The sequence below is a fragment of the Arthrobacter rhamnosi genome (assembly GCF_054510855.1).
The window spans coordinates 55,937-482,806 of sequence record NZ_JBTNDT010000002.1 but is presented as its reverse complement, the minus strand read 5'-3'; the positions used below and the strand labels follow the sequence as shown (position 1 = coordinate 482,806).

401 protein-coding genes, 6 tRNA genes, 3 pseudogenes and 5 riboswitches (1 of these 415 running past the window's edge) are annotated in these 426,870 nt (G+C 68.1%); of the genes and pseudogenes, 206 read left to right on the top strand and 204 right to left on the bottom strand.

Features of this window, described 5'->3' with window-relative positions; translation table 11 throughout:
* Positions 1-244: 244 nt before the first annotated feature.
* The 6 genes from ACX80I_RS06635 (at position 245) to ACX80I_RS06610 (ending at position 3,580) form a co-directional block, all read left to right on the top strand.
* Positions 245-646: a VOC family protein gene (locus ACX80I_RS06635; protein ID WP_459344323.1), complete on the top strand. Its 402-nt coding sequence runs from the start codon at positions 245-247 to the stop codon at positions 644-646.
* Entirely contained in the window at positions 643-1,122 is a 480-nt protein-coding gene (locus ACX80I_RS06630; RefSeq protein WP_459344322.1) for a mycothiol transferase, read from the top strand. The genes ACX80I_RS06635 and ACX80I_RS06630 overlap by 4 nt, the downstream gene beginning before the upstream one ends.
* A 62-nt stretch (positions 1,123-1,184) precedes the next feature.
* Positions 1,185-1,541 carry a YciI family protein gene (locus ACX80I_RS06625; RefSeq protein ID WP_459344321.1) on the top strand — a complete coding sequence of 119 codons (357 nt, stop codon included), beginning with the start codon at positions 1,185-1,187 and terminating at the stop codon, positions 1,539-1,541.
* Positions 1,542-1,942: 401 nt separating this feature from the next.
* Positions 1,943-2,707 carry a hypothetical protein gene (locus ACX80I_RS06620; RefSeq protein ID WP_459344320.1) on the top strand — a complete coding sequence of 255 codons (765 nt, stop codon included), beginning with the start codon at positions 1,943-1,945 and terminating at the stop codon, positions 2,705-2,707.
* Positions 2,708-2,998: 291 nt separating this feature from the next.
* Positions 2,999-3,310 carry a hypothetical protein gene (locus tag ACX80I_RS06615; RefSeq protein ID WP_459344319.1) on the top strand — a complete coding sequence of 104 codons (312 nt, stop codon included), beginning with the start codon at positions 2,999-3,001 and terminating at the stop codon, positions 3,308-3,310.
* 24 nt (positions 3,311-3,334) lie between these two features.
* The gene (locus ACX80I_RS06610; RefSeq protein ID WP_459344318.1) at positions 3,335-3,580 is read left to right on the top strand and encodes a hypothetical protein; all 246 of its coding nucleotides are present in this window, start codon (positions 3,335-3,337) and stop codon (positions 3,578-3,580) included.
* A gap of 68 nt (positions 3,581-3,648) precedes the next feature.
* On the opposite strand, the gene ACX80I_RS06605 is transcribed toward ACX80I_RS06610, so the two are convergent.
* The 5 genes from ACX80I_RS06605 to ACX80I_RS06585 form a co-directional block, all read right to left on the bottom strand.
* Positions 3,649-4,842 (bottom strand): PP2C family protein-serine/threonine phosphatase, encoded by a 1,194-nt coding sequence (locus ACX80I_RS06605; protein ID WP_459344317.1) that lies wholly within the window; start codon positions 4,840-4,842, stop codon positions 3,649-3,651.
* Between the two features lie 46 nt (positions 4,843-4,888).
* Positions 4,889-6,988 (bottom strand): putative bifunctional diguanylate cyclase/phosphodiesterase, encoded by a 2,100-nt coding sequence (locus ACX80I_RS06600; RefSeq protein ID WP_459344316.1) that lies wholly within the window; start codon positions 6,986-6,988, stop codon positions 4,889-4,891.
* 154 nt (positions 6,989-7,142) lie between these two features.
* Positions 7,143-7,676 (bottom strand): GAF domain-containing protein, encoded by a 534-nt coding sequence (locus ACX80I_RS06595; RefSeq protein WP_459344315.1) that lies wholly within the window; start codon positions 7,674-7,676, stop codon positions 7,143-7,145.
* Entirely contained in the window at positions 7,676-8,749 is a 1,074-nt protein-coding gene (locus ACX80I_RS06590) for a hypothetical protein (protein ID WP_459344314.1), read from the bottom strand. The genes ACX80I_RS06595 and ACX80I_RS06590 overlap by 1 nt, the downstream gene beginning before the upstream one ends.
* Positions 8,750-8,925: 176 nt before the next feature.
* Positions 8,926-9,453 (bottom strand): WxL domain-containing protein, encoded by a 528-nt coding sequence (locus tag ACX80I_RS06585; protein ID WP_459344313.1) that lies wholly within the window; start codon positions 9,451-9,453, stop codon positions 8,926-8,928.
* A 657-nt stretch (positions 9,454-10,110) separates the two neighbouring features.
* Positions 10,111-10,185: riboswitch (cyclic di-GMP riboswitch) on the top strand.
* A gap of 17 nt (positions 10,186-10,202) precedes the next feature.
* Between ACX80I_RS06585 and ACX80I_RS06580 the strand changes: the two genes are divergently transcribed.
* Positions 10,203-11,087: a response regulator transcription factor gene (locus ACX80I_RS06580; RefSeq protein ID WP_459344312.1), complete on the top strand. Its 885-nt coding sequence runs from the start codon at positions 10,203-10,205 to the stop codon at positions 11,085-11,087.
* Here ACX80I_RS06580 and ACX80I_RS06575 read toward each other — a convergent pair.
* Together ACX80I_RS06575 and ACX80I_RS06570 are read right to left on the bottom strand one after the other, a co-directional pair.
* Positions 11,084-11,407: a hypothetical protein gene (locus ACX80I_RS06575; protein WP_459344311.1), complete on the bottom strand. Its 324-nt coding sequence runs from the start codon at positions 11,405-11,407 to the stop codon at positions 11,084-11,086. The genes ACX80I_RS06580 and ACX80I_RS06575 overlap by 4 nt on opposite strands.
* A 269-nt stretch (positions 11,408-11,676) precedes the next feature.
* Complete coding sequence (locus tag ACX80I_RS06570; protein ID WP_459344310.1) at positions 11,677-13,338, bottom strand: sensor histidine kinase; 1,662 nt, start codon at positions 13,336-13,338, stop codon at positions 11,677-11,679.
* A gap of 1,048 nt (positions 13,339-14,386) precedes the next feature.
* Between ACX80I_RS06570 and ACX80I_RS06565 the strand changes: the two genes are divergently transcribed.
* On the top strand, positions 14,387-14,806 hold the full coding sequence (locus tag ACX80I_RS06565; RefSeq protein ID WP_459344309.1) for a hypothetical protein: 420 nt from the start codon (positions 14,387-14,389) through the stop codon (positions 14,804-14,806).
* 217 nt (positions 14,807-15,023) lie between these two features.
* Here the strand turns inward: ACX80I_RS06565 and ACX80I_RS06560 are convergent, their stop codons facing one another.
* Positions 15,024-15,596 carry a recombinase family protein gene (locus tag ACX80I_RS06560; protein WP_459344344.1) on the bottom strand — a complete coding sequence of 191 codons (573 nt, stop codon included), beginning with the start codon at positions 15,594-15,596 and terminating at the stop codon, positions 15,024-15,026.
* A gap of 368 nt (positions 15,597-15,964) precedes the next feature.
* Here ACX80I_RS06560 and ACX80I_RS06555 point away from each other — a divergent pair, with 368 nt between their 5' ends.
* Positions 15,965-16,921: a manganese catalase family protein gene (locus tag ACX80I_RS06555; RefSeq protein WP_459344308.1), complete on the top strand. Its 957-nt coding sequence runs from the start codon at positions 15,965-15,967 to the stop codon at positions 16,919-16,921.
* 234 nt (positions 16,922-17,155) lie between these two features.
* Positions 17,156-18,142: a hypothetical protein gene (locus ACX80I_RS06550; RefSeq protein ID WP_459344307.1), complete on the top strand. Its 987-nt coding sequence runs from the start codon at positions 17,156-17,158 to the stop codon at positions 18,140-18,142.
* Here ACX80I_RS06550 and ACX80I_RS06545 read toward each other — a convergent pair.
* Positions 18,139-18,720 (bottom strand): helicase associated domain-containing protein, encoded by a 582-nt coding sequence (locus ACX80I_RS06545; RefSeq protein WP_459344343.1) that lies wholly within the window; start codon positions 18,718-18,720, stop codon positions 18,139-18,141. The two genes, ACX80I_RS06550 and ACX80I_RS06545, sit on opposite strands and share 4 nt — an antisense overlap.
* Before the next feature lie 178 nt (positions 18,721-18,898).
* On the opposite strand from ACX80I_RS06545, the gene ACX80I_RS06540 reads away from it, so the two are divergent.
* A complete protein-coding gene (locus tag ACX80I_RS06540; RefSeq protein ID WP_459344306.1) occupies positions 18,899-19,339 on the top strand; it encodes a hypothetical protein in 441 nt (146 codons plus the stop codon).
* Positions 19,340-19,380: 41 nt separating this feature from the next.
* On the opposite strand, the gene ACX80I_RS06535 is transcribed toward ACX80I_RS06540, so the two are convergent.
* The gene (locus ACX80I_RS06535) at positions 19,381-20,415 is read right to left on the bottom strand and encodes a LacI family DNA-binding transcriptional regulator (RefSeq protein ID WP_459344305.1); all 1,035 of its coding nucleotides are present in this window, start codon (positions 20,413-20,415) and stop codon (positions 19,381-19,383) included.
* A gap of 95 nt (positions 20,416-20,510) precedes the next feature.
* Here ACX80I_RS06535 and ACX80I_RS06530 point away from each other — a divergent pair, with 95 nt between their 5' ends.
* From ACX80I_RS06530 to ACX80I_RS06500, 7 genes are all read left to right on the top strand, one after another.
* Positions 20,511-21,449: a carbohydrate ABC transporter permease gene (locus ACX80I_RS06530; protein ID WP_459344304.1), complete on the top strand. Its 939-nt coding sequence runs from the start codon at positions 20,511-20,513 to the stop codon at positions 21,447-21,449.
* 2 nt (positions 21,450-21,451) lie between these two features.
* Positions 21,452-22,396 carry a carbohydrate ABC transporter permease gene (locus ACX80I_RS06525; protein WP_459344303.1) on the top strand — a complete coding sequence of 315 codons (945 nt, stop codon included), beginning with the start codon at positions 21,452-21,454 and terminating at the stop codon, positions 22,394-22,396.
* Positions 22,397-22,434: 38 nt separating this feature from the next.
* The gene (locus tag ACX80I_RS06520; protein ID WP_459344302.1) at positions 22,435-23,787 is read left to right on the top strand and encodes an ABC transporter substrate-binding protein; all 1,353 of its coding nucleotides are present in this window, start codon (positions 22,435-22,437) and stop codon (positions 23,785-23,787) included.
* A 175-nt stretch (positions 23,788-23,962) separates the two neighbouring features.
* Positions 23,963-25,999, top strand: a complete 2,037-nt coding sequence (locus tag ACX80I_RS06515) for a beta-galactosidase (protein ID WP_459344301.1) — start codon at positions 23,963-23,965, stop codon at positions 25,997-25,999.
* Positions 26,000-26,041: 42 nt separating this feature from the next.
* Positions 26,042-29,227 carry a glycoside hydrolase gene (locus ACX80I_RS06510; RefSeq protein WP_459344300.1) on the top strand — a complete coding sequence of 1,062 codons (3,186 nt, stop codon included), beginning with the start codon at positions 26,042-26,044 and terminating at the stop codon, positions 29,225-29,227.
* Positions 29,228-29,550: 323 nt separating this feature from the next.
* Positions 29,551-29,727, top strand: coding sequence for a helix-turn-helix domain-containing protein (locus ACX80I_RS06505; RefSeq protein WP_225437255.1), 177 nt, complete (start codon positions 29,551-29,553; stop codon positions 29,725-29,727).
* Between the two features lie 334 nt (positions 29,728-30,061).
* Entirely contained in the window at positions 30,062-31,675 is a 1,614-nt protein-coding gene (locus tag ACX80I_RS06500; RefSeq protein ID WP_459344299.1) for a phospholipase D family protein, read from the top strand.
* Positions 31,676-31,825: 150 nt separating this feature from the next.
* Here the strand turns inward: ACX80I_RS06500 and ACX80I_RS06495 are convergent, their stop codons facing one another.
* The gene (locus ACX80I_RS06495) at positions 31,826-32,530 is read right to left on the bottom strand and encodes a TetR/AcrR family transcriptional regulator (RefSeq protein WP_459344298.1); all 705 of its coding nucleotides are present in this window, start codon (positions 32,528-32,530) and stop codon (positions 31,826-31,828) included.
* A gap of 211 nt (positions 32,531-32,741) precedes the next feature.
* On the opposite strand from ACX80I_RS06495, the gene ACX80I_RS06490 reads away from it, so the two are divergent.
* The 7 genes from ACX80I_RS06490 (at position 32,742) to ACX80I_RS06460 (ending at position 42,125) form a co-directional block, all read left to right on the top strand.
* Positions 32,742-34,238, top strand: coding sequence for an amino acid permease (locus ACX80I_RS06490; RefSeq protein WP_459344297.1), 1,497 nt, complete (start codon positions 32,742-32,744; stop codon positions 34,236-34,238).
* 60 nt (positions 34,239-34,298) lie between these two features.
* Complete coding sequence (locus tag ACX80I_RS06485) at positions 34,299-35,174, top strand: urea amidolyase associated protein UAAP1 (protein WP_459344296.1); 876 nt, start codon at positions 34,299-34,301, stop codon at positions 35,172-35,174.
* A complete protein-coding gene (locus tag ACX80I_RS06480) occupies positions 35,171-35,836 on the top strand; it encodes an urea amidolyase associated protein UAAP2 (protein ID WP_459344295.1) in 666 nt (221 codons plus the stop codon). Before ACX80I_RS06485 ends, ACX80I_RS06480 begins: the two co-directional genes overlap by 4 nt.
* The gene (uca, locus tag ACX80I_RS06475; RefSeq protein ID WP_459344294.1) at positions 35,833-39,564 is read left to right on the top strand and encodes an urea carboxylase; all 3,732 of its coding nucleotides are present in this window, start codon (positions 35,833-35,835) and stop codon (positions 39,562-39,564) included. The genes ACX80I_RS06480 and uca overlap by 4 nt, the downstream gene beginning before the upstream one ends.
* The gene (atzF, locus tag ACX80I_RS06470) at positions 39,561-41,411 is read left to right on the top strand and encodes an allophanate hydrolase (RefSeq protein ID WP_459344293.1); all 1,851 of its coding nucleotides are present in this window, start codon (positions 39,561-39,563) and stop codon (positions 41,409-41,411) included. Before uca ends, atzF begins: the two co-directional genes overlap by 4 nt.
* Positions 41,412-41,413: 2 nt before the next feature.
* Positions 41,414-41,599, top strand: coding sequence for a hypothetical protein (locus ACX80I_RS06465; protein WP_459344292.1), 186 nt, complete (start codon positions 41,414-41,416; stop codon positions 41,597-41,599).
* Between the two features lie 127 nt (positions 41,600-41,726).
* The gene (locus tag ACX80I_RS06460) at positions 41,727-42,125 is read left to right on the top strand and encodes a VOC family protein (protein WP_459344291.1); all 399 of its coding nucleotides are present in this window, start codon (positions 41,727-41,729) and stop codon (positions 42,123-42,125) included.
* A 97-nt stretch (positions 42,126-42,222) separates the two neighbouring features.
* Here the strand turns inward: ACX80I_RS06460 and ACX80I_RS06455 are convergent, their stop codons facing one another.
* Positions 42,223-43,035, bottom strand: coding sequence for a YsnF/AvaK domain-containing protein (locus ACX80I_RS06455; protein WP_459344290.1), 813 nt, complete (start codon positions 43,033-43,035; stop codon positions 42,223-42,225).
* Positions 43,036-43,176: 141 nt separating this feature from the next.
* Between ACX80I_RS06455 and ACX80I_RS06450 the strand changes: the two genes are divergently transcribed.
* Positions 43,177-44,373, top strand: coding sequence for a low temperature requirement protein A (locus ACX80I_RS06450; protein WP_459344289.1), 1,197 nt, complete (start codon positions 43,177-43,179; stop codon positions 44,371-44,373).
* Between the two features lie 84 nt (positions 44,374-44,457).
* Here the strand turns inward: ACX80I_RS06450 and ACX80I_RS06445 are convergent, their stop codons facing one another.
* The 3 genes from ACX80I_RS06445 to ACX80I_RS06435 all read right to left on the bottom strand — a co-directional run bounded on the left by ACX80I_RS06445 (position 44,458) and on the right by ACX80I_RS06435 (position 46,509).
* Positions 44,458-45,384, bottom strand: coding sequence for an AEC family transporter (locus ACX80I_RS06445; protein WP_459344288.1), 927 nt, complete (start codon positions 45,382-45,384; stop codon positions 44,458-44,460).
* A gap of 28 nt (positions 45,385-45,412) precedes the next feature.
* Entirely contained in the window at positions 45,413-46,054 is a 642-nt protein-coding gene (locus tag ACX80I_RS06440; protein ID WP_459344287.1) for an alpha/beta hydrolase, read from the bottom strand.
* Positions 46,055-46,203: 149 nt separating this feature from the next.
* A complete protein-coding gene (locus tag ACX80I_RS06435; RefSeq protein WP_087072246.1) occupies positions 46,204-46,509 on the bottom strand; it encodes a DUF4193 domain-containing protein in 306 nt (101 codons plus the stop codon).
* A gap of 372 nt (positions 46,510-46,881) precedes the next feature.
* Between ACX80I_RS06435 and ACX80I_RS06430 the strand changes: the two genes are divergently transcribed.
* Entirely contained in the window at positions 46,882-47,745 is an 864-nt protein-coding gene (locus tag ACX80I_RS06430; protein ID WP_459344286.1) for a DNA-3-methyladenine glycosylase family protein, read from the top strand.
* On the opposite strand, the gene ACX80I_RS06425 is transcribed toward ACX80I_RS06430, so the two are convergent.
* On the bottom strand, positions 47,742-48,941 hold the full coding sequence (locus ACX80I_RS06425; protein ID WP_459344285.1) for a PucR family transcriptional regulator: 1,200 nt from the start codon (positions 48,939-48,941) through the stop codon (positions 47,742-47,744). The genes ACX80I_RS06430 and ACX80I_RS06425 overlap by 4 nt on opposite strands.
* A gap of 98 nt (positions 48,942-49,039) precedes the next feature.
* On the opposite strand from ACX80I_RS06425, the gene ACX80I_RS06420 reads away from it, so the two are divergent.
* Together ACX80I_RS06420 and ACX80I_RS06415 are read left to right on the top strand one after the other, a co-directional pair.
* Positions 49,040-50,149, top strand: a complete 1,110-nt coding sequence (locus ACX80I_RS06420; protein ID WP_459344284.1) for a ferredoxin reductase — start codon at positions 49,040-49,042, stop codon at positions 50,147-50,149.
* Positions 50,150-50,169: 20 nt separating this feature from the next.
* Positions 50,170-51,309, top strand: coding sequence for a fatty acid desaturase family protein (locus tag ACX80I_RS06415; protein ID WP_459344283.1), 1,140 nt, complete (start codon positions 50,170-50,172; stop codon positions 51,307-51,309).
* Positions 51,310-51,419: 110 nt separating this feature from the next.
* Here the strand turns inward: ACX80I_RS06415 and ACX80I_RS06410 are convergent, their stop codons facing one another.
* Positions 51,420-51,917 (bottom strand): SRPBCC family protein, encoded by a 498-nt coding sequence (locus ACX80I_RS06410; protein WP_459344282.1) that lies wholly within the window; start codon positions 51,915-51,917, stop codon positions 51,420-51,422.
* Positions 51,918-51,929: 12 nt separating this feature from the next.
* The gene (locus ACX80I_RS06405; protein ID WP_459344281.1) at positions 51,930-52,262 is read right to left on the bottom strand and encodes an ArsR/SmtB family transcription factor; all 333 of its coding nucleotides are present in this window, start codon (positions 52,260-52,262) and stop codon (positions 51,930-51,932) included.
* A gap of 69 nt (positions 52,263-52,331) precedes the next feature.
* Positions 52,332-52,439: riboswitch (TPP riboswitch) on the top strand.
* Here ACX80I_RS06405 and ACX80I_RS06400 point away from each other — a divergent pair.
* The 4 genes from ACX80I_RS06400 to ACX80I_RS06385 all read left to right on the top strand — a co-directional run bounded on the left by ACX80I_RS06400 (position 52,434) and on the right by ACX80I_RS06385 (position 57,541).
* Entirely contained in the window at positions 52,434-53,726 is a 1,293-nt protein-coding gene (locus ACX80I_RS06400) for an MFS transporter (RefSeq protein ID WP_459344280.1), read from the top strand. (Overlaps the previous riboswitch by 6 nt.)
* 149 nt (positions 53,727-53,875) lie before the next feature.
* The gene (gene pta, locus ACX80I_RS06395) at positions 53,876-55,954 is read left to right on the top strand and encodes a phosphate acetyltransferase (RefSeq protein WP_459344279.1); all 2,079 of its coding nucleotides are present in this window, start codon (positions 53,876-53,878) and stop codon (positions 55,952-55,954) included.
* A 55-nt stretch (positions 55,955-56,009) separates the two neighbouring features.
* Positions 56,010-57,125 carry an acetate/propionate family kinase gene (locus ACX80I_RS06390; RefSeq protein ID WP_459344278.1) on the top strand — a complete coding sequence of 372 codons (1,116 nt, stop codon included), beginning with the start codon at positions 56,010-56,012 and terminating at the stop codon, positions 57,123-57,125.
* Positions 57,126-57,202: 77 nt separating this feature from the next.
* Positions 57,203-57,541, top strand: a complete 339-nt coding sequence (locus ACX80I_RS06385) for a YnfA family protein (protein WP_459344277.1) — start codon at positions 57,203-57,205, stop codon at positions 57,539-57,541.
* A gap of 46 nt (positions 57,542-57,587) precedes the next feature.
* Here ACX80I_RS06385 and ACX80I_RS06380 read toward each other — a convergent pair whose 3' ends face one another.
* Both ACX80I_RS06380 and ACX80I_RS06375 read right to left on the bottom strand, forming a co-directional pair.
* On the bottom strand, positions 57,588-57,899 hold the full coding sequence (locus tag ACX80I_RS06380; protein WP_301224338.1) for an AzlD domain-containing protein: 312 nt from the start codon (positions 57,897-57,899) through the stop codon (positions 57,588-57,590).
* Positions 57,896-58,636, bottom strand: coding sequence for an AzlC family ABC transporter permease (locus tag ACX80I_RS06375; RefSeq protein ID WP_459344276.1), 741 nt, complete (start codon positions 58,634-58,636; stop codon positions 57,896-57,898). The genes ACX80I_RS06380 and ACX80I_RS06375 overlap by 4 nt, the downstream gene beginning before the upstream one ends.
* A 98-nt stretch (positions 58,637-58,734) precedes the next feature.
* Here ACX80I_RS06375 and ACX80I_RS06370 point away from each other — a divergent pair, with 98 nt between their 5' ends.
* The gene (locus tag ACX80I_RS06370) at positions 58,735-59,925 is read left to right on the top strand and encodes a zinc-dependent alcohol dehydrogenase (RefSeq protein WP_459344275.1); all 1,191 of its coding nucleotides are present in this window, start codon (positions 58,735-58,737) and stop codon (positions 59,923-59,925) included.
* A gap of 34 nt (positions 59,926-59,959) precedes the next feature.
* Here ACX80I_RS06370 and ACX80I_RS06365 read toward each other — a convergent pair whose 3' ends face one another.
* Positions 59,960-61,792 (bottom strand): glycoside hydrolase family 15 protein, encoded by a 1,833-nt coding sequence (locus tag ACX80I_RS06365; protein ID WP_459344274.1) that lies wholly within the window; start codon positions 61,790-61,792, stop codon positions 59,960-59,962.
* A 20-nt stretch (positions 61,793-61,812) separates the two neighbouring features.
* A complete protein-coding gene (locus ACX80I_RS06360; protein WP_459344273.1) occupies positions 61,813-62,685 on the bottom strand; it encodes a glycerophosphodiester phosphodiesterase in 873 nt (290 codons plus the stop codon).
* 109 nt (positions 62,686-62,794) lie between these two features.
* On the opposite strand from ACX80I_RS06360, the gene ACX80I_RS06355 reads away from it, so the two are divergent.
* Entirely contained in the window at positions 62,795-64,054 is a 1,260-nt protein-coding gene (locus tag ACX80I_RS06355; RefSeq protein WP_459344272.1) for a DUF445 domain-containing protein, read from the top strand.
* Here ACX80I_RS06355 and ACX80I_RS06350 read toward each other — a convergent pair.
* On the bottom strand, positions 64,051-64,806 hold the full coding sequence (locus tag ACX80I_RS06350; protein ID WP_459344271.1) for a hypothetical protein: 756 nt from the start codon (positions 64,804-64,806) through the stop codon (positions 64,051-64,053). The genes ACX80I_RS06355 and ACX80I_RS06350 overlap by 4 nt on opposite strands.
* A gap of 231 nt (positions 64,807-65,037) precedes the next feature.
* Positions 65,038-65,307 (bottom strand): GlsB/YeaQ/YmgE family stress response membrane protein, encoded by a 270-nt coding sequence (locus tag ACX80I_RS06345; RefSeq protein WP_459313184.1) that lies wholly within the window; start codon positions 65,305-65,307, stop codon positions 65,038-65,040.
* Positions 65,308-65,969: 662 nt separating this feature from the next.
* Between ACX80I_RS06345 and ACX80I_RS06340 the strand changes: the two genes are divergently transcribed.
* Genes ACX80I_RS06340 through ACX80I_RS06325 form a run of 4 tightly spaced genes read left to right on the top strand, consistent with a single transcriptional unit; the run spans position 65,970 to position 70,190 of the window.
* The gene (locus tag ACX80I_RS06340) at positions 65,970-66,737 is read left to right on the top strand and encodes a DeoR/GlpR family DNA-binding transcription regulator (protein WP_459344270.1); all 768 of its coding nucleotides are present in this window, start codon (positions 65,970-65,972) and stop codon (positions 66,735-66,737) included.
* Positions 66,734-67,756 carry a 1-phosphofructokinase family hexose kinase gene (locus tag ACX80I_RS06335; protein WP_459344269.1) on the top strand — a complete coding sequence of 341 codons (1,023 nt, stop codon included), beginning with the start codon at positions 66,734-66,736 and terminating at the stop codon, positions 67,754-67,756. Before ACX80I_RS06340 ends, ACX80I_RS06335 begins: the two co-directional genes overlap by 4 nt.
* Positions 67,756-69,858, top strand: a complete 2,103-nt coding sequence (locus tag ACX80I_RS06330; RefSeq protein ID WP_459344268.1) for a PTS fructose transporter subunit IIABC — start codon at positions 67,756-67,758, stop codon at positions 69,856-69,858. The genes ACX80I_RS06335 and ACX80I_RS06330 overlap by 1 nt, the downstream gene beginning before the upstream one ends.
* Before the next feature lie 53 nt (positions 69,859-69,911).
* Positions 69,912-70,190, top strand: coding sequence for an HPr family phosphocarrier protein (locus ACX80I_RS06325; protein ID WP_459344267.1), 279 nt, complete (start codon positions 69,912-69,914; stop codon positions 70,188-70,190).
* Positions 70,191-70,458: 268 nt separating this feature from the next.
* Here the strand turns inward: ACX80I_RS06325 and ACX80I_RS06320 are convergent, their stop codons facing one another.
* The 5 genes from ACX80I_RS06320 to ACX80I_RS06300 form a co-directional block, all read right to left on the bottom strand.
* Positions 70,459-71,172 (bottom strand): hypothetical protein, encoded by a 714-nt coding sequence (locus tag ACX80I_RS06320; protein WP_459344266.1) that lies wholly within the window; start codon positions 71,170-71,172, stop codon positions 70,459-70,461.
* Between the two features lie 5 nt (positions 71,173-71,177).
* A complete protein-coding gene (locus ACX80I_RS06315; protein WP_459344265.1) occupies positions 71,178-71,915 on the bottom strand; it encodes a hypothetical protein in 738 nt (245 codons plus the stop codon).
* Between the two features lie 143 nt (positions 71,916-72,058).
* Positions 72,059-72,280: a hypothetical protein gene (locus tag ACX80I_RS06310; protein WP_459344264.1), complete on the bottom strand. Its 222-nt coding sequence runs from the start codon at positions 72,278-72,280 to the stop codon at positions 72,059-72,061.
* 253 nt (positions 72,281-72,533) lie between these two features.
* The gene (locus ACX80I_RS06305) at positions 72,534-73,805 is read right to left on the bottom strand and encodes an endonuclease/exonuclease/phosphatase family protein (protein WP_459344263.1); all 1,272 of its coding nucleotides are present in this window, start codon (positions 73,803-73,805) and stop codon (positions 72,534-72,536) included.
* A 118-nt stretch (positions 73,806-73,923) separates the two neighbouring features.
* Positions 73,924-74,550, bottom strand: coding sequence for a hypothetical protein (locus ACX80I_RS06300; RefSeq protein ID WP_459344262.1), 627 nt, complete (start codon positions 74,548-74,550; stop codon positions 73,924-73,926).
* A gap of 184 nt (positions 74,551-74,734) precedes the next feature.
* Here ACX80I_RS06300 and ACX80I_RS06295 point away from each other — a divergent pair.
* Positions 74,735-75,489 (top strand): annotated as a pseudogene (locus tag ACX80I_RS06295) (ZIP family metal transporter).
* Positions 75,490-75,533: 44 nt separating this feature from the next.
* Here ACX80I_RS06295 and ACX80I_RS06290 read toward each other — a convergent pair.
* Positions 75,534-75,607, bottom strand: a tRNA-Lys gene (locus ACX80I_RS06290).
* Positions 75,608-75,749: 142 nt separating this feature from the next.
* On the opposite strand from ACX80I_RS06290, the gene ACX80I_RS06285 reads away from it, so the two are divergent.
* The 3 genes from ACX80I_RS06285 to ACX80I_RS06275 all read left to right on the top strand — a co-directional run bounded on the left by ACX80I_RS06285 (position 75,750) and on the right by ACX80I_RS06275 (position 78,240).
* Complete coding sequence (locus ACX80I_RS06285; protein ID WP_459344261.1) at positions 75,750-76,397, top strand: hypothetical protein; 648 nt, start codon at positions 75,750-75,752, stop codon at positions 76,395-76,397.
* 214 nt (positions 76,398-76,611) lie between these two features.
* Positions 76,612-77,229, top strand: a complete 618-nt coding sequence (locus ACX80I_RS06280; protein ID WP_459344260.1) for a DUF47 domain-containing protein — start codon at positions 76,612-76,614, stop codon at positions 77,227-77,229.
* Entirely contained in the window at positions 77,230-78,240 is a 1,011-nt protein-coding gene (locus ACX80I_RS06275) for an inorganic phosphate transporter (protein WP_459344259.1), read from the top strand.
* Positions 78,241-78,440: 200 nt separating this feature from the next.
* On the opposite strand, the gene pstB is transcribed toward ACX80I_RS06275, so the two are convergent.
* From pstB to pstS (ACX80I_RS06255), 4 genes are all read right to left on the bottom strand, one after another.
* The gene (gene pstB, locus ACX80I_RS06270; protein WP_459344258.1) at positions 78,441-79,220 is read right to left on the bottom strand and encodes a phosphate ABC transporter ATP-binding protein PstB; all 780 of its coding nucleotides are present in this window, start codon (positions 79,218-79,220) and stop codon (positions 78,441-78,443) included.
* 30 nt (positions 79,221-79,250) lie between these two features.
* Complete coding sequence (gene pstA / locus ACX80I_RS06265) at positions 79,251-80,357, bottom strand: phosphate ABC transporter permease PstA (protein ID WP_459344257.1); 1,107 nt, start codon at positions 80,355-80,357, stop codon at positions 79,251-79,253.
* Positions 80,358-81,311 (bottom strand): phosphate ABC transporter permease subunit PstC, encoded by a 954-nt coding sequence (pstC, locus tag ACX80I_RS06260; protein WP_459344256.1) that lies wholly within the window; start codon positions 81,309-81,311, stop codon positions 80,358-80,360. It lies immediately after the preceding gene.
* A 144-nt stretch (positions 81,312-81,455) separates the two neighbouring features.
* Positions 81,456-82,574 carry a phosphate ABC transporter substrate-binding protein PstS gene (gene pstS / locus ACX80I_RS06255; protein ID WP_459344255.1) on the bottom strand — a complete coding sequence of 373 codons (1,119 nt, stop codon included), beginning with the start codon at positions 82,572-82,574 and terminating at the stop codon, positions 81,456-81,458.
* Between the two features lie 223 nt (positions 82,575-82,797).
* Between pstS (ACX80I_RS06255) and ACX80I_RS06250 the strand changes: the two genes are divergently transcribed.
* From ACX80I_RS06250 to disA, 3 genes are all read left to right on the top strand, one after another.
* Positions 82,798-83,925 (top strand): FUSC family protein, encoded by a 1,128-nt coding sequence (locus ACX80I_RS06250; RefSeq protein ID WP_459344254.1) that lies wholly within the window; start codon positions 82,798-82,800, stop codon positions 83,923-83,925.
* A 44-nt stretch (positions 83,926-83,969) separates the two neighbouring features.
* Positions 83,970-85,355, top strand: a complete 1,386-nt coding sequence (radA, locus tag ACX80I_RS06245) for a DNA repair protein RadA (RefSeq protein WP_459344253.1) — start codon at positions 83,970-83,972, stop codon at positions 85,353-85,355.
* 195 nt (positions 85,356-85,550) lie between these two features.
* Positions 85,551-86,627 carry a DNA integrity scanning diadenylate cyclase DisA gene (gene disA / locus ACX80I_RS06240; RefSeq protein ID WP_459313151.1) on the top strand — a complete coding sequence of 359 codons (1,077 nt, stop codon included), beginning with the start codon at positions 85,551-85,553 and terminating at the stop codon, positions 86,625-86,627.
* Positions 86,628-86,727: 100 nt separating this feature from the next.
* Here disA and ACX80I_RS06235 read toward each other — a convergent pair whose 3' ends face one another.
* Complete coding sequence (locus ACX80I_RS06235) at positions 86,728-87,456, bottom strand: hypothetical protein (protein ID WP_459344252.1); 729 nt, start codon at positions 87,454-87,456, stop codon at positions 86,728-86,730.
* Between the two features lie 202 nt (positions 87,457-87,658).
* Between ACX80I_RS06235 and ACX80I_RS06230 the strand changes: the two genes are divergently transcribed.
* On the top strand, positions 87,659-88,582 hold the full coding sequence (locus ACX80I_RS06230; RefSeq protein WP_459344342.1) for an iron-sulfur binding domain-containing protein: 924 nt from the start codon (positions 87,659-87,661) through the stop codon (positions 88,580-88,582).
* Positions 88,583-88,592: 10 nt separating this feature from the next.
* Here the strand turns inward: ACX80I_RS06230 and dhaM are convergent, their stop codons facing one another.
* The 24 genes from dhaM to dacB all read right to left on the bottom strand — a co-directional run bounded on the left by dhaM (position 88,593) and on the right by dacB (position 112,761).
* Positions 88,593-89,333 carry a dihydroxyacetone kinase phosphoryl donor subunit DhaM gene (gene dhaM, locus ACX80I_RS06225; protein ID WP_459344251.1) on the bottom strand — a complete coding sequence of 247 codons (741 nt, stop codon included), beginning with the start codon at positions 89,331-89,333 and terminating at the stop codon, positions 88,593-88,595.
* Positions 89,330-89,980, bottom strand: coding sequence for a dihydroxyacetone kinase subunit DhaL (gene dhaL / locus ACX80I_RS06220; RefSeq protein WP_459344341.1), 651 nt, complete (start codon positions 89,978-89,980; stop codon positions 89,330-89,332). The genes dhaM and dhaL overlap by 4 nt, the downstream gene beginning before the upstream one ends.
* Before the next feature lie 2 nt (positions 89,981-89,982).
* On the bottom strand, positions 89,983-90,984 hold the full coding sequence (dhaK, locus tag ACX80I_RS06215; protein ID WP_459344250.1) for a dihydroxyacetone kinase subunit DhaK: 1,002 nt from the start codon (positions 90,982-90,984) through the stop codon (positions 89,983-89,985).
* Between the two features lie 287 nt (positions 90,985-91,271).
* Positions 91,272-91,448 carry a CsbD family protein gene (locus ACX80I_RS06210; protein ID WP_459344249.1) on the bottom strand — a complete coding sequence of 59 codons (177 nt, stop codon included), beginning with the start codon at positions 91,446-91,448 and terminating at the stop codon, positions 91,272-91,274.
* Positions 91,449-91,579: 131 nt separating this feature from the next.
* A complete protein-coding gene (locus tag ACX80I_RS06205; protein ID WP_459344248.1) occupies positions 91,580-92,089 on the bottom strand; it encodes an amino-acid N-acetyltransferase in 510 nt (169 codons plus the stop codon).
* Between the two features lie 35 nt (positions 92,090-92,124).
* Complete coding sequence (locus tag ACX80I_RS06200; protein ID WP_459344247.1) at positions 92,125-94,149, bottom strand: S9 family peptidase; 2,025 nt, start codon at positions 94,147-94,149, stop codon at positions 92,125-92,127.
* A 148-nt stretch (positions 94,150-94,297) separates the two neighbouring features.
* On the bottom strand, positions 94,298-96,805 hold the full coding sequence (locus tag ACX80I_RS06195; RefSeq protein ID WP_459344246.1) for an ATP-dependent Clp protease ATP-binding subunit: 2,508 nt from the start codon (positions 96,803-96,805) through the stop codon (positions 94,298-94,300).
* Between the two features lie 123 nt (positions 96,806-96,928).
* On the bottom strand, positions 96,929-97,258 hold the full coding sequence (locus ACX80I_RS06190; RefSeq protein WP_459344245.1) for a histone-like nucleoid-structuring protein Lsr2: 330 nt from the start codon (positions 97,256-97,258) through the stop codon (positions 96,929-96,931).
* Between the two features lie 85 nt (positions 97,259-97,343).
* Complete coding sequence (locus tag ACX80I_RS06185) at positions 97,344-97,505, bottom strand: hypothetical protein (protein ID WP_363321910.1); 162 nt, start codon at positions 97,503-97,505, stop codon at positions 97,344-97,346.
* Positions 97,506-97,543: 38 nt separating this feature from the next.
* Positions 97,544-99,046, bottom strand: coding sequence for a lysine--tRNA ligase (gene lysS, locus ACX80I_RS06180; RefSeq protein WP_459344244.1), 1,503 nt, complete (start codon positions 99,044-99,046; stop codon positions 97,544-97,546).
* Between the two features lie 58 nt (positions 99,047-99,104).
* The gene (panC, locus tag ACX80I_RS06175; protein WP_459344243.1) at positions 99,105-100,046 is read right to left on the bottom strand and encodes a pantoate--beta-alanine ligase; all 942 of its coding nucleotides are present in this window, start codon (positions 100,044-100,046) and stop codon (positions 99,105-99,107) included.
* Positions 100,047-100,128: 82 nt separating this feature from the next.
* Complete coding sequence (locus tag ACX80I_RS06170) at positions 100,129-101,079, bottom strand: Rossmann-like and DUF2520 domain-containing protein (RefSeq protein ID WP_459344242.1); 951 nt, start codon at positions 101,077-101,079, stop codon at positions 100,129-100,131.
* A complete protein-coding gene (locus ACX80I_RS06165; RefSeq protein ID WP_459344241.1) occupies positions 101,066-102,664 on the bottom strand; it encodes a PH domain-containing protein in 1,599 nt (532 codons plus the stop codon). Before ACX80I_RS06165 ends, ACX80I_RS06170 begins: the two co-directional genes overlap by 14 nt.
* Positions 102,661-103,176, bottom strand: coding sequence for a PH domain-containing protein (locus ACX80I_RS06160; protein WP_459344240.1), 516 nt, complete (start codon positions 103,174-103,176; stop codon positions 102,661-102,663). Before ACX80I_RS06160 ends, ACX80I_RS06165 begins: the two co-directional genes overlap by 4 nt.
* Positions 103,169-103,654 (bottom strand): DUF3180 domain-containing protein, encoded by a 486-nt coding sequence (locus ACX80I_RS06155; RefSeq protein ID WP_459344239.1) that lies wholly within the window; start codon positions 103,652-103,654, stop codon positions 103,169-103,171. Before ACX80I_RS06155 ends, ACX80I_RS06160 begins: the two co-directional genes overlap by 8 nt.
* Positions 103,655-103,660: 6 nt before the next feature.
* On the bottom strand, positions 103,661-104,089 hold the full coding sequence (gene folK / locus ACX80I_RS06150; RefSeq protein ID WP_459344340.1) for a 2-amino-4-hydroxy-6-hydroxymethyldihydropteridine diphosphokinase: 429 nt from the start codon (positions 104,087-104,089) through the stop codon (positions 103,661-103,663).
* 59 nt (positions 104,090-104,148) lie between these two features.
* Positions 104,149-104,556, bottom strand: a complete 408-nt coding sequence (gene folB / locus ACX80I_RS06145) for a dihydroneopterin aldolase (RefSeq protein WP_459344238.1) — start codon at positions 104,554-104,556, stop codon at positions 104,149-104,151.
* Positions 104,553-105,464, bottom strand: coding sequence for a dihydropteroate synthase (gene folP / locus ACX80I_RS06140; protein ID WP_459344237.1), 912 nt, complete (start codon positions 105,462-105,464; stop codon positions 104,553-104,555). Before folP ends, folB begins: the two co-directional genes overlap by 4 nt.
* A gap of 9 nt (positions 105,465-105,473) precedes the next feature.
* Positions 105,474-106,091 (bottom strand): GTP cyclohydrolase I FolE, encoded by a 618-nt coding sequence (gene folE, locus ACX80I_RS06135; protein WP_459344236.1) that lies wholly within the window; start codon positions 106,089-106,091, stop codon positions 105,474-105,476.
* Positions 106,092-106,159: 68 nt separating this feature from the next.
* The gene (gene ftsH / locus ACX80I_RS06130) at positions 106,160-108,217 is read right to left on the bottom strand and encodes an ATP-dependent zinc metalloprotease FtsH (protein WP_459344235.1); all 2,058 of its coding nucleotides are present in this window, start codon (positions 108,215-108,217) and stop codon (positions 106,160-106,162) included.
* 177 nt (positions 108,218-108,394) lie between these two features.
* Entirely contained in the window at positions 108,395-108,946 is a 552-nt protein-coding gene (hpt, locus tag ACX80I_RS06125) for a hypoxanthine phosphoribosyltransferase (RefSeq protein ID WP_087072299.1), read from the bottom strand.
* 3 nt (positions 108,947-108,949) lie between these two features.
* On the bottom strand, positions 108,950-110,122 hold the full coding sequence (tilS, locus tag ACX80I_RS06120) for a tRNA lysidine(34) synthetase TilS (protein ID WP_459344234.1): 1,173 nt from the start codon (positions 110,120-110,122) through the stop codon (positions 108,950-108,952).
* Complete coding sequence (locus ACX80I_RS06115; RefSeq protein WP_459344233.1) at positions 110,115-111,245, bottom strand: Rv3626c family coenzyme F420 biosynthesis-associated protein; 1,131 nt, start codon at positions 111,243-111,245, stop codon at positions 110,115-110,117. Before ACX80I_RS06115 ends, tilS begins: the two co-directional genes overlap by 8 nt.
* A gap of 79 nt (positions 111,246-111,324) precedes the next feature.
* On the bottom strand, positions 111,325-112,761 hold the full coding sequence (gene dacB, locus ACX80I_RS06110) for a D-alanyl-D-alanine carboxypeptidase/D-alanyl-D-alanine endopeptidase (protein ID WP_459344232.1): 1,437 nt from the start codon (positions 112,759-112,761) through the stop codon (positions 111,325-111,327).
* Positions 112,762-112,929: 168 nt separating this feature from the next.
* Here dacB and ACX80I_RS06105 point away from each other — a divergent pair, with 168 nt between their 5' ends.
* Positions 112,930-113,496, top strand: coding sequence for an inorganic diphosphatase (locus ACX80I_RS06105; RefSeq protein ID WP_459344231.1), 567 nt, complete (start codon positions 112,930-112,932; stop codon positions 113,494-113,496).
* Between the two features lie 213 nt (positions 113,497-113,709).
* On the top strand, positions 113,710-114,339 hold the full coding sequence (locus ACX80I_RS06100; RefSeq protein WP_459344230.1) for a hypothetical protein: 630 nt from the start codon (positions 113,710-113,712) through the stop codon (positions 114,337-114,339).
* Positions 114,340-114,356: 17 nt separating this feature from the next.
* Here the strand turns inward: ACX80I_RS06100 and ACX80I_RS06095 are convergent, their stop codons facing one another.
* Both ACX80I_RS06095 and serS read right to left on the bottom strand, forming a co-directional pair.
* A complete protein-coding gene (locus ACX80I_RS06095; protein ID WP_459344229.1) occupies positions 114,357-115,193 on the bottom strand; it encodes an HAD family hydrolase in 837 nt (278 codons plus the stop codon).
* 45 nt (positions 115,194-115,238) lie between these two features.
* Positions 115,239-116,519 (bottom strand): serine--tRNA ligase, encoded by a 1,281-nt coding sequence (serS, locus tag ACX80I_RS06090; protein ID WP_459344228.1) that lies wholly within the window; start codon positions 116,517-116,519, stop codon positions 115,239-115,241.
* A 68-nt stretch (positions 116,520-116,587) separates the two neighbouring features.
* On the opposite strand from serS, the gene ACX80I_RS06085 reads away from it, so the two are divergent.
* Entirely contained in the window at positions 116,588-117,736 is a 1,149-nt protein-coding gene (locus tag ACX80I_RS06085) for a diacylglycerol/lipid kinase family protein (RefSeq protein ID WP_459344227.1), read from the top strand.
* Positions 117,737-117,783: 47 nt separating this feature from the next.
* Here ACX80I_RS06085 and ACX80I_RS06080 read toward each other — a convergent pair whose 3' ends face one another.
* The 4 genes from ACX80I_RS06080 to ACX80I_RS06065 all read right to left on the bottom strand — a co-directional run bounded on the left by ACX80I_RS06080 (position 117,784) and on the right by ACX80I_RS06065 (position 120,528).
* Positions 117,784-118,131 carry a hypothetical protein gene (locus ACX80I_RS06080; protein ID WP_459344226.1) on the bottom strand — a complete coding sequence of 116 codons (348 nt, stop codon included), beginning with the start codon at positions 118,129-118,131 and terminating at the stop codon, positions 117,784-117,786.
* Positions 118,132-118,218: 87 nt separating this feature from the next.
* Positions 118,219-119,193 carry a DNA topoisomerase IB gene (locus ACX80I_RS06075; protein WP_459344225.1) on the bottom strand — a complete coding sequence of 325 codons (975 nt, stop codon included), beginning with the start codon at positions 119,191-119,193 and terminating at the stop codon, positions 118,219-118,221.
* A gap of 73 nt (positions 119,194-119,266) precedes the next feature.
* Positions 119,267-120,205: a prephenate dehydratase gene (gene pheA / locus ACX80I_RS06070; protein ID WP_459344224.1), complete on the bottom strand. Its 939-nt coding sequence runs from the start codon at positions 120,203-120,205 to the stop codon at positions 119,267-119,269.
* A complete protein-coding gene (locus tag ACX80I_RS06065) occupies positions 120,202-120,528 on the bottom strand; it encodes a rhodanese-like domain-containing protein (protein ID WP_301224394.1) in 327 nt (108 codons plus the stop codon). Before ACX80I_RS06065 ends, pheA begins: the two co-directional genes overlap by 4 nt.
* A 147-nt stretch (positions 120,529-120,675) precedes the next feature.
* Here ACX80I_RS06065 and ACX80I_RS06060 point away from each other — a divergent pair, with 147 nt between their 5' ends.
* Positions 120,676-122,070, top strand: coding sequence for an amidase (locus ACX80I_RS06060; RefSeq protein WP_459344223.1), 1,395 nt, complete (start codon positions 120,676-120,678; stop codon positions 122,068-122,070).
* Between the two features lie 130 nt (positions 122,071-122,200).
* Positions 122,201-123,724, top strand: coding sequence for a long-chain-fatty-acid--CoA ligase (locus ACX80I_RS06055; RefSeq protein ID WP_459344222.1), 1,524 nt, complete (start codon positions 122,201-122,203; stop codon positions 123,722-123,724).
* On the opposite strand, the gene ACX80I_RS06050 is transcribed toward ACX80I_RS06055, so the two are convergent.
* Complete coding sequence (locus tag ACX80I_RS06050) at positions 123,714-124,940, bottom strand: glycerate kinase (RefSeq protein ID WP_459344221.1); 1,227 nt, start codon at positions 124,938-124,940, stop codon at positions 123,714-123,716. The two genes, ACX80I_RS06055 and ACX80I_RS06050, sit on opposite strands and share 11 nt — an antisense overlap.
* Positions 124,941-125,015: 75 nt before the next feature.
* Positions 125,016-125,183 (bottom strand): hypothetical protein, encoded by a 168-nt coding sequence (locus tag ACX80I_RS06045; RefSeq protein WP_459344220.1) that lies wholly within the window; start codon positions 125,181-125,183, stop codon positions 125,016-125,018.
* A gap of 168 nt (positions 125,184-125,351) precedes the next feature.
* Here ACX80I_RS06045 and pgm point away from each other — a divergent pair, with 168 nt between their 5' ends.
* Entirely contained in the window at positions 125,352-126,983 is a 1,632-nt protein-coding gene (gene pgm / locus ACX80I_RS06040; RefSeq protein WP_459344219.1) for a phosphoglucomutase (alpha-D-glucose-1,6-bisphosphate-dependent), read from the top strand.
* A 6-nt stretch (positions 126,984-126,989) separates the two neighbouring features.
* Here pgm and ACX80I_RS06035 read toward each other — a convergent pair whose 3' ends face one another.
* A complete protein-coding gene (locus tag ACX80I_RS06035) occupies positions 126,990-128,360 on the bottom strand; it encodes an aldehyde dehydrogenase family protein (RefSeq protein WP_459344218.1) in 1,371 nt (456 codons plus the stop codon).
* Positions 128,357-129,211, bottom strand: coding sequence for an SDR family NAD(P)-dependent oxidoreductase (locus ACX80I_RS06030; protein WP_459344217.1), 855 nt, complete (start codon positions 129,209-129,211; stop codon positions 128,357-128,359). Before ACX80I_RS06030 ends, ACX80I_RS06035 begins: the two co-directional genes overlap by 4 nt.
* A 99-nt stretch (positions 129,212-129,310) precedes the next feature.
* On the opposite strand from ACX80I_RS06030, the gene ACX80I_RS06025 reads away from it, so the two are divergent.
* From ACX80I_RS06025 to ACX80I_RS06015, 3 genes are all read left to right on the top strand, one after another.
* Positions 129,311-130,639: a uracil-xanthine permease family protein gene (locus tag ACX80I_RS06025; protein ID WP_459344216.1), complete on the top strand. Its 1,329-nt coding sequence runs from the start codon at positions 129,311-129,313 to the stop codon at positions 130,637-130,639.
* Positions 130,640-130,704: 65 nt separating this feature from the next.
* Positions 130,705-131,703 carry a hypothetical protein gene (locus ACX80I_RS06020; RefSeq protein ID WP_459344215.1) on the top strand — a complete coding sequence of 333 codons (999 nt, stop codon included), beginning with the start codon at positions 130,705-130,707 and terminating at the stop codon, positions 131,701-131,703.
* 153 nt (positions 131,704-131,856) lie between these two features.
* Positions 131,857-133,299, top strand: a complete 1,443-nt coding sequence (locus ACX80I_RS06015) for a glycoside hydrolase family 43 protein (protein WP_459344214.1) — start codon at positions 131,857-131,859, stop codon at positions 133,297-133,299.
* 198 nt (positions 133,300-133,497) lie between these two features.
* On the opposite strand, the gene ACX80I_RS06010 is transcribed toward ACX80I_RS06015, so the two are convergent.
* The 4 genes from ACX80I_RS06010 to ACX80I_RS05995 all read right to left on the bottom strand — a co-directional run bounded on the left by ACX80I_RS06010 (position 133,498) and on the right by ACX80I_RS05995 (position 136,700).
* Positions 133,498-134,328, bottom strand: coding sequence for a glycerophosphodiester phosphodiesterase family protein (locus tag ACX80I_RS06010; RefSeq protein ID WP_459344213.1), 831 nt, complete (start codon positions 134,326-134,328; stop codon positions 133,498-133,500).
* The gene (locus tag ACX80I_RS06005; protein WP_459344339.1) at positions 134,306-135,115 is read right to left on the bottom strand and encodes an HAD family hydrolase; all 810 of its coding nucleotides are present in this window, start codon (positions 135,113-135,115) and stop codon (positions 134,306-134,308) included. Before ACX80I_RS06005 ends, ACX80I_RS06010 begins: the two co-directional genes overlap by 23 nt.
* A gap of 84 nt (positions 135,116-135,199) precedes the next feature.
* A complete protein-coding gene (locus ACX80I_RS06000) occupies positions 135,200-135,724 on the bottom strand; it encodes a YbhB/YbcL family Raf kinase inhibitor-like protein (RefSeq protein ID WP_459344212.1) in 525 nt (174 codons plus the stop codon).
* A gap of 55 nt (positions 135,725-135,779) precedes the next feature.
* Complete coding sequence (locus tag ACX80I_RS05995) at positions 135,780-136,700, bottom strand: carbohydrate kinase family protein (RefSeq protein WP_459344211.1); 921 nt, start codon at positions 136,698-136,700, stop codon at positions 135,780-135,782.
* Between the two features lie 178 nt (positions 136,701-136,878).
* On the opposite strand from ACX80I_RS05995, the gene ftsW reads away from it, so the two are divergent.
* Positions 136,879-138,105, top strand: a complete 1,227-nt coding sequence (ftsW, locus tag ACX80I_RS05990; RefSeq protein WP_459344210.1) for a putative lipid II flippase FtsW — start codon at positions 136,879-136,881, stop codon at positions 138,103-138,105.
* Between the two features lie 69 nt (positions 138,106-138,174).
* Here ftsW and ACX80I_RS05985 read toward each other — a convergent pair whose 3' ends face one another.
* From ACX80I_RS05985 to ACX80I_RS05975, 3 genes are all read right to left on the bottom strand, one after another.
* Positions 138,175-138,714, bottom strand: coding sequence for an aminotransferase class I/II-fold pyridoxal phosphate-dependent enzyme (locus ACX80I_RS05985; RefSeq protein ID WP_459344209.1), 540 nt, complete (start codon positions 138,712-138,714; stop codon positions 138,175-138,177).
* Positions 138,677-139,315: an aminotransferase class I/II-fold pyridoxal phosphate-dependent enzyme gene (locus ACX80I_RS05980; protein WP_459344208.1), complete on the bottom strand. Its 639-nt coding sequence runs from the start codon at positions 139,313-139,315 to the stop codon at positions 138,677-138,679. The genes ACX80I_RS05985 and ACX80I_RS05980 overlap by 38 nt, the downstream gene beginning before the upstream one ends.
* A 153-nt stretch (positions 139,316-139,468) precedes the next feature.
* Positions 139,469-139,951, bottom strand: a complete 483-nt coding sequence (locus ACX80I_RS05975; protein WP_459344207.1) for a PGPGW domain-containing protein — start codon at positions 139,949-139,951, stop codon at positions 139,469-139,471.
* A gap of 159 nt (positions 139,952-140,110) precedes the next feature.
* Between ACX80I_RS05975 and ACX80I_RS05970 the strand changes: the two genes are divergently transcribed.
* Genes ACX80I_RS05970 through ACX80I_RS05960 form a run of 3 tightly spaced genes read left to right on the top strand, consistent with a single transcriptional unit; the run spans position 140,111 to position 142,521 of the window.
* Positions 140,111-141,091 (top strand): ring-cleaving dioxygenase, encoded by a 981-nt coding sequence (locus ACX80I_RS05970; RefSeq protein WP_459344206.1) that lies wholly within the window; start codon positions 140,111-140,113, stop codon positions 141,089-141,091.
* 1 nt (position 141,092) lies between these two features.
* The gene (locus ACX80I_RS05965) at positions 141,093-141,731 is read left to right on the top strand and encodes an alpha/beta hydrolase (RefSeq protein WP_459344205.1); all 639 of its coding nucleotides are present in this window, start codon (positions 141,093-141,095) and stop codon (positions 141,729-141,731) included.
* Entirely contained in the window at positions 141,724-142,521 is a 798-nt protein-coding gene (locus tag ACX80I_RS05960; protein WP_459344204.1) for an isocitrate lyase/PEP mutase family protein, read from the top strand. The genes ACX80I_RS05965 and ACX80I_RS05960 overlap by 8 nt, the downstream gene beginning before the upstream one ends.
* A 31-nt stretch (positions 142,522-142,552) precedes the next feature.
* Here the strand turns inward: ACX80I_RS05960 and ACX80I_RS05955 are convergent, their stop codons facing one another.
* Entirely contained in the window at positions 142,553-143,485 is a 933-nt protein-coding gene (locus ACX80I_RS05955) for an alpha/beta hydrolase (protein WP_459344203.1), read from the bottom strand.
* Between the two features lie 64 nt (positions 143,486-143,549).
* Here ACX80I_RS05955 and ACX80I_RS05950 point away from each other — a divergent pair, with 64 nt between their 5' ends.
* On the top strand, positions 143,550-144,659 hold the full coding sequence (locus tag ACX80I_RS05950) for a GTP pyrophosphokinase (RefSeq protein ID WP_459344202.1): 1,110 nt from the start codon (positions 143,550-143,552) through the stop codon (positions 144,657-144,659).
* Positions 144,660-144,803: 144 nt separating this feature from the next.
* Complete coding sequence (nhaA, locus tag ACX80I_RS05945) at positions 144,804-146,168, top strand: Na+/H+ antiporter NhaA (protein WP_459344201.1); 1,365 nt, start codon at positions 144,804-144,806, stop codon at positions 146,166-146,168.
* A gap of 58 nt (positions 146,169-146,226) precedes the next feature.
* On the opposite strand, the gene ACX80I_RS05940 is transcribed toward nhaA, so the two are convergent.
* The 3 genes from ACX80I_RS05940 to ACX80I_RS05930 are packed head-to-tail and all read right to left on the bottom strand — an operon-like array spanning position 146,227 to position 150,423.
* On the bottom strand, positions 146,227-147,744 hold the full coding sequence (locus ACX80I_RS05940; RefSeq protein WP_459344200.1) for a carboxyl transferase domain-containing protein: 1,518 nt from the start codon (positions 147,742-147,744) through the stop codon (positions 146,227-146,229).
* Positions 147,741-149,003, bottom strand: coding sequence for a CaiB/BaiF CoA transferase family protein (locus ACX80I_RS05935; protein ID WP_459344199.1), 1,263 nt, complete (start codon positions 149,001-149,003; stop codon positions 147,741-147,743). Before ACX80I_RS05935 ends, ACX80I_RS05940 begins: the two co-directional genes overlap by 4 nt.
* 55 nt (positions 149,004-149,058) lie before the next feature.
* Positions 149,059-150,423, bottom strand: coding sequence for an SLC13 family permease (locus tag ACX80I_RS05930; protein WP_459344198.1), 1,365 nt, complete (start codon positions 150,421-150,423; stop codon positions 149,059-149,061).
* 144 nt (positions 150,424-150,567) lie between these two features.
* Between ACX80I_RS05930 and ACX80I_RS05925 the strand changes: the two genes are divergently transcribed.
* Both ACX80I_RS05925 and ACX80I_RS05920 read left to right on the top strand, forming a co-directional pair.
* Positions 150,568-151,269 (top strand): FadR/GntR family transcriptional regulator, encoded by a 702-nt coding sequence (locus tag ACX80I_RS05925; protein ID WP_459344197.1) that lies wholly within the window; start codon positions 150,568-150,570, stop codon positions 151,267-151,269.
* Between the two features lie 88 nt (positions 151,270-151,357).
* Positions 151,358-151,741 (top strand): MmcQ/YjbR family DNA-binding protein, encoded by a 384-nt coding sequence (locus ACX80I_RS05920; protein ID WP_459344196.1) that lies wholly within the window; start codon positions 151,358-151,360, stop codon positions 151,739-151,741.
* Positions 151,742-151,772: 31 nt separating this feature from the next.
* Here ACX80I_RS05920 and ACX80I_RS05915 read toward each other — a convergent pair whose 3' ends face one another.
* From ACX80I_RS05915 to ACX80I_RS05905, 3 genes are all read right to left on the bottom strand, one after another.
* The gene (locus ACX80I_RS05915; RefSeq protein WP_459344195.1) at positions 151,773-154,157 is read right to left on the bottom strand and encodes a phosphoketolase family protein; all 2,385 of its coding nucleotides are present in this window, start codon (positions 154,155-154,157) and stop codon (positions 151,773-151,775) included.
* Positions 154,158-154,191: 34 nt separating this feature from the next.
* A complete protein-coding gene (locus ACX80I_RS05910; RefSeq protein WP_459344194.1) occupies positions 154,192-156,801 on the bottom strand; it encodes an ATP-dependent DNA ligase in 2,610 nt (869 codons plus the stop codon).
* Positions 156,802-156,881: 80 nt separating this feature from the next.
* A complete protein-coding gene (locus ACX80I_RS05905) occupies positions 156,882-157,376 on the bottom strand; it encodes an SRPBCC domain-containing protein (RefSeq protein ID WP_459344193.1) in 495 nt (164 codons plus the stop codon).
* A 69-nt stretch (positions 157,377-157,445) separates the two neighbouring features.
* Here ACX80I_RS05905 and ku point away from each other — a divergent pair, with 69 nt between their 5' ends.
* The gene (gene ku / locus ACX80I_RS05900) at positions 157,446-158,285 is read left to right on the top strand and encodes a non-homologous end joining protein Ku (RefSeq protein ID WP_459344192.1); all 840 of its coding nucleotides are present in this window, start codon (positions 157,446-157,448) and stop codon (positions 158,283-158,285) included.
* On the top strand, positions 158,282-158,530 hold the full coding sequence (locus ACX80I_RS05895) for a hypothetical protein (protein WP_459344191.1): 249 nt from the start codon (positions 158,282-158,284) through the stop codon (positions 158,528-158,530). The genes ku and ACX80I_RS05895 overlap by 4 nt, the downstream gene beginning before the upstream one ends.
* A gap of 68 nt (positions 158,531-158,598) precedes the next feature.
* Here ACX80I_RS05895 and ACX80I_RS05890 read toward each other — a convergent pair whose 3' ends face one another.
* From ACX80I_RS05890 to ACX80I_RS05875, 4 genes are all read right to left on the bottom strand, one after another.
* Positions 158,599-159,297, bottom strand: coding sequence for a potassium channel family protein (locus ACX80I_RS05890; protein WP_459344190.1), 699 nt, complete (start codon positions 159,295-159,297; stop codon positions 158,599-158,601).
* Positions 159,290-160,675 carry a TrkH family potassium uptake protein gene (locus ACX80I_RS05885; RefSeq protein WP_459344189.1) on the bottom strand — a complete coding sequence of 462 codons (1,386 nt, stop codon included), beginning with the start codon at positions 160,673-160,675 and terminating at the stop codon, positions 159,290-159,292. The genes ACX80I_RS05890 and ACX80I_RS05885 overlap by 8 nt, the downstream gene beginning before the upstream one ends.
* 160 nt (positions 160,676-160,835) lie before the next feature.
* Entirely contained in the window at positions 160,836-161,498 is a 663-nt protein-coding gene (locus tag ACX80I_RS05880) for a haloacid dehalogenase type II (protein WP_459344188.1), read from the bottom strand.
* The gene (locus tag ACX80I_RS05875; RefSeq protein WP_459344187.1) at positions 161,498-161,749 is read right to left on the bottom strand and encodes a DUF2630 family protein; all 252 of its coding nucleotides are present in this window, start codon (positions 161,747-161,749) and stop codon (positions 161,498-161,500) included. Before ACX80I_RS05875 ends, ACX80I_RS05880 begins: the two co-directional genes overlap by 1 nt.
* Positions 161,750-161,946: 197 nt before the next feature.
* Between ACX80I_RS05875 and ACX80I_RS05870 the strand changes: the two genes are divergently transcribed.
* The 5 genes from ACX80I_RS05870 (at position 161,947) to pstS (ACX80I_RS05850) (ending at position 165,136) form a co-directional block, all read left to right on the top strand.
* Positions 161,947-162,020: transfer RNA gene (locus tag ACX80I_RS05870), tRNA-Val, on the top strand.
* A 211-nt stretch (positions 162,021-162,231) separates the two neighbouring features.
* Positions 162,232-162,696 (top strand): Hsp20/alpha crystallin family protein, encoded by a 465-nt coding sequence (locus tag ACX80I_RS05865; RefSeq protein ID WP_459344338.1) that lies wholly within the window; start codon positions 162,232-162,234, stop codon positions 162,694-162,696.
* 134 nt (positions 162,697-162,830) lie between these two features.
* Positions 162,831-163,628: an SDR family oxidoreductase gene (locus ACX80I_RS05860; protein WP_459344186.1), complete on the top strand. Its 798-nt coding sequence runs from the start codon at positions 162,831-162,833 to the stop codon at positions 163,626-163,628.
* A gap of 100 nt (positions 163,629-163,728) precedes the next feature.
* A complete protein-coding gene (locus ACX80I_RS05855; protein ID WP_459344185.1) occupies positions 163,729-163,950 on the top strand; it encodes a hypothetical protein in 222 nt (73 codons plus the stop codon).
* A gap of 73 nt (positions 163,951-164,023) precedes the next feature.
* Positions 164,024-165,136: a phosphate ABC transporter substrate-binding protein PstS gene (gene pstS / locus ACX80I_RS05850; RefSeq protein ID WP_459344184.1), complete on the top strand. Its 1,113-nt coding sequence runs from the start codon at positions 164,024-164,026 to the stop codon at positions 165,134-165,136.
* A 53-nt stretch (positions 165,137-165,189) separates the two neighbouring features.
* Here pstS (ACX80I_RS05850) and ACX80I_RS05845 read toward each other — a convergent pair whose 3' ends face one another.
* Positions 165,190-165,738, bottom strand: a complete 549-nt coding sequence (locus ACX80I_RS05845; protein WP_459344183.1) for an SRPBCC family protein — start codon at positions 165,736-165,738, stop codon at positions 165,190-165,192.
* Positions 165,739-165,942: 204 nt separating this feature from the next.
* Here ACX80I_RS05845 and ACX80I_RS05840 point away from each other — a divergent pair, with 204 nt between their 5' ends.
* From ACX80I_RS05840 to budC, 3 genes are all read left to right on the top strand, one after another.
* The gene (locus tag ACX80I_RS05840) at positions 165,943-166,437 is read left to right on the top strand and encodes a Dps family protein (protein ID WP_459344182.1); all 495 of its coding nucleotides are present in this window, start codon (positions 165,943-165,945) and stop codon (positions 166,435-166,437) included.
* 225 nt (positions 166,438-166,662) lie between these two features.
* Complete coding sequence (locus ACX80I_RS05835) at positions 166,663-167,397, top strand: GAF and ANTAR domain-containing protein (protein WP_459344181.1); 735 nt, start codon at positions 166,663-166,665, stop codon at positions 167,395-167,397.
* Positions 167,398-167,521: 124 nt separating this feature from the next.
* Positions 167,522-168,289 carry a meso-2,3-butanediol dehydrogenase gene (budC, locus tag ACX80I_RS05830; RefSeq protein WP_459344180.1) on the top strand — a complete coding sequence of 256 codons (768 nt, stop codon included), beginning with the start codon at positions 167,522-167,524 and terminating at the stop codon, positions 168,287-168,289.
* Between the two features lie 76 nt (positions 168,290-168,365).
* Here budC and ACX80I_RS05825 read toward each other — a convergent pair.
* Together ACX80I_RS05825 and ACX80I_RS05820 are read right to left on the bottom strand one after the other, a co-directional pair.
* Positions 168,366-170,043 (bottom strand): annotated as a pseudogene (locus ACX80I_RS05825) (FAD-binding dehydrogenase).
* Positions 170,044-170,071: 28 nt separating this feature from the next.
* Complete coding sequence (locus ACX80I_RS05820; RefSeq protein WP_459344179.1) at positions 170,072-170,773, bottom strand: LysR family transcriptional regulator substrate-binding protein; 702 nt, start codon at positions 170,771-170,773, stop codon at positions 170,072-170,074.
* A 70-nt stretch (positions 170,774-170,843) separates the two neighbouring features.
* Between ACX80I_RS05820 and ACX80I_RS05815 the strand changes: the two genes are divergently transcribed.
* The 4 genes from ACX80I_RS05815 (at position 170,844) to ACX80I_RS05800 (ending at position 177,279) form a co-directional block, all read left to right on the top strand.
* A complete protein-coding gene (locus tag ACX80I_RS05815) occupies positions 170,844-171,236 on the top strand; it encodes a DUF5997 family protein (RefSeq protein ID WP_459344178.1) in 393 nt (130 codons plus the stop codon).
* A 151-nt stretch (positions 171,237-171,387) separates the two neighbouring features.
* Positions 171,388-172,203, top strand: a complete 816-nt coding sequence (gene imuA' / locus ACX80I_RS05810) for a DnaE2-dependent mutagenesis accessory factor ImuA' (protein ID WP_459344177.1) — start codon at positions 171,388-171,390, stop codon at positions 172,201-172,203.
* Positions 172,200-173,786, top strand: a complete 1,587-nt coding sequence (locus ACX80I_RS05805) for a DNA polymerase Y family protein (protein WP_459344176.1) — start codon at positions 172,200-172,202, stop codon at positions 173,784-173,786. The genes imuA' and ACX80I_RS05805 overlap by 4 nt, the downstream gene beginning before the upstream one ends.
* A 70-nt stretch (positions 173,787-173,856) precedes the next feature.
* Entirely contained in the window at positions 173,857-177,279 is a 3,423-nt protein-coding gene (locus ACX80I_RS05800) for an error-prone DNA polymerase (protein WP_459344175.1), read from the top strand.
* 119 nt (positions 177,280-177,398) lie between these two features.
* Here the strand turns inward: ACX80I_RS05800 and ACX80I_RS05795 are convergent.
* Positions 177,399-177,481 (bottom strand) — tRNA-Leu (locus tag ACX80I_RS05795).
* Positions 177,482-177,797: 316 nt separating this feature from the next.
* Between ACX80I_RS05795 and ACX80I_RS05790 the strand changes: the two genes are divergently transcribed.
* Genes ACX80I_RS05790 through pknB form a run of 7 tightly spaced genes read left to right on the top strand, consistent with a single transcriptional unit; the run spans position 177,798 to position 187,359 of the window.
* Positions 177,798-178,535 carry an FHA domain-containing protein gene (locus ACX80I_RS05790; protein WP_459344174.1) on the top strand — a complete coding sequence of 246 codons (738 nt, stop codon included), beginning with the start codon at positions 177,798-177,800 and terminating at the stop codon, positions 178,533-178,535.
* Positions 178,532-179,011 carry an FHA domain-containing protein FhaB/FipA gene (locus ACX80I_RS05785; protein WP_459344173.1) on the top strand — a complete coding sequence of 160 codons (480 nt, stop codon included), beginning with the start codon at positions 178,532-178,534 and terminating at the stop codon, positions 179,009-179,011. The genes ACX80I_RS05790 and ACX80I_RS05785 overlap by 4 nt, the downstream gene beginning before the upstream one ends.
* A gap of 44 nt (positions 179,012-179,055) precedes the next feature.
* Positions 179,056-180,702 (top strand): PP2C family protein-serine/threonine phosphatase, encoded by a 1,647-nt coding sequence (locus ACX80I_RS05780; RefSeq protein WP_459344337.1) that lies wholly within the window; start codon positions 179,056-179,058, stop codon positions 180,700-180,702.
* Positions 180,695-182,119: an FtsW/RodA/SpoVE family cell cycle protein gene (locus ACX80I_RS05775; RefSeq protein WP_459344172.1), complete on the top strand. Its 1,425-nt coding sequence runs from the start codon at positions 180,695-180,697 to the stop codon at positions 182,117-182,119. Before ACX80I_RS05780 ends, ACX80I_RS05775 begins: the two co-directional genes overlap by 8 nt.
* The gene (locus ACX80I_RS05770) at positions 182,116-183,558 is read left to right on the top strand and encodes a peptidoglycan D,D-transpeptidase FtsI family protein (RefSeq protein WP_459344171.1); all 1,443 of its coding nucleotides are present in this window, start codon (positions 182,116-182,118) and stop codon (positions 183,556-183,558) included. The genes ACX80I_RS05775 and ACX80I_RS05770 overlap by 4 nt, the downstream gene beginning before the upstream one ends.
* On the top strand, positions 183,555-185,351 hold the full coding sequence (locus ACX80I_RS05765; protein WP_459344170.1) for a protein kinase domain-containing protein: 1,797 nt from the start codon (positions 183,555-183,557) through the stop codon (positions 185,349-185,351). The genes ACX80I_RS05770 and ACX80I_RS05765 overlap by 4 nt, the downstream gene beginning before the upstream one ends.
* A gap of 37 nt (positions 185,352-185,388) precedes the next feature.
* Entirely contained in the window at positions 185,389-187,359 is a 1,971-nt protein-coding gene (pknB, locus tag ACX80I_RS05760) for a Stk1 family PASTA domain-containing Ser/Thr kinase (protein ID WP_459344169.1), read from the top strand.
* On the opposite strand, the gene ACX80I_RS05755 is transcribed toward pknB, so the two are convergent.
* Genes ACX80I_RS05755 through ACX80I_RS05745 form a run of 3 tightly spaced genes read right to left on the bottom strand, consistent with a single transcriptional unit; the run spans position 187,356 to position 188,950 of the window.
* Positions 187,356-188,000, bottom strand: a complete 645-nt coding sequence (locus ACX80I_RS05755) for an aminodeoxychorismate/anthranilate synthase component II (RefSeq protein ID WP_459344168.1) — start codon at positions 187,998-188,000, stop codon at positions 187,356-187,358. The genes pknB and ACX80I_RS05755 overlap by 4 nt on opposite strands.
* A gap of 3 nt (positions 188,001-188,003) precedes the next feature.
* Positions 188,004-188,165 (bottom strand): hypothetical protein, encoded by a 162-nt coding sequence (locus ACX80I_RS05750; protein ID WP_459344167.1) that lies wholly within the window; start codon positions 188,163-188,165, stop codon positions 188,004-188,006.
* 5 nt (positions 188,166-188,170) lie between these two features.
* Positions 188,171-188,950, bottom strand: a complete 780-nt coding sequence (locus ACX80I_RS05745; protein WP_459344336.1) for a class E sortase — start codon at positions 188,948-188,950, stop codon at positions 188,171-188,173.
* A gap of 222 nt (positions 188,951-189,172) precedes the next feature.
* Between ACX80I_RS05745 and ACX80I_RS05740 the strand changes: the two genes are divergently transcribed.
* Positions 189,173-189,421, top strand: a complete 249-nt coding sequence (locus ACX80I_RS05740) for a cell division protein CrgA (RefSeq protein ID WP_087072395.1) — start codon at positions 189,173-189,175, stop codon at positions 189,419-189,421.
* Between the two features lie 242 nt (positions 189,422-189,663).
* Here ACX80I_RS05740 and ACX80I_RS05735 read toward each other — a convergent pair whose 3' ends face one another.
* A complete protein-coding gene (locus ACX80I_RS05735) occupies positions 189,664-190,536 on the bottom strand; it encodes a rhomboid family intramembrane serine protease (RefSeq protein WP_459344166.1) in 873 nt (290 codons plus the stop codon).
* A 4-nt stretch (positions 190,537-190,540) separates the two neighbouring features.
* Positions 190,541-191,083 (bottom strand): peptidylprolyl isomerase, encoded by a 543-nt coding sequence (locus tag ACX80I_RS05730; protein WP_459344165.1) that lies wholly within the window; start codon positions 191,081-191,083, stop codon positions 190,541-190,543.
* Between the two features lie 163 nt (positions 191,084-191,246).
* On the opposite strand from ACX80I_RS05730, the gene ACX80I_RS05725 reads away from it, so the two are divergent.
* Positions 191,247-192,155 (top strand): hypothetical protein, encoded by a 909-nt coding sequence (locus ACX80I_RS05725; protein ID WP_459344164.1) that lies wholly within the window; start codon positions 191,247-191,249, stop codon positions 192,153-192,155.
* An 80-nt stretch (positions 192,156-192,235) separates the two neighbouring features.
* Here ACX80I_RS05725 and ACX80I_RS05720 read toward each other — a convergent pair whose 3' ends face one another.
* From ACX80I_RS05720 to dnaA, 12 genes and pseudogenes are all read right to left on the bottom strand, one after another.
* Positions 192,236-193,153, bottom strand: a complete 918-nt coding sequence (locus ACX80I_RS05720) for a DMT family transporter (RefSeq protein ID WP_459344163.1) — start codon at positions 193,151-193,153, stop codon at positions 192,236-192,238.
* Positions 193,154-193,252: 99 nt separating this feature from the next.
* A tRNA-Ala gene (locus tag ACX80I_RS05715) sits at positions 193,253-193,325 on the bottom strand.
* 45 nt (positions 193,326-193,370) lie between these two features.
* Positions 193,371-193,487: a DLW-39 family protein gene (locus tag ACX80I_RS05710; protein ID WP_459344162.1), complete on the bottom strand. Its 117-nt coding sequence runs from the start codon at positions 193,485-193,487 to the stop codon at positions 193,371-193,373.
* A gap of 37 nt (positions 193,488-193,524) precedes the next feature.
* Positions 193,525-193,598, bottom strand: a tRNA-Ile gene (locus ACX80I_RS05705).
* Between the two features lie 86 nt (positions 193,599-193,684).
* Positions 193,685-194,152, bottom strand: coding sequence for a DUF3566 domain-containing protein (locus ACX80I_RS05700; RefSeq protein ID WP_459344161.1), 468 nt, complete (start codon positions 194,150-194,152; stop codon positions 193,685-193,687).
* 65 nt (positions 194,153-194,217) lie between these two features.
* Complete coding sequence (gene gyrA / locus ACX80I_RS05695; RefSeq protein ID WP_459344160.1) at positions 194,218-196,887, bottom strand: DNA gyrase subunit A; 2,670 nt, start codon at positions 196,885-196,887, stop codon at positions 194,218-194,220.
* Between the two features lie 176 nt (positions 196,888-197,063).
* Complete coding sequence (gene gyrB / locus ACX80I_RS05690; protein ID WP_459344159.1) at positions 197,064-199,091, bottom strand: DNA topoisomerase (ATP-hydrolyzing) subunit B; 2,028 nt, start codon at positions 199,089-199,091, stop codon at positions 197,064-197,066.
* Between the two features lie 235 nt (positions 199,092-199,326).
* Positions 199,327-199,833 (bottom strand): DciA family protein, encoded by a 507-nt coding sequence (locus ACX80I_RS05685; RefSeq protein WP_459344335.1) that lies wholly within the window; start codon positions 199,831-199,833, stop codon positions 199,327-199,329.
* Positions 199,834-199,984: 151 nt separating this feature from the next.
* The gene (recF, locus tag ACX80I_RS05680; protein ID WP_459344158.1) at positions 199,985-201,265 is read right to left on the bottom strand and encodes a DNA replication/repair protein RecF; all 1,281 of its coding nucleotides are present in this window, start codon (positions 201,263-201,265) and stop codon (positions 199,985-199,987) included.
* Positions 201,266-201,275: 10 nt separating this feature from the next.
* Positions 201,276-202,184, bottom strand: a pseudogene (gnd, locus tag ACX80I_RS05675) (phosphogluconate dehydrogenase (NAD(+)-dependent, decarboxylating)); the annotation flags it as partial.
* Between the two features lie 47 nt (positions 202,185-202,231).
* Positions 202,232-203,356, bottom strand: a complete 1,125-nt coding sequence (gene dnaN, locus ACX80I_RS05670) for a DNA polymerase III subunit beta (RefSeq protein ID WP_459344157.1) — start codon at positions 203,354-203,356, stop codon at positions 202,232-202,234.
* A gap of 464 nt (positions 203,357-203,820) precedes the next feature.
* On the bottom strand, positions 203,821-205,233 hold the full coding sequence (gene dnaA / locus ACX80I_RS05665; protein WP_301224491.1) for a chromosomal replication initiator protein DnaA: 1,413 nt from the start codon (positions 205,231-205,233) through the stop codon (positions 203,821-203,823).
* A 462-nt stretch (positions 205,234-205,695) separates the two neighbouring features.
* Between dnaA and rpmH the strand changes: the two genes are divergently transcribed.
* From rpmH to ACX80I_RS05625, 8 genes are all read left to right on the top strand, one after another.
* Positions 205,696-205,833 (top strand): 50S ribosomal protein L34, encoded by a 138-nt coding sequence (gene rpmH, locus ACX80I_RS05660; RefSeq protein WP_022892375.1) that lies wholly within the window; start codon positions 205,696-205,698, stop codon positions 205,831-205,833.
* A 91-nt stretch (positions 205,834-205,924) separates the two neighbouring features.
* Positions 205,925-206,296 carry a ribonuclease P protein component gene (rnpA, locus tag ACX80I_RS05655; protein WP_459344334.1) on the top strand — a complete coding sequence of 124 codons (372 nt, stop codon included), beginning with the start codon at positions 205,925-205,927 and terminating at the stop codon, positions 206,294-206,296.
* 32 nt (positions 206,297-206,328) lie between these two features.
* Complete coding sequence (gene yidD / locus ACX80I_RS05650) at positions 206,329-206,643, top strand: membrane protein insertion efficiency factor YidD (protein WP_459344333.1); 315 nt, start codon at positions 206,329-206,331, stop codon at positions 206,641-206,643.
* Positions 206,644-206,657: 14 nt separating this feature from the next.
* Positions 206,658-207,620 (top strand): membrane protein insertase YidC, encoded by a 963-nt coding sequence (yidC, locus tag ACX80I_RS05645; RefSeq protein WP_459344156.1) that lies wholly within the window; start codon positions 206,658-206,660, stop codon positions 207,618-207,620.
* On the top strand, positions 207,617-208,225 hold the full coding sequence (locus tag ACX80I_RS05640; protein WP_459344155.1) for a Jag family protein: 609 nt from the start codon (positions 207,617-207,619) through the stop codon (positions 208,223-208,225). Before yidC ends, ACX80I_RS05640 begins: the two co-directional genes overlap by 4 nt.
* A complete protein-coding gene (gene rsmG / locus ACX80I_RS05635; protein ID WP_459344154.1) occupies positions 208,218-208,889 on the top strand; it encodes a 16S rRNA (guanine(527)-N(7))-methyltransferase RsmG in 672 nt (223 codons plus the stop codon). The genes ACX80I_RS05640 and rsmG overlap by 8 nt, the downstream gene beginning before the upstream one ends.
* 257 nt (positions 208,890-209,146) lie before the next feature.
* On the top strand, positions 209,147-210,079 hold the full coding sequence (locus tag ACX80I_RS05630; protein WP_459344153.1) for a ParA family protein: 933 nt from the start codon (positions 209,147-209,149) through the stop codon (positions 210,077-210,079).
* A gap of 76 nt (positions 210,080-210,155) precedes the next feature.
* Positions 210,156-211,601: a ParB/RepB/Spo0J family partition protein gene (locus tag ACX80I_RS05625; protein WP_459344152.1), complete on the top strand. Its 1,446-nt coding sequence runs from the start codon at positions 210,156-210,158 to the stop codon at positions 211,599-211,601.
* Between the two features lie 1,979 nt (positions 211,602-213,580).
* On the opposite strand, the gene trxA is transcribed toward ACX80I_RS05625, so the two are convergent.
* From trxA to ACX80I_RS05600, 5 genes are all read right to left on the bottom strand, one after another.
* Positions 213,581-213,907 carry a thioredoxin gene (trxA, locus tag ACX80I_RS05620; protein ID WP_301224501.1) on the bottom strand — a complete coding sequence of 109 codons (327 nt, stop codon included), beginning with the start codon at positions 213,905-213,907 and terminating at the stop codon, positions 213,581-213,583.
* 25 nt (positions 213,908-213,932) lie between these two features.
* Complete coding sequence (trxB, locus tag ACX80I_RS05615; RefSeq protein ID WP_459344332.1) at positions 213,933-214,967, bottom strand: thioredoxin-disulfide reductase; 1,035 nt, start codon at positions 214,965-214,967, stop codon at positions 213,933-213,935.
* Positions 214,968-215,152: 185 nt separating this feature from the next.
* Positions 215,153-216,805 (bottom strand): ABC transporter substrate-binding protein, encoded by a 1,653-nt coding sequence (locus ACX80I_RS05610; protein WP_459344151.1) that lies wholly within the window; start codon positions 216,803-216,805, stop codon positions 215,153-215,155.
* 74 nt (positions 216,806-216,879) lie between these two features.
* Positions 216,880-218,499 carry a murein biosynthesis integral membrane protein MurJ gene (murJ, locus tag ACX80I_RS05605; RefSeq protein WP_459344150.1) on the bottom strand — a complete coding sequence of 540 codons (1,620 nt, stop codon included), beginning with the start codon at positions 218,497-218,499 and terminating at the stop codon, positions 216,880-216,882.
* Positions 218,500-218,655: 156 nt separating this feature from the next.
* Positions 218,656-219,135, bottom strand: coding sequence for an NUDIX hydrolase (locus ACX80I_RS05600; RefSeq protein ID WP_225437263.1), 480 nt, complete (start codon positions 219,133-219,135; stop codon positions 218,656-218,658).
* Between the two features lie 182 nt (positions 219,136-219,317).
* Between ACX80I_RS05600 and ACX80I_RS05595 the strand changes: the two genes are divergently transcribed.
* The 5 genes from ACX80I_RS05595 (at position 219,318) to ACX80I_RS05575 (ending at position 225,254) form a co-directional block, all read left to right on the top strand.
* Positions 219,318-220,760, top strand: coding sequence for a CCA tRNA nucleotidyltransferase (locus ACX80I_RS05595; RefSeq protein ID WP_459344149.1), 1,443 nt, complete (start codon positions 219,318-219,320; stop codon positions 220,758-220,760).
* Entirely contained in the window at positions 220,757-221,407 is a 651-nt protein-coding gene (locus ACX80I_RS05590) for a histidine phosphatase family protein (RefSeq protein WP_459344148.1), read from the top strand. The genes ACX80I_RS05595 and ACX80I_RS05590 overlap by 4 nt, the downstream gene beginning before the upstream one ends.
* 105 nt (positions 221,408-221,512) lie before the next feature.
* Positions 221,513-222,760 carry a D-inositol-3-phosphate glycosyltransferase gene (mshA, locus tag ACX80I_RS05585; protein WP_459344147.1) on the top strand — a complete coding sequence of 416 codons (1,248 nt, stop codon included), beginning with the start codon at positions 221,513-221,515 and terminating at the stop codon, positions 222,758-222,760.
* A 32-nt stretch (positions 222,761-222,792) separates the two neighbouring features.
* A complete protein-coding gene (locus tag ACX80I_RS05580; protein WP_459344146.1) occupies positions 222,793-223,593 on the top strand; it encodes a phosphatase in 801 nt (266 codons plus the stop codon).
* On the top strand, positions 223,590-225,254 hold the full coding sequence (locus ACX80I_RS05575; RefSeq protein ID WP_459344145.1) for a formate--tetrahydrofolate ligase: 1,665 nt from the start codon (positions 223,590-223,592) through the stop codon (positions 225,252-225,254). Before ACX80I_RS05580 ends, ACX80I_RS05575 begins: the two co-directional genes overlap by 4 nt.
* A 90-nt stretch (positions 225,255-225,344) precedes the next feature.
* Here the strand turns inward: ACX80I_RS05575 and ACX80I_RS05570 are convergent, their stop codons facing one another.
* Entirely contained in the window at positions 225,345-226,430 is a 1,086-nt protein-coding gene (locus ACX80I_RS05570) for an inositol-3-phosphate synthase (protein ID WP_459344144.1), read from the bottom strand.
* Between the two features lie 199 nt (positions 226,431-226,629).
* Between ACX80I_RS05570 and ACX80I_RS05565 the strand changes: the two genes are divergently transcribed.
* From ACX80I_RS05565 to efeB, 6 genes are all read left to right on the top strand, one after another.
* The gene (locus ACX80I_RS05565) at positions 226,630-228,213 is read left to right on the top strand and encodes a glycosyltransferase family 87 protein (protein WP_459344143.1); all 1,584 of its coding nucleotides are present in this window, start codon (positions 226,630-226,632) and stop codon (positions 228,211-228,213) included.
* The gene (locus tag ACX80I_RS05560; RefSeq protein ID WP_459344142.1) at positions 228,210-229,307 is read left to right on the top strand and encodes a lipid II:glycine glycyltransferase FemX; all 1,098 of its coding nucleotides are present in this window, start codon (positions 228,210-228,212) and stop codon (positions 229,305-229,307) included. Before ACX80I_RS05565 ends, ACX80I_RS05560 begins: the two co-directional genes overlap by 4 nt.
* Positions 229,308-229,344: 37 nt before the next feature.
* Entirely contained in the window at positions 229,345-230,784 is a 1,440-nt protein-coding gene (locus tag ACX80I_RS05555) for a phytoene desaturase family protein (RefSeq protein WP_459344141.1), read from the top strand.
* Positions 230,785-230,876: 92 nt separating this feature from the next.
* The gene (gene efeU, locus ACX80I_RS05550; RefSeq protein WP_459344140.1) at positions 230,877-231,728 is read left to right on the top strand and encodes an iron uptake transporter permease EfeU; all 852 of its coding nucleotides are present in this window, start codon (positions 230,877-230,879) and stop codon (positions 231,726-231,728) included.
* Complete coding sequence (gene efeO, locus ACX80I_RS05545) at positions 231,725-232,927, top strand: iron uptake system protein EfeO (RefSeq protein ID WP_459344139.1); 1,203 nt, start codon at positions 231,725-231,727, stop codon at positions 232,925-232,927. Before efeU ends, efeO begins: the two co-directional genes overlap by 4 nt.
* A gap of 5 nt (positions 232,928-232,932) precedes the next feature.
* The gene (gene efeB / locus ACX80I_RS05540) at positions 232,933-234,210 is read left to right on the top strand and encodes an iron uptake transporter deferrochelatase/peroxidase subunit (RefSeq protein ID WP_459344138.1); all 1,278 of its coding nucleotides are present in this window, start codon (positions 232,933-232,935) and stop codon (positions 234,208-234,210) included.
* A 74-nt stretch (positions 234,211-234,284) separates the two neighbouring features.
* Here the strand turns inward: efeB and ACX80I_RS05535 are convergent, their stop codons facing one another.
* On the bottom strand, positions 234,285-234,848 hold the full coding sequence (locus ACX80I_RS05535) for a TetR/AcrR family transcriptional regulator (RefSeq protein WP_459344137.1): 564 nt from the start codon (positions 234,846-234,848) through the stop codon (positions 234,285-234,287).
* An 89-nt stretch (positions 234,849-234,937) separates the two neighbouring features.
* Between ACX80I_RS05535 and ACX80I_RS05530 the strand changes: the two genes are divergently transcribed.
* Both ACX80I_RS05530 and ACX80I_RS05525 read left to right on the top strand, forming a co-directional pair.
* Entirely contained in the window at positions 234,938-236,419 is a 1,482-nt protein-coding gene (locus ACX80I_RS05530; protein ID WP_459344136.1) for an MFS transporter, read from the top strand.
* 216 nt (positions 236,420-236,635) lie between these two features.
* Positions 236,636-237,433, top strand: coding sequence for a response regulator transcription factor (locus tag ACX80I_RS05525; protein ID WP_459344135.1), 798 nt, complete (start codon positions 236,636-236,638; stop codon positions 237,431-237,433).
* Here the strand turns inward: ACX80I_RS05525 and ACX80I_RS05520 are convergent.
* The 4 genes from ACX80I_RS05520 to ACX80I_RS05505 all read right to left on the bottom strand — a co-directional run bounded on the left by ACX80I_RS05520 (position 237,403) and on the right by ACX80I_RS05505 (position 241,217).
* The gene (locus ACX80I_RS05520; RefSeq protein ID WP_459344134.1) at positions 237,403-237,819 is read right to left on the bottom strand and encodes a hypothetical protein; all 417 of its coding nucleotides are present in this window, start codon (positions 237,817-237,819) and stop codon (positions 237,403-237,405) included. The two genes, ACX80I_RS05525 and ACX80I_RS05520, sit on opposite strands and share 31 nt — an antisense overlap.
* A 253-nt stretch (positions 237,820-238,072) precedes the next feature.
* Positions 238,073-239,017, bottom strand: a complete 945-nt coding sequence (locus ACX80I_RS05515; protein ID WP_459344133.1) for an SMP-30/gluconolactonase/LRE family protein — start codon at positions 239,015-239,017, stop codon at positions 238,073-238,075.
* Between the two features lie 9 nt (positions 239,018-239,026).
* A complete protein-coding gene (locus ACX80I_RS05510; protein WP_459344132.1) occupies positions 239,027-240,058 on the bottom strand; it encodes an LLM class flavin-dependent oxidoreductase in 1,032 nt (343 codons plus the stop codon).
* A 112-nt stretch (positions 240,059-240,170) separates the two neighbouring features.
* Positions 240,171-241,217 (bottom strand): SGNH/GDSL hydrolase family protein, encoded by a 1,047-nt coding sequence (locus tag ACX80I_RS05505; protein ID WP_459344131.1) that lies wholly within the window; start codon positions 241,215-241,217, stop codon positions 240,171-240,173.
* A gap of 214 nt (positions 241,218-241,431) precedes the next feature.
* A riboswitch (glycine riboswitch) is annotated at positions 241,432-241,533 on the top strand.
* Between the two features lie 154 nt (positions 241,534-241,687).
* Here ACX80I_RS05505 and gcvP point away from each other — a divergent pair.
* Genes gcvP through ACX80I_RS05485 form a run of 4 tightly spaced genes read left to right on the top strand, consistent with a single transcriptional unit; the run spans position 241,688 to position 247,912 of the window.
* Positions 241,688-244,582, top strand: a complete 2,895-nt coding sequence (gene gcvP / locus ACX80I_RS05500) for an aminomethyl-transferring glycine dehydrogenase (RefSeq protein WP_459344130.1) — start codon at positions 241,688-241,690, stop codon at positions 244,580-244,582.
* 10 nt (positions 244,583-244,592) lie between these two features.
* Positions 244,593-245,726, top strand: coding sequence for a glycine cleavage system aminomethyltransferase GcvT (gene gcvT, locus ACX80I_RS05495; RefSeq protein ID WP_459344129.1), 1,134 nt, complete (start codon positions 244,593-244,595; stop codon positions 245,724-245,726).
* Positions 245,723-247,096 (top strand): L-serine ammonia-lyase, encoded by a 1,374-nt coding sequence (locus ACX80I_RS05490; protein WP_459344128.1) that lies wholly within the window; start codon positions 245,723-245,725, stop codon positions 247,094-247,096. Before gcvT ends, ACX80I_RS05490 begins: the two co-directional genes overlap by 4 nt.
* A 33-nt stretch (positions 247,097-247,129) precedes the next feature.
* Positions 247,130-247,912: a methylenetetrahydrofolate reductase gene (locus ACX80I_RS05485; RefSeq protein WP_459344127.1), complete on the top strand. Its 783-nt coding sequence runs from the start codon at positions 247,130-247,132 to the stop codon at positions 247,910-247,912.
* 31 nt (positions 247,913-247,943) lie between these two features.
* On the opposite strand, the gene ACX80I_RS05480 is transcribed toward ACX80I_RS05485, so the two are convergent.
* The 3 genes from ACX80I_RS05480 to ACX80I_RS05470 form a co-directional block, all read right to left on the bottom strand.
* Positions 247,944-248,675: a GAF and ANTAR domain-containing protein gene (locus ACX80I_RS05480; protein ID WP_459344126.1), complete on the bottom strand. Its 732-nt coding sequence runs from the start codon at positions 248,673-248,675 to the stop codon at positions 247,944-247,946.
* A 126-nt stretch (positions 248,676-248,801) separates the two neighbouring features.
* Positions 248,802-249,245 (bottom strand): MarR family winged helix-turn-helix transcriptional regulator, encoded by a 444-nt coding sequence (locus ACX80I_RS05475; RefSeq protein ID WP_459344125.1) that lies wholly within the window; start codon positions 249,243-249,245, stop codon positions 248,802-248,804.
* Between the two features lie 130 nt (positions 249,246-249,375).
* Positions 249,376-250,194 carry an alpha/beta fold hydrolase gene (locus ACX80I_RS05470; RefSeq protein ID WP_459344124.1) on the bottom strand — a complete coding sequence of 273 codons (819 nt, stop codon included), beginning with the start codon at positions 250,192-250,194 and terminating at the stop codon, positions 249,376-249,378.
* A gap of 102 nt (positions 250,195-250,296) precedes the next feature.
* Between ACX80I_RS05470 and ACX80I_RS05465 the strand changes: the two genes are divergently transcribed.
* From ACX80I_RS05465 to ACX80I_RS05450, 4 genes are all read left to right on the top strand, one after another.
* A complete protein-coding gene (locus tag ACX80I_RS05465; protein ID WP_459344123.1) occupies positions 250,297-251,037 on the top strand; it encodes a response regulator in 741 nt (246 codons plus the stop codon).
* 52 nt (positions 251,038-251,089) lie between these two features.
* Complete coding sequence (locus ACX80I_RS05460; RefSeq protein ID WP_459344122.1) at positions 251,090-252,772, top strand: ABC-F family ATP-binding cassette domain-containing protein; 1,683 nt, start codon at positions 251,090-251,092, stop codon at positions 252,770-252,772.
* A gap of 100 nt (positions 252,773-252,872) precedes the next feature.
* The gene (locus ACX80I_RS05455; protein ID WP_459344121.1) at positions 252,873-253,985 is read left to right on the top strand and encodes a hypothetical protein; all 1,113 of its coding nucleotides are present in this window, start codon (positions 252,873-252,875) and stop codon (positions 253,983-253,985) included.
* Between the two features lie 146 nt (positions 253,986-254,131).
* Positions 254,132-255,265, top strand: a complete 1,134-nt coding sequence (locus tag ACX80I_RS05450) for a tyramine oxidase subunit B (protein WP_459344120.1) — start codon at positions 254,132-254,134, stop codon at positions 255,263-255,265.
* Positions 255,266-255,370: 105 nt separating this feature from the next.
* On the opposite strand, the gene ACX80I_RS05445 is transcribed toward ACX80I_RS05450, so the two are convergent.
* The 7 genes from ACX80I_RS05445 to ACX80I_RS05415 all read right to left on the bottom strand — a co-directional run bounded on the left by ACX80I_RS05445 (position 255,371) and on the right by ACX80I_RS05415 (position 260,826).
* Positions 255,371-256,414, bottom strand: a complete 1,044-nt coding sequence (locus tag ACX80I_RS05445; RefSeq protein WP_459344119.1) for an LLM class flavin-dependent oxidoreductase — start codon at positions 256,412-256,414, stop codon at positions 255,371-255,373.
* A 41-nt stretch (positions 256,415-256,455) separates the two neighbouring features.
* Positions 256,456-256,662, bottom strand: coding sequence for a tautomerase family protein (locus ACX80I_RS05440; RefSeq protein ID WP_459344118.1), 207 nt, complete (start codon positions 256,660-256,662; stop codon positions 256,456-256,458).
* 11 nt (positions 256,663-256,673) lie between these two features.
* Positions 256,674-258,155, bottom strand: coding sequence for an aldehyde dehydrogenase (locus ACX80I_RS05435; RefSeq protein WP_459344117.1), 1,482 nt, complete (start codon positions 258,153-258,155; stop codon positions 256,674-256,676).
* Complete coding sequence (locus ACX80I_RS05430) at positions 258,148-258,903, bottom strand: alpha/beta fold hydrolase (protein WP_459344116.1); 756 nt, start codon at positions 258,901-258,903, stop codon at positions 258,148-258,150. The genes ACX80I_RS05435 and ACX80I_RS05430 overlap by 8 nt, the downstream gene beginning before the upstream one ends.
* Positions 258,900-259,451 (bottom strand): amino acid synthesis family protein, encoded by a 552-nt coding sequence (locus ACX80I_RS05425; RefSeq protein ID WP_459344115.1) that lies wholly within the window; start codon positions 259,449-259,451, stop codon positions 258,900-258,902. The genes ACX80I_RS05430 and ACX80I_RS05425 overlap by 4 nt, the downstream gene beginning before the upstream one ends.
* Positions 259,448-260,071: an amino acid synthesis family protein gene (locus tag ACX80I_RS05420; protein WP_459344114.1), complete on the bottom strand. Its 624-nt coding sequence runs from the start codon at positions 260,069-260,071 to the stop codon at positions 259,448-259,450. Before ACX80I_RS05420 ends, ACX80I_RS05425 begins: the two co-directional genes overlap by 4 nt.
* Before the next feature lie 98 nt (positions 260,072-260,169).
* A complete protein-coding gene (locus ACX80I_RS05415) occupies positions 260,170-260,826 on the bottom strand; it encodes a GntR family transcriptional regulator (protein ID WP_459344113.1) in 657 nt (218 codons plus the stop codon).
* A gap of 180 nt (positions 260,827-261,006) precedes the next feature.
* Between ACX80I_RS05415 and ACX80I_RS05410 the strand changes: the two genes are divergently transcribed.
* The 4 genes from ACX80I_RS05410 to ACX80I_RS05395 all read left to right on the top strand — a co-directional run bounded on the left by ACX80I_RS05410 (position 261,007) and on the right by ACX80I_RS05395 (position 265,807).
* On the top strand, positions 261,007-261,951 hold the full coding sequence (locus ACX80I_RS05410; RefSeq protein ID WP_459344112.1) for a flavin reductase: 945 nt from the start codon (positions 261,007-261,009) through the stop codon (positions 261,949-261,951).
* A 126-nt stretch (positions 261,952-262,077) separates the two neighbouring features.
* On the top strand, positions 262,078-263,607 hold the full coding sequence (locus tag ACX80I_RS05405) for a BCCT family transporter (RefSeq protein WP_459344111.1): 1,530 nt from the start codon (positions 262,078-262,080) through the stop codon (positions 263,605-263,607).
* A 116-nt stretch (positions 263,608-263,723) separates the two neighbouring features.
* Entirely contained in the window at positions 263,724-265,229 is a 1,506-nt protein-coding gene (locus ACX80I_RS05400; protein ID WP_459344110.1) for an NAD-dependent succinate-semialdehyde dehydrogenase, read from the top strand.
* Between the two features lie 65 nt (positions 265,230-265,294).
* Positions 265,295-265,807 (top strand): riboflavin kinase, encoded by a 513-nt coding sequence (locus ACX80I_RS05395; RefSeq protein ID WP_459344109.1) that lies wholly within the window; start codon positions 265,295-265,297, stop codon positions 265,805-265,807.
* A gap of 91 nt (positions 265,808-265,898) precedes the next feature.
* Here the strand turns inward: ACX80I_RS05395 and ACX80I_RS05390 are convergent, their stop codons facing one another.
* From ACX80I_RS05390 to glnT, 7 genes are read right to left on the bottom strand one after another with little or no spacing between them, the layout of a single operon-like run.
* The gene (locus tag ACX80I_RS05390) at positions 265,899-266,486 is read right to left on the bottom strand and encodes a helix-turn-helix domain-containing protein (protein WP_459344108.1); all 588 of its coding nucleotides are present in this window, start codon (positions 266,484-266,486) and stop codon (positions 265,899-265,901) included.
* A gap of 49 nt (positions 266,487-266,535) precedes the next feature.
* Positions 266,536-267,825: an allantoate amidohydrolase gene (locus tag ACX80I_RS05385; protein WP_459344107.1), complete on the bottom strand. Its 1,290-nt coding sequence runs from the start codon at positions 267,823-267,825 to the stop codon at positions 266,536-266,538.
* Entirely contained in the window at positions 267,812-268,942 is a 1,131-nt protein-coding gene (locus ACX80I_RS05380; protein WP_459344106.1) for an FAD-dependent oxidoreductase, read from the bottom strand. Before ACX80I_RS05380 ends, ACX80I_RS05385 begins: the two co-directional genes overlap by 14 nt.
* Positions 268,943-268,951: 9 nt before the next feature.
* Positions 268,952-270,328, bottom strand: coding sequence for an FMN-binding glutamate synthase family protein (locus ACX80I_RS05375; protein ID WP_459344105.1), 1,377 nt, complete (start codon positions 270,326-270,328; stop codon positions 268,952-268,954).
* A 13-nt stretch (positions 270,329-270,341) separates the two neighbouring features.
* Positions 270,342-271,064, bottom strand: a complete 723-nt coding sequence (locus ACX80I_RS05370) for a GltB/FmdC/FwdC-like GXGXG domain-containing protein (RefSeq protein WP_459344104.1) — start codon at positions 271,062-271,064, stop codon at positions 270,342-270,344.
* Positions 271,052-271,960, bottom strand: a complete 909-nt coding sequence (locus ACX80I_RS05365) for a class II glutamine amidotransferase domain-containing protein (protein ID WP_459344103.1) — start codon at positions 271,958-271,960, stop codon at positions 271,052-271,054. The genes ACX80I_RS05370 and ACX80I_RS05365 overlap by 13 nt, the downstream gene beginning before the upstream one ends.
* A 43-nt stretch (positions 271,961-272,003) precedes the next feature.
* On the bottom strand, positions 272,004-273,377 hold the full coding sequence (gene glnT / locus ACX80I_RS05360) for a type III glutamate--ammonia ligase (protein WP_459344102.1): 1,374 nt from the start codon (positions 273,375-273,377) through the stop codon (positions 272,004-272,006).
* A 110-nt stretch (positions 273,378-273,487) separates the two neighbouring features.
* On the opposite strand from glnT, the gene ACX80I_RS05355 reads away from it, so the two are divergent.
* The 8 genes from ACX80I_RS05355 (at position 273,488) to ACX80I_RS05320 (ending at position 281,282) form a co-directional block, all read left to right on the top strand.
* A complete protein-coding gene (locus ACX80I_RS05355; RefSeq protein ID WP_459344101.1) occupies positions 273,488-274,090 on the top strand; it encodes a HutD/Ves family protein in 603 nt (200 codons plus the stop codon).
* Between the two features lie 102 nt (positions 274,091-274,192).
* Positions 274,193-275,383 carry an MFS transporter gene (locus tag ACX80I_RS05350; RefSeq protein ID WP_459344331.1) on the top strand — a complete coding sequence of 397 codons (1,191 nt, stop codon included), beginning with the start codon at positions 274,193-274,195 and terminating at the stop codon, positions 275,381-275,383.
* A gap of 32 nt (positions 275,384-275,415) precedes the next feature.
* The gene (locus ACX80I_RS05345; protein ID WP_459344100.1) at positions 275,416-276,402 is read left to right on the top strand and encodes an efflux ABC transporter ATPase subunit, DrrA-related; all 987 of its coding nucleotides are present in this window, start codon (positions 275,416-275,418) and stop codon (positions 276,400-276,402) included.
* A gap of 89 nt (positions 276,403-276,491) precedes the next feature.
* Positions 276,492-277,277: an ABC transporter permease gene (locus tag ACX80I_RS05340; RefSeq protein WP_459344330.1), complete on the top strand. Its 786-nt coding sequence runs from the start codon at positions 276,492-276,494 to the stop codon at positions 277,275-277,277.
* A gap of 137 nt (positions 277,278-277,414) precedes the next feature.
* Positions 277,415-278,362, top strand: a complete 948-nt coding sequence (locus ACX80I_RS05335; protein ID WP_459344099.1) for an ABC transporter ATP-binding protein — start codon at positions 277,415-277,417, stop codon at positions 278,360-278,362.
* Between the two features lie 2 nt (positions 278,363-278,364).
* The gene (locus tag ACX80I_RS05330; RefSeq protein ID WP_459344098.1) at positions 278,365-279,279 is read left to right on the top strand and encodes an ABC transporter permease; all 915 of its coding nucleotides are present in this window, start codon (positions 278,365-278,367) and stop codon (positions 279,277-279,279) included.
* On the top strand, positions 279,272-280,633 hold the full coding sequence (locus ACX80I_RS05325) for a sensor histidine kinase (protein ID WP_459344097.1): 1,362 nt from the start codon (positions 279,272-279,274) through the stop codon (positions 280,631-280,633). Before ACX80I_RS05330 ends, ACX80I_RS05325 begins: the two co-directional genes overlap by 8 nt.
* The gene (locus tag ACX80I_RS05320) at positions 280,581-281,282 is read left to right on the top strand and encodes a response regulator (protein ID WP_459344329.1); all 702 of its coding nucleotides are present in this window, start codon (positions 280,581-280,583) and stop codon (positions 281,280-281,282) included. Before ACX80I_RS05325 ends, ACX80I_RS05320 begins: the two co-directional genes overlap by 53 nt.
* 198 nt (positions 281,283-281,480) lie before the next feature.
* Here the strand turns inward: ACX80I_RS05320 and ACX80I_RS05315 are convergent, their stop codons facing one another.
* Positions 281,481-283,814 carry a coiled-coil domain-containing protein gene (locus tag ACX80I_RS05315; RefSeq protein ID WP_459344096.1) on the bottom strand — a complete coding sequence of 778 codons (2,334 nt, stop codon included), beginning with the start codon at positions 283,812-283,814 and terminating at the stop codon, positions 281,481-281,483.
* A gap of 240 nt (positions 283,815-284,054) precedes the next feature.
* On the opposite strand from ACX80I_RS05315, the gene ACX80I_RS05310 reads away from it, so the two are divergent.
* The 6 genes from ACX80I_RS05310 (at position 284,055) to dnaB (ending at position 289,322) form a co-directional block, all read left to right on the top strand.
* Positions 284,055-285,332, top strand: a complete 1,278-nt coding sequence (locus tag ACX80I_RS05310; protein ID WP_459344095.1) for a M18 family aminopeptidase — start codon at positions 284,055-284,057, stop codon at positions 285,330-285,332.
* 177 nt (positions 285,333-285,509) lie between these two features.
* Positions 285,510-285,815 (top strand): 30S ribosomal protein S6, encoded by a 306-nt coding sequence (rpsF, locus tag ACX80I_RS05305; RefSeq protein ID WP_043442549.1) that lies wholly within the window; start codon positions 285,510-285,512, stop codon positions 285,813-285,815.
* Positions 285,816-285,875: 60 nt separating this feature from the next.
* A complete protein-coding gene (locus tag ACX80I_RS05300) occupies positions 285,876-286,433 on the top strand; it encodes a single-stranded DNA-binding protein (RefSeq protein ID WP_087071873.1) in 558 nt (185 codons plus the stop codon).
* A gap of 106 nt (positions 286,434-286,539) precedes the next feature.
* Entirely contained in the window at positions 286,540-286,779 is a 240-nt protein-coding gene (gene rpsR, locus ACX80I_RS05295) for a 30S ribosomal protein S18 (protein ID WP_005273147.1), read from the top strand.
* Positions 286,780-286,796: 17 nt separating this feature from the next.
* On the top strand, positions 286,797-287,246 hold the full coding sequence (gene rplI / locus ACX80I_RS05290) for a 50S ribosomal protein L9 (RefSeq protein ID WP_087071874.1): 450 nt from the start codon (positions 286,797-286,799) through the stop codon (positions 287,244-287,246).
* A 699-nt stretch (positions 287,247-287,945) separates the two neighbouring features.
* Positions 287,946-289,322: a replicative DNA helicase gene (dnaB, locus tag ACX80I_RS05285; RefSeq protein ID WP_087071875.1), complete on the top strand. Its 1,377-nt coding sequence runs from the start codon at positions 287,946-287,948 to the stop codon at positions 289,320-289,322.
* On the opposite strand, the gene ACX80I_RS05280 is transcribed toward dnaB, so the two are convergent.
* Together ACX80I_RS05280 and ACX80I_RS05275 are read right to left on the bottom strand one after the other, a co-directional pair.
* The gene (locus ACX80I_RS05280; protein WP_087071876.1) at positions 289,319-289,741 is read right to left on the bottom strand and encodes a MarR family winged helix-turn-helix transcriptional regulator; all 423 of its coding nucleotides are present in this window, start codon (positions 289,739-289,741) and stop codon (positions 289,319-289,321) included. The two genes, dnaB and ACX80I_RS05280, sit on opposite strands and share 4 nt — an antisense overlap.
* Before the next feature lie 225 nt (positions 289,742-289,966).
* Complete coding sequence (locus ACX80I_RS05275) at positions 289,967-290,875, bottom strand: DUF2382 domain-containing protein (protein WP_459344094.1); 909 nt, start codon at positions 290,873-290,875, stop codon at positions 289,967-289,969.
* 333 nt (positions 290,876-291,208) lie between these two features.
* On the opposite strand from ACX80I_RS05275, the gene ACX80I_RS05270 reads away from it, so the two are divergent.
* Entirely contained in the window at positions 291,209-291,592 is a 384-nt protein-coding gene (locus ACX80I_RS05270; protein ID WP_459344093.1) for a hypothetical protein, read from the top strand.
* Positions 291,579-292,163, top strand: coding sequence for a cysteine hydrolase family protein (locus tag ACX80I_RS05265; protein ID WP_459344092.1), 585 nt, complete (start codon positions 291,579-291,581; stop codon positions 292,161-292,163). Before ACX80I_RS05270 ends, ACX80I_RS05265 begins: the two co-directional genes overlap by 14 nt.
* Before the next feature lie 93 nt (positions 292,164-292,256).
* On the opposite strand, the gene ACX80I_RS05260 is transcribed toward ACX80I_RS05265, so the two are convergent.
* From ACX80I_RS05260 to ACX80I_RS05250, 3 genes are read right to left on the bottom strand one after another with little or no spacing between them, the layout of a single operon-like run.
* Positions 292,257-292,952, bottom strand: coding sequence for a DUF3618 domain-containing protein (locus ACX80I_RS05260; RefSeq protein ID WP_459344091.1), 696 nt, complete (start codon positions 292,950-292,952; stop codon positions 292,257-292,259).
* Positions 292,949-293,401 carry a phage holin family protein gene (locus ACX80I_RS05255; protein ID WP_459344090.1) on the bottom strand — a complete coding sequence of 151 codons (453 nt, stop codon included), beginning with the start codon at positions 293,399-293,401 and terminating at the stop codon, positions 292,949-292,951. Before ACX80I_RS05255 ends, ACX80I_RS05260 begins: the two co-directional genes overlap by 4 nt.
* Complete coding sequence (locus tag ACX80I_RS05250) at positions 293,401-294,231, bottom strand: hypothetical protein (RefSeq protein ID WP_459344089.1); 831 nt, start codon at positions 294,229-294,231, stop codon at positions 293,401-293,403. The genes ACX80I_RS05255 and ACX80I_RS05250 overlap by 1 nt, the downstream gene beginning before the upstream one ends.
* Before the next feature lie 281 nt (positions 294,232-294,512).
* On the opposite strand from ACX80I_RS05250, the gene ACX80I_RS05245 reads away from it, so the two are divergent.
* The 6 genes from ACX80I_RS05245 (at position 294,513) to ACX80I_RS05220 (ending at position 299,814) form a co-directional block, all read left to right on the top strand.
* Positions 294,513-295,394, top strand: a complete 882-nt coding sequence (locus tag ACX80I_RS05245) for a manganese catalase (protein WP_459344088.1) — start codon at positions 294,513-294,515, stop codon at positions 295,392-295,394.
* 31 nt (positions 295,395-295,425) lie between these two features.
* A complete protein-coding gene (locus ACX80I_RS05240; RefSeq protein WP_459344087.1) occupies positions 295,426-295,887 on the top strand; it encodes a DUF4383 domain-containing protein in 462 nt (153 codons plus the stop codon).
* A 250-nt stretch (positions 295,888-296,137) separates the two neighbouring features.
* The gene (locus tag ACX80I_RS05235; protein ID WP_459344086.1) at positions 296,138-297,172 is read left to right on the top strand and encodes an iron-containing redox enzyme family protein; all 1,035 of its coding nucleotides are present in this window, start codon (positions 296,138-296,140) and stop codon (positions 297,170-297,172) included.
* Positions 297,169-297,420, top strand: a complete 252-nt coding sequence (locus ACX80I_RS05230; protein ID WP_459344085.1) for a CDGSH iron-sulfur domain-containing protein — start codon at positions 297,169-297,171, stop codon at positions 297,418-297,420. Before ACX80I_RS05235 ends, ACX80I_RS05230 begins: the two co-directional genes overlap by 4 nt.
* 83 nt (positions 297,421-297,503) lie before the next feature.
* Positions 297,504-298,262, top strand: coding sequence for a LamB/YcsF family protein (locus tag ACX80I_RS05225; RefSeq protein ID WP_459344084.1), 759 nt, complete (start codon positions 297,504-297,506; stop codon positions 298,260-298,262).
* Positions 298,249-299,814, top strand: coding sequence for a 5-oxoprolinase subunit B/C family protein (locus ACX80I_RS05220; protein ID WP_459344083.1), 1,566 nt, complete (start codon positions 298,249-298,251; stop codon positions 299,812-299,814). Before ACX80I_RS05225 ends, ACX80I_RS05220 begins: the two co-directional genes overlap by 14 nt.
* A gap of 112 nt (positions 299,815-299,926) precedes the next feature.
* Here the strand turns inward: ACX80I_RS05220 and ACX80I_RS05215 are convergent, their stop codons facing one another.
* Positions 299,927-301,261, bottom strand: a complete 1,335-nt coding sequence (locus tag ACX80I_RS05215) for an MFS transporter (protein ID WP_459344082.1) — start codon at positions 301,259-301,261, stop codon at positions 299,927-299,929.
* On the bottom strand, positions 301,258-301,749 hold the full coding sequence (locus ACX80I_RS05210) for a winged helix-turn-helix transcriptional regulator (protein WP_459344081.1): 492 nt from the start codon (positions 301,747-301,749) through the stop codon (positions 301,258-301,260). Before ACX80I_RS05210 ends, ACX80I_RS05215 begins: the two co-directional genes overlap by 4 nt.
* 185 nt (positions 301,750-301,934) lie before the next feature.
* On the opposite strand from ACX80I_RS05210, the gene ACX80I_RS05205 reads away from it, so the two are divergent.
* Positions 301,935-302,309 (top strand): GNAT family N-acetyltransferase, encoded by a 375-nt coding sequence (locus ACX80I_RS05205; RefSeq protein WP_459344080.1) that lies wholly within the window; start codon positions 301,935-301,937, stop codon positions 302,307-302,309.
* Between the two features lie 246 nt (positions 302,310-302,555).
* Here ACX80I_RS05205 and ACX80I_RS05200 read toward each other — a convergent pair whose 3' ends face one another.
* The 3 genes from ACX80I_RS05200 to ACX80I_RS05190 all read right to left on the bottom strand — a co-directional run bounded on the left by ACX80I_RS05200 (position 302,556) and on the right by ACX80I_RS05190 (position 305,415).
* The gene (locus ACX80I_RS05200) at positions 302,556-303,842 is read right to left on the bottom strand and encodes an ammonium transporter (protein WP_459344079.1); all 1,287 of its coding nucleotides are present in this window, start codon (positions 303,840-303,842) and stop codon (positions 302,556-302,558) included.
* A 173-nt stretch (positions 303,843-304,015) separates the two neighbouring features.
* On the bottom strand, positions 304,016-304,303 hold the full coding sequence (locus tag ACX80I_RS05195) for a MoaD/ThiS family protein (protein WP_459344078.1): 288 nt from the start codon (positions 304,301-304,303) through the stop codon (positions 304,016-304,018).
* A 17-nt stretch (positions 304,304-304,320) separates the two neighbouring features.
* Positions 304,321-305,415, bottom strand: coding sequence for a WD40/YVTN/BNR-like repeat-containing protein (locus tag ACX80I_RS05190; RefSeq protein WP_459344077.1), 1,095 nt, complete (start codon positions 305,413-305,415; stop codon positions 304,321-304,323).
* A gap of 198 nt (positions 305,416-305,613) precedes the next feature.
* Here ACX80I_RS05190 and ACX80I_RS05185 point away from each other — a divergent pair, with 198 nt between their 5' ends.
* Positions 305,614-306,048 carry a hypothetical protein gene (locus ACX80I_RS05185; protein WP_459344076.1) on the top strand — a complete coding sequence of 145 codons (435 nt, stop codon included), beginning with the start codon at positions 305,614-305,616 and terminating at the stop codon, positions 306,046-306,048.
* 141 nt (positions 306,049-306,189) lie between these two features.
* Here ACX80I_RS05185 and ACX80I_RS05180 read toward each other — a convergent pair whose 3' ends face one another.
* Together ACX80I_RS05180 and ACX80I_RS05175 are read right to left on the bottom strand one after the other, a co-directional pair.
* Positions 306,190-306,522, bottom strand: a complete 333-nt coding sequence (locus ACX80I_RS05180) for a histone-like nucleoid-structuring protein Lsr2 (protein ID WP_087071895.1) — start codon at positions 306,520-306,522, stop codon at positions 306,190-306,192.
* Positions 306,523-306,710: 188 nt separating this feature from the next.
* The gene (locus ACX80I_RS05175; RefSeq protein WP_459344075.1) at positions 306,711-307,742 is read right to left on the bottom strand and encodes a sigma-70 family RNA polymerase sigma factor; all 1,032 of its coding nucleotides are present in this window, start codon (positions 307,740-307,742) and stop codon (positions 306,711-306,713) included.
* Between the two features lie 130 nt (positions 307,743-307,872).
* On the opposite strand from ACX80I_RS05175, the gene ACX80I_RS05170 reads away from it, so the two are divergent.
* Both ACX80I_RS05170 and ACX80I_RS05165 read left to right on the top strand, forming a co-directional pair.
* Complete coding sequence (locus ACX80I_RS05170) at positions 307,873-308,430, top strand: dihydrofolate reductase family protein (protein WP_459344074.1); 558 nt, start codon at positions 307,873-307,875, stop codon at positions 308,428-308,430.
* Positions 308,431-308,447: 17 nt separating this feature from the next.
* Complete coding sequence (locus ACX80I_RS05165) at positions 308,448-309,335, top strand: DUF4031 domain-containing protein (protein WP_459344073.1); 888 nt, start codon at positions 308,448-308,450, stop codon at positions 309,333-309,335.
* Between the two features lie 47 nt (positions 309,336-309,382).
* Here the strand turns inward: ACX80I_RS05165 and ACX80I_RS05160 are convergent, their stop codons facing one another.
* The 5 genes from ACX80I_RS05160 to ACX80I_RS05140 form a co-directional block, all read right to left on the bottom strand.
* Entirely contained in the window at positions 309,383-310,564 is a 1,182-nt protein-coding gene (locus ACX80I_RS05160; RefSeq protein WP_459344072.1) for an L-talarate/galactarate dehydratase, read from the bottom strand.
* Between the two features lie 38 nt (positions 310,565-310,602).
* Entirely contained in the window at positions 310,603-311,871 is a 1,269-nt protein-coding gene (locus ACX80I_RS05155; RefSeq protein WP_459344328.1) for an enolase C-terminal domain-like protein, read from the bottom strand.
* 59 nt (positions 311,872-311,930) lie between these two features.
* Entirely contained in the window at positions 311,931-313,541 is a 1,611-nt protein-coding gene (locus ACX80I_RS05150) for an aldehyde dehydrogenase (NADP(+)) (protein WP_459344071.1), read from the bottom strand.
* A gap of 10 nt (positions 313,542-313,551) precedes the next feature.
* Positions 313,552-314,466, bottom strand: coding sequence for a 5-dehydro-4-deoxyglucarate dehydratase (gene kdgD, locus ACX80I_RS05145; protein ID WP_459344070.1), 915 nt, complete (start codon positions 314,464-314,466; stop codon positions 313,552-313,554).
* Positions 314,467-314,602: 136 nt separating this feature from the next.
* The gene (locus ACX80I_RS05140) at positions 314,603-315,487 is read right to left on the bottom strand and encodes a LysR family transcriptional regulator (protein ID WP_459344069.1); all 885 of its coding nucleotides are present in this window, start codon (positions 315,485-315,487) and stop codon (positions 314,603-314,605) included.
* A gap of 135 nt (positions 315,488-315,622) precedes the next feature.
* Here ACX80I_RS05140 and ACX80I_RS05135 point away from each other — a divergent pair, with 135 nt between their 5' ends.
* The 6 genes from ACX80I_RS05135 (at position 315,623) to ACX80I_RS05110 (ending at position 320,769) form a co-directional block, all read left to right on the top strand.
* A complete protein-coding gene (locus tag ACX80I_RS05135) occupies positions 315,623-316,639 on the top strand; it encodes a Bug family tripartite tricarboxylate transporter substrate binding protein (protein ID WP_459344068.1) in 1,017 nt (338 codons plus the stop codon).
* Positions 316,636-317,229 carry a tripartite tricarboxylate transporter TctB family protein gene (locus tag ACX80I_RS05130; RefSeq protein WP_459344067.1) on the top strand — a complete coding sequence of 198 codons (594 nt, stop codon included), beginning with the start codon at positions 316,636-316,638 and terminating at the stop codon, positions 317,227-317,229. Before ACX80I_RS05135 ends, ACX80I_RS05130 begins: the two co-directional genes overlap by 4 nt.
* A 9-nt stretch (positions 317,230-317,238) precedes the next feature.
* On the top strand, positions 317,239-318,765 hold the full coding sequence (locus ACX80I_RS05125) for a tripartite tricarboxylate transporter permease (RefSeq protein WP_459344066.1): 1,527 nt from the start codon (positions 317,239-317,241) through the stop codon (positions 318,763-318,765).
* Positions 318,762-319,169, top strand: coding sequence for a universal stress protein (locus ACX80I_RS05120; protein WP_459344065.1), 408 nt, complete (start codon positions 318,762-318,764; stop codon positions 319,167-319,169). The genes ACX80I_RS05125 and ACX80I_RS05120 overlap by 4 nt, the downstream gene beginning before the upstream one ends.
* Positions 319,170-319,456: 287 nt before the next feature.
* A complete protein-coding gene (locus ACX80I_RS05115; RefSeq protein ID WP_459344064.1) occupies positions 319,457-320,137 on the top strand; it encodes a hypothetical protein in 681 nt (226 codons plus the stop codon).
* 224 nt (positions 320,138-320,361) lie between these two features.
* Complete coding sequence (locus ACX80I_RS05110) at positions 320,362-320,769, top strand: hypothetical protein (protein WP_459344063.1); 408 nt, start codon at positions 320,362-320,364, stop codon at positions 320,767-320,769.
* Positions 320,770-320,820: 51 nt separating this feature from the next.
* On the opposite strand, the gene ACX80I_RS05105 is transcribed toward ACX80I_RS05110, so the two are convergent.
* Positions 320,821-321,630, bottom strand: coding sequence for a putative protein N(5)-glutamine methyltransferase (locus ACX80I_RS05105; protein ID WP_459344062.1), 810 nt, complete (start codon positions 321,628-321,630; stop codon positions 320,821-320,823).
* A 226-nt stretch (positions 321,631-321,856) separates the two neighbouring features.
* On the opposite strand from ACX80I_RS05105, the gene ACX80I_RS05100 reads away from it, so the two are divergent.
* The 3 genes from ACX80I_RS05100 to ACX80I_RS05090 all read left to right on the top strand — a co-directional run bounded on the left by ACX80I_RS05100 (position 321,857) and on the right by ACX80I_RS05090 (position 324,518).
* Complete coding sequence (locus tag ACX80I_RS05100) at positions 321,857-322,621, top strand: metallophosphoesterase family protein (RefSeq protein WP_459344061.1); 765 nt, start codon at positions 321,857-321,859, stop codon at positions 322,619-322,621.
* A gap of 392 nt (positions 322,622-323,013) precedes the next feature.
* A complete protein-coding gene (locus tag ACX80I_RS05095) occupies positions 323,014-323,697 on the top strand; it encodes an ANTAR domain-containing protein (RefSeq protein WP_459344060.1) in 684 nt (227 codons plus the stop codon).
* A gap of 26 nt (positions 323,698-323,723) precedes the next feature.
* Positions 323,724-324,518 (top strand): GAF domain-containing protein, encoded by a 795-nt coding sequence (locus tag ACX80I_RS05090; protein WP_459344059.1) that lies wholly within the window; start codon positions 323,724-323,726, stop codon positions 324,516-324,518.
* A gap of 8 nt (positions 324,519-324,526) precedes the next feature.
* Here ACX80I_RS05090 and ACX80I_RS05085 read toward each other — a convergent pair whose 3' ends face one another.
* Together ACX80I_RS05085 and ACX80I_RS05080 are read right to left on the bottom strand one after the other, a co-directional pair.
* Positions 324,527-325,651, bottom strand: a complete 1,125-nt coding sequence (locus ACX80I_RS05085) for a S1C family serine protease (protein ID WP_459344058.1) — start codon at positions 325,649-325,651, stop codon at positions 324,527-324,529.
* 199 nt (positions 325,652-325,850) lie between these two features.
* Positions 325,851-326,207, bottom strand: coding sequence for a hypothetical protein (locus ACX80I_RS05080; RefSeq protein ID WP_459344057.1), 357 nt, complete (start codon positions 326,205-326,207; stop codon positions 325,851-325,853).
* Between the two features lie 77 nt (positions 326,208-326,284).
* Here ACX80I_RS05080 and ACX80I_RS05075 point away from each other — a divergent pair, with 77 nt between their 5' ends.
* The 10 genes from ACX80I_RS05075 to ACX80I_RS05030 all read left to right on the top strand — a co-directional run bounded on the left by ACX80I_RS05075 (position 326,285) and on the right by ACX80I_RS05030 (position 338,885).
* Positions 326,285-327,646, top strand: a complete 1,362-nt coding sequence (locus ACX80I_RS05075) for an MATE family efflux transporter (RefSeq protein WP_459344056.1) — start codon at positions 326,285-326,287, stop codon at positions 327,644-327,646.
* Positions 327,647-327,773: 127 nt separating this feature from the next.
* Complete coding sequence (locus ACX80I_RS05070) at positions 327,774-328,439, top strand: DNA alkylation repair protein (protein ID WP_459344055.1); 666 nt, start codon at positions 327,774-327,776, stop codon at positions 328,437-328,439.
* Positions 328,440-328,553: 114 nt separating this feature from the next.
* A complete protein-coding gene (locus ACX80I_RS05065; protein WP_459344054.1) occupies positions 328,554-329,576 on the top strand; it encodes an extracellular solute-binding protein in 1,023 nt (340 codons plus the stop codon).
* Positions 329,573-331,255, top strand: coding sequence for an ABC transporter permease (locus ACX80I_RS05060; RefSeq protein ID WP_459344053.1), 1,683 nt, complete (start codon positions 329,573-329,575; stop codon positions 331,253-331,255). Before ACX80I_RS05065 ends, ACX80I_RS05060 begins: the two co-directional genes overlap by 4 nt.
* Positions 331,252-332,448 (top strand): ABC transporter ATP-binding protein, encoded by a 1,197-nt coding sequence (locus ACX80I_RS05055; RefSeq protein ID WP_459344052.1) that lies wholly within the window; start codon positions 331,252-331,254, stop codon positions 332,446-332,448. The genes ACX80I_RS05060 and ACX80I_RS05055 overlap by 4 nt, the downstream gene beginning before the upstream one ends.
* Entirely contained in the window at positions 332,445-335,039 is a 2,595-nt protein-coding gene (locus ACX80I_RS05050) for an AMP-binding protein (protein WP_459344051.1), read from the top strand. The genes ACX80I_RS05055 and ACX80I_RS05050 overlap by 4 nt, the downstream gene beginning before the upstream one ends.
* Complete coding sequence (locus ACX80I_RS05045) at positions 335,039-335,644, top strand: hypothetical protein (RefSeq protein ID WP_459344050.1); 606 nt, start codon at positions 335,039-335,041, stop codon at positions 335,642-335,644. The genes ACX80I_RS05050 and ACX80I_RS05045 overlap by 1 nt, the downstream gene beginning before the upstream one ends.
* Before the next feature lie 46 nt (positions 335,645-335,690).
* Positions 335,691-336,089: a hypothetical protein gene (locus tag ACX80I_RS05040; protein ID WP_459344049.1), complete on the top strand. Its 399-nt coding sequence runs from the start codon at positions 335,691-335,693 to the stop codon at positions 336,087-336,089.
* A 38-nt stretch (positions 336,090-336,127) separates the two neighbouring features.
* Complete coding sequence (locus ACX80I_RS05035) at positions 336,128-337,714, top strand: AAA family ATPase (RefSeq protein ID WP_459344048.1); 1,587 nt, start codon at positions 336,128-336,130, stop codon at positions 337,712-337,714.
* A gap of 112 nt (positions 337,715-337,826) precedes the next feature.
* Positions 337,827-338,885: a class I SAM-dependent methyltransferase gene (locus ACX80I_RS05030; protein WP_459344047.1), complete on the top strand. Its 1,059-nt coding sequence runs from the start codon at positions 337,827-337,829 to the stop codon at positions 338,883-338,885.
* Between the two features lie 219 nt (positions 338,886-339,104).
* Here ACX80I_RS05030 and mmsB read toward each other — a convergent pair whose 3' ends face one another.
* From mmsB to ACX80I_RS05010, 4 genes are all read right to left on the bottom strand, one after another.
* Positions 339,105-340,313, bottom strand: a complete 1,209-nt coding sequence (gene mmsB / locus ACX80I_RS05025) for a multiple monosaccharide ABC transporter permease (protein ID WP_459344046.1) — start codon at positions 340,311-340,313, stop codon at positions 339,105-339,107.
* Positions 340,310-341,857: a multiple monosaccharide ABC transporter ATP-binding protein gene (mmsA, locus tag ACX80I_RS05020; RefSeq protein WP_459344045.1), complete on the bottom strand. Its 1,548-nt coding sequence runs from the start codon at positions 341,855-341,857 to the stop codon at positions 340,310-340,312. Before mmsA ends, mmsB begins: the two co-directional genes overlap by 4 nt.
* Positions 341,858-341,922: 65 nt before the next feature.
* A complete protein-coding gene (chvE, locus tag ACX80I_RS05015) occupies positions 341,923-343,047 on the bottom strand; it encodes a multiple monosaccharide ABC transporter substrate-binding protein (protein WP_459344044.1) in 1,125 nt (374 codons plus the stop codon).
* 228 nt (positions 343,048-343,275) lie between these two features.
* Entirely contained in the window at positions 343,276-343,821 is a 546-nt protein-coding gene (locus ACX80I_RS05010; protein ID WP_459344043.1) for a CGNR zinc finger domain-containing protein, read from the bottom strand.
* An 87-nt stretch (positions 343,822-343,908) separates the two neighbouring features.
* On the opposite strand from ACX80I_RS05010, the gene ACX80I_RS05005 reads away from it, so the two are divergent.
* On the top strand, positions 343,909-344,880 hold the full coding sequence (locus ACX80I_RS05005) for an EamA family transporter (protein WP_459344042.1): 972 nt from the start codon (positions 343,909-343,911) through the stop codon (positions 344,878-344,880).
* 34 nt (positions 344,881-344,914) lie between these two features.
* Here ACX80I_RS05005 and ACX80I_RS05000 read toward each other — a convergent pair whose 3' ends face one another.
* Complete coding sequence (locus ACX80I_RS05000) at positions 344,915-345,568, bottom strand: isochorismatase family protein (protein WP_459344041.1); 654 nt, start codon at positions 345,566-345,568, stop codon at positions 344,915-344,917.
* A 203-nt stretch (positions 345,569-345,771) separates the two neighbouring features.
* Here ACX80I_RS05000 and ACX80I_RS04995 point away from each other — a divergent pair, with 203 nt between their 5' ends.
* Both ACX80I_RS04995 and ACX80I_RS04990 read left to right on the top strand, forming a co-directional pair.
* The gene (locus tag ACX80I_RS04995; protein ID WP_459344040.1) at positions 345,772-346,740 is read left to right on the top strand and encodes a GlxA family transcriptional regulator; all 969 of its coding nucleotides are present in this window, start codon (positions 345,772-345,774) and stop codon (positions 346,738-346,740) included.
* 161 nt (positions 346,741-346,901) lie between these two features.
* Positions 346,902-347,399 carry a DUF4396 domain-containing protein gene (locus tag ACX80I_RS04990; RefSeq protein ID WP_459344039.1) on the top strand — a complete coding sequence of 166 codons (498 nt, stop codon included), beginning with the start codon at positions 346,902-346,904 and terminating at the stop codon, positions 347,397-347,399.
* 85 nt (positions 347,400-347,484) lie between these two features.
* Here the strand turns inward: ACX80I_RS04990 and ACX80I_RS04985 are convergent, their stop codons facing one another.
* A complete protein-coding gene (locus ACX80I_RS04985; RefSeq protein ID WP_459344038.1) occupies positions 347,485-348,141 on the bottom strand; it encodes a dihydrofolate reductase family protein in 657 nt (218 codons plus the stop codon).
* A gap of 109 nt (positions 348,142-348,250) precedes the next feature.
* Here ACX80I_RS04985 and ACX80I_RS04980 point away from each other — a divergent pair, with 109 nt between their 5' ends.
* Positions 348,251-348,997: a DUF72 domain-containing protein gene (locus tag ACX80I_RS04980; protein WP_459344037.1), complete on the top strand. Its 747-nt coding sequence runs from the start codon at positions 348,251-348,253 to the stop codon at positions 348,995-348,997.
* Positions 348,998-349,040: 43 nt separating this feature from the next.
* Here ACX80I_RS04980 and ACX80I_RS04975 read toward each other — a convergent pair whose 3' ends face one another.
* Positions 349,041-349,748: a FadR/GntR family transcriptional regulator gene (locus tag ACX80I_RS04975; protein WP_459344036.1), complete on the bottom strand. Its 708-nt coding sequence runs from the start codon at positions 349,746-349,748 to the stop codon at positions 349,041-349,043.
* A gap of 111 nt (positions 349,749-349,859) precedes the next feature.
* Here ACX80I_RS04975 and ACX80I_RS04970 point away from each other — a divergent pair, with 111 nt between their 5' ends.
* The 4 genes from ACX80I_RS04970 to ACX80I_RS04955 are packed head-to-tail and all read left to right on the top strand — an operon-like array spanning position 349,860 to position 354,675.
* Positions 349,860-351,242 carry a GntP family permease gene (locus ACX80I_RS04970; RefSeq protein ID WP_459344035.1) on the top strand — a complete coding sequence of 461 codons (1,383 nt, stop codon included), beginning with the start codon at positions 349,860-349,862 and terminating at the stop codon, positions 351,240-351,242.
* Positions 351,242-352,012, top strand: coding sequence for an SDR family oxidoreductase (locus tag ACX80I_RS04965; RefSeq protein WP_459344034.1), 771 nt, complete (start codon positions 351,242-351,244; stop codon positions 352,010-352,012). Before ACX80I_RS04970 ends, ACX80I_RS04965 begins: the two co-directional genes overlap by 1 nt.
* A gap of 51 nt (positions 352,013-352,063) precedes the next feature.
* Positions 352,064-353,083, top strand: coding sequence for an L-idonate 5-dehydrogenase (locus ACX80I_RS04960; protein WP_459344033.1), 1,020 nt, complete (start codon positions 352,064-352,066; stop codon positions 353,081-353,083).
* On the top strand, positions 353,080-354,675 hold the full coding sequence (locus tag ACX80I_RS04955; RefSeq protein WP_459344032.1) for a gluconokinase: 1,596 nt from the start codon (positions 353,080-353,082) through the stop codon (positions 354,673-354,675). The genes ACX80I_RS04960 and ACX80I_RS04955 overlap by 4 nt, the downstream gene beginning before the upstream one ends.
* A 23-nt stretch (positions 354,676-354,698) precedes the next feature.
* On the opposite strand, the gene ACX80I_RS04950 is transcribed toward ACX80I_RS04955, so the two are convergent.
* Genes ACX80I_RS04950 through ACX80I_RS04940 form a run of 3 tightly spaced genes read right to left on the bottom strand, consistent with a single transcriptional unit; the run spans position 354,699 to position 357,542 of the window.
* Positions 354,699-356,948 carry a heavy metal translocating P-type ATPase gene (locus ACX80I_RS04950; protein ID WP_459344031.1) on the bottom strand — a complete coding sequence of 750 codons (2,250 nt, stop codon included), beginning with the start codon at positions 356,946-356,948 and terminating at the stop codon, positions 354,699-354,701.
* Position 356,949: 1 nt separating this feature from the next.
* Positions 356,950-357,174, bottom strand: a complete 225-nt coding sequence (locus ACX80I_RS04945; protein WP_301224859.1) for a heavy-metal-associated domain-containing protein — start codon at positions 357,172-357,174, stop codon at positions 356,950-356,952.
* A 47-nt stretch (positions 357,175-357,221) separates the two neighbouring features.
* Positions 357,222-357,542, bottom strand: coding sequence for a metal-sensitive transcriptional regulator (locus tag ACX80I_RS04940; protein WP_459344030.1), 321 nt, complete (start codon positions 357,540-357,542; stop codon positions 357,222-357,224).
* Between the two features lie 150 nt (positions 357,543-357,692).
* Here ACX80I_RS04940 and ACX80I_RS04935 point away from each other — a divergent pair, with 150 nt between their 5' ends.
* The 5 genes from ACX80I_RS04935 (at position 357,693) to ACX80I_RS04915 (ending at position 361,920) form a co-directional block, all read left to right on the top strand.
* Positions 357,693-358,355 carry a DUF305 domain-containing protein gene (locus ACX80I_RS04935; protein ID WP_459344029.1) on the top strand — a complete coding sequence of 221 codons (663 nt, stop codon included), beginning with the start codon at positions 357,693-357,695 and terminating at the stop codon, positions 358,353-358,355.
* A gap of 116 nt (positions 358,356-358,471) precedes the next feature.
* Positions 358,472-359,125, top strand: a complete 654-nt coding sequence (locus tag ACX80I_RS04930; protein ID WP_459344028.1) for a thioredoxin-like domain-containing protein — start codon at positions 358,472-358,474, stop codon at positions 359,123-359,125.
* A gap of 192 nt (positions 359,126-359,317) precedes the next feature.
* Complete coding sequence (locus ACX80I_RS04925; protein ID WP_459344027.1) at positions 359,318-360,058, top strand: ANTAR domain-containing protein; 741 nt, start codon at positions 359,318-359,320, stop codon at positions 360,056-360,058.
* 8 nt (positions 360,059-360,066) lie between these two features.
* The gene (locus tag ACX80I_RS04920; RefSeq protein WP_459344327.1) at positions 360,067-361,176 is read left to right on the top strand and encodes an alanine racemase; all 1,110 of its coding nucleotides are present in this window, start codon (positions 360,067-360,069) and stop codon (positions 361,174-361,176) included.
* A gap of 18 nt (positions 361,177-361,194) precedes the next feature.
* Entirely contained in the window at positions 361,195-361,920 is a 726-nt protein-coding gene (locus ACX80I_RS04915; protein ID WP_459344026.1) for a Type 1 glutamine amidotransferase-like domain-containing protein, read from the top strand.
* 43 nt (positions 361,921-361,963) lie between these two features.
* Here ACX80I_RS04915 and ACX80I_RS04910 read toward each other — a convergent pair whose 3' ends face one another.
* From ACX80I_RS04910 to ACX80I_RS04900, 3 genes are all read right to left on the bottom strand, one after another.
* The gene (locus ACX80I_RS04910; protein ID WP_459344025.1) at positions 361,964-362,773 is read right to left on the bottom strand and encodes a glycoside hydrolase family 25 domain-containing protein; all 810 of its coding nucleotides are present in this window, start codon (positions 362,771-362,773) and stop codon (positions 361,964-361,966) included.
* Between the two features lie 65 nt (positions 362,774-362,838).
* Positions 362,839-363,723 (bottom strand): pentapeptide repeat-containing protein, encoded by an 885-nt coding sequence (locus ACX80I_RS04905; RefSeq protein WP_459344024.1) that lies wholly within the window; start codon positions 363,721-363,723, stop codon positions 362,839-362,841.
* A 220-nt stretch (positions 363,724-363,943) separates the two neighbouring features.
* Entirely contained in the window at positions 363,944-364,573 is a 630-nt protein-coding gene (locus ACX80I_RS04900) for a polysaccharide deacetylase family protein (protein WP_459344023.1), read from the bottom strand.
* A 459-nt stretch (positions 364,574-365,032) separates the two neighbouring features.
* On the opposite strand from ACX80I_RS04900, the gene ACX80I_RS04895 reads away from it, so the two are divergent.
* On the top strand, positions 365,033-365,497 hold the full coding sequence (locus tag ACX80I_RS04895) for a GNAT family N-acetyltransferase (RefSeq protein WP_459344022.1): 465 nt from the start codon (positions 365,033-365,035) through the stop codon (positions 365,495-365,497).
* Positions 365,498-365,559: 62 nt separating this feature from the next.
* Here ACX80I_RS04895 and ACX80I_RS04890 read toward each other — a convergent pair whose 3' ends face one another.
* Both ACX80I_RS04890 and ACX80I_RS04885 read right to left on the bottom strand, forming a co-directional pair.
* Positions 365,560-366,129, bottom strand: a complete 570-nt coding sequence (locus tag ACX80I_RS04890; RefSeq protein WP_459344021.1) for a GNAT family N-acetyltransferase — start codon at positions 366,127-366,129, stop codon at positions 365,560-365,562.
* Between the two features lie 129 nt (positions 366,130-366,258).
* Entirely contained in the window at positions 366,259-367,872 is a 1,614-nt protein-coding gene (locus tag ACX80I_RS04885) for a peptide chain release factor 3 (RefSeq protein WP_459344020.1), read from the bottom strand.
* A 127-nt stretch (positions 367,873-367,999) separates the two neighbouring features.
* On the opposite strand from ACX80I_RS04885, the gene ACX80I_RS04880 reads away from it, so the two are divergent.
* The 4 genes from ACX80I_RS04880 to ACX80I_RS04865 all read left to right on the top strand — a co-directional run bounded on the left by ACX80I_RS04880 (position 368,000) and on the right by ACX80I_RS04865 (position 372,328).
* Positions 368,000-369,256, top strand: a complete 1,257-nt coding sequence (locus ACX80I_RS04880; protein ID WP_459344019.1) for a GAF domain-containing sensor histidine kinase — start codon at positions 368,000-368,002, stop codon at positions 369,254-369,256.
* Between the two features lie 114 nt (positions 369,257-369,370).
* A riboswitch (SAM riboswitch) is annotated at positions 369,371-369,484 on the top strand.
* Positions 369,485-369,682: 198 nt separating this feature from the next.
* A complete protein-coding gene (locus ACX80I_RS04875; protein WP_459344018.1) occupies positions 369,683-370,567 on the top strand; it encodes a MetQ/NlpA family ABC transporter substrate-binding protein in 885 nt (294 codons plus the stop codon).
* A gap of 73 nt (positions 370,568-370,640) precedes the next feature.
* Positions 370,641-371,669 carry a methionine ABC transporter ATP-binding protein gene (locus ACX80I_RS04870; protein ID WP_459344017.1) on the top strand — a complete coding sequence of 343 codons (1,029 nt, stop codon included), beginning with the start codon at positions 370,641-370,643 and terminating at the stop codon, positions 371,667-371,669.
* On the top strand, positions 371,669-372,328 hold the full coding sequence (locus ACX80I_RS04865; protein ID WP_087071641.1) for a methionine ABC transporter permease: 660 nt from the start codon (positions 371,669-371,671) through the stop codon (positions 372,326-372,328). Before ACX80I_RS04870 ends, ACX80I_RS04865 begins: the two co-directional genes overlap by 1 nt.
* Positions 372,329-372,426: 98 nt before the next feature.
* Here ACX80I_RS04865 and ACX80I_RS04860 read toward each other — a convergent pair whose 3' ends face one another.
* On the bottom strand, positions 372,427-373,134 hold the full coding sequence (locus ACX80I_RS04860) for a hypothetical protein (RefSeq protein ID WP_459344016.1): 708 nt from the start codon (positions 373,132-373,134) through the stop codon (positions 372,427-372,429).
* 79 nt (positions 373,135-373,213) lie between these two features.
* Between ACX80I_RS04860 and ACX80I_RS04855 the strand changes: the two genes are divergently transcribed.
* A complete protein-coding gene (locus tag ACX80I_RS04855; protein WP_459344015.1) occupies positions 373,214-373,720 on the top strand; it encodes a MarR family winged helix-turn-helix transcriptional regulator in 507 nt (168 codons plus the stop codon).
* A 41-nt stretch (positions 373,721-373,761) separates the two neighbouring features.
* Here the strand turns inward: ACX80I_RS04855 and ACX80I_RS04850 are convergent, their stop codons facing one another.
* Genes ACX80I_RS04850 through ACX80I_RS04835 form a run of 4 tightly spaced genes read right to left on the bottom strand, consistent with a single transcriptional unit; the run spans position 373,762 to position 377,956 of the window.
* Positions 373,762-374,856, bottom strand: a complete 1,095-nt coding sequence (locus tag ACX80I_RS04850; protein WP_459344014.1) for a heme-dependent oxidative N-demethylase family protein — start codon at positions 374,854-374,856, stop codon at positions 373,762-373,764.
* A 10-nt stretch (positions 374,857-374,866) separates the two neighbouring features.
* Entirely contained in the window at positions 374,867-375,838 is a 972-nt protein-coding gene (locus tag ACX80I_RS04845) for a PDR/VanB family oxidoreductase (protein ID WP_459344013.1), read from the bottom strand.
* Entirely contained in the window at positions 375,835-376,440 is a 606-nt protein-coding gene (locus ACX80I_RS04840; protein ID WP_459344012.1) for a dimethylamine monooxygenase subunit DmmA family protein, read from the bottom strand. Before ACX80I_RS04840 ends, ACX80I_RS04845 begins: the two co-directional genes overlap by 4 nt.
* Positions 376,441-376,447: 7 nt before the next feature.
* Positions 376,448-377,956 carry an APC family permease gene (locus ACX80I_RS04835; RefSeq protein ID WP_459344011.1) on the bottom strand — a complete coding sequence of 503 codons (1,509 nt, stop codon included), beginning with the start codon at positions 377,954-377,956 and terminating at the stop codon, positions 376,448-376,450.
* 264 nt (positions 377,957-378,220) lie between these two features.
* On the opposite strand from ACX80I_RS04835, the gene ACX80I_RS04830 reads away from it, so the two are divergent.
* Complete coding sequence (locus ACX80I_RS04830; protein WP_459344010.1) at positions 378,221-378,982, top strand: FadR/GntR family transcriptional regulator; 762 nt, start codon at positions 378,221-378,223, stop codon at positions 378,980-378,982.
* The gene (locus ACX80I_RS04825) at positions 378,979-379,677 is read left to right on the top strand and encodes a cache domain-containing protein (protein WP_459344009.1); all 699 of its coding nucleotides are present in this window, start codon (positions 378,979-378,981) and stop codon (positions 379,675-379,677) included. Before ACX80I_RS04830 ends, ACX80I_RS04825 begins: the two co-directional genes overlap by 4 nt.
* Before the next feature lie 287 nt (positions 379,678-379,964).
* Here the strand turns inward: ACX80I_RS04825 and ACX80I_RS04820 are convergent, their stop codons facing one another.
* From ACX80I_RS04820 to ACX80I_RS04795, 6 genes are all read right to left on the bottom strand, one after another.
* The gene (locus ACX80I_RS04820) at positions 379,965-380,903 is read right to left on the bottom strand and encodes an aldo/keto reductase (protein WP_459344326.1); all 939 of its coding nucleotides are present in this window, start codon (positions 380,901-380,903) and stop codon (positions 379,965-379,967) included.
* Positions 380,904-380,941: 38 nt separating this feature from the next.
* The gene (locus ACX80I_RS04815) at positions 380,942-382,174 is read right to left on the bottom strand and encodes a Gfo/Idh/MocA family protein (RefSeq protein ID WP_459344008.1); all 1,233 of its coding nucleotides are present in this window, start codon (positions 382,172-382,174) and stop codon (positions 380,942-380,944) included.
* 40 nt (positions 382,175-382,214) lie between these two features.
* Positions 382,215-383,261: a zinc-binding dehydrogenase gene (locus ACX80I_RS04810; RefSeq protein ID WP_459344007.1), complete on the bottom strand. Its 1,047-nt coding sequence runs from the start codon at positions 383,259-383,261 to the stop codon at positions 382,215-382,217.
* 76 nt (positions 383,262-383,337) lie between these two features.
* The gene (locus ACX80I_RS04805; RefSeq protein WP_459344006.1) at positions 383,338-384,081 is read right to left on the bottom strand and encodes a ThuA domain-containing protein; all 744 of its coding nucleotides are present in this window, start codon (positions 384,079-384,081) and stop codon (positions 383,338-383,340) included.
* On the bottom strand, positions 384,078-385,364 hold the full coding sequence (locus tag ACX80I_RS04800; RefSeq protein WP_459344005.1) for an MGH1-like glycoside hydrolase domain-containing protein: 1,287 nt from the start codon (positions 385,362-385,364) through the stop codon (positions 384,078-384,080). The genes ACX80I_RS04805 and ACX80I_RS04800 overlap by 4 nt, the downstream gene beginning before the upstream one ends.
* The gene (locus tag ACX80I_RS04795) at positions 385,361-386,161 is read right to left on the bottom strand and encodes a sugar phosphate isomerase/epimerase family protein (protein ID WP_459344004.1); all 801 of its coding nucleotides are present in this window, start codon (positions 386,159-386,161) and stop codon (positions 385,361-385,363) included. The genes ACX80I_RS04800 and ACX80I_RS04795 overlap by 4 nt, the downstream gene beginning before the upstream one ends.
* Before the next feature lie 330 nt (positions 386,162-386,491).
* Between ACX80I_RS04795 and ACX80I_RS04790 the strand changes: the two genes are divergently transcribed.
* The 5 genes from ACX80I_RS04790 (at position 386,492) to ACX80I_RS04770 (ending at position 392,382) form a co-directional block, all read left to right on the top strand.
* Positions 386,492-387,895 carry an ABC transporter substrate-binding protein gene (locus tag ACX80I_RS04790; RefSeq protein WP_459344003.1) on the top strand — a complete coding sequence of 468 codons (1,404 nt, stop codon included), beginning with the start codon at positions 386,492-386,494 and terminating at the stop codon, positions 387,893-387,895.
* Positions 387,896-387,956: 61 nt separating this feature from the next.
* Positions 387,957-388,916 (top strand): carbohydrate ABC transporter permease, encoded by a 960-nt coding sequence (locus tag ACX80I_RS04785; RefSeq protein WP_459344002.1) that lies wholly within the window; start codon positions 387,957-387,959, stop codon positions 388,914-388,916.
* Positions 388,913-389,839, top strand: coding sequence for a carbohydrate ABC transporter permease (locus tag ACX80I_RS04780; protein WP_459344001.1), 927 nt, complete (start codon positions 388,913-388,915; stop codon positions 389,837-389,839). Before ACX80I_RS04785 ends, ACX80I_RS04780 begins: the two co-directional genes overlap by 4 nt.
* 2 nt (positions 389,840-389,841) lie before the next feature.
* A complete protein-coding gene (locus tag ACX80I_RS04775; RefSeq protein WP_459344000.1) occupies positions 389,842-391,020 on the top strand; it encodes an ROK family protein in 1,179 nt (392 codons plus the stop codon).
* A gap of 42 nt (positions 391,021-391,062) precedes the next feature.
* Positions 391,063-392,382 (top strand): ADP-ribosylglycohydrolase family protein, encoded by a 1,320-nt coding sequence (locus ACX80I_RS04770; protein WP_459343999.1) that lies wholly within the window; start codon positions 391,063-391,065, stop codon positions 392,380-392,382.
* On the opposite strand, the gene ACX80I_RS04765 is transcribed toward ACX80I_RS04770, so the two are convergent.
* Both ACX80I_RS04765 and ACX80I_RS04760 read right to left on the bottom strand, forming a co-directional pair.
* A complete protein-coding gene (locus ACX80I_RS04765) occupies positions 392,310-392,822 on the bottom strand; it encodes a GAF domain-containing protein (protein WP_459343998.1) in 513 nt (170 codons plus the stop codon). The two genes, ACX80I_RS04770 and ACX80I_RS04765, sit on opposite strands and share 73 nt — an antisense overlap.
* Before the next feature lie 171 nt (positions 392,823-392,993).
* Positions 392,994-393,449: a MarR family winged helix-turn-helix transcriptional regulator gene (locus ACX80I_RS04760; protein WP_459343997.1), complete on the bottom strand. Its 456-nt coding sequence runs from the start codon at positions 393,447-393,449 to the stop codon at positions 392,994-392,996.
* Positions 393,450-393,788: 339 nt separating this feature from the next.
* On the opposite strand from ACX80I_RS04760, the gene ACX80I_RS04755 reads away from it, so the two are divergent.
* The 3 genes from ACX80I_RS04755 (at position 393,789) to ACX80I_RS04745 (ending at position 397,539) form a co-directional block, all read left to right on the top strand.
* A complete protein-coding gene (locus tag ACX80I_RS04755; protein WP_459343996.1) occupies positions 393,789-395,408 on the top strand; it encodes an amidase family protein in 1,620 nt (539 codons plus the stop codon).
* A 229-nt stretch (positions 395,409-395,637) separates the two neighbouring features.
* Positions 395,638-397,038: an acetamidase/formamidase family protein gene (locus ACX80I_RS04750; protein ID WP_459343995.1), complete on the top strand. Its 1,401-nt coding sequence runs from the start codon at positions 395,638-395,640 to the stop codon at positions 397,036-397,038.
* Between the two features lie 225 nt (positions 397,039-397,263).
* Positions 397,264-397,539 (top strand): hypothetical protein, encoded by a 276-nt coding sequence (locus ACX80I_RS04745; protein WP_087075677.1) that lies wholly within the window; start codon positions 397,264-397,266, stop codon positions 397,537-397,539.
* A gap of 57 nt (positions 397,540-397,596) precedes the next feature.
* On the opposite strand, the gene ACX80I_RS04740 is transcribed toward ACX80I_RS04745, so the two are convergent.
* From ACX80I_RS04740 to ACX80I_RS04730, 3 genes are all read right to left on the bottom strand, one after another.
* Positions 397,597-398,829, bottom strand: coding sequence for a saccharopine dehydrogenase family protein (locus ACX80I_RS04740; protein WP_459343994.1), 1,233 nt, complete (start codon positions 398,827-398,829; stop codon positions 397,597-397,599).
* Between the two features lie 95 nt (positions 398,830-398,924).
* A complete protein-coding gene (locus ACX80I_RS04735) occupies positions 398,925-399,221 on the bottom strand; it encodes a winged helix-turn-helix transcriptional regulator (RefSeq protein WP_459343993.1) in 297 nt (98 codons plus the stop codon).
* Positions 399,218-399,622: a VOC family protein gene (locus tag ACX80I_RS04730; RefSeq protein WP_459343992.1), complete on the bottom strand. Its 405-nt coding sequence runs from the start codon at positions 399,620-399,622 to the stop codon at positions 399,218-399,220. The genes ACX80I_RS04735 and ACX80I_RS04730 overlap by 4 nt, the downstream gene beginning before the upstream one ends.
* A gap of 64 nt (positions 399,623-399,686) precedes the next feature.
* Between ACX80I_RS04730 and ACX80I_RS04725 the strand changes: the two genes are divergently transcribed.
* The gene (locus tag ACX80I_RS04725) at positions 399,687-400,004 is read left to right on the top strand and encodes a type 2 periplasmic-binding domain-containing protein (RefSeq protein WP_459343991.1); all 318 of its coding nucleotides are present in this window, start codon (positions 399,687-399,689) and stop codon (positions 400,002-400,004) included.
* A gap of 70 nt (positions 400,005-400,074) precedes the next feature.
* Here ACX80I_RS04725 and ACX80I_RS04720 read toward each other — a convergent pair whose 3' ends face one another.
* The gene (locus tag ACX80I_RS04720; RefSeq protein ID WP_459343990.1) at positions 400,075-400,425 is read right to left on the bottom strand and encodes a histone-like nucleoid-structuring protein Lsr2; all 351 of its coding nucleotides are present in this window, start codon (positions 400,423-400,425) and stop codon (positions 400,075-400,077) included.
* A 189-nt stretch (positions 400,426-400,614) separates the two neighbouring features.
* On the opposite strand from ACX80I_RS04720, the gene ACX80I_RS04715 reads away from it, so the two are divergent.
* Positions 400,615-401,652 (top strand): ANTAR domain-containing protein, encoded by a 1,038-nt coding sequence (locus ACX80I_RS04715; RefSeq protein WP_459343989.1) that lies wholly within the window; start codon positions 400,615-400,617, stop codon positions 401,650-401,652.
* 171 nt (positions 401,653-401,823) lie between these two features.
* On the opposite strand, the gene ACX80I_RS04710 is transcribed toward ACX80I_RS04715, so the two are convergent.
* Positions 401,824-402,117 (bottom strand): DUF4287 domain-containing protein, encoded by a 294-nt coding sequence (locus ACX80I_RS04710; protein ID WP_459343988.1) that lies wholly within the window; start codon positions 402,115-402,117, stop codon positions 401,824-401,826.
* Between the two features lie 223 nt (positions 402,118-402,340).
* Here ACX80I_RS04710 and ACX80I_RS04705 point away from each other — a divergent pair.
* Positions 402,341-402,414: transfer RNA gene (locus ACX80I_RS04705), tRNA-Met, on the top strand.
* 156 nt (positions 402,415-402,570) lie between these two features.
* On the opposite strand, the gene ACX80I_RS04700 is transcribed toward ACX80I_RS04705, so the two are convergent.
* The 5 genes from ACX80I_RS04700 to aztB form a co-directional block, all read right to left on the bottom strand.
* Positions 402,571-403,461, bottom strand: a complete 891-nt coding sequence (locus ACX80I_RS04700) for a S1 family peptidase (protein ID WP_459343987.1) — start codon at positions 403,459-403,461, stop codon at positions 402,571-402,573.
* A 758-nt stretch (positions 403,462-404,219) separates the two neighbouring features.
* Positions 404,220-405,476 (bottom strand): zinc metallochaperone AztD, encoded by a 1,257-nt coding sequence (aztD, locus tag ACX80I_RS04695; protein ID WP_459343986.1) that lies wholly within the window; start codon positions 405,474-405,476, stop codon positions 404,220-404,222.
* A gap of 25 nt (positions 405,477-405,501) precedes the next feature.
* A complete protein-coding gene (aztC, locus tag ACX80I_RS04690) occupies positions 405,502-406,419 on the bottom strand; it encodes a zinc ABC transporter substrate-binding protein AztC (RefSeq protein WP_459343985.1) in 918 nt (305 codons plus the stop codon).
* Positions 406,416-407,693: an ABC transporter gene (locus tag ACX80I_RS04685; RefSeq protein WP_459343984.1), complete on the bottom strand. Its 1,278-nt coding sequence runs from the start codon at positions 407,691-407,693 to the stop codon at positions 406,416-406,418. Before ACX80I_RS04685 ends, aztC begins: the two co-directional genes overlap by 4 nt.
* The gene (gene aztB, locus ACX80I_RS04680) at positions 407,680-408,615 is read right to left on the bottom strand and encodes a zinc ABC transporter permease AztB (protein WP_459343983.1); all 936 of its coding nucleotides are present in this window, start codon (positions 408,613-408,615) and stop codon (positions 407,680-407,682) included. Before aztB ends, ACX80I_RS04685 begins: the two co-directional genes overlap by 14 nt.
* A gap of 152 nt (positions 408,616-408,767) precedes the next feature.
* On the opposite strand from aztB, the gene aztA reads away from it, so the two are divergent.
* Complete coding sequence (gene aztA, locus ACX80I_RS04675) at positions 408,768-409,535, top strand: zinc ABC transporter ATP-binding protein AztA (RefSeq protein ID WP_459343982.1); 768 nt, start codon at positions 408,768-408,770, stop codon at positions 409,533-409,535.
* A gap of 68 nt (positions 409,536-409,603) precedes the next feature.
* Here aztA and ACX80I_RS04670 read toward each other — a convergent pair whose 3' ends face one another.
* Positions 409,604-409,783, bottom strand: coding sequence for a VOC family protein (locus ACX80I_RS04670; protein ID WP_459344325.1), 180 nt, complete (start codon positions 409,781-409,783; stop codon positions 409,604-409,606).
* Positions 409,784-410,087: 304 nt separating this feature from the next.
* On the opposite strand from ACX80I_RS04670, the gene ACX80I_RS04665 reads away from it, so the two are divergent.
* Both ACX80I_RS04665 and ACX80I_RS04660 read left to right on the top strand, forming a co-directional pair.
* Positions 410,088-410,513: an ester cyclase gene (locus ACX80I_RS04665; RefSeq protein ID WP_459343981.1), complete on the top strand. Its 426-nt coding sequence runs from the start codon at positions 410,088-410,090 to the stop codon at positions 410,511-410,513.
* Between the two features lie 626 nt (positions 410,514-411,139).
* Entirely contained in the window at positions 411,140-411,571 is a 432-nt protein-coding gene (locus ACX80I_RS04660) for an SRPBCC domain-containing protein (RefSeq protein ID WP_459343980.1), read from the top strand.
* 641 nt (positions 411,572-412,212) lie between these two features.
* On the opposite strand, the gene ACX80I_RS04655 is transcribed toward ACX80I_RS04660, so the two are convergent.
* Positions 412,213-413,091 (bottom strand): universal stress protein, encoded by an 879-nt coding sequence (locus ACX80I_RS04655; RefSeq protein ID WP_459343979.1) that lies wholly within the window; start codon positions 413,089-413,091, stop codon positions 412,213-412,215.
* Between the two features lie 316 nt (positions 413,092-413,407).
* Here ACX80I_RS04655 and ACX80I_RS04650 point away from each other — a divergent pair, with 316 nt between their 5' ends.
* On the top strand, positions 413,408-413,872 hold the full coding sequence (locus ACX80I_RS04650) for an SRPBCC family protein (protein ID WP_459343978.1): 465 nt from the start codon (positions 413,408-413,410) through the stop codon (positions 413,870-413,872).
* Between the two features lie 178 nt (positions 413,873-414,050).
* Here ACX80I_RS04650 and ACX80I_RS04645 read toward each other — a convergent pair whose 3' ends face one another.
* On the bottom strand, positions 414,051-414,929 hold the full coding sequence (locus ACX80I_RS04645) for an oxidoreductase (RefSeq protein ID WP_459343977.1): 879 nt from the start codon (positions 414,927-414,929) through the stop codon (positions 414,051-414,053).
* A 61-nt stretch (positions 414,930-414,990) separates the two neighbouring features.
* On the opposite strand from ACX80I_RS04645, the gene ACX80I_RS04640 reads away from it, so the two are divergent.
* Positions 414,991-415,572, top strand: a complete 582-nt coding sequence (locus ACX80I_RS04640; RefSeq protein WP_459343976.1) for a TetR/AcrR family transcriptional regulator — start codon at positions 414,991-414,993, stop codon at positions 415,570-415,572.
* A gap of 215 nt (positions 415,573-415,787) precedes the next feature.
* Here the strand turns inward: ACX80I_RS04640 and ACX80I_RS04635 are convergent, their stop codons facing one another.
* Both ACX80I_RS04635 and ACX80I_RS04630 read right to left on the bottom strand, forming a co-directional pair.
* Positions 415,788-416,582 carry a DUF2382 domain-containing protein gene (locus ACX80I_RS04635; RefSeq protein ID WP_459343975.1) on the bottom strand — a complete coding sequence of 265 codons (795 nt, stop codon included), beginning with the start codon at positions 416,580-416,582 and terminating at the stop codon, positions 415,788-415,790.
* Between the two features lie 181 nt (positions 416,583-416,763).
* Positions 416,764-417,258 carry a MarR family winged helix-turn-helix transcriptional regulator gene (locus ACX80I_RS04630; protein WP_459343974.1) on the bottom strand — a complete coding sequence of 165 codons (495 nt, stop codon included), beginning with the start codon at positions 417,256-417,258 and terminating at the stop codon, positions 416,764-416,766.
* Between the two features lie 103 nt (positions 417,259-417,361).
* Here ACX80I_RS04630 and ACX80I_RS04625 point away from each other — a divergent pair, with 103 nt between their 5' ends.
* Both ACX80I_RS04625 and ACX80I_RS04620 read left to right on the top strand, forming a co-directional pair.
* Positions 417,362-418,294 (top strand): NADP-dependent oxidoreductase, encoded by a 933-nt coding sequence (locus ACX80I_RS04625; RefSeq protein WP_459343973.1) that lies wholly within the window; start codon positions 417,362-417,364, stop codon positions 418,292-418,294.
* 151 nt (positions 418,295-418,445) lie between these two features.
* Positions 418,446-419,015: a dihydrofolate reductase family protein gene (locus ACX80I_RS04620; RefSeq protein WP_459343972.1), complete on the top strand. Its 570-nt coding sequence runs from the start codon at positions 418,446-418,448 to the stop codon at positions 419,013-419,015.
* Between the two features lie 740 nt (positions 419,016-419,755).
* On the opposite strand, the gene ACX80I_RS04615 is transcribed toward ACX80I_RS04620, so the two are convergent.
* Complete coding sequence (locus ACX80I_RS04615) at positions 419,756-420,181, bottom strand: ArsR/SmtB family transcription factor (RefSeq protein WP_459343971.1); 426 nt, start codon at positions 420,179-420,181, stop codon at positions 419,756-419,758.
* Positions 420,182-420,339: 158 nt separating this feature from the next.
* The gene (locus ACX80I_RS04610) at positions 420,340-421,704 is read right to left on the bottom strand and encodes an MFS transporter (protein WP_459343970.1); all 1,365 of its coding nucleotides are present in this window, start codon (positions 421,702-421,704) and stop codon (positions 420,340-420,342) included.
* A gap of 253 nt (positions 421,705-421,957) precedes the next feature.
* Positions 421,958-422,069: riboswitch (SAM riboswitch) on the top strand.
* Between the two features lie 96 nt (positions 422,070-422,165).
* Here ACX80I_RS04610 and ACX80I_RS04605 point away from each other — a divergent pair.
* Together ACX80I_RS04605 and metE are read left to right on the top strand one after the other, a co-directional pair.
* Positions 422,166-423,077, top strand: coding sequence for a methylenetetrahydrofolate reductase (locus ACX80I_RS04605; protein WP_459343969.1), 912 nt, complete (start codon positions 422,166-422,168; stop codon positions 423,075-423,077).
* A gap of 52 nt (positions 423,078-423,129) precedes the next feature.
* The gene (gene metE / locus ACX80I_RS04600) at positions 423,130-425,505 is read left to right on the top strand and encodes a 5-methyltetrahydropteroyltriglutamate--homocysteine S-methyltransferase (RefSeq protein ID WP_459343968.1); all 2,376 of its coding nucleotides are present in this window, start codon (positions 423,130-423,132) and stop codon (positions 425,503-425,505) included.
* A 182-nt stretch (positions 425,506-425,687) separates the two neighbouring features.
* On the opposite strand, the gene ACX80I_RS04595 is transcribed toward metE, so the two are convergent.
* On the bottom strand, positions 425,688-426,206 hold the full coding sequence (locus ACX80I_RS04595) for a GNAT family N-acetyltransferase (protein ID WP_459343967.1): 519 nt from the start codon (positions 426,204-426,206) through the stop codon (positions 425,688-425,690).
* A gap of 35 nt (positions 426,207-426,241) precedes the next feature.
* A protein-coding gene (locus tag ACX80I_RS04590; protein WP_459343966.1) for an FAD/NAD(P)-binding protein crosses the window boundary here: on the bottom strand, positions 426,242-426,870 show its 3' portion. 1,366 nt of this gene lie beyond the right edge of the window; only the last 629 of its 1,995 coding nucleotides appear in the window; the start codon falls outside the window, past its right edge; the stop codon is at positions 426,242-426,244.

Sequence of the window (426,870 nt, the reverse complement as noted above, 5' to 3'; positions counted from 1 at the left end):
TGGGACACGAGGACCTCCGGTCGCGAAGTGTGGGAACTAGACAGCTCCACTAAGCCCGGAGGTCCTCCTCTTATCAAGCCCCAAGCGTCAACAACGTCCCGGCCCAGTACAACTAGCGCCGCATCACTCCACACATCTACCGCCATCATTGATGACCGATGAATCTGCCATCGCAGGATCGTCTAGAAGGTAGTGGAGGGCCATTCGGTCTGCTGCACCCAGTCCAATGTCAGGAGTAGTCATCATGGCCGCACCCCTCGTTTACATCAGCTTCCCTGGCACCACGAGGGAGGCACTCGGGTTCTATGCCGATGTTTTCGGAGGCGAGTTGTCTCTGAGCTCCTACGAGGATCACGGGAGGACTGACGGTCCACCTGATGCCATCGCTCATGGGGTCCTTCAAGGTGTCGTCTCCCTCGCAGGTTCTGACACGCCGGAAGGAGAACCATCGGTGTGGTGCGAGGGCCTGCTGCTCTCCCTGCTGGGCACCGCTGAGCCGGCAGTGCTGCATGAGTGGTTCGACAAGCTCTGTATCGGCGGTACGGCGATCGATCCCCTGGTGCAACGGCCTTGGGACGGCACGGACGGCCAGGTCACTGACCGCTATGGGCTTCGCTGGCTCATCGGCTACGAGTCCACGCCATGAGGGATGCCCAATTGCTCGCCCAGCTGGCAGCCGAGCGCGCCCACGCACTGCGCGCCGTCAAAGGGCTGACGGAACAGCAGATGAGCACATCGCTCGTCCCCTCGGGCTGGACCGTAACGGGCTTGCTAAATCATCTCGCGTTCGATGACGAGATGTTCTGGATCTCTGCCGTCCTCGGCGCAAACCCGGCGGCAATCAACGACCTCCATGACGGGTGGAACTCCCCGCCCATGACCGGCCTAGATGCCGTCAGCATCTACCGGGAGCAGCTCACCCGCAGCGACACAGTACTCGCTGAGGGTGATCTGGCTGCCCCTCCCCGCTGGTGGCCCCCGGCCAGCGAGTTCGGCCAACCTCCCATGGCGGACGGGCGCGAGGTCGTGTTCCGCGTGCTTACGGAGACCTCGATCCACGCCGGGCACCTCGACATCGTGCGTGAACTCATCGACGGACATCAGAACCTCGTCGTCAACTAACAGATACCTGCACCTACGCCTGTAGTACCAGAAGTAAACAAACCCACCGAAAGGCTCATCTGATGCCCGACTTCGCCATCCTCATCTACGCGGACGAATCCCTCCATGCCCTCGAAGCAGCTGAAGCTGACCTGGAGGAGAACGACCAGCACGCACGAGACCTTCAAGCTGCAGGCTCAATGTCTCTCGCCTACGCCCTGACACCCAGGGCCAGCGCTGTCTCAATCCGACACGACAGCACGACGGCGGGCCCCTTTGTCCAGGCCGATCAGTTCGTCACAGGCTTCTACGTCATCGAAGCACCTGACCTCGATGCCGCCATCGCGATCGCCCGCCTAAACCCGGCAGTACGCACAAGCACCGGCGGAGTCGAAGTACGCCCCGTCCACAGCGGGGGAATCACCACCACCAACCTATAGGGCGGTACGCCGAGCACTCCTGGTTTGGGCAATGGACGGAACGGTCAATAATTGACAACCGCCATTGTGTAAAGCATCTTTGCTAGGACAAGGATGTTTCACATGAAGGGGCGAGGTGCAGAACAAGATCCGTGATCTTTGCGCCGAAACCAGCATGTCACAGCGTAAGCAGATTACTCCGTGGAGCGAAGGATGCTCCGGTGTGATGGTTCCCTTTGCAACTTCATAAGCTTTAGCTTCTGGAAGGAGGCGGGCATCAGCTTGACTACCTTTGACACCCCCTTGCGAGAAGTGCGATGGGGTAGACCGGGAGGAAAACAAGTGGCTGCTCGACCGGAGTTCTATTCCGGTAAGTAAATAAGCGGCGTATCCTCCAAGCAGACTCCAATGGAGGAGGGAAGATGACGATTGATCGTACCGGCAGCACGTCAACTCAAAGTAACTCAGAGCGTCGAAGGCCGCTGGTTCGGGTACTGGGTTGGACACTGACCACTGTCATCTTGCTAGCCCTTCTTTGGATCGTTTACCTACTGCTCAAACCCCTGCTAGCTGGGCTCGTCAGTCCGGGCCAGAAGCCCCCGACCGTACTGCTATTGGGAATCGCTTTCGCAGTAGGCACGCTTATCCTTCTCGCCGCACTCGTCGCCTTCGCCTTTGTGGGACGTGAAATTGATGGTGATGGCGATGACGTAAGAGGAGCGCTAAGTCTTCCGCACGGAAGCATCAGCGCCGTTCTCGCGCTCATCATCCTTGTCGTGTTCTCCCTGTCATCAATCCACGTCTTCAGTGAGATTCGCGCCGGAGAGGATGGGGGAATTCAAAGCCGCGGTGTCACACATGAAGCGCTTACCGCACTTCCTGATGACCGCATCCTCGCGGTTGTAGCCGAACCGATTGTGGAGGGTCAGCCTCCAACCTACGTCGTTACCCTGTCCAATCCACATGAGAACAGCACCGACTTCGCCAGCGAACTGATGACCATTTTCTCGACTCTACTAATCGCCATCGTCGGGTTCTACTTCGGTCAAGGAGCAACCGCGGCAGGTGTTCGGGAGGCGACAAAGACAGCACGATCACCAGGCGGTCAAAAAGGAGCACTGTCACGCGGAAAAGCCAAGACTGGCGAAGAGGCAGATGACTCACCCCCGGCAGATCAGGTGCAATAGATAGTGTTCAGCGCGAACAGATCATCCATCACGCTGATGTCCATCAGGACGAGCAACCCACGACACCTGCATCGACAGAAACCTAGCGGTTAATCAGCCGGCCGAGGGGGACCGAATCGCCGAGTCCTAGTACCAGATCCTGCCCTTGACTCGATTCTACTCGTACTGAGGATTGTTGGGGGTTCTGTGACGTCAAAGGTGTTGGGTCTCCGAGCGCAGACGCTCCAGCACCTTGCGTTTGTGATCTGTGGTCCCCAAAGGATTTAGTCTCATATCGCTTATGCTCGTGCAATGCGCGCCCTCGCCTCAGCAATCTCCTGCATTCTGCTCGTTCCCCTCGCGGCCGGATGCAGTTCTGAGCGCATGTCGCTCAGTGCATCATGCGCCGAGTACCGAACCCTTACTGTGGAACCCATAGAAACGATTCCTGAGGCAGACGCCAAAATTTATGCAAACCTCACCGATGCACTCCCACGAATGCACAAAGCGGTCGCAGCGCAGCTCGAAGTAGCGGTTGAGGCATGGGGCCCAGATAAGCTTTCCGACGCCTCGGTGGACAAGACAACGCCGGCGCTCCTGCGGCTGGCCGAGCTCTGCCGATGAATGCTGTCCGTAAACTCTTTGAATATGATTTCGTCCGAGCGTGTAGATCGAAGGATCCGCGCGGCGCCTGCCGCAGCCCTGGCGCTGCTCACGAAAGCACTCGACCTCGCTTCCGCGCCGCTGCTCGGGGACGAACTGCTGCCGGCCTCGGCCGAAGAGGAACGCGCCCACACGCTCCGGCATGCCCGACCGGCGAACATGATCGTGCATCCGTCGCTGGTAGCAAGACTCGGCAACACCGAATTCGCACCACATTCCGCGGGCCGTTAGCCAAGACGGGACCCATCGGTCAGCATTTTCAGCTTTATTGAGCGGCCGAACCCCGTCTACCCGGCTTGTTACGGTACGCCGTTAGGGTTTCTGCTGAGGATGAGGATGGTGACGTCATCATTGGGGGATTCGTTGCGCTTCAGCAGCCGGTCGAGTTGGGCGCGGGGATTGGTGCTTCTCGAGAGGTGATGGAGCTCTGCGGCGAGTTCCTCCAGGTCCTCGTCGAGCAGATCCAGGACACCGTCACTGGGCACGATCAGGGCCTCGCCGGGCTCAAGAGTCAGGGTATGGGTATGCCATTGCATCCCCGGCATAACTCCAAGGGGAACGCTCGTGGTGGGGAGCCTCCTGGCAGGTCCTTCTGGTGTCACATGGTGCGCTAGTCCGTGGCCTGCATCGGAGTAGCGCACAACCCCTGTAGAAGGGTCCAGCTCGGCGTGAAAGGCGGTGGCAAAGGAGTCTGTGCGTGCAAGGTCGGACAGCATTTCCTCTGACACCGCTTCCAGTGAGCCCGCGGGGTCGAGGCCCGCAGTCGCGCGAAGGCCCGCCCGGATGGTGGCGGCAAGTATGGCCGGTCCTGTTCCTTTGCCCATCACGTCGGCAAGGGTGAACCGGAACACCCCGTCGATCAGGTTCCAGTCGTAGAAATCTCCTGAGAGCTCACCGGCAGGACGGCAAGCGGCGGTGATGGTGTACCCGGGCAGCGATGGGACGGTGTCGGGTAGGTGTGCTTGCTGTACTTTGGCACCATGCCTGAGGTCCGTGCGGACGTTGATCTCACGCTGGACGATCGCTGCGAGGTCCTGCAGTACCCGTTGCTGTTCGTCATCGAAGGCATGGGGTTGCTGATCGATGATGCATAAGGCACCGATATTGTGTCCACCCGGGCCCTGCAGGGGCTGCCCGGCATAGAAACGTATGGTTTCGCCCAGCACTGCGGGGTTCTGGCTGAACCTGTCATCCTTCGCGGCGTCCTCCACGACGAGTGTGTCCGGGGTAAGGATGGTGTGGGTGCAGAAGGACTCGGCTCTCGGCACGTTCACGTCGAGGTCCCCGGCAGCGGACTTAAGGAACTGCCGGTCCTCCGCGACGAGGGACACCGCGGCACCGCTGACACCGAAGAGTTGCTGAGCCAACCGGGTGATCCGGTCGAACCCTTCCTCAGCTGGCGTGTCGAGCAGCTCGGTGTCCGCCAGTGACCGGAGCCGTTCGGGTTCGTCGGAGGGCAGACTGTAGGACGGGATACGGGGAAGCTCGAGCATTGGATCCTTTACGAGGGGGTATGTGCTGTCTGTTGTTCCGGTCACACTAAGCGCTGACTGACCCGAGGGGCGTTGCATGGCCTGAACCTTGGGTGCGGATTCCCTGAGTGAACCAGTCGATCAGGAAACGGCTGGAGGCGGGGTGCATTCCCTGCGGTGAGTGCTGGAGGGCGTGCCAGGACTCCACCTCGGTGCCAGCTTCGGCACCACCGATGAAGCGGGTGAGCGGGCAGCGTGCCAGGTCCAGCGGGTGGGGCGCGGCCAAACGGGCGAACTGCCAGTGGTAGGCGAGGGCGCCGAGCAAAGTCTGGATGGGGGACCTGTGCAATTGGAAGTCGAGGGAATCGGCCCAGGGCCTGCAATCTTCCGCTGCCAGGGGTCGGGAGAAATAGTAGCCCTGGCCCAAGGGGGCACCGAGGATCATGGCTGCTTCGGTGAGGCTCTCGTCTTCAAGTCCTTCGATCACGACCGTCATGCCCAAATCCCGGCCCATCTGGATGAGGGTCGCCATGACGCTGAGTGTCTCCAGGGGTTTATCGGAGACGTGCGTGAATAATCCGCGGTCGAGCTTGATCGCACTGAACGGGAATGATGCCAGACGTTGCAGGCTGCTGTACCCGGATCCAAGATCGTCCATCGCGAGGCGGACACCGAGGCCGGCGAGCTTCTGCAGCGCGATCCGTTGCTCCTCCAGCTCCATGAGGTGGGACTCCAGCAGTTCCAGTCCCAGCCCACCTGGTTCGATGTTGTGGGTGCAAAGCAGCCCCTCCACCAGCGCGGGGAGTGTTTGATCGTGCAGGATCTCCGGGGGGAGGTTTACTGCCACGTTAGGGCGGGCACCTCCCCCATCCCAGGCGGCGATCAACCCCAGTGCTTCGTCCAGGACACGGGCGAACAGGATACGTAGGTCACCAGCACTAAGCCGTTGCAGGAAATCGGCAGGGTATGCGGTTCCTCTATCGGGCAGATGTAGTCGCGCCAGGGCCTCGAACTGGGTGATCGACCCGTCCCGAAGGTCCACGATGGGCTGGAAGTGAACCAAAATGTCTCCGCTGCGTACCGCGTGCCGATAGATCTCCGCGCCGGTCTCCTTGAAACCGTGACGATCAGAACGGAGCGCGGGGATCCCTTTGTTGCCGAAGTATCCAGCGTGAGAATGGGCGTGAGTGTGCGCACGGGCACGGGCATGGATCGCGGTCTCCCACCAGGGGTGTCCGTCACTGGTGCGTTTCTTGACCTCGTAGAGGGCTTCATCGGCGCTGCGCAGGAGCGTGCGGCTGTCGGTACCGTCCTGCGGCACTAGGGCTATGCCCAGACTCATCCCGATACGGACGTCCTGACCGTCTAGGATGAAGGGCGCTTCGACGGCCTCATGAAGTCGATCGAGAAGGCGGGAAAGATTTTCGTGCGCAGTGTCCCGCGGAATGTGCCGCAGGATCAGGAGAAATTCATCCCCGCCCATCCGGGCCAGCAGGTCGCCCTCGCGTAAGCGTGAGAGGACCCGGGACGCCCACTGCTGCAGCACCGCATCCCCTGCGGCGTGGCCAAGGGTGTTATTAACAATGCGGAAGTCATCCAGGTCGATCAGGCCGACCGCTACCGTCGTATGTAGGTCGAGCGCCTGTCGGACGACGTCCCCCACAGCACGTTCGGCTGCCGCCCGGTTGGGAAGTCCTGTCACATGATCGTGGAGAGCCTGAGCCTCCAGTTGCTTCAGCAGGGCGACGTCGTTGCTGATATCGCGCTGGACACTGACGAAGTGGGAGACTGCGGCTCCGTTTCCCAGCCGCATGGGGATGATCTTCAGGGCAGTCCAGAATGCTGAGCCGTCTTTGCGGTAATTCAGGATTCGCCCCTCGAATATTTCCCCTGACGCCATCAGGTCCCGCATCCGACGTACGGTGGCACTGTCGGTGCCAGGGCCCTGCAAGATACGACAGTTCCGCCCGTACAGATCAGCAGGTTCGTATCCAGTCATGGCTGTGAAGGAACCAGAAACATGGAGGATTGATTGCGCGGCGTCCGTGATCAGTGCGATGTCCGAGGCCGCTATGTGAGCCCCTGCGAGCACTGTAGCGAATCCCGCATCCCTACTTGCACCTTCATATGGGTCCTCGCGGGAGGTTCCTACCGTCAACAAGGTCATGTTTTCCTTCCATGGAACTGGACCGATGGGTACCAGACCCGCCGCGACTCCGAGCCTATAAGCGCTTTTTCTACCAGCTATGCAAGGACGAGCTTCTTCGTAGGCGGCTTGCCCTCATGCGTTCGCTCGACACCAGCTAAGGCTGCGGAACCCTTCATGGGATCGGTTTGGCATTGAGTTCGAGTTCTGCCTCGACTGCCAGTGCCCGCAACACGCGTTGATCACCTATCCCGAAAGGTCGAGGCTGCTGATCAATGGCGCACAGTGTTCCTACGAGCCAGCCACCCGGCCCGCGCAACGGGCATCCCGCATAGAAGCGGATCTTCGGGTTCCCCACAACCAGCGGGTTGGTGCTGAATCGGGGATCCTTGAGCGTATCCGGAACGATGAGCAGTTCCTCACTCTGGATCGTCACGTTGCAGAACGCATGCTGCCGGTCCACCGTCCGGGCCAGCGGCCCGACGAAGGACCGCAGGAATTGGTGGTCCTCGGTGATCAAAGCGATGCTGGCGGCGCTGACACCGAAGGCTTCCTGGGTGCGCCGGACAATCAGGTCGAACCGCTCTTCATCACCCGTTTCCAGCAGTCCTGAGCGGTCAAGCGACAACAGTCGTTGCCGCTCCATCTCGCGACGGACCAGCGAACCTGGACCCGGACCCACATCTGTGATTCCGGCTTGATACGGCATCACGGCACGCTGGGCGTCGCTCGGTGCTGGTGGCGCCGGCGGCGCAGGATCAACCCTGCGACAAGCAGACCAATAACTAGGATCCCGGCGATGGCCGCGATGATCAGCCCCGCGGTGTTTCCGGTAGTGGCGGGAACGGCGGCCTTACCGGGGCCGGCTTGGGGGAAAGTGACCGTGGCAGAGGCTTCGTGTTCCACTAGACCGCTCTTGAGGGTGAGCCCTGCCGTCCACGGCCCATTGGGAAGTTCCGTGGGGAGGGAGAATGTGACGTTCTGGCTGTCGCCGGGGACAATGGTGGTCGGCGCCTGGACGCTGAACGGGCCCGCTGAAAGCCCCCCGGGACCATTGCTCAGTGTGAGGTCGCCGGTGATATCCAAGGCCCGCCCCCCGGTGTTCGTGACCAGGGCGCTGAGCTCGGGGTTTCCGTTCTGGTTTCGGGACGGCGTGAGTGAAGCGACTGTGAAGTCAGCTGGTGCCCCGTTGCCGGGCCCGACGGAAAGATAAATTCTGATTCCTGCCCTGTTGGCCTGGACGACGCCTCCATCCTGGGTGGTGCTGCGCATTTCGGCCCACACGGCACCGTATTGTTCCCCTTCCGGGGCCTCTGCTGGTACGTCGATGGTGACCATGACGTCGGCGGATTTTCCGGCCTCGAGGGCGACTTCCGGTTCGGCCAGGGTCGTCCAGGTACTGAGCTCATTGCGTACCGAGGAGTCCTCGCCGATGAAGACTCCGGAGTCGATACGCGCCGCACCGGAGTACAGGTGGATCGTCGCGGCGGTATCAGTGGTGTTCTCGACGCGGACCCTGCGGCTGATTTCACTGCCGGGAGCGAGCCGGTCAACGATGTAGGTCCGTGCCCTGGGATCGTTCTGGGTACTGGCGGGGATGTCGAGCAATCGGATACCGAAAGCAGCCCCAGCAGGAGCAGTACTAGCGGGGGTGGGATCGGTGCTGGAAGCGGTATCCGGGGTGGTGATTGCAGGAGGACCCGCCAGGGTCGACGCCGTACCCGGTGCCGCCGGGAGGAGCACCAGCAGGATCATCACGGACACAGTAAGAAGGAAACGCACTACAAGCCTTGTCATAAGAGGAAGGGGTACGACCCGGGGAGGCACCTGCAAACGTCGAGAAAACACGTGAATGCAGGTGCCCCACCTCGGGCTGCTCTTGCTGTTCTGGCTACATCGGTTCCAGTAAATTCCCCGGGCTTACCCGGATAAACCGGACCTACCCGGAGTTGCCGGAACTACAGGACCGAGTGGGTCAGGGTCGCCGTGTAGACGTCGGCCAGTGCGTCGGAGGGGGCGCTCACCTGCAGCGTGGCGTTCCACGCAGCGGTGTTGTTGCCATTGACGCCAGTAGCCGACTGAACAACTCCCGGAACGGAGAGGCTCGCCTGGGTAGTGGCTGTAACGGTGGAGGTTCCGGCCTTAACCGCCACACCCGGTGTGTAGCTCGCACCAGAGGCGGGGATGGTGTCGCCGGTGACCTGGCCGGTGAAGTCGCTCAGACCAACCTGGACACTCCACCCCTCGACGCCCGCGCGATCATCGGTGACAGTAACACCATCGACGGCTGCAGTGACGCTCTGGCCGGGCGTAAGCCCGGTCAGAGCCACAACGGCACCCGGCGCGGAAATAGCGATTGAGCCGGCAGGCACCTCAACGGTGGCGGTCGTCGTAGCAGTGTCGGCGGCCGACGCCGGAAGGGCCAGGGACCCGACGAGGACGGCGGATGCTCCTACAGCGAGGCAGAGACGGGAAACGTTACGCATGGGGTGAGACCTTTGCTGTGAGTGGACGATCAGGAAATGCCGGAGGAAAAAACACGGTCCGTTCGCAGCGAATGTGAGACACGATGCGGCTGGAGCGGACTCCTGCCGGCTCCTCAAAACCTAGCCACACGCCTCCCGCTTTTCACTCTAAACGCGCAGAACCTTCCCAAAACTTTCCACTTGATGTGACTAAAAACATCGACTCTCAAATTGATCTACACTAATATTCGAAAACACCCCGAATGGCTAAGTAAACTAGATTCATATTCTTATTACTTCTCTCATCACCACCGAAGGGGACACGGAGTGTCACTGTCATGGATCCTGGCGGTCGGCCCGGTTGGGATGAGGTGAGTGGCACCTCGCGCGGTGCTGCCACTCGATTTGTCATGGTCACGCTGTGGGCCGTCATGCTCAGCATCTGCGCAGTCAGGCTGGACAGATGTCATGATCTTCTCGGTGCTCAAAAACTTTCCTCATTACCAATCAGGTTCATCTTCACATTCGACAACCTCGCCCGCTCCCCTTCCAGAGGCTTCGGTCACTCCGCTTACGGAGGTGATGCCTCAGTCACGGACGGCGCTACGGATCCGTGAAGGGGGCCTGGCTGTCATTTGGTGCGTCCTGATAAAGTCCTTGGGTAGATGGGTTGTTGCTCATTGATAAGGGCAAACCCGGTGTGAGCCGGGGACGCAAAGCCACGGGACCCACGCGGTTAGCCGGGCTACCGGACAACGAAGGTCTCACGAATGCTCATCGACAACGAGCTGCCCTCCACGCAGGCAACAGCTGTGGTCATTGAAGATGACCTGGATATCCGCAATATCGTGTGCGCTACGCTGCAGCAGGCCGGTTTTGACGTCCAGTCAGCAGCCACAGGGCGCGCCGGCGTCGACATAGTGCGGGATACCACCCCGACAATTGTCACCCTCGATGTGGGTCTTCCCGATATTGACGGCTACGAAGTCCTCCGGCGTATTCGCGATGTCAGCGACTGCTACGTCATCATGCTCACCGCCCGAACCGGTGAATCAGACACCCTCACAGCATTGCAGGGGGGAGCGGATGACTACCTCACCAAGCCCTTCCGCCCACGCGAACTCAGGGCCCGCATCGATACGATGAGGCGCCGGCCCCGCACCGGGACAACCACCTCATTAACCCCTCAAGCCGTCGCCCCCAGCACGCCGGCACCCGCGCTCAAACCTGAACCTGCAACCGGGCCTGCACCTGTGTCTGTCTTTGCGACGAGGACGCAGGCAGTACTACGCCGCGGGGAGCTGGTCCTTGATGGTGAAGCCCGGACTGTGCAAGTCGCCGATCAGGAAGTACCGTTGACCAAGAGCGAGTTCGATTTGCTGTACGAAATGCTGCGCAGCAAGGGGGCGGTCCGGACCAAATTCACGTTGGTGGGCGTGCTCCGGGGTGATGAACATCGGAGCCCCTCCTATGTCAGCGACGCTGACCAACGAACGGTAGAAGTCCATATGGGGAACCTGCGCCGGAAGCTCTCTCACCATCTCGGAGATACTGACCTGATCACGACGGTCCGGGGAGTCGGGTACCGCATTACTCCCCTACCGCGTACCAATGCTGAAACGTCAGGTTCGCCTGCTTCCGCGGATATCTCCTAGCGGATGTAGGTGTCCAGAAGCTCCGTCCTGGTCTCCAATCCACATTGTCGGAGACCGGTAAGGGCCTCAGTGGCGGAAGCCATGTCATTGACTTCGATGAGTCCCTCGAGTTGGGCAGCCAGGTGTGCGAGCCGGGACGCGCCCACCATGATCGAGGTGACTTTCACGCTCAACACAGCCTCCTGCGCCCGCTCCTGATCACGCTGGTGGACAGAATCAGACAAGCGCTGATACTTCCCGTCCCAGGACTGGTTGAAATTCCTGGCAAATTCATGCACCGCTGCCGGACCGTTGAAATCCTCCTCAAGCTCGTACAGCACTCGCTTATCCACCAGCGGTTCCCGCCCCCCGCATGCCGGGAAGGACACAGAGCTAAACAGGGTGGTGATCAGCGGCGGGGTGCTACCTGCATGAGCAGGGTCGGGGTCATTGTTCGCGGAGGAATCATGAGGGGAAGACACTCACAAATGCTATGCGAATCCCCCAATGGACGCTTTTCTTACACACAAGCCTGACTAAACCCTGCGCTTGCCGGTGTTCCTGCGCTACGGGAAAACTGAAGCCGCAGATTATTCGGCGGAGGCGTATTTCACACGCCTACGAAAACACCCCCGGAAGCGGTAGCACGATTCTCGTTCACCTGGCGCGTTGTTCCGAGCCCTCGGTCGATGTCAGGGGAGGGAACATTGACCATAAACGTTGTACCCCGCCCGACCTCACTTCTACAAACGATCTTCCCGCCGTGTCCTTCGACGATCGCCCTGGTGATCGAGAGCCCAAGCCCTGTCCCGGGGATTGTCGAGTCCCGAGCGGATTCCGTCCGAAAAAACCTATCGAATACCCTGGCCGCGTCCTGGGGCGACATCCCCATGCCGGTGTCTTCGACAACCAGTTCGAGCTGTCCGTCCTTCGTGCGCGCTTTCACCACCACCACACCACCATCGGGACTGTATTTGATGGCGTTGGTGAGCAGGTTGTCGAGTACCTGACCCATCCGCAACGGGTCCGCGTGCACCCATAACGGTGCCGGCACCTCGGTCCTGATTGCAATACCGGCAGCGGCGGCCCGAGATGACACCGAGCTAATGACCGAATCCACCAAACCCGCGATGTCCGTTTCCCGGGGATGAACCGTCATCGCAGCCGAGTTCGACAGCAACAGGTCAGACACCAGTTCCGTAAGACGATCCGCGGCCCGGGATGCGGTATCGACGTAATGGGAGGCTGCCTGCAGATCAGTTGCGTCCTGCGCGAGTTCCAGGTTCCCCACGATGGAGGTCAGGGGTGACCGGAGCTCGTGGGACACCGTGGCGATGACCTCATCTTTCGCGGCCACCGTCTCCACCAGACTGGTGACGTCGGTGTAGGCGATAACAGCTCCAGCAGAAGTCCCGGGTCCGGCACTGATGCTGCGCGCAGCCGTGGACAACGCCCGAGCGGTTCTCCCATTACCGACCCAGACATGATAATCCGCGAACGTCTCCCCCCGCATGGCCCGGGCCATAGGGGTCCTATCTTCGGGCAGCAGGAACGTTCGGTCCTGGCCGTACAACACCAAGCCGGGGTTGCCGGTTCCATCCTGATCAGTACCCGAAGCGGAGCGCGCGAAAACGTCCTGCTGACGGTTAGAAAGAATGACCCGGCCGGTGGCATCGACAGCCGTGACACCGACGTTGATAGTGTCCAGGATGGTCTTGAGGAGGTTTTCGTTTTCCTTGCTCGAATCGAGCAGTCGCTGCAGCTCCTCGTCCTTGCGCTCCAATTTCCGCTGTTGAAGGAATAGTGTCGCGGTCACGAACCGCACCGTGAATGCCACCGCAAACAGCATTAGCGCCACCAGCACCGTCGTGGTCACCTTCGTTGCCGTGGCTTGCGCCGATCCGACCAGTAAGGGAACAGCCCCCATCACCAAGGGGATGAGGAAACTGCCGGCCACGGCGGACTTCGGGAACCGCCCGGAAGCGGCCAGCCAGATCACTGGGAAAATCATCAAGACACTAAGCCCGGGCAGGAACTCGACAGCACCGGTGCGCGAAAGAATCACTGCGAACACGTCCCCGATAGGGATGCTCAGGGTTGCAACCGCCGGAAGACGCTCCCAGGGAATAAGCCAGCACAAGAGGAACAACACCGCGTGGACCACCAGCGAGAGCTGGAAAAGCGGTTCTCTCAACAACCCCGGCCACGCAACAGGAGCAGACAGGGCCACACACCCGATGATCACCGTCAACGGCAACTGGACCAACGCCATCCGAGTCCTCAGACTCAGATCCTCGAAAAACGGGACCCCGGCGGACTCCGCCTCCCTAAACATCGAATAGGTGGAGCGCGTGATGGGCGTGCTGCCATGAAGCTTCGTGCAAGGTAGAGACCATGAACCCATTATCACCGCCGCAACCCGTATCGACCGCAAGTAGACCGCAAGTAGACACGGGCGGGCACCACCAGCACGCCGCCAGTAGCACCACGCCCAAACCCAAGCCATCGGTGGACATGCCGACCCGGTAGTACAACCAAGGCCCTGTCCACATCAGTGACAACCCGCCAGCCACGGGTGCTGGGGGTAATACCGTTGAACTGTCAGGGCTTTCCTTCAACCGCTCCTGCTACTTCTGCCAAGTCTCGCTGCCCTGCATCCTCAGCAGGGGCGCCGTTTCGCTATGAAGCAGCCGGTTGCAAGACTCCCCTCTTCTTCGACAGTCAGGTTGCCCACGCCCACCGGCCCATCGCATAAGACCGACCCGTACCCCCGTCACCAGTGGCCTCGGCTGGTCACGGCTACCGTTCACTGGTCATGGAAGCGCCCCGCGACGACCTCTGCGCCCTGAAGAGCAGGTCCCGTCGGCCTGCCGTCTGCATAGTCCCGCCCCAGAACTGTTCACGCCCTGCAATCCCAGACGCCCGGAGAGAAGCAACGCTCTGTTCATCAGTTAGTCGACACGTTAGGGAAAGTTGCGTGGCCGAGTTGATGTGAAGGGACTGAATGGTGTGATCCGGAGGATCAGGGCGCACACTGGAGTACTCGGCCGCTGCCGGACGCGGCAAGTGCAATTCAGGCGGAGACATTGCCGGAACGTGAAGGTGGCGATGGGTTCCCCTTTCCCAGTCAAGAAGCCGGCTGCTTAAGGGGGACACCCAGGACGCCTAGCCCCACTCCCCACGAACACTATGCTCCCTGTCCTAAGAACCTAAAGCTTTCCAGGACGTCGGTTGCGAGACGGTTCCCGGGGCAATGATCCGTAGGATGAAACGCTCGTGATGCGTTATTCGCGTTACCCGATTCGAACAGGAAATCCGTCATGCCGACACTGACTGCCACCCGATCCAGCATGGCCCGCGCCCTGTCCATGACTGCCGTACTGCTGGTCCTGACCGGTTGCTCATTCACCAATCCACAACCCGATGCACAGCAACCCGCCACAGAATCACCGATAAGCTCGGCCCCCTCCGGCGCGCCAGCCACAAACGCGGCCGTCAACACCGCCGACGAGGCATGTGCTCGCATCCTCGACATGGTGCGCACAGCACCCGAACAGCTAGGCACAGACCCGCTGGGACTGCTGGTCGAAATCGATGAGATCGCCAGAACAGCCCCACCGGAGCTGGCCAGCCAGATCACCGAACTCCGCGATGCCGTCGAGAGCTTCCGGCAGGGCGATGAATCACTGATCAGCGTGATACGCAAAGCCCGGCAACTGCAGGAACGCTGCTCGACATGACATCCAAGCAGGCTACTCCAGGGCGATAAACGCAACCCGGTATAGCCGCTCCTACCCGGCGCCAAAAACGGCCGTGCAGCAAATACCCCAGGTCCGTCATTCAGGGAACTGATCCACCGCAGGGCATCAGACTGAGGGCGAACACACCGGAACCACGTTCCCACTCGTAGCGGTGGTCATGGATAGAACACTTCTCCACATAGCGGCCCCGCTCCCATCAAACCGTGTCGTTGGTGCCCACGCTCAGATAGCGGTACACCGTCGCCCGACTGGCCCCGATGATCTTCCCAATGTCCGCTGGGGCAAGACCCTGCGCTTTGAGGTCCCTGGCACGCCTGACCTTTGCATTGTCGGTAGTCACTTCACGTCGCCCAGCCTTACGCCCATGCTCGGCGGCCGCGGCCATGCCAGCCCTGGTCCGCTCGGCGAGCTGGTCACGCTCGAGCTGTGCGAAGGCGGACATCACGGTGAGCATGGCACGGCCCATGGGACCTGTCGTACTGATGCCTTCGGTGACGCTACGGAAATGCACCCCCCTGCGCTCAAGGTCATCGATCAGGGCCAGCAGGTTGCGGGTGTTACGACCTAGCCGGTCCAGCTTCCACACCACAACCTCATCACCGCTTCGAAGATGGTCGAGCAGCTTGTCCAGCTCAGGCCGGCTAGCTTTCGTTCCGCTCACCCCATGGTCAGTAAAGATCCGGTCACATCCCGCGGCAGTCAGCGCCGCGTGCTGCAGATCCGCGTTCTGCTCCAGCGTGCTGACTCTGGCATACCCGACACTTCCCACTCTTACGCTCCCACCGCTCAACAAAGGCTCATCCCCACTTTGATAAGAATAGATAATGTGAGACACATTGCTGAGACCCATCGACGGTTCCAAATCTCCCGCCAACTCTGAAGACGGCCAACCCGGTCAGAAGCTTCCTCGATCGTCCAGTCAACGGATCCTTTACCGAGACGCGTCACCCTCAGTTCAAACAGTCCGACTCAGCCGATTTGAGCGCAAGTGGTACCAAAATTTCGGGAAGCACGACGACTAGCAGCGTAGGAAGTTCGGCAGCAACTGATCGCTGCACTCTTGTGGTGCTAAGGCGAGCAGTGACAGGGTGAAGGTAAGGCGGCTTACCTCTTTGCCGTTCGTTATCAGGAGGTTCCATGTTCTTCCACGTCCAGCAGCTCATCAACGAAATCATCCCCGACGAGCCGGATCCCGCCGCCGCCAACGCCCTGCAGGAGGGTCTGGGCGGACAGTTCGGCGAGATGCGCACCATGATGCAGTACCTGTTCCAGAGCATGAACTTCCGCGGCGCCGCCGCGAAACCGTACCGGGACCTGATTCAGGGCATCGGCACGGAGGAGATCAGCCACGTCGAGCTGATCGGTACCACTATCTCCCGTCTTCTCGATGGCTCACCCCGCTACCAGGGCAAGCTCGACGATCCGCTCGACACACCTGGCGCCGGAGGAGCGGTCCCGCTCAACCTGGCCCTGTCCCAGAGCAATATCCACCACTACCTCGTCGGCGCGCAGGGCGCCATGCCCGTGGACTCGGCGGGCAACCCGTGGAGCGGCAGCTACGTCTACAACTCCGGCAACTTGCCCCTGGACCTCCTGTACAACCTGATGCTCGAGGCGACCGGCCGACTGCAGAAGTGCCGCATGTACGAGATGACGGACAACAAGACGGCCCGCTCCACGATCTCCTACCTGATCGTCCGCGACCAGGCCCACGAGAACGGTTACGCCAAGGCTCTCGAGACCCTCGGTGTGAACTGGAAGTCGCTGCTGCCGATCCCGAAGACCAACGCCGAGCAGTTCCCCGAAGTCAAGAAGCTCCTGGACCTCGGACTGCAGAGCAAGCAGTACACCTTCGACCTCAAGGGACAGTCGGAGGCCGGGAAGATCTACCAGGGCCTGTCGCCCTCGAATGACGGGACGACCCTCGACGCCAGTGAGCAGGCCCCTGAGGGTGTGCCGTCGGAGATCGCGCCGGAACGGTTGGAGGAGTTCGCTCCTGGGCTGGACCCCGATCTGCTCGAGCTCATCCAGGCCACGGCCGACATGGAGATGGCAGACATCGACGCGACGTTCGGTCCCATGACCAAGAAGTAGGCCGACACGTACTTCGTAAGCAGCTGAACTGCGAATGAGGGAGCCAGCCCTAAGAAGGCTGGCCCCCTCATTCAGCGCGTAACGTGTTCTGGCTGGCGGTTGCTGACCTAGGCAAGTTAAGCCAAACGCAGATGGTCTTGCGCAGAACCAGAACACCGGCAATCCCGATAAGGCTTCCTTTGCTTGGACGCCTTGCGGGCTCTGCGTGGGCGAGACAAGCGCTACATTCGGTAAGTGTCCCTCTTCGCGTTTCCTGTGGTCGTGGCGGTTCTGCTGTCTGTCGTGATCCCCATGATCGTCGGAGCGGCTGTCCGCCGAAGCGACCGGAACGGTTGCGGGACGGCTCGCCCGAACCCAGACACGGGGGCACTGTTCATAGTGACGAATCGTCGCTGGCAGTCTGTCCTGTTTCGTGTGCTCGGCATCGCCTTCCTGGTCATTGGTGGTTTATTCACGCTCGTTTCGAGCGTGGAATCCGAGACTATGGACGGACCGGGTCCCCTCATCAGTGCGGCCGCAATCATGGTCGCCGGATCGCTCTTCGTCGTCCTCGCCATGGGAATCCGCCGGTTCCGAGTCGACGCGTTCGACAAGCACCTGACGGTCCGTCCCTGGTTCCGAGCGCCGCGGGTCGTCGCATTGACTGACATCGGGTCAACCGGTCCGTCACTCAACCAGTTCGGCGGAATCGCCGTGAAAGACGCGAACGGCAGGACGCTCTTCACTGCGACCAAGATCAGCATCGGCTACGACAACATCGTCGCGTATCTGCAGGAGCGCTTCTCCCCGCAGCAGACCCCCAACCCTGCGGCGCCCAGCGACGTCGAGCCCTGGCAGGGCGCAACCCTTCGAGCCGAGTGGATCCAGCTTCCCCGCGGGCGCAAGGGCACCTTGGAGTCGGGCGTTCTCCTCAGTGCTGGAGAAGTGGCCGGGCGCATGTATACGAGCGAGCTCATCCACCTGCTCAATCACCGGGTCGGCATTGTAGAGTCCACCACCTTGGATCCCCTCGTCTTCCTGTGCTGGCCCGACGCAGCGTCACCGTCGTCGGTTGTCTGGGAGTCCACAAAGAACCTACCGGCCGACTCACTGGCCCTCCTCGCCGACCCCATGGACAGCGGCCCCGCCGCCGTGCTCACCGGAACCGAACTCACCCACTTCTCAGAATGGATCAAGACTCTCCCCCGCAAGCCCGGCCCAAAAACACCCGCCCCCTCCTAAGAATGTGGCTCAACTACTAGAGGAGTCAGCTTCATCGCTGCGACTCCCGATCCGCCGTCAAACCTGCGTGAGCGTCCAGGTAACGAACCCGCTGTTGAGAGCACTCGGAGCCGGGTTGGTGAGCGCGGGGAGGCCGTTGCTGGTCCAGATCTGCCGCCCTCGGAGGGTGTATTGAATCGTAGGTGCACGCCCTTCCTGGTACCGACCCACTCCCCCAACCTGTCCAGCGCGTCGATCCTGCCCGGGGCGAGGGTGCCGGTGTCGTACTGCCGGCGCTGGGCTTCGATCCACCGGTACAGCACCCGCGCCTTCGGACTGTCATTCTGCGCCGGCAGGGCACCACCGCGCTCACGCATGTACGCAGCGACGTCGTCGTAGTGCTCCCACCACGCCTGCTCCCAGGTCCTCACATAGCGCCGCGTGTTTCTGGCGGGTGCGGGTTGGTCGTGGATCCGCCAGCACCGATCAAACAACCCCGGATGCCGGCTGTTCTGCTTGTCGACGGCGCGGTGGACGCGGCGGACATCAACCCTGCACCACACTGCGATCACCGAGGCCGGCACACCCCGGGAGTACATGAGCAACCATTCCTGCTTGTTCTCACACACACCCGCCGGGTACTCCCCCACCGGCAGGATCAGGTCATCAGACTTCACAGAACCTCACCACACCTCACCGGAGGAGAAGTCCATCGGACCTCCTGGAATCTCGGCACGCGTCACCACTTCAGCCGGCCCAGTGTGCGTTGAAGGCGGCGTGGCCGACCCAGGGCGGGACGGCGCACGATTAGTGACCGATGCGGCGGTGCAGATCGGCTTGGCCGACCCACTGGTCAAGATCAAGCGCACGGGACGGCCGTGGTTGGTGACACCGCTTCAAGACCCCGAATACCCTGAACACATGCGCCATCCCCCGCGCCCTGCCAAGCACGGCGCCAGGCTCGTGCTCTACATCGTAGCCACCGTGCTTGCCGGCGCCGCACAGCTGGTGGCGGGATACTTCTATCTGGTCAGCGGTCTCGCCGCCCCACTGTGGGCCGTGGGATTGTTCCTCGCATGGTGGCTGATCCTCACCTATGTCGGCGTGAAGCTGGCATCACACCAGTCCTACCGGGTGCTTCTTGTACCTGTCACGGCGATGGTCACCTGGTTCGGCGCGATGTGGGTCGGCGGCACATTCCTGGGCTGGATCGCCTGAGCGGGAGTGGATGCGCGGACCCGGTTACCCTGTCGACGCGCTCAGCCCTTCACTGCCGCCGTGCTCTCCCGCACCACCAGGCGCGTCGGCACCAGTTCCCGCCCCGGCTCTGTCGAATTCTCCCGCATCTGCTTCAGCACCTTGTCCACGCAGCGCCGGCCCACCTCCGCGAAGTCCTGGTGCACCGTGGTCAGCGGCGGGCTGAAGGAGGTGCTGTCCGGGATGTCGTCGAAGCCCACGATCGAGACGTCCTGCGGCACCCGGATGCCCTTCTCATGGAATGCCCGGAGCACCCCCAGCGCCATCTGGTCGTTCGCCACGAACACCGCGGTGCAGTCGGAGGAAGCAAGGGACAGCCCGGCGAGATACCCCGAGTCGGCCGACCAGTCGCCGCGCAGCAGCGGCGGCTCGGCGCAGCCCCGCGCCGCAAGGGTCTGGCGCCACGCATTGACGCGCCGCTCCGACGCGAAGGACGCCGACGGGCCCGCCACATGCCACACCGTCGGATGCCCCAGATCCAGCAGGTGCTCCACGGCCTTCCGCGCGCCGTCGGCCTGGTCCGTGTCGATCACGCTGTAGCCGTCGCTCGCATCGGAGTCCACCACCACGGCGTGGACACCCGGCGGCAGGGACACAGTGGCGGCGTCGAGCAGGTGGACCTCCATGATCACGATGATCGCGTCCACTGCCAGCTCGTTCAGCCGTGAAAACGCACCCCGCACGCCGGCCTGCGTCGGCGCGGAGACGGGGATCAGCGTGATGGCGTAATCCTCCTCCGCGGCGCGGGCCGCGATGGCCTCGAGCGTGCGGACGTTGCCGGTCGTGGAGAGAGTGAAGAGGATGACGCCGAGGGTCCGAAAGCTCCCCCGCTTCAGGGCGCGCGCAGCACTGTTGGGCCGATAGCCGAGCTCGTCCATCGCGGCGATGACCTGCTGCCGCGTCGACTCGATGACCCCCGGGCTGCCGTTGGACACCCGCGACACCGTCTGCGCCGAGACGCCGGCCAGCCGGGCGACGTCGGACATGGAGACGCGCCGATCCTCACGCAGGAGGTGTTGACGCGATGGAGGAGACATGTGACCATCGTAACAACAATGTTTACGTAAACATTCCCGCGCTCGCCCTGCTATGTTTACGCAAACATCACCGACAGAGTCAGAAGGAACCACCCATGACGACGGCGTCACCCCCACCGGCCACGCTCGGCACCCTGCCGAAGCCTGCCAAGCGAGCGCAGAAGCGCCCCCAAAAGCGCTCCTGGTCCGGCTGGCTCTTCATCGGTCCGTTCATGGCGGTCTTCGCGCTCGTCTTCCTGGCACCGATCGCCTACTCGATCTTCCTCAGCTTCTTCCGCAACCAGCTCGTGGGCGGCAATGGCTTCGTGGGCTTCGCCAACTACTCCCAGGCCCTGCAGGACCCCCAGTTCTGGGCCTCACTCCTCCGCGTGACGCTGTTCCTCGCGGTGCAGGTGCCGGTGATGCTGCTGATCGCCCTGCTGGTGGCCCTGGCCCTGGACAGCGGCCGGCTGTACGGGAAGTCCTTCTTCCGCATCTCGATCTTCCTGCCGTACGCGGTGCCCGCCGTCGTCGCCAGCCTCATGTGGGGCTTCATGTACGGCACGCGGTTCGGGCTGGTGGGCAACATCAACAACGCCCTCGGCACCAACCTGCCGAACCCGCTCTCCCCCGAGCTGATCCTCGCCTCGATCGGCAACATCGTCACGTGGGAGTTCATCGGCTACAACATGCTCATCTTCTACTCCGCGCTCCGCGTGATCCCGAAGTCCCTCTACGAGGCCGCGGAGATCGACGGCGCCAGCCAGTTCCGCCTCGTCACCGCCATCAAGCTCCCCGCCATCCGCGGAGCCCTCGTGGTGGCCGGCATCTTCTCCGTGATCGGCAGCTTCCAGCTCTTCAACGAGCCCGCGATCCTGCAGAGCCTCGCGCCGAACTCCATCTCCACGTACTTCACCCCGAACCTGTACGCCTACTCGCTGAGCTTCTCCGGCCAGCAGTACAACTACTCCGCCACCGTGGCCATCATCATGGGCATCATCACCATGGTCATCGCCTACGCCGTGCAGCTGCGCGGCATGCGGAAGGAAAGCTGACCATGAGCGTCGCCGTCGAACCCACCCGCACGGACAAGCACAGGACCAAGCAGAAAACGAAGCCCGGCTACGTGCGCCTGAAGAGCACGCGCCGCGGCGTCGACAATCCGAAGCGCAGCGTCCTCCTGACCGTCCTCACCGGGATCGTGCTGATCTACAGCCTCATCCCGCTGGTCTGGCTGTTCATCAACTCGTCCAAGACCCAGGCCGATCTCTTCACCTCGTTCGGCCTCTGGTTCAGCGGCGACTTCGCCCTCTTCGGCAACATCGGTGACACCCTCGCCTACGACGACGGCATCTTCGGCCGCTGGTTCCTCAACACGGTGCTGTACGTGGTGCTCGGGGCCGGCGGGGCGACGTTCCTCGCCGTCCTCGGCGGGTACGCCCTCGCGAAGTTCTCCTTCCCGGGCAAGAAGGCCGTGTTCGCCGTCGTCATCGGTGCCGTGGCCGTCCCCGGCACCGCCCTGGCGGTCCCCACCTTCCTCATGTTCAGCGAGATGGGCCTCACCAACACCCCATGGTCGGTGATCATCCCGTCCCTGATCTCGCCGTTCGGCCTGTACTTGATGTGGACCTTTGCCTCCGAGGCCATCCCCACCGAGCTGCTGGAATCGGCCCGCATGGACGGCGCCGGCGAGTTCCGCACGTTCTTCCAGATCTGCCTGCCACTCCTGGGCCCGGGCATCGTCACGGTGCTGCTGTTCACCATGGTCGCCACGTGGAACAACTACTTCCTGCCGCTGATCATGCTCAAGGACCCCGCCTGGTACCCGCTGACCCTGGGCCTGAACGCCTGGAACGCGCAGGCCTCGACGGCCGGCGGCGAGGCCATCTTCAACCTCGTCATCACCGGCTCCCTACTCACCATCCTCCCGCTGATCGCGGCGTTCCTGCTGCTGCAGCGCTACTGGCAGTCCGGCCTCAGCGCCGGTGCCGTCAAAGAGTAAAGCCCCTTCCGAAAAACGATGAAGTGAAAAGGAACCCCATGAAGAGCAAAATCTCCCCGGCGGTGCTGCGCGGTTCGGCACTGGCCCTCGCGGCAGCCCTCGCCCTCACCGCCTGCGGTGGCGGCGGCGGGAACGACGCCGGCGGTGCGGCACCCGCAGAGGTCAGCGCCGATGACGTCCAGGCAGCCCTCGAGAAGGGTGGCGACCTCACCGTCTGGGCCTGGGAGCCCACGCTGGAGAAGGTCGTCGAGGACTTCGAGGCCGAGTATCCGAACGTGGACATCGACCTCGTGAACGCGGGCACCGGCAACGACCAGTACACGGCGCTGCAGAACGCGATCGCCGCCGGCTCGGGCGTGCCCGACGTCGCGCAGGTCGAGTACTACGCGCTCCCCCAGTTCGCCCTCGCCGAGTCCGTGCAGGACCTCAGCGGGTACGGCGCCGGCGACCTGCAGGACACTTTCAGCCCCGGCCCGTGGAGCTCCGTCCAGGCGGGCGAGGGCATCTACGGCCTGCCCATGGACTCCGGGCCCATGGCCCTGTTCTACAACACCGAGGTCTTCGAGAAGTACGGCGTCGAGGTCCCCACCACCTGGGATGAGTACATCGAGGCGGCCCGGACGCTCCACAAGGCGGACCCCAAGGTGTACATCGCCAATGACACGGGCGACGCCGGCTTCGCCACCAGCCTCATCTGGCAGGCCGGCGGCAAGCCCTACATGGTGGACGGCACCGACGTGAAGATCGACTTCTCCGACGAGGGCTCCACCAAGTTCGCGGAGACCTGGCAGCAGCTCCTCGACGAGGACCTCCTGGCACCCATCAGCTCCTGGAGCGACGAGTGGTACCAGGGCCTCGGCAACGGCACCATCGCCACCCTGTCCACCGGCGCCTGGATGCCTGGCAACTTCACCTCCGGCGTCCCCACGGCAGCCGGCAAGTGGCGTGCGGCACCGCTTCCCCAGTGGGAAGAGGGCGGCACGGCGAGCGCCGAGAACGGCGGCAGCTCGCTGACCATCCCGACCGCCAGCGAGCAGGGCGCCCTCGCGTACGCCTTCCTCGACTACGCCAACGTGGGCGACGGCGTCCAGACCCGGATCGACGGCGGCGCGTTCCCCGCGACGTCGGCGGCCCTCGAATCGGACGAGTTCCTGAACTCCGAGTTCGAGTACTTCGGCGGCCAGAAGGCCAACGAGATCTTCGCCGAGTCCGCTCGGAACGTCCCCGAAGGCTGGTCCTACCTGCCCTTCCAGGTCTACGCCAACAGCATCTTCAACGACACCGTGGGCCAGGCCTACGTCTCGGACACCCCGCTCAAGGACGGGCTGAAGAGCTGGCAGGACGCGAGCATCAAGTACGGCACCGAGCAGGGCTTCACCGTCTCGGAGTAGCACCAGACCCGGACCGGGCGGGAGCTCGCGCGCATCCGCCCGGTCCGTTCCACCTGATCGATCCCAGCTGTACCCGCCGTCGTCGTCCCTCGCCCGGATACGGGAAGGGCACGACGACGGCGGGCGGCGCGACCGCGCCCGAACGCCTCGAGAATCACCGCCAAGGAGCTCCACCGTGTCGACACCCACTCCCCACCGCTGGCTGCGCTGGCCGTCCGAGCCGAACCGCAGGCGCATGGCCTTCGGCGCCGACTACAACCCCGAGCAGTGGCCGCGCGAGACGTGGGACGAGGACGTGCGCCTCATGCGTGAGGCCGGCGTCAACGTGGTGTCGCTGGCGATCTTCTCCTGGGCGCGCCTGCAGCCCGAGCGGGACGAGTGGAACTTCGCGTGGCTCGATGAGGTCATCGACCTCCTGCATGCGAACGGCATCGCCGTCGACCTCGCCACCGCGACCGCCTCCCCGCCGCCGTGGCTCGCTACCGAACATCCCGAGATCCTCCCCGTCACGCAGGACGGCGGCACCCTCTGGCCCGGCGCCCGCCAGCACTGGCGTCCCACCAGCCCTGTCTTCCGCGAGCACGCCCTGAAGCTCGTCACAGCGATGGCCGAGCGCTACAAGGACCACCCCGCCGTCTGCGCCTGGCACATCTCCAACGAGCTCGGCTGCCACAACATCTACGACTACTCCGACGACGCCGCCCGCGCCTTCCGCACCTGGCTCACCGACCGCTACGGCAGCATCGACGCCCTCAACGACGCGTGGGGCACCGACTTCTGGTCCCAGCGCTACACCCGCTTCGAGCAGATCCTGCCCCCGCGCCAGGCCGCCTCGCACCCCAACCCCACCCAGCAACTCGACTTCAAGCGCTTCTCCTCGGACGCCCTCAAGCAGTACCTCCGCGAGGAGCGCGACATCCTGCGCAGCATCACCCCGGACATCCCCATCACCACCAACTTCATGGTCATGGGCGAGACCAAGGGCATGGACTACGCCGACTGGGCCGCCGAGCTGGACTTCGTCGCCAACGACCACTACTTCGTCCCCGGCCCGCAGGCCGTCGACGAGCTCTCCTTCTCCGCGAACCTCACCGGCAACATCGCCGGCGGGAAGCCCTGGTTCCTCATGGAGCACTCCACCAGCGCGGTGAACTGGCAGCCCGTCAACACCCCGAAGAAGTCCGGGGCACTGCGCCGGGATTCCCTCACCCACGTGGCCCACGGCGCCGACGCCGTCTGCTTCTTCCAGTGGCGGCAATCCAAGGCCGGCGCCGAGAAGTTCCACTCCGCGATGGTCCCCCACGCCGGCGAGGACAGCCCGATCTTCCGCGGCGTCGTCGACCTCGGCCGGGAACTCGCCTCGCTGTCCGACGTCGTCGGCTCCCGCCGCAGCGCAGCACCCGCCGCGATCCTCTTCGACTGGGACTCCTGGTGGGCCTCGGAGCAGGACTCCCACCCGTCCGACCGCCTGCGCTACAAGCAGGAGGCCCTCGACTGGTACTCGGCGTTCCTAGCGCTCGGCATCCGCGCCGACGTCGTCCCCTCCGCCACCGACCTCGTCGGCTACGGGCTCGTCGTCGCGCCCATCCTGCACACCGTCCCGGCAGCCCTGAAGGCGCGGCTCGAGGACTACGTGACCGGCGGCGGGCACCTCGTGGCGAGCTACTTCAGCGGCATCACCGACGAGAACGACCACATCTGGCTCGGCGGCTACCCCGGCGCCCTCGCGGACCTGCTCGGCGTGCGTATCGACGAGTTCGGCCCGCTGCTCGACGGCGAGACCGTCTCCCTGGACAACGGCACCACGGCCACGGGCTGGGCCGACCGCGTGCTGCCGCGTGCCGACGGCGTCGAGGTCCTCACCCGATACACCATCGGGGAGCACGCCGGAGATGCGGCCGTCACCCGACGGCAGGTCGGCTCCGGCAGCGCCGCCTACGTGGGAGCGCGCCTCGGCGCGGAAGGCCTCGAGCCCGTCCTCGCGGGCCTCGCCGCCCGCGCCGGGATCGCCAGCGAGCTGCCCGCCGAACTCCGCGGCGCCGTCGAGCAGGTGCTGCGCACGGACGACGACGCCGACTACGTCTTCCTCATCAACCGCACCGACGAGCCCGTGGACATCACCGGCGTCGACGGCGACCTTCTCACGGGAGAGGAGCCCAAGCTCGCTCCCCGCTCCGTCGCCATCCTCACGAGGAAGGGCCGCACCACCTAGGACCATCACGCAGTACCCACCTTGCTGGAAGGAACACGTTCAATGACGAATCGATCCAGGCGCGCCACTCAGGCCGCAGCCACGGGGGTGGCCGCCGTCCTGGCAGCCGCCTCCCTGATCGGGGGTGCGGCGCAGGCAGCGCCCCCGGCCCCGCCCGCACCGCCGGCCGTCCCGGAGGGCGCCCTGACCCTCACGCCCGACCCCTCCTATCAGGGCGATGAGTTCGAGGGCTGGGGCACGAGCCTCGTGTGGTTCGCGAACGCGACGGGCGATTACCCCGACGAGATCCGGAACCGCCTCGCGGAGCTGGTGTTCGGGCCCGAAGGCCTCAACCTCAACATCGCCCGCTACAACATCGGCGGGGGCAACGCGCCCGACGTGAAGGACTACCTGCGCCCGGGCGGTGCCGTCGAGGGCTGGTGGAACGCCCCCGAGGGCACTACGCGCGCGGACACCGACTGGTTCGACCCAGAGGATCCCGCCGACTGGAACCTCGAGGCGGATGCCACGCAGCGCTGGTGGATCGACCGCATCAAGCAGGACATCACCCACTGGGAGGCGTTCAGCAACTCGCCGCCCTGGTTCCAGACCGTCAGCGGCTACGTCTCCGGCGGCTTCGACGCGAACAAGGACCAGCTGAAGATCGAGAGCATCGACGACTTCAACGCGTACCTGGTCCGCGTGGTCGAGGAGCTCGAGAACGCCCACGGCATCACGGTGGACACGCTCGATCCGTTCAACGAGCCGAACACCAACTACTGGGGCACGCGGCTGGATGCCGGCGGACAGCCCGTCGGCGGACGCCAGGAGGGCGCGCACATCAGCCCCCAGCTCCAGCAGCAGGTCCTGAAGAGCCTCGCGCCGAAGCTCGACGCCTCCAGTACGGACGCGACGATCTCCGCGATGGACGAGACCAATCCCGGCATCTTCGCCACCAACTGGAACAGCTATCCGGCAGAGGTCCGCGACCTGGTGGACCAGCTCAACGTCCATACCTACGGCACCGGCCAGCGCACCACGGTGAGGGACATCGCCAAGGGCGAGGACAAGCCCCTCTGGATGAGCGAGGTCGAGGGCTCCTGGGGCAACGGCCAGAGCTTCACCAGCATGGAACCGGGCCTCGGCATGGCCAAGCGCATCACGGACGACCTCCGCGAGCTCGAGCCCAGCGCCTGGGTGTTCTGGCAGCCCGTGGAGGACTACGACAACATGAAGCCCGGCGGCGAGAGCGCGGCCGGCGCCAACTGGGGCAGCATCCAGATGCCGTTCGACTGCACCGATGCGGACACGCTCGAGAGCTGCCCCATCTACACGAACACCAAGTTCAACACCGTGCGGAACTACACGCACTACATCCAGCCCGGCGACCGCCTGGTGCAGGTGAACGACGAGGACACCACCGCCGCCATCACCGACACCGGTGCCGCCGTGGTCCACATCAACGAGTCCGCCGATGCCAAGCCCGTGGTCCTCGACTTCTCGAAGTTCGGATCCGTGGCACCCGGTGCGACGGTGACCCCCGTGGTCAGCGACGCAAACGGTGCCCTCGTGGAGGGTGGAGCGGTCGCGATCGAGGGTGGCTCCGCCGTCGTCACCGCGCCCGCCCGGTCCGTCACCACCTTCGTGGTCGAGGGCGTCTCCGGCGTCGCCGAGGACGCGGCCGCTCTCCAGGACGGGCACGTGTACCGGCTGCAGGGCGTACAGAGCGGCAAGTCGATCGAGCCGACCGGCGGCACCGCCGTCATCAGCGCGAGCGACCCCGCGGACGCCGGGCAGCTGTTCCGCTTCACCAGCCTGGGCGAGGACAACACGAACCGCGAGCGCTACTCGATCGCCACGCTCGACGGCGCCTCACAACTCGCGGACGCAGGCGGCGCCGCCGTCGTCGCTCCCGTCGGAGCCGACCCACGCGCGGCCTGGATCGCCTCGACCACCGGCGACGGCACGTACACCTTCGTGAACGCCGAGACTGGCCTGCTGCTCGAGGTGGGCGGCGGGAAGACCTCCGAGGGAGCTCCCGTGACCCTCTATGTCGCCAACTCCGGCACCAACCAGCGCTGGACGCTGATCGACGAGACCGTGCTCTCCGTGCAGGACTCCACCGCGTTCACCGTCCCCGGCACCGCACCGGTGCTGCCGAAGACCGTGACGCCGGTCTACCGCGACGGCGCACGCGGAACCATCCCTGTCGAGTGGAAGATCCCGAACGACAACCGCTGGAAGAAGCCCGGCACCGTCAAGGTCAAGGGCACCGCGACCGACATCACCGGCACGCAGTTCCCCGTGGAACTCACGGTCACCGTGGACACCCTCGTCTCCACGCAGCCTGCCCGCGCCAAGGCCGTGGTCAACGGGCTGCCCGAACTGCCCGCCACCGTGACTGCCGTCGGCAGCCAGGGCGGCACGGCCGAGCGCCCGGTGACCTGGAGCACCCCGGTCAGCTACCCCGCTCCCGGCGTCTACGAACTGGCGGGCACGGCCGATGACGGCAACGGTGGCACGCTCCCGGCGACCGTCCGCATCCAGGTCACCGCGGGCACGCTGGACAACGTGGCCGACGACGGCGGCACCACCGCCAGCGCCACCTACACCGAACCCGGCTACGGCACGGCCGGCCTGTTCAACGGCGACACCCGCGACAAGGCTTGGTCCAACTGGCGCTCCGGCACCAAGAACGCCGCCGACACCCTGACCGTGACGCTGCCCGAGGCGCAGACCCTCGGCGGCGTGGTCGTGCACTTCTTCCGCGACGGATCGTCGGACAGCTACGCGCAGACCCTGCAGCTGCAGGTCCAGGGCGCGAATGGTGCGTGGACCAACGCCGGCGGTCCGGTGAGCGTCCCGGGTGGCTCTCCCGCCCCGGCGGTGACCCTGCCGCTCGACGGCATCACGGCGTCGAGCGTGCGCGTGGTGATGACGGCCCGCTCGCAGACGCACATGGTGGTCAGCGAGATCGAGGTCCTCGGTGCCGTTCCTGCGGAATCGTCGGATGCGGCGCTCGCGTCGATCAGCGTCGACGGGACGCCCGTGGCCGGCTTCGATCCCGCCGTGACTTCCTACTCGGTGGCGTCGCGGGGCAAGCTCCCCGCCCTGTCCGCCGTTCCGGCCGACCCGTACGCGACGGTGTCCGTGACGCAGCCCTCGGGCGCTGACCGGACCGCCGTTGTCACGGTGACGAGCGAGGACGGTTCGGCCACGAGCACCTACCGGGTGGACATCACGCAGTAGGGCTTCCGACCCAGCACAACGGGGCGTCCGCGGCAGCGGGCGCCCCGTTGTCGTCTGTGCCGTCACCGCCGGTTGCTATGCAGCGAATCCAGGACGTGCGGAGGAAAGCGAGTGCCGCCGCGAGTCCCGCCTCGGCATCAGAAACAACCCCCAGTGCGATGACCCCGCGACCACCGCCGCCCCCACTACTTGCTGCTCGCGCCGTACAAAACACGTAGTAATTACTCGTGCGCCGACCACCGGGGCCGACCACTGTTAGCAGAGACACAGGAGTGGCGAACGGGTCTCAAGGAGCAGTTAACAATGGCGCATAACACAACCCCATGACAGAGAACCTACTGACGGTTGCGGAGATAGCCGCCCAGATGCGGGTATCGAAGATGACTGTGTACCGCCTGGTGCAGTCCGGCGCGATGCACGGTATCCGGTTCGGCCGCTCCTACCGGGTGCCGGAAGCGGCAGTGCAGCAGTACCTCGACTCCGTGAACTCAGGGCACTGATCGGCCGCTCGGAGTGCGCCCTGAACGGCGTCTGCTCACCGGCGCCCTGGAAGGTAGCGGTGATGCGAGTCCTCGAGTGACTGCGGATCCAGGCGGGCCCTAATGCCGCGCGCGTATCACGCGTCGGGAGGGTCCATCCTGACGCGCCGATCCTCTGACGCCCCGCGAGGTGCTGGCACGCCAGCCTTGTGGGTGCTCGGACACCCGTCTCGGCGCGTCGTTCGGCTGGAGTGCGCGACTGGACCCCGACCAATGCCCTGAATCGGCACGGTCGTCGGCTAGTTTGGAGACCGTGTACTAGCGGCCTTGCCTCGGGCCCCGAAAGGAGCATCGAGTGGACGGTGGAGTGGAGAGCTGGTTCCTGAGCCGTGACGAGCGGGGGAATCTGGCAACAGAGGTGCACGCAGGCGGTGCTGGGTCGCCGTCCTGGTCCGAGGGCAACCTCGTGCGGCCCCTCATTCATGGAGCTACCTACTTCGCCCGACTGCACGAAGAGCTGACGGCCCTGCGCGAGGGAGACCGCGTGTGGTTCACCGACTGGCGCGGTGACGGCGACGAACGGCTGACGGAGGACGGCCCGCCGATCGGCGCCTTGCTTGCGGACTTGGCCCGCAGAGGTGTGGAAGTGCGGGGCCTGATCTGGAGATCCCACGGAGAGCGCGTGTCGGCGCCGATCAGCGGCCGGTCCAACGAACTCATGAGCCGCCAGGTCAACGACGCAGGCGGAGAAGTGCTGTTGGATCAGCGTGTCCGCCTCTTCGGCTCCCACCACCAGAAACTCTTCGTCATCCGGCGTCGTGACGACCCCTCCCGCGACGTCGCATTCGTCGGTGGAATCGACCTTTCCCACAGCAGGCGGGACGACGCCGGCCATGCGGGAGATCCGCAAGCAGTGACGATGGATCCCCGGTACGGGAAACGGCCGCCGTGGCACGATGCGGCCCTCGAACTCCGCGGGCCCGTGGTGGAAGACGTGCTCGCACTGTTCGCCGAACGGTGGAACGACCCGCATCCCTTGGACCACCGCACCCCTTACCGTATGCTGCTGCATCGCCTCGCCCGCATGCCCCGGCACCCTCAACCTCTTCCAGCCACTGCTCCACCTCCACCACCGGCGGGCCCCCATGCCGTGCAGTTGCTGCGCACCTACGGCGTGAAGCATCCCCCGTTCCCCTTCGCGCCCGACGGGGACCGGAGCATTGCCCGTGGCTACGCGAAAGCCTTCTCCCGTGCCCGCTCGCTGATCTACATCGAGGACCAGTACCTGTGGTCGACAGAGGTCGCGGCCGGCATCGCGTCGGCCCTGAAACGCAACCCCGATCTGAAGGTGATCGCGGTCGTGCCCCGGTACCCGGACTCCGACGGCCTCCTCGGAGGGCCGCCCCGGCGGATCGGGCAAGTGCGCGCCATGCGGATACTGCACCGGGCTGCGCCCGGCAGGGTCGGCGTGTTCGATCTGGAGAATAAGGCCGGAACACCGATCTACGTCCACGCCAAGATCTGCATCATCGACGACGTCTGGTTCGCCTGCGGCTCGGACAACTTCAACCGTCGGTCGTGGACCTCGGACAGCGAGCTCACCTGCGCCGTACTCGACACCACGAGCGGCACGTCGGAAACGACCCGCACGGACACCGGACAGGACTCCTACCGCCCGCTGGCCCGCGAGTTCCGGCTGCAACTCTGGGCCGAACACCTGGGCCTGGACCAGGACGACCCCCGCCTCCAGGACCCGGCAGCAGGGTTCGATCTGTGGAACAGTACAGCTGACGCTTTGGACCGGTGGCATGATGCCGGCCGCCGCGCACCCCGTCCTCCAGGGCAGGTACGGCGCCACACCCCGGCACCCGTGTCGCCTCTCCAACGTCTCTGGGCGGAGCCCCTCAGCCGCCTCGTCGTCGACCCAGACGGCCGTCCCCGCCGATCACGCGGCACGTCCGAGTTCTAGGGAAGCCATATCAGCGCTCTACCGGCGCGGTGTCCGCCGTTACGGCCTATGGGGGCGCCAAGGGCGGACAGCCGCCCAGCGTGTCCGTCTCGAGCATGAGGCGCCCGGCTGATGCCCATGCGGCGCCGTAGTAGGTGCTGAACTCCCCGGTCAGCGCGCGCCGGCCACGGCGTCCGGCAGATCGCGCCCCAGCCGCCCGATGAGCGCGGAGCTCTCCGCCCGGATGGTCCCGAGGGAGCTCCCGGCGCCGCACAGCACCATCGCTGCGTCCGCCACCTGGAGTGGCGAGTCGGGCGTGACCTGGCCGTCGGCTCGAAGGCTCACGAGGGATTCGACCAGGCGGAAGGCGAGTTCGCCGTGATGGCGGGCATCGCCGGACCAGAGCGGTGCGGGGACAGCGGCTGAGCCCAGCCGACGGTAGAGGCCGCGCAATTCCCCGCGGTCGGCGAGGAATGAGCGGAAGCGCTCGTCCCGGGCTTCCGGCAGGTGGTAGAGGACCCCGATGTTCCACCGCCCGCTGCACAGCTGCGTCCCGTCGAACAACGCCACGGCATGGAGCCGGGCGGCGGGTGAGACGGTGCCGTCCCCGATGGCGGACGCTGCACGGGCGAAGACCAGCCCCCCTGCCACCGTTCCGGTCAGGAGCTCCTCGAGGATGTCGTCCTTCGTGGCGAAGTGGTGGTAGAGCGAGGACTGCCGTATCCCGACCGCGTCCGCGATGGCGCGGGTCGAGGTGGTGGCGTAGCCCTGCGTGGTGAAGAGCTCCGCCGCCGCGTCGAGGATCTCCTCACGGGCCGTGGCTCCGGGGCGGGTCGACTGGCGCGTGCGGGGACGTCCCGGTCCGGTGAGGGTCACGGCCTCATTCTTGCACCCGGAGGAACCCCTCTCGGCGCGGTACCGCCCGCGGGAAACGCCGAAACATAGCGGAAATAACCTGCTCACGAGCCTTTTACATCCGTGAAACCCGAGCGGGACCTCGGATTGGAAAACTATCAAGTGACCGGTATTACGCAGTGCCCCATCGCTTGCACCGGCACCCATCCCGTTCGAACCACGGAGACCTCCGATGACGATTCCCACCTCGACCCACCCGGACGACGCCGACCTCACCTCCCTCGGCTATGAGCCCTCCCTGCACCGCAAGCTGGGCCGCTACGCGTCCTTCGCGGCGGGTTTCTCCTTCGTCTCCATCCTCACCACGATCTTCCAGCTCTTCGCCTTCGGGTACTCGTTCGCCGGTCCTGCGTTCTTCTGGACTTGGCCGATCGTCCTCGTGGGCCAACTGCTCGTGGCCCTGAACTTCGCCGAACTGGCAGCCCGCTATCCGCTGTCGGGCGCGGTGTACCAGTGGGCACGGCGCGTGGGCGGCGAGACGGTGGGCTGGTTCGCCGGCTGGTTCATGGCAGTGGCACAGGTGGTCACGGCCGCCGCCGCAGCCATCGCCCTGCAGGTGGTGCTGCCGCAGCTGTGGAGCGGTTTCCAGCTCGTCGGCGGCGACCCTGCGCTCAACACCGTCACGGGCGCCGCGAACGCCGTCGTCCTGGGCGCCATCCTCCTGGTCGCCACCACCGTCATCAACGCGATGGGTGTCCGGCTCATGGCCCACATCAACTCGGTGGGCGTGACCTGCGAGATCGTCGGCGTCATCGCCGTCGTCCTCGCCCTTCTCACCGCGGCGCAGCGCGGGCCCGACGTGGTCCTGGACACCACGGCGCTGCAGGGCTCGGACCTGGGCGCCGTCGGGGCGTTCCTCGTCTCCGGCCTCATGGCCGCCTACGTCATGGTGGGCTTCAACTCGGCCGGCGAGCTCTCCGAGGAGACCAAGGACCCTCGCCGCACCGCACCCCGCACCATCATCTCCGCCCTGGCGATCTCCGGGGTCGGCGGAGCCCTCATGATCATCACCGCGCTCATGGCGGCACCGAGCCTCGACGACGGCCGCCTGGCCACCGAAGGGCTCCCCTACGTCCTGACCGCGGTCCTCGGCACCTTCTGGGGCAAGGTCCTCCTGGTCGACGTCGCCATCGCGATCTTCGTCTGCACCCTCGCCATCCAGACCGCCGGCTCACGCCTGGTCTTCTCGATGGCACGGGACGGCAAGCTCCCCGCCTCGACCCTGCTCTCCACCGTCCACCCCCGCCGCGGCACCCCGATGTGGCCCTCCATCGCCATCGGCGCCCTCGCCGTCGGCGTCCTGGCCATCAACGTGGGCAACGCAGCCCTCTTCACCACCCTGACCAGCGTCTGCATCGTCATGGTGTACATCGCGTACCTCCTGGTCACCGTCCCGCAGCTGATCAACCGGCTGCGCGGCGACTGGGACCGCGTGGGCCAGACCATGCCGTCGGGCCTCTTCTCCCTGGGCCGCTGGGGCCTGCCCGTGAACGTGCTCGCCGTCCTCTACGGCGCCGTCATGGTGGTCAACCTGTCCTGGCCCCGCCCCGAGGTCTACGACCCCGCCGGCGAGAACGGCATCCTCCTCTACTCCGCCCCCCTGATGGTCACCGTCGTGCTGCTCGGAGGTCTCTGGATCCGCCGGAGCATCGCAGCCAGGACCTCCTAGTACCCCGCCCGCACCCCGCAGCAGACTGCGCACCGACCACCAGGATCGACAAGGATCGACATGACACAGACCACCGACACACCGGCAGGCACGGCCACCACGGCCGGAGCCCGCGCCCACGCCCGGGACCAGCACCGCCGCACGGCGGACACGATGCGCCACATCCCGGTGGCCACCGCACCCTCCCGGCTCACGGACGTACTGCCCGACGGTGCCGCCGACCGCCTGGTCTGGTCGGAGGCGCTGGCCTTCGGCCGCTACACGACGCTGCACCTCGCCCGCGGCACGCGCCTCCGCCTCACGGACACGGGGGATGCCTGCGTGCACACCCTCCTGTACCGGGCCGGCGCCCTCCACGAACGCTTCAATGCGGCCGACACCGTCAAGGTGCCCTGGCAGGCCTACCCCGGGACCGGGCACCCCCTCCTGTCCGACGCCGGCCGCGTCCTGGCCACGATCGTCGAGGACACCTCGGGCAGCCACGACGCCCTGACGGGCGCCACCACCCTGGCCGGGAACACCGCCCGTTACGGGGCCGGGACGGCGCACAGCGACTCCCCCGCCGCACGGGAACTGCTGACCCTCGGGGCACTGAAGAGCGGCCTCGGCCCACGGGATGTCGCCCCGTCGCTGACCCTCTTCAAGGGCATCCAGGTGGACCCGGACGGCGGGATCCGCTTCACCGGCAGCGCCGGCCCCGGAGCGCACGTCGACCTGCTGCTGCACCTGGACGCCGTCGTCGTGCTGGCCAACACCGCACACCCGCTCGACCCGCGTGCCGACTTCACCGGCAGCACCGTCGGGATCACCGCATGGCGGGCGCCCGAGGACCTCGCCGCACTGGCCGAGGGACGCCTGATCGGGCCGCTGGCGCCCGAACACCTCCAGGCCCTCGACAACACCGAGCACGACCTCGCCGCAAGGAGCACCCGATGAGCACTACATTTCCGCAGCAGGCGACCGACGCCGCCCTCGTCCCGGGAGCCGTGGTCCTCGACGAGTACGTCGAAGCACGCGGACCGTGGTCCGCAGTCGTCTCCGCGGGCGACGTCCTCACCATCGTGGACCTCGACGGCAATCAGGCGGTCGACTGCCTCCTCTACGCCGCCGGTGACACCACGGTCCGGTACTCGGCGCCGGTCACCATCGCGCAGCAGCGCTCCATCGTCCTCACCACCGGCTCCGTGCTCCGCGCCGACACGAGCCTCGCCCTCATGACGGTGGTCGCGGACGAGGTGGGCGTGCACGACACCATCGGCGGCGCCTGCTCCCAGGAATCCAACACCCTCCGGTACGGCCAGCACACGCGTGAGCAGCACGCCTGCGTGGAGAACTTCCTCATCGAGGGCTCCCGCTGGGGGCTGGGCAAGCGGGACCTCGTCTCCAACATCAACTGGTTCATGAACGTCCCCGTCGATCCCGACGGCGCCCTGGGGATCGTCGACGGCCTCTCCGCGCCCGGCAAGCGCGTCGCCCTCCGGGCCGAGGTGGACACCCTGGTGCTCGTCTCGAACTGCCCCCAGGTCAACAATCCCTGCAACGGCTTCAATCCGACACCCGTCCGCATAATCGTCACACGCCCGGAGACTGCCGCATGAACCGCTTCGACACCCTGCTGGTGGCCAACCGCGGAGAGATCGCCTGCCGCATCATCGAATCGGCCCGTGCGCTCGGCCTGCGCACGGTTGCCGTGTTCTCCGAGGCGGACCGCGGCGCCCGCCACGTCCGGCTCGCCGACGAGGCCGTGCTCCTCGGCCCGGCACCCGCCAAGGAGTCCTACCTCCGCGTCGAGGCCCTGCTGGCAGCCGCGGCGTCCACCGGTGCCGGCGCCATCCACCCCGGCTACGGCTTCCTGTCCGAGGACGCCGACTTCGCGGAGGCAGTCGAGGCAGCCGGGCTCGTGTTCGTGGGTCCCACGCCCGACCAGCTCCGCACCTTCGGCACCAAGCACACCGCCCGCGACGCCGCGCAGGCCGCCGGCGTCCCCATGATCGCGGGCTCCGGACTGCTGGACGGCGTCGACGACGCCCTGGCAGCCGGGGCGGCCATCGGGTACCCGCTCATGCTGAAGGCAACCGGCGGCGGAGGCGGCATCGGGATGACCGTCTGCCGCAGCGAGGAGGAACTCGCGGAGAGCTTCCCCCGCGTGGCCCGCCTCGCCGGAGCGAGCTTCGGCACCGCCGGCGTCTTCGCGGAGCGGTACGTGGAGAACGCCCGCCACGTGGAGGTCCAGGTCTTCGGCGACGGCGAAGGCCGGGTGGTCAGCCTGGGCGACCGCGACTGCTCGCTGCAGCGCCGGCACCAGAAGGTCCTTGAAGAAGCGCCCGCGCCGGACCTGCCGGACGCCCTCCGCGAGGAACTGCACCGCAGCTCGCGCGCGCTGTGCGCATCGCTGGGCTACCGCTCCGCCGGGACCGTGGAGTTCGTCTACGACTCCGTCCGCCAGGAGGCCTCATTCCTGGAGGTGAACGCGCGCCTGCAGGTCGAGCACCCGGTCACGGAGTCCGTGACCGGCGTCGACCTGGTCGAGTGGATGCTCCGCCTCGCGCAGGGCGGGCCCGACGCCGCGGCCGTCCTCGCCGGTGTCCCCGACAGCGTCCCGGTCTCGGGCCACGCCGTCGAGGCACGGGTCTACGCCGAAGACCCCGCCCGCGGCTTCCAGCCCAGCGCGGGCACGATCACCAACGCCGCCTACCCGGAGGCGGACTCCATCCGGGTGGACACCTGGGCCGAGACCGGCAGCGAGGTCTCCACCAACTACGATCCCCTACTGGCGAAGATCATCGCCTCCGGCACCAGCCGCGGCGAGACCTTCGACCGGCTGGCCGGCGCGCTGACCGGCACGCGGATCGACGGCATCGAGACCAACCTCGGCATGCTGCGCGCCGTCAGCACGCTCGACGTCGTCCGCGCGGCCGGACACTCGACCAGCACCCTCGATACGGTCGGTGATCCCGAACCACGCATCACGGTGGAGCGGCCCGGCCTGCAGACGAGTGTGCAGGACTGGCCGGGCCGCACGGGCCTGTGGCAGGTGGGCGTCCCGCCGAGCGGCCCGATGGACGACCTCTCCTTCCGGCTGGGCAACCAGGCCCTCGGGAACCCGGAGGGCGCTCCGGGCCTCGAGTTCACCATGACCGGGCCCAGCCTGACCTTCTCGCACGCCACGACCCTGTGCGTGACCGGTGCAGAGGTCCGGGTGACGGTGGACGGCGCCGAGGTCGCGGCCTGGGAGCCGGTCACGGTTCCCGCGGGCGGAACACTCGACGTCGGGAGCGCGGACGGCGCCGGCCTGCGCGGCTACATCCTCTTCGCGGGGGGCCTCGACATCCCGCTGTACCTCGGCAGCGCCTCCACGTTCACCCTGGGCCAGTTCGGCGGGCACGCCGGGCGTGTCCTCCGCACCGGTGACGTCCTGAGGACCGTGCCCACGGACTCGCCCACGGGATCGTCCCCGGTGGCGCTCGACGCCCGGCCCGCCCTGACGTCCCGGTGGGAGCTCACGGTGGTCGAGGGCCCGCACGGAGCGCCCGAGTTCTTCCAGAGGGAAGACATCGACGATCTCCTCGCCACCGACTACGAGGTGCACTTCAACTCCGCCCGCACCGGCGTCCGGCTCATCGGGCCCAAGCCCCGCTGGGCGCGGAACGACGGCGGCGAAGCGGGCCTGCACCCCTCCAACATCCACGACACCGCCTACTCCGTGGGCGCACTGGACTTCACCGGGGACACGCCCATCCTCCTCGGACCGGACGGACCCAGCCTCGGCGGGTTCGTCTGCCCCGTGACCGTCGTGGCGGCCGACCGCTGGAAGCTCGGGCAGCTCCGCCCGGGCGACACCGTGCGCTTCGTGCCGGTCCGCACCGTCCAGGCGCCCTCGCTGCGGGACCTCGGTCCCGGGCGGCAGCTGATCCTGCCCGACGCCCCCGAACTCCCGTCCGGCGCGGGCACCTCGTCCCTGCACCAGCACCTGGTCCGCGGCGGATACGGCGACGACGGCGTGCTGGCACGTGTGGCGGAGGAACCGGGCAGGCCCGCCGTGACATACCGGCGGTCCGGCGACGACAACCTCCTCGTCGAGTACGGCGACATGGTCCTCGACCTCGGCCTCCGGGCGCGGGTCCACGCCCTGCACCAGGCCATCGAGCAGATGCGGCTTGCCGGCGTCGTCGACCTGACGCCGGGGATCCGCAGCCTGCAGATCAAGGTGGACCCCTCCGTCCTGTCCAGCCGCCGCCTGCTGGAGGTGGTGCAGGACATCGAGAGCGCCCTGCCGGCCAGTTCGGAACTCGTGGTGCCCAGCCGCTCGGTGCGCCTGCCCCTGTCCTGGGACGACCCCGCGACCCGCGAGGCGATCGAGCGGTACATGGCCGGAGTGCGCGATGACGCCCCCTGGTGCCCGTGGAACATCGAATTCATCCGGCGTATCAACGGACTGGACTCGGTGAATGACGTCTTCGACACCGTCTTCGACGCCGAGTACCTCGTCCTCGGCCTGGGCGATGTGTACCTCGGCGCGCCCGTCGCGACGCCCCTCGATCCCCGGCACCGCCTCGTCACCACCAAGTACAACCCGGCCAGGACGTGGACGCCGGAGAACGCCGTCGGTATCGGCGGCGCGTACATGTGCATCTACGGCATGGAGGGACCCGGCGGCTACCAGTTCGTGGGCCGCACCACCCAGGTCTGGTCGCGCTACGCCGACTCGGCACCGTTCGAGCCGGGATCCCCGTGGTTGCTGCGGTTCTTCGACCGCATCTCCTGGTACCCCGTCAGCCCGGAGGAACTGCTCGACCTGCGCGCCGACATGGCGGCAGGCCGCGGGCGCGGCGTCGAGATCGAGGAGGGGACCTTCTCCCTCGCCGAGCACGAACGCTTCCTCGAGGAGAACAGCGCATCCATCGCGGAGTTCCGCGTGCAGCAGTCCGCCGCCTTCGCCGTCGAACGCCAGGCATGGGCCGACGCCGGCGAGTTCGACCGCGCCGATGCCGCAGCCGCCACCGTTCCGGACACGGAGGACCTGGTGGTGCCCGACGGCGCGTCCCTGGTCTCCGCGCCGTTCGCCGCCAGCGTCTGGAAAGTGGATGTGGCACAGGGCGAGACCGTCCTGAAGGGACAGCCCCTCGTCTCGCTCGAGGCCATGAAGATGGAGACCGTCCTCACCGCACCCTGCGACGGACTGGTGCTGCAGGTCCTGCCGGTCGCCGGGTCCCAGGTCGTGGCCGGCGAGGCACTGGTGGTCCTCGGCGCATCGCCGGAGCTCGAGCCCCATCCGTCGTCCACCCCGGAACCCGAAGCAAGCGCAACGGAAGAGGTAGCTGCATGAGCACCCAGGCAACCGACCGCGTACGCACCGCACTCGCGGCCCTCGACGCCGTGGACCGGCCCGAGATCTGGGTGACGGTCCGCACGGCGGAGGACCTCCTCGCCGAGGCCGCCGACGTCGACGCCCGGGTGAGCGGCGGCGAGGAGCTTCCCCTGGCGGGACTCGTCCTCGCCGTGAAGAACAACGTGGACGTGGCCGGAATCCCCACCACCGCCGGGTGCCCGGGCTTCTCCTACCTCCCGGAGGAGGACGCGGAAGCAGTGCGCCGGCTGCGGGCCGCGGGCGCCGTGGTACTGGGTGCGACCAACCTGGACCAGTTCGCCACCGGACTCGTGGGAACCCGCAGCCCGTACGGGGCGGTGCGCGATGCCCGCCGCCCGGAGTACATCTCCGGCGGATCGAGTTCCGGCTCGGCTGTCGCCGTCGCACTGGGCCTCGCGGACATCGCGATCGGCACCGACACGGCCGGATCCGGGCGAGTCCCCGCCGGGCTCCAGGGCATCGTGGGCATCAAGCCCACGCTGCACGTCGTCTCCACGGACGGCGTGGTGCCCGCCTGCCGCTCCTGGGATGCCGTGACGATCCTCGCGCGGGACCTCGCCACGGCCGAGCGCGCAATGGGTGTCATGGCCGGTGGGGCGCGCCCGTGGCCGTCCGCGGTACGCCTCGCGGCCCCGAGCCGGCCCCGCGTCGCCTACCCGGCCGAGCTGCCCGAGCTGTCCCCGGCCTGGGCTGTGGAATTCGGCCGCCAGGTCGCCCGGCTCGAGGCGGCCGGCGTCGACGTCCAGCCCCTTCCGATCGATAAATTCCTGCAGGCCGCCCGGCTGCTCTACGACGGGGCCCTCGTGGCGGAGCGCCATGCCGCCGTCGGAGCCTTCGTCGACAGCGCCACTGCGGACGGCAATCCCGCAGGCCTCGATCCCACCGTCGCCGGCATCATCCGCTGCGCCGGCACCCTGGCTGCCCACGAGTACGTGGCGGACACCGGCCGGCTGGCCGACCTCGAGCGGGCCGCGCTCGCGCAGCTCGAGGGCTTCGACGCCCTCCTGGTGCCCACGGCTCCCCTGCATCCCCTCCTCGCCGAGGTGGCAGCGGATCCGATCGGGGTCAACTCCCGCATGGGGACGTACACGAACTTCTGCAACCTCTTCGACATGTGCGCGGTCGCCGTGCCGGTGGGCGAGGTAGAGGAAGCCCAGTTCGGCGTGACGGTCGTCGGGCGCACCTTCGACGACGCCGTCGTCGCGGACATCGCCCGCCGGATCGAACGGACACCGGCTCCTCCCGCGCTGTTCGCCCCCGGAGCGGTCGGCCCGATGGACACCGCGGAGCCCTGGCCGCTGGCAGCCGGAGCGGCCGGCGTCCCGCTCGTCGTCGTGGGCGCGCACCGCCGCGGCCAGGTCCTCGCGCGGGACCTCGAGGAACTCGGCGGGTTCTGGGACGGTCCGGTCCGCACGGCCGCCCGCTACCGCATGGTGGCACTGGACACCCAGCCGCCGAAACCGGGCGTGTACCGCTCGGACGACGGCGCGGAACTAGTGGCCGAGCGATGGATCCTCTCCGAGGCGGCACTCGGACGCTTCCTGGCGGCGCTGCCCGAGCCCATGCTGCTCGGATCCGTCGTCCTGAACGACGGCACGACCGCCGTCGGGTTCGCCTGCGATGCGATCGCCGCCGCTACGGGCAGGGACATCACGGACTACGGCGACTGGCTCGCGGCGACGGCCCCGCCCGGACCGGAGGATTCCGGAACGGAAGCCACGAAACAGCGGTCCCATGGCGCCGTCCGGGACTTCCTCGTGACCGCGCTCGGGCGCGGCAGCTACGCCGACGTCGGGCGCCAGTAGCCGTGGCGTCTTCGGCGGGCACGCACGGCATCGACGACGGGACGACCGGAACCGGGTGGCGGACCCGGTGGTGGGGTGTACGGCCCGCGGGGAACGACGACGCAGGGGACTGGCATTATTCCTGGCTCCTGCCCGGTGACGTGGTCTGCCCGATACCGGGCAGGACCACTCCCCGGGAGGAGACCTGACCGAGCGGGGTCGGCGAACCGATCGCGGGGTGGCGCCGACGGCTGCCCTCGTGCCGTCGTTCCCTCTGCGGACACTTCCTGTCCGGGACAGCGAGCGCGGGAGGCCCCCTCGGGGCACAATCAGGGCATGACACTGCGCTGGTATTCAACCGTCATCGAGTCCACGGACCACCGGGCCCTGGCACACTGGTGGGCCGATGCGCTCGGCTGGGACATCATGTTCGAGACCGACGACGAGGCCGTGGCCGTGCCGCCATGGGCGCGCGACCTCGGTCCGACGCTCAGGTTCGAGCAGGTACCGCCGGGCCTCGTCTTCGTGCCCGTGGAGCACGAGAAGCAGGGCAAGAACCGCCTGCACCTCGACTTCGCTCCGCACACGAGCCAGGACCGCGACGCTGAGATCGAGCGGCTCATCTCCCTCGGCGCGAAGCGCATCGACATCGGACAGGGTCCGGATGTCAGTTGGGAGGTCCTCGCGGACCCCGACGGGAATGAGTTCTGCGTGCTGTCGTCGCGGGAGTACTAGAACTCCGCGCCGGACGACGGGAGATACCGCTCCGGGGTCGCCGTCGCGGTATCTTCCGTCATCTGGTCGGTCCGGACTCCAGCAGGCCGGCGCCGGACTACAGCTCGACGCGCTCCGTCTCGATGACTTCCTTGCGCACCTGTCCGCCCACGACCTCGTCCTGGGTGTGCACCTCGCGGCTCACCCGGACACGCTCGATGGGGACGACGTCCATCTCGACGCGCGGCTTCTCCTCGTAGAGGACCACCTCGACGGTGTCGCCGTTGAAGGCGGTCTCCACCGCCGAGTACAGCCGCTCCCGCTCGGCGTCCGTGTACGATCCCTTGCCGTCGTCGTAGAACGGCGTGCCGTCCTTGACGGGCACTCGTTCGACCACGAGCTCCTCGCGCCGGATCTGCACCGTCATGGTGACGTCCTCGGTGACCACGCGCTTGACGAGGCGCACGCGCTCCGTCTCCCGGATCTCCGTGCTCACGCGCAGCTGCTCCTCGGAGCGCGTCATCGCGTAGTCGCCCTCGGGACGCGACGACTGCGTGCGGACCGGGGCCGCGTCCGAGACGCGCCCGTCGGTCGCGACGTCGTCGTCCTTCGCTGCCATGAGGCCGTAGTAGCGGAGCAGGTGCTGCTCCTCCTCGGGGCTGAGGTGCCCGTCCTGGGACATCTTCGGGGAGTCGTAGACCTTGGCGTGGGTGTAGGGCAGGCGGACGTCGCGACCCTCGAGGGTGGCGCCGTTCAGGGGAGCGAAGGATTCCGGGTTCCCGACCTTGTGCGTGGCCACCGTGACCCAGCTGGGCTCCCCGGTGGCGTCGTCGACATAGAGCTGGCCCATGGGGCCCAGGACGGCTCCGTCCTCGCTCAGCACGTTGGCGCCGGCGTTCATCGAGTCCTTCATCTGGTCGAGCGAGATCATGGTTGCCCTTTCGAGGAGGTTGACTTCCCTTCACCGTAGGTCCCACCCGACCGGATAGCAAGCATGCTTACTACTCGGGGGTCGGCGGGCGCGCCCTCCTGGCCCTTCGGTGATCGGCCGTGACGGCCCTATCCTGTCCCCATGCCACTCCTGCCGAGGCCCATCCGCGCCGTGCGCGTCTCCGACGAATCACACCGCGTCACCACCTTCGAGCTCTTCTTCGACCTGGTCTTCGTGTTCGCTTTCACCCAGGTCACCGGTTTCATGGCGCACGCGCACTCCTTCCCCGGCATCCTTCAGGGCATGATCATCCTCGGCATGCTGTGGTGGTCCTGGGTGTGCTATTCGTGGCTCGCCAACCAGACGCACGTGGACGAAGGCATCATGCGCCTCGGGCTGTCCACCGTCATGATCGCCATGTTCATCGCCTCCCTCGCCATCCCGGAGTCGTTCGAGGACCTCGCGGGCGGCCTCAGCGGCCCCCTCGTCCTGGCGCTCGCCTACGTCGTCGTGCGCGTACTGCACCTGGTGCTGTACGCCTACGCGGCAATGGAGGACAAGCCGCTCCAGCGCCAGGTCCTCACGACGTCGGTCGCCATGGTGTCGGGGTCGGTACTCATCGTGATGGGCGCGCTGATCGGCGGCGCCTCCCAGACCTGGTTCTGGCTCGCAGGGCTGACCGTCGACGTCACACTCACCTACCTCACGTCCGCGAGCGGGAATTGGCGGGTCCATTCGGCGGCGCACTGGACCGAGCGCTACGGGCTCGTGGTCATCCTGGCCCTCGGCGAGTCGATCGTGGCCATCGGGGTGGGCGCATCCCAGGAACCTGTGAGCATCCCGATCCTCCTCGGGGCCATGTGCGGCATCGCCCTCTCCATCTGCCTGTGGTGGCTCTACTTCGATGTCACGGCCATCGCTGCCGAGCATCGCTTCGCGACACTACGCGGCAGGGATCGTGCCTCCGCCGCCGTCGATGCCTACACCTACCTGCACCTGCCGCTCGTGGCGGGCATCGTGCTGTCCGCGCTCGGCATCGAGGACGTCCTGGCACACGTCGACGAGACGGAGGGCCTTGGCATCCTCGGCGCATTCGCGCTCTTCGGCGGCACCGCCCTCTATCTGCTGGGCGGCGCCGCTTTCTGGCGACGGGTGGGAGGCGGCTGGAAGAAATGGCGGCTCGGCGGTGCTGGTGCGCTGCTCCTGCTTCTGCCGGCCGCCGCGCAGCTTGCACCCCTCGGGGCGCTGGCCCTCGCCGCCGGAGTGACGGGAGTCCTCGTCGCGGCGGAGAGCTCCCTGTATGCCGAGACCCGGGACAGGGTCCGCGCCCGGCGGTGACCCACGGCGGGATCGAGGAGTCGTGCCGGAGCGAGGAGGCGGAGCCCATCGCGTCGGTGGTCCAGGCCGTGGGCACTCGGCCCGTCAGCCGGTGAGCACCTGGATGACGAGGAGCACCACCGGCAGGTAGAGGACCCCGGCCACGGTCTGCAGGGTGATCGTGGAGGCCATCAGCCTCGAGTCGCCGCCGAGCGCCCGGGCCATGACATAGGCGGAGGACGCCGTGGGCAGGGACAGGAAGAGGATCACGGTCCCGGCGGGTTCGCCGGTGAGGCCGAACAGCACGCAGCCGGCGATCCCCAGGGCGGGCATCACCGCGAACTTGACTCCGGTGGCGATCAGCACGGCCCCCAGGTTGGAGCCCATGCTCCGCAGGTCCAGTGCCGCTCCCACGCACAGGAGGCCGAGCGGCAGCGACGCACTGCCGAGCGTCCGCACGAAGTCGGAGATGCCCGGCGGCAATCCCGCACCCGTGACATTCAGGAGGATCCCGACCACGCAGCCGAGAATCAGCGGGTTGGTGACGATGGTCCGGATGGTGCCACCCGCCGTCAGCCTCTCCGCCCCGTAGCGCGCGAAGGCGAGCGTGCAGAGAACGTTCACGAGCGGGACGAGGATCGTGTTCGCGATGGCGGCGAGTGCGACGCCGTCGGACCCGAACAGGGCCAGGGCGATCGACAGCCCGAGGTAGTTGTTGAAACGGATGCTGCCCTGCAGGACGGAGGTGAAGGCCGGTCCGTCGAGGTCGAGCCAGCGCTGGGCGATCACCAGCCCGGCAGCTGTCAGGATGACCGGTCCGGCGAGGATCGGTGCCATCAGCGCGATCGGCAGGCCCCCGAGGTCCGCCGTCGACGTGCCGTGGATGAACAGCGCCGGCAGGAGGATGAAGTAGCAGAGCCGCTCGGCCGGCGGCCAGAAGGCCGGAACCAGGAAGCTCCGGGCACGGAGTGCATACCCGAGGGCGATCAGGCCGATCACCGGGCCGAGCGCCACGAGGGTCTGGGCGATCACCGGGCCGCGCCGGCGGGCAGGAGCCGGGTCACCAGCCCCGCGCCAGGAGCCACTCGGCGGCCAGGCTGCTCCACTGTTCCGCGGCGCCGCTCCCCTCGGCCAGGCCGAGGCCGTGCTCCCCCTCGGCGAAGACATGCAGGGCGTGGGGGACCGCCTGCGCGGCGAGGGCCTGCCCGAGGAGGTACGCGTGTTCCACGGGGACAGCCTCGTCCGCGGCGGTGTGCCAGACGAAGAACGGAGGAGCATCAGCCGAGACGAGGCGGTCCAAAGAGGTTTCCGCGCGGATCTCCGCTCCGGCGTCGGGCCCGAGCAGCTCGTCCTGTGAGCCGCGATGCGTCGCGAGTTCCATGGACACTACGGGATAGCAGAGGACGGCCGCGTCGACGCGCTCGTCATCGGAGGCACCCGGAGCAAGTGCCGCGTGCCCTGCGAGGTGGCCTCCGGCCGAGAAACCGAGGACCGCCAGCCGTTCGACACCGGCGGCCCGGACGCGGCGGATCTCGGCGCGTACGGCGTCGAGCGGCGCGGGATGCCGGGTCTGCACCGGGTAGGAGAAGACGCCGGCCGACAGGCCCAAGGAGCGCAGCCTTGCGGCCACGACCTCGCCCTCGTTGTCGGACAGCATGGTGTAGCCGCCTCCGGGCAGGACGATGACATGCGAGGACTCCATGTCACCACCGTACTGTGGCGCCGTCGGCCAGGGCTGCAGGACTGTGGACGGGGAGAAGCCCTGGCCTACGCGTGCAGGAGAACCGGCACGCGCCGGTTAAACGAGGACGCCCCCGGCGGGGCCAGGGGCGTCGTCGTGCTGAGGGCCTGTCAGCCCTCGCACTCGGTGCAGAACTTGTCACCGTTCTTCTCGCGCGCGAGCTGGCTGCGGTGGTGCACCAGGAAGCAGGACATGCACGTGAACTCGTCCTCCTGCTGCGGGATCACCTGGATCAGCAGCTCCTCGTGCGAGAGGTCGGCCCCGGGAAGGTCGATGCCTTCGGCGGTTTCGCCGTCCTCCACGTCGATCAGCGCAGTCTGCGTGGTCGCGCTGCGCTGTGCCTGAATTGCCTCGAGGGACTCGTTGGCCGGCTGGTCTTCCGGGCGAACGCGTGGCTCGTCGTAGTCGGTTGCCATGGGGGTAGATCTCCTTCTGTGGGCGGGTATTACGCCCAGATGCCACTCTCAACCTCGGCAGAGGCGGAAGTATTCCATATACCGGGAGCAATATACCCGGTCCGACGGATGTTTTTCTGCATCCTTCCGGAGCGCCCCGCTCTTTGTGACGCGGGGCGTCGGCATGGTAGGCGCCCATTCGTCCGATGGCGTGGACCGGTCGTCGCCCGACGCCGCCCCTGCCCCTGACCATCGAATCCCGGTTCGTGGACGGTGCCGTCGTAGGGTTGGTCCGACCTGTCCGGACGTCCGAGGAGCTTCCATGGCACCCGTTATCGGCCGCCGCGGCACGACGGCGACCGGCGTCCTGCCCGCGGCGGACGCCGTCCGCCCATGAGCCGCACCGCGGTCCTTCGCGCCAACGGCCTGCTGGACGCCGGCCCGATGGCGGCGATCCTCGCGAACCACGCCATCCCGGGCTGCGAGGTGGCGGACCGGACCGGGCACTCGCATTCGCGCCTGCTGGCGACGCCGGGCGGATCGCGCCGGATCACCGTCACCATACGGCCCGACGGCGTCGGACTCACCGCAGACACGGACGACGACGACGAATTCGCCCAGCTCGCACACACGACCCGCGGCTGGCTGGACCTCGACACGGACGTCGACGCCGTCGCGCGTGCGTTCGGGGGAGATCCCGTCCTCGGACCCTTGGTACGCCGTCGCCCCGGGCTCCGGGCCGTCGGGTACCCGGACGCCTTCGAGGCGGCGATCATGACCGTGCTCGGGCAGCAGGTGTCCGTGGCCGCGGGCGGCACCTTCGGTGGCAGGCTCGCGGCCGCGTACGGCACGGCGTCGCCCTCCGGCCTCACGGTCTTCCCTGCGCCGGGCACCATCGCCGACGCTCCGCAGGAGGAACTGCGCGCCGCCGTCGGCGTGACCCGCGCACGCGCCGCAACCGTGCAGAACGTCGCGCGCGCCGTCGTCGACGGCCTGTCCCTCGACCCCGGAGGCGACCACGTGCAGCTGCGGAAGGAACTGCTCGCCATCCCGGGTATCGGCCCTTGGTCCGCCGACTACCTCGCAGTGCGCGTCCTGCGGGACCCGGACGCCTTTACGCCCGGCGACCTCGTGGCCCGGCGCGCGATGGGCAACCCGAGCATCCGGGACGCGGACCGGTTGTCCCGGGCCTGGCGCCCCTACCGCGCCTACGCCCTCTTCCACCTCTGGACGGCGGCGACCTACCGCGGGGCCTAGGCGGGAACTGTCCGGCCGCTGCGCAGCGCGATCTCCAGCTCGAAACGCACCTTCGGGTTCCTGAGGTCCTCACCGAACAGCTCGCGCAGCTGGAGCACCCGGTACCCCACCGTCTGCGGGTGGATGCCGAGCTCGTCCGCGATCGGGGCGCGCTGGCCCCAGTGCCGCAGCCAGGCGAGCAGGGTCTCCTCGAGTTTCTCGCGCTGACCGGCCGGCAGCCCGGCCAGCGGTGCGAGCCTCCGCTGGGCGAGCTCCCCCACGGCGGACGGCTCCGCGGCCAGGACCACCTCGGTCAGGTGCTCGTCGGCCCAGACGGGAGGATCGTCCTCGCCCTCGCGCGGCGGCAACATGGACGCCGCCAGGACCGCCAGCCGCAACGAATCGGCGACCTGCTCGAGCCCGCCGGCCGGTCCGATGGACGCACTCCTGCCGGTCAGGACCCGCTGCAGGTCCGCGCGGGACGCCACCCCCCGCTCGGGGACCAGGGCGACGGCGTCCGTCTCACGCTCGATGACGATCCCACCCGGTGCAAGCCTCTGGCGCAGTCCCTGCGCGCGCTCGAGCGGCAGCGTCACGACGGCGAGTTGGGCCGGCACGGCCCAGTCGGCGAGCGACGCCGCCTGCCGCAGCGACGTCTCGTCCGCCTGCCCGAGGAGCAGCAGTTCCAGCAGTTCCGCACGACGGCGGTCGACGGCCCCGGCCCGTTCGGACTGCTCGAAGGCGTAGGCCTCGGCGCTGACCGCGGAGAGTTCGTCGATGTAGGCCATGATCGATTCCCCGAGGTCCACCACCACCGCGGAGCCCAGGCCCTCCTCCATCGAGCGGCGCGACATCTCCCGGAAGGTCACGCGCGCACCCATCCGATAGGCCCCGAGCAGCGAATCCATGCTGCGTCCCTGGCGGAATTCGCCGCGGCCCAGGCCGGCCACCAGCTGGCGGCTCTGGTCGGACAGTGCGGGCAGGCTCGTGCCCGGCAACTCGAGGAACCGCTCCAGGGCGACGGCGACCCCGAGGCGCAGTGCGTGGCCGAAGCCCCCTTCGATCGGACGCGCATATGCCGGCACCAGCTGGGGGACGGTCTGGATGATGGCCTCGACCAGATCGCCCGTGAGCGGCCGGAGGCGGTCGCTCACCTGGGGCGGGAGGGCGAGCCAGGGCGGCTCGGGAGGAGTTCCCACAACCTCGTCAGAACTCATCCGGACGGCCCCGATCTATCTCTCCACGACAATGCAACTCCGTCAACTGTATGCGAAGAGTGAAGAATTTTAGCGGGAGAGGCTATATCGTTGGTGCAATGATCCGGTTCACGAAGCTGGCGCGTGTAGCCTCCGCGCTCATCACCCCGCTCACGCCGGAAGACTTCCTCGCCCTGTTCAATCCGGTGTACTCCTCCCGCCAGCTCCGGGGCGTCGTCACCCGCGTGGTGCGCGAAACCGAGGACTCCGCCACGATCTACTTCCGCCCCGGCCACGGCTGGCACGGCCACCAGGCCGGGCAGTGGGCGCGCATCGGCGTCGAACTGGACGGCGTCCGCCACTGGCGCTCCTATTCGCTGAGCAACGCCGCCGGGCACGATCCAGCCATCACGGTCAAGGACGCCGGCGCGGTGTCGCACGTCCTGGTCCGGGACACCAAGCACGGGGACGTCCTGTTCCTCGCGCCGCCGCAGGGCGACTTCGTCCTTCCCGAGCACCCGCGGTCCCTGCTCATGCTCACGGCGGGCAGCGGCATCACTCCGGTCATGTCCATGATCCGCACGCTGGTCCCCCGACGCCCGGACGCCGACGTGGTGCTCATCAACTCGAACAGCACGCCGGAGAAGAGCCTGTTCCGCGAGGAACTGGACGAGCTCGCCGACCAGTTCCCCAACCTCACGGTCCGCCACTGGTTCACGAGCGCCCGTGGCAGGCTGGAGTTCACGGCCAAGACCATCGCGGACCTCTGCCCGGACTGGCGGTCCCGCGCCGCCTACGCCTGCGGCCCAGAGGGCTTCCTCAACTCGGCCGAGGAACTCTGGAACCGCGAGGCAGCCCTCGAGACCGCCCGCACCGCCCCGAGCATCACGGCCGGAGCCGAGGCGCAGGCCAGCACGGGCACCCTCACCATCGAGCGGTTCACCACCGACCTCACCGCCGGCGCCGGGCACGACGGCGGCCTCGTCACCTTCGAGCAGTCCGACCGCGAGGTACAGGCCGACGGCGACACCCCGCTGCTGGACATCGGCGAGGATGCCGGCATCCTCATGCCGAGCGGTTGCCGCATGGGCATCTGCCACAGCTGCCTCATCCCGCTGCGTGCCGGGCAGGTCCGGGACCTCCGGACGGGTGAACTGCACAACGAACCCGGCCAGCTCATCCAGACCTGCGTCTCGGCGGCCGCCGGGCCCGTGAACCTCGACCTTTAACCCCCAACGGAGGAGTCCCCATGACCACCACGCTGACCCGCCCGGGCGCCCTTGCGGCGTCGGGCCACCCCCTGGTCCGCCCCGACGCCGCCAAGCACCTGACGGACGAGCAGGTCGAGGAACTCGGCCGCGAGCTCGACGCCGTGCGTGACGAGATCCTCGCCAAGCGGGGGGCGACCGACGCCGCATACATCCGCCGCGTCATCAAGGTCCAGCGCAGTCTCGAGTTCGCAGGCCGCGGTACCCTCCTCTTCAGCAAGTACAAGGCCGCCTGGGTCGCCGGCACGGCCATGCTGAGCGTCGCCAAGATCCTCGAGAACATGGAGATCGGCCACAACGTGCTCCATGGCCAGTGGGACTGGATGCGCGATCCGGACATCCACTCGACCACGTGGGAGTGGGACTTCGTGACCCCTGCCCGCTCCTGGCAGCACACGCACAACGACCTGCACCACCGCTGGACCAACGTCATCGGCAAGGACAGGGACGTCGGATACAACCTGCTCCGCATGGACCCCGACCAGCCGTGGCGCCCCTTCAACCTCGGCAACCCCCTGTACAACGCCATCCTGGCGCCGGTCTTCGAGTGGGGCATCGCCCTGTACGACCTCGAGATCCCCGAGTACAAGGAAGGCCTGAAGTCCAAGGAGGACATGAACCGCGACCTCAAGGCCGTCGGCAAGAAGGTCCTCACGCAGTTCTCCAAGGACTACGCCGCCACCCCGGCCGTCGCCATGCTGACGGGTTCCGGCAAGCAGGCCCTCTACGGGACGCTCGCGGCCAACGCCATCCGCAACTTCTGGGCACACGCCGTCATCTTCTGCGGCCACTTCCCCGAGGGCACGGACACGTTCACGGAGGAGGAGGTCGAGGGGGAGACCCGCGGCGACTGGTACGTCCGGCAGATGATCGGCTCCGCCAACATCTCCGGCTCGAAGTTCATGCACCTGATGACCGGCAACCTGTCGCACCAGATCGAGCACCACTGCTTCCCCGACCTGCCGTCCAACCGGTACGCCGAGGTCGCCGTGAAGGTCCGCGACATCTGCTCGCGCTACAACCTGCCCTACACCACCGGCCCCCTGCCCAAGCAGGTCGCCTCCACCTGGGGAAAGATCTTCAAGCTCGCACTGCCCAACCGCAAGCCCCGGACCGCGTAAGGGCGCCTGGCACTCCGCCGAGCCGACAGGAAGGACCGCCGAAAGCGTTTTTCGGCGGTCCTTCCTGTTCTCCCGGTACCTCACCGGAGGCACCGGGCAGCCCGGCCGGATCAGACGGAGGCATCCTCCGCGAGGAGCGCATCGACCTGCCCGAGGGCGAGCCTGAGGCCCTCCTCCATGCCCATCGCGACCATCTGGTCGAGCTGTTCGAGGGACTCGAACGAGGTCGTCATCGTCATGCGCGTCCGCCCGCCGAGGTCCTCGAGGGTGACTTCGGCGTGGGTCTCGCCCATGTCCGCCACCGGCTCGCCGTCCTCGTCGGCGAACCCGTCGTCGAACGTCAGGCGGTGCGGCGCCTCGACGCCGGTGATGCGCCACCAGCCCCGCGCCTTCTCGCCGTCGGGACCGGTCATGTAGTAGGCCGCACGCCCGCCCGGGACGAACTCCAGGGAGTCGAAGGTCGCGGGCCACGTCGGCGGTCCCCACCACCGCTCGAGCTGCCGCAGATCCTCCCAGATCCGCCAGACGCGTTCCACCCCCGCGTCGAACTCCGCGACGAGCCGGAAGTTGAGTGCCTCGGTGTCCTTCTCCGTACTGATGACCGCCATGATGATGCCTTCCTAGTCCTCATCCAGAATCTCTTCGATCCGTTCGACCCGCTGTCGCCAGATCCTTTCGTAGTCGTCCAGCAGGCGGCGGGCCCTGTGCACGCCGTCGACCTGTCCCCGCACGATCTGCTCCCGTCCGCGTTTCTCCTTGGTGACGAGAAAGGCTCGCTCGAGCACGGCGACGTGCTTCTGTACCGCTGCGAAACTCATGTCGTACTGCTCGGCCAGGCCGGATACCGAATACTCGGCGACCAGGACGCGCGCCACGATATCCCGCCGTGTCGCGTCGGCGAGCGCCTGGAACAGGCGGTCCACCTCGTCCTCACTCATCTGATTTACAACCATGTGGTTGTACGTTATGCCCGGTGAGCACGAAGGTCAAGGGCTCTTACCGCGGCATGGCAGGATGGAGCCACCTATTCCCGCGGGAGCCCCGGCAAGGGCTGAGAGGAAGCTGCTGCAGCTTCGACCGCCGAACCTGCCCCGGATCATGCCGGCGAAGGAAGCGAGAATGCAATGCCCCATCCCTCCATGGCATCCCCGGCCACGATGCGAACCACTGACGAACGGCGGGCGCGCCACGCCGTCCGGGGCGGGATCCTCGGGAACTTCGTCGACCAGTTCGACATCTTCCTTCCGGTCATCGCCCTCGCCCCCGCGGCGAGCACCCTGCTGGGTGCGGAGAATGTCATCGCGGCCGCCGGGCTCGTCTTCACCGCGACGCTCATCGGCCGCCCCCTTGGCGCTGCGGTCCTCGGCCCCATCGCCGACCGGGTGGGACGCACCGCCGTCACGAAGGTGGCCCTGGCCGGTATCGCCGCCACCACACTGCTGATCGCCGCCGTCCCCGGTCACGAGGTCCTGGGCTGGGGAACGGTGGTGCTCATCCTGGCACTGCGGTTCCTCGGGGGCGTCTTCCTCGGCGGCGAGTACACCTCTGCCGTCCCGCTGGCCATGGAGTGGTCCGTACCCCGACGGCGAGGGCTTGCCAGCGGGCTGATCATGGCGATGTCCCCCGTGGCCAATACGACCATCGCGGCCCTGGTCCTCGTGCTGTTGGCCGTCCTCGGTCCTGCGTCCTACGCGGCCTGGGGCTGGCGCGTGCCCTTCGTCGTCGGCGGCATCCTGGCGCTCGTCATGCTCGGGTACTACCGGCGCCAGGTGGCGGACGCTCCGGTAGCCCGGGTCACCGTGCCGCTCCCCCTGCGGGATGTCCTCGTCGGTCCCGACCGTCGGGTGTTCCTGCAGACCTTCACCCTGATGACCGGACTCTGGCTGCTGACCTATATGGCGATCCCGACCCTTACGGCGGAACTGACCAGGGCCGGCACCTTCGACGGACGTGGTGTCACCTTCGCCCTGCTCTGCGCCACCGCGGTCTCCGCCGTCGCCATGGTGCTCTGCGGACACCTGTCCACCTTTCTCGGACGACGGCTCTTCTTCGTCGGTTTCGGAGTGCTGGCCGCCGTTCTGGCCCCGGTGTGCTTCCTGTCCATCTTCGCCGTGGAGGGTCCGGTAGCCGTCGTCGTGCTCTGCGCCGCCCTGCAGGTGGTGACCGTATCGGTGTACGGGCCCGTCGGCGCGTACCTCTCGGAACGTTTCGCCGGCGGCGTCCGCTCCAGCGGCTACGGCCTCGGGTACAGCCTGTCCATCGTGGTGCCCGCGCTCTACCCCTACTATCTGCCTCCGCTCCAGGCTGCTTTCGGCACCTGCGCCCCGATCGCCGCCCTGCTGGTCCTCGCAGGCTTGCTGGTGGCAGCGGGCGGACTATGGGGCCCGGAGACGGACACGCGCGCACCCCTCGGCTGAGGGCGCGGAGGCCGCCTACCGAGACGGCAGAACAGGCGTCCCCGTACGCCCTGGACCGGTTATCCCTGCCTTTCCGACGGCGCGGAACCCGCCCCGACGGCGTGACACCCGTTATGGCGGGGGTCCGGGGACCCTGCAAGACTGGGCCCATGACCCGCGGAATATATGTGAGCGCCATGACCAACGGCTCCGGCAAGTCCCTGATCTCCCTGGGGCTTGCGGACATGCTGTACCGGCACGCCGACCGCGTGGGATTCTTCCGGCCCATCGTGGAGGGTGACGATCCCGATGCGGATCCGATGGTGCGCCTCATGCAGCGCGCGTTCGACCTCCCGGACAGCCGTGCGCGCGGGGGCCTGACCCGCGCCGAGGCCCGAGCCCTGCTGGTCACCGGCGACCGCGCCGAGATCGACGCCCGCTGCGTCGCGATCTACAGCGAGATCGCCGCGGAGTGCGACGTCGTCATCGTCGAGGGGACGGACCTCTCCGGGAACGACGCGGCCGTCGAGTTCGACCTCAACGCGCGCCTCGCCAACAACCTCGGCGCCATGGTGCTCGCCGTCATCAGCGCCAAGGACATGTCGGTCGACGAGGCGGCGGACACCGTCGACGTGGCACGCCGCGAACTCGACGCCGCCAAGGTGTCCCTCCTCGCGATCATGGTCAACCGGGCCGCCGATGACGCCGTCGCCGCCATCAGCGAGCATGTACGGCCCGGCCGTTCCGGCCGCCCCGTCTACGTGATCCCCGAACTGGCCGAGATCTCCCAGCCCACCGTCTCCGAGGTGGCCACGGAACTGGGCGCGCGCCAGATCGCCGGCAACTCCAACCTCGAGCGCGACGTCACCAGCGTGCGCGTGGCCGCCATGAACGTCGGCAACTTCCTGCACCTGCTCAGGGACGGCGCCCTGGTGATCGTGCCGGGCGACCGGGCGGACGTCCTCGTGGCGACCCTGGCGTCGTCGTTCTCCCCCGAATTCCCGGTGCCGTCGGCCCTCTTCCTGACCGGCGGTCTGGCACCGGACCCCAACATCCTCGCCCTCCTCGCGCAGGCGCCGTTCCCCGTCTTCGCGCTCGACGACGACACCTATACCGCCGCCCGGCGCGTGAGCGAGGTGCGGGGCGAGATCGCGAGCGGACTGCGCCGCAAGGCCGCGGCAGCCCTCGGCGCCTGGTCGCGGCAGGTGGACGAGAGCGAACTGCTGGAGCGGCTCGAACTCCCCCGGCCCGTCAGCATGACCCCCCTGCGCTTCCTGCACGAGCTGATCCAGCGCGCGCGGTCCGAGCGGCGGCACATCGTGCTGCCCGAGGGCGAGGACATCCGTGTCCTGAAGGCCGCCGAGATCCTGCACCGCCGCGATGTCTGCGACCTCACGATTCTCGGACCCGAGGCCCGGGTGCGGGAGCTGGCGGCGGGCCAGGGCGTGGACCTGACCGGCATCACCCTGGTCGACCCCGCGACCTCCGAGCTGCGGGATGAATTCGCCGCGGAGTATGCGCGGGTCCGGGCCCACAAGAACGTGTCCCTCGACCAGGCTCGCGAACGCATGCTGGAAGGGGCATATTTCGGGACGATGATGGTGCAGCTCGGCAAGCTGGACGGCATGGTGTCCGGTGCCGCCCATACGACGGCGAACACCATCCGCCCTGCGCTCGAATTCGTGAAGACCAAGGACGGCGTGAAGATCGTCTCCTCGGTGTTCCTCATGCTCCTGCAGGACCGCGTCCTCGTCTACGGGGACTGCGCGGTGAATCCCGACCCCAATGAGGAGCAGCTCGCCGACATCGCAGTGGCCTCTGCGGAGACGGCAGCCCAGTTCGGCGTGGAGCCCCGTGTCGCGATGCTCTCCTACTCCACGGGTGAATCCGGCAGCGGCGGAGCCGTGGACGAAGTGCGGCGCGCCACCGAACTCGTCCGGCAGAAGCGACCCGACCTCGCGGTCGAGGGCCCCATCCAGTACGACGCCGCCGTGGACGCATCGGTCGCCGCATCGAAACTCCCCGGCTCATCGGTGGCCGGCCAGGCGACGGTGTTCATCTTCCCGGACCTCAACACCGGCAACAACACCTACAAGGCGGTGCAGCAGTCCGCGGGCGCCGTCGCCGTCGGACCCGTCCTGCAGGGCCTCCGCAAGCCGGTCAACGACCTCTCCCGCGGCTGCACCGTGGAGGACATCGTCAACACCGTCGCCATCACCGCGGTCCAGGCCCAGCAGCAGCCGGCCTAGCTCCCCCGCCCGCCCCGCTCGCCCCTCTTCCGCCCCTCTTCCAGGACAGGACCCCATGATCATCCTCGTCATCAATTCCGGCTCATCCTCGCTCAAGTACCAGGTACGCGAGGGCGACGACGTCCTGGCGGAGGGCCTCGTGGAGCGTATCGGCGAAGCCGAGGTGCCCGACCACGCGGCCGCCCTCGACCAGGTGGACAGCGAGGTCACCGCGGCGCTCGGGGGGCGGAGCATCGACGCCGTCGGCCATCGTGTGGTGCACGGCGGGGAACGCTTCAGCGAGCCCGTGCGCATCGACAACGAGATCACCCGCGCCATCGAGCGACTCAACCCACTCGCTCCCCTCCACAACCCCGCAGCGGTCACGGGAATCCGGGCCATCACCGAGAAGTGGCCGGACATGCCGCAGGTCGCCGTCTTCGACACGGCATTCCACCGCACCCTGCCCGAGCACGCATGGCGGTACGCCGTGCCGGACGAGCTGTACCGGCGGTTCGGCATCCGGCGCTACGGATTCCACGGGACCTCACACGCCTATGTGGCCCGCGCCGCAGCGGAGCTCCTCGGCACGGACACGTTCACGGGCGTCATCGCGCACCTCGGCAACGGCGCCTCCGTGACGGCCGTGCGCGACGGCCGGAGCGTCGACACGTCGATGGGCTTCACGCCCCTCGAAGGACTCGTGATGGGCACGCGCTCCGGCGACATCGATCCGTCGATCCTGCTGTTCCTGATGCGGGAGGGGTACTCGGAGCAGGACCTCGACGCACTCCTCAACCGCAACAGCGGACTGAAAGGCCTCACGGGCACCAATGACATGCGCTCGGTGACCGAGGCCGCCGAGTCCGGCGGGGACCGCGCGAAGCTCGCCATCGAGGTGGCCTCCTACCGCCTCGCGAAGTACGTCGGCGGCTACCACGTGGCCGTAGGCGGCGCGCAGGCACTCGTCTTCACCGCGGGCATCGGCGAGAACGCGGCAGCCTTCCGCAGCGCCGTCGTGACGAAACTCGGCGCCCTCGGCCTCGAACTCGACGAGGAAAGGAACGGCGAACGCAGCAGGGAAGCCCGGGCGATCAGCACGCCGTCGTCGGCCTTCCCTGTCCTCGTGGTGCCGACCGACGAGGAGGCGGCCATCGCCGGGGCGACCGCCGGCGTCGTCGGGACGTCCTAGCGCGTCCCCTCGCCCGTCCTGCCCCGGCGGTGCCGCCGGAGGGCAGCCCCTGCTGCGCCCTCGGGCAGACTGGGGCCATGACGATCCTGCGCATGACCCTCCTGTTCGTGCTGGCTGCGGCGGCAGAGATCGGTGGTGCCTGGCTCATCTGGCAGGCCGTCCGAGAAGGGAGGCCGTGGTGGTGGGCCGGTCTCGGCATCGTGGCGCTCGGGGCGTACGGTTTCGTGGCGACGCTGCAGCCGGACCCGAACTTCGGGCGGATCCTCGCTGCCTACGGCGGCGTCTTCGTGGCCGGATCGCTGGCGTGGGGCGTCCTTGCCGACGGCTTCCGCCCCGACCGCTGGGACCTCGTCGGCTCGGCCGTCTGCCTCGTGGGCGTCGCCCTGATCATGTTCGTGCCGCGCCCGACCACCTGATCCAGCCCTCCGGGAGGCCCCCTACCCCGGTCGCTGCCGGGAGGCCCTACGCCGCGCCGAGCAGCCGTGCGAGCCCGGCCGCCAGGGCACCGATCGCGACCACCAGGAGGAACGGCGCCCGCAGCCAGAGCGCGACGGCGGCCGCGGCGAGGGCCGCCAGCCGCGCATCGAGCACCACCGACTGACCGGACGCGAACGTGTTCACGGCAGTCAGCGCGGCGAGCAGGCCGATCGTCAGGGACCCGGCCACCCTGAGCATCCTGGGGTTGTCGAGCAGCTTCGCGGGCACCAGGAAACCGAGGAACTTCGTGGCGATCGACACCGCACACGCCAGCAGGATCCATCCCCAGAGTGTCACGCGGCCCCCTTGGTCCCGCGGTGCTCGGCCTCCGCGTGGTACGGCTCCACGTCGGGCTCGAGGCCCTCTGTCGCAGGGCCGACACCTGCGAGCCCGAGGGTGGCTGCCACGACGGCGGCGATGAGGATCGGGACACCCGGCGGCACGAGGGGAACCGCCAGCAGTGTCACCACGGCGCACACGACGGCGATGGCCGCCGGCTCCTTCGCCCGGATCCGGGGCCAGAGCAGGCCGAGGAACGCGGCGACCGCGGCGCCGTCGAGCCCCCACCGCGCGGGATCGCCCATGGCGTTGCCTGCGAGCGCGCCGACGAGCGTGAAGAGGTTCCACAGCACGAACACGCCGATGCCGGCGGCCCAGAAGCCGCGGCGCTGCTCGTCCGGATCGGTCTGGCCCGTAGCGGTGGCCACGGACTCGTCGATGGTGAGGTGCGCCGTCGCCAGTTTCCGCCAGCGCGAGGGACGCAGCAGTACGTTGACCTGCATCCCGTACACGCCGTTGCGGATCCCGAGCAGGGCCGCCGCGGACATCGCGGAGATCCCGCTGCCCCCACCGGCGATCACGCCGATGAACGCGAACTGGGAACCGCCGCTGAAGAGCAGGAGGCTCAGCGCCATGGTCTGCGCCAGGTCGAGCCCGGCGGCGACGGACAGCGCGCCGAAGGAGAGCCCGTACAACCCGGTGGCGATGGCCACGGACAGGGCGACGCGCACTGCGGGGGACTGGGGGAGAACCACCCCTCAAGGCTAGGTGACCCGGCGCCCGGCTTCCCATTCATGGCGAAGGGGTGAATAGTAGGAAAGGAAAGCCTACTTACTAAACGGAGGAGCGCCCCATGAAGGCAGTGACATGGCAGGGCAAGCGCAACGTCAGCGTGGAGAATGTCCCCGATCCCACGATCCAGGAACCGACGGACGCGATCATCCGCATCACCTCGACCGCGATCTGCGGTTCGGACCTGCACCTCTACGAGGTGCTCGGCCCGTACATGCACAAGGGCGACGTGCTCGGGCACGAGCCGATGGGCATCGTCGAGGAGGTGGGGGCCGGAGTTACCAACCTCAAGGTCGGCGACCGCGTCGTCGTGCCGTTCAACATCTCCTGCGGCTACTGCTACATGTGCACGCGGGGCCTGCAGTCGCAGTGCGAGACCACGCAGGTCCACGACAAGGGCTCGGGAGCGGCCCTGTTCGGATTCTCCGAACTGTACGGGTCCGTCCCCGGCGGCCAGGCGGAGTACCTGCGCGTGCCCTTCGCAGATTACGGCCCCGTCAAGGTCGGGTCGGAACTGCCGGACGAGCGTTACCTGTACCTCTCGGACATCCTGCCCACGGCCTGGCAGGGCGTGAAGTACGCGGATGTCCCGCAGGACGGCGTCCTCGCGGTGTACGGCCTCGGCCCGGTGGGGCAGTTCGCCGCCCGCATCGGCAAGTACCTCGGCCACCGCGTGATCGCTGTCGAACCGGTACCCGAGCGCCGTGCCATGGCCAAGCGCCACGGGATCGAGACCATCGATTTCACGAAGGACACGGCGGAGGAACTGCGCAGCATGACCAATGGCCGCGGGCCCGACGCGGTCGTGGACGCCGTGGGGATGGAAGCACACGGCTCGCCGGTCGGCGCCTTCGCCCAGAACGCCGTCGGCTTCCTGCCCGACAGGCTCGCGCAGAAGGTCATGGAGACCGGGGGCAGCGACCGCGTGGCCGTCCTGCACTCGGCTATCGACGCCGTCCGCCGTGGTGGCACCATCTCCCTGAGCGGCGTCTACGGGGGTTCGGCCACCCCGATGCCGATGCTCACGATGTTCGACAAGCAGATCCAGCTCCGCATGGGGCAGTGCAACGTGCGCCGCTGGACGGATGAACTCCTGCCCATCGTCGAGGAGCCCTCCGACCCGCTGGGCGTCACCGACCTCATGACGCACCAGGTCTCGATCGACGAGGCGCCGGCCGCCTACCGGAACTTCCAGAAGAAGACGGACGGCGCCATCAAGGTGGTCCTCAAGCCGCAGGGCGTCACGGTCTAGTCCGGTCCGACCGCCAGGAGTCGATGGCCAGGGACTATTCCCGGGCCATCGACTCGTGGGACCCGGCCTCGCCGCGGGCCATCTGCAGGGCGTCGGCCGCGCGGACGAGGGCCAGGTGCGAGAACGCCTGCGGGAAGTTCCCCGCCATCCGGCCTGCGACGGCGTCGTACTCCTCGGACAGCAGACCGAGTTCATTGGAGTAACCCACGAGCTGGTCCATGAGCCGCTTCGCGTCGTCCAGCCGGCCGCTGTGCGCATACTGCTCGACGAGCCAGAAGGAACACGCGAGGAAGGGGTGCTCCCCCGGCTCCAGTCCGTCGTCGGAAATGTCCGTGCGGTAGCGCAGCAGCAGTCCCTGCTCGGTCAGCAGGTCCTGCTCCAGGCGCTCCAGGGTCCCCAGCATCATCGGATCGTCGAAGTCGACGAACCCCACCTGGGGCAGCTGCAGCAGGGCGGCATCGACCTCCGTGCCCCCGTAGGCCTGGGTGAACGAGTTCAGCTCCCTGTTGAAGCCGTGCTCCAGGATCTCCGCGCGCAGCCCGTCCCGGATCTTCGTCCACCGGTCCTGCGGCCCCGTCAGACCGTGGTCGCGCACAGCCCGCACTGCGCAGTCGAACGCGGCCCACATCATCACCCGCGAGTGCGTGAAGTACTGCTGCTCGCCGCGCATCTCCCAGATGCCCTGGTCACGGTCCTGCAGGTGGTTCTCGGCGAAGCCCAGCAGTGCACGCTGCAGCGGCCAGGAGAAGTTGTCCTCCGTGACGCCGTGGCCGCGGAGCTTCTCGAGCGCCACCATGACCTCGCCGACCACGTCGGCCTGGTACTGGTCCACCGCGCCGTTACCCACCCGCACGGGGACCGAGTCCGCATACCCCGGCAGGTGGGGGAGCTCCCGCTCCGGCAGGTTCCGCTCCCCGCCCAGCCCGTACATGATCTGCAGGTCCTCGGGATCTCCCGCGACCGCCCTCAGCAGCCAGTTGCGCCACCTCTGGGCCTCGTCCGCATAACCGTGCGTCATCATGGCCTCGAGGGTCAGCGCCGCGTCCCGTAGCCAGCAGAAGCGGTAGTCCCAGTTCCGGGCACCGCCGAACTGCTCGGGCAGCGACGTGGTGGGAGCTGCGACGATGCCGCCGGTGTCCTCGTGCGTCAGCGCGCGCAGGACGAGCAGCGAGCGCTGTACCGCCTCGGCGTACTCGCCGTCGTTCCGGAAGCTGGCGGCCCAGGCCCGCCAGTAGCTGATGGCCCCGTCGAGGGCCTCATCGACGTCCTGGGCCGGTGGCTTTCCCCGGTGGGACGGGTACCAGACGAGTTCAAGGTCGACGACGTCGCCTTCGGACACCTCGAACGTGCCCTCATGGCGGTGGTTGGCGGCCTTCAGCCGGGGGCCGCGGAGCAGCAGCGCGTCGGGTCCCGCGATGGCCAGCAGCACCGGGACGCCGTCCTCCAGGCCCTGGCTGACCCACGGGACGATGTCGCCGTAGCCGAAGCGGATCTCGAGTTCCTGGCGCACGCTGACCGTGCCCCGCAGCCCCTGGATGCGCCGTACGACGTTGGCCCTGCGGTCCGTGACCGGCATGAAGTCGGTGACCAGCACCTCTCCCTCCGCGGTCCTCCAGTGCGTCTGGAGGATGAAGGTCGAGGAGATGTAGCTCCGCTCGACGATCTCGGCGTCGTCCGACGACGGGGCGACGAGCCACCGGCCGTGGTCCGGCGTTCCGAGCAACGCGCCGAACACCGACTCCGAGTCGAACCGGGGGAAGCAGAGCCAGTCGACGCTGCCGCGCCGGGAGATGAGCGCACCGGTATGGAGGTCGGAGACGAGCGCGTAATCCTCGATCGGCGATTGCATTTTCCCACTCAACCACAACGACCGGCATGCACGTGCGGTTACTCGCCGTTGCCCTCGAAGGCTCGACGTATCCGCGCCGGGTAGTCCGTCGTCAGCTCCTGCACGCCGAGTTCCGCGAGGAACAAGGCGTCCTTGACGGTGTTGACCGTCCACACACGGACGCGGGTCCCTTCCCGGATCCAGCGCCGGATCCGCTCGGGGTGGTCCCGCACGTACTGCACGCCCGGGCCCGCCATCCCGACCTCCTGGTGGTCGATCAGTTCCTCACCCTCCTTCAGCGCCCTCTGGAGGACGTTGATAAGGGCTCCTTCGGCGATCGAGCCGAGGCGCAGCGCGTCCCGGACCTCCTGCGGCCGGACGTCGGAGACGAGTTGGCACAGTAGATGGTGCGGCACCGACTCCGCGAGCTGCCGCATGGAGTCGGGATTGAAGCTCATGAAGCTGACCTCGATACTGCCCAGCATCGACGACTCCGGGTTCCAGCCCTCATCCATGAGGAAGGCGATCAGGGCCTCCTCCAGCCGCAGGCCGAAGGGGCTGGGGTGCTTCAACTCGACGGCGAGCCGGATCGGCCGGCCCGCCCGGCGCAGGAGGAGCAGGAGGTCGGCGAAGGAGAGGAACTGGTCCGACACGTCCCCGTACTCCGACGGGAGGGCTGTCCGCTTCCAGGACGACACGTCGAGCTGCTGCAGTTCGGCCAGCGTCAGGTCGGCGACGTCACCCGAACCGTTGGTGGTGCGCTCGAGTGTGGTGTCGTGGATGCAGACCAGCTGACCGTCGCGGCTCAGGTGCACGTCGCACTCCACGCCGTCGGCGCCGTCGGCGAGCGCCTGCAGATAGGCCGCCCGCGTGTGCTCGGCATAGGTCCCGCTGCTGCCTCGATGAGCGAAGATCACAGGAGGCACGGGCATCCCTTCGGGTCGTCGGTGGTGTCCCTATCACGGTACGTGAGAGCGTGATCCGCACACCATCGACGCCCCGGCCGCCGGTGCAGGCCGGAGCCTCGATAGACTCGGGGAGATGAATGTTCAGATGACCAGCCCCGACGCGGAGCGGGCGGCCGCCCTCCGTCGCATGAAGCTGCTGGCGACCGGGCTGCTGGCGGTGCTGGCCGTCATCTTCGTGGTGGCCTTCGCCCTGCAGGACGCCTATTCCTGGCTCCAGTACGTCCGGGCTGCGGCCGAAGGCGGGATGGTCGGCGCGCTGGCCGACTGGTTCGCCGTGACGGCCCTGTTCAAGCACCCCATTGGCCTGAAGATCCCGCACACGGCGATCATCCCGCGCAAGAAGGACCAGATCGGAGAGTCCCTCGGCCAGTTCGTCGAGGAGAACTTCCTGTCCGAGGACGTGGTGCGCGCCAAGCTGGATTCCGCACGGATCGCGCAGAAAGCGGGCGCCTGGCTGGAGAAGCCCGAGAGCGCGGACCGCGTCGCCGTGGAGGGCGCCGCGCTGATCCGGGGCATGTTCACCGTCCTGAACGACGACGCCGTGCAGGGCGTGATCGAGTCCATGGTCCGGAAGCACCTGCTCGATCCGCCGTGGGGCCCGCCCATCGGCGGCATCGCGGAGCGCATCTTCGCGGAGGGCCACCACCACCGCCTCGTGGACCTGCTCGTGGACCGCGCGGGTGACTGGGTCGATGCGAACTACGCCGTGGTCACGAGGGTCGTCGCGCAGCGCTCGCCCACCTGGGTCCCCCGGCTCGTGGACGGCGTCGTCGGCGACCGGGTGCACGCCGAGCTCTCCAAGTTCATCCGGGCCGTGCAGGACGATCCCCAGCACGACGTCCGTCTCGCCATCGACAGGTACCTCCGCGACCTCGCACAGGATCTCCAGCACAAGCCGGAGACCATCGCGAAGGCCGAGGAGATCAAGGGGCAACTGCTCGACGACCCCCGCGTGCGCGACCTCACGGCCCGCACCTGGGCCACGATCAAGTCGGCCCTCCTCGAGGCGGTCAATGACCCGCAGAGCGAGCTGACCTCGAACTTCAAGGCAGCCGTGCGCGACTTCGGCTCCCGCCTGACGAGTGACGCGGAACTGGCCGGCAAGGTGAACCGCTGGATCGCCGACGGCGCCTCCTATGCGGTCCGCACCTACCGCAGCGAGATCGCGGGCGTCATCTCCGAGACGGTGGGCCGCTGGGACGCGGAGGAGACCTCGCGGAAGATCGAGCTGCAGGTCGGCAAGGACCTCCAGTTCATCCGGATCAACGGCACCGTGGTCGGCTCACTGGCCGGTCTGCTGATCTTCGCCGTCGCCCACGCGATCTTCGGTTAGGCCCGCTTCTCGCCGTTTCCCGGCCTCGGAAGCTGCAGTTCGTCGGCCAGTTCGCCCGGGATGGTGTGGGGCAACGGCCCGAACGCCTCGTGGGTGGTCCGGATGACCGCCTTGCCCATGAGGTGGTTGCCGGTTCCGCCCACGATCGCTCCGGCCCCGAAGGGCAGGGCCCGCCCAAGCATGAAGCCGCCCTGCCGAGCGAGGAACTTCTTGAGGAAGCGCCGCTGGATCGACTTGGTGAGGGACTTGACGAGCGAGTTGGGCGCCGACTTACTGACCATCTGGCCCCAGTACTGCGGGGCGCCCTGGCCGGCGGAGGCACCGAGGATGGACCGGATGAGCGCCGTCCCTTCCTCCCCCATGAGGATCGCCATCACCATGGCCCGCGAACGCTCCGGGTCCTCGGTGTTGATCCCGTGCAGTTCGGCGACGGACTCCGCGTACAGGGCCGTCGCCTCGAGGAATCCGATGGTCGCGGCGGCGGAGAGCCCCAGGGAGGCGATCGTCCCCACGGCCGGCACGGCAGCGGTAGCTCCGACAGCAGCTCCGGCGGCCGTCGTCGCCCGCAGGTAGTCGCGCTCCAGGAATCGCGCCAGTTCGGCCGGCGACGCTTCCGGATGCCGGCGCCGGAGCCGGTTCAGGTTCGAGAGGATGAAGGGTCGCTGGATGTCGAGGGCCCGTTCGATGCCCCGGAGGATCCCGGGTTTCGGGTTGCCGTCCTTGTCGAAGAGCGTTCCGTTGGCAGCCTTCACGGCTGGGTTCTCCTTGTTTCGGCCAAACATCATGGTCCTTCCGCGGCTGGATCATCTGCCGTCTGGATCGAGTCTAGGTGGGGCGCAGGCCCGTGGGTCAGGTTTTCCTGCTGGCGCGAACGCTGGTGCGACCACGCGCGGCAGGGGCGGGGAAACGGCCGAAGGGCGCCACCGGGATCCGGTGGCGCCCTTCGGCAGCTGTTCCCCGCAGGGTTCAGCGGGCAGTGCTGGTTAGACGCGCGATCCGCGGCGCTTGGTGACGGCACCGTAGATGGCGAGCACGATCAGGGCGCCGATGACGGCGAAGAGAATGGACATCAGCGAGAAGGTGCTGCCGAGGTTGACACCGAGGATGCTTCCGCCGATGAAACCGCCGAGGAAGGCGCCGATGACGCCGAGCAGCATCGTGATCAGGATGCCGCCGCCCTGCTTACCGGGCATGATCAGCTTGGCAAGGGCGCCTGCGATGAGGCCGAGGATAAGAAAACCGATGAAACTCATAAGATGCTCCTTGAGTGATTTCAGCCACCCGTCCGAGGACGGGCCACTGGCTAATGTTCCGATGCACCGGAGTGCAGCTTTACCGACCGTACTTCATCAGCATGCTTAGGGTGCAATCCTAACACCATGCTAACCCTGCTTATCAAGTCCCTCGGGTGAATCTTTGCCGAACTGATGCCGGCCGCGCTCTGCAGGGCGCGTGACGCTGACGACATGGCAAAAACGCAGGATCGCGGGGATCCTGCAGCCGCGCTGCCCTCAGAGGGGCCGGCGGCCGGCGGCCGTGGCCACACCCGGCGGAGAATTAGTCCGGGCCGGCCGGACCGGTTAATCTCCGAAAGTTTGTCCAATAGGAATCATTTCAGCGCTTTTCTAATTGCACTCGTGCAATTCCCGCTTTTCCCCTTTTCCGCCGGCCGGACGGGTACCTGCCGGCCGGGGCGCCCCCTCGGACTGCCTCCTACTCCCTGGTGCCCGGCATGCCCCGACGGACAGGCGAACCGGGAGGCCGAACCCTCACTCGCGCACCACTCCATCTGTGTTTGGTTTTGTCCAGCAGGAAAAACCCTTGACCGAGGGCAAAAGCGGAGATAGAGTCACCCAAACAAAGATAAAACCACACGCTGCGGGATCCATCCCCAGCTGAAGACAACGGGGTCCTCATGTTCGCGGAAGAGCGCTATCGCCAGATCAGCCACCTGGTCTCCGCCGACGGCCGCGTCACGGTAGCCGGCCTGTCAACACGCTTCGGCATCACGAAGGAAACGGTCCGCCGCGACCTTGCTCTCCTCGAGAACGACGGCGTGCTCCGCCGCGTCCATGGAGGCGCTATCGCCGGAAGCGGCGCGACGACGAACGAGCCGAGCCTGACCAGCCGGTCCTCCCAGCACTCCCTCGAGAAGAAGCGCATCGCGCAGGCCGCCCTGACCATGACACCCATGACCGGCGCCGTCGTTCTCGATGCCGGCAGCACCACGGGAGAGCTCGCCGCGGTGCTGGCCGAGGAGTCCCGGTCCGAGCTCGCCGTGGTCACCAACTCCGTCTCGATCGCGGCCCTCGTCTCCGGCGCCGGCGGAAGCGTCGAACTCGTGGGTGGCCGTGTACGCGCGCTGACCAGCGCGGCGGTCGGCAGCAGCACCGTGGCGCACTTCTCACGCCTGCGCGCCGACATCGCCTTCGTCGGAGCGAACGGCATCGCCGCCGGTTTCGGCCTGAGCACACCCGATGTCGATGAGGCCGCCGTGAAGACCGCGATCGTCCGCTCGGCCCGGCGCGTGGTGCTCCTTGCCGACTCGTCGAAGTTCAGCGAGGAAACCCTGATCAGCTTCGCCAACCTGGAGGATATCGATGCACTCATCACCGACCGCGCACCCCGGGGCTCCCTGGCGGATGCACTCTCCGATGCCGATGTGGAGGTGATCGTCGCGTGATCCTGACCCTCACAGCGAATCCGAGCATCGACCGCACCGTCGAGCTCACCGCCCCCCTCACCCGCGGCGCGGTCCAGCGCGCAACCTCCGTGGTGCAGGAGGCAGGCGGGAAGGGCGTCAACGTCAGCCGCGCCCTGGCGATGTCGGGCATCCGGACCCTCGCCATCCTTCCGGGCGACGACGACGACGCCGTGCTCGCGGGACTGCGCAGCGTCTCCGTCCCGTTCCGCAACGTGCCCATCGGTGCGGGCCTGCGGACCAACACGGCGATCACCGAACCCGACGGCACGACGACGAAGATCAACGAGCCAGGCCCCGAACTCTCCCCCGCCGAGCTCGAGGAGCTGCTCGCCGTCGTCGTCGCCGAGAGTGACGGCGCCAAGTGGCTCGTCCTCGCCGGGTCCCTCCCACCGGGAGTGCCCCCGACCTTCTACACGCGGGTCACGGCCGCGGTCCGTGAAGCCTATGGACCGTCCGCGCCCCTGATCGCCATCGACTCCTCGGGAGAACCGCTCACCGAGGCCGCCGCCGGCGTTCCGGCACCGGACCTGCTCAAGCCCAATGCCGAGGAGCTCAGCGAGCTCACCGGCATCGGCACGGGGGACGAGCTCGAGCAGGATCATGAACTGGCCGCGAAGGCCTGCGCGGTGCTCATCGCCGCGGGGGTGGGAGCGGTCCTGGCGACCCTTGGATCCAAGGGCGCCCTGCTCGTGACGGACGCGGGGGCCTGGCACGCCGTGCACCCGCCCGTCATCGCGCGTTCCACCGTCGGTGCGGGAGACTCCGCCCTGGCCGGTTACCTGCTGGCGCACAGCGCAGGCGAACTCCCGGAGAACTGCCTGCGCCAGGCCGTTGCCCACGGATCGGCGGCTGCCGCCCTTCCGGGTTCCACCGTTCCATCGCTCGACCAAACAACGCCGGCCGCCGTCGCGGTCGCTCCCCTCATGGTCACGCTGCCCGTGATCGAACCAAGCGCAACCGGGTCCACCGCAGGGCCCCTCGCACAGGAGGAATTCTGATGTCCGATCTCATCACCCCGGAGCTCGTCACTCTGGACAAGGACCTGGGGACCGAGCGTTCCTCGGTGATCCGCTACCTCGCGGAGCAGGTCGCCGCGCAGGGCCGCTCCACGGAAGTCGACGGCCTCTACGCCGACGCACTCGCCCGGGAGCAGAAGACCTCCACCGGAGTTCCCGGTGGCATCGCCATCCCGCACTGCCGGTCCAAGGCCGTCACGGTCGCGACCCTCGCCATGGCGCGACTGTCCCCGCCCGTGGACTTTGGCGCCAAGGACGGTGCGGCGGACCTCGTCTTCTTCATCGCCGCTCCCGACGGCGCCGACCAGGAGCACCTCAAGCTGCTGTCGAAGCTCGCCCGTTCACTCATCAAGAAGGACTTCACCGCCTCGCTGCGCGCCGCGCAGACACCGGCCGACGTCGTCGCGCTCGTCAACGGCGCCCTCGGCATCGGTGACGCCCCCGCCGGGACCGCGGGTGCGGGCGCCCACGCAGCCGGTGCAGCCGGGTCCGCCGAGCAGTCCGCCGGCGCCCGGGCGAGCGAGGCAGCCGCGACACTGGGCACCTCGGGAACCGACACCACGGGACCGGCACTGGACGGCGGACGCGCCACGGACACGAAGGTACGCCGCCTCGTCGCCGTGACCGCCTGCCCGACAGGCATCGCGCACACCTACATGGCCGCCGACTCACTCGTCGCAGCCGCCAAGGAGCGCGGCGTCGACCTCCAGGTCGAGACCCAGGGCTCGTCCGGGGCCACCCCCCTGGACCCCTCCGTGATCGCGTCCGCGGACGCCGTCATCTTCGCCGTCGACGTCGACGTCCGCGACAAGCACCGCTTCGCCGGGCTCCCCGTCATCAGTGCGCCCGTCAAGCGCGGCATCGACGAACCGGGCGAGATGGTCGAGGAAGCCCTCGCCGCCGCGCAGAACCCGAACGCCCGGAGGGTCGCCGGGACCGGCAGTGACCAGACCGACGACGACGGCGGCCGGGACAGCATCGGCGGGACGCTCAAGCGGGCACTGCTCACCGGTGTCAGCTACATGATCCCCTTCGTCGCCGGCGGCGGTCTCCTGATTGCACTCGGCTTCCTGCTCGGCGGCTACCTGATCACCGAGACCGCCAACACCGTTGTCCTCGAGAACAGCCTGGCGAACCTGCCCGCAGGGGGCCTGGGCGAATACCTCGGGGCGGTCGCCTTCAAGATCGGCCAGCTGTCCCTCGGATTCCTGGTTCCCGCCCTCGCCGGCTACATCGCCTACGCCCTGGCCGACCGGCCGGGCATCGCTCCCGGTTTCGTCGCCGGTGCCGTCGCCGGTTTCATGGGAGCCGGCTTCCTCGGCGGCATCGTCGGCGGTCTGCTTGCGGGCTACGTCGCCATGTCGATCGGGCGTCTCTCGGTGCCGCGCTGGCTGCGCAGCCTCATGCCGGTCGTGATCATCCCGCTCGTGGCGTCCATCGTGGCCTCGGGCCTGATGTTCCTGCTGCTCGGCGGACCCATCGCGGCCCTCACTGCCGGGCTCAACAGCTGGCTCTCCGGCCTCACGGGCACGGCAGCCCTCGGCCTCGGCGTCATCCTCGGGCTCATGATGGCCGTCGACCTGGGCGGCCCCGTCAACAAGGTCGCCTACTCCTTCGCGGTGGCCGGCCTCGGTGCCGGATCGGTGGACAACCAGGCCCCATGGCAGATCATGGCGGCCGTCATGGCGGCCGGCATGGTGCCGCCCCTGGCCATGGCACTCGCCACCACCCTCGACCGCCGGCGCTTCAGCCTGGCGGAACGCGAGAACGGAAAGGCGGCCTGGCTCCTCGGCGCCGCCTTCATCTCCGAAGGTGCCATCCCCTTCGCGGCAGCCGACCCGCTGCGCGTCATCCCCGCGTCGCTCCTCGGATCCGCCGTCACCGGTGCGATCGTGATGGGCACCGGCGTCACATCGCAGGCACCCCACGGCGGCATCTTCGTCTTCTTCGCCATCGGCAATCTGTTGATGTTCGTCCTCGCGATTCTCGTGGGCACGGTCATCTCGGCCCTCGCGGTGATCGCCCTCAAGCGCTACGCCTCCAGCAAGAAGAACACCGCCGCCGCCCAGCCGGTTGCGGCCTGACCCTCGCGTCCGGTTGGCTGTACGGGGAACCCATCCACGAAAAGGAGCACATCATGGCAGAACGCAAGGCAACCGTGGCGAGTCGCGTCGGACTGCACGCCCGCCCGGCCTCGATCTTCGCGGAAGCGGCAGGTGAGCTGCCGTTCGAGGTCACCATCGCCATGGACGGCGAACCCGCCGAGGAAGCCATGGACGCCTCGAGCATCCTCTCGCTGATGAGCCTCGGGGCATCGCACGGTGACATCATCGTCCTGCGTGCCGAGGCCGACGGCGCAGAGGACGCACTGGAGAGCCTGGCGCGGATCATCGAGACGGATCACGACGCCGAGTAGCACCAACCACAAAGGGCACCATCCGCCGTCTATACCTGGCGGATGGTGCCCTTTCGCGTCCCCAGCGCTGCCAAGCAGGAGGGTCCACCCGTTCTAATGGACACACCTGCCTGCCGGATAACGATCCGCTGACCCCCCACGGACAGCGGCAGTTACATAATCATTATTTTTACACACCAACATGAAAACGTGAATCCCTTTAAGGACACAATCGGGTTTCTTTCGCCCGTCAGGACCCGCATGCGCCCGGGGACCGGGAGCAGGAGTACTAGGCCAGCCTGTTGGAGCGCGCGCGGCGTCTCCTGCTCCGGGTATGGCTCAACCAGATCAGGCCGAGACCCAGCACCGTCAGCATGATCGCCAGGAACGGCAGGATAATGTCCCAGGCTCCGAGCTGGATCGGGGTCAGCCTCAGCAGCACGAAGACCACAACGAGGGAGAATCCGCCCGCCAAGAAGGCGCAGGCGGCCCGGTGGATCGCCCGGGCGTGCTGATCGAATACCGCTGCAGCGGCCGGGGCAACCAGGCACGCGGCGACGTACCCGGGATAGAGCCGCCCCAGGGCCGCATACTGCTTCACCGTGTCCTGATCCATGAAGCGGCGCAGACCGGTGGAACTCCCCTGGAGTTCACTGGCGATGAAGAAGTACAGCGTCGCCGCGACAGTCAGGCCTAGGATTGCGAGACCGAACGGACCGACGACCAGGCGCCGGGCGAGCGGCGAATCGAACGCTGCGGCCATCCTGGCGCCGAGGAGTACGAAGACCGCGTACAGGGCCAGCCGGAGCAGGAGGTTCGCAACGTTGACCCCGCCCAGCAGGCCGTCCACTGCCGTGTAGATCGGAGCGACCGACAGGCCGACGGCGACCGTCAGGAGCACCAGGGCGGTGAACACCGCACGTCCGCGCCCCCTCCGCACCTCGGGTACCCGTACGGCCGCCCCCACGGCGCAGAGGCAGAGGGCAACCCACTGAATGGTCATCGCGGTCATCCCAGGTTCTCCCATAGTGCGCGGTCCTTGCCGTCGTCGAGCTCCGTCCGCCGGATCTGCTTGCCGAGGACGTCGAGCCGGTCGCGCGCAAGGAAGACGAGGTCGAGATCGGACAGAGCGCACAGGGCCCTGAAGCGGCCGCCCTCCGGCCAGCCACCCTCCTCGGGGGTGAGCAGTCCGGTCACCACCAGCCCACTGGTCAGCGAGACCCCGGCGATCCGTGCGGCCTGCACAGCGATCGCGGGGGCGAGCCGGCCGGCGGTGAGCTGGGCCGAGAGGTTCTGCCGGGCTACGCCGGTGCTCGCTGCCAGTTGCTGGCGGAGGTCACCGGGGTCTATGGCCTCGATCCATGCGCGCACCGAGTTGCGATGGGGGAAGGGCGCGAGGTCGAGGTGCGGATCGGCTCCCGCCTCCTCCCTGTCCTCGCTGCGTGCCACCAGAAGCCGCAGGATGTCGATGTGCGAGACCTGGCTGACCAGCTCCGCGTCCGTGGGCTGTCGGATCCCCCCGGGCAGGTCCTCGTACCCCTGGAACACGGCGAGCGCCTCGACGGGCGGAATGCCGTATCCCCGGGCGATGGCGACGACGGTCTGCACCGACACCTTGCCCCGGACGAGCTGCTGCGCGAGGGTGGATCGCTTGATGCCGGCGACCCTGCAGACATCGGACACGGTGTCCTGCGGAGCGACCTGGGAACGCCACAGCTGGAATGCCTTGGCTGTGACGGACATCATCACCTTTCGATTGGACTTTTCGGGCTGTTGTCGAAGTATACTGAGATCGCTGGCTCCGATTTCTGCGATTCCCCCATACGCAGAACTCGGAGCCAGCTCCACTTTAACGGCCGTTCATCACCCTGCGGCGGGCGGCGCGGCGCCTACCAGCGCACCTTCTTCTCCTTCTTGCCCTGCTTGCTGCTCTCATGCGCCGCCTTGGCGTGGCCTCCGCCGGGCGCCGCCGCCGGGTTCCCGGCCTGGTTCTTCTTCGCGAGCGCGAGTTTCGCCCGCGGGTCGTCCTGCAGTTTCCGGGACGCGGTGTCCTTGGCCGGGGTCGGGTCCCCGTCGGTCAGGGACGGATCGTTCTCGGGTGAGCTGGTCATGGTGTTCCTTTCGGGAGGGGCGCGCCGCGGGCCGGAACAGGACAGCCCGGTGCACCGGGAGCGTGCTGAGGACTGCGAGGACCGGAGTAACCGAGGAGGCGCGCTTGGAGCGGTGTCATCGACAAGTGGCGCTGGGCCGGCGGAAGCCGGCGCGATTACTGGGAAGGGATCGTCTCCATGCGTTGGACCGTACACCCGGCCGCAGTGCCGCGACAAGGTGCGCCGTCGACACGCACGCCCGTGGCCAGTACAGCTAGCGCAGCCTGACGCCGTTCACGGTGACGTCCGCGTAGACCAGCCGGTGGTCGCTCGTGGGGAAGGGGAAGATGCCCGTCAATTCGGAGCCGGGCGTGCCGGCCCGGGGCCAGAACACACCGGACGCGGAGACCTGCAGGTTGCGTGACGGCAGCACGTAGTCGGCGCGGATGTTGCCCGCGTTCCGGTCCTCGAAGTCGGCGGTGTCGAACTGCGGATCACTGCGGTGCTCCGCGTTGGCGCCACCCTGGAGGGCCGATGCCTCGGTTGCACCGCTCGAGGACGGCAGCGGATCCTGGATCAGCCTGTTGCCCAGCAACCGTCCGATCGCACCGTCCCGGGCATCGCCGTCCAGGGGATCGCTGTTCTGGTCGCCCAGCACGACGAACCGCTCTCCACGCCTGAGCCCGCCTGCGGCACCGTCGTCGTCATGGATGTAGGACGCGTCGGGGCCGCCGGTCACGTAGTCGGACCAGAACCGGATCTCGTCGCTGTTCCGCCTGCCGTTGCGGTCCTCCTCGCCGTCGAAGACGGGAGGAGTGGGGTGGCTCGCCAGGACGTGGACGGCCTTGCCGCCGACGCTCACCGGGATGTCCCAGTGGGACTTGCTGGAGAGGGGCAGGACGGCGAGTTCGTCGGAGGAGTACCAGTCCGCCGGCGCCTCCGTGGCGGGGTTGTCCGGGAGCAGGGCGCCCGGCATGTCCTTCCAGAGGAAGTTCCGGAACGTCCGGACCGCCTCCGTTTGGATGGGGTACTTGGAGTAGACCACCATGCCGTACTGCCCCTCGAACGCGCCGAAGCCGAGGGCGTCGCCGGCGCCGCCCACCGTGCCGTCGTTGTCGAGGTCGTAGCCGCTCGGGACGCCTGTGTTGGAGGGAGCGGTGTAGACGTAGGGATAGTCCAGCGCCGCCCTGCCGTTCTGGCTGACGCGGAGGTAGTTCCGGTTGAACAGGTCGGCGGCCCTGTTGCCCGGGGCGTAGTCGAACTCGTTGAGGAGGACGACGTCGGGCCGGGTGACCTGCAGGACCTCGGCGATGGCGCGGGCCTGGGCGTTCGCGGGGGTGCTCAGGTCCCGGACCAGGTCGCCGGGGGCCGTCCGGTTGAGGCTTGCGTTGTAGGTGGCGAAGCGGACGTTCTGCCTGTTCCCCTGGTCTCGAACCGGGACCATGGTCCGGGTGTCGTCCGGAGGACCTGCGAGGGCAGCCGGTGCGGTAGCGACGAGCAGGGATGCGGCCAGGAGGCCGGCCGAGCAGCGCGCCGGTAGTCGCATGGTTCCCTTCCTCGGATCACGGGGCCGGCAAGCGGCGGACGGACAGCAGCAGTAGTTCGCTGCGGAAACTTAAGCCTAAGCGCGGGGATCGCCTCAGGGCAGGCTGGAGTGTAACGATTCACAGACGACTCGGGACGGCCCGGTGACGTCCGAGGGGGGCGCCGATGTCCTGCTCGGCGAGGGCGAGAGCGCGCTCGAGGCGGCCCACGGCGTCCGTATAGCCCCGCATCTCCCCGGGATCCGTCTGGGGATCCGCCATCGGGCCGGGCCCAGCCCGCCGTTCGACGCCGGCTGCCCGCAGCGCATGGATGACCGACCTCGCCGCAGGGTGGGTGGGATCGTGCATGCCCGGGTAGCGGATCGCCTTGGCGGGATCGACGTCGTACTCCGCCCAGCGCCGGACGACCGCGTCGTGGCGCCGGCAGAGGTGCTCCCAGGCGGCCGTACGGGCCGACTCCCGGGCCGCACGCACCCTTCGCTCGTGGCGCCGCCGGACCCAGGTGACGGCCGCCAGCGGGGAGGCGATCCCGACTCCCACCGCCATCGCCGCTCCCGGCCCGCCCAGGGCCCCGGCCACGACTCCCGCCCCCAGGATGACGAGGACCCCGCCGAAGGCGGTCCAGAAGTAGTCGTCGGCCGCTCCGCCGCGGCGGGAGACGGCGTCGATCCGCCAGCCGGTCAGGGCAGCGGCTCCGGCCATGACGGCGCATGCGGCCAGGCTTCCGGCCAGGACGGCGGCGTCCATGGATCTACCTCCGCTCGGGGCGTCGTCGCGCCCGCAGTTCTCCAGTTCCTGGTACCAGTGCAGACGAGGGACGACCGCGAGTCAATCCCCTCCGGGCCGGAACTTCGGGTGCAGGCATCCAGCCTTCCTGTGGCAGGCTTGGCGGAGTTTTTGTCCTTACCGTCTCGAGAAGGAGCAAGGTCCCGTGCCGCTGTGGCTGCAAGCATTCCTGTGGGGAGCGATCGCCGGAGGAGCCCTGCTCGTCGGGTCGGCGATCGCGTGGAAGTGGAAGGTGCCACCGCACATCGTGGCCTTCGTGATGGCGTTCGGAGCCGGCGTCCTGATCTCGGCCCTCGCGTTCGAGCTCGTCGGTGAGGCGCAGGAGGCGGGCGGGCTCCTACCCACGGCACTCGGGTTCCTCGCCGGAGCGGTGATCTATGTCGGCGCAACGCCCTCCTCGCCCGGCAGGGCGCCCAGCACCGCAAGCGATCGGGCGGCCAGCAGCCCTCGGAGGAGGAGGATTCCGGCAGCGGCAACTCCATTGCGCTCGGCGCGCTGCTCGACGGCATCCCGGAGTCCGTGGTCCTCGGTCTGGGGCTTGTGGCGGGCGGCGCCGTCAACCCTGCCGTCCTCGTCGCGATCTTCATCTCGAACGTGCCCGAGGGCCTCTCGAGCACCGCCGGCATGAGGAACGCCGGACGCAGTTCGCGCTATGTCTTCGGTCTGTGGGGCGGGATCGCGCTGGTCTCCGGCCTCGCGGCGCTCGCCGGGTACTCGCTGCTGGCGGGCGCTTCCGGGGTGACGGTCGCCTTCATCACCGCCATCGCCGCCGGGGCGATCCTCGCGATGGTGGCCGACACCATGATCCCCGAAGCCTTCGAGCGCCAGCACATGCTCACGGGACTCATCGCCGCGCTCGGCTTCCTCACCGCGTTCGTCGTCCATGAGGTGTCCGGCTAGGACGAAGAAGACCCCGGGACTGACGTCCCGGGGTCTCCTGCAGGTGGGCCCTGTGGGGCTCGAACCCACGACCCACGGATTAAAAGTCCGTTGCTCTAGCCAACTGAGCTAAGGGCCCACTCCACCGGCCACGCCCGGCGCATCCGAAGACCGCCGTCGTGGTGCGATGACCCGCTTACTTTATCGCAATCGCCCCTGCTCCGGAGACAGCACAGGGCCGCGCTGTACGGCCCGAAATCCCGCAGGAGTATCCTCGTTCCATGGACGGCGAATATACGAACAACAGCCCGCGGCCCCATAAGCCGAAGCCATTCGCTCCCGCGGACTTCGAGGTTTTCGCGGGCGGAGTCGACCCGTCGCGGGTCTCCGAGGCCGCCCACATGGCCGCGCACGCCCTGGTGCACCACGGGCGCGGCGCCGACGATCCGGACGTGACGCGCCGTCTCGTGGAACTCGCCGACCAGCAGGGCCTCGAAGCCATCGCCGAGATGTGGGCAGAGAGCCCTGCCCGGTCCCTGCCCGGCGCCCTGTGGCGACTGTACGCCCTGCGGGCGGCCACCCAGCAGAACCCGGAACGCATCGCCGCCTACTTCGCCTCGGGCAAGGAAGTGGCCCAGGTGTCGAAGGTCGTCGCCGGCGTCGCCGAGCCGCCGGGTGCCGTGGAGATGGCCACGATGGCCGACACCATCCTGTCCGGCGCCTTCGAGGGGGACTTCGACGTCGCCCTCGAACGATTCGCCGCATTCTGCCGCGTCGTCGCCCTCGGCCAGGCCAACCACGCCGACGACGCCGAACTCGCCAACGGCCCGCACGCCTCCAAGCTGACCCGCAATTCGCATCAGCTCATCAAGACCGCGGAGGACCTCGAACACGCCGCGGAATCCTGGCGGCGCGGAGAGCTCGACTGAACCGCCCGCGAGGGCCGCTGTTGACAGCGGCTCCGGGGAGGGCAAGACTTAATACGGCGTCGGACCGTGGAACCCCCGGGCTTCAACACTCAGCCGCTTCGAGCGGCCTTCCGCCGAGAGGCGCTCCCGGTTCGACGCCACTACTATGCCCACCGGCAGACAGTGCGGCCTCTGTTCGGCCGCCGGTCCCTTCATATCCTCCGAGGAAGACTCCGTGAAACTACGCCTCTTCCCGCAGGAGAACGCTGGGCTCGAACTGCTCTCCCGCATGGCCCGGCAGCTCGTGCTCGGCGTCGGGACGATGTCCGCGATCCTCGGCGCGTCCACCGAGGAGTACGACCGCCTCTCCGAGGAACTGCACCAGCACGAATCGGCGTCGACGGACCTGCACTTCGCCCTCCTGACGTCCATGCGGACCTCCTTCATCAACCCGCTCCCGCGCGAGGACCTCTACGTGCTCTCCCGGCTGCTCAACGAGGCGATCGAGAAGCTCGACGGCGCCGGAGAGCTCATCGCCCTGTATCGACTGAGCAAGCTGAGCCAACGGGCGGCCGACCAGCTCGAGGTCATCAACCGGCAGGCCGAGCTGACGGCCGTCGCCATGCAGCGGCTGACGTCGATGGAGGACCTCGAGGAGTACTGGATCGAGATCCTGCGCCTGGCACGGCGTGCCGAGCGCACGCACCGCAGCTGGTGCGCCGAACTCCTGAACGACCACAAGCCCCTCGTCTACGCGCGGCACCGCGACGTGGCGAACCAGCTCGTCGACGTCACCAAGGACATTCGGAGGGTCGCCACCCAGGTGGGCAGCATCCTCGTCAAGGAATCGTAGGTGGAGCCCCTCCTCCTCGGTATGGTGGTCGTCATCGCCGGTGGCTTCGCCTTCCTCAACGGCTTCCACGACGTCTCGAACTCCGTGGCCACAGCGGTGCGGACGCGAGCACTGACGCCGACCATCGCCGTCCTGCTCGCCGCGCTGTTCAACCTCGTGGGCGCGCTGCTCAGCACGTCGCTGGCGCTCTTCTTCACCGATGCCGGGATCGGCCTCCCGCCCGGGTCGACGGGGCTGGGGATCCTCGTCTCCGCGCTGCTCTCCGCCTGCCTCTGGAGCCTCGTCACCTGGTACCGCGGCAAGCCGTCGTCGTCGACCCACGCGCTGCTGGGCGGGATCATCGGGGCCGGCGCGGCCTCGCAGCTGACCAACGGCCCTGCGATGAGCGGCGCGGGGGAAACCCTCCTGCTGCAGATCGGGCTGCCGCTCGTCCTCTCGCCGGTCGTCGCCTACCTCCTGGCGTACGCCGCGGTGTTCCCGGCGACGTGGCTGCTGCGCCACGGTTCTCCGACGAGGGTCAACCGGGGGAACCGCATGGCGCAGTCGGTGCTGGCGGGTGCCTTCGCCCTCGGCCACGGGCTCCAGGACGGTCAGCGGACCATGGCGGTCATCCTGCTCGCCCTCGTGGGTTCGGGCTACGCGGTGGGATCCGGCATACCCCTCTGGGTCCAGGTGTTCGCCGCCGTCCTGCTGGCCACCGGATCCCTGTTCGGCGGCTGGCGCATCACGCACACCCTGGGCAACCGGCTGGTGCACATCGACCCCCTGCGCGGCATGACCGCCCAGGGCGTGAGCTCCGTGATGCTGTTCGTCGGCGCCATCTCCCTGCACTTCCCGCTGTCGAGCACGCACACCATGACGTCCGCGATCGTCGGGGCCGGGGCCAACCAGCGGTTCGCCTCCGTCCAGCGGCCGCGGGTGGCGCGTATCCTCGCCGTCTGGCTCGGCACCGCGCCGCTGACCGCACTGGTGGGAGCGGTCTTCTTCCTGGCGCTGAGCCCGCTGCTGTAGCCGTCGGGGGCCTCGGCCTTCCGCTGAGGGGGTGCCGCCGCGCCGGGTGCCCAGAGCCGGGGCGGCGGTCGGCCGGGTGGGGGCCGCCGCGCCGGGTTCACCCCCGTCCACCGTCAGATGCTCCGGAAACGACGACGGCGGCCCCCCTCCGGGAGCCGCCGTCATCATGCCGCCCGTTCCGGCGGCGCGGGAGCAGGTGCCTATCCGAAGCGGCCGGAGACGTAGTCCTCGGTCGCCTTCTGCGCGGGCTTGTTGAAGATCGTGGTGGTGTCGCCGTACTCGATGAGCTTGCCCGGCTTGCCCGTACCGGCGATGTTGAAGAACGCCGTCTTGTCCGAGACGCGTGCCGCCTGCTGCATGTTGTGCGTCACGATCACCACGGTGTACTCGGCCTTCAGCTCGTTGATGAGGTCCTCGATGGCCAGTGTGGAGATGGGGTCCAGGGCGGAGCAGGGCTCGTCCATCAGGATCACCTGCGGGGACACCGCGATGGCGCGGGCAATGCAGAGGCGCTGCTGCTGGCCGCCGGAGAGGCCCGAGCCGGGGCGTCCGAGGCGGTCCTTCACCTCGTTCCACAGGTTCGCGCCGCGGAGGGACCGCTCGACGAGGTCGTCGCCGTCGGACCTGCTCATCCGCTTGTTGTTGAGCTTGACGCCGGCCAGCACGTTGTCGCGGATGGACATCGTGGGGAACGGGTTGGGCCGCTGGAAGACCATGCCGATCTGGCCGCGCACGGTGACGGGGTCCACGGCGTCGGCGTACAGGTTGTCGCCGTCGAGCAGCACCTCACCCTCGACGCGTGCACCGGGGATGACCTCGTGCATGCGGTTGAGCGTGCGGAGGAACGTGGACTTGCCGCAGCCCGACGGACCGATGAACGCGGTCACGGAGCGGGCTTCGATATTGATGTTCACGTCCTCCACGGCAAGGAACTTGCTGTAGTAGACGTTCAGGTCCTTGACGTCGATTCGCTTGGACATTGCTTCCTTATGGGTCGTTACCGCGGATGGTCAGCGGCTGGTCTTGGGGGCGAAGATGCGGGCGACGAGGCGGGCGACCAGGTTGAGCAGCATCACCATGAGGATCAGCAGGAGCGCTGCGGCCCAGGCGCGCTGGGTACTCGGATCCGGCGACGTCGGGGAGGTCGGGGTGAGGATCTGGTAATAGATGAAGGTGGGGAGGGTGCTCATCCACCCGCTGAAGACGTTCCAGTTGATGGAGCTCGCGAATCCCGCCGTCACCAGAATAGGTGCGGTCTCACCGATGACGCGCGCGATGGACAGGGTTACGCCAGAGGCGATACCCGAGATCGCCGTCGGGATGACCACCTTCGTGATGGTGCGCCACTTGCGCACCCCGAGCGCGTAGGACGCCTCGCGGAGTTCGTTCGGCACGATCTTCAGCATCTCCTCCGTGGAACGCACCACCACGGGGATCATGAGCACGGACAGCGCGACGGCCGCCACGAAGCCGGTGCGGGTCCCGGGGCCGAACAGCAGGGCGAACAGGGCCGCGGCGAACAGGCCCGCGACGATCGAGGGGATACCCGTCATCACGTCCACGAAGAAGGTGATGGCCTTGGTGAGGCCCTTCCCCGAGCCGTACTCCACGAGGTAGACGGCCGTGAGCAGGCCGATCGGCACGGAGATCAGCGTGGCCCACAGGGTGATCTGGAGCGTGCCGAGCACCGCGTGGTACGCACCGCCCAGGACCGGAGTTCCACCCTCGACCGCCTCGTTGTCCACGGCTCCCGTCACGCCGTTCATCGAGGTGAAGAGGAAGTTGTAGCTCAGCCCCGGCACCCCGCGCTCCAGGACGGTCCAGAGCACCGACACGAGGGGAAGCAGTGCGATCAGGAAGGCGCCGTAGACGAGGAACGTGACGAGCCGGTCCTTGGCCTTCCGCTCGCCTTCGGCGACGGCGGTGACCAGGGTGGCCGCGAGGACGAAGACGACGGCGGTGATGATGGCCCAGCCGACGACGCTGAAGCCGATCAGGGAGGCCAGTGCGGCCCCGAGGACCACGGAGGCCGCCAGGACGACCCACACGGCGTACGAGGGGAGGCGTCCTCGCGTGAGGTGGGACTGGCGACGCTGAAGCGTCTGGTGCGCTGACATCTAGTTCGCTCCCGAGAATTCTTTGTGCCGGGTGATGATGAAGCGGGCGATCATGTTGACGGCCAGCGTGATGACGAAGAGCACGAGGCCGGCCGCGATCAGCTCATTGAGCCGGAGGCCGAAGGCCTCCGGGAAGTTCAGTGCGATCTCGGCGGCGATGGTCTGGTTGCCGGACTTCACGAGGCTCGCGACGAGCGCGCCGGGCGAGAGGACCAGCGCCACCGCCATGGTCTCCCCCAGGGCGCGGCCGAGGCCGAGCATCGTCGCGCTGATGATTCCCGGCCGGGCGAAGGGCAGGACCGCCATGCGGACCATCTCCCACCGCGTGGCTCCCATCGCGAGCGCGGCTTCCTCGTGGAGGTTGGGCGTCTGCAGGAAGATCTCCCTGCTGAGCGAGGTGATGATCGGGATCACCATGACCGCGAGGACGATGCCGGCGGTGAGGATGGTCTTGCCGGTCTGACTGGCGGGGCCGGCGAAGATCGGGATCCAGCCGAGGTTCTCGGCGAGCCAGGTGTACACCCGGGCGAGCTGCGGCGCGAGGATGATGTAGCCCCATGCGCCGTAGATGACCGAGGGGATGGCCGCGAGCAGGTCGACGACGTACCCGAAGGCCCTCGCCAGCCTGCGCGGCGCGTAATGCGAGATGAAGAGCGCGACGGCGATACCGATGGGCGTCGCGATCAGCAGCGCGATGGCGGCCGCGACGACCGTGCCGATGACGATCGGCAGGATGTAGGGGACGAAGCCGTTGCCGCCGGTGACCTCGGTGGGGTCGGCGGTGAAGATCGGCGCAGCCTGTACGAGCAGGAACAGTGCGACGCTGAAGAGGACGGCCAGGATCAGGATGCCGGCGGCCAGGGAGATGCCGGAGAAGATCTTGTCGCCTGCGCGGCCTCGATCTGCCGACGCTTTCAGCGAGCTGGTCGACGCTTTCAGCGAGTTGGTTGACACGTCTTTGCCTTCCAGGCGGTCGATTTCAGGTGCAGGATCGGCCCGGGTGCCGGGCCGACAGGGAAGGTCACTGCTCATTCAGCCGTGAACGGCGGACGGTCCCGTCCGGTCTCCATTAGACCAGACGGGACCGGTGGGCCTTCGCTAGGAGGCGACCTTGATGGAGTCGATGGCCGTCTGTGCCTTCTCGCGCAGGGCCTCCGACAGCGGGGCGTTCCCGGCAGAAGCCTCGGCCTCTGCCTGGCCGTCCTCGCTGATCACGTAGGAGCCGAACGCCTTCACGAGGTCGACGGTCTCCTGGCTGTCATAGGTGGTGCAGTAGATGTGGTAGCTGACCAGGACGACGGGGTAGGCGCCGGATTCGGTGGTGTCGCGCTCGAGGTCGAGAGCCATGTCGACCTCTGGGCGTCCCTCCACCGGCGTCGCCACGTCGACAGCCTTGGCTGCGGCGTCCGAGCTGATCTCGGTGTACTCCTCGCCCACCTTGACCTTGGCCTTGCCGAGGTCTCCGACCGCGGAGGCGTCCGCATAGGTGATGGCGCCGTCGGTCGAGGTGACCGTCTGGACGACACCCGAGGTGCCCTTGGCGTTCTCGGACTCGAGCTCGGCCGGCCAGGCGCCCGCAGCCTCGTAGGTCCAGTCCTCGGGGGCCGCAGCGGCGAGGTACTCGGTGAAGTTCTCGGTGGTGCCGGACTCGTCCGAGCGGTGCACGACGGTGATCGCGGTGTCGGGGAGCTCGACGCCCTCGTTCTGGGAGGCGATCGCGGGATCGTTCCAGGTGGTGATCTCCTTCTTGAAGATCTGCGCGATGGTGGGAGCGTCGAGGTTCAGTTCGGTGACGCCTTCGAGGTTGAAGGCGATCGCGATCGGGGAGATGTAGACCGGGACGTCGATCGCACCCTCGGGACCGCAGACCTCCTGGGCCTGGGTCAGCTCGTCGTCCTTCAGGTAGGCGTCCGAGCCGGCGAACTGGGCGCCGCCGCTCAGGAAGGCCTTGCGGCCGGCACCGGATCCGTCGGGCGAGTACTGCACCATGGCGCCCTGGTTGGCGGCTTCGAAGCCGGCCTTCCAGGCTTCCATCGCCGAGTTCTGCGCGGACGAGCCGATGCCGGTGAGGGTCCCCGTCACCGCGGAGCCTGCAGCGGAGGATGCGCCTCCGGTCGCCGCGGGCTGACCCGTGGCATTGTCGGAACCACACGCGGTCAGCGCCAGCGCAGCTACGGAGATAACTGCCGCAGCGCGGCCAAAGCGAAGAGCCTTCACTAAATTTTGCCCCTTCCAGGGATGCGTTCATCGGTGCGCGAGAGGCACTCGGGAGAGATGTACACGTTCCTGTACACGTTCCACGCTAGGTACCGCAGGTGAAGAGAGTGGCCGAGGGACATGAACGGAAGGTGAACAGCGCAGGACCATTGGCCCGCGGCACCCGTGGCCGCTGGCGGAAAAGACGAAAGTCACCTCCCCCCTCACCTCCTAGACTGGGAGCATGCCGCCGCGCCAGGGAGTGTCCGCAACCCTCGCCTTCCTGCGCAAGCGCTCCCGCATCGGTTTCAAGCGCAGTTCGAACTCCGTCGTCAATGCCGTGCAGATGACGGTGTGCGCCGTCGGCGCCTACGCCTTCGCCGAGGAGGTCCTCGGGCACAGCGGCCCGCTGTTCGCGGCGACGTCGTCGATGATCTCCCTGGGCTTCTCGAGGGACCCGCGGCTTCGGCGCGTCCTCGAGGTGGCGATCGGCTGCACCCTCGGCATCTCGGTGGGAGACCTCCTGCTCACCTTCTTCGGCACGGGGCTCTGGCAGGCCGCCGTCGTGCTGTTCGTCTCGATCCTGCTGGCCCGCTTCCTGGACAGCGGCACCATCTTCACCACGCAGCTCGGACTGCAGTCCCTGCTCGTGGTCCTGCTCCCGGCGCCGCAGGGCGGGCCGTTCACGCGCAGCGTCGACGCCGTCGTGGGCGGGCTCTTCGCGCTCGTGATCACCGTGCTGCTGCCCCGCGATCCACGACGCGAGCCGAAGACGAACGTCCGGGGCCTGCTGGGCGAACTGTCCGGCGTCCTCCGTGACAGCGCCTCGGCACTCCGCCAGAGTGATTCCACGCTGGCGTGGCACGCCCTGGTTCGCGCACGGAACTCCCAGTCCCGGCTCGACGCCCTCACGGGCAGCATGAGAGCCGCGCAGGAGGTCGCCCGGATCTCGCCCGCCTACCGGCGCCACCGCGACGAGCTCGGCTCCCTGCGGAGCGCCGTGGAATCCATCGACCTGGCCATCCGCAACAGCCGTGTCTTCTCCCGTCGCCTGACGTCCGCCATCAACCACGCGGCCCTCACGGACGAGGCGATCGAGAGCCTCGGCCAGTCGCTCGAGGACACGGCCGACGCCGCGGATGCGCTCAGCCGGGCGCTGTCCGCCGGAGACTCCGCCGAGCGTCGCCTCAACCTGCGTCAGGCACGCAATGAACTCGCTGCCGTCGCCACCGACCTCCACCCCGAGACCCTCGACATCGGAGGCCTTGAGGGTGAGGGGCTCGTGCTCCTCCTGCGCCCCCTCGTGGTGGACCTCCTCGAGGCCACGGGCCTCTCCCACGAGGACGCCGCCGGATACCTCCCCCGGCTCTGACGACGGCGACCGGCTGTGTCGGTGCCCGCCGGTAGCCTGAAGGAATGGCCACGAAGACCTCCCCTGCCGCGCGCTCGGCACGCAACAACGCTCCGAACTACCGCTGTGCGGAATGCGGCTGGACGACGGCGAAGTGGGTAGGGCGCTGCGGTGAATGCCAGGCCTGGGGCACCGTCGAGGAGACAGGCCAGGTGATCGCACGCACCACGGCCGCCACCGCAGTCACCACCCCAGCCCGGCGGATCGCCGAGGTCGACGCCACACTGTCCGGATTCCAGCCCACGAAGATCGATGAGCTGGACCGCGTGCTCGGCGGCGGACTGGTGCCCGGGGCCGTGATCCTGCTGGCCGGCGAGCCCGGCGTCGGCAAGTCGACGCTCCTGCTCGACGTCGCCGCGCGGGTCGCGCGCCTGGGCAAGGATGTCCTGTACGTCACGGGTGAGGAGTCCGCAGCCCAGGTGAAGCTCCGCGCGGACCGGATCGACGCCGTCGCCGATTCCCTGTACCTCAGCGCGGAGACGGATCTGGGCCAGGCCCTCGGCCAGGTCGAGAAGATCGATCCTGCACTGCTGATCGTCGACTCCGTCCAGACGCTCAGCAGTGCGGCGGTCGATGGAAGCGCCGGCGGTGTCACGCAGGTCCGGGAGGTCGCGGCGTCGATCATCGGGGCGGCGAAGGCACGGGGCATGACCACCCTGCTCGTCGGGCACGTCACCAAGGACGGCTCCATCGCCGGCCCCCGGCTGCTCGAGCACCTCGTCGACGTCGTCTGCCAGTTCGAGGGTGAGCGTCACTCACGCCTCCGCCTGCTGCGGGCCGTGAAGAACCGGTACGGCCCGACGGACGAGGTGGGATGCTTCGACCTGACGGACGGGGGCATCGAGGGACTCGCAGACCCCAGCGGCCTCTTCGTGTCCCGCACCAAGGACCCCGTGTCGGGAACCTGCATCACGGTGACGCTCGAGGGCCGTCGCCCACTGCTCGCCGAGGTCCAGGCGCTGCTGGCGGAGTCCCCCAACTCGCAGCCGAGGCGGGCGACGAGTGGCCTCGACAGCTCCCGCGTCGCCATGTTGCTCGCGGTGCTGCAGAGCCGTGCCTCGGTCAGCGTGAACAAGGACGACAGCTATGTGGCGACGGTGGGGGGCGTCCGCCTGACCGAGCCCGCCACGGACCTCGCCGTCGCCCTCGCCATCGCCTCCGCGAAGACCGACCATCCCCTGCCGGCCCGGCTCATCGCGTTCGGGGAGGTGGGCCTCGCCGGGGAGGTGCGTCCCGTCCCCGGCATCGGACGGCGCATCCAGGAGGCGGAGCGGCTCGGGTTCACGCACGCGATCGTCCCCGCCTCCCCCGGCGGCACAGGTCCTGTGCCGAAGGGATTCTCGGTGCGGGAGGTATCCACCCTCGCGGAGGCGCTGGCCCTGCTGTTCTAGGCGCTGCTGATCCGGGTGCACTCGGGGCAGCACCGGTCCACGACGGGGACCGGTGCGGAGGATTTCGCGCACGCCAGTAGTATTATGTTCGGCTGCGCGGCTAGAGGCGCCGCCACCGACCACCGTCCGAGACTCGACGGCGGCCGCCCGACTGCGCCGGGCCTTCAACAGCGCGGGCGGTGAAAGGATAGGCCCATGGTTCGTAGTCCGGAGGACTCACTCAAAGCCACCCTTGCCAGAGTAGCCCCAGGAACACACCTGCGCGACGGTCTTGAGCGAATCCTGAGGGGACGCACAGGTGCGTTGATCGTGCTCGGCTTCGACCGCACGGTGGATTCCATCTGCTCGGGCGGCTTCGACATCGGCATCGAGTTCTCACCCACGCGGCTGCGCGAACTGGCGAAGATGGACGGCGCGATCGTGTGCGACAAGGATGCGAGCCGCATCCTCCGCGCCGCCGTGCAGCTCGTGCCCGACCACACCATCGAGACGCAGGAATCGGGCACCCGGCACCGCACCGCCGAGCGCGTCGCGAAGCAGACCGGCCTCCCCGTGATCAGCGTCAGCCAGTCCATGCAGATCATCGCCCTCTACATCGACGGGCTGCGGCATGTCCTGGAAGGTTCCGAACCGGTGCTCGCACGCGCCAACCAGGCCCTCGCCACGCTCGAGCGCTACCGGGCTCGACTCGACCAGGTCACGAACTCGCTCTCGGCCCTCGAGATCGAGGCCATGGTCACCATCCGGGATGTCGCCGTCACACTGCAGCGCCAGGAGATGGTCCGCAGGATCTCGGAGGAGATCTCGCAGTATGTGCTGGAACTCGGCGTCGACGGCCGCCTGCTGTCCCTCCAGGTGGAGGAGCTCACCACGGGCCTCGGACCGGGCAGCGAGATGGTGCTGCGGGACTACATGAACCTCGGGTCCAGCACCGCGTCGCTCGACGAGCGGGTAGCGACCCTGCAGGGCTTCAGTTCGGCGGACCTCATCGACCTCGGAACCATCGCGAGCGTCCTGGGCTTCAATCCGTCCGTGGACTCGCTGGAGGCTGTCATCCAGCCGAAGGGCTACCGCCTGCTGTCCGGCATCAAGGCCGTACCACCTGCCGTCGCCAACCGGTTGGTGGACCACTTCGACGGGCTGCAGAACCTCATGGCCGCGAACATCGACGACCTGATGGCGGTGGACGGGATCGGCGAGCAACGTGCCCGGACCGTCCGTGAGGGGCTCTCCCGGATCGCCGAGACCAGCCTCCTCGACCGCTTCATGTGAGCTCCGGGCGGTGCACCGCCTCCGCCGGCCGGACGGTGCTCCCACGGCACACAGGGCTGCGACCTTCGCGGGCATGCAGCGGCGGGGACGCGGCTGCGGCCTACTGCAGCGTGAAGTCCACGGGGCTGCTGCTCCTGGCGCCGAGCCGGGTGGTCAGGGCATACGTCCCGGGCCCGGGGTCCTCCGCCACGGCGCAGCCCGGGGCCGTCCGGTTGCGGGACCATTCGAAGGTCGCGCGTTCCTCGCCGCCCGGCTCGATCGTGCGCTCGAGGTCCTGCGAGTCGTGCTGGCAGTCGGTGGAGGAGAACACGCGCTCGTCGGCGCTGGTCAGCACGAACTCCATCTGGGACGTACCCACATTCACCGTGCAGGCCTCCGGCCCCTCGTTGCGGACCACGAGGGACAGGACAGGATCCTCTCCCGGCCCGTAGCTCTGCCTGTCGGTCTCGGCGGAGACCACGACGCTCGCCGGATCACAGCCGTCGTCCGATGCGGAGGGCGACGCGGAGGGCGACGGGGAACGTGAAGCGGAGGTGGCGCCCGGCGAGGGAACCGGTGATGTGGAAGGCGCCGTGGATGGCGTCGGGCTCGAGGCGGCCGGGCTGGTGGTCGCGGAGGAACCGGCTTCGGGCGTGGGCGGTTCGCCCGCCGCAGCATCGGCGCCCTTCCCGAGCACGCCGGCCAGGACGAGGCCCGTGATGGCGAGGGCCGCGATCACCAGGAGCGCGAGGATGGTCACCGCCAGGCGCCTCCGGCGGTAGACCGCAGGGCTGTGCCCCCGCCTGCTGCCCGTGCGCCTGCCCGTTCCGCGATCGCCCGTGGATGCCATCCATCAAGGGTAGGGAAGGCCCCCGCATTACTCCGGCCACCACGCCGGTGGATAGAGTATTCCCGACGATGACTCAGGAGCACCCATGATCCCCGGCAACGGACCTACGACGGATCCCTCGCGCCCTGCCGGTGCTGCCCGGGACGCCGGTGCTGCCGGTGCTTCCCGGGACGCAGGGAGGCTCGACGGACTCCATGCCCGGATGGCGGACTGGTTCGCCGGGACGGCGCGGGACCTGCCCTGGCGCGATGCCGACTGCTCACCGTGGGGCATCCTCGTCAGCGAGGTCATGCTCCAGCAGACCCCGGTGGTCCGCGTCCTGCCGGTGTGGCGTGAGTGGCTCGAACGATGGCCCTCCCCCGCCCACCTCGCCGCAGAGCCCTCGGGTGCCGCCGTCCGGCACTGGGGCCGCCTCGGCTATCCCCGCCGGGCCCTCCGCCTGCATGCCGCGGCCACCGCCATGGTCGCGGACCATGGCGGCGCCGTGCCGACCACCTACGACGAGTTGCTGTCCCTGCCGGGGGTCGGCACCTATACGGCTGCCGCGGTGGCCGCTTTCGCGTTTGGGCGGCGTGAGACCGTCGTCGACACCAACATCCGCCGCGTGCATGCCCGCGCCTTCGGTGGGAGCGCGCTCCCGGCCCCGGCGCTGACGGCCGCGGAGATGAAGCGCGCCAGGGAACTCCTGCCCGCCGAGAACACCCTGTCGGTGCAGTGGAATGCAGCAGTGATGGAACTGGGAGCCGTGATCTGCACCGCCCGGTCCCCGCTCTGCGACGCCTGCCCCATCCTCGACGCGTGTTCCTGGGTCGCGGCGGGACGGCCTGCTCCCGACTACGTCCCCAAGGGGCAGTCGTGGGCGGGCACGGACCGGCAGGTGCGCGGCGCGATCGTCGCCGTATTGCGTGATGCCGAGATGCCCGTCCCGCGATCCATCCTCCTGGAGTCCCCGGTGGACCTCAGCATGGGCGTGCCGGCCGCCCCGGGTCAGGCGCTGCGTCCGGCCGCCCTGGCCACGCTGCATGGCCTGCAGGCGCCGGCCGAGCAACTGGAACGCGCCCTGGCCGGGCTCCTGGCCGACGGCCTGGCCGAGGACGCCGACGGGGGCATCCGCCTGCCGGGCTAGAACCTGCCCGTCAGGCAGGCTCGCCGAAGCCCGATTCGACCGCCTGCCCGATGAAGTCCACCGCTGCCTGAGCGTCCGGGCCGCTCGCCTCGGCCGTGACCGTGCGGCCCTGACCGAGCCCGAGGCTCATGAGCAGCATCACCGACTTTCCGTCGACGCCGTTCACCGTGACGTCCGCGTCGAGGTCCGCCAGTCCGGTGGCGAGCGTGGCCGCGGGCCGCGCATGCAGCCCCATCTGGTTGGGCAGCGTCCAGGAACCGCTGGCCGTCCGGCCCCCGGGCGATGGGCCGGGAGCCGCATCGCTCCCCGGAGCCGCTGCCGCGTGGCTGACGAAGGGCTCGAGTTCCTCGGGCCGGATGGAGACGACGGCGGCCTCGGCTGCCCGGACCACCTCGTCCAGGGAGGATCCTCCCTGGGCCTGGACGGCGGCCGCGACCGCGCCCTCCACGAGTGCGGCCTGGGCGAGGCGGACGGACGCGCGCTCGTCGGGATCGAGGAACTCGAGCACCATCTCGGCGGTCATGACGGCCGAGCCGAGATCGGTCAGGACCACGACGCCGTCGCCTCCGGACGCCTGCTGGATGCCTGCCTGTACGCGGTCGAAGCTCGTGCCGATGCGTACCGGGCCTCCGCTGTCCTCCGCTCCCCCGGCGGCGACGAGGACGACGTCGGGCGCCATCTGCGCGGCGAGTTCGACGACGCCCTCCGCGATCTTCGCGCTGTGCGACACGATGACCAGGCCGACGCTCATACGATGCCCTCTCCCGCGGCCTCCGCAGCGGCCTGGAGGATCAGGGCGGTCGACACGGCCCCGGGATCCTGGTGGCCCGCGCTGCGTTCACCCAGGTAACTCGCCCTGCCCTTGCGGGCGATCAGGGGCTCGGTGGCCACCGCTCCCGCGTGGGCCGCAGTGGCCGCGGCGGCGAGTACCTCGGGCGGGGTCGCTCCGGCCTGCGCCGCGGTCTCGGCCGACTCGGTAGCCGGTGTCCAGGCGTCCACCATGGTCTTGTCGCCGACCTCGGCCTTGCCGCGGGCCACGATGCCGTCACGGGCGGCCCTGATCATCCCGGCCGCTGCGGCCGCGTCGATCTCGCCGGTGTCACCGAGCGAGGTCGCCGCACGCAGGAACGCCGTCCCGTACAACGGACCGGCAGCACCCCCCACGGTGGACATCAGGGTCATGGCGACCTGCTTGAGCACGGCCGCCGGAGTGGCGGGAGCATCACCGGAGTCGAGCTTGGCGACGACGGCGCTGAAGCCCCGGTCCAGGTTTTCGCCGTGGTCGGCGTCGCCGATGACCCTGTCGAGTTCGATCAGGAGGGCACGGTTCTCGGCCACCACGCGGGCGGTCTCCTGCACCCACCGGAGGGCCCACTGCGTATCGAGGGCAGCGGCCATGCTCATGCCCCCCAGCGCAGGGCTGCCGTACGGACGGGTGCGTCCCACAGTTCCAGCATCTCGTCGTCGACGCGCAGGATGGTCAGCGACGCGCCCTGCATCTCGAGGGCGGTGATGTAGTTACCCACGAGGGACCTCTCGATCGTGACGCCGAGGCCCTCGAGCAGTTGTGCGACCTTCCGGAACACGATGTACAGCTCACTGGCGGGAGTCCCGCCCATGCCGTTGACCATCACGAGTGTCCTGTCCCCGGCGGTCAGCCTGAGATCGGCGACGATCGGCTGAAGCAGCCGCTGCGTGATGCCGTCGGCGTCCTCCATGGCGATCCGGTGCCGACCGGGCTCCCCGTGGATGCCGATGCCGATCTCGATCTCGTCCTCGGCCAGGTCGAAGCTGGGGACCCCGGCGTGCGGAACGGTGCACGCGGCCAGGGCCACACCCATGGAGCGCACGCTGTCCACGACGCGCTGGGCGACGGACGCAACGCCGTCCAGGTCGTCGCCGCGTTCTGCTGCGGCGCCGGCTATGCGCTCCACGAAGACCGTTCCGCCGACGCCGCGCCTGCCCGCCGTGTACAGCGAGTCCTCGACGGCGACGTCGTCATCGACGAGCACGGACCGCACGGTGACGCCCTCCGCTTCGGCCATTTCCGCGGCCGTCTCGAAGTTGAGGACGTCACCGGTGTAGTTCTTGACGATGTGCAGGACGCCCGCGCCGCCGTCGACGGCCGTGGTGGCGGGGATGATCTGGTCCGGCGTCGGAGAGGTGAAGACGGCGCCCGGCACCGCCGCGTCGAGCATCCCGAGTCCCACGAAGCCCGCGTGGAGAGGTTCATGGCCGCTTCCACCCCCGGACACGAGGCCCACCTTGCCCTGCACTGGAGCATCCCTGCGGGTGACGAACAGGGGGTCCGGATGGACGGTGACGATGTCGGCGTGGGCGATCCCGAATCCTTCGACGGACTCGCTGACCACGGCCTTGGGGTCATTGATGAGCTTCTTCACGGCGACTGCTCCTTGACTGGGAACGGACATCTGACAGCCTGCAGCCCGTCCCTCGTGGACCACCCCGGCCACTGGACACGTTACCGTCCGTTCCTGCCGCTGCCTATAGGCCGGAGGCAGCCCCGGCGCAGGTCGACGACCGGCCGGAGGACCGGCCCCAGGACCCGACCCGGAGACCGCTGGAGGGCGGTTCCGGCGGACCGGTTAAACGCCCGAGGGAGGGCCCCCGGCAGGGTGCCCTCCCTCGGATCGCCGGGCCGCACGATCAACCGTGCGGCCCGGATGGATCAGCGTCCCTTGAACGCATCCTTGATGTTCTCGCCGGCATCCTTGAGGCTCGAGCTGGCCTGGTCCTTGTGGCCTTCGGCTTCGAGGTTCTCGTCCCCGCTCGCCTTGCCGAGACCTTCCTTGATCTTTCCGCCCAGGCCTTCGCTCTTGTTCCCGATCTTGTCATCCAGTCCCATGATGCGGACCTCCTTCGACTCGGTGTACAGCCACCGGTTCCGGTGGCCTGCCAGCATCTCGAACGCGATGCTAAGTAGTCTTACTATATGCACGGAGGCCTGCCGATTGCCAGCCTGCGGCGGGAGGGTCTTCAGAGCCGCCGGATCATCCGCGTATTGCCGAGGGTGTTGGGCTTGACCCGGGCCAGGTCCAGGAACTCGGCGATACCCTCGTCGTGGGACCGGAGGAGCTCGGAATAGGTCTGGGGGTCGACGGCGGACTGGTCGGCCATGACCTCGAAGCCGTGGCGCCGGAAGAAATCGACCTCGAACGTCAGGCAGAAGACCCTGCTCACGCCGAAAGCCCGCGCCTCCTCGAGGAGTTCCTCCACGAGCGCGTGGCCCACGCCGTGGCCGCGGGCTGCGGGTGAGGTCGCGAGGGTGCGCACCTCCGCGAGGTCCTCCCAGATGATGTGCAGCGCCCCGCAACCGAGCACCTCACCGCCGTCGGACTCCGCGATGCGGAACTCCGGGAGACCCTCGTAGTAGGCCACCGTCTCCTTCGCGATCAGGATGCGCTCCTCGGCGAGCGGCGCGACGAGCGACTTGATGGCGGGGACGTCCGCGGTACGTGCGGGACGGATGGTGAAGGGCAGCGTCATTCGACCCACTCTACAAACCACCGCCCCGCCCGTGCCTACAGGCCCAGCTCCGACGGGAGTTCGCGCTCCTCCCCGAGGACGTGGGAGGCGAGGAAGGCCTCGACGACCCCGTACCAGATCCGGGCGTGCTGGGGCTTGAGGATCCAGTGGTTCTCGTCCGGGAAGTACAGGAACCGGTGGGGCGTCCGGCCCTCGTCGTCGGCCGGGAGCTTCGACGCGGAGAGCAGCTCGTACCAGAGCCGCAGCCCCTCGCCGATCGGGACGCGGTAGTCCTTGTCCCCGTGGATGACGAGCATCGGTGTGCTGATGTTCGCCACGTGGTGGTGCGGGGAGTTCTCGCTCATCATCTCCGGCGTCATCTCCCGCTCCCAGTAGTACGCGACGTCGGTCGTGGGCCCGAACTGGTCCAGTGCCCACAGGCTCGCGTGCGTGACGATCGCCGCGAAGCGGTCGGTGTGCCCGGCGACCCAGTTCGCCATGTAGCCGCCGAAGCTGCCACCCATGGCGGCGACGCGGGTCCTGTCGATGTCGTCCCGTGCCATCAGGCCGTCGGTGGCGGCCATGAGGTCGGTGTAGGGGGCGCCGCCCCACTGGCCCCACCCGCGGTCCACCATGTGCTGGCCGTATCCCGTGGACAGCGCGGGATCGGGCAGGAGGACGGCGTAGCCCCGGGCTGCCATGATCCAGGGCGACCAGCGCCACGTCCAGGCGTTCCACGAACCGATGGGGCCGCCGTGGATCCACAGCAGCGCCGGGACCGGGGCGTCGGCCGAGGCGCCGTCGGGCAGCACGAGCCAGGACCTCACCGGCTGGCCGTCGTCCCCCGCCGACTCCACGCGTTCGAGCGAACCGGGGAGCTCGGGGCGTTCCGCCGGGTTGGGGAGCCGCTCGGTGGCTCCGGAGGCGAGGTCGATCCGGACGACCTCGGGCGGGAACAGGTAGGAGCTGCGGAGGGCGTACGCACTCCTGCCGTCCGGGGACACCCGGACGTCCGTGTAGGCCGCGCCATCCGCCGTCACACGGCGCACGGCACCGGTGGCGACGTCGATCACGAACACGGGGGCGGACCCGTCGTCATCCGCGGTGACCACGAGGGCCGAGCCGTCGGGCAGCCATGCGGCAGGAGACGGCCAGCGATCCCACTCCCCGGCGAGTTCGGAGGGATCGCCCCCCTCGAGGGGAAGCAGCAGCAGGCTCGTGCGGGGTGCGAGGTCGGCCCTGGTGCGCCGGTCCCTGATCACCGCGAGGTACCGGCCGTCCGGGCTCACGGGACCGGGCGCGTAGTCGTTCCCGCGGTCGTCCAGCAGGATGACGGATTCCTTCGTGGCGACGTCGACCCGCACGAGCACCGTGCGCTGGGAGCCGCGCTCCTCCGGAACCGTGAGGGAGGTGAAGAGCGCGGAACCGTCGGGGCTGAGGACGGGGTGGGCATCCCGGAGGCCGCCGCGCGCGGAGGGGACGAGGTCCGTGAGCGACCGGTCGCCGTCCTCGCCGAGGTCCTGCAGCCCGAAGTACCGCGGCTCCTCCGGCCCGAGGTCGGCGTCCCAGTACCGGACCGGATAGCCCGAGTGGAGGACCGCGGCGACGCCCGTCTCCTTGCGTGTCTTGCGGCGCTCGGCGTCGTCCTCCTCGTCCGCCGAACCGGCCAGGACGGCCGCGGTGACCACGACGACGTCGGCCGCCTCCGCGGTGGCCACCCCTGCCACACCGCCCTCGCGCGTCAGGAGCAGCGAGGCCTCACCGCCGGACGCGGGCAGGCGCCACAGGGCCGGGCGCTTCTCGCCGTCGGCGTCGTCCGGGTCGGGACGCGCCGAGGTGAAGAGCAGGTCCCCGCTCGGGAGGAACGCCGCGCCGGACTCGCCCTCGGAACTGCGGGTCAGACGGCGGGCGGGCTGCCCGCCGGTCGGGTCGACCTCCCACAGCGCCGTCTGGTACGCGGTCTTCTTGGGGTCGAGGGTGGCGACGGACGTGACGAGGCGGGTGCCCTCCCGGTTGAGGACGAGCCCGCCGAGGCGGGGCAGGGCGACGAAATCCTCGAGGGAGGAGAAGGGGGTGGTCATGCGTCATCTCTACCACCGCGGAGGGGCACCGTTCCACCTTTCGGGGGAATCCCGTTGCCGGGGGCACCGATTCTCCTGCTCCCGTGAAACGAGGGAACCCGCCCTGGTGACCAGGACGGGTTCCGTCGTAGCTCAGATGCTGCTGGTACTACTCCAGGACGGTGGCCTCGAGCGCGGCCGGAGCGTCCTCGATCTCCTTGGGGGCGCCGTGTCCCACGAAGGTGAAGCGTGCATCCACGCCCTCGCCCTCGACGTCCACATCGACGCGCTCTCCCGACTTCAGCTCGCCGAAGAGGATCTTCTCCGAGAGCTGGTCCTCGATCTCGCGCTGGATGGTGCGGCGCAGCGGCCGCGCTCCCATCGCGGGATCGTAGCCGCGGGTCGCAAGGAGCACCTTGGCCGCGGGGGTGAGCTCGATCGTCATGCCCTTGTCCGCCATGCGGCGGCTGAGACGCTCGAGGAACAGGTCCACGATCTGGACGATCTCGTCCTGCGTGAGCTGCGGGAACACCACGGTGTCATCGACACGGTTGAGGAACTCGGGCCGGAAGTGCTGCTTGAGCTCCTCCTGCACCTTCGCCTTCATCCGGTTGTAGCTCGTCTGGGTGTCGGTGCCGGACTGGAAGCCCGTCATGACGCCCTTCGAGATGTCGCGGGTTCCGAGGTTGGTGGTCATGATGATCACCGTGTTCTTGAAGTCCACCATGCGGCCCTGGCTGTCCGTCAGGCGGCCGTCCTCGAGGATCTGCAGGAGCGAGTTGAAGAGGTCGGCGTGTGCCTTCTCCACCTCGTCGAACAGCACCACGGAGAACGGCTTGCGGCGGACCTTCTCGGTGAGCTGTCCGCCCTCCTCGTAGCCCACGTAGCCCGGAGGGGCACCGAAGAGCCGCGAGACGGTGTGCTTCTCGGAGTACTCGGACATGTCGAGGGTGATGAGGGCGTCCTCTTCACCGAACAGGAACTCGGCGAGTGCCTTGGCGAGCTCCGTCTTACCGACACCGGTGGGACCGGCGAAGATGAAGGAACCACCGGGACGCTTCGGGTCCTTGAGGCCGGCCCGCGTGCGGCGGATCGCCTGCGAGATCGCCTTGATGGCCTCGTTCTGTCCGATGACGCGCTTGTGCAGTTCTGCTTCCATGTTGAGCAGTCGCGAGGATTCCGCCTCGGTCAGCTTGAACACGGGGATGCCGGTCGAGTTGGCGAGCACCTCGGCGATGAGTTCCTCATCGACCTCCGCGATCTCGTCCAGCCCGCCGGACTTCCAGCGGCGCTCCTTGTCGCTGCGCTCGTCGTGGAGCTTCTGCTCCTTGTCGCGCAGCGCCGCAGCACCCTCGAAGTCCTGGGAGTCGATGGCCGACTCCTTCTCGCGCTTGACGTCCGCGATGCGCTCGTCGATCTCCTTGAGCTCCGGCGGCGCGGTCATCCGGCGGATGCGCAGGCGCGCTCCCGCCTCGTCGACGAGGTCGATCGCCTTGTCCGGCAGGAAGCGGTCCGAGATGTAGCGATCCGCCAGCGTCGCCGCGCTGGACAGGGCGCCGTCGGTGATCGAGACGCGGTGGTGCGCCTCGTAGCGGTCGCGCAGGCCCTTGAGGATCTCGATCGCGTGCGCCACGGAGGGCTCGGCGACCTGGATCGGCTGGAAACGGCGCTCCAGCGCGGCGTCCTTCTCGATGTGCTTGCGGTACTCGTCCAGGGTGGTGGCACCGATGGTCTGGAGTTCACCGCGGGCGAGCATGGGCTTCAGGATCGACGCTGCATCGATGGCGCCCTCGGCGGCACCTGCGCCGACGAGGGTGTGGATCTCATCGATGAACAGGATGATGTCGCCACGGGTGCGGATCTCCTTGAGGACCTTCTTCAGGCGCTCCTCGAAGTCACCGCGGTAGCGGGAGCCTGCGACGAGGGACCCGAGGTCCAGCGTGTACAGCTGCTTGTCCTTGATGGTCTCAGGGACGTCGCCGCGCACGATCGCCTGGGCCAGGCCTTCGACGACGGCGGTCTTGCCGACCCCGGGCTCACCGATCAGGACAGGGTTGTTCTTGGTGCGGCGGGAGAGGACCTGCATGACGCGTTCCATCTCCTTCTCGCGCCCGATGACGGGATCGAGTTTCGACTCACGCGCCGCCTGCGTCAGGTTCCGGCCGAACTGGTCCAGCACGACGGAGCCCGCGGGAGTGCCCTCCTGCTGGGGGCCGCCGGTCGCTGCCGGCTCCTTGCCCTGGTAGCCGGACAGCAGCTGGATGACCTGCTGGCGGACACGGTTGAGGTCTGCGCCGAGCTTCACGAGGACCTGCGCGGCGACGCCCTCACCCTCGCGGATGAGACCGAGCAGGATGTGCTCGGTACCGATGTAGTTGTGGCCGAGCTGGAGTGCTTCCCGCAGGGAGAGCTCCAGTACCTTCTTGGCCCGGGGGGTGAAGGGGATGTGGCCGGACGGGGCCTGCTGGCCCTGCCCGATGATCTCCTGAACCTGTTCCCTCACGGCACCCAGCGAGATGCTGAGCGACTCCAGGGCCTTTGCGGCAACACCCTCGCCCTCGTGGATCAGGCCAAGCAGGATGTGCTCGGTGCCGATGTAATTGTGGTTGAGCATGCGGGCCTCTTCCTGGGCCAGCACAACAACTCGACGGGCACGATCTGTAAATCTCTCAAACATGAGACACACACTCCTAGCTAACGCGTATTTCGATGCTACGGGTACGGGATGTGCTTTGGGTGCGTGTTCGCCACAGGCGAGATAACGCCGAAGGGCTTCCCCTCCGGCGCCGCCCGGGGGTGGTCAGCGCTGTGCGGCGCGGTATGCCTCGACGATTTCGCTGTTGACACGGCCGCGGGAGGAGACGTTGTAGCCGTTCTCCTTGGCCCACTCGCGGATCTGCGCGGCTTCCTGGTTGCGGGCCGGGGCCGGGGCGCTGGGGCGCTGCTGCTTCGAGGAGTTGCTGCGGCGGGCTGCGCCGACGTATTCGGCGAGGGCGGAGCGGAGTTCCGAGGCGTGCTCCTCGGAGAGGTCGATCTCGTATTGCACGCCGTCGAGGCCGAAGCGCACCGTCTCGTCGGCTTCTTCGCCGTCGATGTCGTCGATGAGAATGATCTTTACCTTCTGCGCCACAATGCTCTCCTAATTGGTTCCTCGATATCAATGCCCCTGAAATGAGTATGGGCCACTATTCAATCGAGGTCAAAGAAGGGCATTTCTATCCGGGGTCGATTTCCTGGTCGTCATTCTTTTCCCGCGTCGCCTCGCGGTTCCGCGCGTCCTCGGCGTCCTGCATTTCCTCCGCGCGCGCCATGGCCTCGCGCTCCGCGCGGTCCGCATTGAATATGGCCTTGATCACGAAGTAGAAAATCACCGCCAAGCAGGCTGATGGTAGGAGGACCGCAACATATTCCACGGCTACTGCCCCGCTTCGGGCTTGAGAATGGGGAAGAGGATGGACTCGCGAATTCCGACGTTCGTGAAAAGCATCACGAGGCGGTCGATTCCGAGTCCGATACCGCCCATGGGAGGCGCTCCGTATTCGAGTGCCCGGAGGAAGTCCTCGTCCAATTGCATGGCTTCGTCGTCACCGGCGGCCGCCTGGCGGGACTGCTGGGTCAGGCGCTCGCGCTGGATGACGGGGTCGATGAGCTCGGAGAAGGCGGTGCCGCGCTCCATGCCTCCGATGATGAGGTCCCAGGCTTCGATCAGTCGCGGATCGTCGCGGTGCGGCCGAGCCAGCGGCTGGGCGGAGGGCGGGTAGTCGTAGACGAACGTCGGCTGGATGAGCGTGGGTTCCACGATCTCCGAGAACAGCTCGAGCACCACCTTCTCGGCACCCCAGGCCGGGTCGAGCGAGACCTCGTGACGCTCCGCGATCGAGCGGAGGTCCTCGAGGCTCGTCTCCGGGGTGACGTCCTGCCCCACGGCGGCGGACAGCCCCGGGTAGACACCGAGCCACGCCCATTCACCGTCGAGGTCGATGGTGCCCTTCGCGGTCTCGATCGTGCGCGAGCCCAGGAGATCGGCGCACGCGAGGATCATCTCCTTCATGCGGTCCGCCATGACGAACTGGTCGGCGTAGGCCTCGTAGCACTCGAGCATGGTGAATTCGGGGCTGTGGGTGGAGTCGACGCCCTCGTTGCGGAAGATGCGCCCGATCTCGTACACGCGGTCGATCCCGCCGACGACGGCCCGCTTCAGGTACAGCTCCAGGGCGATCCGGAGGGTCATCTTCTGGTCGAACGCGTTGAGGTGCGTCTCGAAGGGACGGGCCGTCGCACCGCCGTGGATCAGCTGCAGGATCGGCGTCTCCACCTCGATGTAGTCGCGGCGGTTCAGTGTCTCGCGGAGGGTACGGGTGATCGCGGCGCGCGTGCGCACCATCTGGCGGGCTTCCTCGCGCACCATCAGGTCGACGTAGCGCTGGCGCACGCGCGTCTCCTCGTTGACGCCCGCGTGCAGGGTGGGCAGCGGCCGGAGGGCCTTCGACGCCATGGTCCAGGAGTCGGCCATCACGGAGAGTTCCCCGCGGCGGGAGCTGATGACCTCGCCGTGCACCTGCACGTGGTCGCCTAGGTCCACGAGCGACTTCCACTCGGCGAGGCTGTCGGCGCCGATCTCGGCGAGGCTGAGCATGACCTGGAGCCGCGTGCCGTTCCCCTCCTGCAGCGTGGCGAAGCACAGCTTCCCCGAGTTGCGGATGAAGACCACACGGCCCACGACGGCGACCTGCCGGCCGCTCGACTCCCCCGTTTCGAGGTCCGCGAACTGCTCCCGGACCTCCGCGAGCGAGTGTGTCCGCTCCGGCTTGACCGGATACGCCTCCGTCCCGGCGTCGAGCAGGGCTGCGCGCTTCTGCAGCCGGAAGCGCATCTGCTCGTTGAGGTCGTCCGCGGGGAGGGTTTCGTCGTGAGTCACGGAAGACAAGTTTACGGCCCCCTGCCGGGCCCGCGGTGTCGGCCGGCGGCGGTGTGGGTCAGGCCACAACGGGCAGGACGGTGTTGTCGATCAGGCGGACCGCACCCACCCGTGCCGCGACCACGGCGAGCGCTTCTGCTGCCCGGTCCTCCCCCCGGGGCGTGAACGACACCGGGTCGACGACGTCGAGGTAGTCGAGGTCCACCAGGTCCTCTGCGGCCACCCGGGCGCGGGCTCCCGGGAGGTCGAGGGGTTCGCCGCGGGCGGCACGGTCTCGCAGGAGGCCCAGCACCCTCGACAGCACGAGGGCCGCACGCCGCTCCTCGGGGCCGAGGAACCGGTTCCGGCTCGAGAGGGCCAGCCCGTCGGCGTCGCGGACGATCGGGACGCCCTCGATGCGTACCGGCATGTTGAGGTCGAGCACCATGCGGCGGACGAGCGCGAGCTGTTGGGCGTCCTTCTCCCCGAAGTACGCACGGTAGTCCGCCGTCGTCGCGGGCAGCCCGAGGTTGAGGAGCTTGGATACCACCGTCAGCATGCCGTCGAAGTGCCCGGGCCGCGACGCGCCCTCGAACACGGTGCCCATCAGGCCCGCGCCCACCCGGACCAGCGGCTCTCCGCCCGGGTACATGTCCTCCACCGAAGGGGCGAAGACGACGTCCACCCCGCATCCGCCCAGGAGCCGGAGGTCGTCGTCGAGCGTCCGCGGGTAGCGGTCGAGGTCGGCGGCGTCGCCGAACTGCAAGGGGTTCACGAAGATCGAGGCGACGACGACGTCGTTCGCGGCGCGCGCGGTCCTCGCGAGCGAGGCGTGGCCCGCGTGGAGGCCTCCCATGGTGGGCACGAGGCCCAGCGACGGCGGCCCTTCCGCCGCTCCCCGCCGGACCGCTGCCCGCTCGAGCAGCCGGGTCGTCGCCGCGCGGAGGTCCGCCGGGGTGGAGACGAGGAGGGGGGTTGCCGGGCGGTGGAGGCCGGTCGAGGTCACGGGGTGGTCCTTCATGGGTCGGGGCGGGCGCGGGAGGCGCAGGGGTGCTGGTGGGGGTGCTGGGCAGGGGTGCTGGACGGGGAAGCCGGTCCCGGGATCAGGACGGGGCGCCGGGGGCCCCGTCCTGCGGGCCGGGCGGTCCCGCGGTGCCGGGGGCGTCGGCGAGCGCGGTGAGGATGGCCTCGGCCTGCGCCGGCGTGAGGACGCCCCGCTCGAGCGCCCGCAGCGCCGTGGCGCGTGCCATCCCGAGGTAGGCCTGGCGGGTGTCGGGGGCGTCGTGCGCTTCGAGGGCGGCCCGGTGCGCGCGGACCGTCTCGGCGTCACCCCGTGCCACCGGCCCCGTCAGCGCACCTTCCCCCGAGGACAGGGCGTTCTCGAGCGATGCCTTCATGAGCGGCCCCAGCATCCGGTCGGGGTGCTGCACGCCGAGGTCGGCGAGGAGCTGCGCGGACTGCGCGGCGATCGTGACGAGGTGGTTCGAGGCGTGGGCGAGGGCCGCGTGGTACAGCGCCCGCGACTCCTCCTCGATCACCACGGGCTCGCCGCCCATCTCCACGACGAGCGCCTGCGCGATCGGCAGCACCGCGGACGGGGCGGTGATCCCGAACATGCTGTCCGGCAGGCGTCCGAGGTCCAGGCTCAGTCCCGTGAACGTCATGGCGGGGTGGATGGCCAGGGGGATGGCCCCCGCCGCGCGTGCCGGGGCGAGCACTCCGGTGCCGTGGCGGCCGGAGGTGTGCACCACGAGTTGCCCGGCCTGCCAGGCGTGGAGCTGGGCCAGGCCCTCGACCAGCGTCGGCAGGGCGTCGTCCGGCACCGCCAGCAGCACGAGTTCGGCGCGTTCGATGATGTCCGGGACCTCGAGCACCGGCACTCCCGGCAGGAGGTTCTCGGCTCGTTCGCGGCTCGCCTCGGACACTGCGGAGACACCGACGACGGCGTGCCCCGCGGATCGGAGGGCCGCGCCGAGGACCGCGCCGACCTTTCCGGCGCCGACGATGCCCACTCCGAGCCTGCCGGGTCGGCGGGACGCTTCAGCGCTGGTCATCTACGGGTTCCTCCCTGTGGGCGGCTGCGGGTACGTACACCGGCGCCTCGGGCAGGACGTCCGGGACGGGACCCTGCGCGGAGGGCTCCGCCGGGCGGGTCTTCATCCACTGCTCGGGCCCGCTGCGCCGCCGGGCCTCCGCTGCCCGCACCGCCTGGCCGTGGAACAGCTCCTCTGCGGCGGCGGAGTCGACCAGGGAGACGCGCGGGGTGACAGGGCCCGGGGTCGTCTGGAACTGCAGGTTCGACACCCGGAAACGGCGGTCGATCGGGCCCTGCTCGATCGACAGCGACTGGGTCCGCTCGTGCGGCACGACGACGAGTTGCCGCCACAGCACGCCCGAGCGCAGGAGGAGGGCCGTGCGCGTCACGGCGAAGCCGTTGCGCCGCCATGCGAGGGGTGCGAGCCATCGTGCGCGGCGCGGCGTGGTGGTGAAGCCCTCCTCGCCGTCGCGGCCCGTCATCCCGGCCGAGAAGATCTCGACTGGACGGGGTGTCCCGGGATCGGGCAGGACGAGGGCCAGGATCTGCAGCACCTCGTCACGGGTGCCGACGGGGAGCAGGGTTGTGCGTGCCTGCCCCTCGTTGGACGCGGACAGCCCGTACCCCGCCACGTTCCCCGTGACGCGGTACCACCCCTTCAGACGCCACAGCGGGGACTGCACGATGCCCAGTGCCTGCACCCGGCCGGGCGGAACGGTCTGCGCGCGGGTGTCCAGCAGGCCGTAGCGCAGGCGGATACCGTCGGGCGAGGTGGCTGCGCGGAAGTTGTAGCCCGTGTTCAGCGCGGACCAGTAGGAGCCCCCGACGCCGATGAGGACGGGGATGAACGACGTCGCGATGATGGGCGTGCGGAACACCACGCCGAGGGTGACGACGACGGCGGCCGCCACGACCAGTGCGATCGTCGTCCCGGACAGGACCGCGGCACCGAGGACGCGGGCGGATGGGATCACCACGACCTCACGTTCGGGGGCTTCGAGGGCCTCCTCCGGGTGCTCCGGGTCCGTGACGCCCGCTGCGCGCGCGAGGATGGTGGCGCGCAGCTTCCTCGCGTCGTCGAGCTTCAGGAACGCGAGGCGTACCGCGGATTCCCCCGCGTCGGCCACCTCGAACTTGAGCTCGGCGAGCCCGAAGATCCGGGCGAGGAAGGGCTGGACGATGTCGATGGCCTGGACCCTGTCCAGGCGTGCCTGCCGCTGCTGCCGGAACACGACGCCGGAGTGCACGCGCACGTGCTCGGCGGTCACCTGGTACCGCGTGAAGTACCAGGAGACGAAGAAAGCGGCCGCGATGACGAGGACCACGCCGAGCACGACCCCTGCGGCCAGGAGGAGGCCGACACCCTCGGGCAGGGGGCTGCGCCCCCTCGTCCCGGCGTCGAAGAGCCCCTCGAACCAGTCCCTGCCCACGAAGTAGAGGATGGCTGCCAGCGCGATCCAGCCGCGCACGAGCGGGGAGATGAAATGGACCCGCTGCCAGGCATCCCCGGGGTGGAGGTCGACGGGGCCCGGTTGTCCTGCTCCCTCGCCCCCCTCGGGTCCGGGAGCCGCCGGGAGCCCGCCGGACGGTTCGTGCGCGGTCACAGCCCGGCCAGCCGAGCTTCTCCCCGCGCGGACAACTGCTCGCGCAGCCTCGTGCCCTCCTCGGTGGGCAGACCGGGAAGGGAGGCGTTGGTGGCGGGGGACGCGGTATGGAGCTTCAGCGTGCAGATCCCGAAGGCGCGCTCGAGGGGCCCGACGGAGACGTCGACGTACTGCATGCGGCCGTACGGCACCACCAGGGTGCGCTGGAAGAAGACACCCGAGCGCAGGAGGAGGTCCTCGTCGCGCTCCGCGTAGCCGATCGCCGCGACCTGGCGCGGGAGCAGGAGGCCCCGCCAGAGGGCGATGACCAGCACGACGGCGGGCAGCCCCGCTGCCACCCCCAGGGGCGGGAAGGATTCCCAGACGCCCGTGAGGCGGAGGACCAGCGGGATGCTGCACAGGACCACCCAGACCAGGGACCCGATGAGCCAGCCGAGCAGCCGGACGCGCAGGTACTTCGGCGACACCCGGGCCCACCGGAGTCCGGAGGGGTCGATCGGTTCCCTAGGCATATTCCCCCTCGGTGTGGCCCGGAGCGCCCGTGCCGTCGTCGTCCGGAGGAAGTTTGCAGAAGTCCTCGACCACCAATCCCACCATAATCATCAGGGTCCCGCCCACCATGAGTGCCACGGATCCCCAGAGGGGTGCGGTGGTGGAGCGGACCGACAACAGGGTCAGCTGGTCTACGAAGATGCCCGCGTGCCAGCCGAGGCTCAGCGCGCCCGCGTAGGCGCAGGCCTGGGCGAGGACGAGGGTGCGGGTGGCGAGGATCGGGTCGAGGGGCCGGTCCCGCTTGCCGTTGCGCCACCGAAGGACGCGGCTCCCGAACACCAGGGTGATGGCGATGATCACGGCGGTGGTGACGAGGGACGTCAGCGGCAGGGTCGGCGTGCCGTAGCCGTTGCGGGTCGCGAGCCAGTTGACCAGCCAGCCGGCGAGTCCGGCCACCAGGCCTACCAGGGCCAGCCAGCGGAACCGAAGGGTGTTCACGGCGTCCTAGACTTCCTCGAAGGGCACCAGGCCGGCGATGTCCTCGGCTTCCGAGGCCAGCTCGGCCACGGGGCGGCCTGCCAGTTCGGCTCCCGCATCCATCCAGGCCCAGGGCTGCAGCACGAAGGCGCGCGACGCCGCGCGGGGGTGCGGGATCGTCAGGGACTCGTCGTCGGACGTCCAGGTCCCGTAGGTGATGATGTCCACGTCGAGCGTGCGGGGCCCCCAGCGCACCGTGCGCTTGCGGTGGTGCTTGTCCTCCACGGCCTGGCAGTGGGCGAGGAGCTCGTACGGGCCGAGGTCCGTCTCCACCTCCACCACCATGTTCAGGTAGTCGGGCTGCTCCGGGCCTCCCACGGGCTTCGTCCGCACCACGGGCGAGACCGCATGGAGGCGCACGTGCTCCGATTCCACGAGGTCGGCGACGGCCAGCATCAGGGTGTCGCTGCTGGCACCGAGGTTGCTGCCCAGCGCGAGCACGGACCGCACGGTGCTCACGCCCGGCTCCGGCGCAGGGTCACGGCGACGTCGCCGAACGGCACCGCGATGGGGGCCTTCGGCTTGTGGACGGTGACGTCGACGGCGGCGACCGGGAAGGAGCCCAGGACCGCGGCGGCGATGGTCTCGGCGAGGGCTTCGATGAGGTCGAAGGGTGCGCCCCCGATGATGCCGTGGACCAGTTCGGCGACCTCGCCGTAGTGCGCGGTGCGGGCGAGGTCGTCGCTGGTCCCCGCGGGCTGCAGATCCAGGTGGAGCACGAGGTCCACGACGAAGGGCTGCCCGTCGCGGCGCTCGTGGTCGAAGACGCCGTGGTAGCCCTTGGCGGTGATACCCGCCAGCTCCACCGTGTCGAGCAGGCCCGAGGGGGAACCGGTGCGGCCCGGCGCGGGGTGTCCGCTCACCGTCGCGGGCCTATGGCAGCGGCGACCTTGACGGCGTCGAGCGTCGCGGCAGGGTCATGGACCCGCACGCCCCAGGCGCCTGCCGCCGCGGCCAGGCCGGCGACGGCGAGCGAGGCGTAGTCGCGCTCGGCCGGCGCGGCGGCCTTTCCGGCCGAGGTCAGGAGCGTGCCGAGGAACCGCTTGCGGGACGCGCCGACGAGCACGCGGTGGCCGAGCGCGGTGAAGGCGTCGAGGTCCCGGAGGATCGCCCAGTTGTGCTCGTCCCTCTTCGCGAAGCCGAGTCCCGGATCGAGGATGATCTGGTCGGCGGCGACCCCCGCGGCGACGAAGCGGTCCCGCAGGTCGACGAGTTCCGCCGCCACCTCGGAGACGACGTCGTCGTAGTGCGCCAGGCCGTCCATGGTCGCCGCGGTCCCCCGGCGGTGCGTCAGGATGTACGGGACGCGGCGCTCGGCGACGAGGGCCGGCATGGCGGGATCGTACTCCGCCCCCGAGATGTCGTTGATGATGGCCGCCCCGGCGTCGAGGGCCTGCCGGGCGGTCTCGGCGTGCATGGTGTCGATGCTGACGAGGGCCCCTGCCTTCACGAGTGCCCCCACGACGGGAAGCACCCGGGTCAGCTCCTCCTCGACCGGCACCTGCCGGGCGTTGGGGCGCGTGGACTCACCGCCGACGTCGATGATGTCCGCGCCGCCGTAGTGCATCCGCAGGCCGTGGCCGATCGCGTCGTCGGTGGTGGCGTACCTGCCGCCGTCACTGAAGGAGTCGGGGGTGACGTTCAGGATCCCCAGCACGACGGCGCGGTCCGCGGGCAGGTCCCCGACGGCCTTGGCCACGCGGACGGGCCGGATCACCGGCAGCGGCGAGGTCGACGGCCCTGTTCCGGGCGCTGCGGCGAGAGAATCCATAGGGGTGTCCTACCTTCCGAGTATGAGGCTCATGGCCTCGGCACGCGTCGCCGTCTCGCGGATCTGGCCGCGGACGGCGGACGTGACGGTCTTCGCGCCGGGCTTCCTGATCCCGCGCATCGACATGCACATGTGTTCGCATTCGATGACGACGATCGCGCCCTTGGGTTTCAGGTGTTCCATCATCGCATCGACGATCTGCGTCGTCAGCCGTTCCTGGACCTGGGGGCGCCGCGCATAGACCTCGACGAGGCGCGCGAGCTTGCTCAGGCCGGTGACCCGGCCGTCCTCGGACGGGATGTAGCCGACATGGGCGGTTCCGTGGAACGGCACGAGGTGGTGCTCGCACGTGGAGTAGAACGGGATGTCCTTCACCAGCACGAGTTCCTGGTGGTTCAGGTCGAAGGAGGTCGAGAGGACGTCCCCCGCGTCCTGGTGCAGGCCGGCGAACATCTCCGCGTACGCCTTCGCCACGCGCCTCGGGGTGTCGAGCAGGCCGTCACGGTCGGGGTCCTCCCCGATCGCCGCGAGGATCTCCCGGACCGCCCGCTGGATGCGGTCCTGGTCCACGGGCGATCCGACAGCCACCAGGGCGGCTTCCACCACCTCGTCGTCGAAATCAGTCACGGGTCATCTCCCTCTGCTCGGGCACTGCTCACCGACGGCCCTGTCGCTGCCGGTGTGTCGCTGCGGGACTAGCTGTCCCGGCCGTCCCTGGGGCCGTCGCCCGATTCCGGCGACGGCAGCTCCGAGCCCTGGACGTCGAAGTCGCTGGGGATGTTCGCGTCGGCGATCTGGTCCTGCGGGGCGACGGACTCGGGGGCGGGCCGGCCGCTCTCGAGGGCCTCGGCGCGTTCCTTCGGGGAGGTGACCGGCGGGAGCGAGTGCACGGGGCGGGTCTGCTTCGACAGCCACACCTCGCGCAGGTCGCGCTTGCGGACGGTCGTGAAGACCTCCGCGATCTCGGCCTGGTTCAGCGTCTCGCGCTCGAGCAGTTCGAGGGCGAGACGGTCCAGCACGTCCCGGTTCTCGGTGAGGATCTGGTAGGCCTCGTCGTGGGCGTTGTCGATCAGGCGGCGGACCTCCTCGTCGACCACGAGGGCGATCCGGTCGGAGTAGTCGCGGTCGCTGCCCATGTCGCGGCCGAGGAACGGCTCGCCGGCACCCTGTCCGAGCTTCACGGCGCCGATGCGCTCGCTCATGCCGTACTGGGTGACCATCTTGCGCGCGGTCCCGGTGGCCTTCTCGATGTCGTTGGAGGCGCCGGTGGAGGGATCGTGGAACACGATCTCCTCGGCGACCCGGCCGCCCATGGCGTAGGCGAGCTGGTCGAGCAGTTCGTTCCTCGTCACCGAGTACTTGTCGTCGCTCGGCATGACCATGGTGTACCCGAGGGCGCGGCCGCGCGGCAGGATGGTCACCTTCGTCACCGGGTCCGTGTTGCGCAGCGCTGCCGCCACCAGGGCGTGGCCGCCCTCGTGGTACGCGGTGATCTTCCGCTCCAGCTCCTTCATCACCCGGCTGCGCTTCTGCGGTCCGGCGATGACGCGGTCGATCGCCTCGTCGAGTGCGCGGTCGTCGATGAGCTGCGCGTTCGAACGCGCCGTGAGGAGCGCGGCCTCGTTGAGCACGTTCGCGAGGTCGGCGCCGGTGAAGCCGGGGGTCTTCTTCGCGACGGCCTTGAGATCGACACCGGAGGTCATGGGCTTGCCCTTGGCGTGCACGCTGAGGATGTGCTCGCGGCCCTTCATGTCGGGGGCCTCCACACCGATCTGGCGGTCGAACCGCCCGGGTCGCAGGAGCGCCGGGTCGAGGACGTCCGGACGGTTGGTCGCGGCGATGAGGATCACGTTCGTGGTGGCGTCGAAGCCGTCCATCTCGACCAGGAGCTGGTTGAGGGTCTGCTCGCGCTCGTCGTTGCCGCCACCGATGCCGGCGCCGCGGTGGCGGCCGACGGCGTCGATCTCGTCCACGAAGATGATGGCGGGCGAGTTGTTCTTGGCCTGCTCGAACAGGTCCCGGACACGGGAGGCGCCGACACCGACGAACATCTCGACGAAGTCGGAGCCGGAGATGGAGTAGAAGGGGACCCCGGCCTCGCCGGCGACTGCCCGGGCGAGGAGGGTCTTGCCGGTGCCCGGAGGGCCGTACAGGAGGACGCCCTTGGGGATCTTGGCGCCGAGGGCCTGGAACTTGGCGGGTTCCTGCAGGAACTCCTTGATCTCGAGGAGCTCCTCGACCGCCTCGTCGGCGCCGGCGACGTCGTTGAACGTCACCTGGGGCATGTCCTTGGAGATGAGCTTGGCCTTGGACTTGCCGAACTGCATCACCTTGGAGCCGCCGCCCTGCATGCGGCTGAGCAGGAACCAGAAGATGACGCCGAGGATCAGGATGGGGAAGATCAGGCCGGCGAGGCTGAGCAGCCAGTTGCTCTCGGCGGGCTGGTCGGTGAAGCCGTCCGTGTCCGAGGTGTTGATGGCGTCGACCACGCTCTCGGCGCGGGCGGTGCTGTAGTAGAACTGGACACTCTTGCCCATGTCCTCGTAGTCCTCGCGCAGCGTGAGATCCACGCGCTGCTCGCCGTCGTAGATCTTGGCCTGCGAGACCTGGTCATCCCGGAGGAGCTGGAGCCCGACGTTGGTGTCGACGCGTGAGCTGCCCGTGCCGAAAAGACTCGGGAGGACCAGCAGGAGCGCCACGACTGCCAGGACGATCCAGAGGACGGGCCCCTTGAAGAGATTCTTGAATTTCATACGTCTCAGGGCGGCAAGCCCTGTCCCTCCTGCTGATGCAAGTAACAATGTGCGGGCGCACTGCTGTGCCGGTGCCCTTTAAGCACCTCAACATATACACCGTCTGCGATTCACCACGCGCGGATTGCGCCGATAGTTCCCTCTTGGCGTAGTACGGGCATGCAGCGGGGGAACGTCCTATTCGTAGACGTGGGGCGCCAGCGTGCCGATGAAATCGAGGTTGCGGTACTTCTCCGCGAAGTCGAGTCCGTACCCGACGACGAATTCATTGGGGATGTCGTAGCCCACGTATTTGACGTCGATATCGACCTTCGCGGCGTCGGGCTTGCGCAGGAGCGTGCAGATCTCGACGGACGCGGGGCCGCGGGACAGGAGGTTCGCCTTGAGCCAGGACAGGGTCAGGCCGGAGTCGATGATGTCCTCGGCGATCAGGACGTGCTTGCCCATGAGGTCCGTCTCGAGGTCCTTGAGGATGCGCACGACGCCGGACGACTGGGTCCCCGAGCCGTACGACGAGACCGCCATCCAGTCCATCGTGATGTGGGAGTGAAGAGCGCGGGCGAGGTCTGCCATCACCATGACCGCACCCTTGAGGACACCCACGAGGAGGATGTCCCGGCCCTGGTAGTCGGCATCGATCTGCTCCGCCAGTTCGTTGATCCGCTGCTGGATCTCCTCCCTGGTGTAGAGGACGTGCTTGAGATCTGACTGGACGTCGTTGGAATCCACCGATTACTCCTGGGTCGGACGACGCGACTGCTTCACGCCGGGGCCACTGTTGCTAAGGACAAGATTGCCATAGCTTGGTTCCCCCCGGAGAACCGCGCGCCCCCGCACCTGCCGGTGGACGCTCACCTTGCCGCCCAGTTGCACGGGTCCGGCCGAGCCCTTCCTGTCCAGCAGCGACTCGGCGGCCCGGAGCCGCTCGAAGCTCGGCTGGAAGGCTCCGAGCTCGAGGGCGGCGAGGGCGAGGACCCGCTGCCTCAGCGCCGCGGGCAGCACCTTCAGGCCCTCCTCCGGCAGCAGCAGGGTCCCGTCGTCCCCCTCGACCCTCAGGGCGGCGTACGCCTCGGAGCTCAGGTGTTCGAGGTGGTCGGCATCCTGCCCGAGGATGCGGGCGGTTCGCGCGAGCGCGGAGGCGATGCCGGGGCCGAGCTGCTCCTCGAGGAACGGCAGGACCTCGCCGCGCACCCGCGACCGGGCGAAGGCCGGATCGCGGTTGGTGGGGTCGTGCCACGGGTCGAGTCCGTAGAAGTCGCAGATGGCCTCGGTGTCGGCGCGGCGCAGCTCGAGGAACGGACGCACGTAGAGTCCGCGGCGTGGCGGCATGCCGGCGAGCGACCGCGTGCCGGACCCGCGGGCCAGGCCGAGGAGCACCTGTTCCGCCTGGTCGTCGAGCGTGTGCCCGAGCAGGACCGCCGATGCCCCGAGCCGCTCCGCGGCGTCGTCCAGCGCGGCATAGCGGGCGCTCCGCGCCGCGGCCTCCGGGCCCATGCCCTCCCGGTCCACGGCGACGCGGTGCACCTCCACCGGGTCGAGGCCCAGCTCCCGTGCCGTTCGGGCGGCCTCCGCTGCGGTGGCGGCACTACCGGGCTGAAGGGCGTGGTCGACGACGACGGCGCCGACACGGCACTGCGCGGTCCGCGCGAAATGTACCGCCACGGCCGCGAGTGCGAGCGAGTCCGGGCCGCCGCTGCAGGCGACGAGGACGAGGGGCAGGCCGGTCGGATCCGAGGCATGGTCGCCGGCGGGCGGGCCGGCCGCCTCGCGCGCGGCGGGGGCAGTCATCGCGTCGCCGGTCCCGCGGCGCCGCTGTACCGGATCGGCCAGGAGCCCCTCGAGGCTCGCTGCGAGCAGGTTGCGCGCGGTGCCGACCGCGGGAAGCAGGCGCGGGCGCCTAGCCACGGCGCAGGCTCATCCTGTCGATCCATTCGTCGGGGGCGTGGATCTCGCGCTCGGTGGGCAGGTGCTCCGCGGAGTCCCAGACCGCGTTGAAGCCGTCCATGCCGGTCTGGCTGACGACGCGGCGGACGAACTTGGCTCCGTCGCTGTACTGGCGCATCTTGGCGTCCAGCCCCAGGAGCTGCCGGATGACCTTCTCGAGCGGGCCCCGGGACTTGCCGCGGGCGTTGAAGCGGCGGCGGATGGTCTTGACCGACGGGACGATGCTCCCGTCGACGCCGTCCATCACCACGTTCGCGTGTCCCTCGAGGAGGCTCATGACGGCGGTGAGGTGCGACAGGCGCGCCTTGTCGTCCGGGTCCTGCAGGATCGACAGCACCCCGATGTCCTGCGCGGGCGGACCGTCCGGCGTCGTGCCCTCGCCACGGGCACGCGCCCTGCCGGCCGCGATGTTCTTCACGGCCGCGCCGAGTCGCTCCGAGAGGGAATCCGCCTTCTCCATGAGGCCCGAGGTGAGCTGCCCGATGGAGCTGGTCATGTGGTCCTTCAGCCAGGGCGCGGCGGCGAACTGCACGCGGTGCGTCTGTTCGTGGAGGCACACCCAGAGGCGGAAGTCGGACGGATCCACGTTCAGTTCCCGCTCCACCGAGATGATGTTGGGCGCCACCAGCATGAGCCGCCCGCCCTGCCCGTTGCGGGAGGGCACGAACGGATCGTACTGGCCGAGTACCTTGCTCGAGAGGAAGGCGAGGATGGCTCCGAGCTGTGCCCCGGTGACGGTTCCGCCGAGGGCCAGGGACGCGGACTTCAGGACGTCGGGGCGCGATGCCGCGAGCTGGTCGAGGGCCGGTTCCATCAGGGTCCGGAAGCTCTGCGAGTTGGCCCTGGACCACGAGGCGCGGTCCACGATGAGCAGCTCGGAGTCCCGGAGGTCCCGTGCGGCGTCGAGCCTCGAGATGGTGTGGACGTGGCCGACCGATGCGTCCGCGAGCTCGCGCATGTTCTGGACGGCGCGTGCGATCTCCGCCGGCTTCATGGTGGGCCCTGCGGGCGTGAGGGAGGCCGCGGTGGAGGCCGCGACGTCCCAGTTGACCAGCTGTGGGCGGGGTGCTGCGGGCTCGTTCATGCGCCTATTCGATCACATCCTCCTCCCGGCAGGGCCCAGGGATCGGGCGGAGGCCGTGCTTCATCTGCTGGCGAACGGGCTAGCGGCAGCCGCATCCCGCCAGGAGGGCGGCCGCCCGGTCCGCAGCGTCCCGCGCCTCTGCCGTGGTGCCCTCCAGTCCTGCGGCGAGGAAGGAGAACACGAGCAGGCGCCCGTCGGCGGTGACGACGTGGCCGGTGAGGCCGGTGACGGCGTTGAGCGTCCCGGTCTTCGCACGCACGGTCCCCGCGCCACCGGCCGTGGGCCCGTCGTCGGCGGTGAACCGCGTCGCCAGGGTCCCGGTGAGGCCCGCGATGGGCAGGGAGCGGGCGACGGCGGCGAGCCCGGGCTCGTCCGACGTCGTGGTCCCGCGGACGAGCTCCGCGAGCTGGGCCGGCGAGACGGCGTTGCGGACGGACAGTCCGGCGGCGTCGCCGATGCTGAGCCCCTCCTCGGGAACTCCCAGCCGGGCAGCGGCGGCGGCGAGGGTGTCGGTGGCGCCACCGAAGGACGCGGGCCTCCCGCTCTCGGCCGCGGCGACGCGCGCCAGGGCCTCGGCCAGGTAGTTGTCGGAGACCTCCAGCATGTGGCGCATCTGGTCGGCGAGCGGCGCCGAGTCGACGGCCGCCAGGGATTCCGCCCCCTCGGGGGCCGGCCTGCGCTGCACGTCGGGACGGACGGTGATGCCGCGTTCGGCGGCGGCCGGAACGAGGGCGGCGGCGAAGGTCCGGGCGGCGTCGAGGGCTGCATCCTGCGAGCGCGGGCCCTCGGAACGCCCCTCCTCGAGCCACGCCGAATTGACGGCGAGCGCGTACAGCGGCGCGACCTCACCGGACTCCACGTCCCCCTCCGCCCAGGTGGGGCTGAGGGTGCCGCCCTCGAGGAAGGTGTCGTCGAGGTAGACGGTGTAGGGCCCGGACCCGTCCGGCAGGGCGGCGGCAGTCCCGGCGGCGAGCGTCCCGAGGCCGGCGCGCCCGACCACGGCGCCTGGATCGGACAGCCCGGAACCGAGGAGGACGTCACCGCCCCCGCGCAGGTAGAGCGCTTCGGGGGCGTCCTCCGAGGTGAGGACGGATGTCGCCAGCGTCTGCCCGGGCCGCGCGTAGGTCATGGCCGCGACGGCGGTGAACAGCTTGATGTTCGATGCGGGAGGCTGCAGGCGGTCGGCATCCCTGGCATAGAGGACCCGCCCGTCCGCGGAGTCGACGACGGTGCCCGCGAAGCTGCCCGCGCCGGGGATCTGCAGCGCCTCGTCGAGCTGCGGGCCCAGCACCGCCGGGTCCGGCGCGGGCGCCGAGACGGAGAGGGGTGTGACGACGTCGGGCACGGCGACGGCCGTCGGCGGGACCTGCAGCCGAGGGGGAACCGGAGGCGGGACGGACGGCTGCGGATCGACCACGGCCAGGACGGCCGGCGTGAGGTGCGTGGCCAGGGGCACCGCGGCCGCCACCATCACCAGGACCAGGAGGAGGCCCCCCAGCAGGCGGAGCGGGCGCATGGTGTCCTTTCGCAAGGCGTTGCGGAGCAGCACTGAAACCACGAGGAAATGCTCTGGTACCGGGGGCCGACCGATATGTTAGGGCTGACGATTAAACAGTAGACCGGCAGCGCGCCTCCCGCGGGAGCCGCTGCCGGTCTACTGCCCCACCCATCCCCAGGAGTTGCCATGAAGCTCGACGTCACCATCGAGATCCCGAAGGGCTCACGCGTCAAGTACGAGATCGACCACGACACCCACCGGCTGCGCCTCGACCGCGTCCTGTTCACGGCCATGCAGTACCCCACGCACTACGGCTACTTCGAGAACACGCTCGGCGAGGACGGCGACCCGCTGGACGCGCTGGTCCTGCTGCAGGACTTCGACCTCATCCCGGGCGTCCTCGTCGAGTCGCGCCCCATCGGCGTGTTCAACATGACCGACGACGGCGGCGGAGACGCCAAGGTCCTGTGCGTGCCCGTCGATCCCCGCTTCGACCACATCCGGGAACTGTCGGACGTCTCGGACTTCCTGCTCGACGAGATCAAGCACTTCTTCACGAAGTACAAGGACCTCGAGCCGGGCAAATGGGTGGAAGCCGCCGACTGGGCGGGCCGCGAGGAGGCCGAGGCCGAGGTCGAGGCGTCGCTCAAGCGCTTCCAGGAGATCGGCGAGGCCAGCGCGCAGGACGAGCCGCAGGGCCGCAGTGTCGACGTCGAGGCGAGGAACGCCACGGAGACCCCCGAGGGCCGCTAGGAACACCGGTAGCACCAGCGCCATCAGGAGTTCCCGGACGCCCGCAGGGCGGGTGCCGGGAACTCCTGATGGTGCGGGGGAAGGATCGGCGGGGTGCCTGCGGGCGGAGCGGGCTCCAGCGCTCCGGCACAGAGCGCCACGGGGTCGGCACGAACCGGCGCGGGAATCAACGCAAAGAGGTTGATTCGTCCATCCGGCGTCCATACTGATGCCATGCACTACGTCCTGACCATCAACCAGCGCGATTCGCGCGAGGTCGGCGACCTCGTGGACGACCTGCTGAAAGTGCTCCGGCACCTCCCGGCCGCGGTCCCGTTCCAGCGCTCGGTCGGCGACGAGGTGCAGGGCGTCGTCGATTCGGCGTCCGTCGCCGTGGAGGCGGCGCTGAGGGCCATCCGCTCCCGGCGCTGGCACGTGGGCATCGGGGTCGGCGGCCTCACCCCGCCCGTCCCCGAGCGCCTCGTGGACGCGGAGGGCTACGGGCTCGTCTACGCGCGGCGCGCCGTCGACCGGGCCCGGAAGACCGGCGAGCGGATACCCCTGGCGGTGGAAGGCCCCGACGGTGAGATCGCGGCCGAGGCCGAAGCGGTCCTCCGGCTGCTCGGGCAGATCGTCTACACGCGCACCGACGCCGAGTGGGCCGTCCTGGACCTGCTGACCCCCGGCGCCCGCGGCCAGCAGAAGTACATCGCGCAGGAATTGGGTATCACTCCGCAGGCCGTCAGCCGCGCGGTCGTTCGGTCCCACTGGATGGAGGAGTGGGCCACCCGCCCCGCTGCGGCGCGCCTGCTTGACCTCACGTACGGCCCGGCGTCCCTCCCCGAGGCGAGCCTCGCGTACTGAGCCGGATCCCGGCGCGGTCAGACGAGGGAGCGCAGTACCTTCGCGGCGCCGTCGTCGTACACGCTTCCCGTGACCTCCGATGCGGCGGACCGGACCTCGTCCGGGGCCTGCCCCATGGCGACACCGCGGCCGGCCCACTGCAGCATCTCGACGTCGTTCCGCCCGTCGCCCACGGCGACGGTGAGGCTCGGAGCCGTCCCGAGACGCTGCCGGAGGGCTTCGAGGGCGCTGGCCTTCGTGACGCCGGACGCGGCGATGTCCAGCCATGCGGTCCAGCCCACGGAATAGGTCACGCCGTGCAGTCCGATCGACGCGACGGCCTCACCGAACTCCTCGGCCGAGCTGTCGGTGCTGAAGACGACGACGCGCACGGCGCGGCTCTCGACCATCTCCTCGAAGTCCACGCTCTGGGCCTCGGAACCGAAACTCGCGTCCTGGAAGCTCTCCGTGGACAGGAACCTGCCGCGATCGTCCTCCAGGGCGTACTTCGCGGCGGGCAGCCGTTCGCGGAGCGCGGTGAGTGCTGGCTTCGGATCGAAGGTGACGCGCTCGAGGACCTCGAAGCCCTCGGGCAGCGCATCGTCGATCCGAAGGGTGACTCCCCCGTTGGAGCACACGGCGTAGCCGCCCCTGATGCCGAGGAGCCGGATCACGGGCAGCGTGGCCCCGAGGGACCTGCCCGTGGCGATGATGACGTCGTGCCCGGCTTCGATGACGGCCTGCGCGGCGTCGCGCACCTCCTCCGTCATCGACCCCTCGTGATCCACGAGGGTGCCGTCGACGTCGAGGGCGATGAGGTGACGCTTTCTGTTCTCCTGCTGGTCATCGATGCCAGCATTGATCAAAGTGCTCATGGTTCAGTGAACCAGACCTCACCGAGTTCCCGGTAGGGGCGGCGCCTACAGTACCGGAAGGATTTCCAGTCCGTTAAGATACGGCCGCAGCGCAGCGGGCACGGTCACGGAGCCGTCCGGGTTCTGGTGGTGCTCGAGGATGGCGACGATCCAGCGCGTGGTCGCCAGCGTGCCGTTCAGCGTGGCGACGGCCCGCGTGCCCTTCTGGCCCTCCCCCTCCTGGCGCTCCCGGATGTTCAGGCGCCGGGCCTGGAAGGTGGTGCAGTTCGACGTCGAGGTCAGTTCGCGGTAGTCGCCCTGCGTCGGGACCCACGCCTCGCAGTCGAACTTGCGCGCGGCGGACATCCCGAGGTCGCCGGCGGCGGTGTCGATGACGCGGTAGGGCAGCTCGACCTTCGCCAGCATCTCCTCCTCCCACGCGAGCAGTCGCTCGTGCTCCGCGGCGGCATCCTCGACGGTGGTGTAGGTGAACATCTCCACCTTGTTGAACTGGTGGACGCGGATGATCCCGCGGGTGTCCTTGCCGTGCGACCCCGCCTCACGGCGGTAGCAGGAGGACCAGCCCGCGTACCGCACGGGCCCTGCGGCGAGGTCGATGATCTCGTCCGAGTGGTATCCGGCGAGCGCTACCTCGGAGGTTCCGACGAGGTACAGGTCGTCCTCCGCGAGCCGGTAGATCTCGGCGTCGTGCGCGATGTCGAAGCCGGTGCCCTGCATGGTCTCGGGGCGCACGAGGGTAGGGGTGATCATCGGCGTGAAGCCGGCCCTGATCGCCTGGTCGAGGGCCATCTGCAGCAGGGCGATCTCGAGGCGGGCGCCGACTCCCTTGAGGAAGTAGAAGCGGGATCCGGAGACCTTCGCGCCGCGCTCCATGTCGATCGCGCCGATCAGTTCGCCGATCTCGAGGTGGTCGCGGGGCTCGAAGCCCTCGGCGGCGAAGTCCCGGGGCGTGCCGACCTTCCGGAGGACCACGTAGTCGTCCTCGCCGCCCTCGGGCACGCCCTCCTGCACGAGGTTCGGCAGCTTGCGCAGGAGGGTCTCCTGCTCGGCCTTGGCGTCCTCGGAGGCGGCCGCGGCGGCCTTGACGGCGGCGGCCAGTTCCTTGACCTCGGCCAGGAGGGCCTGCTTCTCCTCGCCCTTGGCCTGCGCCACCTTCTTGCCGAAGGCGTTCTGCTCGGCGCGGAGCGTCTCGTACGCGGTGACGGACTCCCGGCGCTTCGTGTCCGCCGCGAGGACGGCGTCGATGAGCGATTCGTCCGCCCTGCGTGCGCGCTGCGATGCTCGGAACTGCTCGGGGTTTCGGCGGAGGTCGTTGACGTCAATCACACGGCCAAGCCTACCGAAACCCCGGGGCACGGCAGCCCCGGCCCGCAGGCGGGCTATTGTGGGTGACCATGCGCCGCAAACTGCTCGCCGGAACCGCTGCGGCGTCCGCGGCCGCCGCGTCCCTCCAGTCGTACTGGTCGGTCCGGCGCCTGCAGCAGACCCGTACGCCCACCGCCTCCGTCCATGAACCGGTTCCCGTCGCCGAGGGTCCCCAGCGCGTCGCGCTCGTCCTCAATCCGACCAAGCTGCAGGCCGATCTCACGCGTGTCCTCGTCGAGCAGGCGTGCGCGGACGCCGGCTGGGAGCCGCCGCTCGTCCTCGAGACGACCATCGAGGACCCCGGGAGCGGTCAGGCCTCCCAGGCGCTGCACGCCGGGGCCGACGTCGTCATCGCCGCGGGCGGCGACGGGACCGTGCGGGCCGTGGCGGAGGCCCTCGCGCACCAGCCCGCCGCCCTCGGACTGCTGCCGCTCGGCACCGGGAACCTGCTGGTGCGGAACCTCGGACTGCCGTACAACGACATCGCCGGCTGCCTCCGGCTGGCCCTGCACGGCTCCGAGCGGCGGATCGACATGGCCCGCATCACGCTGGGCAACGACCGCACCTCGGTGATCTCCGAATACCCGTTCCTGGTTATGGGTGGCATCGGTTTCGACGCGAACGTGATGGCCGACGCGAAGCAGGACCTCAAGGACAAGCTCGGCTGGCTCGCCTACAGCGAGGCCGGCGTGCGGCACCTGCCCGGCAGGCGGCGGCGCATCTCGATCAGCCTCGACGGCCAGCCCCCGCAGAGCAGGAAGGTCCGCAGCCTCCTGGTGGCCAACTGCGGGAAGCTGCCGGCGGGTGTCGACTTCGTGCCCGACGCGATGATCGACGACGGCTCCCTCGACGTGGTGGTGCTCAGTCCCCGCAGCCTCCTGGGCTGGACGTGGATGGCCGCGAAGATCCTCCTGCGCCACCGGGGGACGATACCCGTCATCAGCTACTACCGGGCTCGGGAGGTCACGGTCTGGTCCGCGGACCCGATCGACACCCAGCTCGACGGCGACCCCTCGGGAGCGGTCACCTCACTGACCGCCCGGGTGGACCCGGGCGCACTGATGGTCCGGGTGCCGGCGTCGGCTCCCGGACCATCAGGGCCTCCGCTGCCGATCCCCGACTGGCACAGGAGCTGGCAGCAGGGCCTGGATCGGATGCGGCGGGGTTCCCGGCGCTGACCCCGGCGCTCCGCCCGCGCCGACCCGGCACCTTCCCGCCCGGGGTCCTACCGGTCGCGGTCGGTGTACTCGCCCTGGCCCTCGGGCTCGTCGATGAGCGGCTTGTCCTTGTCGGTGTATTCGCCCTCTTCCTCGGGGGCCTGCGAGGAGGTGTAGCCCCCGGATGCCCCGGCCGGCTCGGTGCTGGTGTACTGGCCCTCTTCCTCGGCGGCGTCCACGTCCACCGACGTGTCGCGGTCGGCGCGGCCGGCCTGCTCGTTGATGAGGGCCTGCTCCTCGGCGAAACGGACGTCGTTACCCTGGTCGCCGATGTCGCCCCGCCAGTTCGGATCGGACGTCGAGCCGTCACCCTCGTTGGGGTTCACGATGTGTCCTCCATGAGCGTTCTCGGTCATGATGCTTCCTTTCGTCGGAGGATGCGCTCCTCGTTGGGCGCCCGCTGCCAGCGTACTGACGAACGGGAAAGTTGAACATGCGGGTCGTCAGTCGCGGAGGAGTTCCTGCACGGCCTTCTCGGAGGCGGAATACGTGGTGATCGGGATGACCTCCCCGCTCATGAAGCGGTCCACGAGCCGGGGGTCCACGTAGGAGCTCCGGGCGACGGAGGGGGTGTTGCCCAGGTGGTCGGCGACAGCCTTCATGGTGGCGCTGACGGCCTTCTGGCGCGCCGTGCGGCTCGTCGCCTTCAGGTCCTCCTTCGCCAGGGCCATCGCCGCGACGACGGTCGCCTGCCAGGTCCGGAAGTCCTTCGCGGTGAAGGGCCCGCCGGTGACCTGCCGCAGGAACTCGTTGAGCTGCGAACCGTCCACGTGGTGCCACTTGCCGTCCTCCGACTGGTAGGCGAGCACGGTGTCGGCGTCCTCGCGCTCCATCATGGGTCGCAGGGCATGGGCGAGGTCCTCGTCCTCCAGGCGCGTGCCCCAGTGCTGACCGCTCTTGCCGGGGAAGTCGAAGATGACGAGGTCCCCCTCGATGGTGCAGTGCTCCACGAGGAGCGTGGTCACGCCGAAGGACCCGTTCTCCTCCGCGTACTGCGCCGACCCGATCCTCAGCGCACCCGAGTCGACGATCCGCAGTGCCGCCGCGAAGGCGCGTTCACGGTGGACGCCGTCGCTGCGCAGGTGCTGCGTGATGACGCGGCGGGCACTCGGCAGCTTCGCACCGAAGTCCAGGGCGCGGTCGAATTTCTCCCGGTCCTTCTGCTCACGCCAGGCGGGGTGGTACATGTACTGGCGCCGCCCGGCGTCATCCGTGCCCATCGCCTGGACGTGTCCGTTCGGATAGGGCGCGATCCACACGTCCTTCCACGCCGGCGGGATCACGAGGTCCCGGATGCGCTCGATCTGCTCACGGTCCTGCAGCAGTTCCCCGTTCGGCGCGCGATAGCTGAAACCCTTGCCGTGGCGACGACGGGTGATACCGGGCCTGCGCGTATTGCTGCGGCGCAATCGAGCCATCGTGGAACCAGCCTTCGTAGGGGACCTTCGATAGTAAGCCTACTGTGCTTTCGGCCCTCCCCGTATAGCCCCGCTACCGGCCCCGAAGGATGTCGCCGAGCCAGGCGTCGGCTGCGCCGAAGGCGTCGTCGGACGTGTGCCGCTCGACGGCGGGCGTACGGCGGTCGGCGCGCGCGTAGGACCCGAGGAACCTCAGCCCCGGGCTGATGCGGTGCAGGCCCTTGAGGGCATCGGCGACGCGGGCGTCCTCGACGTGGCCATCGGCGTCCACGCTGAAGAAGTAGTCGCCCAGGAACTGGCCGGTGGGCCGGGACTCGATGCGGCTGAGGTTCACGCCCCGGGCCGCGAACTGGTCGAGGATCTGCATCAGCGCGCCCGGGTGGTCCTCCGGCAGCGGGATCACGAGGGTGGTCTTGTCCGCTCCGGTGCGCGGCGGCAGGGCATCCGGCCGGCCCACGAGCACGAAGCGGGTCACGGCGTCGGTGACGTCCCCGATGTCGGTCGCGAGGACCGTCAGCCCGAGGCGCCCGGCCACGAGGGGCGAGCAGATCGCGGCGTCATAGCTGCCCTCGCCGTCGACCAGCCCGTAGGCCGCGGCCGCGGTCGACGACGTCGGGAAGTATTCCGCATCGCGTACGTTGGTGTCCACCCACGTGCGGCACTGCGCCCAGGCGTGGCCGTGCGTCCCGATCCTGCGGACGGCCTCGAGCGTGGTGCCGGGCCGGACGGCGAGCACGAAGGTGATCGGCACGAGCTCCTCGCGCAGGATCCGCAGCGGCGCCCCCACCGCGATGGCGTCCAGGGTCGCGCTCACCCCGCCCTCGACCGAGTTCTCGATCGGCACCATCGCGGCATCGACGGATCCGGACCGGACGGCATCGAGGGCGGCACCCACCGTCGACGCCGGGACGCGCCGTGCGGACTCGGCTCCCGGCACCTGCAGCAGCGCAGCCTCCGTGAAGGTCCCCTCCGGCCCCAGGTAGGCATAGGAGGAAGTGGTGGCACCGCTCACAGGACGGTGGGCTCGCTGCCCGTCTCGGAGACCATCGGCTTTCCGGCCTCGAGCCAGGCTCCCATGCCGCCGCTCACGTTGATGGCCGTGTAGCCGTTGCCCTCGAGCCACTCGGCAGCCCGTTGGGACCTGCCGCCGCTGCGGCAGATCACGTGCAGGTCCTCGTCCGGGTCCAGCTCGCCGAGGCGGGCGGGAAGCTGGTCGAGGGGGATGTGCAGCGCGCCGTCGGCGTGGCCCGCCTCCCATTCGTAGTCCTCGCGGACGTCGAGGAGCCGCGCGTCGTCGGGCACGGCAGTCACCGGTACGTTCTGGAGTTCGCTCATGTGCCTACCTTTTCACGCGCCGGCCGGGCACCGCCATTGCTACGGGCCCATCCGGGACCGCGCTGCGGCATAGTGGTCCTTGTCGTCTTCCGAGGGGCCTCCGGCGCAGCGGGTCCCGTAACTGCCCGCCTCCGACTGGGAGTCCCCATGGCCGAACTGCACGAACTCTCCGCCCTCACCCTTCGGGACGCGCTGGCGCGCGGGGCGGTCGGCGCCCGCGAGGTCACCGAGTACTTCCTCCAGCGGGTCGACACCCTCAACCCGGACCTCGGCTCGTTCCTCACAGTCACCCACGACGACGCGCTCCGGGCCGCCGACCACGCCGACCGGCTGCGCGCCTCCGGGGTGGCCCTCGGCCCGCTCCACGGCGTGCCCCTCGCGCACAAGGACCTCACCGACGTCGCCGGCGTGAGGACGACGCTGGGCACGGCGGCCCTGGATCACGCCGTGGCCGAGAAGGACGCCCCGCTCGCCGCGGTGCTGCGGCGCGCGGGGGCCATCAGCCTCGGCAAGACGCAGGTCCCCGAGTTCGGTCTGAGCTGCTACAGCGAGAACCGCATCGCCCCGCCCGCCCGCAACCCCCTCGACCGGCGGCTCAGCCCGGCCGGCTCGTCGGGCGGCAGCGCCGCGGCCGTGGCCGCGCGGATGATCCCGTTCGCACCGGGGACCGACGGCGGCGGATCCATCCGCATCCCGGCGGCCGCGACGGGGCTGGTGGGCCTCAAACCGAACCGCGGCCGCGTCCCGTCGGGTTCCGGGCAGGCCGACCTCGGCCAGTTCGTCGTCGCCGGCCCGCTCGCCCACTCGGCCGTCGACGCCGGACTGCTCCTCGACGCCCTCGTCCGGGAGCCGAACTACCGCCCCACGAGTGCGGCGTCACGCTACCAGGGCTCCTTCACCGAGGCCGCCCTCCGCGCCGAGGGGCACTTCCGCATCGGCGTCAGCACGGCGTCGCCCTTCTCCGGCGCACTGGACATCAGCTTGGACGGCGCCGCGACCGACGCGTTCTCCGCCGGCATCCAGGTGCTGCAGCGGGCGGGCCACGACGTGGTCGAGGCGGACCTGACGTACGACCGCCGCTACCACGACGCGTTCCAGCTCGTCTGGACGGCGGGACTCGCCACCGCGCCGATCCCGGACGAGCGCGAGGACCGGCTGACCGACATCACACGGGTGCTGCGCCGGAGGGCGATGGGACGCACCGCGGCACAGCTCGCCGCGGCCGTCGACATCCTGCGGCAGTTCGAGCAGGAGACCATCGAGCAGTATTCCCGCTACGACATGGTCCTGACCCCGGCGGTGGCCATGACGCCGCGTCCCCTCGGCTGGTACACGGACGCCGACGGCGACACCGACTACCTCCGGCAGTGCCAGTACTCCCCCTACACGTCCATGGTGAACGTCTGCGGACTGCCGGCCGTGACCGTCCCGACGCTGCGCCTCCCGGATGGCCTGTCGATGAGCGTGCAGCTCATCGGCCGCCCCGGGGAGGAAGCGCAGCTCCTCGCGGTGACAGCCCAGATCGAGGCCCTCCGGCAGTAGCGGCAGGGCACACTGGCAGGAGGCAGGGCGACCCTGTTGCGTGCGGGTTCCCGATCGCACAGAATGCTACCCACCGGTAACTTTCCTACCGTGCTTGTGCTGCAGGACATCGAAGATCAAAGGAGATCGCGTGTCGAACCTCGCCAACAACCTCGTGGCCACCGCAACGAGGAGCCCCTCGGCCGTGGCCATCAAGCTCGACGACGTCGAGGTGACCTTCGGGGCGCTCGAGGTGCTCAGCCAGAAGGTGGCGACGCTCCTCGCGGAACTGGGCGTCCGGCACGGTGACCGCATCGCCCTCATCATGCCCAATATTCCGCAGATGGCATTCATCTACTACGGCGTCCTGCGGGCCGGCGCCGTCGTCGTGCCGCTGAACCCGCTCCTCAAGGGACGCGAGGTCGCCTACCACCTCACCGACTCGGGGGCGAGGGTCGTCTTCGCTTGGGAGGGCATCCTCGCCGAGGCGGAGGCGGGCGCCGATGCCTCGGGCGCCGAGACGGGGACCGACGTTCAGGTGGTGACCGTCGACAGCGGCGCCTTTATGCAGCGCGTCTCGGCCGCCGAGCCGACGCCGGGCGTCGTGGAACTCGACGCCGAGGACACCGCCGTCGTGCTGTACACCTCCGGCACCACCGGGCGGCCCAAGGGAGCCACGCTCTCCCACGCCAACCTGTCCCGCAACACCGAGATCTCCCGGGACCTGATGGGGACCGCGGAGGGCGAGGTGCTCTTCGGCGGGTTGCCGTTCTTCCACATCTTCGGGCAGACCTGCGCCCTCAACGCGGCCGTCCTGACCGGCGCCACCGTGACGCTGCTGCCACGCTTCGAGCCGGGCAAGGCGCTGGAGATCATCGCGCGGGACCGTGTCACCGTCTTCGAGGGCGTGCCCACCATGTACATCGCGATGCTGCGCCACCCGGACGTCACCTCCACCGACCTGTCCTCGGTCCGCGTGGCCGTCTCGGGCGGCTCCGCGCTGCCCGTCGAGGTCCTGCACGAGTTCGAGCGCGTCTTCGGCGCGGACCTCCTGGAGGGGTACGGCCTCTCCGAGACGTCGCCGATCGTCAGCTTCAACCGCGTGGGCCACCTCCGCAAGCCCGGCTCCATCGGCACGCCCGTGGACGGCGTCGAGGTGCGCATGCTGGACCCCGAGGGCCACGAGGTGCCGCAGGGCGAGGTCGGCGAACTCGCCGTCCGCGGCCACTGCGTCATGAAGGGCTACTGGGAGAACCCGGAGGCCACGGCAGCGGCCATCCCCGACGGCTGGTTCCGCACCGGGGACCTCGCGCGGGTGGACGAGGACGGCCTGCTGTACATCGTGGACCGCAAGAAGGACATCATCCTCCGCGGCGGCTACAACGTGTACCCGCGGGAAGTGGAGGAGGTGCTGTACGAGCACCCCGCCGTGGCGGAGGCGGCCGTGATCGGTGTACCGGACGAGCTGCACGGCGAGGAGATCGTCGCGGTCATCGGGCTCAAGGCCGAGCACGCCCCGGCCGACGACGCAGCCCGGGAGCAACTCGCGACCGAGATCGCCGACTTCGCGAAGGACCGCGTCGCCGCCTACAAGTACCCGCGCCGCGTGGTGCTGGTCGATGCCCTGCCGAAGGGGCCGACGGGCAAGATCCTGAAGCGCGAGATCAGGGTCTAGCCGTTCGGCCGCCTGTCCCCTGGCCGCGGCGTCCGCCGAAGACGCCGTAGACCTGCGCGGCGGCGTCCTCCATCAGCGCGGCCGCGCCCCCGATCAGCTCCTCGAGCGCCATGGGCCCGGTGGCGATGGAGAACGCCGCCGCCAGTCCGGCGTCCTGGACCTGGGCCGCGCTCAGCTGCACGCGCCCCGCGATGGCGACGACGGCACAGGTGGCGGGGGCGTTCTCGACCACGGCCTGCACCACCTTGCCGCCCAGGGACTGCGAGTCGAAGGACCCCTCCCCGGTCAGGACGAGGTCCGCGTCCGCCAGCGCAGCGGCCAGCCCGACGGCGTCGGCCACCAGGGCCGATCCGGGGACGATCTCCGCGCCGAGGAACGGCACGAGCACGGCAGGCAGGCCGCCTGCAGCGCCGGTCCCGGGCACCTCCAGGACGTCGACGCCGGTCTGCGCGGACACGACGCGGGCGAGGTGCGCCAGGCCCGCATCGAGGACCGCGACGTCGTCCGGTGTCGCCCCCTTCTGCGGACCGAAGACCGCCGCCGCACCTCGGGGGCCGCAGAGGGGATTGTCGACGTCGACCGCGATGCGCCAGCGCACCCCGCGCGCGCGGGGATGCAGATGGGCGGTGTCGATCGTCCTGAGGGCCGCGAGGCTTCCGCCGCCCGGGGGCAGAGGGTCCCCGCCGGCATCGAGGAAACGGGCGCCGAGCGCCGAGAGCAGGCCGGTTCCGCCGTCCGTCGTCGCGGATCCGCCGATGCAGAGGAGGATCTCCTCCGCGCCGTCGTCGAGCAGCTGCGTCGCGATCTCGCCCACGCCGTAGCTGGTGGCCGTGAGTGCATCGAGGGGAAGGTCGGCGACGAGGGGCAGGCCGTTGGCCTCCGCCGCCTCGAGGACGCCCCGCACCGGAGGCCCGCCCGCGCCGTCCTGGGGCGCGGAGATGCCGTAGCGCGCGGTCCGGGCACGGCCCGCCGCGTCGTGGCACCGGGTGGTCCGGGGTTCAGCGCTCCAGGCCGCGAGGAGCGCGTCGAGCGTGCCCTCACCACCATCGGCGAGTGGGGCCAGCACGACGCGCGGCGCGGGATGGCCGAGCCGGGCCGCGGCACCCGTGACGCCGGCAGCCATGGCGAGGGCAGCCTCCGCTGCGGGAAGGCTGCCCTTGAGGGAGTCGGGGGCGATGACGATCCTGAGGGGGCGCGGGGCCGCGGTCGTGGTCACCCGTCCACCCTAGCGGGCAGTCCTGCCCCGGGACCCGCCCGGGTCAGGGACCTGACCGGACGGGTCGGGTGCGGGTCAGTCGGCCGGGCCGCTGCCGTTGTCCGCCTCGAAGTCGGGAGCGATCTCCTCCTCGGTTCCCGGGCCGCCGTAGCCGCCCGCCATCTGCTCCTCGAGCTTGCCGGCCTCCTCCGCGCCCTTCTCCTCGGGATCGCCGCTCGGGTTTCCGCTGGGGTTCTCGCTCATGGTGCCGCCTTCCGGAATGCCTGTGCCCCCTGGCTGGGTGCTGATACTCAGCTTACTGATCGTCCGGGTGCGGGCAACCGTACCCGAGGACCGGCCCCCGACGGGGACGGGACGGACCGGCCCGGGGTAGCGGGTGTAATCGGGCGCATTCTTTGGCATGCTGGGGCCATGGCTAACCGAGCGGGCACTGTAGCCCTCCCCAGCGACCTCGTAGACGTGACCAGACTGCTCGACGCGTATTTCGACGTCGAGCCCGACCTGGGGGATCCCGCGCAGCGCGTGGCCTTCGGAACGTCGGGGCACCGCGGGTCGTCGCTGAAGTCGTCCTTCAACGAAGGGCACATCGCGGCGATCACGCAGGCGATCGTCGAGTACCGTGCCGGGCAGGGCATCACCGGCCCCCTCTTCATGGGCAAGGACACCCACGCGCTGTCCGAGCCGGCACAGAACACCGCCCTCGAGGTCCTCGCGGCCAACAGGGTGACGGTCCTCGTCGACGCCCGGGGCGCGTACACGCCCACCCCCGCCGTGTCGCACGCGATCCTCACGTACAACGCCGTCAAGGTGGAGCAGGCCGACGGCATCGTCATCACGCCGTCGCACAATCCCCCGGGCGACGGCGGCTTCAAGTACAACCCCCCGCACGGCGGCCCTGCCGACTCGGACGCCACGAACTGGATCGCGAACCGTGCCAACGAACTGCTCGAGGGCGGTCTCCGCGACGTCCGGCGGATGCCCATCGCGCAGGCCCGGACGGCCGAGGGGATCGGCTCCTACGACTTCCTCCAGAACTACGTGGACGACCTCCCGTCGGTGCTCGACCTGGACGCCATCCGCTCCGCGAACGTCCACATCGGCGCGGACCCGATGGGCGGCGCGTCGGTGGACTACTGGGGTGCCATCGGCGAGCGCCACAACCTGAACCTGACCGTGGTCAACCCCACGGTCGACCCGCAGTGGGCCTTCATGACCCTCGACTGGGACGAGAAGATCCGCATGGACTGCTCCTCGCCCTCGGCCATGGCATCACTGATCGGGAAGGCATCGCAGTTCGACATCGCGACGGGCAACGACGCCGACGCCGACCGCCACGGGATCGTGACACCGGACGCGGGCCTGATGAACCCCAACCACTACCTCGCCGTCGCGATCCAGTACCTCTACGCCCACCGTCCCAACTGGCGCGCCGACGCCGTGATCGGCAAGACCCTGGTGTCGTCGTCGATCATCGACCGCGTCGCCCTCGACCTCGGCCGCGTGCTGCAGGAGGTCCCCGTGGGCTTCAAGTGGTTCGTGCCCGGCCTGCTGACCGGCGACCTCGCCTTCGGCGGCGAGGAGTCCGCGGGTGCGTCCTTCCTGCGCCACGACGGCACACCCTGGAGCACGGACAAGGACGGCATCCTGCTGGCCCTGCTGGCCTCGGAGATCACCGCCGTCACCGGGAAGACCCCGTCGCAGCACTATCTCGGGCTGACGGAGCGGTTCGGCGCACCCGTCTACGCGCGGATCGACGCCGCGGCGACCCGCGAGCAGAAGGCCGCACTCGGGAAGCTCTCGCCGTCGGACGTCACCGCCACGACCCTCGCCGGCGAGGAGATCACCGCCCGGCTGACGGAGGCACCGGGCAACGGCGCCCCCGTCGGCGGGCTGAAGGTCACCACGGAGAACGCCTGGTTCGCGGCACGGCCCTCGGGCACGGAGGACGTCTACAAGATCTACGCCGAGTCCTTCCGCGGCGAGGAGCACCTCAAGCAGGTGCAGGCCGAGGCAAAGGCACTGGTGGACGGCGTCATCAGCTGACCCCGCTCAGAGGAGCCTGCGCAGCAGCCTCCTCTTGATCGGGCCGAAGGGTGGGTACGCGAGGCGCAGCGTGTCCACCCTGGTCGGCTTGGAGAACACCGGCTGCACGTGGCTGAACGTCTCGAAGGACTGCCGGCCGTGGTAGCTGCCCGTGCCGCTCGCGCCGACGCCGCCGAAGGGCAGCCCGGGGACCGCGAGCTGGATGGTGCACACGTTGTGGGCCAGCCCGCCCGCCTGCACCCGGTCCGTGAAGGTCCGCAGGTGCTCGTCCCGATCGCTGAACAGGTATGCGGCCAGCGGATGGGGCCGCGCGCCGATGAACCGGATGGCCTCCTCCAGGTCCGCGACCTCGAGGATCGGCAGGAGCGGACCGAAGATCTCCTCCTGCATGAGCGCCGACCCGGGGTCGACGTGGCGCAGGATGGTCGGCTCGATGTAGCGTTCCGCGCGCTCGTGCCGGCCGCCGGAGACCACGGTGCCGCCGTCCATCAGGCCCACGAGACGGTCGAAGTGGTGCTCGTTGATGATCCGGCCGTAGTCACCCGAGGTCCTCGGATCGCTGCCGTAGAAGTCCCGGACGGCGGCCGCGAGCGCCTCGGCGAGGATCGGCGCGGCGGCCGGCGTGGTCAGGACGTAGTCGGGCGCCACGCACGTCTGGGCGGCGTTCAGGAATTTGCCGTGGACGATGCGGCGGGCCGCGGCGCGCAGATCCCCGCCGACGACGACGGCCGGGGACTTGCCGCCCAGCTCGAGCGTCACCGGCGTCAGGTGCTCGGCCGCCGCCTTCATCACGATCTTCCCCACGCGCTCACCGCCCGTGTAGAACACGTGGTCGAACGGCTGCGCGAGCAGGTCGGTGCTCACCTCGGCTCCCCCTTCGACGACCGCGACGGCCTCCTGGTCCAGGTGCTCCGGCACGAGGCGTGCGAGCACCCGGGAGGTCGCGGGCGCGAGCTCGCTGGGTTTCAGCACGGCCGCGTTGCCCGCCGCCAGCGCGCCGACGAGCGGCGCCAGCACGAGATTCAGCGGATAGTTCCAGGGCCCGATGATCAGCACGACGCCGAGGGGCCGGGCCTGCGACCAGGCGCGGCCCGGCTGCAGCGCGCCGGGAACGGCGATCCTCTCCGGCGCCATCCAGCGGTCCAGGTGCTTGAGTGCGTAGCGCGCTTCCGCCCGGACCACGACGACCTCGGAGAGGAAGCCCTCCGTCCGGCTCTTGCCGAGGTCCTCCTCCAGGGCGCCCGTCAGCTCGTCCTCGCGTTCGGCCAGCAGCCGCAGGAGGGCGCGGAGCTGGTCCCGGCGCCACGCCGCGGTCCGGGTGGCCCCGGAATCGAAATACCGGCGCTGGTCCGCCAGCAGTGCCGCCGCAGCGCTCATCGGTCGTCCTTCCCGTGCGTCCCAGCGCCACTGGGGCGCCCTGTGAAGTGGTCCATGGAGCTGTACACCCGGAAGACCTTGTCGGCGACGACGTCCCAGGCGGGCTGCGGAAGGAGGTTGCGGAGCGTTCCGGCGAGCTGCACGGTCCAGGGGAGCTGGACGCGCGCCTTTCCGGCGAGCAGCGCGCGCCAGGCCTTGTCCACCACGTAGTCCGGCTCCATCAGAGGGGTCAGCAGGGGTCCGCGCGCCCCCTCGAACATGCCGGTCTTGATGTAGCTGGGGATGAGGGTCGTCACGGCGATGGGGTGACCCGCCGACGCCAGTTCGAGGCGCAGGGAATCGCTCCAGCCGATCACGGCCCACTTCGATGCCGCATACACACTCATCCGCGGGACGGACAGCGTCCCGGATGCCGACGCCACATTGAGGATCCGGGCGGGAGTGGCACGCTCCATCATGGCCGGCAGGAAGGCGCGGGTGACGTGCATCGGCCCACCGGTGTTCACCCGCAGGGTGAGGTCGATGTCCGCATGGTGGTCGTGCTCCCAGAAGTACTTCCCCCGCACGATCCCGGCATTGTTGACCAGCACGTCCGGCACGCCGACGTCATTCAGGACCGCACCTGCCGCGGCCTGGATGGACTCGACCGATGCCACGTCGACCACGTAGCTATGGACGGCCGCCGTGCTCGAGGCCAGACCCGCGACGACGTCCTCGAGGGCGCGTGCGTCGACATCCCACAGCACGACGGCGGCGGCCCCCTCCCTGGCGGCACGTTCGGCATAGAGCCTGCCCATGCCCATGCCTGCGCCCGTGACCAGCACGGTGCGTCCTCGAACCGTGAATACCATCGTGGAACCCTTTCCCTCGCGGACAAGCAACGTAACATCCCGGGTCCGTGCTGCGGATAGGATTCTCGAAACCCCCCGACTCCCCTGGAAGGCATACGCATGAGTGCACGAGGCATCGGATGGACCCTCCACGGGGATGGCAGGAACGTGCGGCCGGGCGGATTCGTCGCCCCCGAGGAACGGCTCAGCTGGCCTCGGACCATCGGCATCGGAGCGCAGCACGTCGTGGCGATGTTCGGTGCGACGTTCCTGGTGCCGCTCATCACCGGGTTCCCGCCGTCGACCACCCTGCTGTTCTCCGGGATCGGGACGATCCTGTTCCTCGTCATCACCGCAGGGAAGGTGCCGAGCTACCTCGGGTCGAGCTTCGCCTTCATCGCGCCGATCGCCGCCGCCCAGTCGCAGCACGGAGCAGCGGGAGCCCTCGGCGGCATCATCATGGCCGGGGCCGCACTGGCGATCATCGGGTTCATCGTCCACACCGCGGGTGCCCGGTGGATCCAGGTCGCAATGCCCCCGGTCGTGACCGGCGCCATCGTCGCCCTGATCGGCCTCAACCTCGCGCCGACCGCCAAGACGAGTTTCGAGCAGGCCCCCCTCACCGCACTGGTCACGGTGATAGCGATCCTGCTCGTCACGGTGCTGTTCAAGGGCATCCTGGGGCGGCTGTCCATCCTCGTGGGCGTCCTCGCCGGGTACGCCGTCGCGATGGTCCGCGGCGAGGTGGACTTCGCGGCCATTCGGGACGCCGCCTGGATCGGCCTTCCCGACTTCACCGCACCCGAGTTCCACCTGTCCGTCGTCGGGCTCTTCATCCCCGTGGTCCTCGTGCTCGTGGCGGAGAACATCGGCCACGTGAAATCGGTGGCCACGATGACCGACAGGGACCTGGACCCGCTCACCGGCCGGGCCCTGATGGCCGACGGCCTGGCGACGATGATCGCCGGTGCCGGCGGAGGCTCGGGCACCACGACCTACGCCGAGAACATCGGGGTCATGGCAGCGTCACGCGTCTACTCGACGGCTGCCTACTGGGTGGCCGGCATCGTCGCGATCCTCCTGAGCCTCTTCCCGAAGTTCGGTGCGCTCATCGCCACCGTTCCCGCGGGTGTCCTCGGCGGGGCCGGGGTGGTCCTCTACGGCATGATCGGCATCCTGGGCGTCCGGATCTGGGTGCAGAACCAGGTGAACTTCTCGAACCCGATCAACCTGTCGACGGCGGGGGTGGCGCTGGTCATCGGCATCGCGGACTTCACGTGGACCGTCGGTGACCTGGCCTTCGCGGGGATCGCCCTCGGGACGGCTGCAGCCCTTCTCATCTTCCACGGCATGACGGCCATCGCCCGGGTCCGTGGCAGCGAGCATGTCGCCGGTCCTGGAGAGCTGGAGGCCCGCGACTCCGGCAGCAGGCCCTCGAAGCTCGGCTGACGCGTGCGCGGTGGAAGAATGCACTCCATGCCCCGCTACGACGTGACCCGCGCCCCCGACGCCCCATGAGCAACCCCCGCGAGGTGTGGGCCTCCCCCGAGTGGCGGCAGCAGGCGGAGCAGTGGATCGACCTGGTGCTGGAGACCTTCGGCGTTGCCCGGACCGGACCGGTGGAGCAGCCGCGCATCCGCTTCTGGTCCACGCAGCTGACCGTTCCCACCGACCACGGCACCCTGTGGTTCAAGGAGAACAACCTCGGCCAGCTCGCGGAGGCGTCCATCCTGTCGCTCCTCGGCGAACTCGCACCGGACCACGTCGCCGCCCCCCTGGCCATCGAACCATCCCGGGGCTGGATGCTCACCGCGGACCACGGCGCCACCCTCGACAGCCTGGGCTCCGCGGACGGGCTCGTATGGGCACGCATCATGGAGAACTTCGCCGACCTGCAGCAGATCATCGCACCGCACGGTGAGCGCCTGTCCCAGGCCGGGCTCGTCCTCATGAATCCGGAGGTGGCAGCGAACTTCGTGGAGAACCAGCTGCTGCTGCACACGGGGCTGCCGGCCGAGCACCCCCTGTACCTGTCCGCCGAGGCGGCGGACGACATCGTCCGCCGTCTGCCGGCCATCGAGGAGGCCGTGGAGGTCCTGCGCGGCACGGCGGTCCCGCTCTCGCTCGACCACAACGACCTGCATGCCAGGAACTGCTTCCTGCCCGCGACGAGCGCCGAGCCGCTGCGGTTCTTCGACTTCGCGGACTCCTACTGGGCACACCCCTTCAGCGTGCTGCTCGTGCCGATCACGCAGATGCGCGAGCAGTGGAACACGACGTCGGACGACCCCAGGATCCAGTCGGTGGTCACCGCCTACCTCGATCGATGGACCGGCTACGCCCCGATGCCGGAACTGCGGGCAGCCCTCGAACCCGCCCTGCGGCTGGCGGGGGTGCATCGGTACGGCTCGTGGCTGCGCCTCCTGGTCTACGCCGACGACGAGTCGATGCGCGCCTACGCCCCGGCAGCCCTGCACTACCTCAGGACGCTGACGGACCCCGTCCTCGGCTAGGGCCGGCCGGCGGCGTCCGGAAGCGCCGCATGAAGTACGGACGAACGGTCCTTGACGGGCCGCAGTGCGGCGTGCAACTGTTCTACAACGATGTAGGCAACGATGTAAATCTGCAGGGTCCCAGCCCTCCCCTCCCGAAAGGTCTCCGTGATAATGACGTCACGCAGCACGTTCCGGTCGCGCTCCGCGTCGATCGCCGCCGTCCTCGCCCTCGCCCTCATGGGCGCGGCACTGCCCGCGACCGCAGAACCGAAGGCCCAGTCCGCCCTTTCGCAGCAGTCGGCCGCGAGCAGCCTAGATGACCTGGTGGGCGGCAAGTCGGTGGTCGGCGAGACGAGCCCCATCCACGACCCGGCCCTCATCATCGACGACGACGGCACCTGGTACGTCTACTCCACCGGGCTCCTGGCCCGCGAGAACGGCGGCACCATCCAGATCTGGTCCTCACACGACGAAGGCACCACGTGGGAGTACACCGGCACGGTGTGGGACGAGATCCCCGCCTGGATCGACGAGCGCTACTCGGACGGAGCGCTCCCCGAGAACCTCTGGGCACCCGAGATCTACGAGAACGACGGCACCTACTACCTCTACTACTCGGCCTCGCGCTTCGGCACCGACAACTCCCTCACCGCGCTCGCGACCAACACGACGCTCGATCCCGACGATCCGGAGTACGAGTGGGTGGACCAGGGTCTCGTCGTCGAATCGCCCGTCACGGGCCTTGATCCGAACAATCCCGGCAAGACCTTCAACGCCATCGACGCCGGCATCATCGAGGACGCGGACGGCAAGCCCTACATGTCCATCGGCTCCTTCTGGTACGGCATCTTCCTGGTGCCCCTCGAATGGCCCAGCGGCAAGCCGGTGGAGGACTGGCAGTCGCAAACCGTCAACATCGCGGACCGCTTCGTCCCGGGCAACCCCATCGAGGCGCCCTACATCATCCACCGCGACGGCTACTACTACCTGTTCACCTCGTTCGACTTCTGCTGCCGCGGGGCGGACTCCACGTACAAGATCGCGGTCGGCCGCTCGCAGTCCATCACCGGCCCGTACCTGGACAAGGAGGGCCGCGACATGTTCGGCGGCGGCGGATCGATCCTCCTCGAATCCCACGGCGCGATGAACGGCGTCGGCGGCCAGTCCGTCTTCGGCGACTACCTCGCGTTCCACTTCTACGACCGGTCCAACGCGTACGCCCCGACGCTCGGCCTGCAGAAGATGGGCTGGGAGGACGGCTGGCCCACGGTCGACCAGTCCGTCGAACTCCCGGCGCTCGTCGCCGCACCCCGGCCGGCCACGGCCCGCGAAGGACACAAGGCGCACTTCACGGCGAGCGCCACCGGTACTCCCGAACCCGTGGCCGTCTGGGAGAGCTCGGACGACGGCGGCGCCACCTGGCAGCCTGCCGATGTCACCCAGCGGGCCGAGCGGAACGGCGGCACGTACACGTCGGTGGCGGAGCTGAAGAAGGCGCAGGCATCTCAGGACGGGCGCCTGTTCCGCGCCACGTTCTCGAACCCCCACGGCTCGGTGACGACGGATCCCGTGGAGCTGACCGTCGAGCCGAAGCCCGGCAAGGGCCGCAGCTAGCTGATTCCACGCGGCGCCCGCAGGACGGGGGCCGCCCACCAGACTCGGTGCACCATCGGAGGCGCGATACCCCGATGGTGCACCGATACCGAGGGAACCCGGTTGCGGGAGTGGCCGCAACCGGGTTTCCGCATGCCCGGGGCCGCGCCCGGGCATGCCTGCTGACCCCTGTCCGGCTCCTCCCTGACGCGGGCCGGCCTACCCGTCGCGGGCACCGCGCTGCGGCCACGCGGACCGCGCGGTCATGCAGTCGGCGAGGACGTCGGCGGCGTCGGAGACGAGCCCGTCGACGCCGAGGTCCAGCAGCCGGTCCATCTCGGCACGCTCGTTGATGGTCCAGACGTGCACCTGGAGCCCCGCCGACCGGCAGGACCGCAGGAAGCGACGCGTCACCACCCGAACACCCCGGTAGGTCTCGGGAACCTGCAGCGCCTGGACGCCGGCGAGCCGGGCGGCCGACCCCGCCAGCCCGAGCGGCGCGAGCAGCTTCAGCAGGGCATTGACCGCCATACCGGCAGAGGACGCCGTCGGCCTCTCGAGCAGCCGCAGCACCGCGCGCCGCCGGCGGTCCGAGAAGGACGCGACGAGCACGCGGTCGTGGGCGGACAGGCGGTTGACGAGGTCCGCGAAGGGGCGCACGCAGTCGTCGCCCTTGACGTCGATGTTCAGGCGCAGGTCCGGCCAGCGCAGCAGGAGTGCCTCGAGCGTCGGGATACCCCCGTGGCCGCCCACGGACAGCCCGCCCAGGTCTGAGGCGGAGCGCCCGGCAACCGGGCCGTGCGCGTCGGTCACGCGGTCGAGGTCCTCGTCATGGAACACCATCACGACGCCGTCGCCCGACGCCCGGACGTCGATCTCGAGGTACCGGAAGCCCAGCTCCACGGCGCGTTCGAAGGCTGCCATCGTGTTCTCGCCGCCGCCGGGTGCGAAGCCCCGGTGGGCCAGCGCGAGCGGGAGGAGTCCGGGCCGGGTCCCGCGGTTGTCGAGGTAGGGGTAGCGCCCGGGATCAGCCCGTGCGGAGCGCCGCAAGGCGTTCCTCCAGGACCTGCGCCACGCCGTCCTCGTCGAAGGGCGGCGCCACGAGGTTCGCGGCGGCGAGCGCGTCGGGGTGTCCCGACGCCATGGCGTACCCGTGGCCCGCCCAGTCGAGCATCTGGACGTCGTTGGGCATGTCACCGAAGGCGACGACGTCGGCGGCGTCGATGCCGCGTTCCGCGGCGTACCGGGCGAGCGTGACCGACTTGTTGATGTGCGGCACGGCCATCTCGAGGAGCGCGATGGTCGGGGCCGAGTGCGTGGTCGAGACGAGGTGCGCGACGGCGGGCCGCACGGCTGCGAGGAACTCGTCCGGCGAGATCTCCCGCTCCCGCGCCAGGAACTTCACCACGTCCTCGCCGGGCAGGGACTCCTCGAAGGGCTCCGCGGTGATGCCGCCGAGGAGCTCGGAGGTGGCGGAGTCCGCGAATCCGGACTCGATCTTGAAGCCCGACACCGTCTCGGCGGCGAACGTGGCTGCAGGGAAGAGACCGCGGATGATGTCACGCGCGGCGTAGACGTCCTCCGGCTTCAGGAGCTTCGCGTCGAGGATACGGTCCGACTCGAGGTCGTACGTCAGGGCACCGTTGGAGCAGATGACCGTCCCGGTGTGGCCGAGCTGGTCCCGGAGTGGCTGGAGCCAGCGCGGTGGGCGGCCGGTCACGAAGACGACGTCGACTCCGGCGTCGATGCATGCGCGGAACGCCTGGATGGTGCGGTCGCTCATCTTGCCGTCGTTTCCCACGACGGTCCCGTCCATGTCGCTCGCCACGAGGCGCATCGGAAACTCCTTCAGGTCCTGGACCTCCACCCTACCGGCGGCGGCGGCCTCCGTCGGCCGGAGCGTGCGTGGCATGGGGCGTTCCTACTGCTCGAAGGTCGCGATCAGCCGGGCCCGGCCGAGGGTGTGCGAGAAGAGGGCGAAGCCGAGGTAGGCGGGCGACGCATCGGCCGGGATGCCGAGCGACTCGACGTCCACCGCGTGCACCACGACGTGGTAGTGGTGCGGACCGTGGCCCTCGGGAGGAGCGGCACCGACGAAGCCGGCGAAGCCGGCATCGTTCCGCAGTTGTACGGCACCCTCGGGCAGCAGGCTCCCGTCGGTCCCCGCCCCCGCGGGCAGGGACGTGGTGGTTCCGGGCAGGTCGGCCACGGCCCAGTGCCAGAAACCGCTCGCAGTCGGCGCATCGGGGTCGTAGACGGTCACCGCGAAGCTCTTGGTGCCCTCCGGGAAGCCGCTCCAGGTGAGCTGCGGGGACTCGTCCCTGCCGCCGGCCCCCATGATCCCGGACACCTGCGCGGAATCGAGGGGCGCGTTGTCGGTGATGCTCTCGCTGGTGAGTTCGAACGCGGGGACCTGCGGAAGGTCCTCGTACGGATCGCGGGTCATGGCTGTGCTCCTCTGGTCGTCATCCTTGGTGCTCCCTGGTGGTCACGGATCCCGGTCAGGCGCGTACCATCTCGTTCCGCGTGGGCGGATTGGCACCGGCACGGGACACCGTGATGGCTGCCGCCCGGGCCGCGTACTGCAGCATCCCGGTCAGCTGCCCGAGGTTGATTCGGAGCAGCTCGTCGCGGCGACGGGCGCCGTCGAGCTCGAGGTCCACGAGCGCGCCCACCAGGGCCGCCATGAACGAGTCGCCGGCACCCACCGTGTCCACCACGCTGGTCGGCGGCGCCGGGACGGACACCTCGCCGGCGCGGCATACCCCCCACGGCCCCTTGGAGCCACGGGTCACGACGACGACGGCGGCGCCGGCGTCCAGCCAGGCGCGGGCCGACTTCTCGGGGCTGCGGTCCGGGTAGAGCCACTCGAGGTCCTCGTCGGATGCCTTCACGACGTCGGCCAGGGCCACGAACTTCTCCGCCTGCCCGCGCGCGAACGCCCGGTCGCGGATGATGGTGGGCCTGCAGTTGGGATCGTAGGTCACCGTCACGAGGGGGTGGGCGGCGCGGACGAGGGACAGCACGTCGTCGGCTCCCGGTGCGAGCATCGTGGCGATCGACCCGGTGTGCAGGAGGGTGGTCCCGTCGAGGAGTTCCTCCGTGCGTCCGGCGAGGCCGGGGAGGTCCCAGACGAGCTGGAACTCATAGGCCGCCCCACCCGCGGGGTCGAGGCGGGCTGTCGCGACGCTGGTGGGCGCGCTGTCCGGCTCGACCGGGAAGGGCACGGAGTTGTCGCGGAGGTGCCGCTGGATCATCCGGCCGTAGTCGTCGTCGCCGTAGCGTCCGACGAACTGCGCCGGGTGGCCGAGGCGTGCGAGCCCCACGGCCACATTCATGGGGCTCCCGCCCACGTGGGCGCGCATGGACGCGGTGTCGCTGACCACTTCGTCGACAAGGGTTTCCCCGATTACGGTGAGCACTCTTTCAACGTACCAGCCCCCGCGCGGGGGGAAGCTCGGGGTTTCGGCCCTCCGCACCTGAGAGGTCGCTGGGAGTGTCCGAGCGCCTCCCCCGCCGCGGGTGGTTCCTGGGAGACACTTGTATCTCCCCTCCTCCCGGATCTGCACGCCTCGTGCGGGTCGAGTCCCCAGGACGCCCATGCCCTCTCTCACTGCACCACGCCCGGTCTCCCGCCCGGCCTCCGCCCGTAACCCGCTGTCCCGCGGGGTGCGGCTCTGGCGTGCCCTCACCACGCACGGTCCCTCCTCGAACCGCAATGCCCGCAACCTGCTGATCACCACGACCTTCGCGCTGGTGGCCATCGGCCTCCTGATGGTGCTGTCCGCGTCCTCGGTCGAACTCGTCGCTGCCGGGAAGTCGCCCTTCGACACCTTCCACAAGCAGCTCATGTGGATGGGCATCGGCAGCGCCGCGCTCGTCGTCTGCGCGTTCATCCCCCTTCGGACGTATCGGAGGCTGGCCTGGCTGATCCTGCTGGGTTCCTTCGTGTTCTCCCTGCTGGTGTTCACCCCACTCGGCGTGGAGGTGCAGGGCAACAGGAACTGGATCGGCATCGGATCCCTCACCGCCCAGCCGTCGGAGTTCCTCAAACTCAGCATCATCCTCTGGGGCGGTTCGGTCCTCACCCGGAAGGCTAAGCTGCTGGGCAACTGGAAGCACCTGTTCGTCCCGGTCGCGCCGGGTGCCATGGTCGCCGTCGGCCTCGTCGTCGCGGGCAAGGACCTGGGCACCGCCATGGTCCTGGCCCTCATCGCCGTCTCCCTGTTCTTCTTCGCCGGCGCCAGTCCGAAGCTGTTCCTCGGGGGCCTCGCCGTCGGCGTCGTCGGCACCACCCTCGCCGTCGTGTCGAGCCCCAACCGCATGCTGCGGATCTCGGCCTGGCTCGATCCGGCGGCCGAGGGCACCGCCGAAGGACTCGGCTACCAGAGCGCCCAGGCCCTCTACGGGCTCGCGGGCGGCGGGGTCTTCGGCGTCGGGGTGGGCCAGAGCCGGCAGAAGGTCAACTGGATCCCGGAGGCGCACAACGACTTCGTGTTCGCGATCCTGGGCGAGGAGCTCGGACTGGTGGGCGCGCTGCTCGTGATCGTGCTCTTCGCCGTCCTGGCGTTCTCGATCTACCGGATCTCCACGCTGTCGAAGGATCTCTACGTCACGTACGTCTGCGGCGGCATCCTCGTGTGGATCATCGGGCAGGCCATCCTGAACATCGCCGTCGTCACCGGCATGATCCCCGTCATCGGCGTCCCCCTACCCTTCATCTCCTACGGCGGGTCCTCCATGGTGGCCGTCCTCGCCGCCGTGGGGGTCCTGATCTCCTGCTCGCGGGCCACCGACCGGGACCTCCCGGCGGGCGCTCCGGCCTGACCACCGGTCCTGGCGGTCAGGCCTGGCTGCCAGTCCCAGCCGTCTGTCCTGGCCGGTCCGTCCTGCCCGTCAGTCCTGACCGGTGCTGTTGCCCAACCCGTCGAGGTGCCGGCCCAGGAGGGCGAGCTCGCTCCGCAGGGTGTCGGTGTCATCGGCGTAGCCGATCCGTGCGGTGCCCTCGATGCCGAACGCCGCGCCGGGTGTGAGCAGGACCCCCGTGTCCTCCAGCAGGCCCTCGCAGAACGCGTAGGACGGCATGCCGTGGGCGAAGCGCAGCAGGGCTGTCGTCCCGGAGGCAAGGCGGACGTGGCCGACGTCCGCCCGTGAGTCGACCCACGCGTCCAGCACGCCGAGGTTCCTCCTCGTGATCGTGCGTGCCCGTTCCAGGATCTGCTCCTTGGACTCGAGCGCGACACTCGCCAAGAGGTCGTCGACCTGCGAGACGCTGATGGTGTCGTAGTCGCGGTGCACGCCCACGCCGAGCAGGACGTCCTTCGGGGCGACGATCCAGCCGAGCCGCAGCCCGGCGAGGGAAAAGGGCTTGGACATGCTGCCGACCGCGACACCCTTCTCATACAGGTCCGCGATGGACGGGGGTGGAGCCGCCACCCTCCTGGTCCGTCCCCCGGTACACCTCGTCGGCCAGGATCCACGCACCAGCCGAACGGGCGATCTCCACGACGCGCTGCAGCGTGTCCGCGTCGAGCAGCGCACCGGTGGGGTTGTTCGGATTGGTCAGTGCGATGAGCTTCGTGTCCGCGGTTGTCAGGCGCTCGAGTTCCGCCAGGTCCAGCTGCCACCCGTGCTCCTCGCGGAGCGTCGTGGTGACGACGGCCGCGCCCAGGCTCTCGGGGATGGACTGGTGCTGCTGGTACGTGGGCAGGACCGACACCACCCTGTCCCCCGGGTCCACCAGCGCGCGGTGTACCAGGGAGTTCGCCCCGATGGCCCCATGGGTCACGACGACGTTGTCCGCACCCTGGTGCTCGTAGAGCCCGGCGATCAGGCTCCTGAGGCGGGCGGTTCCCTCGATGGCGCCGTAGGTCAGCCGGAGGCCGGTGAGTTCCGCCAGGACTTCCTCACGCCGGCCCGAGAACGCCAGGACCTCGTCGACGGACAGCGAGCGCACGCAGGTCTCCGCCAGGTTGTAGGCGCAGTGCGTCTCGTGAGCGTTCATCCACAGCTCGACGCCGAATTCCTCGATGCGCATCAGCAGGTCCTCTCAGGGCGACGTCAGGACGTCGGGACGCGGGACGTCGGGACGCGGGACGTCGGGACGTGGAACGTCGGGACGTGGAACGTCGGGACGTGGAACGTCGGGACGTGGAACGTCGGGAACAGGCACAGCAGACGGGCGCGGACCCTACTCTGAATCCGTCCCGACTCCGGGGGACTTCGCGGGCAGGGGATGCCCCCGGAACCGCCGGACGCTGTACGCGATCAGGGCGAGGGCGATGACCGAGGACACGATGAGGCTGACCCCCGTTCCGGTGCCGCCGAAGAGCCACCACCTGTCCTCGAGGAACCACCAGGACGGCACGGCGGGCTGCAGGATCCACGCCACGCCGAGGCCCATGATGACCAGGGCACTACAGCAGCTGACGGCGATCCGCGGGATCGTCTTCACCCCGAGCGCGGCGGCATGAAAGGCATTCGCCTTCAGCGGCGCCAGGTACCGGCGAGCCCAGTGGTACTGCTGGGACAGGACGGCGAGCCCTGCGGCGAGCATCAGGAGCCCCGGGCCGGGCAGCACGAGGGCGGCGATTCCGAGCACCACGAGGGTCCACCCGATCACCTCGATGCCGGTGCGGCGAATCCACCCCCGGATCCGCTCTCTCGCTGCCATGCTCACAGGATGACACAGGAAGCTGGGCACGCACGAAGCTCAGCAGGCTGGGTACCGCGCCCGGGACCGCTGCGGGACGAGAGGGAACAAATACCGATATACATGCGTTTGCATGGACATACCGGCCCAGGTGGACCGGAACCATCCGAGGAGGACAGCGTGACTGCACAAACCGAAGGTCTCCACCACGTCACCGCGATCGCCGGCGACCCCCAGAGGAACATCGACTTCTACATCAAAGGACTGGGCCTGCGCCTCGTCAAGAAGACCGTGAACTTCGACGACCCAGGCACCTATCACCTGTACTACGGAGACGAGTCCGGCCGTCCCGGCTCGCTGCTGACGTTCTTCCCCTGGCAGGGCATCCGCAGGGGGCGCGTGGGCAGCGGCCAGTCCACCACCACGGCCTTCTCCGTGCCCCAGGGCACCCTCGGGTGGTGGCAGGAGCACTTCAAGGCCCTCGGCGTGGAGTCCAGCATCTCCCGCGCCTCCTCCGAGGAGGACCGCCTCTCGCTACGCGACCCCGACGGCCTGCAGATCGACCTCGTCGCGTCCTCCATCTCGGACCCCCGCAACCCGTGGGACTCCGCCTCCGTCCCCGCCCAGTACGCCGTCCGCGGCCAGCACTCCTCCGTGCTGACCGTCCAGGACCCCACCCGGACCCTCGAGACCCTCACGCATGACCTCGGCATGACGGTCCTCGCCGAGAAGGACGGCCGTTACCGCCTGAGCACGCACAGCGGCGAGCCCGGGACCGTCGTCGACGTCGTCACGGACTCCCGCGGCGAGCGAGGCCTCGTGGCCGGGGGCACCGTGCACCACATCGCCTTCCGCGTGCCCGACCAGGCGACGCAGGAGGTGTGGCGCCAGGAACTGGCCGAGCGCGGGTACGGCGTCACAGCGATCCTCGACCGCCAGTACTTCACCTCCATCTACTTCCGTGAGCCCGGTGGAACGCTCCTGGAGATCGCGACGGACACCCCGGGCTTCGACATCGACGAGCCGCTGCTGGAACTGGGCCGCTCCCTGAAGCTGCCACCGTGGCTCGAGCCGAACCGCGAGGCCATCGCGCACTCGGTCGCCAAGATCGACCTGCCCGGCGAGAACAATCCCGCCCTCCAGGCATTCTTCAGGAGCTGACATGACCACTACGCACGAGTGGCCCCACCTGTTCGACGCGGGAGCAGCGGGCACCCCGGTACTCCTGCTCCTCCACGGCACGGGCGGCTCCGAGCACGACCTCCTGCCGCTCGCCGACCGCCTCGCCCCGGGCGCCGGCTACCTCGCACCCCGCGGGCCGGTGCAGGAACACGGCATGAACCGCTGGTTCCGCCGCTTCGGTGAGGGCGTGTTCGACGTCGACGACGTCTCCCGCCGGGCGGGTGAGCTCGCCGGGTTCGTCGACTGGGCGCGAGCGCACTACGGCATCGCCGACCGTCCGCTCGTCGCGGTCGGTTTCTCGAACGGCGCGAACATCGCGCTCGCCGCCGCCCTGCTCCACCCCGGAGCCGTGGCGAACGCGGTCGCCTTCTCCGGCATGTACCCGCTGGAGGGGCGGACGATCGAGGCCGACCTGTCCGGCACGGCCGTCGCCCTGTTCAATGGGAGATCCGATGCCATGGCCCCGATCGACAGCGTGGTCCGCGTCGGTTCGATCCTCGAGAGCCGTGGCGCCGAAGTAACCCGGAACGTCCGCGAGGGCGGTCACGGAATCCACCCCGGCGAGATCGACGGCGCAGCCGCCTGGATCGCCTCTACCCGGAAGGTTCGAAATGACTGACATTTCTCCAGGATCCAGCGATCTCGGCGCGAAAGCGGCGACCCTCGCGAGCCTCCACGCAGCTCCCGAGATCCTCCAGCTCATCAACGTGTGGGACGTCATCAGCGCGAAGACCGTCGCCGACATCCCCGGCACGAAGGCCCTCGCCACCGCGAGCCACTCGATCGCCGCGTCGCTCGGCTACGAGGACGGCGAGAACATCCCCGTGGAGGAGATGATCGCCGCCGTGGGGCGCATCGCCGCAGCGACGAGCCTCCCCGTCTCCGCCGACCTCGAATCCGGTTACGGTGATCCCGAGGACACCGTCCGCCGGGCGATCGGCGTGGGCATCGTCGGAGCGAACATCGAGGACCAGATGCGACCCCTGGCCGACGCCGCGGCCCAGATGGAATCAGCACTCAGGGCCGGCGGGTCCGAGGGCATCGACTTCGTGCTCAACGCCCGCACGGACGCCTTCGTGAAGGCCGGCGACCGTGACCCCGCGGACGTCCTGGCCGACGCCGTCGAGCGCGGCAAGACCTACCTGGCCGTCGGTGCCACGAGTGTCTTCGTTCCCGGGCTGCTCGACGAGCACGCTGTGACCACCCTCGTGGAGGCCTTCGGTCCGCAGCGCCTCAGCGTCATCAATGTTCCCGGCAGCCTTCCACCGTCCCGACTACAGGAGCTCGGCGTCGCCCGCATCTCCTACGGACCGTGGACCCAGCGCGTCGCCCTGACCGCGCTGGCCGACTCCGCGCGTGAATTACTCGCCGGCGGCGCACTGCCCGAGGGGACACTCCCCCTCAACTAGGAGTCGCGGTTCAGCGGACCCCGGCGAGCCCCTACGGGCGGCCGGGGTCCGCTGCGTCGGCGGCCGCCCCCAAGAGCGCCACGACGGTGTCCCACGCCGCGGAACCCGGGGTGATGACGGCGAAGTGGTCGCCGGGGACGAGGGAGAGTTCCGCCGTCCCGCCCGCCGCGGTCGCCGCCCGGACATAGCCCTCCGACTGACTGACGGGCACCGTCGTGTCCTCCGTCCCGTGCACCGCGTAGACGGGAACATCGAGCGGGACGGCCGTCATCGGATCCGCGAGCGCGTACCGTTCGGGGTCCCCGGGCACACCCAGCAGGTTCTCGACGGCGCCGTCGCTCAGGCCCAAGTCGCGTGCCTCGCGGAGGTTCAGCAGACCGGCCTGGCTGACGACGGCCGTCAGCGGCACGCCCGGCATTCCGGCTCCCGGCGCACCGGGCGGCAGCCCGGCCCGCCCCGCCGCCCACACGGCCAGGTGGCCGCCGGCGGAATGTCCCAGGGCCGTCGTCGTGCCGAGCCCGAACCCGTGCTCCCGAGCCGCGACGGCGAGGTGGTCGATGCCCGCGGCGACGTCGTCGAAGGTCGCGGGCCAGCCACCACCGTTCCCGGCGCGCCGGTACTCCAGGTTCCAGCACACGTAGCCGCGCCCCGCGAGGTCCTGCGCGAGCGGCTCGCCGAGCTCCGCGCCATAGGTGGACCTCCAGTAGCCCCCGTGGATGATGACGACGACGCCGCGCACCGGCCCGTCGGCACCCGGCAGGTAGAGGTCCGCGAACTGGCTCGGATCCTCGCCATAGCTGTAGCGCCGCGCGGGAACGAAGGGAGCATCGGCGGCGCCGGAGGCGGCCCCAGCGCCGGAGGGGGCCCGTGCGCCGGGCCGCACACCGCAGGCAGCAAGGACAGCCGTGCCGACGGCGGCCGCCAGGGCGAGGACGGCGCGCCGGCTGGGGTATCCACGATTCACAGGGGAAGCGTAACGGTCACCCGGGTTGGCTACGATGAAGTCTCTCCTTGGAAAGGCACGGCACATGGGAACGTGGGACGATCTCGACGAGCGGTTGAGGCCTGCCGTCGAGGCGCACACGAGGGAGTACGAGCGCGTGCGGCCGGCCCTCGACCGCGTGACCACTGCCATGCGCGACAGCATCTCGGCGATCTTCGACGGCACCGACCTCAAACCCCTCTTCGTCACGGCCCGCACCAAGACGGTCGAATCGTTCCGTGACAAGGCCTCGCGCACCCTGCCCTCCCCGGAGGCCGGCGCGCCGCCCGTGCTCGTCTTCCCCGACCCGATGCGCAACCTCACCGATCTGGTGGGGGTCCGCATCATCACCACGCTCCCGCACGAGGTGGACCTCGCGGCGGACCTGCTCAAGCGCCAGCGCAACGAGTTCGACTGCCGCGGCGACCGTGAGAAGGACATCGGGTCCATCGAGTCGGGCACGTACGGCTACTCCAGCCGCCACCTCATCATGCGCACCATCCACAACGACGTCGTCCGTGCGTTCCAGCAGGCCGTCGACCCCGACACCAAGGCTGCCGGGAGTTACCTCTTCGAGGTGCAGGTGCGGACGGTGCTGGCCCACGCCTGGTCGGAGATCGAGCACGACATCCGGTTCAAGGCGTCCAACCCGAAGGCCTGGAGCCCCTACTTCGACCGGCAGTTCACCGGGACGGCGGCCATGCTCGAGACCGTGGAATCGGCGTTCGCCGAACTGCACGAGCGATACGAGACCGTCACGGGGTTCTGGGACGAGGAGGGCGAAGGCAGTGCCCCCCTGACCCCGAACCGCATCCGGGACATCTGGCAGACGCTCCTGCCGCACGTCGACCGGAAGTCGGACGACAACTGGGGGTGGGCCGCAGAACTCCTCGCGGCCCACGGCCTGCGGACGACCCTCGAACTGGTGTCGCTCCTGCAGGCCGACACCATCACCACCGTCCGCAAGGCCCTGGACCACCGGTACTCACCCGGCCCGGATCGGCTCCTCGACGACATGCTGCTCTGGCACTACGGCGAACGGCACATCGACCTCACCGCAGAGCCGCGGGACGCCGAGGGCACCCCGCGGAGGGACAGCCTCCAGCGCCGGTACCGGCAGATGGAGATCTACCGGGTCCAGCACCCCGGCACCTAGCGGGACGTACCGCGGAAGGCCCGGCCGTGGCGGAGGAAGAGCCCGAGGAGCCGGACGGGCACGACGGGTAGAGTGGGACAAGGTGAGCCGGGAAGTCTGGTCGGCATGTTCTCTCGTCGACCCCGATTCCAGCAGGAGCCTCCCATGGCCGAAGAAACACCCGACCACTCACCCACCGCCGCACCTACCCCCGCACCCGGATCCGGGATTCTGGGCCGTGGCACCTATTCCGAGGTCCTGCGGATCGGCGAGATCCTCCGCAAGGAAACCGTCGGCGGGATCCTGCTCGTCGTCGCCGCAGCAATCGCGCTGGTCTGGGCTAATTCCCCTGCCGCGGACAGCTACTTCGCGTTGCGGGACTTCCGTGTCGGGTACGAGCCGTGGCATCTGGAACTCAGCCTCGGCGCGTGGGCGGCGGACGGGCTCCTCGCTGTCTTCTTCTTCCTCGTCGGCCTGGAACTCAAACGCGAATTCGTCGCCGGGGACCTGCGCAACTTCACCCAGGCAGTCGTACCGGTCGCCGCGGCCTTCGGTGGCGTCGCCGTACCGGCCCTCCTCTACACGGGAATCAACCTCGCCAGCCCGGAGACCCTGCAGGGCTGGGCGACACCGACGGCCACGGACATCGCCTTCGCTGTCGCCGTCCTCGCGATCGTCGGATCCCACCTCCCCAGCGCGCTGCGGATCTTCCTGCTCACCCTCGCGGTGGTCGACGACCTGCTGGCGATCACCATCATCGCTGTCTTCTACTCGGATGATCTGCACCTCGCCCCGCTGCTGCTGGCGCTGATTCCGCTGGGCTTGTTCACGGTCCTCGCCCAGAAGTACCGGCGCTTCTTCGGACTCAAACCCGCCGCCGCCTGGTTCATCCTGCTCCCGATCGGCTTCGCGGTCTGGGCGCTCGTGCATGCCGGAGGCATCCATGCCACGGTCGCAGGGGTCCTGCTCGGCTTCGCCGTTCCGGTCATCCGCAGCCAAGCGAGCGGAGGACCGGATGCAGGGCCGGGACTGTCCGAGATCTTCGAACACCGCTTCCGACCCCTCTCGGCTGGCTTCGCGGTCCCCGTGTTCGCGTTCTTCTCCGCCGGCGTCGCCGTCGGGGGGTGGAACGGATTCCTGTCAGCACTCTCCGACCCGGTGACACTGGGCATCATCGCCGGCCTCGTCGCCGGCAAACCTATCGGCATCGTGGGCACCACCTGGCTGCTCACCAAACTCACCCGCGTCAACCTCGATGCATCGCTGAAGTGGGTGGACCTGATCGGGGTCGCCCTGCTGGCAGGCATCGGCTTCACGGTGTCCCTGCTCATCGCCGACCTGAGCTTCGGTGACGGGGGGACGACGAACGATCATGCCAAAGTAGGGATCCTCACCGCGTCCCTGACCGCGGCTCTCCTGTCCTCGATCATCCTGCGCAGCCGCAACAGGCACTACCGGACCATCGAAGCCGAAGAAAGCATCGACACCGACGACGACGGCACCCCGGACGTCTACCAGCACCGATCCTGACAGGACCTTGTCCGCCTGCGAGAGCGGCGGCCGCCCGGTACCTCAGGAGACGAACCGGCTAGCCGTCCTGCGCGGTGCCCGCCCGGTACTTGCCCGCGCGCCGCGCCAGGCGGTCCGCCGCGGGAAGCCCCTGAACGCGGGCCAGTTCGTATTCGATGGCGACGGCCATCCGCTCGCAGAAGGCCCGCCCCTCCTCCGCGGCGTCGGGCCGCTCGTCGACCACGTGGTCGACGACGCCCCGCCCGACGAGGGCCGCGACCTTGACGCCCTGGGACTCGGCCATCTCGGCGGCCCGGTCCACCGTCCGGTGAACGATCGCGCTCGCCCCCTCGGGGGGCAGCGGTGAGAGCCATGCGTGCTCCGCGGCGATCGTGCTGTCGGCCGGCAGCAGCGCGAGGGCCCCGCCGCCCGCACCCTGTCCGAGCAGCACGGAGACGGACGGCGACGCGAGCCCGATGAGGTCGTGCAGGGAACGGGCGATCTCACCGGCCAGCCCACCCTCCTCCGCTTCCTTCGACAGGTCCGCGCCGGCGGTGTCGATGACGGTGAGTAGCGGCAGGCCGAGCTCCTCGGCGAGCTTCATGCCACGGCGCGCTTCCCGGAGCGACGCCGGCCCCATGACCGAATCACCCGGCTGGCGCGGCCGCTGATGGCCGAGCACGATGCACGGCTGCTCGCCGAAGCGCGCCAGGGCGAGCAGCAGCCCCGGGTCCTTCTCTCCCTGGCCCGTGCCGTTGAGCGGCAGCACGTCCCGTGCGCCGTAGGCGAGCAGGCGCCGGAGGTCCGGGCGCCTGCGGTTGCGGGAGATGAGGATCGACGTCCAGGCATCGGCGGTGCCGGGCCGCACGGACGCCGTCGACGGCGCCGGAGGCGTTCCCGACGGCTCGGCGACCAGGACGGTCAGGGCCCTGTCGACGATCCCCGCCAGGTGCTCCGGCGGCACGACGGCGTCGATCAGGCCCTTGTCGAACAGGTTCTCGGCGGTCTGGACGCCGGTCGGGAACGGCGCGCCGTACAGCGCCTCGTAGACGCGGGGGCCCAGGAACCCGAGCAGCGCCCCGGGCTCGGCTACGGTCACATGGCCCAGGGAGCCCCAGGACGCCATGACGCCGCCCGTGGTGGGGTGCCGCAGGTAGACCAGGTAGGGCAGGCCGGCCTGCCGGTGGGCCCGCACCGCCCCGGTGATGTCGACCATCGACAGGAACGCGGGTGTTCCCTCCTGCATGCGCGTACCGCCGGACGCCGGTCCGGCCAGGAGGGGCAGGCGCTCCCGGGTGGCCCGGTGGATCGCCGCGGTGATCCGGCCGGCGGCGGCACTGCCGATCGATCCGGCGAGGAACGTGAATTCCGAGACGATCACGGCGACGCGCCGGCCGTGGATAGAGCCCTCACCCGTCAGGACGGACTCGTCCACCCCGCTCTTCTCCCGGGCCCGCCGCAACTCCTCCTGGTAGGACGACGATGCGGAGGCGGGGATCGGGATCGGGCTGTCCCAGGAGCTGAACGACCCGGCGTCGAGCACGGCGTCGATGAGTTCCCGGGCCGTCAGGTGCCGCACACGGGCCTCCGCGCTCACGCCCGGGCACCGCCTGCGGGTTCGGCGAGCCAGGCGCGGATCGCGTCACCGTCGCCGTCGAGCAGGGGCGGCGCCGTATGGCTGGTGAGCGTGGTCTCGGCGGAACCGTCGAAGAAGCGCAGCGGCGGGCCGGGCAGCGCGATGTCCCCGAGGACCGGGTGCTGGACGGTGAGCAGCAGGCCCTGCGAGTGCACCTGCTCCCACGCGTACACCTCGTCGAGGGTCCGGACCTTGCCCGCGGGGATGCCGGCCTCGTTGAGCTTCGCGAGCAGGGGCTCCGCCTCGTAGGCGGAGAACGCGTCCTCGACGACGCCGATCAGCAGGTCCCGGTTCCGCACCCGGTCCGCGTTCGTGGCGAACTCGGGCCGGTCCGAGGGTATCCCGAAGGCCGAGGTGAAGGTGGCCCACAGTTTTTCGCTGCCCACGCTGATCTGGACCTTGCCGCCCCGGCAGTTGAACAGGCCGTACGGGGCGATCGAGGGGTGGTGGTTGCCCTGGGCCTGCGGCACCTCGCCGGCGACCGTGGTCCGCGTGCCCTGGAAGGCGTGGACGCCGATGATGGCCGCGAGCAGGGACGTGCGCACCACCTGTCCCCTGCCCGTCCGCTCCCGTTCGAGCAGGGCGGCGACCGCACCGTATGCCCCGTACATGCCGGACAGCAGGTCGGCGATCGGGACGCCGACGCGCTGGGGGTTGTCCGGATCGGGGCCGGTGACGGACATGAGGCCCGCCTCGCCCTGGACGATCTGGTCGTAACCGCTGCGCTTCGCCTCGGGTCCGTCGTGGCCGAAGCCGGTGATGGAGAGGATGACCAGCCCGGGATTGAGCTCGAGCATCGCGTCCGTGGAGAAACCGAGCCTGTCGAGGACCCCGGTCCGGAAGTTCTCGACGACCACGTCGGCGCGGCGCAGCAGTTCCGCGAGGACGGCCCTGCCGTCGTCGCTCTTGAGATCCAGGGCGATCGACTCCTTGTTCCTGTTGCAGGACAGGAAGTAGGTGGCCTGGCGGTCGTCCTCGGGGCCGACGAAGGGCGGGCCCCATCCGCGGGTGTCGTCACCGGTGCCCGGCGTCTCGACCTTGATCACGCGGGCACCGAGGTCGCCGAGCATCATACCGGCGTGCGGTCCGGCGAGGGCCCGGCTGAGGTCCACGACGAGGCGGCCCGCCAGTGGACCCCCGCGCGTCGCGGTGTCGGTGGTCTGCGCGGTGGTCTGCGCGGTGGTCTGCGCGGTGGTCTGCGCGGTGGTCTCGGCGCTCATGCGTCCTCCGGTGGTTCTGTCGGGGTCGGTCGGATCGGCGGGGTCGCCGGGAGGGTCAGAGCCAGCCGGGCACCACGAGGGCGAGCCAGGCGATGACGGGGCCGGCAGCCACGACGATGGCTCCGTAGCCGAGGATCTGCCGGTAGAAGCGGTCCTTGTCCGTGCCCTCGGGCGCGTTCGCCAGGACGAGTGCGCCGTTGGTGGAGAAGGGCGAGACGTCCACGATCGTCGACGAGACCGCGAGGGCGCAGACCACGCCGACGGCGCCCACGGCACCGGTCTCGAGGAACGGGATGGCCAGCGGGATCAGCGCCGCGAGGATCGCGGTGGATGAGGCGAAGGCGGAGACGACCGCACCGATGTAGCAGATGAGCAGCGCGGCGAGCAGGGGCATGCCGAGGCCGGCGACGCCGTTGGAGACGTACTCGATGGTGCCGGCGGCCTGGAGGACACCGACGAAGGTGAGCATGCCGCAGATGAGGAGCACCGTGGACCAGGCGATCTTGTTGACGGCACCGCTCTGGGCCTTCGGCGAGATCAGCGCGAGGATCACGGCGACGGTGATGGCGACGAACCCGACGTCGACCTTGAATCCGAGGGCGATCACGGCGAGCGCGATCAAGCCGAGGATGGTGGCTGTCTGCGAGATGCGGTCCTCACGGGACCTCACGGCGTCGACGCCGTCACCGGCCGGATCGCGGGGTCCGTAGGTTCCGCTGCCGGTCCCCTTGTAGGCGACGTCGGCCCTGCGGGCTCCGGGGCTGACGCTCATGCGGGCCTCGGCCGCTTCCTCGACGAAGTGGGAGATGCGCGAGGACAGGAGCGTGCGTCCACCCAGGACGACGAAGAGCACGACGGCGATCAGCAGGTTGAAGATGAAGCTCGACAGGAATACGGCGAGGGGGCTCGATTCGAAGCCGGACTCCCCGCCGATGTCGTTGACGATGACGCCGTACACGGCGATGGGCGAGAAACCGCCCGCCTGCGCACCGTGGACCACCATCATGCCCATGAGCAGCGGGGAGATCTTGTGGCGTGCGGCGAAACCGAGCGCGACGGGCGCCATGATGGCCACGGCTGCGGGGCCGAGCGCGCCGACGGCGGTGATGACGGCGGTGATCAGGAACATGACCCACGGGATGAGGGCCACGCGGTTGCGGACCAGCTTCACCGCACCCCGGACCAGCAGGTCGATGGTGCCGTTGTTCTGCGCGATGGCGAATAGGTAGGTCACCCCGACGAGGGTGAGGAACAGTCCCCCGGGGAATTCGGCGATGATGTCGTCGGTCTCCATCCCGAGGAAGACGGCACCGAGCAGGAAGGCCCCCACGAAGGCGAGGGCGCCCATATTGATGGGCAGCAGGGTGGCTATCAGGAACATCGCCGCAAGGATGATGATCGAGAGGAGTGGAGCGGACATCGTTATCCTCCAACGGGCTACGGAAAAGTGTGCTGGTCCTGTGACGTGAGTTACAGGACCACTGGCCTAGCCTGTAGGAGACTGGGTGTCCCTGTCAAACGTTCACCGATAGCATGGGCGCACCACTACATGGGGAGAGCCAGGATGACCGACGCCGCTGATCCGCAACCCTTGGGCCGCCTTGCGCGTCCGCGCCTGTACGAACAGCTCGTCGAGCAGCTGCTGGGCTACATCGAGTCGGCCCGGCTGCGCCCCGGCGACCTCCTCCCGGCCGAACGCGACCTCGCCGAGCGCCTCGGCGTCTCCCGGGCGACCCTCGCGCAGGCGCTCGTCGCCCTCGAGGTCCTCGGCGTCATCGACGTCCAGCACGGCACCGGCGCAGTCCTGCGCCACCGCGCGAGCGTCGCCAGCGTGATCAAGGGATTGCGTGAGCACCGGAGCCGCCTCCCGGACATCGTCGAGGCACGCAGCACCCTCGAGGTGAAGCTCGCGGCACTGGCGGCCGAGCGGCACACGGAGGAGGACCTCGCCGCGATCGCCACGGCGCTCGAGGTGATGAAGTCCGAGATCGACGACGGCGACCGCGGCGCCCACGGTGACGAGCTGTTCCACCAGGCCGTGACCGCAGCCGCCCACTCGCCCGTGATGGCGCAGCTCATGGCGTTCATCGGCGAGATGATCCTGGAGACCCGCCTCGAGTCCCTTGCCCAGCCCGGCAGGCCGGAGCAGTCCCTCGAATCGCACCGGGCCATCGCGCAGGCCATCCAGGCGCAGGACTCCGCCGCAGCAGCGGAAGCGATGCAGCGCCACATCGAGCTCGTCTCGGACGTCGCACTCCTCAAGTAGGGGGCTCCTCGCGCCCGGGGGGAGCCCGGTCGCCCGGACCAGATCCGCGGCGCACACCCGGACGCTCCACCGCTGGTGAAGGAGGACGATGAACGGCAGGAAGCTGCAGGACTGCGCGGCGGCGCGTGCCCAGGAGCTGCCCGGATCGGAACTGACCCATCCGTTCGGCGAGGACTGGGATGTGTACAAGGTGCGCGGGAAGGTCTTCCTGCTGCAGACCGCCACCCGGGGCGAACCGATCGTGGTCCTCAAGGCCTCACCGTCGGATGCGCGGATGCTCCGCGAGGCCCATGACGACATCACGCCGGGCTATCACATGAACAAGCGGCACTGGATCACCCTGCACCCGGACGGGCCGCTCGATGCCGAGCTCGTCGAGGACCTCGTCACGGAGTCCTACCTCCAGGTCGTCGAGAACCTCCCGAAGAACCAGCGACCCGTCGACCCGGACACGTTCGGGCAGCACCCCTGACCCTCGGGGCGTCCGGCCGGGAACGCCGGCCTCACGGGGCGTCGTCGGGTGAGGACTCGTCGAGGGTCCAGCCGGTGATCGACTCGAGGTCCTTCCCCGCGTCGCGTGTGTACTGCCAGGCCCGCTGCCGCTGGTCCTGCAGGTCCTGCCGGAGCCGCGCCTCGGTCGCGCCGAGGGCGGGCACGCGGTCGATCACGTCCATGGCGAGCTGGAAGCGGTCGATCTGGTTCAGCATCGCCATGTCGAACGGCGTGGTCGTGGTGCCCTCCTCCTTGTAGCCCCGCACGTGGAGGTTCGCGTGGTTGGTCCTGCGGTACGTCAGCCGGTGGATGAGCCACGGATAGCCGTGGTAGGCGAACACCACCGGTTTGGTGGTGGTGAACAGCGTGTCGAAATCCCGGGCGGACAGGCCGTGCGGGTGCTCCGTCACATCCTGCAGGCGCATGAGGTCCACGACGTTCACCACGCGGACCTTCAGCCCGGGGATGCCGGCCTTCAGAAGGCCCGCCGCTGCCACGGCCTCGAGCGTCGGGACGTCACCCGCACAGCCGAGGACGACGTCGGGCTCCGTCCCGGGCTCTTCGGAGCCCGCGAACCCGAAGATACCGATGCCGCGCCTGACGTGCAGGTGCGCCTCCTCCGGTCCCAGCCAGGTCGGCGTGGGCTGCTTGCCTGTCACGATCACGTTGACGGTGTCCCGCGTCTGCAGGCAGTGTTCTGTCACCGCGAGCATCGTGTTGGCATCCGGCGGCAGGTAGACCCGGACGACGTCCGCCTTCTTGTTGACCACGTGGTCGATGAACCCGGGGTCCTGGTGCGAGAACCCGTTGTGGTCCTGCTGCCAGACGTGGCTCGACAGCATGTAGTTGAACGAGGCGATGGGCCGGCGCCAGGACAGAGCGCGGTGCACCTTGAGCCACTTCGCGAACTGGTTGAACATCGAGTCGACGATGTGCACGAACGCCTCGTAGCAGTTGAAGACCCCGTGACGTCCGGTCAGCAGGTACCCCTCGAGCCAGCCCTGGCAGAGGTGTTCGCTGAGGACCTCCAGCACGCGCCCCGACCGGGCGAGATGCTCGTCGACGTCCTCGATGCGCGGCTGCCAAACCTTGTCCGTCACCTCGTAGACGGCGGACAGCCGGTTCGACGCCGTCTCGTCGGGACCGAACAGGCGGAAGGTGGAGGGATTGCGCTCGATGACGTCGCGCAGATACCCGCCCACCGTGGCCATCGGACTCACCTTCTCCGCCCCGGGGCGCGACACCTCGACGGCATGGTCCGCGTAGGACGGCAGCACGAGGTCGCGGAGGAGCCGGCCGCCGTTGGCGTACGGCGTCGCGCTCATGCGGAGGTCACCGTCGGGGGCAAGGGCAGCGATCTCCGGCCGCAGCTCGCCCGTGGCGGTGAACAGCGACGCCGGGTCGTAGGAGCGCATCCACTCCTCGAGCTGGTGCAGGTGCTCCTCGTTGCTGTCGACCCCGGAGAGCGGCACCTGGTGGGACCGCCAGGTCCCCTCGACGGGCTTGCCGTCCACCACGGCCGGGCCGGTCCAGCCCTTGGGCGAGCGCAGCACGATCATGGGCCATCGGGCGGCAGCAGCATCCGCGCCGGCCGGCGACATGCGGGCCTTCTCCTGGATGGCGTGGATGTCGCCGATGCACGCATCGAGGACGGCGGCGAAGTTCCTGTGTGCCGCCTCCGTCGCCGTGGGATCCGAGACGGTGACGAAGTGCGGGTCGTACCCGTAGCCGTACATCAGCTGCCGCAGCTGCTCCTCCGGCATCCGCGCGAGCACCGTGGGATTCGCGATCTTGTAGCCGTTGAGATGCAGGATCGGCAGCACGGCGCCGTCCACGGCCGGGTCGACGAAACTGGTGGAGTGCCAGCTGGTGGCCAGCGGTCCGGTCTCCGCCTCGCCGTCACCCACCACCGCTGCGGCGATCAGCGACGGGTTGTCGAAGACGGCACCGTAGGCGTGGGCGAGGGTGTATCCCAGTTCGCCGCCCTCGTGGATGGAGCCGGGTGTTTCCGGCGCTGCATGCGAAGGGATGCCGCCGGGGTAGCTGAACTGCCGGAACAGGGCGTTGAGCCCCGCCGCATCCCTGCCGATGGAGGGGTAGACCTCCGAATACGTGCCCTCCAGCCAGGCGTTGGCCACGTTGGCGGGTCCGCCGTGACCGGGCCCGGTGACGAACAGCATCTCCTGCTTCCGCTCGGAGATGACCCGGTTCAGATGGGCATAGACGAAGTTGAGGCCGGGCGTGGTCCCCCAGTGGCCCAGGAGGCGCGCCTTCACGTCCTCGCGCACCAGGGGCCGCATCAGGAGGGCGTTGTCCTTCAGGTAGATCTGGCCCACCGAGAGATAGTTGGCGGCACGCCACCACGCGTCGAGCCGCTGGACGTCGAGAACGGTCATCTATTCCTCCTGGGTAATACGAATGGCGGGTACGTCAGAATTCGACGACGACGTCCGAGGGCGTCTTGTCGGGTCTCCACCCCCGCCACACGGGATGCCGGAGGCGCCCGGAGCCCGTGTGCTCGCTGTACTGGACCTCTCCCACGAGGGCGGGCCGGACCCAGTGGGCGTCGGACGCGTCGGCTCCCGGGACGTCGTCGAGCGGCGCCGTCTTCCGCGCCAGCTTCTTGAGCCGGGCGCCCACCTCGGCGAGGTCCCGCTCGGTGAGGCCGGATCCGACGCGTCCCACGTAGCGCAGGTCGACGCCGTCGGGAACGGCCACGAGCAGCGAGCCGACCTTCGCCGCACGGTTGCCCTTGCCCGGCCGCCACCCCACCACGACGACCTCCTGCGTGTGCAGGTGCTTGATCTTCACCCACGACGCCGACCGCGTCCCGGGCTGGTAGTCGCTCGAGAGCCGCTTGGCCATGATGCCTTCGAGACCCAGCTGCCTGCTCGCCTCCACGGCCTCCTCGAGCGTCGCGTCGAGGGCAGGGGGCACCTGGACGTGGCCGTCCTCCGCCTCGTCGACCGCCTTCTCGAGGAGTTCCCGCCGCTGGCAGTACTCCAGGCCGGTGAGGTCGTTGCCGTCGAGTTCCAGCAGGTCGAAGAGCATGAGGCGCACGGGCGTCTTCTGCCGGGCCGCGTCGATCTCCGACCGGTGCGTCAGCTTCATGCGCGTCTGAAGGAGGCTGAAGTCGGGGCGGCCCTTCGCGTTGAGGGCCACGATCTCGCCGTCGAGCACGGCGCTGTCGGCGCTGAGGAACTGTCCGAGGTCGCCGAGCTCCGGGTAGGTGCGCGTGGTGTCGATGCCGTTGCGGCTGACCAGGGTGACGGCGCCGTCCCGGACGACGACGATGCAGCGTACGCCGTCCCACTTCATCTCGTACGCCCACTCGTCCGGCGCGGGGATGGCCTGCTCGGACCCGAGCGTGGCGAGCATGGGGCGGACGACGTCGGGCGCGGCAGGGCGGGCCCGTCCGTCCGCCGGGCCCGGCGGGGAGGTCCGCCGGGAATCAGGCGGGGAATCAGGAGCAGCCGGACCATCGCCGCCGTTCGGGGAGGCGCCGTCCTGCGAGGCGCCGTCCGCGGGGGCGCCATTCGGGGAGGCGCCATTCGCGGTGGCCGGCGCGGAACCTGCAGGATCACCGCGGCGGCCCGGTTCGGCGTCCACCTCGGCGGGCTGGTCCTTCATGAGGTGGATCAGCCAGTTGCTCTTGCCGTTCGGCCCGCCCCCGGTATTGATGAGCGCGTACCGTCGGACCGCGGTGCCGCCGCGGGCCAGGCCGCCGTCGGGCCTCCCGTGGAGCGTGCAGATGACTTCCTTGCCGTCCCGCCACTTCTCCAGTTCGTAGGTGCCGGAATCCCAGAGGTACACCTCACCGGCTCCGTATTCACCCTTGGGAATAGTTCCGGCGAAGGATCCGTAATCGAGGGGATGGTCCTCCGTCTGGACCGCGAGGTGGTTCCTGCTCGGTGTCAGCGGCGGGCCCTTCGGGATGGCCCACGAGACGAGGATGCCGTCGCGCTCGAGCCGGAAATCGTAGTGCAGGCGCCGGGCGTGGTGCTCCTGGATGACGAAGCTGTTGCCACCCGGCGGGCCCACGGTCTCGGGAACAGGCTCCGGCGTGCGGGATGCGTCCCGCATGGCCCGGTAGGTGGACAGCCGGTCCGGCGCGTTCCGTGCCGCATCGGTGGGAGGGGCGGTCGGCGCCGCCGGGGCGAGGATGTCCCCTCTGGACTCGATGCGCCGCATCATCTCCCGGTAGTCGAGGTGCCCGAGGTCGGCGTCGTCGAGCTCCTCCCACGTGCGCGGCGCCGCGACCGTCGGCTCGAAGCGCCCACGGAGGGAGTACGGGCTCACGGTGGTCTTGTTGACGTGGTTCTGGCTCCAGTCGACCAGCACCCTGCCCGAGCGCAGCGCCTTCTTCATGTCGCTGACCGCCAGGTCGGGATGGTCGGCCTCGAGGGCGCGGGCCAGTTCGTGGGCGACGGCGGAGACCTGCTCCGAGGTCTGCCGGCCGTCGAGCGCGCAGTAGAGGTGGATACCCTTCGACCCGCTGGTGACGGGGAACGGTTCGAGTCCCATGCCCTGCAGGATGGGCCGGGCGAGCCGGGCCACCTCGGCACATTCCGCGAGCGCGGCGCCCTTGCCGGGGTCGAGGTCCAGCACGAGGCGGTCAGGATTCGCCTTCGCACCGTCGGCGTCGAAGCGCCACTGCGGCACGTGGATCTCGATCGCGGCGATCTGCCCGAGCCAGGTGAGCGTCGCCAGGTCGTTGACCAGGGGATAGACGTTCACGTGGTCCTTGTGCTGGATCGCGTTCCGCGGCACCCAGTCCGGCGCGTTGTCGTCGATGTTCTTCTGGAAGAACATCTCGCCCGGCGCCTCCGGCGTGCCGACGCCATGGACCCAGCGTTTGCGCGTGACCGGGCGTTGCGCCGCGTGCCGGATCAGGTGTGGCGCCACCGCCGCGTAATAGGCGAGGACGTCCGCCTTGGTGGTCCCCGTCGCCGGATACAGCACCTTGTCCAGGTTGGACAGCCGTAGGGTGCGCCCGTCCACGGTAACGGTCTGCTGCCGTGAGCTGCGGGGAGGGGCCATGTCCTCCAGTCTTGACCGGATGGCGGCGGTATTCCAGTACCAATCAGCCGGCGTACCGCGCGGCCGGGAGCCGGTGGACCCTAGTCGGCGAACTGCTCGCGGTAGCGGTTGACATAGATGTCCCACAGGGCCGGGTCCTGGCCGAGGTTGCGCTTGTTCAGGAAATCGTCGAGCCCGGCGATGGTGAGGTGCCAGCCGGCGGCCATGGTCGCCGAATGCCGCGGGCTGCCCGGCGTCAGGAACAGCACGAGCTGCGTGCCGTTGTCCCCCGTCCGCGTCAATTCCCAGCGCAGGCTGTCCTTCTCCCAGGTGTAGGCGAGGACCGAGGGCCGTTCGACCTCCAGCACGACGCCGCGGAGGGGCTTCTGGTCGGCGTAGCGGAAGAGGATCTCCTCGTCCCTGCGCGGCTCGAACTCCATCTCGCAGGGGAACCAGTACTTCAGCTTGTCCGCCTCGGTCAGGTGCTTCCACAGCACGGTCGGCGGGAACGCGAACTGGAACTCCAGGCGCAGCACGGTGCCGCCGTCGTCGCTGGTTGTCTTGCTGACGATGGGCTCTACGGTCTCGGAAGTCACACCTCAAGTCTAGGGGTGGGCGGCCGGGATCCTCTGGCCCGGTAAGCCTGCTTGGTGTTCACTTGACCCATGAGAGCCATCTGGAAGGGTGCGGTCGCGTTCGGCCTGGTCAATGTGCCGGTCAAGGTCTACAGCGCCACGGAGGACCACGACATCGCCCTCCACCAGGTGCACGACAAGGACGGCGGCCGTATCCGGTACCAGCGGCGCTGCGAGGTGTGTGACGAGGTCGTGGACTTCAAGCACATCGACAAGGCGTACGACGACGGCGAGCACACGGTCGTCCTGACGGAGGAGGACCTCTCGTCCCTGCCGGTCGAGAGGAGCCGGGAGATCGAGGTGGTCGAGTTCGTGCCGAGCGACCAGATCGACCCGATCATGTTCGACCGCGCCTACTTCCTCGAGCCGGACAGCACCTCGACCAAGGCCTATGTCCTGCTAAGGCGCACGCTCGAGGAGACGGACCGGACCGCGATCGTGCAGTTCTCCCTCCGCCAGAAGAGCCGCCTCGCCGCGCTGCGGGTACGCGGGGAGGTCCTCATGCTCCAGACGCTGCTGTGGGATGACGAGGTCCGGGAGGCCTCTTTCCCCGCACTCGAGGAGAAGGTCCGTATCTCCGCGAAGGAGAAGCAGATGTCGGCGGCGCTCGTGGACTCCTTCTCCACGGACTTCGATCCGGAGAACTTCACGGACGACTACCAGGTGCAGCTGCGCACCCTGATCGACGCCAAGATCGAGAAGGGCGACACCATCAACACCGAGGAGACCTTCGGCGCGAACAAGGACGAGGACGACGACGACAACGTCCTGGACCTCATGGAAGCCCTCCGCCGCAGTGTCGAGAAGAACCGCGAGAAGAAGGCCGACGCCAAGAAGGCCTCCGGGACCTCCAGGAAGAAGGGCGCATGAGATTCTTCACCGACAGCCTTGGCCGTCAGACCATCGTGCAGAAACCGAACGCACCGATCCTCGGCTGGGCGCTGCTCGGCGCCGCCTCCTTCATGGCCCTCGAGGAGAGGAACCGCGAGCGCCTGCGCCTGGCGAGTTCCGTCTCCCTGGCCGTCTGGGCGGTTCTCGAGGTCGTCTCCGGTAGAAGCGGTTTCCGGCGCAGCGCCGGTGCGCTGACATTGTCCTGGCTTTCACGGAAGACCTGAGACCCGGACCGAGACCCACGGGCTGACGCTCCCGGCCATCGGGACGTCTCCGGGATCCTGGAGCCGTCCTAGACCAGGGAGCTGAAGAACTCCGCCTTGGCCGTCGGACCCGCCACGATGATCTCGTCGTCGTCGTAGAGCGTGGTCTGCGCCGTCGTGTAGTCCCACTCGCCTCCCTTGCGCTTCACGGCGACCACGGTGACGCCGTACTTCGCGCGCAGGCCCGTGGTGCCGAGCTCGCGGTTCCAGTACTCACGCGGCGGGCGGGTCTTCACCATCGCGAAGTTGTCCTCGAACTCCACGTAGTCGAGCATCGTGCCGCGCACCAGGTGGGCCACGCGCTTGCCCATGTCGTGCTCGGGCCGGATCACCCGCTCCACGCCGAGCTGCGAGAGGATCTGGGCGTGCGCCTCACTGATGGCCTTCGCCCAGATGGTGGGCCGCTCGAAGCGCAGCAGGATCGACGTCGTGAGGATGCTCGCCTCCAGGTCGGTGCCGATGCCCACCACCACACGGTCGAACTCGGGCAGGGATAGCTGCCGCAGCGCCTCTTCCTTGGTGGTGTCGGCACGCACCACGTGCGTGAGGAGGCCGTTGTAGGACTGGACGACGTCCTCGTCGTTGTCGATGCCGAGCACCTCGGTCCCCGCCTCCTCGAGTTCGAGGGCCAGGGCGGCGCCGAACCGGCCGAGACCGATGACGGCGACGGTGTCGGCGACCGCGGCCGCCTCGCCGGACTTGGGGGAGAACAGGCGTTGCCTAGCCAATGAGGGGCCTTTCCTTCGGGTATTCGTAGTACAGGGGTCGAGGACGGAGCGCGAGTGCGGAGGCGAGGGTCACCGGGCCGAGGCGCCCGGCGAACATCATGAGGATCAGGACGGCCTGGCCCGCGGGCGGGATGCCGGCCGTGATGCCGGTGGAGAGTCCCACGGTGGCGAAGGCCGAGACGACCTCGAAGAGAACGCGGTCCAGGCCGAAGTCCGTGATGAGCAGGAGGAACATCGTGGCACCGAGAACGAGGCCGACGGCGAGGAGCACGATCGAGATGGCGTGCCGGTGTGCCGAGCGGGGCAGGCGCTTGCCGAAGATGTTGACGGCGTTGCCGCCGCTGATCTCCGTGTAGAGGATGAAGACCAGGACGCCGATCGTGGTGATCTTCAGGCCGCCGGCTGTTCCGGCAGGACCGCCGCCGATGAACATGAGCGCGTCCGTGGCCAGCAGCGTGACGGGGTGGACGTCGGCGAAGTCCACGCTGTTGAAGCCCGCGGTCCGAGCCATCGCGGACTGGAAGAACCCGGCGAGGATCCTCTCCCCCGGCCTCAGCGTGCCGAGGGTCGCCGGGTTGGACCACTCGACGGCGGTGATGAAGGCGGTGCCTGCGGTGAGCAGGAGGACGGTGCCGCTCAGCACGAGCTTGGTGTTCATGTGCCACTTGTGCGGGTACCGGAAGTGGCGCCGCAGTTCGAACAGGACGGGGAAGCCCAGCCCGCCGATGATGACGGCCGCGCTGATCGGCAGGCAGATCCACGGATCGCCGACATAGCCGATCAGGTTGTCACTGAAGAGGGCGAAGCCTGCGTTGTTGAAGGACGACACCGAGTGGAAGATCCCCAGCCATGCGGCTTCTCCCGGGCCGTAGCCGTAGGCGAGGAAGAAGCGCGCCCCCAGCAGGACCGCGGTTGCGGCCTCCACGACCAGCGTGATGCGCAGGACGCCGAGGAGCACGTTGCGGACGTCGCCGAATCCCTCGCTCTTGGTCTCGACCGCCGTCAGGATCCGGGAGCGCAGACCCAGGCGACGGGCGAGCAGGACCCCGAGGAGCGATGCGAAGGACATGATGCCGAAGCCGCCGACCTGGATCAGGGCGAGGATGATGACGTGGCCTTCACCGGTCCAGTAGCGGGGGGTGTCGACGACGACCAGCCCTGTCACGCAGACCGCGGAGGTCGCCGTGAACAGGGCCTCGAGGAAGGTCGCACTGCCCGGTCCGGCCTTCGATGTCGGGATCATCAGCAGTGCGGTGCCGACGAGGATCGCCGCCGCGAAGCCGAGCACGATCACCTGGGCGGGATGCCTGGGGCTGTGGCGCGCCACCCAGGCCCGGAGGGTCCTCAGCGAGCCGCGCAGGACTGCTGCGGCCGGCACCGGCTCCCGGGAGGTTCTCCTGCTCGGCCTCACGGGAATGCTCGACCTCCAGGGGACGGGTGGCAGGGGTGCAGCCGGTCGGCCCCACCTACCCATTCAAGCGGACACCGGGCGGCCCGGCGACGTCTTTACGCTTCCTTGATGCCGCGCTGCTCCAGTCTCACGCCGCGAGGACGCGGGGCAGGTCGGTGAGCGAGGCCACCTCGTGGTCCGGAGGCGTCATGGCGGGCGGGTACGGAACCGCGTCACGGTTCAGCCAGGCGGTGCGGAGGCCGGCGCGGGCGGCGCCGTCGATGTCCCAGGGGTGGACGGCGACCAGCACGACGTCGCCCGCCTGCCGCTGCAGCGCCTCGACCGCATAGGCATAGGCCTGGGGCGCGGGCTTCCACCGCGGGGCGTCCTCGACCGACAGCACCGTGTCGACGGAGAGGCCGGCCCGCTCCAGCAGGCCCTCCGCTGTCGCCCGGGAGCCGTTGGTGAGCGCTGCGGTACCGAAGCCTCCCCCGGTGAGCGCGCGGATCCCCTCGGGCACGTCCGGGTGCACCGGAAGCTCCTGGAGGGCGTCCATCACGTGCGCGACGGCGGCGTCGGCGTCCCGGTTGAGGACCTGACCCGCGAGCACCGCATGCAGTGCCCCCTCGGCGACCGCACGGAAGGCCGGGTTCTGTCCGGCGGCGGTCAGCGCGAAGCCGTCCCGGAGGACCGAGGCGAACCAGAGTGCGGAGAGTTGCGGAGGTACTCCGATCTCCTCGAAGTGCTGGGACATGAGCCCCATGTCCGAGAGCGTCCCGTTGACGTCGAACAGCACCAGTGGGACTGCCATTACTGGCGGTACCCCTCCACCTGGGGAATGGGACGGGCGTCGGCCTCTGCAGGGTCCTCGCCGGCGTCGGCCTTCGCCCGGCGCTGGCGGAGCAGGTCCCAGCACTGGTCGAGGTCCTCCTCGACCCGCTTCAGCCGGGCCGCGTGGTCCTGGTGCTCCGCTCCGGCTCCGGCGTCCTGGGGCTGCTCGCGGAGTTCGTGTTCCTCCTGCACGAGTGCCTGGATGCGCTGCAGGATGTCCTGGTTGTTCATGGTGCGGTCCCTTCGTCGTGGCGATGCCCGCGGAAGCCCGGAATCGGTCCCGGACCGGTCACAATGCTCAGCAGGCTTTCCTTCAGGCTACTGAGACGGGACACCGATGACCAGCGCAGCACCCGAGGTGGAGGACGTCGCGCGGGAGGGGAATTTGGTGCGGCGCCCGGATGGCCTAAGCTGTTGGAGAACCAATTGCCTGTGTAGCTCAGTCTGGTAGAGCATCCGCTTCACACGCGGAAGGCCCGGGGATCGAGGCCCCGCGCAGGCACGAGGATCGGCTGGTGACAGCACCACGAGGAAGGCCCGTACCGCTTGGTACGGGCCTTCTTTTCTGTGCACGCCGTTCGTTCTGAGCGAACAAAATTCGTTAGCACTCCCTAGGGTCGAGTGCTAACATTTTTCGTAGTTGAGCGAGGGGCGCTCAACCCTGAAGAACCCACCTGCCGGTGGCATCTGTGAAGGAGATGTTTCCAGTGGCCATGAAGTTTGATCCGTTCCGCGAGCTGGACCGCGTTGCCGGCGCTCTTCTGGAGAGCCGTCCGGGACTCCGTCTCATGCCGATGGACCTCTACCGCGAGAAGGACCACTACGTCCTAGCCGCGGACCTTCCGGGCATCGATCCCGGATCGGTCGACATCGACGTCGACGGCCAGCTCCTGACCATCCGCGCGGAGCGCACGCTGCGCAGCGCGGAGGGCGTCAAGTGGCTGACCCGGGAGCGCGAGAGCGGCTCGTTCCTGCGCCAGCTCAACCTGGGCCAGGGTGTCGACACGGAGGGAATCTCCGCACGCTACGAGAACGGTGTCCTCAGCGTGATGATCCCCGTCATCGAGCGCGCGAAGCCCCGCAAGATCGAGATCGTGAGCGGTGACTCCCCAGTCGAGTCCACGGCCGTCGAAGCCCCTGCATCCGACGCCGGACGCCAGGGAGCCGTCGAGGCCTGATCCCTTCTGACAGCAACCCCCGGGCGCCCGCCCGGGGGTTGCTGTCCTTAATACCTCCCCGACTCCCCACCAAGCCGCCGCGGCACCCTCACTTTTTCCTTGCACACTCCTGACCCGGGTGCAAAGGATGGGGTATGGACTTCACACCGAGCAAGGCAATCGTCACCGGCTCCGATTCGGGTATCGGGCGGGCCACCGCCATCGCCCTCGCAGCCGCCGGATGCGACGTCGGCGTCACCTGGCACTCGGACTCGGAGGGCGCCGAGGAGACCGCGCGCCTCGTCCGCGAGAAGGGCGTCCGCGCCGCTGTAGCCCAGCTGGACACCACGGACGCCCCGGCGTGCGGGGATGTCATCGACCAGCTCGCACAGGAGCTCGGCGGACTCGACGTCTTCGTCAACAACGCGGGCGTCAACGGCGGGACCCTGTTCCTCGAGACGGACTGGGACACCTGGCGCGGCACCCTGGGCGCGAACCTCGACGGCGCCTTCGTCTGCATCCAGCGTGCCGCCCGCCACATGATCGACGGCGGCCGGGGCGGGCGGATCATCGCGGTCACCAGCGTGCACCAGGAGCAGCCGCGCGTCGGCTCGGCCGCCTATGACGCCTCCAAGCACGGGCTCGGCGGCCTGGTGAGGACCATCGCGCTCGAGCTCGCCGACCGGGGGATCACCGCCAACGCCGTGCTGCCCGGCGAGATCAACACCCCGATGAACGATTCCGAGGACCAGGATCCGCACAGCATGGACCGCCCCGGCATCCCCCTGGGCCGCCCGGGCGCCCCGGAGGAGATCGCCGACGTCGTCGCCTTCCTCGCATCCGGCGCGTCCAGCTACGTCAACGGCGCCTCGTTCGTGGTGGACGGCGGGATGCTCCTCATGGGGCCGCAGGCAGGTTCGCACCTCACGAGCGGGGACTGGCGCACCCTCTGATCCCCGGATCCGGCCCGCCCCCACCCTTCAACGCACGTTCAGAGGGCGTTCAGGCGGCAGGGCTAGCGTGGGGATCCCGAACTCCTGCGAAAGGCCCGCCATGAACGCATCCCCCTCCCCCGTCAGCGATTTCGAATCCCAGGACTGGTCGGGCTTCCGGCGCGGCGAAAACGTGACCCTCCAGCACCCGGCAGGGACGCAGCTCCGCGGCGTGCTGGACATGAGGACCGATGATGCCTCAGTGCTGTGGATCCTCCTGAACGACGGCGGCGGCCGCCGGCTCGTGCACCGGTCGGACGGGTACCGCCTGCGCCGCGGGTGACCGGACCGCAATCAGCACGTCCATCCGCCGTCCACCTTGGGTTCACCTTTTCGCCACCTGTAACGTTGCTCCGGTGAGAATCCGAGCCACCCTGTCCCTGTCCCTCGCCGCCCTCCTCGGCCTGACCGCCTGCGGTTCCGACTACCCGCTGGGCGCGGAGCAGGAAGCCGCGGCGCAGCGCGGGGACACGAGCCTGCAGGGAGCGGTGACCGCGGCGGGATCCTCGGCCCAGGGCCCGGCGATGGACGCCTGGCGTGCGGGCTTCGCCACGCTCTATCCGCGGGCCCAGGTGCAGTACTCGCCCGACGGCTCCGGAGCCGGGCGCGGGGCCCTGCTGGCCGGAGCCGTGGGATTCGCGGGCTCCGATGCCTACCTCAGCGACGAGGAACTCGCCGAGTCCACGGAGGTGTGCGGGCCGGGAGGTGCCTTCAACATCCCGGCCTACGTCTCGCCCATCAGCGTGGCGTTCAACCTCCCGGGCATCCCGGAACTGAAGCTCGACGCCGCCACCGTGGCCCGCATCTTCCGGGGCGACATCGCCCTGTGGAACGACCCCGCCATCGCGGCGCAGAACGACGGCGTCGACCTCCCGGCCCTGCCGGTCTCGGCCGTCAGCCGGTCCGACGATTCGGGGACCACCGAGAACTTCACGGACTACCTGCACGCGGTGGTTCCCGAGATCTGGACCGAGGAGCCCGACGGAACGTGGCCGGAGGGCCTCGAGAACGAGAACGCCAAGGGCAACGCCGGGGTGGTGAGCACCGTGGCCGGTACCGTCGGTGCGGTGACCTATGCCGACGACTCGGCGGTGGGCGACCCCCTCGGCCGCGCGGCCCTGAAGGTCGGCGAGGACTATGTGCCGGTCAGCTCGGAGGCGGCGGCTGCCGCCGTCGACCTCGCCACCCGCGTGCCGGGACGCGAGGACTACGACATCGCACTGGAGCTGGACCGGACCACGGGTGAGCCCGGCGTCTACCCTCTGGTCCTGGTGTCCTACCACGTCTACTGCGCGCGCTACGAGAACGAGGCGAGCGCCGACGTCATCCGGGCCTTCGGAACCTACGCCGTCAGCGCGGAAGGCCAGGCCGAGGCCGCAGAGGCCGCGAAGAGCTCGCCCATCCCGCCCGAGCTGTCCCGGCAGGCGGCCGAGTCGATCGCATCGATCGAGGTCGGGGACATCCCCTAGGACAGCGAAGAGGCGGACCCCCTGGGGATCCGCCTCCTGTCACCGGAGCGCCGTCAGCCGATGCGCGGACCGCCCGAATCGGGGTCGTTCGTGGAGGTGTCCGGCAGCGTGCTGTTCGCGGGTGTCGCGTCGGTGGTGCCACCGGTCGGCGGTGCCTCGACGTTCCCGCGCCAGGCGCCGGTCTCCCCGCCGCTCTTCTCGATGAACTGCTTGAACCTCTTGAGGTCGCCCTTCACCTGCGCGGCGTCCGCGTGCACGACGGCGCCGATCTTCTCGGTGAACGTCTCGGGGTGCCAGTCGATCTGCACCATGAGCCGCGTGGTGTTCTCGTCGAGGCGGTGGAAGGTGACCACGCCGGCATGCGATTCGCCGTCGGTGCTCTTCCAGGCGACACGCTCGTCCGGGTGCTGCTCGGTGATCTCGGCGTCGAACTCGCGCTTCACGCCACCGATGCTCGTCACCCAGTGGGTGGTGGTGTCCGAGGTCTGCGTGATGGACTCGACGCCGCCCATGAACTGCGGGAAGCTCTCGAATTGGGTCCACTGGTTGTAGGCCGTACTGACCGGTACTGCTACGTCGATAGATTCCTGTACTGAAGCCAAAACGGTTCCTCCTTCGTAGAGACTCCGGCGCCGTCCGCTCCCGTTCGGAGATGCGGAACGGCAAAACCGTAAGTCCCCTTAGCGTATGCAGATCCGTTGGATTTGGCCAACGCGCAGGGCTAGTGTGAAAGGAGTCCCCCGGCGAGGATCGGCGCGTCCGGTGCCCTGCCGGGAGGAGAAAATCTCTCTAGCACTGGAGGATTAATGAAGGCTTCACCCACCCTCACGGACAACATGCAGGCCGTCCTGGTCGATCTGATCGAACTGCATCTGCAGGGCAAGCAGGCCCACTGGAACGTGGTCGGCAAGAACTTCCGCGATCTCCACCTGCAGCTGGACGAGATCATCGACGACGCCCGCCTCTTCGCGGACGAGATGGCCGAGCGCATGCGCGCACTGCACGCCGTCCCGGACGGCCGCAGCGTCGCCGTCGCCGAGGGCACCAAGATCGATCCCTTCCCCGCCGGCCTCGTCTCCACCAAGGACACCGTGGGTCTCGTGGTCCGCATGCTGAACGCCACCGTGAAGACCATGCGCGACGTGCATGACCAGATCGACGAGGAAGATCCCACCACCGCGGACCTGCTGCACGGGTTCATCGCGAAGCTGGAGCAGTACGCGTGGATGGTGGACGCGGAGAACATGGAACCGACGGCCGAGGTCGTCACCCCCGTCGGCACGGAGCACGCCACCGTCTGACGGGTCGAACCGACCGGAGAGGGGACGGGAGGCAGGCGCCTCCCGTCCCCTCGGGCCATCGTCCATCCAGCATGACCTCTCCTACTGTGTAGGCTGGCTAATGGTCTAGCAGAAGGCCGAACACAGACACCCTGGGTTTGTGTATCGGTTCCGGAGGTATCCGGACGCCCTGCCGGCGCGATGCACCCGACGCCCGGTGGTTGAACGAAACAGGATCCAGTACACATGGCCGACCAGGTTGCCGGGCAGACCACCGCGGACTACCTCCAGGACCTCCTCCTCGATACGGACGACGTAGAGGAGTTCCTCACCGAATTCGCCCGCTTCGCCGCTGCCCGCCTGTTCGAACAGCCCGGGGAGACGCTGTGCGGCATCACCCTCCTGCGCAACAAACGGGCAGGCACCGTGGCCAGCAGCAACGAGGCTGCCCGGAAGCTCGACGAACTGCAGTACCTCTTCTCCGAGGGCCCGTGCCTCACCGCCTGTGAGGAGCAGCGCACGGTGCACGTTGCCGACGTCAGCACCGATGAACGCTGGAGGGGCTATCTCTCCAGCACTGCCGAGCACGGTGTGAGCTCGATCCTGGCCGTGCCGTTCTCGCTCGAAGCCGGAGCCCGTGCCGCACTGAACGTCTACTCGACGGAGAAGGGCGGCTTCGATCCCACGATCATCGCCACCGCGGAGACCTTCGTCGCACAGACCTCCAAGGCCCTGATGCTCTCGGTCCGGCTGGCCCAGCACAGTGAATCGGTCACGAACCTCAAAGCTGCTATGACGTCGAGGACCGCCATCGACATCGCGATCGGGATCATCATGGCGCAGAACCGCTGCAGCCAGGTGGAGGCCCTCACCATCCTGAAGTCGGTGTCCAACAGCCGCAACGAGAAGGTCCGCGACATCGCCGCCTCCGTGGTGGCATCCATCGGGCAGGCCGGGCCCGAGACGCACTTCGACCCCTGAGATCCGGCTGCCGGTAGCAGGCAGGGCGCCCCGCCGGGAGCGGATGCCGGTGCCGATCCTCCCGTTGCGTGCGGACGGCGGCGGGTGCGACGGTGGGAGGACCGACAGGACGGAGACAGCGAGCATGCAGCAGCGATTCGACGGGAAGGTCGCCGTCGTCACGGGAGCCGGTTCCGGCATCGGTGAAGCGACGGCACGGCGCTTCGTCGCCGAAGGGGCGAGGGTGGTCCTGACCGATTCGGTTCCCGACAAGATCGACGCAGTCGTCGCTTCCCTGCCGGAGGGACGGGCGGCGGCGGTACCTGCGGACTCCTCCGACTTCGGGCAGGTGGAGGTCATGGTGCAGGAGACCGTCGGGCGGTACGGGCGCCTCGACATCCTCGTCAACAACGCCGGCACCATCACCCAGGGAACCGTTCAGGACACCAGCGTGGACGACTGGCACCGCGTGATCGAGACGGACCTCTCCGGCGTGTTCTACGGCACCAAGGCGGCCCTCGGGCACCTCCTGGAGACCCGGGGATGCATCGTCAACGTCTCCTCGGTGTCCGGCCTGGCCGGCGACTGGCGGATGAGCGCCTACAACGCGGCCAAGGGCGGCGTCAGCAATTTCACCCGCGCCGTCGCGCTGGACCACGGCAGGGACGGCGTCCGGGTGAACGCCGTCGCCCCCGGGTTCATCTGGACGGACCTCACCAGCGACGACGGCGCGGCCCACGAACTCTCCGACGAGTTCTCGCGGCGCATCGCCCTCGGGCGCGGCGGCCTGCCGGAGGAGGTGGCCGCCGCCATCCTCTTCCTCGCAAGCGAGGACGCGCGCTTCATCACCGGCGTCGTCCTTCCCGTGGACGGCGGGACGATGGCGAGCAACGGCCAGCCGGCACAGGCCTGAACCACGGCGGTGAAGTACCGCCGGTGAAGTACCGCTGGTGAGGTACCGCTGGTGAAGTACCGCTGGTGAGGTACCGCTAGAGCAGTGCTGCGAGGGAGCGGCCCACGGTACGGCCCGCGAAGATGCAGCCACCGAGGAAAGTCCCTTCGAGGGCGTTGTACCCGTGCGCGCCTCCCCCGCCGAAACCGGCGGCCTCCCCGGCGGCGTAGAGCCCGCGGATCGGGTTCCCCGCCGTGTCGAAGGCCCTCCCTGTCAGGTCCGTCTGGATGCCGCCGAGGGTCTTCCTTGTGATGACATGCAGCTTCACGGCGATCAGGGGCCCCGCGGCGGGATCGAGGATCTTGTGGGGACTCGCCGTCCGCGTGAGCCTGTCCCCGAGGAACCTGCGGGAATTGTGGATGCCCATGACCTGCAGGTCCTTGGAATAGGGGTTGTCCAGCTCCGCGTCGCGTTGCCGGATCTGCCGCTCGATGAGGTCGCGATCCAGCAGGGCGGTGTCGGTGAGGGCGTTCATCCCGGCCACGAGGCCGGTCAGGCCGTCGGCGACGACGAAGTCCTCGCCGTTCTTCTTGAACGCCTCGACGGGCGGCGGCGCACCCCGCCCGAGCCTGCTCCTCAGCAGCAGTCCCACGTCCCGGTTCGTGAGGTCGGGGTTCTGCTCCGACCCCGACAGCGCGAACTCCTTCTCGATCATCTTCTGGGTCAGGATGAACCACGAATGGTCGTACTGCGCGATGTCGGGGGTGTTCCGGAGGATCGTCAGCGTGCCGATGGTGTCGTATCCGGGCAGGCCCGGGGCGGGCAGGCGCCGCCCGAGCGCATCGAGCCACAGGGAGGACGGACCGGGCAGGATCCGGATGCCGTGCTGCGGCCAGACCGGGTCCCAGTTCCGCACGCCCTCCGTGTAGTGCCACATCCGGTCGCGGTTGACGAGCCGGACTCCGGCCAGCGGCGGCGATGTCCAGCATCCTGCCGTCCACGTGCTGCGGGACGCCGGTGATCATGCCCGACGGCGGTGTGCCGAGGCGTGCGGGCCACCACCGGCGGACCTGCTCATGGTTGCCGCCGATCCCGCCGCTGGCGATCACCACGGCCTGCGCCCGCAGCTCGAAGCCGCCGACCGCCTGCCGGCTCGAAGGGACCCCGCGCCCGGCGTCGTCCGCAGCCAGGACCGTCCCGTGCACGCCGGTGACGGTGTCCCCGTCCAGGATGAGTCCGTCGACCTGGTGGCGGAAGAAGAAGGTCAGGGAGCCTTCCTCCGCGGCCGCCCGGGCCCTGTCGGCGAAGGGCTCCGAGATGCCCGTCCCCGTGCCCCACGGCACGTGGAACCGGGGGACGGAGTTGCCGTGCCCGGCCGCCGTACCGCTGCCGCGCTCGGCCCACCCCACCAGGGGCGTGAACCTCACGCCCTGCTCCTCGAGCCACGGGCGCTTGTCCCCGGCGGCGAACTCGACGTAGGCCCGGCCCCACTGCGCCGCCCATTCGTCCTCGGGCAGGTACCCGTCGAGGCGGTCCCACGCCGCCGATCCCTGCCAGTCCTGCCAGGCGAGGTCGAAGGAGTCCCGGACACGGAGGCGCCGCTGCATGGGCGTGTCGACCAGGAAGAGGCCGCCGAAGGACCAGAACGCCTGCCCGCCGAGGTTCCGGGCGTTCTCCTGCTCCACGATGGCGACCTTTTTGCCCGCACGGATGAGCTCGTTGCCGGCAACGAGACCGGCGAGTCCCGCACCGATGATGAGAACGTCAGCGTCCATGAAGTGCTCTCCGAAGATGGATGGGGCGTCAGCGCCGTTTTCCGCGCGAACCGGAAGGACGTGCCGCCTTCCCGGGCGGCGAGGGCTTCCTGTTCTCCTTCTGCCCCTTCGCTTCCCCAGCGGCGGCCTTCTTCGCGGCCGCCTTCTGCGATGCGCTCTTCTTGGGCGCCTCGCGCTGGGAGGGCTGCCGGGAACTCTGGGCCGTGCGTCCGCGGACGATGCCGATGAACTCCTCGACGTCATCGGACTCGTCCTCCATCCGCCAGGCGATACCGATCGTCGTCGTCGGCAGGCCCGGGACGGGACGGTGTACGGCGTCCTTCCGCGCATGGAGGCGTGCGAGGGACATCGGCAGGACGACCACACCCGCGCCGGACGCGGCCACCTCGACGGCCGTCTTCGGGCCGCCGCACTCCGCGACGTCGAGCAGGCCCTCGAGTTCCTCGAGCGGGACGTCGTCGTAGAGCGACAGCTCGTTGTCCCGTGACATCACCGCCACGGGCTGTTCCTCGTAGAGGGGAATCAGGTGGAGCCCTGCGCGGTCCACCGGGAGCCGGACGAAGACGACGTCGTCGGAGCCGTCCCGCAGTGCCGCCAGGGCGTCGTCGTCATGCTGCCGGAGCTCGAGGGGCACCTCCGGGTGCCGTTCGCGCCACCGCGCCACCCACTTGCCCGGCGTCACGCCCGGCACGAAGCCGACGGACAGGGTTCTGGGCTGGTCGGTGGGCACCTGATCACAGTAGCGCCTGTCCGGAACCGTTGAGCCGGAACCGTTGAGCCGTGACCGTTAAGCTTGGACAATGACTCCCGCGAAAACTCCCCAGACACTGAAACCCGCCACCGCGGCCAAGAAACTGGGAATCTACCTGCCCGCAGCTCCCCAGGACTTCCAGGAGACCGAGCTGACGCGCGCCGAGTTCAACGAACTGCAGCAGACCCCGCCGGAGTGGCTCGCCGACCTGCGCCGCAACGGCCCGCACCCGCGCCCCGTCGTCGCGCAGAAGCTCGGGATCTCCATCAGCGGATTGGCGCGCAGAGGCGTCACGGATCCCCTGACCAGCGAGCAGATCACCGCTCTGCTGCAGGATCCGCCCGCCTGGCTGGTGGCGGAGCGTGCCACGCAGGCCGCCGTCCGCGCCGAGGCCGCGCGGGTGAAGGAACGCGAGGCCGCACGCAAGACACCGGACGCCTGACACCCGGGAAACGACGGCGGCAGGTGCAGCGCTGCGCCTGCCGGCGGGCACGATCCGGGGCCGCACCTACCAGAAAAAGGCCGCATTCCAGCGGCATTCAAGCCGCACCGCGTTGATTGACTTAATCGAACACGTATTCGAATATTGACGAGTGACGCCTCCAGCTGCCGGCCCTTCCCTCGGACGGGAGCCTTCCTCCTCCGGCGAGACGGTCCACTCGGAACCCGCCGGTCGCCGCGGAACCTCACCAGCCGACGTCACCCTCGGCCTCCAGGCCCGCATCAACAGCATGCAGGCCAGCACCCTCGATTCGCGCAGGCTGCCCACGGTCCCGGCCCTCGCCCGGATCCTGCCCGGCGGCGGCCTCCAGTCCGGGGGCTCCTACACGGTCCGGAACTCTCCGGCCCTCGCCATGGCCCTCCTCGCCGGTCCTTCCTCGGCAGGTCTGTGGTGCAGCGTCATCGGCGTGCCGGACTTCGGCGTGGAAGCGGCACAGGGCTTCGGGATCAACCTCCAACGCCTCATCCTGATCCCCGATCCCGGATCCCAATGGCTCACCGTCACGGCAGCCCTCGTGGATGTCGTCCCGGTCATCCTGACCCGTGCCCCGGAGCACCTGGCGCCCACCGAATGGGCCCGGCTCAAGGCACGGCTGCGCCAGCGTGGTGCCGCACTGATCACCCTCGGCGCCTGGAAGCAGAGCGATTCCACGCTCGGGGTGGCCGAGAGCGCCTGGGAGGGCCTCGGAGCGGGAACGGGCCACCTGACAGCGCGCCGCATGAAGATCACCGCGACGCAGCCCTCCGGACGGCTCCGCCACGCCTACGTGGGACTGGCGGACCTGCAGGCCACCGCCCCTGGAACAGCGTCCCAGGGAGCCCTCCTGCCCGAGGGACTCCAGCCCGGCACCGCTCCCGGCAACGCTTCCACCGCCCTGTTCGGACCACGGCTGGCGAGATCCTCGTGACGTCCCTGCCCGCACCCGCGGAGCCCGCCACCAGGATCCTGATGCTCTGGTGCCCGGACTGGCCCATCACCGCCGCGCTGCGCGAACACGCACTGCCCGCCGACACGGCGCTCGTCCTGGTGGACCGCGGAGAGGTCTTCGCCTGCTCTCCCGCAGCACGGCAGGACGGCGTGAAGAGGGGCCTGCGCATCCGGGAGGCACAGGCCCGCAGCACGGGGCTCGTGTCCCTGCCCTACGATCCCTCGCTCGATGAACGCACCTTCGAACCCGTGACCGCGGCCGTGGAGACCATTCTGCCCGGCGTCCAGGTTCTCCGGCCGGGGCTGTGCGCCCTCAAGGTCAAGGGACCTGCGCGCTACTACGGCAGCGAGGGCAGGGCCGCGGACGTCATCTTCCGGACCCTCGCGGCCATCGGCCTCACCGATGTGCGCATCGGTATCGCCGACGGCCCGTTCGCCGCCGAGCAGGCAGCCAGGGCCACGGACCAGGATCCCGACGCCGACCGGCTGGTCGTCATCCCACCCGGCCGCTCGCCGTGGTTCCTCGGCAGCTACCCCCTGGAAGTCCTCGAACAGCCCCGGCTCACCGTGCTGCTCAAGCGCCTCGGCATCCGTTCCCTCGGTGATTTCGCGGCACTCAAGGCCTCCGACGTCCGTAACCGCTTCGGCATCGAGGGCGCCCTCGCGCACCGCCAGGCGAGCGGACTCGACCACCGGGACGTCGTCGCCCGGAAACCGCCGCCCCACCTCGACACGGCAACGGACTTCGAGCCGCCCCTCGCCCGCATCGACCAGCTCGCGTTCGCCTTCCGCACACCCGCGGGCGAATTCGTCGACACCCTGCGGGCGGCAGGGCTGGTGTGCACAGCACTGCACGTCTCGCTGCACACGGAGTCGGGCGAGGTGTCCGAGCGCCGGTGGCAGCACCCACGCTGGTTCGACGCCGACGACATCGTGGACCGCGTGCGGTGGCAGCTCCAGGGCACCTCTGCCTCCGATCACGGTCTCACCTCCGGCATCACGCGGGTCCACGTGGCGCCCGACATCGTCGAGGACCTCAGCGATCATGCGGACGGTCTCTGGGGAACGGGCCCGGACGAGGGCATCCACCACGGCCTGGCCCGCGTGCAGAGCATGCTGGGCCACGGCGCCGTCCTCACCGCGATCATCGCCGGCGGGCGGCTCCTCGCGGACCGCCGCGTCGTCATCCCCTGGGGGGATCCGTCGCCTGCGAAGGCGCCCGGAAAGGACCGCGACCAGCCCTGGCCCGGCCGCCTGCCCGGCCCGGCGCCGGCCACCGTGTTCGCCGACCCCGTGCCCGCCACCGTCGTCGACTCCCGCGGCAATCCGGTCGACGTGGATCCCCGCGGCCTCCTGAGCGCCGACCCCGCCTTCTTTCGTGCGGGGCCCGACGACGGCCGGAGGCCCGTGCACTCCTGGGCCGGTCCCTGGCCGATCAACGAGCGGTGGTGGGACCCCACGGGACGCGTGCTCAACCGCTTCCAGCTCGTGGACCAGTCCGGATCGGCCTGGCTGCTGCTCCTCGAGAACCATGCCTGGTGGGTGGAGGCCGGCTACGACTGACACCCGTGCCCGGCAGCTCGGCCGGCACCCGCACTGACAATTCCAGGACATCCAGACAGGGAGGGACGCCATGGGCTGGAACAATCCGCCGATCCCGTGGTCGGACTTCGAACGGAACCTGTCCGGTTCCACCCGGCCCGGGGCACCACCCCCCGGCGCCGACGGCGGGGACAGCCCCGCCTGGTCGCGGAAACGCCAGCCCTACACCCCTCCGGCGGCCGCTCCGGCCCCCGAGGGGCCCGTGGTGCCCTACGCGGAACTCCACGTCCACTCCAACTTCAGCTTCCTCGACGGTGCATCCAGTCCCGAGCACCTCGCCGAGGAGGCCCAGCGCCTCGGTCTCACCGGCATGGCGCTCACCGACCACGACGGACTGTACGGAGTGGTCCACTTCGCGGAAGCCGCCGAGAAGTACCCCGGCTTCTCGACGATGTACGGCACCGAGCTCTCCCTCGGTCTGTCCAGACCGCAGAACGGTGAAGCCGACCCGGAGGGCCGGCACCTCCTCGTCATCGCCCGGGGATCGGCGGGCTACCATCGGTTGTCCACGGCCATCACCGAAGCCCAGCTCGACGCCGATGCGGAGAAGGGCAAACCCCGCTACGACCTCGAGAGCCTCTCCGGGCACGCCCAGGGCCAGTGGATGATCCTCTCGGGCTGCCGGAAGGGGACGGTGCGCTCGGCACTCGTCGCGGACGGGGCATCCGCCGCCGAGGCGGAGCTCCGCACGCTCGTCGAGCTGTTCGGCAGGGATTCGGTCGCCGTCGAACTCATCGACCAGGGCAACCCCCTGGACACCGCGCACAATGACGCCCTGGCCGCCGTCGCCGCACGCCTCGCGCTGCCGACCGTGGCCACCAACAACGTGCACTACGCGACCCCGAAGCAGCATCGGCTCGCCTCCGCCCTGGCCGCGGTCCGGGCCCGCAGGAGCCTGGACCAGATGGATGGCTGGCTTCCCGCCGCGGGAGCCGCCCACCTGCGCAGCGGTGCCGAGATGGCGCGGCGGTTCCGGGACTATCCCGGAGCCGTGGAGCGCACCGTGGACCTCGCCGCAGATCTCTCCTTCACCCTCCGCAGCGTCCGCCCCGGCCTGCCGAACCTCGACCTGCCGGAAGGCCACACGCAGATGAGCTACCTCCGCGAGCTCGTCTGGCAGGGGGCGGACAAGCTCTACGGCGGCCGGACCGATGTGCGCGAGCGCATCGAACGTGAACTGGAGGTGATCGAGAGCAAGAACTTCCCGGGGTACTTCCTGATCGTCCACGACCTCGTGCACTACGCGCGGCGCAACGGGATCCTGTGCCAGGGACGGGGATCCGCGGCCAACTCGGCGGTCTGCTACCTGCTGGAGATCACCGCCGTGGACTCCATCAAGTACCAGCTTCCCTTCGAGCGGTTCCTCTCCAGCATGCGCGACGAGGAACCGGACATCGACGTGGACTTCGACTCGGACCGGCGTGAGGAGGTCATCCAGTACGTCTACCGCAAGTACGGGCGTTTCAATGCGGCGCAGGTCGCCAACGTCATCACCTACCGGCCCAAGTTCGCGGTGCGCGACATGGCGAAGGCCCTGGGCCACAGCCCGGGCCAGCAGGACGCCTGGTCGCGGCAGATCGAGCGGTGGGGCGGGCTCGTCTCCAGCAGCGACCACGACATCCCCGCCTCCGTGGTCGAATTGGCCCAGGAGGTCCTGAAGTTCCCGCGGCATCTGGGCATCCACTCGGGCGGCATGGTGCTGACGGACCGGCCCGTCGGGGAAGTATGCCCGATCGAGCATGGGCGGATGGACGGTAGGACGGTCCTCCAGTGGGACAAGGACGACTGCGCCTGGATGGGGCTGGTGAAGTTCGACCTGCTGGGCCTCGGCATCCTCGCCGCCATCCAGTACAACTTCGACCTCGTGGAACGGCACTTCGGGGAGAAGTGGGAGCTGCACACCATCCCGAAGGAGGAGCAGGGCGTGTACGACATGCTGTGCTTCGCCGATTCGGTGGGCGTCTTCCAGGTGGAGAGCCGCGCCCAGATGGGCATGCTCCCCCGGCTGCAGCCCCGCCAGTTCTACGACCTCGTCATCGAGGTGGCCCTCGTACGGCCCGGACCCATCCAGGGCGGAGCCGTGCACCCCTACATCAAACGGAAGATGGGCGAGGAGGAGGTCCGGTACCTCCACCCCGACCTGAAGCCGGTCCTCGAGCGGACCCTCGGCGTACCGCTCTTCCAGGAGCAGCTCATGCAGATGGCCATGGTGGTGGGCGGCTGCACCGGTGCGGACGCAGACCTGCTGCGCCGGGCCATGGGATCCAAGCGGGGTGAGGAGCGGATCGATTCGCTGAAGGCCAAGCTGTACCAGGGGATGGAGGCCAACGGGATCACCGGCGAGGTGGCCGACACCATCTACAACAAGATCCATGCGTTCGCGAACTTCGGGTTCGCGGAGAGCCACTCGATCAGCTTCGCGCTGCTGGTCTACGTCAGCGCCTGGCTGAGGCTGCACTATCCCGGCGCGTTCCTCGCAGCCCTGCTGCGCGCCCAGCCCATGGGGTTCTACTCACCGCAGACCCTCGTGGCGGACGCCCGGCGGCACGGCGCCATCGTCCTGCGGCCCGACATCCTGCACTCCGGGGTCCACGCCGACCTCGAACCACTCGAGGGCTACGACCCTCCCGCCGATCCCCGGCGCCGCGCCACGGGGATGGACTGCTGCATCGAGGACGAGCAGCCGCCGGTGGGCTACTTCGACCAGGACACCCCCTTCGATTCGACACCCCACCGCCGCGACGGCAACTATGCGGTGCGGCTCGGGCTCGCCAGTGTCGAATCGCTCGGGACAAAGCTCGCGGAGAGGATCGTCGCCGAGCGGGAACGGAACGGACCCTACGAGGACATGCCGGACCTGGCGCGGCGGACGGGCGTCAATGCCGGGCAGCTCGAGGCGCTGGCGGCGGCGGGCGCCTTCGACTCGATGGGACTGAGCAGGCGGGAAGCGCTGTGGAATGCCGGGCCCGCGTCCACCGAGCGCGAGGGCCAGATCAAGGGGACCGCCGTGTACATCCAGCCGCCGCTGATGCCCGAACTCTCGGACATCGACAAGGTCGGGTCCGACCTGTGGTCCACCGGGATCACCCCGGACGACCATCCGGTACGCCACGCCAGGAGCAGACTGGAACGCCGTGGGGCACTGACGGCGCTGGACCTGAGGACGGCGGAGTCCGGCCGGCGGGTCGAGGTGGGCGGAGTCGTGACGCACCGGCAGAGACCGGCGACGGCAAGCGGCATCACGTTCATGAACCTGGAGGACGAGACGGGACTGATGAACGTCATCTGCTCGGTGGGGGTCTGGCAGCGCTACCGCCGCGTGGCGCGGGAGGCGAGCAGCGTGATCGTGCGGGGCGTCCTCGAACGGTCCTCCGAGGGAATCGTGAACCTCGTGGCGGACCGCATCGAGGTCCTCCACCTGAAGGCCACCACCAGGTCCCGCGATTTTCGCTGACACGCCCGGCGGGCGAGGCGCGGAACCGGGGCGCGGCTGGTCCAGGCCGGGTTTCCCGGGGAACCGGGCAGACGACGAAGGGCCCCCGCTGGACGGAGGCCCTTCGTCGTCGTGCACTGTGCGCGAGGGGGGATTTGAACCCCCACACCCTTTCGGATACTGGCACCTGAAGCCAGCGCGTCTGCCGTTCCGCCACTCGCGCATTTCGAGATTCCAACTCCACACGCCAGGCGCAGGTGTTGTGAACAGCAGAAATAAGCATAGCGGAGCATCACCGCAATTACCTAAACGCGGGTTCCGGCGGTCCGATGGCGCCCCCGGGCATGCTGCCGCCACCGGCGATCGTTAGGACAAAGTAATCCTGGGAATGCCCCCTTGGAGCTCATTTCCAGAGGCTCCCAGTAGTATCGGAGGGAACATGCCCGGCCGGACATTGCCGTCTCCAGGACCGGGAGAAGCCCTGCAGCATCCCGCTGGCGGGGCCCGAAACCACAGTGGGACAGGGGAGGAGGCGGACGATGGGCATTCTCGACAACGTGGAGCGCGGACTCGAAAAGCTGGTCCGGAGCGCCTTCACCACGGGCTCGCGCTCACAGGTGCAGCCCCTCGAGATCGCCACTGCCCTCCGCAAGGAGCTGGACAACCGCTCGCTCGTCCTCTCGCAGGGCCGGACGCTCGCACCCAATGTCTTCACGGCCCGCCTCTCCGATTCCGACTTCGAGCTCGCCCAGCACTGGGGATCCGCCCTGGCCGAGGAGCTCTGCGACGTGGTCATCGCCCACGTCAACAGCCAGCAGTACAGCCTGCAGGGGCCCGTGCGCGTGTCCTTCGAACACGATCCCGAGCTGAAGGCGGGTGTGTTCGAGATCGATTCGTCGATCGAGAAGCAGGTTGCCGCGCGCCGCCCTGCCGGCCCGGTAGCGCCCGCAGCACCGCGCAGCCAGCCCACGCGCTACCAGCCGGTCCTCGAGATCGACGGCCGGCGCTATTCGATCCATTCCGGGTCCATCATCCTCGGCCGCTCATCGGAGGCGGACATCCCCGTCGATGACACCGGGGTCTCGCGGCGGCATCTCGAGATCCGCATGGAGGACGGCAGGATCTACGCGGTCGACCTCGGATCGACCAACGGCAGCTTCGTGAACGGGCAGCGCGTCCACGGGCAGGCCGAGCTGACGGACGGCTCCATGATCACCATGGGGCGCTCACGGCTGACCTTCCGCCTGGTGCCCACACAGGACGGGGGCCAGCGATGAGCGAGGCCGGAGAACTGACCGTCACGATCCTGCGCTTCGGCTTCCTGATCCTGCTGTGGATCCTTGTGCTCAGCACCGTCGGGGCGCTGCGCCGCGATCTCCTGGTGGGAAGCCGCACCAAGACCGGTACGGCCAGCCCGCACAACAGACCCGATGCCCACGAAGAGCCCGCACCGGTGCGGGCAGCCGCCCGACGACTGGTGGTCACGGAGGGCCCCCTGTCCGGGACCTCACTGGACCTCGCGGCGAGTCCGGTCCTCCTCGGTCGCGCCCAGGAGGCCACCCTCGTGCTCGAGGACGACTACGCCTCCGGCCGCCACGCACGCCTGTTCCCGCAGGGCAGCCGCTGGTTCATCGAGGATCTGGGCTCGACGAACGGGACCTACCTCGGCGGTACCCAGCTCACGCGTGCCCTGCCCGTCGAACCGGGCGTCCCCATCCGGATCGGTAAGACGGTCATCGAATTGAGGCCGTAGGCGTGCGGCTTGTCCTGAGGTTCGCTGCCCGCTCCGACGTGGGCATGGTGCGGGCGAAGAATGACGACTCCGCCTACGTGGGCCGGTACCTCGCCGTCGTCGCCGACGGCATGGGCGGACACGCGGGTGGCAACGTCGCCTCCGCCTCCACCGTTCTGGACCTGGTCCATCTCGATCACAGCGGGCACGGCGGGCATGCTGCCACGCACCTGGCGGACGAGATCCAGACCGCGAACTCACTGCTCTCCGAACTCGTCGGAACCAACCCGCAGCTGGCGGGCATGGGAACCACGGTGACGGCCCTCCTGCTGGAGGACTCGAAGCTGCAGCTCGCACACATCGGTGACTCGCGTGCCTATCGGCTGAAGAACGGCGTCTTCGAGCAGATCACCACGGACCACACCTTCGTGCAGCGCCTCATCGACGAGGGCCGGCTCACTCCCGAGGAAGCGGAGGTCCACCCGCACAAGAACGTGCTGATGCGTGTCCTCGGCGACGTCGACGCGAGCCCGGAACTGGATCTCGACTCCTTCGACGCCGAGCCCGGTGAGCGCTGGCTGCTGTGTTCCGACGGCCTCAATGCGGTCCTGAACGAGCGCGTGGTGGAGCAGGTCATGCGCGAGACGACGGACATCCGGGCGTGCGTCGACACCCTCGTCGACCTGACCCTCGCCGGGGGCTCGCCGGACAACATCACCATCGTCGTCGTCGAGGTCGTGGAAGCGGACGACGACGACGCACCGCCGCCGTCCATCCCCCCTGCCCGGCAGGCAGCGGGCGAACGGGACGGACCGAGCGCGAACGGGGCGGACGCCGCCTCGCACCAGGTCGACGACAACGGCGACCTTCCCGGCACCGCCATCCGCGCCGACGTCATCCGCGAGGACCTGCTGACAAGGCCTCACATGCTGGTGGGGTCGGCGGCCCTGGCGACCGAGACCGGACAGATCCCCATCGTGACGCAGCGGTCCACCGAGCGGCGCGCGGCGATGATGCTGACCCACAAGGGCGACAGCCAGCCGGCCGACCCCGATGCCGGGGACGAGAGGCCCACGCGCAGGCGGCGCTGGCTCGTGCCCGCATTCCTGTCGCTCATGGGCCTCATCCTGATCGCCGTCCTGGGCCTGGGCTACACCTGGACGCAGACGCGCTACTACGTCGCCGAAGCGGACCACCGCGTGGCGATCTACACGGGCGTGCCCCAGAAGGTCGGGCCCATCAGCCTGAGTGAGCTGTACGAGACCACGGACATCCCCGTCTCGAACCTGCCCGAGTACCAGCGCTCCCAGCTCGTGGACACCCTTCCCGCCGCCAGCCTCGACGAGGCCCAGCGCATCGTGGGGAACCTTCGCAGCGAACTGCGGGCGGTCTCCTGCGATCCCGGAACGGGGGCGACCTCCTCGCCGAGCCCCTCCGTCCGCAGCACTCCCAGCCCCACGTCCCGCCCCACGTCCGGCAGCACGCCGAGCCCCAGCAGTTCCGCGTCCCCCGTGCCGCGGACCTCGGCCGCGGCGGGCGTTCCCTCCGCACGTGCGACCCCCTCACCGGGTCCCCGCACGACGGCGGGTCCGAGTGCTTCCGCTCCACCGGGTGCGTCCGCGACGTCCAGCGCCTCGTCCGGTGCGGATCCGACCCCCGCCCCCAGTCCTTCGTCCCCTGCCACCGACTGTGGAGGTGCAGCCAATGAGTGATGTCCTGACGGTCCCCCGGTCGCGGCGCAACATCGAGTTCGTCCTGCTGCTGCTCGCCCTCGCCGTGGCGATCAGTGCCAACTACCTGGCGGGCACAGGCCGCGAGGAGCCCTTCGCCGACCACTTCTGGTTCCAGGCGCTCACCCTCGGAGGGATGGGCCTTCTCATCCACGTCATCCTGCGCTTCCGGGCGAAGTATGCGGATCCGGTGATACTCCCCATCGTCGTCGCGCTGAACGGGATCGGCCTGGCGATGATCCACCGTCTCGACCTGTCGGCCATCCTGGTCAATCCCGACTATCCGCCCGTGGCACCACAGCAGGTCACGTGGACGGCCGTGGCGATCGGAGCGGCGGCGGTCCTCCTGATCGTCCTGCGCGACCACCGGATCCTCCTCCGCTTCACCTACATCTCGCTGATCGTCAGCGCCCTCCTGCTCCTGCTTCCCCTCACGCCGCTCGGTCTCGAGATCAACGGGGCGCGCATCTGGATCTCAGTGGGCATCGGTACCTTCCAGCCGGGGGAGATCGCGAAGATCACGCTCGCAATATTCTTTGCCGGGTATCTGTCGACGAACCGCGACCTCATCCTGCTGGCGGGCAAGAAGATCGGCCCGCTGCAACTGCCCCGCTTCCGGGACCTGGCACCGATGGCCGCTGCCTGGCTGGTCAGCATCGGAGTCCTGATCTTCCAGCGCGACCTCGGGTCGTCGATCCTCTTCTTCGGCCTCTTCATGGTGATGATCTACGTGGCGACGAGCCGGGTCAGCTGGGTGCTGATCGGCTTGGTGATGATCGGCGTCGGCGTCTTCGTCGCCCTGGAACTGTTCAGCCATGTGGCACTGCGCTTCGACTCCTGGATCAACGCCTTCGCGCCCGAGGTGTACAACAGGGCACCCGGCGGCAGCGCGCAGGTGGTGCAGGGACTGTTCGGCCTGGCCAATGGTGGCCTCGTGGGAACGGGACTGGGCGAAGGCCGGCCCGACCTCGTGACCTATGCCAACAGCGACATGATCATTGCGGCGCTGGGCGAGGAACTCGGACTGATCGGCGTCGTCGCCATCGTGATGCTCTACGTGATCCTCGTGTCCCGGGGCATCCGGGCGGCGCTGGGGACCAAGGACGGCTTCGGCAAGCTTCTCGCCTGCGGCCTCTCCTTCACCATCGCGCTGCAGTGCTTCGTGGTGATCGGGGGAATCACACGCCTGATCCCCCTCACCGGACTGACCACGCCGTTCATGTCCGCCGGTGGATCCTCGCTGCTGGCGAACTGGCTGATCGTGGCCCTGATCCTGCTCATCTCGGAGACCGCGCGTCGACCGGCGCCGACAGCCCCCACGAAGGACTCGTTCCCCGAAGCGCTCGGCATGAACGGTAAACCCGTGAAGAAGAGGACCGCGAAGGAGGCCACCCGATGAACCAGGCCATCCGCAGTGCGTGGGTCGTCGCCATCGGCATGTTCGCCCTCGTCCTCGGCTCCCTCACCTACGTGCAGTTCTTCCAGGCACAGGCACTGAATGCGAACCCCTGGAACAGCCGACAGCTGTTCCAGGACTTCGGCCGGCAGCGCGGGGCGATCCTCGTGGACGGCCGGGCCATCGCGGAGTCCGTGCCGTCGCAGGACCAGTTCAACTACCAGCGCGTGTACAACGAACCCGAACTGTATGCACACCTGACGGGGTACTACTCCCTGTCGCTGGGATCCACCCAGCTCGAGGACAGGGAATCGGACATCCTCTCCGGCACCAGCAGCTCGCTGTTCTACGACCGGGTCGTCGGACTCTTCTCAGGCGTCGACTCGGAGGGCGCGTCCGTGGAGCTGACCATCGATCCCGAGATCCAGCAGCTCGCCTCGGACCTCATCCCCGACGATCAGCGGGGTTCGATCGTGGTCATGGAGCCCTCGACGGGCAACATCCTCGCGATGGTCTCGAAGCCGACCTACGATCCCAACCTCCTGTCCGGGCATGACACGGGCGTCATCGAGGAGAACGTCGCCGCGCTCTCCGAACAGCCAGGCCTCTCCATCTACTCGAATCCCGCGACGGAGTCCCTGGTGGCCCCGGGCTCCGTCTTCAAGCTCATCGACGCAGCAGCCGCACTCGAGTCGGGCAAGTACGACGCCGACTCGGTGATCCCGAACCCGCCGGCGCTCGAGTTCCCCGGCATCGAGTACTCCCTGCCGAACTACGTCACGGGAGGATGCATCAGCAGGACGACGGCGGACCTGGAGTTCGCGCTCGAGCAGTCCTGCAACACACCCTTCGCGCAGATCGCCCTGGACCTCGGTGAGGAAGCCATCCAGGAGCAGGCGGCGAAATTCGGGTTCGGCGAGGAGCTGTCCATCCCCACCCGGGTCATCGCGAGTTCCTTCCCGTCGGACCTGACCGATCCCGAGCTCGCGCAGTCCGCGGTCGGGCAGTTCGACACGCGCGTGACGCCGCTCCAGATGGCCATGGTGACCTCGGCCATCGCCAATGACGGGCAGCAGATGAAACCCCAGCTCGTGAAGTCGATCCGGGCGGCGGACCTCCAGCTGATCGAGTCCCCCCAGCCCGAGGTGCTGCGCGAGTCGGTCAGTCCGGAGACGGCGAACCAGCTCACCGACTGGATGGTCAACGTGGTGGACAACGGTACGGCGACCGGCGCCCAGGTGCCGGGCGTCGAGGTCGCCGGCAAGACAGGAACGGCTGAGGTCTCCGAGACCGGCGACAATGCCTGGTTCACGGGTTTCGCCCCCGCCGACGATCCGCAGGTAGCGATCTCCATCGTGATGGAGAACGTGGACATCCCCACCGGTCAGCAATTGACCTCACCCAGTGCCAAGCGACTTATAGAGGCGGTGTTGAACAGATGAGGCCCACGTCAGGAATCACCCTGGGCGGCAGGTTCGAACTGACCGAGCGCATCGCGATCGGCGGTATGGGCGAGGTCTGGAAGGCGCGGGACCAGATCCTGGGCCGGATCGTGGCGATCAAGATCCTCAAGGAGGAGTATTCGGGCGACCCGGCGTTCCTGAACCGCTTCCGCGCGGAGGCGCGCCACACGGCGCTGCTCAACCACGAGGGGATCGCCAACGTCTTCGACTACGGCGAGGAGGGCGGTTCCGCCTACCTCGTCATGGAGCTCGTCCCCGGGCAGCCCCTGTCCGCCGTGATCGAGAAGGAGCAGGTGCTCTCGCCCGACCGGACGCTCTCGATCATGGGCCAGACCGCCCTCGCCCTCGCCGTGGCACACCGGCAGGGACTCGTCCACCGCGACGTGAAGCCGGGCAACATCCTCGTGATGCCCGACGGCCGGGTCAAGATCACCGATTTCGGCATCGCCCGGTTGGCCGATCAGGTGCCGCTCACGGCCACGGGCCAGGTCATGGGAACGGCCCAGTACCTCGCGCCCGAGCAGGCCACAGGCCAGCCGGCCACGGGGTCCTCCGACATCTACGCGCTGGGCGTCATCGGATACGAGCTCCTCGCCGGGCACCGCCCGTTCTCCGGCGAGTCCCAGATCGCGATCGCCCTCGCCCAGGTCAACGACGCCCCGCCACCCCTGCCCGAGACCATCCCGCGCCCCGTACGCGCGCTGGTCGGATCCATGCTCGCCAAGGATCCTGCCGACAGGCCGCGGGACGCCGAGAGCCTCGCGCGCGCTGTCGACGCCATCCGTGCGGGCAACATCCGGGCCGCGGAAGCAGCGGTGCCCGGGATGCTCGCCTTCGGGACGGGCGCGGACGCGGCGACGACCGCCGTTCCCCGCCAGGACACCCAGGCGACGACGGCGGTCCCCGCACCGAAGACATCCGCCCTTCCCAGGGTCGCGGCACCCGCCGCCGGTGCCGCCGCCGGGATCGCGGCCTCCCGGGACTGGTCGGAGGAGGACATCGACGCCACCGAGCCCTCCCAGCCGTACCGCCGCGAGGAGGATCGGCGGAGCCCCTGGCTGATCCCGCTCATCGTCCTGCTCCTGCTCGCACTGGCTGCCATCGCCTTCCTGATCTTCCAGCCGCTGCTGACCGGAGACGATGCCGACAACGTTCCGGCCGCATCGAGTACCCCGGCCAGCGCGACGCCCTCTCCGTCCGACACCCCCAGCCCATCGCCCTCCACCACCTCCTCGTCCCCGTCCCCGTCCCCGTCGCCGACGCCGTCACCCACCACCGCCGAGGCTGACGAAGGCACTGTCATCTCGCCGGCCGAATACCTTGGTCTTCCCCTGGAAGAGGCCCGAGCAAAGCTGATTGCGCTCGATTTCGGAGTAAACGTGGTGGAACGGTCTTCCGAGAAGGAACCGGGAACCGTCATCGACATCAACCCGAGTGGGGCGCAACCACCCGGAACTACGATCACACTGACCGCATCAACCGGTCCCGAGCAGGTCACCGTGCCCGCGGGTCTGCAGGGACAGGATGCCGCCGAGGTCGAGCGGATCCTCGTGGAGCTCGGGTTGCGACCCCTGAATGTGGGTTCCGAGGAGTCGGACCAGCCCGAGGGGACCGTACTTCGTGTCGATCCCGGGCCGGGTGCAGTACTTGCGCCGGGAACCCAGGTGAACTACGTCGTGTCCTCGGGCCCGCCCGCCACCGAGGCGCCGACCAGTCCGTCGGAGCCGACCCCCGCGTCGGAGCCCACGGGGACGGCGACCTCCGGGTCATGATCCGCCCGCAGCGCACGTGCCGGAAGGGCCCGGAGTGATGACCGCGGAGCGCGTCCTGAACGGACGGTACGAGGTTCGTGAACTGATCGGCCGTGGAGGCATGGCCGATGTACACCTCGGACGCGACCTCCTGCTCGGGCGGTCAGTGGCGATCAAGGTGCTGCGCCAGGACCTTGCCCGCGATCCCCTCTTCCAGTCGCGGTTCCGGCGTGAAGCCCAGGCCGTGGCGGGCCTCAACAACCCCAATATCGTCGCGGTCTACGACACCGGGGAGGAAGAGATCCCGGACAGGCCACAGCACGAGGTCAGGGTCCCGTTCATCGTGATGGAGTACGTCGAGGGACGCACGCTGCGTGACCACGTCAAGGCCGGGGACCTGACACCCGAGGACAGCGTGACCTACCTCGCCGGGGTCCTGGACGCGCTGGCTTACAGCCACAAGGCCGGCATCGTCCACCGGGACATCAAGCCGGCCAACGTGATGATCACCCCGGACGGCGCCGTCAAGGTCATGGACTTCGGCATCGCCCGCGCCCTGGCGGACTCGCAGGCCACCATGACACAGACCCAGGCGGTCCTGGGCACGGCGCAGTACCTCTCACCCGAGCAGGCCCGCGGGGAGACGGTGGACGCCCGCAGCGACCTGTATTCGGCGGGATGCCTCCTGTTCGAACTGCTCACGGGCCGCCCGCCGTTCATCGGGGACAGTCCGGTGTCCGTGGCCTACCAGCACGTGAGGGAAGAACCTCCCATCGCCAGCACCCTCGCTCCGGCCGTCACGCCCGCCCTGGACTCCGTCCTCGCCAGGGCGCTGCGGAAGGACCGCGAACACCGGTTCCAGGACGCAGCGTCCTTCCGTCGTGCCCTGCTCGACGCTGCCCGCGGTGTCGTCCTCGCGGACGCCGCAGGGGCACCCACCGAGGCGATGGACGTCACCGCGCCCCGGACGCGTGCAGCGTCGGTCGGTGCGACAGCGATTGGCACCACGTACCATTCGCAGGCCCACACCGGAGGCCGGCTGGCGGCGGACCAGTCCCTTCCCTCCGGACAGGAGGACGACGACGGTCGCCTGGACCTTTTGGGGAACGGCACCGAGCGGGACCGGCAGCACGACCAGCACCGGAGATCGTCCCGTGCTGCCTGGCTCACGGTCTTCCTCGTGGCGGTGCTGCTCGTCCTCGCCGGAGGCTATGTGGTCCTGGACAACCTCCCGGACAGCCGGCCGGTCCAGGAGGTGGCGACCGTCGACGTTCCCGATGTGGTGTCCATGACCGAGGCGGATGCGACCGATGCGATCGTGGACGCCGGGCTGGTCCCCTCCACGGACGAGGAGTACAACGCGTCGGTGGAGGCCGGAGACGTCATCAGTTCCGACCCTTCGGCGGGAGCATCCGTGGAGACGGAGTCCCGCGTGAACATCACCGTCTCGCTGGGCCCCGCCAACGTGGTGCTACCCGACGAGCTCTCGGGACTCACGGAGTCCTCGGCGCGGGACGCGCTGGAGGACCTCGGGCTGAAAGGCGGCGAGGTCACGGAGGAGACCAGCGCCGAGGTCGCGGAAGGCCGGGTCATCACGACCAATCCCCAGGCGGGGCAGTCCGTGCCCGTCGGCACGTCGGTGGACCTGGTGCTGTCCAACGGCAAGGTGACCGTGCCGCTGCTCACCGACCTGACCGTCCTGCAGGCCGAGGCACTGCTGGCCGATCCCGCCGTCCAACTGCCGTTCTCCGTCCGCGAGGTCGAGAACAGCGTGGTGACACCGGGGATCGTGACGGCGCAGTCGTCGCCCGCACGGTCGCAGGTGGATCAGGGAACGGAGATCGTGCTCTCGGTGGCGAAGGCACCCACGCAGCCACCGGTGCAGGAGCCCACCCAGGAGCCGTCCCCGGAACCCACGCAGGAGACCGCCCCGGAACCCAAGCCGGAACCCTCCCGGACACCGGGCGGCCGGCCCGCCGAGGGGACGGGGAACCAGCCCACGCCGGGACCCACGAAAGGGAACAGCTAGCGCGCGATGAGCGGGCTGAGTCCTGCCGCCTTGGCTGCAGCACCCGTGAGGCCGAGCGATTCGAGCCAGTTTCCCAGCATCTGGTAGCCGCCCTCCGTCAGGACCGACTCGGGATGGAACTGGACGCCGCACAGGGGCGCGGTCTTGTGCTCGAGGCCCATGATGATGCCACTGGCGGTGCGTGCGGTGACCGTGAGGTCGGCTGGAACGTCATCGCTCACGGCTGCGAGCGAGTGGTACCGCGTGGCCGTGACCGGCGACGGCAACCCGGCGAAGACGCTTGTCGCATCGTGTTCCACCAGGGAGGTCTTGCCGTGCATGAGTTCGGGTGCGTGCGTCACCCGTCCGCCATAGGCCTCCGCCAGCGCCTGGTGTCCGAGGCAGACTCCGAGCATGGGCTTCGCATGCTCGCCGCACCACCGGATGAGGTCGATGCAGACGCCGGCCTCGGCCGGCGTGCCCGGGCCGGGGGAGATCAGCACGCCGTCGCGCGATGCGGCCATGTCCTCGGCCTCCGCGAGGGTCAGGTCGTCGTTACGGACCACGGTCGTCTCGGCGCCGAGTTCCTGCAGGTAACCGACCAGGGTGTAGACGAAGCTGTCGTAGTTGTCGACGACGAGGATTCGGGTGGTGTCAGCCATGAGCTAGGGGGAACCAATCGTTGAATCTGTGAGCGGGTTGAACTGGGAGAACCAGGGGAACACGAAGACCATGAGCACCGCGACGGCCGCGAGCACGAGGAGCACCGAGAGGAGAACGCGCATCCACAGGGGACCGGGGAGGGTCCGGAAGATCCATCCGTACATCGTGGCTATCCCTGTCCTGCGGCACGGGCTACCTGCTCCGCGATCTCGGGCGGCGGACCGGCATCCACAGGACGCCAGGACTCCATCACCGAATAAGCAATAATACGCTCCTGCGCACCGAAGCGCGGATTGCAGCTGGTCAGCGTCAGGATCCTGTCGACGGGTTCCGCGGCCGGCTGCGTGGGCACCGGTGCGATCACGTCCACGCGGTCGGGGAGGACGATCTCGGTGTTGCGGAACACGTACGTGTAGAACCCGTCGCGGGTCTGGACGTAGATGCGGTCGCCCGGGACGAGCGTGTGGATCTGGTCGAGGACCTGGCCGTGGGTCTGACGGTGGCCGGCCAGCGCGAAATTTCCCACCTCGCCGGGGGCTCCGGTTCCCGGGTAGTGCCCGAGACCGAGGTTGTCGAGGACATCGGTCCCGACGCCCGCCGTGACCGGCCGGGAGTAGCTCTCACCGAACCGGGGGATGTAGACCACCGCGAAGGTCCCGACCAGCTCGCTCTGCGGAAGGACGGCGGGTTCGCTGAACTCCTCCGGCGCAGCGGACACGGTTCCTCCGGGCGGCGAGGAGGGAACCGGCTCCGCCCGAACGGGCGGTACGTCCGAGAAGAACTCCTCGAGGGCGTGGTCCTGCTTGATCCCGGAATCGATGTTGGTCCACCACAGCTCCCAGCCCACGAAGAGCAGGAGGACGACGCCGACCGTGATGAGCAGTTCGCCGAGGACCTGCGCGACGAGCTGGACGGGGGTACGACGGCGTCGCTGCGGCCGTGCCTGCACTGCGGCATGGCCGGGTGCGGCGTCGATGGTTGACCGGGCCACTGCCGCTCCTGCCGCTGGGGATGCACCGGTATCGGGCGGTTCTTGGCTAGAATCGTTCCCAGAACCGCCCGCCGGATGGTGTTCTTCCTTCAGGATAACCTGCGGGTCTGGACGCACCGGGGCGCCCCGCGAGACCACCGGCGCAGCTGATCCGCAGTTGCGCCCCGTCGAGGAGAATCCGTGCCCGAGTCGAAGCCCCGCAAGAGAGCCAGCACCGCTGCGCCCGCCGTCAAGTCCTCGCAGCCCAAGCCGAACCCGGTCTGGTACAAGCCCGTGATGTTCGGGCTCATGATCATCGGCCTGCTGTGGATCATCACCTTCTACATCTCGATGTCCACCCTTCCGGTGGCGGCCTGGGGGTCCTGGAACATCCTTGTCGGGTTCGGCATCGCGATCGTCGGATTCCTGATGACCACACGCTGGCGGTAGTTCCCCCGTTCCACCGGGGCGGTCGAAGGACCTGTCCCCACTGTGCACACGGTGTGCAGAAAGTTATCCACAGATGTGCACAGTTCTGTTGATCATCCGCTCGAGGGCCTGAGATCCCGGGCCCTGCTTATCCACAGGTGTGGAATTACATGTGTGTAAGTTATCCCCCGTGTGGATAAGGGGTGTGGATAACGCAGCTGAGGGCCGGTTCGAGCGAACCGGCCCTCAGTGTCTTCCTCGTCCTAGACCAGGAGGAGCGAGACCCCCAGGAACGTCAGCACAGCCAGCAGCACAACGATCCCGCCGAGTCCGAGCCACTGCAGGCGGGCCTGACGGGCACCCCGGGGTGCGTAGGCGATGACCGCTGCGCAGGCGGCTCCGGCCAGCAGGCCGCCGAGGTGGGCCTGCCAGGCGATCCCCGGCACCACGAAGCCCAGGACCGCGTTGATGGCGACCAGGACGATGATCTGCCGCACATCACCCCCACGCTTGCGCTGGATGATGAAGAGGGCCCCGAACAGACCGAAGACGGCGCCGGATGCACCGACCACGTACTGGAGGGGTCCGCTCAGCAGCAACACGCCGACGGATCCGCCGACCGCCGAGATCAGGTATAGCGCAAGGAACCTCGCCCGTCCCATCGCCGGTTCGAGCACCTTCCCCAGGATGTAGAGGGCGTACATGTTGAACGCGATGTGCAGGACCGAGTTGGGCGCATGGAGGAAGGCCGCGGTGAGCATGCGCCACGGCTCGGCCGGGATGGCTCCGCCCACGCCGGCGGTGAACACCGGAGCGTAGGAGAAGGTCCGGGTGAGCCCGGGGATCACGAGCTGGAGCAGGAACACCACCACGCAGATCCCGATCAGGGCCGTGGTGACGAGAGGGGTGCCCCCGCGTGCGACGCCGCCGAAAGCATTCTTCCGGACCGGGGTGCGGGCCGCCTGCTCACGCACGCAGTCCACGCACTGGAATCCGACGGCGGCCGGCCGCTGGCAGTCTCCGCAGGCCGGGCGGCCGCACCGCTGGCACCTCACATAGCTGATGCGGTCGGGGTGCCTCGGGCAGACGGGGGCCTGCTGGCTGCCGGCGTCGGGCGCGGGGGCACCGTAGGACATTCGGTTAGAGCTGTTCCACGGTGATGCTCTCGATGACGACGTCGTCGAGGGGCTTGTCCCTCATGTCCGTGGCAATCGCGTTCAGCTTGTCGACGACCTTGCGGGACTCCTCGTCGGTGACGTCACCGAAGATGGTGTGCTTGCCCTGCAGCCAGGTCGTGGGCACCGAGGTGATGAAGAACTGCGATCCGTTGGTGCCGCGTCCGCCCTGGGTTCCGGCATTGGCCATGGCGAGCTTGTAGGGCTCGTTGAAGGTGAGGTCCGGGTTGATCTCGTCGTCGAACTTGTAGCCCGGTCCGCCGATACCCTGGCCCAGCGGGTCCCCGCCCTGGATCATGAAGTCCTTGATGATGCGGTGGAAGATCGTCCCGTTGTAGAGGGGAGCGTTGCTCTTCTCGCCCGTCTGCGGGTGGGTCCAGGTGATCTCGCCGGTTGCCAGGCCCACGAAGTTCTTCACGGTCTTCGGCGCGTGGTTGCCGAAGAGGTTCACCTCGATATTGCCCTGGTTGGTGGAAATGGTCGCTTTTGCTGTTGGGATAGCAGTCATTCGCCCATTCTTCCACGCAGCCTCCGACAATAAGCTGGAGGAGTGCCATTCCGCGGACGGTGAAACGGCCCTTTCGACGGGATCCTGGAGCGCACACCGATAGCACCCCCTGTCCATGCAACGTAGGCTGATCAAAACGAGTAACCACCCCCTGGAGGTTTTTGTGAAGAAGAATGCACGCGTCACCCACGATCTCGAGGAGACCGCCGCCATCGGAGCGGCATTCGTCGCTGGAGTAGCAGCAGCGCGCGCCTGGGCATCTCCCCATGTCGATGCCGCCTACGGCTGGGCGAAGCCCCGGTGGGAGAAGGGCGTCGAAACCGCCCGGCCGGCCCTGCAGGACACCGTCCGCAGGACCACCGAGGGCATCGCGGGCGGCATCGCCGTCGTCACCCCCCGGATCCAGTCCGGGATCGAGAGTGTGGGCCCGCGCATCACGCACGTCATCGACGAGACGACCCCGAAGATCCAGGGCACCCTCGACAAGGCGACGCCGGCACTGAACTCCGCCAAGGGCAAGGTCGTCGACGACTACCTGCCGGCCCTGTCCAACAGGCTCGGCGAGGCAGCGGACACGGCGGCCCGTTCCCTCGCTGCAGCCTCCGTGCCCCCTCTGGTCGAGAAGGTCGTGACCAGGGCGACCGGTGACAAGAAGGCCGTCACGAACGCCCAGAAGCGCCTGGTCGCCGCGACGATGCAGGCCTCGAAGGACCTCAAGAGGAACCAGGCACGCAGGTCCGGCAAGGGCTGGCTGATCGTCGGCATCATCGCGTCCGCTCTCGTCGCCGGCATCGCTGCGTGGAGGGCCTCCAAGCCCGTGGAGGATCCCTGGAAGACGCCCGCACCCGTGAACGCCACACCTGCTCCCGTCGCGGCGGACAAGGCCCAGGAAGCCAAGGACGTCGTCGCCGAGATCAAGAAAGCCGCCGAGCGGTCAGCAGCCTCCTCCGATGACGCGGCGGCGACCAGCGGGACGGTCGCAGGCACCACCTCGCCGCTGGCGGCGGGCGACGCGGACGCCGGCGAACCCGCGAAGCATGTGGCTACGCCGACGGACGAGCCGAAAGCCTGACACTCCGAGAAGCGAAAAGCCCCCGGCGTCCTGCCGGGGGCTTTTTCATGCCGTCATCGTAGTATGCTCAAGGAGGAATATCAGTCGCCGCCGAGGGCGGGAGGTATGGTAGCGGCCTGCTCGGCCAGGAGCCGTTGGCGCTCCGTCCGTCGTTGCTGGCCGCGGACCACCACGGCGAGGCCGGCGAGGATGAGGACCAGCCCGCCATAGGTTCCAGCGGGCAGTTGCTCGCCGAGGAAGACGGCCGCGAGGATCGCGGCCCCGGGAATCTCCAGCAGGATGATCATGGATACGACCAGCGGGCTCATCACCGCGAGCAGATGGTTGAACACCGAGTGGCCCATGATCTGCGCCAGAAGGGTCACGGCGAGGATGCCCGCCCAGGCCACGGGAGTAAATCCGACGATCGGTTGGCCCGTGGCTGCGCAGAGGGCTCCGAGGAGAACTGCACAGGTTCCGTAGCAGAGCGTCGTATAGGTCCCGGTGGACATCGTCCGCCGGGCGGCGGCTCCCGCCATCTGGTAGATGCCCGCCAGCGCCCCACCGGCCAGCGCGAGCACATCCCCGAGGAGCGCGTTCCGGGAGAGTGAGAGGTCGAAGCCGGTGATGATCACGACGCCGACGAAGGCGACACCCAGACCGGCCACCACCGCGCGCTGTGGCCGGGACCCCAGCAGGGCGTTGAACAACGCGATCCATGCCACCTGCAGGCAGACGAGGGCGGTGGCGGCTGCCACCGAGGTGAGCTTGAGAGCGGTGATGAAGCAGGCGAAGTGCAACGCCAGGGCTCCAGCTGCGAGGGCGAGCCGCCGGTAGTCCGCTGGGCGCAGGGCTGCGAACTCGGCCCGCTTGGAGACGAAGGCCGGGCCGCCCATGAGGACGGCTCCGAGCAGATTCCGCCAGAACGCGATGGCGAGGACCGGGGCGGCTGTCGCTGCCATGATCGGCCCGGACGCCGAGACCCCGATCACGCCCAGGATCGAGAGGAAGATAGTCACCCGGCAACCCTATGGCACGCCGTCAGTACCGCCGGATGCCGGTCGGCTCGGGCCGCTTAAAGCAGGAAGTCCCGGCCGATGGCCGGGACTTCCTCTCGGTGGAGGCACGGGGACTCGAACCCCGAACCCCCTGCTTGCAAAGCAGGTGCGCTACCAATTGCGCCATGCCCCCGAAATGAGCCTCATCCAGTATACCTGCGCCGGACGATGTTCCTTGCTAGGCGACGTCGTCCGTCGCGTTGCTCCAGACGCTCTTGCTTTTCTCTGAATCCTGCCACCGCTTGTAGACGAGGACACTTGCTGCAGCCGCTGCCGCAAGAAGCAACTTCTTCACACCAGTCTCCTAGCAGTTCCCTGCAGTAGTGGATCCGTGGGCGTACCAGGACTTGAACCTGGGACCTCTTCGTTATCAGCGAAGCGCTCTAACCGCCTGAGCTATACGCCCCGATACCTCTTCGGGCCGAGATACGACTTTACAGTAGTGTCTCGGCATTCTTCAAATCGCCCTCCGGCGCCGAAGAGGCCGGTGTCCTAATCGTCGGTCAGCGTGACGCCGATTCCGCCGACCAGGGTGGAGGAGATGTTGTAGAGCACCGCCGAGAGCATGGCCAGGGCGGTCAGGAGCACCACGTTGACCACGGCGATGATCGTGGCGAAGGAGAGGACCTGGGGCAGCGACGCGAACTGTCGAAGATCGAAGCCACCGTTCTCGGATCCGGCGATCTCCCGGAGGAGCTCGTTGACGCCGTCGAAGATCCCGGTGAGGTCCAGGACCGTCCAGATCACGAAGGACGCAACGACGGTGACGATGCCGAGCGCGACCGACAGGAGGAACGACATCTTGAGCACGGACCACGGATCGACCTTGCTGACGAGCAGGCGCGCCTTCCGGGCCTTCGCCTTCGGTGCCGGCTTGATCAGTCCCGGTCGCTGCGCAGGACGCGCGGTCTGCGCGCCGGGGCCCGTGGGCCGCTGCGCGGGACGTGCGGGGGCATTCACGCGCGGAGGGGTCCCGGGCGCCCGCATTTGGCCGCTGGACGCTCGCGGGTTGGTGTTGGCCGAGCTCACTCGCTACCTCCATGTTCCGGCGACTCAGCGTCAGGCTCAGCCGTTTCCTCTGTCGACAACCGTACTTCATCGGCTGTGAACTCTGCTGGTGCGTCCTCGGGCGTGACCGTGTCGATGACGTCCACGTCCGGGCTGGCCTCGGAAGGATCGTCGATCAGCCCCTCCTCGACGGCAACACTCCGCTCACTGTTGCGGGCCACGGCGATGATCCGGTCCGTCTTGTCCGGCTTGGCGAAGATGACACCCATCGTGTCGCGTCCCTTCGCCGGCACGCCGGCCACGGCCGAGCGGACGACCTTCCCGCCTCCCATGACCACCAGGACCTCGTCCTCTTCCTGCACCACGAGGGCGCCGACCAGGTCGCCCCGCTCCTCGGCCAGCTTGGCGACCTTGATACCGAGGCCACCGCGGCCCTGCACCCGGTACTCGTCGACCTTGGTCCGCTTCGCGAAACCACCCTCGGTGACGATGAAGACATAGGAGTCGTCGGTGACGACGCTGCCGGCCAGCAGTTCGTCGTCCTCGCGGAACTTCATGCCGGTCACCCCCGACGTCGCACGTCCCATCGGCCGCAGGGCGTCGTCGTCGGCCGTGAAGCGCAGCGACTGTCCCTTGCGCGAGACGAGCATGATGTCGTCATCGCTGGACACGAGCTGCGCGGAGACGAGCTCGTCGTTGTCCCGCAGGTTGATCGCGATCACGCCGGCAGTCCGGTTGGTGTCATAGTCCTCGAGGCGCGTCTTCTTCACCAGTCCGCGCTTCGTGGCCAGGACCAGGTAGGGAGACTGCTGGTAGTCGCGCAGGTCGAGCACCTGGGCGATCCTCTCGTCGGGCTGGAAGGCCAGGAGGTTGGCGACGTGCTGCCCCTTGGCGTCACGGGCAGCCTCGACCAGTTCGTACGCCTTCGCCCGGTAGACCCGACCCAAATTCGTGAAGAACAGCAGCCAGTGGTGGGTGGTGGTGACGAAGAAGTGCTCGACGACGTCGTCCCCGCGCAGCTGCGCTCCCTTGATACCCTTGCCGCCGCGTGCCTGCTGGCGGTAGTTGTCGCTGCGGGTGCGCTTGACGTACCCGCCGCGGGTGATGGTCACGACCATCTCCTCCTCGGGGATCAGGTCCTCCATGCTCATGTCACCGTCGTAGCCCATGAGGATCTCGGTCCGCCGGTCGTCACCGAACTTGGCGACGATCTCCGCGAGCTCCGTGCTGACGATGCCGCGCTGCACGTCCTCGGAGGCGAGGATCCGGTTGAACTCGGTGATCATGGATTCCAGCTCGGCGTGGCGGTCCTGGATCTTCTGCCGCTCGAGCGCCGCCAGACGCCGCAGCTGCATGTTGAGGATCGCCGTCGCCTGCAGTTCGTCGATGGACAGCAGCCCCATCAGTCCGTCACGGGCCTGCTCCGTGGTGGAGGAGGCACGGATCAGGGCGATGACCTCGTCGAGGGCGTCGAGCGCCTTCAGCAGACCGCGGAGGATGTGGGCCTCCTCCTCCGCCTTACGCAGCCGGTACCGCGTCCGGCGGACGATGACCTCGAGCTGGTGGGTCACCCAGTGCCGGATGAACGCATCGAGGCTCAGCGTGCGGGGAACGTCGTCGACGATCGCCAGCATGTTGGCGCTGAAGTTGTCCTGCAGCTGGGTGTGCTTGTACAGGTTGTTGAGGACCACCTTCGCGACGGCGTCGCGCTTCAGCACGATCACCAGGCGCTGGCCGGTCCGGCCGGAGGTCTCGTCCCTCAGGTCCGCGATGCCACTGATCCTGCCGTCCTTGACCAGTTCGGCGATCTTGATGGCGAGGTTGTCCGGGTTCGCCTGGTACGGAAGCTCGGTGACGACGAGGCAGGTGCGGTTCTGGATCTCCTCGACATTGACGACGGCGCGCATCGTGATGGAGCCGCGACCCGTCCGGTAGGCGTCCTCGATGCCCTTGTGGCCGAGGATCTGCGCGCCGGTCGGGAAGTCAGGTCCCTTGATGCGGGCGATCAGTGCTTCGAGCAGTTCTTCCTTCGAGGCTTCCGGGTTCTCGAGGTACCACTGGACGCCGTCGGCCACCTCGCGCAGGTTGTGCGGCGGGATGTTGGTGGCCATACCGACGGCGATGCCGGAGGACCCGTTGACGAGCAGGTTCGGGAAGCGCGACGGCAGGATCGTCGGCTCCTGGTTCTTGCCGTCGTAGTTGTCCTGGAAATCGACGGTCTCCTCGTCGATGTCCCGCACCATCTCCATGGCGAGCGGAGCCATCTTCGTCTCGGTGTACCGGGGGGCGGCCGCGCCGTCGTTCCCGGGCGAACCGAAGTTCCCCTGTCCCAGGGCCAGGGGGTAGCGCATCGTCCAGTCCTGGATCAGGCGGACCAGGGCGTCGTAGATCGCGGAGTCGCCGTGCGGGTGGTACTGGCCCATGACCTCGCCGACCACGCGGGCACACTTGTTGAACGAGCGGTCCGGCCGGTAGCCGCCGTCGAACATGGCGTAGAGGACGCGCCGGTGCACGGGCTTGAGGCCATCGCGCACGTCGGGCAGCGCCCGGCCGACGATCACCGCCATCGCGTAGTCCAGGTAGGACCGCTGCATCTCCGTCTGCAGGTCCACCTGCTCGACGCGGTCCGTCAGGACCTCACCCTCGATGGGCTCGTCGGGTCCGTTGCCGGTGATGTCGTCACTCATGAATCAGTTCCGTTCGTGAAAGGTTCTCGACCACACAGGAGACGCGGTCGCTGGCCGGTGCCCGGCATCGTGTGCAGGCGCCCGGTCGGACGTCCTCCCTCTCCCTCGCAAGCTCGGGCAGGGACCCTCGGTCCGCTCTTGTTCCGTTGCGCCGGCACGATGCCGGTAGCCGGCACTCAGATGTCGAGGAAACGCACATCCTTGGCGTTCTGCTGGATGAAGTTGCGCCGGGACTCGACGTCCTCACCCATGAGCACCGAGAACACCTGGTCGGCCGCGGCCGCGTCGTCCATGGTGACCTGGAGCAGGGTGCGGTGGTCCGGATCCATGGTGGTCTCCCACAGTTCCGTGTAGTCCATCTCGCCCAGACCCTTGTACCGCTGGATGCCGTTGTCCTTGGGCAGCCGCTGGTTGTTGGCGAGGCCGATCCGGATGACCTCGTCACGCTCGCGGTCGCTAAACACATAGTCGTGCTTCGCGTTGGACCACTTGATCCGGTACAGCGGCGGCTGCGCAAGGTAGACGAAGCCGTTCTCGATCAGCGGCCGCATGTAGCGGAACAGCAGTGTGAGCAGCAGGGTCGTGATGTGCTGGCCGTCCACGTCCGCGTCGGCCATGAGCACGATCTTGTGGTACCGGGCCTTCTCGACGTTGAAGTCCTCGCCGATCCCCGCGCCGAACGCGGTGATCATGGCCTGGACCTCGCTGTTGCCGAGGGCCCGGTCCAGGCGCGCGCGCTCCACGTTCAGGATCTTGCCGCGCAGGGGCAGGATGGCCTGCGTCTCGGGGTTGCGGCCCCGGACCGCCGAACCGCCGGCCGAGTCGCCCTCCACGATGTAGATCTCCGACCGCGCCGGGTCCTTGGACTGGCAGTCCTTGAGCTTGCCCGGCATGCCGCCGGACTCGAGCAGGCCCTTGCGGCGCGTGGACTCCCGCGCCTTGCGGGCGGCGAGGCGCGCCTGCGATGCCTGGATCGACTTGCGGATGACGTCGCGGGCGGGGCCCGGGTTGCGCTCGAGCCAGTCGCCCAGCTGGTCGGTGACGACGCGCTGCACGAACCCCTTGACCTCCGAATTGCCGAGCTTCGTCTTCGTCTGGCCCTCGAACTGCGGCTCGGAGAGCTTCACGGAGATGACGGCGGTCAGACCTTCGCGGATGTCGTCACCCGTGAGGTTGTCGTCCTTCTCCTTGATGATGTTCTTCTCGCGCGCGTACTTGTTGATCAGGGTGGTCATGGCCGCACGGAAGCCCTCTTCGTGCGTTCCACCCTCGTGCGTGTTGATCATGTTGGCGTACGTGTGCACGCTCTCGGAGTAGGCCGAGGTCCACTGCAGCGCGATCTCGACGGACATGGTGCGGTCCGGGGTCTCCGTATCGAAGACAATGACATCGGGGTGCACCACGTCGACGCGCTTGGAGGAGTTGAGGTGGTGGACGTAGTCCACAAGGCCGTTCTCGTAGAGGTACTCGACCTCGCGGTGCCGAGGCGTGGAATCCTCGCCGGTCTCGACGGTGACCTCGTCCTCGACCTCGTCGACGTGCTCGTCCGTGAAGGTGATGCGCAGTCCCTTGTTGAGGAACGCGGTCTGCTGGAACCGTGCGCGGAGGGTCTCGAAGTCGAACTGCGTGCTCTCGAAGATCGAGTCGTCGGGATAGAACGTCTGGGTGGTGCCGGTCTCGGAGGTCTCCTCGCCCTTCCTCAGCTCGCCGACGGGCTTGCCGCCGTCGGCGAAGGACTGGCGCCACACGTGACCCTGGCGTCGCACTTCCGTCTCGACCCGCTTGGACAGTGCGTTGACGACCGAGATGCCGACGCCGTGCAGGCCGCCCGACACCGCGTACCCACCGCCGCCGAACTTGCCGCCGGCGTGGAGGATTGTCATGACGACCTCGACGGTCGGCCGCCCCTCGGTGGGGTGCATGTCGACGGGGATCCCGCGGCCGTTGTCCACGACCTTGACACCGCCGTCGGCCTGGAGCGTGATCTCGATGTGGTCGCAGTAACCCGCCATCGCCTCATCGACCGAGTTGTCCACGACTTCGTACACAAGATGGTGAAGACCCCGGGGTCCGGTGGACCCGATGTACATTCCCGGACGTTTCCGGACCGCTTCCAGGCCCTCCAGCACCGTGATCTCGTTGGCACCGTATGCGTGTTCGGTGGCCGCCTCCAGGATCGGGGATTCGCCTTCGCCGATCAACACATCACTTGCATTCAACTCGTTCTCGTGTGCCACAGGCGTAGACGGCTCCTCAGCTGGATGGACCAAAACAATCTCGATCCATTCTACCCTGTGGAGGGCTACAATCCCGCACGAACACCCCTTCACCGGCCAATAAAGCGGCGTCAGAGCCGATAGGGGGTCCTTCCATGAGGACGGATACGCCGGGCGGATCCCCGATTGGCCTACAGGCCGTCCAGCGGCCCTGCCCTCCGGCTCATCCGTACGTATCGCGGGGACCGCGTCCCTTGACGGAACGGCCACCCTTGCGCCAGCTCGGTGCGGCAGGTCCGACGACGGACAGCCGGGTCACTACGCCCGCCCCCAGCTCGGCCTCGAACCGCTGCAGCACCTGCGGAGTGATGAGGCGGAGCTGGGTGGCCCAGGCGGTCGAGTCGCACCTCACCAGGACCGTGTCGGCGTCGAAACTCTCCGGCACGCAGTGCGCCGCGATGTCCGCCCCGACGATCTCGTCCCAGCGGGACAGCACCGACCCGATCGCCACCGGCGACTTCCAGCCGCGTTCCGCGAGCATCCTCGAGAAGACGTTGCCGACACCCTCCGGGTCCCGCCCGCCGTAGGTGGGTTCAGGTGAGTACCGGCGGCGAGGCGCCTTCGCCGTCCGCTTCGATGCCGTCTCCCGGGGTGTTCCCCTGGCCTGGGAGGCGCTGCGCAATCTGTTGAGGAGGGCCTGCGGAGCGTCCTGCTCGGGGAAGTCCTCCATGCCGGGACGTTCCACCCCGCCTTCTCCGCCGCGGTTCCTGCCGGCGCGGTTCCGTCCGTCGTCCGGCCCGTCCGTCCCGGGTCCTGTGGCACCGGCGGTCGCTTCACCGGATGGTCCCCCGTCCTGCCCGTGCTCCTCCGGCGTCGGTGTCTCAGACATCCGCTTCTCCGGCATCGACGTCTCCGGCATCCAGGCGTTCCTCCGCCGCACCCGCGACATCGGCTGGGCGGACATCGGCTCCTCCAGCACCGTTGATCCCACCCGGGACGACACGGATCTGCCGGCCGAGGAGGGCCTCGGGGATGTCGTTCCCGACAGCGGCGGTGACCAGCACCTGCTCCGCGGGGGCGACGATCGCGGCGAGGCGCGTACGCCGTTGCGCGTCGAGTTCGGCGAAGACGTCATCGAGGATCAGCACGGGATTCCCGCCGGGGGTGGAGTCCTCCTCGAGCGACAGGTAGTAGGAAGCGAGCCGGAGCGCCAGGGCCATGGACCAGGTCTCCCCATGGGAGGCATACCCCTTCGCCGGGACTGTACCCAGCAGGAGGGCGAGGTCGTCACGGTGCGGTCCCACGAGGGAGATGCCGCGCTCGAGTTCCTTCTTCCGGTGGCGCAGGAGGCTCGCGATGAACAGTTCCGTCAACTCCGGAAGGGCGAGATCCTGCAGTCCCTCCCCGGAAGCACGGGGCATGGCCCCGCCGTCGTCGTCGGTTCGAAGGTCCGGGGACGACGAGACGCTGGAGACGTAGGCGATGTCCGCCGCCTTCGAGCCGTCCGTCAGTTCCTTGTACGCGCGCTGCACGTGGGGACGCAGCTGGTCGGTGAGGATGAGGCGGGCCGAGAGCAGCCGTGCGCCGGCCTCGGCCAGGTGCTGATCCCACACATCGAGGGTCGAATCGTGCGCCGTCGAGAACCTGCCGGCTGCCCGCGCGGACTTCAGCAGTGCGTTGCGTTGCTTGAGGACACGCTCGTAGTCGGCGCGCAACGCCGACTGGTGCGGCAGGAGCGACACCATCACCTCGTCCAGGTACCGACGCCGTCCCGAGGGATCACCCTTGACCAGGGCAAGGTCCTCGGGCGCGAAGAGGACGGTCTTCAGGATGCCGGCAGCATCCCTCGCCCGTACGGGGTTCGACCTGTTGATCCGGGCACGGTTGGCTGCATCGGCATTGATCTCGACCTCGACGCTCGTGCGCTGCGCTCCCCGGACGAACCTGCCCCGGATGATCGCTCGCTCCTCGCCGAAGGAGATCAGGGGCTTGTCGGTGCTGACGCGGTGGGACGACAGGGTCGCGAGGTACCCGATCGCCTCGACGATGTTCGTCTTCCCCACCCCGTTCGGCCCGACGAAGACCGTGATACCGGGCTCGATCGCGGTATCGAGTTGCCCGTAGCTCCGGAACCCGGTGAGCGAGAGGTGCTCAACGTACACCGGTCACCACTTACTTCTCCCGGGCCGGTTTCACTGCATGGCCGCCGAACTGGTTGCGAAGTGCCGCCACCATCTTCATCGACGGAGAATCGTCCTGGCGCGAGGCGAAACGGGCGAACAGGGCCGCCGTGATCGCCGGGGCCGGCACCGAATTGGCGATCGCTTCCTCGACGGTCCACCGGCCCTCGCCGGAATCCTCGACGTAGCCCGCGATCTTCGACAGTCCGGGGTCCTCCTGCAGCGCCTTGACGACGAGGTCCAGCAGCCAGGAACGGACGACTGTTCCCTTCTGCCAGGCGGCGAAGGTTCCGTGGACGTCCTTGACGATGTCCTTGGCCTCGAGGAGTTCGTAGCCCTCGGCATAGGACTGCATGAGTCCGTACTCGATGCCGTTGTGCACCATCTTGGCGTAGTGGCCCGCCCCGACGTCACCCACGTGCACGAAGCTCTCGGCGCGCTCGCCCTCCGGGCGGAGTGCGTCGAAGACCGGCATCGCGAGGTCGACGTCCTCGGAACTGCCGCCGGCCATCAGGCCGTAGCCGTTCTCGAGTCCCCAGACTCCGCCGGAGACGCCGCAGTCGAGGAATCGGATGCCCTTCTGGGCCAGCAGGGTGGCGTGGATCTGGTCGTCGGTGAACTTGGAGTTGCCTCCGTCGATCACCAAATCGCCTTGGGCGAGGACTTCGGAGAGGTCCTTCACGACGGCGTCTGTGACCTGGCCCGCCGGCACCATCACCCAGACGATGCGCGGAGCCGGAAGCGCGGCGACCAGTTCGTCGAGACTCGACACATCGGTGCGCTCGGGGTTGCGGTCGAAACCGGTGACCTCGATGCCGTTCCGGCGGAGCCGCTCCCTCATGTTGAATCCCATTTTTCCGAGTCCAATGAGGCCGATGTGCATGCGCTTCTCTTTCTGACGATGGGTCCGGCGGCGGTCCGGCCGGCCGGGTGTACCTGCCGCGGGGGCTACTGGTTGGGAAGCCGCACGGGCATCAGCAGGTACTTGTAGTCTTCCCTGTCCTCGCCCGACGCGTCATCCTGCGCCGACATCACCGCGGGCTTGGGAGGTGAGGTGAAGGAGAACCGGACGTACGGGCTGCTGAAGGCTCCGAGCCCTTCGCTCAGGTAGTGCGGGTTGAAGGCGACCGTGATGTCGTCGCCGTCCAGCGTCGCCTCGATGGCTTCGGAGGCCTGGGCGTCCTCACCCGTACCCGCATCGAGGGTCACCTGTCCCTCGGTGAAGGCCAGACGCACGGGAGTGTTCCGTTCGGCGACGAGCGACACACGGCGAACGGCCTCGACGAGCGTGCTCGTCTGGACGGTGGCATGGATCGGGGTGTTCTCGGGGAAGAGCGACCGGATCTTGGGGTAGTCACCGTCCACGAGCAGCGACGTGGTGCGGCGCCCACCCGATTCGAAACCGATCAGCTCGGAATCGTCCGAGAACGCGATGTTCAGGTCTCCTGCGCCGCCGAGCGTCTTCGCGACCTCGTTGAGCGTCTTGGCTTTGACCAGTGCGCTGGTCGAGATTCCTGGCGTCGACGGTTTCCATGAGACCTCGCGCAGGGCGAGCCGGTACCGGTCGGTGGCGAGCAGGGTGATCAGGTCATCCTCGATCTCCATGCGGACACCGGTCAGGATCGGCAGGGTGTCGTCACGGCTGGCGGCGATGATGACCTGCGAGACGGCCTGGGAGAAGGCCTCACCGTCGACGACGCCACTGACCGCGGGAAGTTTGGGGAGCTCCGGGTACTCACCCTCGGGCATGGTCGCCAGGTTGAAGCGGCTGTTGCGGCACGTCAGGGTCACTTTCGATCCATCGGTGGCTACCTCGACCGGGGCGGAGGGAAGACTGCGGCAGATGTCGGCGAGCAGGCGGCCGGACACGAGGATGGTGCCTTCCTCCAGGACGTCCGCCGCGATCTCGAGGCGCGCGGAGATCTCGTAGTCGAAGCTCGCGAGGCTCAGTGAACCGCCCTCGGCCCGGATGAGCAGTCCGGCAAGGACCGGTACGGGCGGACGGGGTGACAGGGAACGGGCGGTCCAGGACACAGCCTCCGCAAGTACATCCCGCTCGACTCTGAATTTCACGGAGCAGTGCCGCCTTCCAAAAAAACAGCCACCGGCGAAGCCGGCGGATGGTGGGTCGCATGTCGTGCACGGAGATGCCCGGGCACGGGGAACTACAACCCTACTGGGGAACAGCTTAGCCCGATAGCGGAGCTGCGAAGCAGGTCCGGGGAGGCGGGGGGACGGGTCGGACGGAACGTGGAATGTTATTTGACGAACTTTTGAAGTTTAAGGTTCGTAGTGTTAATAACTGCTGTGGATTCTGTGGATAAGTCCGCTGGTCGGCGCGCTTCCGCGGATCTGCCCTGTGGACAAGGTGTGCGTTCGGACGACGGCCGCCTGCAGGCGGTTGTGGGGAAAATCCTTGTCATTCCGCGGATCCACAGGCTGCAGGGGGTTTTTCCTCAGGTTGGGTGCCGATGTTCCCCCGGTTATCCACAGCTGTGTCCACACCTGTTAATTACACCGGTGAAACACAGGGGCTGTCAGGCTTCGCGCTGCTTGTGCTTGATGCGGTTGGTCAGTTCGGTGACCTGGTTGAAGATCGCGCGCCTCTCGGCCATGAGCTCGCGGATCTTCCGGTCCGCGTGGATGACGGTGGTGTGGTCGCGGCCGCCGAGTTCCTGCCCGATCTTCGGGAGGGACATGTCGGTGAGCTCCCGGCACAGGTACATGGCGATCTGCCGGGCGGTGACGAGCGTCCTCGTGCGCGACTTGCTGCACAGCTCTTCCATGCTGATCTGGAAGTAGTCCGCGGTCTGCGCCATGATCACGGTGGATGTGATCTCCTGCGCTCCGTCGTCGGAGATCAGGTCCTTCAACACGATCTCCGCCAGGTTCACGTCGACCGTCTGGCGATTGAGGCTGGCGAAGGCGGTGACCCTGATCAGCGCCCCCTCCAGTTCCCGGATGTTGGTCGCGATCTTCGAGGCGATGTACTCGAGGACGTCGTCCGGGGCGCTCAGGCTGTCGCTGATCGCCTTCTTGCGGAGGATCGCGATGCGGGTCTCCAGTTCGGGCGGCTGGATGTCCGTCAGGAGGCCCCACTCGAACCGGGACCGCATGCGCTCCTCGAACCCGATCAGCTGCTTGGGCGGCATGTCGGAGGTGATGACCACCTGCTTGTTGTGGTTGTGCAGCGCATTGAAGGTGTGGAAGAACTCCTCCATGGTCCGGTCCTTGCCGGACAGGAACTGGATGTCGTCGATCAGCAGGATGTCGACGTTGCGGTAGGTCTGCTTGAAGCTCGAGCCCTCGTCGTCGCGGATCGAGTTGATGAAGTCGTTGGTGAACTCCTCGGAGTTCACGTACCGGACGCGGATCCCGGTGTAGAGATGCCGGGCGTAGTGACCGATGGCGTGCAGCAGGTGGGTCTTGCCGAGTCCCGAGTCACCGTAGATGAAGAGGGGGTTGTAGGCCTTCGCCGGTGCTTCGGCCACCGCGACCGCAGCTGCATGGGCGAAACGGTTCGAGGACCCGATGACGAAGGTGTCGAAGATGTACTTGGGATTGAGCCGGCCGAACTCGTGGGAGTTGCTGGGCGGGGTAGGGGAAGGCTTGGCCTCTCCCTTGGGCTCCGGCGAGACCTGCTCGGGTTCCTGCTCGGGGGCTTCCTCCGCCACAGGGGTCAGTTCGGGGTCGATCACGAAGGCGCACTGGATGTCCTCGCGGAACACGTCGCGCAGGGCCTCGTCCAGGGCGGACTTGAGCTGGGTCTGCAGGACTTCGCGCGTCAGTTCGTTCGGGACAGCGATGAGCATGGTCGTTCCGATGAGGCCCTGGGCCTGTGCCAGCACCATGAATCCGCGCTGGCGCGGAGTGACGCGATCGTCCTGCTCGAGGGTCCGGATGACTTTACGCCAGGAACTCCCGACGTCGTTTACCTCATCTGTTCCCACAAGAACCCCTCATTAGCTGTGCTGCCCACGCTCGAAAAGGTCCGTTCTCCACAGAGTTGTACACAAGCCGTGGATAAACGGACCAGAGCCAAGAGTAGAGGATGGGAACTACAGAAGATAGCGGGCTGGCGCGGCAGGACGGGGGCTGGGAGAGGTCCCACCCGGTCCCTCCGGCGATGCGTGTAGTGTGATTCGAGCGCCGGTTGTCCACAGGCCCGTGGAAAAGTAGCCCACAGGCCGGCGACGGCGAGTTTGACGCCCCTCCGCCGCGTCCCCTAACGTTATGTAGTCCAACATGTCTGCATTTCGCATGCCATCACAGATGTTTCCGGGTACTAAGAGGCCTCGGGATGTGACAGCTCCAACGCGAATGTCGGATGTACACCTTCATCGCGTCAGTCTGTTCTTCCCCCTTGTTGCAATGGGCCGGACGCATCTCAAGATCGTTCTGGAGTAACTACAGTGAGCAAGCGGACTTTTCAGCCGAATAACCGCCGTCGTGCCAAGAAGCACGGTTTCCGCCTTCGCATGCGCACCCGCGCTGGTCGTGCCATCCTGTCGGCGCGCCGCGGCAAGGGCCGTACCGAACTCTCGGCATAAGCGGTTCCTCCCACGCCATGCGTCCTTCGGGTGATCGCGCCGGCACGGGGTTCCTTCTCTCAGCAATGAACAGGAACCCGCAGTGCTTCCGATGATCCACAGGGTGCGAACGGCAGCGGATTTTGCACGTACCGTACGTTCCGGTGCCCGGTCAGGGCGCCGGAACGTCGTGCTATACGGGTCCAGGACATCGGACTCCGCGCCCTCCCGGGTCGGCTTCATCGTCGGCAAGAACGTAGGGAACGCTGTCACCCGCAACCTCGTTAAACGGAGGCTCCGCCATGCTTCGGCGGAGTGGGTCGCTGCGCACCCCTCCGGGTACGACGTCGTCGTCCGCGCGCTCCCACCGGCCGCGGATAGCGACTGGCCGGCCCTGCAGAAGGACTTCACGAGCTGCCTGGCCACGGTTGCCCGCAGGTTGGAGCGCTCCGACGCACCGGAAAGGGAAGGCAGAGTATCGTGAGCAGCGTTGCTGTCCGTGTGCCGGCCTTCCTCATGGGGTTGCCCCGACTGGCCGTGATCGGGTTCCTGATCGCGTACCGCAAGGTCGTCTCCCCGCTGTACGGGCAGGTGTGCCGGTTCTACCCGAGCTGTTCGGCCTATGCGCTCGAGGCGGTGACGGTCCATGGGGTCGTCCGCGGTTCGTGGCTCGCGGCTCGACGGCTGGTCCGGTGCCATCCCTGGAACGACGGCGGCGTAGACCACGTGCCGCCGGGATCCAGGGACTTCCCGGCAGGGAAAGTCCCCTCGATTGTTGTGTTGAACCATCCGGTGATCCCGGGCGATGACGAAAGCCGCTCCGCGGCTTGAGGAGCTAACTGATTATGGGTTTTTTTGATACGATCCTGGCGCCGTTCCGGTGGCTCGTGTCGTGGATCATGTTCATGTTCCACGAGGGCTTCACGTTCCTCGGGATGGACCCCGCCTCCGGCTGGACCTGGGTTCTGTCGATCGTCGGCCTCGTCGTCGTCATCCGTGCCGCCCTGATTCCCGTCTTCGTCAAGCAGATCAAGGCTCAGCGTGGGATGCAGGCGCTGCAGCCGGACCTCCGGAAGCTGCAGCAGAAGTACAAGGGCAAGACGGACCAGCTCTCGCGCCAGGCCATGACGCAGGAACAGATGGCCCTGTACAAGAAGCACGGCACCAATCCCTTCGCGGCCTGCCTTCCGATCATCATCCAGATGCCCTTCTTCTTCGCACTGTTCACGGTGCTCAACGGCATCTCCCGGGCCAGTGAGGAAGGGGCGACGATCGGGGCGCTCTCCCCGGAATCGGTGCGCCAGTTCGACAACGCGACGATCCTCGGCGCTCCCCTCTCCTCGACCTTCCTCGGCAGCTTCGGGGCCGGCGGGAACATCAGCGTCATCATCCTCTCTCTGCTGATGATCATCGCGATGACGGCCTCGCAGTTCATCACGCAGAAGCAGATCATGGCGAAGAACATGTCCGAGGAGGCCATGCAGAGCCCCTTCATGCGTCAGCAGAAGATCATGCTCTACATTCTTCCCCTGGTGTTCGGCGTCGGTGGCATCAACTTCCCGATCGGTGTCCTCGTGTACTGGACCACCACCAACCTATGGACCATGGTGCAGCAGTTCTACGTCATCCGCCGCATGCCCACGCCGGGGTCCCCGGCAGCGAAGGCACTGGCGGAAAGGCGCGCCAAGAAGGGCCTGCCCATGGTTCCGCTCCTCGGTGAGCGGAAGACCGAGCCGGCGATCGAAGCGGTTCCAGAGCCCCGGGGCCAGCGCGTCCAGCCCCAGCGCAAGAAGAGGAAGAAGCGATGACGGTAGACAACGAAGAGCAGACGCCCGAAATCAGCACCCCCGAGATCAGCACCCACGAGCCCGACACCTCCGAGCCCAGCATCTCCGAGCCCAGCGACGATGGTGAGGCGGGCACGGGGAGCAGCAAGGCGGCGAGGCTGGATGAAGAAGGCGACGTCGCCGCCGACTACCTCGAGGAACTCCTCGATATCGCGGACATCGATGGAGACATCGATATCGAGGTCCGCAGTGGGCGAACGTATATCTCGATCGTCTCCGAGGACGCATCCGACTCCGGGCTCAGCTCGCTCGTCGGACGTGACGGAGAGGTGCTCGAGGCACTGCAGGAGCTCACCCGCCTGAGCGTACTGACAGCGACGGACACACGATCGCGGCTGGTGCTCGACGTCGACGGCTATCGTGACCGTCGCGGGCGCGAGCTGGCAAAGATTGCCCAGGACGCCGTCGACACCGTCAAGGAATCGGGCGAGGACGTGGCATTGCCTCCGATGTCCGCCTACGAGCGGAAGATCGTCCACGACGTGGTCGCAGACCTGGGCTTCCTGAGTGAGTCCGAGGGCGAGGGTCCGTCGCGGCACATCGTTGTTTCCCCGAGTGATGACTGAAATTCCGTCCTCGACTGCCAGTGCTCCGCCGGAGCCGACGACTGAGGAACTGGCTGCCGCAACCACCGTGTTCGGTGACCGGATCGGCCTTGCCCGCGGGTTCGTCGGTCACCTGGCGACCAGCGGCATCGAGCGGGGCCTGCTCGGACCCCGGGAGGTCCCCCGACTGTGGGGACGGCATGTTCTGAACTGCGCCGTCGTCTCCGAACTCATGAGGCGGGACGCAACGGTCGTCGATGTGGGCAGCGGCGCCGGGCTCCCGGGACTGGCGGTCGCCATCGCCCGGCCCGACCTGCAGCTGCTTCTTGTCGAGCCCCTGGAGCGCAGGGTCATCTGGTTGAACGAAGTGGTCGACGACCTCGCATTGCCGAATGTATCGGTGCATCGGGCCCGCGCGGAACAGGTGGTGGGAGAGGTCCGAGGAGACTACGTGACGGCGCGCGCCGTCTCGGCTCTCACCACCCTTGCCGGCTGGACCATTCCCCTGGCGAAACCGGGAGGGGAAGTACTGGCCATCAAGGGTCGCAGCGCCGCCGAGGAGATCGAGAAGGCGCGCAAGCTCATCCGGAAGCTGGGCGGCGGGACGGCGGAGATCCTCACCGCCGGTGCTGGTGTCCTCGAAGAACCGACCACTGTGGTCCGTATTCCGGTCGGCGCTGCCTGAGCCGTCCGGCCAATGGACGCAGCTCCGTCGTCCCAATCCTCCCGCCACTTCCGGCTACCCTTGTAGATAACGACGTCTGGCATGTGAGAGTGAGTTACTGAGTGACCATCAAGGACGCCCCCGCGAAAAAGTCCGAGTCCCTTCTGGTGCCCCGACGGCATATCGCAGACGGCCTAAGTGCAAGACAACCCACAGAGGTTGCGGATCCGACGGTCGGCGTTGTTTCACGTGAAACAACGGCAGCTGCTTCCGACGCAGTGGAAGCCCCCGCCGCGAAGAAGACGGGCAAGGGTAGGAGTGTCATCGATACGATGGACGACTCGTCACCGCTCGGCCGTGAACTCGCGAGGGAAGCCAAACGCCGTGAGAAGTTGTCCGGCAAGGAGCTTCCGAAACCGAAGAACACCCGGATCATGACCATCAGCAACCAGAAGGGTGGCGTGGGGAAGACGACGACGACGGTCAACATCGCCGCTGCCCTCGCCACTGCCGGGCTGCAGGTGCTTGTCATCGACATCGACCCGCAGGGCAACGCCTCGACGGCGCTCAACATCGACCACCATGCCGACGTCGATTCGATCTACGACGTACTCATCGATGATGTCCCCCTCGCTGACGTCGTGGCGCCCTGTCCGGAGGTTCCGAACCTGATCTGTGCGCCCGCGACGATCCACCTGGCCGGCGCCGAGATCGAACTCGTATCACTGGTCGCCCGCGAGCAGCGGCTCCGCCGGGCGATCGACGTGTATGCGAAGCAGCGCGAAGAGAAGGGAGAGCCGCGCCTGGACTTCGTGTTCATCGACTGCCCGCCGAGCCTCGGTCTCCTGACGGTCAACGCCTTCGTCGCTGCGAAGGAAGTTCTCATCCCGATCCAGTGCGAGTACTACGCGCTCGAGGGATTGAGCCAGCTGCTGAAGAACATCGAGATGATCCAGAAGCACCTGAATTCGGACCTCACCGTTTCCACCATTCTGCTGACGATGTATGACGGCAGGACGAACCTCGCGGCGCAGGTGGCCGCCGAGGTGCGCGAGCACTTCCCCCAGCAGGTGCTGAAAGCCGTCGTGCCCCGGTCCGTCCGCATCTCGGAAGCGCCCAGTTACCAGCAGACGGTCATGACGTACGATCCCTCCTCGAGCGGTGCCCTCTCCTACCAGGAAGCGGCAGCTGAAATAGCTTCCCGGCCATAGCGGCTGGGCGTATCGGTCCTGGCGGACCCGGAAGATGTAGCGGTGGAGCGGTGCTCCACACTCTGGAAGGAAGAACATGGCGGAAAAGCGGCGCGGTCTCGGCCGAGGGCTGGGAGCGCTGATCCCCAGTGCTCCCGCTGAGGAGATCCCCGAGCAGACGCGGCCTGAAGCCGAGGTCGCCAAGCCGGACCGGTCGGGGAACAGTGCTTCCGAGGTGTCGCGAAAGGCAGGCGGAAGGCCCGTGGATCTCTTCTTCGAGCGGGTCACCGAGGAGGACGTGGTGGAGCAGCCGCGTTCCTACTCTTCCGCGCTGAGGAGCGGTATCAACAGGAACGTGCTCGAGGCTCAAACTAAACGCGTTGCCAAATCAGGATCCGGGCGCAAGAGTTCGCCTAATGACGGACCGAAGAGCGGCAGAGCCAAGGAAGAGACTGCGCCACTCCCCGCAGAGGACCTGACAGTCGATCATGCCACCGGTGTCACTGACGCGGTTTCTGTGAACAAGGAGACCGTCGAGCCACAGTCCGTCGAGGTCGACGGGGCACGGGCCGACACGCCTGTAAGCGTCGCAACCGCGGGTGCTCCGGATGAGGATCGCTCTGTCCAGGGTTCATCCGCGGCAGATTCGGACCCTGGCGTTTCACGTGGAACGACGGCCGCCCCCGCATCGTCGGGCAGCGCGCCAATCTCGGAGGGTCTCGTGGAGGTGCCGGGGGCCACCTTTGCAGAGCTGCCCCTCGAGAGCATCCACCCGAACCGGAAGCAGCCCCGCGTCGAGTTCAACGAGGACGAGCTCGCCGAACTCGTCCACTCGATCCGCGAGATCGGCGTGCTCCAGCCGGTTGTCGTCCGACCCTCGCAGGAACATGGGGGCGCTCCCTACGAGCTCGTCATGGGCGAACGGAGGTGGCGGGCGTCCCGGGAAGCGGGGATGGAAACCATCCCCGCGATCATCCGTTCGACACTCGACGACGACCTGCTGCGGGACGCCCTGCTCGAGAACCTCCACCGGAGCGCCCTCAATCCCCTGGAGGAAGCGGCGGCGTACCAGCAGCTGCTGGACGACTTCGGGTGCTCCCATGACGAGCTGGCGGGGCGTCTCGGGCGTTCCCGCCCTCAGATCTCCAATACTCTTCGCCTGATGAAGCTCCCGCCGCTGGTTCAGCGTCGTGTGGCGGCGGGTGTGATCTCTGCCGGTCATGCACGCGCGCTGCTGGGCCTGAGCGACGCGGCCGACATGGAGAAGCTGGCGCAGAGGATCGTGGCCGAAGGTCTATCGGTTCGCTCGACGGAGGAGATCGTCGCCCTGAGCGGTGGCCTCCGATGGGCGACGAAGTCGGCGGCCCCTCGCGACGGCGCGCGGCACGAGCGGCTCGACTACCTTGCCACATCGCTGTCCGATCGTCTCGACACCAATGTCAAGATCACTCTCGGCGCCAAGAAGGGTCGTGTCAGTATCGAATTCGCGAGCGTGGACGACTTGAACCGGATCATCGGTGTCCTCTCCCCGAAAGCTGACTAGCCGCAAGATCGAGCTATCCCGGCCGGGTCTGGTTTCACGTGAAACCAGGCCCGGCTTTTTATTGTGATCTCTGCGTGCCTGCTCCGTGCCACTATCGGGCGCCCCGGCCATGGGCGTCTACTCCCACGCACTGCTGACCCCCTCCCCGACCTGAGCCACGGCGGCGAGGCGAGGGCTGCGCCATGGCCGGTCCGGGTAGCAGGATCGGCAGCTGCGAGACGAGGTCAGCCCGTGAAAAGCCTTACCTGGAAAGTGCCGTGCGTTCAATGTTTCACGTGAAACTCGCCCAAAATCCTGCGGTCGAGTCGGGGGGATCGGCGTGTACGACGATCGTGGGCTTTCGGGCCCATGCCGTCGCGAATTCGCGACACCGCGCGTTTGCTCGTTCGATTGCGGAAATCGACACGGATATGGCCGCCGGCCCGCTCTGTTGCGCCAGCAACACTGCTTGAGGCCCGCAGACGCAGCAGCACGTCTCACCGGGGCGCGATGGTGGCCCTGTATGGGCGCATCCTTTCGTGCCGCTGTGCGTGCCCGTGAGGCAGTCCTCCGACCGACCGGAGGATGCGGCGCCCCGGCCTCGACCGCAGATACTGACGGAGGGACTAGACAAGTTGTACTGCCGTGGCCAGCAGGACGTGGCGCGGGGTTTATCCAGTTTTGTCGGTGCCAGTTTCACGTGAAACATCGGCTGCGGTCGGCCCGGGCTCCCGCGAAGGCCGCGTTGGAGCTCTCGGTAGAAGGCCTAGAAGAGGCTATCAACATTGCCGTTTCATCAGTGCGGAACAATCGTAGCGCTACTGAGCCTCCTGTTTCACGTGAAACCTGGTCCTCACTGCCTGGCCGAGCAGCTCACTCTGGTGCTCCGCCCGGCACCGCTCTTGGGCAAGGGGCACCGTGAGCAATGGGGCGAAGAGCGGCTCCTCCCGCGATGTTCCGGACTCCCTGCGGTTCTGGTTCTCACCCTCGTGCCGCTATTCGACGGGGGATCCATCCCGTGCTGGGCGCCGTTATGTCCGGGGTCTCGAGACATTATCGAAGCTTGCGGAGCGTCAACATTTGATTTGAGCTCCTAGATGTGAGCGGGCGGTGAGGAAGAGTCTGGAGAGTGCGGGCCGCAGCTGCCGGGAACGTCACGAAGCGGACCGCGGTCTTGGAACGAGTAGTAGTCGGCAGGAGCCCCCGCGGAAGCGCCATGCTGAGCCAGGAACACGAGTGCCGTGGTGCCGCCCTGCCCTGGCGCACTCGTGCCATCGCGACGCGGGGATGCTTCGCCGCAGTAGCGCGAATCCCACCAGACCCTGGTGTCGCTGACGGGGACTGCCGAGCCTGCGGGGAAGAGAGAGGATGCAGCAGGTTCCGGACTTCCCGATCCGAGTGGTGCAGATGCGTTAGGCAGGAAGACGTTTCACGTGAAACAACGGTCGCCAAGACAGTGGGAGCGGGTCTGGATCGTCACTCCTCCGGATGGAACCGTACTCGTCTTCAATGCTCGGCGCCATCATGGCAGGCCGGGCACCTCTAGTTGATCCCGCGTGTCGCACAGAGTGAGCACAGAAGTGGTAGTCACCTCTCCTCCGCTTTCGGGGTCGCCTGACTCCTAACCCTACGCTCCGCCAGCATCCCTCGCGGGCTTCCCTGATATTTCCTCCACCGGTACACGGCCGGGCCAACTTGCAGTGGTGACTGCGGCTACTGCACTGTCGCCCGCTCTTAGGACGGCGTAGGCCACGCCGGACATTCAGAACGAGCGTCTTGCGCAGGTCGCAGCGAGAGTCGAGATCCGGTCCTGTTTCACGTGAAACGGCCGAAGGGCTCACTGCATACTCGACCATAGGGCTACGAAGGCTGGTAGGCGCAACGCACTTCCGTGGGCACACCGTCGCTTCATCCGGGCCGGTAGTTCAATCAGTGCTAATCAAGCACCAACGCAGAAGGACCCGCCGGAATCCGTCGGGTCCTTCTGCGTCAAACGAGGATCAGTTGATGAACGCGGCGAACTCCTGCTCGAGCACCTGCTTCGGCTTCGCTCCGATGGAGGTTGCCGCTACCTCACCGCCCTGGAAGACGTACACGGCGGGAATCGAGGTGATGCCGTACTTGGCCGCAATGGCGGGGTTGTCATCGACGTTGACCTTCACGACATCAACCTTTTCGGCGTGCTCCGCAGCGATGTCGTCCAGGATCGGCGACAGCATGCGGCAGGGTCCGCACCACTCGGCCCAGAAATCGACGATGACGGGCTTGCTGGCTTTCAGGACGTCGGCGTCGAATGACGCGTCCGTCACATCCTTTGCGTTGCTCATTGCAATACTCCTTGTGGTTGATGGATCAGAAGGACGCGGTCTCGGAAACAGCCTCGGCCGGCGGGGTAGGAACGCGTGCCGCGGTCTGCGAGGGGCTGATGGTGTCGGCCAGGTAATGCTCGACGTCCAGCGCGGCAACACAGCCGCTTCCCGACGCCGTGATCGCCTGTCGGTAGGTCGGATCGATGACATCGCCGGCAGCGAAGACACCGGGGAGCGAGGTCTTGGATGTGCGACCCAGTACTGCAATGGTTCCCTCGCTGGTGAGCTCGAGCTGGTCCTTGACCAGGTCGACGCGAGGATCATTACCAATGGCAACGAAGATGCCGGTGACGTCGAGGTCGCTCGTGGTGCCGTCGACGGTGCTCGCCAGCTTCACGCCGGTGACCTTGTCGGTACCGTGAATGCCTACCACTTCCGAGTTCCAGAGAAAGCGGATCTTCTCGTGGGCGAAAGCACGGTCCTGCATGATCTTGGAAGCACGCAGGGTGTCGCGACGGTGGATGACAGTGACGGAGCGGGCGAACTTCGTCAGGAAGAGGGCTTCCTCCATCGCCGAGTCACCGCCGCCGACCACCGCAATGTCCTGGTCCCGGAAAAAGAAACCATCACACGTTGCACACCAGCTGACGCCGTGGCCCGAGAGGCGCTTCTCGTCCTCGAGCCCGATCTCCCGGTACTCGGATCCTGTCGAGATGATGACGGCGCGGGCGAGGAATTCCTCACCCGTCGCGATGGTGAGCTTCTTGATCTCACCGGACAGCTCGGCGGACACGACATCCTCGAAGAGGATCTCGGTACCGAAGCGCCGCGCCTGCTTCTCGAACTGCTCCATGAGGTCGGGGCCCATGACGCCTTCCGGGAACCCGGGGAAGTTCTCGACGTCGGTGGTGTTCATCAGCTCACCGCCGGCCTTCACCGAGCTCGCGATCATGACGGGTTTGAGGTTCGCCCGTGCGGTGTAGACCGCGGCCGTGTAACCGGAGGGTCCTGACCCGACGATGATCACGTCGTGGACCTTCGGTTCGCTGCCCGAGGTATCTGCGGTGGGGGTGTCCAGTTGGACATCGGTTTGGGTTGTCACGTTCTCGAAAGACCTTTCTGTCTTCTCATACGCTGATACGGCCGAGTCGGGCTTATCCGCGGACACTTCCACAACGGAACCGCACGTGGACTTATTCCGTCCCGGCACATCCGCGCCCCGCTTCCGGGGCCCTTGGCTGCCGCTGAGCTGGCGCTTCGCGGCTAGGTGACGCTGATCTCCGCGATGCGAAGGCCGAACGGGTACTGTGCGTCGATGTTCGAGAGCCTGGGGAGCTGCGTGAAGTCGACGATGACGTAACGCGCCGTCCGGGCGCCGTCCGGGCCGTCCGGGATCGGAAGAGTCATCGTGGGCGCGGTGAAGCCGCCCTGCGCGATCTGCTCCGCCCCCTCCACGGTCGGCTCGTCGTTGACGAGCACCGAGAAACTGCCGCCGGCACCGTTGAGCTGGGCGATGGACACCTCCGAGATGGTCGATTCCTGTTCGAGCTCGACGACGAGGGCGAGGCTGGTGGCGAGGCCACCGAAGGTGTCACTGGCATAGACCTGGTTGCCCCAGAACGACGCGGTGTTGCCGTCGACGATCAGGGGCAGGTTCACGTCGTTCGCTGCATCGAGGGCCTGGTTGTCCGGGACGACACGCGAGATCCCCGTGATCACAGGCGCTACGGCTTCGGCTGTCGGCTCGGCTGCGGCCGTCGTCGGTGCCGTGGTTGCATCCTCCGCGGAGGGATCACCGGTGGCCTGCCGAGTCTCGCTGTCGGCGACGGGGGTCCCGCCGAAGAGGGACCCGAGTTGCGTGGCTGCCAGAACGACGGCGACCACCAGCACGATGGAGAGAACCGCGCCGACGAGGATACGGGTGAAATTGCGGCCCCTGCTGTCGTCGTCGTCCTGCTCGTAGCCATCAGGGCCGTCGACCGCGGAGGAATCGTCATCGCCGTAGTCGGACACCGGGAAACGTGAGGCAGCCCGCTCTGGGTGCCGGGTCACCGCTGCGGAGGCAGCCGCCGCTCCGGCCCCTGCCGCTCCGACGATGACGGCTCCTGTTGCGGCCGCCGGTCCACCCTGGTCTGCGCCGTCGTGCTCGCGCGGCTCGTCGCGCGACTGGACACGCGACTCGTCCCGCGGCTCGTCGCGCGGCTGGACGTCGGGCTGCGCAGACGACTGCACAGACGACTGCACAGACGACTCGCCGAGCGAGGCGGCAGGTGCAGCCGATGCACCCGAGGGTCGCTGGCTGGGCGGTGGCGGAACGAGGTGGGAGTGCTGGCGGACGGGGACCGACTCGGCTGCGGCGGGGGGAACATCGGAAGCGTCGTCCCGCTGGTCGTCCGGCTGGTCGTCCCTGGAGCCTCGCCGTCCCAATCGTCGTGCCAGTCCGGCGAAGCGGGAGGCCCGGTGTTCCCGCCCGTCGTCGTACTCCTCGTATTCCTCGTACTGGTCGTCGTAGGTCTCCGGTTCCGTCGAGCGCGGCCCGCCGAAGATCTCGGAACCGAGGGTATCGGTGAAGAACGGCTCGATGTACGGAGCCTCGGGCGCCGGCGCATCCTGCTGCACGATCAGGTCGAGCATGTCGGCGGCCGGGGCGCGGTTGGTCACCAGGTAGGTATCGGATTCGCTGATGCCGAGATCGAGGACCTGGATGTTCCCGGTCCTGTCACCCGTCGCCAGATCGCGCGCGCTCGCGGCCACCTGGGAGGCATTGCCGGCTGATGCGACGAGAATGCTGACCGGCCGGTTGAGCACCTGGTCCACGCCGTCGAGCACGAGGTCCTTCTCAGCAGATGCCAGTACGTAGGCGGTCACCTTGTAGCGGCCGCCCAGCACTGAACCGACGTCTACTGCTTCTGGCACGTGTTCCTCCCGGCGAACCCTGGCTGATTTCTCTCCATGCTACCGGTCGGTCAGGCCATAACCGGGCTGGTGGGTCAGGCGCCGCTCCGTCGGAATCTCGCGAGCAGCGGCTTCACGAACTCGTCGAGTTCGGTGATCCGGAGCAGTTTCAGCATGCCCAGGTACACGGCGGACATGGTGATTCCACCGATCGCAAGCACGAGAACGGCGTCGAACTTGGACTGCCAGAGGAAGCCGTCGGCGTCGTATCCGCCGAACGCCCAGCACAGCGCCGTTCCGGCGATCGCCGCCACGATGCCGGCGATGGTGAGCCGTACGTGGACGTCGAAGACGTGCCCTGCACCGTACGGACCGATCTTCCGGGTCAGGACGATGTGGCTGACGACGACGGCGATCACATTGCCGAGCGAGTAGGAGACGGCCAGCATCGGCACGATCAGCCCCGGTTCGAACGTGCCGGCGGCGAGAGCGAGCATCACGCCGACGACGGACAGGATCAGCTGGATCCGAAGGGGCGAGCGAACGTCCTCACTCGCGTAGAAGACGCGGTTCAGGAAGAAGCTCGCGCTGAGGAAGGGGGCTCCGACGGCGAGGATCGCGATGATGACACCATTGATCGCGGCGCTCTCCGCGGATTCACTGAACAGCATGCCCAACGGGCCGGCGAACGTGAGCAGGGCGGCTGCGCCGAAGACGGTTGCGACACCGATGATCCGCAGGCCCTGGGAGAGGGTAGCCCGGACCGCAGCGAGGTTGTTGTCCGCGTGCGCCGAGGACAACTGGTTGAACATGACCGTCGCCAGGGACAACGCGATGACGGAGTGCGGCAGCTGGTACACCATCGCGCCGAACTCCAGGTTCGTGAGGCCCGCGATCTGCACGGGCGGGTCCTGTGCGAGGAGCCGGGGGCGGGCTTCGGAGGCGATGGTCGCGACGCGCTGGTTCAGGAGGTACAGACCGTTGCCGATGAGCATGGTGACGATGGTGACGGACGCGAGCTTTCCCGTGCGCCCGAGTCCCGTTCCGCGCACACCGAACTTGGGCCGGAGCCCGAGGCGGAGGCGCTTGAGGGGGAGGAACAGCACGAGGGCCTGGATGACGATGCCCAGGGTCGTCCCGCCGGCCAGCAGCATCGTCTGCCCCGACGTCCACGTCTCGGGGCTGTGCCGTTCCGCCTGCTCACTGCCCATGAGCAGGATGAATGCCGTGAGGAAGGCGATGGACACGACGTTGTTGACGACCGGCGCCCACATGTACGGACCGAAGGACCCGTTGGCGTTCAGGATCTGGCCGGTCACGGCGTACATGCCGTAGAAGAAGATCTGCGGCAGGCACCAGTACGCGAAGGCCGTGGTGAGGGCGAGGTTCGCGCCCGTGACACTCGTCGTCAGGCTGACGATGACAGGCGCTGCGAGCGTCACGAGCACCGTCAGCACGAGCAGGCCGGCGGCAGCCAGCGTGAGCAGTCGGCTGACGTAGTCCGCTCCCCGGTCGGGCTGCCTGCTGGCGCGGATGATCTGCGGCACCAGGACGGCGTTGAAGACACCGCCTGCGAGCATGAGGTAGAGGAAATTCGGCAGGTTGTTCGCGGACGTGAAGAGATCCGAGACCTGCCCCGTCGCCCCGATCGCGGTCGCGAGCAGCGCCACGCGGACCAGGCCGAGGATCCGCGAGACCAGGGTCCCTGCAGCCATGATCGCACTTGAGCGGGCGGTGGAGCCGCTCCGGGGGGCAGAAGGGTCGTGAGCCGGCCCGCCCTGCTGGGGGACGGAGGTCGTGTTCGTTTCAGACATCGCTACCCATCGTCCCACGGGTCGTCAGCAGCGTGCGGCGCGCGAGGCGCGGGGACGTCAGAGGTGCTCGGGCAGGACCTCACGCGCGAGGTCCGCGATGCGGCGTTCATTGGGGAAGGACAGGCGGCGGCCCAGCTCCTGCAGCGGCACCCAGGCGACGTCGACGGCCTCGTGGTCCGGATCGTTCTCGATCGTCAGGTACCCGCCCGTGGCGATGAGCAGGAAGTGGTGGACCGTCTTGTGCACGCGGTGGCCGCTGACGGTGAACCAGTAGTCGATGCTCCCGAGGGCGGAGACGATCCTGCCCTCGATCCCGGTCTCCTCGGCGATCTCGCGGACAGCGGCTTCCTCGCTGTTCTCGGAGCCTTCCGGGTGGCCCTTCGGCAGGCACCACTCGAGGCGGCCGCCACGGTTCAGCCGGGCGATGATGGCGACGTCGAGCGTCTCCCTGGTGGCGTCCACGACGATCCCGCCGGCGGACACCTCCTCCACCGTGGGTAGCTGGTGCTGGACGGCAGGCATACCCGTGGTTCCCATTGACACTGTCAACGGGGTGCGCTTTGGAGCACTTGGAACGGGTCGGTCCATGCAGACCACTCTAACGATCTTTAAGGAGCCGCGATGACGGCGCGACCGGCCACCCACCCACCCGTACAGCATCGGTTCGGGCCGGTGCGCGGTGTGGGAAACCGGGGCGGATCTGGCACCCTTAAGGGACTATGGCGCACCTGCTGGACACCTCGACCCTTACCGCACCCCTCCCTCCCGTGGTCCTCGAGGTCGGCGAACTCTTCGATGCCGCGGGCCATGAGCTCTCCCTGGTCGGCGGGCCGGTGCGTGACCTGTTCCTCGGCAGGGTGTCTCCGGACCTGGACTTCACCACGAGCGCCGACCCCGACCAGACGCTCGCCGTCATCAAGCGCTGGGCGGATGCCTACTGGGAGATCGGGCGCGCCTTCGGTACCATCGGGCTGCGCAAGGACGGCTTCCAGATCGAGATCACCACGTACCGCGCGGAGGCGTACGACCCCACCTCCAGGAATCCGACGGTCGCCTTCGGGACGAGCCTCGAGGACGACCTCCTGCGGCGCGACTTCACCATCAACGCGATGGCGCTGAGGCTGCCGTCCCTCGAACTCGTCGATCCGTTCGGCGGAGTCCGGGACCTCCACGCGGGCCTGCTGCGCACGCCCGGCACGCCGTCGTCGTCCTTCTCCGACGACCCGCTGCGCATGATGCGCGCCGCGCGCTTCGTGTCCCAGCTGGGCGTGACGGTAGCCCCCGAGGTGTCGGAGGCCATGACGTCCATGGCGGAGAGGATCTCGATCATCTCGGCCGAACGCGTCCGCGACGAGCTGACCAAGCTCATCCAGGGCGCGGCGCCCGACGCCGGTATCGACCTGATGGTGGACAGCGGGCTCGCCGACCACGTGCTGCCTGAGGTCGCGGCGCTGCGCCTCGAGACGGACGAACACCACCGCCACAAGGACGTCTACCAGCACTCGCTGACCGTCCTGCGGCAGGCCTGCGCCCTCGAGACGGACGATGACGGTCCCGTGCCGGCGCCCGACGTCGTCCTCCGGTTCGCCGCGCTCCTGCACGACATCGGCAAGCCCGCGACGCGGAAGTTCGAACTCGGAGGTGCGGTGAGCTTCCGCCACCACGACGCCGTCGGCGCGAAGCTCGTGACCCGGAGGCTGCGGGCCCTGAGGTTCGACAACGACACCATCAAGTCCATCGCACGCCTCGTGGAACTGCACATGCGTTTCTACGGATACGGCGAAGCCGGCTGGAGCGACTCGGCGGTGCGGCGGTACGTGAACGACGCCGGGCCCCTGCTGGAGCGGCTGCACCGCCTCACGCGCTCCGACGTCACCACCCGGAACCGGCGCAAGGCCGAGCGCCTCGCCTTCGCCTACGACGACCTCGAGGAGAGGATCGCCGCACTCGCCGAGCAGGAGGAGCTGGCGTCCATCCGGCCCGACCTCGACGGGGAACAGATCATGGCGCTCCTCGGCATCCGGCCCGGTCCTGTGGTGGGACGCGCCTACAGGTTCCTCCTGGAGGAACGGATGGACCACGGCCCGCACAAGCCCGCCGACGCCGAGACCAAGCTCCGCCACTGGTGGAGCGAGCAGCCCGAATCCCAGGAGAACCCATGAAGCCCATGACAGGTGCAGCAGCACCGGACCTCACCCCGGCCGGGACGCCGCTGCCCAGGCTGTGGCTCCTGCGGCACGGCGAGACGGAATGGTCCCGCGACGGGCGCTACACGGGTCTGACGGACCTCCCGCTCACAGAGCACGGCGAGAAGCAGGTGCTGGCCGCCCGCGAGCACCTCGAGGGCGTGGACTTCGACCTCGTGATGACGTCGCCCCTGCAGCGTGCGGTCCGTACGGCCGAACTGGCGGGATTTCCCGACGCGGAAGTATTACCGCACGCGCATGAATGGGACTACGGCGACAACGAGGGTCTAAACAGCGCCACGGTGCGCGAGGAGAATCCCGGGTACCTGATCTGGAACGACGGCGCCCCCAATGGAGAGACGCTGGACCAGGTCTCCGAGCGGGCGGACCGCATCATCGCCCGCGTGCAGGCCGGGTGCGGCACCCCCGCCGACCGCGATCCGGACGCCAGGCCCATCGAGAACGCCCTGCTCGTGGCCCACGGCCATTTCCTGCGGATCGTCGCCGCCCGGTGGCTGCAGTTCGGCGGTATCGAGGGCCGGCACTTCGTCCTCGGCACAGCTGCGGTCTGTGCGCTCGGGTGGGACAAGCGCACGCCCGCCCTCGTGCACTGGAACCTCTAGCCGGGCCGGGAAGACCGCACCCGGAATGAGGCACGCGAACGGGGCGTTATACGGTCGTGAGGGCTGGACCGGCCCTTCCCTGGAGCCGGTCGGAAGGGAGCTGGTGTGTCCGCCGTCCGGCGCGTAGCCATGCTGTCCCTGCACACCTCCCCGCTCGAGCAGCCCGGGAGGGGTGACGCCGGCGGGATGAACGTGTACGTCCGGAGCACCGCGCTCGAGCTGGCCGGCGTCGGTATCGAGGTCGAGATCTTCACGCGGGAGTCCGGTGAAGGCAGGCCGCCCCGCGAGGTGGTCGGTGAGGGCGTCGTGGTGCATCACCTCGATGCGGGTCCGCCCCGGCCCCTCCCGAAGGAAGCCCTTCCCGGACTGGCCGGGACCTTCGCCGATGCGATCACCGACGTCGCGGACCTGCTCGCGGACGGACACTTCGACGTCCTGCACTCCCACTACTGGGTCTCCGGCATCGTCGGCCTGACCCTCAGCAGGGAGATGAACCTGCCCCTCGTCCATTCCATGCACACCATGGCGAAGGTCAAGAACCTGCACATGAAGGCCCTCGCCGCGCCCGAACCAACCGACCGGATCGCCGGCGAGCAGGACATCGTCGACGGCGCGGCCCGTGTCATCGCCAACACCCGCACCGAGGCCGCCGAACTCGTCAGCCTGTACGGTGCGTCCCGTGACCGGGTCGACGTCGTGGCCCCCGGGGTGGACCTGTCGACCTTCCACCCCGGCGACCGCGGTGCCGCCCGTGCCGCCCTCGCCTTCTCCCCGGACCAGTTCCACGTGGTGTTCGCCGGCAGGATCCAGAAACTCAAGGGACCCCAGGTGCTGGTCGCGGCGGCCGCGGAACTCCGCCGCCGCCGCCCGGACATCCCGCTCGCCGTGAGCATCCTCGGTTCAGGGAGTGGCTCGGAGGCGCTCGCACTGCAGCCCCTCATCGACCACTTCGGCCTCACGGACGAGGTGCGCCTCTACCCACCCGTCACGGCGGTCCACCTGGCGCAGTGGTTCCGCTCGGCAGACGCCGTGGCCATGCCGTCCTACAGCGAGTCCTTCGGGCTCGTGGCACTCGAAGCGCAGGCGTGCGGGACACCGGTCGTCGCAGCCAACGTCGGCGGCCTCCCGCAGGCCGTGAGCGACGGGCGGAGCGGGATCCTGGTGAACGGGCACACCGGTGCGGCCTGGGCCGACGCCCTCGAGCGCCTGTACGACGACGCACACCTGCGGGAGAAACTCGGACGCGGGGCCGCCGTCCACGCGCTCGCCTTCGGCTGGCAGCGCACGGCGCTGCTGACGGCGCAGAGCTACCGCACCGCCGTCGAGCGTTTTCCCGCAGCGACAGCGCGCTGAAGCGGGCCGGGCACGCCGCCTAGGATGGAAGCGTGAATCCCACCGAGCTCGCCGAATACCTCGACTCCGTCCGTATCACCGGCCGCGTGGCCACGCCCCGGCAGGACAACCTGAGACACATGCGCCTCTTCCTCGAGGGCGATGAGAACCTCGAATTCGGCGTCAGGCACACGCGCGAGTGGACGTTCGACGACGTCTTCGACCTCATGCACCAGCGCACGGGGACGAGCGCCGACCGCAGCCACACCCAGGGCCAGGACACGATCGACGCCGGGAAGTGCGTCGCGGCTCTCGATCGCTTCGCGGACCGGCTGGGCGCCTCGGCTCTCCGCGGCGAACGGATCCTCTTCGCGACGGGTCACCCCGCCGGGCTCCTCCCCGTCCATGCAGCCTTCGCGCGGTCCGCAGCGGCCGCGGGCGCGACCGTGGTGGAGGTGCCGGAGGGGCGGCGCTTCGGAGCCGGTGACATCCGCCAGGTCTTCGGCGTCCTCGTCTGGCACCAGCACGGCGGGCTCATGCACACGCACCTGCCCGAACCGATGCGGCTCAGCCTCGACACGCTCGCCCGTGAGGGACGCGCCATGCCGGACCTCGTCGTGGCGGATCACGGCTGGGCGGGACAGGCCGCGAGCTCGGGCTTCCCGACCATCGGCTTCGCCGACTGCAACGATCCCGGGCTGTTCGTCTCCGAAGCACAAGGACAGGTCGAGGTCGCCGTTCCCCTGGACGACAACGTCCCTCCCGGGCTGTACGGACCGCTCATCGACTACGTCCTGGAGCGGGCCGGCCTACCCCCGGTCGAGGCTCCGGCCGCTGACAGGTCCGTGTCATGAGTGACCTCGAGATCGCACGTGCCGCGGCCATCCGGCCCATCGAGGACATCGCCGATGCCGCAGGGATTCCCCGCGAGGCGCTCGAACCCTACGGCCGTTTCAAGGCGAAGATCGATCCCCGCCTCCTGCCCGACGGCGGGACGCCGGGGAAGGTGGTCCTGGTCAGCGCCATGAGCCCCACTCCTGCCGGAGAGGGTAAATCGACCTGCACCGTGGGGCTCGCCGATTCCCTCGCCCGCGCGGGGCAGCGGGTGATGATCGCGCTCCGCGAGCCGTCCCTCGGTCCGGTGCTCGGCATGAAGGGCGGTGCGACGGGTGGCGGGTACTCGCAGGTGCTGCCCATGGACGAGATCAACCTGCACTTCACCGGCGACTTCCACGCGATCACGTCGGCCAACAACGCGCTCGCCGCACTGATCGACAACCACATCCACCAGGGCAACGAGCTCGGCATCGATCCGCGGCGCATCACCCTGAAGCGGGTGCTCGACGTCAATGACAGGGCCCTCCGCGAGGTGGTCATCGGGCTCGGCGGTCCGGCCCAGGGAACCCCCCGGCAGGACGGGTTCGACATCACGGTGGCCTCCGAGATCATGGCCGTCTTCTGCCTGGCCCGGGACCTCGCCGACCTGAAGGAACGCCTCGGGGACATCACCTTCGGCTACACGTACGACCGCACACCCCTCACCGTCCGCGAGCTGCAGGTCGAGGGCGCGCTGGCCCTGCTGCTCAGGGACGCCATCAAGCCGAACCTGGTGCAGAGCATCGCGGGCACGCCGGCGCTCGTCCACGGCGGGCCCTTCGCCAATATCGCCCACGGCTGCAACTCCGTGATCGCGACCCGGACCGCCCGGCGCCTGGCGGACATCGTGGTGACCGAGGCGGGATTCGGGGCGGACCTCGGCGCGGAGAAGTTCCTGGACATCAAGGCGCGCGCCGCGGGCCTCGCGCCCGACGCCGTGGTCATCGTCGCGACGATCCGCGCCCTCAAGATGCACGGCGGTGTCGCGAAGGCCGACCTCGCAGCCCCCGCCCTGGACGCCCTGCGGGACGGAACAGCCAACCTCCTGCGGCACGTTCGCAACATCGAGAAGTTCGGCATCACCCCCGTCGTCGCCATCAACAGGTTCCGTACGGATTCGCAGGAGGAACTCCACTGGATGCTGGGATGGTGCGCCGCCGAGGGCATCGAGGCAGCCGTCGCCGACGTCTGGGGCCAGGGCGGTGGGGGACCGGGTGGCGACGACCTCGCGGCGAAGGTGCTCGCGGCCCTGGACCGGCCGGTCAGCTTCTCGCCCCTCTACTCCCTCGACCTCCCGATCGAGGACAAGATCCGCACCATCGTGCAGGAGATCTACGGAGCCGACGGCGTCGAGTTCTCGGTCCGCGCGCTGCGACGGCTGAAGGAGATCGATGCCAACGGGTGGTCCGGACTGCCCGTGTGCATGGCCAAGACCCAGTATTCCTTCTCGGACGACCCGACCCTGCTCGGTGCTCCGAAGGGTTTCACCGTCCACGTCCGCGACCTCATCCCGAAGACGGGTGCGGGCTTCATCGTCGCACTCACCGGTTCGGTCATGACGATGCCGGGGCTGCCGCCGGAGCCCGCGGCCCTGCGGATGGACGTGGACAGCGACGGGAACGCCGTCGGGCTGTTCTAGGCCTGTGGAGGTCCTTCAGGACAATCAGAGCAGGCCGGGCAGACGCGGAGGGGCCGGACGGCAGTGCCGTCCGGCCCCTCGCCACGATGCCTAGCGGTCGAGGTCGCCGCGGATGAAGGCTTCGACCTTCTCGAAGGCGATGTCGTCTGCGTACTGCTCCGGCGGGGACTTCATGAAGTAGCTGGAGGCGGAGAGGATGGGGCCGCCGATGCCGCGGTCGAGGGCGATCTTCGCGGCACGGATTGCATCGATGATGACGCCTGCGGAGTTCGGTGAGTCCCAGACCTCGAGCTTGTACTCGAGGGAGACGGGGGCGTCGCCGAAGTTGCGGCCCTCGAGGCGCACGAACGCCCACTTGCGGTCGTCGAGCCAGGCGACGTAGTCGGAGGGGCCGATGTGCACGTCGTCGGCGTGCAGGTCCGCCTTGACGTTGGATGTCACGGCCTGGGTCTTGGAGATCTTCTTGGACTCGAGGCGGTCGCGCTCGAGCATATTCTTGAAGTCCATGTTGCCGCCGACGTTCAGCTGGTACGTGCGGTCGAGCGTGACCCCGCGGTCCTCGAACAGCTTGGCCATGACGCGGTGCGTGATCGTGGCACCGATCTGGCTCTTGATGTCGTCGCCGACGATGGGGACACCGGCCTCGGTGAACTTGTCGGCCCATTCCTTGGTGCCGGCGATGAAGACCGGGAGCGCGTTGACGAAGGCGACGCCGGCGTCGATGGCGCACTGGGCGTAGTACTTCGCGGCGTGCTCGGAGCCCACGGGCAGGTAGCAGACCAGGACGTCGGCCTTGGTGGCCTTGAGCTGTCCGACGATGTCGACGGGCTCCTCGTCGGACTCCACGATGGTCTCGCGGTAGTACTTGCCCAGGCCGTCGAGGGTGTGGCCGCGCTGGACGATGACGCCGGTCGGCGGGACGTCGGCGATCTTGATGGTGTTGTTCTCGCTGGCTCCGATGGCTTCGGCGAGGTCGTGGCCGACCTTCTTGCCGTCGACGTCGAATGCGGCCACGAACTGCACGTCGCCCACGTGGTACTTGCCGAACTCGACGTGCATCAGGCCGGGGACGGTGCTGGACGGGTCGGCGTCCCGGTAGTAGTGCACGCCCTGCACCAGCGATGCGGCGCAGTTGCCGACTCCAATAATTGCCACGCGAATGGGGTTCTGTCCCACAGTTCTCCTCGAAAGCCAGTTGAATGTGCCCGGCCGTCGTCGCCCGGGCGCGGTCGGCAGGAAATGCCAGTCTACGTTCAGTTTCCAACGCGCACGGATGCCGGGCCATTCCTTGCCCCCACGCTCTCCCTCGTCAAGCGGGCGCGCGTCCAGGGCCGGCGACGGTCTCAACGGTGCCCTCCCCGGCTACGCTCGGGGGATGACGTCGGGTACGGGGACACGCGGACCGTACCGCATCAGCATCCCCAGCCGCTCCGATCCCCTCCTCCGTCTCGGCGCCGAGCGGGTCGGAGGCCCGGTGGGCCGGCACGCGGACCCCGGACGGATCGCCCCACGATGGTTCACCGTGGAGAGGGTGCTGATCCTCCTCACGGTGTGCGCCGCCATCCTGGCCGTCCTGCTCAAGAACCCTTGCCGGGTGGAGGGATGGTCCTCTCCCGACTACTTCTACCGAGCGTGCTACTCGGACTGGGCGGAGCTCTACCAGAGCCGCGGTCTCGGCGAGGGGGTCCTGCCTTTCGTCACGCCCGGAGTGCTCTTCGAATATCCGGTGCTGCTCGGACTGCTGGCGTCCGCTACGGCGGTCGTCGTGGACCTGGTGGCCGGCGGCGCGCCTGCCGACGCGAAGGCCCTCCTGTACTTCGACGTGAATGCAGTGCTGATCACCGGCGTCTGGGTCCTGACGGTGCTGGCCACGCTCCGGCTCGCGAGCCGCCGTCCCTGGGATGCCGCCATCGTGGCGGCAGCCCCGGTCATCATCCTGTCCGGCACCATCAACTGGGACCTGTGGGCGGTACTGCTCGCGACGTCGGGCATGCTGGCCTTCGCCCGCAACCGGCCGGTCGTCGCAGGGGTCCTGTGGGGACTGGGCACGGCCGTGAAGCTCTACCCCGTCCTGCTGCTCGGTGCGGTCCTGGTGCTGGCTCTGCGGACAGGCCGGTTCCGGCCCTTCCTCCTCACGCTGGCGGGTACCGCGGGAGCATGGCTCGCCGTGAATCTCCCCTTTATGCTCCGAGATATGGCGGGATGGACATACTTCCTCACCTTCTCGGAATCGCGCGACGCCGGCTTCTCGTCGGGGTGGTACGTCTACAACGCCGTCGCCCGCCAGCTCGGCGCCGCGACACTTCCTCCCACGGTCATCACTGCAGGCGCCACCGCCCTCTTCGCACTCTCCTGCGTCGGCGTCGCAACCCTCACCCTGCTGGCCGGGCGGCGTCCCCGCCTGGCCCAGATCGCACTGCTGATCGTGGGCGCCTTCATCCTCTGCAACAAGGTCTACTCGCCGCAGTACGCGCTCTGGCTCGTGCCGCTGGTTGCGCTCGCCATCCCGCGATGGCGCGTGGTGCTCGTCTGGCAGCTCGTCGAAGCCCTGCACTGGGCGGCCATCTGGCTGTATCTCGGGGGCCGGACGAGCGGCGGCGCGGCCGAGCACAACCTGGGCCTCGGTCCCTATGCCTGGACCGTCCTCGCTCATATTCTAGTGACGGCATATGTTATGGCGGCCGTCGTGGCGGAGATCCTCGCGCCGCAGCACGACGTGGTGCGGCGTATCGGCATCGACGATCCGCAGGGTGGCCCGTTCGACCGGGCACCTGACCGGCATACTCCCCGGGCAGGACGGCCCGTCCACCCGCGTGGGCTTCCGGCCCGGTCTGCTCCGATAGGCTGGCAGGACCGCGGGGACACCGCCCCCGTTCCGGTAGCCCAGGGCTCCGGAGCGGAGCACGACGGGCCGGTACGCGGCGGTTCATCGACCCGACCAGTGGAAGACCATCAGTGAGCGCAGCACCCCTGACCTACAGCAGGCTGGACAAGAGCGGTTTCGACGCCCTTGCCGACGGGCATCCCGACGTGGTGATCCCCCTCGAGCAGACGCCCTCCTGGGTCGAGTTCGAGCAGACCCTCGGGCGCAGGCCCCTGGGTATCTGGTCCTACACGGATGCCGCCGGCCGGCTCGTGGCCACCGCCGCCTACATCCACGTGGTGCGGCGCTTCCGCGAGTCCGTGGTGGTGGTGAACGGGCCCGTCTGGTTCGCCGACCGGACGCCCGCGGCCGAGCGCGCGCTCATGGAGACCGTGCGGCATCAGTTCCGCGAGGATCCGTCGGTCGATCCGCTCTACGTCCGCATGCAGGTGGCCACCCTCCAGGCACCCGCGACCGGTCCGATCGAGCATGGCTGGTACGAGCGGGAGATCGTGGTCGACCTGACCCCGTCCGAGGCGGATCTGCTCAAGAGCTTCCGGCCGAATGCCCGCAACAGTATTCGTCGCGCGCAGCGCAACGGTGTCGAGGTCAAGCACATTCCGCGGACGGAATGGAAGGATGTCTTCGCGACCCAGCTGTTCCCGATCATGCAGGAGACGGCCGAGCGCGACGGCTTCCAGTCCTTCGATTCGTCCTACTACGAGACGCTGCTGACCGTGCTGGGTGACCACCTCCGTCTCCTTGTCGCCTACCGCGACGGAGTGCCGCTGAGCTGGCTGATCACCACGGAGTACCGCGGCTACTCCGTGTACTACTTCGCGGGCAGCACCCATGAGGCGCGCAGCACCTTCGCCCCGTACCTGCTCCTGTGGGAGGCGTTCAAAGTCCTCAAGGAAGCCGGCAACACGGTGTGCGGCCTGACGGGCATCGTGAGCGACAACTATCCGGGCCTCGCCAACGTCACGACCTTCAAGAAGAATTTCTCGAAGAACGTCGTCGTGGTGCCCACCACCTACGACATCCCCCTGCGTCCTGTCCGCTATGCCGCCGTCGCGTCGCTGCTCACCGCGCGCCGTACTGCGCCATCGGCGGCGCGCGCCGTACTGCGTCGCGCTGCCGTCCTGGGTCGCAGGAGCAGGCGGGAACCCGTCAGCACCCCGGACACCTGACGCCGGGCGGGGTGCCCGCCCGGCAGGAGAGGAAGCCATGCCAGATGTCGAAGTCGTCGGAGCCGGTCCCAACGGACTCGCGGCCGCCGTCGTCATGGCCCGTGCGGGCCTCTCCGTCCGCGTCCATGAGGCAGCACCCACGCTCGGGGGCGGGTCCCGTTCCCTCGAACTCATGGAGAAGGGCCACCTCCACGACTTCTGCTCCGCGGTCCACCCCATGGCCCTCGCCTCGCCGTTCTTCCGCGCCTTCGAACTGAGCCGGCGGATCGGGTTCGCGGTCCCCGAGGTGTCCTTCGCACATCCGCTCGACGGCGGCAGGGCGGGCGTGGCCTACCGCAGCATGGAGAAGACGGTGGAGGGGCTCGGAGTCGACGGTGAGGCGTACCGCAGGCTCCTGCAGCCGCTCAGCGACCGCGAGCAGGCGATCCTCGCGTTCACGCTGAATTCCGTGCTGCGGTTCCCGAAGAAGCCGGAGGCCGCCCTGCGCTTCGCCCTCGCGGTCCTCGATCAGGGACTGCCCCTGTGGAACCGCCGTTTCCGGACGGACGAGGCGCGTGCCCTCACCACCGGGGTCATGGCACACCCCGTGGGGACCCTGCCGTCGCTCGCCGGGGCGGGAGCCGGCCTGACCCTGAACCTCCTCGCGCACACCGTCGGGTGGCCCATTCCCGTCGGAGGATCCCAGTCGATCGCGGACGCCCTGGCCCTCGACCTCCGCCGGCACGGTGGCGAGGTGGTGACCAACAGCCGGATCGAGACCCTGGCCGAGGTCTCCGATGCGCGGGTGGTGCTCCTCGACGTCGCACCGAAGACGTTCCGCGCCATGTCGAGGGGCCGGCTGCCGGCAGCCTACGAGCTGGCGCTCTCCGCCTTCACCTACGGGAACGCCTCCTGCAAGGTGGACTTCATCCTCTCCGCACCCGTGCCGTGGACGCACCCCGAGCTGCACAGGGCGGGCACAGCCCACCTCGGTGGGACGCGGGAGGAGATCGCCGCGGGCGAGAAGCAGGTGAACCAGGGCAGGCACCCCGACAGCCCGTACGTGCTGGTGTCGCAGCCGTCGTCGTTCGATCCGACCCGCGCACCGGAGGGGCGGCACACTCTCTGGACCTATTGCCACGTGCCGCGCGGCTCCACGCGGGACATGGCCGAGGCCGTGACGGCCCAGATCGAGCGGTTCGCCCCCGGCTTCCGCGACGTCGTGGTCCGACGCCACACGACGACGGCGAGCGAGCTCGAGGTGTACAACGCGAACTACGTGGGCGGCGACTTCAGCAGCGGCGCCGTGAACCTGCGACAGATCATCGCCCGTCCCGTACCGTCCCTGCAGCCGTGGGCCACGCCGATCAAGGGTGTCTACCTCTGCTCCCAGTCCACGCCCCCCGGCCCCGGCGTGCACGGCATGGCCGGGCTGAACGCGGCCAGGCTGGCGCTGAAGCGGGAATTCGGCCTGCCCGTGCCGGCCCTCAGGCTCTGAGAGGGCATTCCACGAGGAGAAGCACCCGGTAAGTTAGGTTATGCTTGCCTTGCCCTGCTGACAGGGACCTTCCTCCGCACGAAAGCCTCTGCATGTTCGCCAATTACCTGATCGGCCTGCGCGAGGGCCTAGAAGCCGCCCTCGTGGTGGTCATCCTCGTGGCGTACCTCGTGAAGATCCAGCGCCGGGACCTGTTGCCCGGGATCTGGCTCGGAGTGTCGCTGGCCGCCGCGCTGTCTCTCGGCTTCGGTGCACTGCTCACGTACGGCACCTATGGGCTGACGTTCGAGGCGCAGGAAGCCATCGGAGGCGCGCTGTCCATTCTCGCCGTCGGCCTCGTCACCTGGATGGTGTTCTGGATGGCCAGGACGGCGAAGAACCTGCGGGGGGAACTGCACGGCCAGGTCGACCGCCACCTGGCTGCCGGAGGCAAGGGCCTCGTCGTCGTCGCATTCCTCGCCGTCGGGCGTGAAGGACTGGAGACCGCCCTGTTCATCTGGTCCGCCGTCCAGGCCACGGGCCAGACCACGCAGCCGATCCTCGGAGCCTCGCTGGGACTCGCCTCCGCCGTCGTGCTCGGCTGGCTGTTCTACCGGGGCATGCTCAGCATCAACCTCTCGAAGTTCTTCACCTGGACCGGCGGCATGCTGATCGTCGTGGCGGCCGGAGTGCTGTCCTACGGCGTCCACGACCTCCAGGAAGCGGGCATCCTGCCCGGTCTCAACAGTCTTCTGTTCGACGTCAGTGCGGCAGTCCCTCCGTCGAGCTGGTACGGCACGCTCCTCAAGGGCACCGTGAACTTCTCGCCCGCCACCACCTGGTTCGAGGGCATCGCCTGGCTGCTCTACCTCCTTCCCACCATGACCCTGTTCATCCGGCGGAGCATGCGGCGGACGCCCGCTCCTGCCGCTGCACAGCACCCCGTTCCCCAAGGAGCCCATTGATCACCGCACGCCTTCCGCAACCGGCCGCCATCGTCGCTGCCTGCGGCATCCTCTTCGTGACCGCCTGCACGCCGAACGCCCCCGCCGGAACGGCTGCCGGCGGGACGGGCGAACTGAGCGTCACGAGCACAGCGGAGGACTGCTCCGTCTCGGCCGTCACCGCGGAGAGCGGTCCGCTGACCTTCACCATCACGAACTCGGGGGACCAGGTCACGGAGTTCTACCTCCTGGCGGAGGACGGGCTGCGCATCGTCTCCGAGGTCGAGAACATCGGCCCGGGCATCAGCCGCGACCTCGTCGTCAACGCCACCCCGGGTTCCTACTACACCGTCTGCAAGCCCGGCATGGTGGGCGACGGCGTGGGCCGGGCCGCCTTCACCGTGACGGACTCGGGGACCGCCGTCGAGCCGACCGGGGACGAGCAGGCGCAGATCGACGCCGCGCTGACCAACTACAAGGCCTACGTCAAGGACCAGGTGGACCAGCTGCTGACGGGCACCAAGGACTTCGCAGCCGCCTACGTGGCGGGGAACGACGACGAGGCACGCCGGCTCTACCCCACCACGCGCATGCACTTCGAGCGCGTGGAACCGGTGGCCGAGAGCTTCGGCGACCTCGATCCGAAGCTGGACAACCGCGAGGCGGACCTCGCCGAGGGCGAGAAGTGGACCGGCTGGCACCGCATCGAGAAGGACCTCTGGCCGCCGGCCGATGCCGGGTACGTACCCCTGACGCAGGCCGAGCGCGAGGCCGTCGCGGCCCAGCTCGTCGAGGACACCACCACGCTGCACTCCAGCATCCAGGGCATCGAACTGTCCCTCGACCAGCTCGCCAACGGTGCGATCGGGCTGATGGACGAGGTGGCCAACGGCAAGGTCACCGGCGAGGAGGAGATCTGGTCGGGCACCGACCTCTGGGACTTCCAGGGCAACGTCGAGGGCGCCCGTGTCCTCGCCGATGGTGTGCGGGGCCTGCTCGAGGCCAGGGACCCGGAGCTCGCAGCGACGCTCGACGCCGATTTCACCTCCCTCTCGACGGAACTCGACAAGCACCGCACGAGTGCGCCCGACGCCGCCCAGCGCGACATCGCCTACGTCTCCTACGGCGACCTGGCCTCCGAGGACGTGAAGGCGCTGTCGGACCGCGTCAACGCCCTCAGCGAACCACTCTCGCGGATCACCGCGGCACTGCTGGGCTAGCAGCCATGGCAGCAGGTGCGTTCCGGATCTCACGCCGCAGGGCGCTGTCCCTCGCCGGGGTCAGTGCCGCCGCGGGAGTCGGGGCGGGTGTCGCTGCAGGGCGTTCCGCGACCGACGCCTCGGCGGTCCCCGCCGACCCCGCCGCACTGACGTACCCGTTCTACGGGGAGCACCAGGCGGGGATCACGACGCCCGCGCAGGACCGCCTGCACTTCGCCGTGTTCGATGTGGACGACATCCCGCGCGAGGAGCTCATCAGCCTCCTCCGGGACTGGACGGTCGCCGCTGCCCGCATGAGCCAGGGCGGGAGCGCGGGGCAGTTCGCGCCCGACTCCGGCCCGTACGAGGCGCCGCCCGAGGACACGGGCGAGGCGATGGACCTGGGCCCCACGGGACTCACCATCACGTTCGGCTTCGGCCCGACGCTCTTCACGGCAGCCGCCGGCACCGACCGGTTCGGCATCGCCGCCCGGCGCCCCCGTGCCCTGGTCGATCTGCCCCGATTCTCGGGGGACATGCTGGACGAGCGCATCAGCGGAGGCGACCTCTGTATCCAGGCCTGTGCCGACGATCCGCAGGTCGCCGTCCATGCCGTCCGGAACCTGTCCCGCATCGCCTTCGGACGGGCTTCCCTGCGCTACTCGCAGCTCGGCTTCGGCCGCACCTCGAGCACCAGCACCGCCCAGGTGACGCCCCGCAACCTCTTCGGCTTCAAGGACGGCACGGCCAACCTCAAGGCCGAGGACCCGGCAGCCGTCGACGAGCACGTGTGGGTCGCCGGCAGCGACGACCAGGCCTGGATGGCAGGCGGTTCGTACCTGGTGTCCCGGAAGATCCGCATGAACATCGAGCCGTGGGACCGCACGCGCCTCTCCGAGCAGGAACGCGCCATCGGCCGGACCAAGGGCCAGGGCGCACCCCTGTCCGGCGGCGACGAGTTCACGGCCCCCGACTTCTCGATGCCCGGCAGCGGCGGGAAACCCATCATCGCGGAACAGGCCCACGTTCGGCTGGCGCACCCCGATACCAATGGCGGTGCCCGCATGCTCCGGCGCGGCTACAACTTCGTGGACGGCAACGACGACCTCGGGCGCCTCGACGCGGGCCTGTTCTTCCTCTGCTTCCAGCGCGACCCCGAGCGCTCCTTCATCCCCGTGCAGACCCGTCTGGCGGGGTCGGACCTGCTCAACGAGTACACCCGCCACGTGGGGTCCGCGATCTTCGCTGTTCCCGGTGGCGCGGCCGAGGGAAGCTACGTCGGGGCGCGGCTCTTCGAGTCCTGACCCGATGCCCTGACCCGCCCGGTCATCGTCCCGCCAGGACGACGGATCATCCCGACGGCGGGAACGACGCCGCCTCAGTCCTTCGGCTGCAGGACGCGCCGGGCGGCCTCGACGGCCGAGGCGCGATGGGCGGACAGCGGCGTATCGGCCGCGTTCTCATGGGCGACCAGGGGTGCCTGGACCCATGCCTGCGCGATGCTGAAGAGGATCGGTAGGAGTTCCTCCGGCGCCCACGACCGGTCGACGTGGCCCAGGTCCTGCGCCTTCCGGAGGGCGTCCAGCTTGACGTCGGGCCGGGCTCCCATGCCGGGCAGGTCGTAGTCGACACCCTCGAGCCGGGCCCAGGTGAGCATCCGAAGGATGTCGGGGTGTTCATGCGTGTGATCGAAGAGGCGGCCCACGAAGGCCGGTACGTCGGCGGGATCGAGGGCCACGGCGGCGTGGAACTCGGCCGCGTTCACGTCGAGCACGGCCTGGAACAGGGCGGCCTTGTCGGTGAAGTGCGCGTAGAGGCGCTCCTTGCTGGCACTGGCCGCCTTCGCGATCCGGTCGATGCGCGCTCCCGCGAGCCCGTAGGCGGCGAATTCGCCCCGGGCGGCCAGGAGGATGCGGGAACGTACGTCCGTCGTCGAGGGCATTCCACGAGTATACCCAAACGAACTAGTTCGTTTGACTTTGCCGCGCACCCGCCCCTACCCTCGGAACGACACCATTTCTGAGGAGCACCATGACCACCCACCCTTCGGGTCCTTCCGCCGCGCCTACCGTGGACGACACCCCGGCGAAGGCCCCCGCGAACCGCTGGCTCGTGCTGGCCATCGTCGCGCTGGCACAGCTCACCGTCGTGCTCGACGGGACCATCGTGAACATCGCCCTGCCCCAGGCCCAGGCCGAGCTCGGCATGTCCGACAGCGACCGCAGCTGGGTCGTCACGCTCTACGCCCTGACCTTCGGCGCGCTCCTCCTCCTCGGCGGGCGCATCGCCGACTTCTGGGGCCGGAAGCGCTCCTTCCTCGTCGGCATGGGCGGCTTCGCCCTCGCCTCGGGCATCGGCGGACTCGCGGCGTCGGGGGACGTGCTCCTGCTGGCCCGCGGGCTCCAGGGCGTGTTCGCCGCACTGCTGGCGCCGGCCGCGCTCGCCATCCTCTCGGTCACGTTCCCCGGCGGCAAGGACCGCGTGCGGGCCTTCGCGGTGTACGGCACGATCGCCGGCGGCGGAGCGGCCATCGGCCTCCTGCTGGGCGGCGTCCTGACCGAGTACTTCAGCTGGCACTGGTGCCTCCTCGTGAACGTGCCCATCGCCGTCGTGGCCATCGCCGTCGGGCTCCGCGTGCTCCGCGAGAGCCGCGCCGAGGGAAGCACCCGCTACGACGTCCCCGGAGCCCTGCTCGTGAGCCTCGGCCTCGCCTCCGTGGTGTACGGGTTCTCGCGTGCCGAAGCCGGCTGGGGACGGGCCGACACCCTGGGCTTCCTGGCCGTCGGCGTGGTGCTGCTGGCCCTGTTCCTCCTCGTCGAGGCGCGCTCGGCGCATCCCCTGCTGCCGCTGCGCATCATCACCGACCGCGTGCGGGCCGGCGCGTACCTGACCTCCATCGCGGTGGGTGCCGCGCTGCTCGGCGCGCTGCTCTACCTGACGCTGTACTTCCAGATCGTCCTCGGCATGAGCCCGCTGGTCTCCGGGCTCGCGTCCCTGCCCATGACGGCGGCGATCATGGTGTCCGCCGGCGTCGTCACGCGCCTCCTGCCGACGGTGGGCCCCCGCATCCTCATGACGGTCGGCCCGCTGGTCGCCGCGGCGGGCCTGCTGCTGCTCAGCCGCATCACCGGCGGTTCCTACGCCCTCGAGGTGCTGCCCGCGCAGATCCTGCTCGGCATGGGCCTTGCGCTCATCTTCGTGCCGCTGCAGAACGTCGCACTCCTCGGCATCGCACCCCGTGATTCCGGTGTCGCCAGCGCTGCCGTCTCCGCGACCCAGCAGATCGGCGGATCCATCGGGACGGCGGTCTTCACCGCGCTCTACGCGGCGGCCGCTGCAACCGGCACGCCCGAGGGCTCGGCAGGTGGACTGCAGTCGCTGGTGGACGGGTACTCCGTGGTGTTCGTGGCCGCCGCGGCGGCCCTCGCACTCGCATCGCCCATCTCGTGGTTCCTGGTCGACGTCGCGCGGGACGAATTCACGACATCGGACGAGGCGGTCCACCTGGGCTAGTTACCGTCCCGGGGCGGATCCTGTGGCCCATGCAGCACCCACGCGGTCGGAGACCCCGCTTCCCGCCAGGAAGTCCACCGGGCCGGCAGGTGTGACAGCATCAGCCCGTTGGGCCGGCCGCCGGGAGGGCCACCCGGTGGCGGCCCGGCCAGAAAATCGGGAGAACGGCCGCGACGCTCCCGGGTCGTTGCTCCATCATCTGGCAGTGTGGGAGCCATGACATCCGACCCCGATTCGCGTGTTGCACTCGTCATCGAAGATGACGCCGACGTGCGGCAGTTGCTGGTCATGACACTGGGCATGAACGGCTTCACCACTCTCGAGGCCGAGAACGGACGGCAGGGCGTCGCGCTCGTGCGGGAACGCCAGCCCGACCTCGTGACCCTCGATCTCAACCTCCCGGACATCGACGGAGTGGAGGTCTGCCGTCAGATCCGGCCGCTGACCGATGCCTACGTCATCATGATCACGGCGCGGCAGGACGAGATCGACCGGTTGATCGGCCTCGAGATCGGCGCCGATGACTTCGTGGTCAAGCCCTTCAGCCCGCGTGAGGTCGGTGCGCGCGTGAACGCGATGTTCCGCCGTCCGCGGAGTACCGTCCGCAGCGTGTCGCAGCCTCTACTGGTGGCCGGAGCTGAGGCGGTAGAAGCGCCGCAGGTGGCACCCACGACGACGGTGGCCCCGCCGGAACAGGTGGAGGGGCTGCTGACCCATGGGCCGATCAGCATCGATACCGAGGGCCGGATCGCGATGCTCGACGGCGTCGAGCTCCCGCTGACCCGGATCGAGTTCGACCTCCTGGCCACGCTCGTGTCCGGCCCGCGCCGGGTCTGGCAGCGGGAGACCCTGCTCGCCCGCATCTGGGGTGACGGCTGGGTCAACGACCAGCACCTCGTCGAGGTGCACATCCGGAACCTGCGGAAAAAGCTGAACGAGGACACGAAGGCGCCGCGGTTCATCCGCACCGTGCGCGGTGTCGGCTACCGGATGATGCCGCCCAGCGCGGACTGAAATTCCGTTCCGAGGCGCTGCAGCCGCAGGGCGAGCGCGGGGTGTTCCGAGGGCTCATCGAGGAGTTCCAGGGCTGAGGAGGAGGCCTCCACGAGCCGGAGCGCTCCCACCATCGAGGCGCTCGCCTTGAGGCTGAGGAGTGCGACGACGGCGGCGTCGGCGTCGTGCGCGGCCAAGGCGGCCTCGATCAAGCGGATCCGCTGCGGAAGCATCTCCCCGAACAGCTCGGCGAACCGGACCGCGCACTCCTGGCTGGAGAGCTCCGTCCCCAGGTCATCGAGGATCCGTGGGTCGAGCACGGGAAGCTGCACATCGGTCCTGTCGGTTGCGGTCTGACCCTGCTGACGTACGCCCGGAGATCCGGAGGGAAGGCCGATCGTCGTCACGCCTGCTCCTTGTGCTGCCGGTAATTCCTGCTGATCCGATCCCGTCCGGCGGAATGCGGCGGTGGAAGCTGCCTGCCGGCCCCGGTGGACGGTCCGGGGCCGGCAGGAAGATCACGGAGTGCTTGCTCCTGACCTCCAGTCTGGTCGGCGCCGCTCAATGGCGCCGTAGCCGAAGGGCGAAAGAAAACCGAAGAAAGAGCGAAGGCTGCTCGGCCCGTTCCGTCACTGCGATGGGCGGTGGGTACGCCGACTCCTAGGCAGCGGCTGCTCCGCGCGCCACGGAGGTGGCGTCCCGGGTGGTGGTGCGGATGCGGTAGAGGCTGGAAGTGGCGGCGATGTAGAGGGTGCGGCCGTCGTCGCCGCCGAAGCACAGGTTGCCGATCTTCTCCGGCACCGCGATGCGCAGGATCCGCTCCCCGGAGGGCGCGAAGACCTGGACGGCATCCAGGCTCGAGCTCCAGACGTTGCCGTGCTCGTCGACGCGGATCCCGTCCGGCAACCCGGGCGAGACCTCCGTGAAGACCCTGCCGTTCTTGGCATGCCGGCCTCCATAGACGTCGTAGGCGTGGATCGCGTGCCCCACCGGCCGGTCGGGGTCCATCTCGCCGCTCGCCGGGGACAGTGAGGAGTCCGTGACGTAGAGGGTTTTCTCGTCCGGGGAGAACGCGAGCCCGTTGGGGGCTTCGACATCCATCACCACGGGCAGGATCGAGCCGTCGCCCGGATCGAAACGGAACACGTACCGGTCCCCGTACTCCTCCTCGCCTGCGTGCCCTTCCTCGGGACGCATGATCCCGTACGACGGGTCGCTGAACCAGATGGTGCCGTCGGACTTCACGACGACGTCGTTGGGTGAGTTCAGCCGTACGTCACCGAACCGGTCGACCAGCGTGTGCGGCGCCGGGCCCGCCCCCGGCCGCACAGCGTTGTCACGCTGAAGGGCGCGGCGGCCGTGGGAGCACTCGACGACGTTCCCGTCGAGGTCGAGGGTACGTCCGTTAGTGAACTCGGCATCGTCGTCGAAGACCGTAAGGTCCCCCGTTTCCTCACTGAATTCGACGATCCGGTCGCTGTGGATGTCACTGAAGCGGACACAGCGGCGCTGCGGCAGCCATACCGGTCCTTCCGCCCAGACAGCGCCGGTGGCGACCTGCTGGAGCGCAGAGCCTTGCTCGAGAAGAGGTGATGTCGTCGTCATGGGGAAACCCTAGGCGAGCATCTCCCGGACCATCGGGATGACCTTCGTGCCGTAGAGCTCGATGCTGTGCAGGAGCTTCTCGTGCGGCAGGGGGCCGGCGCTGTACTTCATGTCGAAGCGGTCGATCCCGAGGGTCTGCGCCGTCGCCGCGATCTTCCGCGCGACCGTCTCCGGGGATCCGACGTAGAGGGAGCCGAAGTCCGCCTCCTGGTCGAACTCGGCGCGCGTCGTCGGGCCCCAGCCGCGCTCGCGGCCGATGCGGTCGCGCATGATCCGGTTGTCCGGCCACAGCTCCTCGCGGGCCTGCTCGTCGGAGTCGGCGATGTAGCCGGGAGAGTGGACGCCGATGGGCAGCGGGGGCTGGCCGAGCTGCGTCAGCGCCCGGTGGTACAGGTCCACGTAGGGGGCGAAGCGCGCAGGGTCGCCGCCGATGATCGCGAGCATGAGGGGCATGCCGTAGCGGGCGGCCCGCACCACGGATTCGGGACTGCCGCCGACGCCGATCCAGGTCTTCAGGCGGCCGCCCTCGGTCTTGGGGTACACCTCGTGGTTGTCCAGGCCGGGGCGGGTGGTACCGGACCAGGTGACCGGGCCCTCCTTGATCAGCTCGGAGAAGAGGTCGAGCTTCTCCTCGAAGAGGCGCTCGTAGTCGGAGAGGTCGTAGCCGAAGAGCGGGAAGGATTCCGTGAAGGACCCGCGGCCCAGGATGACCTCGGCGCGGCCGTTGGAGGCGGCGTCGAGTGTGGCGAACCGCTGGTACACGCGCACCGGGTCGTCCGAGCTGAGGACGGTCACGGCCGAGCCGAGGCGGATGCGTTTCGTCTGCCCTGCGATGGCGGCGAGGACGGTCTCGGGTGCGGAGACGGCGAAATCGTCCCGGTGGTGCTCACCGACGCCGATGAAGTCGACCCCGACCTCGTCGGCGAGGACGGCCTCGGCGATCACATTGCGGATGACCTGCGGGTAGGGGACGGGATTGCCGTCCTGCCCGCGCGTGACATCACCGAAGGTGTCGAGTCCGAGTTCCAGTTCGCGTGCCATGGTGTCGCTCCCGTGCTTGGTGTTCCGACCCGCGTCGGGCCTGCTAGGAGAACCGACCCGCCGTCGGGGTTATTCCATGCAAAGGTATGAATGTGGTCCATCCGCCGTCGGACTACCCCCGCCGTCCGCAGTTCTGCCGGACCTCCGCAGCGCGGTCGGCGCGATCGATGCTCGCGGGGTCGGTGAGGTCGACGCCCGCCCGCGCCGCTGCGGCCCGCGCCGCCGGGCTCTTCAGGTCCGGCGCGACGAATTTCTTCGGTGTGATCCTCGCGTCCTCCGCCGCGTAGCCCTGTTGCTGCTGCGTGAGCGCGGGAGCGGACAGCTCGGCGGACTGCACGGTCGCCTGCGTGACACTGACGAGGCTTCCGGTGAGGGTCGGGCTGAGCAGCGGCACGTATCCCGAGGCGTGCCCGGTCCTGTTGGGATGGTAGGACTCCGACGTCGGACTCGAGAGCCCGTTGAGCCATTCGACGTTGTCGCACACCGCATGTCCCACGAAGGGGACGGTGGGGTTGCCGAAGGTGAAGCCGGCAGCGGCTGCCGCCGTCGCCGTCGTGCGATTGAGGAGGTCCGCGGTCGCGTTCAGCCGCGCTTCCTCGGTGGGCGAGAACCAGGTGCCCGCATTGCAGTCCTCCCCGTTGAAGAGCCGCGGGTACCCGGCGATCGTCACGGAGGCCTGCGGCGCACGCGCCCGGATCTGCGCGTACAGCGACGCGAGGCTGGCCGGCAGCTGGTTGACGATGAAGGCCTGGGAGCGGTCGATGGCCGCGTTGCAGTTGCTCATCCAGGCCGGCTTCGCGCACTCCGTGAGGACGGGCACGAAGGAGGCGTCATTCCCGCCGACGCTCAGCGAGACGTAGGACGTCGTGGGGGACAGGGCGCCGAGCTGCGTCGCGACGACGTCGGGGACCGTCGCCCCCGAGCAGGCGCGGAAGTTGAGGGCGTAGCCCTTGGCGCTCGCGATGAGCGAGGGATACGCGTAGACGGAGCGTTGGCAGGAGGTCCCGTCCGCGAGGTACGAGCGCGTTCCCGTGCCCGAGGAGTAGGAGTCGCCGAGGGCGACGTAGGACGCACCCGCCGCGCTTGCAGGCGCGGGCACCATGACGGCAGCTACCAGCGCCAGGGCGGCGGCGGCCGAGCGGAGGCGGGGAATCGGCATTGAGACTCCAGGTGCTCGAGAGGCGTGTGGCTCCACGGTAGTCCCGCTGTCCCGCGCGCGACAGGACCCCGTGAGAGGTTTCCGCAACCCTTCCCCGGTGCCGGTGCAGGCGCTATCGTCCCGCCTCGGGCACGGCTATCTTTGCCTCCGATCCGCCCGGCGCGGTAAGCTGTGTGGCGGCTCACAGGCCGCACACCCCAACTGAATATGCCACTGATCTGCAGCGGGAGAGTCCTGCCGTCGACACAAAACCGGCAGGCGCCGTAGGAGCAAATCCTCCCCAGGAATCTCTCAGGCCCAGTACCGCTGCGGATAGGCAACTCTGGAAAGCAGCATCGGGCACGCCCGGCGCTCACCGACGGTGCAAGCAGGCGCGGAGCCCTGCGGAAACTCTCAGGTCCCACACAGAGCGGGGAGGAACCCGACCAGGCACGCGCCACCGCGCTTCCTTCTGACGTACGGAGTTCCCCATGACCGCCTCGCTCGACTCCCGACCCGGCACCGCACAGGATGCCGCATCCGGCGCCGCATCCACCTTCGCCGACCGCCACATCGGCCCGCGTACCCCCGACGCTGCCCGCATGCTCGAGGTCCTCGGCTACCCGAGCCTGGAGAAGCTCGTGGACATGGCGGTTCCCGCCAGCATCCGCCTGGACCGTGCGCTGGACCTGCCGGCGGCCCTCAGCGAGACCGAGGTGCTGGCGCAGCTCCGGCGCATCGCGGGCCGCAACCGGACCGCCGTCCAGATGATCGGCCAGGGCTACTTCGACACCGTCACGCCGCCGGTGATCCGCCGCAACGTGCTGGAGTCGCCCGCCTGGTACACGGCCTACACGCCCTACCAGCCGGAGATCTCCCAGGGCCGGCTCGAGGCCCTCCTGAACTTCCAGACGATGGTGCAGGACCTCACCGCCCTCGACATCGCGAACGCCTCGCTGCTCGACGAAGCCTCCGCCGTCGCCGAGGCCGTCCTCCTGATGCGCCGCTCCGGCAAGAACAAGGGCCGCACTGTGATCGACGCCGACGCCCTCCCGCAGACGGTCGCCGTCGTGCGCGGCCGCGCCGAGGCGCTCGGGTTCGACGTCGAGATCGCCGATCTCTCGGCCGGCCTGCCCGACGGCGACATCAACGGCGTCGTCCTGCAGCAGCCCGGCGCCTCGGGCGCGCTGCGCAACCACGCAGCCGTCATCAGCGCGGCCAAGGAGCGCGGTGCACTCGTCACGGTCGCCGCCGATCTCCTGTCCCTGACGCTCATCACGGCTCCGGGCGAGCAGGGCGCGGACATCGCCGTCGGCTCCGCCCAGCGTTTCGGCGTGCCCCTCTTCTTCGGTGGCCCCCACGCGGCATACATGGCGGTGCGCAAGGGCCTCGAGCGTATGCTGCCGGGCCGCCTCGTGGGTGTCTCCAAGGATGCCGACGGCGCACCCGCCTACCGCCTGGCACTGCAGACCCGCGAGCAGCACATCCGCCGCGAGAAGGCCACGAGCAACATCTGCACCGCACAGGCGCTGCTGGCGATCGTCGCCTCCATGTACGCCGTGTACCACGGTCCCGAGGGGCTGACGGCGATCGCGCGCACCACCCACCAGCGCGCCGTCGCCCTGGCCGCCGCCCTCGAGGGCTCCGATGCCGCCGTCGTGCACGAGGCGTTCTTCGACACCCTCCTGGTCCGCGTGCCGGGCAAGGCCGCCGAGTACGCCGACAAGGCCGAGGCGCAGGGCTACAACCTCCGCCGCGTCGACGCCGACCACCTCGGCATCTCCTGCGACGAGACGACGACTCCCGAGCACATCGCCGCTGTCGCGGCGGTCTTCGGCGGCACCACCGGAGGATCCGCGGCCGGCCGGGACAGGATCCCCGCGGACCTGCACCGGACGTCCGATTTCCTGACGCACCCGGTCTTCTCGCTGCACCGCTCGGAGACAGCGATGCTCCGCTACCTGCGCAGGCTCTCGGACAAGGACCTCGCGCTGGACCGCACCATGATCCCGCTGGGCTCCTGCACCATGAAGCTCAACGCGACCGTCGAGATGGAATCCATCTCCTGGCCCGAGTTCGCCTCGATCCACCCCTTCGCCCCCAAGCACCAGACCGAGGGCTGGCGCGAGCTGATCACGGACCTCGAGGAGCGCCTCGCCGAAATCACCGGCTACGCCCGCGTGTCCCTGCAGCCCAACGCCGGGTCCCAGGGCGAGCTGGCGGGCCTGCTCGCCATCCGCGGCTACCACCGCTCGCGGGGCGACGAGAACCGTACCGTCTGCCTGATCCCGTCCTCCGCGCACGGCACGAACGCGGCCTCCGCGGTCCTCGCCGGGATGAAGGTCGTGGTGGTCGGTACCGCCGCGAACGGCAACATCGACCACGACGACCTGCTCGCCAAGATCGAGCAGCACGCGGAGAACCTCTCCGCCATCATGATCACCTACCCCTCGACGCACGGCGTGTTCGAGGAGGACGTCCGCTGGGTCTGCGAGAAGGTGCACGACGCCGGCGGCCAGGTCTACATCGACGGCGCCAACCTCAACGCCCTCGTGGGCCTCGCGCAGCCTGGCGAGTTCGGCGGCGACGTCTCCCACCTGAACCTGCACAAGACCTTCTGCATCCCGCACGGCGGCGGGGGACCCGGCGTCGGTCCCGTGGCCGTGGCCGCGCACCTCGCCCCGTTCCTGCCCGGGGACGCCAACCGGGACATCGCGACCGACGGCGGACCGGATGCCGCGGGCGGCACGCCCGTCTCCGGGTCAATGTACGGGTCGGCCGGTGTCCTGCCCATCTCCTGGGCCTACATCGCGCTCATGGGGGCGGAAGGGCTCACCAGCGCGACGGCGCATGCGCTGCTCGCCGCCAACTACGTCGCCGCGCGCCTGACAAAGCACTTCCCCGTGCTCTACACGGGCGTCCAGGGCCTTGTCGCGCACGAATGCATCCTGGACCTCCGCCCGCTGACGGCCGCGACCGGCGTCACCGCGGAGGACGTCGCCAAGCGCCTCATCGACTACGGCTTCCACGCCCCCACGCTGTCCTTCCCCGTGGCGGGCACGCTGATGGTCGAGCCGACGGAATCCGAGGACCTGGCCGAACTGGATCGCTTCATCTCGGCGATGATCGCGATCAAGGGCGAGATCGACCGCGTGGCGGCCGGTGAGTTCAGCATCGAGGAGAGCCCGCTGCGCCAGGCGCCCCACACCGCGCAGGTCCTCGTCCGGGACGAGTGGACGCAGTCCTACCCCCGCGAGCTCGCGGCGTACCCGCTGCGTTCCCTGCGCTCCGACAAGTACTTCCCGCCGGTGCGCAGGATCGACGGCGCCCACGGCGACCGCAACCTCATCTGCTCCTGCCCGCCCATCGAAGCCTTCGAAGACTAGGAACCCCCACGTGAGCGAGCAGAGCAAACACACCGCCCTGTACACCCAGCACCAGGCGCACGGCGCGTCCTTCACGGACTTCGGCGGCTGGCAGATGCCCCTGAAATACCGCAGCGAGCTGGAGGAACACCACACCGTCCGGAACGCCGCGGGCCTCTTCGACCTGTCACACATGGGCGAGGTCCTCGTGAGCGGACCGCAGGCAGCGCAGTTCCTGAACTACGCCCTGGTCAGCGACCTCGCGGTTCTCACCGTGGGCAAGGCCAAGTACTCGCTGATCTGCAACGCCGAGGGCGGCGTGATCGACGACCTCATCACGTACCGCCTCGCCGAGGACTCCTTCCTCGTGGTGCCCAACGCCTCCAACGCGCCCGCCGTCGCCGAGGAACTGCGCCTCCGTGCCAAGGGCTTCGACGTCGCCGTGGAGGACCAGTCGGAAGCCACTGCCCTCGTCGCGGTGCAGGGACCGACGGCCGAAGCCGTCCTCCTCGACCTCGCGCGCCCGGAGGACGCCGGCATCATCCGGGAGCTGAAGTACTACGCCGCGGTGGAGCTCGAGCTCGCCGGTCTTCCCGTGCTGCTCGCCCGGACGGGCTACACCGGTGAGGACGGCTTCGAGATCTTCATCGGCAGCAACCTGGCGGTGCGCCTCTGGGACGCCGCCCTGCAGGCCGGGGGCCCGCACGGGCTGCTGCCCTGTGGTCTCGCAGCGCGCGACTCGCTGCGGCTCGAGGCCGGGATGCCCCTGTACGGGCATGAGCTCGGCCTCGACACCGACCCCTTCGAGGCCGGCCTCGGGCCCGTGGTCAGCACCAGGAAGGCCGAGGACTTCGTGGGACGCTCCGTGCTCGAGCCGCTGAAGGCCGTCGAGCCGGTGCGGCGCCTGGTCGGTCTCCGGGCCGTCGGACGACGGTCCGCACGCGCCGGGTACGACGTCGTCGCCGACGGCAGGACCGTCGGCACCGTGACGTCCGGCCTGCCGAGCCCCACCCTGGGCTACCCGGTGGCACTCGCCTACGTCGAGGCGGCGTTCGCCGCCGTCGGCACCGAGGTCCAGGTGGACCTCCGCGGACGACCCGAACCGTTCACGGTGATCGCCACGCCGTTCTACAAGCGCGCGAAGCCCGCCGGGATGTCCCAGTGACGATCAGCGCCTTCGACCTGTTCAAGATCGGCATCGGGCCCTCGAGCTCCCACACGGGCGGACCGATGACGGCGGCCTACCTCTTCACGGAAGTGCTGCGCACCGGGAGCCTGCTGGCCGACGTGCAGCGCGTGCAGGTGGACCTCTTCGGATCGCTGGGGTCCACCGGTCACGGGCACGGCACGGTCAAGGCCGTGCTGCTCGGGCTCGAGGGAGAGCAGCCGCACCTGGTCGATCCGACGTCCGCGGACGCCCGCATCACCCGCATCGGCGAGGTCGGGTCGCTGAACCTCGCAGGTGGGCACCCGATTCCCTTCCAGCCCGAGACGGACGTGGTCCTGCACCGCCGGAAGCGCCTCGACTACCACACCAATGGTATGCGCTTCTCGGCATATTCCGCCGCGGGGGAAGTCATTCGGACAAGGGAATACTTCTCGGTCGGTGGTGGATTCGTGCTCGACGAGGACCAGATCGGCTCGGAGACGGCGGCCGTCAAGCCCGTACCGGTGTCCCACCCCTTCGGCACCGCCGACCAGTTGCTGGATATCTGCCGGACCACAGGGTGGTCCTTCTCCGACGTCGTCCTGGCCAACGAACTGTCCTGGCGCACCGAGGACGAGGTGCGCGCGGGGCTGCTCGAGATCTGGGGCGTCATGCAGGACACCATCCGGCGCGGGACGACGACGGGCGGGATCCTGCCCGGCGGGCTGAAGGTCCGGCGCCGGGCGGAACGGCAGCGGCAGCTGCTGGAGAAGGCCGACGACCCGGACGACCGCCTCGGCACGATGGAGTGGGTCACCCTCTTCGCCCTGGCCGTGAACGAGGAGAACGCAGCGGGCGGGCGCGTGGTGACCGCGCCGACCAACGGGGCTGCGGGCATCATCCCCGCGGTCCTGAAGTACTACGTGGACTTCGTCCCGGGCGCCGACGACGACGGCGTCGTCCGGTTCCTGCTCGCCGCCACGGCGATCGGCTCGCTCTTCAAGAAGAACGCGTCGATCTCCGGGGCCGAGGTGGGCTGCCAGGGGGAGGTGGGCTCCGCCTGCGCCATGGCCGCCGGAGCGCTGGCCGAGGTCCTGGGCGGGACCGCGGAGCAGGTCGAGAACGCCGCGGAGATCGGGATCGAACACAACCTCGGGCTGACCTGCGACCCCGTGGGTGGGCTCGTCCAGATCCCCTGCATCGAGCGGAACGCCGTCGGCGCGATGAAGGCCATCACCGCGGCACGCATGGCCGTGCGCGGTGACGGCCAGCACCACGTCTCGCTCGACGTCGCCATCAAGACCATGCGGGACACCGGAGCGGACATGATGGACAAGTACAAGGAGACCGCGCGCGGCGGGCTCGCCCTGAACGTGGTGGAGTGCTGACGGCGCGTGGCTGAGCTGCCGGTCAGGATAGAAGTGATCCCGGGGGATGGCCTGGTGGAGCGGCTCCGCGCGCATGTGCCCGCGCCCGCCGTCGTGACCGTCACCTGCCTCCCGCACCATGGCCCACGCCAGGCCGTGGGCGTGGCGGTGGACCTGGCCCGCGCCGGGTACACGGCCGTTCCGCACCTGGCGGCCCGGTCGGTGACCGGCCGGGCCGAGCTGGCCGGGTACGTGGCGCAGTGCACCGATGCGGGGATCACGGATGTGTTCGTGGTCGGAGGCGACGCAGCGGACGCGGCCGGACCCTACGCCTGGAGCGGCGCACTCATGGAGGACATCGCAGAGCTGTCCGGGGGGGTGCTCCGCATGGGCATCGCCGTATATCCGGAGGGGCACCCGGGAACGGCGGAGGAGGAGCTGGCGAGGACGCTGGCGGCCAAGCAGGAGCTGGCCTCCTGGTGCGTCACCCAGCTCTGCTTCTCCCCGGACATCCTCCGGGCCTTCCCCTCGAGGCTGCGGCTCGACGGCATCACCCTGCCCGTCTGGGCGGGCATCCCGGGTCCCGTGAGGATCTCCCGGCTGCTCCGCCTCGCCGGCCGGATCGGAGTGGGCCAGTCCCTCGGATTCCTGAAGCGCTCTGCCGGCGGTGCCGACGCGGGGTCCGTGGTGAGGCAGTTGCTCTCGTCGGCCTCCTACGATCCGGCACCGCTGGTGGATGCGCTGCACGGCGCCGGATACGAGGGACTGCACCTGTACAGCTTCAACGACCTCGCCGAGCTGGCCGCATCGGAACTGGCCGGGGCCCTCAGGCCCTGACCGCGACCCGCGGGAACCGGACCCCGTCCTGCTAGTTCGAGAAGTGCGTCTCCGCCGGTGCGGTGGTGATCCCACTGACGATGCGCTGCGCGATCTCGCGGACCTTCACGTTCTGGGCGTTCGAGGCCCGGCTCAGCATCGTGTACGCCTCGGCCTGCGTGCAGCGGTTCTGGCCCATGATGATCCCGATCGCGATGTCGATGGTGGTCCTCGACTCCATCGCGGCCAGGAGGTTCGACGAGGTGTTGGCGTGCTGCGACACGCGGAGGACCATCTGCAGTGCCTTCGCCGCCTGCGTGGCGAAGCCCTCCGCGAGGGCCTGCGCGCTGCTCGTGAAGGTGCTGGGGCTCGCGGCGTAGAAGTTCAGCGCAGCGCCGCCCTCGGGTCCGAGCACGAGGGGGACGCCCATCATGGCGAAGTACTCGTGACCGGCGACGGCCTCGAAGTATTCGGGCCACCGGCCGTCCGTGCGGACGTCGTCGACGATCACGGTGGAGCCCGTGCTGATCGCATGCAGGCACGGCCCGTCGCCGAAGCCGTACTGGATCTCGTCCAGGGCCCTCGCCTCGTCACTGCTGCACGCGACAGTGGTCGCGAGGCTCCGGTGGCGGTACGTGACGCCGCACTGCACCTCCACGGATCCACCGAGGATCCGTGCGGAAAGGCTCGCCAGGTCTTCCAGGAACTGGTCCACGTTCTCGTTGGTGAGCATGAGGTCCTGCAGTTCGGCCACAGCTGCAGCGTTCTGTTGTTCGGCGTTCACCCGGTCATCTTACGGGGCATAGTTAGCTTGTCTAGCAAACAGGTCCGAGAACGGGCCGGGAACCGGCACACGGAAGAACGGCCGCCCGGGGGACGGCCGTTCAGGAGATTCACGCGAGCCCGGGGCTCAGACGATCGCGGCCGCGGGCCTCTGGCGCTGGGGGGCGAGCTCTCCGACGATGCCGCGGAGCAGGCTGCGCAGCTCGAAGGACTCCAGGCCTTCGCCCACCATCAGCGTGCGTTCGATGTCCTCCGCCTTGGCGAGCGCTTCGACGCCGGCCGGGGTGATGGTGATGCGCTGGCTGCGACGGTCGATGCTGTCGCGGATGCGGGAGATGAACCCCTGCCGCTCGAGCTTCTCGATGGTCTTGCCGATCGTCTGTGCCTGCACGTGGACTGCGAGGGCCAGCTTGGCCCCGGTCATGGTGCCCTGGCGGGAGAGTACGCCGAGGGTGGTGTAGCCGGCATGGGTGATCCCGATGTCGAGCAGCCTTTCGTTCCACGCGTGGTCCACGAGACGGGCGGCGGTGGTGAGCAGGCGGCTGGTCGACCACTCTTCCAAGTCAGGCATGCGATGTTCCTTCAGAGGTTCTGGAACACCCGGCCGGTGCTGCTGCCAGCGCCGGCCGGGTGTCGTGTCTTTGCGGCCGGTCGCAACTACAGGGGGGACGGGACCAACCGCAATATGTCTACTATGCGCTTCAATCTTCAAGTTTTCCCGTCGCCCAGGCCGAAGCTTCGGGCAAGGAGGGCACGCCGGCGGGAACGGGGACCTTGCGGAACGCGATGATCCCGTCCGCGACGGCGCGGGCCGCGGAGTGCTGCACGACGTGCGGCTGACCCTCGATCTCGAGGAAGGAACCGAACCGCGCCCGCTCCGCCAGCTCCCTGCACCAGCGGCGCCGCGCCACCGGATCCCGCGCACCCCGCACCACCAGGACGGGGCACTGGACCCGCTCGACGGCGCGCTCCAGGGGGTACTCCATCATGGGCAGCAGCTGGCGCAGGTACCAGCGCATGCCCGTGCGGAAGTAGTCGGTGTAGACCGTGAAATTCGCCGACGGGCTTTCGCGGAACGTGTCGTGTCCGAGGGACGCCGCCTGCTGCAGGACGGTCCGGCGGTGCCTGTCCACGACAGGTCCGATGAGGACGATCCGTTCGGCGAGGGCCGGGAACTGCAGGGCGACCGCTGTGACGAATTGCACGCCCATGGAATGGCCCACGAGCGTGCAGGAGGAGATGCCCAGGGCGGCGAGCGCCTCGCCGATGAGCGCGGCGTGGTCCTCGACGCCGAGCTCCCTCCGCGGCTGCGGGTCCGGTCCGTACCCGGGCAGGTCGATCGAGTGCACGACGGCGTCCGCGGCGAGTTCGGCACGGAGGCGGTCGAGGTAGCGATGCGTCATGCCCAGTCCGTGGACGAGGACGTACGGGCTCCGGTCGGAGGTGTCGGGCCCCGGCGTCGTGAGCACGCGGACGGTCAGGCCGTCGACCTGCACGGTGCTGAGAAGAGTCGGTAGCATCCGGGCAGTCTACGGGTGCGGTGCGGGCGTTTCTCAAGATCCGATCAAGACAAGTCCGTGCCCGGGGCGCCAACGGACACCGATGTATGAAACCCTTGTTTCATGTCCGTTCCTCCGTCCCACCGCACGGCGCTGATCGTCGAGGACGATCCGGACATCCGCGAACTGCTCGCCACGACGCTGCGCATGAACGGCTTCACGATCGTCGAGGCCTCGTCGGGCCTGGAGGGCCTGGCGGCGTTGAAGGAACACCGGCCCGACCTGGTCACCCTCGACCTCAACCTGCCCGATCTCGACGGCGTCGAGGTGTGCCGGCAGTGCCGCGCCGTCAGCGATGCGTACATCGTGATGGTGACGGCACGGCAGGACGAGATCGACCGCCTGATCGGCCTCGAGATCGGCGCGGACGACTTCATCGGCAAGCCCTTCAGCCCCAGGGAGCTCTCCGCACGCGTGTCGGCGATGTTCCGCCGTCCCCGTACCGGTGCCGGCACCGGCGCCGTCCAGCCGCCGGAGCCCGGCGGCAACGCACTGCTGCGGCACAACGGCCTGGTCATGGACGTCGAGGGTCGCGTGGTCACGCTGGCCGGCCAGGAGCTCGCACTGACCCGCATCGAGTTCGACCTGCTGGAGACACTCCTGACGGGCGCCCAACGGGTGTGGACGCGCGAGGCGCTGCTGAACCGGGTATGGGGGGACGGCTGGAGCCAGGACCACCATCTCGTCGAGGTGCACATCCGCAACCTCCGCAAGAAGCTCGGAGAGGACATCAGCAACCCCCGTTTCATCCGCACGGTGCGCGGGGTGGGCTACCGCATGATGCCGGGCGACCAGCAGGACTGACCGGTCCCGCCGGTCCGTCGGCGGGTTTGTCCGTGGATGAAACACTGGATGCGTGGCTCATCTCGACGTATCCGGCATCGATTACTTCCTCTCCGACGGCAGGCAGCTGCTCAACGGCGTTGCGTTCAAGGTCGGCGACGGCCACAAGACGGCGCTGATCGGACCCAACGGCACAGGGAAGACCACCCTGCTGCGCATCATCGCCGGGGACCTCGCACCCGATGAGGGGGCGGTGAGCCGCTCGGGGACCATGGGGATCATGCGCCAGTTCGTCGGCCAGGTGCGCGACGACACGACCGTCCGCGACCTGCTCGTCTCGGCCGCGCCACCGGTGCTGGCCGCCGCGGCCAAGAGGATCGACGACGCCGAACTGGCCATGATGGAGGCCGACGACGAGCCCACGCAGATGCGCTACGCGCAGGCGATCGCGGACTGGGGCGATGCCGGCGGCTACGAGCTGGAGACCACGTGGGACGAGGTCACGATGGCCGCCCTCGGCGTCCCGTTCGACCGGGCGCAGTACCGGGCGGCGTCGTCGCTCTCGGGCGGCGAGCAGAAGCGGCTGGTGCTCGAAGCGCTGTTCTCCGGTCCTGACGAGTTCCTGCTCCTCGACGAGCCGGACAACTACCTCGACGTCCCGGGCAAGCGCTGGCTCGAGGCGAAGCTCCGCGAGTCGAAGAAATCCGTGCTGTTCGTCAGCCACGACCGTGAGCTGCTCGCCAACGCCGCAACGCGCATCGTGACGCTCGAGCCGGGGGCCCTGGGGGCGTCGTCCTGGACGCACGGCGGCGGTTTCGAGACCTACCTGAAGGCGCGCGAGGACCGGAACGCGCGGTTCGAGGAGCTGCGCAAGCGCTGGGACGAGGAGCACATCAAGCTCAAGGAACTCGTCAACATGTACAAGAACAAGGCCGCGTTCCGCTCGGACATGGCCAACCGCTACCACGCGGCACAGACCCGCCTCGCGAAGTTCCTGGAGGCGGGGCCGCCGGAAGCGATCCCGCTGGAGCAGAACGTGTCCATGCGGTTGCAGGGCGGACGGACCGCCAAGCGCGCCGTCGTGGCCCAGAAGCTCGAACTGACGGGTCTCATGAAGCCTTTCAGCACCGAGATCTGGTTCGGCGACCGTGTGGGAGTACTGGGGTCCAACGGCTCCGGCAAGTCGCACTTCCTGCGGCTGCTGGCCGGTGGTGGATCGGACCCGGACAAGGAGCACCTGCCTGTGTCCGACGTCGACATAGCCCCGGTTCCCCACGAGGGCTCCGTGAAGCTGGGTGCGCGCATCCGGCCGGGGTTCTTCGCGCAGACGCACGCGCGCCCCGACCTCCTCGGGCGCACGCTCGTCGACATCCTCCACCGGGGCGACGAGCACCGGTCCGGCCTGGGCCGCGAAGCAGCGTCCGCCGTCCTCGACCGCTACGGGCTGGCGGCACAGGCCGAGCAGCCCTACGACTCCCTGTCGGGCGGCCAGCAGGCCCGCCTGCAGATCCTCCTGCTGGAGCTGTCCGGTGCAACCCTGCTGCTGCTCGACGAGCCGACGGACAACCTCGACCTGCATTCGGCGGAGGCGCTCGAGCGCGCCATCGATGCCTTCGAGGGCACGGTCATGGCCGTGACGCACGACCGCTGGTTCGCCCGGAGTTTCGACCGGTTCCTCGTCTTCGGCTCCGACGGCAAGGTGTACGAGACGAAGGAACCCGTGTGGGACGAGAGCCGGGTCGTCCGCGCCCGCTGAAACGGCCTTCGTCCACAGGCCCTCCACAGGGTTATCCACAATCGTGGATAACCCTGCCTGCATCCGGTGCACCATCGGTTGCTGACGCACCCTCTGTAGGGTGGACGACGACGACTGCGGGCGCCACCACATCGCCGCACACGGGGGAATCATGGGGACTGGAACGGGTTCGGGCACGAGGGGACGGGTGATCTGGGGAGGCGTCGTCGCCGCGGTGGTACTGATCGCAGCCATGGTGACGATCAAGCTGGTCGACCAGTGGGTCTTCGGACCCGACAAGCAGGTCGAGGCCTACCTCGACGCCCTCGTGGCAGGTGACGCCGAGGCGTCCCGGAGCCTTCTCGGAAGAACCCCCGGCGACGGGCAGGACGCACTGCTGGCGAACGCCGTGTACGGCACGGCCGATCACCGCATCACGGCGTACGAGCTCCGCGACATCTCGGTGGACGACGACACCGCGACGGTGACCGCCCACCTGGCGCAGGACGGAAGCACCAGCACTCTCGAGTTCACCCTGACCCGGACCGGATCCACCGGCGTGTTCTTCGGCGACTGGCGCCTGGACGGGCCGGAACCCATCACCGACATCAGCATGGTGATCCCCGAGGACCTGCAGGCCATCGACGTCAACGGGGCCGACGTCGCCCTGCCTCCCGGAGACCCCGGTGCATACGCGGGCCTGCGCTCCGTGACCCTCCCGGCGCTTCCCGGGGAGTACGTCGTCTCACCGCCGGCGCCCTCCCGGTACCTGTCCTACGGGACCCGGCAGGTGGTCACGGTTCCGGTGGACGGGCCCGCACCGCGCGGAGTGCTGGTGAAGCCTGCTGCCACCCCTGCAGTCATGGCCGACGCCGTCGCCGAGGTCACCGCGGCCCTCGACCGCTGCATCGCCTCTCCGGAAGCCTCTCCCAGCGGCTGCCCCAACCGGTCCTACCTCTTCGGGGATCCCGAGGATGTCCGCGATCCGCGCTGGACCCTGGTCCGAGAGCCCTCCTTCACGCTCGAGCAGTCCTACCAGCCCGGGGTGTACCGGCTCCGGTCCGACGACGGCGAGGCCACCTTCTCGTACGAGCGCAACGCCGAGTTCGACGGCGGGAAGCCCCCACGCTGGACGCACGTGGAGGACACCCAGCGGCTGTCCCTCGGTGCGACCGTGACGGTGACCGGGGAGCGCATCGAGGTGGCGCGGGACCCGGTGGTCCCGGGGCAGTAGCGCCTCGACGACCGGTGCCGTCTACCGCTCGCCGACGGCCCGACCAGACGTTACCTCGACGAAACCGGCCGGTGATGGACGGGAAATCCCGATTATGTTTAATGGTGGTAATTGCAGTTTCCCGAGATGAACCACCAGGAGTGCCGATGTCCACCGAGATCAACTTCCGTTACCTCAGCGAGCCCGACATGGTCGAAGCCGGTGTAGGCGACGTCATACGCTGCACGGACGTGATGGAGGAGGCCCTCGTCCTCCTGCGCCAGGGCGACTACCGGATGGCGGGGGACAACGGCAACTCCCACGGGGCGATGATCACCTTCCCCGAGGACCCTGAGTTCGAGGGCATGCCGAAGGACGGCCCCGATCGCCGGTTCATGGCCATGCCCGCCTACCTCGGCGGCCGCTTCGGCACCTCCGGAGTCAAGTGGTACGGATCCAACGCGCAGAACCGCCTCAGTGGCCTGCCTCGATCGATCCATGTCTTCGTGCTGAACGACCGGGACACCGGCGCGCCCCTGGCCATCATGAGTGCCAATCTCCTCAGTGCCTACCGCACCGGAGCTGTACCCGGCGTCGGGGTCAAGCACCTCGCGAAGGCCGACGCGAAGGTCGCGGCCGTCGTCGGCCCGGGGGTCATCGCGCGATCGGTTCTCGAGACGACCCTGGCACTGCGCCCCTCGATCGACACGGTCCTGGTGAAGGGCCGCAGCGCCGCCAGCACGCAGGCATTCACGGAGTGGGCCAGGGACAAATTCTCACAGCTCACCACCATCGCATCGGCGGAGACCATCGAGGAGGCCATCGCCGACGCCGACATCGTCATGGCGACAACCACCACGGACGCCGCGGGTAGCGACGCGTTCCCCTATTTCCCGAAATCGGCCATCAAGCCCGGGGCCCTGCTGCTGCTTCCGGCTGCAGCCCGTTTCGACGACGACTTCCTCACGGGAGACGCGCGTCTCGTCATTGATGCCGAGGGTCTCTACCAGGCATGGCTCGAGGAATACGGGCCTACCGCCTACCAGATCCTGGGCATCCCTGGGTCCCACTGGTTCGGGCTGCTCGGCTCCGGGGAGATCGCCGCCTCGAAGATCGAGGAGATCGCCGACATCGCGACCGGCAAGCTTCCCGGTCGCCGGAACGACGACGAGATCATCCTCTATTCGGTGGGCGGGATGCCCGTGGAGGACGTCGCGTGGGCGACCGACCTGTACCGGGCCGCGGAGGAGAAGAACATCGGCACCGTCCTGAATCTCTGGAACACGCCGGCCCTCGCCTGACCTGGTGAGCCTGTCGGAACGCACCAGCCGTCCCACCAGGAGGATCGTGGACCTGGTGGGACGGCTGGTCGATGCGGATGGCTCATCGGCGGTATCGGGTCATGGTCAGGCGCTGAACGCCGGAACAACCTCCCTGACGAAGAGTTCCAGTGACTTCTTCTTCTCCTCGTGGCTCATCCCGTTGTCGATCCAGTAGCTGAACTCGTCGACACCCAGCTCCTGGTAGTGCTTGATACGGCCCACCACCTCGTCAGGGGTGCCGATCATCGCCGACCTGTGCAGGCTCTCGGGCTCGAACTCCGGCCGGTCCGCGAACTTCTCCTCGGGTGAGGGGTCGAGGAATCCGTCGACGGGCGTCGTCTTGTTGCCTGCCCACGCGTCGAAGGACCTGTAGTAGCGGTTGATCGCGGCAGCCCCTGGGCGCCAGCCTTCGGGATCGTCGGCTGCGTGCACGTACGTATGACGCAGGCACATGACCTCGGGCCTGCGGGAACCCGGGAACTTGTCCATCGCGGCCCTGGTCTTGCCGGTCAGGTCGGCCACTTCGGCATCGTCCTTCATCAGGGGGGTGACCATGATGTTGAAACCGTTCTCCACGGCGAACTCGTGCGACTCGGGGGAGCGTGCCGCCACCCAGATGGGGATGGTGTCCTGTACCGGCTTCGGCACGCTGGTGGAGGTGGGGAACTGCCAGATCTTGCCGTCGTGGGCGTAGTCCCCCTGCCACAGGGCCTGCATCGCGGGGAGGAGCTCACGCAGGTGCTCCGCACCGGCCGCCGCGGGCATCCCGCCGGCAAGCCTGTCGAACTCGAACTGGTAGGCGCCGCGGGCTATGCCGAGCTCGAGTCGTCCGTTGCTGATGACGTCCACGAGAGCGGACTCCCCTGCTGCCCGGATCGGGTTCCAGAACGGGGCGATGAGCGTTCCAGCGCCGAGGCGGATGGTAGACGTCTTGGCGGCGAGATACGCGAGTACGGGCATGGGGCTGGGGGACACCGTGTACTCCATGGCGTGGTGCTCGCCGGTCCAGACGGTCGAGAACCCGCCGTCCTCGGCGATCCGAACCAGCTCGACCAGGTCCTCCATCAGCTGATGGTGGCTGACGGCGGTGTCCCATCGTTCCATGTGGGCGAAGAGTGAGAAACGCATTGTTGTTACCTCCTGTGGTGCGGTGCAAGCGATTGAGTGGTTCAGGTCGGCTCAGGACTGCTTCTCATCTCCGCGATCGTCCGATCCCCTCTGGACCAGTGCGTGAGCGGCACTTCACGGATGATGACGGTGGTGTTCTGCGGCAGGGCGCCGACCGTCTCCTCCGCGGCGCGGTGGAGGGCGGCCACGAGTGCACGGAGCTGGACGGGTGTACGGCCTTCGGCGATGGACACGTCGATGAGAGGCATGGAAGAAGCTCCTAACCGCGCATGACGAACGGGTCCGCGACGGGTTCCTCGTCCGTGTTGATCCACACGCTCTTCAGGCGCGTGTACTCGTGCATCGACTCGAGCCCGTGCTCGATGCCGACCCCGCTGTTCTTGAAACCCTGGCGCGGGGACATCGGCGACATCGCCCGGTAGGTGTTCACCCAGATCGTGCCGGCTTCCAGCTTCCGGCTCATCCGGTGGGCGCGGGCGAGGTTCTGGGTCCATACGCCGGCGGCGAGCCCGTAGTCGGTGTCGTTGGCGAGCCCCAACACCTCGTCCTCGGTGTCGAAGGGCATGATGGCGGCGACGGGTCCGAAGATCTCCTCGCGCGTCACGCGCATGGTGTTGTCGACGTCGGTCAGTACCGTGGGCGCGTAGAAGTAGCCCGGCAGGTCGACCTCGGGGCGTCTGCCGCCCGTGAGCACCGTTGCGCCCTCGCTCACGCCGAGGTCGACGTAGGAGCTGACCTTGTCCCGCTGGTCGGCGAAGGCCAGGGGGCCGAGTTCGGTGGCGTCGAGCAGCGGGTCCCCGACGATGATGCTGCGGGCGCGTTCCGCGACCCGCTCCAGCAGCTCGTCGTAGACGGAGCGGTGTGCGAAGACCCGGCTGCCCGCGATGCAGGTCTGCCCGGCGGCGGCGAAGATCCCGGCCACCACGCCCATCGCCGCATTGGGGATGTTGGCGTCGTCGAAGACGATGTTCGGGCTCTTGCCGCCCAGCTCGAGGGTGCAGCCGATGAAGCGGGACGCCGCGGAGGCCGCGATGCGCGCTCCCGTGGCGGTGGACCCGGTGAAGGAGATCTTCGCGAGTCCGGGGTGATCGACCAGCGGCGCTCCGGCCTCGACGCCGTACCCGGTGACCACGTTGACGACGCCGTCGGGGAACCCTGCCTCCGTGGCGAGCTCGGCGAGTCGCAGAACGGTACGCGAGGTGTACTCGGACGGTTTGATGACCAGCGTGTTGCCGGCCGCGAGAGCGGGGGCGAGTTTGGAGGTGGTCAGCGTGAGGGGGGAATTCCAGGGCGTGATCGCGCCGACCACACCGAGCGCCTCGCGCTGGGTGTAGTTGAACATGGAGACGGAGTTCGTGGGGACCTGGCTGCCCTGGACCTTGTCGGCCAGGCCTGCGTAATAGTACAGGTACTCCGGCAGGCTGGTCAGCTGGCCGCGCATCTCGCGCAGGAGCTTGCCGTTGTCCTCGGACTCCATTCGGGCCAGCGCATCGGCATTCTCCGCAACGAGGTCTCCGAGGCGCCGCAGCAGGTGACCGCGCCGGGTGGCGGAGAGGTCGCGCCACCGCGGATCGGTGAATGCGCGTTGAGCGGCCGTCACTGCGACATCGATGTCGGTGGAGGTTCCGCGAGCTGCGGTGTAGAGGACGTCGAGGGTTGCCGGGTTGGTGCTTTCGAAGTACTCATTCCCGGCGGGTGGGACGTACTGCCCGCCGATGAAGTGGTTGTACTGCTCAGTCATGGTCTCCACTCGATTCGGTGATGAAGTGATGGATGATGCGTGCGAGTTCGGCCGGCTGCTCGACGGGGAGCATGTGGCGGGCGCCGGGGACGACGGCGGTCCCGGCACCCGGGATCGCCTCGCCGAGTCGGCGTGTCATGTCCGGCGTGGACCCGGGGTCGAGTTCCCCTGTGACTGCGAGGGAGGGGACGCCGATGCGGCCGAGCTGCGGGCCGATCTCGGCGTCGGCCGTGGCGAACACCCGGTAGGCATGGAGGTAGGACTCCACGTCGTTGCTCAGCAGCGTCCTGCGGGTCCTCTCGATCCTGTCCTCGCTCACGCCCTGACCGCCCGGATACCACCGGGCGATGGACCCCTCGACGCTGCTCGGGAAATCCGTGCGTGCACCGTCGAGCCGTGCCTGCACGCTGGTCCTTTCCGCCTCGGTGCGTCGGCAGACCGAACTCACACTGGTGAGCGATGCAACCAGGTCCGGCCGGTGAAGAGCCAGGTGCTGCGCGATGAGTGCACCCAACGAGAAACCGACCAGATGGGCGCGGCCGGGCAGGCGTTCCGCGACGTCCTGGGCGAGATCGCCCAGTGACACCGGGGCGGCCAGTGTCGCTTGGCCTCCATGACCGGGCAGGTCCAGCGCCAGGACGGGGCGGCCGGAGAGAACCGCCAGCTCCTCCTGCAGGGGCTCCCACATGGTCCGGTCCAGTCCCACCCCATGCAGCAGAACGATCGGGCGGAGCTGGGAGTCGGTCACTGCTCGCTGCTCAACGGGGCCAGGCGTTGCTGGGGGCGTCCCTGGGCCGCGGCGGCGAGAGCGATGACGATCTCTCCGGGATGCGGTGCGTCCGCCAGCCGGACCTCGATGCTCTGGTGGTGGGATCGGATGGTCGCATCGGTGACGTGCTTGAGGGGAATGTCGAACGTGACCCCGGCCGGCCCGCGCTTCTCCACAGCGGGCAGCAGGGTCGTGGCGGAGGCGGCGTCGCGGAAGTGGTTACCGAACTTGAGGGTGTGGATGAGTGCCGAGCCGTGCTCGATCTCACCGTCGAGGCCGACGATCGCGGCCTTGCCGAACGCCTCGACGGGTTCCCCGAGGGCTTCCACCACGCGGGCGGCCAGCAGCGCGCCGACGTCGGACGCGTTCGCATCGATGCCGGGGTTGAGGTCCTCGACGAAGCCCTGCCCGGCCCAGGGGTTGGCGATGACTGCTGCGACGACGGCGACGCGTGCTGCAGGCTCGACGGGCCGGCCGCCTTCGGTGAGGATCTCTTCGACCAGGGTGACGATCTTTCGGGTGTTCATGCGGAGGCTCCTTCGAGGATGGCGGATGTGACGGCGGGGTCGGTGAGTCGGTCCCCGATACGAGGATGTGGGCGGGATCCGGTGGATGCAGCAACGACGACGACGATCTCGTCGGCCCGGGGCCCGTCACTGACGCGGGCGGACATGGTCTGATAGTGGCTGCGAGTCGAGGCTTGATCCTTGTGCCACATGGGAACGACGAGTGCCTGGCCGGGTTCGGCCCGATCGTCGGCGAAGCAGATGATGGAGGACCCCTCGAGGAACTCACGGACCAGGTTGCCGAAATAGGGAGTGTGAATGAGTGCTGCGGCGTGCTCCATCTCGCCGGCGGTACCCACGATCGCTGCCTTGCCGAACGCTTCGATGCGGTCGGCACCGCCGAGGCCGTTCACCAGGCGGTCGGTCAGCGTCCGGGCCAGCTGTGGAGCGAGTTCCTCGGTCAGCCGACCGAGATCGGTCTCCGGACCGGTCCCGGCCCAGGGGTTGGACACGACCGCTGCGACGCTGGCGCGTCTGATCGGACAGGCAGGGCTCTGCCCGTTCTCGGTGAGGACTTCCTCCTGGTAGTAGACGATCTTCCGGATGTCGGCGCCGGGGGCGGTGAGGGCGGGAGTGGACATGTGCGGGGCCTTTCCGAGCAGGGGTGACGTCGACGGGGGGGGAGAGCCGGTGGCTACCGGGCAGCATTGCCGGGGCAACGGACGCCCTGGCGTCCGGTCTAGGAGGAAAGCGGACTGGGGGAGGTCCTGGCGTCGGTGAGGACTTCGCGGGCCGAGGCGTGGACGTGATTGCGCATGGCTGCCTCAGCTCCGAAATGGTCCTTGTCCCGGATCATGGCGAGCACCACTCGATGCTCGCCTGTGGAAGCCCGAATCCGGCCGGGGTGTTCGGCCGTGCGCAGCACGAGCCGGTGATAGGCCAGCTGGTTCATGAGCCGGTCATAGTGCTCCACCAGCTTCGAGTTCTCCGACCCGGTGATGATGGTGCGGTGGAACTCGTGCACGAGTTGTGCGTACCGTGTCGCGTCCTGTGCCTCCGTTACGCGGTCGGACTCCTCGATGTTGCGCTCGAGCACGTCCAGCTCCCGCACCGAGCCGCGGCGCGCCAGCAGGCCCGCGGCAAGGCCTTCCAGGCTCTCCTTCAACTGGAAGAGCTCGACGATCTCCCGTCGGGTGGGCTCCCGTATGAACGTGCCGACCTTGGGCCTGATCTCCACGAGTCCCTCGTGCTGCAGTTGCTTCAGCGTCTCCCGGATGGGCGTCCGGCTCACGTCGAATGCTTGCGCCAGAAAGACCTCCGAGAGTGGTGCGCCCGGAGAGAAGGTCCCACCCAGGACCAGTTCACGGACACGGTCGAGCAGGGAAGCCTCGCCCACGCTAGTGTCCGGTTCCTCAGAATTCAGAAGCTGTTGCATACAACAAACGCTAAGGCTCGGGATTCGGCCCGTCAAGGTGGCAGGGGTGGGTCACGGGGAAATACGCTGTTTACCCAGGGTTAATAACGAGTAGCGCCGTTGTATTGACGCGGCTATGTGACGTGGCTAACGTCTACTACCATGCAACAGACATTCGAAGAGACTCTTCATTCCACCTGGCAGGCTGCATGGGACCGCGGGGACGTGGCCGCTCTGGCTTCGATCGTCACGCCGGACTACGTCCGGGTCAGCCGCTCCAGCGGTAACGAGGCGACGCTGTCCGATCTGCAGGACGAGATCGAGGCGACGCGTTCCGGCTTCCCGGACCTGACGACGACCATCGACTCGGTCGTCATCGACGGTGATACGGCCGCGATCTTCTGGACGAGCACGGGCACTCACACCGAGACCTTCCTGGGGGTGCCGGCGACGAACCGCCAGGTGCAGACCCGCGGGTGCAACCACCTGAACCTCGTGGACGGAAGGATCGCCCGGGAGGAAGTCACCTGGGACGGCTCGGAACTGCTGCACAGCCTCGGTGTCCGTCATCTCCGTGATGCGCCCTCCACGGGGGAGGACGTCACGATCGACGACCTCTCGGGCGAGCCCGACCCTCAGATCATGAAGACCTTCAACCGGCAGTTCATCACCGGCGTCACCGTGGTGACCACCCAGGACCAGGGCGCCCCCAAGGGGCTCGCGGTCAACGCCTACGCCTCCGTCTCGCTGGAACCACCCCTGGTCATGGTGTGCATCCAGAAGACCTCCTCCACGTATCCGGCATTGTTCGCGGCCACCCATCTGGGTATCAACATCCTGGGCACCGAACAGCGGGAAACCATCGCAACGTTCGCCTCCAAGTCCACCGACAAATTCGCGGAGGTGGACTGGCATGAAGGACCCAACGGCAGTCCACTGATCGACGGATCCCCGGCCTCGCTCGAGGCCGAGATCCGCGAACGGTTCCAGGCGAAGACACACACCGTCTTCATCTGCCGGGTCCGGCACGCGGAAGTCGTCGAAACAGCTCCGATCATCTACAAGGCCGGGCGCTTCTACGACAGCGACAACCTCACCCAGCTCTGATCCCCTCCGAGTAAGCCCGACCTCCCGCCAATGAAACCGGAGAAACCCGTGGTCCAGCAGATCAATCCACCACGTTCAACCCGTTCTTCCCTGCCTCACCCATCCCGGAGAGCGAAGCCGGGAGCGGTGCTCGTCGTCGCGATCGCGCTCATCGCGGCTTTCGTCCTCTGGGCCGCACTCTCCCCGGCTTCCCTGAACGCGGTCATGACGGCCAGCATCAACTGGGCGGCCGGCTCCGTCGGGTGGAGCTACCTGATCGTGACCCTGCTCAGCATCGGGCTGCTGCTCTACCTGGCTTTCAGCCGGTACGGCAGCATCCGACTAGGCTCCAACGACGCCCGTCCGGAATACAGTACGTGGGCCTGGCTGGCGATGATCCTCTCGGCGGTCATGGGCATCGGACTGGTGAGCTACGGCGTGGCCGAGCCCATCTCCCACTTCATGGCACCGCCCCATGCCCTGGCGGAACCGGAGACGATGAACGCCGCCGTGCTGGCCATGCAGTACAGCTTCTTCGACTGGGGCCTGCACGCCTGGGCTGTCTTCGGGGTCTTCGGGCTGGCGATCGGGTACTCGACCCACCGCAAGGGGCGCCCGGGACTGGTCTCACCGATGCTCCGACCCGTGCTCGGCAAGCTCGTCGACGGCTGGTTCGGGAAGGCCATCGACATCTTCGCCATCATCGCCACACTGTTCGGGACCACGACCTCCCTCGGTCTGGGCGCCTCGCAGATCGCCGAGGGCCTGAACCGCATCCTCGGACTGCCGACCAACCTGGCCGTCCAGATCGTCATCATCGCTGTGATCACCGTCCTGTTCACCCTCTCGGCCCTCTCCGGGGTGAACAAGGGGATCAAGTACATCAGCGAGATCACCATGGGCCTGTCTGCCCTCCTGGCGGTCTATGTCTTCGTGATGGGACCGACGAACTTCATCTCCAACCTGTTCTTCCGCTCCATCGGCCAGTACGCCAGCGACTTCTTCACGACCAGCCTGACCACTCCCTCCACGCCGGAGGACCTTCAGTGGATGCAGTGGTGGACCTACTTCATGATGGCCTGGTGGCTCAGCTGGGGCGCCTTCGTCGGGGTATTCCTCGCGAAGATCTCCAAGGGCCGCACCGTCCGGCAGTTCGTGGCCGGAGTGCTGCTGGTACCCAGCCTGGTGTTCTTCGCCTGGTTCACCATCTTCGGCGGCGCGGCCATCAAGATGGACATGGACGGAGCCGGCATCGGCGAGGCGACCACCGCCAACATCAACTCCGCCTTCTTCACGATGCTCGATCAGCTCCCGCTGTCGAATATCACGGCCGTGCTCACGGTACTGCTGGTCGCACTGTTCTTCATCTCCGGTGCGGACGCGAACACCTACGTCCTGAGCATGCTGTCGTCCCGGGGCACCCTGACCCCTTCCAAGCCCGTCCTCACACTGTGGGGGACCCTCACCGGGCTGTGCGCGGTGGTGCTCCTCGCAGCCGGCGGGCTCGCCGCCCTGCAGCAGGCCGCGATGCTCTCCGCCCTGCCCTTCACCATCATCGTCGCGCTCCTCGGCATCTCACTGATCCTCGAGCTGCGCAAGGACCCGGAGTTCGAACTGCTGCGCCACGCCCGACTCGACGACATCCGCCAGAGGGACATCCGCGAGGACCAGCGCTGAGATCGGTGGCGGGGCAGGAGCCGCACGGAGCCCTGCCCCGCCACCGGCTCCCCGACCCGGCATCACCGGGCGTTTCCCGTCCCCGATGAGCAACACGCCAACGAAGAGGCTGATACATGAGCAACACCAATCTGGTCCTGGACACCCCGACGGTCCAGAGGAGGATCGCCGAGGTGCTGGCGAGGACCCCCACCGGGCTCCTCATCGACGGACGGTGGCGGGAGGCCTCCGACGGAGGCACCTTCCCGGTGGAGAACCCCGCCACCGGCGAGGTGATAGCGACTCTGGCCTCTGCCACCCGGAAGGACGCAGAGGCGGCGATGGATGCTGCCGCGGCCGCCCAGGCAGCCTGGGCGCGAACGTCCTCCCGATCCCGGTCGGACATCCTGCGCCGGGCCTTCGACCTGGTGCAGGACCGCGCCGACGACCTGGCGCTGCTGATGACCCTTGAGATGGGCAAGCCCGAGAGCGAAGCTCTCGGCGAGGTGAGATACGGCGGCGAGTTCCTTCGCTGGTTCTCCGAGGAGGCCGTACGCGACTACGGGCGCTACTCCGAGGCACCCGAGGGCACCCTGCGCATGCTCGTCTCGCGCAAACCGGTCGGTCCATGCCTGCTCATCACCCCCTGGAACTTCCCCCTGGCCATGGCCACCCGCAAGATCGCTCCCGCCGTCGCCGCAGGCTGCACCATGGTGCTCAAGCCTGCACGCCTCACGCCCCTCACCTCGCAGTACTTCGCACAGATCATGATCGACGCCGGCCTCCCCGCCGGGGTTCTCAACGTGGTGTCCTCGGCATCCGCAGCGTCCGTCTCCGAACCGATCCTCGCCGATCCGCGCCTGCGGAAGGTGTCCTTCACCGGCTCTACGCCCGTCGGCAAACAGCTCATGAAGCTCGCGACGGACAACGTCCTGCGCACCTCGATGGAACTGGGCGGCAACGGCCCCCTCATCGTCTTCGAGGACGCGGACATCGACAAGGCCGTCACCGGCGCCATGGCAGCCAAGATGCGCAACATGGGCGAAGCCTGCACCGCGGCCAACCGCCTTCTGGTCCACGAATCCATCGCCGACGAATTCGTGTCCAGACTCGCCGGGAAGATGGCGGCGCTCACCGTGGGCAACGGGGTCGACGACGGCGTGGACGTGGGACCTCTCGTGGAGGCCAAGGCCCGGGACTCCGTCGAGGCACTCGTGAACGACGCCGTCGCGCGCGGTGCGGACGTCGTGGTCGGCGGTTCGCGCATCGACGGCCCGGGATACTTCTTCCAGCCCACGCTCCTGACGAATGTCCCCCGGGACGCGCGGGTCGTACGGGAGGAGATCTTCGGACCGGTCGCACCCGTGGTGACCTTCGTCGACGAGGATGACGCCGTCGAGCTCGCCAATTCGACGGAGTACGGGCTCGCCTCCTACGTCTTCACCGAGGACATTCCCCGAGCACTGCGTGTCGGCGAGCGCATCGAGTTCGGCCTCATGGGCCTGAACGTCGGAGTCATCTCCAACGCGGCCGCGCCCTTCGGCGGGGTGAAGCAGTCCGGGATCGGTCGTGAGGGCGGCGCCGAAGGGATCGCCGAGTACACCACCACCCAGTACATCGGGATGGAGAGCCCGTGGGCCTAGGACGCCTTCACCAGCAGAATCCCTTCGCAGTGTCCATGTCCTAGTTCTGGAGGAAAGTACAGAAGATGCAGTCACCGAGCACCGGAAGCCGATCCCTGGTCCGTCCTGACGATCGTGTCGTCGAAGGAGTCGTCACCCACGGAGACAAGCGGGGCCGGCTTCTCGGATTCCCTACTGCCAACATCCCCGGCGACACCGTCACGGTCGAGGACGGTGTGTGGGCAGGGACGGTGCAGCTCGATCCGCAGGACGACGGACCCGAGTTCACCGCGGCCATCTCCCTCGGCAGCCGGCCCACGTACTACGCGGAGGACGGAGTGCGGCTGATCGAGGCCTTTCTCCTCGACTTCGATGACCAGATCTACGGTCGGCGGGTCAGGGTGAGCTTTCTGCATCGCCTGCGCCCACAGTGGGGCTTCGAGAGCTCCACGCACCTCGTGGAACAGCTCCACCGGGACATAGCGGACGTGGAAGCCTGGGCACGGCAGCGGGAGCGGGTCTCGCAGGCAGCCCCCGCCTGCCCTCCGGGAGTCCTCAGCTACACCCGGGCCGCGTCATGGGCGGACCTCCCGGCGTGAACACCTCCGCCATCGGTACCCGTCCCCGGAATCGTTGCGGCAGATGGCCGACCACCCGTCGCAGGGGTCCCGACCCGGCGCCGGGACTCGCTCACGGGGCTGCGACGGCCAGGAACCGGATGGGTAGTTCGAGCAGTTCGAGCGGCCCATGGGGTCCTTCCCCGTCGAGGAGGAGGGAGTCCCCGGCCTCCATCGCATACTCGTACCGTCCGTGTCCGTAGACCATCCGGCCGGAGAGCATGTAGATGAACTCCGTTCCGGGATGCTGGAACAGGGGGAAGACGTCGGAGGCATTGGAGAGTGTGACGAGGGTCGGCTCCAACGCGCCGGGCCGTCCCTTGAGGGTTCCCAGGACGCGGTACTCGTGTCCGTGCTGCGTGCCGCTGCGGACGGTGACGCTGCCTTCGCCGCTCTTGGTGAAGGTGGCATCCCGATCGGTGTCCGCTCCGCGGAAGAGGGCTGTGACAGGGATGGTCAGGCCGTCCGCCAGTCGCTGCAGCGTCGTCAGTGAGCAGGAGGTGCTCGCCGTCTCGATCTTCGAGATCATGCCCTTGGACAGTCCGGTGCGGGCGGCGAGTTCCGCGGAGGAGAGATTCTGGGCCGTCCGGTAGTGCCTCACCTGCGTGCCGATGACCTGCTCGATCGTGCCGCCGACGTCGTCCCGGGCTTGTTCACTCATACAGGCCATCCTAGAGAGACCCGTAAAAGGATCCGGCTCATCGGGGGTCTCAGGAGAGCAGCCCGGCGAGCGCGTCGGCCAGTGCGATGGCGCCTGCTTCTGCATCGGCGTCGTCGACCGCTTCCTCGGGCGAGTGGGAGATGCCGGTGGGGTTCCGGACGAACAGCATGGCCGTGGGGAGGTGCGTGCCGAGGATCCCGGCATCGTGTCCGGCTCCGGTGTGCAGGACGGGCGCCGTGGGGAGCAGCGTCCGGAGGCGGTCCCTCAGCCCGCCGTCGAACTGCACGGTGGGGCTGAGGGATTCCAGGGTCAGGAGGGCGGTGCAGCCCTCCTCGGCTGCCTGGACGACGGCGCGGGCCTGGATGGCCTCGACGACGGCGGCGGTCACCGCGTCGTCGGGGTGGCGCACGTCGATCCAGAGGTCCACCCGGGAGGCGATGACGTTGGTTCCACCGGGGACCGGCTCCACCCGCCCCACGGTCGCGCGGGCGTCACTGTGGGACTTCGCGGTCTCCTGGATGCCGATGATCATCTTCGCCGCCGCGACCATCGGGTCCCGGCGGTCGGTCATCAGCGTGGTGCCGGCATGGTTGCCCTGGCCACTGATGCTGAGCTTCCAGCGGCCGTGCCCCAGGATCGACGACCCGATGGCGACCGGCCGGTCGAGGTCGATCAGCCCGCGCCCCTGCTCCACGTGGAGTTCCACGAAGACCCCCAGCTGCCCGAGGATCCCGTCGTCGGCGCCGATTCGCGTGGGATCCTGCCCGTTGGCCCTGGCGGCGTCGGCGTACGTGGTGCCGTCCCGGTCCCGGAGCTGCCGGGCCTTGTCCGCGTCGATGGCACCGGTGAGTAGGCGGGAGCCGAGGCAGGCGATACCGAACCGGGAGCCTTCCTCTTCCGGGAAGACCGCTATGACCAGGGGTCGCCGCGGCTCGAGTTCCCGGGCCCTGAGGGTGTCGACGGCAACCAGGGCGGATGCCACCCCGAGGGGTCCGTCGTACTCCCCGCCACCGGGCACCGAGTCGAGGTGACTGCCGGTGACGACGGCGTCCTCCCTGAGGCCCGACGCCGTGTCCCACCAGGCCCAGATGATCCCGTTGGAATCGGTGCTCACCTCGAGACCCCGCGCTTCCGCCTGCTCGATGAACCAGGACCTCAGATCCATCTCCGCCGCGGAGAAGACGGGTCGGGAGAACCCTCCGCGCACCCTGTCCCGGCCCACGGTGGTGATGCTGTGCAGCAGTCCGGTGACGGTGGCAGGGGTGGTCGAAGAAGTGGCGAAGGGCACGATGGTGGTCCCGATTCTCGTGGTGGGGCAGCAGGTATCAGCTGCTGACATGCAGGGTGGGCCGGAAGAGCGTCGGGATGCTGCCCGCACCCGTGGCCAGGTCGGCTGCCCACTGCCCGATGAGTGGTGCGAACTTGGCTCCGTGTCCGGAGCAGGGGGAGAGGACCGTCAGTCCGTCCACCCGGTCGATGATGAAGTCCTCGTCGGGGGTGTTGGTGAAGAGGCAGGTGGTCTCCGCGTAGGGCTCGGGGTCCAGGCCCGGCAGGTACCGCCGCACGTACTCCACGACCCGGAGCCGGTTGGCAGGATCGACGACGCCGTCCTGCCGTGCCGCGGACGGGAGAACCTTGCCCCCGTTGAATTCGGCGACCTTCTGGCCCGAGAAGCCCGCGTCCCGCCCGCCGGGCAGCCCGTAGACCTGCATGTCCGCGGCCTTGTGGATGAAGGTCGGCCAGGGTCCGTCGTCGCGGTACCGGAAGTGGAAGGCCTGTTCCTGCCGCACGGCGATCTCCGGGAGGTCGGCGAGGAACCCCGCCGGCAGCGGGAGGCTCCCCAGCAGGTCCGGGAGCCAGCCGCCGGCGGCGACGACGACGTTCCCTGCCACGACCGACATGCCCGTGTCGGACAGGACACGGTAGGCGTGGCCCTCCCGTTCCACTCCGGTGACGGTCCAGCCGGTCCGCAGGTCCGCGCCGTGTTCCACGGCCAGGTCCACCATCGCGGTGACCGAGGTCTCCGCGTCCATCACCCCCGCTCCCGGGTGCCACAGGACAGGGGTGTCGAAGGCGATGGAGGGCCAGCGGGACCGGGCCTCGCCGGCGCTGAGGAGTTCGTGGTCGACGCCGGCCCCGGCGAGGATCCCCGCCAGCTGCTCGGGGTGCCGCCCGGAGCCGTAGTCCACGGCGCCGGTCGGGGTGATGAGCTGCTTCCCGCTTACGCGCTCGAGTTCGTCCCAGAGGGTCTTCGACTCCACGACCGCCCGCGTGTAGAAGGGATCCGGATAGGCGTAGCGGAAGATGCGCGCCGAGCCGTGCGAACTGCCACGGGAGGTTGCCGGAACGTCGCGTTCCAGGATGGTCACCGAGTGGCCGCGCGCGGCGAGCTGCCAGGCGGTGGCGGCACCGGCCAGCCCGGCGCCGACCACGACGAAGTCAGAAGAATCAGTCATGGAGGAACCCTAGCCTGCACCGGGAATCCAGCTGGTCCCTGCCAGGGGAACCCGTGCCATGGCCGAGGCCTCGATCGTGAGGGCCACGAGGTCCTCCGGTTCCAGGTTGTGCAGGTGCGACTTCCCGCAGGCCCGTGCGATGGTCTGGGCCTCCATGGTGAGGACGCGGAGGTAGTTGGCCAGGCGGCAGCCGGCGGCCACCGGGTCGAGCCGTGAGGCGAGGTCCGGGTCCTGGGTGGTGATGCCGGCGGGGTCACGGCCGTCCTGGAAGTCGTCGTAGAAGCCGGCGGCAGACCCCAGAGCGGAGTACTCGGCGGCATAGCGGGGATCGTTGTCCCCCAGGGCGATGAGTGCCGCCGTGCCGATCGCGACGGCGTCGGCGCCCAGGGCCATCGCCTTGGCGACGTCCGCGCCGGTGCGGATGCCACCGGAGACGATGAGCTGGACCTTCCGGTGGACGCCCAGTTCCTGCAGGGCCTGGACTGCCTGGGGAATGGCGGCGAGGGTGGGGATGCCCACGTTCTCGATGAAGACCTGCTGCGTCGCCGCGGTGCCTCCCTGCATGCCGTCGACCACCACGACGTCGGCGCCGGACTTCACGGCGAGCGCCGTGTCGTAGTACGGGCGCGAGGCGCCGATCTTGACGTAGATGGGTGTCTTCCAGTCGGTGATCTCACGCAGCTCACCGATCTTGATCTCCAGGTCGTCCGGTCCGGTCCAGTCCGGGTGGCGGCTGGCCGACCGCTGGTCGATGCCGACGGGCAGCGTCCGCATCCCGGCCACGCGCTCGGTGATCTTCTGGCCCAGCAGCATCCCGCCACCGCCGGGCTTGGCGCCCTGGCCCAGCACGATCTCGATGGCGTCGGCCTTGCGCAGGTCGTCCGGGTTCATGCCGTACCGGGACGGCAGGTACTGGTAGACCAGGTGCTTGGACTGGCCGCGCTCTTCCGGCGTCATGCCGCCGTCGCCCGTGGTGGTCGAGGTGCCCACCTCGCTCGCCCCGCGGCCGAGTGCCTCCTTGGCGTTGGCGGACAGTGCGCCGAAGCTCATGCCGGCGATGGTCACCGGGGTCTGCAGGTGCAGGGGCCTACTGGCGTGCCGGTCGCCGAGGACGACGTCGGTGTCGCACTTTTCGCGGTAGCCCTCCAGGGGGTAGCGCGACATGGACGCACCGAGGAAGAGCAGGTCGTCGAAGTGCGGGACCTTGCGCTTGGCGCCCCACCCGCGGATGTCGTAGACCCCGGTCGCAGCGGCGCGCTGGATGTCGGCGATGGTGGCGCGATCGAAGGTGGCCGATTCGCGCAGCCCGAGCTCGGCAATGTCCTGGACGGGAACCTGCGGGGGTACCTGTGCGGGAAGGCTTTGGGGGGCGGAGGTGATGGTCATCAAAGCATCCTTGTCAGTACGACGTCGAGTTGTCGACGTGGAAGTGGTAGAGGTTCCGGGCCGAGCCGTAGCGGCGGAATTCGGCGGGGTCCTCGGTCCGCCCGGCAGCCGCCAGCAGGCTCCCCAGTTCCTCGAGGTGTTCCGCGGCCATCGGCTTCTCGACGCAGTCCGAGCCGAGCGAGGCCACCGAGCCGCGGACGTAGAGGCGCGCCTCGTAGATGGAGTCGCCCAGGGCGTCGCCCGCGTCGCCACAGACCACCAGCCGGCCGGCCTGCGCCATGAACGCGGACATGTGGCCGATGTTCCCGCCGACCACGATGTCCACGCCCTTCATGGAGATGCCGCAGCGGGCGCCGGCATTGCCGTCGATGACCACCAGGCCACCGTGTCCGGTCGCAGCGGCCGACTGGGAGGCATCACCCGTCACATGGACCGTGCCCGACATGATGTTCTCGGCCAGGCCGACACCGGCGTTCCCGTTGATGGTCACGCTTCCCTTCTGGTGCATCCCGGCGGCGTAGTAGCCGGCGTGGCCCTCGATGGTGACGTCGACGTCCGCGTTGATCCCGACGGCGAGGCTGTGCTTCCCCCCGGGGCTGGTGACGGTCCAGGACTGGCCGTCGACGGCGTCGTGGAGCGCCTGGTTCAGCTCGCGGACGGGGCTCTCGTCGAGGTCGACTCCGATGCCTGCAGCGGCGGGGGACATGTCGACCTCGGGCGTTGTCAGAGTGACCATGTGTAGACCTTTCCGGGTTCGGGTTCGAAGATGCGGGCGCTCTCGATGCCGGGCAGGGCGGCCAGGGCGCGGTATTCGGAGGCCATGGCCACGTAGTCGTCGGTCTCGGCGATAATGGCCGGCTTGCAGGCGATGGGATCACGCACCACGGCCATGCTGTCCGCTGTGGTGACCACCAGGGTGTAGAACCCGTCGAGGACCTTGCCGAGGTTGACCAGGGACTCCTCCAGGGTGTCGCCCTGCTTCAACCGGGACGCGATGTACCGGGCGCCGACCTCGGTATCGTTCTCCGAATCGAACACTGCGCCCTCGCGCTTGAGCTCACGCCGGACCGTCGCATGGTTGGAGAAGGAGCCGTTGTGGACCAGGCACAGGTCGTCCGCCACGGAGAAGGGGTGCGAGCCGCCCGCCGTGACGGCGGACTCGGTGGCCATCCGGGTGTGGGAGAGCCCCTGGCTGCCTGCCATCGCGTCGAGTCCGTGGTCGGCCGCGATCTCCATCGGGTGGCCCACGCCTTTCATGACGGCCACGTGCTGTCCCCGGCCGATCATGGTGGAGGCCGGCAGTACCTCGTGGACGGCTTTCACCAGGAGGTCCGTGTCGACGGCGGCGCTCACCAGGGTGGTGTCACCCACCACCTGCACGGTTGCTGCGGCGTCGAGCGGGAGCATGCCGGCGATCTCCGCCGTGAGCTCTGCGGGTGCCAAGCCGTGGTCCCGGCCCAGGAGGCTCAGGGTGGACCGGCCCCTCGCGACGAGGTCCGGGGTGTCGTAGACGGCAAGGCCGGCGGAATCCGGTCCCCGGTCCACGATCTGGCACAGCATCGAGGACAGCATTCTGCCCATGGAGGGATGCAGCGAGGGGTTGCGCAGCTGCAGCGCGGCGATTCCGCACATAAGGGGGTCCTTTTCGAGAGAGTGGCGTGTTCCGGGCGGGGTGTCAGATCGAGGTCAGGTAGGTGCGGATCTCCCAGTCGCTCACCTGGTTGTGCCACTGGAGGAATTCCTCCTCCTTGGCGTCCGCGTAGTAGTCGCCGATCTCCTGGTCGCCGCTGAGGCTCGAGAGGATCACCGGATCCTTCCGGAGCGCCTCGACGGCATGGAGCAGGGTGGCCGGCAGGAGGTGCGCGTCCGGCTTGGACTCCCCCGGCCCTGATGGCAGACCGGGATCGGCCGACTTCTCCACGCCGTCGAGCCCCGCTGCGATGGCGGTGGCGATTGCCAGGTAGGGATTCGCCGACCCATCGCCGGAGCGCAGTTCGATCCGCCTGTTGTCCGGTACCCGGATCATGTGGGTGCGATCGTTGCCGCCGAAGGACGCCTTCCGGGGAGACCAGGTGGCGCCGGAGGAGCTGGTGGTGGCCCCGGTGCGCTTGTAGGAGTTGACCGTGGGTGCCAGGAAGGCCTGCAGGGCCGGCGCGTGGTCCAGGACGCCGCCGATGAAGGAGTAGGCGAGCTCCGACAGTCCGAGGCCACGGTCGTCATCCTCTCCGGGGAACAGTGCGTCGGCGCCGGACCAGAGTGAGAGATGGAAGTGCAGGCCGGTCCCGGTGCGGTCGGTGAACGGCTTCGGCATGAACGTTGCCGTCATCCCGCGCTGCTCGGCCAGGATGTTCAGGATGTACCGCAGGGAGATGACGCGGTCCGCCGTCGTCAGGGCGTCCGCGTAGTTGAAGTTCTGTTCGAACTGGCCGGCCGCGTCCTCGTGGTCGTTCGCGTAGTTGCCCCACCCCAGGCTGTTCATGGCCTCGGAGATCGAGGTCAGGTGGTCGTACATGCGGGTGACGCCGCGGGCGTCGTAGCAGGGCCGGGGCGCATCGTCGAGGGGATCGGCGGTGCTGAGGCTGCCGTCCGGGTTCTTCGCGACGAGGAAGTACTCGACCTCCGCGCCGATCTTCGCCTGCATCCCCTGGTTGGCGAGACGGGCCAGGATGTTCTGGAGGATGACCCGTGGCGCGTAGGGCCAGGGCTTGCCGTCGACGTGCGGGTCGCAGTGGATGATGGCGAGGCCCTTCTTGATGAACGGGACCGGGGTGAAGGAGGCCAGGTCCGGGACCGCGATGAGGTCCGGGTCCTGCGGCTTCTGGCCGATGAGGCCCGCGGCGTAGCCGGCGAAGCCCATCGCCCCGGCCTCCAGCTCGCCGGCGGCCTCGATGGGGACGAGCTTGGCGCAGGGCTTGCCAGTCATGTCCACGAAGGTCGCCAGCAGGAAGCGCACGTCGTGGGCCCTCGCGATGTCGGCGAGGGTGATACGCCGGGTCCCGAGCTGGGTGTCGGGGACCGTTGAGGGCTCGGGTGCCGCAAGACTTGTCATCGAACTATCCTGTCGATCAGCGTTGCATACTGTGAAACGGTGTTGAACTACAGTAGTCAGGACGATGTTGCCGGTGTGTTTCACGAGCGTAAAAACTGGGAGTGGGCGGGATGGAAATGGAATCGGGAGAGTCGACCGGCGCGGGTCGCCGCAGGATCGTCGACCCACTCCTGCTCGGGGGCACCCGCTGGGCGAACGGTGGCGGCGTGACCTACGAGGTTCTCAAGGCGCCTCCGGGCTCCGGCTACTCCGGCTTCGACTGGCGTCTGAGCGTCGCCGAGGTCGTACAGGACGGGGCGTTCTCCTCTCTGCCGGGAGTGGATCGGACCTTCGTGATGGGCTCCGGAGGACTGCTGCGGATGTCCATCGACGGGGAGAGCCGAGACCTGGAGCTGGGCGCGCTCGCAGCGTTCCCGGGCGAGGCCGACGTCCGCGTCGAGGTGTTGGAGGGGCCTACCCGGAACCTCAACCTGATGACCCGGCGTGCGGTGTGCGAGGGAGCCGTCGAGGTGCAGCGGGCCAGCGGCACATTGCGGGTCGGCGGGACCGGCGGGCCCACGGCCGTGGTCGTGCTGGCGGGGACCGTGCGGCTGGGCGGGGACGGGACGCTACGGCCCTTGCAGGTGTTGATTCCGGGCTCCGACGAGGAGGAGCTCTCCTGCGAGGACGCGCTGCTCGCTGCCGTCCATGTCCGGTTCCGTCCGCGGACCTGACCGCTCCGGTGGAGCTCCCTGCCGGGGCTGCGCCGCGGCCGTTTGTGGCGCACGGCGACCTCCGCCTACGGTTGCAGAGTGAAACCCGCCGTCCGAGCCGCCATGTTCGCCGCCTATGCCATCTTCGCGCTCAACGGCCTCGTCTTCGCCAGCTGGGCGGCCCGTATCCCCGCTGCAGCGGCCACCCTGGGGTTGGGCTCGGGCCAGATGGGGACACTCCTGCTCGTGGGTGCTATCGGATCGATGCTGTCCCTTCCCCTCGCAGGCATCGTCGCCGCCCGTTTCGGCACGGCCAACACGGTCCGTCTGGGCGGGACGGCCGCTGCGTTGGCTGCGAGCGCCGTCGCGCTGGGCCTGGTGAACGGTTCGGTGCCCGTGGTCGCCGTCGGACTGTTCCTCTTCGGGTGCGGGATCGCCCTGTGGGATGTGGCGCAGAACATCGAGGGAGCCCACGTCGAGCACCGGGTAGGGCGGACGATCATGCCGCGCTTCCACGCCGCGTTCAGCGGAGGGGCCTTCGTGGGCGCACTCGTCGGGGCGGGACTGTCGGCGATGGACGTGGGCCTGCCGGTCCATCTGGTCGCCGTCGCAGTGCTCAGCCTCGTCGTTTCGCTGTGGATACCTCGCTACTTCCTCCCACGGGGAGAGGAGCACCTCGTCGGGGCGCAGACGGGCGGAACCCGCACCAAGGGCATCGGTGCATGGGGTGAGCCCCGCACCCTGCTGATCGGCCTCGTGGTGCTCGGCGCAGCCCTGACCGAGGGCGCAGCGAACGACTGGGTAGCGAAGGCCAGCGTCGACGGCCTGGGCACCACGGAGAGTACCGGTGCGGTCATGTTCGCGGTCTTCGTCGCCGCGATGACGGCGCTGCGCTTCGTGGGCGGGGGCCTCATCGACCGTTTCGGCCGCGTCCGCGTCCTGCAGGCCAGCCTCGGGTCCTCGCTCGTGGGGCTCGTGGTCTTCGTCGTGGCACCGAACGTGCCGCTCGCCGCCGTCGGCGCGATCCTCTGGGGAGCGGGCGCAGCCCTCGGATTCCCCATGGGGATGTCCGCCGCCGCGGATGAGCCCGATCGTGCCGCCGCCCGCGTCTCGGTGGTCTCCACCATCGGGTACACCGCCTTCCTCGCGGGTCCGCCCCTCATCGGTTTCCTCGGCGACCTCGTGGGTATCCGGACAGCGCTGCTCGCGGTCGGAGTCGCCGTCCTCGCCTCCTTCGTGGTCGCTCCGGCCGCCCGGGAGCGGGCGAAGGAGGCCCCCGAACCATTGCGGACAGGTTCTGACCGAAGCGCCTAGGAGACCCGGACCGGCGGTCCTACCCTTTCTGCATGGCGATCATCGAGGCAGAAGGTCTGAAGAAGACCTATTCGTCGAAGAGCGGGCCCGTCCACGCTCTCGACGGCATGAATCTTTCCGTTCCCCAGGGAACAGTCAAGGCCCTGCTGGGCCCGAACGGTGCAGGCAAGACCACCGTGGTGAAGATCCTGACCACCCTCATCCAACCGACGGCGGGTACCGCGCACATCGACGGCATCGACGTCCTGAGGAACCCCAAGGCAGCCCGCCGCATCATCGGCGTCTCCGGGCAGTACGCGGCGGTCGATGAAGGTCTCACCGGCCTCGAGAACCTCGAGATGGTGGGGAGGCTCTACCACCTGGGCGCCCGGGAATCGAAGCGCCGGGCGCAGGAGCTCATCGACCAGTTCGACCTGACGGAGGCAGGCAACCGCCCCGTCAAAGGGTTCTCCGGGGGTATGCGGCGCCGCATCGACCTCGCCGGGGCGCTGGTGATCAACCCGAAGATCCTGTTCCTGGACGAGCCGACCACGGGCCTGGACCCCCGGAGCCGCCTCGCCCTGTGGGGCATCATCAAGGACCTGGTCGACGCCGGCACCACGCTGCTCCTGACCACGCAGTACCTCGAGGAAGCGGACCAGCTCTCCGACGACATCGCGGTGATCGACGGCGGCAGGACCATCGCCGAGGGAACAGCGGATCAGCTGAAGGCGCAGATCGGCGGACACCGCGTGGTGGTGTCCCTCGTCGACGCCGCGGACGCCCCTGCAGCCCGTGAGATCCTCGGGCGGCACGGCGACGGTGAGCCGGGGATCGGCGACGACGGACGCACCGTGGAGGTAGCGGTCACGGACGGGCCGCGCGCCCTCCAGTACATCCTGTCGGAGCTCGGCGAGCGCGGCATCGCACTGCACGACGCCGGCATGCGGCGCCCGAGCCTCGACGACGTCTTCCTCACGCTCACGGGCCGCCACGCCGAGGAGACCGAAGACAAAGCAACGAAGGAGGTCGCAGCATGAGCATCCTGGCGCCGGAAGGCAGGCAACCGGAGAACCAGCGGTCCCGGCCCGAGGACGATGCCCGCTCCGCACCGCCGTCGGAGCTCGCCATGTGGTTCTCCGACGGATGGACGGTGACCAAGCGGAACCTGACCAAGCTCAAGCGCTCGCCGGACATGCTGGTCTTCGCCGTGCTGCAACCCATCATGTTCGTGCTGCTGTTCAGCCAGATCTACGGGGGTTCCATCCAGGTGGCGGGGACCGACTACACCCAGTACCTCATGGCGGGCATCTTCGCGCAGACGGTCATCTTCGGGTCCACCTTCTCGGGTTCCGCTATGGCACAGGACCTGAAGGACGGCATCATCGACCGCTTCCGCACCCTGCCCATGAGTTCGTCGGCAGTGCTGATCGGCCGCACCAACAGCGACCTGGTGCTCAACGCCCTGTCGGTGGTCATCATGATGACCACCGGCTTTGTGGTGGGCTGGCGCGTCAACGCTTCGATGAGCAGTTTCCTCGCCGGCCTCGGGCTCCTGCTGCTGTTCTCCTACGCGTTCAGCTGGGTCATGGCACTGCTCGGCATGTCTGTGAAGTCCCCCGAGGCCATCAACAACGCGTCCTTCATGATCCTGTTCCCGTTGACGTTCATCTCCAACGCCTTCGTGCAGTCGCAGACCCTGCCCAGCGCGCTCGAGACCTTCGCGAACTGGAATCCGGTGTCCGCGCTCGTCCAGGCGGCTCGCGAACTGTTCGGCAACGTGGGGTCGGAACCACTCCCGGACACCTGGCCCATGCAGAACGCAGTTCCGATGGTGCTGATCGGGGCCATCCTGATGCTGGTGGTCTTCGTGCCACTGTGCATCCGGAAGTTCGCATCGATCAGCACCCGCTAGGGCGGTGTCGTCCGAAAGACGTAGCGACTCCCGGGCGGTGATCATCCTTGGGGCCGGTGACCTTCACCGGCCCCAGGCCTAGTGTTGAGAACGGGCCCGCACCTGCGGTCCCGTTCTCAACAGTTGAAGGACGCACCATGATCGAGGCCCAAGCCCTCTCGAAGAGGTACGGTGCTAAGGCCGCCGTCGACGCCGTCTCATTCACAGTGCAGCCCGGCAGGGTCACGGGCTTCCTGGGTCCGAACGGCGCAGGCAAGTCCACCACCATGCGCATGATCATGGGCCTCGACAATCCGACGGCAGGGCACGTGACCGTCAATGGCCTGCCCTACGCCCAGCATCGGGCGCCGCTGCGCGAGGTGGGCGCCCTCCTGGATGCGAAAGCGGTCCACCCCAAGCGCTCCGCCTACAATCACCTCCGCGCGATGGCGGCGACCCATGGCATCCCCAACGGCCGGGTCAGGGACGTCATCGAACTGACGGGCCTCGGACCCGTGGCGAGGAAGCGGGTCGGCGGTTTTTCGCTCGGCATGGGCCAGCGGCTCGGGATCGCCGCAGCTCTCCTCGGGGATCCCCACACGGTCATCCTCGACGAGCCGGTCAACGGACTGGACCCCGAGGGCGTCCAGTGGGTGCGTCACCTGGCCAAGGGCCTCGCCGCCGAGGGCCGCACCGTCTTCCTGTCCTCGCACCTGATGTCGGAGATGGCGCTGACGGCCGACCACCTCATCGTCATCGGCCGCGGACGCATCATCGCGGACGCCCCGATCCAGTCCATCATCGACGGTCAGGGCAAGGCGCGGGTCCGGGTCCGCGCCGACCGGCCCCACGACCTCCTCGGGAGCCTCGCCGGGGACGGCGTCACCTCGCAGATCCTCGAACCGGAGCTGATCGAGATCACCGGCGTGGAACCGCGGCGGATCGCCGAGGTGGCCCTCCGCGAGCGCGTCCTCGTGTACGAGCTGACGCCGCTCCAGGTGTCCCTCGAGGACGCCTACATGGAACTGACCCAGACCGAAGTCGAGTACCAGTCGCACAGCCTGCCCAGCGGTAACCAGGGCGCTACACCAGTGGAAGGGCGCTGACCATGGCACCGTCATCAACACCGACGTCAACACCTGCACCCGCCCTGTCGGCGCCCTCACGGCAACGGCCGCGGCAGGACCGAGGCACCGGATCCGGTGTCACCTTCGGCCGGGTCCTGAAGTCCGAGTGGATCAAGGTCACCACGGTCCCCTCGACCGTCATCCTGATCGCCTGCACCGTCGTCGTGATGGTGGGCCTCGCGGCGCTCTTCGCGTGGTCGCTGACGATCATGGCGCAGTCCATCGGTGACACGAACGCCCCGTCGGGGTTCCAGCCGCCGCCGGAGGGCCCGGACAGTGTGGCAGGCCAGGTGCTCACCGTGCCGTCGTCGGGCCTGGCCTTCGGGCAGTTGCTGATCGCGTCGCTCGCGGTGGTCCTGATCGCCAGCGAGTGGACGACCGGCATGATCCGCTCCACGATGATCGCCGTGCCCAAGCGCATCCCGGCCCTCCTGGCGAAGGCGGTCATCATCGCCGGAGTCGCCTTCCTCGTGGGATTCGGCAGCGCCCTGGTGTCCTACCTCGTCGCCCAGCCCATCCTCGCGGGCGAGGACCTCGGCTTCGCGCTCGGCGACGACGGCGTCCTGGCCAGCATCATCAACACCGGCACGTTTCTCGCACTCGTCGCCGTGATCTCCATGGCCATCGGGATCCTGCTGCGCAACACCGCCGGTGGCGTGGTCACCGCGGTCGGCATCTTCTTCGTGCTGCCGATCATCGTCCAGCTGATCTCGGGCTTGGCCGACTGGATTCCCAAGGCCGCCCGCTTCCTCCCCGCAGATGCCGGGAACCAGATGGTCGCGATCACGACCGCCGACGACGCCCTGACCCAGTGGGAAGGCGGCTTCGTGATGGGAGCCTGGGCACTTGTGCTCCTCGTCCTGGCACTGGTCGCCGCGAAGAAGCGGGATGTCTAGCACTCCCTGGCAACCGCCACCGGCGATGAGCGACGGACCTTTGGAGAAGGAGACCGCGGAACGGACGGCCGCGGTCTCCTTCAGTGAGCTCAATGCACGCCGGCTGGGTCCCATCCGGCGGTTCTTCCGCCGGCATCCGCGGGCCATGGACGCCGTCGTCATCCTCGCGTTCCTCATCGCGACCTTCCCCAACGCGCTGCTGATGATCATCGGAAGCGGCAGCTGGCTCGCCCTGCCCGCCGTGACCTTGGCTGCCGGGGCACTGGTGTTCCGTCGCGACCGGCCACTGCTCGTCCTGGCCTTTCTCGCACTCCTGGATCCACCGGCCAGCTTCCTCACGGAGGGCGCGGGCAGCGTCGGGGTCGGGACGATGATCGCCCTGTACACGGTTGCGGCGACCTACCCGCTGAAGAAGACCCTGATCGCGGCCGCCGCAGCCATGGTGCTGTCCGTCGGAGCGCTCTTCCTCATCCCGCCTGCGATGTTCGCCGAAGCCCCCGGAGTGGTCTGGCTCCTCAGCGGCTTCGTCGTCATGTTCCTCGCCGTGGCGGTGGGCGTCGGGGTCACGGTGCGGCGCGACCGCGAACACGAGAGCGAGTTGCGCGAGTGGGCGGCGCGGAACGCAGAGCTCGCATCGGCGGGGGAGCGGAACCGCATCGCACGCGAGATGCACGACGTCGTCGCACACTCGCTGACGGTGATGGTCGCCCTCTCGGACGGCGCCGCCGTCGTGATGAAGCGGGACCCGGACCGCGCCGTCGCGGTGCTCCGTGAACTGTCGGGCGCCGGACGCACCGCCATCGCCGACATGCGGCGCGTCCTCGGGGTGCTTCGCGCGGAGGCCGGGGCGGACTCGCTCGACCCCCTGCCGGCATCGAGTTCGCTGGCGCAGCTCCTCGACGGCTTCCGCGCCGCGGGCCTGCCGTTGCGGGTGACCACCAGCGGGCCCCGACTGCCCGACGATCCCGCTTTCCAGCTCACGGTGTACCGGATCATGCAGGAGTCACTGACGAACGTCCTGCGCTACGGCAAGGGGGTTACGCTGGTCGACATCTCGATCGCCAGGACGGGTGACTCCGTGTCCCTACGCGTGGCCGACGACGGCCGGGGCGCCATGGGTCCGGTCGTGTCGCTCGGATCGGGGCAGGGGATCGCGGGCATGCGGGAGCGCGCCGCCATCTATGCGGGCTCGGTCGAATGCGGCAGCCGTCCCTCGGGCGGCTGGATCGTCGACGTGCAGCTGACAGTGCCCGACGCCCATGGCGGAGCGGGCAACCAACGGGGGAAGGACAACGATGACCATGCGCAGCACGCCGGGCACGCAGGACGCGCCCATCAGGGTCCTGCTCGCTGACGACCAGCCACTGCTGCGGATGGGCTTCCGGCTCATCCTCGAGGGCGAGCCGGACCTGGTGATCGCCGGGGAGGCGTCGACGGGCAGTGAGGCAGTCCGCCTTGCCGCGGAGCTGTCACCCGACGTCGTGCTGATGGATGTGCGGATGCCGCAGGGCGACGGGATCGAGGCCACGCGCCGGATCACCGCGTCGGGTTCGCCTGCGCGCATCATCATCCTGACCACCTTCGACCTCGACGAGTATGCGTTCGCCGGGCTGCAGGCGGGCGCCTCGGCGTTCCTGCTGAAGGACGTGGCGCCCGAGGACCTGGTGCACGCGGTGCGGGTCGTGGCCAGTGGGGATGCCGTCGTCGCCCCGCGCGTCACCCAGCGGCTGCTGGAGACCTACGTCCGGTCGCTGCCGCCTGCGCATGCGGCGATGGTGCCGGACCGGCGGCTGGCCGGGCTGACCCCGAGGGAGCGCGAAGTCCTCGAAGCCATCGCCGAGGGTCTCTCAAATGCCGAGCTCGCCGCCCGCTTCTTCCTCTCGGAAGCGACCATCAAGACGCATGTCCGGCGGATCCTCACGAAGCTGGACCTGCGCGACCGCGTGCAGGCCGTGGTGTACGCCTACGAGAACGGGATCGTGGTGCCGGGGCCGGCGCACTGACACCTGGCGATGACACCAATGAACGTCAGTGCCGGTAGGGGAGCCGCCCCCGGCCTCACCGATTAGAACCGCGGAGCGCGCCTCTCGTCCGGCCGCGGGCAGCCATGGGGTGAACCCGCGAACAGACCGGGGCCCGGGTGGACACCTGTGCGTGGTGTCCACCCGGGCCCCGGTCGTTCTGCTGTAGCAGCAGAACGATCAGGCCACACAGCCGCCCAGGGCGATCTGTCCGTCGATGGCCTTGATCTGGTTCTGGACGGCACCGAGCTTATCTTCCAGTGCGACCACCGCCGCAGTCTGGGTGGCGATAGCGTCCTTGTTCGTCTTCTTCTGCGCCTTGAGGTTGCGGAGAACTGTCTGCGCGTCGGTGACCTGCTTGTCGAGCGTGGTGAGCTGGGCCTGCAGGGTCTTGAGCGCGGCTTCTGTCGCACTGATGTCCGCGTTCAGTTTGTTCAGCTGGTCAAGCAGCGGAGCTACCCGGCCCTGGAGCGACAGGATCTCGGCCTCCTTGGTGGTGATCTGGGCGTTGAGCCCGGCAAGCGTCGTCACGAGCTTGTCGATGTCGGTGTTGAGCGCCGTGATGTCGCCCTGCTTGGCGGTGACCGCCGCCGCGGCGCTGTCGGCCGCAGCTTGCAGCACCGGCAGGCGATCGCTTAGGCCCTTGAGCTCGACAGTCTTGGCGTCGACGGCCTTCGATGCATCAGCAAGGGCGCCCTCGGCTGCGGCGAGGTCCTTGCGCAGGCCCTCGAGCACCACCTTCTGCGCCGCAATGGCTTCCTGGGCAGCATCGACTCCCTCGGTCAGGGTCGGAAGCTTGGCCTCGAGGTCGGCAACCACCTTCGCCTGCGCCGTCACCGCATCCGTCGCTGATGTTGCGGCTACCTGAAGCGACGTGAGCTGGTTCTGCAGGACAGTCAGCTCGTCCTGCTTCGCGTTAACCGCAGTCTTCGCGTCCGTCAGCGCCGTTGTCAGGGCGGGAAGCTGGCCCTGCAGGGTCCTGATGTCCGCCTCCTTCACGGCGACCGCCGCGTTCGCGTTCGTCAATGTCGCCTGCAGCGGGGCCGCCTGCTGCTGGAGGGCGCTGCTCTCGGCCTGCTTGGCCAGCAGCTGCGTGTTGAGGGTATTAACCTGGTTCTGCAGGGTTGTGAGGTCGCCCTGCAGTCCTGAGATCTGGGTGTTCTTGTCGGTGATCTGTCCCGTCACCTTGTCGAGCTCGGCCTGCTTTGCGGCACGCTGGTCGATCAGCGCCTGCTTTTCGGGGCTGTTGCCCTTGATTGCGGCGATTTGCTTCGTGAGGTCGGTGATTACACCCTCGATCGTCAGCTTCTGCGCCTGAAGCACCTTCAGCTCGCCCTGCGCCTTGGTCAATTCAGCCTGCTTTGCTGTGACTGCAGTCTGCGCGGCCGTGATGTCTTTTTGTAGCTGAGTGATCTGTGCGTTGACCGAGGTGATGGAAGCAGCGTTAGTGGCGACGGCGTCTGCCGCCTTCTTGGCATCGCCCTGGAGCGTGACGAGCTGGTTCTGCGCTGTCGCAAACTCCTCGTTCTTCGCGGTTACGGCGTTGGCTGCCTTGGTTGCATTCGCCTGCAGCGCTGCAAGCTGGTTCTTCGCTGTGGCAATCTCGGTGTTCTTGGCGGCCACCGCGTCGGCTGCCGTTGTTGCGTCCGCCTGGCGCTTCGTGAGTTCGTTCTTCGCCGCGACGATGGCGGCGTTCTGGGCATCAAGGTCCGCCTGGGCAGTCGTGCCGGCAGTGACGAGGTTCTCGAGCATTGCCTCGGCGTCGGTGACCTTCCGTGCTGCAGCGGTCACTACTGCAGCAGCATCCTGTGCGGTGGTGGTCAGGATGGTGAGTTCACCCTCGGCTGTGGCGATTGCCGTGTTCTGGTCAGCCAGGTCGCCGGCTGCCTGCGCGGCGATGGACTGGAGTTCAGCGAGTTCCTGGGCGGCAGTGGCCAGTGCTTCCTTCTTGGCTACCAGCTCGGCGTCCACGGCTGTGGCCTGGGCCTGCAGGGCGGCGGAGTCGCTCTCCAAGGCAGCCTTCTCGGCCTGAAGGGGTTCCAGTTCGGCCGACGTGGCCGCCTTCTCCGCCTCGAGATCCGTCAGGGCCTTCTCCGCCGCGGCGACCGCTGCCGCGGTGCTTGCCAGATCTGCTTCGAGGGTTGCGAGCGAGCGCGCGGCGGCCTCAATGTCTTTATCAAGCTGGAGGTTTTCCGCATCCAACGTGGCGATTTTGGCCGTTGCGGCGTCGATCTGTGCCTGAAGGTCGGCGGCGGTCACCACGAGGGCTGTACGTTCACCCTGCAGCTTGGTGATGATTTCAGCGTTCTTGCGGGCAGCGGCCTTGAGGAGGTTCTCCTGGACGGTTCCACGGTGCGCGAGCTGGTTGACCACACCGTTGCAGATGCCCGATACAGGGGCGGACTCGGCCGACGCCTGCGGGGCGAGGACCAGCATGCTGGTCAGGACTCCCGGCAGGATGACTGCGCTGGCAACGCGACGGATAAGGACGGATTTCGCGTTGACATCGCGCACAGCTACTCCTGGAGACCTGAAGGGAACGTGGGGGTTACGTCCAGAAATGTACGGAGATTAGTTGCGCGGAGACACAGTACTCCTTACCCCTCCTTTTCACCGGGTACTCGTTTTCCTACGCGTCAACTACCTGTTGCCGCACAAGCTGTTGAAATCAGGAGTAGGGGGGGCCAAGCCCACCCCTAATTCGGCACAGCGATCCGAGGGCGTGCCGTCACCCGGGTCTGATTGAATCGGGGAATGAGCACTCCAGCGCACATCCAGGACCTCGGCGCCTACGTGGTGGCGTCCCCGTCGAGCTTCCATGCCGTGGCAGAGGCCGGGCGGCGGCTCGCCGCAGCAGGATTCCGCCGGCTGGCGGAGCAGGACGCCTGGGAGGGTGGGGCCGGCCGCTACTACGTCATCCGTGACGGCGCGCTGATCGCGTGGTCCGTCCCCGACGGCGCCGGCCCCACGACGGCGTTCCATATCCTCGGTGCCCACACCGATTCGCCGTCGTTCAAGCTCAAGCCCAAGCCCACCACGGGCAAGTACGGCTGGCTCCAGGCCGGCGTCGAGGTCTACGGCGGCCCGCTGCTGAATTCCTGGCTCGACCGGGAACTCGAGCTCGCAGGCCGTCTGACACTGCACGACGGCAGCGAGCACCTGGTGTCCACCGGGCCGTTGCTGCGGTTCCCGCAGCTCGCCATCCACCTTGACCGCGCGGTGAACGACGGCCTGGCGCTGGACAAGCAGCGCCACATGAACCCGGTGTGGGGCCTCGGCAACCCTGCGGACGCAGACCTACTCGGACTGCTCGCCGCGCGCGCCGGTGTGGATCCGCGAGAGATCGGCGGGTTCGACGTCGTCGTCGCCGACACCCAGGAACCGCGTGTCTTCGGCGCACAGGACGAGTTCTTCGCATCCGGACGCCTCGACAACCTCTCGTCCGTGCATGCCGGGCTCACGGCGCTGATCGGCGCTGCCGGGGGTCCTGTGGACGGGCCGATTGCTGTCCTCGCGGCCTTCGACCACGAGGAGGTGGGCAGCGGCTCCCGCTCCGGTGCCAGCGGACCCTTCCTCGAGGACATGCTGCTGCGCATCTCGCTCGGCCTCGGGGCCGGGACGGAGGAGCGCCTGCGCGCCCTGGCGTCGTCGTTCTGCGTATCGGCCGATGCCGGCCATGCCGTCCACCCCAACTACGCGGAGCGGCACGACCCCGTGAACCTGCCGGTGCTCAACGGCGGACCGCTGCTCAAGATCAACGCCAACCAGCGCTACACCACCGATGCGCCGGGTGCCGCCTTCTGGGCTGCGCTGTGCCGCAGCAGCGGCGTGCCCTACCAGGAGTTCGTCTCCAACAACGGGATGCCGTGCGGTTCCACCATCGGTCCGCTGACGGCCACGCGCCTCGGCATCCGCACGGTCGACGTCGGGACACCACTGCTGTCGATGCACTCGGCGCGTGAACTGTGCGGCGTCGAGGACCCCGGGCATCTCGTGACGGCGACGACCGCCTTCTTCCGCGGCGGGCAGTAGGCACTGACCGGCGTCGTCCACAGGAGTTCGTCGCCGGTCAATCGTCCGGTAACATTGATACGTCTGTGCCAGAGCCGGTCGGCGGTAAATACCGCGGACGGCGGCCGGATCAACGCTAAAGAACCTCCTGTTGCGGAAAGACCGCGACCGTTCAGCCCAGAGGAGGTGGGTTCACACATGCGTGCATATGAATTGATGGTAATCATCGACCCCGACGTCGAGGAACGCTCCATCGACCCAACACTCGAGAAGTTCCTGAATGTCGTCCGCAATGGCGGCGGCACCGTGGACAAGGTGGATATCTGGGGACGCCGGCGCCTTGCGTACGAGATCCAGAAGAAGACCGAGGGCATCTACGCCGTCGTCAACTTCACCGCGACCCCGGCCGTGGCTTCCGAGCTCGACCGCCAGCTGAGCCTCAACGAGACGATCATGCGCACCAAGATCATCCGCCCCGAGGAGCAGAAGGTTTCCGCCGAATAATTTCGGCAGATCCCTCATCCATCCACCCCGCTCCGGCGGGTAGGAACTCAAGGAGGCACCATGGCAGGCGAAACAGTCATCACGGTGATCGGCAACCTCACCAACGACCCCGAATTGCGGTTCACGCCGTCGGGATCGGCGGTTGCCAACTTCACGATCGCGTCCACTCCTCGCACCTTCGATCGCCAGACCAATGACTGGAAGGACGGCGAAACGCTGTTCCTCCGCGCGTCGGTATGGCGTGAGGCTGCGGAGAACGTTGCCGAGACTCTGACCAAGGGAACCCGCGTGGTTGCCCAGGGCCGACTCAAGTCACGTTCATACGACACCAAAGAGGGCGAGAAGCGCACCGTCATGGAGCTCGAGGTGGACGAGATCGGTCCATCCCTGCGCTATGCGTCGGCGAAGGTCACGCGTACCCAGCGCTCAGGCGGCGGGAACGGCGGCGGCTTCGGCGGCAACTCGGGTGGAAACTCCGGCGGCAATGGTTCGAACTCCGGTTCGGGCTGGGGCGGCGGACAGCCTGCCCAGCAGCCTGCGGAAGACCCTTGGGGTGCTCCCTCGGGTGGTAACTCGCAGGGCTGGGGCAACGGCGCCGACTCCGAGCCTCCCTTCTAGGTAGCAGGTTCCGTTCCCGGAACCCCTGCCGCAGTTCCGCAAGGAACTGGTACTTCCCATCCCGCAGAATCGTTCTGCGGGCTCCAACAGAAAAAGGAGCACCACGATGGCTAAGGCTGAACTCCGTAAGCCCAAACCAAAGTCCAACCCCTTGAAGGCCGCTGACGTCACCGTCATCGACTACAAGGACGTAGCCCTGCTGCGTAAGTTCATTTCCGATCGCGGAAAGATCCGTGCCCGTCGCGTCACCGGTGTGACCGTGCAGGAGCAGCGCAAGATCGCCCAGGCAATCAAGAACGCCCGCGAAGTTGCACTCCTGCCGTACTCCGGCGCTGGCCGCGGCTAGGGAAAGGGACACACACCATGTCGAAGCTCATTCTGACCCAGGAAGTCACCGGACTCGGTGCTGCAGGCGACGTCGTCGAGGTGAAGAACGGTTACGCACGTAACTACCTTCTGCCCCGCGGTTTCGCCCTCATGTGGAGCAAGGGTGGCGAGAAGCAGGTCGATTCGATCAAGGCTGCCCGCTCCGCCCGCGAGCACGCATCGCTCGAGGACGCCCAGCGCCAGGCCGCCGCACTCTCGGCGAAGCCCGTCACCCTGACTGTCAAGGCGGGTGGCTCCGGCCGCCTGTTCGGCACCGTCAAGGCCGACGACGTCGCGAAGGCCGTCGAGGCCGCAGGCCTCGGCAAGATCGACAAGCGCAAGGTCGAACTGCCGGCTCACATCAAGTCGGTTGGTTCGTACCAGGCCAACGTCCGTCTCCACGAGGACGTAGCAGCAGTCATCGACCTGGACGTCGTCGCCAGCTAGTAGCGAGGGGCCCCGGGCTCGCGAAGCGAGTTCGGGGTAGCTGCGTAGCGCTAGCTGCGAGACCAGGTTCAGCAGGAAGCCTCCGCGGAAGCGGGGGCTTCCTGTGTTTAATGCGTCCACGTCCCTCGGCACCGTGCACGGCAACATTCCCGGGCTCGTACGCACGGGCAGCATGTCTGCAGGTACATGTCCCGGAGCGACTTCTTCCGCGATCTCCGGGAGGTCCTGGGTACCGGGAAGTGCATATCCCCTAGTCCTGCCCCCGCGCCCCTGGTGCTCGGGGCTGGAACCGTATGGAGGGGTGGGGATATGTGCTTCCCGGGAGCACATGGACGCGCTTTTTCGCCGGTTGTCAACAGAGCACCTGTGGACGGAGGGGCACGGAAATTAGTCTGCGTCCACAGCCCGGGGATAACGTATCCGCAGGTCAGAGCACTGTTGGCGTCCTAATAATTTGTTTGTCCACAGGCTTGTCCCCATCCTGTGCACAAGAGATGCCACGTAATCCACAGCTTATTCGCACTTACCCACACCCCCTGTTGGCACAGCGCTTTGTGCAGTACGGGAAGGGGTCTAGCGTTGCTGGAGATTCCCAATAGTGAGGGTGGAGAGTGATAGGCCTGTCCTGTCAGACCCGTCCCGGGTTTCCGGCGGATGCTTCGGCGACTGCCGCTTCGACAGCAGGAGAAAGGCCCTACAGTGTCCCTGGCACATGCAGATTCATCACCGGACACTCGTACCCCGGAATTCTCACGTACGCCTCCCCAGGACCTCGTCGCCGAGCAGTCCGTCCTGGGCGGGATGATGCTCTCCAAGGATGCCATCGCCGACTGTGTGGAGGTGCTGCGCGGCATCGACTTCTACCGGCCCGCGCACGAGAGCATCTACGAGGCCATCATCGACCTCTACGGCCGCGGGGAGCCCGCCGACGCCGTCACCGTCTCGGACGAGCTGACCAAGCGGGGGGAGATCTCGCGCATCGGCGGCCCCGCGTACCTCCACACGCTGATCCAGTCCGTCCCCACCGCGGCGAATGCCGGCTTCTACGCCGAGATCGTGCGCGAGCGCGCCGTCCTCCGCCGACTCGTCGACGCAGGCACGAAGATCGTCCAGCTCGGCTACTCCAACGACGGCGAGGTGGACGACCTCGTCAACGCGGCACAGGCCGAGGTGTATGCGGTCGCGGAGCGCCGCACGGCCGAGGACTACGTCGCGCTCAAGGACATCATCGAGGGCACCGTCGACGAGATCGAGTCGGCCGGCCACCGTGGCGAGGGCATGACAGGCGTCCCCACGGGATTCTACGAACTCGATGAGCTGACCCAGGGGTTGCACGGTGGGCAGATGATCGTCGTCGCAGCTCGTCCCGCCATGGGTAAGTCCACCTTCGCCCTGGACTGGGCGCGTTCTGCAGCCATCAAGCACAACATGACCACCGTCTTCTTCTCGCTCGAGATGGGGCGCAACGAGATCGCGATGCGTCTGCTGTCCGCCGAGGCCACCATCGGTCTGCAGGACCTCCGCAAGGGCACCATCAAGGACGAGCAGTGGGGCAAGATCGCCACGACGATGGGCCGCATGAACGACGCGCCCCTGTTCATCGACGACAGCCCGAACATGTCGCTCATGGAGATCCGGGCCAAGTGCCGGCGGCTCAAGCAGCGGCACGACCTCAAGCTCGTGGTGCTGGACTACCTCCAGCTGATGTCATCGGGCAAGCGCGTCGAATCCCGCCAGCAGGAAGTATCCGAGTTCTCGCGGGCACTCAAACTGCTGGCCAAGGAACTCAACGTGCCGGTCGTCGCGCTGTCACAGCTGAACCGTGGTTCCGAGCAGCGGACGGACAAGCGCCCGCAGGTCTCCGATCTCCGCGAGTCCGGCTCGATCGAGCAGGATGCCGACATGGTCATCCTGCTCCACCGCGACGACGTGTACGACAAGGAGTCGGCCCGTGCCGGCGAGGCCGACGTGATCGTGGCCAAGCACCGTAACGGGCCGACCAAGACCCTCGTGGTCGGTTTCCAGGGCCACTACTCGCGGTTCAACAACATGGCCGCGGACGGCGGGGGCTACTAGTCCTTCTTCGGCCCGAGTTCGTTGATGACCGTCTTCAGGCGGTCGCGCAGGTCCTCGGAGGCGAGGCCGTCCTCGGCCATCAATTCGTGCTCGATGTTCTTCGCCCGCTCCAGCGCCTTCAATCCTGCGGAGGTGATGGTGATGCGCTGACTGCGGCGATCCGCTGTGTTGCGCAAGCGCGTCACGAGCCCTCGCTTCTCGAGGCGGTCCAGGGTCCGGCCAACGGTCTGGGCCTGGACGTGGACCAGTTGCGCCAGGCGCACCCCCGTGAGGGTGCCCTCCCGTTCGAGAACGCCGAGGGTCGTCAGGCCGGCGTGCGTGATGCCGATGCTCAGGAGCTTCTCGTTCCATGAGTGCTCGACGAGGCGGGCCGCGGTCGTGAGCAGGCGGCTGGTCGACCAATCGTTTAACTCCGGCACGATGGCGTGTCCTTCCTCGGTTGTACGCGGTGGATGCGCTTGTTCCTACTACTTACTCTAGACAATTTCGCCCGAAATAGACAGCAGGCTTATTATCATGTGAGTTCGGTGCGACGGCTTTTTCTGCTCTTCCCTGGGCGCGGTAGGCGGGGGCAGGGATTGGCCGACGGAGGACAACGAAGGGCCCGGAGCCATGCCCCGGGCCCTTCGTCGTTCACATCGTGCTTAGAGGTTCTTGCCTCGGCGGGTGTCATCCGTGAGATCGTTGCCACGGCGGGTTTCATCCGCGCCTTCGACCTCGATCTCTTCCTTGCGGACCTCACCGCTGACCGTCTCGTTCGAGGTGACGGTCTGCTTGTCGAGGCGCACGCGCTCGACCGGGACGGCTTCCTTCTCGACGACGGGGCGCTCGGCGTGGAGAGTCACTTCGTGCTCCTCCTCGCTGATGGCCGGGCCGGCGTATGCCTCGTCGCGGTTGGCCTCCGTGATGGGCTCGCGCTCGATGCGGACTTCCTCGTGGCTGACGGGAACGGTCGTGGTGACGTTCTCGGTCACGACGTACTTGCGCAGGCGGGCGCGGCCCACCTCGCGGCGTTCCGTACCGACGCGCAGCTGCTCTTCCGAGCGCGTCATGGCTTCGTCCGTGGTGGGGCCGGACGTGTCGTGGCCGACGGTGCCGCGGCCGGTCGTCGTCGAGTCGGTGTCCGTCAGGCCCGAGTGGCGGCCGGAGGTGGTGTCGATGTCGACATCGCGGTCACGCTGGCCGGCGAAGCCGGTGGTGCCGGTCGTCGTCGTGTCGGAGTAGGTGTCGGTGCCGCCGCCGATCTCGTAGTGGCGGTAGAGACGATCCTCTTCCTCCGGGCTCAGGTTGCCGTCGGTCTCGATCCGAGGGGCGTCCTTCACCTGGTGCTTGGTGTACGGCACCCGGACGTCATGGCCTTCGACGTCGGCGCCCTGAAGGGGAATGAAGGACTCGGACGTGCCGAACAGGCCCGTCTTCGCCGTGACCCAGCTGGGCTCACCGGTCTGATCGTCGAGGTAGACCTGGCCGATGGAGCCGATCTTCTCTCCGTCAGAACCGAGGACGTTGCCGCCGTTGCCGAGCAGGGTATCGATGTGTTCCTGGGTAATCATTTCCTTCTCCTTCTGAGTAATCTCACTGCGAGGGGTGTGGAATTCTCGGCTGTAGGTCTCGCCGGGACCGGAGTCCCTGGCGAACCACCGGCCTCTAGAGTAAGCACACTTAGTAGTTAATTGGAAGCAGGCTTAGCGTTTATCTTGAGATTTGTGGCCCCGATCCGCGGTTCCAAGGGCGGAGAGACCGCCCGCCGGGCGGCTTTGCCGCCCCGGAGTGCTTCCGTAGAATGGCGGGAAGGTCCAGCCACCGGCCGAACATCTGCAGGACGACCGCATCTATGCCCGGATTGGCATGCACTGCGTAGTCGCCCATGACACCGGAAGGCGCCCATGCCAGCCGTACGTTCCCCTCACATCAACCAGGTCATGATCGCTGCCGCGGACCTCGAGAACGCCGAGTTCGAGCGTGACCGGCTCGCGATGGCGTGTGGCGCCGCCATCCGGCTGGCCCTCGCCGACGGTCACACGGTCGCCCAGATCGCCCAGGCAGCGGCCATGGCCGAGGGTGACGTGCGGCGCCTCGCGGAGGCCCTGCCGGACGCGCTGGCCGGGCCCGCGGACCTTGTCGTCCTGCCAGGACTCGCAGGGGGCCACGGCACCGCCCTGATCGGCCCTCACCCGTCCCTGCTGAACATCGTGCCCTCCGAAGCGGATGTCACCGCACGCGAGGATCGCGTCCGGGATGCCCGCCGGGAGCCTGATGCCGCGCTCTGACGCTTCAGACGGGTCGGAAAGGGGCGGGGCGCTGCTCATCATCGACATGCAGAACGCCTTCTTCGAGGACGAGGTCCTCGCCGGCGCACAGAAAGCCCTGGTGGACGCCTGCAACGCCCTGATCGACGCCGCACAGCGGGGGAGGACGCCGGTCCTGGTGGCGCGCACCGAACACCTCCCGGACCGCTCCACGTGGACCGTCTCCATGCTCGACGACGACCAGGGATTCATTTTCCGGGGGACGCACCAGGCGGACGCAGTCGAGGGACTTCGGGTCGGAGGGCTCGAGACCGTGACGAAGACCCGCGACAGCGCCTTCTTCGGCACGGACCTCGCGGAGCGCCTACGGGGCCACGGCGTGGAGCGGCTCGTCCTTGCCGGTGTCTCCACGCACAACTGCGTGGCGCACACGGGCGCGGACGCTTTCGCGCACGACTTCCGTGTCAGCTACGTACTCGACGCGATCGGGAGCACCAACGCGCAGTACGCGGCGGCGATGCTCGAGATCCTCTCCGTGGAGTACCGGCAGGCGGTCATCAGCCGGTCGGAAGCGGAGGCCCTCCTCGCCTGACGGGCGACGCCTCGCCGCTCGCCCGGACGGAACCGGTAACGACGGAAGCCACCGGAACGAATCCGGTGGCTTCCGTCGTGTGTACCTCGGAGGTCAGCTCTGCTTGACGTTCGCCGTGGCGTCCTGGGCGCGGCCCTTGACGTGGCCGGCGGCCTGCTGGCCCTCGTCCTTCACGGTCTGCACCGAGTCGACGGCGGATTCCTTGACGGACTGGACGGCGTCCTGCACCGGCTCCTTCACGTCCTCCACGATCTGCTTGGCGGCCTCTGTGACCTTTTCCTTCAGGGGCGCTGCCTGCTCCTTGAGCTGCGATGCGGCCTCCTGCTCCTTCTGGCTGGCAGGGATGACGGATGCAACGAGCAGGCCGGCGCCGAAGGCGATCAGCCCGGCGGCGAGCGGGTTGCCGGCGGCCTTGCTGGAAAGCTGGTGCGGGGCATTCTGGACGGCATGTCCCGCCTGCGCAGCCTTGTCCTTGGCGGTGCCGGCAGCCGACTGGGCGGTGCCCTTCCCGCTTCCGGCCGTGCTCCTGACGCTGTCCTTGACGTCTCCGGCCTTGCCGGTCACGGAGCCCTTGACGTCCTCGGCCTTACCCATGACGGAATCCTTGACGTCCTCGGCCTTGCCCATGACGGTCTCCTTCACGTTGCTGAAACTGGTCTTGACCTTCTCGGTCTGACGGTGCGCGATATTGGCGGGATTCACCTTGTCTGCCACGGCGTCGACGTTGGTACCCAGTTCCTCGCGGGTGCGTTCGATATCTGCGCGGATCTCTTCTGGCGTCTGGCTCATCGTGTCTGCTCACCTGGTTTCAGTGTCGGCGGGATCTCTTTGACGGTCTCCGCTGTCTGTGGAAGACCCTTGACCTTCTTCATTTCCTTCTTGCCCTGGAGTGCCAGCACTGCGGCGATGATGCCCCAAAGGACCGCCACGATCAGGGCGGCCCAGCCGAGGGGCATGAGGGCGCCGAGACCCCACATCAGGGCGATGGACAGGAACAGGAGGACGAAGTGACCTCCGACCGCTGCGCCGGCGAACATGCCGGCGCCCTTGCCTGCGATTTTCGCCGATTCCGTGGCTTCGGCCTTCGCCAGAGCCACTTCCTGGCGCATGAGCTTGGAGAGGTCCTTCGTCACCTCCCCGAGGAGTTCGCCTACCGACGCGTTGGCGGAGCGCTGCTCGGCCTCCGTCGGCAGGGGGGCGGCGGCCTGGTGGGCACCGCCGGTGTATGCCTCAGCCATCAGCGCAGACTCCCGTCATTCGGCAGGGTGCCCACGGGCGGGGTTCCCGGCGGGATGGTGGGGTAGTCGTCCGTGGGGTCGACGAAAGCGGGGTTGGACCCTGCGACGTGCTGGCCGTGGGTCGTCTCACCGAAGCCTGCAGTAGCGGGGGTACCGGTGTAGAGGTCGGTTCCCGTCTCGGTGTAACCGGGGTAGGTTCCGGTCGCGGTGCCGGTCGATGCGAAGTTCCGGGCGGAACCGGACGTGTCGGACTCCCGGTTGCCGGTGAACCCACGCGTCAGGCGGCCGGCGACGAGTCCCGATCCCGCTGCAATGGCAAGGAATACTCCGGGCTTGCGGCGGGCGAAGGCCTTGACGTCCTCGAGGATGTCGGTGGCGTCGCGGCCCTCGAGCCAGGAAGCAGCCGAGTTGGTGCGCTGGGCGGCCTGCTGGACGACGCTGGACACCACGTGGTTGTCCGACTTCTCCGCGATGGACTTCAGCTCATCGGAAATGCTGCGGATACCTTCGGTGATCTTCTGCTGCTGCGTGCCGGCCTGGCTCTTGACCTCGGAGGTCACCGTGCCCAGCAGGTTCTTGGCCTGTGAGCCGGCTTCGGCAGCCACGCTCTTCGCCTCGGAGGCGGCGGTGCCGGCTACGTTCTTGGCTGCTTCCTTGCCTTCCTGGCCGACCTGCTGGGCCTGGTGCTTGGCAGCGGAAGTCTTCGATCCGGAGTTACCGCCGGTGGACCCGGTGGTGCCGAGCTCGTGGGCACCGAGGTCCGACGTGGACGATTCGGGACCTGTGGTGGAGGGAACCAGGGGATCCTGCGGCCAATTCTGCGTAGTCATGGTTCTTCCTAACGTTGATATTGCCGTTAACGCGGACGCTCCATCGTGTTCTCGATGTGATGGTCCGGCATCTCGTGCTGGACTTATCACTGAAGCTAAGCATGCTTACCTTAACTTTTGCAAGCTCTTTCGCAAGATCCCGCAACATCTAAATAAGTAGACTTAGTATCTTCCAAAAATCCTAGTGGCGCCCTTAGCGTCGAATCAAGAGGACCTCCGCGGCCGCTTCCAGGAGGAGCGAGTCCAAGCCTGCGAGGACCCAAGGTGGGAGGTAGCACCCTGTGTTTTTCCACAAGCAAGAGCTGCAGTACAAGGCCAGCCCGGACAAGCCCGACGCGATCTATGCGCGCAAGCTGCAGGAAGTCCTCGGCGGCCAGTACGGCGAGATCACCGTGGCCCTGCAGTACAGCTTCCAGGCCTGGAACGCCCACATCCCGGGCAAGTACCGTGACCTGCTCTTCGGGATCGGCGCCGAGGAGATGGGGCACGTCGAGATGCTGGCGACGATGATCGCGCAGCTGCTCGAGAAGGCGCCGCTCGGGATCACCGAGGACGCCGTACAGTCCGATCCCGCCATCGCCGCCGTGGTCGGTGGCACCGACCTCCAGCACGCCATCGTGGCCGGAGCAGGCGCCCGACCCGTGGACAGCATGGGCAACCCCTGGCAGGGCAGCTACGTGACAGCGAGCGGCAACCTGCTCGCGGACTTCACAGCCAATGCGAACGCCGAGATGCAGGGCAGGCTGCAGGTGGCCCGCCTCTACCACATGACGGATGACCACGGGGTCCGGGACATGCTGTCCTTCCTGCTGGCACGGGACACCATGCACCAGAACCAGTGGGTGGCGGCCGCCAGGGAGCTGCAGGAATCGAAGCTCGAGGAGATGCCCGTGCCGAGCAACTTCCCGCAGAAGAAGGAAGCCACGGAGGTCTCCTACCAGTACCTCAACTTCTCGGACGGCAAGGCGGCGGCCGAGGGTCGCTGGGCCTCCGGACCGAGCCCGGACGGGAAGGGTGAGTTCACCTACCACGAAGGCCCCACCACGAGTGCTCCCATGCCGGCGGTCACCCATCCGGACTCTCGTTTCTACGGCACCACGGAGATCCCGAACACCGTCGAGAAGATGGCCGGCACCGTGCAGGACAAGCTGAACCGCGAATAACCATCGCACTACCGAGGAGAAGGAGACTGTCATGACAAATACGAATGACCGCACGGTGGAGAGTGGCCGCACCACCCTGCAACGCGCTGCGCAGGCAGTGGGCATCGTTTTCCTGCTGGTTGGAATCCTGGGGTTCATTCCCGGAATCACCTCGAACTACAACACCATGATGTTCGCCGGACACCAGTCGGAGGCGATGCTGCTCGGGATCTTCCAGGTCTCGATCCTCCACAACATCGTCCACCTGCTGTTCGGCATCGCCGGCGTGGCCATGTCGAGGACGCAGTCGGGGGCGCGCTCGTACCTCCTCGGTGGCGGGATCATCTACGCCATCCTGTGGCTCTACGGACTGGTGATCGGCCAGGAGTCGTCGGCCAACTTCGTCCCGGTGAACACCGCGGACGACTGGCTGCACTTCCTGCTGGCGGTGGGCATGATCGGCCTGGCCCTCGCGCTCGGTCGCCGCGACCGCTCCGCCACGCGCCGCGTCTGACCCGGACACCCGCCCCGCGGGCGGGAGTCCGGTGTGCGGCACCGTGACTCCACGCCTGGAATCAGCACTACGGATACGGCACATCGAGTGCCGCACGACGCCGGATCGAGGGCACCTCCGGGTGTCCATCGGTCCGGCGTCGTCGTGAGCGGCCGTCCCGGCGACGGGCACCACGACGCACGAAAGCGAAGTACGCTTAGCATTGACGCCCCGGCCCCATGGGGCAGCCCTGTCGACAGAGAGGTCCTTGATGAAGCAGCCCTCCCCGCGCGGAGAAGTCAGCGCGCTAGTCCTGGCCATCATTGCCGGAACGATCGAGTCGCAGCAGGACGCGCTCGGGCGGCTCGGCGCGTTCGTCGAGGCCGCGCTCGCCGAGACGGCGGACATCCTGCACGACGACGACCTCCAGCTCGCGCTCTTCTGCCTGTACGAGTTGCACTACAGCGGAATCGATGGCGCGGGCGACGACTGGGAATGGAACCCGGACCTCCTTCGCGTGCGGCAGCAGCTCGAGGTGGCCTTCGAGCGCAGGGTACGGGACGAAGTCGTCCTCGGTGACCTGCCGGAGGCGACAAGCGAGGCAGTGTGCGCGGAGCTGTTCCGCATGACCGGCGAGGATTCCGGTCCGAGCATGTCCCGTTACGTGGCGAAGTCCGCGACGAACGAGCAGGTCCGCGAGTTCCTCGTGCACAAGTCCATCTATCAGCTCAAGGAAGCCGACCCGCACACGTGGGCGATTCCGCGCCTGGCCGGCCGGTCCAAGGCAGCCCTCGTGGAGATCCAGGCCGACGAGTACGGGAACGGCCTGCCCGCGCGGATGCACTCCGCGCTCTTCGCCCGCACCATGCGTGAGCTCGGCATGGACGACGCGTACGGGGCCTACCTCGATGCCACTCCCGCCATCACACTGGCGGTGAACAACCTCATGTCGCTGTTCGGCCTCAACCGCCGGCTTCGAGGGGCCATCGTCGGACACCTGGCTGCCTACGAGATGACGTCGTCGCAGCCGAACCGCCTGTACTCGCGTGGCTTCAAGCGCCTCGGGTACGGCGAGGACGCGCTCGAGTACTTCGACGAACACGTCGAGGCCGACGCCGTCCACGAGCAGATCGCCGGGCGGGACATGGCCGGCGGACTCGTCGAATCCGATCCGCGGCTGCTGCAGGACGTCCTGTTCGGAGCGGCCGCCGGACTCGCCGTCGACACCCTCATGACCGTCCACATCATGGATGCCTGGGAGTCGGGCCGCTCCTCGCTGCGGGCCTCGGAATCGATGGCTTCGTGAGCGGGGCGTCCGATGTGTCCGAGCCGGCACCGGAGCGCCCGCTGAACTCCGGCAGGACCCCGGTGTCCGTCGTCGCGTGTCCCAACGGTCCGCTCCTCATCCGCGGCGACTTCGAACTCGTCGGTGCGGACGGCAAGGAGCTGCCGCGCACCCGGCGGACGGTGGCGCTCTGCCGGTGCGGCGCGTCCGTGCTGAAGCCCTACTGCGACGGCTCGCACAAGCTCACCGGGTTCAAGACCGAGCCCTGACAGCCGCCCCGCGTCCGCGGTGGAGGCCGTCCGTCGGGCATGCTGGACGGGAACGTGGGACGGAACGCCTGAACGGAGGCCACATGGCGGCAATGGACCTGAACAGTGATGTCGGAGAATCGTTCGGCAACTGGACGTTCGGGGACGACGCCCGCATCATCGAGTCGGTCTCCAGCGCCAATGTGGCCTGCGGGTTCCATGCCGGAGACCCGGCCGGGATCCGGGCCACGTGTGTGGCGGCCGCTTCGGCCGGGGTCACCGTCGGTGCGCACCCCGGCTACCGGGACCTGGCGGGCTTCGGCCGGCGGTTCATGGACGTGGACCCCTCCGAACTGACCGACGACGTGGTGTACCAGATCGGGGCACTGCAGGCCCTGACACGCGCGGCAGGCACGGCGGTGAAGTACGTGAAGCCGCACGGCGCGCTGTACAACACGATCGCCGTGCATGAGAGCCAGGCCCGCGCCGTGGTGCAGGCGGTCCGCGAGGTGGATGACGCCCTGCCGCTCCTGGTGCTGCCGAACTCCGTCATCGAGGCGGAGGCGCGCTCTGCCGGGCTCCGCACCGTCGTCGAGGCCTTCGCGGACAGGGCCTACCTGCCCGATGGCGCGCTCGTCTCCCGGCGGGAGCCCGGCTCCGTGCTCAGGAACGAGTCCGACGTCGTCGAGCACGTGCTGCGCATCGCAGCGGAGCGGGAGGTGGTGGCGATCGACGGTTCCCGCATCCGCATCGACGCCGAGAGCATCTGCGTCCATGGGGACACGCCGGGCGCCGTCGCGATGGCGGCAGCGGTACGCCGTGCACTCACCTCCGCGGGCGTGACGGTCGGTGCCTTCGCCTGACACAGCCGGCCTCCGGCAGGCCGGCAGGACGCTGCGGCCCGTCGGGGACCGCGGACTGCTCATCGAACTGCCCGATCTGCCGGAGGTGTTGAGCGTGCAGGCGCAGCTCCAGGAAGACCCGGTCGAGGGCCAGGTGGACGTGGTGGCGGCGGCCTGCACGGTCCTGGTCACGGTGAGGGAAGCCCGTCAGGTGGCGGCGCTCGCGGACCGTCTTCATGCGATGGATCCGTCCCTGCCCGCCGAGCGGGACGACACGCTCGTCACCATCGACGTGCAGTACGTCGGTGCCGACCTCACCGAGGTGGCCCGGCTGACAGGCCTGAGCGAGGATGCTGTCATCACGGCCCACACGGCGACGCCGTGGAGTGCGGCGTTCGGCGGGTTCGCCCCGGGTTTCGCCTATCTCACGGGCGGGGATCCCCGCCTGGAGGTGCCGCGGAGGCACTCGCCCCGCACGGCGGTCCCGGCAGGATCCGTGGCGCTCGCCGGCACCTTCTCGGCGGTGTACCCGCGCGAGTCGCCCGGCGGCTGGCAACTCATCGGCCGTACTGCCGCCGTTCTGTGGGACGCCCGCCGCGAGCAGCCTGCCCTCATCCGGCCCGGCAACCGCGTCCGGTTCGCTCCGGTCCGCGAACTGGTCGAGGTGGCGGCGGTGCCGGCCGGGACGGCTCCCGCCCCTCCATCCGGGCAGGGAGGTCTCACCGTCGTCGACCCCGGCCTCTACAGCACCCTGCAGGACCTCGGCAGGCCCGGCCGCATGGCACTCGGCGTCGCCGGGGCAGGGGCGCTGGACCGCGCCGCGCTCCGGCAGGCGAACAGGCTCGTGGGAAATGCCGCCGGCTCGGCGGTCATCGAGAGCCTCAACGGAGGGCTTGCCCTCCGTGCCGGAGAGGATCAGGTACTCGCGGTGACCGGTGCCCACGTGGAGGTGACCATTGCCCTGCCCGATGGCAGCGAGCGCGAGGCGTCCCTCTGCACGCCCTTCCTGCTGCGCGACGGCGAGGTGCTGCGGCAGTCCCCTCCGGTGTCGGGCCTGCGTGCCTACACGGCAGTGCGGGGTGGATTCGCCGGAGAGGAGGTGCTGGGCAGCCGGTCGACGGATTCGATGTCAGGACTCGGTCCTCCCCCACTGGCGAGGGGGATGGGCCTGCCGGTAGGACCGCCGGAGCGGTCGGCGGTGGGTTCCGCGGAAGTCCCGCGGCGGCCCGAGGCTCCGGAAATCCTGCGGGTTGTCCCGGGTCCCCGGGACGACTGGTTCGACGACGATGCGCTCGCCCGGCTGTGCGGAACGGACTGGACGGTCACGGCGCAGTCCAACCGGATCGGCCTGCGGCTCGACGGCCCGTCCCTGAGGCGTACCCGCGAAGGAGAACTGCCGAGTGAAGGGACGGTGCGCGGAGCCCTGCAGGTACCGCCGTCGGGCCTGCCGGTACTGTTCCTGGCCGACCATCCGGTCACGGGAGGCTATCCGGTGATCGCCGTCGTCGCCTCGGCGGATCTGGACCGTGCTGCACAACTGCCGCCGGGCGCCATGGTCCGGTTCCGGACCTGACCTCCCGCGGTGGACCTGCCTGCGGTCCACCGGCCGCCGGGCCCGACGGACCTGGGACGACGGCGGCGGGCGACGGACGCGGGCGGCGTCGGTCGTTGGTGTGCCGTTGGTGTCAGTCGTCGGCCGGCACGAGGGCCTTGGTGACCGCGTCCCGCCGTGGCGCGGCCTCCGTGTCCCGGCGGACCAGGACGGTGAGCAGCACCGCCACGACGCACAGGACGGCCGCCCCGAACCAGGCGATCGTGTACTCGCCCGTCGTGTCCCGGATGAGTCCCGCTCCCACGGCTGCGGCCGCCGCACCGAGCTGGTGCGCGGCGAACACCCAGCCGAACACGAGGGGCCCGTCGGCGCCGAACGCACTCCGGCAGAGGGCGACCGTCGGAGGTACCGTCGCCACCCAGTCCAGCCCGTAGATGACGATGAAGATCACCATCGGCGGCCGGACCGTCGCGGCCAGCAGCGCGGGCAGCACGAAGAGGCTCACGCCGCGGAAGAGGTAGTAGGCAGCGAGGAGCACCTTGGGGTTGTAGCGGTCGGTCAGCCAGCCGGAGGCGATGGTCCCCACGATGTCGAAGATCCCGACGACGGCGAGGAGCCCCGCGGCCGTCGTCGTCGGCATGCCGTGGTCGTGGGCGGACGGGATGAAGTGGGTGCCGATGAGGCCGTTCGTCGTCGCCCCGCAGATGGCGAAACCGAGGGCCAGCGCCCAGAACGTGCGGTGGTGGGACGCCGCGCGGAGCGCCCGCAGTGCCCGCACCGCGGCATTGGTCGAGCCGGCCGCTCGCGGTGCGGCGGGTTCCTCCGCCCCGTCGGCGCCCGGAGGCGCGCCGTAGGGGCGGACGCCGATGTCGGCAGGGGAGTCGTGCACCCAGAGGAGCACGAGGGGTATCACCACGAGTGCACCCGCCGCGATGACCAGCGATGCCGTCCGCCAGTTCGCCGCTTCGACCAGCACGGCCATCACCGGGAGGAACACGAGCTGCCCTGCCGCACTGCCCGCGGTCAGGATCCCGACCACGAGGCCGCGACGGCGGACGAACCAGGTGGAGGCGATGGTCGCCGCGAAGACGAGGGCGATGCTTCCGGTTCCGATGCCGATCAGGATGCCCCACGTGAGGAGGATCTGCCATGGTTCCCGGACGAAGACGGTCAGGGCGCTCCCGGCGCCGATGACCAGGAGGGCGAAGGAGGTGACCCTGCGGACGCCGAACCTCTCCATGAGGGCGGCGGCGAAGGGCGCAGTGAGCCCGAAGAGGACGAGGTTGATGCTGACGGCCAGGGACAGGATGCCGCGGGACCACCCGAACTCCTGCTCGAGGGGGACCATCAGCACGGACGGAGCGGCACGGAAGCCCGCTGCTCCGACGAGGGTCAGGAAGGCGACGGCGGCCACGATCCACGCCGGGTGAATCCTCCGGCCCCGCCGCTCCCGGGTGGCGCGGCTCATTGCGAACCCGCGAGCTGGACCGGTCCGCCCGCGCGGGCGAAGCTCACCCATGTCGTCGTGTCGGCGGTGAGTTCCTCGCGGCAGGCGTCGCACCTGTCCGCGCTGGTGGTCCTGCGTCCGCAGGGTGAGTGGATGATCTGCATGTGCGCGGAGTCCGAGGGTGCGCCGAGGTGCTCCTCGGCGAAGTGGATCATGGCATTGAGGACCGGCAGCGTCCCGTCGCCCTTCGGCGTCAGCACATACTCGTGGCGTGTCCTGCCGGATTCGTCGCGGTACTGCCTGCGGGCCAGCAGGCCGTGCGCGGTGAGGGCGGAGAGCCTCTTGCTGAGGACGCTGTCCGCGATGCCGGTGGAGGCCTTGATGTCCTCGAACCGGGCGTGGCCGAAGAAGACCTCGCGCAGGACGAGGAGGCTCCACGGATCGCCCAGGACCTCGAGTCCCCGGGCAAGGGGGCACTGGCTGTCGGACCAATCGGATCTCAGGGGCATGCGGGCGACCGTATGCTACTTTCTTCGGGAAAGCCAGAGGTGGACACGGGGCTGTCCCACCAGGAGCCCCGGCGGCCCCCCGGTGGCAGGTGAGACAACGTGCACATGGAGTTTCGCGGACGGAAATGCGGCCGAAACCGCCGCTCCGTAGCGTAGGGAGCACAACACTTCTCCAGGAGGCGGCATTGCAGACGCTGAGGGTTCGACAGGTCCCCTGGGCCAATCCCGTAGCCATAGGGCTGCGGGAAGCGCTGCGTGCCGAGAACGAGCGGGGACGGGGGCCGAGCGCCCTTCCCGTGCGGGCCGACGACGGAGACGACATCGCGGTCTTCCTCATCGCCTACGAACTCGCCACGGGGCAGCCGGTCGGTTGCGGCGGCCTGCGGCTCCTCGGCCCCACGCACGCCGACATCGATTCCATCTACGTCCTGCCCTACGCCCGCTGGTCCGGGGTGTCCCAGGTCATCACCGAGGAACTCACGTCCTGGGCGCGCGTGCACGGCATCACGGCCGTCGGCCCGGACGAAGCCCTCGCGCAGCTCAACGCCCTGCGCCTCTGAGGCGCACATCCGGCCGACCCGTCGGGCCGCCGTGCCCGACCCCCGGAGTCCGGGGTTCGGGCTGCCCCGCGATTTGCCGGGCGAAGCCGACCGCATTGTATATAACGCCAGGGGAATAAACAGCAGCCCCATCACGAGGAAGCAGTGCGCCCCGGGCAGGACGCACTGCTTCAGGTTGTTCCTGCTCACCGTCTTCTCCGCTGACGTGTCCGGGCCGTTCGGCGACCCGGACACGTCCTGCGGGAACTACTTGCGCGGTGCGCCGAGGTCCACGGGATCCTCGTCGGTCAGGTAGGCGAACTCGGAGTGGGCGGCGATGTCGATGCCGCGCAGCTCGTCCTCCTGCTCGATGCGGAGCCCGACGGTGCGCTGGATGACCTGTGCGATCACCCAGGTGACGACGAAGGAGTAGACCAGGACGGCCACGGTCGCGACGGTCTGGATGCCCAGCAGGCCGGCACCGCCGCCGTAGAACAGCCCGGCGACGCCGTTGGGGGCATCCTCGGTGGCGAAGAACCCGATGAGCAGGGTCCCCAGGATGCCGCCGATGAGGTGTACGCCGACGACGTCGAGCGAGTCGTCGAAGCCCAGCCGGAACTTCAGCTCGATCGCGAGTGAGCAGACGGCTCCGGCGATGGCGCCGATGGCCAGGGCTCCCATGGGGCTGACGGCTCCACAGGCCGGGGTGATGGCGACGAGCGCGGAGATCAGGCCCGAGGCGGCTCCCATGCTGGTGGCGGCCCCGTTGCGGATCCGTTCCACGAGGGCCCACGCGAGAAGGCCTGCAGCGGCGGCGACGGCGGTATTGAGGAAGACCACCGAGGCGGCCTGTCCCGCGGAGAGGGCGGAGCCTGCGTTGAAACCGAACCAGCCGACCCACAGGAGCCCGGCTCCCACGAGGACGAGGGGCCGGCTGTGCGGCTTGGCGTGGTCCACCTTCGGCCAGCCGTGGCTGCGCCCGAGCACGAGCGACAGGGCGAGCGCTGCGATACCGGCATTCATGTGCACTGCGAGACCACCGGCGAAGTCGATGGCGCCGAGGTTGTTCGCGATCCAGCCGCCGACCACCGAGCCGTCCTCCGAACTGAAGGCGAACACCCAGTGAGCGATCGGGAAGTAGACCAGGGTCGCCCAGACACCGGCGAAGATCATCCACGCGCCGAACTTCATGCGGCCCGCTGCAGCGCCGGCAACCAGCGCCGTGGTGACGCAGGCGAAGAAGAGCTGGAAGGCGGCGAACAGGATGGGCGGGATGGATGCATCCGGGTCCTCGGCCAGCAGCTGGCCCAGGCCGGCGTACTCGGCGACGTCACCGATCAGTCCGAAGCCGCCTACCGAGTTGCCGAAGGCCATCGAGTACCCGAAGAGCGCCCACAGCACGGCGACGAGGCTCGCCCCGCCGAAGCACATCATCATCATGTTGAGGATGCGGCGGGAGCCCACCATTCCTCCGTAGAACAGGGCCAGTGCCGGGATCATCAGACAGACGAGCGCGGCGCTGGCGAGAATCCAAGCGACGTTTCCAGAATCCATGGGAAGTCCATTTCCGTGACAGCGCTTTCGTGTGCCCGAGGGGACAGAGCCCGGGGTCGCACTGGGGGTGGGTGCGGAACCGGGATGGCACACCGCGCTGAGCAATGGTAGACAGCGGCACGTTTCGGTCCGCCGCGGGCGCGGTTAACTTTGTGTTACGCCTCGTCCCGGCCCTAGCCTCCCGCGACCGACTGGATGATCATCACGGTCGCACCTGGTGGAACCGGGGTTCCCAGCCCGTCCAGCCGGCGCACGTCCTCGCCGTCGATGTAGATGTTCACGTAGCGCCGCAGCGCACCGGTCTCCTCGCGGATGCGCTGGTCGAGCAGGGGGCGCCCCGCGCCGAGGTCGTCCAGGAGCGATGACACGTCGCCGTCGTCGGGCACGCTCATGCTGATCTCGCTGCGTCCGTCGACGTACGGGCGGAGGAGCGTGGGGATCAGGACGGTCACGGAGGCCATGGTGGACAGGCTCCTGGTCAGGCGGGAACGACGGCGGCACGCACCGAGAGCACGTCCGGCAGGTGGCTCGCCACTTCCCGGAAGGTGCGGCCCTCGTCGGCGCTCGCGTAGACGGTCCCCCCGCGCGTCCCGAAGTAGACGCCCGGGACCTCTGCCGTGTCGACGCAGGCCGCGTCACGCAGCACGGCGTTGTACTCAGCGCGCGGCAGTCCGGCGTCACTGGCCTGCCAGGTCGCACCGGCGTCGTCCGTCCTGTGCACCATGAGGTGCCCGTCGGGTGGGATCCGCTCACCGTCGGCCTTCAGCGGGATGACCCAGGCGGTGCTGCTGCGGTGGGGGTGGGTGAGCATCACGAAGCCGAAGTCGGCCGGCAGGCCCTCCGCGATGGACTGCCAGGAGTCGCCGCGGTCGTGGCTCGTGTACACGCCGTGGTGGTTCTGCGCGAACAGGCGGTCGGGGTCGACGGCGTCGCGGGCCACCTTGTGCACGCACTGGCCGAACTCCGGTGCAGGGTCCGGCAGGAAGTAGGCACTGATGCCGTGGTTACGGGGCTGCCAGGTACCCCCGCCGTCGTCGGACCGGTAGACGCCGCCCGTGCTCATGGCGACGTGGACGGTGTCATCCGCGGGACTCGGTAGGACCGTATGTGCGGCTGCGCCGCCGAAACCGGCGCCCCACTCACTGCGGTGCGGGTGGTCCCAGAGGCCGCGGTTCAGTTCGAACGTCTCACCGTGGTCCGTGGACTTCCAGACGGAGATCGGCTGGCATCCCGCCCAGACCACTCCGGGCCGGCTCTCCGCATCGGGCTGGATCTGCCAGACCCGCTCGAGCGCAGCGCCGTCGTCCGCTCCGAAGCGGATACCGCCCTCCTGGGGTTCCGCCCAGGTCTCCCCGAGGTCGTCCGAATGCGCGATGCAGGGGCCGAAGTGCCAGGACATACGCCCGGCGAAGAGGCGGGTCCTGCCGCCGCGGGTGTCGATGCCGACGCTGGGAATCTCCTCCATGAGGAACTTCGGCTCCGACACCGTCCACGTCTCCCGGTCGGTGCTCGAAGCGAGCCACAGGCCCTTCTTCGTACCGATGGCGAGGAGGGTTGTTCCTGCTGCTGACATGGCTGCCCCCGTTGGCGTGTTCCGGTTTCCACCCCGGCCCGATGATGCAGATCACTTGGGACGATGCCACGCACCACCCGTTTTGTACAGGTGCCGCTACCCGCTTCTGTCCGCATGCATGAAATCACCAGCGGAGCCTGCCAGAGTTGTCGTATTCGATCGCTGGGGAGCGGATCATCCGTTCACCTGGAGGCACCGTTGCATCAGATCGTCCTCGGGAACGCCGCGCCCGTGCGGCCCTGTCCCGGTCCCGGCCACACTCCCGGCACCCGCCGGCATTGCGCCGGCAAGCATTGCATCGAAGTCCGCTCCGGCCTGCTCGTGCTCTGGTGGGCGCCCGGCTCGCTGCTCACTGTCGCCGACATCCTCGAGTCGTACGAGAGTATCCGCGAGCTGTCCGACGGCTACCTGCTGCCCCTCGTGATCCATCTGCAGGGCATGGTCGGGATCACTGCGAACGCCCGCACCGCGATCCTGGAGTGCGACCTCACCTCACGGGTAAGCTTTGTCGGCACGGGTCCCGTGGACCAGGTAATCGCCGCCTTCGTGGAACAGTCCCTCTCGGAATCCCGCTATTTCGAATGTCCCGCCAAGGCCGAGGCATGGGCACGCGAGGCCGGGGGTGGGGATTAGCGGTAGGGTTCCGTCCTTCTCCGGTCCGGAACGGAAGAAGGCGGGACCATTCCTGGTTCCCGCCTTCTTCCCCGACAGAACCATTACCGGACATATCGTCCGAAACGTCCGCCCAATTGGCTCGGAGGAGCCGGCGCGCGGTTAGCGGCTCTCGTTGTAGGCGTCGATGATCGACTGCGTGATGCGGCCGCGCGAACTCGGATTGAAGCCGTTCTCCTGGGCCCACTGGCGGATCTGCTGCGTGTCCTCGCGCTTCGATCGGGAGGAGGCTTTCGGGCTCGCTGCCGACTGCCGGCCGGCCCCCGCCTTGCGGCCCTTGTCCACGTAGGCGGAGAGGGCGGAACGCAGGGAATTTGCATTGTCCTGGGTGAGGTCGATCTCGTAATTCGTGCCGTCGAGTGCGAACCGCACTGTTTCCTGTGCCTCTTCGCCACTGAGGTCGTCGACCAATTGCACCTGTACGCGCTGTGCCATCAGATTCTCCTGTGTCGTGCGAATGAATTCATCAGCCCCCGGTTCCCGACCTTATCCTGCAATCCCCGGAAAGTATCGGGATTTTCGGGAATGGGGACGGCCAGGGCTTTATCGACGCCGCTCGGCGCGGAAATCCTCCGTCGTGTGACCTGCTGTCGGCACCTGCAGCCATCGTGCGGGCGATGGAGCTAGTCCGTGGTGACCGTCCCGCGTTCATCGATGACCAGCGGCAGGCCGAATGCCTCGAACATCTCCGGGTACAGGAAGTTGTGGTGGCCCACGATCTGCTCGCCATCCGACTCGATGACCTGGATCGCGAACGGTTCCCACAGGCCGGGTTCGACGAGGTGGTAATTGGCGAAACCACCCGCTCCGTTGATGGTCAGGGGGATGAGCCGCCCACCCTCGCAGACGCTGCCCTCGCCGAGGAACCAGGCACGCAGATCGGCCGGACCACGGAGCCAGAGGTCGAAGGGCGGCATGGAGAGGACGACGTCGTCCCGCAGGAGCGAGACGAGCACGTCCATGTCGTAGGACTCGAAAGCACGCAGGTACTTGGCGAGCAGGTCCTTGTGCGCCGGGTCCTCGAGGGGCATGGGCGCGGCGGGCTCCTGGTGGGCCATCGTTCTGCGCGCACGCTGGAGTGCGCTGTTGATCGAGGCCGTGGTGACCTCGAGCAGGGCGGCGACCTCCGCCGCCGACCAGCGCAGCACCTCACACAGGATCAGCGCGCTGCGCTGGAGTGGGGGCAGGTACTGCAGGGCGGCGATGAAGGCCAGGCGGATGGTATCGCGGGCCTCGGCGATCGCCGCCGGATCTCCCGAGGGGTCGATGACGCGCTCGTCGGGGATCGGCTGCACGAACACGCCTTCGGTGAGGGGCGCACCGAGCACGGCATCCGCGGTGCGGGTGGACGGACCGAGGTCCATGGGGCGGGCGCGGCGCTGCGGGCTGCGGAGCATGTCCACGCAGACGTTGTGCGCGATCCGGAAGAGCCAGGTCCGCAGGGAGGATTCGCCGGCGAACGTCTCGCGCCGCGACCAGGCCTTGATCATGGTCTCCTGCACGGCATCCTCGGCCTCGGACGCTGCACCGAGCATCCGGTAGCAGTACCCGGTCAACTCACGTCGGGAGGCTTCCAAGAGTCGTTCGAAGGGCTCCGTCTCCGCTTCCGTTCCGGGCAGGGATCTCCGGGGCGGAGTGGCGGTCTCGGGCTGCATGCATCGAGCGTAGCGACGGCGGTCCCGGGGTGGGAGGAGGTGGCCCGAAAATTTCCTCCTCCGCCGATGATCGGACCGACCCCGCTCCGTCTATTGTGTGGAAAGCCGCCAACCGATACCGGGAGCACCCATGCGCAAACTCACAGCAGGCCTCTTCTCCTCCGTCGACGGAGTGGTCGAATCACCGCACCTCTGGCAGTTCGACAGCTTCGACGCGGAACTCGGCGCGGGAATGGGGGGGATGATCAGCCGGGTGGATACCGTCCTGCTGGGCCGCCACGGGTACGAGGAGTGGGCCGGCTACTGGCCCTCCGCCGAGTCCGCCGACCCCTTCGGCAGCTTCATCAACCCGGTACGGAAGTTCGTGGCCTCGCGCACGCTCAGCGGGGAGCTGGGCTGGACCAACGCGTCCCTCATGGACGCGCCCCTGGAGGAGTTCGTCCGGGCGCTGAAGCAGACCGAGGGCGGGGACATCGCGATCTGTGCCAGCATCTCGCTGGTGCGCCAGCTCCTGTTCGCAGGGCTGCTGGACTCACTCCTCCTGATGATCCACCCGGTGGTCGCGGGTTCGGGACGCCACCTCTTCGCGCCCACGGACCCGGTGACACGGCTGGAAATGCAGGAGACGACCACCACGAGCAAGGGCAACGTCCTGGCGTCCTACGGACTCCGCAGCGAAGATGGCTGAACCCTAGACTGCTGGTCATGGCCGTCCTCATCGATCCGCCGTCCTGGCCCGCACACGGAACCGTGTTCTCCCACCTGGTGTCGACGTCGTCACTCGAGGAACTCCACGCCTTCGCGGCGGCTGCGGGGATCCCGCACCGGGCCTTCGACGAGGACCATTACGACGTGCCGGCCCGGCGCTACCGGGAGCTGGTGGAGCAGGGCGCCCTCGAGGTCAGCGGGACCGAGCTGGTGCGGGCCCTGATCGCCAGCGGCCTCCGGGTCCCTGCCCGACGGCGGGGGCCGAAACTCCGCGCTGCCCTTCTGTCGCGGTGGGCGTCGATCCTGCCCGAGGATCCCGGCCTAGGCGGAGAGCTGCTGGATCGGTGGGGCGAACCCCACCGGAAGTACCACACCCCGGTGCACCTGCTCGCCGTCCTGGAGGCCCTGGACCAGCTCCTCGAACCCGCGGACGAGCCGCAGCGGATGGCCGTCCTCCTCTCCGCCTGGTTCCACGACGCCGTCTACGAGGGCGCGGCCGGGAAGGACGAACAGGCCTCCGCGGCGCTCGCCGTCGAGCGGTTGACGGGCCGCGTGGACAACGCCGTGGTAGAGGAGGTCGAGCGCCTCGTGCTCCTCACGGTGGGCCACGATCCTCGGTCCGGGGACAGGGCGGGGCAGCTCCTGTGCGACGCCGACCTCTCGGTTCTCGGCGGATCACCCGAGGACTACGCGCGCTACGCCGCAGCGGTGCGCGCGGAATATTCGCATATTCCGGATGAAGCATTCACCGCCGGCCGGCGGAGTGTCCTGCAGCGGCTGATCGCGCTCGACCCGCTCTACCGCACCGAGCGCGCACGGGCGCTGTGGGCAGAGCGGGCCGGCAGCAATCTGGCGCAGGAACTCGCGTCGCTCGAGCGGCCCTGACGAGGAGGTAGGGCTCCGGGTCCGTCGAATCGACGGACCCGGGGCGGTCACTTCCGGCCGAACTCCACGGAGTCCGTCACCCAGGCGTGGGCCTGATCGCTCAGGGTGAAGCCCAGTCCGGGCCGGTTCGGGACGACCATCCGCCCCTGACGGGTTTCGAGGCGTTCGTTGAACAGGGGGTTGAGCCACTCGAAGTGCTCGACCCACGGTTCCCTCGGATAAGCCGCCGCCAGGTGCAGGTGGATCTCCATGGCAAAGTGAGGAGCGAGCTGCAGTCCCGCCTGGTCGGCCAGTGCGGCCAGACGGAGGAAGGGCGTGATGCCCCCGATCCGCGGTGCGTCGGGCTGGATGATGTCGACGGACCGATGGGTGATGAGATCGATGTGTTCGCTGACGCTGGACAGCATCTCACCCGTTGCGATGGAGGTGTCCAGAGCCTGCGCGAGCTGGGCATGCCCTTCGGCGTCGTAGGCGTCGAGGGGCTCCTCAATCCATACGAGGTTGAACTGTTCCAGCGTGCGGCCCATCCGCATGGCCGTGGGCCGGTCCCATTGCTGGTTGGCGTCCACCATGAAGGGGACGTCAGCGCCCAGGTGTTCCCGGACAGCAGCGACCCGCGCCAGGTCGACGCGGGAATCGGGGTGGCCCACCTTGATCTTGATGCCTCCGATCCCGTCGGCGAGCGACTGGGTGGCGCGGGCCTTCACTTCCTCGATGGACGCCTGGAGGAATCCACCCGACGTGTTGTACGTCTGCACGGAGTCGCGGTACGAGCCCAGCAACTTCGCCAGGGGAAGGCCCGCCCGCTTGGCTTTCAGGTCGTAGAGGGCTATATCCAGCGCTGCGATGGCCTGGGTTGCGACTCCACTGCGTCCCACCGACGCGCCGGCCCACAGCAGTTTCTGGTACACGCGGCCGATGTCGTTGGGGTCCTCGCCCAGCAGGTTGTCGGCGATCTCCCGTGCGTGCGCGTACTGGGCCGGTCCGCCTGCGCGCTTCGAGTAGCTGAACCCGATCCCGGAGTGGCCGTCCTCCGTGGTGATCTCCGCGAAGAGGAAGACGATCTCGGTCATGGGCCGTTGCCTGCCGGTCAGGACCTTCGCATCACTGATGGGTGTGTCCAGCGGAAGTGTCAGGGTCGACAGCTTGACGTGGCGGATCCGATCGGTTGCCGCGTCGGTGCCGGCCGGGATGGCTGCAGGACTGGTCAGAGTAGTACCGGAATTCATGTGAGCATCCTTCGTCTGGGGTCGGGAGGTCAGATCGGTCATCGGACGAGGCAGGGCCTCTTCGGGTCGAAGGTCCAGTCCGGCACGAGGTACTGCATGGCGGCAGCGTCGTCGCGGGAACCGAGCCCGTGTTCCAGGTACAGCTCGTGTGCCGCCTGGAGCGCATCGCGGTCCAGGTCGATGCCGAGGCCCGGCCGCTGGGGGACCGTGATGAACCCACCCTCGATGGCGAGGGGCTTCTTGGTGAGGGGCTGCCCGTCCTGCCAGATCCAGTGCGTGTCCAGTGCCGTGATGTTCCCCGGAGCAGCCGCCCCGACATGCGTGAACATGGCAAGGGAGATGTCGAAGTGGTTGTTGGAGTGGGACCCCCAGGTCAGGCCGAAGTCGTTGCAGAGCTGCGCCACGCGGACAGAGCCCTGCATGGTCCAGAAGTGCGGGTCGGCGAGGGGGATGTCCACCGCGTTGGAGCGGATGGCGTGTGCCATCTGGCGCCAGTCGGTGGCGACCATGTTGGTGGCGGTAGGGAGCCCCGTGGCTCGCTTGAACTCGGCCATGGTCTCCCTGCCCGAGAATCCTCCTTCCGCCCCGCAGGGGTCCTCCGCATAGGCGAGGACGCCGTGCAGTTCCGAGCAGAGCTCGATGGCGTCCTTGAGGAGCCAGCCGCCGTTGGGGTCGAGCGTGATCCGGGCTTCCGGGAAGCGGGCGGCCAGCGCCTTGACGGCCTCTACCTCCTCCGCTCCCGGGAGCACCCCGCCCTTGAGCTTGAAGTCCTGGAACCCGTACCTCTCCTGAGCGGCTTCCGCGAGGGCGACGATGGCTTCGGGGGTCATGGCTTCGTCCCGGCGGAGGCGTCCCCAGGCGTCCGAGGTGTCATCGCCGCTGAGGTAGGGCAGGTCCGTGCTGGTGCGGTCGCCGACGTAGAAGAGGTAGCCGAGCATCTGGACCCGGTCGCGCTGCTGCCCTTCGCCCAGGAGTTCCGCGACGGGGACCTCGAGGTGCTGGCCCATCAGGTCCAGGAGCGCTGATTCGATGGCGGTCACCGCGTGGATCGTCGTGCGGAGGTCGAACGTCTGGGAGCCCCGGCCGCCGGCGTCGCGGTCGGCGAAGCGCTCGGACACCTGGCGCAGCAGCTGGCGGTAGAGCGCGATGGGCCGGCCGACCAGCAGGTCACCGGCTTCCTGGATCGTCGAACGGATGGCTTCGCCTCCGGGGACCTCACCCAGGCCGGTATTGCCGGTCGAGTCGGTGAGGATGGCGATGTTGCGGGTGAAGTAGGGCCCGTGGGCGCCACTGAGGTTCAGGAGCATGCTGTCGTGTCCGGCGACAGGGACGACGTCGACGGAGGCGATGGTCGGTGTGGACGAGGTCACTGGTTCTCCTCCGCACTGACGACGATGCCGTCGACGCGGCGGTTGAGCTTCCAGGGATTGGCGTCCTGCAGCGGCGCCGGGAGCAGCTCGTCGGGGATGTTCTGGTAGCTGACCGGGCGCTGGAACCGCAGGATGGCCAGCGATCCGACCGAGGTGGAGCGGGAGTCCGAGGTGGCGGGGTAGGGGCCGCCGTGGACCATGGCGTGGCCCACTTCGACGCCCGTCGGCCAGCTGTTGAACAGGATCCGCCCGACCCTGCGCTCCAGGACCGGCAGCAGGGGTGCGATCGCGGTGGTGTCGGACGGGGTCGCGTGAATCGTCGCGGTGAGCTGGCCCTCGAGTGCCTCAGCGGAGGCGAGGAGCTCGTCCTCGCTGCCGTAGCGGACGAAGATCCCGGCGGCACCGAAGACTTCCTCCTGAAGTCTGATGTTGTCCCGAAAGGTGTCCGTGGTGGTGCTGAACAGGACCGCGCCGGGGGCGTTCTCCGTGGGGCCGGGCCGGCCTTCCGCGACGACGTCGACGTCGGATTCGTTGCGCAACTTCGACACTCCTGCCGCGCATGCCTCGGCGATGCCACGGGTGAGCATGGTGGAGCCCTGGGTTTGCCGGAGTGCCTCGGACGCCACCGCCACGAACCGGTCTCCCTGGGTGCCGACCGGAACGAAGACCAGGCCGGGGTTGGTGCAGAACTGACCGGCGCCCATGGTGAGCGAGCCGACGAGGCCGGAGGCGAGGGTGTCGACGTCGTCGCTGATGGCTCCGGGGAAGACGAAGACCGGGTTGATCGAGGACATCTCCGCATAGACGGGGATCGGTTCGGGCCGGGCTGCGGCGGTCGCCATGATGGCGGTGCCGCCGCTGCGGGAGCCCGTGAAGCCGACGGCCTTGATGTGCGGGTCGGCGACGAGGGCCTGTCCGATGGAGGAGCCGGCACCGAAGACGAGCGAGAACACTCCAGCGGGCAGTCCGGATTCCTCGACGGCCCGCGTGATGGCGTGGCCGACGAGTTCCGCGGTGCCGGGGTGCGCGTTGTGGGCCTTGACTATGACGGGGCAACCGGCGGCGAGGGCCGACGCCGTATCTCCTCCGCCTGTGGAGAACGCGAGGGGGAAGTTGCTCGCGCCGAAGACCGCGACGGGACCGAGTCCGATGTGGCGCTGGCGGATGTCCAGTCGGGGTAGGGGAGCACGTTCGGGGAGGGCAGGGTCGATCCGGGCCTGCACGTGATCACCCTGGCGGACGACGCCTGCGAAGAGGCGCATCTGGCCAACTGTTCGGGCTCGTTCGCCGTCGATGCGCGCAGCGGGCAGACCGGTCTCGAGGACGGCCCGCTCGGTCAGCTCGGCGCCGAGGGCGTCGATGTTGTCGGCGATGCGCTCCAGGAAAGCGGCACGTTCGGCAGGTGTCGTGGCCCGGTAGGTGTCGAAGGCGGCAGCCGCCGCGGCGGTCGCCTCGGCGAGCTGGTCCCCGTCGATCAGGGTGACGGCCGGTTCGAGCTTCTCATTGGTGGCCGGGTTGACGGCGTGCGTGACGCCGGCGGATCCCCGGACCGCGCGCCCGGCGATGAGCGACTGCCCGGTGACGGTGGGGCTGAACGTGGTGGTCATGTCGGGACTCCTAGCTGATCTTCTTGATCAGGGTGGACAGTTCGAACTGGTCGGCCTCGGTCAGGTTCTGCAGGGGCGGACGCACGAGGCCGCCGTTGCGGCCCACCGCATCGAGTCCACCCTTGATGATGCTCACCCCGTATCCCTTCACCCGGTCGCGGATGTCCAGGTAGGGGATGACGAAGTCGTTGAGCTTCTCGTAGACCGCCGTGCGGTCCTGGGCGATGACGTCGCGGTAGAAACCGAGGGCGAACTCGGGGACGAAGTTGAACATCGCGGACGAGTAGGTGCTGACGCCGAGCTGCAGCAGGGGCAGCGCGAAGGTCTCCGCGGTGGGCAGGCCACCGATGTAGGTGAGGCGCTCGCCCACCCGGGCGTAGATGCGGGTCATCTGCTCGATGTTGCCGATGCCGTCCTTGAACCCGATCAGGTTCGGGTTCCGGTCGGCCAGGACGGCGACCGAATGGTCATTGAGCACCGCGTTGGCGCGGCTGTAGACGATGACTCCCAGCGAGGTTGCCGCGCAGACAGCGCTCACGTGCTCGATCAGGCCTTCCTGGTCCGCCTCGGTCAGGTAGGGGGGCATGAGGAGGATCCCGTCGGCTCCCGCGTCCCCGGCGGCGCGGACGTGCTCGATGGCGGAGAACGTTCCACCGGTGGCCGACGCGATGACGGGCACCTTGCCGCCGATCTCGTCCACGGCGACGCGGACGACCCGGTCCATCTCGGCCGTCGTGAGTGAGAAGCCCTCGCCCGTACCGCCGGCGGCGAACAGGCCAGCGACGTCGAAGTCGGACTGCCATGCCAGGTGGTCGCGGTACCGGCCCTCGTCGAACTGCAACTCCTCGTCGAAGTGCGTGACGGGGAAGGAGAGGAGGCCCGACTTGATGCGTTGCGCCAGCTCGGAGGGATTCAGGTGAGCCACGGGGAGACCCTTCGGTAGAGGTGGCGCGACCGTCGGGAGCGCCAGAGAGGTTCGATAGAACCCAGCGTATGAACCGCGGCGATACGTGTCTAAGACTGTTTTAGAATGGACCGATACCTTCCCGGTATCGCCCGTCCTAGTCGTGGCGCTCGGTGATGGCGTCGAGGACGCGGTGCAGGGCGGGGTTCTTGGATTCCTTGAGCCAGATGGCGAAGAGCTCGACGGGATCCGATCCGAAGCCGTCGAGGTCGCAGTACTGCACGCCGTCGATGCCGAGGACCGTGGTCGAGTGGGGCACCAGGGCGATGCCGCGGTGGGCTGCCACCAGCGACACCATCGTGAGGATCTGGGCCACCGTATGGACGTAGTGCAGCTGGCCGGCCGGGGCCAGGCGGACGATGAGGTCGTAGAAATACTTCGCCTGGGTGGGGGAGTGCATGATGAGCGCTTCGCCCCTCAGGTCCTCGATCGTCAGGGGGCGCCCGACGTAGGCGAGGCGGTGGCCGTGCGGCACCGCTGCGACGAGGGGCTCGCGGTACAGCAACCGGGATCCGAAGACGTCCTCGTCGAAGGGGGGACGGGCGAGCCCCAGATCGATGTCCCCGTCCCGGAGGGCGTCGATCTGCTCACGCGTGACCATCTCCCGCAGCTCGAGGTCGACTTCGGGCAGCTCGCCGGAGATCTCGTTGAGCAGGGCGCCCAGGATGCCGAAGGTCGACGCCGCCGTGAAACCGAGCCGGATGGATCCCGCCGATCCCCTCGAGATGCGCCGGGCCAGATCCGGGGCGCTCTCGGCAAGCGCCAGGAGCCGCTGCGCCTCCCCGAGGAACGCGGTGCCGGCGGCCGTGAGGGTGACGCCACGACTGTCCCGCTCGAACAGCTGGACTGCGATCGCCTTTTCCAGCTTCTGGATCTGCCGGCTCAGCGGTGGCTGGGTCATGCGCAGGCGTTCGGCGGCCCTGCCGAAGTGCAGTTCTTCGGCCACCGCGACGAATCCGCGTAACTGATCGAGGGAGTACATGATGCACAGAGGGTATCAGCTCATACTTTATTGGGCTTAGACATGCATGACGAGCATTTCTAAGCTTTCTGTACAGGCTCAGGGTGAGCGTCATCACAGACGGTCACTCCTAGACCTCCATCAAAGGAGATTCTCATGTTTCACTCGAAGTTCGCCCGTCGCTCAGCGTCGACCATGGGTGTAGCAGCTGTCCTGGCACTGACCCTCTCCGCCTGCGGTGGCAATGTCGCCACTTCCGGCGGAAGCGACGACGGAAGCGACTTCCCCTCCGGTCCGGTGACACTGACCATCGGACAGGATCCCGGAGGCAGCACCGACCTGATCGGTCGGGCCATCGCCGAGAACGCCTCGGACCCCCTCGGCGTTCCGATTCCCGTGGTCAACAAGCCCGGTGCGAATGGCGCACTGGCCACGCAGGAAGTCGCCAACGCGAAGCCGGACGGGCAGACCCTGATCCTGCTCAACGCGTCCCTGATCGCCATCACGCCCCTGGCCGTGAGCGAGGACGAAGCGGTGAGCCTCGATGACCTCGAAATCATCAGCGGTATCTCACAGGACGACTACGTGCTGGTGGCCAATGCCGAGTCCGAGTACAAGACCGTCGAGGACATCGTGGCAGCGGGCAAGTCGTTCAACTTCGCCACCACGGGCGTCGGCACGGGTAGCCAGCTGGCGCAGGCGCTGCTCTTCAAGCAGGCAGGTGTCGACGGAACCGATGTTCCCTTCGACGGCGGTTCTCCGGCCATGACGGCGATCCTCGGGAACCAGGTCGACTTCGCCACCATCCAGCTGGGCGAGGCGATGCCGCAGATCGACGCCGGCACCCTGAGGCCGATCGTGACGTTCTCCGAGGAGCGCAACCAGTACCTTCCGGACGTGCCCACCGCCCTCGAGGCAGGGTACGACGTCCCCGTGTCGCAGTACCGTGCCATCGCGGCGCCCAAGGGCACCCCGGAGCCGGCGCTGGAGAAGCTCCGCGAAGCCGTTTCGGCCGCGTTCGAGAGCGAGGAGTACAAGGAGTTCAACGAGGAGAACCTCTTCACTCCGCACGAGATCGATGGTGAGCAGGTCACCGAGGAGTGGACGGCCAACGCTGCCAAGTACAAGGAGCTCGTGGAGAAGTACGAGATCGACCTCGGCGGCGAGAAGTGACATCGTCGCCTGACGCGGACCGCCGGGCAACCGGCGGTTCGCACGCCCTCCACCCGGAGCCCGAACACCAGGCTCCCGACCACGGGCACCATCTCGTCGACGACCTGACGCCGGAGGACCTCGCCGCGCAGTGGGAGCAGGAGAAACCCCCCGCCGCCGGACCAGGGGCGAACATCGCCTCCGCGATCGTCGTCACCGCCATCGGGGCCGCCGGCACCCTCGGCTCACTGAAAATGGGGCTGGGGTCCCCTGCCGACCCGGAACCGGGCCTGTGGCCCTTTCTGATCAGCGTCCTGCTGATGGTCCTCGGCATAGCCCTCGCCCTGTTCGGACGGAACGTCCTGGACGCGGAGAAGTTCTCCCGCTCCAGCCTCCAGGTTGCGGCCGGCCTCGTCAGCCTCGTCGTCTTCACCCTCCTGATCGGACGCATCGGCTTCGAGATCCCGGCACTGCTCCTGAACGTGGTCTGGCTGCGCTTCCTGGGCCGGGAGACCTGGCGGATGACAGCCGTGCTGAGCGTGGGCATCACCGTCGCGTTCTACCTGCTCTTCGTCTCCGCACTCAACGTGCCCATCCCGCATCTGTTCTAGGGAACCCCCATGGAATTTTTTGAACCGGTACTGAACGGTTTCGGCGTCGTCCTCGAGCCGACGAACCTCCTGTACTGCCTGCTCGGCGTCGTCATCGGCATGCTGATCGGCGTCCTGCCCGGCCTCGGCCCGGCGGCGACCATCGCGATCCTGTTGCCGTTGACCTACGGCATCGAACCCGTCACTGCGATCATCATGCTCTCCGGCATCTTCTACGGCGCCCAGTACGGCGGCACCATCACCTCCGTCCTGCTCCGGCTCCCCGGCGAAGCATCCTCCGTGGTCACCGTCTTCGACGGCTACGCGCTGACCAAGCAGGGCCGGGCAGGGACCGCACTCGGGGTAGCCGCCATCGGATCTTTCGTCGGCGGCACCGTGGCCATCGTCGGACTGACGTTCCTGGCTCCCCTCGTCGCCGGCTTCGCCCTGGACTTCGGCCCGCCGGAGTACACGGCCCTGGCCCTGCTCGGTATCCTCCTGGTCGCCACCGTCAGCAACGGTGGCCGGCTCAAATCGCTCATCGCAGCCGCCATCGGCCTCCTGCTCGCCACCGTGGGCCGCGACGGCTTCACCGGCGAGGCGCGATTCACGCTCGGAAGCCTGGAACTCGCCGACGGGCTCGACTTCGTGCCGATCGCCATGGGCATCTTCGGGCTCGGCGAGATTCTCTACAACCTCGAGGAACGCCACAACACGGTCTCCGCCCCCGCGAAGGTGGCGAATGTCTGGCCCTCCCGCAAGGACCTGAAGCAGGCATCCGGGGCCATCGGCCGCGGGTCCGTGCTCGGATTCTTCCTGGGCATCCTCCCCGGCGGCGGCGCCACCCTCTCATCCCTGGCGGCCTACGCGATGGAGAAGAAGCGGGCCAAGGACCCGTCACGCTTCGGAAAGGGCGCCATCGAAGGCGTCGCCGGACCCGAGACCGCGAACAACGCGGCAGCGACGTCGTCCTTCATCCCCCTGCTCACGCTGGGTATCCCGGCGAACGCGACCATGGCCATCATCTTCGGTGCCCTGCTCATCCAGGGCGTCACGCCGGGCCCACAACTCGTGCAGAACGACCCGGAACTCTTCTGGGGCGTCGTCAACTCGATGTACATCGGCAACATCCTGCTGCTGATCATGAGCATCCCCCTCGTCGGTATCTTCGTGCGGATCCTCCGGGTCCGCCCCGCGATCCTCGCCCCGGTCACCGTGCTCATCACCCTCATCGGCGTGTACACGATCAACAACAGCATCTTCGACATCTGGCTGGTCATCTTCTTCGGCGTGGTCGGGTACCTGATGAAGAAGTTCGGATTCGAACCCGGACCGCTCGTCCTGGCGTTCGTCCTCGGGGCACTGCTCGAGGAGAGCCTCCGTCGGTCGCTCCTCCTCTTCGGTGGCGACGCGACCCAGTTCGCCGGCCGGCCCATCACCGCCGTCCTCCTCCTCGTCTTTCTCGTCGTCATCCTCCTTCCGGTCCTCCAGAAGGCTCGGAAGAACCGGGCGGCCAAGGCCACGACCATCCCCACCAAGCACAAGGAATCGGTATGAGCATCCTCATCGGCTATGTCCCCACTCCCGAGGGAGAGGCCGCCCTCGAAGCCGGCCTGAAGGAGGCGCAGCTCAGGGACACCAACGCCGTCATCCTCAACTCGCCCCGCAAGGGAGCCCCCGTGGATCCCGTCCTCGTACCGGAGGACCAGGTCGCCGAACTGGTCCGACGGGCCAGGGCCGCCGGCGTGGAGGCGGTCGTCCGGCAGCCCGGGCACACGGATGACCTCACCGACGAGTTCATCGGACTCGCCGAAGAGATCGACGCCTCCCTCATCGTCATCGGGCTGCGGAAGCGGAGCCAGGTCGGGAAATTCATCATGGGCAGCCATGCCCAGCGGATCCTGCTCCAGGTCGACCGACCCGTCCTCGCCGTCAAGGCGACGAGTGATTCCGCACGCTGACGGTACCTGCCGGCACCAACCGGCACCATGAACTCCGGGGCCATCCTGAAAACCGATAGCGCGGCAGGATGGCCCCGGTTCTTTTCCCGGATCCAGCAGGGGTCTAGCATCGGCGCATGGGCTCGGTCGATGACGTGATCGACGCCGTCGCGCCGTCGCTCGGTGGTTTCTCCCTTCCGGCGTCCCCTGGACCGGAACGGCCGCCATCCCCGGTGCTCCCGGTCACGGTTGGGCGCCGATTCCGGCAGCGGCGCTCCCTGCTGCCGCCAGGGGTCGATCATGGGAGCATGACATGGCCGGCCGGACGGGGCATGGCCGCCCTTGCGGCGGTCGTCCTCGCTGCCTGCGCGACACCGGGATACCCCGGTGCCGAGCCCGTCCCCGTTCCCGAGCCCGGCGTCGCCCCGCAGGCCGAGCCTGCGTCCGCCGAGCCGGCCTCCGCCTCGGCACCCGCGGCCCGGGCCGCCGAGGGCGAACTGATCGGACAGGGTACCGTGCTGCAGGTCGGAGACGCCCTGCCCCGGTTCTGCCTGGGTGGTGTGATGGAGTCCTATCCGCCGCAGTGCAGCGGACCTCCGATCGGCAACTGGGACTGGGCACTCGCCGGGCAGTCCGAGACGGCATCCGGCGTCACCTGGGGCGCCTACGCGGTGACGGGCACGTGGGACGGCACGATCTTCACGAGGACCGGTGCGCCGGTCCCGCTGTCCCTCTACGACGCCCTGCCTTTCGAGGATCCCCGCCTTCACGAGGGGAGGCGGGGCCCGGCGAGCCGGCAGGAGCTCGAACGCATCCAGCAGGAGATCTTCTCCGGGGTCGGGGACGATCTGCCGCTCAGCGCAGTGCCGGGTGACGGGTACCTCACGGTCACGGTGGTGTACGACGACGGCTCCCTCCAGGAGCGTTGGGACGCGGACTACGGCGTCGGCGTCGTCGTCGTACTGTCCGCTCTGCGTCCGCTGGCATGAACGGGAATACCCGCTGATTGCCGGCTCGTCCAGTCGGAGAAAAGTCCTGCAGAGGGTGCAGTGTTGCTGCCAGAATGAAGAGAACAAGGGTTCCCGGCACGCGCCGGTGCTTCCCCGGGCAGTCAGGAAGCCGGCCGCCGGGGATACCTTGCCGCGCTGCCCGCCGGGTGGCGGCTACCGAGCGGCTTCCTGCCCCCGTCCGGGCCGCCCGAAGGAATCCGCCAATGCAAGGCTTGCTCACCTATACCGCGATGAGGCACGCGGACCTGCCCCTGATGCTCGTCTGGGACCACTTCCTGAACATGGGAGGGTCCATCGGACAGTTCGAGGTCGATGCCTACCTCCACGGGATGATGACCCTCCCCGACGCCGACCGGGACTGCGTGGCGCAGGCCGTGAACGAACTCCTCGACGACCGCGCCAGGGTGGGCCCCCGCGCCTGCTGCCGCGCCCCGTACAGCGGCGCCGCGGCCGGCGGGTCGGGGAGCGTTTCCACCTTCAGCACCTGCACCGCAGCAGGCCATGGCCGTCCCGCGGCCGTCACGAGGCCGGACGGTCCGTCCGGGACCGCAGCGTGCCGGGTCCAACAACCGCAGCTGCCCGCCCGTCGGGCGGTGCGCCGGGAGCGGTGACGCGGGCTTGTCCCGTCCGGAGCCGCTGCCGGTTTCTCGGGCGTGCCCGGATCATGCCGGACGACGCCCGATTACCACCGTCGCACCCTCGTCCTCGAGGGTCCGGGACCATGCCTGGAAGCCCCCCTCCCGGAGGAGCCGGAGGCACTCCTGCTCCTGGTCCTCTCCCACCTCGAACAGGATGTGCCCACCCGGGACCAGCCAGTCGGGTGCCTCGCGTACCACCCTGCGCTGCACCTCCAGTCCGTCCTCCCCGCCGTCGAGGCTGATCAGGGGCTCGTGCACCCTCGCCTCGGCCGGAAGGGTCTGCACGCGCGCGGAGGGTACGTACGGCGTGTTGCAGAGCAGCGTGTCCACCGTCCCCTTGAGGGACACGGGTAACGGGTCGAACAGATCGCCCTCGTAGAGCTCCGCGTGAAGGCCGGCGACGTTGTGCCGCGCCAGGGCGACGGCGGCCCCGGAGATGTCCGAGGCGTGCAGCCGCAGGTCCTGCACGACGTCCGCGAGCGCCACTCCGAGCGCTCCGCAGCCGCAGCAGAGGTCCAGCACGGTCGAGCCCGCCGTCGTCAGGTCCGCGGCGCAGGCGACGAGGAATGCCGACCTCTGGCGCGGTACGAACACTCCTGGCCCCACCTCGAGCCTCAGCCCGCGGAAATCCACCCAGCCCAGGATGTGTTCGAGCGGAAACCCGTCGACGCGGCTCTCGAGCATCGCAGCCAGGGCCTCATCCGTGGCGCCGCTCCCGGCGAGCAGGCGGGCCTCGTCCTCGGCGAACACGCAGCCCGCGGCACGGAGCCGTGCCGCCAGCTCCGCCTCCGTGAGGCGGAGGGCGGCAGGAGGGCCCTGCTGGTGGTGCGGCATCGAACGGCCCTTCGGCGGAGGCGGCCTGGCACCACGAGGATAGCGGCGATCAGGTATCCGTGTCGCTGTGGGCCATGGCCACCGGCTTGGACTCCACACTCCCGCGTTCACGCAGGCCTCCCCGCAGCGGCAAGCGGAACCTGCGCTGCATCAGGAGTTGCACAGTCCTCCTGAGGCCCCCGGTCGCGGGTGCGGCGGCAGGCGGGCTGCGGATAGCCTGAGCAGCATGGAACGCGTTGCGGTGATCTCCGATCTCCACGGGAACGTCACAGCCTTCACGGCGGTGCTGGAGGATCTCGGGCACCGTGGCATCAGCACCGTCTACAACCTCGGCGACGTCGCGGGCAAGGGGCCCCGAGGTTCCGAGTGCGTGCGCCTGAGCCGCCTGCACTGCGCCGTCACGGTGCGCGGCAACTGGGACGATTTCCTGCCCGGTGAGGCACCCGAGTGGCGCGACGACGCCGGCTGGTGGTGGCACAACGAGTTGACGCCCGAGGACCGCCGCTGGCTGCAGTCACTCCCGCTCTCCCATGACATCGTGCTGAGCGGGCGGCGCATCCGGATGTTCCATGCATCGGCGAAGAGCGTCTACCACCGCGTGCACGCGCGGCACACCGACGACGACTTCGAGGGGATGTTCGCGGTGACGGACCTGACCGGGAACGGGCCCCGGCCGGACACGGTCTGCTACGGCGACATCCACGACGCGTTCGTCTCGACCTACGGCGGCCGTACGCTCGTCAACGTCGGGAGCGTCGGCAACCCGCTGGACGAGCCGCAGGCGTCCTATGTGATTCTCGAGGGGGAGCCGGAGGGCGGTCGGTCGGCGCCTTTCGGCATCCAGTTCGTGCGCGTGCCCTACGACATCGAGGCGGAGATCGCTGTCGCCGCGGCGCTCGGGATGCCGGCCCTCGAACCCTACGCGATCGAACTCCGCACCGCCGTCTACCGCGGACAGCATGCCGCGCTCGGGCTGCGTCTGGAGCCGTGAGGCGGACTGTCGGTCGGGAGCCGGCTGCTTGACCCCTGACCGACGGCCCCATGTCCGTGCAAGCACCTCGATGTATTCAACGTCGGTCCGCGGACGGGCCCGGGCCATCTGCTGCGTGCCTCCAGTGTGCGCCGTGCTCCTCACGTCCCGTGCTGAGCTGCCTCGAGATCGCCTCAGCTTGACAGTCGACCGTCCGGGGTGGGGCCGTCGGCGACGATCACCGGGGAGCCTGCGGAATTCGGTAATATTTCCTTGACCGTTTAGCAGCAGGCGGTTCACTACCTTCCCTTGCCCGGCATCGCGCGTGGCTGAAAAGGGTTGACGCAAAGGTTTTCCCGTTGGTTGATCACGCAAGAGACAGGGGCCCGGCGGTTTCGGGCCTGCTCCAGGACATGGTCCTCGACAGCGACGATGTCGAGGACTTCCTGACGAAACTGGTGAAGATTGCGGGTTCCACCCTGTCGGCCGAGGACGACGAGGTCCTGTGCGGCGTCACCCTGCTGCGGGCACGGACGAAGACGACGGTCGCGACCAACGGCATCGACGCGCAGAAGATGGACGAGGTCCAGTACGAGTACGACGACGGACCGTGCCTGCGCGCGGCCCGCAGGGGCGTCATCCACTACGTCAGTGATTTCGACACCGAGGAGCGTTTCCCCGAATACAGCAGGGCGATCAGCGGGCACGGCATCAAGTCCGCCCTGGGCGTTCCGATCCCGCTCGAGGGCGAGGCGACGGCGGCACTGAACTTCTACTCGCCCCTGAAGGATGCATTCAGCGAGGAGGCGATCGACGCCGCGCAGAGGTTCGCCGAGGAGGCATCGGTGTCGCTCCGCCTGGCGGTGCGCATCGCCAAACTGACGGATTCGAGCGCTGACATGCGTGCCGCCATGGAGAGCAGGACCACCATCGACCTGGCGGTGGGGGTGATCATGGGGCAGAACAGGTGCTCGCAGGACAAGGCGATGTCGATCCTCAAGGCGGCCTCCAGCGCGAGGAACATCAAGCTCCGGGACGTGGCGGCCTCCGTCCTGCAGTCACTCGGCCACGGGCCCGCGAAGACGCATTTCGAGTAGGGCGGACTCGGAGGGAACGGGGAGCGATGAACGAAGGACACCGGCGCGAACTCACCGCCGACGCGTTGCGGCGGGCCGGCCTGTCAGTCGCCGAAACGTGGATCCAGTACTTCGCGCTGGGCGGGTCCCGGTCGCAGGTGGAGATCGAGGCGTACCTCCGCGGAGAGGCGGAGCTTCCACCCCTCGAGTGCGAACTCCTCGCCGAAGCGGCCCGCGAAGCGTCCGGGGAGGGCGCGGATGCGGGCGGCCGGCCCGGGACGGAGCTGTTGTCCGAGCCGGCGGCGGACATCTTCCGTCAGCTGGGCGCCGCCGGCTCCGTGCTCCTCGACCCGGAGACCGCAGAGGACGAGCGGCTCCGGTCGCTGGCGCAGCTCCACCTCCTGGACACCCCTCCCGAGGACCGGTTCGACCGGATCACCCGGCGGGCTGCGGAACGGTTCGGGTGTGAACTGGCGACTCTCGCGCTGATCGCGGACGATCGCCAGTTCATCAAGTCGGCGGTGGGGGAGGCGGACCAGGACCTCGAGCGGACCAAGGCCTTCTGCAACGCGACCATCCGTTCCTGCGGCCCGCTGGTCATGACGGACACGACGCAGGACGGGCGCTTCCGGTTCCACCCCTTCGTCGCCGGGGAGCCCCACATCCGCTTCTATGCGGGCTACCCGCTCCGCGGCCCGGGCGGCTGGCTGATCGGGACCCTGTGCGTCATGTCGACCTCCCCCCGCCCGTTCACGGACCAGGATCTCCTGGACCTCGAGCTCCTCGCGCACGAGATGCAGCACGAGGTGTTCCCGGGCTGGAAGGCGTGGAACATCCTCTGAACGTCCCGTCAGCCTTCCGCGGGGGGCCGGTCCGCGAGCCGCACGTCCACGGTCTCCGTCTCCGAACCACGGCGGGTCTCGACGGCGACCGTCTCGCCCGGGTCGCGCTGCCGCAGCGCCGCGAGAAGATCCTCGGGCGCCGACAGGTCCTCGTCACCGATCCGGGTGATGATGTCACCCGGCCGGATCCCGGCGTCGTCCGCCGGTCCGCCCTGCGACACCGACAGGACCACCACACCCGTGGTGTCCTCGAGGTTCAGCTGCTGGGCGATCTGCGGCGTGATGGCCCCCGGGGTCAGCCCCATGAACGCGTGTTCCGCCGTGCCGTCCTCGCGCAGTTCCTCGGCCACCTCCGTGGCGGTGGGAGCCGGGATCGCGAAGCCGAGCGCCACGGCGCCCTGGGAGGGCGGGATATACGCCTCACTGATGCCGATGATCTCGCCGCGGCCGTTCACGACGGCGCCGCCGGAGTTGCCCGGGCTGATCGCGGCGTCGGTCTGGATGAGGTCCACGAGCGACTGGCTCGTCGACGCGGACCCCGGGATCTCGCGGTGCAGGCCGGAGATGATGCCCGAGGTCGCGGTGTTCTCGAAACCGAGGGGTGATCCGATGACGACGGCGAGTTCGCCGATCCGCGGCAGGCCGGACTGGAAGGTCGCCGCGGGGAGATCGGTGCGGTCGGCGCGCACGAGCGCCAGGTCGGAGACGGCGTCGGTGGCCTCGACCGTCCCTGACACCCGCTGTCCGTCGGCGAAGGCGACCTCCACGTCCTCGTTGCCCCTGATCACGTGCTCATTGGTGAGGATGAGGCCGTCCTCGGTGTAGATCACGCCACTGCCGAGGCCGTCCTCCGTGAAGATGGTGACCACCGAGGGCTGCACTGTCTCGACGATATCGGGGATGCTCATGTCCGCCTGCTGTCCGCCCGACTCCGTCCCGCCCGACGACGATCCGCCCGACGACGATCCGCCCGACTCCGTCCCGCCCGACGAGCCGTCCGGGGTGCCCTGCACCTGGGCCGGGGCATCCGACGCCGAGTCGGTGGTGCCGCTGTCGGTGCACCCGGTGACGGCGAGCAGCAGGGCGAGGGTCAGCGGGACTGCTGCGGTCCGGGTGCTGGCATTCGGCATCATGTGGTGGTCCTCCTCGATACGCCCCCGTCGATGGGCAGCGGGCCGGGCGCGACGTCCGCGTCACGCTGTGCCCGCTCCTGGTTACGACCGTACGAAGGGCATCGCCCGGTGGACAAGAAGGAAATAGGGAGCAGCGGGACTGGACAGGAGAGGAACTTCCTCCCAGGCATCCTGCGGCGGCATGCCGTTCCGGGCATGTCTACGAGTGGCCGTCGGCGTCCCGGTCGGGGCGGCGCAGGGGATGCTCGCGCCACGCATCCCGTTCCGAGGGGGCTGGGCCGTAGCCGGGGCGCAACAGCGGCTCGTCGGGATCGTCCTCGGGATTGCGCTTCCGCGGGGCACCGTGTCGGTGGGTGAGCCAGTAGCCCCGCCCGATGCAGGCTGCCGCAGCAAGGATGATGAGGAGGCCGATCACCAGGAGCAGGGGTGCAGCCGCCGGCGCCTGCGTGCCGGTGGACTCGGCACGGGCGAAATCGGACACTGCCTGGGGGACGAAGAGCGTGCTGAGGAACAGCAGGACCAGTCCTGCCAGGTACTGCCTGGTGCCGAGCTTCATGACTCCCCTGGTGTCCGTGCGGCCGGTTCGGGTTCCTCCAGCTTAGGCCCTGCCGCCGCCCCGCCTAGGCTGGACCGGTGCACGAGACACTTCCCGGCAACCGCCTGCTCAGCCGCAGTATCCTCCGCCTCGCCGTGCCCGCACTGGGCGCCCTCATCGCCGAGCCGCTCTTCCTGCTCGCCGACTCGGCGATCGTCGGGCACCTCGGAGTGGCCGAGCTCGCTGGCGTAGGGCTCGCCTCCACGGTGCTGCAGACCGCCGTCGGGCTCATGGTCTTCCTCGCCTACTCGACGACTCCCGCCGTCGCACGCCTCCTCGGAGCGGGCCGCCTGCCGGACGCGCTCGCGGCAGGGCGCGACGGCGTGGGCCTCGCCGTCGTGCTCGGAGTCCTGCTGTCCGCCCTCGGCTGGGCCACGGCTCCCCGGCTCGCCTCCCTGATGGGTGCCGACGGTGCGGTGCACGCGTTCGCCGTCGACTACCTGCGCTGGTCCATGCCCGGCCTCACCGCCATGCTCGTGGTGCTCGCCGCAACGGGTGTGCTGCGAGGGCTGCAGGACACCCGCACACCGCTCGTCGTCGCGGGTGCGGGGTTCGGCGTCAATATCGTCCTGAACTACGTGCTCGTGTACGGCGCCGGGATGTCGGTGGCAGGCTCCGCCCTCGGGACGAGTCTCGCCCAGTGGGGCATGGCGGCCGTGTACGTGGTCCTGATCGTGCGGGCCGCACGGAGGGAACGGGTGCCCCTGCGGCCCTCCCTCCGCGGCATCCGCACCACGGCGGGCGTGGGCTCGTGGCTCATGCTGCGCACCCTGTCCCTGCGGGTGGCGATCCTCGCCACCGTGTTCGTCGCGACGTCGCAGGGATCCCTCAGCCTCGCCTCGCACCAGCTGGTCATGACCGTCTTCACCTTCCTCGCCTTCGCACTCGACGCCCTCGCCATCGCCGCGCAGGCGCTCATCGGCAAGGAACTCGGCTCGGGGAACCGGCCCCTGGCCCACGCGCTGACGCGGCGGATGATCGCCTGGGGGGTGGGGTTCGGCGTAATCACCGGAGGCCTGCTGGCGGCCGTGGCACCGTTCCTGGGCTGGATCTTCACTCCGGATCCCGCCGTGCAGGCAGCCTTCGCCGCCGGGCTCTGGGTGCTGGCCGCGGCCCAGCCGGTCTGCGGGTTCGTCTTCGTGCTCGACGGCGTCCTCATCGGCGCCGGTGACGCCCGCTACCTGGCCGTCGCCGGTGTCGTGAACCTCGTGGCCTACCTGCCGCTGCTGGTCCTCGTCGCCCGGGCGGACCTCACGGGCGCGGAGGGGATCGTATGGCTGTGGCTCGCCTTCGGTGTCGGCTACATGCTGGCCAGGGCCGCCACCCTTGGGTGGCGTGTGCGGGACGACCGGTGGATGGTGACCGGTGCGACGCGCGGCGGGGCCGCGGGCGCCGCATAGCCGTCGTGTCTCGACCGGTGGCGCAATCCCCGTGCGGGCGGGACGATTGTCATGAGGGGCCGCTGTCATGAGGGGCCGCTGTCATGAGGGGCCGCAGAACGGCGTCCAGGAGGACCGGAGGCAGGGAATGTCCGAGACGGTGGAGCAGCTGCTGGCAGAACTGTCCGCGCTCGAGGATCCCCGGATGCGCGCGGTGAACGAGAAGCACGGCGACGACCACGGCGTGAACCTGTCGGCCCTGCGCGCGCTGGCCCGGCGGCTGAAGACCCAGCAGGAGCTGGCCCGCGACCTCTGGGCCACGGGCCAGACGCCCGCGCGGCTGCTGTCGCTGCTGATCTGCCGGCCGAAGGATTTCGGGCACGACGAGCTGGACACGATGCTGCGCGAGGCCCGCGTCCCGAAGGTGCACGACTGGCTCGTGAACTATGTCGTGAAGAAGAGCCCGCACGCCGAGCAGCTCCGGGTCGAGTGGAGGGCGGACGCGGATCCCGTGGTGGCGAGCGCGGGATGGGCGCTGACGAGCGAACGGGTGGTGAAGAACCCGCAGGGCCTCGACCTCGACGGCCTGCTGGACGAGATCGAGTCGGAGATGAAGGAGGCCCCCGACCGGCTGCAGTGGGCCATGAACACCACGCTGGCGCAGATCGGGATCGAGCACGCCGGCCACCGGGAGCGGGCCCTCGCGATCGGGGAGCGACTGGAGGTCCTCAAGGACTACCCCACTCCACCGAACTGCACGTCCCCGTTCGCCCCGCTGTGGATCGGCGAGATGGTGGGCCGGCGGCAATCCTGAGGCAGCGGATCCGTTCTGCTACACGAGGGGGAACCGGACGAGGAATTAAGTTAGGCTTTCCTTGCCAAATTCCTACCGGGGTTGCCGTACTGCCCCTCGCCGAGAAGAGCCCCGATGCACCCTCGCCCCCTGATCGCCGCCACCGCAGGGCTCACCGTCCTCTCGGCCGCACTGACCGGCTGCGGCATCATCGGCGGACAGTCGGCCGATCTCCAGATCTACTCCGCCCGCCACTACGACCTCGAGGGCGCGTTCGGGCAGTTCACCGACGAGACGGGGATCACCGTGGAGTTCATCAGCGGTGATGACGCCGAACTCCTCGAACGCCTGAAGGCCGAGGGAGCGGACACGCCGGCCGACATCTTCCTGACCGTGGACGCCGGCAACCTCTGGAACGCGGCCCGGCAGGGCGAACTGGCCGAGCTCGACTCGCCGGTGCTCGACGACGCCGTACCCGAGGACCTCCGAGACCCGCAGGGCCAGTGGTACGGACTGGCCATGCGCGCCCGCACGGTCACCTACAACCCGGATGCCGTGGATCCCGCCGAGTTCGACGCCACCGAGACGTATGCCGGACTGGCCGACCCGAAGTGGAAGGGACGGCTGTGCATGCGTGACGCCACCTCCGCCTACACCCAGTCCCTCGTCGCGAGCCTGATCGACCTCCACGGCCGGGAGGAGGCACTGAAGATCGTTCAGGGCTGGGTTGCCAATGACGTGGAGATCATGGGCAACGACGTCCTGCTGCTCGAGGCCATCGATGCCGGATCCTGTGACGTGGGCATCAACAACCACTACTACCTCGCCCGGACGCTCGCGGAGAACCCGGACCTGAACGTGGACCTGTTCTGGGCGAGCCAGGCGGGGGCCGGAACCCACGTGAACATCTCCGGTGCCGGCGTCGTCGAGGGCTCGGACAACGCCGAGGACGCGCAGCGGCTCATCGAATGGCTCGCCACCGACGGGCAGAACCCCTTCGTGGACGGGAACCACGAGTACCCGGTCAACCCCGCGGCGGAACCGGAACCGCTGATCGCGGAATTCGGCGATTTCAAGCGCATGCCGCTGAACGCGGAGGCCTACGGTGACCTCAACGCCGAGGCCGTCGATCTGCTCGCAGAGGCCGGATACAAGTGACCGGCACGGGGGTCCTCGCCGAGGCGAGGACCCCGACGCGTGGGCGTACGTCCGGGGCCGGCCGCCCGGCGTGGTCCGCCTTCGTCGTCGTCGTGGCACTGCTCGTCGCCACGCCCGTCCTGGCCGTCGTGCTCGACGGCGTCGGCAGCGTGGGGGACACCGCCCCGCCGCGGGGGATCCTCGCGATGGTGCTCACCACCCTGGCCCTGATGGTGGGCGTGGCAGCGGGCACACTCCTGGTGGGTGGCGGGCTGGCATGGCTGGTGACCGCGTACCGTTTTCCGCTGCGGAACGTGCTGGTGTGGCTGCTCGTCCTGCCCCTCGCCGTGCCCGCCTACATCCTCGGCTTCGTCTTCCTCTCGGTCTTCGACGTCTCGGGACCGGTGCAGTCGGCCCTGCGCGCCGTGCTGGGCCCCGACGTCTGGGTACCCGAGGTGCGCTCCTTGCCGGCCGCGGTGCTGGTGATGTCCCTGTCCCTGTACCCCTATGTCTACCTCCTGGTGCGTGCGGCGCTGATCGAGCAGTCCGCCGGCACCTACGATGCGGCACGTACCCTGGGTGCCGGGCGGGGGCGCACGCTGCGCCGGGTGCTGCTCCCGCTGGCCCGGCCGTCACTGGCGGCGGGGCTGTCCCTGGTGATGATGGAGACGCTGACCGACTTCGCGACGGTGCAGTACTTCAACGTCCAGACCGTCTCCGTGGGCGTCTACCTCGTCTGGAAGGGCACGTTCGACTTCCATGCCGCGACGCAGCTGGCGGTCCTGGTGCTGCTGTTCGCCGTGGCCGTCCTGACCGGTGAGCGGGCGCTGCGCGGCCGTGCACGGTACCACCAGCAGGGCGGACGGGGACAGGGCCTGCAGCCCGAGCGGCTCCGCGGCGCGCGCGGCTGGGCGGCGACCGCGCTGTGCATCGCGGCTCTCGCCGCGGGCTTCCTGATCCCCGTGCTGCAACTGCTCGTCTGGGCGGTCGGCGAGGCAGGGAAGTCCGGCGTCCTGACGGACCCCCGTTTCGGCGAGTACCTGCTCAGCACCCTGCTCGTCGCGTCGGTCACCGCCCTGGCCTGCGTGGTGCTCTCCGTGGCGGTGGGCCACGCGGTGCGCATCAGCGGCGGGCGGATCGCCGCCTCCGCGGCGCAGCTGACCACCTTCGGCTACGCGGTCCCGGGCGCCGTCGTGGGCATCGGGGTCCTGATCGCGTTCGCGGCGGTCGATACCGCCCTCGAACGCGCGGGCGTCCCGGGCGGCACGGGGATCCTCGTGACCGGGTCGGTCCTCGGCATCCTCTACGCCTACGTGATCCGATTCCTCGCCCCCGCCTACCAGGCGGTGGACGCAAGCCTCGCGAAGATACCCCCGACCGTCACGTTCGCGGCCCTGAGCCTCGGCGCGGCTCCGCGGCGGATCCTGACCCGCGTCCATGCCCCCCTTGCCCGGCCCGGGGTGGCCGTGGCCCTGATGCTGGTGATGATCGATGCCGTGAAGGAGTTGCCCATCGTGCTGCTGCTGCGGCCCTTCGGCTTCACGACCGCGTCCGTGTGGGTCTACGAACTCGCCCGCGAGAACTTCTGGGAGAAGGCGTCGTTGCCCGCGCTGGTCATCGTCACCGCCGCGATCCTGCCCGTCGTCGTCCTCGTCCGCCAGGCCCGCCGGGCCGAGACCCGCGGGAGGGCGGGCGCATGACTCCCTCGACGACGGAAGCCCGGCCCCCCGCCGACGGCGTCCCTGCCGCCCTGTCGCTGGAGGGGGTGACCAGGCACTACGGCCGGTCCGTGGGCGTGGACGCACTGGACCTGACGGTTACGGCCGGCGAACTCGTGACCCTGATCGGCCCGTCGGGCTGCGGCAAGTCGACGACCCTCCGTCTGGCCGTGGGACTGGAACGGCCGGACGCCGGCATCATCCGGGTCGCAGGCAAGGTGATGGCCGACGGGCGCCGCTTCGTGGAACCCGAGCAACGCAGGGTGGGACTGGTGTTCCAGGACCACGCCCTCTTCCCGCACCTGACCGTGGCCCGCAACGTGGAGTTCGGCCTCGACCGACTGGGCCGGAGCGAACGACGGACGCGGGTGGGTGAGGTCCTGGACCTCGTGCAGCTGTCCCACCTCGCGCACCGGTATCCCCACGAGTTGTCCGGCGGCGAGCAGCAGAGGGTGGCCCTGGCCCGTGCGCTGGCGCCCCGGCCCACCGTCGTGCTCCTCGACGAGCCTTTCTCCAGCCTGGACGAGTCCCTGCGCGCGCAGGTACGCCGCGACACCGTCGCGACCCTGCGCGAGACCGGCACCACGGGAGTGCTCGTGACCCATGACCAGACCGAGGCCCTGTCCGTGGGCAGCCGCGTCGTCGTCATGCGCAACGGTGTGATCGAACAGGCCGATACGCCGGAGAAGGTGTTCGAGCAGCCCGCGACCCGTTTCGTCGCCTCCTTCATGGGCGATGCCGACTTCCTCCCGGCGCACGTGCACCGGGCCCTGCTGACCTGCGAGATCGGGATCGTCTCGACGGTCCCGGGCTGGGCTAACAGCGACCTGGACGTCGACGTCGTGCTGCGGCCGCACGAGGTGGCGTTGCAGCCGGACCCGAACGCCTCCGCACGTGTCAGCGCGGTCGAGTACCACGGCGCGTTCGTTCTCCACCATGTCCGGCTGGCCTCCGGCCGGACCCTGCGTTCGTGGCAGCCCCACACCGTACGCCACCCGGTGGGAACGGCGGTCGCCGTCTCCGTCACCCCAGGCACCACCCCCACGCTGCTCCTGGGCGACCAGGCCATCACGTCCCCGCCGGCGAGCAGCTCGCTGGCAGGGCCATCGTCCGAACCCCTTCCGCTACGTCAGGTTTCCCCCTTGTCGACTCCTTCCGGGACGGCAGCGCCGTGACCGCGCAGCCCGAACTCGCCCAGATCGCCTTCACCGACCTCGCCCGCCACGGCGGGCGCCCCGCCGTCATCACCGACGACGGCGTTCTCACGTACCGCGAGCTCGCCGGGCGGGTCGACGATTTCGCCGCCCGTCTGGGCACGGAGCGCCGGCTGGTGCTGCTGGCCGCCCGCAACGCCCTGGACTCCCTCGTGGGATACCTGGCCGCGCTGTCGGCCGGCCATCCCCTGCTCCTGGTGCCGGCGGACAAGCCGGCAGCACTGGAATCCCTCGTGTCGGCCTACGACCCCGACGTGGTGCTGCGCCCCGGTGAGGGCGTCCCGGTCCTCGAGGAACGCCGTCCCGGGTCGCGGCACGAGCTGCATCCCGACCTTGCCCTGCTGCTCAGCACCTCGGGGTCCACCGGCTCCCCGAAGCTCGTGCGGCTCTCGCACGCCAACCTCACGGCGAATGCCGCTTCCATCGCCGAGTACCTCCGTATCGAACCGGAGGACCGTGCCGCGACAACCCTGCCCCTGCACTACTGCTACGGCCTGTCCGTGGTCAACAGCCACCTGCTGCGCGGGGCCGGGCTGGTCCTCACAGACCTCTCGGTCGTCGACCCCTGCTTCTGGGACCTCTTCCGGGACAGCCGGGCGACGTCCTTCGCGGCCGTCCCCTACACCTTCGACCTGCTGGAGCGCGTGGGCTTCGAGGACACGGACCTGCCGCACCTGCGCTACGTCACCCAGGCGGGCGGCAGGCTGGCGCCCGAGAAAGTGCGCTACTGGGCCGGAGCCGGACGGCGCCGCGGCTGGGACCTGTTCGTCATGTACGGGGCCACGGAGGCGACCGCCCGCATGGCCTACCTGCCGCCGGACCTCGCCGCCGAGCATCCGGGGGCCATCGGGGTGCCGGTCCCGGGCGGTGCCTTCCGCATCGAGCCGGTGGAGGACCTGGACGACGGGGAACTGGTCTACAGCGGTCCCAACGTCATGCTCGGCTATGCCGAACGGCCCGCCGACCTCGCCCTGGGCCGGGCGATCCACGAACTGCGCACGGGCGACCTCGCCCGCCGGAACGCCGACGGACTCTACGAAGTCGTGGGGCGCCGCAGCCGGTTCGTGAAGCTCGCGGGCCTGCGCATCGACCTCGGGCAGGTCGAGCGCATCCTGGCGGAACTGGGCGTTCCGGCGGCGGCCGCCGGATCCGACGACGGCCTCGTCGTCGCCGTCGAGGGCGAGCACGACTCCCCGCTCCTGACCAAGGTCCTCGCCGGCAGCGTAGGCCTGCCGCGTGCGGTGATCGAGATGCATCCCGTGGAGCACCTGCCACGGCTGGCCACCGGCAAGGTCGACTACCCGGCCGTGCGCCGGCTGGCCGCGCAGGCACCCCCTGCCGCCCCGGAATCCCGGAGCGGTGAGCGCGACGACGTGCGGCGCATCTTCGCGGAGGCGCTGGACCGGACCGACATCGACGGCGGCGACACCTTCGTCTCCCTCGACGGTGATTCCCTCTCCTATGTGGCCGTGTCGGTGCGGCTGGAACAGGTGATCGGACGGCTTCCGGCCGACTGGCACCTGCTGTCCGTGCGTGAGCTGGAGCGCCGCCGGAAGCCCCGGCGTCGCGTCGTGTCCTTCCTGGAGACGTCGATCGTGCTGCGCGCCGTGGCGATCGTGTGCATCGTGGCGACGCACGTGCATCTCTTCCACTTCCAGACGGCCCACCTCCTCTTCGCCGTGGCGGGGTACAACTTCGCGCGGTTCCAGCTGGGCGGCGAACGCGTTCCGCGGCTGCGCCGCCACCTGCGCAGCCTGACCCGGATCGTGGTGCCCTGCGTGGCGTTCATCGCGGTGGCCTACCTGCTCACCGACGACTACAGCGTCGCGAACGTCTTCCTGCTCAACGGCATGGTGGGACCGCAGGAACTCACGACCCAGTGGCACTTCTGGTTCGTGGAGATGCTGACCTACATCCTCATCGGCGTGACGGCACTTCTGGCCGTGCCGTGGGCCGACCGGCTCCAGCGCCTGGCTCCCTTCGGCTTCGCACTGGGTTTGGTGGCGGTGGGGCTGATCAGCCGCTACGACATCGTGGACCCGGGGCTGCCGAAGCCGGCGCCCGTGTTCTGGCTCTTCGCCCTGGGCTGGGCCCTCGCCTGCGCCCGGACCGGCCTGCACCGGTGGACGGTCTCGGTGCTGACGCTACTCAGTGTTCCCGGCTTCTCCAGCAGCGCCACCAGTACCGTCCACGAGGTCACCGTCGCCACCGGCATCCTGCTGCTCATCTGGGTGCCGGCGCTGCCGGTGCCGACGGTCCTGCGCCGCGGAGTGGGTTGGCTGGCCGCGGCGTCCCTGTACATCTACCTCACCCACTGGCTCGTCTATCCGGTACTGCTCGCGCTCAGCCCGGTCCTGGCCGTGGGAGGTTCGCTCGTGGTGGGCGTTGCCTACTGGGCGCTGTGCAGCTGGCTGCCCGCCGCTATTGCGCGCCGGCGGCGGTCGGTGGTCCCGGCGGGTTCACCCGTTCCACCCGCGGTCCGGGCCAGGGGGCGGAGGGCTGAACTGGACATGATCCCCCGGCTCCCGTACTCCGTCCAGGAGGGCCCCTGATGGCTGCTGCATCGCCTGTCCCCGGCGCCGGCGAGGCCCAGCTTTCCGTATGGAAGCCCTTCCTGGTCCGCGCCGTGGTGAGCGCAGTCTTCGGGCTCGTCACCATCTTCTGGCGCGACCCGTCGACGCTGGTGATGTCCTTCGCCGGCGGGCTGTATCTCCTGCTGAACGGCGGGGCCTACCTGTGGACGCACCGCAGGACGCACTGGGGTCCCCGGTTCAGGTTGCTGACCGAGATCGGCGGTGGCCTGCTCCTCGGCGCGGGCATCGCCAGCCTCGTCTTCCGCGATGACCGCAGTTTCGCCTTCGCGGGTGCCGTCGCACTGGCCGTCGCCGGTGCTGCCGAGCTGGTACGGGGGCTCACGGTCCGCGGCCACGTCGCCGCCCGGGACCTCATCACGGCTGGAGTCGTCGGCCTGGCCACGGGCGCCATCCTCCCGTTCGTCGAGGAACTCGGCGCGCATGCCCTGCTCGGCGTGACAGGTGGAGGTGCGCTGCTGACCGCCGTCGTCCTCTGTATCGCCGCCCTCGGCTACCGGCACGATTCAGCCTTCAGCGCACCATCCGTTTCCGGCGCCGAGGGCGAGCCGGACCCCGTAAACTAGAGCCTCTACGTCTCGTAGAAATCTCGCACCACCGGAAGGAGTGCCCGTGGCCAAGCGCCAGCCGGGGAAGCCCACGCAGGGACGATTCCGCCACGGCATCAAGGCACCGCTCGTCTTCTCCGCGGTTCTGGCCGTGGTGGCCGGGGTCGCGACGTCGATCTTCGCCACCGGCGGCGGCAGCAAGGAACTGCGCGTCGACCTGGGCCTGACGGCTGCGGGTATCGCGTTCATCGCCTCGCTCGTCATCTGCGCCATGCTCATGATGGCCGAGACGCCGAACTCGGAGCACCTGAGCAAGGGTTCCGGCATCAACCGCTCGTCCGCCAGGCCGGACCGGCAGGCACCGCCCGCACAGTCCGCCGCGGAGCCCGGGTCCGACGCCGCCCAGCGGGGGACCGGCGAGGAGCCCCGCTACGGGGAGCGCCTGCCGAAGCAGGACACCTGACCCGCACGCCCTCTTGACGCTACTGCTAGCCTCCCCTCATGCAGGATGACGTAGCAGGATTCATCAGCACCTTCGGCACTCTGGTCCGCCTCGCGCAGGAAGCGCAGCCCTCCACCGCGCGCGGCAGGGAACTCCTCGACACCCTCAGCGCCCATCTGGGTGCGGAAGCGGGCAGCGTCCCCGTCGTCGTGGAGGACGTGTCGGGCAGCCGCTACGTCGACGCTGACATTATCCTCGTGTCCCTCACGGGGCCCGACGGGCGGCTCGTCGGCATCGGGGGCGGGGACCAGCGCCACCACATGTCGCTGAGCGACATGCTCCAGCAGTCCGCGCTGTATCCGAACTTCCCGCTGGCGCAGCCGGATTACGCGAACCTGCCGGTCGCGCCGGACCGGCAACGGCAGACGGTGGCACTCGGCCTCCGGCTCTTCCGCCGCGCTGGCGTGCCCATCGCGCTCCTGCAGCGCAAGGCGGATCCGCGGTACGGACGGCAATCCGCCTCCCTCGAGGTGCTCTGCCCGGACCCCGCGGTGACCGCCGACTTCCTCGCGGAGTTCCGGCGGCGGATGCAGAGCGAGAGTGTCCTGAAGGGCCAGATCCTGTCCTTCACAATGGAGGACTTCGGCCCGAGCAGCGCCGGCGTGACGTTCCACGCGCGACCTACCCTGACGGCCGACGACGTCATCCTTCCCGAGGGGCTCCTGGCGAGGGTCACGGAGCATGCTCTCGGCATCGCAGCCCACCGCCAAGCGCTGGTGGCGGCCGGCCAGCACCTCAAGCGCGGCATCCTCCTGTACGGTCCGCCGGGCACGGGCAAGACCCACACCGTCCGCTTCCTGCTGAGCGCGAGTACGGGAACGACGGCGATCCTGCTGTCCGGCGGCACCCTCGCCCACGTGGGGGAGGCGGCCCGGATGGCACGCGCCCTGCAGCCGTCGATCGTGGTGCTCGAGGATTGCGACCTGATTGCCGAGGACCGCAGCTTCGGTCACGGCCCCCAGCCGCTGCTGTTCGAGGTGCTGGATGCGATGGACGGGCTCGACGACGACGCCGACGTCACCTTCGTCCTCACCACCAATCGCGTCGACATGCTCGAGCGCGCGCTCGCACAACGCCCGGGCCGCGTGGACCTGGCCGTCGAGGTGCCCCTGCCTGCCGAGCACGAGCGGGCGGAGCTGCTGCGGCTCTACGCCCGGAACCTCCCGTTCAGCCCCGGGGTCATCGGCTCTGCCGCAGCGCACATCGAGGGCACGACGGCGTCCTTCACGCGGGAGCTGGTGCGGCGCGCGGTCCTCGCCGCCGCACTGCAGGGCGTCCCGGTGGAGGACGACCATCTCCTCGCGGCAGTGGACGAGCTCATGGCGGACGCGGCGTCGCTGACGAGGAGCCTGCTCGGCAGCAACTATCCCGCCTCGGAGGATGGCTTCTCCGAAGGGCAGGAAACACTCCCCGCAGGTCCGGGACTGGCGCCGCACTCCGGCATCTACCTGCCGGAGTACGGGTCCGCATTTCCCGCATCCTCGGAGGAGCAGGTACAACAGGGCCTCGCCGATGGGGGCTATTCGGAGGACGGCTTCCAGGGGGACGGCCTGGAGGGCATCGACCGGGCGGAGGGCCCGGACTAGTTCCGTCGGACTCCCACGGAACCACCGCGGCAGGTGAGGGAGCCCATGCCTTGCACGCTGTCCGCAATAGGTACATCCTGAGCTCCACGAACACACCGCCGTCGGAGGAAGAATGGGCCCGGACCCGGATGCTGAAGCTGTCGCCGAACGCATCCTGAATGCGGCGCGCGGCACGATCGACATACTCGCCATCCACCTCGGCGACCGGCTCGGTTGGTACCGGAGCCTTGCGAGGGAGGGGCCTGCGTCGTCGTCCGAGCTGGCGCAGCGCACCGGCACGTCCGAGCGCTATGTTCGCGAGTGGCTCGAGCAACAGGCCATCACGGGCCTGCTCACGGTCACGGGGGACGACAGCCGTCGTTTCACCCTGCCGCCGGGCTCGGCCGAAGTCCTCACCGACACGGGCAGCCTCAACTATCTCGCACCGCTGGCTCGGATGCTCGCCGGTGCGGCCGTCCAGCTTCCGGCGTTGCAGCGTTCCTACCGGACGGGCACCGGGGTCTCGTGGTCCGAGTTCGGCGCTGATGCCCGAGAGTCCCAGGCCGACATGAATCGGCCATGGTTCGAGTCGAGACTGGCCGATGCGTTGGGCGGAGCGCCGTCGCTGATGGCCCGACTGCAGGCGGAAGGAACCAGGATCGCCGACATCGGGTGTGGCGCCGGTTGGTCGACGATCGCGCTTGCCCGGATGTTTCCGAGGGCGCGGGTGCACGGATTCGATATCGACACCGAGTCGATAGGGCTCGCACGGACCAATGCGACCGTCACGGGAAGTGCTGCCGGTTTCGAGCACGCCGATGCGACGGAACTGCCCTCGGATCGGTTCGACGCGATCTTCGCCTTCGAGTGCGTCCATGACATGCCCTACCCGGTCAAGGTGCTGGCGGCAGCGCGACGAGCGCTCCGGCAGGACGGCACCGTGGTTGTCATGGACGAGGCCGTGGCCGAATCCTTCGCTCCTCCGGGCGATGAGCTGGAACGGCTCATGTATGGCTTCAGTCTGCTGATCTGCCTGCCCGACGGGATGGCGCACCCCGACAGCGCCGGTACCGGCACCGTCATGCGACCGGACACGCTCCGCCGGTACGCTCTGGACGCAGGATTCACCGACGTCAGGATCCTGCCGATCGAGGACTTCGGGTTCTTCCGCTTCTACGAGCTGGTGCCCTAGCGGTACCGTGTCTCGTCCACGGCGGCGTCGCCGCGTGGCCCGTACTGCTGCTGCATGCGTGGGGCGAGTCACGAAAGATCGGCTCGTGCCACTACACCGCTGCAACTGGCCGACCCACCCCATGCGTGGAAAAGGATGAAGACCTCCTGGTGATCGGCATGCAATCACCGGGAGGTCTTCATCCTTTCGCCGTGCAGCCGGCGCTCCGGCTCAGGACACCTAGCGGCCGTTCCGGCGCTTGCTGTAGACGTCGAACGCGACGGCGAGCAGGAGCACCAGGCCCTTGATGACCTGCTGCCAGGCCGCGTCGACCGAGAGGATGGACAGCCCCTGGTTGAGGACGCCCATGACCAGGCCGCCGATCACTGCGCCGACGACCGTCCCGACGCCGCCCTGCACCGCGGCTCCACCGATGAAGACGGCGGCGATGGCGTCGAGTTCGAAGCTTCCGCCGGCGGATGCCACGGCGCTGCCCGCACGGGCCGTGCTGACCACGCCGGCAAGGCCGGCGAGGAAGCCCATGTTCACGAAGATGAAGAAGTTGACCCACTTCGTCTTCACCCCGGACATCATGGCCGCGTAGAGGTTTCCTCCCATGGCATAGACGTGCCGCCCGAACACCGTGCGCGAGAGCAGGAACGAATAGAGCAGCACGAGGGTCGCGAGGATGACGAGGATGATCGGTGTGCCCCGGTTGTACGCGAGCAGGTAGCACAGGTACATGATGGCGACGACGGCGATCGCGATCTTGAGGACGAAGGACACGGTGCGCTCGCGGGGCAGGTTCAGGCGGCGCAGGTCGGCGCGTCCCTTGAGCTGCTGGACCACCAGGGCCAGCGACGCCAGGGCGCCGATGCCGAGCGTGATGAGATCCGGGGTGCCGGTGGCGGGAAGCGTGCCGGAGCCGATGGAGTTGAAGGCCCGCGGCAGTCCGCTGATGGTTCCGCCGGTCAGCAGGACGAGGGCGACGCCGCGGAAGACGAGCATGCCCGCGAGTGTGACGATGAAGGCCGGTATGCCCACGAAGGCGACCCAGAAGCCCTGCCACGCGCCGATCAGTGCGCCGACGAGGAGTGACAACGCGACGGCGGCACCCCACGGGAGCCCCCAGCTGTTCATCGACAGTGCAGCGACCGCACCGACCGTCGCGACGATCGATCCCACCGACAGGTCGATGTGGCCGGCGATGATGACGATCACCATCCCGATGGCGAGGATGAGCACGTAGGCGTTCTGCTGGATCAGGTTGCTCACGTTGCCGGGGTACAGCAGGCGGCCGCCGGTGAGGACCTGGAACAGCAGGATGATGACGGCGAGGGCGGCGAGGATGCCGTACTGGCGCATGTCGACCCCGCGCCGCTTCTTCTTTGCGAGCTCCGGCCGTGGCGGGACGGGCGCGGTGGCCTGCTCGGGTGTGGTGGTGGTCATGGGGCCTGTGCTCCTTGGATCCGGGCGGCGGTCATGTGGCGCATGAGTTCCTCCTGGCTGGCATGGGCGCGATCCAGCTCGCCGGTGAGCTTGCCTTCCGCGATGGTGTAGATGCGGTCCGAGAGGCCGATCAGTTCGGGCAACTCGCTGGAGATGACGATCACCGCTTTGCCCTGGGCCGCCATCTCGTTGATGATTCCGTAGATCTCGTACTTGGCGCCGACGTCGATTCCCCGCGTCGGTTCATCGAGGATCAGCACGTCGGGCCCCGAGTAGATCCACTTGCTGAGCACGACTTTCTGCTGGTTCCCGCCGGACAGGTTGCCCACCACGGCGGAGACGCTCGGCGTCTTGATGTTCATCTGCTTGCGGTACTCGTCCGCGACGGCGTACTCCCTGTTCCGGTCGATGATGCCGAGCTTGGCGAGCTTGCCGAGGGCAGCGGCCGAGACGTTGACCGTGATGCTGCCGATCAGGTTCAGGCCGTAGCGCTTGCGGTCCTCGGTCACATAGGCGATCCCGTTCCGGATCGCCTCGCCGACGGTCCGCGTCTGGATCTCCCTGCCGTCCTTGTAGACCCGCCCGGAGATCCCGCTCCCGTAGGAGCGTCCGAAGATGCTCATCGCCAGTTCCGTCCGGCCGGCTCCCATGAGCCCGGCGAAGCCGACGATCTCCCCGGCGCGCACGGAGAACGACGCGCGGTCGACGACGACCCTCTCCACGTCGATGGGGTGGTGCACGGTCCATTCCTCGACCCGGAACTTCTCCTCGCCGATGTCCGGTTCCCGCGGCGGGAACTGATGGTCCAGCGGCCGCCCCACCATGGCGCGGATGATGCGGGTCTCGATGTCGTCGCTGTCCGTGACCCGGAAGGATTCGATGGTCTGCCCGTCGCGGATGACGGTGACCGTATCGGCGATGGCGCGGATCTCCTTCAGCTTGTGGGAGATGATGATCGACGTGATGCCCTGGGTGCGCAGCTGCTCGATCAGGCCCAGCAGGTGGGCGGAGTCGTCGTCGTTCAGGGCTGCGGTCGGTTCGTCGAGGATGAGGAGCTTGACCTCCTTCGACAGCGCCTTCGCGATCTCGACGAGTTGCTGCTTGCCCACTCCCAGCTCGAGGACCTTCGTCGCGGGATTCTCCTGCAGCCCCACGCGCGCGAGGAGTTCGGCGGCCATGAGGTTCGTCTTGTTCCAGTCGATCACCCCGCCGCGCTGGACTTCGTTGCCCAGGAAGATGTTCTCTGCAATGGACAGGTAGGGGCTGAGGGCCAGTTCCTGGTGGATGATGACGACGCCGTCGCGCTCGCTGTCGTTGATGGAGCTGTAGGCGACCGGCCGTCCGTCGAGCGTGATGGTCCCGTCGAAGCTGCCGTGCGGATAGACGCCGCTGAGCACCTTCATCAGGGTGGACTTCCCTGCCCCGTTCTCGCCGCAGATCGCGTGGACCTCGCCGCGCTCCACGCTCACCGAGACACCGTCGAGGGCCCTGATGCCGCTGAACTCCTTGACGATTCCGTCCATCTCGAGGATTACGTCACTCATGCTGTTCTCGCTTCGCTGGAGGGGAAGAGCGGGGCACGGCCATGGCCGCACCCCGCTCCCGGAGGTCAGAGACCGATGTCTGCTGCCTTGACGAAGCCGGACTCCACGAGCTTCGGCTCGACGTCGTCCTTCGTGACCACCACGGGATCCAGGAGGTAGGACGGGACGACCTTGCTGCCGTTGTCGTAGGTCTCGGTGTCATTGACCTCGACCTCGTCGCCGGCGACGATCGCCGTGATCATCGACTCGACCTGGCTCCCGAGTTCGCGGGTGTCCTTCCAGACGGTCATGGACTGCTGGTCTCCCAGGATGGCCTTGACGTTGGCGACGTCCGCGTCCTGCCCGGTGATGAGGGGCCAGTCGGTGCCGGGCTTGTAGCCTGCGGCGTCGAGGGAGGCCTCGATGCCCAGCGCGAGGCTGTCGTTCGGGGACAGGACGACGTCGACCTTGTCGCCGCCGGTGTAGAAGGACTGCAGGCGGTTGTCCATCTCGGCCTGGGCATCATCCGAGCCCCAGCCGAGGATTCCGATGGCCTTCCAGCCGTCGTTGTCGGCGGGGGACTTCCCGGAGGGGACGACCAGCTTGCCGGACTCGACGTAGGGCAGCAGGACGTCCCAGGCGCCGGCGAAGAAGAACGCGGCGTTGTTGTCATCGGGGCTGCCGGCGAAGGGCTCGAGGTTGAAGGGGCCCTTGCCGTCGGCGAGGCCGAGCTTCTCCTCGATGAACTGGCCCTGGAGCTGGCCGACCTTGTAGTTGTCGAACGTGGCGTAGTAGTCCACGGCTTCTGTGCCGTTGATCAGCCGGTCGTAGGCGATGACCTTGACGTCCTGGGATGCGGCGTCCTCGAGCGCGGGGCCGAGCGTCTGGCCGTCGATCGCTGCGACGACGAGGATCTTCGCTCCGCCCGCCACCTGGTTCTGGATCTGGCTGATCTGCTGGTCCGTCTTGTTGTCGGCGTATTGGAGGTCGACGGTGCAGTCGGCCGCCTCGAGCTTCTCCTTGAGTCCCTCGCCGTCGTTGATCCAGCGCTCGAGGCTTCGGGTGGGCATGGAGATACCGACGTTGCAGGTGGTGGTGGCGTCGTCGCCCTCGGCTTCGGGGGCGGTCGATCCTGCCGGCGCACAGGCCGACACTCCCGCTGCGACACCGACTGCCAGCAGGAAGGCCGAGACATTCTTGATCGTGGTCATGGGTAGTGCCTTTGAAAAGGACCCGACCGATGGGGGTGTGCAGAGGAACGAGCCGGCGATGACGGCGGGTCGCCTCTGGTGTCCCTTCCGGCTGGATCGAGCTGAAACAACGCTGTAGCGCCCGGTCGACGTTGCCATCGACAATATGTAGGCGAAGACAACATATCCACTGACAAGCGTTTCATCAAGACTTCAGGAGAACGTTATCGAAGTGATACGTTTCCGTGCCTACGCGCTCCGGGCCCTCCGGGCGCGGTATGCCTTCACGTGGGTCCGGTTGGCGCAGTTGCCGGTGTCGCAGAAGCGCCGCGACCGGTTGCGGCTCAGATCCAGCACCACGCCGTCGCAGTCCTCGGCCGCGCAGGAGTGGAGGCGGTCGAGCTCGTGTCCGCGGATCACGTCGGCAAGGGCCATGGCGGCCTCCGTGGCCATGCGCTCCTCGAGGGGAGCCTCGGGCGCGGTGGCGTGGAGGTGCCAGTCCCACTCGTCGTGCCGGACGAGCTGGGGGAGTGCGTTGGTGCGGCGAAGGATCGCGTTCACCAGCCCGACGGCGTCGTCCTCCTCCGCGAACCAGATCACCTCGAGCTCGTCACGCAGGGCACGGACCGCCTGGAGTTCGGCCTCCGTGTGCGTCCGGGAACCGGAGAAGCGCTGCTCGGCGAGGAAGCGGTCGAGCCCCTCGAGGGTGTCGAGCGGGTCGGCGTCCTCCCTGGCGGTGTTGATGAGTGCGGCGGCTGACGCGAGCGCCACTTCCGTGTCATAGGTGAAAGACATGTTGACTCCTGACATCGCGCACCTCTAGTGTCACGACCATAACTACTTGTCACCCATGACACCAATCATCGATCCGAAGGAGTGGACGTGACCCTGCGCCCCGCCGCCGGCCTCTGGATGGCACTCGTCTCGGCAGCCACGTTCGGCGTCTCGGGCCCGTTCGCCAAGTCCCTCCTCGAGATCGGCTGGAGCCCCGGTGCCGCTGTCGGCCTCCGGATCGGAGGAGCGGCCCTCGTGCTGCTCGTCCCGGTGCTGATCGCCATGCGCGGACGCTGGGCCACGCTCCGCGGCAATGCGCTGACCATCGCCATCTACGGCACCACCGCCATCGCCCTGTGCCAGCTGTTCTACTTCAACGCCGTCCAGCGCATGTCCGTCGGAGTCTCGCTCCTGCTCGAGTACCTGGCGCCCGTGCTGCTCGTCGGCTTCCTGTGGCTGCGCTCGCGGAAGGCGCCGCAGACCCTCACGATCGTCGGGGCCGTCACGGCCATCCTCGGACTCCTGCTGGTCCTGGACCTCACCGGCGACACCCGGCTCGACCCGGTCGGCATCCTCTTCGGGATCGCCGCCGCCGTGTGCCTCGTCGTGTACTTCCTCATGTCCGCGCGGGTGGACGAATCGCTCCCTCCGCTCGTGATGGCCGGCGGGGGAATGGTGGTCGCGGCCGCGAGCATCCTGGTCCTCGGGCTGACGGGGATCATGCCGTTCCGGTTCGTGTTCGCGGACGTCTCGCTGGCCGGAGGCACCTACAGCTGGATCGTGCCCGTCGCCGTTCTGGTCCTCGTGGCGACGGTGGCGGCGTACGTGAGCGGTATCCTCGCCGCCCAGCGCCTCGGGTCCAAGGTGGCGAGCTTCGTGGCGCTCACCGAGGTGATGTTCGCCGTGCTCGCGGCATGGCTGATCCTCGGCGAGCTGCCCGGTGCCCTGCAGCTGCTCGGCGGACTCCTGATCGTCGCAGGCGTGGTGTGCGTGCGGCTGGACGAGCTCCGCAGCGCCGAAGCCCCCCGGGCAGCCGTGCTGGACCAGCCCAATCCCGTGGAGCCGCTGCCGAGGCCCTGACGGCGGCTGTGGTGTCCGGCGCGCCGCCGCTGCCTCATACCCGCATGGCGTCCGTCCGCGAAGCGCGCTCGGCGCCGGCCAGAGCGGAGCTGCCCAGGTCGCTTCCCGCGAGCGGCTGTCCGGCCGCGAGCGCCTCGGTCCATGCCCCGGTTGTGGAGACCTTGGCCCAGTTGGAGTTCAGAAGGGCCATCAGCGTCTCGTGCACGGCCTGTGCGGGTGCGAAGCCCGCCTCGTTGGCGAGGTTGATGGCGCCGGTGCCGTCCGACAGGACCTCCGTGCTGATGCCGAGGAACTCCGCCTCGACGGAGGAGGCAAGGATGCAGTTGTTCGTCATGTAACCGACCAGGGTGACCGTGTCGATCTGCTGCCCTCCCAGCCAGTCGGCGAGATCGGTGCCGGCATACACGGAGCCGTACTGCTTGGTGAGCAACTTCCAGCTCTCTGCCTTGCGCTGCTCCACCTCGGGGTGGAGTGCGAACTCAGGGGACCCCGGATCGAAGACGGGAGCGCCTTCTCCCGCACTGTGCTGGACGGCGACGACGGGGATGCCTGCAGCGGTGGCGGCGTCGATCGCCCGCACGATGTTCGGCAGCGACTCGGTGTGCGGCGGGTACTGGATCTCCAGCGGGCCGTCGAAGTACTGCTGCTGGACGTCGACGATGACGAGTGCGCGACGGGGTGCGGTCATGAGGGGTTCTCCTTGGCTTCCGGTGCCGTCCGGTGACAGCATTCCTTCATTCTTCGCCCCGCCGCCGTCCTGTGGGAGTGGCACGACTGCTGACCTACGATGGATTTGCGCCAACATGTCATCGGCCCCGGGAGCCCTGGTCGGGACGCGGTCCCCGTGCCGGACAGGCGCTCGACGGCAGCGCTTCAGTGATCGGAGGATCCGTGCACATCGCCATCTACGCCTTCGACGGCGTGCCGATGTTCCATCTCGCGGTGCCGCAGATGGTCTTCGACGAGGTCAGGCGGCAGGGGTACGAGCAGTGGACGACGACCCTGTTCTCGGACAGGGCGGGGGCTGTCCGGACCGCGGAGGGCTACCTCATCGGCGGCGTCGCGGGACCGCGGGTCTCCGGTGATGCCGACATCGTCGTCGTGCCCTCGTGGTTCGAGGACGGAAGGGTCGCCGGGGACGGACTGCAGGATGTCCTGAGGGCAGCCCACGAGCGGGGTGCGACGATCGCGGGGCTCTGCATGGGCGCTCTTCCCGTTGCTGACACCGGGTTGCTCGACGGGCGGCGGGCGGTCACGCATTGGAAGGTCGTGGATGCCCTGGCGGAGCGGCGTCCGGACGTCCGGACGGACGCATCCGTCCTGTACATCGATCACGGGGACGTCATCACGTCGGCCGGGACCGCTTCGGCCATCGACGCCTGCCTGCACCTGGTGCGCAGGCATCTCGGCGCGGCGGCGACCAACTCGGTGTCGCGTGCGCTTGTCGTGGCACCGCACCGCGAAGGGGGCCAGGCCCAGTACATCGAGCGTCCCCTTCCACCCCAGCGTCGCGAGGACCCGATCTCGGCCGTGGTCGAGTGGGCACTCCAGAACCTCGCCGAGCCGCTGACCATCGAACAGTTGGCGGCACGGGCGCATCTGAGTCGGCGTACCTTCGTCCGGACCTTCCGTGCGAGCACGGGGACAACCCCTGCGTCATGGGTGCGCAGCAGGAGGCTCGACGAGAGTCGCAGGCTGCTCGAGGAGACGAACCTGCCGATGGACCGGGTCGCTGCGGCCAGCGGGTTCGCCAGCGCTGTCACGATGCGGCAGAACTTCGCGGCAGCGTTCAGGACCACGCCCACGGAATACCGACGGCGTTTCGAGGCTCTTCCCTCACCCGGCGCTCCGGGAGGTTAGATGCCGGCGTGCGTCGTCCCGGGCGGATTTGGACGAAGACAGGGCAGGGCTGGTACCCCCGGGGGGTATGCGCTATGCTCATACCCAGTGGGGGTATAGGACGGCGCCGGCGGAATTCCAAGCCGCCGCCGGATACGGCACCAGCTGAAGGAGAAGGAAGAATGAGCGAGCACCTGCATTCCGCCCATCACGATCACCACGGCCAGGACGGAGGGCCGTCGGCGACCTCCTGGTCGATGGCCGCTACAGCCACCCTGCACTGCCTGACCGGATGTGCCATCGGTGAGGTCCTGGGCATGGTGATCGGCACCAGCCTCGGCCTGCACGACCTGGTGACGGTCGTCCTGTCCGTCGCACTGGCGTTCGTCTTCGGCTACGCACTCACGATGCGCGGAGTTCTCCGTGCCGGGGTGCCCTGGCGCAGCGCACTGAAGGTAGCCCTCGCGGCGGACACCATCTCCATCGCGGTGATGGAGATCATCGACAACACCGCGATGCTCACCATCCCGGGCGCCATGGACGCCGGCATCGCCTCTGTCCTGTTCTGGATGTCCCTTGCCGCCTCGCTGGTCCTGGCCTTTCTGATCACCACCCCCGTGAACCGGTGGCTGATCAGCCGCGGCAAGGGCCACGCCGTCGTCCACCAGTACCACCACTGATCCATCGCACGGGCGGTCACTGCCGGTGCATCGACCAGTCAAGGACGTGCCCCGAGCGCTCGTAGGGGTCACCGCTCGCTGTGCCCTACCGGGCCCTCCGCGTGAAGACCATATGCAGCACTCCGCGCGGAGAAGGGGTCGCCTCGATCTCGAAGCGGTCTTCGAGTCCTTCGAGCCCATCCCAGAGCCGTTCGCCCCGGCCCAGGACGATCGGCACCACGACGATGTGCATGGAGTCGATCAGGTCCGCCGCGAGGAACTGTCGGATGGTGCTGACGCCGCCACCGATCCGGATGTCGAGGTCGCCCGCCAGGGCGCGCGCCTGCTCGAGCGCGGACCCTGGATCGGCGTCGACGAAGTGAAAGGTCGTCCCGCCCTCCATCTCGAGTACCGGCCGAGGATGGTGGGTCAGCACCACGACAGGGGTGTGGAAGACGGGGTTGTCGCCCCACCAGCCCTTCCATTCCTCGTCCTCCCAGGGGCCGCGATGAGGACCGAACTTGTTGCGCCCCATGATCTCCGCGCCGATCCCGGGCGCCCACCCGCGGGCGAACGCCTCGTCGACGCCCGAGGATCCTTCCGACTCCCCGGGGATGCCCATCTCGCGGAAGGTGCGCGTCCCGAAAGCCCACTCCATCAGCCGCGAGCCCGCGTGGCCGAAGGGGGCGTCGAGTTGCTGGCCCTCGCCGGTGCCGAAGCCGTCGAGGGAGACCGAGAAGTTGTGCACGCGGACGAGGGACATGTCATCTCCTGATGTGCTTGCCGTTCGAACACCGTACGGTGCCCGAACCCTGCGCTCAAGACCGACGACGAAAGAACGGGAGCGGACGGCGCTGGGTAGTGTGGCGACGGTGAGCGAAATCCGCATCGGTACCTCCGGATGGAGTTACGACCACTGGAACGGCATCTGCTATCCGCAGGGCACGCCGTCAGCGAAGCGGTTGGACCACTATGCGGCCCGATTCGACACCGTGGAGCTGAACGCCAGTTTTTACCGCTGGCCGCGCGATACGACCTTCGCCGGCTGGCACCGTCGTCTTCCCCCCGGGTTCGCGCTGTCCGTGAAGGCGCCGCGCGGGCTGACGCACGGCAAGAAGCTGTACGCGCCGGAGGTCTGGATCGAGCGGATCGCCCGCTGCTGGCATGAGCTGGGCGACCGGCGAGCCGTCCTGCTCGTCCAACTCCCGCCGACTCTGGAGCGCGACGACGCCCGCCTGGACTACTTCCTGTCCCGTGTGCCGTGGTGGATCCGGGTGGCCGTCGAGTTCCGCCATCGGAGCTGGGACGACGACGCCGTCTACGAGCTGCTCGGGCGACACCAGGCTGCATACTGCGTGATGAGCGGCGCCGGCCTGCCGTGCATCCTGAGGACGACGGCGCCCTTCGTGTACGTGCGGCTGCACGGGCCGGACCACGAGCATCTGTACGCGGGCTCGTACTCCGATGCGGACCTGCGCTGGTGGGCGGAGCGGATCCTGGAGTGGCACCGTTCCGGCCAGGACGTCTACGTGTATTTCAACAACGACGGCGGCGGCCACGCCGTGCGGAACGCGGAAACACTCCGGGGACTGGTCCACGCGGCCGGCCTGCCTGGCTGATCCGCCGGAGTGCGGGCCGCCGGAACGGGAACCGCCCGGTCGCTCAGAGGTTGCCCAGTTCCTGCCACACCTCCAGGACGACGGCCTTGGCGTACTGCTCCGCACGGTCTTCGTCGCGGTTTAGAATGGCGCGGGCGATGGCCTCATGGTTGTCGAACGCATCGGGGACCGGGTCTGCCGGACTCAGGCCGAGGTCGGTCCGGCCCGCCAGCACCTCCGTGACGATTCCGTGCAGGGACGCGATCATGTCATTGCCGCTTGCTGCGAGCAGCAAGGCGTGGAACGCGATGTCGGCCTCCAGATAGGGCGGCTCATGGCCCCGGCCCGCCTCTCCGAGGACGCGCAGGCGACTGGCGAGTTCGAGCAGCTCTATTCCTACTTCCGCCGTCGCCCGGCGCGCGGCGAGGCGGGCGGCCGTCGGTTCGAGGGCGAGCCGCATCTCGGTCAGCCGGTGGAGCTGGGCGTGCCGTTCCGCTCCCGTCAACCGCCAGCGAATCAGCTGGGGATCCAGGACGCTCCACGACGTGGCGGGGAGCACGGTCACACCGACGCGCCGCCGTGACTCGACCATGCCCATCGATTCGAGAATCCGGACGACCTCGCGGATCACCGTCCGGGAGACCCCGGCCTCGTCCTCCAGCCGGGCGAGCGTGATCACGCTGCCGGGCGGTCGGACGCCCTGGACGATCTCCGTGCCGAGACGTTCGAGGATGGAATTGTGCAGCACCGGAGCGGGCGACAGGTTGGGCATGCTGCGACTCAAAGGTGTCATCTTTCTTGCTGTAAGTGTGATCTTTGTGACACACTATCGCTCCAAGCGCAAAACCGCCCCACGGGGGGCTGAACATCAACGGAGAGTTCTGTGGAAGATTGGACCCAAACACTGGGGGCTGGACCCCTGCTGGGCATCGCGGCGGGCGCGATCGCCCTGATCCTCGTCCTGGTCATTAGATTCAAGGTGCACGCGTTCCTCACGCTGGTCCTCGTCTCGCTCGTGACCGCGTTCGCAGCGGGCATCCCCGCCAGCGGGATCGTCACCACGCTGGTGACCAGCTTCGGCACCACCCTCGGTTCCGTCGCACTGCTGATCGGGCTCGGGGCGATGCTCGGGAAGATGATCGAGCACAGCGGCGGGGCTAGAGTCCTCGCGGACAAGCTCGTCGACGTCTTCGGCGAACGGCGTGCGCCGTTCGCACTCGGCCTCGCATCGTTGATCATGGGCTTCCCGATCTTCTTCGATGCCGGCCTGATCGTCATGCTGCCCATCATCTTCGCCGTCGCCCGGCGCATGGGTGGCACCAACGTGCTGCTGTACGGCATCCCCGCCGCCACCGCCTTCTCGGTCATGCACGTCTTCGTGCCGCCGCACCCCGGTCCAGTTGCCGCGACCGAGCTCTACGGCGCGAACCTCGGACTGGTGCTCCTGGTCGGCCTGCTGATCGCCTTCCCGGTCTGGTACGTCACGGGTTACCTGTGGGGCAAGTTCGTCGCCACCAAGTACATCCTTCCGGTGCCGGCACTGTTCGGTGCAATCGATGAGGACCAGCCGCTCAACCCGCCCAAGTTCTCCACCGTCGTCGGGATGCTGCTGCTGCCGCTCGTGCTCATCTTCATGAACACCGGCCTGGACTTCCTCGACGCCGCGGGCGTCGTCGACGCCGAGCAGCAGACCTGGGTGCAGGTCCTGACCGTCATCGGCTCATCGCCTGTGGCACTGCTCATCTCCGTGCTCGTCGCGACCGCTGTCCTAGGTCACCGGCGCGGTGAGAACGGCACGGCCCTGGAGAAGGTGCTCGACTCCGCGCTGGGCCCGGTCTGCTCCGTCATCCTCATCACCGGTGCCGGCGGCATGTTCGGCGGCGTCCTGCGTGCTTCCGGTATCGGCGACGCGCTCTCGGACTCCCTCGCCTCCATCGGCCTGCCGATCATCCTGGCCGCGTACATCATCGCCGTCATCCTCCGTGTCGCGCAGGGCTCGGCAACCGTGGCACTCGTCACCACCGCCGGACTCATGGCCCCCGCCGTGGTCGCCGGCGGGTTCAGCCCCCTCGAGATCGTCGCCATTACGCTCGCCAGCGCGGCCGGGTCCGTGTTCGCCAGCCACGTCAACGACTCCGGCTTCTGGCTCGTCGGCCGGCTGATGGGCATGGACGTGAAGACCACGCTGAAGACCTGGACCGTCCAGCAGTCGCTCGAATCCGTGGCCGGATTCGGGCTGACGCTCCTCGTCTTCTGGCTCGGCTGATGGCGCCCGGCACATTCGACATCACGGGCCGGCTGGCACTGGTCACCGGCTCCTCCCGAGGCCTGGGGTACGCCCTCGCCATGGGTCTGGCCCAGGCCGGCGCCCGCGTGGTGGTGCACGGGCGCGACGCGGAGGCTGTGGCGAAGGCCGCCGCCGGCATCGGTGACGCGACCGGCACGGTCCCGGCCACCACGACGTTCGACGTCACGGATGCCGACGCGGCCGCTGAGGGTATCGCGGCGCTCGTCGCGGACCACGGGGTGCCGGACATCCTCGTCAACAATGCCGGTATCCAGCGGCGCGCGCCGTTCAACGACTTCGACCCGGCCGACTGGGACGACATGGTCACGACGAACCTGTCGAGCGTCTTCTACGTCTCCCGGCAGGTCACCCGGCGGATGGCGGAGCGGGGTTCGGGCAAGGTCATCAACATCGGCTCGGTCCAGTCGATGCTTGCCCGGCAGACCATCGCGCCGTACTCCGCGACCAAGGGCGGCGTAATCATGCTGACCAAGGGCATGGCGGCCGACCTCGCCCGGTTCAACATCCAGGTCAACGCGATCTCTCCGGGGTACTTCGCGACCGAGATGAACCGGGCGCTGGTCGAGGACGAGGCCTTCAACACCTGGGTCATCAACCGCACCCCCGCCCAGCGGTGGGGGAAGTTCGAGGAGCTCATCGGGACCCTCATCTACCTGGCCTCCGACGCATCGACGTTCGTGTCCGGCCAGAACATCTTCGTCGACGGCGGGATGACCTCCGTCGTCTGACGCCATCGCCGGCGGCCGCGGTCGCCAGGCGACTGAAAGGGAAGGCATTACATGAAAGCGCTCGTCATCAACGGGAAGCTCGATCTCGTCGAGACCGAGCTTCCGACGCCGGAGCCCGGTCCAGGGCAGGTCCGGCTCCGGATGGCCTTCGGCGGCGTCTGCGGGTCCGACCTCCACTACTACAACGAGGGCGCCAACGGAGAGTACGTCGTCCGCGAACCGCTCGTTCCGGGTCACGAAGTGTCCGGCACCGTGGACCTGGACCCTTCCGGCGACCTCGCTCCGGGCACCCCGGTGACCGTGCACCCCGCCACCTTCGGACATCCCGAGCCCGGCATCGAGGACCGCCGCCACCTGTGGCCCGGGGGCGCCTACCTCGGCAGCGCGTCCACCTGGCCGCACACGCAGGGTGGGATGAGCGAATTCCTTCTCGTCGACAAGGACATGGTGCGCCCCCTCCCCGCCGGCCTGTCGCTGCGGCGGGCGGCCCTCGCCGAACCGCTCGCCGTGGCACTGCACGGGATCACGGTCGCCGGAGGAGTCCGGGGCAAGCGGGTGCTGGTCTCGGGATCGGGGCCGATCGGTCTCCTCGCCACGGCCGCCTGCATCGCGGAGGGCGCGGCCGAGGTCACGGCCACCGATGTGCTGCCCGGACCCCTGGAACGCGCCCGACGGCTCGGAGCCCATTCCACCGTCCGAATCGGCACCGATGAACTGCCGGCCCTGGCGTTCGACGTCGTGCTCGAGTGCTCCGGCGTTCCCGCAGCCGTCAGCGCTGCCCTGGTGGCCGCGCGCCGGGCGGCCGTCGTCGTCCAGGTGGGGATGGTCCCCAACGAACCCCGGGGCATCAACCTCGCCCCGCTGATCTCCAAGGAGCTCCAGCTCCGCGGGGCCTTCCGGTTCGACGACGAGATCGACCACGCCATCGAACTGCTCCTCGACACACCGGGTATCGAGGACGTCATCACCCATGAGCTGCCGGCCGACCAGGCGCTCGAGGCCTTCGCCGTCGCCAAGGACTCCGAGGCCTCCGGCAAGGTCGTCATCTCCCTGTGGACCGGCGATCGATGACCACTCCTGCACCCGGCAGCTCCCGCACGGGTACCGCGCCGGTCGTGATCGGCGTCGACCTCGGTACGACCAATACCAAGGCGGTGGCCTTCCGCACGGACGGCACACTCGAGGCGTCCCATTCGGTGGGCTACCCCCTGGAGGAGCCCCACCCGGGGCATGCTGTCCAGGACCCGCTGCTCATCCTGGCCGCGGCGATCGAGTCGGTGCGTGAGGTCGTGCACCAGGTGGGCGCCCACCGCGTCGCCGGGCTCTCCTTCAGCTCGGCGATGCACAGCGTCATCGGGCTGTCCCCGACCGGGAAACCCCTGACCGAGGTCATCACCTGGGCCGACACGCGGTCCCGCGTCCAGGCCGAGCGGCTGCGCGCCTCGGTCGGCGGGCTCGCCCTGCACCGGCGTACGGGGACACCCGTGCACCCGATGTCGCCCCTGCCCAAGCTCGTGTGGTTCCGCGAGCAGGAGCCGAAGCTGTGCGAGGGCGTCGGGTTCTGGGTCGGCATCAAGGAATTCGTGCTCCTGAACATGTGCGGCGCGCTGGTCGTGGACCACTCCATCGCTTCAGCGACCGGCCTGATGAACATGGGCACGCTGTCGTGGGACGAGGAGGCCCTCGCGATCGCCGGCATCCTGCCCGAGCAGTTGCCGGAGATCGTCCCCACCACCGCAGTGCTGCCCGCGCTGACCGACGATACCGCCGCCGCAGTCGGCCTGCCCCCGGCGACGCACGTGGTCGTCGGTGCGGCGGATGGTCCCCTCGCCAACCTGGGGGTCGGCGCGGTGCGCCCCGGCGTCGCGGCGTGCTCGATCGGCACCAGCGGGGCCCTGCGCGTGGCGGTCGAGCGCCCGGCGGTCGACCCGCTCGGCGGGGTGTTCTGCTACGCGCTCACCTCCACCCGCTGGGTGGTCGGTGGCGCGATCAACAACGGCGGAGTGGTGCTCGGGTGGGCGGGCGATGCACTCGCCCCGGACCTGGCCGAGCCCCCCGAGGAAGAACTGCTGGCCCTGGCAGCGCGAGTGGCCCCCGGATCGGGAGGACTGCTGATGCTGCCGTACCTCCTCAGCGAGCGGGCTCCCCACTGGAGCTCGCTGCCGCGCGGCGCCTACGTCGGCCTCACTCGTGCCCACCGCCGGGAGCATCTGGTACGGGCTGCACTCGAGGGAGTCAGCCTGCAGTTGGCCCTGGTGCTGCATTCCATGCGGTCCGCCGGACTCGAGGTCAACAGCATCCGGGCCACCGGGGGCGTCATGCGCAGCCCACTCTGGCGCCAGATCCTCGCTGACACGTTCGGGATGCCGATCGACTTCGCCCACGGGCAGGAGGGCTCGGGATTCGGTGCGGCCCTGCTCGGGATGGAGGCCCTCGGCCTCATCGAATCGATCGATGTCGTCGCCGACATGATCGAGATCGAGGAGACCGTGCGGCCGCAACCGGCCGCGGCGGCGGTGTACGCGTCGCTGCTGCCGGTCTTCGCCGAGCTGTATGACGCCCTCGTGCCCACCTTCACGTCGCTGCGCCGGCTCGCCCCGTCGCTCCCCATCGACCTCGACCTCGACGCAGGCGGGCCGGCCGGGGGCGCCTCCGCGGTGTGAACCTGCGGCGGCGGCGCCCGAACCTACTTGCCGAAGCTGCGCAGCCGCAGTGAGTTGGCGACGACGAGCACGGAGCTCGCGGCCATGGCCGCCCCGGCCAGCATCGGGTTGAGCAGGCCCAGTGCCGCGACGGGGATGCCGACGGCGTTGTAGAAGAATGCCCAGAACAGGTTGCCCTTGATGGTGCCCAGCGTGCGGCGCGAGAGCTCGATGGCCTGGGCCACCTGCTCCAGGCTGTTGCCCATCACGGTGAGGTCGGCCGCCTCGATGGCGACGTCGGTGCCCGAGCCCATCGCGATGCCGAGGTCCGCCTGAGCCAGGGCCGCGGCGTCATTGACGCCGTCACCCGCCATGGCCACGGTCGCCCCGGCGGCCTGCAGCTCCCGGATGGCGTCGACCTTACCCGCCGGGGTGACGCCTGCGCGGACGTCCGCGGCGTCGATCCCGACGGTCGCTGCCACCTGCAGGGCGACCGCAAGGTTGTCGCCCGTGAGCAGGACGGGCCGCAGGCCGAGGCGGCGCAGGCGGCCGATGGCGGCGGCCGAACCGTCCTTGACGGTATCGGACAGCGTGATGAATCCCGCGACGTCGTCATCGACGGCGACCCATACCGCCGTCGTGCCCGCGTCTTCCGCGGCGCCGAGGGCGGCTGCCTGCGTCTCCGTGGGACGGATGCCGTTCCGGTCGAGCCAGCCGGTCCGCCCGGCCGTGACGACGACATCCCCGACGGTCGCGCGGACGCCGCCTCCGGGGGCGCTCGAGAAGTCGTGGACTTCCGGGAGTCTGCCGTTCCCGGCGGCGTGCCGGGCGATGGCCTGGGCGATCGGGTGCTCGCTCGCGGCCTCGACGGCTCCGGCGAGGCGCAGGAGGTCGGTGACCGAGGTCGAGGACAGGACGACGACGTCGTCGACGGCCATGGTGCCGGTGGTGACCGTACCGGTCTTGTCCAGCACGATGGTGTCCACGGTCCGGGTGTCCTCGAGGACCTGGGGCCCGCGGATGAGGATGCCGAGCTGGGCGCCGCGGCCGGTACCCGTCAGCAGCGCTGTCGGTGTCGCGAGGCCGAGGGCGCACGGGCAGGCGATCACCAGGACGGTGACGGATGAGGTGAAGGCCGCGTCGAGGTCGCCGGTGAGCACGAGCCACAGGACGAAGGTCACCATAGCGAGAACGAGGACCACCGGGACGAAGACCGCACTGATGCGGTCCGCGAGCCGTGCGATCCGCGCCTTGCCGCTCTGCGCCTGGCTGACGAGGCGGCCCATGGAGGACAGGACCGTATCGGCGCCGACGCGGGTGGCCCTCACCACGAGCCTGCCGGACGTGTTGATCGTGGCGCCCGTGACGACGTCTCCCGGAGTCACCTCGACCGGGATGCTCTCACCCGTCAGCAGGGCGGTGTCGACGGCGCTCGCGCCCTCGGTGACGACGCCGTCGGTCGCGATCTTCTCGCCCGGGCGGACGACGAACTCGTCGCCGGGGATCAGCGCAGTGGCGGGAAGTGTGACCTCCGTGCGCTCGCCGTCGACGGTGCGCAGCACGTGGGCCTCCTTGGCGCCGAGGTCCAGGAGCGACTTCAGGGCATCCCCGGCGCGGTGCTTGGCGGACGCCTCGAGGAAGCGGCCGAGCAGCAGGAACGTCACGACGACGGAGGCCACCTCGAAGTAGAGGGAGTGCTCTGTCATGTCCATGCCGGCCATGCCCGCGTGCCGGGTCATGGCCGGATCCGCGAAGAGCTGCCAGGCCGAGAAGAGGAAGGCCGCCGTGACCCCGATCGAGACGAGGGTATCCATGGTGGAGGACAGGTGGCGCGCGTTGATGGCGGCGGCCCGGTGGAACGGCCAGGCCGACCAGGTCACCACCGGCAGCGACAGCGCGAAGACCACCCAGCCCCAGTCCGGGAACTGGAGGGCGGGAACCATGGAGATCAGCAGCACCGGCACGGACAGGATGGCGGCCAGGGCCAGGCGGGCTCCGAGGAGCGACGGCGCGACCTCGTGATCGGCCATTCCCGCGGAGTCCGGATGCACCACGGAGGCGCCGTAGCCGGTCGCCACGACGGTGTCGATCAGGTCCTGGTCACTCACGGACGCGGGGACCCGGACGACGGCGCTCTCCAGCGGGAGGTTGACGCTCGCCTCCACGCCGTCGAGCTTGCCGAGCTTCCGCTCGACGCGTGCCACGCAGGAGGCGCACGTCATGCCCTGGATGGAGAGCTCGACGACGCGCTGCTCCTGCTCCGTGCCCTGCACCGGAATCTGCTGGGTCGCCATGTCAGGAACCGGCGGGCACCACGCTGTAGCCGGCCTCGGCGACGGCTTCGTCGATCGACGCGGCGTCCAGCGGAGCGGAGGACGAGATGGTGGCCGTGGAGGTGCCGCCGTTGACGAGGTCGACGTCGACGTTCTCGACGCCGGGGAGCTCCGACAGTTCATTCTTCACGGCGCTGACGCAGTGGCCGCAGGTCATTCCGGTGATGCTGATCGTGGTGGTGCTCATGGTGTCCTCCTGGGGGATCGGATAGGGGTGTAACTGGATGGGTTCTGCTAGCGCAGGAGCCGGCCGATCGCCGCCGTCGCCTCCTGGACCTTCTCCTGCACGGCGTCGCTGCTGCCGGAGTCCTGGGCTTCCTGAGCCGCTCCGACGACACAGTGCGAGATGTGCTCCTCGAGCAGGCCCATCGACACGGCGTGGAGAGCCTTGTTGACGGCCGCTACCTGCGTGAGGATGTCGATGCAGTACTGGTCCTCATCGACCATGCGCGCGATGCCACGCACCTGGCCTTCGATACGGCGCAACCTCTTGAGGTATGCGTCCTTGTCCGCGGTGTAGCCGTGCGGTGTCGGGTTCTGGGTGCCGGTGGTCATGAATTCGCTCCTCGTGTCGTCTTCAATATACCCTTAGGGGGTATAACTGGCCAGCCCCCGATACTATTCCCTGCGCTCCCCGCGTCGAGGAAACGCCCAGCGGAGTCCCGTACCGTGGCTGACCGGAACATCTCCGACCCAAGGACGTCCATGACCCTCTCGCTGTCGGGCTGGCAGAAGCGAGTCCTCCTGCTCCTCGCCGGAATCGCCGTACTCGCCCTCTTCGCGCTGGCCTTCACGGCTGGGCGCGTCTCCGCAGGTCCCTCCTCTCCCAGTACCACCAGTGCGGACGCGGGGTTCGCCCGCGACATGCAGGTGCACCACAACCAGGCCGTCGAGATGTCCATGATCGTGCGCGACAACGTGACCGATGAGACGCTCCGCTCGATCGCCTACGACATCGCCCTCACGCAGCAGCAGCAGGCCGGGCAGATGTATGCCTGGCTCGAGGAATGGAACCTCAGCCAGAGCAGTTCCCAGCCGCGCATGGAGTGGATGGCCGGTTCCGGCGATCATGCCGGAATGGACATGGGATCCGGGAACGACGATGCCGCCTCGATGCTGGGTCCCGACGGGCTCATGCCCGGCATGGCCACGCAGGAGCAGCTCGACGAACTCCGCGCGGCCCGCGGCGATGACGCGGAGCGGCTCTACCTCACCCTCATGATCCGCCACCACACGGCGGGCGTGGAGATGGCCCAGGCCGGTGTGGAACTGGCGGAGACCGACCAGGTGCGCTCGCTGGCCACGAAGATCCAGTCGGGCCAGCAGGCGGAGATCACCCTCATGCAGACCATGCTCGACGCCCTGTAGGGCGCTCCCGGGCCGCGCCGGTTAAGGGACCGGCGCGCCCCGCCGGTACATTGGGTTCCGGCGATATCCGATCCGCGGTGAACGCCGCAGCCACCCCAGCACCGAAGGACATCTCGTTGAACAAGAAACGGTCTCAGGAGAACCAGGACCGCCAAGCGCGCCTGGCCGCCATCCAAGCCCAGCAGCGGGCGGGCGAGCGGAAGCGCAACGCCCTGATCTTCGGTGGTATCGGCGCGGTCATCCTGGCGATCATCATCGCGGTGACCCTCGTGATCGTGAACCAGGTCCAGGTCAACCGTGAGCGGGAGGACGCCGCGGCCCAGCCGATCGAGGGCGTCCAGGAGTACCCGGACGTGACGTTCGACCACGTCGACACACCTGTGAAGTACGAGCAGTCGCCTCCCGTCGGAGGGGATCATGCTCCCATCTGGACCAACTGCGGCGTCTACACCGAGGCCCTGCCCAACGAGAACTCCGTCCACTCCATGGAGCACGGTGCCGTCTGGATCACCTACAACCCGGACATCGGCCAGGGAGAGATCGACAAGCTGACCGAGCTCGTGGGTAAGCGCGAGTACGTGCTGCTCAGCCCGTACCCGGACCTCGACTCGCCGGTCGCTGCCAGCGCCTGGGGCCTGCAGTTGAAGGTGGAGTCCGCCGACGACGCGCGGCTCGCCACCTTCCTCGACAAGTACATCCAGGGCGAGCAGACGCGCGAGCCCGGCGCTGCCTGCTCCGGCGGCCTGACTCCTGCAGGACGCGCCTCCTAGTTCTCCGGCACGCGCGCGGCCGCAGCGCGCCCGCAGGCGCCTGCGCCGTCGTCGTTCGGTCCGGACTCGGTCCGATCCGGCTACCGGACGGGGGCTCAGGATGTTTCTTTCCCGCGGGCCCGGCATACGGGTAGCGTGGCAAACAACGGGCCACGTGCCGGCGGCCCCGACACCAGCAGAAGGTGGATAGCAGTGGCTGACGACCAGATACTCGGTGAAGTCTCCCTGCCCGGGATGCTGCAGGACATGGTGCTGGAGAGCTCTGATGTGAACGAGTTCCTCGACGGGCTGGCGAAGCTCGCCGCGGATGCCCTGTCGTCCGAGGGCAGCGAGGTGTTCTGCGGGGTCACCCTCCTGCGGCCGCGCGCCAAGGGAAGCGTGGCGAGCAGCAGTGAGCAGGCGCAGTCGATGGACGAGGTCCAGTACCAGTTCGACGACGGCCCGTGCCTCCGCGCAGCCCGCGAGGGCCAGGTCTACGTCGTGGCCGACTTCCGCAGCGAATCCCGTTTCGGGGACTACACGAGGGCCATCGCCGAGCACGGGATCCGCTCGGCGCTCGGTGTCCCGATTCCACTCGACGGGCTCGCCGCAGCCGGTCTGAATCTGTATTCGACGCAGCCGAATGCCTTCGATGAGGCGGTCATCGCTGCCGCAGTGGACCTTGCCCGGGAAGCTTCGAAATCCCTGCGCATGGCCGTGCGGGTCGCCCATCTCGCCGACACCGGGGAACAGCTCCGGTCCGCGATGAACTCGCGCACCACGATCGACGTCGCGGCCGGCATCATCATGGGGCAGAACCGGTGCAGTCACGACACCGCGATGACGATCCTCAAGGCTGCGTCCAGCGGGCGGAACATCAAGCTCGCGGACATCGCCGCAGCGGTCGTCACGTCGATCGGCCAGGAGCTTCCCGAAACCCACTTCGACGCGTGATCGGCCAGATGATCAGCGCTTCGACCGACGCGGTCACCCCTGCAGCGACGCCTGTCGTCGTCGTGGACGTCGATGTCCTGGAGCGCAATATCAACGCCATGGCCTCGTTCGCGCAGGTCCGGGGACTCTCCCTACGGCCGCATGCCAAGACCCACAAGATCCCCGGGATCGCGCACCGGCAGGTGGCGGCCGGCGCCGTCGGACTGACGGTCGCGACGATCGGTGAGGCGGAGGTCTTCGCCGCCCACGGGATCACGGACATCTTCATCGGATACCCGCTGTGGGTCGACGAGCGGGCGGCCGGGCGGCTCCTCGCGCTCGCCGACGTCGCGCGGGTGACGGTGGGCGTCGATTCCGCCGAGGGTGCGCAGCAGGTGGCCCGCAGCCTCGGAGCTGCAGCTTCACGCATCGCGGTGCGGGTCGAGATCGACAGCGGCCACCACCGTAGCGGCGTGCTGCCGCTCCAGGCCGCCGGCGTCGCCCGGGCCGCGGCGTCAGCGGGCCTGTCCGTCACCGGGGTGTTCACGTTCCCTGGCCACAGCTACGGACCGGGGGCGGCAGCGCCCGCCGTTGCTGACGAGGACGCGGCCCTGTCTGCGGCCGCTGCTTCCCTGCGGGACGCCGGCTTCACCGAGCTCGAGGTCAGTGGGGGGTCGACGCCGTCGGCCCTGTCATCCTCAGGCGACACCCTGACCGAACTGCGCCCGGGCGTCTACGTGTTCGGGGACGCCCAGCAGTGGGAACTCGGCCACTGCAGGCCGGAGGACATCGCGCTGACCGTCGAGAGCACGGTCGTCAGCCGTCGGCCCGGACCGGCGGGGGAGCCCCGGTTCATCGTGGACGCCGGCAGCAAGGTCCTGGGCACCGACCGTGCGGCGTGGGCCACAGGGTACGGGCGGCTCCTGGACCACCCGGACGCACGCGTCGTGGCGCTCTCCGAGCACCACGCCACCGTCGAGTGGCCGTCCGGGCAGGACCTGCCACCGCTGGGTGCGCGGCTGCGGGTAGTGCCCAACCACGTGTGCCTGACGATCAACCTCGTGGACGAGGTGCACGCGGTGCGCGGCGGCGTCGCAGAGGAGCGCTGGGCCGTCGCGGCACGGGGCCGGAACAGCTAGGGCCGTTAGGATCGCGCCGTGAAGCTTCTTCTTACCTCGGCAGGCGTCACCAATCCGACGATTCTCAGGGCGCTCGAAGACCTTCTCGGCAAGCGGATCAGCGCGTCCACCGCACTGTGCATCCCCACCGCCCAATACGGTCACCCCTGGATCGGCCCCGGCATCGGGGCGTGGGAATTCATCAGTGGAAGATCCGAGAACCCCATGGTCGACCTGGGATGGAAATCCGTCGGCGTGCTGGAACTGACCGCGCTGCCGAGCATCGATGAAGAGCGGTGGAAGCCACTCGTGCTCGAAACCGATGTGCTGCTGGCGGCGGGCGGGGACGCCCTCTACCTCAACCACTGGATGCAGCAGTCGGGGCTGGCCGATATGTTCCCGTCGCTGACACGGACTGTGTGGGTCGGGATGAGCGCGGGCAGCATGGTGATGACTCCGCAGATCGGTCGAGAGTTCGTCGGCTGGAAGCCTCCGACGGGTGATGACAGTGCACTGGGAGTGGTCTCCTTCTCGATCTGCCCGCACCTCGCGCCCGAGGGCGCACCCGGTAACTCCCTCGCTGCAGCAGAGAAGTGGGCCGCCGGTATACGCCACCCGTCCTACGCCATCGACGACCAGACCGCGATCAGCGTGACCGATGATGCGGTGGACGTCCTCACAGAGGGCCTCTGGCGGTACTTCCCACGGCAGACAGAATGGCGCTCCTCACCAGAGGGGAGCGGAGGAGTCGGGCCGACGCCCTAGGGGTCGTCCCCATCAGAGACCGGCTTCCGTGTGGTGCGTGCTACTAGGGGCAGCGGTAGTCGTAATCGAGTCCGGCCGATACATACTGCGTCATTGTTACCGTGCTGGTGGGCGTCAGACCCGGCAGAGAGCAGTCCGACTTCGCTCCGCGCAGGGTCCTGGCACCTGCTAGCCAGCTCGGCAGCCCCATGAGGGGGCTGGCGGATGGCACGGTCCCGGCGATGGTGCCCCACTGATAGCCGGTCGAGTAGATGCCTACACCGGCGCCCATGGATCTGGCGGTGATGCTCTTGAAGTAGGCGACCATCCCTTCAAGGTCCGCCCGGTTCAGGGCTGTGTCGGTCTGCCAGCTATTGCCCGTCTCCACGTCCAGCCACCAGAAATACGAGCCGGGGCTCACTACGCCTCGATCTTTAGCGTCCTGATAGGCCCTCACATATCCGTACATGTAAGAGCATGCGCGGTCGACGGCACCTGCGCATGTCCCATAGGGATTGGAAACCACCACGCCCTCATAGGTGTTGGACGACGGCCACCAGGAGCCCGCATGGCCTGGGTTGGCCGTGTTCACGTACAACGCGATCTTGGACTGTGCCCCGGTAGAGCTAAGGGCCCACTTGAGTTGATCCCCCAGGCAGGGGTTGGTGTTGTTGGCCAGTCCGCCGTTCACGCCCACGATCGCGAACCCTGTCGAACTGGGAAGGGTCTTGCCGCACTGGGGCCAGGAAACGTCGTTTCCCACCACGTCCGTGGTACTGGGTGACGGGGCCGCTGCCACCGGAGCCATTCCTGTCACCGTCAGTCCCAGAAGGGCCAGGAACGTGCACGCCATTTTCATCCCGAAACGAGCCATGCCCGATGGTACGTCCGTTTCCGGGATGAAACTCCGGTGAGTTCTAGCGCTTAGTCGATCGTCCGTCAGGTGCGCTCCTGGCTGCTGTCCGACCAGTGAGAAGGACTGTCGAGGTCGGGGGGCAGGCGTGTGCTCGTGTTGCCTCGGGCGGCGTTGAGTTGGGCCTGGGTCAGATAGAGGGCTCTGGACAGGTCGGCCCCTTCGAAACGTGCATCTCTGAGGTCGGCGCCGAGGAGGTCTGCACCCGATAGGTCGGAGCCCCGGAGATCGGCGGCGATGAGGTAGGCACCTCGAAGGTTCGCCCCGCACAGTGAGCGGGACCGTAACTTCTTGCCCATGAGGTCGGCCCCGGGAGTGAACGCCACCTCCAGATGGTCGTCCCCGGTGGCGAGATAGGACGCTCTCACTTCTTCGCTGACGTCCATCAGCACGGACCGAACTCGGGCGTGCAGATCGCCGAGGTCCAGGGAGAGGACCTGCTGCGTGTCGGTCATCGCACGGTCGATGGTTCGTCTGAGCTGGTCGATCTGGTACGAGGTGTCCGGGTCGAAGGTCCTAGTGTCGGCTTCTACCAGGTACCAGAGCATCTCGTGGAGCTGCCGGACGATCTCGAACACCGGGAACATCTGTTGCGCTGTCTCTGGGCTCGCTTTCCAGCTGATTCCTCCGAAGAGGTTCTGGGAGACGTTCTGCCCGGCTCCTAAGCAGTCGAAGACGGTGCATCCTCGAAAGCCTCGCGGCCGCAAGCTGTCATGGATGGTGCAGGAGAAGTCGGGCGCCAGGTTCTGGCAGGGAGTCCCCGCCGGTTTGTCGACGGCGAAGTCGATTGTGCGGGAGAAGCCGAGGGCCGTGCAGCAGAGCGCGAAGCAGTTGCTGCAGTCAGGGCGCAACCACTCCCTGTTCAGAGCAGGGACGGAGGGCGCGGTGACGTTCTTCGAGGTGGAGGGCATGGGATCTTCTCTGGGTCGGTTCGGTGGGAGGCCGGGAGCGGGGAACTCGCGAGGGAGTTCCCTGGACGGCACACGGGATCACCGCTTCCGAGGGAAGCGCGCGGGAACCGCTGCATCGACTCTGGATCACAGAGAAAAGAAGAATGTCACTGCGCCCAAAATAGCACCCCGAAGTACCTGCCCGTAGGCCAAGCCCTCAGAGCCCCTGGTGTCGATCGGTTCAGGTGTCGAAGATGTCGTTCAGCGTGACCGTGGTCAGCCCACGGTCTGTGATGAGCTGTTCGAGTTGGGGGAATACCCGTGTGACCGGGAGGAAGTTCACGTGTCCGATCACGATGTGGGCGGGCAGGAACCATTGGTGGGCGAGGTCGAGGATTTCCTGGTCGGTCCGAAGTGCCGAATCGGCCAGGGACCCGTACCACATGACGGGGGAGGTGTAGCCGATCGAGGCCGCCGCCGCATCGGTCCGTTCGTCCCTGTATCCGTACGGGGGCCGGTAGTACGGGCGGGGATCAGTGCCGAACGTGGAGACGATGAAGTCGTGGTTCCGTTGCAACTCGGCGATGATCTCCGCGTCGCTGAGGGCGGTGAGGTCGGCGTGGGACCACGTGTGGTTGCCGAGCTGGACCTGGCCGGAGGCTACAAGCGGTGCGAGCAGTTCTGCGTGCTCGGACCACCCGGGGTAGGAGCCGTTGAGGAAGAAGGTCAGCCGGGTACCGCTTGTGCGAGCGAAGTCGAGATAGCGCCGGACGACCTCGCTGTCGGATCCGTCGTCGACTGTCCACGCAAGAAGCTGCTCGGACGTGGGCAGACCCGTGATGACACCAGCCGGTAGCGGAACCTTCTGCACAGCAGGTGGCACGGGTGATGGAACCGGTGCCGGCGGTGCCGGGGGAGGGACTGACGTCGGAACAGGGGAACCGGTGGGCGCTGCCGTGCGTAAAGCCTCTGTGGCGATACGGGCGGGCTGTCTGCAACCGGCAAGCCCAAATACGACGCCGCCGGCCACGATTGCACTGATGAACGTTCGGCGCTCCAAGCCAAGACCCTTCCCCCAGATGACACCCCGCCGGCGCAGGGCACAACCGCGGCGCGCCAATGGAAGCGAAGCGCCGCGGTGCTCCGCAGGCAAGGATTGAGACCCCGATCATCAGGACCGGCATTCGCAGCCTACAACCCCGCGCCGAAGCGCGGTCGCACGACCAGCTCCTGGGACTGCCTCCGGTGGCGAACCGGACGGCAGAAAGGCGGAATGACCCTGCTCACCGCGGGGAGCGCATACTGGCGGCCCCCTTGCCACACTGGGTGCATGAGTATCCGACTTGTACCGATGACCGCAGAACGGTTCCCGGAATGGCTCGACCGGAGCCGGACCGAATTCATAGCAGATCTCGTCGCCACCGGTGCATCACCGGAAGCCGCGCATCGCCAAGCCCTGGACGCACTCGACGGCGTCTTCCCTGCTGGTCCGACCGCCGCCAATTCCGTGTTCGACGTCGTCGACAGCGCCGGGACAGCGGTCGGTTATCTCTGGATCGCCCAGGGCGAGCCGGATGACGAGGCGTCATGGTGGGTGTGGGATGTAGCGATCGAGCCAGGGCATCAAGGCAAAGGCATCGGCCGGGCAGCGATGCTGCTTGCAGAAGAGTACGCACGATCACAGGGAGCCCGCTCACTTGGGCTCAACGTCTTCGGGTTCAACACCGCCGCTCGAGGGCTGTATGAATCCCTGGGCTACGAGGTCACCAGTGTGAGGATGAGGAAAAGGCTCTAGCAGCCAGTCCGAAAGGTGATCGATGTGCCGAGGGGTATCTGGCAGGCATCAGACGGTTCTCGTCACAGCTCGCGCCGCATGAGTACGCGCGGGAACCCGTTGAGAACCGACTCGGTCATGGCGGCCTGAGTGAACCCGCCCCGCTCGAACAGCGCACGAGTGCCCACGTAGGCCATGGTGAGGTCCACCTTCTCGCCGTGGTTGTCGACCGGGTAGCCCTCGATCACCGGTGCCCCGTGATCGCGCGCAAACTGAACAGCGCCGGCGAGCAAGTGGTGGGAGACACCTTTGCCGCGGTGGCCCGGCCGTACCCTGATGCACCAGACCGACCAGACTTCACGGTCATCCACCTGCGGGATCTTGCGGTTCCGGGCGAAGCTGGTGTCGGCGCGCGGATGCACTCCTGCCCACCCCACGACCTCGTCACCGTCGTACGCGAGCACCCCCGGCGGAGGGGACTGTGCGGCCAGCTCCTGCACGAGAACCCCGCGCTCCGGCCCGCGCAGGGCGAGGTTCAGCTTCGACGGGATGCGGTAGCTGAGGCACCAGCACACATTTGCATCAGGCCGCTTCGGTCCCAGGACCACCGCGATGTCAGCGAACACCGTTGCGGGAAGGACTTCGATCGCCATGGCGCCACACTACCGCTGCCTGCGCCGGCACGAACTGGCTCCGGTCACCGCAGGACCGGTGGAAGAGCACGGATCAGCCGGACGAGATGGCGGCGGCTGTAACGCCGAACCGCATGACCCGTCTGGTCCCTACTGGTCGACGGCGGCGCCGATCGGCTCGAGGATGACATCGGGGAAGTCCTTCTTGAAGTGCCCCACCTTCCACTTGTCACCGAAGACGGCCACGATCTCGCCGTCGGACCGGAACATGATCTCGCCACCACGGAAGGTCTGGGGCACGCCCTGGCTTTCGGGCGCCACCCGCATCGCGAGCGTGTAGGACAGGTTGTCGAGCGACGTCGGCGCGTTGAACTCGGTGCCGAGGCGTTCGGCAGCGACCTCGAACTGCAGGGCTCCGACGGCGGCGAGCACGGGTGCCTGGTCACCTCGGAGGTCCGAGCGCAGCACCTGCACCACGCCCTCGTGCTCGAGCTGCTCGATGCCACGGCGGAACTGCTTGTACCGTCCGGGATCCTTGGCCCGTGCGACGGCGAACAACTCGGGTGAGAAGCGCGGGATGTCCGGGAACTGCACCGGCTGCTCGGCGAACAGGCTGTCACCCACGCGGAGGCTCGTCGCGTTGACGAGGCCGACGACGTCGCCCGGCCAGGCGGTGTCCACCACTTCGCGGCTGCGGCCGAGGACACGGTGCGCGTACTTCGTGGCGAACGGCTTTCCGGTGCGCTGGTTGGTGATGACCATGCCGCGCTCGAACGTACCCGAGCAGATGCGGAGGTAGGCGATGTGATCGCGGTGTGCACTGTCCTGGCCGGCCTGCACCTTGAAGACGAAGCCGGACATCGGCGCGTCGATGGGCCTCGGCTCGTCCTCCTTCGAGGGGCGCGGGCTCGGGGAGGGAGCAACATCCACGAGGATGTCGAGGAGCTGCGAGACGCCGAAGTTCTTGGCCGCCGCCGCGAAGAGGACCGGCGTCTGGCGTGCCGCCTCGAATTCCTCCCGGTCGAACGAGCCGTTCGAGGACTCCACGAGGCCGGCTTCCTCGCGCGCGTCCAGCCAGGCGCCGGCGTCACGAGAGTCGAGGGCATCGATGTCGACCTCCGTCTCCTCGGCGGCATGCGCTCCCGCCTCGACGGCCTCGAGCGCGATGGCCCGCCGCGCCCGCAGGTCCAGCAGGCCCTGGAAGTCGCCTGCGATCCCGGCCGGCCAGGTCAACGGGACCGGTGTCATTCCGGTGCGCTCGCCGACGTCGTCGATCAGGCCGAGGGCGTCCAGGCCCGGCCGGTCCCACTTGTTGATCACCGTGATGATGGGGATGTTGCGCTGCTTGCAGACGGCCAGCAGTTTCACGGTCTGGGGCTCGAACCCCTTCGCTGCATCGATCAGCATGACGGCGGAATCGACGGCGGCGAGGACACGGTAGGTGTCCTCGGAGAAGTCGGCGTGACCCGGGGTGTCGACGACGTTGAGGATGGTGTCGCGATAGGTCAGCTGGAGTGCCGCCGAGCTGATCGAGATACCGCGCTCCTGCTCGATGCCCATCCAGTCGGACACGGTGGCATGGCGGCTCGACTTGCCGTGGGTGACACCGGCGTCCTGGATGGCGCGGGCGAGGAGAGCCAGGGCTTCCGTGAGGGTGGACTTCCCGGCGTCAGGGTGGGAGATGACGGCGAAGGTACGACGGCGTCCGGCCTCGCGGCGGACGGCATCGGCGTCGAGGACGGGGGATTCGGTTGACAGGACCACACCTCCATTGTCCCCGATCCCGGAGCGGCACCTCGCGGGCGGGCCCGGTGTTCGCTGTGCGCGTGGGGCCCGGGGTCTACCCTAGGAGGCAGATCACTGCACACGGCTACTGGGAGGACGTGGAGTCATGACCGATCAGGCATCCGGACGACGGACGGCGCGGGGCTCGGAGCACGCCGAACTGCTCTCGCAGTACGGGCTGGGCATGGCCCTGGGCGAAGCGGGCTCCGTCGGGTCCATGCCGCGGCCGGCCGCTCCCGCGAACGCCCCCGCCGCCCTGCAGAACCTCGTGGCCCTGGCCGTCCACCTCTGCAACGCCCAGTACGGCGCCATCAACGTGATCACGGAGGACGAGTTCCACCAGATCGCCGCCCAGGGACTCGAACCCCTCATGTGCGCCCGGGAGGATTCGCTGTGCGGGCAGGTCCTCAAGTACGGCCACACCGTGGTGGTCGCGGACTGCACCGAGGACCCTCGCTTCCGTGCGAATCCCTTCGTCGACGGCCGCTTCGGCGCCGTCCGTTTCTACGCCACCACCCCGCTCCTGACGAAGGACGGCGTGCCGCTCGGCACCCTCTGCATCTTCGACGAGAAGCCCGGGAACCTCACAGACCAGCAGGCCGCGGGGCTCGAGACGCTGGCCGCGCAGGTCGTCGACGTCCTCGACCTCCAGCTGCGCACCCGTCAGCTGGACGCCACGGTGTCCGAGCTGCAGCGCAGCAACGAACTGCTGGGCGAATTCGCCGGCCGGATCAGCCATGACCTCCGGGGACCGCTGACCAACGTCGTCGGCCTCGCGGAGCTCGCCGAGGACGAGCCGGCGCTCCAGGAGGGTCCGGCGGGCACGTACTTCAAGCGCATCGGAGCGAGCGCCCTCCGGATGTCCTCCATGGTCGAGAACCTGCTCGGCTACTCGCGCGTGGGCGGCGCGGCGCACCTCGAGACCGTCTCCCTCGCCGAAGCCGTCGCGGCCGCCGTCGACGATCTGGGACACCACGTCGACGGCGTACAGATCACGGTCGGGGACTTCCACGGCCACGCCGACCGCGAGCAGCTCCGGGTCCTCATCCAGAACCTGGTGGCCAACGCCGTGGCCTACGCGCGTCCGGGCGTCCCGCCGGAAGTGCACATCACGGGCACCGGCATCGCGGAGTTCTGGCGCCTCGACGTCGCCGACAACGGGAAAGGCATCCCGCCCGAGGAGTACGACCGCGTGCTCGAGCCGCTGGTGCGGCTCGGGCGTGAGGGCGATCCGTCCGGTACCGGGATAGGGCTGGCGACGTGCGTGCGCATCGCCCAGGCGCACGGCGGGCGCCTCACCTTCGACCAGACTCCCGGGGGTGGGCTCACCGTGCGGGTCTGGTTCGGGTCGAGCCCGACCTGACGGTCTTCGTCGGGGCGGCGCGCCCTCCGGTACGGGAGCGGGTCGTCGAATATGACGCGCCGGGTCACGGTCGTTTTGACCCTGTTCGATCCTGTCGCCTAGCGTTCCCAGAAGAATCAAGAGTTCCAGCCATGGGCCCTGGCCGGTTGGACAGCAACCCTCTCCCGTAGTGGGGTGCTCCAGGTGAAGATTCGGCCGCCGGGATACTCCGGACGGCAAGTACGGCGATTCCCGCGGTGCTTCTCCGAAGCCCTGCCGGAGAACGCCCGCAGCATCCAGTGAGCGAGCATGTCAGTCCAGTAGAAACACGTCCGAGCAGCCTGAGCTGTCCGTCAGTACCGCTGCGTGACTGCTGTCTGCTTCCGTCCCGATTCCCCTGTCGCTGAGCCGTCCGCTCAGCAGGTACCCGTCCGAAGGAAAGAAAATATGATCAACTCCCGCAAGCTCCTGGCAGCCGCCGTCGTCCCGTTCCTCGCCTTCACCGTTGCCTGTGGCTCCTCGGAGGCCTCCGAGGGAGGCAATGAGACCGTCCGCCTGGGAGTCGTGGGTGCAAGCGACCCGGAGTGGGCTGTGCTGACCGACGCGGCCGCCGAGGAAGGCATCGACCTCGAGGTCGTCGACTTCGCCGAATACACGCAGCCCAACCCTGCGCTGACGGAAGGCGAGCTGGACCTCAACCAGTTCCAGCACCTCGTCTACCTCGCCCGCTACAACGTCTCCAGCGGCGAGGACCTCACCCCCGTAGGATCGACCGCCATCTACCCGCTGGGTCTCTACTCCACGAAGTACAAGTCGGTGGAGGAAATCCCCGAGGGGTCCACCGTCGCCGTGCCGAACGATGAGAGCAACCTCGCGCGCGGCCTGCTCGTCCTCCAGTCGGCCGGCCTGGTCACCCTCAAGGACGGCGGCAGCGCCTTCTCCACCATCGATGACGTCGACGAGGCGGAATCCAAGGTGACCGTCACGACCCTCGAGGCATCACTGACGCCGACCTCCCTTCCGGACGTCGCCGCTGCGATCATCAACAACGACTTCGTGCAGGACGCCGGCCTGAACTTCGACGACGCCATCGCCAAGGATGACCCGACCGATCCAGCCGCCGCTGCCTACGTCAACATCTTCGCCTCACGCGCCGGTGAGGAGAACAACGAGACCTACCAGAAGCTGGTGAGCATCTACCAGGAGAACCAGGAGGTCCTCGACGCCGTGCAGGAGACCTCGGGCGGAACCGCTGAGTTCCTGAAGGTGCCGGTGGACGAGCTGAAGACGTCGCTCGACACCGTCGAGGAAGACACCCGCGCCCAGGGCTGATCAGCCGTCTCTCCCGCGTGTGGCCGGTCGGTGATCCTGACCGGCCACACGCATCCCCTCAGCTAGGAACACGATGCCACTCATCTCACTGCGGAACGTCACGAAGAGCTTCCCCCCGGGGCGCCGCGGCGAACCCCTCGTCCATGCCATCGACAACGTCAGCCTCGACATCGAGGCGGGGGAGATCTACGGCATCATCGGGTACTCCGGGGCGGGCAAAAGCACCCTCGTCCGTCTGATCAACGCCCTCGAGAAGGCGTCCAGCGGCGACATCATCGTCGACGGGCACCAGGTCACGAACGTCCCGGACCGCCAGCTACGCACACTGCGCCTGGACATCGGCATGATCTTCCAGCAGTTCAACCTTTTCAGCGCCAAGACGGTCTGGAACAACGTGGCCTACCCCCTGCGGGTCGCCGGCAGGACCAGGGACGAGATCCAGGCCCGCGTGACCGAACTCCTCGACTTCGTGGGACTCGCGGACAAGGCATCGAACTACCCGGAGCAGCTCTCCGGCGGCCAGAAGCAGCGCGTCGGCATCGCCCGCGCCTTGGCGACCTCACCCAAGATCCTCCTCGCCGATGAGGCCACCTCGGCCCTCGATCCCGAGACCACCCATGAGGTACTCCGCCTCCTGCGCCGGGTCAACGAGGAACTCGGCATCACCATCGTGGTCATCACGCACGAGATGGACGTCATCCAGACACTCGCCACCAAAGTAGCGGTGATGGACCGTGGGCGGATCGTGGAGCAGGGCGACGTCTTCGACGTGTTCTCCAACCCCCGTGAAGCATCGTCGCAACGGTTCGTCTCCACCGTGGTCCGCGGCATCCCCGCACCTGATGAACTGGCAGCACTACGGGAGAGGCACCGAGGGCGGATCGTCACCTTCTCCTTCCGCGACGGCGACTCCTCGCAGGCATCCGTGTTCCTCGAACTGGCCGCTGCCGGCATCGAATTCGAACTGATCTACGGCGGCATCAACGACATCCGGGGCCGCGCCTTCGGGCATCTCACCCTCGCGCTCACCGGAGCGGACAGCGTCATCGACGCGACCCTGCACCACATGGCCGGCCGTATCACCGTGAAGGAACTCGCCTGATGGAAGACCTCATCCCCCTGACACCCCAACTGTGGGAAGCCACCTACGAGACCCTGTACATCGTGGGCCTCAGTCTCCTCTTCGGAGGTCTCGGAGGGCTCCTGCTGGGCATCGGTCTCTACACCACCAGGGCCGGCAGCATCCTCGGCAACCGGGCCGTGTTCGGCACCCTGAACATCATCGTGAACATCTTCCGGCCGATCCCGTTCATCATCTTCCTCGCCGCAGCGCAACCCCTCGCCCGCGCCGTCACGGGAACCGGCATCGGCAACAGTGCCATCATCTTCACCCTGTCCCTCGCGGCAGCATTCGGCATCAGCCGCATCGTCGAGCAGAACCTGCTGACCGTCCAGCCCGGGGTCATCGAGGCTGCGCGCTCGGTCGGCGCAGGACGACTGCGCATCATCCTGACGATCCTCATCCCCGAGGCTCTCGGCCCGCTGATCCTCGGATTCACCTTCATCTTCGTGGCCCTCGTCGACATGTCGGCCGTGGCCGGATATGTCGGCGGCGGCGGTCTGGGTAACTTCGCGATCCAGTACGGCTACCGGCAGTTCAACCCCGTCGTCACCTGGGCGGCGGTCATCGTGATCATCCTGCTCGTCCAGGCCGTCCAGTTGCTCGGCAACGTCCTGGCGCGCAAGGTCCTCCGCCGCTAGCCCGTTCGGATCCGGCCTCGAACGGCCGACGCCGGATGGTCGACGCGATGGCGTGACCATCGCGCTCGGTCACCCGGGCGGGCGGCCTCCCGCGCTGTTCATCGTGTGCGATTGGCGGCGGACCTGCTGACCGGCAGGAGGAAGCCGGCCGCCACCAGCCAGAGGAGCCCGCCGAACCGCCCGAGGGGAAGCAGGAACTGGACCGGCTCGATGGTCATCGAGAGGAAGCTCAGTTCGGACAGCGCAGCGATCACGAGGCCCGTCCATGCGAGCCACCGCGGCAGGAAGCCGAGGACGAGTGCCGGAACGGCAATGCCCGCGACGAGGAGCCCCAGGCCGACCACATACCCCACCCCGCCGGAGATGAACGCGAGCAACGACAGCGCATGGGTGAGGGGGACATCGGTGGTGATCTCCGGACGGCTGAGCACCCAGCTCACGAATGCCGAGAGCATGAGGAAACCGGCTGCCGTGATGCCGCCGAACAGTCCTATGCCCGGTCCGGCGACCCGGACGCCGAGGCGTAGCTGCCGGGCGTAGACGGTGGCCGCGTAGATACCCAGCGGAACGGCTGATCCGAACTGCATCATGCTGGCGAGCCGCACGGCTCCGGGGTTCTCCCGGAAGTACGCGGCGACCTGCGCCGACGGGGAGAACGGGGAGACGAACGGATGGCCTCCGGTGAGGATCGTGCTCATCACCAGGCCCCCGAGGGTGAGGCCGAGGCTCACAACCGCCAGGATGCCCAGCGGGGGTCCGCCGGAACGGACAGTGCGGCTGGTGCGAGGAAGCGCGGTGTCGGTCATGATGACTCCTCGAAAGAGTTGTATAACAAGACGAATGATTCGCTGGTTGAATCGTTCTGTCAAGGAGTAATCTGGGTCCATGGACTCCGCCGGCCCGCAGCCGAAGCGCACTGCTTTCCTGCTCTCACAGCTCGGGGCCGTGGCATCGTCGCGCTTCGCCGAGCGCACGCGGGAGATCGGCCTCACGCCGACGGAGGCGGGCGTGCTTCGTCTGGTCGGTCGCTCGCCGGGGCTGAGCCAGCGGGTCCTGGCCGACCGGCTGGGGGCTGTTCCCAGCCGTGTGGTGTCGCTCATCGACTCGCTGCAGGCCCGCGGTCTGGTCGAGCGGGAACGCAGCAGGGCCGATCGCCGCAATTACGAACTCCGCCTGACTCCGGAGGGTGGCAAGGTGCTGCGCCGGCTGCGCGAGATCGCCGAAGCGCACGAGGCCGAATTCGTCGCTCCACTCACCGGCGAGCAGTCTGCCCAGCTCGGACACCTGCTCGCCCAGCTCGCGGGCGCCAACACCCTCGACCCGGACCTCCATGGAGATCCGGGTCGAGGGGATGTCGATGGGGGCTCGAACCGGTCGTCCCACCGCCCTTGATCGATGGCGGGTCGGCCGGCCCGGCGCTCCCTGTCACAGGACTAGTTGCCGCCGGGCTGGATCCCATCCTCGATCCAGGGGTAGCCCGTCGCCAGGGGGGCGCCGTCGTCGTGCTGGGAGAGCCATGCGACAGCGGCAGCGTGGTAGCGGTGGAATCCCTTGTAGTCGGCGAGTTCGGGGTCGAGGGATGCGAGGGCCCGATGCAGTCGTTTGGCCCAGTCGGGAGCATGGTCCACCAGCTCGGCCAGGCTGACGAGGTACGTGCGGACCGGGAACACCATGCCGTTGGAGCGGGGAAGGCGATGCAGGGGCTGCAGCTCGATGCGCAGGTACACCATCTCTCCTGCGTTCTCCGGGGTGACCGTCGCCCGGTCCGGCGCCCACTCCGGGAGTGTCTCCACAGAGGTCTCGAGTCGCGGGTGGACGGTGAGGGACCAGTTGACCCGCCGGACGGGATGACCGGGCTTCATGCGGAGCAGGAACTTCAGCGCCCTGTCCAGGATCCCCATCTCGTGCAGTTTCGGCACGGGACCATGGAACTCGGCGAAGTTCATGCCCATGTTGAATTGGAGGGAGTAGTCCGCGCGCTGGGTCGTCATACCGGCACCGATGACCAGCGTGTTGTCCTTCTCCTCGAGGACGACGAACTCGCCCTGCGCCTGTCGCGTCGCGTACTCCATGGGGTCCATCGGCAGGGTGGTCGGATCGCCGAAGGTGAACACGTCGTCGATGCCGAGCGGCCGGTTCTGCCACCGCCACTCGTTCCCGTTCTTGGTGAGCGTGAAGTGTTTCGGGAAGTCCCTGGCGTACGACTCGAAGATGAGTTCCAGGAGGTCCCATTGTGCTTCCATCATGTGCGGGAGCGCGATGTAGTGGACTCCCGGCATCTCCCTGAGCATCTGGGCGCGGTGCGCACACTCCGACACGTAGTGCTCATCGATGTCGAAGGCAGCCATCAGGGCACCGTCACCTGCCGGGACGTGGGGTTCGAGGTTCATCGAGTACATGTACTCGTCGTCCGGGAACGGGAAGGGAAGGCGTCGCACGGCCTCGCGGGAGTTCCGGAAGAGGTACTCGCCCTCCGGTGTGTAGGTCTCGATCGGCGTGGATTCGACTGACTCGGGGGTCGCGGTCATGGAGGTCTCCTTAGGCATTGATGACGAGTTTCGTACAGGTGGCCCGCGAGACACAGGGCATGATGAGCTTGTTGGTGCACCGCTCCGACTCGGTCAGCCAGTCGTCCCGGTGGTCGATGGTGCCTTCGAGTTCCAGGACTTCGATCTCGCACTCGCCGCAGGCGCCTCCCCGGCAGAGGTAGGGCAGCTTGTGGCCCGCCTCCTCGGCGGCCTCCAGCAGCGACTGTTCAGGGGACACCTCGATGACTGCTCCGGACCGCGCCAGGGTGACGGAGAATGGATCTCCCGTCGATCCCAGGTCCTCGAACCGTTCGAAGTGGATGTTCGAGTCCGACCACCCGAGGGTGTGGGCGGCGTCGATGACGTCGTCGACCATCCGTGCGGGTCCGCAGACATAGGTATGCGTTCCGAGTGGCCGTCCGGCCAGGATGTCGGACGCGACCAGCCGCGAACCGTCGCCGTCCCCATACACCGTCACCGCCTCGCCGTAGCGGTGCTGGAGCTCACGGCCGAGTGCCGCATGCTCCGGGCCGCGAACAGCCAGGTGGAGTTCGAACGAGCTTCCCTTGAGGCTCAGTTCGTCCAGTTGCGAAAAGATCGGAGTGACACCGACGCCGCCAGCGATGAAGAGGTGATGGCGGGCGTGCTTGGAGATGGGGAAGAGGTTCGCCGGGATGGTGGCACCGAGAAGGTCACCCTCGCGCACGTTCTCGTGCATCGCGATCGACCCGCGGTTCCCTCCGTCCACCCTGCGGACAGCGATCTGGTACTCGCTGGTGTCGTAGGGCGAACTCATGAGGGAGTACGCGTTGCGCCGGGTCCCTCCCTCGCACGGGATCAGGACCGCGATGTGGCTGCCCCCCGAGAAGGGGGGAAGCCACGATCCGTCGGCCGCGGTGAAGGTGTACCGGTTGATCTCGGGCGTTACCGCCTCGACACGCTTCACCCTGAGTTGCAGGGCGCCGTGGTGTGCCTCGCTCATGTGTCCAACTCCTCGTTGTCCGGCAGTTCGCCGGGTACTTCGCCGTCCGCCTTGACTCCCTGGAACGCAGCGAGCCGTCCGGAGTAGTGGTCCCGGACGATCAGGTGGCGTTCGCACCCGGGGCACTGGAAAATCCGCTTCGTCACGTTCTCGGAGTAGTGGCTGCAGTGCGCGCACCACACCCGCCGAACGAAGGACCCCGCATGTTCACGCAGTACTTCATCCCGGTTCATGCCGTAGGAGGTCGCAACCTGCATGGAGGTTCCGATGAATCCCTCCGACCCGGCAAGGTACAGGCGGGTTCCCATCCTCGCCGTCGCGAGAAGCGCGTCGAGGCCGCTCACGGCAGCGGCGTTGCTCGGGAATTCGATGAGGTCGAAGACATCGAAGGCCTGCAGCGCAGCCAGATGGTTGTGGCCGGTGAACGACTCGGTCGAGTACAGGACGGTGGTCGCGGCCAGCTGTTCCGGAGTCATGTCTCCGAGGAGGCGCAGGAGCGGCCCTCCGCCACTGCCCTGTGCGGCAGCGATGTGGACGAGGCCGTCCGCCATGGGTGCGAGCTCGTCATAGACGGGACGGCTCTTGATGCCGGTGATCAGCATGAGCGTGTTACCTCTCAACCTTCGCGCCGGCCGGAACGGCATCGGCTGCCGGGGCGTCGCCCTTGAGGTGCGGCTTCTTCCAGGCCATGTAGATCAGGCCGATCACGACGACGGAGACCGCGGAGATCAGGACGACGTAGTTGGCGAACCAGCCGTCCTCCGGTGTCCGGGGCCAGGCCATGTTGACCATGCCGAGCACGCCCCACACCAGGGCCGCGATGTTCACCGGGATGCCCCAGGCGCCCAGCTGGAAGGCCCCGTTCGGCTTCCAGCCGAGGATGCGCGCCCGGAGCGAGGCAAGGACGACCATCTGGAAGCCCATGTACATGCCCATCGCCGCGAAGGAGATGATCACCGTCAGGGCGTCGCTGGAGACCTTCGATCCGATCACGATGAGGGCCGGTACGAGTCCTGCAAGGAGCAGGGCGTACGGGGGTACGTGGCGCGATTCGCTGAAGGTGCTCAGGAGTTTGCTGCCCGGGAGGATGCCGTCACGGGCCATCGAGTAGGCGAGGCGCGAGGTGGCCGCCTGCAGGCTCAGCACGCAGGAGAGGAACGAGACCATGACGACGGCGAGAACCACCTTGAAGCCGATCGGGCCGAAGGCAGCGAGGAGGATGTTGCCGACGGGGTCCGTGTCGGTGCCGGAAATCACCGCGGCGAAATCGGGAACGGCGAGGATCAGGGACAGGCAGACGAACATCGCTGCGAAGCCACCGATGTAGATGGTCATCCTCATGGCCTTGGGGATGGTGCGGCCCGGGTTCGGGACCTCCTCGGCCACATCGCCGCAGGCTTCGAAGCCGTAGTACTGGAAGATGCCGATCAGGCCGGCCGCGGCGAACGCCACGAAGTAGTTGCTGCCTTCCCCTGCGCCGAATGCCTGGAACAGGACGCCGAGGTCGTGCTGCCGGGCGGTCAGCAGCAGCCAGCTTCCGACCGCCAGTGCACCGCCGAGTTCCGCCAGGAGGCCGATCATCGCCACGGTGTTCAGCACCTTTGTCCCGCCGAGGTTCAGAACTGTCGCGAGCGCTATGACCACAAGGCCCGAGATGATGATGGAGTCGACGGTGTTCTCCATGCCGACAAGGGTGCTCAGGAAGGGTCCGGCCCCGTAGGCAACGCTGGCGATGGTGGTCAGGAGCGCCACGAGGTAGACCCAGCCATTCATCCAGCCCCATTTGCGGCCCCAGAGCCTGCGGGACCAGGGATAGACCCCTCCGGCCACCGGGTACGCCGCGACGACTTCCCCGAAGACCGTGGCCACGAGGAGCTGACCGAGGCCGACGATCACGAGGGACCAGAACATCGGGGGTCCGGCGACGCCCAACGACGCCGCGAACAGTGAATAGACGGCTACGACCGGCGACAGGTAGGTGAAGCCGAGGGAGACGTTCCCCCAGAACGTCATCTCCCGCTTGAACTGCCTCTCGTAGGAGTAGCCGAGGCTGGCGAGATGCTCAGCGTCCTCGTCGGCCACGGACTGCTTGGCCGGTTCCGCACTATCTACACGCATCGGATTCCTTCTCTCGGGTCCCCGGGGGCTCATGTGAGCTGGACCACGTCGTAAAAACTGTAGTTTCAAATGTTTAAAACCGCAACGCGGGGTTAAAACTGCGTCCCTCGCCCGTCCTGTCCGCTGCTGGTTAGGGACAAGGGTGACATAACCTATGTTTCCGTCGGATTTCGCGCATCGTCCGGTACGCTTCAGGGGAAGAGGGAGCGATCGTCGATGCCCCGGCTACAGTTAGTGCTGTCCTTCCACGCATGGAGTCTGTTCTTGGCACCCACCACCGCTTTTCAAGCGCATGTCTACCGATCGCTGCCGGAGACCGAGCGCTCCGAGGCCATCGTGAACAGGATCTCCAAGGCGATCTCGCTGGGCCTGCTGAAGGTCGGTGAGCGGCTTCCCTCGGAGACGGCCCTGTCGGAGATGTTCGGCGTCGCACCGTCCACCCTCCGGGAAGCCCTGTCCGAGCTCCGGGACCAGGGCATCGTCGCCACACGGCGGGGACGCAGCGGAGGGACGTTCATCCTCAAGCAACCCTTCACCTCGGCCGACGTGATGAAGAAGTGGTTTCGGGACACCTCCATCGCCGAGATCCGTGACGTCGGCGACGAGCATGCCGCGATCGCTGCCGCCACGGTGAGGCTCGCCTGCGAACGTGCGGAACCCCACGAGGTCGGCAGGCTCCTCGAGCTGGCCCGGGGCCTCGTCATGTCCGACAAGCCAGAAGCGCGCGCCCGTGCCGACAGCCGATTCCACATCGAGCTGGCGGTCCTGGCGCAGTCCCCGAGACTGACGAATGCGGAGATACGACTGCAGGCGGAGATCGTCCAGGCGCTCTGGGCGCCCCTGCCCGTGACCCGCGATCCGGAACGGGTGGCGGCCGAACATCTCGCACTGGCGCGCGCCATCGCTGACGATGCAGCCGAGGACGCCCAGCGACTGGTGCTGGAGCACATCCGCCACGACGTCCATCATCTGGTGGATACCAAACTGTCCCTCGGGTATCCCGCGGACGAGCAGGAGCAGCAATGACGAATGCCCTTGCTGCCCAGGCCGCAACCGAGATCGCTGCCTGGATGAACGCACTCGGCGCCGATGTCCACGCCCTTGCGGCGCGGATGTCGATGCTGTGGGCGGACCGCCCCCGTCCCCTGAGCATCACCCCCGGGGACATCGGGAAGCTCGAGGGCCTGGCCAGGGAGTTCCTCGAGACGCACGGTTTCGTCGTCGGAGCGGGCGTCATCTTCGCCACGGAAGCCATCCGGAGCAGTGAGGGCGGCCTCGAGTGGTGGATCAAGCGCGAGCACAGCGTCGAGAAGCTGGAATTCGACCTGACACCGGGAGGGGAACGGTTCTACGACTACCAGAACATGCCCTTCTTCGCCTCGGCGAGCCGCACGGGCGAGCAGACGGCGTGGGGTCCGTATGTCGATTACCTGGGGTTCGACGAGTACATCCTCACGCACTCGGCGCCCATCCAGCTCGACGGGAAGTTCGCGGGAGTGGCCGGCTGCGACATACGGATCCGGAAGCTCGAAGAGATCTTCATGCCCGTCCTCCGGGCCATTCCCGGCGACGCCGCACTGCTCAACGGGAGCGGCCGCGTGGTCGTCGGCAATTCCGGGGCGTACCTGGTGGGGGAGCGGATTCGCACCGTCCCGGGCGACAAGGAGCTGATCCCGATCGACGTGCCGCATCTCGGCTTCTCACTGCTGACCGGCCGCTAGCCGCCCTGGCGCTCCTCCGGCCCCGCGCCGGAGGTCCAGTCTCGGAACAGCTTCGCGACAGCGCACGCCTCGCCGCCCCACAGTGGAAGTAGTCCACCCACACGGACCACAACCACCAAGGCCGCACTGCGGCGAAGGGCGCTGCCAAGGCAGTAGACCTGGGGATCCTCGGCGGCCGCGGCTGACCGCTGCCGATGCGAACAGGAGGCCCCGGTCCTACCAAGGCCTCCTGTTCGTCGTACCCGCCGGATGGCCTCACGCCGACCCGGGGCCGCCGACGTGCACGGTCAGCGATCAGTGCCCGGCGCGACGTTCGTGTGGTCTCTTCGTCCCACGATCTCGTCGGGGGGAAAGGCCTCTGCGAGCCGCAGGCAATCGTCGTCTGTCAGGTCCACGAACGCTGCCCCGGCGTTCTCGCTCAGGCGTGACCGACGACGCGTGCCGGGAATGGGAACGACGCCCTGGTGGATGATCCACGCCAGGGCCACCTGGGCGACGCTGGCTTCCTTTTCCGCGGCGATGACCTCGACGCGCCTGATCATGCGGCGGTTGGCGGCGAAAGCCGAGGGCTGGAACCGGGGCAGCCCTCGACGGAAATCATCCGCAGCAAGCGCCGCCAGATCCCACACCCTGTCGGTGAGGACTCCTCGGCCCAGCGGGGAAAAGGCGACGAACCCGATACCGAGCTCGTCCAGAACGGCCTTTTCACCGTTACGGAGCACATCCTGGGTGAACAACGAGAACTCGGACTGCACGGCGGCAAGGGGGTGGATGGCGTGCGCCCGCCGAATTGTCGTTGCCGAAGCCTCGCACAGCCCAATATGCCGGACCTTGCCGGCGTCGACAAGCTCAGCCATCGCTCCGACGGATTCCTCGATGGGAACCTTCGGGTCCACGCGGTGCAGGTAGTAGAGATCGATGACATCGGTGCCGAGGTGACGCAGTGACCGGTCAGCGGCACGGCGGATGTACTCCGGTGTCCCATTACGCCCGTAGCTGGTCCCGTCGTCGTCCATTTCCGCTGACACCTTGGTAGCCAGGGTGACTTCTGCGCGCCGATCTCCCAGCGCGCGGGCAATCAGCTTCTCATTCTTGAACGGCCCGTAGGACTCGGCGGTGTCGATGAAAGTGATCCCGGAATCCACTGCGCTCCGCAGCGTCACCATGGATTCCTTCTCGTCCGCGGGCCCATAACCCGAGCTCATCCCCATGGCTCCCAGTCCCATGATCGGAACCTTCAGGCCATCACCGAGGTCGGTGGTTCTCACGGGTGTCCCTCGTCGGTCGAGTGTTCTTCCGATATGCGGTGGTCCCGGAAGTCCGGCTGGACCGGGGCGGGCCCGTCAGGAGCGGGAACATCGACGCGGGTGCTCCTGGCCGCGGCGGATGCCTGGACAGCGGCGAGGACACGTTGGACCTGGAGGCCTTCTTCGAAGGAGGGCGAGGGCGCGGCGCCGGTGCTGATCGCGGTGAGGAAATCGGCGATCTGGTGGATGAAAGTGTGTTCCCAGCCGATTACGTGTCCCGGGGGCCACCAGGCGTCCAAGTAGGGGTGAACAGGTTCGGTGACCAGGATGCGGGAGTAGCCCTGCTGGCGGACCGGGGCCGCGCCGTCGAAATAGCGCAGCTCGTTGATGTTCTCCAGATCGAAGGCCAGGGACCCGGCGGTGCCGAAGATCTCCAGGGTGAGGCTGTTCTTCATGCCCAGGGCGACCCTCGAGACCTCCACGGAGGCCACTGCTCCACCTGCAAGGCTGAGGGTGGCCCAGGCCGCGTCATCGACGGTGACCCGTTCGGGTCCCTCCGGACCGGGACGGGATGGAATGAATGTGTGCAGGGTGCCGGTGACTTCGGTTACGGTGTCCCCGAGCAGGTGCTGGATCTGATCGATGGCGTGTGAGGCGATGTCTCCGAGGGCCCCGGAGCCGGCGGTCTCCCGCCGCAGCCGCCAGCTCATGGGGGATTGCTCGTTGGCCAGCCAGTCCTGCAGGTAGCTCGCTCGGACCTGCCGGACGGAGCCCAGTTTGCCCTCTGCGATCATTTCCCGCGCCGTGGCCAGGGCAGGGACTCGGCGGTAGTTGAACCCGACCATGGACTGCACCCCGCGGGCACGGGCGGCCTGCGCGGCGGAGACCATGGCCTCGGATTCCGCCATGGTGTTGGCGAGCGGTTTTTCCACGAGCACGTGTTTGCCGGCGGCCAGGGCGGCGACGGCTATTTCGGCGTGCAGCCAGCCCGGGGCGCAGATGTCGACAATATCGATGTCCTCGCGCTCGAGCACGGAGCGCCAGTCCGTCGCCGACTCGGCCCAGCCGTACCGGGCGGCCGCACGGGCGACCTGGTCCGCGTCACGGCCGACGAGCACCTTCTGTTCCACCGCGGGAACGTCGAAGTACGAGGTGACATTGCGCCAGGCATGTGAATGAGCTTTGCCCATGAAGGCGTAGCCGATCGCGGCGACACCCAGAGGTTTTTCGGACGTGCGGGTCGAGGTCATGGCTGTTCCTGCAACCGTTCCTGTGCGGCCAGTTTGAAGCTCATGCGTCGTCCCCGAAGTCGAGGACGACCTGCAGTGCGTCCTGAGGTGCCGTGTCGAGCATCGTGAACGCTTCCGACACCTGGGCGGCCGGGAGGGTGTGGGTGATCAGGTCTGTGAGGTGGAGTTGCCCGGCGACGGCGAGGTCCATGGCGGTCTTCGTGAGGCGGTAGCGGTCCCACCGGTGCTGCAGGGCTGGAGCGACGCCGGAGATCTGGGAGGACACGACCTGGACCCGGTTGTGGTGGAATTCCTCGCCGAGGAACAGGCCGCTGCCTTCTCCCTGCATGAAGCCGGCCGCGCACACCCGGGAACTGTAGGCCACGGCCCGGATCGCTTCATGCAGGGCCCGGTAGTTTCCGGTGATCTCCAGAGCGACGTCGGCTCCGCGGCCGCCAGTCATCTCGCGGATCGTCTCAGCTGCCGAACCATCGCGCGGGTCCAGGACGTGGTGGGCCCCCAGACGCGTGGCGAGGTCACGCCGCGCGGAGATGCCGTCCACGGCGATCACACGGGCTCCGTTGAGCCGTGCCAGCTGGGCAGCGATCTGCCCGGGAATGCCCAGTCCGAAGACCGCAACCGTCTCGCCGACGTGGATGTCGGCGTCGAGGATCACGTTGAGGGCAATCGCGCCGATCTGGGAGAAGATGCCGATGCGGGGGTCGGCTTCGGGCGGCAGGATGCGCTGGGCGGCGAAGTCCGCCTTCTGCACGGTCTCGGACCGATGGCCCCAGACTCCCCAGATCCGGTCACCGACTGCCACTCCCGAAGCATCTCCGCCGACCTCGGTCACTTCCCCCACTTCTTCGTAGCCCCAGCCGTTGAGGGGGTAGTCGACACTGGTCGACCCTTCGACGAAGAGCCGCCGGTCGGTGTCCCACTTCTTGTTCAGGTAAGGGTTGCTGCCGCGGTACGCGGTCATCTCCGTGCCGGCGGATATGCCCGAGTACAACGTGCGGATACGGACTTCGTCGGGTCCGACGGGCAACCGGTCCTCGTCGATGAGCTCGGCAGTGCGGGGGCCGGTGAAGCTGACCATGGATGGCATGCGGTTGTTCCTTTTCCTGGAGGTATTGTTCTGCAGTGGTTCAGGCATCGCGGTCGCGCAGCGACGCCCCACCGGGTCAGATCCGACTGAAGCGTCGGGCGTTGGGGATGTGCTCGGCGGCAGGCAGCCGGCGGCCCTCGTGGGGCCGGCACCACGTCGCAGCGTTGGCGATGACCTGGCGGATCTGCGGCTGGTAGTAGATCGGGTACTTCTGGTCTCCGGGGCTGAAGTAGAAGATGCGGCCGCGGCCTCGGGTGAAGGTCACGCCGGAACGGAAGGCCTCGCCACCCTCGAAGGCGCTGATGAAGATCGTTTCCTCCGGCGTGGGTATGTCGAAGAACTCCCCGTAGGTTTCGTGTGCCGGCAGGACCAGCGGGCTGTCGATGCCCCGGGTGATGGGGTGGCCGGGAGCGGTGGTCCACAGGACTTCCCGGTCGCCGTCGTCCCGCCAGGAAAGGGAGCAGGTGGTACCCATCAGTTCGATGAAGACCCGGGAGAAGTGGCCCGAGTGCAGCACGATCAGGCCCATTCCCGCGTGGACGTGCCGCTTGACGCGTGCCACGACCTCGTCGCTGACCTGATCATGGGCGATGTGTCCCCACCACAGGAGGACGTCCGTCGCATCGAGGACGCCATCGCTGAGACCGTGGCCGGGTTCGGCAAGTGTCGCCGTTCCGATCACGGCCTCGGGCAGCAGTGCGGCCAGGCCCTCGGCGATGGCTCCGTGGATCCCGTGTGGGTAGATCTCGGCGATGGCTGGCTCGGTCACCTCGTGGACGTTCTCGTTCCAGATGGTCAGGCGCAGGGGAGGAGGGTTCATGGTTCCTGATTCCGGTGGGCGTGGTGCAGGTCGAGGGACAGTGCGGCCGTCCAGCTGAACCGGCGGGTTCCCCGGGACGCCCCCGTACGGGGATCCAGGTACTCCGCGAACCCGCTGGTGAGCGCATGGGCCTGTACGGAAGCGGCCAGGGCTGCGGCCTGGGCCCGGTGGCCCCGCTCCCTCAGTGCAGTGGCGATGAGCCATGCGGTGTTGAACCAGGATGGGCCCCGCCAGTAACGGGAGGTGTCGAAGGTGGGCGCCAGCAGGTCGTGGCTGGGCACCAGGATGGACCCACCCAGCCCGAAGTGGGGGCCGGTGAGGGTTTCCAACAGTTCCGGTGCGTGCGCGATGCCGGGCAGCAGCAGGGGGATGATGCCGGACACGGTGCGGTACGGCTGCAGATCGCCGGTGTTCAGATCCCGGGCCGCATAGCAGCCCAGTTCGGGAACCCACAGCGTTTCCATGGCTGCGGTGATTTCGCGGGCACGCTCGGAGTGGGGGGCGGAGGGGAGCCCGAGCTCCGCAGCCATCTCGGCCAGCGCCAGCTCCGAGCGGGCCAACAGCGCATTCACCGCCGGATCCTCCACCCTGAAGGGGGCCGATTCCGGCAGGTCGCTGCAGTCCTGGTCCCGGTAGGTGGCTGCAAGGTACAGGTATTTTCCGTATTCCCCATTGCTCGGGCGCTCCGCCGCCGCGGCGTGCAGCAGGTCAGGGCGGGGAACAGGCCCGGCGGAGGTGTCGGGAAGGTTCGCCAGGGGCTGATCCCAGTACGGCGAGTTGTCCATGCCGCTTTCCCATGGGTGGACGACGAACATCAACCCGGTCTGGGAGGTGCGCCGCCGGCTGAGGTATTCGTGCCATCGGACGAGGTGGTGATAGGCCCGCGGCAGGAAGTCTCGTCGGCGGGATTCCTCCGGGTCTGCCTGGTGGACCAGGAGCGCGGCCAGGGCATGGTTGGCCGGCTGGATCAGACCGGTGGTGGGCACCGCGGGGGAGCCCGTGATGCGTTCCGATCGCCAGAAGGACGCCCCCGGCGAATATTCGTCATCCCGCCGGGCGTTGTACACGATCTGCGGAAGCCGGCCGTCCTGCCACTGCGCGCCGAACAGCGAGTCGAGTTCCAGCTGGGCGCGTCGGGGCGAGAGGTGGCGAAGGCCGATGGCGATGAAGGCGGAGTCCCAGCTCCACTGGTGGGGATAGAGCCCATTGGCCGGGACGGTGTACGTCCCGTGCCAGTTCTCCTCCAGGACGCGGGTCGCCGCGGCAACCAGGCCGGCGTTCACAGGTACCGCTTCATGAAGACCGGTACGGCCGGGAGGGCTATGCCGGCGGCGTCCGACAGGCGGCTCTCCACGGCCAATGGCCCGGTGTACCCGATGGCCCTGAGCGTGGCACCGAGCAGGGCCCAGTCCACATGTCCCGCGCCGGGTTCCAGTCGGTTGGAGTCACTGAGCTGGACATGGCCGATGTAGGGTCCGGCCTGCAGCAGCGCCGCTGCAGGGTCCGCTTCCTCGATATTCATGTGGTACGTGTCGGCGCCGATGCGCACGCTCTCAAGTCCGATTGCCTCGATGAGGGAGACGGCGTCGGCCAGCCGGTTGACCATGTGGTCCTCGTACCGGTTCAGCGGCTCCAGGTAGAGGCACACGCCGAGGCTTGCGGCGTAATCGCCGAGCTCGCCGAGGGCGTCCTCCAGCACCGCGCGGTCCTCGGTTTCGCTCCGCGGGGGAGTGAAGGGAGGGAGCCGGCGGGAGAACATGCCGTAGGAGGCAGGTGTCATGGCCCCGCGTCCGCCGAGCTCGGCCATGACCTGCAACTGGGCGCGCATCTGTACCCTCGCGTCAGCACGCTTGTCCGGATCGAAGTCCCCGATGAAGTGCAGCATGTCCACGCACACCGTCGGCATCACGACTCCGGCGGCGGCAGCCGCCTTCAGTTCGGGCAGTCGGGCCAGAAAGGCGCCATTACCGGCGCCCCGGAGTTCGATGCCGTCGAATCCCCATGACTGGGCGGCCTCCCACTTCTCGGCCATGTTCGTCCCGGGAAGGTGCTGCTCCTGGACACAGATCTGGTTGTTCATGAGGTCCCCACGTTGTTTGTCGGCCGTTGGTCGTCGGCCCCTCGGGTTGGCTGCGTCTGCTACTCCGGGTGAAATCCGATAGCAGCAACCTTACGCAGCACTGAATCACGCCTGCAACCATTAGTGCAAAAATCGGACATAACTCGCCGCGGTGTGTAAACCCCTCGTATGGAAGTTTTTTTCGGTTATGGCTTGTTACCGGACATAACCCGGTGTTGAATGGGTCCAGTGCTCCGAGGTCACCGAACGCAGTCAATGACGACCCGGACGGGCACATCACCGTAGTGGGGCGGCTTCCTTCCAAGCCAGCTCAAGACCGAAAGAGAAACCATGCGCAAACAACGCACCGTCGCTGTGATCCTCTCAGCCGCCGTGCTCGCCCTGACCGCCTGCAGCAGTGGCGGCGGCGGCGACGAGAACACGGATACGTCCGCAGACCAGAACTCCCTCACGGTGTGGACGACCGAAGACCAGGCGGACCGGGTTGCGACGCAGCAGGCCATCCTCGACAAGTTCGCCGAGTCTTCCGGCACGCAGGTCGAGCTCGTCACGATCGGCGAGGACCAGTTGAGCACGGTCCTGTCCTCGTCCGCGGCCGCCGGGGAGCTTCCGGACGTCATCGGAGCCCTGTCGCTCAACGGGGTGAACCAGCTGTACACCGACGACCTGTTGGACACCGAGGCCGCCGAGGCCATCGTGCAGGACCTGGGGGAGGACACCTTCTCGCCGCGGGCCCTGGAACTGACGTCGGATGGAGACACACAGCTGTCCGTGCCCAGCGATGGGTTCGCCCAGCTCCTCTTCTACCGCAAGGACCTGTTCGACAAGGCCGGGCTGGACGCTCCCACCAGCTATGAGGCGATCGAAACGGCCGCCAAGGAACTGAACAAGGACGGAATGGCCGGCATCGTAGCGGCCACAGCTCCCGCCGACTCGTTCACGCAGCAGACCTTCGAGCAGTTCGCCCTCGCCAACGGATGCGAACTCGTCAACGACCAGGGTGATGTCACCCTGGACTCGGACCAGTGCAAGGAAGCGTTCGACTTCTACGCCAACCTGCTCAAGAACTACTCGGTACCCGGGAACCAGGATGCCGACACGACCCGTGCCGGCTACTTCGCCGGCGATGCGGCCATGACCGTGTGGTCCTCGTTCCTCCTCGATGAACTGGCGGGACTGCGCAACGACGCCCTGCCCACCTGCCCCGAATGTGCCGGTGACCCGGGCTTCCTCGCCAAGAACACCGGCATCGTCAGCGCGATCAGTGGCCCGCAGGGATCCGATGCAACCGGTTTCGGTGAGATCGTCTCCTGGAACGTCCTGCAGGACGCCTCCCCGAAGGCCAAGGACCTCGTCGAGTTCATGATGAGCGACGGCTACCAGGACTGGCTCGCCGTGGCACCGGAGGGCAAGGTTCCCACCCGCCTCGGCACCCAGGACAACGCCTCCGAATACGCCGATGCCTGGCAGTCCCTTCCCGCCGGAGTCGACAAGAAGGAAGTGCTGTCCGCGGTCTACCCCGCGGAGACGCTGAAGGAGATCAGTGACAGCCCCAGCCAGTTCGCGCGCTGGGGTATTCCGCAAGGCCAGGGTGCCCTCGCGGCGGCGGTCGGCGGCCAGTTCATCGCTCCGCAGGCGCTGGCGGGAATGATCAATTCCGGCACGAGCGTCGACGACGCGGTGGAACAGGCCCAGCAGGACGCCGAAGGCGTCAAGAGCGACATCGGCCAATAACCCAGAACCGGCGGTTCGGGGACCCGCAGCCAGGGTTCCCGAACCGCACCTAGGAGTTCCCATGACCACTGCTACCTCCCGCATCAGGCGGCGGACCCTGAGCCAGCGCGACGCGCGCACCGGCCTGTTCCTGATGTCACCTACCCTCATCATCGTCCTGGCGGTGGTGGTGATACCGCTGCTGTGGTCCATCCTCATCGCCTTCCAGCAACTGAAGTTGATCAACGTCGGCAGCGCCGGCCTGTTCCAGCCCCTCAGTCTGGACAACTTCGAACGGGTCTTCGCTTCCGGGGAACTGTGGACGAGCCTGGGCATCACGATGTTCTACACCATCGGTTCCGTGATCCTGTCCATCTCGCTGGGGTTGATCGCCGCCATGGCTCTGCGCAAGCCCTTCCGCGGAAGGACGTTCGTGCGGGCTGCCCTCCTGCTGCCATACGTCGCGCCGGTCGTGGCCGTGACCTTCGTCTGGCGGACCATGCTGAATCCCCAGTTCGGGTTCGTCAACGAGGTCGGGCAGAAGTACCTCGGCTGGAACGAGCCCATCGCTTTCCTGTCGCAGGCCCAGGGCACCTGGGACCTCGCCGGCCTTCAGATCCCGGTCCCCACGGCGCTGCTGACCGCCATCGTCTTCGAAGGCTGGAGGTACTTCCCGTTTGCCTTCCTGTTCCTCATGGCGCGGGTGGAGGCGATGTCGTCGGAGCCGGAAGAAGCCGCCATGGTCGACGGTGCCAGCACGTTCCAGTCCTTCCGGTACATCCTGCTGCCCCAGCTGATGCCCGTCCTCGTCGTCCTCAGCGTCCTGCGCACCATCTGGACCTTCAACGAATTCGATGACATCTTCCTGCTGACCGGTGGAGCCGCCGGCACCGGCGTCGCCAGCGTGCGGGTCTACGAATTCCTCACCGTGCAGCGCAACGTCGGTGCCGCGTCGGCGCAGTCCGTCGTGCTGTCGCTGGTGCTGATCCTCCTGCTCGCCATCTACATGTTCCTGCTCCGCCGCAGGGGAGAAAAGCTATGACCACCGATCTTGCCAGTGCTTCCAAGCCCCTGCGTCCCGCTGCCGGCAGCACGCCGCGCCGCCGCTACCGGAACCGGTTCCGGGGCTGGTCCATCGTCCGCTGGATCGTCATCGCGTTCTTCCTGCTGGTGACGCTGCTGCCCTTCTACTACATGGCGCTGCTGTCGGTGAAACCCATCGAGTCCCTCCTGCGGAACCCGGCCTCGCTGGTCGTCCCGTCCTCCGAGTTCACCCTCGACACCTACGTCCAGGTCCTCGCGCCGACGGCGAGCGGCGGGCAGGGCTTCGGTACGCTGCTCGCCAACAGCGCGATGGTCGCCATCGCGACCGTCCTGCTCTCCCTCCTCATCGCCATTCCCGGGGCGTATGCCATCGCCCGCCTTCCCTTCGTGGGCCGGCGGCAGGTCAGCGCGGTCTTTCTGGCGGCCTATCTCTTCCCCGCCATCGTCATGGCCATCCCCCTGTTCGTCCTGTTCACCCGGATCGGGCTGCGCGGGTCCCTCGTCGGACTGGTCCTGGTGTACATCGCGCAGACCGTGCCGGTCGCCATCTACATGCTCCGGAACTACCTGGAGACCGTGCCCGTGTCCATCGAGGAGTCCGGCCTGATGGACGGACTCAATCGCATCGGCGTGCTGCTGCGGATCAGCCTTCGCCTGGCCATGCCTTCCGTCATGGCCACAGGCCTGTTCGTCTTCATGATCGCCTGGAACGAATTCCTCTTCGCCCTCCTGTTCCTCGTGGAACGCCGCGAAAGCTGGACCGTCTCTTTGGGCCTGTCCCAGCTTTCTGGAAGTGTAGAAGTTCCGACCACCGTTCTCATGGCCGGTTCCGTGGTGCTCACCCTGCCCATCCTGTTGCTGTTCTTCTCCACCGAACGGCTACTGACCGGTGGGCTCACCGCAGGCGCCGAGAAAGGCTGACAGTGCCACTGCCCGTTCCCGCGACCCCCGGGGCGATCTTGGAACTCGTGCGTTCCGGACAGGTCCGCACCCGCCGCCAGCTGCAGGACATCACCGGCCTGTCCCGCTCCACTCTGTCGCTACGCACCTCGGTGCTGACCGCCGCGGGATATCTGAAGGAGACCGGGCAGGTGGCCGGCTCCACCGGCCGGCCGGCAAAGATCCTGTCCTTCGACGAGGAACGCCAGCTCGTCGTCGCCGTCGACCTCGGAGTGAGCAGGGTCAACATCGCCCTGCTGGACGGCGGCGGGCAGATCCTGGTGCAGGCAGCGAATGATTCGACGTTGACCACCGACCCCGACGACACGGTCCGCTACCTCACCCGGCGCATCAACGAACTGGTGGCCCGTTCCGGACGGGACCGCACCCACATCGCCGGCGTCGGTGTGGGGATCCCCGGCCCTGTGCGCTTCGACACCCAGCGTCCCAACACGCCGCCGCTGATGCCGGGCTGGCATGACTTCCCCTTCTCGGAGCGCCTCAACGAGGCATTGGACCTGCCGGTGTTCGCCGACAACGATGCGAACCTGATGGCGCTGGGCGAAGCCCGTGCCCGGTACAGCGACCTGCCGAGCCTGTTGTTCGTCAAGGTCGGCACGGGGATCGGTGCGGGAATCATCCTGCACGGCGAGCCGGAACGCGGACAGGCCGGAGGTGCCGGCGACATAGGCCACATCCGCATCGTCCGGGAAGGACGCGGTGCGCCCTGCTCCTGTGGAGCTACCGGGTGTTTGGCCACGGAGGCCAGCGGAGGCGCGTTGGCGCGGAAGCTGAGTGAGACGGGGGCCCCGGTCGAGAGCACCCAGGATGTGGCGCGCCTGCTGCAGTCGGGCGACACTCGAGCGACGGACCTGGCTGAAGATGCCGGACACCTGCTGGGCGAAGTCCTTGCCACCTCCGTAGCCTTGCTGAACCCCGCGGTCCTCGTCCTGGGCGGCATCATTCCGGCCACCAGTCCCCAGTTCGTCGCCGCCGTCAAGGAATCCATCTTCGGCCGCACCGTTCCCCTCGCTACCCGCGAGCTCAGTATCGTCACCAGTTCGCTGGGCTCCGACGCGGGGCTGCAGGGCGCCCGACACCTCGTCATCGGTCAGACTTTCTCACCCGCCGCTGTCGACGCCCGCCTCGCCTCGGTCACCTGATACCGGTTCCCGCCCCGCCACAGCGCGATGAAAGGTCCTTCCATGCATGACCCGCTCGACGTTCACGACCTCGTCTCGGACGAACTGCGGCAACTCGGCGAGACCGGCCATGACGTCACCCAGTTGTCCCGGCGCCTGGCCGATACCGAGAGGCACGACCGGCAGGGTCTGGAGAACCTCCTCGCCGAGCTGGCGGACCTTCCACGGACCGGCCCATGGGAGTACGAGGAACCCGACGCGCTGCCCGACATCCTCGACAGCATGCCGGCCCCGCCGCGTCCGGCCGGCACGCCCGCCCCTGGCCCCGGATTGCACGACCGCATCCTGGGGGGATGGCTCGGACGCATCGCCGGCTGCAACCTCGGCAAGCCGATCGAGAGCGGGGACTACTGGACCAGCGACCGGATCCGCTCCTACCTCGAGCTGACCGGCTCCTACCCCCTGCGGAACTACGTCCCGGCGATGGACCCGATGCCCGAGGGCTACCGCCTGGAGGAGAACTGGGTGAACACCACGCGCGGGCGGGTCGCAGGATCGGACCGGGACGACGACATCGACTACACCATCCTCGCCCTGCACATGCTCGAACGCCACGGGATGCAGCTGACGGCGGCCGACGTCGCCGCGACGTGGCTGGCCTATGTGCCCTACCTGCGGGTCTTCACCGCCGAGCGCGCCGCCTACGTCAACCTCCTCACCAACGTTCCCATCGGGGCGGTCGGGACCACCCGCAACCCTTACCGCGAGTGGATCGGTGCCTTGATCCGTGGGGACGCCCACGGCTGGACGCAGCCCGGGCGTCCGGAGCGGGCGATCCTCAGCGCCTACAACGATGCGAGCCTCTCCCACCGTGCTAACGGCCTCTACGGGGAGATGTGGTCGGCAGCGCTGATGTCCTCTGCCGCGACGGCATCGACCGTCACCGAAGCGTTCGAGCGATCACTGCACTACGTGCCGGCCCGCTCCAGGCTCGCCGAAGCCCTGCACCGGGTGCGGGACCTGCACCGCAGCGGCGCGACCTGGGACGAAGCGCTTCGGGTCATCCAGCACCACTACGGGCACTACAGCTGGGTCCACACGGTCAATAATGCGGCCATCATCACGGCCGGCCTCCTCTGGGGCGACGGCGACTACACCGCCACGGTAGGCCTCACCGTGCAGGGTGGATGGGACACCGACTCCAACGGGGCCACGGCAGGTGCGGTCGCCGGGACCGTCCTGGGCGCCGCGGCCCTGCCGGAGCACTTCGTCGGACCTCTTCAGGACCGGACCCGCTCAGCGGTCTTCGGCTACGACAACTCCCGCATCTCCGACCTCGCCCGCCGTACCATCACCCTCGCCACGGCGCACGCCGCAGCGTGAGACCGCCACGAACACCGGCGCATCCCGGAGGATGACCACCTCGTCCGGAGCGGCCGTCGGTCGCGCAACGGTAGGCGGTCATCGATGCGGGTGTCGGCGATGTAGACGGGCTCCCCGGTGGACCAGGCGCGCATGCAGGGTCCCTGGCCGAACTCGTACTGCAGGTTATCGGCCTCGAGGACGTCGGGGTCGGTCGCTCCGACGCTCACGCGGGTGCCGTCCTGATCGATGATGCTCACGCCGGCGCCCTCGGCGGCGGTGATGATGTCCCGGGCGATCTCCGCGAGCCCGTTGACGGCGTCGTGGGCGGTCTGCTCGGTGAGGAGGTACCCGTTGCTGCGGCCGAAGATCACCAGGAGTTCGCCCGATGGTGAGGAATCAGATGGTGAGGAATTCGGGGGTAAGGAATTCGGCGACGGATCGGAGGGTGTGGTGTTCACGGTGGGCCTTCAGCTGTCCGACGCAGGGGCGTCACCCCTTGCAGGTGGGAGGCTGTTGGCTGAACCCCCGTGGATGCCCGCACGCGCAACGTCTACTGCTCACTGTACTGCTGCTTTCCACGCAGAGGAGGGCCGGCCAGTTGCTTGACCGGACCCCGAAGAACGAGGAGCTCAGAGGAGGGCGAGCGCTCGCAGCCCTCGGCGAAAAGCGTCGATTTCATGGGAGGTAAGGGACGTAAGGGAAGTGTTGACGGTTTCCCCGAGCTCGTTCTGTATGCGGCTGTGCTCGTTGGAACCGGTAGGCGTGGGGTGAAGGCAGATTTTCCGGCGGTCCGCGACATTCGGTCGACGTTCGACCAGCCCGGCGTTCTCGAGGCGGTCCGTCACAGCAGTCATGCTTGCAGTGGAAAGGTCCAGGACGTCCGCGAGGACTTTGGGGCTGAAGGCCTCGACGCCGGCATCGGCCTCGACGATGAGTGCCAGGGCCCGGGCGGCAGTGACATTCATGCCGGCCTTCTCGGCCAGGTCTTTCTCGACACCCGCCAGGTAGATGGAACTCCGTCGCAGAAGATCCACCGTCGGCAGATCATCCGGCTCCGTCAGATACCTGCCTGTGCTTGATGTCATGACCCATGCCTACCACGAAGTCCCGATACTCCGAGCCGTCCGCGGCTTCCCGCGATGGGGCCGAGGGGACGACCCTAGGGATAGTCCACCCACTGGCCGGTGCCTTCTTCTGGGCATCTCAGATCGGCGCCCTTTTACCTTCGCTCCGGGCGATGATCTCCGTTGTCTGCTGGATTGTCGGTCGCGAATTTGTCCCTCTGTGGACTGTGAAACTGGCACGAAATCGGATTGGTGCTCCTGTGAAACCTGGTGCTGTTGTGATGAAGCATCACTTGGAGCGCTCTCACAACCCACCCGATGGTGGCGGGCTTCATCACCTCGTAAGAAGGACATCCAGGAATGCTGTTTTCCCTTTCACCGTCACTGCCCCGCGCCGGGCGCGTCACTTCCGGGCTCGCGGCAGGACTCCTCGCGGCGGCTGTCGTCGCCGGTCCTGCGGTCGCTGCACCCAAAGCACTTCCGCTGGACCTCAGCACTGCCGGCGTCGCGGAAGTCCAGGCGGGCCTGGCCTCCCGCAGCTTCACCTCTGAGGCCCTGGTACAGGCCTATCTCGAGCGCATCGATGCATTGAGCGTCAACGGACCACACCTGAACTCCGTGCGCTCCATCAACCCCTCGGCGTTGACCGATGCGAAAGCGCTGGACGCCGAGCGCCGGAAAGGCAAGATCCGGGGCCCGTTGCACGGTGTGCCTGTGCTCGTGAAGGACAACATCGATGTCGCCGGCATGCCCACGACAGCCGGTTCAGTGGCCCTTGCAAACTCTTTTCCTGCTGCCGACGCTCCGATGATCACTGAGCTGAAGAAGGCCGGTGCGATCATCATCGGTAAGACGAACCTGACCGAGTTCGCGAACTTCATGACCAACGGAATGCCCGCGGGGTACAGCTCGCTCGGCGGTCAGGTGCTCAACCCCTACGACGCCAGCCAGACGCCGAGCGGTTCCAGCGCAGGCTCGGGATCGGCGGGGGCCGCAGGGCTTGCGACACTCACCATCGGTACGGAAACCTCCGGATCCATCCTCAGCCCTGCCCGGGCCAATTCGCTGGTGGGCGTGAAGCCGACCGTGGGCATCGCAAGCCGGACCGGGATAATTCCGATCTCCGCCACACAGGACACCGCGGGCCCCATGACGAAGTCCGTGTACGACGCTGCGGTCCTCCTGGGCGCGATGAGCAGTGTTGACCCTGAAGATCCCGCAACCGCGGCCAATCCGAGCGACAACGTGGACTTCACGGCTGCCCTCAGCGACAGCGCCCTGGAGGGGGCTCGGCTCGGCTACATCGCGAGCAACACCGACCCGGTGTACACGGCTTCGCTCGAAGCGTTGCGTGTGCAAGGTGCAACCTTGGTTCCCGTCACCGTCGGCGGCACCACGGCGCCGAGCATCCTCACCCTTGAGTTCGAACGGGACCTCAACACCTATCTGGAGCGCCTGCCAGAGAACGCGCCGATGGACACGCTCAGCGACATCATCGCCTACAACAGCGCCAACGCACCGGCGGCGCTGAAGTTCGGGCAAACGCTCCTGACAGACTCCGAAGCAGTCGATCTCAACGATCCGGCACAGCTGGCGCAGTACGAGGCAGCACGTGATACCGGCCTGACCGAGACCCGGGCCGCTATCGACACCGTGTTGACCGCGAACGACCTCGACGCGATCGTTTCCAACTCGGGAACGACCGGTGTCGGTGCGCGGGCGGGTTACCCCTCCGTGATCGTGCCGTCAGGCTACTCCGAGGCCAATCGGAGGCCCTCGGGCGTCGTTTTCCTCGGCACTGCCTGGAGTGAAGCGGACCTTCTTGGTTTCGCCTACGACTTCGAGCAGGCCACGAAGGCCTGGCAGTCACCGCAGAACATCAACCCGTCCCTGTTCCGCTGCACATCAGTGGTCCCGGCCTCGGAGTGGGACGCCTCCTGCACAACCACGACGGCGAAACCAGGCAAGGGCAACAAGTAGGCCCTTAGCTCATGTGGAGGTCGCTGCCTAGCCGAGGTGGCGGCCTCTCCATGAGCTGGGTATGCGGTGCAGCCGACGAACCAGGCCTCACGGTGCTACCCGGAGCCCGAAGTGCTTCGTCCCGATGTGAGTTTCATCAGCAGTTCAGTTCCTCGACGACTTCTGGACGAAATCATCAGGAAATCGGCACTGGCTATAGTCGGCTGACCAACGTCTGGAGGAGATCATCGTGAGTGACAGTTTCGGTCGGGATGCAGCGGAGACCCTGGTCAGTGGTCTCGGCAGGCGCAGGTTCATGGGGGTCGTCGCCGCGTTCGGGACATTGGCGACAGCGACGGGGTGCACCGGTACGCAGCCGGTGGCGTCAGGGAGCACAGGGACCGCGTCGGCGGCGAACGCATCAGGGGGAACCTCAGCTACTGCGGGTAGCACACCGAGTGGATTCGGGGAGATCCTCCAACCCAACAGCGGCACCATTCCTGGCGACGCGTATCTGGCCTCGACTCCTGAGGAGGTGTTGTGGGGGTATGTGCCCACCGTGCATGCCGCCCCTGTGCTGTCCGTCCGGTCGGGACAAACCGTCACGATCGATGCGTTGTCCCACGAAGGGATTCTGGAGGACCAGGGGCGGAACCCGCTCGAGTACTTCGGTGGACTGGGTGTGCCAGAAAGTAGCGTCCTGCAGGACGCTGTAAGTATCGCGGCCGAGTACAGCAGGACGTCCAGGAACTTCGACGCCGACGGCCCGCACATCGTGACCGGACCGGTAGCGGTCGAGGGGGCGGAACCAGGGGACGTGCTGAAGATCGAGACTCTCGAAGCCGTCCCGAGGGTGCCGTACGGGGTGGTGTCCAGCAGACACGGGAAAGGCGGCCTTGCCGTGCAGCCGGAGGTCAAGCCGCCGGCAGGGATCACCCTGGAGGAAGTGATGCCTCCCGTTGCTACCGACAACAGGGCATCGGGTATCCCCTCGGACTACGGAAACGTGTCGGTGTTCACGGCCATCGAAGACGGTAAGGCAGTGATGAGCAGTGGCGACATGAAAGTCAGGTTCGCGTTGCGTCCCTTCCTGGGAATGATGGGCGTGGCATTCGCCGAGTCCGGCGGACTGACATCACCAGAAGCTAATTCCGTGCCCCCTACCCTCGGTGGCGGGAACATCGACATCCGCCATCTCGGTCCTGGGTCGACGTTCTACCTGCCGGTCAAAGCAGACGGTGCCCTGTTCTATGTCGGGGACCCGCACATGGGAATGGGGGATGGTGAGGTTGCTTTGACAGCGATGGAAGGGTCGCTGCGAGGTACCTTCCGGCTCACCGTGTGCAAGCCCGGTTCCGGAGACGCCCCTTCCGTTGCCTACACGTATCCCTTCGGTGAAACGAAGGACGCTTGGATCCCGATCGGGTTGTCGGACCCCGATGGGCTCGCAGGAGGAGGAGTCAGCGGAGATTTGAACGTGGCCATGCGACGAGCCATCATCAACGCTCTGGACTTCCTTCAGAACGATCGGGGGATGGACCGCGCCGTCGCGTACGCTTATCTGTCCGCAGCAGCGGACTTCGCGGTATCCCAGGTAGTCGACAGGACAGTCGGCGTTCACGGACTCATCAACAAAGCCGACTTCGCATAGAAGAGGGATTTCGACAGGGCCACCGGGGTGGGTAAGCGGCACCGTCATTGATCCGTCAAGGATCTGCAAATGTCACGAGGACGTTTACCGGGGCTGGAGGCGGAACTAGGTTGAGGTCATCGGGCCCGTCTGATCATCGTATGAAGCCGACGGGTGTCCCGGTTCCTGCTCCATCCAGTCCAAAAGCCCGCCAGCGGCGGGCTGTACAAGGAGGAAGACAGCGCCATGGCACAGAACCTGAATCAGCCCATCACCGATGACAGCATCAAGGTCCGGCAGCTCAGCCATTACCAGTTCAGCTGGGTGGCGGGAGAGCCGGGCCAGCCTGGCTCGTGGACCCTGCAGTTGGTCCTTGACCAGGGGGCATGGGAGGAGGTCCTCACCATCGACGCCGATGATGCCGACAACCTTCAGGACCTGCTCTCCTCGGCCGAGACGGTGTACTACGACGTGCAGCGCCGGACCCTGATGTTCGGCACCACAGAAGCCGGTCACCACTGACGGCGAGCCCGCCCGGCGCGTTCGGGTCCGAAGGACAGTGCATCATCGCATCCTGCGTCAGGTGAGGGAGATGACCTCGTAGGTGTGGCCTGCCGCGCGCAGCCGCTCCACCAGGACGTTGCCGAGGGCAGTTGCCGGAGTCAGCGATCCCGCGGCGGGCGGCAGGCGGTCGCCGTCGAGGGCCAGGGAGAGCGCAGTCTCCCCGGCCATCACGGCGGTGGCGGCATATCCCGGATCGCCCGGCCCGGCTGCGAGGGCCCGGTACCGCCGGCCGCTCTCCGTGGAAGCGGTCACCTGGGAACGGAACCAGCCCGAGCGCCGCGCGGCCTCGCTCGGGCCGGCACCGGGCGACGGAAGGACGCGGTCCAGTAGCTTCCTCGTGGGGGGTAGGGCCAGTGCGGCTCCGAACACCCGTAGGCCGAGCGCCGTCGCTCCGGCGACGACGGCGCCGGCGGGCCCCCGCCCCATCCCCATTACCTCGCTGTACCGCAGGGACCGGCCATAGGCCCAACCCTGCAGGGCGTTGCTGCGGCGCACGATCCGCGTGTTCGCTGACGCCATGATGAAGGGCGCGGTCCACAGGCCGTCCTCCGACCGGCCTACCCACCCCAGGTCCGACGGCTGCCGGGTCGAGGGCTCCGCCGTCCGCTCCGGACTGAGGGAGTAGGGATCGCCTGCGAGCGATCGCAGGACAGGGTCCGACCGCATGCCGTCGAGCTGCCCACGCATCGACTCGATGGTGCCACCGCTGAATCCTCCTTTAGCCCGGGCGAGGAGCTGCACCTCGGTCAGTCCGCCCGCGCCGTCGGCCTCCGCGGCCTGATGGAGCAGGAGCACCGCGAGGTCCGACGGGACGGAGTCGTAGCCGCAGGCATGGACGATCCGTGCACCGGAGGTTCTTGCTGCGGCGTCGCAACGGTCGATGGCTTTCCCGACGAAGGACACCTCGCCCGTCAGGTCCCCGTAGTGGGTGCCGGCGCGGGCACACGCCTCGACGACGGGCAGTCCGTACTTCGCGTAGGGACCCACCGTGGTGAAGAGAACCCTGGTACCCGCGGCCAGCGCAGCGAGCGAGTCGGGCTGATCCGAGTCGGCCTCGATGAGGTCCCAGTCGTGTGCGGCGGCGGGCAGCCTGGAGCGTACGGCCTCGAGCTTCTCCCCCGACCTCCCGGCGAGTCCCACGCGCAGGTCCGGCGGAGCGTTGTCCGCAAGATATTCGGCGATCAGTTCACCGACGAAGCCGGTTGCACCGAAGAGGACGAGGTCGTGGTCGCGCACTGGGGCCTGCATGCCAGCAGTCTTCCACGGCAGCGGCAGGACCGACGCCGAGAAGTGCCTACCTCCACGGTCCTTGGTCGGGTTCTGCAACAGAAAGCTCCGAGGGTCTAGACATCAGGCATCGGTGCTCCACCGCGGCCCCAGCGTTCAAGCGCGCTGATCGCCTCGCGTAGGGCAAGCCCACGATCGGTCAGCGCGTAGGCCCTGGTGTTGTGCCGCAGGGGCAGGCGGGACAGCACCCCGGCAGCTTCGAGCTCACGCAGGCGGGTGGCGAGCATGTTCGTCGGCACTCCGAGGTCGCGTTGCAGGTCGCCGTAGCGTTGCGGCCCGTCGAGCAGCCGCTCCACGATCAGCAGCGCCCACCGCGCTCCGACGATGTCGAGGGCTGCGGCGAGGTCGCTCACGCGGTCGGATCGGTGTCCGGCTTCATCCAGAACGGCGAGTAGTGGTAACCGTCGGGGTCGTCGAACTGGCGCTGGTACATGAAGGGGTAGTCGTCGGTGTCACCGATCCGCCCACCCGCGGCGCCTGCGCGTTCAACGAGCTCGTCGACCGCTTCGCGGCTGCCGAGATCGAACGAGACCGTGACCTTCGAGGGTGTGCCGGGTCCGCCGACCAGCTCTTCGGCCCCACCGACGCTCGCGTACATCTCGCGGCTGCCGAGCATGACGTACTGCTCGGGCGCGATCGCGAAACACGACACATTGTGGTCGGACATCTCGGCGTTGAGGGTCCAGCCGAGGGCGGTGTAGAAGGTGGTGGCACGGTCGACGCTTTCGACCGGGCAGGTGATGAAGAGGCTCATGCGGTCATACTTGCAAAATGCAAGTGACGTGTCAAGACCCGGTGCTGCGCCCTGTGGTGGGCAGATGCGGGCAGCACAGTCCGGCCTGGACCAGAGCGCAGGCCTCAAGCGTGGCTCCCTGTTGTGGGATTACCCGTGGAATCACTTTCAGGATGACTCGATCCGCGTAATGGAAGTCTTTCAGGAAAGCACCGTCCTCTTGGTATCCCGCGGGCACCCGCTTGCCGGACGCGACGAAATCCGGATCAGCCTCGGTTCCGGTGCACCTCTGCGGCGCGTATTACTGGCCCAACGACAAGACAAGGTCTATGCCCCGGCTGAAATCGCATTCCACTCCACCCTGCTGGAAATCGCCCGAGAACGAGTCGGAGATTACCTGTAGCAACGCAGCGGATCATTTCACCGACGGACCCTCAGAGGGCGGCTCTTCGTGAACCCGATGAGGGGTGGGTTCAGTGGGCTTCGTTGTAGGCGTCGATGATCGACTGGGTGATCCTGCCGCGTGCGCTGGGGTTGTGGCCGTTGTCCTGGGCCCACTGGCGTATCTGCTGGGTGTTCTCGCGCTTGACCCGGCTCGATGACGTGGAGTTCGAGGAGGCCTGCTGCCCGCCCTGGTTCCTGCGGTCGGTCTTGGCTTTCCGGGCTCTGCCGACGTATTCAGCCAGTGCCGTGCGCAGCGCCTGGGCGTTGTCGGTGGTGAGGTCGATTTCGTAATCGGTGCCATCGATGCCGAACCGGACTGTTTCCTGGGCTTCTTCACCGTTGAGGTCATCAACAAGCTGCACCTGTACGCGCTGCGCCATTTTCTTCATACTCCTGAGTTATTCAAACCGAACCGATGAACCCCCAGGGCATGACTGTACCGCGCAATTCTGTAGCGCGCAGTCTGTCACCGGCGGATATCGGTCGTAGTTCACGTCGGGTTCTTATTTTGATCCCTGTCGGGGACCGGGGTCACCGAATTGGGCGATGTCCAACGTTCTCGGTGAATGATGAGCAACCCAGCCCTTCACGATGATGCATGCACATTGTGTCCGCAACTGCATCGGTTACTGCTGCAGCACCCGGAGAAGGAATTTCTTTGTCCGCTCGCGCATTTCGTCCACTCGGCGCCGGACGACGGCGGCGGGATCCGGGTGGATCTCGTTGGCGGGCGGCTCCCGTCGTCCATTGGAGGAGCAGCTGAAGTCGGCGCAGACGAGAGTTCCGACGAGCGGTCGTCGTCGGCCCGTCGACAGCTGCCCGGGTTCTCGTCTGCTGTAGGGTCCCTGTTTATGCCTGATGAACGAGAGCTAGGCCGGGAAGCCGAGGAGGAACCGCTTGCTGCCGTGTTGCAGGATGTGGTCCTCGACAGTGAGGACGTCAAGGATTTCCTGACGGGATTGACCGAAGTCGCTGCCGCTGCGTTCTCCGGGGCGCACGGTGAGGTGTTCTGCGGCGTCACCCTCCTTCGCCCCCATTCAAAAGTGACTGTTGCGAGCAGCAGCGAGAGGGCACGCCAGATGGACGAGGTCCAGTACGGCTTCGATGACGGACCCTGCTTACGCGCCGCACGTGAGGACTACACCGTCCATATCCGGGATTTCCTCACAGAGACCGAGTTCCCCGAGTACCGACACGCTATTGCCTCCTACGGTGTCCGTTCGGCGCTGGGGGTCCCTGTTCGGCTCGATGAAGGCGCAAGTGCCGGCCTGGACTTCTACTCCACGGAACCGGACGCGTTCGACGAGAAGGGCATTCTGGTGGCGGAGCGTATCGCCCGGGACGCTTCGAGGTCGCTGCGCCTGGCAGTCCGAATCGCGAAGTTAACTGATACCACGAGGAACCTCGAAGCGGCGATGAGTTCGCGCACCATGATTGACCTGGCTGCCGGTGCGATCATGGCGCAGAACAGGTGCAGTCATGAACGGGCTATGGACATCCTCCGCTCAGCGTCCTCGACCCGGAACATCAAGCTGCGGGACCTCGCGGCGAGCATCCTGGCATCCGTCGGACAGCCAGCACCTGTGAACACACACTTCGACTACTGATACTGGGCACCTTCGGCTTCCTAGACCGCGCATGTCCCGTTGGCGCCCGATTCCGAACTACTGCTGATCCAGTCCATTTCATGACTGGATTACACGTTGAGAGCCCCTCACCCAAGGGGTTTTTCCATGTTGGGGGACACCTCGGTGCCCGTCGGCGGGTGGTTCGGCAGCTCAGTAGCCCTCTGGCTTGGTGGCGATACCGTCCAGCCACAGGTGGTCTTTCGGGTCGCTGTGGGTGCTTCCCGTGCCGACGTGTCTGCCACCGATGCTGTCGCCCTTCCTGATGACGTGCACCATGGCCATACCGTGCCCTCGCCCAAGGCCGTATTCTTCCGACAGCCAGGTCAGAATGGGTCCTGCCTTGGTCTCAGGACCGATACCGCGCTGATGGGCGATCTCGATCAACTGGCGCGGGGTAAGCCCCGTCTTCTTCTCGACCGCATCGAGGTAGGCCTGGAACGACATGGATGTCTCCTCTCTTCCGGCCAGTGTGCCGCATCCCCTGGGAGCTCGCTAGCGTATAGCTAGCTACGCCAGCCCTCGTGAGGATTACTCGCGATTGACCCTCGTGCGGGCAGAAACCGGGTCCGGCCGGGGGGAGATGGGTGATGCGGTTCAGAACACTCCAGGTCCTGGGGTGCCCCCGATTGGCGTATCTACCCTGCGGTGCGTAATGTCGTCCATGCGCCGCGGGGTGGAGCAGTTCGGTAGCTCGCTGGGCTCATAACCCAGAGGTCACAGGTTCAAATCCTGTCCCCGCAACAAGAGGGCACCTACTCACGATCGTGGTGAGTAGGTGCCCGAACTTCATTAAGCCGGGGTCTGCTGCACGGATAGGTGGCATCTAGTGAGCGCTAGGCCGCCCTCCATACAGCTTGCCGGCCGTCCCTATGGTCGTCGGTGAGGTGGGACTACGCCTCACAGCTCCACGAACTGAATTTGCGAGAACTCGTCTTCGCCCACGACCGATTTGATCCAGGCAATCACCTCGGTCTGGTCGGTGCGGTACGCGAAGTCAGTGCCCCTGCAGTAGGCGTTCAGACCGAACGACGTGACGGCAACGATGACGTTGGACTCGAAGCCGCCGTAGAAGACGGGGCCGCCGGAGTCACCCGAGCAGGTGCCACCCCTGCCTTGTCCATTGCCGGTGGTCTGCAGGTTGAATCCGCCCGTAAGCGCGCTGTTCAAGTTGGTCAGCTTCGACTGGGCCATGAGCCGCTCGCGAAACGAGACGACCTCCACAGGGCTGCTGTAGCTGAGGCCATAGCCACTCGCCGTGAACGTGATGTCCTGGCGACCGCGCTGCGTTGCCAGGTGGTCGAGCGAACCGGCAACGGCAAGTGCGCCGTACTCCTCGAGTTCGATCGGCTGGTCCAGAATCACGATGCCGACGTCGTGCGTGTTCGGGAACCCGGCGAAGTCCTCGAAGCCGTAGTCGTAAAGCTCATCGGAGGTGGCGCACAGCTCACCGAGGGTGCCCTCGGCGCAGAACTCCGGGTAGCCGCTCACTGGGTCGAGCTCGTTCGCCGGATCGTAGTTCACGCCGGCGTCCTGCTGGAAGTACACGCGTGCGGTGACGGCGCCGGTGTCTTCGTCGGTGCAGTGCCCGGCGGTCAGGAATACGGTCGGGGTCAACAGTGATCCCGAACAGCGATGAGTGAACTCACCGCTCTCGTCATAGAACACGATGAGGCCAACGAAGGGATGCTCGTTGTCCTCGACGTAATTGCCGGTGATGGCGGAGGCAGGGGCCGCGGGCCCGAAAACAACCGCACAAAGAGCGAGTAACAGCACGAACGTCTTGCGCATGATGCCTCCCGGTAGCAAGGACGACGGTGTCTGGATGCGATCACCGTAAACCCAGTCGAGAGGTGGGTCAATGAGTGAGAACGAGGCTGGACGACCGTCTGGCATGGCGGGCCGTCGGCTCTCGTTTTCGGGGCTGCTACAAGCGCTCGAGAGCGTAGTCTTCCGTGCACGATGGTGTGGCTCTGACCTTGAACCTGGACCCTAACTTCTCATCGATTGCGTTTGGTCCGCCCTGGTTCGCGGTTCCTTGATCCACGAGGCTTAAGAACGATGTCGACGTTGTCGCTGCAGTGGAAAGCGCGACGATCACCTCGTCCCAGCGGGAGTACCCAAACAACTGTGCAGTCCTCGGCTAGAACGTCGACGACGGCTTCCTATGAAAAGTTCTTCCCGTCCTGGACTGTGACAGGATCTCGGGGCTGCAATTCCATCCAGTTCTTCCGCCCTACCCGGTAGGAAGAACTGATCGGGTAGAGATGAGCGTACGGTTTCACTCGCCGCATCAGAGTTTCCTCCCATCGCCGGTTCCGGTGGTTCTGTCGATGGCGCAGGCGGATCCCAGGAGGAGCAGGGAACCGAGGCAGAAGATCCCGGGCATGCCCAAGGGAACGGATGCCACCCCGAGGATGAGGGGCACTGTTGTTTTGGGCGAAGCGGTTGGCCGTGAGCCGCAGGCCCAAGGCTGCTAGGGGTCTTGCCTGACTGATGGTGGAGCTGGCATCCCCAAGGTGCCAGCTCCACCATCAGTCGTGCGAGGTTCAGCCTTCGATCGCGGCGATCTCGTTGGGTACGCCAGGGAGTTCGTCCGAGGACGTGATCTCGCCGGTGGCGATGTCGACGGCGTGGAGCTTCCTCGCCGCGGGGTCGGTGATGTACGCGGTGCCTCCGACGACCTTGATGGCGGGGTGGGGATCCTGCCACTCGGCGGGGCCTTCCCAGGCATCGATCACGGGGGTGGAGTCGGTGATCTCGCCGGTCTCGGGGTCGATGCTGTGCAGGGCCCCGTCCGAAGCGATGATGAGGATCTCGTCGTCCGGTCCGCGGGCCACGTCGCGGAAGGTGTACTCGACGCCATCCGGGAGGTCGATGACCTCCATGGTTCTGGTCTCGGTGTCGATGAGCGTGAGCTGGTGCAGGAGGTAGCCCTCGAGGTCGGGATCGTCCTTGTAGTCGCCGGCGATGATGGGGCTGGTTTCGCTGACGTACGCGTTGCCCATGCGGCCGAATTCGTCCGGGGCGTCGATCTTGGTGATCTCGCCGTTGTCGTAGACGAGTGCGCCGTCGCTGCAGCCGAACACGACAACCTCGTTCATGGCCGTGCCCTCGCCGTGGACGGAGGGGCACTGGTCGTTCGTGGCGACCTCGTTGCCGTCGGCGTCGAGGACCTTGATGCCGGAGCGGCTCTCGGAGTTCCCGACTGTGGTGAGGAAGGTGCCGTCCTCGAGGACGATCGAGACACCGTGGTGGGCTTCCTCGCCTTCGATGACCTCGGTGACCGGGAGGCTGTCCGGGTCCTCGAGGAGGTCGTCGGTGGTGTAGATGGTGGTGTCGCTCGTGCCGTCCGCATAGAGGATGGTCTTGTCGCCGTGCTGCACCACGTGGCCCGCCGTGTCGGCCTCGAACCTGAGGTTGGTGAGCTTCGGTGCCGCCTGGTGGGACCCCGAGGAATCCGTCCACGTGCCGAGGTCGAGGACCTGGAAGCCCTCCGGGACGGTGACGAGGGCGTGGCGTCCGTCGCCCGCGGGGTTCAGGCGCGTGAAGCCGTCGATGGGCATGTCGCCCTCGAGTTCCATCGTGGTGCCGTCGAGGACCATGACGCCGCCGTCGTAGGTGAGGGCGACGCGGGGGGTGGGGGACGCAGCTGCTGCGGCCGAGGTGGTCGTTTCCGGTGCAGCTGTGGCGTTCGACGCCGGCTCCGGAGCGGAGCCACACGCCGTTACCAGCAGGGTGGAGGTGGCCACGGTCGCCGCGAGAGCGAGGTGGCGCCTGCGTTTCGTGGGCAGATTTGCTGTCATGATTTCCTTTTCTTCGTTCGGGGTCTCAGGGCGAGAGCCCGGTGGCGATGCGTTCGGCGTTGGTGCGCATCATGGTGAGGTACGTGTCTGCACCTTCACCGGGGTCTGTGAGGGATTCGGTGAACAGTTCGACGACGTCGACGTCGATGTTCGCGCCGTCGGCGAGGACCTGGACGAGCCGGTCGGGTTGGGAGGACTCGGCGAAAATCGTGGTCACCTGCGCCTCCTCGATGGCTGCGACGAGGTCGCGGAGGTCTGAGGCGCTGGGGGAGGCGAGGGTGGTACCGCCCGGGATGACGGCTCCGATGATCCGGAAATCGTATCGATCGGCGAGGTAACCGAAGACATGGTGGTTGGTGACGAGGTTCCGCCGGTCCGCCGGGATCGTCGCGAAGGCGTCGGTCATGGCCGCATCGAGCTCGGTGAGCTCTGACTCAAAGGTGGAGGATGAGGCTTCGATGGCGTCAGGGTCGATACCGTCCATCCCTGAGACCTGCTCCTGCAGAGCGTCGACGACGTCGGCCATCAGTGCCGGGTCGGTCCAGAAGTGCGGGTCCAGTGCGCCTTCGGATTCGCCTTCCGTGTAGGCGAGGGGTTCGATGATCTCGCCGGCGACGAGAAGGGGAACACCCTCTGACTGGGCGCTGTCGATGTGCTGCTGAAGTCCCTCCTCGAGGCCGAGGCCGTTGCTGACGATCAGGTCGGCTTCGCGCATCATGGCGCCGTCCTGTGCGGAGACCTCGAAGGAGTGCGGGTCGGCATCGGGTTGCATGAGGACGCGGACCTCGGCCTCGTCCCCGACGACGTTCTCGACGACGTCGCCGAGGATATTGGTGGTGACGACGATGAGCGGTCCGTCGCCCCCGGCTGCAGCGCAACCGGGGGCACTGATGAGTGCCATCGCGGCCAGAGCCGAAGCGACGTGCCGTCGTGTTCGGGTCATCGACCGACCTCCGCCAGATGCGCGGGGATGGTGTCGGTGTCGAAGGTGCGGGCGATCCGGGCATTGTCGGCGAAGTCGATCTCGACCAGGGTCTGCTCGGCAGGGGCGTTGAGGTAGGCCCGTTGCTGGTCGAGGGTCAGCTCGACCCCGGCCAGGAGTCCGGGGTCGGCGAGGGTTTGCGGCAGGAGCGGTTCGGTGGCGGTGATCGTTCCGCCGGTTTCGGCCGACATGACAAGCACACGGCCGTCGGCACCGAGGGCGACGACGTGTCCTTCCCGGTCATCCACCGCGGAAACCTGGAGCAGCGGGACCTCTGACGGGATGAACTGCCAGGTGCGTTCCCGGGTGTCCAGCAACCACGCGCCCTGCTCGCCCGCGACGGCGGCGACTGTAGGGCGGCCCTCCCGGGCCCGGAACTCCGTAGCCTTCGGGGCGTCCGCCGCTGCAGGGTAGGGGATGCGCTCGTACACGACCGTGTCGCCGTCGAGCGTTGCGAGCAGGGCGCCGTCATCGCACCCGATCACGGCGCCAACGGATGTGGTGATCGTGCCGCGGGCATCCACGCAGTCCGCGGTCGCACCGTCGATCGGTTCCCCGCCCCTGCCGTACGCCTGCACCGAAGCCGTCGTCGTTCCCTCGGTGCCGGGTCGGGTCAGGAGAGTGAGGTCCGAGAGGGGGACGAGCATCCCGGGGTGAGGCTCGACGGACAGCTCAGCGCGGACATCGAGCTCTCCCTTCGCGAGGGCGTCGTTGTCCAGCACGGTGCCTTTGCCGCTGTCCGGGAAGTAGACGGCCGTGGCAGAGGAGCCGGAGGAGACGACGGCTTCGCCTTCGCCCTCGACGGCGCCGATGATTCTGGGTTCTCCGCTGTAGTAGTGGAAGTGGTCCTCGTGGTCCCAGGTCCACATGCCGCTGTCGACGATCGTCATGGTGCCCGTGGTCGCAGAGGACGCGAAGAGGTACCTCCCGTCGGTCGAGGTGGCACTGACGTCCGGGACGTCGCCGACAGTGGTGGTCGTCTCGTCGGCCAGGTTGAGGAGGTCGATGTGTCCGTCGATGTCCAGGGTCATCAGGTGGAGCTGGGGTTCGGCGACTTCCGTGGAGCCCTCGAGTCTTCCGTGACCGTCGCCGATCTCGGCCGGAGCAGAGCTGGAAGCGGTGAAAGAGCCGCTCGGCGTGTCCGCGGCGGGCTCGGACGGATTGGCCGTGGAGCAGGAAGCGAGGGTCAGGGTAAGCAGGGGGAGGGAGAGCAGAAGGGTTTTAGGCGTTCGCACGAAGGGCTTTCTGTGGTGGATGTGCCGGTTCCGGACCGGCGGAACGATGGAGGGTCTCCAGGGGGCTGTCGGACGAGCTGACAGTGGATCTGTTGGCTGAGGTGGTGCGGCGGCGGGTCATGCCGCGGATGATGTTCGACACGGCGGCGCAGGTGATGGCGGCGAGGGCGATCGATGCGCCGGCCGCGGTCCCGTAGTGCCAGGAGGTCAGGAGCCCGAGGAGAACCGAGAAGGCGCCGATGAGGGTCGCGAGGCCCATGGTCGTCGGGATACGGGTGGTCCATGCCGCGGCGGCAACAGCGGGCGCCAGGAGCAGCCCGATGACCAGCAGCGCACCGACCGCCTGATAGGACGCTACGACGGCCAGGGTCACCAGGCCCACAAGCAGCACCTGGGCCAGGCGTGGCCGCAGGCCCATGACATGAGCGACGCGGCGGTCGAAGGCGAGGGCGACGAAGGAACGGTGGAAACCCGCGGCGATCAGCACCTCAAGGATCAGTGCGCCCACAAGGAGCTGGACTTCACCTGACCCGACGGAAAGGACGTCACCGAAGAGGATGGCGGTGGCGTCCGTGGCGAAGCTGCGGGAGTGGGAGATGATGATGACCCCCGCGGCGAGCATGCCGACGAAGAACAGACCGATGCTCGTGTCATGGGAGAGGCGGCCCCGCCGAGCGAGGAAACTGACGCCGAGACTCATCAGCACGGCACTGAAGGCTGCCCCCACAATGACGGGCACGCCGGCAAGCGTCGCGAGGGCGACGCCGGGCAGCATGCCGTGCGCCATCGCCTCCCCGAGGAAAGCCATCCCACGGATCACGACCCAGGTCCCGACGACGGCGCAGATAGCGGCACACAGCGAGCCGCCGACGAGGGCTCGCAGCATGAAGTCGGTGGAGAAGGGATCCAGGAACAGGTGCACCGGGCAACCCTAAACTTAAATGAGTATCGTTCTCAACGTGATAGTTTCGAGGGATGTTATCGGCTCGATGCGTCTCCTTCCCGCCTCAGCAGCATTCCGGCAGATCCAGCCTGCCCCTATCCAACTCGGGCGAAGGTAGGAGTGAGCCTCTGGTGCTGACGGACGTATGGTTCGATCACGATGGAGTCGATGTCCTGTGCGGCGTCAGTGTGTCGATCCAACCTGGTGCCGTCACAGTCATCGCCGGACCTAACGGGGCGGGGAAATCCACGCTGCTGGCAGTGCTGGCCGGGGTGCTGGCACCCCGCCGTGGAGCGGTATCGACGCCCAGGAACGCGCGCAGGGCTCTTGTCGTCCAGCGCAGCGAGGTGTCCGACCGGATGCCGCTCACCGTTCGCGACGTCGTGACCATGGGTCGCTGGTCCACAGCGGGTATGCTTCGACGCCTACACGCCGAGGATCGCCGCATCATCGACGAGTGCATCGACCTCGTCGGTTTGGCCGGTCACCAGAGCCGGCCCCTTGATGCCCTCTCGGGAGGGCAGCGACAACGTGCCTTCCTGGCTCAAGGACTAGCGCAGCGCGCGGACATCGTCCTTCTCGATGAGCCCACCACCGGCCTGGATGCCACCACTCGGGCCCTCGTGGCAGACGTTCTGATCGCGGAGCAGGCACGAGGAGCAACCGTTGTCTGCGTGTCACACGACGACACAACCGTCGCCGCAGCCGACCACATCATCACCCTCGACGCTGGCCGCATCCCACCTGACCCCAGCACGCCCGATACATCCCGCATGTCCGGTATCTCTGTTGCTTCATGCACAGCCCGAACAGACGAGGCCAAGAGTCATTGCTCTTGGGCGCTGACGAACAACGACAATTGCGATGGTGATGCAGAGGGGGTAAGCGGCGGTAGATGAAAGCCGATTGCGCCGCACCGCGCCGCGCCGAAGGATCCTTCGACGGACGAGCGGACGTCATGGTCGCTTCAGGCTACGAAGATGCAGAACGGATGACCGGCCGGATCGGCGTAGACGTATAACGGCTCGTTCGGGTCATCCGTACGATCGACGCGGAGCTCTGCCCCCAATGCCAGCGCCTGGGAATGGTGATACGCGAGTGTTTCCCGGTCGGGAACGGTCAGATCGAGGTGCATCTGCATCGGCACATCAGGCAAGGGTCATGTGGTCCGCTTCAAATGATCAACCTGCTGAAAAGCGAGCCTGCGGTTGCCCTGTCCATCAGTGAGAACGAGCCAATCGACATCATCAGGCACGCTCTCACCCGCGGGCTCGTCAGCGTGGGATACGGGCTGCGTTGGTTTCCTCGTGTGTGCGGCTGCAGCCGCGAGCTTCCTCTCATTAAAGGATCCTTCGATGAGAGGAAGCGGACACTTGCCTACCCATAGTCACCGCCTCACACTGGCAAGAGGTGGCCGGTAAGCAGCCCGGGGCAGAGTATGAGGAGCCGCAATGCCAGACGGTTCAGGCTTGCGAGGAGTATATGAAGGGTTCATCTCTGCGGTCGGCGCTGGTGATGCCGTTGCGCTGGAGGGTTTGATCTCTGCTGATGTGGTCGACCACATGCCCGTGCCCGGTCAGCCCGAAGGGCGTGAGGGCTTCATTTTCTGGATGCACAGCATGCATGCTGCCTTTCCCGATATGACGGGAACCATCTCTGACACAGTGGTTGAAGGCGACAAGATCGCCGGCCGGGTGCTGTGGACCGGAACGCACACAGGGGAGTTCCTCGGTCTACCCGGTACCGGCAGGCCGGTAGCCCTTACCGCCATGCACCTTGTTCGGTTCAGGGACGGGGCGGCGGTTGAATGGTGGGGCGCCGCAGACCTTCTTGGCGCTGCAATGAGTTTGAATGCCCGCTTGGAGCCTCCTCCATAGGGAGACGATGTACTGGATCCCTCTCCTCGGGGTGTTGACGATGTCTTCTCCAACAACTCCACCCCTGGCCTGCACCTCACCGCCTACCTCCCTGAACGCGGCAGTTCCTCAGCCGGGGCTTCTCCAGCGGGCAGTTGGCGAGACCCTCGGTCGGACGGATTGTTGGAGGGCAGTGGGCCGCGAGTGTTGAGGGCTTGGAGATGCGACTTTCTCCCCCATGCCACTCCTTGGCCGCGATGAGCTGAAGGATTGGTCCCGATGCCCCATGGGAGTGGATGGATGCAGCGAAAGACAGGGATGGGTTGCTCATCAGAGCCCCGATCTGTGCGAACGTGCAGAACCAGCAACGCTCGGAAAACCCGGGACGCGACCGTCAAAAGGGAAATTCAGCGCTCTCTGCGAAATGACACTGCCCACGGTACGCCGCCACACCTGACAGCTCCTTTAGTGCTACAGGCAACCTTTGTCGTCTCCGGGGCGCCACCCCAACCGCATGAGGACAGCGTCACGCTGACCACACCAGTGGTGGGTGCGGATACGGGCGTCTCCACTGTGCATTTTTTCGGGGCGTAGCCTCGTGGAAGGTGTTGCGATTGCAAGCTGATCACCGGGAGGAGGGAAAACGGATGAGTGAAGGATATGTCGCCACGTCGACGGTCTTGATCGAGGCGTCGACAAGCCGCGTGTGGGCGGTGTTGACCGATCCTGAGGCTATCAAGGAGTTCATGTTCGGCACGAACGTTGCCACCGAGTGGAAGGTTGGAGGCCCGATCCTCTGGCGCGGCGTGTGGGAAGGCGCGCCATATGAGGACAAAGGCACGATTCTCGCGTGTGCACCCGGACGGCGGCTGGTGATGACCCACTACAGCCCGCTGAGCCGCCAGGAGGATAAGCCCGAGAACTACCACACGCTCACGTGGACCCTGGAAGGCACGACAGGCATGACGCAGCTGACGCTATCGCAGGACAACAACGCAAGCCCCGATGAAGCGCAGCACGCGAAAGGCATGTGGGACGCTCTCGTTGCGAGCGTGAAGACAATCGCCGAAAGGGTATGAACGATAGTCCCGGGCAGGGACCGGTCTGCAAGAAGCTTGATGGTTGGGATATCCGCATCTTGGCCGAGCAGGGGTTGAGAGGCCCTTTCGCTGTTAGAGCTCTGGATCCGGTCGGCGGCGCGTCCGCCCTTGGCTTCATTCACGATGTCACGGCTGAAGACCCTAGCCGAGGACGGTCATGTCAGCGAGTATGAGGGCAGACAGGCCACCGCTTCTCGGTGTTCTGAACCAGAGGAATCATGATGAGTGCAACGCACCTCCGCGGTTCAACTAACCCTCCATCAGCATCAGCAGCGACGCGACAGGAGCGCACCGGCCCGGACGGTCCCGGTCAGGGAAGAATTGTTCCCATAAGCACTGGGCTGTGGCGCCAGGGTGAGCGTCGCCAGGAGACAGAACGAAAACTCTCTCTTCACATCGCAAAGTACCGCCACACCCATCCCATAAGGCCCCGCCCCTAGTGCCAGCCCTCAAAAGGGGCTTCTCAGGTCTACTCGGGGACTGTCCGATGAACGGTGTGTGAGGGTCCGGCTTGATCGATGTGCGGTGGGATCTACCCGACTCTGGGGGGGGCCCATCGTTCCCGAGCTTTACGTCCTCGAGATCCTCGTGCGTAGGTCAGGTACTGGGGGTGGTAGGTGTCAGCGGACGATGAGGACGTTTGTTGGGGAGTGGTGAAGGACGGCGTGGACGGTGGATCCGAGGCGGGCACCGATGGTGTTGCGGCCTTTGGCGCCGAGGACGACGTAGGACGTGGTACGGGCATGATCGATGATCGCCCCTGGTACCGATACGGCCGTGATGGTTGCGTCGGCGATGGTGAGGCCGGTGTCAGCTGGAAGCAGATTCAGTGCCTGTTGGATGACGGGGTCACGCTCGGCCGAGGCGGCAGCGTCGTCAGTGTCCTGGACTGCCGGTTCGATGACTCTGTCGAGCATGTGTCGTCGGTGGGGGAGTGCGTGCAGGAGATGAAGGGGCTGGTGAAGCGTTGCAGCCAGGCGTGCGGCTGCCAGGACCGCGCGGTCGCTTTCAGGTGATCCATCCACGGCGGCGAGGATGATCTCGTGGGTGGGCTGGTCATTGCGGACGACCATGATGGCGCAGGAGGCGCTGGCCGCCAGGTGCAGGCTGACGGATCCTACGAGGAGGCCTGCGAAACCACCGAGCCCGCGGGTGCCGGTGACCAACAGGGATGCGTCTGCCGAAAGCCTGGTCAGAGTCTCTGCAGGGAAGCCGGTGAGAAGGCGTTTGCTGGCTTCGATGTCAGGTGCTGTGGTGAGGGCGAGCTCGAGACCTTCGGTGGCAGTTGTTTCCGCCTGGTGTTGCAGTCCGCTGTCCTTGACGCCTGTTACGGGGCCCAGGTTGTTCGTGAGCAGCGGCCACACCGAGCAGTGAACGACGATCAGGGGGTGTCCGGTCACTGATGCGTGCCGGGCTGCCCAGCGCACTGCCAGCTGGGATCCCTCCGAACCGTCGTATCCTACGATGATGGGTTTTGCGGGGGTGCTGGTGGTGTTCATGCTGGTACTCCTATGCCGGGTAGCTGCAGTGCCCATGTGAGATTTCACGTGCCGCGTCCGATAACAGCCAGGTACCCCCAGTGTGCACCCTGCTTGTTCACATCCCAGCAGGCCAGCCTTCCACGCCTCGGTGATCGGCGGGGTTCAGGGTCGAGTGGAACAGGCCCGCTTCCGGCAGGACCAACGGCAGGGCGCGAAACAGTACACCCGCGACACGGCAAGGACCTAGAGTCGGGTACGGGCTCGGTCCCTGACGAATCTTCGCCGGACGACGCGAAGTAAAACCCGTCGCCCATAACCCGAAGGAGAACGCTCGATGAACGACACAAGCATTTCCGCCAGCCGCACGATCGATGCACCGGCCGACGCCATCTTCACCTTCCTTTCCAACCCGGCCCACCACGCGGCCCTGGATGGTTCCGGGATGGTGCAGTCGGACAGCAAGTCCGACCGCATCACCGGCGTCGGCCAGACGTTCACCATGAACCAGAACTGGGACAAGATGGGCGGCGACTACCAGACGGACAACCACGTAGTGGGTTATGACGAGAACAAGCTGATCGCCTGGAAGACCGCGCCCGCGGGGGAGGAGCCTCCCGGTTGGGAATGGGTGTGGCGGTTCGAGACGGCCGGTCCCGGTTCAACCGAGGTGTCCGTCACGTACGACTGGTCCGGCGTCACCGACAAGGAGACCCTGAAGAAGCTGAGTTTCCCCGAAGTGTCCCAGGACGCCCTGGAGTCGACGCTGGCCAATCTTGCAGCGCAGGTGTCAGAAGCCTGAGCCCGCCCACTACGAGTAGTACGACGACGGCCGGTTCCCGACTCTTCAGGGGCCGGCCGCCGTCATCCTTGCACGCGGTCGCGACGGGGATGCCGAAGTGCACGTCCCTCCGCGGTAGGGGTTCGAAACAACACGCGGATACGGGCGGGAGCAGTGCCGGCGCTGGGAGCATTCATAGTCACCGTGTGGTCGCGATGCAGGTCAATTTCTCGGACGCCGTCCACAGGTCGGCCAGGCGAGTGGTGTCTTTCGCGGCAGCGGAGCTGTTGATGACCTGGGCACCACCGCGCATGTGGAACATGTGTTCCGGTCCGGTGAACGTGCCGCTCGGCAGGTCCTCCGTGATTGCGTAGAGCACCGGGAGGGCTCCCTGGTCGGGGCTCTGGCCGAGGACCGGGAGCAGAAGGTCCCACAGCCCTGGCTTCTCTCCGGTGGGCCTGTCGTAGATCGGAGTCACCACAAGCCCGGGGTGCGCTGCGATAGCTCGGACGGGCGAGCCTGCTTCCGACAGACGGCGCGCGAGCTCGAGGGTGAACATCAGGTTCGCCAGCTTCGAGTCCGCGTAGGCGCGACCACCGGCGTACGCGCGGCTGTGCCAGTTGAGGTCCTCCAGATTCAAGCGACCCATCCGCTCCGCTTGCGAGGACACGGTCACCACGCGCGAGGTGATCTGGGGCAGAAGAAGAGTTGTCAAAAGGAAGTGTCCAAGGTGGTTGGTGCCGAACTGGCTTTCGAACCCGTCCCTCGTGCGGTGCAGCGCCGACTCGGACACTCCGGCGTTATTGACCAGCACATCGATCTGCTCCGTCGACTCGTCAGCGAATCGGCGCACCGAGTCCAGATGTGCCAGATCAAGTTCCCGCACGACATGAAAGCCTGCTGCCCCGGGCAGATGCGCCGCTACTCTGCGGCCCTTGTCCGTGTTGCGGACGGCAAGAACTACGCGGGCACCTCGGGCAGCGACTGCGACCGCGGTGGCCTTGCCGATGCCGCTCGTCGCTCCAGTGATGAGAATGGTGCGGCCAGCCAGGTCGCCGGCGGAAGGTAGGTTCGTCATGACCGCAAATGTAGGCGCCGTATACATTGTTGTCAATGTCTACATTAGGTAGGCTCGAGAGGTGCCTACTCCCTATCACCATGGTTCGCTCCGCGAGGTCCTCATCGCTGAGGGTCGGCAGCTGCTGATGGAGGAGGGGCCTCAAGCAATCACGATACGGGGGCTCGCCAAGCGGGCCGGGGTCAGCCACAGCGCACCGTTACGCCATTTCAGAGACCGGGATGCGCTCTTGGACGTCATTGCAGCCGAAGGGTTCAATGAACTCACCACTGCCCTCAGTACAGCGCAGTACCATGAGGATTTCCGGGAGCGGCTGAGTGACTACGCGCACGCTCATGTTCGGTTCGCCCTCGAAAACGGGCCGCTGATGGAGCTGATGTTCGCGGGCACTCCGCGGTCGGCAGACTCGCCCGCAGCGCGGGCGGCCAGCAGATTCTTCATCCAGGGAGCCGAAATGCTCGGCGAGACTGGCCGTGGCAGGCCAGGCCCACTCCCGTTCCTCCTCGCCGGCACGCTAGAGGGAATCAGCTCACTGGCCCACACTGGCCGCCTCGCACCAGATCAAGTGGACGAAGTAATAGACACCGCTGTGACCGTGCTGCTCCCTGCGATCCAGGAGCAGCTGAACCAGCGGAATCAATGACGCTCACCGCCGCTCTGCCAGACAGGGAACAGAAGGTGCCGACGCAGCACTTCTACGATTCCCTGGGTCGGCGAAACCGGCCACCCTCATGCCCTCGTGCACTCGGGGCGGATATGAGCCGTGATGCAAAAGTAGCAGGCGCCCCCGTCCAGGGCGCCTGCTACTTCTACTCTTCCTGCTAACGCTGGGGCGTTCGCTCCCCAGGTTCCAATCGGTTAGCGGGTGGTTCCATCGGTGTCCGTGTCGATGCGTTCCTCACGGACCTGTTCGTTGACGGTGTGCTGTTCGGTGACGGTCTCCTTGTCGAGGCGGACACGCTCGACCGGGACGGCTTCCTTCTCGACGACGGGTCGTTCTGCGGTGAGGACCACTTCGTGTTCCTCCTCGCTGATCGCGGGACCGTCGTAGGCGTTGTCGCGGTTCGCGTCCGTGATGGGTTCGCGTTCCACCCGGACCTCCTCGTGGCTGACGGGAACCGTGGTGCTCACGTTCTCCGTCACGACATGCTTGCGCAGACGCGCCCGTCCGACCTCACGCTTCTCGGTGCCGACGCGCAGTTCTTCCTTCGACCGCGTCATGGCCTCGTCCGTGGTCGGGCCCGAGGTGTCATGACCGACAGCATCACGAGTGCCGGCAGTACCGGCAGTTGTGCCGGTCGTCGCCTGACCGGTCGTCTCCGTGTCCGTGGCGGTGCCGTGGACGCTGTAGTGCCGGTACAGCTCTTCCTCCTCTGTGGGACTGAGGTGGCCGTCGCGCTCCACGGAGGGTGCTGCCTTCACCAGGGCCTTGTCGTACGGCACGCGGAGGTCGTTACCGTCGATGGAGGCGTCCTGAAGGGGTACGAACGTCTCCTTGGTGCCGAACAATCCGGTGTTCACGGTCACCCAGCTGGGCTGACCGGTGGTGTCGTCGACGTAGAGTTCGCCGATGGAGCCGAGCTTCTCACCGTCGGTGGTGTAAACCGTTCCCTTACCCGTGGTGAGCTGGTCGAGGTTGTCATTGCTGATCATGATCTCTCCTTCGCTGTTGCCGGGCGTTCACTATCCAAGCCACTGAGGGCTTCTCTTCACCCTAGGCACGAACGACACCTGATAGCAAGCAGGCTTACTGTCAGGTCGCGTCGGCTTTAGGTTTCCGACGCACGCCAGCTGTGCTGCTCCTGGTTATGTCTCCGCCCTACTTCCAAGGGAGCTATGCCTTTCGGCGTCGGGTGGCTGAGCGGGGTGGGGCCGCTCGAAGGTGTGCGCTGACGCGGCCGAGGATGCGCGCGAGATCGCCGGCGTCGTCGTCGCTGAGAGGAGCGAAGAGGAGGTCGCGGACGGCGCCGATGTGCCCGGGGAATACCGCCTGGAGGACGTCCCTGCCGGCATCGGTGATGGTCACCATGGTGCTGCGTTCATCGTCGGGTGAGGGAGAACGGGTGATCAGACCACGTTCCTCGAGCGATTGGGCCTGATAGGTCAGACCGCTGCGGCTGTAGACCACCCCATCGGCGAGGTCGGTCATGCGCAGGTGGCCGTCGGCGGCGTCGCCCAGGCGTGCCAGGAGCTGGAACTGGACGTAGCTCAGGGCGCCGACGTCGCGGAGCTGCTTCTCGACTGCGGGGCGCAGCAGGCTGCTGACTTCCGTGAGGGCGAAGTACGCGCTCAGTTGCGTCGGCGTCAGGGCAGCTGGCTGTTCAGTCATCACTCGATCATAAGGGGTTGCTTCGAAGTCGAAGTGGTGTACGCTCCTCTCACCTGCTTCGAACTCGAAGCACTAGTCGAATCACCAGTCGAAGGGTAAGACCATGAAGGCAATCCAGTTCCAGGAAGTCGGCGGACCCGAGGTCCTCCGGTACCTCGAGATCGAGCAGCCTGTTCCGGCTGCGGGGGAGGTGCGGTTGCGTGTTGCGGCGTCGGCGTACAGCGCGGCGGACGACGGCATGCGGGCTGGTTTCCTGCCGATCCCGATCGAGCTGCCCCACGTACCCGGGTACGACGTCTCGGGTACCATCGACGCGGTCGGCGAGAGCGTCGACGGGTTCACGATCGGCGACCCGGTGATCGCCTTCCTGCCGATGGAACGCGACGGCGGAGCGGCCGAGTATGTCGTAGCGCCCGCGGATGCCGTTGTCGCAGCTCCGACGAGTATTCCGCTGACCGATGCTGCGGCGTTGCCGTCGGTGGCTTTGACGGCGTGGCAGGCATTGTTCGACGAGGGCGGACTTCAGGCGGGTCAGCGCGTGCTGATAGTCGGTGCCGGTGGCGTCGTAGGCAAGTACGCCATCCAGCTCGCGAAGCGGGCAGGCGTGCAGGTGGTCGCGACGGCCAGCCCGCGCAGCATCGAGGCCGTCCGCGCTGCCGGCGCGGACCAGATCATCGACCACACGGACACTGACCTGCTCGCCGCCCTGGAGGGGCAGGTCGACGTGCTGCTGAACCTCGCTCCGATCGATCCGGCACAATTCGCCGCGTACGTCGCCGCCGTGCTCGACGGCGGCGTGGTGGTGAGCACCACAGCGTTCATGGCCACCCCTGGCGACGACACCCGAGGTGTCCAGGCAAAGACGGTGTTCGTCCTGCGCAACCAGGGCCGCCTTGCGCAGCTGGTAGCCCTCGTCGACGACGGCGCGCTCACCGTCGAGGTGACCCGCAGGATCACACTCCCGGAACTGCCCGCCCTCCACACCGAAGCCGGCGCCGGCCGCATCACCGGGAAAGTCATCATCACCCCGGCCTGAACCACCACAAGCACCAAAATCACCAGAGAAGAAGGCCTACCGACCCACTCCACTCCGGCAGGCCAACGCATATGGCGACCATTGATCGTCGACGATTGTGTGAATACTGTCCGGTGAACACGCGCTGCGCGTAGTAAGGGAGGGCAACCAGATGAGACAACTCCGATACTCGATCAACGTCACGCTCGATGGCTGCTGTCACCACGAGGCGGGGCTCCCTCCCAATGAGGAGTCGATGCGTTACTGGACCGCGGAGATGAAGCGAGCCGATGCCCTGTTATTCGGTCGGGTGACGTACGAGATGATGGAGTCGGCGTGGCGGCGGCCGGCCACGGGCGCGTGGCCCGCGTGGATGGGTGAGTTGGAGATTCCGTTCGCCGAGGCCATCGATGGGGCGAAAAAGCACGTCGTGTCGAGCACGCTGAGCGGGGTCGATTGGAATGCCGAGCTCGTGGGAGGTGACCTGGGGCCAGCGGTTCAGCGGCTCAAGCAGGAGCCAGGCAAGAGCCTGTGGGTCGGTGGCGTGACGCTCCCCCTCGCGTTGGCCGATCTGGGACTGATCGACGAGTACGAATTCCTGGTGCAGCCGGTTCTTGCCGGACACGGGCCGACGTTACTCGCCGGTCTGCGCGAACACGTCCAGCTCGAGTTCGTGAACAGCCACCAGTTCCAATCGGGGGCAGTAGCCCTGCGATACCGGCCCACACCCGAAACAGGGTGAGGCAATTGTTCGGGCGGTTCGGGCGGCCCGCGCTGGGCATCGCGCTGCATGAGGGTGTGCCTGGTTGTCTTGCCCAGTGCGGATGACGATCGGTGAGCGAGCGGGACCGTCGATGAATGTGGCCGCGTGATCAGCCTTCTGTGGAGGGGTTTTTGTCATTCTCCGGCTGGGGCAAAACCTCCTCGGCGTAGTGGGCCTCCTCGCGGTGCTCGCCCTGTCCATCCGCCTCATCCTCAACTTCATCGCCGGCTGACTCGCTCAGTGATCCGGTGCGAGGTCCTCAACATCCCTTCCACCGGATCACCACGCGATGCTGAACGGCTCACGGACAAGCAGAGCTCCGGCAGGCATCAGCACAAGGCCTGAAGATCAAGCATCCTTCATGCGAAGCCATGCACCGCCCGAAGCGCGTTCGGGCGGTGCGCGGTCTTTTGACAGGTAGTTCTGCCCAAAACACAGTCGCCAATACGACCGTATTTGCTACATCGTGGTTTGGCCTGGCAGAAGTGGCTGCGCAGGCTTGAATCCTGTAGCGATACTCAATGCCGAAATCTATGTGTCACTTGTACTGCCCGCGAACGAGTCCCGCTCCATTGGATGTCCCGGTACATCCTCACGCAGGACGGGCAACCGACCGGATACCTGCACCTCGAGGACGCCGCCAGCAGGTAAGCAGGCAACACGGCACCGACTGCCAGCATCTGGCGACAGCCGGCGGCCGTGTCGCGCCTCGTTCTGTCTTATTCGTGGGTGGGTTCGCCGGTCACGCGGTGGTCCGCGTGGTTCATCCCTTCGAGGATGAGCCGGGTGAGGTGTCCGTCGATGATGCTGTAGATGACGTTGCGGGCGTCCTTGCGGGTCGAGACGAGCCCGGAGAGACGGAGTTTGGCCAGATGCTGGCTGACCGCGGTGCGGTTCGCCCCGGTCGCGGCGACCATCGTCCCGACGTCCGCGGGCCCCTGGGTGAGGATCCACAGGATGTGCAGGCGGGTGGGATCGGAGAGCATCCGGAAGGTCGACGCACCCGCTTCGAGGCGCTGAGCATCCGGCTCGACGGGGTGGACAAGACTCGGCGCCACCTGACGGAACTGGTCGGTGTCCTCCTCGATCACCGGATGAAGGGCGGCGGCAGGACCCGTCGGCGGGTCAGCCGGTGCTGTGTTCATGATGTTCCTCGCCCCCCTTGTCGCCCGGCTCGTACCGGTACCTCAGACCGAACACCGATGTCCGCACGGTGTACTTCTTCTCCACATCACCGTTCAGGCCATCGTCCTGGCCACTGTGCTGGTCACTGTCCGGGCCTCTGTCCTGGTCACGGTTCACGTTACTGCCCCCGCCCACCACCACGCGTCGTTCCCCCTGGACGGGGAGCTGCTGGTGCCGGTGCTGCTGATTTGCTGTGTGTATCGGTGCTGGCCGTGGCGGCGACATCGGTCCTGTCTGCACCAGCGCCTGTAGCTGAGGCTGCCGGTCGGGGAGCGGCCCAGAGCATCAGTGCTGTGATCGTGCCGATGAGGGCGAGTGCTCCGAGGACGATGGCTGCGACGCTCAGGCCGGCGGCGGCTCCGACCCACCCGGCGAGGGGGTAGGCGAGGAGGTAGCAGGCGTGGGAGAGGGAGAACTGGGCGGTGAACAGGTAGCTGCGCGTGTCATAGGTGGCGACCCGGCGCAGCAGGCGCGAGGACGGGGTGCTGATCATGGAGGTGCCGATGCCCAGGACGACCCACAGCCCGAGGAAGAGTACCCACGAAGTGCCCGAGGGTTCCGCGCCGCTTCCCTCGGTGGAGGCAAGGAACGCCGCGGCGAGCAGTCCGACCGTCAGGACGGCGCCACCGAGGAGCATGAAGGTGCGGTCCGGCATGCGTTCCAGGGCTCGCGGTGCGACGAACGCGATGAGCATCGATCCTGCCCCGTAGAACGCCAGAGCGATCGCGACGTCGGTGTTGGTTCCGCCGAACAGGTCCCGGGCGTAGACGACGGTGTTCACCAGCACGAGGGCCGTCGCCGTGGCGACGACGAGGTTCAGGGCCATCAATCCGCGCAGGGAGGGTTCGCGCAGGAAGATCCGGGTGCCCAGGGTGGTGCGGTGCAGCAGGGAACCCTGTTGCTGGGCCGCGGGGACGGCCGGCAGGCGGGTGGCGAGGACCATCGCTGCGGAGACCAGGAATCCGGCCATCGTGCCGACGAAGAGGTTGTGGAAGCTCATCACCGTCAGCAGGGCCGCGGCGAGCAGCGGGCTCACCAGGGCCTCGAGGTCGTAGGCGAGCCGGGACAGGGACAGGGCCTTGGTGTAGTCCTTCTCCTCCGGCAGGACCACGGGGATCAGCGCCTGGAACGCCGGGGTGAAGGTCGCCGACGCAGACTGGAGGATGAACACCAGGACGTAGATCTGCCACACCTGATCGATGAAGGGGAGGCTCAAGGCGATCGCCGCGCGCACCAGGTCCGCGCCGACGAGGACACCCTTTCGGGGCAGGCGCTCGACCAGGGCCGCCATCACCGGGGCGACGAACACGTAGGCGATCATCTTGATCGTCAGGGCCGTGCCGAGCACGGCGCCGGCCCGCCCGCCGGCCAGATCGAAGGCGAGCAGGCCCAGCGCGACCGTGAGGAGGCCGGTCCCGAGCAGGGCGACGACCTGCGCGGTGAAGAGATTGCGATACGCCGAGTAACGCAGTACAGAAAGCATGAGGAGAAGCCCGTCTCGTGCAGGAACAAGTTCCTTCACTATACGTGCATCATTACGCACGTACGAACACAACGGAGGCGATGGGGGATAGGGTTCGGCCCTGGGATGATCCGGGATGACCGGATGACGCGGGTTCGTCATATGTCGCCAGGGATGCGGTATGTGACGAAGCCGGCGACCCGGAACGTCATGCGGCGCCTTGTCGCCGCACGTTCTGCACCCCGGGCCGGAGCGCCGCTTACAGTGATCCCACCAACCATCAAGAGCGGCCGAGAGATCTGGCTTGTTGACGCCGCAGCAACCATTCCACTGCCCTCCCCTCGGGAGAGCAGTGGAACCGGTGCTAATGCCAGAACCGATGGACATGCATCAGCGCACCCACCAGCGGTCCCGGCACGCCGGGATCGCCGGTTTCCGGCACGCATCCTGGTGCACTCCCTCGGACCTACCGAGGAGCGGGGATGACATTGAAGAAACGGGCAGCGGTACCGCCGTCGCTGTCCTACGAGCTGTATCCGCCGGCCACCCCGGAAGCCGGGGAGGCCGTACTGCGGACGATCGACGAACTCGGGGCCACCCATCCCGACTACGTCTCGGTGACCTACAGCGGCACGCCGGCGAGGCGCCGGGCCTCGATGGAGCTGATCGGGCACCTGACCAGCAACACCAGGCTGCGCCCGCTGGCCCACCTCTGTTGTGAGGGAGAGACACGGGCGAGCCTGGACCTGCTGGTACGGCAGCTCGTCGCACTGGGGGTGAGGGGCGTGCTGGCCCTGCGCGGAGACCTGCCGCAGCACCCGCAAGCACTGCGCGGCGAGCTTCCCTTCGCCCAGTTCCTGGTGGAACTGATCCGGGAGGTCGAGGCCCGGCACGTGGCCACCCTCGCCGGCGGTCGGCTGGCGGTGGGGGTGGCGGCCTACCCGAACCGGCATCCGGAATCGCCGTCGTTCCTGCACGACGTCGAGGTGCTGGTCTCCAAGCAGCGCGCCGGTGCCGACTTCGCCATCACGCAGGTGTACTTCGATCCCGCCCAGTACGTCCGCCTGCTCACCGCGGCCCGGGCCGCGGGCGTCACCATCCCGATCATCCCCGGGGTGATGCCCCTGGGGAACATCCGCCGGCTCGAACGGCTGGCCGGAATGACCGGCGTCCGTCCCGACCCTGTCCTGCTGCACCGCCTGGAGACCGCCTCGGGCGAGGCCGAACGCCGGCGGATCGGCGTGCGGGCAGCGGCCGTGCTGGCCCGGGCGGCGTTCGAGGCAGGGGCCCCGGGCGTGCACCTCTACACCTTCAACGACCATCGCGCGTCCATCGCGGTCATCGAGGAGATCGACCTGCCGGCGGCGCGCTCGCCGGCCGCCGTCCCGGCCTGAGCGTGCCCCCAATCCGAACCACGACCCGACACACCTTCCAGAGGAGAACACCATGAGCACCGAGAACACCTTCCCCGCCGCCACGATCCTCGGCTACCCACGCATCGGGCCCGGCCGGGAGCTGAAGAAGGCCGTCGAGGCCTACTGGGCAGGCCGTCTGGACGAGGCCGGACTGCAGCAGGCCGCCGACCAGCTGCAGGACCGCACTGTCGCCCGACTCGTGGAACTGGGACTGCATTGCGGGGATTCCTCCATCCCGGCCGACTTCGCGCTCTACGACCAGGTCCTGGACGCGACCGCGGCGCTGGGAGCGCTGCCGGCCCGGTTCGCCGACCTGGCCGGGGAGGACGGTTCCGTGGACACCGCCGGCTACTTCACGCTCGCCCGGGGCGACGGCGACCGCGCGCCGCTGGAGCTGACCAAGTGGTTCGACACCAACTACCACTACCTGGTGCCCGAGATCGGTCCGGGGACACCGTTCGCCGCGGTGGCGCACCGCCTGACCGCGATCGTCCGCCGGCAGCGCGAGCACGGCGCCGTGCTGCGCCCGGTGCTCGTGGGCCCCGTGACCTACCTGCTGCTGGCCAAGCCCGAGGACGGCGCACCCGCCGGTTTCGACCCGCTGGACCGGATCGACGATGCCGTGACGGCCTACGCGGGCATCCTCGCGTCGCTGGCGGAAGCGGGGGCCGAGTGGGTGCAGCTGGACGAGCCGGGCCTGGTCGGCGACCGCGGCGGCGAGCTGGCAGCACCGGGTGGGCTGGTGGAGCGGGTGTACCGGCAACTGGCCGGTACGGCGGGACGGCCGGCCCTGCTGGTCACCACCGGCTACGGCACCGCCGGCGATCCGGCGAGGCCGGGCCAGGCGCTCGCCGTGCTCGCCGCCGCGGGCGTGGAGGCAGTCCATGCGGACCTGGTCCGGGGAGCCAGGCCCTCCACCGAGGCACTGCAGGCGCTGGGCGGCACCCGTCTGGTTGCCGGCGTCGTGGACGGCCGGAACGTGTGGCGCAACGACCTGCGGGTCTCGCTGGGGGCGGTGGAGGACCTGCAGCAGGAGACGGGAGCAGCGGTCACGACGGCGACGTCCACCTCCCTGCTGCACGTGCCGCACGACGTGCAGGCCGAGACTGGGCTGCCGGAGCACCTGCCGGCCTGGCTGGCCTTCGCGGACCAGAAGGTGCATGAGGCAGTGGTACTGGCGCGCGGCCTGACCGGGGGACGCCCGGCCGTCGCCGCGGAACTCCAGGAGGCGGAGGAGGCACTGAACCTCCGGGCGCGGTTCGACGGCGTCGTGGTGGACCGGGTCCGGACGCGCACCGGCGGCCTGATCGAGGATGCCTTCACCCGCAGCCCTGCCGAGCGACGGGCAGCGGTGCAGCAGGAGCGGCTGGGGCTGCCGTTGCTGCCGACCACCACCATCGGGTCCTTCCCGCAGACCGGCAAGGTGCGCGCCGCCCGCGCCGCGGTCCGCAGCGGCAGCATCTCGCCGGCGGAGTACGAGCAGTTCCTGCGCCAGGAGATCGCGAACGTGGTGCGGTTGCAGGAGGGCCTCGGACTGGACGTGCTGGTGCACGGCGAGCCGGAGCGCAACGACATGGTCCAGTATTTCGCGGAGAACCTCGACGGCTTCGCCGCCACGGAGCAGGGGTGGGTGCAGTCCTACGGGTCGCGCTGCACACGTCCGTCCATCCTGTGGGGGGATGTGTCGCGTCCTCAGGCGTTCACGGTTCCGTGGATCAGCTTCGCGCAGTCGCTGACCGAGCGCCCGCTCAAGGGCATGCTCACCGGCCCGGTCACGATCCTCGCCTGGTCCTTCGTCCGCGACGACCAGCCGCTGGGCGAGACGGCCAACCAGGTGGCGCTGGCCCTGCGGGACGAGATCGCCGACCTCGAGGCCGCCGGTATCGCCATCGTCCAGGTGGACGAGCCCGCCCTCCGCGAACTGCTGCCGCTCCGCTCGGCCGACCACCGGGCATACCTGGACTGGTCCGTCCGTGCGTTCCGGCTCGCCACCGCCGGCGCCGGGGACGGGACCCAGATCCACACGCACCTGTGCTACTCGGAATTCGGCGAGGTCATCTCGGCCATCGACGGGCTGGACGCGGACGTCACGAGCATCGAGGCGGCCCGCTCCCGGCTCGAGGTCGTCGCGGACCTGGCCCGCTTCGGCTACTCCCGCGGAATCGGCCCAGGCGTCTACGACATCCACTCACCGCGCGTGCCCTCCGAACAGGAGATCGCCGGTCTCATCGGCACGGCTCTGGCCGCCCTCCCGGCACAGCAGCTGTGGATCAACCCCGACTGCGGCCTGAAGACCCGCGGCTATGACGAAACGGTCCTCTCGCTGCGCAACCTCGTCGCCGCGACCAGGACTGCGCGCGAGAGCGTCAGCCTCTCGACGGCGGAGCGGGCCTTGACGCGTTCCTGACGTCCCACAGGACTCCCGCTGGTCCTGCCCCCGGGCAGGACCAGCGGGAGTCCTGCCCGGGAACCCACCAGACCACGGAATTACCCGGGGCCAGCCCCGCCGCCCCGGTGGCGGGGCTCAGCTCCGCCACCCGGGTGGCTGGGCTCTCGGCTCCGCCACCCCGGGGTCGGGGCTCAGCTTCGCTACTCCTGCGGGGCGGCCAGGTCCTTGGTGAACGCCAGGTGCAGAACGGTCTCCGGATCGGCGGCCAGGTCGAAGCCCGGGCGGTAGCCGGTGGCGAGGTAGAGATTCTTCGCCTCCGGCTGGCGCGGACCCGTGGTGAGGTAGATCCGGCGGTAGCCGCGACGCTCGGCCTCCGCCTCGAGTTCGGCCAGCACACGGCGGGCCAGGCCACGACGGCGGTGCTCGGCGTGGGTCCAGATCCGTTTGAGCTCGGCCGTCTGCTCGTCGTACCGGCGGAAGGCCCCTCCGGCCACGGTCTGCCCCTCCTCCTGCAGGATCAGCAGTGCGCCGTGCGGCGCGGCGAATTCCGCCGCGGGATAGCGGCGCATCTCCTTGCCGGCGCCACCGAACAGGGTCCCGTACCTGCTGTCGTATTCCTCGATCAGTCCGTCCACGAGTGGCTGCACGCGGGAATCCTCCAGCGGCAGGTGCAGCACCGTCAGTTCCGGGAAGGCCCCGAGGGGCAGGGAGTTCGTCATCAGGATCCTTCGGGTGAGGTCGGCTCAGGTTCGGGTCAGGTCAGGGACGAGTGGAGCTGGGTGATGCTGGCGGCCAGCCGGGCGCTGGAGAAGCTCTCCGGAGCGGGATCGGGCAGTTCCATCAGGTCGGTGAGGATCCTCCGTGCCATGGCATCGCTGTCACGGAACGGAGCGGCGTTGCTGGAAGGGCGGGAGAACGCCCCGCCGTTCCAGCCGGAAGCCGCTGGCCCGACGGCGTACAGGCCCCGCCGGGTGCTGCCGTCCGCGGCGACGAGCCGGGACGAGGAATCGACCAGCACCTTCCCGGTGCCGCCAGCCGTCGCCTCGCTGCCCGTGCGTTCCTCGGAGCCGAGGCCCGATTCCCACAGTGACCGCAGCAGCGGGTTCGCAGAGCCGGCCAGGGAAGGGCCGGGCAGCCGGGCCTCGATAAGCGCGCTCGCCGTCACGGTGGAGGGCACCTGCGGGGAGGACGCCGTGAAGAGTCCGATTTCCTCGTCGGTGCCCACCTGCAGCTGGGGACCGAGGAACCTGACAAAGCCGGCCTCGTGCAGCGCCAGCAGTTCCTGCAGCCGGCGGGCCGGTGGGCCGGAGTCGACGTAGCTGAAGAAGCCGTGCCACCAGCCGCTGACCAGCGGACGCGAGGCAGGTGTGAGCGCGTCCATCG

Bases quoted from the DNA above. Each gene is read 5' to 3' on its own strand.
- ACX80I_RS05115 (WP_459344064.1), top strand. From the start codon at position 319,457: ATGACATGGCCGGCCGGACGGGGCATGGCCGCCCTTGCGGCGGTCGTC.
- ACX80I_RS06570 (WP_459344310.1), bottom strand. From the start codon at position 13,338: ATGGCGTTGGTCCAGTTGCCGTTGACGGTGATCATCGGGTGTGTGGCC.
- ACX80I_RS05270 (WP_459344093.1), top strand. From the start codon at position 291,209: ATGCCAGCCGTACGTTCCCCTCACATCAACCAGGTCATGATCGCTGCC.
- ACX80I_RS05055 (WP_459344052.1), top strand. From the start codon at position 331,252: ATGACTCCCTCGACGACGGAAGCCCGGCCCCCCGCCGACGGCGTCCCT.
- ACX80I_RS05190 (WP_459344077.1), bottom strand. From the start codon at position 305,415: ATGTCAGCAGCAGGAACAACCCTCCTCGCCATCGGTACGAAGAAGGGC.
- ACX80I_RS06555 (WP_459344308.1), top strand. From the start codon at position 15,965: ATGTTCTTCCACGTCCAGCAGCTCATCAACGAAATCATCCCCGACGAG.
- ACX80I_RS06530 (WP_459344304.1), top strand. From the start codon at position 20,511: ATGACGACGGCGTCACCCCCACCGGCCACGCTCGGCACCCTGCCGAAG.
- ACX80I_RS04725 (WP_459343991.1), top strand. From the start codon at position 399,687: ATGCGGGCAGCACAGTCCGGCCTGGACCAGAGCGCAGGCCTCAAGCGT.
- ACX80I_RS06400 (WP_459344280.1), top strand. From the start codon at position 52,434: ATGCCCCATCCCTCCATGGCATCCCCGGCCACGATGCGAACCACTGAC.
- ACX80I_RS05685 (WP_459344335.1), bottom strand. From the start codon at position 199,833: ATGGAGGACTTCCCCGAGCAGGACGCTCCGCAGGCCCTCCTCAACAGA.
- ACX80I_RS04620 (WP_459343972.1), top strand. From the start codon at position 418,446: ATGAGACAACTCCGATACTCGATCAACGTCACGCTCGATGGCTGCTGT.
- ACX80I_RS05365 (WP_459344103.1), bottom strand. From the start codon at position 271,960: ATGTGCGGAATCGCCGCGCTGCAGCTGCGCAACCCCTCGCTGCATCCC.
- ACX80I_RS05095 (WP_459344060.1), top strand. From the start codon at position 323,014: ATGGTCCTCGACAGCGACGATGTCGAGGACTTCCTGACGAAACTGGTG.
- rpsF (WP_043442549.1), top strand. From the start codon at position 285,510: ATGCGTGCATATGAATTGATGGTAATCATCGACCCCGACGTCGAGGAA.
- ACX80I_RS04835 (WP_459344011.1), bottom strand. From the start codon at position 377,956: ATGCGTGTAGATAGTGCGGAACCGGCCAAGCAGTCCGTGGCCGACGAG.
- ACX80I_RS06620 (WP_459344320.1), top strand. From the start codon at position 1,943: ATGACGATTGATCGTACCGGCAGCACGTCAACTCAAAGTAACTCAGAG.
- ACX80I_RS04965 (WP_459344034.1), top strand. From the start codon at position 351,242: ATGGCGCCCGGCACATTCGACATCACGGGCCGGCTGGCACTGGTCACC.
- ACX80I_RS06455 (WP_459344290.1), bottom strand. From the start codon at position 43,035: ATGATCTCGCTCGACCAGATGAAGGACTCGATGAACGCCGGCGCCAAC.
- ACX80I_RS06330 (WP_459344268.1), top strand. From the start codon at position 67,756: ATGTCCGATCTCATCACCCCGGAGCTCGTCACTCTGGACAAGGACCTG.
- dhaL (WP_459344341.1), bottom strand. From the start codon at position 89,980: ATGGCCGCTGCCCTCGATACGCAGTGGGCCCTCCGGTGGGTGCAGGAG.
- ACX80I_RS05860 (WP_459344186.1), top strand. From the start codon at position 162,831: ATGGACTTCACACCGAGCAAGGCAATCGTCACCGGCTCCGATTCGGGT.
- aztC (WP_459343985.1), bottom strand. From the start codon at position 406,419: ATGACCCGAACACGACGGCACGTCGCTTCGGCTCTGGCCGCGATGGCA.
- ACX80I_RS05780 (WP_459344337.1), top strand. From the start codon at position 179,056: ATGGTGCGGGCGAAGAATGACGACTCCGCCTACGTGGGCCGGTACCTC.
- ACX80I_RS04790 (WP_459344003.1), top strand. From the start codon at position 386,492: ATGCGCAAACAACGCACCGTCGCTGTGATCCTCTCAGCCGCCGTGCTC.
- ACX80I_RS04820 (WP_459344326.1), bottom strand. From the start codon at position 380,903: ATGGGACTGGGAGCCATGGGGATGAGCTCGGGTTATGGGCCCGCGGAC.
- ACX80I_RS04810 (WP_459344007.1), bottom strand. From the start codon at position 383,261: ATGCCATCCATGGTCAGCTTCACCGGCCCCCGCACTGCCGAGCTCATC.
- ACX80I_RS04700 (WP_459343987.1), bottom strand. From the start codon at position 403,461: ATGCGCAAGACGTTCGTGCTGTTACTCGCTCTTTGTGCGGTTGTTTTC.
- ACX80I_RS06345 (WP_459313184.1), bottom strand. From the start codon at position 65,307: ATGAGTTTCATCGGTTTTCTTATCCTCGGCCTCATCGCAGGCGCCCTT.
- ACX80I_RS06450 (WP_459344289.1), top strand. From the start codon at position 43,177: ATGCCACTCCTGCCGAGGCCCATCCGCGCCGTGCGCGTCTCCGACGAA.
- ACX80I_RS05275 (WP_459344094.1), bottom strand. From the start codon at position 290,875: ATGATTACCCAGGAACACATCGATACCCTGCTCGGCAACGGCGGCAAC.
- ACX80I_RS06360 (WP_459344273.1), bottom strand. From the start codon at position 62,685: ATGCCCGTGCCTCCTGTGATCTTCGCTCATCGAGGCAGCAGCGGGACC.
- ACX80I_RS05035 (WP_459344048.1), top strand. From the start codon at position 336,128: ATGCAGGATGACGTAGCAGGATTCATCAGCACCTTCGGCACTCTGGTC.
- ACX80I_RS06080 (WP_459344226.1), bottom strand. From the start codon at position 118,131: ATGACCGAGAACGCTCATGGAGGACACATCGTGAACCCCAACGAGGGT.
- ACX80I_RS05260 (WP_459344091.1), bottom strand. From the start codon at position 292,952: ATGAGCCAGACGCCAGAAGAGATCCGCGCAGATATCGAACGCACCCGC.
- ACX80I_RS04660 (WP_459343980.1), top strand. From the start codon at position 411,140: ATGAGTGAAGGATATGTCGCCACGTCGACGGTCTTGATCGAGGCGTCG.
- ACX80I_RS05445 (WP_459344119.1), bottom strand. From the start codon at position 256,414: ATGCGTTTCTCACTCTTCGCCCACATGGAACGATGGGACACCGCCGTC.
- ACX80I_RS05755 (WP_459344168.1), bottom strand. From the start codon at position 188,000: ATGGCTGACACCACCCGAATCCTCGTCGTCGACAACTACGACAGCTTC.
- ACX80I_RS06625 (WP_459344321.1), top strand. From the start codon at position 1,185: ATGCCCGACTTCGCCATCCTCATCTACGCGGACGAATCCCTCCATGCC.
- ACX80I_RS06385 (WP_459344277.1), top strand. From the start codon at position 57,203: ATGACGATCCTGCGCATGACCCTCCTGTTCGTGCTGGCTGCGGCGGCA.
- ACX80I_RS05735 (WP_459344166.1), bottom strand. From the start codon at position 190,536: ATGTCCTACGGTGCCCCCGCGCCCGACGCCGGCAGCCAGCAGGCCCCC.
- ACX80I_RS05470 (WP_459344124.1), bottom strand. From the start codon at position 250,194: ATGCTACCGACTCTTCTCAGCACCGTGCAGGTCGACGGCCTGACCGTC.
- ACX80I_RS05310 (WP_459344095.1), top strand. From the start codon at position 284,055: ATGAGCACTCCAGCGCACATCCAGGACCTCGGCGCCTACGTGGTGGCG.
- uca (WP_459344294.1), top strand. From the start codon at position 35,833: ATGAACCGCTTCGACACCCTGCTGGTGGCCAACCGCGGAGAGATCGCC.
- ACX80I_RS05085 (WP_459344058.1), bottom strand. From the start codon at position 325,651: ATGATGCCGAATGCCAGCACCCGGACCGCAGCAGTCCCGCTGACCCTC.
- ACX80I_RS05390 (WP_459344108.1), bottom strand. From the start codon at position 266,486: ATGAGTGAACAAGCCCGGGACGACGTCGGCGGCACGATCGAGCAGGTC.
- ACX80I_RS04605 (WP_459343969.1), top strand. From the start codon at position 422,166: ATGACATTGAAGAAACGGGCAGCGGTACCGCCGTCGCTGTCCTACGAG.
- ACX80I_RS06340 (WP_459344270.1), top strand. From the start codon at position 65,970: ATGTTCGCGGAAGAGCGCTATCGCCAGATCAGCCACCTGGTCTCCGCC.
- ACX80I_RS05150 (WP_459344071.1), bottom strand. From the start codon at position 313,541: ATGACCACCACGTTCAGCCCCACCGTCACCGGGCAGTCGCTCATCGCC.
- rsmG (WP_459344154.1), top strand. From the start codon at position 208,218: ATGACTGAAATTCCGTCCTCGACTGCCAGTGCTCCGCCGGAGCCGACG.
- ACX80I_RS04665 (WP_459343981.1), top strand. From the start codon at position 410,088: ATGCCAGACGGTTCAGGCTTGCGAGGAGTATATGAAGGGTTCATCTCT.
- ACX80I_RS05875 (WP_459344187.1), bottom strand. From the start codon at position 161,749: ATGAACAACCAGGACATCCTGCAGCGCATCCAGGCACTCGTGCAGGAG.
- ACX80I_RS06435 (WP_087072246.1), bottom strand. From the start codon at position 46,509: ATGGCAACCGACTACGACGAGCCACGCGTTCGCCCGGAAGACCAGCCG.
- ACX80I_RS05565 (WP_459344143.1), top strand. From the start codon at position 226,630: ATGACGTCGGGTACGGGGACACGCGGACCGTACCGCATCAGCATCCCC.
- ACX80I_RS04815 (WP_459344008.1), bottom strand. From the start codon at position 382,174: ATGACCTCGACCCGCACGTCCGAAAAACCTCTGGGTGTCGCCGCGATC.
- ACX80I_RS04715 (WP_459343989.1), top strand. From the start codon at position 400,615: ATGAGCAACCCAGCCCTTCACGATGATGCATGCACATTGTGTCCGCAA.
- ACX80I_RS05195 (WP_459344078.1), bottom strand. From the start codon at position 304,303: ATGGCCTCCGTGACCGTCCTGATCCCCACGCTCCTCCGCCCGTACGTC.
- ACX80I_RS05235 (WP_459344086.1), top strand. From the start codon at position 296,138: ATGAAGCAGCCCTCCCCGCGCGGAGAAGTCAGCGCGCTAGTCCTGGCC.
- folK (WP_459344340.1), bottom strand. From the start codon at position 104,089: ATGCTGGCCGTCGCCGACCTCGTGGAATCGGAGCACGTGCGCCTCCAT.
- dacB (WP_459344232.1), bottom strand. From the start codon at position 112,761: ATGCGCCCGCTCCGCCTGCTGGGGGGCCTCCTCCTGGTCCTGGTGATG.
- ACX80I_RS04950 (WP_459344031.1), bottom strand. From the start codon at position 356,948: ATGGCGACCCAGCAGATTCCGGTGCAGGGCACGGAGCAGGAGCAGCGC.
- ACX80I_RS05135 (WP_459344068.1), top strand. From the start codon at position 315,623: ATGTTTCACTCGAAGTTCGCCCGTCGCTCAGCGTCGACCATGGGTGTA.
- atzF (WP_459344293.1), top strand. From the start codon at position 39,561: ATGAGCACCCAGGCAACCGACCGCGTACGCACCGCACTCGCGGCCCTC.
- ACX80I_RS05575 (WP_459344145.1), top strand. From the start codon at position 223,590: ATGAGTGACCTCGAGATCGCACGTGCCGCGGCCATCCGGCCCATCGAG.
- aztD (WP_459343986.1), bottom strand. From the start codon at position 405,476: ATGACAGCAAATCTGCCCACGAAACGCAGGCGCCACCTCGCTCTCGCG.
- ACX80I_RS05530 (WP_459344136.1), top strand. From the start codon at position 234,938: ATGACCACCCACCCTTCGGGTCCTTCCGCCGCGCCTACCGTGGACGAC.
- ku (WP_459344192.1), top strand. From the start codon at position 157,446: ATGAGAGCCATCTGGAAGGGTGCGGTCGCGTTCGGCCTGGTCAATGTG.
- ACX80I_RS06510 (WP_459344300.1), top strand. From the start codon at position 26,042: ATGACGAATCGATCCAGGCGCGCCACTCAGGCCGCAGCCACGGGGGTG.
- ACX80I_RS05010 (WP_459344043.1), bottom strand. From the start codon at position 343,821: ATGTCTTTCACCTATGACACGGAAGTGGCGCTCGCGTCAGCCGCCGCA.
- glnT (WP_459344102.1), bottom strand. From the start codon at position 273,377: ATGACAAGTCTTGCGGCACCCGAGCCCTCAACGGTCCCCGACACCCAG.
- ACX80I_RS06045 (WP_459344220.1), bottom strand. From the start codon at position 125,183: ATGAGCGAGAACCCCAGCGGAAACCCGAGCGGCGATCCCGAGGAGAAG.
- ACX80I_RS04840 (WP_459344012.1), bottom strand. From the start codon at position 376,440: ATGCTGATCACCGGCATCAAGAGCCGTCCCGTCTATGACGAGCTCGCA.
- ACX80I_RS05375 (WP_459344105.1), bottom strand. From the start codon at position 270,328: ATGACCATCACCTCCGCCCCCCAAAGCCTTCCCGCACAGGTACCCCCG.
- ACX80I_RS04615 (WP_459343971.1), bottom strand. From the start codon at position 420,181: ATGAACACAGCACCGGCTGACCCGCCGACGGGTCCTGCCGCCGCCCTT.
- rpsR (WP_005273147.1), top strand. From the start codon at position 286,540: ATGGCTAAGGCTGAACTCCGTAAGCCCAAACCAAAGTCCAACCCCTTG.
- ACX80I_RS05350 (WP_459344331.1), top strand. From the start codon at position 274,193: ATGTTCGCCGCCTATGCCATCTTCGCGCTCAACGGCCTCGTCTTCGCC.
- ACX80I_RS04795 (WP_459344004.1), bottom strand. From the start codon at position 386,161: ATGAACAACCAGATCTGTGTCCAGGAGCAGCACCTTCCCGGGACGAAC.
- folP (WP_459344237.1), bottom strand. From the start codon at position 105,464: ATGGATTCTCTCGCCGCAGCGCCCGGAACAGGGCCGTCGACCTCGCCG.
- yidD (WP_459344333.1), top strand. From the start codon at position 206,329: ATGGGGTTGCCCCGACTGGCCGTGATCGGGTTCCTGATCGCGTACCGC.
- ACX80I_RS05380 (WP_459344106.1), bottom strand. From the start codon at position 268,942: ATGACTGATTCTTCTGACTTCGTCGTGGTCGGCGCCGGGCTGGCCGGT.
- ACX80I_RS05265 (WP_459344092.1), top strand. From the start codon at position 291,579: ATGCCGCGCTCTGACGCTTCAGACGGGTCGGAAAGGGGCGGGGCGCTG.
- ACX80I_RS05475 (WP_459344125.1), bottom strand. From the start codon at position 249,245: ATGCCTGACTTGGAAGAGTGGTCGACCAGCCGCCTGCTCACCACCGCC.
- ACX80I_RS05785 (WP_459344173.1), top strand. From the start codon at position 178,532: ATGAGCGAGGCCGGAGAACTGACCGTCACGATCCTGCGCTTCGGCTTC.
- chvE (WP_459344044.1), bottom strand. From the start codon at position 343,047: ATGACCACGATCAAGAATGTCTCGGCCTTCCTGCTGGCAGTCGGTGTC.
- ACX80I_RS05340 (WP_459344330.1), top strand. From the start codon at position 276,492: ATGTGGTTCTCCGACGGATGGACGGTGACCAAGCGGAACCTGACCAAG.
- ACX80I_RS06525 (WP_459344303.1), top strand. From the start codon at position 21,452: ATGAGCGTCGCCGTCGAACCCACCCGCACGGACAAGCACAGGACCAAG.
- gcvP (WP_459344130.1), top strand. From the start codon at position 241,688: ATGACCGCCTCGCTCGACTCCCGACCCGGCACCGCACAGGATGCCGCA.
- ACX80I_RS05465 (WP_459344123.1), top strand. From the start codon at position 250,297: ATGTCCGTTCCTCCGTCCCACCGCACGGCGCTGATCGTCGAGGACGAT.
- ACX80I_RS06355 (WP_459344272.1), top strand. From the start codon at position 62,795: ATGAATGTTCAGATGACCAGCCCCGACGCGGAGCGGGCGGCCGCCCTC.
- ACX80I_RS05255 (WP_459344090.1), bottom strand. From the start codon at position 293,401: ATGGCTGAGGCATACACCGGCGGTGCCCACCAGGCCGCCGCCCCCCTG.
- ACX80I_RS06060 (WP_459344223.1), top strand. From the start codon at position 120,676: ATGGCCGAACTGCACGAACTCTCCGCCCTCACCCTTCGGGACGCGCTG.
- ACX80I_RS04860 (WP_459344016.1), bottom strand. From the start codon at position 373,134: ATGACCGACACCGCGCTTCCTCGCACCAGCCGCACTGTCCGTTCCGGC.
- ACX80I_RS04635 (WP_459343975.1), bottom strand. From the start codon at position 416,582: ATGATCAGCAATGACAACCTCGACCAGCTCACCACGGGTAAGGGAACG.
- ACX80I_RS05240 (WP_459344087.1), top strand. From the start codon at position 295,426: ATGACAAATACGAATGACCGCACGGTGGAGAGTGGCCGCACCACCCTG.
- ACX80I_RS04770 (WP_459343999.1), top strand. From the start codon at position 391,063: ATGCATGACCCGCTCGACGTTCACGACCTCGTCTCGGACGAACTGCGG.
- ACX80I_RS05880 (WP_459344188.1), bottom strand. From the start codon at position 161,498: ATGGCAGTCCCACTGGTGCTGTTCGACGTCAACGGGACGCTCTCGGAC.
- ACX80I_RS05980 (WP_459344208.1), bottom strand. From the start codon at position 139,315: ATGCGCATCGAGGAATTCGGCGTCGAGCTGTGGATGAACGCTCACGAG.
- ACX80I_RS06505 (WP_225437255.1), top strand. From the start codon at position 29,551: ATGACAGAGAACCTACTGACGGTTGCGGAGATAGCCGCCCAGATGCGG.
- ACX80I_RS04990 (WP_459344039.1), top strand. From the start codon at position 346,902: ATGAGCGAGCACCTGCATTCCGCCCATCACGATCACCACGGCCAGGAC.
- ACX80I_RS06325 (WP_459344267.1), top strand. From the start codon at position 69,912: ATGGCAGAACGCAAGGCAACCGTGGCGAGTCGCGTCGGACTGCACGCC.
- ACX80I_RS05370 (WP_459344104.1), bottom strand. From the start codon at position 271,064: ATGGTCACTCTGACAACGCCCGAGGTCGACATGTCCCCCGCCGCTGCA.
- ACX80I_RS05435 (WP_459344117.1), bottom strand. From the start codon at position 258,155: ATGACTGAGCAGTACAACCACTTCATCGGCGGGCAGTACGTCCCACCC.
- ACX80I_RS05750 (WP_459344167.1), bottom strand. From the start codon at position 188,165: ATGTACGGATGGATCTTCCGGACCCTCCCCGGTCCCCTGTGGATGCGC.
- ACX80I_RS05000 (WP_459344041.1), bottom strand. From the start codon at position 345,568: ATGACCGCACCCCGTCGCGCACTCGTCATCGTCGACGTCCAGCAGCAG.
- ACX80I_RS06250 (WP_459344254.1), top strand. From the start codon at position 82,798: ATGCCGCCGCGCCAGGGAGTGTCCGCAACCCTCGCCTTCCTGCGCAAG.
- ACX80I_RS04890 (WP_459344021.1), bottom strand. From the start codon at position 366,129: ATGGCGATCGAAGTCCTTCCCGCAACGGTGTTCGCTGACATCGCGGTG.
- ACX80I_RS04595 (WP_459343967.1), bottom strand. From the start codon at position 426,206: ATGACGAACTCCCTGCCCCTCGGGGCCTTCCCGGAACTGACGGTGCTG.
- ACX80I_RS06095 (WP_459344229.1), bottom strand. From the start codon at position 115,193: ATGAGCACTTTGATCAATGCTGGCATCGATGACCAGCAGGAGAACAGA.
- ACX80I_RS06230 (WP_459344342.1), top strand. From the start codon at position 87,659: ATGGCGGACTGGTTCGCCGGGACGGCGCGGGACCTGCCCTGGCGCGAT.
- ACX80I_RS04825 (WP_459344009.1), top strand. From the start codon at position 378,979: ATGACGAATGCCCTTGCTGCCCAGGCCGCAACCGAGATCGCTGCCTGG.
- ACX80I_RS06535 (WP_459344305.1), bottom strand. From the start codon at position 20,415: ATGTCTCCTCCATCGCGTCAACACCTCCTGCGTGAGGATCGGCGCGTC.
- ACX80I_RS05895 (WP_459344191.1), top strand. From the start codon at position 158,282: ATGAGATTCTTCACCGACAGCCTTGGCCGTCAGACCATCGTGCAGAAA.
- ACX80I_RS05765 (WP_459344170.1), top strand. From the start codon at position 183,555: ATGAGGCCCACGTCAGGAATCACCCTGGGCGGCAGGTTCGAACTGACC.
- ACX80I_RS05600 (WP_225437263.1), bottom strand. From the start codon at position 219,135: ATGGGAACCACGGGTATGCCTGCCGTCCAGCACCAGCTACCCACGGTG.
- ACX80I_RS04645 (WP_459343977.1), bottom strand. From the start codon at position 414,929: ATGACGAACCTACCTTCCGCCGGCGACCTGGCTGGCCGCACCATTCTC.
- ACX80I_RS06490 (WP_459344297.1), top strand. From the start codon at position 32,742: ATGACGATTCCCACCTCGACCCACCCGGACGACGCCGACCTCACCTCC.
- ACX80I_RS05325 (WP_459344097.1), top strand. From the start codon at position 279,272: ATGTCTAGCACTCCCTGGCAACCGCCACCGGCGATGAGCGACGGACCT.
- ACX80I_RS04935 (WP_459344029.1), top strand. From the start codon at position 357,693: ATGACCCTCTCGCTGTCGGGCTGGCAGAAGCGAGTCCTCCTGCTCCTC.
- ACX80I_RS05335 (WP_459344099.1), top strand. From the start codon at position 277,415: ATGATCGAGGCCCAAGCCCTCTCGAAGAGGTACGGTGCTAAGGCCGCC.
- ACX80I_RS05865 (WP_459344338.1), top strand. From the start codon at position 162,232: ATGAAGTTTGATCCGTTCCGCGAGCTGGACCGCGTTGCCGGCGCTCTT.
- ACX80I_RS04910 (WP_459344025.1), bottom strand. From the start codon at position 362,773: ATGGCTCGTTTCGGGATGAAAATGGCGTGCACGTTCCTGGCCCTTCTG.
- ACX80I_RS04745 (WP_087075677.1), top strand. From the start codon at position 397,264: ATGGCACAGAACCTGAATCAGCCCATCACCGATGACAGCATCAAGGTC.
- ACX80I_RS05170 (WP_459344074.1), top strand. From the start codon at position 307,873: ATGCGCAAACTCACAGCAGGCCTCTTCTCCTCCGTCGACGGAGTGGTC.
- ACX80I_RS06320 (WP_459344266.1), bottom strand. From the start codon at position 71,172: ATGACCATTCAGTGGGTTGCCCTCTGCCTCTGCGCCGTGGGGGCGGCC.
- ACX80I_RS04780 (WP_459344001.1), top strand. From the start codon at position 388,913: ATGACCACCGATCTTGCCAGTGCTTCCAAGCCCCTGCGTCCCGCTGCC.
- ACX80I_RS06315 (WP_459344265.1), bottom strand. From the start codon at position 71,915: ATGATGTCCGTCACAGCCAAGGCATTCCAGCTGTGGCGTTCCCAGGTC.
- ACX80I_RS04870 (WP_459344017.1), top strand. From the start codon at position 370,641: ATGCCACTCATCTCACTGCGGAACGTCACGAAGAGCTTCCCCCCGGGG.
- ACX80I_RS06390 (WP_459344278.1), top strand. From the start codon at position 56,010: ATGATCATCCTCGTCATCAATTCCGGCTCATCCTCGCTCAAGTACCAG.
- ACX80I_RS05175 (WP_459344075.1), bottom strand. From the start codon at position 307,742: ATGCAGCCCGAGACCGCCACTCCGCCCCGGAGATCCCTGCCCGGAACG.
- rnpA (WP_459344334.1), top strand. From the start codon at position 205,925: ATGATCCACAGGGTGCGAACGGCAGCGGATTTTGCACGTACCGTACGT.
- ACX80I_RS05385 (WP_459344107.1), bottom strand. From the start codon at position 267,825: ATGTCAGCAGCTGATACCTGCTGCCCCACCACGAGAATCGGGACCACC.
- pstA (WP_459344257.1), bottom strand. From the start codon at position 80,357: ATGTCAGCGCACCAGACGCTTCAGCGTCGCCAGTCCCACCTCACGCGA.
- dhaM (WP_459344251.1), bottom strand. From the start codon at position 89,333: ATGAGCGTCGGCCTGGTCATCGTGTCGCACAGCGCGAAGATCGCGGAG.
- ACX80I_RS05425 (WP_459344115.1), bottom strand. From the start codon at position 259,451: ATGAACACCCGAAAGATCGTCACCCTGGTCGAAGAGATCCTCACCGAA.
- ACX80I_RS05120 (WP_459344065.1), top strand. From the start codon at position 318,762: ATGAGCATCCTCATCGGCTATGTCCCCACTCCCGAGGGAGAGGCCGCC.
- ACX80I_RS05065 (WP_459344054.1), top strand. From the start codon at position 328,554: ATGCACCCTCGCCCCCTGATCGCCGCCACCGCAGGGCTCACCGTCCTC.
- ACX80I_RS05080 (WP_459344057.1), bottom strand. From the start codon at position 326,207: ATGAAGCTCGGCACCAGGCAGTACCTGGCAGGACTGGTCCTGCTGTTC.
- ACX80I_RS05770 (WP_459344171.1), top strand. From the start codon at position 182,116: ATGAACCAGGCCATCCGCAGTGCGTGGGTCGTCGCCATCGGCATGTTC.
- ACX80I_RS05775 (WP_459344172.1), top strand. From the start codon at position 180,695: ATGAGTGATGTCCTGACGGTCCCCCGGTCGCGGCGCAACATCGAGTTC.
- ACX80I_RS05510 (WP_459344132.1), bottom strand. From the start codon at position 240,058: ATGGCACGCGAACTGGAACTCGGACTCGACACCTTCGGTGATGTCACG.
- pknB (WP_459344169.1), top strand. From the start codon at position 185,389: ATGACCGCGGAGCGCGTCCTGAACGGACGGTACGAGGTTCGTGAACTG.
- ACX80I_RS06595 (WP_459344315.1), bottom strand. From the start codon at position 7,676: ATGCCGTATCAAGCCGGAATCACAGATGTGGGTCCGGGTCCAGGTTCG.
- ACX80I_RS04740 (WP_459343994.1), bottom strand. From the start codon at position 398,829: ATGCAGGCCCCAGTGCGCGACCACGACCTCGTCCTCTTCGGTGCAACC.
- ACX80I_RS04865 (WP_087071641.1), top strand. From the start codon at position 371,669: ATGGAAGACCTCATCCCCCTGACACCCCAACTGTGGGAAGCCACCTAC.
- efeB (WP_459344138.1), top strand. From the start codon at position 232,933: ATGGCAGCAGGTGCGTTCCGGATCTCACGCCGCAGGGCGCTGTCCCTC.
- ACX80I_RS05625 (WP_459344152.1), top strand. From the start codon at position 210,156: ATGGCGGAAAAGCGGCGCGGTCTCGGCCGAGGGCTGGGAGCGCTGATC.
- ACX80I_RS06605 (WP_459344317.1), bottom strand. From the start codon at position 4,842: ATGCTCGAGCTTCCCCGTATCCCGTCCTACAGTCTGCCCTCCGACGAA.
- ACX80I_RS04755 (WP_459343996.1), top strand. From the start codon at position 393,789: ATGCTGTTTTCCCTTTCACCGTCACTGCCCCGCGCCGGGCGCGTCACT.
- ACX80I_RS04895 (WP_459344022.1), top strand. From the start codon at position 365,033: ATGAGTATCCGACTTGTACCGATGACCGCAGAACGGTTCCCGGAATGG.
- ACX80I_RS06200 (WP_459344247.1), bottom strand. From the start codon at position 94,149: ATGACCACCCCCTTCTCCTCCCTCGAGGATTTCGTCGCCCTGCCCCGC.
- ACX80I_RS06100 (WP_459344230.1), top strand. From the start codon at position 113,710: ATGCACTACGTCCTGACCATCAACCAGCGCGATTCGCGCGAGGTCGGC.
- ACX80I_RS05950 (WP_459344202.1), top strand. From the start codon at position 143,550: ATGGGAACGTGGGACGATCTCGACGAGCGGTTGAGGCCTGCCGTCGAG.
- ACX80I_RS04940 (WP_459344030.1), bottom strand. From the start codon at position 357,542: ATGACCACCGGCACCCAGAACCCGACACCGCACGGCTACACCGCGGAC.
- pstB (WP_459344258.1), bottom strand. From the start codon at position 79,220: ATGTCCAAGCGAATCGACGTCAAGGACCTGAACGTCTACTACAGCAAG.
- ACX80I_RS04905 (WP_459344024.1), bottom strand. From the start codon at position 363,723: ATGCCCTCCACCTCGAAGAACGTCACCGCGCCCTCCGTCCCTGCTCTG.
- ACX80I_RS06105 (WP_459344231.1), top strand. From the start codon at position 112,930: ATGAAGCTCGACGTCACCATCGAGATCCCGAAGGGCTCACGCGTCAAG.
- radA (WP_459344253.1), top strand. From the start codon at position 83,970: ATGGCCACGAAGACCTCCCCTGCCGCGCGCTCGGCACGCAACAACGCT.
- metE (WP_459343968.1), top strand. From the start codon at position 423,130: ATGAGCACCGAGAACACCTTCCCCGCCGCCACGATCCTCGGCTACCCA.
- ACX80I_RS06205 (WP_459344248.1), bottom strand. From the start codon at position 92,089: ATGACGCTGCCCTTCACCATCCGTCCCGCACGTACCGCGGACGTCCCC.
- ACX80I_RS06585 (WP_459344313.1), bottom strand. From the start codon at position 9,453: ATGCGTAACGTTTCCCGTCTCTGCCTCGCTGTAGGAGCATCCGCCGTC.
- ACX80I_RS06520 (WP_459344302.1), top strand. From the start codon at position 22,435: ATGAAGAGCAAAATCTCCCCGGCGGTGCTGCGCGGTTCGGCACTGGCC.
- ACX80I_RS06600 (WP_459344316.1), bottom strand. From the start codon at position 6,988: ATGACCTTGTTGACGGTAGGAACCTCCCGCGAGGACCCATATGAAGGT.
- ACX80I_RS05450 (WP_459344120.1), top strand. From the start codon at position 254,132: ATGTCCACCGAGATCAACTTCCGTTACCTCAGCGAGCCCGACATGGTC.
- ACX80I_RS05110 (WP_459344063.1), top strand. From the start codon at position 320,362: ATGCAAGGCTTGCTCACCTATACCGCGATGAGGCACGCGGACCTGCCC.
- ACX80I_RS05105 (WP_459344062.1), bottom strand. From the start codon at position 321,630: ATGCCGCACCACCAGCAGGGCCCTCCTGCCGCCCTCCGCCTCACGGAG.
- ACX80I_RS06115 (WP_459344233.1), bottom strand. From the start codon at position 111,245: ATGAACGAGCCCGCAGCACCCCGCCCACAGCTGGTCAACTGGGACGTC.
- ACX80I_RS05210 (WP_459344081.1), bottom strand. From the start codon at position 301,749: ATGCCCCTGAGATCCGATTGGTCCGACAGCCAGTGCCCCCTTGCCCGG.
- ACX80I_RS06460 (WP_459344291.1), top strand. From the start codon at position 41,727: ATGACACTGCGCTGGTATTCAACCGTCATCGAGTCCACGGACCACCGG.
- ftsW (WP_459344210.1), top strand. From the start codon at position 136,879: ATGCCCTCTCTCACTGCACCACGCCCGGTCTCCCGCCCGGCCTCCGCC.
- ACX80I_RS05400 (WP_459344110.1), top strand. From the start codon at position 263,724: ATGAGCAACACCAATCTGGTCCTGGACACCCCGACGGTCCAGAGGAGG.
- ACX80I_RS06485 (WP_459344296.1), top strand. From the start codon at position 34,299: ATGACACAGACCACCGACACACCGGCAGGCACGGCCACCACGGCCGGA.
- ACX80I_RS04975 (WP_459344036.1), bottom strand. From the start codon at position 349,748: ATGCCCAACCTGTCGCCCGCTCCGGTGCTGCACAATTCCATCCTCGAA.
- ACX80I_RS05225 (WP_459344084.1), top strand. From the start codon at position 297,504: ATGGCGGCAATGGACCTGAACAGTGATGTCGGAGAATCGTTCGGCAAC.
- disA (WP_459313151.1), top strand. From the start codon at position 85,551: ATGGTTCGTAGTCCGGAGGACTCACTCAAAGCCACCCTTGCCAGAGTA.
- ACX80I_RS05640 (WP_459344155.1), top strand. From the start codon at position 207,617: ATGACGGTAGACAACGAAGAGCAGACGCCCGAAATCAGCACCCCCGAG.
- ACX80I_RS06005 (WP_459344339.1), bottom strand. From the start codon at position 135,115: ATGCGCCTCGTGGCGAGCGACATGGACGGGACCGTCGTGGGAAACGAC.
- ACX80I_RS06085 (WP_459344227.1), top strand. From the start codon at position 116,588: ATGCGCCGCAAACTGCTCGCCGGAACCGCTGCGGCGTCCGCGGCCGCC.
- ACX80I_RS04985 (WP_459344038.1), bottom strand. From the start codon at position 348,141: ATGTCCCTCGTCCGCGTGCACAACTTCTCGGTCTCCCTCGACGGCTTC.
- ACX80I_RS05200 (WP_459344079.1), bottom strand. From the start codon at position 303,842: ATGGATTCTGGAAACGTCGCTTGGATTCTCGCCAGCGCCGCGCTCGTC.
- ACX80I_RS06030 (WP_459344217.1), bottom strand. From the start codon at position 129,211: ATGGTATTCACGGTTCGAGGACGCACCGTGCTGGTCACGGGCGCAGGC.
- ACX80I_RS05330 (WP_459344098.1), top strand. From the start codon at position 278,365: ATGGCACCGTCATCAACACCGACGTCAACACCTGCACCCGCCCTGTCG.
- ACX80I_RS06210 (WP_459344249.1), bottom strand. From the start codon at position 91,448: ATGGGACTGGATGACAAGATCGGGAACAAGAGCGAAGGCCTGGGCGGA.
- ACX80I_RS06615 (WP_459344319.1), top strand. From the start codon at position 2,999: ATGCGCGCCCTCGCCTCAGCAATCTCCTGCATTCTGCTCGTTCCCCTC.
- ACX80I_RS06065 (WP_301224394.1), bottom strand. From the start codon at position 120,528: ATGAGCGAACTCCAGAACGTACCGGTGACTGCCGTGCCCGACGACGCG.
- ACX80I_RS05840 (WP_459344182.1), top strand. From the start codon at position 165,943: ATGAAGGCTTCACCCACCCTCACGGACAACATGCAGGCCGTCCTGGTC.
- ACX80I_RS06310 (WP_459344264.1), bottom strand. From the start codon at position 72,280: ATGACCAGCTCACCCGAGAACGATCCGTCCCTGACCGACGGGGACCCG.
- ACX80I_RS06300 (WP_459344262.1), bottom strand. From the start codon at position 74,550: ATGGACGCCGCCGTCCTGGCCGGAAGCCTGGCCGCATGCGCCGTCATG.
- ACX80I_RS05930 (WP_459344198.1), bottom strand. From the start codon at position 150,423: ATGTCCGCTCCACTCCTCTCGATCATCATCCTTGCGGCGATGTTCCTG.
- ACX80I_RS05125 (WP_459344066.1), top strand. From the start codon at position 317,239: ATGGAATTTTTTGAACCGGTACTGAACGGTTTCGGCGTCGTCCTCGAG.
- ACX80I_RS05515 (WP_459344133.1), bottom strand. From the start codon at position 239,017: ATGACGACGACATCACCTCTTCTCGAGCAAGGCTCTGCGCTCCAGCAG.
- trxA (WP_301224501.1), bottom strand. From the start codon at position 213,907: ATGAGCAACGCAAAGGATGTGACGGACGCGTCATTCGACGCCGACGTC.
- ACX80I_RS05440 (WP_459344118.1), bottom strand. From the start codon at position 256,662: ATGCCTCTCATCGACGTGTCCATCGCCGAAGGCCGTACACCCGTCCAG.
- ACX80I_RS06410 (WP_459344282.1), bottom strand. From the start codon at position 51,917: ATGGCGGTCATCAGTACGGAGAAGGACACCGAGGCACTCAACTTCCGG.
- ACX80I_RS05395 (WP_459344109.1), top strand. From the start codon at position 265,295: ATGCAGTCACCGAGCACCGGAAGCCGATCCCTGGTCCGTCCTGACGAT.
- ACX80I_RS06285 (WP_459344261.1), top strand. From the start codon at position 75,750: ATGGACGGCGAATATACGAACAACAGCCCGCGGCCCCATAAGCCGAAG.
- ACX80I_RS06545 (WP_459344343.1), bottom strand. From the start codon at position 18,720: ATGTACTCCCGGGGTGTGCCGGCCTCGGTGATCGCAGTGTGGTGCAGG.
- ACX80I_RS05215 (WP_459344082.1), bottom strand. From the start codon at position 301,261: ATGAGCCGCGCCACCCGGGAGCGGCGGGGCCGGAGGATTCACCCGGCG.
- ACX80I_RS05915 (WP_459344195.1), bottom strand. From the start codon at position 154,157: ATGACCGTTCTCGACGTCCAGCGGCTCGACGCGTGGTGGCGTGCCGCC.
- ACX80I_RS06610 (WP_459344318.1), top strand. From the start codon at position 3,335: ATGATTTCGTCCGAGCGTGTAGATCGAAGGATCCGCGCGGCGCCTGCC.
- ACX80I_RS06480 (WP_459344295.1), top strand. From the start codon at position 35,171: ATGAGCACTACATTTCCGCAGCAGGCGACCGACGCCGCCCTCGTCCCG.
- ACX80I_RS04730 (WP_459343992.1), bottom strand. From the start codon at position 399,622: ATGAGCCTCTTCATCACCTGCCCGGTCGAAAGCGTCGACCGTGCCACC.
- ACX80I_RS05420 (WP_459344114.1), bottom strand. From the start codon at position 260,071: ATGTCCACTCCCGCCCTCACCGCCCCCGGCGCCGACATCCGGAAGATC.
- ACX80I_RS05855 (WP_459344185.1), top strand. From the start codon at position 163,729: ATGAACGCATCCCCCTCCCCCGTCAGCGATTTCGAATCCCAGGACTGG.
- ACX80I_RS06565 (WP_459344309.1), top strand. From the start codon at position 14,387: ATGCCGACACTGACTGCCACCCGATCCAGCATGGCCCGCGCCCTGTCC.
- ACX80I_RS04625 (WP_459343973.1), top strand. From the start codon at position 417,362: ATGAAGGCAATCCAGTTCCAGGAAGTCGGCGGACCCGAGGTCCTCCGG.
- ACX80I_RS05965 (WP_459344205.1), top strand. From the start codon at position 141,093: ATGACCACTACGCACGAGTGGCCCCACCTGTTCGACGCGGGAGCAGCG.
- ACX80I_RS06425 (WP_459344285.1), bottom strand. From the start codon at position 48,941: ATGAGTTCTGACGAGGTTGTGGGAACTCCTCCCGAGCCGCCCTGGCTC.
- ACX80I_RS06430 (WP_459344286.1), top strand. From the start codon at position 46,882: ATGAGCCGCACCGCGGTCCTTCGCGCCAACGGCCTGCTGGACGCCGGC.
- ACX80I_RS05910 (WP_459344194.1), bottom strand. From the start codon at position 156,801: ATGGCCCCTCCCCGCAGCTCACGGCAGCAGACCGTTACCGTGGACGGG.
- ACX80I_RS06160 (WP_459344240.1), bottom strand. From the start codon at position 103,176: ATGCCTAGGGAACCGATCGACCCCTCCGGACTCCGGTGGGCCCGGGTG.
- ACX80I_RS06000 (WP_459344212.1), bottom strand. From the start codon at position 135,724: ATGACCCGCGATCCGTACGAGGACCTTCCGCAGGTCCCCGCGTTCGAA.
- ACX80I_RS05320 (WP_459344329.1), top strand. From the start codon at position 280,581: ATGCGCAGCACGCCGGGCACGCAGGACGCGCCCATCAGGGTCCTGCTC.
- ACX80I_RS05300 (WP_087071873.1), top strand. From the start codon at position 285,876: ATGGCAGGCGAAACAGTCATCACGGTGATCGGCAACCTCACCAACGAC.
- ACX80I_RS06075 (WP_459344225.1), bottom strand. From the start codon at position 119,193: ATGGCTCGATTGCGCCGCAGCAATACGCGCAGGCCCGGTATCACCCGT.
- ACX80I_RS05140 (WP_459344069.1), bottom strand. From the start codon at position 315,487: ATGTACTCCCTCGATCAGTTACGCGGATTCGTCGCGGTGGCCGAAGAA.
- ACX80I_RS04610 (WP_459343970.1), bottom strand. From the start codon at position 421,704: ATGCTTTCTGTACTGCGTTACTCGGCGTATCGCAATCTCTTCACCGCG.
- ACX80I_RS04850 (WP_459344014.1), bottom strand. From the start codon at position 374,856: ATGACCGCGACCCCCGAGTCAGTCGAATCCACGCCGATCGAGACCTAC.
- mmsB (WP_459344046.1), bottom strand. From the start codon at position 340,313: ATGACCACCACCACACCCGAGCAGGCCACCGCGCCCGTCCCGCCACGG.
- ACX80I_RS04655 (WP_459343979.1), bottom strand. From the start codon at position 413,091: ATGAACACCACCAGCACCCCCGCAAAACCCATCATCGTAGGATACGAC.
- ACX80I_RS05555 (WP_459344141.1), top strand. From the start codon at position 229,345: ATGCCAGATGTCGAAGTCGTCGGAGCCGGTCCCAACGGACTCGCGGCC.
- ACX80I_RS04920 (WP_459344327.1), top strand. From the start codon at position 360,067: ATGATCAGCGCTTCGACCGACGCGGTCACCCCTGCAGCGACGCCTGTC.
- ACX80I_RS04875 (WP_459344018.1), top strand. From the start codon at position 369,683: ATGATCAACTCCCGCAAGCTCCTGGCAGCCGCCGTCGTCCCGTTCCTC.
- ACX80I_RS05800 (WP_459344175.1), top strand. From the start codon at position 173,857: ATGGGCTGGAACAATCCGCCGATCCCGTGGTCGGACTTCGAACGGAAC.
- ACX80I_RS04785 (WP_459344002.1), top strand. From the start codon at position 387,957: ATGACCACTGCTACCTCCCGCATCAGGCGGCGGACCCTGAGCCAGCGC.
- budC (WP_459344180.1), top strand. From the start codon at position 167,522: ATGCAGCAGCGATTCGACGGGAAGGTCGCCGTCGTCACGGGAGCCGGT.
- ACX80I_RS06195 (WP_459344246.1), bottom strand. From the start codon at position 96,805: ATGTTTGAGAGATTTACAGATCGTGCCCGTCGAGTTGTTGTGCTGGCC.
- ACX80I_RS05525 (WP_459344135.1), top strand. From the start codon at position 236,636: ATGACATCCGACCCCGATTCGCGTGTTGCACTCGTCATCGAAGATGAC.
- ACX80I_RS06415 (WP_459344283.1), top strand. From the start codon at position 50,170: ATGACCACCACGCTGACCCGCCCGGGCGCCCTTGCGGCGTCGGGCCAC.
- ACX80I_RS04630 (WP_459343974.1), bottom strand. From the start codon at position 417,258: ATGACTGAACAGCCAGCTGCCCTGACGCCGACGCAACTGAGCGCGTAC.
- ACX80I_RS06630 (WP_459344322.1), top strand. From the start codon at position 643: ATGAGGGATGCCCAATTGCTCGCCCAGCTGGCAGCCGAGCGCGCCCAC.
- ACX80I_RS04710 (WP_459343988.1), bottom strand. From the start codon at position 402,117: ATGTCGTTCCAGGCCTACCTCGATGCGGTCGAGAAGAAGACGGGGCTT.
- ACX80I_RS05155 (WP_459344328.1), bottom strand. From the start codon at position 311,871: ATGCTCCTGAACCTCAGTGGCGCCCACGGGCCCTACTTCACCCGCAAC.
- ACX80I_RS05100 (WP_459344061.1), top strand. From the start codon at position 321,857: ATGGAACGCGTTGCGGTGATCTCCGATCTCCACGGGAACGTCACAGCC.
- ACX80I_RS05410 (WP_459344112.1), top strand. From the start codon at position 261,007: ATGCAACAGACATTCGAAGAGACTCTTCATTCCACCTGGCAGGCTGCA.
- ACX80I_RS05925 (WP_459344197.1), top strand. From the start codon at position 150,568: ATGACCGACGCCGCTGATCCGCAACCCTTGGGCCGCCTTGCGCGTCCG.
- ACX80I_RS06015 (WP_459344214.1), top strand. From the start codon at position 131,857: ATGACGTCACGCAGCACGTTCCGGTCGCGCTCCGCGTCGATCGCCGCC.
- nhaA (WP_459344201.1), top strand. From the start codon at position 144,804: ATGGCCGAAGAAACACCCGACCACTCACCCACCGCCGCACCTACCCCC.
- ACX80I_RS05355 (WP_459344101.1), top strand. From the start codon at position 273,488: ATGGAAATGGAATCGGGAGAGTCGACCGGCGCGGGTCGCCGCAGGATC.
- ACX80I_RS04960 (WP_459344033.1), top strand. From the start codon at position 352,064: ATGAAAGCGCTCGTCATCAACGGGAAGCTCGATCTCGTCGAGACCGAG.
- yidC (WP_459344156.1), top strand. From the start codon at position 206,658: ATGGGTTTTTTTGATACGATCCTGGCGCCGTTCCGGTGGCTCGTGTCG.
- ACX80I_RS05160 (WP_459344072.1), bottom strand. From the start codon at position 310,564: ATGAATTCCGGTACTACTCTGACCAGTCCTGCAGCCATCCCGGCCGGC.
- ACX80I_RS04650 (WP_459343978.1), top strand. From the start codon at position 413,408: ATGAACGACACAAGCATTTCCGCCAGCCGCACGATCGATGCACCGGCC.
- ACX80I_RS06405 (WP_459344281.1), bottom strand. From the start codon at position 52,262: ATGGTTGTAAATCAGATGAGTGAGGACGAGGTGGACCGCCTGTTCCAG.
- ACX80I_RS06035 (WP_459344218.1), bottom strand. From the start codon at position 128,360: ATGAGCGCTGCGGCGGCACTGCTGGCGGACCAGCGCCGGTATTTCGAT.
- rplI (WP_087071874.1), top strand. From the start codon at position 286,797: ATGTCGAAGCTCATTCTGACCCAGGAAGTCACCGGACTCGGTGCTGCA.
- ACX80I_RS05835 (WP_459344181.1), top strand. From the start codon at position 166,663: ATGGCCGACCAGGTTGCCGGGCAGACCACCGCGGACTACCTCCAGGAC.
- ACX80I_RS04805 (WP_459344006.1), bottom strand. From the start codon at position 384,081: ATGAACCCTCCTCCCCTGCGCCTGACCATCTGGAACGAGAACGTCCAC.
- ACX80I_RS05180 (WP_087071895.1), bottom strand. From the start codon at position 306,522: ATGGCACAGCGCGTACAGGTGCAATTGGTCGACGACCTCAGTGGCGAA.
- ACX80I_RS05590 (WP_459344148.1), top strand. From the start codon at position 220,757: ATGAAGCCCATGACAGGTGCAGCAGCACCGGACCTCACCCCGGCCGGG.
- murJ (WP_459344150.1), bottom strand. From the start codon at position 218,499: ATGGCTGCAGGGACCCTGGTCTCGCGGATCCTCGGCCTGGTCCGCGTG.
- ACX80I_RS06025 (WP_459344216.1), top strand. From the start codon at position 129,311: ATGAGTGCACGAGGCATCGGATGGACCCTCCACGGGGATGGCAGGAAC.
- ACX80I_RS04880 (WP_459344019.1), top strand. From the start codon at position 368,000: ATGACCGATCAGGCATCCGGACGACGGACGGCGCGGGGCTCGGAGCAC.
- ACX80I_RS05345 (WP_459344100.1), top strand. From the start codon at position 275,416: ATGGCGATCATCGAGGCAGAAGGTCTGAAGAAGACCTATTCGTCGAAG.
- ACX80I_RS06420 (WP_459344284.1), top strand. From the start codon at position 49,040: ATGATCCGGTTCACGAAGCTGGCGCGTGTAGCCTCCGCGCTCATCACC.
- ACX80I_RS06305 (WP_459344263.1), bottom strand. From the start codon at position 73,805: ATGCGACTACCGGCGCGCTGCTCGGCCGGCCTCCTGGCCGCATCCCTG.
- pta (WP_459344279.1), top strand. From the start codon at position 53,876: ATGACCCGCGGAATATATGTGAGCGCCATGACCAACGGCTCCGGCAAG.
- ACX80I_RS06020 (WP_459344215.1), top strand. From the start codon at position 130,705: ATGAGCAACCCCCGCGAGGTGTGGGCCTCCCCCGAGTGGCGGCAGCAG.
- ACX80I_RS05595 (WP_459344149.1), top strand. From the start codon at position 219,318: ATGGCGCACCTGCTGGACACCTCGACCCTTACCGCACCCCTCCCTCCC.
- ACX80I_RS05030 (WP_459344047.1), top strand. From the start codon at position 337,827: ATGGGCCCGGACCCGGATGCTGAAGCTGTCGCCGAACGCATCCTGAAT.
- ACX80I_RS05070 (WP_459344055.1), top strand. From the start codon at position 327,774: ATGTCCGAGACGGTGGAGCAGCTGCTGGCAGAACTGTCCGCGCTCGAG.
- ACX80I_RS06170 (WP_459344242.1), bottom strand. From the start codon at position 101,079: ATGACCAGCGCTGAAGCGTCCCGCCGACCCGGCAGGCTCGGAGTGGGC.
- ACX80I_RS05730 (WP_459344165.1), bottom strand. From the start codon at position 191,083: ATGACTGCTATCCCAACAGCAAAAGCGACCATTTCCACCAACCAGGGC.
- gyrA (WP_459344160.1), bottom strand. From the start codon at position 196,887: ATGAGTGACGACATCACCGGCAACGGACCCGACGAGCCCATCGAGGGT.
- ACX80I_RS06235 (WP_459344252.1), bottom strand. From the start codon at position 87,456: ATGGCATCCACGGGCGATCGCGGAACGGGCAGGCGCACGGGCAGCAGG.
- ACX80I_RS05250 (WP_459344089.1), bottom strand. From the start codon at position 294,231: ATGACTACGCAGAATTGGCCGCAGGATCCCCTGGTTCCCTCCACCACA.
- ACX80I_RS04945 (WP_301224859.1), bottom strand. From the start codon at position 357,174: ATGAGCACCACCACGATCAGCATCACCGGAATGACCTGCGGCCACTGC.
- ftsH (WP_459344235.1), bottom strand. From the start codon at position 108,217: ATGAAATTCAAGAATCTCTTCAAGGGGCCCGTCCTCTGGATCGTCCTG.
- efeU (WP_459344140.1), top strand. From the start codon at position 230,877: ATGTTCGCCAATTACCTGATCGGCCTGCGCGAGGGCCTAGAAGCCGCC.
- ACX80I_RS04760 (WP_459343997.1), bottom strand. From the start codon at position 393,449: ATGACATCAAGCACAGGCAGGTATCTGACGGAGCCGGATGATCTGCCG.
- ACX80I_RS04845 (WP_459344013.1), bottom strand. From the start codon at position 375,838: ATGAGCGAGGCACACCACGGCGCCCTGCAACTCAGGGTGAAGCGTGTC.
- ACX80I_RS04955 (WP_459344032.1), top strand. From the start codon at position 353,080: ATGACCACTCCTGCACCCGGCAGCTCCCGCACGGGTACCGCGCCGGTC.
- panC (WP_459344243.1), bottom strand. From the start codon at position 100,046: ATGAAGGACCACCCCGTGACCTCGACCGGCCTCCACCGCCCGGCAACC.
- ACX80I_RS06370 (WP_459344275.1), top strand. From the start codon at position 58,735: ATGAAGGCAGTGACATGGCAGGGCAAGCGCAACGTCAGCGTGGAGAAT.
- ACX80I_RS06580 (WP_459344312.1), top strand. From the start codon at position 10,203: ATGCTCATCGACAACGAGCTGCCCTCCACGCAGGCAACAGCTGTGGTC.
- ACX80I_RS06440 (WP_459344287.1), bottom strand. From the start codon at position 46,054: ATGGAGTCCTCGCATGTCATCGTCCTGCCCGGAGGCGGCTACACCATG.
- ACX80I_RS05935 (WP_459344199.1), bottom strand. From the start codon at position 149,003: ATGAGCGCCGAGACCACCGCGCAGACCACCGCGCAGACCACCGCGCAG.
- ACX80I_RS05790 (WP_459344174.1), top strand. From the start codon at position 177,798: ATGGGCATTCTCGACAACGTGGAGCGCGGACTCGAAAAGCTGGTCCGG.
- ACX80I_RS05920 (WP_459344196.1), top strand. From the start codon at position 151,358: ATGAACGGCAGGAAGCTGCAGGACTGCGCGGCGGCGCGTGCCCAGGAG.
- ACX80I_RS04855 (WP_459344015.1), top strand. From the start codon at position 373,214: ATGGACTCCGCCGGCCCGCAGCCGAAGCGCACTGCTTTCCTGCTCTCA.
- ACX80I_RS05815 (WP_459344178.1), top strand. From the start codon at position 170,844: ATGACTCCCGCGAAAACTCCCCAGACACTGAAACCCGCCACCGCGGCC.
- ACX80I_RS05975 (WP_459344207.1), bottom strand. From the start codon at position 139,951: ATGGCAGCGAGAGAGCGGATCCGGGGGTGGATTCGCCGCACCGGCATC.
- ACX80I_RS05960 (WP_459344204.1), top strand. From the start codon at position 141,724: ATGACTGACATTTCTCCAGGATCCAGCGATCTCGGCGCGAAAGCGGCG.
- ACX80I_RS05505 (WP_459344131.1), bottom strand. From the start codon at position 241,217: ATGCCGATTCCCCGCCTCCGCTCGGCCGCCGCCGCCCTGGCGCTGGTA.
- pgm (WP_459344219.1), top strand. From the start codon at position 125,352: ATGGCTAACCGAGCGGGCACTGTAGCCCTCCCCAGCGACCTCGTAGAC.
- ACX80I_RS05535 (WP_459344137.1), bottom strand. From the start codon at position 234,848: ATGCCCTCGACGACGGACGTACGTTCCCGCATCCTCCTGGCCGCCCGG.
- ACX80I_RS05045 (WP_459344050.1), top strand. From the start codon at position 335,039: ATGGCTGCTGCATCGCCTGTCCCCGGCGCCGGCGAGGCCCAGCTTTCC.
- ACX80I_RS06635 (WP_459344323.1), top strand. From the start codon at position 245: ATGGCCGCACCCCTCGTTTACATCAGCTTCCCTGGCACCACGAGGGAG.
- mmsA (WP_459344045.1), bottom strand. From the start codon at position 341,857: ATGAGTGACGTAATCCTCGAGATGGACGGAATCGTCAAGGAGTTCAGC.
- ACX80I_RS05165 (WP_459344073.1), top strand. From the start codon at position 308,448: ATGGCCGTCCTCATCGATCCGCCGTCCTGGCCCGCACACGGAACCGTG.
- ACX80I_RS04720 (WP_459343990.1), bottom strand. From the start codon at position 400,425: ATGGCGCAGCGCGTACAGGTGCAGCTTGTTGATGACCTCAACGGTGAA.
- ACX80I_RS05090 (WP_459344059.1), top strand. From the start codon at position 323,724: ATGAACGAAGGACACCGGCGCGAACTCACCGCCGACGCGTTGCGGCGG.